The sequence below is a fragment of the Croceicoccus sp. YJ47 genome (genome assembly GCF_016745095.1).
Lineage (GTDB): Bacteria > Pseudomonadota > Alphaproteobacteria > Sphingomonadales > Sphingomonadaceae > Croceicoccus.
This window is the reverse complement of record NZ_CP067087.1, coordinates 1,865,931-2,322,058: the sequence shown is the minus strand read 5'-3', so window position 1 is coordinate 2,322,058 and position 456,128 is coordinate 1,865,931. Positions and strand designations below refer to the sequence as shown.

Genomic DNA, 456,128 nt, shown 5'->3' with positions numbered 1-456,128 from the left:
GGCACGCTCGACGATGCGGCCGCGTTGACGCCGAGCGCGCATTGCTGGACCCGCAGCGCGCACGAATGGCTGCAATTTCCCGAAGGCGACACCGTGATGCAGATGCAGGAGGGGTTGTGACGAGCACACTCGATATCGAGGCGGAGCTGCGCGAAATTCTCGCCCGCCGTGCCATCGCGGATGCCGGCTTTCGCTATACCCGCGGGCTGGACCGGATCGACCGCGCCATGCTCCTGTCCGCCTTTCACGAGGATGCCTTCGTCGATTGCGGGCTGATGCAAGGCGGGCCGGGTGCCTTTGCCGATTTTGCGCTGGGCTTTCTCGGCGACATGCACCGCACCCACCATCAGCTCGGCCAGCAGCATGTCGCCATGCAATTGCCGTCCCATGCCTCGGGCGAAACCTATTTTCAGGCGTATCACGACATCACCGACGAACAGGGGCAGAAACGCGACCTGTTCATCGCCGGGCGTTATGTCGACGAATATACCTCCCGCGATGGTCAGTGGAAGATCGCCGCCCGCACGCTTATAACCGACTGGGTTACCGACACGCCCGGAAATCGCGCCTTTTTCGAAGACAATCCGGAGGCCCCCTCCGGACAGCGCGATGGGCGGGATTTTTCGGACCGCCGCGACTGGCCGCAAACGGTCCGCGCAACATTGACAAGACAGAGGATGAATCCATGAACGTACAGGCCGGCGCCGCCCGCTATTCCCCCGATTTCGATCAGCCCGTCCGCGGCGACAGGATCACCGCGGACCGCTACACCTCCCGCGAATGGATGGAGGGCGAGTATGACAAGCTGTGGCCCCATGTGTGGCACCTCGGCGGGGTGATCGCCGATCTTGAGGAAGAAGGCGACATCGTGCGCCACAATTTCGGGCGCGAGAGCGTCATCATGGTCAAGCAGGCCGACGGCTCGGTCAAGGCGTTCTACAACGCCTGCCCGCACCGCGGGAACCGGCTTATCCTCGGCGATGTTGCGTCGAGCGATCGGATCACCTGCGGCTATCACGGGTGGCAATTCGATACCGAAGGCACGCTCGTCAACGTGCAGGATCCGGACGATTTTCCCGGCGGCAACCCATGCGGCAAGGTGCATCTGAAAGAGCTGCGCTGCGAGACGTGGGGTCCGTTCGTGTTCTGGAACATGGACCTCGATGCGAAACCGCTGCTCGAATGGCTGACGCCTTATCCCGAACGGCTCGAAGGGTACGGGCTCGAAAACTGGATCCGGGTGTTTGCCGTGTCGGCAGAGGCGGAGTTCAACTGGAAGATCATCCGCGACAATTTCAACGAAAGCTACCACCTGCCCACGATCCACCCCGAACTGGCGACCTTCATCAATGACGGCCTGCCCAGCACGGTGTTCGAGATGTATGAAAACGGCCACAACGCGATGTGGATGGTCGGCCACCAGGCGACCACGCGGGAGGATTACCATTCGGGCGAAGTGCCCGAAACGCTGGGCCAGGTGGCCGAGGCATGGGGCATCCGGGTGGAGGATTACCACGGCCGCACCGGTGACCTGCGCGAGGCGGTCATCAAGGCGAAGCGCGAAAAAGGCCCGGAACGCGGATATTCCAATTACGACAAGATGAGCGATCAGCAGCTGGTCGATTATTTCCACTGCACGCTCTGGCCCAATCTCACCATCACCATGTCGCCGGAACAGTGCCAGATCCTGCGCACCGAACCGCACCCGACCGACCCTGCCAAATGCGTGTTCCAGCACTGGTGCCTCTACCCCCCGGTCAAGGGGATGAAGGAGGTGGAAACGCCGGTCGGCACGCTCCCCCTGCGGCACGATGCGCTGGTGCGGCACGGCTATTACGGCGATGGCAACACGCTCGGCTTCGTCGCGGATCAGGACCTGTCGATCGGCACGTCGCAGCAGCAGGGCCTCAATTCGCGCGGTTTTGACGGGTGCATCCTCACCCATCAGGAAAAGCGGATCCAGCGGTTCCACGAATTGCTGAACGATGTGGTGCTGGGCGGTCCGCCGAAGGATTGACCCGGCGCACAGGTCGCCAAAACGCGAAAAGCCCCGCCGGGTTAATCGGCGGGGCTTTTTGCTTGCGCGCCCTGTATGGGACGCGCCGCTTCAGGTCTGCGTAAAGCCGCCGTCGATCACGAATTCGGCGCAGGTCACGAAGCTTGCCGCATCGGATGCGAGATAGACGACCCCGCCGGCCATTTCGCCCGGCCGCGCCAGCCGCCCGATCGGGTGCGAGGCCACGACGCTCTTGTGCGCCTCTTCCTTCAAGCCGGCGGCGCCCATTTCGACATAACGCTCCATGATGGAACTCAGCATGCCCGTATCCACCCCGCCGGGATGCACCGAATTGACCCGGATATTGTAGCCCAGCGCGCTGAATTCCGCGCCAAGGCATTTGGTGAGCATCGCGACCGCCGCCTTGCTCGTGCAATAGGCCGCGTTGAAGGGCGCGCCGCGCAGGCCGCCCACGCTGCTGAAATTGATGATCGAGGCGCCGCTGTCGCGATGCTGCCCGCCTTGCTTGAGCAGCGGCAGGAGCGCCTGTATCCCGATGACGATGCCATCGACATTGACCGCATTGACCCGGTGAAATTGCGACAGGTCCGTGTCCTCGAACTTCGTCACGATGGAAATGCCGGCATTGTTCACCAGCGCGTCGAGTAGGCCATATTCGCGCGAAACCAGATCCGCGACCGCGGCCCAGTCGTCCGGTTCGGTCACGTCGTGCCGGACATAATGATCGGCGCCGAGGTCGGGCGCCGTGTCGGCGAGATCGGTCGCAATGACGGTTGCACCCGCATCTTTGAGCGCCGTGACCGTTTCGCGGCCGATGCCGCCGGTCGCGCCGGTGATGACCACAACGCAATCGGGAAGAGAGATGGACATGCTGCGTATCTCCAAAAAAAATTACTGCGCGGTCCAGCCGCCGTCGATGACGAGTTCGGCGCCGGTCATGTAGCTCGCATCCTCGCTCGCGAGGAACAGCGCGGGGCCGGCGATCTCGTCCGGTTCGGCCATGCGACCGACGGGCGTCTGTGCATCCATCGCGTCGATGAGATCCTGCTCGCTTTCCGCGGCGCCGCTCTCGACCCAGCGTTTGAACCCCGCGGCCAGCAGCGGCGTGCGCACGAAGCCGGGATGCAGCGAATTGGCGCGGATCGGCATGCCCTTCGTCGCGAATTCGATCGCAAGCCCCTTGGTAAAGAGGCGGACAGCGCCTTTCGACGCATTATACGCCGAAACCTCACCATAGCCGACGATGCCCATGATCGAGCTGACGTTGACGATGCTCGCCCCGCCCTTTCGCCGCGCCCCTGTTTCGGCGAGCATCGGGGTGAACGTCTTGCAGCCCAGGAACACCCCGTCGACATTGATCGCCATGATCCGGCGCCAATCCTCCATGGCGATCGTTTCGACCGCGCCGGTAAGGTCGGTGCCCGCATTGTTGACGAGTATGTCGAGCCTGCCGTGCCGCCCGGCCACCATGTCGCGCAGCGTCTGCCAGTCATCCTCGCTCGTGACATCGGCGCGGGCGTAGGTGACCTTGTCGCCGTGCGCAGCGCGAAGTTCGGCGACGACATCGCTGTCCTCGCTGTCGAGATCGGTGAGCACGACATGCGCGCCCTCGCCCACGAACCGTTCGGTGATGGCCCGGCCGATCCCGCGAAGACCGCCCGATACGATCGCGACATTGCCGGCAAGGCGCGCGCTCATACGCCCATCATTCCGGCGGTCGTCGCACCGTCGATCACATATTCGCCGCCCGATATGAACGCGGCCTCATCGCTCGCCAGATAGGCGACGAGGCCCGATATTTCCTCAAGCGAGGCGAGCCGGTTCATCGGCGACATGCCTTCGTATGCAGCGCGGGTCGCGTCCGGGTCGGGCTGCGAATTGATGATGCCCGCGATGATGTCGGTTTCCACAACGCCCGGCAGAATCGCGTTCACGCGGATCTTGTACCCGCTTTTCCCGCAATGGATCGCGGCCGATTTGGCCAATGCGCACACGGCGCTCTTCGTCACGGAATACGACACGAAATTGCCCATCGCGGCATTCGCGTTCATGGACGAATTGATGATGATCGAACCGGTCTGGCCCTCGTTCTGCTTCATCATGCGGATGGCGTTCTGTACGGTGAGCATGACGCCCGTCTGGTTGATCGCGAGGATGGAGTTCCATCCCTCTAGCGAGACATCCTCGATGCTGCCGTCGTTCTTTTCCGTGCCCGCATTGGCAAAGGCGATGTCGAGGCGGCCATGCGTGTCCATGATGTGCCGGGACAACTCGGTCCAGCCGTCCGCATCCTGCACCCGGTGCGATACGAACGTGGCGCCGGTCTCCTCGCAAAGCGAACGCGCCGCCTCCTCGCGCGATCCGGTAAAGACGACTTTCGCGCCCTCGCCCGTCAATCGCCGCACCGCCGCAGCCCCGATCCCCGACGTGCCGCCGGTAATCAGTGCCACCTTGCCCGAAAGCCGTTCACCCACGCATCATTCTCCTGATCAATCCTGTTTGGCCCGAAGGTTTCACGGCTTTGCCCCTGTCGACAACCTATGATTTCGGCAAGGTGACACAGCCCGCCCGATGGTTCAGACCGTGGGTCAAAACAAAGCAATATTTCCCAATTTTTCTGATCGAGGATGCACAACGAATGGCCGATCGCGATCCCAATCTTCCGCTTGGCGCAGACCGCTGCGAAGGGCCGAGCTGGAACGAGCTGATGGAAGCCGACAGCAGGCAGGTTCCCGAATTCCTGACCAGCGACAGCTATGAATATCGCGGGTCCGAACCGATCCCCGCCGAACGCTATACCAGCGAGGAATGGGCGAAGCTGGAGCGGGAACGGATGTGGCCCTATGTCTGGCAATTCGCCGCGCGGGAGGAAGACCTGCCGGAAGCCGGCGATTACATCGTTTTCGAGAATGCAGGGCGCTCCTTCCTGATCTCCCGTCAGGAGGACGGGTCGGTCAAGGCGATGCACAATGTCTGCCTCCACCGCGGGCGCAAGCTGCGCACCGAGGACGGCAATGCGGACAAGTTCACCTGCCCCTTCCACGGCTTCACCTGGAACAAGGACGGCAGTTTCGACCGCATGCCCTGCAAATGGGATTTCCGCCATCTGGAGGATGCGGACATGGACCTGCCGCAACCCGAGGTCGGCCAGTGGCAGGGCTATATCTTCATTCGCGAGGAGCGCGGCGGCCCCAGCCTCGCCGAATTTCTGAAGCCCCTGCCCGATCATTTCGAACGCTGGCGCCACGAGGAATGCACGACCGTCCTCTATGTCGCAAAGGAAGTGCCCGCCAATTGGAAGGTCGTGTCCGAAGCGTTCATGGAAAGCTATCACACGGTCGTCACCCACCCGCAATTGTTGCCCTTTACCGCCGATTCCAATTCGGGATACCGGACGTGGGGCGATCATGTGAACGTCAATCTGGTGCCGTTCGGCGTGATGTCGCCGCATGTCGAAAAGGGCGCGGGCGAACAGTGGATCGTCGACGAATTCGTGAAATATAACGGCCGGTCCTCCGACAATTACGAGGCCATGCGGCGACCCGATGGCGATCGAGGTGCCCGACGACAAGACCGCGCGCGAGGCATTGGGCAACAAGATGCGCGAAACCTATACCGAGCAGACCGGGTACGATCACTCGCAAGCCACCGATTCCGAGGTGCTCGACGCGCTGGTCTATAACGTCTTCCCGAATTTCGCGCCGTGGGGCGGGTTCATGCCGAACATCGTCTATCGCTGGTTGCCGGGCGAAACGCCGGACTGGTGCACGATGGAAGTGCGCGTGATCGCCCGCACCAAGAAGGGCGAGGAGAAACCCCGCGGGGCGGAGCGCAAGTTCCTCACCCGCGATCAGAAATGGACCGATGCGCCCGAACTTGGCGTGCTGGGCCACGTCTTTGAACAGGACATGGAAAACCTGCCCTATGTGCAGGAAGGCCTGAAATGTTCGAAGAACGGTCTCGTGAACTATGCCAATTACCAGGAAATCCGCATCCGGCAGTTCCAGGACACGATGAAGAAATATATCGACGGCGATCTGGGAGGTTCGACGCAGAAATGAGCGATACCGACCACGGGCCCGACCCGCTCGCCGGCTGTGACGCAGACAACCACCCGCCGCGCATCGACTGCGTGCTGATCGCGGCGGGCGTGTGGCACGACATCGATTTCGCGCGGCTCGAACTGCTCAAGCTCCTGGCCGAGGATCCGAGCGTGCGCACCCGCGTGCTCGAGGATTACGAGAATATCGAGGCCATCGCCGCCGCCGATATCCTCATCACCTATACCTGCGACGTGACCCCGTCGTTAAAGGCGCAGGAGGCGTTGAAGGCCTGGCTCGATGAAGGGGGCCGCTGGTATGCGCTCCACGGGACGAATTCGATCCTGCGCATGATGGAGGACGGGCTGTGGCACGCGCCGCGCCATGCGCCGTTGATGATGGACCTGCTCGGCAGCCAGTTCGTGTCGCATCCCCCCATCGCGCCCTACACGGTGACGGTGGCGGACAAGGATCACGAGCTCACCCGCGGGGTCGAACCGTTCGAGACCACGGACGAGCTCTATCACCTCGAAACGCATGGCGACCTGCATGTCCTGCTCGAAACGGAATGCACGGAGGAAGGCACCGGCTTTGCCGAGGCGAAGGATGCGCCCGGCACCCATCCGGTGTTCTATATCAAGAGCCATGGCAAGGGCGCCGTGCTTTACAACACGCTCGGCCATTGCCGCGGGCATTACGACCTTCAGCCGATGCTGGACTGGTGGCCGGACCTCGATCGTTGTGCATGGGATCTGCCGGTGTTCTACGATCTTTTGCGGCGCGGAATTGCATGGATCAAGGCGCGTCCGGCAAGGGGGTAAGGCGCCCCCGCACGGCAAAGAGAAACCCCCGGGATCGCGCGATGCCGGGGGTTTTTCGTGCCCGCCCGTTTCAGCCCATGTCGATGTAGCGGTCGAGCGCGGTATCGGCATCCTGCGGCCAGCGCGACAGCACCAGAAGCCGCTTGTGCCCGAAGCCCAGAGCAAGCTCGTCGGTGATGCCCATGCCGCCGTGGAACTGGATCATTTCGTGCCCCATCTCGATCGCGTGGCCCGCGATGAAGGCGCGGGCGCCATGGACCGCCTTTGCGAAATCGGGTTCGCCTTCCTTCACCACGGCGAGTTCAACCAGCGCGCGCGCCTGCGTCAGGACTGCGTATTGGGCGGCCATGCGGTGCTGGATCGCCTGAAACTTGCCGATGGGCTGGTTGAACTGTTCGCGCGTGCGCACATAATCGAGCGTGTCGGCGAACATGCGCTCCATGATGCCCAGCATTTCGGCCGAGCGTGCCAGCGAGACCAGCGTTTCGACCGTGTCGAGTGCCTCTGCCGCGTCGCCTGCTCCGCCCAGCCGCGCCCCCGGCACGCCATCGAGGTCGAGCATCGCCGCCATCGACCCGTCCGCCATGCGCCACGGCGTCACCGACAACCCCCGCGCATCGGCGGGCACGAGATAGAACCCCCAGCCCGCAGCATCGCCCGGGTCGCCATCGTGGCGCGCACTCACGATATAGCCGTCGGCGTTGAAGCCCGCGACGGCAAACGGCTTGTGCCCGCGCAATGTCACGTCCGCGCCCGATCCCTCGGCGGCTGTCTTGACGAACAGGCTGCCATTGCGAGAGCCGCGTTCGGCATGCGCGATTGCGAGCCGTTTTGCGCCGGAAAGAACGGCCTCCATCCACGCGCCCTGCTGCGTCTCGTCGGCGAGGCGTGCGAACAATTGCCCGGCCATCAGCGCGTTTTCGATCAACGGTTCGACGAAGAGCCCGCGGCCGAGCGCCTCGTACACGACGGCGATCCCCGTCGCGTCGAGCCCGAGCCCGCCCAGTTCCTCCGCAAAAGGCGCCGCAATGATGCCAAGCTCACCCAGCAAGTCCCAGTTTTCCGCGCCGAAACCGCCCGCCTCGTTCAGATATTGGCGCCGGCGTTCGACATCGTAACGATCGGTGACGAACCGCTCCGCCACCGCCTTCAACATTTCCTGGTCTTCGGTCAGATCGAAATTCACGGCATCCGTCCCCTTTTTCGAAAGGCGATCTAACAGCAAAAACCGCCGCACGTGTGCTGCGCAAAAAGCTAGGCGAGTTGGCAGGGCGGTCATTCCTGGACTATCATCCGCAGGCGGACCGGATTTTTCGCGCGCCACACCTGCGGGAAAAAGAATGACGCCGGCCGCGACGCCCTAACCGCAAAGGACCGAACATGCCGAAACCGCCGAAAAGCCCGACCGACATGTGGCAGGAATTCGTCGCGGCGTGGGAGCATGAGATGAACGACTGGTCCACCCGCGTCACGCAGAGCGAGCAGTTCAGCGCCGCGATGGGGCAGGCCACCAAATATTCGCTCGTCGCGCAAAAGGCGATGACCGAGCAGATGGAAAAAATGCTGCAATCGATGAACCTGCCGACGCGCAACCAGATCGACGAATTGTCGGAACGCATGGCCGCGCTCGAGGACGGGCTGGAACGCTTGCGCATCGCGGTCGAGCGCGAGGAGACGCCCGCCCGCCCCATCGCCCGCAGCGAACCCAAACGCACGCGCAAGGCCCCGGCGGGCGACACGCCGGACGATGCGGCATGAGCGAGCTGACTCTGCCGCCCGGCGAGGAGATTGCCGAACTCGCCCGGCGCGAGATCGACCGGGCGATCAAGCGCAATATCAAGGGGCTGGAATTCCTCACCGCCGGGACGCAGCCGGTCGGCGCGATGGCGAAGGATGTCGTCTATCGCAAGGGCACGGCTGTGCTCTATCGCTATCGCCCGGTGCTCGACGAAATCTACCGCACGCCGCTGCTGCTCGTGTCGCCGCCGAGCAATCGCGGCTATATCTTCGACCTGGCCAGGGGGCAAAGCTTCGTCGAATTCATGCTGGAGCGCGGCTATGACGTGTTCAATCTCGACTGGAACCCGCCACGCCGGGACGAGGCGGAACTCGGCCTTGGCGATTATGTCGACGGGTTCATCCCCGAAAGCATTTCGCGCATCCGCGAACTGACCGGCGAAACGCAGGTCACGCTCGCCGGATATTGCATGGGCGGGACGCTCGCCGTCATTCACGCCGCGCTTTACGGCACGGCATCGGCACGCAATCTCGTCGCCTTTGCAACGCCTGTCGATTTCCACCACATGACCCTGTTTCAGAAATGGGCCGACCGGCGCCATTTCGATCTGGACCATCTCGTCGACGCACTGGACGTGATCCCGCCCGACATCATGCTCGGCGCGTTCGATCTTGCGCGTCCTGCCAATCGCACGGCGGGCAAGATGCATCTGTGGTCCAACATGTGGAACGACGATTTCGTGCAGTCCTATCGCATGTTCGACCGCTGGGCGGCGGAAACGCTGCCGGTACCGGGCACCTATTTCCGGCAGCTGATCGAGGATCTGCTCTGGGACAATGCGCTTGCGAACGGTCAGCTCGAGATAGGCGGGCGCATCGCGGATCTGTCCAATATTTCCATGCCCGTGCTCAACATCACCGCCGTCCACGACCATGTGGTGAAAAAGGAATCGACCATGCCGCTCATGGACAACACGTCCTCCCGCGATACGCACGACCTCGTCTCCAAGGGCGGGCATGTCAGCCTCGTCGCCGGGCCTGCCGCGGTCAGGCGCCTGTGGCCCCATATCGACAGCTGGCTCGCGAGGAGGCCGGTATGACCGGCGCGGCGACAAGGGGAGCAAAGCCGGTGGCGAAAAAGAAGGGCATCGATTGGAGCCTGCGCGAACTGCGCCGCGAGGACGGCGATGCGCTCCTCGCATTCGCGCGGGACATTCCGCTGCACGATCTGATGTTCCTCGAACGCGACATTCGCAATCCGAAGGTGGTCGATGCGTGGCTGGATCAATGCGAACGCGGCCTCATCCGCAGCACGCTGGCCTTTTCCGGCGACCGGGTGGTGGGGAGCAGCGCGCTTGTCCGCGACGAGCTGAGCTGGTCGCCGCATGTGGGCGAGATCCGCATCCTGATCGCGCCCGACGCACGCGGCAGCGGGCTCGGCCGGGCGCTGGCGCAGGACAGCATGGATATTGCGCAGCAAACAGGGATCGAACGGCTGATCGTGCGGATGACTCCGGATCAGACATCGGCCCTGTCCCTGTTCGAGGATATGGGCTTCAGGCCCGAGGCCCTGCTCCGCAACCAGGTCCGCGACGCGCGCGGGGTGACAAACGATATCGTGATACTGGCGCTCGACGTGAACCGGTTGCGGTCCGCGCACGAGGTTTACGGCCTGCCCGACAATTTCCCCGGAGACTGAGCGCGCGGGCCGTTCAATCCGGCGGGAAGTAGAACGCGGCGAACGGCCCGCCCGGCACGAACGGGGTCCAGTCACCCTCCGCACATGCCAGCCGGTCCGCCACGGCGTAGAGCACCGCCGGATTGGCGACAAAGCCGAAATGGCTCGTCCACACCTCGATATTTTCGGTGCGGGCGTCGGTTTCGCTGACGCAGTTTTCCCAGGCGGTGATCCCGTCGCTCTTGGAATAGATCGCGGTGGACGGCACCGGAAGCGGCTTGCCCCCGGTGACATAGCGGGGATGACGCTCCATCGCAGACACGCGATTGCCGGTCAGCAATTCGTAGAGCTGCCCCAGATTGGTCGCATCCGGATTGCCGGTGAACGGGCTGCCGAGCGCGATCACCTGTCGCACGTCGGCGGGATCGCGGCGCGCAGCCTCCCGCGCGATGACACCGCCCAGGCTCCACCCCACAAGGCTGACCTTGCGCCCGGTCGCCTGTGCGATGTCCGCAATGCGGCGGGCGATATGCTCGCCATTCTCGCCCGTGCTGTGCTGATCGAGGTTCCATCCCAGATCCCAGGTATGCACGTCATGGCCCAGCCGTTTGAGCGCCATGCGCAGCGGGACCGTCATCGCGTCATTCGTGGCAAAGCCGGGCAGCACCATGACCGGGTGCCCGTCGCCGCGCGGCGCGCTGGCCAGCATCGGCCAGCTCGCCGCCAGGGCCGCGATGTTGAAAAGCGACCGCGCCGGTTCCAGCGCGGTCCAGCCATAGGAAGGCCGGGTGATCGTGTCGCGTCGTGCCATGGTGGGGTGCTTTTCTGGCAAGGGCCGCGTTATGGCCGGTCGGAGAGGATGAGAGCGGCGGCGCGCAGGCCGATGGCCATTGCCGGCGCATTGGTGTTGCCCGTGACATGACCCGGTATCACCGAGCAATCGACCACCCGCAATCCGTCCACCCCGTTCACGCGCAGGCGCGGATCGACCACGGCGCGATCGCCGCTCCCCATGCGGCAGGTGCCGATCCCGTGCAGGCCGCAGGACGACAGCCGCCGGAACGCGGCCAGGATCGCCGCATCGCTCTCCACCTCGTCACCGGGAATTTCCTCGCAGCCGACGCTCTGGCCGAGCGGCGGCGCGTGGACGAATTCGCGCATGCGCCGGACCATGGCGACGGCGCTTTGCCGGTCATGCTCGGTGGTCAGGAAATTCGGTTCGATCTTCGGCGCATCGTCCGCATCCGGGCCGGTGATGCGCAGCGAACCCTCGCTGGTGAGCCGGAGCAGCGAACCGTAGATGGTGAGTCCGGGCCGCCTGTCGATCTTGTCCAGCGGGACGGGATCGTTGTCGCCGCCCACGGCAAAGCTGTACGCGCCGAGGTAGAATTGCGCATCGGTGCGCCCGTCGGGATGGTGCACATTGTCGAAGGCGCCGACCTCGAACGGGCCGGTCGCCATGATCCCGTCGCGCCGCATCGCCCACCGCGCCATCGCCCGCATCAGGCCCAGCCCGAAGAAATGATGGTGCGTGCCCTTCCCCTCGTCGAGGCGGAACGGCATGGAAAGCGAGAGATGCTCGATCATGCGCTCGCCAACATCGGGCGCTGCGACGACGGGATCGACACCTGCGCGCACCAGCCGTTCCGGATCGCCAATGCCCGAGCGTTGCAGCAGCAGCGGGCTTTCCATCGCGCCTGCCGACCCGATGATCTCGCCCGCGCAATCGAAGCGTTTCGCGCGCCCGTTCACCTTTGCCTCGATGCCGACGGCGCGGCCGTTTTCCATCACGATCCGCTGTGCCAGCGCGCCGGTCACGACACGGACATTGGGCCGCCTGCGCGCCGGCTCCAGAAAGGTTTTCGCCGCACTCTGCCGCACGCCATCCTTGATATTGTGCGTGTAGTAACCGACGCGCCGCCCGGTCGAGCCGTTGAGGTCGCGCACGCGTTCCAGGCCGAGCGTCTCTCCCGCCGCGATCATGTCCTCGGCAAGGGGGTAGGTGTAGATCTGCGGATCGACGTGCACCGGCCCGCCCGCGCCGCGCGTGTCGGAGGCGCCGTCGGCGTGATCTTCCAATGCGCGAAACGCATCCGTCATCGCCGCGCCGTTCCACCCGGCGGCGCCATGCTCGCGTTCCCACGCGTCGTAATCGGCAGGCTCGCCCCTGCTCCAGATCATGCCGTTGACGCCGGAACTTCCGCCCAGCCCCTTGCCCCGGATCCAGAATTCGCCGCCTGCATCGTCGTCGCCGTCGGTGCCGACGTAATCGCGCGGCTGCGTGACCTTGTACAGCCAGATCTTGGCCGGGTCTTTCACCAGTTTCGCCACGCCCTTGGGCACGTGGTTCCAGAACGAAGGCTCGCCCCCCGCCTCGAGCACGAGCACGCTCGACCGTCCGTCGGCGCTCAACTTCTCCGCAAGAACGCAGCCCGACGACCCTGCGCCAACCACGATGTAATCCCACATCTCGGCCATCCTTTTCTCCTCCGGCACACCCTTGCACAGCCATGCGCCGTCGCACCCTATCGTTTTAGGGAGCCTGCCAACCGCCCCGCTTTGCGCTTTAGTCCGAGGCACGAACGAATTGCCGGTACTTTGTGGCAAAAATTCGCGAGATTTTTGAGGATTGGCCATGCAACCCATCGCTTCAGGACTGTTCACGAAGGACGACCCGCCGCGATTGATCGGAGGGCGGGACCGCGCAACCGGGCGCATCGTGTTTCCCTGCCCGCCGGGTGACGGGTTCGAGGCGGTTCCCCTGTCGCGGACCGGCACCTTGTGGAGCTACACCATTCAGCGATTCCGGCCCAAATCGCCGCCCTATGCCGGGCCGGAGGCGTTCACCCCCTGGGCGCTCGGCTATGTCGAGCTGCCGGGCGAAACCATCGTGGAGGCGCGGTTGACCGATGTGGAGTTCGGCGCAATCGAGATCGGCATGCCGCTCGAACTGACGCAGGTGCCGCTCGACCCCGATGCGGCCGAAAGCGTCGCCATTCCGGCCTTTCGGCCCGAAGGAGCATCGGCATGACCGACGTGTGCATCGTGGGCATCGGCATCCACCCCTTCGGCCGGACCGAGGGTCGCTCCGGCCTGGAACAGGGGGTCTTCGCCGTGCGGGAAGCATTATCCGACGCAGGCATCGCATGGGGCGATGTCGACTTCGCCTATGGCGCGTCGGACGCGGCGGGCAATCCCGACACGATGGTGGAGCAGCTCGGCCTTACCGGCGCGCAATTCATCAACGTGCGCAATGGCTGCGCCGCGGGCGGATCGGCGCTGTTCTCGGCGCAGATGGCGATCAAGGCGGGCGAGGCGGACATCGGCCTCGCCGTCGGGTTCGACAAGCATCCGCGCGGCGCGTTCGATGCGAAACCTGCCGAATACAACCTGCCCGAATGGTACGGCGATGCTGGCTACATGGTGACGACGCAGTTCTTTGCGACGAAGATCATGCGCTACATGCATCTCAACGGCATTTCGCGCGAAACGCTCGGCCGGGTCGCGGCAAAGGCGTTTCGCAACGGCGCGAAGGCGCCCCATGCCTGGCGGCGGGATCCGGTCCCGCTCGACGTCATTCTCGATGCGCCGATGGTGTCGGATCCCTACTCCAAATACATGTTCTGCTCGCCGGCGGAGGGCGGCGTGGCGCTCATCCTCGCCAGCGAGAAGAAGGCCCGCGAACTGGGCAAGCCGATCGTGAAACTCAAGGCCGCGACGATGCGCACCCGCCCGCCCGGCAGTTTCGAGGTGTTCGCCCCGTCCATCGACGTGGAGCGCGGCGGGTCCGCCACCAATATCGCCAGCCGCGATGCGTTCGAAATCGCCGGCATCGGCCCCGAAGACATCGGCGTCGCGCAATTGCAGGATACAGAGGCCGGCGCGGAATTGATGCACATGGCCGAGAACGGCTTTGTCGCGGACGGGGAGCAGGAACGCTACCTCCGCGAGGGGTGGACCGAGATCGATGGCCGCCTGCCGGTCAATACCGATGGCGGCTGCCTTGCCTGCGGCGAGCCGATCGGCGCATCGGGCCTGCGCCAAGTTTACGAAAATGTCGTGCAATTGCGCGGCGACGGCGGCGCCCGCCAAGTCCCCGGCAACCCGAAGACCGCCTACAGCCATGTCTATGGCGCGCCCGGTGTTTCCGCCGTGACCATTCTGGAACGTTGATATGGATATCGATCTTAGCCCGCAGGAAACCGCCTTTCGCGAAGAGGTTCGTGCATTCCTGCGCGACAATCTGCCCGACCGGATCAAGCGCGGCGCGGCCAGTTCGCCCACCGTGTTCGTCGAACCCGACGTCGGGCAGGACTGGAACGCGATTCTCGCCGAAAAAGGCTGGCTCGGCTATCAATGGCCGAAGGAATATGGCGGCACCGGCTGGACCCCGACGCAGCGTTATATCTTCGAAAAGGAATGCGCGCTCGCCGGGGCGCCGAACCTCACCGTGCTGGGGCTGAAACTCGTCGCGCCCGTCATCTTCAATTTCGGGACCGAGGAACAGCGCCGCGAATATCTGCCGCGCATCCTGTCGGGGCAGGATTACTGGTGCCAGGGGTTTTCGGAACCCAATGCCGGGTCCGACCTCGCCTCGCTGTCGTGCCGGGCGGTGCGCGACGGGGATGATTACGTCATCAGCGGTTCCAAGATCTGGACCACCCATGCCCATTTCGCGAACCGGATGTTCGTGCTCGTGCGGACCGATACGGACGGCAGGAAACAGGCGGGCATTTCATTCCTCCTGATGGATCTCGACGATCCGGGGGTGCAGATCCGCCCGATCGTGACGCTCGCCGGCGATCACGAGGTCAATCAGGTGTTCCTCGAAAACGTGCGCGTGCCGGTCGCCAATCTCGTCGGGGAGGAAGGCGAAGGCTGGGCCATCGCGAAATTCCTGCTCGAAAACGAACGGGGCGGTTCGTGCCATGCGCCCAAGCTCGCCTATGATATCGACCAGATCATGATCGCCGCCGCGCAGCAGCCCGACGGCACGGGCGGAACGCTTGCCGACGATCGCGACTGGAAACGGCGGGTGGCGAAACTGCGGCTGGAGGTCGATGCGCTTGAGATGATCGAGCTGAAAATCCTGGCCGAGATCGCGAATGGTCGCACGCCGGGGCCGCAGACGTCGCTGACGAAGATGATCGCGTCGAACCTGCGGCAGGACATCGACCTGCTCGCGGTCGATCTCTACGGTCCGGCGGGGCTTCAGCTTCCCAATGCGCGCCCGCTCTATGGTGAGAATGCGCCCGACCCGCTATGCTCCGCCGATGCGCAGGTTGCCTCGGCCCGCTATCTCAACAGCCGGGCCTGGACGATCTTCGGCGGCACGAACGAAGTTCAATCAACGATAATCGCCAAGACCGTCCTCGGTCTGTGAACGGCGAAAACAACTGGAGAGTGAGATGCAGCTAAGCCGAGAAGACCTGCTGCAAGCCTACCGGCGGATGAAGATCATCCGCGAGTTCGAGGAAAGGCTGCACGAGGAAATCGCCACCGGGGAAATCGCCGGGTTCACGCACCTTTACTGCGGGCAGGAAGCCGTCGCGGTCGGCGTGTGCGAACATCTGTCCGACGATGACAAGATCGTGTCGACGCACCGCGGCCACGGCCATTGCCTGGCCAAGGGGTGCGACGTGAAGGGCATGATGAAGGAAATCTGGGGCAGCCAGGACGGTCTTTGCAATGGCAAGGGCGGCTCGATGCATATTGCCGACACGGACAAGGGCATGCTCGGCGCCAACGGCATCGTCGGCGCGGGCGCCCCCATCGCGGTCGGTGCGGCGCTGACCGCAAAGATCAATGGCAAGGGCCATGTGTCCATCGCGTTTTCGGGCGATGGCGCGTGCAACCAGGGCACCACGTTCGAGGCGATGAATTTCGCCGTCGTGACCAAGGCGCCGTGCATCTTCGTGTTCGAGAACAACCATTATTCCGAGCATACCGGCGTCGATTACGCGGTCGGCACGAACAAGGACATCGCCAGCCGCGCCGAAGCGTTCGGCATGAAGGTGTGGCGCGCCGACGGCACCGATTTCTTCGCCGTCTACGAAACCATGCGCGAGCTTCTGGAATATGTCCGCGCGGGCAACGGCCCGGCCGCGGTCGAGTTCGATACCGAGCGGTTCTACGGCCATTTCGAAGGCGATCCGCAGCGTTATCGCGGCGAAGGCGAACTCGACCGCCTCTGGGCCGAGCGCAATTGCATCGACAATTTCCGCAAGAAGGTGACCGAGGCAAAGCTGCTCGACGGTGCCGATCTCGACAAGGTGGACGAGGAAGTGCTCACGCTGATCGAGGAAGCGGTCGAAGAGGCGCGCGCCGCGCCGCGCCCCACGCCCGACGACGTCCATAAAAACGTCTACATCAGCTACTGAACCGCAGGAGCGAGCACATGGCTAAAATGGTTTACCGCGACGCGGTTCGCAAAACGATCTTTCAGGAAATGGAGCGCGACGAAAACGTCGTCGTGCTGGGCGAGGATATTGTCGGCGGCATGGGCACGGCCGGCGGGCCGGAGGCCATCGGCGGCATCTGGTCCACCTCCACCGGGTTTTACGACGCGTTCGGCCCCGACCGGGTGATCGACACGCCGATTTCGGAAAGCGCCATCGTCGGCGCGGCGGGCGGCCTCGCGCTTACGGGGAAACGGCCCATCGCGGAATTGATGTTCGCGGATTTCATCGGCGTATCGCTCGACCAGATCTGGAACCAGATCGCGAAATTCCGCTACATGTTCGGCGGCAAGTCGAAATGCCCCGCGATCATCCGCATGGTGTATGGCGCAGGCTTCAACGCCGCGGCGCAGCATAGCCAGTCGGTGCATCAAATCCTGACCGGGATGCCGGGGCTGAAGGTCGTGATGCCGTCGACGCCGGGCGATGTGGTGGGTCTCCTGCGCGAGGCGATCCGGGAGGACGATCCGGTGATCTTCCTCGAACACAAGGCGCTCTACGGCCTGTCGGGCGAAGTGTCCGACGATCCCGATTTCACCATTCCCTTCGCCCATGCCCGGCTCGCCCGCGCGGGCGAGGACGTGACCATCGTCGCCACCGGCATGATGGTCGGCCTTGCGGAAAAGACCGCCGATACGCTCGCCGAGGACGGCATCGGTTGCGACGTGATCGACCTTCGCACCACGAGCCCGCTCGACGAGGAAGCCGTGCTCGATTCGGTGGAGGCGACGGGCCGGCTCGTCGTCGTGGACGAGGCGCCGCCCCGGTGCAGCCTTGCCACCGACATCGTCGCGCTCGCGTCCAACAAGGCGTTCGCCAGCCTGAAGGCGCCGCCGCAGATGGTGACCGCCCCGCACACCCCCGTCCCCTTCGCCCGCGAACTGGAAAGCGCCTATCTTCCCGATCCGGGCAAGATCGAGGCCGCCGTTCGCAAGGCGCTGGACTATCGCTGAGGAAGGGGACTGAACATGGCCAGGCTACGCGCGTTCACCATGCCCAAATGGGGCATAGAAATGACAGAAGGCACCATCGCCGAATGGCAGGTGAAGGAAGGGGAAGACTTCGCGAAGGGCGACACGATCTGTTCGATCGAAACGGCCAAGATCACCAATGAGGTCGATGCCGAATATGGTGCGAAGGTGCGCCGCGTCATCGCCGAGGCGGGCGCCGAATTGCCCGTGGGTGCGCTTCTCGCCGTGTTCGACGATGGCGCCGATGCGAGCGAGGACGAGGTCGAGGCCTTCATCGCCAATTTCAAGCCGGCGGGCGGCGGCGATGCGAAACCGGCCCCGAAGGAGAGCGCCCCGGAGCCAGAAACCGAACCGCAGGCTTCCGCGCCGAAGGAACGCGTGAAGATCGACACCAACCGACCGATCAGCCCCGAGGCGCTGAAACTCGCCGAGGAGGAAGGCGTCGACATTGCGGGGATCGAGGGGTCGGGCCGCGGAGGGCGCATCACCTATCAGGACGTGCATCAGGCGATACGCGGCCCGAACACGGCAAAGCCCAAGGGCACGACCGTCCTGCCGGAGGAAGATGCGATCTTCGCCTCTCCCCTCGCCCGGCGGATCGCGGCGCTGCACGATATCGACCTGTCCTCGCTCAGCGGGACCGGACCGCGCGGGCGCATTTCGAAGAAGGACGTGCTGGCGAAAATGCCGGACGAGGATGGCGCCGGCACTGCGGGCGCACCCTTCCGGCTCGTCGCGAACGAAGCCGACATCGTGCCCTTCGACAAGATCCGCAAGGTCGTGGCAAAGCGCCTGACCACAGCAAAACAGGACATCCCGCATTTCTACCTGAGGATCAGTGTGAATGCCGATCCGATGCTGGACATGCGCAAGGCGGCCAATCTGGTGCTGGGTTGCAAGGCGTCGGTGAACGATTTCATCGTGATGGCCGCCGCCCGCGCGCTCGCCCGGCATCCCGACGTCAACGTGCAATTGCACGGCGACGAGGTGCACCGGTTCGCCCATGCCGACGTGTCCGTCGCCGTGGCCAGCCCCAAGGGGCTCGTCACGCCGATCGTGCGCCAGGCGAACCGCATGCGCATCGACCAGATCGCGAACGCCACCAAGGGCCTGATCGAGAAGGCGAAGGAGGGCACGCTCGGTTACGAGGACATGGACGGGGGCACGTTCACCGTGTCGAACCTCGGCATGTTCGGGATCGAGAATTTCGACGCGATCATCAACCCGCCGCAGGGCGCGATCCTCGCCGTGGGCGGATCGAACCGCGTGCCGGTCGAAACGGCGGATGGCGGAATCGCGTTCGAAAACCGCATCTCCTTCACCCTGTCGGTCGACCACCGTGCCATTGACGGGGCGACGGGCGCGCAATTCCTGCAAACGTTCAAGATGATGCTCGAAGATCCCGAACAGCTGTTCGGATAGAGGAGAGAAACGATGCCAAAGGCCGGAAGCCTCGCCGATGTCGGCGAAATCATGCAGCTTGCCTACCTACCTGCCGATTTCGACGCCGCGATCGAATATTGGACGAAGACGATGGGCGTCGGCCCGTTCTTCATGCTGGAAAATATCCGGCTCGGCGACATGAAATACAAGGGCGCGCCGACCGACGCGGTGTTCAGCGTCGCGATCGCCTACTGGAACGACATGCAGATCGAACTGGTCCGGCCCGAAAACGATGCCCCGGCGCACTATACCGGCGACCATGCGGTGCACGACCGGGTGCAGCATGTGTGCATCGTGGTCGACGATATCGAGGAGGCGTATCGCGCCTGCCGCGAGGCGGGGGCCGAGATCCTCGTCGAGGGCAAGGTCGGCAAGAGCGGCGCGGTCATCTATGCCGATCCCGGCGCCGGGCCGGGCGGCGTCGTCGAATATGTGAAGCTGGATGACGGCGGCGCCGAATTTTTCGAACACATGAAGGCCTGCGCCGCCGATTGGGACGGGTCCGATCCGGTGCGGTCGATCGGGTGAGCCTTTCGGTCGATCTTTCGGGCAAGGTCGCGCTCGTCACCGGCGCGTCGAGCGGTCTGGGCGCGCATTTCGCCCGCGTGCTCGCGCAGAGCGGTGCCCATGTCGCACTCGCCGCGCGCCGGGTCGACCGGCTGGAGGCGCTGCGCGACGAATTGTGCCATCTCGACGTCTCGGTTCGCACGATCGAACTCGACGTCACGCGCGACGGCGACGCAGACCGCGCCGTCGCCATGGCGCAGGAGCTGGGCGGGCTCGACATCCTCGTCAACAATGCCGGCATGACCGAGGCGGCTCCCGTGCTCGACCAGGATGCCGCGACATTCGACCGGGTGCTCTCGGTCAATCTCAACGGGGCGTTTGCGATGGCCCATGCCGCGGCGCGGGCGATGCGCGATGGCGGCGCAGGAGGCAGCATCGTCAACACCGCCTCGATCCTGGGGCTGCGGCAGGGGCATCACCTCACCGCCTATGCCGTGTCGAAGGCCGGCGTGGTGCAGATGACCAAAAATCTCGCGCTGGAACTCGCCCGGTACGGCATCCGGGTCAACGCACTCGCGCCCGGCTATTTCGAGACCGACATCAACGCCGATTTCCTCAACAGCGAGGACGGCCGGCGTTTCGTGAAAACCATACCGCAGCGCCGGACGGGCGCGCTGCACGAGCTGAGCGGGCCGTTGCTGCTGCTATGTTCGGACGCGGGAAGCTACATGACAGGGGCCGTCATCCCGGTCGATGGCGGTCATCTGGTGACGTCGCTGTAACGCGGGCAACCCCTTTGGCCGCATTCATGTTCAGCCAGACCAGATTTTCAATGAACAATTGCCGATAGGGCGGTTCACAAATGCGACAGTCCGCCGTGCTATGATGGGAACGTCATCGACACCGACGCGGCGAGGGGCGCGTTTCAGCCAAGGAAGCAATTGATGAAAAAGGTCGACCGATTGAAAGCCATGGCGGCCACCGCGCTCGCCTCCGGCATGATCGCCGCTGTGCCGACCGCCTCGGCCACGCCCGCGTTTTCGGCCGCGGAGAGTGCTCCCGCCCCTGTATTCGCCCCCGCCGATAATGCCGATGCGCGAATGGCGCCGGACCGCACGATGCGCCCGGACCGCACGATCGGCCGCAATAATCAGCCGCGGGAGAGGACCGGCACCCCCGATCGCCGCCGGGCGGATCGCGTCGGCACCACCGACAATCGTGCCGAGCGGCGCGCCGAACGTCCGCAAGCCACCCCGACACAGCGCGCCCGCGATGCCGCGGCACAGCAACGCCGCGCCATGCGCGACGCCGCCGCCGCGCAGGCCGCGCGGACGCAGCGACCCGCCATTCCGCAACCCGATGATACCAACCGTCGGGACCGCGGCCAGCGATGGGAACGGGACGCGCGCGAGCGGGTGGGCGAGCGGAGCGATGATCGCAGCCGTTCCGACTGGCGCACCCGTTCCGACTGGCGCCGTGGCGAGCGGGACGATGATCGCAACCGCTCCGACTGGCGCGAGCGGCGCGGGGATCGCGATGGCGACAGGGACCGCTATGGTGAGAGGGATCGCGACTGGCGCGGGAACGAACGCTGGCGCGACAGGGATAACGCGCGTGACGGGCGCGATTGGCAGGACCGCCGCGAGAATTCCGACTGGCGGAACCGGGACCGCAACCGGGACGACCGCGACTGGCGCGGCAGGGACTGGCGCGACGGGCAACAGGCGCGCCACAACCGCTGGGACCGGCGCTGGCGCGAAAGCGATCGCTATGACTGGCAACGCTATCGCATGGCGAATCACCGGCTCTACCGGATGAGCCGTTATGCACCGCCCTATCGCGATTATCGCTATAGCCGGTTCAACATCGGCATCTCGCTCGGCTCGCCATTCTATAGCCAGCGTTACTGGATCAACGATCCGTGGCGCTATCGCCTGCCGGCGGTCTATGGCGATTATCGCTGGGTCCGGTATTACGACGATGTCCTGCTCGTCGATACGTATAACGGCCGCGTCGTCGACGTGATCCACGACTTCTTCTGGTAAGCGAAACCCCCGCCTCGCGCCCCCGGACCGGGCGCGGGGCCGGTCCCTATCGGCGGAGGAAGGGCACCATGCGGGCCAGCGTCCCGTCGGAATCGACGAAATGATGCTTCAACGCGCCCGCCACGTGCAACACGACCAGTCCGGCCATGAAAAACGCCAGGATTTCGTGCATTTCATGGGCGACCTCCCCGGCGGATTTGTCCGCAATGGGCAGCGTCGGCACGCCAATGCCGAGGATATTTGCCGCGATCCCGTCATTTCCGGCCGAAACCATGATCCACCCGGCCACCGGGATCGCCACGATCAAAATGTAGAAAAGCGTGTAGGTCGTTTTCGCCAGCGCCCGCTCCCACGGGCGGAGCGTGGGCTCCAGCGGGGGGCGCGGATGCACGATGCGCCATGCGATGCGCACCACGGCGAGGAGCAGCACGGTGATGCCGATGGCCTTGTGCCACCCCATGGCGGATCGGTGAACGTCCTCTGCCATCGCTTCGGTCAGGACGGGGATGAACCAGTTGCCGATGATCAACACGGCCATGATCCAGTGGAGGGCGATGGCAACGCTTGAATAGCGGTGCTGCGGGGTGTTGATCCTGTCCATGGTTTCATGCTTATCACCTCGGCACAGAGGAACAATGCACAATTGTCGGGCGCCATCCACCAACGAAGGATCTCATGGCCAGAGTCTCCCAGATCGATGCAGAGAACCAGCGCGAGATTGCCGCGCTGAACCGTCATGTCCTTGCCCGGCTGGAGGCGGACACCTCGGTCGAGAAGCTCGTCGATGAAAACCTGCAATTGTTCGGTGTGGCCGATTTCTTTTCCGCGGAGGAATGCGAACGGCTTTGCGACCTGATCGACCGGGTCGCGCGCCCCTCGCCCGTGTTCGACGTGGATTACGGGCGGTCCTCCCGCACCAGCTATTCCGGCGACATGGACCCCTCGGACCCGTTCATCCGCATGCTGCACCGGCGCATGGACGACCTGCTCGGCGTGGAGGAGAATTTCGGCGAAACGCTTCAGGGGCAGCGGTACGAGGTGGGCCAGCAGTTCAAGGCGCATCACGACTGGTTCGATACCGACGCGCACTACTGGACCGAAAAGGTCGCCACGGGTGGTCAGCGGGCGTGGACGCTGATGGTCTATCTCAACGATGTGGAGGAAGGCGGCACGACCGATTTCCCCCGCGTCAACGTGTCCATCCCGCCGCAGCGCGGCACCTTGATCGCGTGGAACAACGCGCTCGACGACGGGACGCCGAATGTCGATACGCTGCACGCCGGGACGCCGGTGCTCGCCGGGGTCAAATATGTCGTGACCCGCTGGTATCGCAGCCGGCGCTGGTACTGAAGCCGGCGCCCTACGGTTTGCGGGCGATGGCCTCCGCGATCAGCGTCCGGCTGTTGCCGACGCCGTAAAGCGCGATGAAACTACCCATTCGCGGCCCCTGCGCGCTGCCGAGCAGCGTTTCATACAGCGCGCGGAACCAGTCGCGCAGTTTCTCGAACCCGAATTCCTCGCGCTTGCCGATTTCATAGACGAGGTTCTGCAATTCCTCGGGCGGGGTGTCCTCCGCCCGGCTCGCGAGTTCGGCATCGAGCGCGGCGAGAGCGGCGGCCTCGTTCGGCTCCGGCGCGCGGCGCTGCATCGTGGGGGCCACGAAATCGCGGTTGTAGGCCAGCGCCCGGTCCACCAGCACGGCAAGGTCGGGATGCGCGTCGGGCGAGGCATCGGCGATGTAATTGCCGAGATAGGACCACACCTGTTCGGCATCGGCCTGCGCGCCGAGCACGCTGACGAGATTGAGCAACAGCCCGTACGTCACTGGCAGGCTGTCGCCCTCGCCCGGCGCGTCGGCCCCCGCCCCGCCCGTATTCGCGCGCAGCGTGTGCCAGGCAGGGTTGCCCAGCCTTTGCTCGATCGGTTGCTGGGCAAGCTTTTCGCGGAACTGCCAATATTCGTCGACGGCCTTGGGAATGACGCCGATATGGAGCTGCTTCGCGCTCTTCGGCTCACGATAGATGTAGAAGCCGAGGCTCTCCTCGCTGCCGTAGCGCAGCCATTCGTCGATGGTGAGGCCATTGCCTTTCGACTTCGAAATCTTCTCGCCCTTCGCGTCGAGGAACAGCTCGTAGATCAGCCCCTCCGGCTTGCGCCCGCCGAGGATCTTCGCGATCTTGCCCGACTGCACGCCGCTGTCGGTGAGATCCTTGCCATACATCTCGTAATCGACGCCGAGCGCGACCCAACGCATCGCCCAGTCGACCTTCCATTGCAGCTTGGCCCGGCCGCCCAGCACGCAATGCTCGATCGTCTCGCCCTCGTCCTCGAACCGGACGATGCCTGCCTCGGCATCGACGACCTCGACCGGCACCTGCAATACGCGGCCGCTGGTCGGGCTGATCGGGAGGATGGGCGAATAGGTCGCGGCCCGTTCGGCGCGCAGGGTCGGCAGCATGACGCCCATGATCTTGTCATACTGCCGCAGGACATTGCGCAGCGCATCGTCGAACGCCCCCGAATTATAGCGATCGGACGCGGCGATGAATTCATAGTCGAAACCGAACCGGTCGAGAAAAGCGCGCAGCATGGCATTATTGTGCGCGGCAAAGCTGTCATGTTCGCCGAACGGATCGGTGATGCGGGACAATGGCTTGCCAAGCTGATCGGTGAGCGCGGCGCCATTGGGCACGTTGTCGGGCACCTTGCGCAGGCCGTCCATGTCGTCGCTGAATGCCACGAGCCGGGTCGGATGGCCGCCGGTCAGCGCCTCGTAAGCGCGGCGGACGAGCGTGGTGCGAAGAACTTCCTGAAACGTGCCGATATGCGGCAGCCCGCTCGGCCCGTATCCCGTTTCGAACAAGACCGGCACCAGATTGCCATCCGCGTAGCGCTTGCCATCGGGATAGCGTTTGACGATCCGGCGCGCCTCTTCGAAAGGCCAGGCCTTGGACGCGGCGGCGGCATCGCGCAGCGTGCCATTCATGTCGTTCGTGCTATCGCTCATGGCCGATGCCTTGCATCCCTGCGCCGCGAATCGCAAGTGCGCGTTGGCCGGGGAAGAGGCGCGCAATGGATCAGAGGAACGAAAGAAATGAAGAATACGGGACGCATCGCGGCGGCACTGGCCGTCGGGACCATGGTGACGGGATGCACGACGACGATGGTAAGCAATGACGAGGAGCAGGTGATGGCCGTGCCGGTCTGCCCGACCGAAACGCGCAACTGGACCGCGTTCGTCAATGCGATGCCGGGACCGGGCGCGCGCCCCACCCTGATCGTGCAGGGCGAGGCGCTTCTTCCCGAACGGGCGAGCGTGACGTTGACGCAGGGGCCGACGAACCGGATGCAGCCGCCCGGACAGATCATGCGCCTATCGGTGGAACCGTCGGACGAGGCGGCCGGCTGGCACCCGTGCGCGGCGAGGTGGAGCCGGGTCTTCCCTCCTACGCCTATGTCGACGTAGTGTGCGGCGATGCGGTGATAAAGCGGATCGAGGATGTGACGGTCGCGCAGTAAGCACCGCCAAGGCGGCATGAAAAAGGGCGGCCTCCCGCGTGGGGGCCGCCCTTTTTGCGTGGTTTTGCGTGTGGCTTACGGCTGACGTTCGATGGTCACTTCGCGCGGCCAGCGCACGTCGGTCGCCCAGATATAGACGCCGCGCCCGGCCGGAAAGATCGTTGCGCACACTCGGCGGAAGATCGGTATCGTCGGAGAGGCTGCGCACCTCGCCGCGCATCGAAACGGTCGCGCCGGGATTGACGTCGACGTCGCCTTCCATCGCGGTGTTCGGCGTGCGTGCCTCGTCAAAGCGGACCAGCGTTTCCGACGATCCGGTGCCGATGGTGAACGCCTCGTCCCCGATCACGCGATTGACCAGCAGGTTGCTGTACGCGATCGTGTCGCCGACCATGTCCGGCAGGGTGGCGAGCGTGGCGGGATCGGTTTCGGCGCCGGTCACGTCGATGTCGCCCGTGGCCGCACCGGCGGTCGTGTCCATGTCGCCGGTGACGGCGGGTTCGTACACCTCGGTCCCCGCATCCTCGACGCCGACCGCTTCGGCAAGATCCGGCTCGGCATCCGTGTCGCCGCCGAACGCCCCGAAAATCCAGAGCAGCGCAAGCAAGGCCAGAAGCGCCAGTATGACTATCCAGAGCCAGTTCGGACGTTTGCGGGGTGCGGGTGCGTCGGCCATGTTCTCTCCTGTTAAAGTCGTGACTGTCGACCTTTCCAGAAGATGAACGACCTCACCGGGAGGCGGTTCCCACAGCAGTTATTCCGCCGCCTGCACCTCGCCGAAAAGACCAGGACCATCGTCCGCCACCTCTTCGGTATCGTTGGCCTTCGCCTTGCGATTGTCGAAGCTGGCCCAGACGTCGTTCCAGTTGCCCTTCGTCGCGGCCTTCGAATATTCGGTGGCGCGCGTCTCGAAGAAATTGGCATGCTCCACGCCATTGAGCAGCGGGGTCAGCCACGGCAGCGGGTGTTCCTCGATCATGTAGATCGCCGGCAACCCAAGCTGTCCCAACCGCCAGTCGGCGATGTAGCGGATGTACTTCTTGATGTCCTTGGCGGTCATGCCGGTCACCGGACCCTGCTCGAACGCGAGGTCGATGAACGCATCTTCGAGCCGCACCGATTTCTGGCACGCATCCATGATGTCTTCCTTCACCGCGCGGGTCAGGCAGCCCCGCTCGGCGCAAAAGGCGTGGAACAGCTGAATGATCCCTTCGCAGTGGAGCGATTCGTCGCGCACCGACCAGGACACGATCTGCCCCATGCCCTTCATCTTGTTGAAGCGCGGGAAGTTCATGAGCATGGCAAAGCTGGCGAACAGTTGCAGCCCTTCGGTAAAGCCGCCGAACATCGCGAGCGTGCGGGCGATATCCTCGTCCGTGTCGACGCCGAACTGCTGCAGATAGTCGTGCTTGTCCTTCATCTCGGCATATTCCATGAACATGCCATATTCGCTTTCGGGCATGCCAATGGTGTCGAGAAGGTGGGAATAGGCCGCGATATGCACCGTTTCCATGTTCGAAAACGCGGTCAGCATCATCTTCACTTCGGTCGGCTTGAACACCCGGCCATATTTGTCGTGGTAGCAATCCTGCACCTCGACATCGGCCTGGGTGAAGAAGCGGAAGATCTGCGTGAGCAGGTTGCGTTCGTGCGCGGTCAGCTTCTGTGCCCAGTCGCGGCAATCCTCGCCGAGCGGCACTTCCTCCGGCAGCCAGTGCAATTGCTGCTGACGCTTCCAGAAATCATAGGCCCACGGATATTCGAACGGCTTGTAGGTCTTGCGGGCTTCGGTCAGCGACATGGGCAAGGCTTCTTTCGTAACGGTCAAAATGGCAGGGATGCCCGGCATACGCGCCGGCACACCATACAGCGGGTCGGATCGGCTCCGCTGCGCTTGATCTTGTGTTTAACAACAGTTTTGCCGTCGCGCATCCCCTTTGCGGCGGATGGCAGTGGATTACCGGTGAAAGCCGCAATTTTTCCTCCGGTCGCACATGCATGTCGGCTCGTCGGCAAAAGGCGTGAATGCGGCGCAATCAAGGCGAAACGGCCGGAACCGAAGCCGTTTCCATGCGCTTTTTACAGCAAGTCGTCTGGCTGCGCTCCCCCCTTCGCGCGCCGGACGACGACACGGATAGAACAGCAAGCATAGCGGAGTGCGTGACGATGGGCGAATACGAACCGACCGATTCCCGCAAGGTCACCGGCACCGCCACCAATAGCGGCGGTCGCTGGGCGCAGGAAAACGGCATCGAACCTGAACGCACCGGCGTGAAGGAAGACGAATCGCGCGACGACGAAAACGCCCCCACCGCGCCGGTCAGCGCGCCCGCCGACACCGGCCGCATCCGCGAGCATATGCAGGTCGTCGGCGCCGACGGGGCACATGTCGGCACCGTGGACCGGGTCGAGGGCGACCGCATCAAGCTGACCAAGGACAGCGCCAGTGCCGGTTTCGAACAGCAGAGCCATGCCGGCCACCACCATTACATCGCGATCGGCCTCGTCGCGGATGTGGAGGGCGATATCGTTCGCCTCTCCGCCACCGGCGCGAACGCGGTGCAATTCGAGGAAGAGCCGGGGCGCTGACGCCCCGCGGACGACGCTTTACGAATACCGTTGGCCCTTCTGGCGGTTCGGGGCCACGGGAATGCCTCTTCCTCTTTACGAGGGAGGGGCATTTGCCATTCCTGGGTGCGGAAACTCATCCATAAAAAAAGCCGGCATGAAAAAGGCCGGGCGGTCGATCCGCCCGGCCTTTTCGTCGTCGGGTGATCGCGCGGGATCAGTCCGGCGATGCGACATTGGTGTCGAACGGCGTCTGCTGATGCTGCACGACTTTCCATTCCTCGTGCTCGATCCGCATCAGCGTGCTCGTGCATACGGCGTGGTAGGTTTCCTCACCTCGCGACGCACGCGCGCGATACGCGATGACGATCAACCCTTCCTGCGGGCGTTCGACGCTCTTGTCCTCGAAGCTGATCTTTTCCCAGCTCGGCGTGTCCTCGACCGCGTTCTTCGCGGCGCGGCCGTCGAACACGAACGGCATCGTCGGCAACGCCATCAGGCATTCGCCGCCCACCTTGCGTTCGTAGGCGTCCTTGCCGCCGGTCCACAGCTCTTCCTCGAATGTCCAGATACGGTCGTCGTCCATGTTCGCTCCTTTCCTGCCACGCCGGACAGTCATGCCGCGCGGCTTTTTGCACCTTGGTACGTGGTCAGGGAACGGGCGGCGGGCGGATCCTATCCGGCGATTGCGGGGCCGCGCCACGAAGCGAGCGTTTCACGCGGCGAAGCGTGGACCGATGCGGCGTTCCGTCCGTTTCATATACAAGCGCCGCAACGAAGCGGCACACAAGACAGAAAGAAGGTTTTTATGTTCGAGAAGATCCGCATCAAGGAACACATGGAAGTTGCCGACATCAATGGCCAGCATGTCGGGACCGTGGACGATGTCGAAGACAACCGCATCAAGCTGACGAAGTCCGACGCCGGTGACAACATGCACCATTTCATCTCGCTCGACGAGGTGGAGAAGATTGACGACAACCGCGTCTATCTCAAGGCGAGCGCCGTCATCCCCCAAGGCGTCAAAGGCTGATCGCCTGACCTGAACGGCTCAAACAGTTTCTACGCCCCGCGAGGGCCGTAGCAAAAGGACCCCGGATCTCGTTTTGGCGAGATCCGGGGTCCAGTCGTTTGTGAGGCTGGCGGCACGCCGCGTCTGGCGGTGCCTTCCCTAAGATCGCTATTGCATATCTTTCTCAATAGCAGCTAACACGCCGTCGATGACTTCGACGAATCAATCCGTTCGATCGCCGCGCGCGTACCCTGCGACCGGCGGCGCAGGCGGCGCGGCTGCGACCCGTGCGCCGTCGCCTGCCCCGCCGCGGCGGGCGGCGGCACGGGCGCGCCGCGTCTCGCCGTTCTGGTCGAAGCAACTTCATCTCTGGCACTGGGTCAGCAGCGCGATCTGTCTCGTCGGATTGCTGCTTTTCGCCTTCACCGGCATCACCTTGAACCACGCCGCCGACATTTCCGCCGATCCCGTCGTGGTCACGGTCGAGGATACGCTGCAACCCTCCCTGCTCCGCGCCTTGCAGGCGGCGCAGCGGGGCGACGATCCGCAAATGCCGACCTCGGTCGCGCAATGGTCGCGCGAAACGCTGGACACCGGGCTTGCCGGACGGCCCGCCGAATGGTCGGAGCAGGAAGTCTATGTCCCCCTCCCCCGCCCCGGCGGCGACGGATGGGTGGCGTTCGATCTGCAAACCGGCGACGTCATCATGGAACGCACCGACCGGGGGTGGATCTCCTATCTCAACGACCTGCACAAGGCGCGCGATACCGGCACGGCATGGGGCTGGTTCATCGACATATTCTCCATCGCCTGCTTCGTTTTTGCGTTGAGCGGGCTGTTCCTGCTCTGGCTCCATGCAAAGAAACGGCGTTCCACCTGGCCGCTGGTCGGGGCGGGGCTTGTCGTTCCGGCGCTGCTCATCATCATTTTCATCCAACATTGAGGTCGACACGGCGATGCATTTTTCCACCCCCGCACCCCAGGCACGCATCGCGGCGCGCGTCACCGTCGGCCTGCTCGGCTCCACATTCGCCGTCGCGCCCGCCGCCGCACAGGACATGACCGTCGGCGTGGAAATCCCCCGCCTTTCGGTGGCGGAATATCACCGCCCCTATCTCGCCGCATGGATCGAGGACGGTTCGGGCAAGGCCGTCGCCGATGTCGCCGTGTGGTACGATACCGACCTGCGCGGCGGCGAAGGGCGCAAATGGTTGAGCGACATCCGCACCTGGTGGCGCAAGTCGGGGCGTTCGCTGAACTTGCCGGTGAGCGGACTTTCCGGGCCGACCCGCGCGCCCGGCCGCCACGCGATCAGGGTGCCCGCCCGCGCCACCCGCGCGCTGTCGGCCGGAAACTACGTCCTCCGGGTCGAAGCCGCGCGCGAGGTCGGCGGGCGCGAACTTGTCTCGATCCCGTTCCGCTGGGGCGGCGGCCGCGTCGCCCGATCGGCGGAGGGTTCGAAGGAACTCGGCACCGTCACACTCACCATCAATCCATGACCCTCACAAGGAACCGCAGCATGACCACGACATCGCAAGGCACGACACCTGCACGGCGCCTGAGCCGGACACTGACCGCCATGGCCCTTGCCGGGGTGATCGGCATGACGCTCGCCACCCCGGCGCAGGCGCATCGCCGCTGGTTGCTGCCGTCCGCCACCGTGCTTTCGGGGCAGAGCGAGACGGTGACGGTCGACGCCGCCATTTCCAACGCGCTGTTCAATTTCGACCACCATGCCGCCGGGCTGGACGATCTTGTCGTGACCGGTCCCGACGGCAATGTGGTCGCCCCCGCCATCATCGGCACCGGCAAATATCGCAGCGTGTTCGACGTGCCGCTAGATACCGAGGGCACCTATCGCATCGCGCTGGCGAGCGAGGGGATTTTCGGACGCTACATGCTGAACGGAGAGGCGAAACGGTGGCGCGGCACAGCGGCGGAGGCGGACACCGCCATTCCCGCAGGCGCCACCGAGGTCCAGCTCACCCCGGTATCGAGCCGGGTCGAAACCTTCGTGACGCTCGGCGCGCCCAACGAAACGGCGTTGCAGCCCACCGGCAAAGGCATCGAGATGATGCCCGTCACCCACCCCAACGACCTCATCGCGGGCGAGCCGGCCCAATTCCGCTTCCTCCTCGACGGAGAGCCCGCGGCGATGGACATCGAATTCGTGAAGGGCGACACGCGCTATCGCGACGAGGCGGGGATTGAGACGGTGTCCACCGATGCGGACGGGCTGGTCACGCTTACCGCACAGGTGCCCGGCATGTATTTCATCGAGACATCCGCCAATGCGGACGGCGGACGCCGCGCGAGCTACTCAGCCGTGCTGGAATTCAATCCGGCGTGACGGCGCTGGCCGAAGCCGCCATCGATGTGGCCGTCCCGCCCATGGTGGGGCGGCCGCAATCGTTCGTGCCCTTCGCCGACGGCGTGGATTTCACGGTGGAGGGCGAGGCGATCGGCACGCGGTGGCGCATCGTCGGCGTGGCGGGCGGCGATGGCGCGTCCGATGCGCGCCGCTGCATGGCAAACGCGATTGCGCTCGTCACCGCGCAGATGAGCCAGTGGAACCCGGATTCGCTGCTCAGCCGTTTCAATCGCGCCGATCCGGGCACGCGCTTTGCAATGCCGCCGCAATTCGCGCTGGTGCTGGACTGCGCGCTCAATATCGCGCGGGCCACGGGCGGGGCGTTCGACCCCGCGCTCGGTCGGGTGAGCGAAGCATGGGGTTTCGGCGCCGCGCCGCCGCCCGCAACCATGCCCGCGCCCGCCGGCGATGAGTCGCGCTGGCGCTCTATCCTGTTCGACGCGCAAAGCGACACCATCGTGCAGCCCGGCGGAGTCGCGCTCGATTTCAGCGCCATTGCCAAGGGCTATGCCGTCGATCTCGCCTCCATCCTGCTATGCCACGCAGGGGTGATGCACCACCTCGTCGAGATCGGCGGGGAATTGCGCGGCTGCGGGGTCCGCCGCGATGGGCAGCCGTGGTGGGCCGGGATCGAGGATGCACCGGGTATCGACGCACCGCCGGCCCGAGTCGCGTTGAGCAACTGGTCGCTCGCCACCTCCGGCGACTGGCACCGGCGGCGTTCCGCAGGCGGCGGGGATTGGTCCCACACCTTCGCGCCCGCGACCGGGGCGCCCATGCGCGGCGGATCGCGCGCCGCCTCGGTCCTCCACCGCGATTGCATGCAGGCCGACGCGCTCGCCACCGCGATGATGGCGATGCCGCCCGGCGACGCGATGGCATTCGCCGACGCCCGCAACCTGCCCGCCCGCGTGACCGACGCCGGCGGCACCATCCGATACAGCGCCGCGTGGCGCGCCATGCTGTGAGACCGCGATCATGATGCTGACCATTCCCGAACTGTTGTCCCGCGAAGAGGTCCGCGACCTGCGCGCGCTGATCGACCAAGGCCCGTGGGTCGACGGGAACGAGACGTCGGGCCATCAATCCCGCCTCGCCAAGAAGAACCGGCAATTGCAGGAAGGCTCCGACACGGCCCGCAAGGCGAGCGCCATCGTCGCAGGCGCGCTCAACCGTTCGCCCTTGTTCATTTCCGCCGCGCTCCCGCTCAAGGTGTTTCCGCCGCTGTTCAACCGGTATGAGAGCGGCGAGACGTTCGGCGCCCACGTGGACAATGCGATCCGCCGGCTGAGCGGGAGCGATTTCGTCATCCGCAGCGACCTGTCCTGCACCGTGTTTCTGGAGGAGCCGGACGAATATGACGGCGGCGCGCTCGTGGTCGAGGATCTGTTCGGCGAGCACAGGGTGAAGCTGCCGGCGGGCCATGCCGTGCTTTACCCCGCCTCAAGCGTGCACCGGGTCGAGCCGGTGACGCGGGGGGCGCGCATCGCCTCGTTCTTCTGGCTGCAGAGCATGGTGCGCAGCGATGCGGAGCGCGAGGAGCTGTTCCGGCTCGACCGCGCGGTACAGGATCTCACCACCCGCCACGGCGGCGAGGACGCGACGGTCATCGCGCTCACCGCATTATATCATAACTTGCTGCGGCGGTGGGCCGATAGCTGAGGCCGCACCGCCCGTAAATGCTATTACGAACCTTTTGCAATAAGCTTGACGAAGTGAAAATGATTCGCAATAGCGCCCTCATCGCGACGCCCGGCAGACCGGGCTCACCATGAAGGGGAACTCATGAACACCAACCGCTCAACCGCATTTCGCAATCGTTCGCTCGTCCTCGGCTGCATCGGCACCGCCGCGGCCTTCGCCTCGCCCGCACTGGCGCAGGGGACCACCGCGACGGGCAATGTCGAACAGGCCGAAACCCGATTGGAAGGGATGACCATCACCGACGACGCGGTCAGTGACGGCTATCGCGCCGAGGCGCAGCGTTCGCCCAAGGCCACCGCCCCGCTCATCGACACGCCGCGCATCGTCAATGTCGTGACTGAGGATGTCATCGAACACACCGCCTCCTTCACGCTGGAGGATGCCTTGCGCACGGTGCCGGGCATCACGCTGGGCGCGGGCGAAGGCGGCACCGCGGCGGCGGATATCCCGCTCATCCGCGGGGTCGATGCGACCGGCGACGTGTTCGTCGACGGGCTGCGCGACATCGGCTCGCAAACGCGCGAAACCTTCGCACTGGAGGCGATCGAGGTCGCCAAGGGGCCCAGCTCCACCTTCGGCGGGCGCGGCACGGCGGCGGGCGCGATCAACCTCGTGTCCAAAATTGCGAAGGAAGGCGATGCCATCGAAGCGCAGGCCACCGTCGGCACCGACGAATTCTACCGCGCGACCGCCGACGTGAATGCGCAAGTCGCCGACAAGCTCGCCTTTCGCGTCGTCGGCATGTGGCAGGATTCCGAGGTTGCCGGCCGCGACGCGGTGTTCAACGACCGTTGGGGCGTGATGCCGTCCGTGACCTGGGGCGCGGGCACGCCGATCACGGCCAGCCTCGCCTATTATCATTACGAGACCGACAGCATGCCCGATTACGGCATCCCGACGACGTCTCGCGGGCAGCTTCCCGACGAGCGGCGCGAACCGGCGGATGTGGACTTCGACAATTTCTATGGCCTGCTCGCCCGCGATTTTCAGGAGACCAGCGTCGATTCGGGCAGTTTTCTGTTCAACGGCTATCTCGGCGGCGGGGTGACGCTGTCGCATGGCACGCGGTTCAGCCGGGCGCGCAACGACTATATCGTCACCAACCCGGACGACAGCGCCGGCAACGTGGCGAACGGCCAGGTGTGGCGCGCCACCAAGAGCCGCAATTCCCTCAGCGACAGCATCGCGAGCAACACCAATCTCGCCGCGGTGTTCGACACCGGCGGCATCGGCCACAGCCTTTCCGCAGGGTTCGAATACAGCTACGCCGATAGCGCGAACCGCAATTACAGCGTCGATACCGGCGACCGCAACTGTCCCGAAATATCGTTCGAAACGTATAATTGCACCGACCTTGCCAATCCCGACCCGTCGGACCCGTGGACCGGCACCATCACGCGCAGCACCACGCCGGCCAATGCCACGGCGGAGGATTACAGCGTCTATCTGTTCGACACGGTCACGCTTCTGCCCTCGTTGCTTGTGAATGGCGGCGTGCGGTGGACCGATTTTTCGGCGACGGCATCCGGCTGCGGTCGGGGCGGTTGTTACGATGCGGCGACCGATGGCGATTTCTTCAGCTATCAGGCCGGCGTCATCTTCAAGCCGACTTCGAGCACCAGCCTCTATGCCTCCTACGCCGATTCCAAGACGCCGCCGGGCGCCACCGTGGGCGAAGGCGCCGAAAACCTGAACGGCAATAATCAGTCCTATCGCCCGCAAGGTTTTGAAAATTGGGAAGTGGGCGCCAAGGCCGAGCTGTTCGGCGGGGACATGCTGCTATCGGGTGCGCTGTACCGGGTGAAGCGCAACAATATCGTACAGCTCGACGATCTCGACAATGTCGTCGAAACCTTCGGCTCCGCGCGGCTTCAGGGCGTGGAAGTGAGCGCGTCGGGACGGATCGGGGCGTTGACCCTGCTGGCGGGATATACGCTCGTGGACAGCGAGTTGCGCGATGAGGCGGACGCCAATTTCGGCAATGCGCTGCCCAACACGCCGCGGCATAATTTCGCGCTCACCGGCAATTATCAGGTGACGCCGCGCTTCGCCGTGGGCGGCGGTGCCTATGGCGCGTCGAAGCGTTACGCCGATGGCGCCAATCTCATCAGCGCGGATGGCTATGTGCGGCTCGACGCGAATGCCGAGTTCCTGTTCACCGACCATCTCGGCCTGCGTCTCAACGTGCAGAACCTCACGGATGAACGCTATGCGGTGAAATTGCGCAACCCGCATTTCGCCATCCCCGCCGCGGGACGGCAGGCGCTCGCCACGCTCAGCGTCCGCTATTGATTTTCGGACCGCCGGAGTGCAAATAATTCGCAATATCGCTGATTAAGGGGAATCGCGTGTATCTGCACTCCGGCAATTCGAGCCTTGCCATCCAATCGGGCACAGCGATGGTGCCCGAGGACTGCCCCGCCCGTTCGGCGCCGGCGGCTTCGGCGTCCATGCATGGCGATGCCCGTTCGGAGGCGCCCTTTGCGCCATCCGGCTATCGCGCCGCCACGTTCGACTGGCGCAGCGTGGCGGCGGTGGGGGCGATCCATGCGGTCGCGTTCGCGGGCCTGCTGACCCTCGGCGTGGTGGCGGAGCGCGCCGAACCCGTGCCGATCGTGCAAAGCTTCGACATCCCGCTCGCCGCCAATGCGCCCGCCCCGGCCGAACCGGTCGCCACCCCCGAACCCGATACGCCGCCGGATTCGCTGGCGCCCGTCACCCCGGCCCGCGAAACCGTTGCGCCCCGGCCGCGCATCGCCCTTGCCCGCACGGCCGCGCCGGTCGCGAACGTGCCGGTCATGCCCATTGCGCTGCCCCCGATGCCCGCGGCGGCGCCCGGCCCCGCCGCGCCGACGGTCGCCGAACCTGCACCCGCGCCGATCACCCCGCCCGACGTCGCCGCGGCACAGCGCGACAATCCGGCGCCCGAATATCCGTTCATCGCCCGCCGCGCGCGGGAGGAAGGTACCGTGCTGCTGCGCGTGCTGGTCGATCCGTCGGGCCGGGTCGACACGCTGAAGATTGCCGAAGGAAGCCGCTCCTCCCGGCTTGACGAGGCGGCCCTGCGCGCGGTGCGCAAATGGAAGTTCAAGCCGGCGACGCAGGCGGGCCGGGCCGTGGCGGCATGGGTCGTGGTGCCGATCACCTTTTCGCTGAACCGATAGCACGCCGGACCCTTGCGCCCGGTCGGCGCGCCGATATGAAGGCGGCCATGACCATCGAAGACCTCATCGCCGCCGCGCGCGACGCCGCGGCCCGCGCGCACGCTCCCTATTCGAACTTTCGCGTCGGGTGCGCCGTGCTGTCCGCCGACGGAACGGTGGCCACCGGCGCGAACATGGAAAACGCATGCTACCGGCTGGGCCTGTGTGCTGAGCAATCGGCGCTGAGCGCGGCGCAGCACCGCTTTGGGTTGGCGCAGATTACCCATGTGGTGGTGGCGGGCGGCGCGGCGGCGGGCGACGGTATCGCGGGGCACGACGTGGTGACCCCGTGCGGCGGTTGCCGGCAGGCGATTTACGAGGCGGCATGCCTTTCGGGCCGGGACATCGCCGTAACCTGCGTCGGGGCCGAGGGGGATGCCCGGCTCGACACGACGATTGGCGCATTGCTGCCGCACGGCTTCGGTCCGGACGCGCTCACCCGCGGCTGATCCTTACCAGACCGGCCCGCCCGGTTTCGCACTCGCCGCGGCTTCCAGCACGGTAAGCGCATCGCCGATCGTTTCGGCACACAAAAGCTGGCTGCGGCGCTGCTCGCTCATGAAGCCTTCGTTGCGCATGTGGTCGCAAAAGCCGAGAAACCGGTCCCAATATCCGCCGGTGTTGAGCAGGCAGAACGGCTTCGCATGATAGCCGAGCGCGTTCCAGGTCCAGGCCTCGAACAATTCGTCCATCGTGCCGATCCCGCCCGGCAGGCACAGGAAACCGTCGGCCAGCGCAGTCATCTTCGCCTTGCGCTGATGCATGTCGGCGACGGTGTGCAATTCGGTCAGGCCGGTGTGCGCGACCTCATGCCGGACGAGTGCGTCGGGGATCACGCCGAAAGCCTTGCCGCCAGCATCCAGCACCGCATCGGCCACCGCCCCCATCAGGCCGAGCCGGCCCCCGCCATATACGAGGTCGATGCCCTCCTCCGCCATCGCACGGCCCAGCCGGCGGGCCGTTTCCATGTGTTCGGGGTCGCGGCCTTGTGCCGATCCGCAATAGATTGCGAGCGCGCGTATTGCGGGCATCATCCGTTTCCTTTCGGGTTCATCAACGGGCGCGCGCCGACATGGGCGATGACCGCCGCCGCCGCTTCCGCTCCTCCATGAAGGCATTGCGCGATGTCCCCGCCCCGCGCGTGGGCGGCGAGGAAGCCGGCGGCGAACTGATCGCCCGCACCGGTCGTGTCGATCACCGTTTCCACAGGCGCGGCGGCAATCTCGACACGCTCACCCCCTGCGATGGCCAGCGCGCCCTCGGCCCCCTTCGTCACGACCAGCGTCGGCACCTGCGCGGCAAGCGCGGCGATCGCGGTTTCGGCGTCGGGCACGCCCGCCATCAGGCATGCCTCGTATTCGTTCGCGAACAGGATATCGACGCCCCCGTCCGCCACCAGCCGGGCGAGGCTGTCGCGGCGCCCCGGAATGACGATGGAATCGGACAGAGTGAACGCGACCGTGCGCGTCTCCCGCCGGGCAATCTCAATCGCGCGGACCATGGCGCCGCGCGGCGTGTCCGGCCCCCACAGATACCCTTCGAGGAACAGGATGCGCGCCGAACGGATCGCATCCTCGTCCAGCGCGTCGCGGGTCAGGAGATGGCTTGCCCCGGGCGCTGTCTGCATGGTGCGTTGCGCATCCGGGCTGATGAGGATGAAGCAGCGACCCGTCGGCGCATCGGCGACAGGCGGCGTGTCGAAATCGATTCGCAGCGCATCCATGTGCTGTGCGAACACCATGCCCAGCCGGTCGGCGCCCGTCTGCCCGATGAAGCGCGCCCGCGCCCCCTGCGCCGCCACGCCGGCGAGCGTGTTCGCCGCGCTTCCGCCGGGAATTTCGTCCACCGTGCCGCTGTCCTGCATCGCGCGGGCAAGGGCGGCCGCGTCGGCATCGGCCAGAAGGCGCATCGTGCCCTTCTCCACCCCGCAGGCGGCAAGAAATGCATCGTCCCGGCGGGCCAGCACATCGACGATGGCATCGCCCAGCGCGACAATGTCATAAGGTTCGGCGGACAATCGGCTCTCCGGGCAAAACGCGAATTTAAAAGGGACAGGAAACCCGCGCGGAACTAGCCAGCGGCGGGCCGCCGGTCAATCGCCCGGATCGCGGCACGGGCATGCGGTATGGTCTTGCGGTATGGGCCAAACCGGCTATCGCCTGCAGGGATGAACGAACATTCCGCTCTTCCCGCCGATCTACCGGTCATCGCCCCTGCCCTTTTCGTGTTCGCCCTGCTCTATGGCGGGATGACCTGCATTGCGGGCGTGCTGGGGAACAAGCAGGTCGCGCTCGGCCCGTTCGCGGTGGAATCGGGGATGTTCGCGTTTCTCATCCTCGTGATCCTGGGCGGCGCGGTGACGGAGCTTTACGGGCGGCGCGTGGCGAACCGGCTGGTGCTGTGGGGCTTTGTCCCGCTGGTGGCTGCGATCCTGCTGTCGATCTTCGTGTCGGCGCTCCCCCCCTCCCCCGACATGGAGCCCGAACGCCTCACCGCGATACAGACCGTATTGTCGGGGACGTTCCGGATCTGGCTCGCCGGGCCGATCGCCTATGGGGTGTCGCAATTGCTCAACGTGACGATCATCTCCTTCGTGCGCGAACGCATGGGCGGGCCGGTGTGGGTGCGCGCCGGGATCGCCGGCGCCATTTCGCAGGCGGTCGATACGGTCATCTTCATCACGGTCGCATTCCTGGGCGTGTTCCCGATCCTGCCGCTGCTCATCGGGCAATTGCTGGCGAAGGTCACGCTTTCGCTCCTTGTCGTGCCGTGGCTGGTGTCGGCGGCGGTCGCGATCGGCACGCGGCTCGACCGGCCGGGATCGCGCCGCACCCCGGCATGACGGGCCACGACGACGCAGCCCCCTCGCCAAAGCGGGCGGCGGGCGGTATGGGCGGCGACATGTCACCCAATGGTCTGCGTGTCGCGCTCTTCAGCGGCAATTACAATTACGTGCGCGATGGCGCGAACCAGGCGCTCAACCGGCTGGTCGAATATCTGCTGCGGCAGGGGTTCGACGTGCGCACCTATTCGCCGGTGGTGGACGAACCCGCCTTTCCCGCGACGGGCCCACTGGTCGGCGTGCCGGCCGTGCCGATTCCGGGGCGCAGCGAATATCGCCTCCCCATCGCGCTATCGGCGGCGGCGCGCCGCGACCTTGCCCGGTTCGCGCCCCATGTTGTCCACGTGGCGAGCCCCGACATCCTCGGCCACCGCGCCGTCACCTGGGCGCGGGAGCGGGATATTCCGGTGCTGGCCTCGGTGCATACGCGGTTCGAAACCTATCCGCGTTATTATCATGCGGCGTTTCTCGAACCGTTGATGGTGAAGGGATTGCGCCGGTTCTACAATCGCTGCGACGCGCTGGTTGCGCCCTCGCCCTCGATGGTGGAACTGTTGAAGGCGCAGGGCATGAACGACGATGTGTCGCTGTGGACGCGCGGGGTGGACCGGGACATCTTCACGCCCGCGCGGCGCGACATGGGCTGGCGCCGATCGCTCGGCATCGGGGACGATGAAAAGGTGGTGGGGTTCCTCGGTAGGCTCGTCATGGAAAAAGGGCTCGACGTGTTTACCGCCGCCGTGCGCCAGCTTCGCGATGCGGGCGTTGCGCATCGCGTACTCGTCATCGGCGAAGGGCCCGCGCGCGGATGGTTCGAGGACAATCTCCCCCACGGCGTGTTCGTCGGCCATCAGACCGGAGAAGACCTTGGCCGCGCCGTGGCGTCGATGGATGTTTTCTTCAACCCCTCGGTGACCGAGACATTCGGCAATGTCACGCTGGAGGCGATGGCCTGCGCCGTGCCGGTGGTCGCCGCCGCCGCCACGGGGAGCAGCAGCCTGGTCGCCGATGGCGAATCGGGCATGCTGGTCGAACCGGGCGATATTGATGCATTTGCGCGGGCGCTCACCGCCTATGTCACGGATGAAACGCTCGCCCGGCGCCATGGCGCGGCGGGCGAGGCGCGGGCCGCCGATTACGCCTGGGACACGATCAACAGCGCGGTCGCAGATACCTATGTCCGCCTGCTGCGCTGGGGCCGCGCGCCGGAATAGACAAGGCTGATCCATTTGCGGGACGCAACATGCGCGCGCCGCGAACAGGCGCATACGCCCGGCAGTCGCCATTCCCCGCCCACCGAGTCCACGCTCGCACGGCATCCCGGCCGCATCCTATCGGCACGCAGGCCCGCGTTACCCGTGCGTTCCGGCCCGCGCGCATCTGGCATTCCGCGTGCCGCATCCTAGATTGTGAACAATGGCCGATCTTTTCCAATCCGACCCGCCCCCCTCGCCGTCGCCGTCCCCCGCCGCAGCGGATGCCCCGCTCGCCGACAGGTTGCGCCCGGCGACGCTGGCCGATGTGGTCGGTCAGGATCACCTGACCGGCGCGGATGGCGCGATCGGGCGCATGGTGGCGGCAGGGCGGCTGACCTCGATGATCCTGTGGGGGCCGCCGGGCACGGGCAAGACCAGCATCGCGCGCCTCCTCGCCGATGCGGTGGGCATGCGCTTCATCTCGGTCAGCGCGGTCTTTTCCGGCGTCGCCGACCTCAAGAAAGCCTTTGCCGAGGCCGAACGCGCGCGCGAAGCTGGGCAGCGGACCCTGCTCTTCGTGGACGAGATCCACCGTTTCAACCGCGCGCAGCAGGATGGCTTCCTCCCCTTCGTCGAACGCGGCACGGTGACATTGGTCGGCGCGACGACCGAAAATCCGAGCTTCGCACTCAACGCCGCGCTGCTGTCGCGCGCGCAGGTACTGATCCTCGAACGGCTGGGGTCGGATGCGCTGTCGGCGCTTTTGTCGAAGGCGGAGGATTTGATGGAGCAACCGCTCCCGCTCGATCCCGATGCGCGCGCCACGCTTGTCGCATCGGCGGACGGGGACGGGCGGTTCCTGCTCAACCAGGCCGAAACGCTCTATGCCGCGGGGATCGACGCGCCCCTCGATCCTGCGGCGCTAGGCCGGTTCCTGCAACGGCGCGTCGCGGTCTATGACAAGGATCGCGACGGGCATTACAACCTGATTTCCGCGTTGCACAAATCGCTGCGCGGGTCGGATGCGCAGGCCGCGCTCTACTATCTCGCCCGGATGCTGACCGCGGGGGAGGAGCCGCTCTACGTATTGCGCCGGCTGGTCCGGTTCGCGTCGGAGGATATTGGCCTCGCCGATCCCAATGCGCTGGTGCAATGTCTCGCGGCGAAGGATTCCTACGAATTTCTCGGGTCGCCGGAGGGTGAGCTCGCCATCGTGCAGGCGTGCCTGTATTGCGCGACCGCGCCCAAATCGAACGCGGCGTACAAGGCCATGAAGGCCGCGTGGAAAAGCGCGAAGGAAACCGGCAGCCTGATGCCGCCGCAAAACATATTGAACGCGCCGACAAAGCTGATGAAGGACATCGGCTACGGCAAGAATTACGCCTATGACCACGATGCGGATGACGGATTTTCAGGCGCGGATTACTGGCCCGAAGACATGGCGGCGCAGGAATATTACCGCCCCGTCCCGCGCGGTTTTGAAAAGCGCATCGCCGAACGCATGGAATGGTGGGACGCGCGCCGCCGCGACATGCGCGGGCCGTCCGGCGAGGGATGAGCCGGTTTCGCCATTTCGCGGCAATCGACTGGTCCGGCGCGAAGGGGGAACGCCAACGCGGTATCGCCGTCGCGCAATGCACGGGCGATGGCCCGCCCACGCTCGTCCAGAGGGACAGGCCGTGGTCGCGCGGCGAGGTTCTGGAATGGTTGCGCAACGAGCTTGCGCCCGGCACGCTGGTCGGCATGGATCTCGGCATTGCGCTGCCCTTTGCCGATTGCGGGGCGTATTTTCCGGGCTGGCCGGACAGCCCCGCCAATGCCCGCGCATTGTGGGACATGGTCGATGCGATCTGCGCCGGCGATCCCAATCTGGAGGTCGGCAGCCTTGTCGATCACCCCCGGCTCAGCGCGTATTTCCGGCGGCACGGCGGGCGCGAGGGTGCCGCCTTTCACCACCCCGATGCCACCCATCGCCGGGGCCGGTTCCGGATCACCGAATGGGCGCAGGAACAGCAGGGGTGCAAGCCCTACTCCAACTTCAACCTCGTCGGCGCGGCGCAGGTGGGCAAGTCGAGCCTGACGGGCATGCGCGTTCTCGCGCGGCTGGGCGGCGCGGTTCCGGTCTGGCCGATCGATCCCTTGCCCGAAGGCGGTTCCGTCATCGTGGAAATCTATACCGCGCTTGCCGCGATCGCCGCCGGACGCACCGCCGCGCGCAGCAAGATGACCGATTGCGCATCGCTGAACGCAGGCCTTCATTCCCTTGGCAGCGCCGCGGTTGCGCGCCGCGGCCCGATCGACGACCACAGCGCCGACGCGCTCCTTACCGCGGCATGGTTGCGCACCGCCGCGGATCGCCCCGAATTATGGCAGCCACAGGCCACGAGCGCCGAGATTGCCGCGACCGAGGGGTGGACCTTCGGGGTGCCCTGACGCAAGACCGGGCCAGCGGCCGAACGTTTGTATTCGCGCAATGGCTCGCGGCGCGAACCGCATGGCATGCCGGTATCGCCAATAGCGCATCGCGGCCAGAGCCCTGCCGCTGCCATCCTGGCCGTCCCACTCACCGGACGGGCGACCGGCGTAAACCTAGCCTCGTCCTCCGGGGTGAGCGGGCGCTATCCCAACGCGGTCGCGGCAAGCCTGCTCATGGCGCAGGTGCTAGCCCCCCGCCTCCACTTCACCCCGAAGGAACCAGGCCCGCTCGACGATTTCGACTATGGCCCGGGCGGATACAGCGACGCCGAAAACAATGTCGGCGTGCGCGACGATACGGGGCAGGTCCATGTCGTGATAAATGAGCTCTTCGAGCCGAAGAGCGATGAGGCGCAGCGGATCTGCAAGGACGACCTGAACGAGTTCATCACGCAATTCGTGCAGGACAAAAGCAGCCTGGAGCAAGGCCTGTTAAACGAGGAAACCGTGCCGCAGGAGCTGATCCAGCGCAAGATGGGCAAGATCGTTCGCGATCGCTATCCCGATCTCAGCGCCGAGGATCATGCGGTGGTGCGGCAACACGCGATCTCCGCGCTCGACCTCACGCTAAAGGCGAAGGCGGTGGCGAGCGGCATGGCCGACGTCGGTACGGAGCGGTCGAAAACCGCGCTCATCGACAGCATCAACCCGTGCGACGCGACCTGTGCCGTGTTCGCCAAGGCGATGAACGAAACCGTGCTGCAGCAGGTGCAATCCGTCATCACCGCGAAAAACATTTAGATCCAGCCGGAGGACGCGCGCGAGCTTGCCGCATGCGCCTTGCGCTTCGAGAAGGCGCGCGGCCCGCTGCCCGAAATCACGTCGCAGGATGGGTGGGAGAAGCGGCTGGCCGAGTGTGTCGCCGCATTTGCCCGCCATCGCGCGCAGGCGGCGGCCCGTGGCTAATCTGTCCGATGAGGAACTGCGGTCAGCGCTCGGCGTCGACATCGCGCCGGTCAAGGCGCCAACCTATCCGCTGCGCGAAGAACGGATCATCGCAGGGTTCGAGGATATCGTCCGTTTCCGCGAACAGAACGACCGCGCGCCGCAGCATAGCGAGGATCGCGACATATTCGAGCGGATCTATGCCGTTCGGTTCGACGGCATGCGCGCGCTCGACGAGGCGCGCGAACTGCTTGTGCCGCTCGATACGCACGCGCTTCCTGCCGCGCCGGCGATCGACGACAGTTTCGTCCTGCGCAGCAAGTCGGACCACCTCCACATTGCCGGGCGCCGGGACCTCGTTGCACAAGATCGGGGTTACCAGCATGAGTATCGAAAGGCGCGTGGCGGATGCGCGGCGGCAACCGCCTTCCTCATGGCGGAGGTCGAGATCGTCGCCGAATATCACCTTTTCAATATTAACCGGACAAAGCTGGAACGGCTCAACCACCGCGCCTTCGGCGCGGCCCAGATCGACATTGCGATCGCCGACCGATTCGGCAATCCCGTGCAGCCGCGAATTGTTCCTGGTCCCGATCCACGTGATAGGCGCGGCTGTCGAACGAATCAGGGATGGGTCCATCACCCGGTTCGAATACGATGTCACGCAGGCGCGCCTCGTCCGAAGGAACTGAGCCCATAGCTTGCGCGGCGGGCTTTCACCGGATGCGCGCTTAGGCCGGAACGCGCCCCCGCGTTCGGATAGATGCGGATCCGCTTTCGTGAAAGGCATCCTGCCGCACCGGACGTAGCGGTCGCTACGGTCGGGTGAGGTCCACGCAAGCGGGCTCTTCCGCAGATGACCCCTCGTTTTCTGGCGTTGACTCATCAGCCGAAGCAGATCATCAGCGGCGTGTCGTGCCTGTGGGAACGTCGGGCCCGGGCGCGATACCGATGGAATAACGACGGAACCAGGAGCATTCGAAGGATCCTAGCGGCCCTTCCGATCTGCGCCTGTAAGTCTCAGGAACCGCAGACTTGTGCGGTATGCCGGCTTAGCTCAGTTGGTAGAGCACCTGATTTGTAATCAGGGGGCCACGGGTTCGAATCCTGTAGCCGGCACCAGCCCCCTTCCCACAAGCGTCTTGCCATGCATCAAAGCCGTGCTTCTCGGTCGGGGCTCCGCCCATTTCCAATCTAGCGCGCAGTTCGGGGACTTCCCGCGCAATCCAAAAAACGTCCGTGCCATGGCCACCGGCAACAGCGCGCACCCGGCCCTTGCGGCCGAGGATACGGCGCGACAGCACGGCAACGTGCTCACCGGGCGGGCCGGGCCTAAGCCGCACCGAACGACAGCCATCAGATCATCACGTATCATCGGGAGGGTCGGCACCGTTCGCAGACCCGCCCGGGTACGTCATCGCTTGCGAACGAACTCGGCGCGCAGGACCAGACCCTTGATGCCTTCGTATCGGCAATCGATTTCCTGTTCGTCGCCGGTCAGGCGGATCGACTTGATCACCGTGCCGCGTTTGAGAGTCTGCCCCGCCCCCTTCACGTTCAAATCCTTGATCAGCGTGACCTGGTCACCATCGGTCAGGACATTGCCGACCGCATCGCGAACCTCGACCGTCGTGGGCGCCGCCGTGCGGTCCGCCAATTGCGAGGCGGGCATCCATTCGCCGCTCTCCTCGTCGTAAACATAGTCTTCGTCGCTCATCCAAAAATCCCGTTCGATAGCGTTGTAAACATTCGGCCCGTTTCCGCCCTGCCGCTTGCCCGCCCAACCAATTTCCCGGCAGCGGGCCCGGCCTGTCGGCCCCGATACGCGCATCACGCGCATGCCGTCCATCGGCATCGGTCATCGGTGCGGTCCCGCTCGTCGCGAACGACACCTGCGGTCCTGATCGGGAAGCCATGTTCGTAACGTTCGACGAACCTGCCGCATCATGCCGCACCGGCACGTCCTCGGCACATGCGGCACGTTTTGCGGCGCGCCCACTCTCGCCCGGCGCGATGTACGCGGCGAAAATCGAAGGTGGCCAACCTGCCCGTGCCGGTTATCGTGAGCGGCACGAATTTTTCCGAATCGCAGCGGATCGAATCTATGCAGGACAACGACCAGCCTTTCGAGGATCCCGACGCCTGGCGCAGCAGGATGCCCACCTCGCTCAACGAGCAGCGGCCCGGTCGCTCCGAGGATGCAGGCCGAAAAACGCATGCCGGATGGGGTCACCGCGCCCGCCTGCGCAAGCGGCTGATCGAGGGGGACCACGATTCGCTGGCGGATTACGAGGTGGTCGAATTCCTCCTCTTCGCCGCGATCGAACGGCGCGATACCAAGCCGCTGGCCAAGAGGCTGCTCGAACATTTCGGGTCGATCTCCGCCCTGCTTAACGCCGATCCCAACGAATTGCGGCGGATCTACGGGGTCGGCGACATGGTGATCGGCGCGTTGAAAATCGCGCTCGTCGCGTCGAAACATCTCGCCGCGACCGAATTGCGTCAGGCGCCGGTGCTCAACAACTGGAAGACGCTGCTCGATTATCTTGCCACCGATCTCAACCATCTGAAGCGCGAGCGGGCGCGCGTGCTCTATCTCAATGGCAAGCTGGAACTGATCAAGGACGAGCACCTGAGCGACGGATCCATCAGCGAATCCGCCATGCACCCGCGCGAGGTCATTCACCGGGCCTGCAACCTCGGGGCGACCGCGCTGATCCTCGTGCACAACCATCCGAGCGGCGATCCCGAGCCGAGCCAGGCCGATATCAAGCTGACCAACCGCATTGCCGAGGCGGGACGATTGATGGACGTCAGCGTCGTCGATCACATCATCATGAGCAGCAGCGGCCACGTTTCTCTCAAGGAGCGAGGCTTCGTCTGACCCGTTCGCGGCAAAAGGTCCATATGTGGACCCGATAGTGCGGAACCGGCGATCGCATTACGCGATTGCCCCTATCCGCCTTGCAAGGCGAGCTTTCCCGATTTCCGCATAATCATCGTCATGTCAGATGCGCCGCAGTGATCGGAGCACCGGACAGGTTTTGATTTTTCCGGAGAAACGCATTCGGCGTTCTTCGGGCACAAGCGGGCGGACCCGATCCGCGCGGGGTAACAGGATGACACGCAGGATGCATCCGGGCGCCATGTCGGCGAACCGGCCTTGCCCGAAATGGCGCAGTCAGCCGAATGAACTGGATCGCTCATTCACCCCGTGTTTCCCGACGGTTCCTGGGGGCAGAACATGAAAAATTCCATTCACGATCGCGTCGCATTTTACGAGCTGGACGCTTCCGATGGCCGTTTGCAGAAGTTGGGACGCAAGCTCGACAAGTTCCTCGACAGCGCGATTTCGCGATTTTACGCCAAGATACAGGGCACGCCCCATCTGGCCGCGATGTTTTCCGGCGGACAGCAGATCGCCCGCGCCAAGTCGGCCCAGAAAACCCACTGGCAAAAACTGTTCTCGCAAGGGCTGAACGATGCCTATCTCGAACGCTCGAAGGTCATTGGCGAGGTTCACGCCCGCATCGATCTGAAGCCGAAATGGTATATCGGCGGCTATTCGCTCATCCTCGATGAAACCATCCACGCGCTCATCGCGCCGGGGGTGCAACGCTTCCTGCCCGGACGCAAAAGGCTGGCGGAGGATGTCTCGCTCCTGGTGCGTGCATCGCTGCTCGACATGGATATCGCGCTCTCCACCTATTTCGACCGGAACGAGCAGAACATCCATCTCGTCATCGAATCGATGAGCAAGTCGCTCGCCCGTCTGGCCGAAGGCGATCTCACCACCCGCATGTCCGAACTGCCCAGCGAGTTCGCGCAGGCGGAAAAGGATTTCAACACGGCGATGGAATCGTTACAGGAAACCATGCTGGCCGTGATTTCCGGGGTGCAGTCGATGTCGACCGCCTCGGCCGAAATCCGCGCCGCATCGGACGATCTTGCCAATCGCAACGAACAGCAGGCCGCCAGCCTCGAGGAAACCGCCGCGGCCATGAACCAGGTCACCGGCATCGTGAAGGAAACCGCCGGCCGCGTCATCGAAGTGCAGCGCTCGATCAGCGCGGCGCACGAAGAGGCGACCGACGGCGGCAAGGTGGTCGAAAAGGCGACCGCCGCCATGGGTGAGATCGAAACCTCGTCGCAGGAGATTTCCCAGATCATCAGCGTGATCGACGGCATCGCGTTTCAGACCAACCTCCTCGCGCTCAACGCCGGGGTCGAGGCGGCACGCGCCGGCGATGCGGGCAAGGGTTTTGCCGTTGTCGCGAACGAAGTCCGCGCCCTGGCACAGCGGTCGGCGGATGCGGCCAAGGATATCAAGGATCTCATCACCAACAGCTCCAAGCAGGTCACCAATGGCGTGAAGCTGGTCGGCGAAACCGGCGAGCTGCTGACCAAGATCGTCGGCCGCGTGGGCGAAGTCAGCGCGTCTGTCGACGAGATCGCGGTGTCGGCGGAAACGCAATCCACCAATCTCACGCAGGTGAACCTTGCCGTCGGGCGGATGGACACCATGACGCAGCAGAACGCCGCCATGGTCGAGGAATCCACCGCAGCGGCCCGCAGCCTCGCCAATGAATCGCAGGAGCTCACCGAACTGGTCTCCACCTTCCGGACGAGCGAGGGCGGAACGGCGACCCGCCCCTCCCTCGCCAACGACAATGCGCGCGGCAATCGGACGGGGACGCACGGCTGACCGCGGGCGGACGGCACCAAATGCGCGACAAGGGGCGCGGCGGTTCGGCACCGCCGCGCCCCTTTCGCATCGCATCCTTGCAGTCGGTCGGTTCCGGTCTAGGGTGGCGATCCTTTTGATGCTTCGGGATCGTTCATGAAACTCGCAATCTGCCTTCTTACCTCCACGCTGCTATCCACGACGGCCCTGGCGCAAGGCGCCGCGCCGCAGGAGCGGACGAACCCTGTCGAACAGACCGAAACGACGGAGGATCAGAACCGCCGCCCCGTCACCGTCCCGGACCCGCTCCCCCGGCAGACGGCTGAGGATGGCCCGACCGGTGCTTCGATCGCGGCGGATGCCGAGCCTCCGGCCTGGGACGTGAACGCCCCGCCGGGCGTCGCGCTCAAACAGGTGCCGATCCGCATCGACGAGGGTACATGGATCGACATCGACGTGTCGCCCGACGGTCAGACCCTCGCCTTCTCCGTGCTCGGCGATATTTACACCATGCCCATCGCGGGCGGCACCCCGACGCGCATTGCCGAAGGGCTGGCCTGGGAGGTGCATTCGCGCTTTTCCCCCGATGGGCGGCGCATTGCCTTCACCTCCGACCGGGGCGGCGGCGACAATATCTGGCTGATGAATGCGGACGGTTCGGACAAGCGGCAGCTGACGAAGGAGGATTTCCGCCTTCTTAATCAGCCGACCTGGTCCCCCGACGGGCAGTTCATTGCCGCGAAGAAGCATTTCACCACCGGCCGCTCACTCGGCACGGGCGAGGTGTGGCTCTATCATGTATCGGGCGGAAGCGGGGTCGCGCTGGTCGAACGCCCGAACGAGCAGCATCAAAAGGAACTGGGCGAGCCGATCTACGCCCCCGATGGCGAGGCGATCTATTATACGCGCAATGTCACGCCGGGACCGATTTTCGAATATGCGCAGGATTCCAATACCGACCTGTTCGACATCGAACGGTACGACCTTCTCCGCGACGAGGTGACCACGGCGGTCAGCGGGCTCGGCGGCGCGGTGCGGCCCACCCCCTCCCCCGACGGATCGAAGATTGCCTTTGTCCGGCGCGAAAACACGCGCTCCAAGCTTTACGTAAAGGATCTGAAGACTGGCGCGACGCGCAAGATCTATGACGATCTCGATCAGGATGTGCAGGAAACCTGGGCGGTCACGGGCGTCTATCCCAACATGGACTGGACGCCCGACAGCCGGTCGATCGTGTTCTGGGCCGGCGGCAAGATCCGGCGCGTGGACGCGGACGGATCGAACGCCCGCATCATTCCCTTCGCCATCGACGACACGCGCGCAATCGCCAGCGCGCCGCATCCCGTCATCCCGGTCGAGCAGGCCAATGTCGCGGCGACCATGCCGCGTTTCGCTGCGGTATCGCCCGATGGGCGCACGGTCGTGTTCGAAAGCCTGGGCCGGCTCTATACCATGCCGTCGGGCGGCGGCACGATGCGGCGGTTGACGGGAGACGACGCGCTCGAGCTCTACCCCAGCTGGTCACGCGACGGATCGCGCATCGTCTATGTCCGCTGGACCGACGAGGGGTTAGGCGAAGTCCGCACCATCGGCGCGAACGGGCGCGGTGGGCGCACTGTCACCGACCGGCCCGGCCATTATGCGCGGCCTGTGTTCTCTCCCGATGGCGGCACGATCGTGTTCGAACGCGGCGAAGGCGGCTATCTCACCGCCCCGGAATATAGCGACGATCCCGGCGTCTATCGCGTCGCGGCGACGGGCGGGGCGCAGGTGCTGATCGGGCGGGGCATGGCGGCGCCCCATTTCGGCGCGTCGAACGATCGTATCTTCATGACAGGCTCTGCCGACGGGGCGCAGACTCTGGTTTCGACCGACCGCAACGGCGAAGCGCAGCGCGTTCATGCCAAGGGCGATCTCGTCACCGGATATAGCGTGTCGCCATCGGGCAGATATTTCGCGTTCACCGAGAATTTCGATGCCTATGCGATGCCGCTGATGCCGGGCGGGCAGGCCGTGACGATCTCGGCCACGGCAAAGGATCTGCCTGTCGTCGAATTGTCCGACACCGCAGCGGATTACGTCCACTGGTCGAACGATGGGGAGCGTATCCACTGGTCGCTCGGTCCGACGCTCTATACCGCGCGATTGTCAGAGGTTTTTCCCGCGGCTCCTCCCATAGAGGGGCAGGATCGCGCCGCCTTCACCCCGCCGCAGACCGGCGTGTCGATGCTTCGCACCGAACCGGCGGCGATCGCGTCGGGCATGCTGGCGATCACCGGCGCGAAGGTCGTCACCATGGCGGGCGAGGATGGCGGCATCGTCGATGATGCGGTCGTGCTGATCCGCGACGGGCGCATCGTTGCGGTCGGGCCGGCGGCAACGACGACCGTTCCCACAGGCACGCCGACCATAGACGCGGCAGGCAAGACCATCGTCCCCGGCTTCGTCGATGCGCATGCCCACGGCGCCTATGCCGATGGCGAGCTGGTGCCGCAGCAGAACTGGAGCCTTATTCAGAACCTCGCGCTCGGCACCACGACGATCCACGATCCGTCGAGCGGGACGAGTTTCTTCGTGGCGGAGGACATGCAGCGCACCGGCCGCCTGCTCGGCCCGCGCATGTTTTCGACCGGGCGCATCATCTATGGCGCGCGGGCGCCAGGTGCCTATGCGCAGATCGACACGCTGGACGATGCGCTCGACCATGTGCGCCGGTTGAAGGCCGAGGGCGCGCCGAGCGTAAAGAACTACAACCAGCCCCGCCGCGATCAGCGGCAGATGGTGGTGGAGGCCGCGCGGCAGGAAAACATGCTCGTCGTGGCGGAGGGCGGCTCGCTCTACGGCATGGACATGAACCTCGTCGCCGACGGGAATTCCACGCTGGAGCACAATATCCCGGTGGGCACGATCTACGCCGACGTGCTGCAATTCTTCGGCCAGTCGAACACCAATTATACGCCGACGCTCGTCGTGGGCTATGGCGGGCTGGCCGGCGATCCCTACTGGCGTCAGGCGACCGACGTGTTCGCGCAGCCCTTGTTGCAGGCGCATACCCCGCCCGCGATCCTGCGCGCCGCCAATGCCCGGCGCACCACCGCGCCGGAGGGCGATTTCATCGACGACGATGTCGCGCGCGAGGCGAAGAAGATCGCCGATACCGGCGTGCTCGTTTCCATCGGCGCCCATGGGCAGCAGGCAGGGATCGGCACGCACTGGGAAATCTGGTCGTTCGTGCGCGGCGGCATGACCGAGCTTGAGGCATTGCAGGCCGCGACCATCGTGTCCGCGCGTTCGCTGGGGATGGACCGGGAAATCGGCTCGCTCGAACCTGGAAAGCTGGCCGATCTCGTCATTCTGGATGGCGATCCGCTGGCCAATATCCGCAATACGGAGCGGGTCGATACGGTCGTTCTGGGCGGGCGCGCCTATGATGCGGCGACCATGAACGAGATCGTCACCGGCGATGCGGCACGGGCACCCTACTGGTGGGAGTGACGGAGAGGCGCCGCCCCCTCACCGGGGCGGCGTCCATGAAAAAAGGCGCGGGAGGCATTTGCCCCCGCGCCTTTTTTGCGTTCGGTTGCCAGCGTAGTCTTACGCGGGCAGCGCCTTCTTCGCCTGAGCGATGATCGCAGCGAAGGCCGCGCTTTCGTTCATGGCGAGATCGGCCATCACCTTGCGGTCGAGCTCGATGCCGGCAAGCTTCGTGCCGTGCATGAACTGCGAATAGGTCAGGCCTTCGGCGCGGACCGCGGCGTTGATGCGCTGAATCCAGAGGGCGCGGAAATTGCGCTTCTTAACCTTGCGATCGCGATAGGCGTACTGGCCGGCCTTTTCGACGGCCTGACGCGCGACGCGAATCGTGTTCTTGCGGCGGCCCCGGTAACCCTTGGCCTGTTCGAGAAGCCTTTTGTGCTTCTGACGCGTGGTCGTACCACGTTTGATGCGTGCCATTGTCTATGCTCCTCAGTTCAGCCCGTAGGGCGCCCATTTCTTGATGGTCGCGGTGTCCGCATCGGACAACACCTTCGTGCCGCGCTGCTGGCGGATATACTTGGCGTTATGGCTCATCAGGCGGTGGCGCTTGCTTACCACGCCATGCTTGACCTTGCCGGTCGCGGTGAGCTTGAAGCGCTTCTTCACGCCGCTCTTCGTCTTGAGCTTGGGCATTTTCGTCTCCTTGTATAGAAACACGTCCGACCAGCCCTGGCAGCCCTTGTCGCCAGGCCGGCTTTGGAAATCACGTGTCGATGGAAGCCGCGCGCATAACCGGGCGCGACGAACATTGCAAGCCTTCGCGCACCCTATCGCAGGGAATCGAGCATGAAGGTGATCGACCAGCACAGGCCGAGCGCGATGCCCATCATCGGCCACGACCAATAGGTGCTCCAGTCGCCGATGATCACCCAGTGCACGTTGAGCACGCCGGCGCGCGTCCCCTGCATCGCCGCGACCTTCGCCACGATCCAGGTCATGAGGGCTGCCGGAAAAATCGCCTTGAACAAAGATATCACGATTCGTCCGTCCGTCATCCCCGGCCCATGCAGATGGCAGGGTTGCATGGGGATGCTTAACAACCCGTGACGGGCAGCCTAGTGATGACAGGCGAGCGCTTCAACCACCTCTTCGAGCCGCGCCGGTTCGCCCAGTGCGATCACGTGTCCGTCGCTCGTCGCATTGAGCGGATCGCCGTTCCAGTCGGCCATGGTCCCGCCCGCGCCCTCCACGATGGGAACCAGCGCGGCCCAGTCGTAAAGCTTCAGCCCGGCCTCCGCCACGATGTCGAGCTGCCCAGTCGCCAGCATGGCATAATTGTAGCAATCGCCGCCCATCACCATGCGCTTGTGATCGGTCTTGGCCGCAAGCCCCATGAAATGTTCGCCGTCGTGATCGTCGAAATAATGCGGCCCTGTGGTGGCCAGCGTCGCCTCGCTCAGCTCGCGGCACCGGCGCGTGCGCACCTCCGCCCCGTTCAGCGTCGTCGGCAGCCCCGCCGCCCCGATCCAGCGTTCGCCCGCGATCGGCTGATCCAGCACGCCGAGCACCGGCCAGCCATCCACCATCAATGCGATCAGCGTGCCGAACATCGCCCGCCCCGCGAGGAAGCCCGCCGTGCCGTCAATCGGGTCGAGCACCCATTGACGTTTCGCCCCGGCCCGTTCGACGCCGTATTCCTCGCCAATGATGCCGTCCTCGGGCCGCTCGGCCGTGAGAATGTCGCGCATCGCGGACTCCGCCTCCCGGTCGGCGACGGTGACCGGGCTGGCATCGCCCTTGCGCTCTGTGTCGAGCGCGGTGCGGAAATACGGCCGGATCGCCGCGCCCGCAGCATCGGCGAGGCGCTCCGCCAGCGCGATATCGTCCGCGATCCGCATCAGTCGAACAGGCTCGACACGCTGCTTTCATCGGCGATGCGGCGAATCGCCTCCCCGATGAGCGTGGCGATGGACAGGATGCGGATCTTGTCGCTGTCGCGCGCGGCATCGGTCGCGCGGATCGTGTCGGTGATGACCAGTTCGGTCAGCGCACTGCCCGAGACCTTGGCCACCGCGCCGCCCGAAAGCACGCCATGGGTGATATAGGCCGCGACCGATTTCGCCCCCTGATCGAGCAGCGCCTGCGCCGCGTTGCACAGCGTGCCGCCCGAATCGATGATGTCGTCGATGAGGATGCAATGCCGGCCCTCGACCTCGCCGATGATGTTCATCACCTCCGATTCGCCGGGCCGGTCGCGCCGCTTGTCCACGATGGCGAGCGGCGCATTGTCGAGCCGCTTGGCCAGTGCCCGTGCACGCACCACGCCGCCGACGTCGGGCGATACGACCATCAGATCCTGATCGCCGTAGCGCGCCTGAATATCCGCGGCCATCGCGGGCGCGGCGTAAAGATTGTCGGTCGGGATGTCGAAGAAACCCTGAATCTGTCCGGCGTGCAGATCGACCGACAGCACCCGGTCCGCCCCCGCGCGGGTGATGAGATCGGCGACCAGCTTGGCCGAGATCGGCGTGCGCGGGCCGGGCTTGCGGTCCTGCCTTGCATAGCCGAAATAGGGGACGACCGCCGTGATCCGCCGCGCCGACGCGCGTTTGAGCGCATCGATGCAGATCAGCAGCTCCATCAGATTGTCGTTGGCGGGAAAGCTGGTCGACTGCACGACGAACACATCCTCGCCGCGGACGTTCTCGTGGATTTCGACGAAGATTTCCTCGTCCGCGAACCGCCGCACGCTGACATCGGTCATCGGCGTTTCGAGATAGCCCGCGATGGCCCGCGCCAGCGGCAGGTTGGCATTGCCCGACATGATCTTCATTGCGCGTTCCCGCTATTGGTCGAAAGCGGCACCGGTCCGGGCCGTCCGTTGGTGATCCCTCAATGGCTTGCGTCCCTAGCGCACGGTCGCACAATTGCAACATTGGGCACGCGCCCGCGCACGAGAAAGGGGCCGCCACGGTCATCCCGCGCGGCCCCCTTTGTCCCGTTCCGTTGCAGGCGCGCGGCATCACCCGCGCCGCGCCGCGCCGCCTCACCCGTTGTGATGTTCGCCCCGGACCCAGCGCACGGTGCCCGACGATGCGCGCATCACGACGCTTTCGGTCGTGACCAGACCGCCCTTGCGGCGCTTCACCCCCTGAAGCAGCGAGCCGTCGGTCACGCCGGTCGCGGCAAAGATGCAGTCGCCCTTCGCCAGATCGGTGAGATCGTAGATCCGGTCGAGATCGTCGATCCCCCATTTGGCCGCCCGCGCGCGTTCGTCGTCGTTGCGGAACAGCAGCCGCCCCTTGAACTGCCCCCCGACGCAGCGCAGCGCCGCGCAGGCCAGCACGCCTTCGGGTGCGCCGCCCGACCCCATGTAGATGTCGATCGTGGTGTCGGGATCGGTCGTCGCGATCACGCCGGCAACGTCGCCGTCGGGGATCATCACGATGCCGCAACCCATCGCGCGCAATTCGGCGATGATCTTTTCATGGCGCGGCCGGTCGAGCACGCAGGCGATGATCTCGTGCGGCTCCACGCCCTTCGCCTTGGCGACGGCCTTCACGTTCTCGGTCGGACTCTTGTTAAGGTCGATCACGTCGGCGGGATAGCCGGGGCCGACCGCGATCTTGTCCATGTAGACATCGGGCGCGTTGAGCAGGCATCCTTCTTCCGCCGCAGCCAGCACGGCGAGCGAGTTCGGCCCCGCCTTCGCGGTGATCGTCGTCCCTTCGAGCGGGTCGAGCGCGATGTCGATCTTCGGGCCCGTGCCCGGCGCGCCGCCGACCTTCTCCCCGATATAGAGCATGGGCGCCTCGTCGCGCTCGCCCTCGCCGATGACGACGGTGCCGTCCATGTACAGCTCGTCGAACGCCTTGCGCATGGCTTCGACCGCGGCGGCATCGGCGGCCTTTTCATCGCCGCGCCCGACCAGCCGGGAGGCCGCCATCGCGGCCGCCTCCGTCACGCGGACCATTTCCAGAACGAGCACGCGGTCGAGGGCATTGCTGGGGGCGGGCTTGGTCACGTGGGTCTTCCTGTCGCTATGGCCGGGATGGCGGGCGGGCGACGCCCAAAACAGGCGCCGGCCCGCGCGTTATGATACGAATGCAGACCGGGATAAAGCCCGGCGCACCCTATTGCTTGAGAATATGCATGACGAGCGGCGCCTCGACCAGGCTGGGCGAGCCGGAGAGCAGTTCGACCGCCTTGTCGACGCAGGCTTCCTCGCCCTCGTGCGTGACCATCGCGACGAGCACGGGGCCGTCGCCCGCGCCCTTTTGGATGAGGCTTTCGATCGAGACGCCCGCATCGCGCATCGCGGCCGCAAGCTCGGCGAGGACGCCCGGCTTGTCGACCACCTGAAACCGCAGATAGGCCTTGCCGGTCCGGTGGCCGGTCTGTGCAGGCGCAGTGGGGTTGAGCTCGGACACGGGGATGGAGAACGGCGCGCCGATTTCGCCCCGCGCGATGTCGATGATGTCGGCAACGACGGCGCTGGCCGTCGGCCCGTCGCCGGCACCGGCCCCCTGAAACAGCAGGCGACCCGAAAAATTGCCCTCCGCGACGACGGCATTGGTCGCGCCGTCGACATGGGCGAGCGGGTGATCCTTGGGCACGAGATAGGGGTGCACGCGCTGAAACAGGCGGACCGTGTCGCCGTCCGCGGCATCGACGGCCGGTTCGACATTCGCCATGCCGAGCAGGCGAATCACGTAGCCCAGCGCATCGGCCTGCGCGATGTCGGCAGACAGGATGCGGCGGATGCCGTCGGCCCCGACATTCGCAAAGTCAAGCTCGGTCCCAAAGGCGATGCTGGCCATGATCGACAGCTTGTGCCCGGCATCGATCCCGTCGATGTCGAAGCTGGGGTCCGCCTCGGCATAGCCCATGGCCTGCGCCTCGGCGAGAACGTCGGCGAAATCGGCGCCGGTATCCTCCATCGTCGACAGGATGTAATTGCACGTCCCGTTGAGAATGCCGTAAACCCGCTCGATCGCATTGGCCGCGGCCCCTTCGCGCAGGCCCTTGATCACCGGAATGCCGCCGGCGACCGCGGCCTCGAACTTCATGGCGACGCCTGCGGCCTCCGCCTCGCGGGCGAGCGCGAGGCCGTGATGCGCGACCATGGCCTTGTTCGCGGTGACGAAGCTCTTGCCCTGCGCCACCGCCCGCCGCGCAAGCGTCAGCGCCGGCCCGTCGGACCCGCCGACCAGCTCGACCACGACATCGACATCGTCGCGCGCGGCCATCGCGGTCATGTCGTCTTCCCAGGCATAGGGCGACAGGTCCACGCCGCGATCCTTGCCGCGGTCGCGCGCACTCACGGCGGTAATGCGGATTTCGCGCCCGGCCCGGCGGGTGAGCAGATCGGCATTGGTCTCGATCAGGCGAATGACCCCGGCACCCACGGTGCCAAGGCCGGCAAGGGCGATGCGCAGCGGCTCGGTCATTGAATAGTGTCCTCCATTTGGCCGGTGCGGGTTAGGCGAGCAAACGCCCGTTGGCCAGAGGGGAACCGCAATAGTGTTGCGCGACGGTGGTCGCGGACATCATGGGGCGCGCGAAGAAACGCGCCCCGATCGCAATTTCAGAATACCCGGGTGCGCCCGCATTCGCCCAGCTGCTCGATGACGAGCGCATAATCGGCCACAGCGGCCTCCCGTTGCGCCGGATCGCCGGAGGACAGCGCCGATTGCGGCAGGGTCGCCGGAAGCGCGCAGGCGAGCCGGTACCATGCCAGCGTCCCGCGTTCGGGCGGGCGGCTGTCGGAATTGACCAGCTCGCCGATCGACAGGCCCCATCGCGGCGCCTGCCGCGGGCGACGGACGATGGTGATGGAGGCCGCTTCCTCGCCCGGGGTGTCGAGGAAGATTTGCGTCTCGCCCTCACCCGCAAGATTGCCCGGCGTGTGCCACGCATCGCGCACGCCCGTTACGACCGGCGGCGCCGCGGGGTCGAGCAGCTGCGCCGACAATTCGCGCAGCCGCGCCGTGCCGACCGCCTCGACCGGCAGCATCGCATCCGGCGCGACAAGCTGCAATTCGCCGGGACGTCCGGGCACGGGGCGCGCGAACAGCACGACGTCGCGATTTTTAAGCTTGGGCACCTTGCCGCGCCCATCGCGGCGCACATCCGCGAGAAACTTGAGCTTTTGCCCCACCGGAGTCGTGCCGGCGATGAGGCGATTCGTTTCGACTTCCACGTACACCCGCGCCCAGCCTGCGCGCACCGGCCCGGTGCGGTCGGCATCGAGCGTGCTGGCGCGCCGCACGGTGCCCAGCACGGTCAGCGGCGCCCCCGCCGCCAGATCGACGAGGTCAGCATAGGGAAGCTGCGATTCGAGGGCAGCGTTCGCCTGCGTTGCGGCAGGCTGCGCCATGGAAGGCTGCGCGGTGGCCGGGACGGAGAGAGCCGCCAGCGGCATCGTCCCTATCAAAAAGGAGAGTGCCAGACCGCGACCGAAGGACATTTGCATAAAGCTACACCAGGTTTGCGGATGCTCCGCCCATAGGTGGCGCGAGAGCATCGAACCGGGGCAGGCCTCCATGTCATAAACTGTTCAGGCAAAGAACAACAGACGTGCTGAATTAAGGGTTAATCGACAAAGCAATTGCGTGGCTGACGCTTCGCCGTTAAAGCTTCGAACATAAGCCGGCTTGAGACCGGTTTGCGTTTTGCGCGGGTTCAACGGTTTTCGAGGCTTCGAAGTCTCGCTGGCTTGCAGCCCTCGCCCGGTACAGCCGGCAGGGGTATACATGGGGCGTACGATCCGGTCGACAAGACTGGTTCGTTCTTTTTACACGGCCGTTCGCATCCGCGTTCTGCCCGGGGAAGTAATGGAGTGATGCATCTGAATGGCTTACGCTGACCAACAGATGAGCGGCAACAAGATTGCCGCGATCGTGATTGTCGCCTTGCTGCACATTGTGGCAATCTACGCCCTGGTCACCGGCCTGGCGTTCGAGGCGGTCGAGAAACTCAAGGAAACGGTGACCGCGGTCAATATCGAGGATCCGCCGCCACCGCCGCCGCCGCCGCCGCCGCCGCCGGAGGAACCGCAGCCGCAGCCGGTTGCGCCGCCGCCGCCCGTCGCGCCGCCGCCGGCGGTCCGGATCGAACGGCCCGCGCCGCAGATCGACACCGTCCGCACACCGCCGCCGCCGGCTCCGCCCGTGCTGCGCATCCCGCCGCCGGCGCCCGTTCGCGCACCGGTTCCGGCACCGGCACCGCGCGCTCCGCCGCCCGCCCCCTCGAAGGCCCGCGGTGCGAGCCCCGACGGACAGGGCCGCTGGGCCGCCCGGATTCAGGAAAATTATCCGAGCCGTGCGATCCGTAACGAAGAAGAAGGCACCGTTGGCGTTCGCGTCACCGTGGGGACCAACGGGCGCGTGACCGCCTGCTCCGTCACCCGGTCGAGCGGTTCGTCCAGCCTCGACGAGGCGGCATGCGAAGGCATGGAGCGTTATGCGCGCTACGACCCCGCACTGAACGATGCCGGAAACCCGATTTCTTCGACGGTGAACACCGCCATTACCTATCGTCTCAATTGATCGGTGGGGCGGATGGACCGCCATCCGCCCGGCCATTCTGACTCATCAAATATTCGATCATAAGGAATTAACCCAATGCTCATCGAAATCCTTGCCGCGGCCGGCGAAGCCGCTCCGCAGAACAAGTTCGGTTTTGCCGAAGCGCTCGAGCAGGGCGGTTTCATCGCCTACGCCACCGTCGCCATTCTCGGCGTGATGTCCTTCGGTTCGTTCTACATCCTGTTCACGAAATGGTTCGAACAGAACAAGATCCTGAAGCAGGGCCGCGAAGTACGCACGTCCTTCTGGCGCGCGCCCTCGCTGCGCGAAGGTGCCGGCAAGCTCGGCAAGAACACCGCCTATCGTCAGCTCGTCGATGACGGCATCGCCGCGCAGGAACAGCACACCAAGATGACCGACAGCCTCGAAGCGCACGACTGGCTGCACGGCTCGCTCGCCCGTTCGGAAGCGATGGTCAACGCCCGCCTCGCCGGCGGCCTGCCCTTCCTCGCCACCGTCGGCGCGACCGCACCGTTCATCGGTCTGTTCGGCACGGTGGTCGGCATCTACCGCGCGCTGATCAACATCGGCATCGCCGGTTCGGCCTCGATCGACAAGGTCGCCGGTCCCGTTGGTGAAGCTCTGATCATGACCGCGCTGGGTCTGCTCGTCGCCGTTCCGGCCGTGCTCGCCTACAACTACCTGCAGTCGCGCAACAAGCGCATCGCCGAGCAGCTGAACGGCTTCTCGACCGACGTGCTCGCCAACATCACCTCGGGCGGCAATGTGAAGCCCGCGATCGCGACCGCTTCGACGAAGACCGCGACGACCGCGGCCGGTGCGACCACCAAGAAGCCGGCGACCGCGCCCGCGACCGGCACGACCACGACCACCACCACGGTCAAGAAGTAAGCGTTACCCGGCGGCGCCGTGATCGGTGCCGCCGGTCTGCCCCTCGGGGCCAATTCTCCTGTCGCCCTCGCCATGCGCGACACGACAGGCGGCATGTTCCCGAACAGGGAGCGAACAAGTACGAGATAGGATGAGATAATGGCGATTTCTGCGGGATCCGGCGGCGAAGGCGCCCCGATGTCCGACATCAACACCACGCCTCTCGTCGACGTGATGCTGGTGCTCTTGATCATCTTCCTGATCGCGGTTCCCGTCGCGATCCAGACGATCGAAAATCTGGAGATACCGGTGCTGGTGTCCGAGGAATCGCAGGACAAGGTGGAAAACCTTCTCCTGTCGGTGACCTCCACGGATTCTACCGGCCGCAGCCCGGGTGAATCCGGCTATACCGGTGCATCGCGCGACGGCCAGTGCCGCGTGTATTTCAACAATATCGTGCCGGTCAGCTCGGATGAATTGCAGGAGCAGGCGTTCAATCGCCTCGACGCAATCATCGAACGCGAAGGCGGGCCCGAAGCGATTGCCAACGACCCGGACAAGATCCCCCAGGTCCACATTCGCGGTGACGTCGACGCACCGTGGAAATGCGTGGCCGGCGCGATCTATCAGATCCAGGCCGCAGGCTATCCCACTGTCGGGTTCATTTCGAACCCAGTCGAACCCTAAGGAGACGATACCATGGCAATGTCAGGTGGTTCCGACGATGGTTCGCCGATGATGGAAATGAACACGACGCCGTTGATCGACGTCATGCTCGTTCTCCTCATCATGTTCATCATCACCATTCCGGTCGCGACGCATGCGGTGAATATCGACCTCCCCGCGCCGAGCGACAATCCATCCAACCCGCCGGTCAACCCGGTGAAAAACAAGGTCGTGCTGACTCAGGACGACGTGATTCTGTGGAACGGCGAACAGGTTTCTGACAACCAGCTCGTCTCGCTGCTCAATGAATCGCTGGCCCTGCCGGTGGAGCCCGAGCTGCAGTTCCAGCCCGAGGAATTCGCGCGCTACGAACTGTCCGCCAATGTGCTTGAAATCATCAAGGCATCGGGCGCGACGAAATTCGGTTTTGTCGGCAACGAACAATATCGCGATTTCGGCAAGGGCGGTGTCCAGCCCGGCGTGTAATGCGCCAGATATTATTGGATGCAGAGGGCGGGCCATTCGGTCCGCCCTTTTTTTGTCAGCGTTCCCGCCGTTCCCCCGGCGTCATGGCAGCGGACGCGAGCGATTCCGCCTCCACCAGAAGGTCATCGTCCGCCGAACCGGTCGGCGTGCGTTCGCGCCCGATGCCCACCATCACCGGCACTGCCATCGGGCTGACGCGGTCGAGTTCCACGTGCACAAGCTGCCCCGCCGCGCGGTCGAGCAGGTCGCCGACCCGGCCCACGTCGGTCATGCGCGTGCGGGCATCGGCCCATGCCGCCTCGATCAGCACATGATCCGGTTCGTATTTTCGCAGCACGTCATAGATCAGATCGGTGGAGAAGGTGACCTGGCGCCCGGTCTTGCGCTTTCCCGGCTGTTGCCGTTCCACGAGACCGGAAATCACGGCCACCTCGCGAAACGCGCGGCGCAGGAGATGCGAATTCTGGACCCATTCGACGAATTCATGCGCAAGGATATCCGGCGACAGAAGCGCAGCCGGTTCGCGAACGGGTTTCAGCCCCCACACCGCCAGCGAATAATCATTCGCGACAAAGCCCAGCGGCGACAGGCCGCGATCCTCCATCCGCCGCGTGATCAGCATGCCGAGCGACTGGTTCGCGTTCCAGCCTTCGAACGTATAGAACACGCTATATTCGCGGCCCCCGTGGGGAAAACTCTCGACCAGCAGCTCGCCGGGGCCGGGCAGGTGCGAGCGCCAGTCCTGTACCTCCAGCCATTCGCGCACATCGTCGGGAAAGCGTGCCCAGCCCGGCCGGTCGATCAACATCGCCCGCACCCGGTCGGCGAGATGGGTGGTGAGCGGCATGCGCGCCCCGCCATAGCTCGGGATCATGGCCGATTTCTTCGCAGCGCGGACGATCACCTCCGATTCCTTGACCGCCTCGACCTCCAGATCCATGCCGGCGAATTGAAACGTATCCTTGGGCGAAAGCGTCGCGGCAAAGCGTTCCTCCACCTTGCCGAGCGCGCGGCCGTTGCGAAAACGCACCGTCATCATTTCGCCGTCGAGAATGATCCCGGCATTCAGCCGATGGCGCGCCGCCTGGTCCGGATGGGTCAGCCGCCACCAGCCGTCCTTCTCCCGCGTGATGCGTTGAAAGCGGTCATAGGCCCGCAGCGCATAGCCGCCGTTCCCGACGAACGACAGAACACGCTGCCACACCGCATCTTCGACCCAGGCATAGGCAAGCGAGGACCGTATCTCGCGCAGCAGCGCATCTTCCTGAAACGGGCCGGCACATGCGCAGGCCATCACATGCTGCGCCAGCACGTCGAGCCCGCCCGGACGGAAATCCTCGCCGTCGCGCTGCCCCTCGTCCACCGCGTCGAGCGCGGCCTGCGCCTCGAGGAACTCGAAACGGTTGCCGGGCACGAGGATGGCGCGGCTGCGTTGATCGAGGCGGTGGTTGGCCCGGCCGATCCGCTGCAGCAGGCGTGACGAGCCCTTGGGCGCGCCCATCTGCAACACGCAATCGATGTCGCCCCAGTCGACGCCGAGATCGAGGCTCGCCGTCGCAACCAGCGCGCGCAACTCGCCGCGCGCCATCGCCCCCTCGACCTTGCGCCGCGCCTCCACCGAAAGCGAGCCGTGGTGCACCCCGATGGACAGCGTATCCTCGTTCACGCTCCACAATTTCTGGAAGATATATTCGGCCAGAAAGCGCGTATTGGTGAAGATCAGCGTCGTGCGATTGCGGCGTATCTCCTCGTAGATCTGCGGTATCGCCCAGGTTGCGGCATGCCCGCCCCACGGCACGCGCTCCTCAACCGGGAGCATGATCTCCACGTCGGGCGGTGCGCCGGGTTCGCCGATGACATGGCGAACCGCGTCGATATCGCCCCACGGCGCAAGCCATTCGCGATACGCATCGGGCGAGGCGACCGTCGCGGACAGGCCGATCCGCCGCATGTCCGGGGCCAGCGCCTCCAGCCGCGACAGGGCGAGCGCCAGAAGATCGCCCCGCTTGCCGGTGGCGAAGGCGTGAATTTCGTCGATGACCACCCGCTTCACGCCTGCGAAAAGCGCGGCCGCATCGGGGTAGGATATCAGCAGCGACAGCGATTCCGGCGTGGTCAGCAACACGTGCGGCGGTTTGCGCCGCTGACGCTGCTTGCGGTTCGACGGCGTGTCACCGCTGCGTGTTTCGACCGCGATCGGCAGGCCCATCTCCTCTATCGGGGCGACAAGATTGCGGCCCACATCGGTCGCCAGCGCCTTGAGCGGCGAGATATAGAGCGTATGCAGGCCCTCCGGCGGGGCGCGCCCGTCGAGGCGGTCCGTGCTGAATGCCGCCAGGGTGGGCAGGAAGCCGGCGAGCGTCTTTCCCGCGCCCGTGTCGGCGGTCAGCAACGCGTGCTGGCTTGCATCGTCCACCTCGAGCATGTCATGTTGATGCCGGCGGATGCGCCATCCCCGGCTGTCGAACCAGCGCGCAATCTGTTCGGGAACCGCCATGCATTCTCCCAACGCACGAACCCGCTGGATGGGTTCGGCGAATCTGATCGCAGCCCGATGGAATCGGACGAAAAAAAGGCCCGGCGGTTCGAAACCGGCCGGGCCATGAAGTTTGGGAGAGGATGCCTAAAAGGCTCATTCTTTGTGCACCGCAGCACCCATCTTCGCAACCGCAAAATAAACAAGAGGGTTTGTAATTTTTGCAACTAAAGCCAAAGTACGATAAATCAATGCCTTAGCGCGGGGCACCGCTCATATTTTAGATGACGTAAGCGGAAATTCGCGACACGATACGTATAGCGTGCCGCGAATCGCCCTTATCAGTGGCCGGCCTGCTCGCCGCGTTCGAGGCCGCTTTGCGCAAGCTGCCCGTCGATCTGCGCCATCAGCCGCTCCAGCCCCGCCTCGCTCTCGCTCTCCGCACGCGCGACGAGAACGTCCTGCGTATTGGACGCCCGCAACAGCCACCAGCCATCGTCATTGGTCACGCGCACGCCATCGGTGTCGTTCACATCGTCGGGGCTGTCGGCGAGCCGGGCCTTCACCTCGTCGATGACGGCGAACTTGCGGCTTTCGTCGACCTGAAAGCGCATTTCGGGCGTGTTGATCATGTCCGGCATCGCGCCGCGCATGGCCGTGACGGACCGGTCGAGCCGCGCGCTCGCCGTGAGCAGGCGAATCCCCGCGTAGAGCGCATCGTCGAAGCCGTAATATTCATGCTTGAAAAACACGTGCCCGCTCATCTCTCCGGCGAGCGGCGCGCCAGTTTCCTTCATTTTGGACTTAATCAGCGAATGGCCCGTCTTCCACATGACCGGCGTGCCACCTTTTTCGGAAACCAGGTCGAAGAGCGCCCGGCTGGCCTTCACATCGGCTATAATGGTGGAGTTGGGGACGAGCTTCAGGAGATCCTCGGCATAGATCATGAGCAGCTGGTCACCCCAGATGACCCGCCCCTCGCCGTCGATCGCGCCGATCCTGTCGCCGTCACCGTCGAAAGCAAGTCCGAAATCGAGGTTCTTGTCGGCGACAATCGCCTTCAGATCGGCAAGGTTCTTCTCCTCGGTAGGATCTGGATGATGATTGGGGAAATTGCCATCAACGTCGGTAAACAAAAGGAAGTGCTCCCCGGGGAGCTTGGCCGTGAGCAGTTCGAGCGCGGGGCCCGCCGCGCCGTTCCCGGCGTCCCACGCGACCCGAAGGGAGGCCAGCCGATCCTGGCAGACGGCGGGGAGTTGCCGGATGGGTTCGAGGAGGCGTTCGATATACTCGTCCATGATGTCCCGGGTCTCGGTCGTGCCGGAGCCATCGATCCAGTCTCCATTGAGAGCCAGCTCGCCGAGCTTGACGATATCGGACCCGAAAAACGGTAGGCCCTGAAATACCATCTTGAAGCCATTGTAATTGGCGGGATTGTGGCTGCCAGTTATCTGAATGCCGCCATCAACATCTTCGGATGACGCCTCGGCATAATACAGCATCGGCGTCGGCCCCATGCCGACGCGCACCACGTCGCAGCCGCTCGCCGTCAATCCCTCGCACAATGCATGCTCCAGCGTCGGGGAACTGACCCGACCGTCATAACCGACCGCGACCTTGCGTCCCCCCGCCTGGCGCAGCAGCGTGGCAAAGCCCCGTCCGATAGCGCGTGCATCGTCGGGACCGAGCGTCTCGCCGATGATGCCGCGAATGTCGTATTCGCGAAGGACGGTGGAATCGAATGTATGAGCCATAATAACCTTTCAACAGGAGCGAAATCCGGTCCGGATTCCACGGTTTCGAAAACTGCCCGAATGGCAAGCAACCTCTGCGCCCCTGCGACACGAAATGCTGCGCGGCCTTGTTATGCCGGTCAGCGCGTTTCGCCGCCCTTATGTTCCAACAATAAATCGCGGGCCGCGTCAATTTCGTGAACCTTGCCCGCCGTGCCGCCGCGATCGGGATGCGCATCGTACATCAAACGCCGATGCGCCGCGACGATTTCCTCCCGCGTGGCCGAACGCGAAACGCCGAGCAAGCTGCGCGCCTGCGCCCGTTGCTGCGAGCGTTCGCTCCTGCGCCACAATTCCCACGGCCATGCGCGGAACAGCATCCGGCAGATCACCGCCAGCGCAATCGCAATGACGACGAATTTCATCATCCGGCCATCGCCGCATCGACGCGGGCGCCGACCTCCGGCAGGTTGAGCCCCTTGAGCAGCCCGCGCAGTTCCTGCCGCGCGACGAGATGGCTGGTCGCAAGATCGCCGAGATGCCCCTTGTCAAGGAGGGTCAGACCGCTCGGGAACAATTCGCGATAGATCACGCGTTCCGAAAGGCCCGGCGTGGTCCGGAAACCGACGCGCTTCGACAATTCGGCGAGCGCCTCGTTGATGCGGCGCATGTTGCGCGCCTCGATATGCTGGGTCCGGTTGCGGACCACGACCCAGTCCATTTCCTTCTTCCCATCGTGAAGCGTGCTCAACCCCCGCTTCTTGCGCGCGTCCCAGATCAGCTCTGCATAGAAGGACAGGCGCTTCACCTTGAACGTTTCGGAATCGACCTGCCCGATGAGGTCGAAATCGACGAAGCTGTCGTTGAGCGGCGTCACCAGCGTATCCGCCTTGGTCGCGACATGGCGGGCATAGGGGTCGTCCTTGCCCGGCGTGTCGAAGATGAGAAAATCGCAGCCCCCCCCGATCTCCTCGCTCAACGCGTCGAGATCCTCGATCGAGGGGCCGTCGAACACCGCGACCGCCGCACCGGGGAGCGCGATGTCGCGCCTTTGTTCGGTGCCGACGCGGTTCTCGAAATAGCGATAGAAGGTGCGCTGCCGCGGGTCGAGGTCGATGGCGGCGACCTTTGCCCCCTGATAGGCGAGGGCCACCGCGATATGGACGGCGGTGGTGGATTTGCCGGTCCCGCCCTTCTCGTTCGCGAAGACAATACGATGCGGCTGGTTCACTGGGTCGCTCTCGCTCGATTGCTGTTGTGGTTCGTTCTTCCCACCCTGCTTGCCGGTGCGGCGGGCGGGGCGTAGGTATCGCATGAAACGGTCCTGCGACCGCATATATCGTTCCTTACGGAAGGCTTTCGACCCGTGCAAACCATCCATGCGCTCAATCCACTGCGCCGCGCCATCGCGGAGTTGCGCGAAAACGCCGGCGCGGGGTCCAGCCTTGCGCTCGTGCCCACGATGGGCGCGCTGCACGAAGGGCACCTGACCTTGGTAAAGGAGGCGAAACGGCGCGCCGATCTGACTGCCGTGTCCATTTTCGTGAACCCGCGTCAATTCGGCGCGAACGAGGATCTCGACGCCTATCCCCGCACGCTGCAACGCGATGCCGACATGCTTCGCGATGCGGGCGTCGATGTGTTGTGGGCGCCCGATGCCGGTGAAATCTACCCCGATGGATATGCGACGAACGTGTCGGTCGACGGGGTGAGCGCCGGGCTTTGCGGTGCGGACCGGCCCGGCCATTTCGACGGCGTGGCGACCGTGGTGCTGAAGCTGTTCAACCAGGTCCGGCCCGATCTCGCCCTGTTCGGGGAAAAGGACTGGCAACAACTCGCCGTCATTCGCCGCATGGCCCGCGATCTCGACCTGTGCCATCCCCATGTCGATGCCATTCACGGCGTTGCCATCGTGCGGGAGGCAGACGGCCTCGCGCTCAGCTCGCGCAATCGCTATCTCTCGCCAACGCAGCGCAGCGATGCGGCCGCCCTGCCCGCCGCCATGCGCGCCGCCATTGCCGATATGGCGCAAGGCACGCCGGCGGATGCGGCGCTCGCGACATTGCGGGCCACATTGCGCGGCGCGGGCTTTGACACCATCGACTATGCCGAAATGCGCGACGCCGATACGCTCGCGCTCGCCCATGCGCCCGGCCCGCATATCCGCCTGTTCGTCGCGGCGCGGATTGGCGGCACGCGGCTGATCGACAATATGCCGGTGCAATAGGTCCGGGCCTGCGCCGCGCCCGATTGGTCCTTTCGCCGCGTGGCCAGATTGCTATGGACCGGGCAAATGCGGGAACGATCGCTGCGCACCCGTGTAATAAAATAACGGGCCTTTGGAAGGCCGGAACGGAGACGATAATGGGTTCGAATGATCAGGATGAAACCGTCGGCACCGACCATGGCGTGGACAACCGCGCGGACGGGACGCACGCGTCGGCGGACCCCGGCATGATCGCGGCGATCACGACCCATATCCGGCAATCGCTGCTCTCTGGCGATACGCCGCTGTCCGATGACGAATTGTCCGACGTGGCCCAATTCCTGCTGGAGACGGCGGCGTGCCGCAAGGACGGTCCGGCAATCGGGCTGGCCTCGGCGAGCGAGGGGCGCCGTTTCATCCGCATTGCGATCATCAATGACGACATGCCGTTCCTCGTCGATTCGCTGGCGCTGGCCATTGCGGAGCAGGGGCTTGTCATCGACCGGCTCATCCATCCGGTCGTGCCGGTGCGGCGCGACGGCGACGGCATGTTGCACGAGGTCGGCGCCGGCCCTGCGGAGGATGCGGCGCCCGATACCGCGAGCGAATCGATGATCTACATCGAAACCTCGCGCGTGGATGCAAAGCAGCGCCGCGCACTCGAGCAGGCCGTCGCGGTCACCGTGGGCGACGTGCGCGCCGCCGTGAACGACTGGGCCGAGATGCGCGCCTTGCTGTCCGAGGATGCGGACAGCATCGCGGACGAGGAAGGCGCCGCCCTGCTGCGCTGGCTGAACGACGGGATGATGACGCATCTTGGCCATATCACCCGCCGCCGCGACGGGACCGAGGCGCAGACGATGGGCATCTGCCGCCGCAGCACGAGGAAGATCCTCGCCGATGCGTCCTATGACGCGGCGTTCGACTGGTTCGATCGGGAAACGCACGGCGGGCGCGGGCGGGCGCCGCTGGTGGTGAAGGCGAACCGTATTTCGCTCGTCCATCGGCGGGTTCCGCTCGACCTCTTCATCGTGCCGGTGATGGAGGATGGCACCGTCGTGGCCTTGTCGATCCATGCCGGCATCTGGACCAGCGCGGCGATGAACACCCCGCCCGACCGCGTCCCCCGCATGCGCCGGCAACTTGCCAAGCTCATGGACAAGCTGGGCTTCGACCCCGGCGGCCACACGGGAAAATCGCTGCTCAATGCACTGACGAAATTGCCGCACGATCTGGTCATCGGATTTTCGGACAGCGACATTGAACGCGTCGCGACCACGATGACGAGCCTGACCGACCGGCCGCGTCCGAAACTGACCTTGGTGGAGGCGCCACTTGCGCGCCATCTGTTCGCGTTCGTGTGGTTGCCGCGCGACATGATCTCGACAAGCGCGCGCCAGCGGATCCAGACCCTTTTGAGCGAGGCGACGGGGGCCGAAATCCTCGACTGGAGCCTGCAGGTCGAAGGCGGCGTGCTCGCGATGATGCGCTTCGTCCTCGACATTCGCGATGCGCAGACGGTGCCCGATGAAACCGCGCTCGACGACAAGCTGCAGGCGATGCTGCGTGGCTGGCCCGACGCGGTGGAGGCCGAGCTTGCCAAGGACGAGGAGCCGGGCCGCGCCGCCGCGATTGCCGCGCGCTTTGCCGATGCGTTTCCCAATGGCTACCGCGCCGAATATGGCGCAGCGGAGGCCGCGCTCGACATTCGCCGCATCCGCCGGCTCGCCGCGGGCGAGCTGGAAGTGATTTCGGGCGGCACCGCGACGCGCGATGCGCGGCTGTACCGGCTCGATACCGATGCGCCCGAACGGCTGCGCCTCAAAATCTATCAGCATGAAGGCAATCTGCCGCTGTCCGACGCGGTGCCGGCGCTGGAGAATTTCGGCTTCCGCGTGCTGGGCGAGGTGCCGACCATGCTGGAGGAAGGGCGACTCGGCACGATCCACGATTTCACGCTCGCCCTGCCATCGGGCGACGATGCCGCACCGCTGCTGAACCGCGCCGACATGATCGAGGGCGCGATCACCGCGGTGCTGAACCACGCGGCGGAAAACGACGTGTTCAACGGGCTGGTCGTGTCCGCCGCGCTGCAGGCCGAAGAGGCCGAGTGGATGCGCGCCTTCTATCGCTATTTGCGGCAGGCGGGCGCGAGCTTCACCATCTATACCGTGGTCGACGCGCTCGGCCATTCGCCCGACATTGCCCGCGCGCTGATCGACCTTTTCCGCGCGCGCCACGATCCCCGCCTTTGCCGGCGACCGCGATGCTGCCGCCGACGAGGCACGCGAAACCATCCGGGTCGCGCTGGTCAACGTGATGGCGATCAATGACGACCGGCTGCTGCGCCGCTATCTTTCGGTGATCGAGGCGATCCTGCGCACCAATGCGTTCGCCCCGGCGGCGAAGGAGGCGCTGGCGTTCAAGCTCGATTCCAGCCTGGTGCCCGGCCTTCCCAAGCCGGTGCCATGGCGCGAAATCTTCGTCTATTCCCGCCGGGTGGAGGGCATTCACCTGCGCGCCGGGCCGATCGCGCGCGGCGGGTTGCGCTGGTCCGACCGGCGCGACGATTTCCGGACCGAGGTGCTCGGCCTGATGAAGGCACAGCGGGTGAAGAACGCCGTGATCGTGCCGACGGGTGCGAAGGGCGGTTTCTATCCCAAGCAATTGCCCGATCCCGCGCGCGACCGCGCCGCCTGGGCCGCCGAGGGGCAGGCCAGTTACGAGGTGTTCATCCGCACGCTGCTGTCGATCACCGACAATATCGTCGATGACACGGTGGTGCATCCGCAGGACGTCGTCATCCACGACGGCGAGGATCCCTATTTCGTGGTCGCCGCGGACAAGGGGACGGCGCGCTTCTCCGACGTGGCCAATGGCATCGCGGAGAGCCGGGATTTCTGGCTCGACGATGCCTTCGCGAGCGGTGGGTCCAACGGTTACGACCACAAGGCGATGGGGATCACCGCGCGCGGCGCATGGATTTCGGTGCAGCGGCATTTCCGCGAGATGGGTATCGACGTGCAGAGCGATACGGTCCGCGTGGTCGGCTGCGGCGACATGTCGGGCGACGTGTTCGGCAATGGCATGCTCCTGTCCAAAGCGATCAAGCTGGTCGCCGCGTTCGACCACCGCCACATCTTCATCGACCCCGATCCCGATCCGGCGCAAAGCTGGGACGAGCGCAATCGCCTTTTCGCGCTCCGCCATTCGAGCTGGGACGATTATGACAAGGCGCTGATTTCGGAGGGCGGCGGCGTGTTCGCCCGCACGATGAAGCGCGTGCCCCTGTCCCCCGAAGCGCGCGCCGCGCTCGGCATCGAGGCCGAGGAGATCGAACCCGAAGCCCTGATTTCCGCGATTTTGCGCGCACCGGCCGATCTGCTCTGGTTCGGGGGCATCGGCACCTATGTCAAATCGTCGAAGGAAAACAACGTCCAGGTCGGCGACACGGTCAACGATGCCCTGCGCGTGGATGGCGAAAACCTGCGCGTGAAAGTCATCGGCGAAGGCGCGAACCTCGGCATCACGCAGGCCGGGCGCATCGAATTCGCGTTGAACGGTGGGCGGATCAATACCGATTTCATCGACAATTCGGCGGGCGTCGACTGTTCCGACAACGAGGTGAATATCAAGATCGCGCTGGCCGCCGCCCGCCGCGCCGGGGCCTTGTCGGAGGAGGAGCGCAACCGGCTGCTGGAAGACATGACCGACGAGGTCGCCCAGCTCGTGCTGGAGGACAACCGCCTGCAGGCGCTCGCCCTCTCCGTTGCGTCGCGCGGCGGCGCGCAGAGCGCGGCCTCGCACATGCGGCTGATCGAGATGCTCGAAGATAGCGGCGATCTCGACCGCAGGACCGAGGGACTTGCCGAATCGGAAACGCTGGCCCGCCGGGCGAGCGAGGGAATGGGCCTGACCCGTCCGGAGCTCGCCGTGCTGCTGTCCAGTTCCAAGCTGGTGTTGCAGGACGCGGCGGAGAACAGCGCCCTGCCCGACGATCCTGCGCTGGTCGACATGCTGCTATCCGCGTTTCCCGCGCCGATGCGGGAAGAATACCGCGAATTCATCGAAGGGCACCGGCTGCGCCGCGAAATCATCGCGACGAAACTCGCCAATCGCGTCGTCAACCGGCTCGGTCTCGTGCACCCGTTCGAGCTTGCGGAGGAGGAAGGCGCCGAATTGTCGCAGGTCGTGGCGGCCTTCGTCATGGCCGAATGGCTGTTCGACCTTTCGCCGGTATGGGACCGGCTCGAACATGCGGACATGTCGGAAGATGCGCGGCTCTTGATGCATGACCGGCTCGCGCTGGGCATCCGCAGCCACATGGCCGATCTGCTTCGCATTGGCGGGGGCCGGATCGAACCGTCGCAACTCTACGCCCGGCTGCGCGAACCCGTCGCCGCGATCTCGAGCGATACCGAAGAATTGCTGGGCAGCGAGGCACGCGATCATTCGGTGAAACTGCGCGAGAGTTTCGCCGCGGCGGGCGCTCCCGACGAATATGCGCGGATCGTATCGCATGTCTTCGACCTCGACGGGGCGGTCGGCATTGCCGATCTCGCCGCCGCGGTGGGCATGGATCCGCGCCGGGTGACGCATTCGTTCACCGATCTGGGCGCACGGCTGCGGCTGGACTGGGCCCAGGGGACCGCGGCGATCATGAACCCGTCCGACCCTTGGGAAAGGCTGCTGGTGGCGGGGCTCGCCCGCGATTTTCAACAGATGCGCCTCGATTTCCTGCGCGCCCTCGCCCGCGGCGAAGCAGCGCAGCGCGCGCCGGCCGACGCCGTGCAACAATGGGCGGACGAGCATGAAAGCGCGATCCGGCAGTTCCGCGCGATGGTCGGCCGTGCGCAGGCCAGCACGCCGGTGACGCCCGCCATGCTGGCGCAGATCGCGAGTCAGGCGCGGAACCTGCTCTCGCGTTAAGGCCTGACGCGTTAAGGCCTGAAACGAAAGGGGCCGTGCCTTGGGTGAAAGGCACGGCCCCGATCGTGGTCCGGACGGGTTCTTTACTGGCAGGCGACGCGAACCGGCTCCATCTCCGCCGCTTCCTGCAATTGATGGCGCAGCGCGTCGATGCCGATGAGTTCCACCGCATCGGAGGGATGTTCGGCATCGAGCACGGTGGCGAGCTGCCGTGCGACCTGCGCGATGCGGTCCACGTCCTGCAGGCTGTGGGCATGGCGGGCGGCAATGTCCGCATCGGCGCATAGCAACGCGCCGAGCGCCTCTATGTCGCGCGATATCACGTTCAATGCCTCGACCACGCCTGTCACCAACTACCGCGTCAAACGGGCGTGGATCATGCCGCGATGTCCATTTCTTCGTCCATCATCAGCTTCTGCAGGTCGAGCACCATGACCATGTCCTCCTCCATCGGGGCGACCCCCTTGAGGAAGTGGGAGATGCCGTCCTGCGCGGCGGCGTCGGGCTGTTGTATGGTATCCTCGTCGATCGAGACGATATCGTTCACCCCATGCACGATGAGACCGCGCGACTGCCCTTCGTGTTCGGCCACGATGATCGGATTGCGGGGCGTCGCCTCCATCGCATCCCAGCCGAGCCGCACCGAAAGGTCGAGCACGGGCAGCACCGCACCGCGCAGGTTGACCACCCCGGCCACGTATTTCGGCACATGCGGGAGGCGGGTCACGGGCGACCAGGCCCGGATTTCGCGCACCGCCATGATGTCGATCCCGAACAGCTGTCCGGACACCTGAAAAGTTATGAGTTCATAAGGCATTGTCTGGTCCTCGTTCAGGCCGAATGGGTCACGCGCCGGACCGCATTGGTCAGTTTTTCCGCATCGAAAGGTTTCACGATCCAGCCGGTCGCCCCGGCATCGCGGGCCCGGCGCTTCTTCTCGTCCGAGCTTTCCGTGCTCAGCACCAGGATGGGCCGGTTCGAATGGCGCGCACTGCTGCGCAGCCGTTCGATCAGCCCGAACCCGTCGAGGCGCGGCATGTTGATATCGGTCAGCACCACATCGACCTCATTGGAAGCAAGCCAGTCGAGCGCCTCCTGTCCGTCTTCGGCCTGTTCCACCTCGAAACCATTGGTGGTCAGGGCATTGCGAAGCAGGGCTCGCATGCTCGGACTGTCATCCACGGTCAGTATTCGTGTCGCTTGCTTCATGGCGTGTGCTCCCTCGCCCCTCAAAATAATGTCACATCGCCACTGCCGGCTTTCCGGGGCGCTAGTGGTTGTTGCGTAGGTGCCGCGGTGTTTACCGTGGTGCGGCAACGCACCTGTCCGCTGGCGGGAAGGAAATGGACGCGGCGCGCGTTGCGCCCTTCCATGTCCTCGTGAACCATCTCGATTCCCTCGTCCCTGAGGAATTTGCGCGCAAAGGCGGCGTTGACCGACCCGATCGCGGCCATCCCCTCGCGCAGATTGGCACCGCCATACAGCCGCGCCTTCATCCGCGCCTTGACCGCGCCGAGGCTGAACATTTCGTTCACGAGCAATTCCATGAGGAAGAGCCCATAATGATCGTCGAAGGTCGTCCGGTCGGCATAGGATGGCGGTTCGGCGAGGAGGAAGTGATTCATGCCGCCGATTCGCGCGACGGGATCGAACATGCATGTCGCCACGCAGCTTCCCAGAACCGTGCTGAATTCCACATTCGGATCGTCACTGGCCTTGGCCTCGCCCTGCAGGATGGTGACGCGCACCCGTTCGGCGACCTCCGGAATAGCGGCGTGTTTCACAGGCAAGCTCCTTCGCTTGTAAAAATATGCTCGGCGATCCGGGGCAGCGGCCTTACCGCGCACGCCCCACCCATCTCGATCGCCGCCTTCGGCATGCCGAACACGACGCAGCTTTCCTCGTCCTGCGCCACGGTCCAGGCGCCGGCCTGCGCCATCTGGTACAGGCCTTTTGCCCCATCCTGCCCCATGCCGGTCAGGAGTACGCCGATCGCCCGCGCGCCCATGTTCTGCGCGACGGATGCGAACATCACGTCAACGCTCGGCCGGTGGCCCGAAACGGGCGGACCGGGGCGCAGCAGGCTGATGATACCGCGCTGTGTCGAGGAAATGCGCAGGTGCCGGTCATTGCCCGGCGCGAGATAGACATGCCCCGGCTTCAGCACGGTATCGGTCTGCGCGAGCACGACCCGCGGCGGCGCGAGCGCATCGAGCGCATCGACGATGTCGCCGGCAAAGCGCGCCTTGACATGCTGCACGATGACGGTCGGCGGGCACATGCGCGGAAAATCGACCAGCAGCTCCCGCAACGCCTCCACCCCGCCGGTCGACGATCCAATCGCGATCAATTCGGGCAAGCCGGGCGGCCGCGTGCGGACCGGCACGGCCCGCGCCGATGCCGCCAGACCAGCCCGCCCGGTTCGCGCCGCCTGACGCACCAGTGACACGAGCGGATCATCGCGCCCGCCGAACGGTCCGAGCGGCGCCATGTCGCGCGCGCAACACCCCACCGCACCCAGCTGTCTGGCGCGGGCCGCGACCGGGTCGCCCGGCGTGGCCATGTCGGCGATCATTACAACCGGCGTGGGGCGCAGCGTCATGATCTTTTCGAGAAAGGACAGCCCATCGAGACCGGGCAGCTTCGTATCCATAACGACGACATCGGGGTCGAGCGCCTTGATCATGGCGCGCCCCTCCTGCGCATCGCGGGCGTAATCCACGATTTCGAGGTCGTCATGCGGCGACAGGCGCGCGGCCAGCCGCCGTTGCACGACGCTGGAATTCTCGACAATGAGGATGCGAATCGTCATCAGTCACGGCGCCGGTAGACGGTCGGCCCCACCAGTTCGAGCATGTCGGCTGCCTCTCCCGACACGCGTTCCGAATGACCGATATAGAGATAGGCCCCCGGTTGGAGTTGCTGCGCGAGGCGCAGAACGAGCTGCTCCTTCGTCGGCTGATCGAAATAGATCATGACGTTGCGACAGAATATCACGTCGAACAGCGTCTTGAATGGCCAGGCTCGCAACAGGTTGGAGCCGGCGAAACCGGACCATGTTCCGTAACGCGGCGTCAACCTGCGTCTCCTTGCCCCCGTTCGTGCACCAGTTCCGGCGAAGGGCTTCGGGAACGGCCTCCATCGCCTTGCTTTCGTAGCGCGCCTCTGCCGCCGCTTTGAGCGCATGGTCGGCGAGATCGGTGGCGAGCGCCACGATATCGCGATCCGCGATGTGCCGGCCCGCCGCCTTGTCCTCCCCCAGAAGAACCATCATCAGCGTCCAGATTTCCTCGCCGCTCGAACAGGCCGCCGACCACAGGCGTACGGGTTGCCGCGCCTCCGCCAGCTGAAGGAGGTGCGGGCGCACGACCTTGGCAAAATGCTCGTAATGATGGGATTCGCGATTGAAATAGGTGTGGTTCGTCGTGAGGGCGGCGACCGTGCGCGTGCGCAAGGCGGCATCCTCGCCGACCTTGCGCAGATAGGTGTCGAACGTTTCGCAATGCGTTTCGCGAAGCAGCGGCGCGATCCGCGAATAGGCCAGCATCTTCTTGTTGTCGGACAGGACGATCCCCGCCTCGTCGCGCAGCAGCCGGGCGATCGCCTCGAAATCGGCGGACGAGTAGATTTGCGGGCTGACCCCGGGCACGAGCGAGCGCGTGTCGGCCACGGCGGCGGAAACGCCCATCGTCACGCAGCCGCCTGGAGGGTGGGATGGGCGTTTTCGCTCTGCACCAGATTGTCGACATCGATGATCAGCGCGACCCGTCCATTGCCTAGGATCGTCGCACCCGCCACGCTTTCGACGGCGCGGAAATGGGTGTCGAGATTCTTGATCACGAACTGACGCTGATCGGTGATGGAATCGACGAGCAGCGCCGCCTGTCCGCACCGCTCCGTATCGACGATGACGAGTACGCCCTTGCAAGGATCGTCGATGGCGAGTTCCTCGCCCGCCAGATGATCGAGCCGGACGATCGGCACGAAGCTGCCGCGAATGTTGATGAGCTGCCGGCTCGTGCCCATGCCCTTGAGGTCGGAGGCGAGCGGGCGCAGGCTTTCGACCACATGCGCGAGCGGCAGGACCAGCGACTGCCCGCCGACCTGCACCACCATGCCGTCCGAAATCGCCAGCGTCAGCGGCAGGGCAAGCACGAAGGCGGTGCCCTTGCCGGGGCGCGATTCGATGGTGATGCGCCCGCCCAGTTCCTTCACGTTCTGGCGCACCACATCCATGCCCACGCCGCGACCGGAAATATTCGATACCTGCTCCGCCGTGGAGAAGCCGGGCGCGAAGATCAGGTGGTCGATTTCCTCGTCGGGCAGATCCGCATCGGGCGAGATCAGGCCATTGGCGACCGCCTTTGCAAAGACGCGTTCGCGGTCGATCCCGGCGCCGTCGTCGGCGATGCGGATGACGACCCGGCCCGATTTCTGTTCGGCCGAGAGGGTCAGCGTGCCTTCGGGATCCTTGCCCGCGGCCTTGCGCCGTTCGGTGGATTCGATACCGTGGTCGACGGCATTGCGGATGAGATGGGTAAGCGGCTCGCTCAACCGGTCGACGACCGTCTTGTCGAGCTCGGTCGTTTCGCCCGTCACCTCCAGGTTGACATGTTTTCCCGTGCTCGACGCGAGTTCGCGCAGCAGGCGGGGCACGCGGCTGAAGACCGCGCTGATCGGCTGTGCGCGGAACGCCATCGCATGTTCCTGCACATCGCGGACGAGCGCGTCGAGCACGGCCAGTTCCTCGATGTGCATCAGGTTTTCATCGGCGAGCCGCTGCGCCAGCATGGCCTGCGCGATGACCAGTTCGCCGACCCCGTCGTTCATCTTGTCCAGCTTCGCGAGATCGACGCGGATCGATTGCGGTTTGGGCGAACGGGAGGCGGCCTGTGCGGCATCGGGGCGCGCGTCCTTTGCTTCGTTTCCGGCATCGTCGCCTTGCGCCGGCACCGGACCGGCCGCGGTTTCGACGCTTGCCGTCGCTGCCTGCTCCACCGCGTCGGGGTGCATCGGGGGAATGCCTTCCTCCGCCCCGAACGCGATCGCGCAATCGTCGCCGACGAAGTCGAAGATTTCGCTCACCTGCTCCCGGCTGACCGAAGCGGGCATCGCGAAGCTCCAGCCCAGATAACCATGCTGCACGTCGAAATCGTCGAGCGGCGGGACGTTCGCGCTGTCGCAAACCACGCATTCGCCGCCCATTTCCTGCAATTCGCGCAGCCAGTAGAGCGGTTCGCTGCCATTCGTCATCGCGCCGCCGTGCGCGCGCATGTGGAACAGCCAGGGCTCCTTCGGCGTGGCGGGCGCTGCCGGGCCGAGCAGATCGTCGAGCATCGCATCCAGATCGTCGTCCACGGGCGCCGGGGGGACGCCGGCGCCTCGGCGGGAGCGGCGGCGTTTTCGCCGGTCGCCTCGCCGGCACCGGCCTTTTCATGCGCCTCGTTCAACTGCGCCATCAAGGCCGCATCGTCCGGCGCAGTTCCGCCAAAGCGCGCAGTCTCGACGTGATCGCGCACGCAATCGAGCGACAGCAGCAGGAGCCCCGTCAGATCGTCGGTTACCGCAACCGTGCCCTCACGAACGTCGGCGAGCAGGGTTTCGAAGACATGGGTGAACGCCTGCAGCGGGCCATATCCGAACGCACCCGCGCCACCCTTGATCGAATGGACCGCGCGAAAGATCGCATTGATGGTTTCGCCATCGTGCGTCCCGTCCCGGCACGCCTCCAGCCCAGCTTCTACCGCTTCGAGCGATTCCTCGCACTCGACGAAGAAGATGTTCTGAATGTCTTCGCTGTTCACGCTGTTTCCCCGCGATTGAATTTCGATGCGAGGCCCGCAATGCGCAGCGCCTCTTCAAACTGGTCGGACGGGTCGACGATGGCGACCCCCCCTGCCGTATGCGCGGCAGACACCAGCAACTGGAGCATTGCGATGCCGATGCGCTCGACCGCGGATGCGTCCACGCGAACAGCGCGCTCCCCCGCCGCTTCGCGCAGTTCGGGACATATCGCGATGGCCGCATCCCGGTCGCACAGGGCTGGCAATTCAATCACTGACATCTGCTTTTCCTTCCTCGCGAGTTAGAACTCGCTCCAGTCCTGATCGTCATAGGATTCCGCAACGGCCAGGTTGCCCTCGACACGGGGGACGGCGCGTGCCGGTGCGGCGCTGACGACCCGCTTGATCGCGGGCGCGGCGTTGGCGGCGGCCGGCACCCGCTTCGCAGCGGTCTTTGCGCGCGTCGCACCCGGCCTGGTGGCGCCGGTACGGAATTGCTTGACCAGCTCGCCCAGCTCGTTCGCCTCTTCGGCAAGGCTGCGGGCTGCTGCGGTCGATTGCTCAACCATGGCGGCGTTCTGCTGGGTCATGCGATCCATGTCGGCCACCGAGCCATTGACCTGTTCGAGGCGCGAGGCCTGCGATGCGGCCATCTGGGCGATATTGTTGACCTGCGTGTGGACGTCGTCGACCCCGGTGACGATCTGCGAGAGCAGTCCGCCGGTTTCGCCGACCAGCTGCACGCCGGCGCCGACCTGCTTGGAACTGGCGTTGATCAGCTCCTTGATGTCGCGCGCGGCATCGGCGCTGCGCTGCGCAAGTGCGCGGACCTCGTTGGCGACCACGGCAAAGCCCTTGCCCGCGTCGCCCGCCCGGGCCGCTTCGACCCCTGCGTTGAGCGCGAGCAGATTGGTCTGAAACGCGATGCCGTCGATGACGTCGATGATCTGCGTGATTTCATTGGCCGATTTTTCGATCGCGGCCATCGCGGACACGGCCTTCTCGACCACTTCGCCGCCATTGGTGGCCTGCTGATGCGTTTGCGACATGGCGGTCTGCGCATCGGCGGCGTTTTCGGCGGCTTTCTTGACCAGATCGGTCACCTGGCTCATCGCGGCGGCGGTTTCCTCCAGGCTCGCGGCCTGCTGTTCGTTGCGGATCGCGAGATCGTCGGACGCGGCGCGGATTTCATTGGCGCCGGTATTCACCCCGCTGGCCGAGGCATGCACCTGCTGAATCATGTCGGACAGGCCGGAGACGGAGCGGTTGAACGCGTCGTGCAGGGCGGCATATTCGCTGTGCCCCGTCTGCTCGATGCGCACGGTAAGATCGCCGTCGGCGAGGCGGTTGAGAGCCGTGGAAAAATCCTGAACGACCTGCTCGGAGCTTTTCTGCGCCCGGCGGACCTCTTCCGCGTTGTCGCGGAACGTGGTCATCGCCTTGTTCATGCGTCCGACGCAATCGGTATAGTCTTCGTAGCCGATGCGCGACTGGGTATCACCCGCCGCGAGCCCTTCCATACGCTCCACCGTATCGACATAGGGATCGCACACGCGCCGTTTCGCCAGATAAATGGTCGTCATGGTGAGAAGCGCGCTCGATACGATCACGCCCTCTTCGAGGCTGGCCCCGATCACGTCCATCCGTCCCAGAAAGACGACGATAATTTCGAGAATCGAAAGAGTCGCGAATATTGTGATCAGCGTATCGAATTTCTTGCGAATGGGAGCTGATTTCTCAAACCAGTCAAGCATGTCAGTAACTTTCATAAATATCGATTGTAGCGACGGCGAATCCCTCACCATTTACGGCCAACTACATCCGAAAGTGGACCGATCGCGTGTCGTATGTCCTACGGATAAATCCATAGGCTCGACGCGACCGCTTCTGTCTCCCTGCCCCTTCTTATGCGCCGTGGTGCTGACGGACTCGCTATGTCCGGTTAAGGTCCATTCCCTAGGGTGCGGTAAGGCGAGGTTTGTGAGTGCGCACGCCATAGGATGGCGAAAGGACAGCCGTTCAGAACGGTTTTTCCGTCCAGACCATGCAAAGGATTAGCGCCATGAGTACGGCCCGCGTTTTGATCGTCGATGATTCCACCGCGATGCGCGCATTGTTTCGCGACATCCTCGAACAGGCCAAGGGCGTCGAAGTCGTCGGCGATGCGCGCAGCGCGGAGGAAGCGCGCAAGCTCATCCCGACCCTGAAGCCCAATGTTCTCACCCTCGATGTCGAAATGCCCGGCATGAGCGGGATGGAATTTCTGGCCGAGCTGATGGAAACCGACCCTATTCCGGTCATCATGCTGTCCAGCGTGACGCAGGATGGCACGGGCACCGCGCAAAAGGCGCTGGAGCTCGGCGCGGTGGGCTGTTTTCCCAAACCGCTTCACACCACCCCGGAACAGTTCAATGCAACCGTCGCCAAGCTCGGCGCGATCGTGAACGAAGCGGCCAATACCGACCTTAAAAATCGCGGAGCACCGCAGGGCGGGGCCTCCGTCGCCCTGGCTGATTACCTACCGGACGGGCGCATTGTCGTTCTTGCCGGCGCCACGGAAAGTATCGAGGTCATTCGCGAAACGATCGCCGGCTACCCTGCCAATTGTCCGGAAACCGTGGTCCTCATCGATGCGGACGAATCCTTTATCGACCGCATGATCGACCCCCTCCGGCCAAGCGTCGCGTGCAAGATCGAAACGGCGGGCGATGAAACCATGATGGTGCCCGGAACGGTCTATCTCGTCTATGCAAAGCACAAGCATGTCGTGTTCGAAAACGATTTCGCCCCGCTGCTGAAGCTGGTCGAGAAAGAACCGATCGGCGGGGCGCGGCCCTCTGCCGACATGCTTTTCGCAAGCTTCGCACGGGCGGGGACACCGGTTCTGGCGGGCCTGCTTTCGGGAACGAGCAAGGATGGCGCCCGCGGGCTTCAGGCGCTGTCGAAGAGCGGCGCCGACGTGTTCGTGCAGGATTGCGTGGAAACCGGCGGCGAGAGCCGGAAGCCCGCGCTCGACGAACTCGGCGTCGCGGCCGAATCGGTCACGGCTGCCGAGGTGGGCAACTGGATCCTCGCGAAGACGAAGGAGAAGGCCAAGGCGGCCTGACACGGCCGACGACGCCGGAAACCTTCTTGCGCACAGTGACGACGTCCGCGCTTGATGCTCGCCATGCCGGGAGCATCATGCGCGGCATCGGATCGCGAGCACCATGAATGCCGCGTCGTTCTCTCGAATCGAAACGACTGTCGGAGCTGTATCGTCGCGACATTCCCGATACCGATCCGGCCCCATCTCTTGATGGAATCGTCGATGAGGCGGCGGGTTTGACCGGATGCCCCATCGCGGCCATCAGTCATCGACAGAACGCGGCAATGGTTCAAGGCGCGGCACCGCCTGCTTCTGTGCCCGAGCCGCCGCGAATGCGCGTTCTGCGCCCATACTATCGGTGAGCCGTGCAGCTGCTGAACGCCGCACACAATCCGCGTTTTACGGACAATCCGCTCGTCACCGGCTATCTACACGTGCGTAATGATGCCGGCGTTCCGATCATGAGCTGGTATGGGCCGCTCCGCTTCATCGACAAGACTTGCCGCCCCCCTCCCCGAACGCCAGTGGCGTTGCCAGCGCAGCGGATCGCGCGCGGTCACGGCAGGGGCCGAATTCGGCAAATACCACGTGGCGCTTCCGCTGCCCCCTGGCCGTCGACGCCGTCTCGCCAACACTCGTAGCTTCGGCACGTGATCACCTGCGCCGAAGATGGAAATTTCGTTTCATACACATTGCAGCAAGCCCTTTGCGTTAAGCGCGCGGACTTGTTCGAACGCCTTTGTGGGAGACGACCGATTTCTTCAGACCCGACCCGATTTTCGTCCAGCACATGGAGCATCCTCCTCGCCGTGGGCGCGGCGGTTTCGGTGTCGCCCGCAGCGCACGCCCAGACCGGACCCACGATCGAAGCCGGCGTGACGACAGATGAACGCGTGCGGGGGCTGAGCTGGAGCGACGGGCGGACCGCCGCACACGTTTTCGGCAGCCTGCCCGTGACCACGAATATCGCCGTCGGCGCCGAGGCCACCACGCTGCGCGGTTCGGCGCGGCATGGCGGGGCCGAAATCGGCGTCGATCTCAATGCCAGCTACGGCGGCCGGATCGGCCTTGCCAATTACTACGCGATGGCGATCGGCCATGTCTTTCCCGGCGGCGACGGGGAGCAGGATTATGCCGAGGCGCAGGCCGGCATCGGCGGCGCGCTCGGCCCGGCCTCGGTCACCCTCCTGGCGAGCTATGCCCCGCCGCAGGATGCGATCGGCGGCAGCAATTTCTACCGCAGGCTGGAGGGGCGTTTCGGTTTCTGGGGCTCTCCTCTGGCGCTCAACGCCCATGTCGGGCGGTCGAGCGGCTCCGTCGACGACCCCGCCCGCGCGGAACGTCTGCGGCCCGGCGGCGCCTATAACGACTGGGCGATCGGCGGCGAATATAATCTGGCGCCGCTATCCTTCACGCTCCGCTACAGCGACACGGATATTCGTAGCGAAGATATACGCGTCCCCGCGGCCAGCGCCGATTATGGCGCGCGTATCACGGCGGGGGCCAATATCCGGTTTTGATGCCGGACTATCGAATCTCGCATTATCGCGCGGGCAGGCGCCGGCGCAACTCCAGCCGGTTGCGCCCGTTCGCGCGGGTACACGGATATTCGCCGCGCGGATATACGCGTACCCGCGGCAAGCGCCGATTATGGCGCGCGTATCACGGCGGGCGCCAATATCCGGTTTTGATCCTAGGCTATCGAATCTCGCATTATCGCGCGGGCAGGCGCCGGCGCAACTCCAGCCGGTTGCGCCCGTTCGCGCGGGAATATTCGAGTTCGTCGATGCACAATTGCAGGATCGCCATGCCGCGCCCGGTTTCGGCCAGCGGGTCGGCGGGCGTCGTCGCGGTCGTGAACGTGCCCGCCGGTGCGGGGGCGCCGTCGTCGTTCAACGTGAAGCGCACCGCATCGGCGGTAAAATGCGCGGTGCAGGTGATTTCGCCGACCGCATCCGCGTTGCCATCGCCCGGCATGGCATGAACGACGATATTGGTCGCCGCCTCGACAAGCGCGAGTTCGAGTTCGAGCGCAATATCGTCGGCAACGCCTGCATCGCTGCACGCGCCCTGCGCCCATGCGGCGAGGTCGCGCACCGCCTCCAGATTGGCGGGCACGCGGATGAACGGATCAGAGCGAGAGGGCATCGCGTGCCTCCTCCTCGCTCCCGCAGATTGGCAGCAAGGTATCGAATCCTGTGAGCCGGAACAGCGTGGCGACCGCCGGACGGGTTCCGGCAATGGCGATAGCGCCCCGGTCCCCCACATGTTTCACCAGCCATACGAGCACGCCGAGCCCTGTGGAATCCATGAACTCCACCACCGACAGGTCGAGAAGGACGCGGGTACATTCCGGCCCCACTTTCGCGTCCAGCATTGCGCGGAAATCGGGCGCCGCTGCGGCATCCAGCCGGGTATGCGCGACATGTATGATGGCCGTGTCGGTCAAGGATCGGTCCTCTCGTGAAGGGCACCGGATGCGCAATCCGGCTCGATAGCAAGCAGTGAGACATCGTCGGCAAGCGGCAGGTCGCCGTCCCTGTGCGCGAGCAGCCGCTCCACCAGGGCGCCGATGGCGGCGATGGGCCGGTCGCGGCAGGTGCCGATCCACGCGGAGAGCGATTGCGCGTCCGGCATTCCGGCCGCTTCGCAGCAATCGAGCAGCCCGTCGGAATAGATGACGAGCCGTGTGCCCTCCGCAAAAGGAAAGCGCGTCGCCCGGAACTCGGACTGTGAGAACCAGCCGAGCGGAAAGGCGCCCGCGGTATCGAGCCGACGGGTTTCGCCAGCCGCGCCGCCGCCCGCCTGCATGACCAGGGGTTCGGGATGCCCGGCGCGGATGATCCACCCCTCCCCGGCGGGAACATCGACGATGCCGGCAATGGCGGTCGCGTAGATCTCGTCTTTCTCCGCCAGGATTTCACGGTTCAGCCGCTGCATCGCCAGCGACAGCGCATCCGCATCGGCAGGCGCCATCTGCTGCAGGCGGCGATGATAGTGAAAGCTGGCGAGGCTGGCGCGCACGCCATGGCCCTGCACATCGAGGAGGAAGAACAGCGTGCGCCCCGCCCCCACCGTGACCGCGCCAATCGTGTCGCCGCCCAGCATCGTGGCCGGGCGATAGACATGCGTCATGCGCAATCCGGGCAGTTGTTCTTCCCGCGGGAGCAGGCGCCGGTGCATTCCCGCCGCCGCATCGAGATCGTCGCGCAGCTCGCACAAAAGCGTGCGCATCCGCTCATGCGTCCGCGTCAGCATCGTGTTGCGCCGTTGCAGCATGCGATGCAGTCGCACCGACCGCCGGGTGCGCGACAGGACGAGCATCAGCTTGACCGGATCGACCGGCTTGAACAGGAAATCGTCCACCCCGGCCTCGGTCGCGAGGCCGATCGTTTCCTCGTCCTTGCACGCGGTGATCATCACGACATGGAGCAGGGCCCGGTCGTGCGACCCGCGCAGCGCCCGCACGAGGTCCATGCCGTCGCGGCCCGGCATGCGCAGGTCGGTCACGACCATGTCGATGCCGACATGCATCTGACGGATCGCCTGGTCGAAATCATGGGCCAGCGATATTTCGCAACCCATGCGCGCCAGCGCATCGCCGAGGAAGCGTGCCACGGCGTCGTCGTCGTCCACGATCAACACGCCAAGACGATCGGACCCGGCGGTCAGCGCCGGGTCATCCGCATCGAAAATGCGGGGGCGGATGTTCTGCGCCTGCACCATCTCGCCTGCATGATAGGGCCGATTGGTTAAGGCTTGATCGCCATGCCCCTGGGCATTTCCCGCAGGGGCGCAGCCGCCGCCCGGCGCATGTCTATTTCAGGGGGAGAGGCAATCCCGCCGCGACGAAAACCACATGGTCCGCGATGGCGGCAATACGCTGATTCAGGCGGCCGGCCTCGTCGCGAAACCGGCGGGCGAGCGCATTGTCCGGCACGATCGAAAGCCCGACCTCGTTCGCGACCAGCGCAATGGGAACGTCGCATGCGGCAATCGCCTGTTCGAGCGCGCGAGTGCCCGCGTCGATATCCCGCTCCGCCAGCATGCAGTTCGACAGCCACAATGTCAGGCAATCGACGAGGATCGCATCATGGTGCACCGCCGCCTGCCCGATGGCGCCCGACAGGTCGAACGGCGCCTCCACAGTATGCCAGCGTTCGCCGCGATCCTCGCGATGCCGGGCGATGCGGTCGGTCATTTCGGCGTCGAACGCCTGCGCCGTCGCGATATAGGCGAGGCGCCCCGGCGTGCCCTCGGTCCAAAGCTGCGCATGGCGGCTCTTGCCCGAACGCGCCCCGCCGAGCACCAGCAGCGCGCTCATCGCAGGTTTCCGCAAAAATTCATCGACGCCCTTCCCTCATCCATCGCGCAGCGCCTTGTCGAGCCTGTCCCATTGCTCCGCCCCGCCCGGCAGGCCGAGGCGGAGCCAGCGCGGCGCATAATCGAACCGCCGCGTCAGCACGCCATGGCGGGCAAGACGCTCGAAAAGCTCCGGCGCCGCATCCGTCTCGATCAATGTAAAGAGCGGACAATCCCCGACCGACGCAAACCCGTGGCCACGGAGCAGGCGCGCAAGACGATCCGCCCGCGCGTCAATATCCGCCCGCGCCGATGCGATCCATTCGTCATCGACATAGGCCGCCGCCCCGATGGCAAGCGCAGCCGCATGAACGGGCCAGTCGCCCAGCCGCCGCCGATAGGCCGCGATCACCGCCACAGGCCCGAGCACGAAGCCGAGCCGCACCCCGCCCAGCCCGAAAAACTTGCCAAAGGACCGCAACACGATCAGCCGGCGCCCGTCCGCCACCGCGGCGGCCATGCTATGCTCCGGCCGCGCGTCGGCAAAGGCTTCGTCGACGATCAGCCATTCGCCCTGCTGCGCCTGCCGGTGGAGCAGCGCGTCCATCTCCGCCCGGGACCGGCAGTGCCCGTCGGGATTGTTCGGATTGGCGAGCAGCAACGTGCCGCCGCCGTCGCTCGCCGGGAACACGGCGCCGTGGCTGCGATAGGCGGGCGCGATATGGCGCCCCGGCCCCGGCACGATTCCGGAGAGCAACCGCAGGGCGATCTCGCTGCCCGGAACGGCGCAGAGATGAGCCGGGTCGAGCCCGAAAAAGCGCGCCGCCACCTGCTCCAGCCCGGCCAGCGCCGCCACCGACGGCAACGCCGCCCAGTTCCAGCCCGGCGCGCGCGCGACCGGCCACGGCACGGGGTTGAGCCCGGTCGACAGATCGACCCACCCCTCGCGCCTGTCGCCGTAATGCGCGCGCGCCGCGTCTAGACGCCCGCCGTGCCAGGCGAAGGCGTCGCTCATCCCGCGACCACGAGCGCGAGCAACATAGCCGTCTCGCACAGCTCGATACCCGCGCCATGGCCGTCACCGGAAATCCCGCCAATCCGCCGTTTCAGCCACACACCCCACAGCGCCCATACCACCGGCGCGACGAGCAGCGGCGGCGCGAACCACGCAGCGGCAATTCCCCCGACGCTCCACACCACCATCGCAGGCCCGTGACGAACCGCGGCGAACTGGCTCCCCAGCCCCGTCCCCCGCTGCGGGAGGAACCGGTTCCACATCAACGTGCCCAGCCGCGCAAGCGCCGCCACGGCGAGCAGCGGCCAGCCCGCCCCCCGTTCCAGGAGCAGGACGAGCAGCACGAATTTGGCCAGCAGCTGAAGCGCGATGACTGTCACCGCAAAAGTCCCGGCATGCGGGTCCGCAAGAACGGCGTCGAGGCGGGCCGGATCGCGATGCGCGCCACCCGCCGCATCGGCGATGTCGCCCAGCCCGTCGAGATGCAGCGCGCCCGTGACCGCTACCCACATCACCAGCGCAAGCAACCCGCCCAGCATCGGGTCCACCATGGCCCCTGCCGCCGCCGCGCCCCACACCATCGCCCCGACGATCAATCCGACAAGCGGGAACCAGCGCATCGACGCGGCGAAATCACCCGACTCCATCCGTACGCGGGGCATGGGTATGCGGGTCATGAATTGTATCGCGATGATCGCGGATCTCACGGCTGCAACGCCAATATGCGGGCGCCGCCCGGCTCGAACCGGTGGACCTCCAACGTGACGAGCACGCCATAGGGCAGGTCGATCGCCCAGGATTGCGCGTAACCGAACCCGCAAAGGCGGCACAGCGCCGCCCGGATCGACCCCGCATGCGCCACGATCAGCGTGTCCGGCCCGACCCGGCGCAGCGCCCGTGCCACCCGGTCGCACAGCGCGGACCAGCGTTCGCCGCCGGGCGGCGGATCGGCATCGGGATCGGCCCAGAACCGCGACAGCGCCGCATCGTCGAGATCGGCTGGCGATTGCCCCTCCCATTCGCCGAAATGCAGTTCGCGCCAGTCCGGGTCGCTCCGCACCGCAACGCCGTGCCATGCCGCGATCCGTTCCGCCGCGAGGCACGCCCGCATGAGATCGGAGGAGATGACCGCATGCAGGAACAGGCCGACGCTCTGTTCGAGACAGGCCGCCGTGCCCGATTCCAGCGGCGCCGGATCCGCATGGCCGATCAGCGTGCCCGCCCCCGCAGTCCGGCCATGGCGGATGAGATAGAGCCGTTGCCCGGTCATGCGCGATCCGTGACCGCGGCTTCCTCGAAGGTTGCCATGGAATCATGCGCCGTCACCGCCGCGCGCACGATCGGGACCGCGAGCGCAGCGCCCGTCCCCTCGCCCAGCCGCATGCCGAGATCGAGCAGCGGATCCAGCCCCAGCGCCGCGAGCAGGCGGCCATGCGCCGCCTCCGCCGAACGATGCGCGGCGAGGCAATGGTCCAGCATGTCGGGATGCGAAAGCGCAAGCGGCAGCACCGCCGCCGCCGCGATGAACCCGTCGACGAGCACGGGGATACGCAGCTGCCGCGCGCGCAGCACCGCGCCCGCCATCGCGGCGATCTCCCGCCCGCCGAGCCGGCGCAGCGTTTCGAAACCATCGGTGCAATGCGCGCGGTGGAGGGCGAGCGCCCGGTCCACCGCGGCACGTTTATGCGCCAGCGCCGCATCGTCCACGCCGGTCCCGCGCCCGACCCATTCCGCCGCCCCTTCGCCAAATCCGCAAGCGCAGATCGCCGCCGCAGGCGTGGTGTTGCCGATGCCCATCTCGCCCACGAATAGCAGCTGTGCCGCAGGATCGACCGCCATCGCACCGGCGGACAGCGCGGCAAGGCACTCCGCCTCGTTCATCGCGGGGGCGTCGCAGATGTCTGCGGTCGGCCCCTCCGCAGTCAGGTCCACGACCGAGAGTTCCGCCCCGCATGCCTGCGTGAGCGCGTTGATCGCCGCGCCGCCGGCGTTGAAATTGGCGACCATCTGCGTGGTGACTTCGGGGGGGAATGCGCTGACCCCGCGTGCGGCGACGCCGTGATTGCCGGCGAACACCACCGCCTGCACCCGGTCGAGCCGGGGCCGGGCCTGCCCCTGCCACCCGGCGATGAAGACCGCAATCTCCTCCAGCCTGCCGAGCGATCCGGCTGGCTTGGTGAGCTGCGCCTGCCGCGCCCGTGCCGCCGCGATGGCCGCCGCATCCGGGCGGGGCATGGCGGCGAGTGCGGCGTGAAACGCGTCCCGCGTCGCAAAGCCGTTCATGATACGGCGCCCATCCTGCTGTCGGAAACGGTCATTGTCTTGTCCTCGCACGGCGTTCGCCCCGCGTGAGCGTACCGTGGGAGAGCACGGCCGTGACACCTCGCACGGCCCGGCGCCCCCGGGCGGCATCGACGCACGAGGCAGGTTTCATCCGTCGCTGCGCGAGGCGAGCCCCGTTCGGCCGGGGCACCCTGCCCGGACGAAGAACGACCGCGACCGGCAGGTCTCCTGGCTTGCGGGTCGATGCCATGCGTGCCGCCTTCTCGGGACATGAAACAACGTCCCAATGGCGCCTGGCCCGATGGCTCTCCGCTTACAGTTGCAGGGGCAGCGCGGGGCTTTCACCCGACTTCCCTTTCAATCCCCGCACGGGGAACCTGTCGCATCCGCCGGGATATGGCGCGGCCCGTCGTTGCGCAAGCGGGAAATGCCCGGCCCGCATCGGGCGGCGGTCACCGCCCATCCGGCCTTCATTCCGCGAAATGCCGCGCGATGAATTCGGCGCCCAGCCGCAACCCTTCGGGATCGACCGAATGGCCGATGCCGGGCGCCGCGTGGCTGGCGACATCGAAGCCGCACGCCGCCAGCGCGGTTTCCGCATCCGCCATCGCGGCAAAGGGGACCACCGGGTCCGCATCGCCATGCACGAGCAGCACCGGCGGTTTCGTGACCGCCTCGTCGCGAAGCTGCGCCGCGCCGGTCAGCATGCCCGAATACCCCACGATAGAGGCGACCTGCCGCGACCGGCGCGGCCCGATATGCAGCGCGAGCATCGTGCCCTGGCTGAACCCGACGATGGCGAGATCGGCCTCGGTCAGATCATATTGCGCGAGCTTTCGCGTGATGAAGTCATCGACGGCGCCCGCCGCATTCTGCGCCCCGCGCGCCAGCGCATCGGGCGACAGATCGGCGAGCGGCCACCATTGATACCCCATGCCCATGTCGCAGGGGTTGGGCGCATCGGGTGCCAGGAAAAGCGCATCGGGCAGAGCCTGCTGCCACATGGGCGCAATGGAGATGAGATCCGCCCCGTTCGAGCCGTAGCCGTGCAGCAAAAGCACGATCCGGCGCGGCGCCGCCCCCGACAGGGGCTGACAGCTTTTCCCATTGACGATCTTCGACATGAAAGGCCTCGCTCGCTCTTCCGCCGCGAAACGGGCGGAACGGCCCCGCCCATGGCGCAGCATGCGGGCGAAGTCCACACGGGTCCGGCCCCCGGCATGCTGAACCCCATCGCGAAATTGCGCGTGGCGGCACACCCCCGGTGATCCCGCCCGCGTGATCCCGCCCGCGAGCGCTTCTGCAAGCTTTACGATAAGCTGCCGAGCCACCCGCCTGCCTGCCCCGCCCAATCCTTGGCCTTCGCACGATCCATCCATGGCGGTCGCCGTAATACGCCGCGACCCGTATCATGTTGCGCGGATGCGGAGACATTCGCGCACTACGCCCCGGCCCCGCCCTTGTTTCCCGGAAAGCGGCAGCGATGCACACGCCCCCCGGTCATGCGCGGCTTCGCGGGCGCACCCATGGCGGATCAGGCGTTTTCAAGCCATTCCCGGTCATAGGAACGGTCCTGCATGTCGTGACGGCCCAGCACGCATGCGGAAAGATCCGTCGCGAGAAAGCCATCGCTCGCCGCGTCCTTGCGGGCCCAGTCGACAAGCTCAGTCCGGTGAGCAAAGCGCCACTCATCGCCGCGCCGCTCGTACCGGTCGAGATAGCGGCCGCAGATCAGCATGTCATACGGCGCGCCTTCTTCCACGATGCGATGGAAGGCGTAATAATACACTTCCCCGAACGCGACATCGGGCCGGTCCGGATCATAGTCGATGAGATGCTGACCGATGATATGCTGATTGGCGAGATGCGCCTTGAGCAGGTCCTGCGCAAAGTCGACGAATTCAGGCCCGCTGCCTGTAAAGATGCCGTAGTCGGTCGTGGAATCCGGCCAGAATGTCGAAAGTTGAAGCGATCGGTCGAGCCGGTCCTGACCCCGCATGTATCGCGCCGCCAGGTCGCGGATGGCATCCTTTGCAAGCAAGGTCGCAAGTTCGGTCACTGATCTCTCCCGGCTGGCGCAAAGGCAACGGACATCGGCCTTCGCGCAAGGAGGAAGGGTCGCATTCGCATGCGCGCCGGGCGACTGAAGTTTTGGAGAGGGGCATTTTGCGTCAAAACTGAGCCTGAGGGAGCGCGCCCACCGTTCCGACATGCAATGTCCCGACGCGCGATATGCGCGACACGGCATTGCCATACGCCCCCGAATGACGAACGATCCTTTTAATTCCATCGGTCTGCCCCGCGTTTGGCTCGCCCCGTCGTATACCGGTCCGAAAACGGAATAAGTTCGGACCTTTTCCCGCGACGCCCGGTTGGTCCTACGGCTTCTCGGGACAATCGGGATCGATACGTGCCGCGGTAAAACCGATTTGAAAACCGGCACATACGGCATGTTCGCTCCATCGCGATCGCCCCGCAACATAGCCATTTTGCAAGCGCTTGCATGCGCGACAGCCGTTCGCGCACGCCGATGTTCCAAGCGCGCGCATACGAAAGGGAGAATCAAGGATGTCCACCGATACGCCCACGAACGCCGCCATGGCGGGCAACGCCGCGCCCGATACCGGCCCCGCGCCGCAGCAGGGCGCCGCGCCGTCCGCCAATCCCGAGATGCGTGCCGCCGAACCGGCAACGGCGCCCGTCGCGAACCCGTATTACAGCTTCGCCCCGCCCACCGCGGATCGTCAGGCCGAAACCGCGGCGCTCGCCGCCGCCGGCCTCGTCGCGCAGCCCGAGCCGGAGGCGGCCGAAACGCCCGCCCCCCCGGTGCAGACCGTCCTCGCCTTCGTCGACGATGAAAAGGACGAAGACGAAGAAGGCGCCGAAGACGCCGCCGAGGATCTGCCCGCGAGCGCATCCATGGACTGGGGCTTTCAGGTGGATGCCGCCATCGCCGCCGCCGATGCCGAAGCCGTTCGTGCCGCGCCGGGCGAGGATGGCGAAGGTGCCTCCGCCCTTGCCGGGATGGGCGACGGATCGGGCACCCTGCTCGCCATCGCCGGGATCGCCGCGGTGGGTGCAGGTATCTATTTCCTGGTCGATGACGACGACAACGATGTCGACATCCCGCCGCCGCCGGTGAACGAGGCGCCCACGATCACCTCCGCCGAAACGATCGACGTCGATGAAAACACGCCGACCGACACGGTGGTCTATACCGCCACCGCGACCGATCCCGAAAACGACGACATCACCTTCACGCTCGAAGGCGACGACGCCGATGCCTTCACCATCGATGGCGATACCGGCGAAGTGCGTTTCGTCGCGTCGCCCGATTTCGAGATGATGGACAGCTTCGACATCACCGTCGTCGCCACCGACAGCGACGGCGCGACCGATTCGCAGGACGTGTCGATCACCATCAACGACATCGACGAAGGCCCGACGGTTGCGCAATATAACACGCTGCTCAATCAGGTCGCGTTCAACCTTACGGGCGACGATGCGTATCTCGATGCGGAGAATATCTTCGCGACCGAGTTTACCGCGCTCAACGGTTCGGGCGTGTCGGGCGTCGGGATCGCGGGTTATGACGCCGATAGCGGCACGGTGACGGTCACGATCATGGCCGAGGGACTGGAAGCGAATCAGCTCCATCCGCAGCATATCCATGGCTTCATGGCGGGCGAGGATGGCTCGGTCATGGAATCCATGGTGCCTACGCTCGATTCCGACGCAGATGGCGACGGTTTCATCGAGCTCATGGAAGCGGCCGGCGATTACGGGCCGGTCCTCCTCAGCCTGACCGAGAACGGCGAATTCCCGACGGCGAACGCCGATGGCTCGCTGTCCTTTACGCAGACCTACACCCTGCCGGAACAGGATCTGGGCGAGAACCCGATGCTGGCCTTGCGGGAATTCGTGCTGCACGGGCTCACGCTTGAGGCAGGCGAAGGTTCGAACGGCGGCGAGGCCGATGGCACCGCGGGCTATAAAGCCACGCTGCCCGTGGCGGCGGGTGCGCTCGACGCGGTGGATGCCGATGGCGGGGACGGTATCGTCGCGATCATCGACGCATTCGGCGCGGACGGCGATTTCGCGAGCGAATTCGGCCTGATCGCATCGGCGCTGACCGGCGTGGACGCGTATGAGGAGGCCGACCGGTTTTTCTTCACGCCCTATACGCCGCTCAACGGTTCGGGCGTGTCGGGTATCGGCCTCGTCGGCTTCGACGAGGATACCGGGACCATCACCGTCACGATCCAGGCCAGCGGGCTTGAGGCAGGGCAGGTCCATGCGCAGCATATCCACGGCTTCATGCCGGGCGAGGATGGCTCGGTCATGGAATCCATGGTGCCCACGATGGACGTGGACGACGATGGCGACGGCTTCATCGAACTGATGGAAGCAGCCGGAAGCTACGGCCCCGTCCTGCTCAGCCTGATGAGCGATGGCGAGTTCCCCATGGCGGATGAAAACGGAAACCTCTCCTTTACGCAGAGCTTCCAGCTGCCGGAACAGGATCTTGGCGACGACCCGATGCTCGACCTGCGCGAAATCGTCCTCCACGGGCAGTCGCTCGCCGAGGGCGAAGGCAGCAATGGCGGCGAAGCGGACGGTACCGCGGGCTACAAGGGGACTTTGCCGGTCGCCGCGGGCGCGCTGGACGAGATTACCGCGCTCGATCAGGTCGACCTTCAAATGATGATCGACGCCTTTGCACAGGGCAATGTGCAGATGGACATGGCATCGAGCGCATCGTTCGCCTGACCCCGCCATGACGATGCGCCGCGGGGGCGGGATCGCCCCGCCTCCCCGCGGATCGCATCGGCATCGACTCTAAGAAAAGGGCGCCGCGCAATGCGGCGCCCTTTTTCGTGGTATCGATGCGCGGCGCCGCAGGATGATGCGCGCGGCATGTGGCGGCCAATCCGGTGGGGCGTTTTGCCGTGAATGGGGGCGATGGCGGGCGCGGGCCGATTCCGTGACGGAAAGGCGACCTGCAAGCGCGTAAGCGCGACCGCGGATTGGGTCGCCAGCACCGGCAAGGCCGCTTCGGCAGCCCATACGTCCGTAACGGGCGCCGCTCTATGCTGCGCCTGTCGCCTCGCCGAAGCGATGCGAGGTTCAGCGGGTCACGGCGGCGGTGTCCGGCCGATTGACTGCCATTACGGGCGGACGCGCGCCTCGTTCGGGCGCGATCCGCCACACCGTGTTCGACACGTCGTCCGCGACCAGCAGCACCCCGCGCGCCGCATCGAATGTCACGCCGACCGGGCGACCGCGCGCATGTCCATCCTTCAAAAAGCCGGTGAGCAGATCGACCGGCTTGCCGGAGGGGCGTCCGTTGCGAAACGGCACGAACACCACCTTGTATCCCGACGGATCGCTCCGGTTCCAGCTGCCGTGTTCGCCGACGAAGGCGCCCTCGGCAAAGGCCCCGCCGAGACCGCCGTCGCGCGCGAAATCCACGCCGAGCGCCGCGACATGCGAGCCCAGCGCATAATCGGGCGCGATCGCTTTTTCCACGAGATCGGGCCGCTGCGGCCGCACGCGCGGATCGACGTTCTGCCCGTAATAGCTATAGGGCCAGCCATAGAACGCCCCCCGCCGCACCGAGGTCAGGTAATCGGGCACAAGTTGCGGCCCCAATTCGTCACGTTCGTTCGCCACGGTCCAGAGCGCGTTCGTCTGCGGATGGATGGCCAGCGCGGTGGGATTGCGCACGCCCGAGGCGTAGATGCGGCTCGCCCCGCTTTCCCGGTCGATTTCCCAGATCACCGCGCGGTCCTCCTCCACGTCCATCCCGCGCTCGCCGACATTGCTGTTGGAGCCGATGCCGACATAGAGCCGCGAGCCGTCCGCGCTCGCGGTCATCGCCTTGGTCCAGTGGTGATTGATCCTGGAAGGAAGTTTCGTCACCTCCGTGCCGGGGCCGGGGAGGCTGGTTGCCCCCGCGGTATAGGGGAAGCTTACCAGATTGCCCTGATTGGCGACGTAGAGCGTGTTGTCGACAAAGGCGAGGCCGTAGGGCGCATCGAGCCCGTCGATGAAAACCGTCTGCAGATCGGTGCGCCCGTCGCCGTCGCTGTCGCGCAGGAGCGTGATGCGGTCGCCCCCCTCGACCGGGCTTTTGCCGCGGCTCTTGATCAAACCGGCGATGACATCCTTGGGCCGCAGTTTCGGGGCATGGCCGCCGGACCCCTCCGCCACCAGAATATCGCCATTGGGCAAGACGAGCGTCTGCCGCGGGATTTTGAGATCGCGGGCGATCGGCGTGACGGTAAACCCGGCGGGAACGGTCGGCAATTCATCGCCCCAACCTTCGGGCGTCGGTATCTCCATCGCGGGCAGGAGTGTATCGTTCTGCGTCGGGAGGTCGGGCCGCGCGCCGGTCTGATCGAGCGAGGGATCGGACGAACGCTGACACGCCGAGAGCGAAAGCGCCGCCGCAAGGGCCAGAAGGGGAAGACGGTTCATCGGCCATACTCCACCGCGCGCCCGCTTCCATAGGCGAGCCAGCCGCGACGAGCGCGAGCACCGAACACAGGATCGACAGGACAAGCCCCACCGTACCCACCGAATGCCAGCCATCGCGCGCATGTTGAAACGCGTTCACCACGCCCAAGACGAACATGATCGCCACGACGATCAGATAGAACACGCGCCGCCCGCTGCCCTGTCCCGACCGACCGAAAAACACGGCGAGCAGCGCCCAGGCGAGAACGAGACCGGAAAACAGATCTGCCCCCGCGATCAACCACTGCGAGAAATTGGTCCACTGGACCTCGGCGGTGTTGAGATAGGTGATGTCGGCGACGAGCGCGGCCGCGAAAAGCGCCACCGGAAACGCCAGCAATATTCCGTGCAACGGTGCGATACCTGCACCCGGCCGCGTAGCATGCGTTCTCAATTCGTCCTCCTGTGCCGAGACGGCCATCCTCTATAATGCGCGGAACGACGGAGGTTTCCTGATCCACGTGTGGCCAGGCGAAAAGAAACGGGCATCGATGGCCCATTGCATCGCGGCGAAGGGGGATCGGTCGCGCAGATCGCTATCGAAGTCAAACCCGTACGCTCTCGCGCCGAGCCGCCACGGAGACCCGAAAAATGGCGATATTTCAACTATTAACCGGAAATAGTGCCAGAAGAGGCACCGAACTTCAAGTCCATGTAATTGTTATATTTTTTGAAGTTCAGAGGCCGAAAAAATCTGCCCCCAAGTCTTGCCCCAGGACCATTTTCCAGCGTCGATTTGATGCCAGAATTGTCCCCATTCGTCCAGCCTCGTTCGCCCAAATTCAGCTAGCCCGGTAGCCAAGACTACTCACACTCCGGATGACCATGTTAGTCCCGACTTTTGAAATCCGCACGCGAGACAAGCCTTGTCTCATTCGCTGGACATCCCTATTTTACGCGCGAAGGCGATGGTCAGCTTCGCCAACGATATAGCCCAAACGTGTTTCCGGTCACTCCTGATGGCTGATATTGGAAAAAACCGGGCTTAGGGGTCGCTCTTTTTGGAGAGCGGCCCCTTTTCGTTGGTCATGCAGATTAGACGGAACCGGTACCTCGCGAGGTTGGAAAGGGTTTGACGCCATCGCCTAACGAAGTGCGCTGAACGGGATAGAGCCAAGGGGCTTCGCTGGCATTTTGGGGAATGCTGTGTATCCGGGGCGCTGGATATTCCGCCTCGTCTGATCGTAGTAAACTGACAGGATTCCTGACAAAAGAAATTGAAAGCTGTGGTGTAGCTGCTGCTCCGCTAGACTCAGGAATAGGTACTTCGCCTTCATGTTCTTCGGTGTCAGCTTTTCGGGCGGACGAACCTTGAAAACGTACCATCCTGAAAGATCGCCGATAAATCCGATCATCCCGTCAAACGTCACGGACGGCGTGTACAAATCCGAAAGCTTTTTGAAGATCCGCCCTTCTTTTTCTGCCGCGCTGTCGGCCAATTGGGAACCTGCGCCCACCAATGCGAGAAAGGGACCTCGGCGACGTTGAGCAGGGTCTTTTCGATCGCATCGACAAACATGTGAAGCGTTCAGCAACGTTCGACACTCGGTTTCGATGTCGGCGTCTCTCAGGGTCTTCTTGACCGACAAAATCGCGACGACGCCTTCAGGGGGAACAATAACGGTCTCACCCATTCGCTGAAACACCGGATAGGTGCCAGTATCATACACGATTATGTCTAGCTGGGTTGAGTGTGTGTCCTCTTCACCCGACCTGAACCGATCATTTTGCCCGGTTTTCACTGCTGGCCGGAGAACGAAGCCAGTGAGAACCTCCAAATCCTTTGGTAGGTATTTTTGAAGGTAACTTCGCAACAGCGCTTCGACATAACGTCCGTCTTCACCCCTATGCTCCGCTCCTGCCGTGGTCGGATGCGGAAGCAAAGTCTCGAATTGCCGGTACACGGCGAGCAGCGCACCGACCTCTTGATTCCAGAATTCTCTTAGTCTTTCACCGTCCATACCGGCCCTTTGTGACCTACGAGACTACGATCAGCAACCAGCTAGAAGCGTTTTGGGAACTGCTGACACCCAGAGCACTAGCGCATCCTCCAAACGCGGGTCATCTGAATCTCCCGCATCGCGCATAAAGTGCTCGCTAGCGATGGAGAGAATGCCGTCACCACAGGCGCGCATGGCTTTGCCATGCCGCCTGCCTTCCGGCGAAGATGGGAGGGGGAGGGAAAACCGCAAATTGATGCCCTGGCGCGGGCCCGCGGGCGTCAGCCCGCCACCCGGGGGCGTCTATTTGCGGTTTCGGGAACGAGAGGGCGAAGCCCTTGGCGTTCCCGCGAAAGGATCGCGTCAGCGATCCGCACAAACAACGGCACCCTTGCACGGCGCGAAGCAGCCGGAAGCCCTGCGCGCGCGATCGGTGCGCCAGCGGGCTTCCGGCAATGAGAGAGGCAAGAGTGCCTGCGGGTTAGCTCAAGAACGCCGCGCCGTCAGGAGCGCTGGAAGCGAGGGACAGCGCGCGTCATCCAGAAAATCCCGCTCAATTTGAACCTGCTCCTGATCGTCACCCGAATGGGCCGGGACTACAGGCCCGGTCCGCGCAGCGGATAGAGCAGGTCGACCGCAAGGGCAGCCACGTGATCGGCAAGATGATTTCTTGCCCGCAATTACTTGTGCCATCTTGTGATTCAGCTGTCCCTCTGCCTTAGATGCGCGCCATGAATGCAGTTGAAATCGAAGAGGCAATTTCAGAACTGGCCGCCCAGCCATTTGACCGGGCGGAGTTTCCATTCGCGTTTCTCGAAGCCTTTGGGCGCAAGGCGAACACGCTGAAGCAATTGCGGGCCGGGACAACCAATGCCTCGGACCTTCCCGGCGGCATCCTCCAGCGCAACAATATCCATATCGCCACGTGCGATCCGGGCACGGTCGACGAGACGCTCAAGGCCCTGCGTGAAAGCCCCAAGACGAGCGCGGCAAAAGCCAAGTTCATCCTCGCCACGGACGGCACCGACTTGCAGGCGGAGGATTTGGTCAACGGCGAATCCGTTGCCTGCGCCTACACCGACTTCCCGAACCACTTCGGCGCGTTCCTGCCGCTCGCTGGCATCACCACCGTCAAGCAAATCCGCGAGAACAGCTTTGACATCCGCGCCACCAGCAAGCTCAACAAACTCTATGTCGAGCTGCTGAAAGAGAACCCCGAATGGGCCACAGCAGAGCGCCGGCCCGACATGAACCATTTCATGGCGCGGCTGATCTTCTGCTTCTTCGCGGAGGATACCGACATCTTCAACGGAGAGGGCCTGTTCACCTCCACCGTCGAGCGGTTCAGCGACCGGGAAAGCTCCAACACGCACGCGATCATCTCCAACATCTTCCGCGCGATGGACACACCCACGCGGCACGAAGGCAGGCTGGACGATCGCTATCGCAAGGCGGCGAACATCCCGCCCCACGCCGACGCCTTTCCCTACGTAAACGGTGCGCTTTTTTCAGGCAGTGTCGAGGTGCCACGCTTCAGCCGCATGGCGCGAAGCTACCTGCTGCATATCGGCGGCCTGAACTGGAAGCAGATCAACCCTGACATCTTCGGCAGCATGATACAGGCGGTCGCCGATGACGAGGAGCGCGGGGCGCTCGGCATGCATTACACCAGCGTGCCGAACATCCTGAAGGTGCTCAACCCGCTGTTTCTCGACGACCTGCGCCAGCAACTGGATGAGGCGGGCGACAACGGCCGTAAGCTGGTAAACCTGCGCAACCGGATGTCGAAGATAAGGGTGTTCGATCCGGCCTGTGGATCGGGCAATTTCCTCGTCATCGCCTACAAGCAGATGCGCGAGATCGAGGCCGAGATAAACAAGCGGCGCGGCGAGAGCGAGCGCGACAGCGACATCCCGCTCACCAACTTTCGCGGCATCGAACTCCGCGACTTTCCGGCAGAGATCGCGCGCCTCGCGCTGATCATCGCCGAGTTCCAGTGCGACGTGCTTTATCGCGGCCAGAAGGTGGCGCTCGCCGACTTTCTCCCTCTCGACAGCGAGAACTGGATCACCTGCGGGAATGCTCTTCGAATGGACTGGCTGGAGCTCTGCCCTCCGTCGGGAAGCACGGTGAAGGTGAGAGGAAACGATCTTTTCAATACCCCACTTGAACAACCTGAAATCGATTTCGAAAATGAGGGCGGTGAGACCTATATTTGTGGCAATCCCCCATATGTCGGCGACAAGTTTCAGTCGCCAGAGCAGAAGGGAGACCTGCGACAGCTTGACGCTGGTAAACGCACTAAAGCGGTAGATTATATTGCAGGATGGTTTTGGAAAGCCTCCGATTTCATTCGAAGCGGAGGCTCATTCGCGTTCGTTTCGACAAATTCAATCTGCCAAGGGATACAGGTACCGCTTATTTGGCCTGCGATCTTCAAAAGAGGGCAGCGGATTGGATTTTGCCATAAGGACTTCTATTGGTCCAACAACGCTAGCAAGAATGCAAATGTGATCTGCATCATCGTCGGGGTCACCACCGACAAACCTCGCGAGCTCCGGATTTACGAGGGCGATACGAAACGGATAGCGCAGCACATCAACGCATATTTGATTGATGGCCCTGACGTCATCATTGCGAAGAGCCCTCAGAACATCAGCGGGCTACCACAGATGTTTGCTGGGAATATTCCAAGAGATCGCGGCAATTTCATGTTCAGCAAGGAAGAGCGAGACGCTGTTCTTATTACTCACCCGGGCAGCGCCGAACTGTTCCGAAGAATTTTTGGATCGAGCGAGTTCATCAATGATCTCGTTCGATATTGCCTTTGGATCGAAGATGGCCAGGTTGATTTGGCACTTAGCATCCCGGAAATAGCTAATCGCCTGGCTGATGTTAGGGCTTATCGCGAGACTGGAAGCGAACGCGGAAAGCTGGGAATTGATACGCCGTATAGGTTCGAACGCACTATCGTTGGCGACAAGAGCCAGCTCATCATTCCAAGGGTATCCTCCCAGCGTCGAGAATTTCTCCCGGTTGGATTGCAGGATCGCTCGGCAATTATCTCTGATGCCGCACAGGCGATATACGATTCCCCAGTCTACGTTCTGTCACTTATTTGCTCGCGAATGCACATCTGCTGGGTAGGCCTAACGGCTGGGCGAATGAAGTCCGATTTCCGATATTCATCAGGCGTTTGCTACAATACCTTCCCCGTCCCCAAGCTCACGGAACAGCACAAAGCCGACCTGACCCGTTGCGCCGAGGATATCCTCCTCGCCCGTGAGGCACATTTCCCCAAGACCATCGCCGAGCTCTACGATCCGGAAAAGATGCCCGAAAACCTCCGCCACGCGCACGATCGCAACGACGAAGTCCTCGAACGCATCTACATCGGCCGCCGCTTCAAAAACGACACCGAGCGCCTCGAAAAGCTGTTCGAACTCTACACCAAAATGACCAGCGCAAAGGCTGCGTGAGACATAACGACGTGGCGCGTTGGATGGGGGACTGTAATGGATTGGTTGGCAACTGAAATCGGGAAGCTGAGTTTACTCGGCATATATGGGCTGATCGCAGGTGCTGCTGGCAGCCTGCTATCCGGCTATATCTTTCCAAAATGGCTGCAAAAGCAGAAGTCTGAGCTAGAGGTCGAGGCCGAACAATTGCGCTTCAAGCTGAAGCGCCAGGAGTTGATGTTCGACCGTGAGCTACTGGCCGCCGAGGAATTTTTCAGGCTGCACGATAGCATTTTGGGAACCCCGCGTTTTCCCGATCCCGATTGGTCAGATGCGCAAGTTATCATTGCAGACAAGTTCGGGAGTCTTGTGGATCAGATAACGAAGTTCCTCGACAAGCATGGCGTTGCGATGAGCGAGAGTACGTCCAAGTCACTCACCTCTGCGAGGCATATCGCCAACCAAGGGTCGTTCGACGTGGCTCAAGAGACTTCAGAGGGTGAGTATGAGCCGGGGCAATACCCCAGCAAGATCGTTCAAAAGGCTGTCGATGAATTCTGGGAGCGTATCGAGGAGGCTCGGAAGCAAATGCGCGAGGATCTTTCAAACGGGTCTCTGACTAGTCCGAGCAAGAGCTGAGCGGAATCCGAGCCGCTAAGTCGGAGCTCAAGCAAAAGTAAAATATTGACTTTGGAGCGAAACAGAGCATATATCTCATTTGAGATACAGGAGTTGGTATGAATGCTCATAGCTCGATGATTCATGTCCGGATGGACAATGATCTGAAAGACCGCGCGACTGAGGCGCTGGCGGCGATGGGTCTGTCGACCGCCGATGCCGTGCGCCTGCTGTTCCATCGCATCGCCACCGACCAGGCCTTTCCGCTGGAGCTCAAGGTTCCCAACGCGGAAACCCGCGCGGCGATGGAAGAGGCGGATGAGTTCTTTAAGAACGGTGGCGCGCCCCGCTTCGATAATGCTGACGAAATGTTCGCCGAGCTCGAGGAAGAGAGCAAAGCCCTGCGCGAGGCCGGAAAAGCAAAGTCTTGAAAAAAGCGGCTGCGAGCAAGCGTGCCGCGCTTCCCCGGACGATTGGCTATGCGAAGTCCTTCCTGAAGGACTTCGAGCGGCTGTCGCGTTCCGGCCGATACGATATGAAAAAGCTCAAGCAGGTTATGCTGCTGCTCATCGCCAATGACGCGCCGCTCGGCCCCGAATGGAAAGACCACACTCTCAAGGGGGAATGGCAGGGTCACCGCGAATGCCATGTTGGTGGCGATTTCCTGCTGATCTATCGCGTGGATGACATTCCGGCACCCGGCGGCGGCATTTTCTTCACCCGCGCCGGAACACACAGTGAGCTTTTCAAATGAGCGCCAAGGATCAGATCATTCCCGCCGTATCGTTCACGACTGCCCAGACCGGCGCGTCGGCCAAGTCGGACGAGCTGGGCATGCGCCCGATGCAGGCGCAAGCCTATGAGAAGCGCGGCGAACAATATCTGCTGATCAAGTCTCCTCCTGCCTCGGGCAAATCACGTGCGCTCATGTTCATCGCGCTCGACAAGCTGGCGAACCAGAATGTCCGCCAAGCCATCATCTGCGTGCCCGAACGCTCTATCGGCGCAAGCTTTAACAGCGAACCACTGAGCAAGTCCGGTTTCTTCACCGACTGGAACGTCGCCCCGCAATGGAACCTGTGCAACACGCCGGGAGCCGATGACCCCAAGGTCGCGAAGTCGAAGGTCAAGGCGGTCGGCGAATTCCTTGCGAGCGACGAAAAGGTGCTCGTCTGCACTCATGCGACGTTCCGCTTCGCATTCGACGAGCTTGGCCCGGAAGCATTCGACAACCGCCTGGTAGCTATCGACGAATTCCACCACGTCTCCGCAGATGCGGGCAACCGTCTCGGCGCGCAGCTTGCGCAGTTGATCGGACGCGACAAGGCGCATGTCGTGGCGATGACGGGCAGCTATTTCCGGGGTGATGCGATTCCAGTGCTTGCGCCGGAAGACGAAGCCAAGTTCGAGACCGTCACCTACACCTACTACCAGCAGCTCAATGGCTACGAGTATCTGAAGACGCTCGATATCGGCTACAGCTTTTACACCGGGCCTTACACCGAGAAGATCTCGGCGCTGCTCGATCCGACGGTAAAGACCATCGTCCACATCCCATCGGTCAATTCGCGCGAGAGCCTGAAAGACAAGCATCGCGAGGCCGAGGACATCATGAACCACCTCGGTAATTGGCAGGGCATCGATCCGGAAACAGGGTTCCACCTGATCAAGACGGCTGCAGGAACCGTGATCAAGGTGGCCGATCTGGTCGACGACGATCCCGCTAAACGCGATCGCGTGGCCGCAGCCCTGAAATCGCCCGATGCGCGGTCAGATCGCGACTTTGTCGATATCATCATTGCGCTGGGTATGGCGAAGGAAGGCTTCGACTGGATCTGGTGCGAACACGCGCTGACGGTCGGCTATCGCTCCAGCCTGACTGAAATCATCCAGATCATTGGCCGTGCAACCCGTGATGCGCCGGGCAAGACCCGCGCTCGCTTTACCAATCTGATCGCCGAACCGGCTGCGGACAGCCCGCTCGTAGTCGACGCGATCAACGATTACCTCAAGGCAATTGCGGCGAGCTTGCTCATGGAGCAGGTGCTCGCGCCCCGCTTCGACTTCACTCCAAAGGACGCGGGTCCGAAGCCGGACTTCCATTACGGGCCGGGCGGATACAAGGAAGGTGAGACCAATTTTGGCGTGAATGATCACGGCCAGATGCATTTCGAGATCAAGGGTCTCAAACTGCCAAAGAGCGTCGAGGCGACGCGTATCTGCCGCGAGGATCTCAACGAGGTCATTGCGACCTTTGTGCAGGACAAGGCAGTCGTCGAACGCGGCGTATTCGACCCCGACGTGGTTCCAGAAGAGCTGACCCAGCTCAAGATGGGCAAGATCATTCGGGAAAAGTACCCCGAATTGAGCGAACACGATCAGGAAGCGGTCCGCCAACAGGCGGTTGCTGCGATGACTCTGACCCAGCAAGCCAAGGCTGTGCTGACAAGCGATGGTGATGGCGAGATCAAGGCAAATAACGCCTTCATCGAAGGTGTGCGCAGGTTCGCGCTTAGCGTGACGGAGCTCGACATCGACCTCATCGATCGGGTCAATCCTTTCGAGGCAACGATTGCTGTTTTGGCTAAGTCCATGGATGCAAAGACCCTGTTGCAGGTTCAGGCGGTCATCAACGCAAAGAAGGACAAACTGACCTACGAAGAAGCGCGCGCACTCGCCGAGCGCGCGCTGGAATTCAAGCGGGAGCGCGGACGGCTGCCGTCGCTGACTTCTCAAGATGCGTGGGAACGCAAGATGGCCGAAGGCATCGCTTTCCTCCAACGCCACGCCACCAAAGAGGCCAGCAATGGCTGAACTGAGTGACCTCGAACTGCTGGCCGAGCTTGGTGTCGAAACAGCTCCCGAGCCGGTTCGAAAGCTGACCCCGCTTCAGGAACGCATCATAGCGGGATTCGAGGACATACAGCGTTTCGTCAAAGAGCATGGACGGCTCCCCAGGCATGGAGAGGATCATGACATTTTTGAGCGACTATATGCTGTCCGCCTTGAGAGGCTTCGCGCTCTTCCCGAAGCGCAAGAACTCTTAGCGAGCATGGACCCGGACGGCATTCTGGATGCGGTCGAGCCGTTTGGAAAACCATCGGACGAATTGGACGACACTGCGCTTCTGGCAGAGCTTGGCATCCAACCCGGCTCGGAAGATGACATAACAAAGCTGCGGCATGTGAGTTCTCGGGCCGAGAAAAGAGCGGCTGAAGAAATCGCCAACCGTGAGAGATGCGAGGATTTCGAAGAGTTCAAGCCGCTATTCGAGGCGGTTCAGGTCGATCTGAAGGCCGGTAGCAGACAGGCCAAGGCGCTCGGCTATTCCGAGGTCACTTTGACCGAAATCCAGCCGGGGAATTTCTTTATCGTAGGCGGGCAGCTCGCATACATCGCCGCCTCGACCGACGCTTTCACCACTCAGTACGAGCGCGCTGATCGCCGTGTCCGGGTCATCTACGACAACGCAACTGAGGCGACGGTCCTGTCACGCTCATTCCAGAAGTCGCTCTATCGGGACGAGTCCGCTAGACGCGTGAGCGAGCAAAGCGCCGGACCGCTTTTTGGCGATACCGCTGAGCCCGACGACCTGGATAGCGGCACGATCTATGTACTCCGCAGCAAATCGTCGCATCCCTATGTCGACGAACATCGCGAGCTGATCCATAAGATCGGCGTTACAGGTCAGCCGGTTCTGAGCCGGATTGCCAACGCGCGTAACGATCCAACTTTTCTGCTCGCAGATGTGGAAGTCGTAGCCGAATACAAGCTCTTCAACATCAACCGGACCAAGCTCGAACGGCTGATCCATCGTGCCCTTGGGCCCGCCCGCCTTGATTTGTCTGCAGGCGATCGTTTCGGAAAGACCGTTCAGCCACGCGAATGGTTCTTTGTTCCGCTTTCGATAATCCACGAGCTGGTCTCGCGGATCAGTGACGGATCCATCACGGAGCTAAGTTATAACCCCAAAACTGTGAGCTTCGAGAGGATATCCTGAGCAATGATTAGTTAGCCGCAGTTGGGGCCGCTAGCTGAATGGCGGCTATTGGCGACGATCTGGCTGATGCCGCCATTCAAGGTTCCGGAGCGCGCTCACCAGCCTGAAATCTGCCGAAGGCTAAATGGGCGTCAATCGACCGAAGAATCGTCTGAAAATCAGCGCCTAACTGGTCCTGGCGACCGGGAACCTGTTCGGCATAAGCGCGATGGGTGAGTACGCGCGAGCGGATCGAGGGCGATCGATGGGCGAACGCGACCTTTTCCGGCGAATCGAGACCCTTGCGAATAGCGATCGCAAGGATTTCCAGGACCGCGGGATTAGCTGAAACCTTGCCGGCCTCGTCAAGTGCATGTTGGACGAGCGCGGTGAGCGCTCCCGCAATCATGTAGAACCTCCGATTCATTAGCCGCAGCACGAAGTCCCGGGACCGTTTGCAGGTCCTGATCTGGGCGGGCATGACGCCAAGTGCAGCCTCAATGGTGGCGAACGGAGCACCACTCAGCCAAGCTCGCAGAGCCGGCTTCAACAATCCTATCTCAGCGTCGGTGCTATCTCCCCCGGTCTTCCGGTCGCGCGTGACCGCCTTGACCGTCTCGACATCGCGGCCGAAGAGCAACGCGTAGCTACGCCGGTCGGCGATCATGAAATCGACTAGCCAATCGCACCAATCGATGATCGATGTCGGCAGATCGTCAATCTCTGCCGTAATGCGTGTGGTGAGCGCCGTCAGAGGTTCGAGCTGCATGCCGCTGAATGCGGCGACCTTCACCGTCACAACCTCGGCTGCTTGGGCATCGGCGTCAAGCGCTCCCCTTAGCGAAGCGATCTTGGCATCAAAAGCCGCCTCATTGCCGGCCCTTCGTGCCTGAAAGGCTGCGAACGAACGGCTCATCATTTGGATCGGGCGATCGACATCCTGCTCCTCGCCGTCGCCAGCGCGCAAGCGGCTCAAAAAGTAGCGTACATCTGGGGAATCAACGTCGCCGAGCTGGATGCGGTCGAGCAAGGACGTCAGAGGGTCGTCGATCATGACGCATTGGTCGTTTGTAGGCAGCACCTTTCCGAGCATATCGAACGCCGCGCCGGTCGGAACCCAATTCGCGTCAAAGGCGACCGGCGGCTCTGGAATCAGCAGGACTGTCCCGTTGGCGAGGTGGCCCGCGCGGCCTGCGCGACCGGCAGCATTAAGAATCTCGTGGCCTTTGAGTGGCTCGCGCCCATCTTCGTCATGGCGCATTGTCCCTGCCAGGATGGCGACCTCAGCCGGCAAGTTCATACCTTGGGCGAGCGTCGGCGTCGCAACGATAATGCTTGCGCCGTCGCGTCGCCGAAAAAGCGACTCAGCCATACGTCGCTCGATAGCAATCATGTCACCATTGTGGGGTAGCGCGGGCGCAGTGGGATCCAGCAGCGAGTGCTGCGGCCCACCGAGCTCGGCGATGATCTCGGTCCAGAGATTGTTCTCAAATTCTGTAAGTGCGCCAACAGGTTGGAGGCCAGCTCTGATTCGTCGCGCGGTGCTGGGAGCGTGATCGGCCTGATTGACAAACATGATTGTCTTCAATCCTGCGCGAGCGGCACTAGCGGCGAAGGAACCACCGACTTCGTTGGAGTTTGGAGTTGCTCCGCCGACGCCGTAGTTCAACCGCACGTTGCCGTCAGAAAGTCGAACAATGCGGCGATCGGCAGGTGCGTTGCGCGCCCAGGCGTTGTGCAGCCCGAAGAGGGCGAATGGCACCAACTCAAGCGGTGGCTTGTTCGCAGGCTGTCCGTTGCGCTTGGCGAAATTTGCAGCTCGGACGACCTGATTCGCCCTGGTCAGCTGGTTTTCCGAATAGGTAACGACGCCGCGAGCCTGTCGGCTAGGCTTCCACGGGTCGAGAAAGCTGATGCAAGGACGGCCAGTGAGCTGACCGAGCCACTCCGCGACATCAGGGGCGTTTTGCAGCATCGCTGACAGCAGCAAATAGTCGGCATCGGGCGCTCGCCGGAGGGCATGAAGGAGACAAAGCATCGCGTCGACGCTCCGCGCGCCTCCGCCTGTTGGGCTTAGGAGGTGGCATTCATCAAAGACGATTAGGCCTAGTTCAGTGACGTCCGCATCGGCAAAGCTAAGAACTGCGAGTAGACGCTCCGGCGTCATCACCTCGATCGCGCCAAGTTCAGGACCGGAGATAAACGCGACGAGATCTCCATCGGCTGAAATCTCGTAATTGGCGAGGCTCTTAGGGAAGCTTTCGGCAAGGTCGTCGCGTAGCTGATCGACGAGTGCCAACGTGGGAACAAGGAAGATTACCTTCCGGCCGGCACTTAGCGTCGCGGCAATTTTCAATTCGGATAGGGTCGTCTTCCCAGCCCCGGTGGGCAGAACTAGGACACCGGAGGTGCCGGCGTCGAGAAATCCAGTCGCAATGGCTTGGCGATGATTGGGCCAAAGCGTAGGCTTTGTCAGAGCGCGGTGGCGCAGCCAGCGCCGCCAGGCCGGTTCGGCCGCTCCGACCGGCGCCGGTAGATTGGCTATGCCGGCTCCCTCTAGGCCATCGGCAACATGCCGGAGCAATCGTGCAAGATGACGTGGGCCGGCATAAGCTGAGACGAGGCGGGCACCGGGCCCAGGTGCTTCGAAGTTGGCGACGGCCAGTTGCGTGACGCGATCGAACAAGGCCTGTGGGGTGTCCAGGAGTGGATATGCCAGAACGGGCGGTACTTGGGCGAGAAGGCGTGCGACCAGATGGACGAGGCCGGCCCAGCAGAGGCCATAGAGACCCTGTGTCGCCTGTTCGGTGAGGCCTTCGCCCGGAGAAGGCTGTAGGCGCGCCAAGCGTTCTGCGCGTTCGAGGATCGCGGTGAACCTCTCTTGCGCCAAATCCTGGATGCTCTCGAGCAGGGCCCCGCGGTGAATGTCTTCGAGGCGGTCGCCAGTGAGCCCGCGCGTCGCCTCACGCGCATCTGGGCTTTGCTCGGCGATCAGAAACAGCAGCGGCGCGGCAATCCGCGGATGGATTGCCGCCGCACTTAGGAACGTGGTGCGGTCAGGTATCGCAGGCAATACGCGTCCGAGAATCTGATAGGCCGTGCCGGCGACAAAAGCTGCGGCCCGGCGTGCTTCGCCGTCGACGGTGTCATCGACTTGTGCTTCGTAGACTGCCGCAATACGCGAGAGACGTTCGATCTGGGCAATATAATCCGGCGCGTCGGCAAGTTGCGCCGCGCGAAGGCGCAGGCCGGCAAGCTCGGCGTAAATACTAGTGAGTTCTTGTGGCAGGATTTGCGGGTCGATACCGCGCAAAGGCGGTGCCGATCGGATGAGCGCCGCAGTTTCAGCGTCGAACATCGAACGCCTCGATTCTTGCCCAAACCCGTCCAGAGAAATCTTCGAACCATGCGCGCACGTCGTCGAGCGGCATAGTATTGCCGCCGCGCGTGGTGACATCGCCGGCAATCGCGTCATAGCCCGAAAAAAGAGCAAGGCGCTGCTCGGCAGTGAAGCCGCTTGGCGCAACGGTTAACGAAGCCTGGAATGCGAGCGGTCGCGTTCGGATCAGCTCATCGTAGGCTACGTTGCGTTCTTGGGGTGTGAAGCCCAAGCCAATCAAAAGTGTGATCGCTGCCTGCGCGAGTTGGTTGTCGCGCTCTCCCGAAACATATTCCCGAAAAGCCGCGAGGACGTCCTGCGAGAACAGCTGCCGCCAATTGGTCGTGCATTTGTACTCATAGACGGTTGCTCGTGTAAGCGTCCGCGTCCCCGGATCGATCGTCACCTTGACGCAGTCGGTACCTTGGTTGGTCGCCTTCAGGTGCGGATCAGAAATTGCGTCGTCAACAGTCGCGGTCAAGCGGGCAGCGACCCAGCTAATGATTTCGAACAAAAGGCCGTCTCGATGCCAGATCTTTGGATCGGTTTGGGGATGCAGTTCCAGGCGGAGCTTTTCCTTTAAAGCCGCGCTAACGATCGGAGGCGTGCCTGCCGGATGGACGCCGTCGAGAATCATCGCGGCGTGAAGTGCGCGGCCTATGAGGATTTGCGCACAAACCTCGGCCAGCTCGTCCGGATCGGCGACAGTCCAGACCGACCCCAAGCACTGCGGCAATATGGCTGTGGATTCTACGACAAGGGTCACTCGCTGCCCTCTTCGTCGGTAGGCCGTTTCCCGCGGCGGGCGGCGATCGCGTCATCGACCATGTTATTCAGGTTGAGGCCGATCCCGGCGATGTTGGGCTGAACCATGAACCAGCGCGACATCGAGCTGATCCAGTCGAGAAGGCGGCTTGATTTTGGCACTGGCGTACCGGCCGAAATCGCGGCCCGTGCTCGTTCAATCGCGAGTTGATACCTGACGTTCTCATGAGCGAAGTATTGCCGAACTGGAGAGATCGCCTTGAGCTTGGCGGCGGCATCGTCGAGCCTTGCTCTGTCGCGCAGGGCGATAGCGATAGCCGCATAAGCGATTGCGTAGTCTGCGCGTTCCGGCACCTCCAGAGTCTCGAAATCGACGGATTCGATGATCTCGAGCGCATCAATCGCGCGGCGCTGCATCAGCCGGCAGCTCGCCTCGAAGATGCGGCAGGCAGGGTCGCCGTCCAAATCATATCCCGCAGAATAGGCAGCAGCACCGTCTTCCCATTGCCCGGCTAAGCGGAGAACGTCACCGAGACAACGATTGACGTGACCGAGGCCGGCGGGCGTCCAGTGATCTGTCAGCTCAACGAGTGCCCGCAGCCGTTCGGACGCATCGTCAAAATAAGCTCGATGGTGTTTCGCGATGCCGGCCACTTCCAGCAGCTTGCAGAACCACAATTGCGTGTCAGGCCCGAACGGTCGTTCTTCTTCGGATTCCCGCGCGGCGTTGAGCGATTCATCGCAGACCGCAATCGCGCCGGCGGTGTCGCCTGCCAACGTCAATTCCACACCCTTCGCCGCCGCGTATTGGATGCGGTCTCTTCGCGATGTCGTCAGCTCGAGGACACGATCATAAAGGCGCAGCTTTTCGACGAGCGGGATCGTATCCCCATTGATGTCGATGTGGAGCTGGAGAACATCGAGGTCTGCTTCCTGCGCCGTGATCAGCCCCAGCTTGGCCAGTTCTCGCCTAGCCCCCGCGGCGTCGTCGAGAAGGTGTGCCACCATCGCCTGGTGGTAAGTCAGCTTTCGCTGCCAGCGTGGATCGTCGATGTTGGCACGCAATCGTTCGAACACTTGAGGCAACTCTGCCAACCGGCTGAGGCGTCCGTATATACCAGTGAGCTGCTCGACGGACTCGTGTAGCGCCTCAATGTCGATGCTGAGGATTGCAATTCCCTCTGGCGGCAGCCGTCGCATCAATGGCACCGTATTGGTGCGGTGGTAGATCGTATATTGCGTGAGGTCTGCGCGAATGGCGCGAAGTACCTTAGGCCATTGCTTCTTACGCGCAGGTTCGCGCCACGCTTCTCCCATGGCAAATCCGGGCAAATGGTCGCGGCAGCACTGGCGGAATTGCTTTCCCGATCCGCAAAGGCATGCGTCATTGCGGCGCGGATACGCTAATGGACGAGACGTCGCGGATTTCATGTTCTTGTCGCTGTTGGTCGCACAAATTTCGATTGCATGATCGGTGCAACGTCCCGCTTCATTTTGGCCAAAAGCTTGCTCGCCAAATACTTAGCAGAGGCTCGCCGAACAAGAAAGATTTCCGAACGGCTTGTGTGAGTTCAAATTCTATTCCGGCAGATCATTTGAAATCAACATAACCTAGGGATGACCGACGGGCGGCTTGAGCTGATCGGCAAATCCGAGGTACTCCCTGCACTTTCGGGCCGTGTTTTGATTTTTTTGCGCATGTGCCAACGGCTGCTTTCAGACAATTAGCGTCGGAACTTTAATGACCGAAATTGGGGCGCAAAGCTGACGCCGATTTCGCTCACTAGGATCGCCGCGAAAGCTCGACAACAATGCTCGCCGCAAGAGCCTCCTCTGCGCGTTCGCGTCGCTCTCGAACCGTTGAGACCAATTGACGCTTGGTATTGTTTGGCATTCTGGCGATCGCCGCGAGCACGATGGCTTTCAAGAGGTCGGGATGCATGGTCAATATCTGTCATCCGCCGTGTGGGGATCGGCTGGATTGCGCCTTCGCTCGACAAGCGATCTCAGACTCTCGGCCAGCACCAGTGTCGAACTGCCGAGCTTGATGATTTCGATCTCGCCTTCATTGATCAGCACATACAGGGTACTGCGACCAATCCCGAGATAGCGGCAGGCTTCAGGAACGCGCATCGCGATCGGCTCGATCGCGGACTGGTTTTTCCGCTCGGTCCGCTGATCATTTGTTTCTGCTTTCGCCATGCCGGTCGGTCCTTCCATCTTTCGGGTGATGACGGACCGACCTGGGGGACATGGAGGGGGAGCAGGCCAGGCCCGCCATCGACACCGATTATCCGTCGAGAAGGTCCGATAGCGCCACATGACGTTTCTACGCTGGAGTTGCCGTTTTCACGCCTTTGCACCGATCCGTCGTAGCGGTCGGACTGAAAGCATCCCCACGGATCTATAGGGATGATGGCGGCCATGCCATTTGTGGCGTTTGAGAACCAGTTTGCGCGCAATTCGACAGACCGCCGTCGCCAAGCATATTGAAAAGAAACGGAATCTTCAGGGAAGCGTCGCCGAGCTGTTATCGGCGCCGTCGCATATTGCTCAACGAATCCAACCACCTGTAGCCCGCACGACGGCGCTGCTTTTATCTCGCGATCGTAATACTACCCCTGCACCAGACGCCCCCGGACGATTTCCTACGAGCGTCAATCCCCGCTCCATTTTTGCACGCTTGCTGCACTGGCGAAGCATGTCATTTGCAACCCTGCTGCTCACGACCTGCACCTAGCTCGGGTTGCGAACACCGCCTTTGAATGTCGGCTTGAAGCTCTTGGGTCGCATTGAAAGCCGCGCCGTGACGAACTCCAGCCAGATCAGATCGCATCCGGTGGGTGCTCGATTGGCGCGTTTCTGGTTGCAGCGCTGGTGCTTCAGGAGACCATTGCCGAGCGTTCTGCCACCGCCCGTGCTGCGCGTGGTGACATGATCAAATGTTGGATAGGATGGGTCGTATCGCTTGAGCCGGGAACTGCTTGGAACATGCTCTCCGCATCCGGCGCACAAGGATCCCTGTGCCCAGCGAAGAGCTCGTAGTTGTCCGGCACGTTGTTTGGTAGCGGCCACGGTGTTGTATCTAGTCAGCCGCGATGGAGACCAAGTTAGGCGTAGACTGCGAGCTGGTCGGAAAACAAGCAGCTGGCATCGCGTCTCCAGATCGCACCTGGGAGCGCCCATGCCTATGCTTTGTCCGGGCGCGCCTTAGCATCGGCTTTGAGTTTATCGAGACGCTCCGAACACACCTCGTGGACGACTCGGCCAAGCTCCTCGACCTGCTCGCCGAGCCATTCCAGCTCCTCTTTGCTGATGCGGTAGTGCTTGGAGTAGCGCGCTTTCACGTAGGCTTCCTTGAGCTTCTCGAAGCGTGCGCGGTCCTGCCTCGTGTTGCGTGGCCAAACGTAAGTAAGCCGCGCATCGATGCGCTCAGCCTGCGTGCGTAAGAAGCCCAGATTATGCACGTGTGGCGTGTAAAACGTGCAGACTAGCAGCACGCAATGGTACAAGCGTTCAGCAGACTGATGAAGTTGGAAGACGGCGTTGTTGTTTCGACCCTGATCTCGGTTGAACTTGTAATTGTCGAAGAACTCTGCGCCGGTCCGATACCACTCATCAAAATACTCCTCTGCCATCCCCAGCGCCTGTGTTGGCGTCTTCGGCTTGGGCGTGTGGAGCTCGGAGTCGTCAGACTGGTAAAGCGCGACCCCATCGTCCTTCACATCCATGAAGAAGTAGCGACCATGGGCGAGGCCGTCGTTTACCTCCTGCAACGTATGAACGATGAAATTGACCGGCGTCTTGAGCGCCTTCGTGACACCATATTCGCGCATCAGCCGATCATCGAGCTTGGACCAGTATTTCACCCGGTCGACCAAGCGCTTGTCGTTCACGATGATCAGAAGGTCGTAGTCCGACTGGTAACCCTTGGCGGTGTGTGGTTCGTCGACCCAGGTCCCGCGCGCATAGCTTCCGTAGAGGATGACCTTGAGGATGCGTCCGGCCTTCTTCCACTCATGTTTGGCGAGCGCGAAGGCGTCATCGAACTCTTCAAAGATCAGCTGCACCACGCGTTCGATTTCGCGCTGCTTTTGCGGTGGCAGATGATCAAGGTCGGTCTTCATTGGTTAGGCTCTAGCAAGCGCTTGTGAATCTTGCACCATTCCAATGGAAATGCGCTGCCGAAGCGCACACCTCCGACTCGAATGAGCATAACCCAGGTCACGCGCGAGCCTTTCTATTGAAGGGAATGACATCTCCTCCGTCGCGCAACTCGTCGAGATAGTCGCTCCACCACTGATGCATTTCGACACGCTCGACCCAGTAGCGACCCCGATTGTAAGTACCTCTCACCGCGTTTGAGTCAGCGTGCGCCAGCGACCGCTCGATCGCGTCCGGATTCCATTTCCCGGACTCATTGAGAAGCGTCGAGGCCGTCGTTCGCCAACCATGGGCCGTCATCTCATCGGAAGTGTATCCCATCCGCCGGAAGGCCTGATTGATCGTATTCTCGCTCATTGGGCGTCTGGTGGTGTGGAAAGCTGGAAACACAAACCCAGTGGGCCCGGTCAAGTGCCGCATGTCGCAAAGGTAGGAAAGAACCTGCTCCGATAGCGGAACCGAGTGAGGCCGCCGCGACTTCATCCGGCCCATCGGGATCGTCCATTTAGCCTCATCGAAGTTGAACTCACTCCACTCGGCAAGTCGAAGCTCGCCAGGTCTGCACATCACATGTGGCATGACCTGCATCGCGATCCTTGTGATTGTATTGCCGGTATACTCGTCGATTGAGCGTAGCAGCTGACCAACCTGCGATGGTTCAGTCATTGCAGCATAGTGCGTTACTTTGGGATTGATTAGCGCGCCTCGCAGGACCGAGCACGGGTCATTCTCCGCCTTGGCCGTCGCGACGGCATACCGAAAAACCCGACTGGCAAACGAGCGGCAGCGGCGGGCAGTCTCGTGCTTACCCTTCGCCTCGATGCGCCGCAGCGCTCCCAATATTTCTGGAGCTTTGATCTCTGCAATCGGAAGCGGCCAAAGCGGTTTAAGCTGCTCCAGCAACCAACGAGCCTTGGCAATGGTCGTCTCTGCTCGCTGATCTCCGATCATCTTGATGTTGATGTATTCGCGCGCCACACCGCCAAACGTGTTCTCTGCGCTTACCGACGCAACGAGACGCGCCTTCTGTCGTTCGAGTGAGGGATCCTTTCCCTCTTCGAGAAGCCGGCGGGCATCCTCCTGCAGGCGGCGTGCCTGAGCGAGAGACACGTCCGGATAGCGTCCAAGCGAAATCCTCTTCTCGCGACCGTGAATGCGATATTTCCAGCGCCATAGCTTCGAGCCGTTCGGCTCGACCTCGATGAAAAGGCCGCGCTGGTCAGCCTTCTTGTAGCGCTTCTCTTTTGGTCTGAACGCACGGATCGCAGAATCGGACAGCGGCAACTCGGCCTCCTCTCAAAGCCGGATTGCCCAATCTGATGTTCGCATCTTTCGCAAAGGGGCAAGGGGCGTTCTTGAGCCGGGGGCAAGCCCCCATTTTCTGCCCCCAACAACGTTGGATGCGTGTGGAAACGAGTGGACAAAGCCGGACGGTTGATGATCAGAAAATGGCAGAATTCCGCCATTTTGTCCAGCTTTATGCCGAGTTTGAGTTTGGAACAAATGGTGCCCAGAAGAGGACTCGAACCTCCACGCCCTTGCGAGCGCCAGCACCTGAAGCTGGTGCGTCTACCAATTCCGCCATCTGGGCACGGGTGCAAGTCATCAGCCGAAGCGCTGTCTTGCGGGTAGGAGGGCGCCACTATCCGCCCGGCGCCCCGGTGTCAACGCAATCATGGCGCCGGCATTCGAATTTTTCCGCGCCCTCCGTCGACTCGCCTGCACAGCCTGCTTGCCCAACAGGCGCGCGCTGTGCCAAAGCAGGCCGCAATTGAGCGCCCCTGCATCGCGGCGGGCGCCAAACGATCGACAGAGAAAGGGTGGGGCATGGCGTCCTCCAATTTTGCGGATACGCGATATGCCGGGACGAAAGACCCGGCGCGGCTTTCGGGCAAGCTCGTCACGCTGATCGGCGGGAGCGGGTTTTTCGGAACCCATGTCGCGCAGGACCTCCTCTCTACCGGCGCGCGCCTTCGCATCGCGAGCCGCAACCCGGAACGCAGCCATTCGCTCAAGCCGCTGGCGAATCTGGGACAGATTCAATTCGCGCGCTGTAACATCACCCATGCCGACAGCGTGCGCGCGGCGGTGTCGGGAGCCGACGCGGTGGTCAATCTGGTCGGTGCATTCGAAGGCGATCTCAACGCGATCCAGGGCGAAGGCGCGGGCCGCGTCGCGCACATCGCGCGGGAGGCTGGCGTGATGGCGTTCGTGCACGTGTCGGCGATCGGCGCGGATGAACATTCGCAAATTCCGTATCAGCACAGCAAGGGCGTAGGCGAACGCACCGTCCTCGAAGCGTTTCCCGATGTGACGATCCTGCGCCCCTCGATCCTGTTCGGCGGCGAGGATGAGTTCCTCAACATGTTCGGCGGGCTGATCTCGAAATTCCCTGCTCTCCCCGTCTTCGCGCCGGAGGCGGAGATGCAGCCGCTCTACGTCGACGATGCCGCCGCCGCCGTGCTCGCCGCGTTGCAGGACAGCGATGCGCATGGCGGAAAGATCTACGAAATTGCCGGCCCCGAACGGTTGAGCATGCTAGAAATTAATCGCCGCATCGCGCAGGCGCAGGGCCGCGATCCCACCTTCCTGCCGCTGCCCGACGCGGTGGGGCGCATGATGGCAAAGGTGATGGGCGCGCTGCCCGGCGGGCCGATCAATGCGGATCAATATGCGATGCTCGCGCAGGGCAATGTGGCGAGCGGGACGAAGCCGGGGCTGGATGCGCTCGGCGTCACGCCGCGCCCGATGACGCTCTATCTCGACCGCTGGATGACGCGGTTTCGCAAGCACGGGCGCTTTACCGAAACGCGCGCCTGAACGCCCGCCGCCGCCGCGTTCAGGCGTTGACGTCGGAATAATGCCGCGGCGGGTGGACCCCCTCCATCCGGTCGGAGAGGAGCGGCTGAAAACTCGGCCTGCTCTTGAACACGGAATACCAGCTGCGGGCCTGTTCGTGCCCGGACCAGTTGATCCCGCCGAGGTAGTCCGCCACCGAAATCTGCGCCGCGGCGGCGAGATCGGCGAGGCTCATCGTCGGCCCGGCGAGCCAGGGGCGGTTGTCGATCAGGTAATCGACGTAATCGAGATGTTCGTCGCATAGACGCATCGCGGCGCGCAGGATCCGCGAATCCGGCGCCTCCTTCAACACGATACGCTTCGTCATCCGCTCCATGGTGAGCGGGGCGACGACATCGCCATAGAAATTTTCATCGAACAGCGCGACCAGCCGGCGGATTTCCGCACGCCCGGTCGCCGTGCCGTTGATCATCGGGTTCTTGTCGACCGTTTCCTCGAAATATTCGGCGATCGCCTTGCTGTCGGCGAGCACGATGCCCTTCTCGCTATGCCGCACGACGGGGGTGCGGCCCGTCGGGTTCATGAGATAGAACGCCTCGCGCGTGTCCCACGGGTTCTCCCGCTCCAGCGTGAAGGCGATGTTCTTCTCGCTCATCAACAGGCGCAGCTTGCGGCTGAAGGGACACAGGGGAAATTGGTAGAGCTGCCACATGGAAGGAGCCTTGCGCCTTTCGCGTCGGGTGAAAGCATCGATGCAATGCGAGGGGATTGACCCGATGGCATGGCATCCGTCAACAACGAAGACCGGGACCATCGGTCCGCTTAGCCGCATATCGGGCATTGCGCAGGGGGAATTGGCGAATCATGGCGGACAGGCTTCTGGGTTGCGTGCTGGCCGGCGGGCAATCGCGCCGCTTCGGCAGCGACAAGGCGCTGGCCTTGCTCGATGGTGAAACGTTGATCGAGCGGGCGGTGCGGCAATTGCGGGCGTGGTGCGACGATGTGGTGGTCGCGGGCCGGGCCGTGGCGCCCGCCCCCACCGTCGCCGACTGGCTTACGGCCGACATGGGTCCGCTCGGCGGGCTGGCGGGGGCGCTGCGCCATGCGCGCGACGGCGGTTATGGCGCGGTGCTGGCGTGCGGGGTGGACAGCGTGGGACTGCCCGCCGACACGCCCGCGCTGCTCTCGCCCGGGCCATCGTGCCTTTCGGCGCAGCCGGTGGTGGGGCTCTGGCCGGTTGCGATGCTGCCTCTGCTCGAACGCTTGCTGACCGGACCGGGGCGGAACAGCTTTGTCCATCTCGCCCGGTTGTCGGGCGCGCGCATGGTCGATGTCCCCTGCCCGCCGGCCAATATCAACACGCCCGCCGACCTCGCTGATCTTGCAAAGACGGTGGAGTAGCGACGCGGGCGCTTGTGCCGCATCGCTGCATTTGCAATGGCTGTGTCACAATGGCCGACCCCCGCATCATCGACGTCACCCTGGACGAAGCGACGATATTGTGGCGCAATCCCGATATCGAGCAGGAGCGCCGGATCGCGATCTTCGACCTGATCGAGGAAAACAGCTTCAAACCGCTGCGCGCCTTCGGCAACGGGCATGTCGGGCCGTACCGGCTAAAACTGTCCGTGGTGGACGGGCGCCTTTCGATCGAGATTTCGGACGAATCGGAAACATTGCTCGAAACGCTGCTCATCGGGCTGGCCCGGTTTCGGCGTCCGATCCGCGATTATTTCGCCATCTGCGACAGCTATTACCAGGCGATTCGCAAAGCCAGCACGCAGGAAATCGAAACCATCGACATGGCCCGGCGCGGCGTGCACAATCGCGCCGCGGAATTGCTGGTCGAACGGCTTGAGGGCAAGGTGGAAACCGATTTTGCGACCGCGCGCCGGCTCTTCACGCTGATCTGCGTGCTGCACATCCGCGGTTGAGGCGCGCATGGCCCGGCACAAATCCCGGCGCATCTGGCGCATGGTCGCGCTTGTCGTCCTCGCGCTGGCGCTGATCGGCGGGGCGGCGGCGTGGTGGCGCGCATCGCACTGGGCGCCGGACCTGTCCGAATATCCCTCGCAAGGTGTCTGGCTCGGCGAAGCGGAGCGCGACATTCGCATGGAGGCGCTCCCGACGCTGGGCGCGCGTTTCGCCTATGTCACGGCGAGCATCGGCGCCGATGGCCGCAATCCCGCCGCCTCGGGCGAGATGGAGCGGGCGCTTGCCGCGGGGCTGTCGGTCGGCGCGGTGCACATCTTCGACCCGTGCCGCAGCGCCGACGCGCAATCGGCGAATTTCGTGACCCTGGTGCCGCGTGCGTCGGTCCTGCTGCCGCCAGCCGTCGTGCTGCGCGGCAATGGCGAGGCATGCGAACCGCGCGTGCGCGATGCCGCGCTGGAGGCGGAACTCGTCACGTTCCTCAACCAGATTGAGATGCATGCGGGCAAGCGCGCGATCCTCGCCCCGGATGAGGCATTCGAGGCGCGCTACGGCTTTGCCAAGAGGTCACAGCGGCCCTTGTGGCTGGCGCGCAACTGGATGATGCCGGAATATGGCGGGCGGGCGTGGGATTACTGGACCGCGAACGATGCGCGCGAAACGGGGCCGGTGGATGTTCCGCTGCGCTGGGTCGTCGCGCGATAGCCAAACGGATTGCACCGCGCGCGATGATGCGGCATCGCGGGCGACCCGACGATACGGGTGGAGGCAAGAGGGATACCGGATGGCGATACAATCCGACCGCTGGATACGCGAGCAGGCGCAGACCCGCGCCATGATCGAACCGTTCACCGAGGCGCAGCGCCGCGACGGGTGCATATCCTACGGCCTGTCGTCCTATGGCTATGACGCGCGGGTGGCGGATGAATTCAAGATCTTCACCAATGTCGATTCCGCCGTGGTCGACCCGAAGGATTTTGCCGCCAACAGCTTCGTCGATCGCAAGACCGATGTGTGCGTCATCCCCCCCAACAGCTTTGCCCTTGCGCGCACGGTCGAATATTTCCGCGTGCCGGAGGATGTGCTGGTCATTTGTCTCGGCAAATCGACCTATGCCCGGTGCGGGATCATCGTGAACGTGACCCCGCTCGAACCCGGCTGGGAGGGGCATGTCACACTCGAATTTTCGAACACCACGCCGCTTCCGGCCAAGATCTACGCGAATGAGGGCGCGTGCCAGTTTCTCTTCCTTCAGGGGAACGAGCCATGCGAGGTCAGCTATGCCGACCGGGCGGGCAAATATATGGGGCAGCGCGGGGTGACGCTTCCCCGGCTGTGACGCGCCCCCCGATCATGCGGGTCAGAACACGGTAAAGAGCACGAGCGCCAGGATCGTGCCAAGCACCGGCACGACCACCGTGGTCGCCCCCACGGCGGCATAGGCGCTGGCATGGGTTTCGCCGCAAACCGCCCGGATCGTCGTCACGACATAGCCATTGTGCGGCAGGCTATCGAGCGCGCCCGACGCGATCGCCACGGTGCGGTGCAACTCCGCCGGGTCCGCCCCCGCATGGAGGTAGTGCGGCGCGATCAAGGGCAGGGCAATCGTCTGCCCGCCGGACGCGCTCCCCGTGAGGCCAGCGATCACCGTCACCGCGACGGCCGCACCGATGAGCGGGCTTCCCGGAATATCCTGCACCGCGGCGAGTGCGTCGGCAAAGGCGGGAGACAGCTTCGCAACCGACCCGAAGCCGACGACGGCACAGGTGTTGGTGATCGCCACGACCGCGCCGGTCGCCCCGCGGGAGAACACGGCGGGAAACTGCCCCCGCTGCGCCCATCCCACCATGCAGGCGAGCGCCACCCCGGTCAGAAGCGCGGCGACCAGCGCCCATTTGCCCAGATCCTGCGTCAACAAAAACACGCCGAGCACGCCGACAAGCGGCAGCATCGCCAGCAACGGCGACGGCAGGCGCGTGTCCACGGCAAAATCGGCATCGGTCGCGCGGGTGACGAAACGCTCGCCCCCCGCGACGGCATGGCGCACCATCCGCGCGATCCACGCATAGCCGAGCACCGCCATGAACGCGGCGACGACGATGCTGACCTGCCACCCGGCATAGGCATTGGTGCCGAGGAACGGCATGGGAATGAGATTCTGAATCTCCGGCGATCCGGCGCTCGTCATCGTGAACGTCACCGACCCGAACGCCAGCGCGCCGGGTATGAAACGGCGCGGCAGGTCCGCCTCCCGAAAGAGTTCGACGGCGAGGCCGTAGACCGCGAAGGCCACGATGAACACGCTCACCCCGCCATAGGTCAGCACGGCGCAGGCCAGCACCGTCGCCGCCAGCGCATAGCGGCTGCCGAGGCGGCGCGTGATCGCCCGCGCGACCGATGTCGCCGCCCCGGACGCGGCCATCACCTCGCCGAATATCGCGCCCAGCAGGAACATGAAGAACCAGTCGGCGAGGAAGCTTGCAAATCCGGCCATGTAGCTGCTGGCGAAATCGGGCGCCGCCTCACCGCCCGGCAGCAAACCGGCGAGCGGCGGCAACAGCGGTAGTCCCGCCGTCACCGCCACGACAAAGGCGGCGACCGGCCCCGCGATCAGAATGTCGATGCCCCGCACCGTCATCCAGATCAGCAGCGCCAGCCCGCCGATCAGCCCGATCCAGCTCAGCATGTGTTCAAAGCCCCCTCACCTCTTGTGCTTTGCCACCTTGTCGCCAATCGGGCCGTTCGCGTCGAGGGGGTTTCGCGAGCGATGGGCATGTCACGCCCAATTCGCCGGCAGATGTCCGGCTGGATGGCCAGTGTAACCGCACTGACAATCGCTCTTATCCGGACATAAGCGTCGAAGGGGTGGCCGGCTCCATAAGGGTCCGGTCACTCCGTCATCAGGTTTGGTAGAGCGTAAGCTGCGCAAGGCCATTTTGCCCGCTCACCCATATCGACGCCTAGATATCGAGTGCGTCGAGATCGGCGGCGTCATGCCGCTCCGCGATGCCGCCGACGCGGTCGCTCACATCCTTGACGAGCCGGCCGCGGCGCACCGCCTTGCGTTCCCCGATCATCCTGGCCCAGCGTCGGACATGCTCGTATTCCTCGACCTGAAGGAACGTGCCCGCGTCATACGCCTTCCCCATGACGAGCGCGCCATACCATGGCCAGGTCGCGATATCGGCAATCGAATATTCGTCGCCCGTCAGATATTCGCGGGTGGCGAGATTGCGGTTCAACACGTCGAGCTGCCGCTTCGCCTCCATCGCGAAACGGTCGATGGCATATTCGATCTTCACCGGCGCATAGGCATAAAAATGGCCGAATCCGCCGCCCAGATACGGCGCGCTGCCCATTTGCCAGAACAGCCAGGACAATGTCTCGGCCCGCGATTTCGTCTCGCTGGGCAGGAGCATCCCGAATTTCTCGGCCAGATGCATCAGGATCGCGCCCGATTCGAAAATACGGATCGGTTCGGCGCCGCTGCGGTCGACGAGCGCGGGAATCTTCGAATTGGGGTTGATGGCGACGAAACCGCTCGAAAACTGGTCGCCTTCCATGATGCGGATCGGCCATGCGTCATATTCGGCCTGCATCCCGGCGGCGAGCAGTTCCTCGAACATGATCGTCACCTTCTGCCCGTTGGGGGTGCCTTGGGAATAAAGCTGAAACGGGTGGTCGCCCGTGGGCAGTTCGCGTTCGGTCCGCGCGCCCGCCGTCGGGCGATTGACCGCGCCGAACGTGCCGCCGTTTTCCTTGTCCCATGTCCACACTTCGGGCGGTGTATACTGGTCGGTCATGGTGTCTTTATGCTCCTGTCGCTATGCAGTTCGGGAAACGATCCGTCCCCGCGCCGGTTGGCCCATCATGCGCCCATACCCGGCCTTGCAGCTTGAGCGAGATTGCACCATTTCCGTTCCCGAATTTCCGCATAACGACACCGCCGCCCTGCGCGCCGCCGCCACCGGGGGCGCGCTCTGCACCATTGTCGCGATCGACGGCAGCTTTTCCCGCCGCCTCGGTGCGCAGCTTTGCGTGAGGCCGGATGGCAGCGTCGTCGGCAGCATGGCGGACGGTTGCCTTGAGGCCGCGCTCATCGATGCCGCAGCGCGGGGCGGGCCTGCGCGCATCCTGCATTTCGGCGGGGCGGGCGATGCGATGGATCTGCGCCTGCCGTGCGGATCGCGGATTGCCATCTGCGTCGATCCGGCCCCCGACCGCGCGATGCTGTCCCGCGCCGTCGCCCGGCTCGACGAAAGGCGGGCGGCGCGGATTGCCCTGCCGTGCGGTGCGGGCGATCGCGACTATATCCCCGAATTGCGGATCGTGGCGGTCGGCACCGGGCCGGAGCTTTCCGCGTTCGAGCGGCAGGCAGCGACCTTCGGCGCGGCGATGGTCGCGCTCCGCCCGCATGGGGAGGTCGGCTCGGGCCTCTCGCTCGGCCAGGCGCCGCAGGTTCCGCTCGATCCCTGGACGGCGGTCGTGGTGCTGTTCCACGATCATGAATGGGAGCGCGCGATTCTGCCATGGGCGCTGCGCGGGTCGGCGTTCTATATCGGGGCGCAGGGCGGCCGCGCCGCGCGGGAGGAACGCGCGCTTTTTCTTGAAACTTGCGGGCTGGAACCGGGCGCGATGGATCGGATGCACGGGCCGGTGGGCCTTATCGCACAGGCGCGCGACCCGGCGGTGCTGGCGCTATCGGTGCTTGCCGAGATCGTCGCCGAATACGAACGAATCGAAAAACGCGCAGGTCCGGCGTGATTGGGGCCGGGCACGTCGTCGCCGTGACGCTCGCCGCGGGATTGTCCCGGCGGTTCGGCGGGGACAAGCTGTCGGCGCCGATCATGGGGACCCGCGTGCTGGACGCGAGCATGGCCCCGCTTGACGGCTTTACCTTTGCCGGGCGTGCCGTCGTGCTGAACCCCGCGCGGTTGGAGAGGTGGGACCGGGCCGATGTGGCGGTCATCCGCAACCCTGCGCCGGAGCGCGGGATGGGTCATTCGCTTGCCCTCGCCGCGCAATATGCCGCCGAAATGAAGGCACGGTTCCTGCTCGTCACGCTGGGCGACATGCCGCGCATATCGCACGAAACGATTGCCGCGCTGCTCCGCGCGGGGCCCGATCGCGGCGATGCGCTGGTCGCCGCGCGGCCGGGGGACATGCCCCCGGCCCGCCGGCGATTTTCGGGCACGACTGGTTCGCGCGACTCGCCGGGGCGGAGGGCGATACGGGCGCGCGCAACCTGCTGCGCGATCCCGCACACGCGATCGTCACCCTGCCGCTATCGCCTGCGGAGGCGCTCGATATCGATACCCCCGCGGATCTCGCCGCCGCCGACCCCGGACGGTCGCAAGGTTAAGCCATTTCGGCGATGATCTTGTCCAGCGTGGCGGGATAATCGCGCACGCGCACGCCCGTTGCATTGAAGATCGCATTGGTGATCGCCGCCGCCGCGCCGCAAATGCCCAGCTCGCCAATGCCCTTCGCCTGGATGGGGCTCGATTCGCCGTCACGTTCGTCGATGAAGATCACCTCCTGCTGCGGCACGTCGAGGTTCACCGGAACGTGATATTCGGCCAGATCCCGATTGGTCAGATGCCCGTCGCGAAGGTCGAACATCAGATCTTCGTGCAGCGCGATCCCCATGCCCCAGGTCATGCCGCCGATGCATTGCGACCGTGCGGTCTTTTCATTGAGGATGCGCCCGCAACCGAACACGCCGAGCATCCGGCGCACGCGGGTTTCGCCGGTGACGGCATTGACCGCAACCTCCGCGAAATGCGCGCCATAGGTGGCACTCTGCACCGTTTCGGCCAGCTTCCCGCTTTCGATACGCCCCTCGACGCAGATGTCGCTGTCGAGCAGTTCGGCGAGCGGTGTCGAACGATTGCCGCAGATCGCCTGCCCGTCCTTCAGCGTGAGTTCGTCAGGCTTGCAATTCAGCCGTTCGGCGATCCTTTCGCGGATTTCCTCGCACGCGACGAAGACGGAGGAACCGGACGATGCCGCGCCCCACGACCCGCCCGAACCGGCCGCGGGCGGAAGGTCCGTATCGCCGAGGATCGTCGTGACCCGCTCGCTCGGCAGGCCCAGCATCTCCGCCGCGATCTGCGTCAGGATGGAATAGGTGCCGGTGCCGATGTCGGTCATGTCGGTTTCGACCATCGCGGTCCCGTCGGCCTTCAGCGTGACGCGCGCCTCTGATGCCTGCAACATGTTGACGCGGGCCGCGGTCGCCATGCCCATGCCGACGAACCATTCGCCCTCGCGCCGGGTCGCGGGTTTTGCGGGCCGCTTGTCCCAACCGAACGCCTCGGCCCCGGTGCGCAGCGCCTCTTCCATCTTGCGCGAGGTATAGGGGATGTCCTTTTCCGGGTGCATGTCCGGGATGTTGCGGATGCGCAGCTCGACCGGGTCGATGCCCGCCTCGTGGGCAAGCTCGTCCATCGCGTTTTCAAGCACCTGCATCCCGATCGCCTCCCCCGGCGCGCGGACGGAGCCGGCGCAGATGCGATTGACGCGGTGGAGGTAGAGATCGAGCTTGCGATTGTCGCCTCCATACAGGAAATGCGTCGCCTGAAGCACCGGCTCGGCAAAGCTTTCCTCCGGGAGGTTCGACACCCACGCCTCGTGGCCGAGGCCGGACAGCTTGCCATCCTTGTCGGCGGCGAGACGCACGCGCTGCTTCGATTCCGAGCGGCGCATGACGTTTTCGAACACCTGCTGCCGCGTCAATGCGACGCAAACCGGACGGTTCAGCGCCTTTGCCGCGATGGCGGCGGCGACCGCCTCCGGCGCGATGCCCAGCTTCGATCCGAACCCGCCACCCACATAGGGGGACAGGATGCGCACCTTGGCCGGGTCGATGCCGAGCGCGTCGGCAATCTCGTTCCGGTTGTATTTCAGCATCTGGTAACTGCCGCGCAGGATCAGGTTCCCGTCCTGCCATTCCGCGACGGAGCAATGCGGCTCCATCGCCGCGCTGTTGTGGCCGGGCGTGGTATAGGTCACGTCGATGCTGTGTGCGGCATCCGCCATCGCGGCGGAAAGGTCGCCCTGATCGACTGCCTCGTCCGGCTGTGCTTCGGGCGGGGAGGATGCGGGGTCGAAAACGCCGTCGTCATCCGCGTCGAGCCGGAGCTGAATCCGGGTCGCGCCATCGCGGGCCGCCTCGAACGTCTCTGCGACGACGAGTGCGACCGCCTGCCCGAAATAGTCGATGTCGGTGCCCTGTACCGGCGCCTCGTTCGCGCCGCCCTGTGCCGGATTGCGCAGGAAACGCTCATCCGAATACACGCCCAGAATGCCGTCGATGTCCGCCACCGACGTTTCGTTCACGTGGGCGAGCCGCCCCGACGGTACGGTCGCACGTACCAGCACGCCGAACGCCGTGCCGGGCAGGTTGTATTCATGGGCATAGGTCGCGGTGCCGCTGACCTTCAACTTGCCTTCGGGCCGGTCCATCGGCGTGCCGATGACGCCCTGCGCCGCCTCGTCGAGGATATTGCGGCGGTCGGGCCGGTCCATCGTTCTGGTCTCGGTCATGCCGGTTCTCCTGCGGCGTTAAGCCCTGTCGCATCGGCGAGCGTCGCGATCATCATGCGACGGGCGAGCGGTATCTTGAAATCATTGCCGCCAAAGCCCTTCGCCTCGGCGAGCAGCGTGTCGGCGGCTTTTTCGAAAAGCTGCTTCGACGGTTCCTCACCGACGAGCAGCTGCTCCACGCGCGGATCGTGCCAGGGCCGGGTGCCGAGCGAGCCGAACGCGAGATCGGCACGGGCGATCTTGCCGTCCGCGACCTCGATCACGGAGGCGAGCGAAACCAGCGCGAAGGCGTAGGACGCCCGGTCGCGCGCCTTGCGATAGCCGTGCTTTCCGCCAACCGGTTTCGGCAGGAGGACCGCAGTAATGAGCTCGCCCTCGTCGAGTTCGTTGTCGCGTTCGGGCGTGTCGCCCGGCAGGCGATGAAACTGCCGCACGGGCAGGAGGCGCGTGCCCCCGTCGGCGGCCTGTATCTCCACCGTCGCGTCCAACGCATACATCGCCACCGCCATGTCGCCGGGATAGGTCGCGATGCAATGCTCGCTCGTGCCCAGAACGGCCATGTTGCGGTTCTGCCCGCCACGCGCGCCGCAACCGCTGCCCGGTGCGCGCTTGTTGCACGGCATCGCGGTGTCGTAGAAATAGCTGCACCGCGTACGCTGACACAGATTGCCGCCGGTGCTGGCACGGTTGCGCAATTGCCCGCTTGCGCCTGCAAGGATCGCGCGGGCCAGCACGGGATAATCGCGCAGGATGCGCGCATCCGCCGCGCAATCGGAATTGCGGACCAGCGCGCCGATCCGCAGACCGCCCTCGTCCGTCTCGTCAATCGTGTCGAGCCCGATGCGGTTGATGTCGGCGAGATCCTGCGGCGTCTCGATCTGCAGCTTCATGAGGTCGAGCAGATTGGTGCCCCCCGCGATGAAGCGCGATCCGCCCGCGCCGGCCTGCCGCGCATCGGTGACGGTGTCGCAGCGCTGGTATTCGAACGGCCTCATGCCGATGCTCCCTGTTTTTCGTGCGCGATTTCGCGGATGGCATCGACGATGTTGGAATAGGCGGAGCAGCGACAGATGTTGCCGCTCATCCGCTCCGAAATCTCCTCGTCCGACAATTGGGAGAGGTCGATGACGCCATCCATCTCCTCGCTTACGAAGCTGGGCCAGCCGGCCTCCGCTTCGTCCAGCATGGCGCGCGCGGAGCAGATCTGCCCCGGCGTGCAATAGCCGCATTGATAGCCGTCGTGCCGCACGAACGCCTGTTGCAGGGAATCGAGATCGTCGGCCATGCCGATCCCCTCGATCGTGGTGACGGCATCGCCGTCGTGCATGCAGGCCAGCGTCAGGCAGCTGTTCACGCGCCGCCCGTTCACGATCACGGTGCACGCGCCGCACTGCCCGTGGTCGCACCCTTTCTTCGCGCCCGGAAGCCCGAGGTGATTGCGCAGCGCGTCGAGCAGCGTCACGCGCGGATCGGCGTCGAGCTCGCGATCCTGTTCGTTGATGATAAGCTTGGTTTTCACGTTCGATGGCTCCCGGTTCTTGGCCGTTAAGCGCATGAGCGGTGATAGTGTTCCGTATTGGTTAATATGGCAGGCGCCCTGTGCAGGATATGCGGCGCATGGCGGCAAGGGGTGTCTTGGCGCTGTCATCGGGAGCGGCTAAGGCTGCGGCGCAGAACGGATTTTCAAAGGTTATCACGATGGGTTCGGTCAATCGGCGCGGTTTCCTGCGCAACACCTCCGGCGCGTTCGGCGCGTTGCTCGCCACCGGATGCATGGCGGGGCGGACGGGGTTGAACCCGGCGCCCGCGGCACAGCTTTACGGTCCGCTCGTCCCCGATCCCGCCGGGTTGATGGACCTGCCGGAGGGGTTTTCCTACCGCGTCATTTCGCGCCTCGGCGATGCGATGGACGACGGCGCCCGCGTGCCCGACCGCGCCGATGGCATGGGCAGCTTCCTCCTCGCCGACGGGCGCATCGCACTCGTCCGCAATCACGAGCTTCAGCCGCAGCACGATGCCGCGGGCGATTTTGCCAGCCGTTACGACCATATCGGCGGCGCCGCGCTCGCGGGCGGGACGACGACGCTGGTGCTCGACCCCGAAACGCTCGCGGTGGAGCGGCAATATCGCTCGCTCGCCGGGACGATCCGCAATTGCGCGGGCGGCACCACGCCCTGGGGCAGCTGGCTGACGTGCGAGGAGAACACGTCGCGCGCCGGCGAAGGGTCGGGCGGCCGGGTGCTGTCGCGCGATCACGGCTATGTGTTCGAAGTGCCCGCCGCGCATGAAGGGCTGGTCGATCCGGTCCCGCTGACCGCGATGGGCCGCTTCAATCACGAGGCGGCGATCGTCGATCCGGCGACGGGCATGGTTTACCTGACCGAGGACCGCGACGATTCGCTGCTCTATCGCTTTACCCCCGCCACGCCGGGGCGGCTCGCCGATGGCGGGCGGTTGCAGGCGATGGCGCTGATCTCCGGGCCGCAGGACAGCCGCAACTGGGCCGAAACCCTGATGCCGCCGGGCAGCGAATGGCGCATCCGGTGGATCGATCTCGACAATGTGGAGGCGCCCGCGGACGATCTGCGCACGCGCGGCGCGGCGCGCGGCGCGACGATTTTCGCGCGCGGCGAAGGGATCCACATGGGCGATGGGGAGATGTTCTTCTGCTGCACCTCCGGCGGGGCGAAGCAGCTGGGGCAGATCTTCCGCCTCGACCCGCGCAGTGACCGGTTGCAGCTGTTCTTCGAATCGAGTGATATCGAACAGTTCAACTATGGCGACAATCTCACCGTGGCGCCGAACGGCCATCTCATCGTGTGTGAGGATGCCTATACCGAAATGGTCGACAACCATCTGCGCGGGATCACGCCGGACGGGCGACCCTATGCGCTGGGGCGGCTGCGGATTCAGACCGAGCCGGCGGGCGCCTGTTTTTCGCCCGATGGCCGCACCCTGTTCGTCAATGCGTACAGCCCTGCAATGACCCTGGCGATACAGGGGCCGTGGGTCGCCTGAGCCCGCCAGCCTGACCCCGCCCCACTGATCCTGCCGGCCTGATCCCACCGGAAATCGTGCGAACCCGTTTGCGGGGCTTGCGAAGATTGGCGCAGAGCCGTAATGATACAACATTACATTTCCACGTTTCATCGCTTCGTAGAGGGATTTACGATTCTCATGCCTATTTCGCGCACCCCGCGCTTCCTTGCTGCTGCCTCGCTCCTCGCCCTGTCCACGCCGGTTCTGGCGCAGGAAACGGCGCAAATGCCGCCCCCCGCCCCGTCTGCGAACACGACCGCCGATGATTACGACATGGAGATCATCGTGTCGGTCGACGGGCTGCGCACGCTCGACGTGCTGTCGGCGCAATCGGTGGTGGAGGATGCCGAACTCCTGCGGAACATGAGCGGGCAGATCGGCGACGTGCTCGCGCGGCAACCCGGCGTTTCCGCCACATCCTTTGCACCGGGCGCGTCGCGTCCCGTGTTGCGCGGCTTTACCGGGTCGCGGGTCGCGGTGCTGACCGATGGGCTGGGCGCGCTCGATTTGTCGGCGAATTCCGCCGACCACGGCGTGGCGATCGACCCGCTCACCGCCGAGCGGATCGAGGTCCTGCGCGGTCCCGCCGTGCTGCTCTACGGCAGCCAGGCGATCGGCGGCGCGGTCAATGTGGTCGACCGCCGCATCCCCCGCCGCATGCCGACCGGCGGCTTCGATCTTCAGGCGACCGGGACGCTCGGCTCCAATGCGGACGAACGGCGCGGCGGCGCGGCGGCGGATCTGGCCCTGTCGGAGCGCATCGTGCTCCATGTCGATGGCAGCTACGGCGAGACCGACGATTTCGAGGCCGGCGGCTACGTGCTCGCCCCCCGGCTCCGCGCGGAGCAGTCCGCGATCGCCGCCGAGGAGCGCGCAGAAGGCCATCTGGACGAGGCGGAGGAAGCGCTCGAACTCGCCAATCGCCGGGGCCGCGTGCCCGATAGCGCGAGCCGGCAATATACGCTGGGCGGCGGTCTGTCCGTCATCACCGACACAGGCTCGCTCGGCTTCTCGGTCGGATTGTTCGACAGCCGCTATGGCGTGCCCGAACGCCCCGGCGCGGAACACGCCCATGGCGAGGAGGAGGACGGCCACGACGAGGCGCATGACGAAGATCACGGCGCCGAGCACGGCCATGGCGAGGGCGGCGTGAGCATCGATCTGCGCCAATGGCGCGGCGACGTCCGGGCCGAGGTCGACACCGGCGGCGGCATGCTCGACCGTATCCGTGTCCGCGCCGGCTATGCCGATTACGAACATACCGAATTCGAAGGCGCCGAAGTCGGCACGCGCTTTTTCAGCCAGGCGTTCGAAGGGCGGCTCGACCTCGTGCAGGCACAGCGCGGACGGTGGAGCGGCGTGACCGGCGCGCAGGGCTACACCCGCGATTTCGACGCGATCGGCGCCGAAGCCTTCGTCCCCCCCAGCCGCAGCGAACAGTTCGGCATTTTCACGCTCCAGGAATTCGATTTCGCCCCGTGGGAGCTGGACCTCGCAGGCCGCTACGAACGCAGCAGCGTATCCTCGAACGCGGTGGTGACCGCGCTGGAAAGCGACGCGACGATGGCGGTGGACCGCAATTTCGACGCGGTGTCGGGCGCGGCGACGATTTCGCGCCGGCTGTCGCCCGGCCTGCGCGCCGGGATCACAGGGTCGCGCGCCGAACGTGCGCCCAGCTCCGAAGAGCTGTTTTCCAATGGCGCGCATATCGCGACGCAATCCTACGAACTCGGCAATCCCGATTTCGGGACGGAGAGCGCCTGGGGAATCGAAGGGTGGATCGATGGCGATCTCGGCCCGGCCCATGTCCATTTCGCCGCCTATGGCCAATGGTTCGACGATTTCATCTATGCGAGCGACACCGGGCGGGAAATCGACGGCCTGCCCCTGTTCGCCTATACGCAGGGGGACGCGCGGTGGCTCGGCCTCGAAGGGCAGATCGCGGCGCCCTTCGTGGTGCGCGACGGTTTCACGCTGAGCGGCGATCTCGTGTTCGATTACATCGACGCGCAACTGGCGGACGGCACGCCGCTGCCGCGCATTCCGCCGCTGCGCATCCTGCCGGGGATCGAGGCGCAGGCCGACCCGTTTTCCATGCGCGCGGAGGTCGAGCACGCCTTTGCGCAGGATGACGTCGCCGGCTTCGAAACGCCGACCGAGGATTACACGCTCGTCAACCTGTCGGCGGGATGGCAGCCGTTCGGGGAGGACAACGATACGCAATTGATCGTGTCGGCGAACAACCTGTTCGACGTGACCGCCCGCCGCCACGCCAGCCTGACCAAGGATTTCGTGCCCATGCCGGGCCGCGACATCCGTGTTGCAATTCGTTTCTCGATCTAGCTTGCACCTTGGCCCTGCCGCTCCTTCCTGCCATGCAAGGCAGGAAGGCAGACAGGCAGGACATTCATGAAAAAGCGGCTCCACCCACGCAGTATCATCCAGACCCTGCGCGAATTCATGCAGATCGAGGCGGCGGGCGGCATTCTCCTCATGGGGCCGGCCGCCGCCGCCATGCTGGTCGCCAATACCGCGCTGGGTGATGGATATTTCGCGGTCAAGGCGACCTATCTCGGTCCGTTGACCGTGGATTACTGGATCAATGACGGGTTGATGGCGCTGTTCTTCCTGCTCGTCGGACTGGAGATCAAGCGCGAATTCATCGAAGGGCAGCTGTCTACAGGCGCAAGCCGCATCCTGCCCGCGCTGGCCGCGGGCGCCGGGGTCGCGGTGCCGGCGATCATCTACATGCTGGTGGCGGGCGGCGATCCTGCTCTGGCGCGCGGCTGGGCCATTCCGGCGGCGACCGACATCGCCTTTGCACTCGGCATTCTCGCGCTACTGGGGTCGCGGGCGCCCACCTCGCTCAAGGTGTTGTTGACCGCGATCGCGGTGATCGACGATCTCGTCGCGGTGATGATCATCGCGCTGTTCTATACAGCCGACCTGTCGCTGCCGTGGCTGGGGGCGGGTCTGGCCGGGCTGGCGCTGCTCATCGCGTGCAACCGGATGGGGGTTCGCAATCTTTGGGTCTATGCCATCGTCGGACTGGGCGTTTGGGCGGCGGTGCTGTTGTCGGGCATTCACGCCACGCTCGCCGGGGTGGCGGTCGCGCTGACCGTGCCGCTCGCGGGGCCGGGCAATGCGGAGGGGCACGCCCCGCTGCACCGGCTCGAACACGGGCTTCACCCTTGGGTGGCGTTCGGGATCATCCCGCTGTTCGGCTTTTTCAACGCGGGCGTGGCGCTGGGCGGGATGTCGGCGGGCGCGGTGCTGATGCCGCTGCCGCTGGGCATCGCGCTGGGCCTCGTCGTGGGCAAGCAGATCGGCATTTTCGGCGCGATCTTCGCCGCGGTGCGCTCGGGGCTGGCGCCTTTGCCCGAAAATGCGGGGTGGCTGCATGTCTACGGGCTGTCGCTCCTGTGCGGGATCGGCTTTACCATGAGCCTGTTCATCGGCGGCCTCGCCTTTGCCGATCCGGCGGATCAGAACATGGTTCGGCTCGGCGTGCTGGGCGGGTCGGTGATCGCGGCGATCGGCGGCTGGCTCGTGCTGCGGCTTGCCAAGCCGGTGGGTCCGCCCGCCGCCTTGCCCGGATAGAGGCGCGCGGCGCGGCGCTCCCCACACGGCGGCTTTGCGCGGGGCGGTTTTGACCCTAGACACGCAGGCATGGACCATTCCGCCGCGCCGCTTTCCGCCTTCGACCTCGCCGCCATCGTCACGGTGGCCGCCGCCGTTCTGGGCTGGGTGAATTATCACGTCCTGCGGCTGCCCAATGTGATCGGGCTGACCGTGATGGGGGCGGCGGTGTCGGTGCTGCTGCTGATCTCCAACGCGATTGCGCCCGGCCTCGCCATGGACGACTGGGTCGCGGACATGCTCGTCCGGATGAATTTTTCCGACACGCTGCTCGAAGGGATGCTGAGCTTCCTGCTCTTTGCCGGCGCGCTTCACGTCGATCTCGGCGCGTTGCGGCGCGAATGGTTGCCGGTGCTGCTGCTCTCGACCATTGGCGTGGTGCTTTCGACCGTGCTGGTCGGGCTTGCGCTTTATGGGTTCGTCATGCTGCTCGGCATCGGGTTGCCGATGATCTGGTGCTTCGTGTTCGGCGCGTTGATCGCACCGACCGATCCCGTGTCCGTGCTCGGCATCATGAAGCAGATGAAGGTGCCGCCCTTGTTGCAGGCGACCGTCACGGGCGAGAGCCTGTTCAACGATGGCGTCGGCATCGTCGTCTTCACCATCCTGCTCGGCGCTGCGGTGTCGGGCGCGGATTTCTCGGTCGCGGAGGGTGCGCGTTTGTTCGCGATCGAGGCAGGCGGCGGCATTCTCGTCGGGCTGCTTGCCGGGACGGCGGCGTTTTACGCGATGCGGTCGATGGACGATTACCCGATCGAGGTGCTCATCAGCCTGGCGGTGGTCATGGGCGGCTATGCGCTGTGCACCCGTCTCCATATCTCCGGCCCGCTGGCGATGGCGGTCGCGGGGCTGCTCATCGGCAATCAGGGGACGCTCCACGCGATGAGCGACACGACGCGCGATTATCTCATCAAGTTCTGGGAGGTGATCGACGAATTGCTCAATTCCGCGCTGTTCCTGCTCATCGGGCTGGAGGTGATCGCCATCGTGCCGGCCTGGAATCAGCTCTGGGTCGGGTTGGCGGCGATCCCCATCGCCCTGCTCGCCCGTGCCGTTGCGGTGCGCGCGTCCTTGCTGGCGGTGCGGCTGCGGCGCGGCACGAATCAGCCTGCGGCCCGGCGCGTGCTCATCTGGGGCGGGTTGCGCGGGGGCATTTCCATCGCGCTCGTGCTGACCCTCCTAGCCGGACCGATCCGGGACCTGCTACTCGCCGCGACATTCGCCGCCGTGCTGTTTTCGGTGCTGGTGCAGCGCGCGACGCTCGGCCCGCTCATCGACAAGGCGAAGGACGAGATGAACGCGATGCAGGCCGCCACGCCGCATGACGACGGGCGATAGGCGCGCTTCGTTGCGCGAACGCCGCATTTGCCATAAGGGGCAGGCCTTCGCCCCGGCAGGGTGCGCCGCCGCCGAATCGGTGGGCCTGCATGCCGAAACCGACGATTGACCAAGGAACTGCAATGTCGCGACGCCGTCAGATTTACGAAGGCAAGGCCAAGATCCTGTATGAAGGCCCGGAGCCGGGCACCATCATTCAGTATTTCAAGGACGATGCCACCGCCTTCAACGCGCAGAAACGCGGCACCATCAACGGCAAGGGCGTCATCAACAACCGCATCAGCGAGTTCGTGTTTACCCGCCTGACGCATATCGGCATTCCCACGCATTTCATCCGCCGGCTGAACATGCGCGAACAGCTCGTGCGGCAGTGCGAGATCATCCCGATCGAGGTCGTCGTGCGCAATGTGGCCGCCGGCTCGATCTCGAAACGGCTGGGGCTTGAGGAAGGCGAACCGCTCCCGCACACGCTGCTCGAATATTATTACAAGGACGATGCGCTGGGCGATCCGCTGATCGCGGAGGAGCACATCGCCTGTTTCGGCTGGGCCTCGAACGAGGAGATGCAGGACATCTCCAGCATGGCGATCCGGGTGAACGATTTCCTCGTCGGCATGTTCGCCGCGGTCGGCATCCGCCTCGTCGATTTCAAGCTGGAGTTCGGGCGGCTCTGGGACGGGGATTATGCGCGCGTCATCCTCGCCGATGAAATCAGCCCGGACGGGTGCCGTCTCTGGGACATGACCACCGGCGAAAAGCTCGACAAGGACCGGTTCCGCCGCGACATGGGCGGCGAGGAAGACGCCTATCAGGAAGTCGCACGGCGGCTCGGCGTGTTGCAGGAAGACGGGCCGAGCGAGGTCGCCGACCTTTCGCATCACCGCAAGCTGCGCGGCAAGAAATAAGCCGCACTTGCCCTTGCCCGCCGGTCGCATTACCGGCGGGCGGGATCACCATGCCGATACGCGAAAGGCCCGCCATGAAGGTAAATGTCCACGTCAGCCTGAAACCGGGCGTGCTCGACCCGCAGGGCCGCGCCATCCACCACGCGCTCGAAGGGCTGGGCTTTGCCGGCGTCAATGACGTGCGCGCCGGGCGCTTGATCGCGCTCGACGTCGCGGATGACACCAGCGATGCGCAACTGGACGAGATGTGCCGCAAGCTGCTCGCCAACATGGTCATCGAGAATTACACGATAGAGAAGGCGTAATGGGCTTTTCCGCAGGCGTCATCACCTTTCCCGGCTCCAATTGCGACCGGGACATGGCGGTGGCCATCGAAACGATCACGGGCCGCGCACCGGCGCGCATCTGGCACGGCGATGCGACCTTGCCGGACGGGCTGGATTTCATCGCGGTGCCGGGCGGGTTCTCCTATGGCGACTACCTGCGTTCGGGCGCCATGGCGGCGCGCAGCCCGATCATGCGCGCGGTCGCGGACGCGGCGGGGCGCGGCGTGCCGGTGCTCGGCGTGTGCAACGGGTTTCAGGTGCTGACCGAAACGGGGCTTTTGCCGGGCGCGCTGATGCGCAATGCGGGCATTTCCTTCATCTGCCGCGAGGTGCCGCTCATCGTCGAAAACGGCGATTCGCTATTTACCGCGCGCTATGGAACGGGCGCGCGCATCACCATCCCGGTCGCCCACCACGACGGTAATTATTTCGCGGACGACGACACGCTCGACCGGATCGAGGGGGATGGCCGCGTCGCGTTTCGCTATGCCGAAAACTGCAACGGTTCGGCGCGCGACATCGCCGGCGTGCTGAATGCAGGCGGCAACGTGCTGGGCATGATGCCGCATCCCGAACGCAGCGTGGACCCGGTGCATGGCGGCACCGATGGCCGCGCCCTGTTCGAAGGGGTGATGGAAGGGTTGAGCGTCGCGTAACCGCCGCGGCGCGAGGCGTCAGCGGGTGCCCGCACCGCCGCCTTGGCCGAACAACGCGCGGGCCTCGCGCGCATCCATCGGGCTTCCGAAAATAAACCCCTGAATCCGGGTGCAGCCGAGCCGGCGAATGTTTTCAAGCTCGCTGTCGTTTTCGACGCCTTCGGCCGTCGTCGTCATGTCGAGCGCATCGGCCAGTGCGACCACGGCGCGCAATATGGCCACGCTTTCCGCGCTGTTCTTGTTGGCGCCCTGCACGAAGCTGCGATCGATCTTGATGGTCGAGAACCGATGCGTGCGCAGATAGCCGAGCGAGGAGTAGCCCGTCCCGAAATCGTCGAGCGCGATGGTGCAGCCCAGCCCCTCGATCCGGCGAAACGTCGCCTGCACCGCCGCCCCGTCGCGCAGGAACACGCTCTCCGTCACCTCCAGCTCCAGCCGCGCAGGCGCAAGGCCGCTGTTGTCGAGAGCGTGAGACAAGGCTTGCGTGAAATTTTCATGGAGCAGCTGTTCGGGGGAAACATTGACCGCGAGCCGCACATGCGCCGGCCATTTCGCCGCCTCTTCGCAGGCGCGGTTGAGCACCCATTCGCCGATCGGCACGATCGCGCCGGTGCGCTCCGCAATGGGGATGAACACATCGGGCGCGATCCGCCCATGCGCCGCACTGTTCCAGCGCAGCAACGCCTCGAACCCGACGATGCGCTCGCTTTCCGTATCGACGACCGGCTGAAACTGCAGGTCGAGTTCCGCGTTGTCGACCGCCTGATGCAGGGCATGTTCCAATGCGCGGCGCTTGTCCGCTTCGGCCTGCATGCCCGGCTCGTAGGCGAGATGGACCCCGCCGCCAGCCTCCTTCGCCCGTTCGAGCGCGAGATCGGCCCGCCGCATCAGCAATTCGCCCGTCTCCGCGTTGCCCGCATAGGTCGCCGACCCTATGCGCAGGCCGATATGCACCGCGTGCCGGTCGATATCATAGGGCCGCGACACACGCTCGATAATGGCGGCGGCCATCGCCTGCACCGCGGCCGCGCTGGCGTCGCCGGTTATGACGATGCCGAATTCGTCGCCGTCCATCCGCCCGCACATGTCGCCCGCACCCATCATCGCGCGCAGGCGCTGTGCCACCTGCAGCAGCAATCCGTCGCCAATGGCATGGCCCAACGTATCATTGACCGTCTTGAACCGGTCGATGTCGATGATGAGGAACGCGCAATGGCCATGCGGCGATGCCGCGCCGGTCATCGCGCGGCGCAGGCTTTCATTGAGCATCATGCGGTTGGGCAGGCCGGTCAGCTGATCGTATCGCGCCAGCCGGGCGACCTTCTGCGCATTTTCGGTGCGTTCGGTGACGTCGGACCCGACCCCGCGGAACCCAGCAAACCTGCCGCCTTCGTCGCAGATCGGCGTGCCCGACAATTCCCACCATCGCGCCGCGCCGTCCACCTGTACCCGGACGATCGTGCCCGAAAACGCCTCCCGCCGTTTCAGGCGTTCGGCAAGATCGCGCAGCGACGCGGGCAGCGCGCCCGTCTTCCAACCCTCACCCGCAATCGCCTCGATCAGCGGGAGCCCCTCGGCCGCCTGCGCCTCGATCCCGAGCGCCTGGGCGAAGCGCGGCGATACATGGCGCATCCGCCGCGTCCCATCGACCTGCCAGAGCCATTCCGCGCGGTCATGCTCGAACTCGCGGAGCAGGAGCGACAGCGTCTCCTCCTTCTCCCGCGCGCCGGCCCGCGCCGTGTTCAGACTGGCGGAAAGCCGCGCGAGGATCACCGCCCCCGCCGCTGCAAGGCCTGCGATGCAAAGCTGCGCCGCCGCCGCGCCCGCCCCCATTCCAGCCCGCCGGCCATGAGCAGGCCGACCGCCCCGCCGATCCCGAAGATCGCGGCGAATGCCAGCGCCGCGCGCGCCGCCATCGCCAATGCCACGACATAGACGCCGAGCAGGACCTGCATCGCCGCGAACTGCGGGCCCGGCCCCGCCATCGCGGCGCCGGGGAAAAGCGCGATGGGCAGCGCGAAGGCCAGCCCGGCAAGGCCGATCGTGCCGCAATGGTGGTGACGGTCCGGCGCGGCAGGCAAAGCATGCTCCTGCTGCGCAAAGCCCCGCTCCATCCGGATCAGCGCCGCCGCCACCGCGCAGACGATCGCGAACCACGCCCCCATCGTCCATGGACCGGCCTCATCGGAAAACACGGTAAAGGCAGGGATCGTCGCCGCGAGCAGAACCGCGACCCGCGCCCCCGCCCACCGGCCAAGCGCGCGATAATCGGGTTCCGCCAGAACGCCGCCTGGCCCGGCACGCCCGAATGCAAGCCGCAGCGGGCGGGCAAGCGCATGGCTCACGCGGTCGTTCGCACCCCGGCCTTGCGCCGCGCTTTCCCGTGGCAGGAGCGAGGGTCGAACCTTTGCGCGCATCGCCGTTAGTGTGGGCAAAGAAGGTTTATAATTGGTAAACGCCGCACACGCAGCATGCTGTTCAGAACCCGCCGCCGCCGCTTGACTGTGGCGGCGCATGGGGGACACTGCACCCGTCCGGCAAAGGACTTGCTTGCGCGCCGCGCGCCGTAACAGCGTCGCTGCGCCACAATGGGGGAAAGGGCATTGCCTTGCATGTCATGAAGATTGTCGATTCCATGAAACGGGCCGGCGCGTCGCTGGCCGTGATCGCCATGGCGGGCGCCGTGTCCGCCTGTGCCACCACAGGCGGCGAAACACCGCGCAGCGCGACCGCGAATGACGCGGTTCCCTATGCCTCCACCTATCGCGCCTATCCCGGCGCGCCGACCGCACTCGTCGGGGCGACGGTGTTCGACGGCGCGGGCGGGCGGATCGAGAACGGCACGGTCCTGTTCGAAAATGGCGAGATCGTCGCGGTCGGCGATGCCGGCCTCGCCGTGCCCGCGGGCTATACCCGGATCGACGGCACCGGCAAATTCGTGACGCCGGGCATCATCGACATCCATTCGCACCTCGGCGACTATCCCTCCCCCTCGGTCGATGCACATTCCGACGGGAACGAGGCGACCGCGCCGACCACGCCCAATGTCTGGGCCGAGCATTCGGTCTGGCCGCAGGATCCCGGCTTTTCACGCGCGCTGGCCAATGGGGGCGTGACCGCGCTTCAGATTCTGCCCGGTTCGGCGAACCTGATGGGCGGGCGTTCGGTCACGCTGAAAAACGTGCCGTCGCGCACGGTGCAGGGGATGAAATTCCCCGGCGCGCCCTATGGCCTCAAAATGGCGTGCGGCGAAAATCCCAAGCGCGTCTACGGCAGCAGGGGACGCATCCCCTCGACCCGGATGGGCAATTTCGCGGTGAACCGGCAAACCTGGATCGAGGCGCAGGAATATGCCGCGGCGACCGGAAGGACCGCGATCTGGGCAAGGAAACGCTGGCCGGCGTGCTCGACGGCGACATCCTCATCCACAACCATTGCTATCGCGCCGACGAAATGGCCCTCGTCATGGATATGGCGAAGGAGTTCGGTTACAGGGTTTCGGCGTTTCACCACGCGGTCGAAAGCTACAAGATCGGCGATCTGCTGCGCGAAAACGACGTGTGCAGCGCGATCTGGGCCGATTGGTGGGGCTTCAAGATGGAGGCGTATGACGGCATCCCCGAAAACGCCGCATTGTTGCAGAACGCGGGCGCCTGCGTCGTCATCCATTCCGACGATCAGAACGGCATTCAGCGCCTGAACCAGGAAGCCGCCAAGGCGCAGGCCGACGGCCGCCGCATGGGCATCGACATTTCGGATGCCGAGGTGATCCGCTGGCTCACGCTCAACCCGGCAAAGGCGATGGGCATCGACGCCATGACCGGCAGCCTGCAAAGCGGCAAGATGGCCGATGTCGTGCTGTGGAACGGCGACCCGCTCTCCGTCTATTCCCGGCCCGAGAAGGTGTGGATCGACGGCGCGCTGATGTACGATGCGCGCGACCCCGCCCGCCGTCCGGTGAGCGATTTCGAGCTGGGACAGCCCGGCGAGGGAGATTTCAAATGAGCCGGATCAAGACCGCGCTTCTGGCGCTTGTCGCCTCCGCCGCGATGGCCGCCCCGGCGCTCGCGCAGGATTTCGCCATCACCAATGCGACGCTCGCCACCGGCGAAGTGCGCGACCCCATCCCCAATGCCAGCGTCGTCGTGCGCGGGGGCCAGGTCGTCGCCGCCGGGCCGAACGTGCCCGTCCCGGCCGATATTCGCGTGATCGACGGCACCGGCATGTGGGTGACGCCGGGCCTGTTTTCCCCGCTCACCGATCTTGGCCTGTGGGACGTGGCGGCGGTCGATGAAAGCAATGACCGCTCCGCCGGGCGCTCGCCGTTTTCCGCCGCGCTCGATTTCTCGGTCGCGATCAACCCGGCGAACCAGCATATCATGAGCAGCCGCGCCGGCGGCGTCACGCGCGCCTCGGTCATCGGCTATCCTTCGGGCTCGATCTTTGCAGGACAAGGCGCGATCATCGACCTTGGCGCCGATCGCGATGTCGTGACCCGGCCCCGCGCGTTTCAGATGGTCGCCATCGGCGAAACCGGCGGCAGGCTCGCGGGCGGAAGCCGGGTGGCGGCGCATGCCCTACTGCGCAATGCCTTGCGCGAGGCGCGCGATTTCGGCGCGCGTTCGGGCATTCGCGGCGGCGAATTGCGCCCCGGCAACGTCCGCACCGGCGACGATCTCCCGCTCGACCCCAGGCTCGCCGACGACGCGACCGATCGCGGCACCGACGTGGAGCTGAGCCGGTTCGACGCCGCCGCGCTGGTCCCGGTGGTGAACGGGTCGCAGCCGCTCTACGTGCAGGTCGACCGGGCCGCGGACATTCTGGCCGCGCTCGCGTTGAAAGAGGAATTTGCCGCGCTCGACCTCGTGCTCGTCGGCGCGGCCGAAGGGTGGATGGTCGCCGAACGCATCGCCGCCGCCGGCGTGCCGGTGATCGCGGCGGCATTGCTCGACCTGCCCGAACGGTTCGAGCAGCTCGCCTCCACGCAGAGCAATATCGGCCGCATGGTCGATGCCGGCGTGACCGTCGCGATCGGCCCGTTCATGGACATGGAGCAGCCGCGTTACGCCCCGCAATATGCGGGCAATCTGGTCGGGCTGTCCCGGCTCGACGGGGCGACGGGGCTGAGCTGGGGCGAGGCGTTTGCGGCGATTAGCTCCATCCCTGCGCAGATTTCGGGACAGGGAGGCCGCTCCGGCGTGCTCGCGCCCGGCGCGCATGGCGATGCTGTGCTGTGGGATGGCGATCCGCTCGAAATCTCCTCCGCCCCGGTGCGCGTGTTCATCGACGGGGTGGAACAACCGCTCGACAATCATCAGACGCGGCTGCGCGAACGCTATCGCGATCTCGATGAAAGCCAGCTTCCCAAGGCTTACGTCCACTAGGCTCAAGCAGCACCTGCCCCGGTCGCCATTGGTGCGGCCGGGGCCGATGCCACCGATCTGTCTTGGAACAGAACGCGCGCTGCCCGCGTTCGGGATACCATGCAGAATACAACCGCCGACACCCCCGCGCCGGACCACAATGCGCCGGACAATGCGCCATGGGACATGATCGTGCAGTCCGGCCCGGTCATGATCACCGCGATCCACGCCGGGCACACCATCCGCAAATCGCTGCAACCCTGGCTCGAACTGGGCGAGGTCGACCGCTTGCGCGAAGAAGACCCGCTCACCGATTTCTTCCTGTCGGCGGGCGACACGCTGTTTCGTGCCAATCGTTCGCGGTTCGAGTTCGATCTCAACCGTTCCGCCGACATGGCGGTGACGACCGATCCCGACGACACCTGGGGTCTCAAGGTCTGGAACCCGGACATGCCGCAGGCGGAAAAGGACGCCTCGCTCGCCCTTCATGCCGAATTCTACGCGGCGATCCGCGCCCGGATCGAGGCGATGATCGCCGAGCACGGGCGCATCCTCATCCTCGACCTGCACAGCTATAATCACCGGCGCGACGGGCCGGATGGCGAACCGGCGAGTCCAAAAGACAATCCGGACATCGACATCGGCGCGACGACGATGAACAAGGGTGTGTATGGCGGCCTGCTCGACGGGTTTGTCCAAACGCTCCGCGCCGCGCCCCTGCGCGGGCGGGAGCCGCATGTCGCGGTCAATGTCCGGTGGGAGGATGGCGGCAATTTCCCCGAAACCATGCACGCCGAATATGGCGATGCGGCCTGCATCATGACGCTGGAGTTCAAGAAGGTGTTCATGGACGAATGGGGGCAGAGCGCCGACATTCTCGCGATGCAGGACCTGCGCGCAGGGTTCCTCGCCGCGGTGGAAAACGCCCGCCGTCACCTGTCCCAGATGCCCCCGGCACGATGATGCATAGCGAGGCGAAAGAGCGACGGGCCGCCGCATTGTGCGATGCCGCGATCGAGGTCGACAAGCAGCTCGCCGAAATGGACATGCGCATCGACTGGCTGACCCGGCTGACGCCTGTGAACATCGACGATATCGCGGTGGAGTTTCAGTCGTCCGGCTATCGCACCATGCCCGACAGCACCTATGGCGAGGGTCTTGTCGATGACGCGCCCGGTTTTCGTAAGGCGCTGTTCGACCTCCCCGTGCGCGAAATCGCGAACCCGCGCGTGCAGGCGCTCCTCCTTGAAAAGCAGCGCGAACTCGACCGGCAGATCGAGCTTGTCCGGATGCGCGATTGCGACGGCTTCATCATGGCCAGCATCGACCTGTTTGGCCATGTCGACGAACAATTGCTCGACACGGCAACGCGCATTCTCGCCGATGTGCCGGTGATCCCGCGCGATACCTCCGACGTCGATGCCGATTATGTCCGCGACGCCGCCGAGGCCGAGGTCGCGCGGTACAAGGCCGCCGACGAAAGCTTCGAATGCCGCGTCATCATCGACGAAACGCCGGGCACCTCGCTCTACACCTCGATGGGCAATTTCCACATCGCCTTCGATTATCGCACGCATCATGCCCGCGTCGCCCCGCTCATCCAACATGAGGTCGGCACCCATGTCGTGACCCGGCACAACGGGCGGATGCAACCGCTGCGCACGCTGGCGGGCGGGCTGGCCGATTATGACGAGTTGCAGGAAGGGATCGCCGTTCTTGCCGAATATCTCGCCGGCTATCTGCCCGCGGCGCGGCTGCGCCTGCTCGCCGCGCGGGTGGTCGCCGCCCATATGGCGGTGAAGGAGGAAAGCGGCCCGAACATCTACGCCTGCCTGACCGACGAACACGGCATCGGCAATGAAATGGCCTTCGACACGGCCGTGCGCGCGAAACGTGGCGGCGGGCTGACGAAGGATGCGCTTTATCTGAAAGGCCTGGCCGAATTGCTGGCCCATCTTCGCCACGGCGGCGATTTCGAGATCCTGTTCCTCGGCAAGTTCGCGTTGAAGCAATTGCCCACCCTCGAACATCTGCTGGACGAAGGGATCGTGCGCCGTCCCGCGATCCTGCCGACCTATGTGACCGATCCCCCCGCAATCGAACGACTGGCGCGGGTGCGAAACCTGTCGCTGGAATCCCTCTACCAGGAAAGACCCGAAACATGAGCGAGACCATTCGCATCGCCTTTGTCGTCAACGATCTGATGACCGAGCAGGACAATTACACCACCATCCGCCTCGCCCGCAAAGCGATCGCGCGCGGCCATCAGGTCGCCTTCGTCGGGCTGGGCAATTTCATCTACGACTGGGCCGACGGCATCTGCGCGATGGCGCATGTGAGCAAGAACGCGCAATTCGATACCGACAAGGAATATCTCGCCTATCTGCACGGCGGCGAACCCGACCGGCGGCGCATCGTGCTCAAAGACTGGGACATCCTCATGCTGCGCGGCGATCCGGCGGTCGAAATGGGCAAGCGCGACTGGGCACCATCGTCCAGCCTGCTGTTCGCGCAGCTCGCCTCGCTCAACAACACCATCGTATTGAACGACCCGAAACATCTGACCGACGCGGTCAACAAGACCTATTTTCAGAATTTTCCCGAGGAAATCCGCCCCGAAACCACCATCACCCGCGAACCGTCGGAAATCGCGCGCTTCCTCGACGCGCATGACAACAAGGGCGTGATCAAGCCGCTGCAAGGTTCGGGCGGCCAGGGCGTCTTCATCATCAACGAGGAAAATCGCCAGAACCTCAACCAGATCGTCGAGGCGGTGATCCGCGACGGCTACGCCATCGTGCAGGAATATCTCCCCGCTGCGAGCGAGGGCGACCTGCGCATGATTACGCTGAACGGGCGGCCCTTGAAGGTGGACGACACCTACGCCTGCCTCCACCGCTTCAGCCAGACGGAGGATCACCGCTCCAACATTTCGGCCGGCGGCGGGGTGGAAATGGTGACCCCGCCCGATGCCGCGCTGCGCATCGCGGAGATCGTCGGGCCCAAACTCATCGACGATGGCATGTATCTGACCGGCCTCGACATCGCCGGCGACAAGATGATGGAGATCAATGTCGACACGCCGGGCGGGCTGAACTTCATCGAGGATATGAGCGAGGTGAATTTCTCCGGCGCGATCCTCGACGATCTGGAGCGCAAGGTCCGGCTGCAGAAGCAATATGGCGGCACGCTTTCCAATCGCGAGCTTGCCGTGCTCTGACCCTCGCAAGACCCGCGTCCATGCAAAAAGGGCCCCCGCCACCGTGGCGAGGGCCCTTTTTTATAGGCGCGAACGATGCGACGCGATCAATCGTCGTCGTCGTCGAGCTTTCGCCCGGTGTCGAACACGCGCCGCTCGGCCAGCATCCTGAGCAGGCCATAGGTCATCGCCAGCAGCACCAGCGCGAAGGGCAGCCCGGTCACGATGGCGGCGGTCTGCAACGCGCCCATCCCGCCGCTCCACAACAGGGCACCGGCCAGCACGCCGATCGCCACCGCCCATGTCACGCGCGGGGTAAACCCGGCCTCCTGATGCCCGCCCGATGCGATCATCGCCGTCACCAGCGCGCCTGAATCGGCCGAGGTCACGAAGAACGTCGCGACGATCACGATGGCGAGCCCCGATGCGAGATCGGACAGCGGATAATGGCTGAGGAAGGCGAACAATGCGTCGGGCATGCTGGCCGCGACCGCCTCCGACAATCCGCCGGCACCGAACAGCTCGATGTAAAGCGCGCTGTCGCCGAAAATCGTCATCCACGCAAAGGTGAACAGCGTCGGCACCAGCAGCACGCCGAGAATGAATTCGCGGATCGTGCGGCCATAGGAAATGCGCGCGATGAAGATGCCGACGAACGGCGACCAGCTGATCCACCAGGCGTAGTAGAAGATCGTCCAGCTGCCCTGCCATTCGCCGGCGGTATAGGTTTCGGTCCAGGTCGAGAGATAGACGAATTGTTGCAGGTAATAGCCGATGTTCTGCACGAACCCGTCGAGCAGGAATACCGTCGGCCCCGCGATCAGCACGAACAGCGCCAGCCCGACGGCCAGCGCCATGTTCACCTCCGACAGGATGCGGATCCCCTTGTCGAGGCCCATCGCGACCGAAATCGTGGCAAGCGCGGTGATGACCGCGATCAGGATCGCCTTCACCAGCCCCGTTTCCGGAAGGCCGGTGAGCAGGGCGAGCCCTGCGTTGATCTGCGACGCCCCGAAACCGAGCGAGGCGGCAACGCCGCACACCGTCGCCGTGATGGCCAGCACGTCGATCAGATCGACGAGGAAGGTCGGCATGCGCGGAAACGCTTCCTTCAGGAACGAGCCGATGCTGAGCGTCAATTCGCGATTGTAGCAGATATAGGCGAGCGACAGGCCGATGATGGCATAAATGCCCCACGCATGCAGGCCCCAGTGCAGGAAGGTCAGGCCCATCGCATGCTGCGCATTGCCGGCCAGCCCGCGGACCAGCGCCGCATCGGGGTCGGAAAACGCGCTCAAGGGCGGGGCGGAGAAATGGAGCACGGGTTCGGCAACGCCGTAGAACAGGAGGCCGATGCCCATGCCCGCGCTGAACAGCATGGCGAACCAGCTGGGCAGCGAATATTGCGGCTTTGCCTTCACCCCGCCAAGCCGGACATTGCCGCGCCGCGTGAACGCGAGATAGCCGCAGGTAATCAGCATCACGTTCACGGTGAGCACGAGCAGCCAGCCGAAATTGGTCGTCGCCCATGCCTGCACCGCGTTGAACCGGTCCGCCGCATCGTCGGGATCGAGCACCGCCGCCGCGATCAGTGCGGAAATGGCCGCGATCGCACCGAAGAACACCGTTGGTTTGAAAGTGGCGGGATTCGTATCCGCCGCGCCTGTGCCTGCCATAAAACCTGTCTTTCCAACTGTTCGGTCCGGATCCGGACGCGCGATGCGAACCGCCCCTCTATCGAAAAAGGGATGGTTCGTAAGCCGCATTGCGTGAATTCACGCGCTTTTAGGTGTGCGGATGTTCGGTGTGACGCCGCGGATAGGCGGTGTGTGTCGATTTTGCAACAACGATCAAAAACATGGCAAATGTTATGTTGCAACGGGTGGCCATCGCCCGGAACCTTCCGTAGCCGACCCCCATCGCGAGTGCGGACCACCTGCGCAATGCTGCGCCTCGTCCCTCGCGATCAAGTCTGAACGCTGTGGCCATTCGCGCCGCAGACCGCAAAAACGGGGAAGAAAATATGTTCAAGCTGAGCAGCCGCGTGTCCGCTGGTGCGATGGCGATTGTGCTCGCGGTGCCGGCCATCGCGCAGGACGTGACCACGCCGACACCCAATCCGCCCGTACCCGCGTCCAAGGCAAAGCCGAAGCCCGCTCGTCAGGGCGGCGTGACCGAGATCATCGTGACCGCGACGAAGCAGACCGAAAGCCTGCAGGACGTCGCCGTATCGGTGAACGCCATCGGTCAGGAAGAGCTGCAAAACCTGGGCGTCGCGACCTTCGACGATTACCTGGCGCAGCTTCCCAACGTGACCGCGGGCGGCAGCGGACCGGGGCAGAGCACGATCTACATTCGCGGCCTTGCCTCCACCACGCCGAACCTCACCACCGCGGGCGTCGCGGGCCTCGCGCCCAACGTGGCGATGTATCTCGATGAGCAGCCGCTTTCGCAGCCGGGCCGCAATCTCGACGTGTATGCCGCCGATCTCGAACGGATCGAGGTGTTGTCCGGGCCGCAGGGCACCCTGTTCGGCGCAAGCTCGCAGGCGGGCGTCGTCCGGCTCATCACCAACAAGCCGCGCCTGTCCGGCTTTGACGCAGGGTTCAGCGCGGAAACCTCCTTCACCAAGGGCGGCGAAACCAGCTACAAGGCGGAGGCCATGCTCAACGTGCCGGTCACCGACCGGCTCGCATTGCGCGGCGTCGTCTATCTCGACGATCAGGGCGGCTATATCGACAATGTCGCGGGCACGCGTTCGGCCCGCGACAGCGCCCGTTTCCGCGCCGCGGCACCCCGCGCGACAATGGCGTCCCCGTCAGCCCGCAGCGCGGCGGTTTCCAGGCCGGTGCCGACCTGTCGGGCGTGAATTTCATCGACGCCAACAATGACGGGCTGGTCGAGGAAAACTTCAACGACACGCAATATGCCGGTTTCCGGGCCAGCGCGCTTTACGAATTCACGCCCGACTGGCGCCTGACCGTCGCGCATACGCGGCAGAGCGTGGAATCGGACGGCGTGTTCTTTGCCGATCCCGAACTCGACCTCGACGATCTGGAGATTCAGCGGTTCGAGGATGACCGGCTGGAGGACGATTTCTCCAACACCGCATGGACGGTCGAGGGACGGCTCGCCATGCTCGACATCGTCTACACCGGTGCCTACACCGACCGCGAAACCGCGCAGCGCATCGATTACACCGATTACCTGTTCGCGGGGCAATATCTGCCCTATTACATCTGCGACGGTTCGGTGTCCTACCCCGGTGCCAACGCGCCGTCCGGCACGTGCCAGGCGCCGAACCTGTATGTCACGTCCGACACCTCGGCCAAAACCTTCACGCAGGAATTCCGCGTCAGCACGCCGCAGGAAAACCGCCTGCGCGGGACGGCGGGCGTGTTCTATTCCGATCTCACGCTGAAGGAACGCAACGACTACACCTATCCCGGCAGCGAGATGATCGACCTGTTCGGCGGGTCGTTCCCGGACAATTTCCCCTTCCCCGGCGCGTATCAGTCGGACGCAGGCCCGTTCCCCTATGGCGTGATCTTCCGCAACGATGTGAAGCGCACGGACGAACAGTTCGGCCTGTTCGGCGAGGCGTCGTTCGACATCATTCCCGATGTTCTCACCATCACCGGCGGCGCGCGCTACTATGACGTGTCGGTCGGGTTCGCGGGCACGGCCAATTCGTCCTTCTGCAACAGCAGCGGGACGGATGAAAACGCGTTCGGCACCAACCTGTCCGACCTTTACGACGGCGACGGGCAATATACCTTCATCGGCAGCTGCAGCGAAAACCTGCGGCAGACGTTCAATGCCGGCGACAGCGTCGAGGACATCATGAACGCCGGGCTTTCGGCGACGCAGGCGCAGCAGGTGTTCAACGCCCTTTCCGCGCCGGACGAAGCGCGCGCGAAGGGCACGATCTTCAAGGGCACGCTGACCTACACCCCGACCGAGGATCTGCTGTTCTACGCCACCTATTCCGAAGGGTTCCGTCCCGGCCTGCTCAACCGGCCCGGCGGCGCGCAGGGTCCGAACGGCTTCACCGTGCCGTTCGAGCTCGACACCGACGAGGTGCAGAATTACGAGATCGGCTGGAAGATGGAGCTGCTCAACCGCGAGCTGCGCTTCAACGGCAGCGCCTTCTACGTCGACATCAGCCGGTTGCAGACGACGATCTTCGACCCCAGCATCACCAATCTGTTCTTCTCCGACAATGCGGCGAACGCGGACATCTGGGGTGTCGAGGGCGATCTGACCTATGCGCCCTATGCGGTGCCGGGGCTGACCGTGGCGGGGGCGTTCTCCTTCCTCGATACCGAGATTACCGAGGTGCTCACCCCGACCGACGACGTGCAGACAGGCGAACCGCTGGCCTACGCCCCCGGTTTCCAGGGCAATCTGCGCGCCCGTTACGAATGGGATCTGAGCAGCGAGCTGACCGCCCATGTCATGCCGCAGATGCGCTACTCGGCGTCGAAATACACCGACATCATCCTGATCAACCGGCTGGAACTCGACAGCTATACGACGTTCGGGGCGACGGCGGGCGTGACCAACGGAACGTGGTCGGCGGAATTGTTCGGTGAGAACCTGACCGATACGCGGGCCGAAATCGCGGGCAATTTCTACTACGATCGCGCCCGGATCACGACGAACCGGCCGTTGACGGTCGGCCTGCGCGTGTCCTTCGATTACTGAGGATGACGCGGCCTTGACAGGCGCATGGGCGGCGGGGCGGCTTCGGGCTTGCCCCGCCGCTTTGCATTTGGGAGCAGGCGGTGGCACGGGATGCAGGCGATGACCGACGATAACAACACGATGACACAGGCGCAGAACGCGCTGCGCGAGGGGCGCTTTGCCGAGGGGCTGGCGCATGCGCGCGCGGTGCTCGATACGGGGGAGAACGCCGATGCGCTCTACGCCGCCGCGGTCGCTGCGCGCTATCTCGGCGACTATGCGAGCGCGGAGGAGTATCTCGCCCGGCTGCACACCGCGTCGCCGGAATACGGGCGCGGCTGGCAGGAGCAGGGACACCTCGCCCGCGCGCAGGGGCAAGCGGAGCGCGCGCGCGATGCCTATACCCGGGCGTGCCGGTTCAACCCTTTTCTCGATGCCGCGTGGAGAGCGCAGGCCGAATTGCTGACCGCCGCCGGGAAACCGGGCGAGGCGGCGCAGGCCATGGCGCAGGCGGAGCGGCTGCGCGCCCTGCCCCGCGAGCTGGTCGCGGTGGGGCATCATCTGCACGAAGGGCGCCTGCTCCGGGCCGAGGAAATCTGCCGCCATTATCTGCGCCGCCATCCCCGCGACGTGGAGGCGATGCGCCTGCTCGCCGAAATCGGCAGCCGGCTGGGCATTGTCGACGACGCGGAATTCCTGCTTGAAAGCGCGGTCGCCTTTGCGCCCGACAATGTGCAATTGCGGCTCGACTATATCGCCGCGCTGCGCAAGCGGCAGAAATTCGCCCGCGCGCGGGAGGAGGCCGAGGCGCTTTACCGCACCGATCCCGACAACCCGCTGTTTCAGTCGCACCTCGCGATCGAGGCGATGCAGACCGGCGATTACGAGCAGGCGTTCGACCTGTTCGATGCGGTGCTGGCCCGCCTGCCAAACGATCCCGCCACGCTGACTTCGCGCGGCCATGCGCTGAAAACCCGGGGGCGGCAGGAGGATGCGGTCGCGTCCTACCGCGCGGCCATCGCCGCCGCGCCCGCGCATGGCGATGCGTGGTATGCGCTCGCCAATCTGAAGACCTGGCGGTTCGACGATACCGACCGGGCGGAGATGGCCGCGCTCCTGCGCCGCGGCGATCTGGCGTTCATGGACCGGGTCCACCTCGAATTCGCGATGGCGAAGGCGGCGGAGGATGCAGGGGATTACGACACCGCCTTTGCCCATTACGCCGCCGGCAACGACCTCAAACGCCGGCAGACCCGCTATGACCCGGACCGGATGAGCGAGGAGCTGAACCGGCAGAAAGCGGCCTGCACGCCCGAACTGTTCGCCGCCCATGAAAAGAGCGGCGATCCCGCGCCCGATCCCATTTTCATCGTCGGCCTGCCGCGCGCGGGTTCGACCTTGCTGGAACAGATTCTCGCCTCGCACTCGATGGTCGACGGGACGATGGAGCTGCCCGATATCCTCGCGCTCGCGCACAGGTTGCGCGGGCGGCGGGCCGGGCAATCGCGCTACCCCGAAATTCTTCATGAATTGCGCGATGAACAATTCGCGAAATTCGGCCATGACTATATCGAGAACACGCGCATCCATCGTCAGGGGGCGCCGTTCTTCATCGACAAGATGCCGAACAATTTCCGGCATGTCGGGCTAATCCATCTCATCCTGCCGAACGCGAAAATCATCGATGCGCGCCGGGCGCCGATGGATTGCTGCTTTTCGGGGTTCAAGCAGCTCTTCGCCGAAGGGCAGGAGTTCACCTACGGCCTCAAAGAAATCGGGCGCTATTACCGCGATTACGTCGATCTCATGGCGCATTGGGACGAGGTGCTGCCGGGCCGCGTCCTGCGCGTGCAACACGAGGATGTTCTCGACGATCTGGAGGGGCAGGTGCGCCGCATGCTCGACCATTGCGGACTGCCGTTCGAAGAGGCCTGCCTCGATTTCCACCGCACCGACCGCGCCGTCCGCACGGCCAGTTCGGAACAGGTGCGCCGCCCGATCAACCGTTCGGGGGTCGATGCGTGGAAACCCTTCGAACCCTGGCTCGGCGAGCTCAGGGCCGCGCTTACTCCTCGATAAACTCGCTTTCCTCCGAAAACGGCTCCAGCGCGGCGGACATGGGCGAAGTGCGCGGCAGGATCTGATACGGCTGCTGCTGATCGTTGGGGACGGCCTCGCTGCGGAAGATGCGCCAGATCGCGAACACCATCGCGGCGCCGATGACCCCGGCGATGAAGAGGTAAAGCCCCGCCGGCCCGATCATCTGCATGGCGAGCGACCCCGCGATCGGCCCCGCCGCCGCCCCCGCCGAATAGACGAGGATCAGCCCGCCGCTCGCGCTCAACTGCTCCTCCTCGGTGAGGCGGTCATTGGTATGCGCGACGCATAGCGGGTAGAGCGCGAACACCATCCCGCCCAGCAGCGCACCCGCCAGCGCCATCGCCCACACGACCGCGCCCGCCAACGCCAGCGCGACCGCCGCCAGCGCCCCGCCCACCGTCGCCACCAGGATCACGAGCCGGCGATCGAACCGGTCCGAAAGATGGCCCATCGGATATTGCAGTGCGACCCCGCCCGCGATCACCGCGCTGATGAAAAAGGTGATGTTGCCGATGGCAAGGCCCGATTGCCGCCCCGCCACCGCGGCCAGGCCGTAGAACGCGCCGAGTGCCAGCCCCGTCGCCCCCACGCCCACCAGCCCGAGCGGCGACGCGCGAAACAATGCGGGCAGCGCGATATGGCTCTGCGCCTCGATATCCGGGCTCGCAATGCGGGTCAGCGCGACCGGGATCACGGCAAGCGATACCAGCACCGACGACACCACGAAGGGCAGCATCGGCGACCCTTCGAGATTGACGAAGAACTGCCCCGCCGCCTGCCCGGAATAGAGCGCGATCATGTAGGCGGCGAGGATCGTGCCCCGCGTTTCCACCGTGGCGCGCCGGTTGAGCCAGCTTTCGATGCACAGATACACGCCCGCGATGCAAAGCCCGTCGACAAAGCGCAGCACGATCCACAGCACCAGATGCGGAAAGATCGCATAGGTCAGCGTGCTCGCCGAGAGCAGCGACACCACCGCCCCGAAGGCGCGAATATGCCCGACCCGCGCGACCAGCCCGCCCATGCGGAACGAGCCCGCCGTCAACCCAGCGAAATAGGCCGTCGTGAGCAAGGCGATGAACGGCGCGGACACGCCCGCCGCCTCCAGCCGGATGGACAGCAGCGTGCCGACGAACCCATTGCCCAGCATCAGCAGCGCCACCGCGATCAGCAGGCTGCCGACGGCCTTCACCGGTTCGAATTGTCGCATCGATCTGCTCCTTTGCGGTCGAACCCGGCACCTGGCCGCGGCGGCCATGCGATGCGCGCATGCGAATCACCTCGCCCGCGCGCAGGGCGCCCTAGTCGCAAGTGACCGCCACGTATAGCAAAAGCGGGACAGGCACCGACCGGCGGGGCCGAAGCCGCGATTCAGACGGGCGCGAACACCACCGGCGCGTCGCCCGGCGCCCATGGCTCGCGCTTTGTCATGATGGCGGCGAACAGTTCCGATTCCAGATGGCCGTTCAACCATTCGCGCACATGCGGCACCGGGGCATCGGCGAACCATGCGCGGTCCACCGCGGCAAATTGCCGGACGAAGGGAAAGATCGCGGCATCCACGATCCCGCGCGCATGGCCGCAAAGCTGCGCGGCTTGCGACAATCGCGTGTCGAGATCGCGCAGAAACCGCATCCCCGCCGCGCGATGGGCCAGCGGATCGGACCCGTGGCGTTCGGGATATTTATAACGGTCGAGGTCATGCTTGAAACCGCCGTCATTCGCCGCGATCAGCGCGGGATCGTCGCGGTCGAGCCACCCTTCGGGATCGTGGCGGGACAGTGCGGCGCGCATGATGTCGATGCTTTCGTCGACGACCGTCCCGTCGGCCATGACCAGCACCGGCACGGTTCCCTTCGCCGACGCGGCGAGCAGCGCATCGGGCTTCGCACTCAGCTTCACCTCCCGCAATTCGCAGCGCGTTCCCGTTATCATCAGCGCGAGGCGCGCCCGCATCGCATAGGGGCACCGCCGAAAGCTGTAGAGCACCGGCAGACCGGTTTCGCCGCCATGCGCATTCATCGTTCAGCCTCCCCCATGCTTGCCCCGACATGAGCGCGCCCCTGCGCCGCGGCGAGCGTTTCCTGCCGGTGGCGTTCGCGCGCCGAGGCTTTCTGCGCCTCGGTCCGCGTCGCGTGGCAGGCGGGGCAGGACACCCCTTCCTCGAACAAGGGCGAGTGCAGATCCGCCGCCGCGACCGGTTCCCGGCACGCATGACACAGCGCATGGGTGCCGACCGACAGTCCGTGGCCGACCGCGACGCGCTGATCGAAGACGAAGCATTCGCCCTGCCACAGGCTCTGCGCCGCTGGGATTGTTTCGAGATAGCGCAGGATACCGCCCTTGAGATGGTGGACGTCCTCGACCCCTTCGCTTTTCAAGAACGCGGTCGATTTTTCGCAGCGGATGCCGCCGGTGCAGAACATCGCGACCCTCGGCGCCTTCCCCTCGCCCAGCAGGCGGTCGCGCTCCTGCCGGAACCAGTCGGGAAAATCGCGGAAACTTGCGGTTTTCGGGTCGATCGCACCCTCGAACGTGCCGATGCGCACCTCGTAATCGTTGCGCGTGTCGATCACGATCGTGGCCGGGTCGCGGATGAGCGCGTTCCAGTCCTCCGGCTCGACATAGGTGCCGACGCTCGCGCGCGGGTCGATGTCCGCCTGTCCCATGGTGACGATCTCGCGCTTGATCCGCACCTTCATCCGGTGGAACGGCATGGTGGGCGCGGCGGAATATTTCACGTCGAGCGCGTCGCAATCGGACAGGCTACGAATATGGCGCAGCACCGCGTCGATTCCCGCATCCGTCCCCGCGATGGTGCCGTTGATCCCCTCCGGCGCGAGGAGCAGTGTGCCGCGAATACCCTCTGCCCGGCACAGGTCGAGCAGCGGCGCACGCAGCGTTTCGCAATCCTCGAACCGGGCAAAGCGGTAGAGCGCGGCCACGCGGACGGGCGGCGTAGCGGGCGCGGAGGGATCGGCACGGTCGGTCGGCAGGCAAGCGTCGGTCATGCGCGCAGTCCCTAGCCGCAATCGCGCCGCGCGTCAGCATCCGATCCGCCATTCCCGGCATCGGGCGACGATCCCGGCCCCGCATCAGGCCCCGCCAGCACATCGCCCAAGGCCCGCACCGCGGCCGAGCCCTCCACCCGCCCCATCGTCTCCCGCTCCGCCACGAGACCGACCCGCCGCCGCATCGCGAACCCGTCGAGCGGGACCAGCCGCAAGCCCGGCGCCGCGTGGCACGCCGGCATCACCGTCATGCCCAGCCCCGCCCGCACCAGCGCGGCGGCGGTTTCGTCGTTCGTCGTGCGCGACGCCATGAAGGGGCGGATGCCGGCCTGCGTGAAGAAACGGCTCGTTTCAGGCAGCACCTCGCACCATCGGCGCACGATCATCGGTTCGCGGACCAGCTCGTCCGCCGTGACCGCCGCCCGGTCCGCCAGCGGATGGTCCTCCGCCATGGCAAGGAGATACGGCTCCTCGAACAGGTCGCGCAGGCACAGCGCATCGTCCGGCACCGGCCCCGCGACGAGATCGAGCCGCCCGCGCCGCAGGCTCTGCATCAGGTCGCGCATGCGGCCATGGGCCACCTCGATCCGGATGGCGTCCTCGGCGCGCAGCGCGGCGCCGACTGCCCGCCCGCTCAGCGCCGCCGGCAGCGTCGAGGCGATGCCGATGCGGATGAGCATGGAGGGCGCATCGTCCGCCGCTTCGCGTTCCGCCGCGGCGAATTCCCGCTCGATCAGCCGGGCATGATGCATGAAGCGCGTGCCCGCCGTCGTCAGCTCGACCCGGCGATTGTTCCGTTCGAACAGGACCGTGCCGAGCAGCCGTTCCAGCTTGGCAATGCCGGAGGACAGCGTAGGCTGCGACACCTGCGCAGAGGCGGCGGCGGCCGAAAACGTGCCCTGTTCGACCACGGCAAGGAAATAGCGCACGAGATAGCGTTCGATCATAGACCAGACCTATCGTATCGATAAGGCCGTATCAATTGCATCCCCCCGCCCCATGGGATTAGAACGCAATTAACACGAGATCCGAGAGGAAACCCATGACCCCCCAGTTCGAGTTCGACATAGACGAGAATGCGCGCATGATCCGCGACACGGTGCAACGGTTCGCCCGCGAACAGATCGAACCGCTCGCCGCGAAGATCGACGCGGAGGACAGCTTCCCCCGCGCGCTATGGCCGCAGATGGGCGAACTTGGCCTCCACGGCATGACCGTGCCGGAGGAATTCGGCGGGCTGGGGCTCGGCTATCTGCACCATGTCATCGCGTGCGAGGAGGTGAGCCGGGCATCCGCGTCGGTCGGCCTGTCCTATGGCGCGCATTCCAACCTTTGCGTCAATCAGATCGCGCGGTGGGGCAATGATGCGCAAAAGGCGAAATTCCTGCCGAAACTGGTCAGCGGGGAACATGTCGGCTCGCTCGCGATGAGCGAGACGAACGCAGGCTCCGACGTGGTGTCGATGAAGCTGAAGGCGGACAGGGCCGACGGCGGCTGGACCCTTAACGGCAACAAGTTCTGGATCACCAACGCGCCTTATGCCGACACGCTCGTCGTCTATGCCAAGACGGACATGGACGCGGGCGCGAAGGGGATCACCGCCTTCCTGATCGAGAAGGATTTCAAGGGGTTCTCCATCGGTCAGAAGATCGACAAGATGGGGATGCGCGGCTCGCCCACGGTCGAGCTCGTCTTCGACGATTGCTTCGTGCCCGACGACAACGTCATGGGCGGCATCGGCGAAGGGGTGAAGGTGCTGATGAGCGGCCTCGATTACGAGCGCGTCGTATTGTCCGGCATTCAGCTCGGCATCATGCAGGCCTGCCTCGACGTGGTGCTCCCCTATCTTCGCGAGCGTCAGCAGTTCGGCAAACCCATCGGCGAGTTTCAGCTCATGCAGGCGAAGATCGCGGACATGTATGTCGCGCTGCAATCGGCGCGGGCCTATGTCTATGCCGTGGCGAAGGCGTGCGACGCGGGGCGCACGACGCGCTTCGACGCGGCAGGCGCGATCCTGTTGTCGAGCGAGAACGCCTTTCGCGTCGCGAACGAGGCGGTGCAGGCAATGGGCGGCGCCGGCTATACCAAGGACTGGCCGGTGGAGCGTTTCCTGCGCGATGCGAAACTGCTCGACATCGGTGCGGGCACCAATGAAATCCGGCGCATGCTGATCGGGCGGGAGTTGATGAAATCATGAGCGGTCCCGTCCTCACCTCGACCCTCGACATGGCGAGCCCGGAGGCCCGGCAACGCGCCGCGCACAACCGGAAACTCGTCGAAGACCTGCGCAGCCACGTCGCCGCCGCCGCGCTGGGCGGCAGTGAAAAGCATCGCGAACGCCACGTGTCGCGCGGCAAGCTGCTCGCCCGCGACCGGGTGGAGCGGCTGCTCGACCCCGGTGCGCCCTTCCTCGAAATCGGGCAGCTCGCCGCGCATGGCATGTACGAAGGCGACGTGGCGGGCGCAGGCATGATCGCCGGCGTCGGGCAGGTTGCCGGACGCTGGGTGATGATCGCGGCCAACGATCCCACGGTGAAGGGCGGCAGCTACTATCCCATGACAGTGAAGAAGCATTTGCGTGCGCAGGAAATCGCCCGCGAAAATCGCCTCCCGTGCATCTATCTCGTCGACAGCGGCGGCGCGAACCTCCCCTATCAGGCGGAGGTTTTTCCCGACCGCGACCATTTCGGGCGCATCTTCTATAATCAGGCGCAGATGAGCGGCATGGGCATCCCGCAGATCGCCTGCGTCATGGGAAGCTGCACGGCGGGCGGCGCCTATGTCCCCGCCATGTCCGACGAAACCGTGATCGTGCGCGAACAGGGCACGATCTTCCTCGCCGGACCGCCATTGGTCAAGGCCGCCACGGGCGAGGAGATCAGCGCGGAGGATCTGGGCGGCGGCGACCTGCACGCGCGCAAATCGGGCGTGGCCGACCACCTCGCCGAAAACGACGATCATGCGCTCACCATCGTGCGCGACATCGTCAGCCATCTGGGCGTGAACAACCCCGCCCCGCTCGCGTTTCAGGAACCGCGCGAACCCAAGTTCGATGCCGAGGATCTCTACGCCCTGATCCCCGACGACGTGCGCGCGCCCTATGACGTGCACGAGGTGATCGCCCGGCTCGTCGACGGGAGCGAATTTCACGAGTTCAAGCCGCTCTATGGCAATACGCTGGTCTGCGGGTTCGCGCATGTCATGGGCATGCCGGTCGCGATCCTCGCCAACAATGGCGTATTGTTCAGCGAAAGCGCACAGAAAGGCGCGCATTTCATCGAACTCGCCTGTCAAAGGCGCGTGCCGCTCCTCTTCCTGCAAAATATCTCCGGTTTCATGGTCGGCGGGAAATACGAGGCGGAAGGCATCGCCAAACACGGCGCGAAACTCGTCACCGCGGTCGCCTGCGCGCAGGTGCCGAAGATCACCGTCGTCATCGGCGGCAGCTTCGGCGCGGGCAATTACGGCATGTGCGGCCGGGCGTATCAACCGCGCTTCATGTTCACCTGGCCCAATGCGCGCATCTCGGTCATGGGCGGCGAACAGGCGGCAAGCGTGCTCGCCACCGTGCACCGCGATGCCGACAACTGGAGCGAGGAGGAGGCCGAGGCATTCAAGGCCCCCATCCGCGAGAAATACGAAACCGAGGGCAATCCCTATTACGCGACGGCGCGATTGTGGGACGATGGCGTCATCGACCCCGCGCAAACGCGCGAGGTGATCGCCCTGTCCCTTTCGGCCAGCCTCGAGGCGCCGATCCCCGACCATGCGCCCTTCGGCGTGTTCAGGATGTGATCTGACATGATGAAATCCCTTCTCATCGCCAATCGCGGCGAAATCGCATGCCGGATCATCCGCACCGCCCGCGCCATGGGCATCCGCACGGTCGTGGTCCATTCCGATGCCGATGCACGCTCGCCCCACGTGCGCATGGCGGACGAGGCCGTGCATATCGGCCCCTCGCCCGCCAATGAAAGCTACCTTGTCGGCGAACGTATCATCGCCGCGGCGAAGGATACGGGCGCCGAGGCGATCCATCCCGGCTATGGCTTCCTGTCCGAAAACGCGGGCTTTGCGCAAGCGGTGATCGATGCAGGGCTGATCTGGGTCGGGCCGAAACCGTCGAGCATCGACGCCATGGGCCTGAAGGACGCGGCCAAGACGCTGATGCGGGAGGCCGGTGTGCCGGTGACGCCCGGTTACGACGGCGCGGATCAGTCGCCCGAACGGTTGAGGGGGGAAGCGGACAAGATCGGCTATCCCGTGTTGATCAAGGCGGTCGCGGGCGGCGGTGGCAAGGGCATGCGCAAGGTCGACGACGCGGCCGATTTCGACGCCGCGCTGCAATCCTGCCGCCGGGAGGCCAGCGCGAGCTTTTCCAATGACGCGGTCCTGCTCGAAAAATGGATGACCGCGCCGCGCCATATCGAGGTGCAGGTGTTCGGCGATTCGCACGGCAATGTCGTCCATCTGTTCGAGCGTGACTGCTCGCTTCAACGCCGCCATCAAAAGGTGATCGAGGAAGCGCCCGCCCCCGGCATGGACGAAAGCACCCGCGCCGAAATCTGCGCCGCCGCCGTCCGCGCGGCGAAGGCCGTCGCTTACGAGGGCGCCGGCACGATCGAATTCATCGCCGATACCAGCGACGGCCTGCGCGCCGATCGCATCTTCTTCATGGAGATGAACACCAGGCTTCAGGTCGAGCACCCGGTGACCGAGGAAATCACCGGCGTCGATCTCGTCGAATGGCAATTGCGCGTCGCGGCGGGCGAACCGATCCCCATGGCGCAGGACGATCTGTCCATCGACGGCCACGCGGTCGAGGCGCGCCTCTATGCCGAGGATCCCGCGACCGGCTTCCTGCCCAGCACGGGGCGGCTGGAGCATCTGTGGTTCGGCGAGGCGGACCGGATCGAAACCGGGGTCGAGGAAGGGGGCGAGGTGTCGCCGTTCTACGACCCGATGGTGGCCAAGGTCATCTGTCACGGCGACACGCGGGAGGAGGCGATCGACGCGCTCGCCCTCGCCCTGTCGCAGACGGAGGTGTTCCCGGTGCGCACCAATGCCGGGTTCCTGGTGCGTGCGCTGAACGATGCGGATTTCCGGGCCGCCGATCTCGACACCGGCTTTATCGCGGACCGGGGCGATGCGCTGATCCCCGCGGGCGAGCCGGACGATGCCGACTGGCTCGTGGCGGCGCGCATCGCGGCGGAGGATGACGATGGCGAACCGATGCTGTCGGGTTTCCGGCTCAACCGGGCACCCCGTCGCGCGGTGACGCTGGCGTTCAAGGGCGACGTGCGCACCATCGACCTCGCCCATGCGGATGACGAAACCGTGTGGGTGGGCGAGGACGACGACGATTTGGACTTTGTCGACGACGTCGCGGCCGAAGCGGTGGTGTCGGGCTATCGCGATGCGGGGCGCGTCGTGCTCTTCAATGCGGGAACCGCCTATGCCTTCGATACTGCCATTCGCGGGACCGGCGCGGCGGCGGCGGGCGACGGGGCGATCCTCGCGCCGATGCCGGGCAAGGTGCTCTCCGTCGACGTGGCCGAGGGCGATAGCGTGACCGCGGGGCAGCGGCTCATGGTGCTCGAAGCGATGAAGATGGAGCATGCCCTCGCCGCGCCGTTCGACGGGACGGTCGCGGAATTGTCGGCGAGCGAAGGCGATCAGGTGCAGGTGGAGGCCGTGCTGGCCCGGATTGAAAAGGGGGACGATTGATGGCAGGCCGCTTTTTCGACGAATGGGCCATCGGCGACCGCATCGCCCACGACATTCGCCGCACGGTGACGGAGACGGACAATCTGCTCTTCACCACCATGACCCATAATCCGCAGCCGCTCCACCTCGATGCCGAGGCCGCGAAGGAGAGCGAGTTCGGCCGGATCCTCGTCAATGGCACGTTTACATTCGCGCTGATGGTGGGGCTTTCGGTCGGGGACACGACGCTGGGCACGCTGGTGGCGAATCTCGGCTATGATGCGTTGGTGCATCCCAAACCGGTGTTCATCGGCGACACGGTGCGGGCGGAGACGGAGGTCCATGGCGTGCGCGAATCGAAATCGCGGCCCGATGCAGGGATCGTCACCTTTCGCCACGAGCTGATCAATCAGCGGGACGAGATCGTGTGCCGCTGCCTGCGCTCGGCGCTGCTGCGCAAGAAAGCGTGAGCGCGCGGAGCGAACGCCGCCCCTATCCCCGCCCGCGATAGGATGCGACGCCCTGTTCCGGCGCCCACAGCCCGGCGGGCACCGGCCCGCTTTGCCAGAACACGTCGATGGGAATGCCGCCGCGCGGATACCAGTACCCGCCGATGCGCAGCCATGCAGGTTTCATCTCGTCGAAGAGCCGTTGTCCGATGCCGACGGTGACATCCTCGTGAAAACCGCAATGGTTGCGGAACGATGCCAGGAAAAGCTTGAGCGATTTCGATTCCACGATGGTCTCGCCCGGCGCGTAATCGATGACGAGATGCGCGAAATCGGGCTGTGACGTGACGGGGCACAGCGAGGTGAATTCCGGCGCGGCAAAGCGCACCATGTAAAGCGCGCCCGTCCGCGGATTGGGCACGTAGTCGAGCACGGCCTCCTCCGGCGAGGCAGGAAGCGCGCTGCTCTTCCCAAGGTGCAGCGGGGCGTTTTGCGGATGATCGTTCGATGTGTCGGCCATGTCCCGCCCTTTGCACCGGGCCGCGCCGATGCTCAAGCCCTCCCGCACGCGGAATGGCCCATGCGCCGCCATGCCGATGGACAGCAGGGGGTCGCGCCTTGTAGCCTGTGCCGCAGGGCCGCATCCGGCGGCATCCAGAGGAGCAGAACGCATGGACATGCTGATCACGACCGAATGGCTGGCCGAACGGCTGGGCGAGGACGATCTTCGCGTGCTCGACGCGAGCTACCACATGGGCGGCACCGGGCGCGACCCGGCGACGGAGTTCGAGGCGCTCCACATTCCGGGCGCCGGGTTCATGGACCTTGCCGGGCTGTCCGACCGCGATGCCGAATTCGACAACACGATACCCCCGGCACAACATTTCGAACGCGGGATGCGCGCGCTGGGCATATCGGCGGACACGCGCGTCGTGCTTTACGACAATTCGCCGCTCCATTCCGCGATGCGCGGCTGGTTTCTGATGCGGTTGTTCGGCCATGCCCGTGTCGCCGTGCTCGACGGGGGGCTGCACCGCTGGAACATGCAGGGGCGCGGCATCGAGCGCGGCGCGGCGAAAGCCTGCCCGTCCGGCGATTTCATGGCCCGGCTCGACGAAACGATGCTCCGCGACAAGCAGAGCATGCTCGACAATCTCGATAGCCATGCCGCGCAAATCGTCGATGCCCGCAGCGCCGCCCGGTTCACCGGAAAAGACCCCGAACCGCGCGAGGGCGTCGCATCCGGCCATATCCCCCGTGCGAAGAACGTGCCCATCGGCATGCTGTTCGAAGGGGACGGGCGGATGAAGGACATGACCGAGATACAGGGCGTGTTCCAGGCCGCCGGGCTCGATCTCGAAAAGCCGTTCGTGACGAGCTGCGGTTCGGGCGTGACGGCGGCGGTGCTGTCCTTTGCGCTGGAATTGCTCGGCACGAAGGACGTATCGCTTTACGACGGAAGCTGGGCGGAATGGGGGAGCAGTCCCGACACGCCCAAGGCGAAGGGGCTGGCCTGATCTTGGCAAAGGACAATGCGCACAAGACCGCGACCCGGCTCGTGGAGGCCGGCCGGCAATCCGCCTATACAAGCGTGCCGGGGCTGGCCGGGGGGGTCGTCAATCCACCCGTCTGGCGCGCGAGCACGCATCTTTACGAGGATACCGCCGCGCTCGCCGCCGGGCCGAAGACGAACGAGGATGGCCGGTTCTTCTACGGCCGGCGTGGCGGGCCGACGCAATGGGCTTTGGCGGAGGCGCTGACCGCGCTGGAGCCGGGGGCGGCGGGCACCATGCTCTACCCCTCCGGCGTGGCGGCGATCGCGGGTGCGCTGCTTGCCGTGCTGCGGCCGGGCGACAGGCTGCTGATTACCGACAATGCCTATGACCCGAGCCGGAACCTGGGCCTCGGGCTTTTGAAGACGTTTGGCGTGACGACGCAATTCTTCGACCCGCTCGACCATGCGAATTTTGCCGAGGCTTGCGGCGAAGGGGTCGCGGCGGTCCTGCTCGAAAATCCGGGCAGCCTGACGATGGAGGTGTGCGACGTGCCCGCGCTCGCGCGGATCGCGCATGACCATGATGCGGTCGTGCTGATCGACAACACATGGGCCGGGCCGACGGGGTTCGCCGCCCTGCCGCACGGCTGCGACGGGTCGATCCTTGCGCTCACGAAACATGTCGGCGGGCATTCCGATCTGATGATGGGGTCGGTGACGGCGAACGAACGCCTCTACCCCCGCATCCGCCGCACGGCGCAGGCACTGGGCCATGTGGTGTCGCCCGACGATGCGGCGCTGGCGCTGCGCGGGCTACGCACGCTGGACCTCAGGCTGCGGCAGCAGGCGGCCTCGGCCCTGCGCATCGCGCAATGGCTGGCCGCGCGGGACGAGGTCGCGGCCGTGCTGTGCCCGATGATGGAGGGCGCGCCGGGGCACGATCTGTGGTCGCGCGACTTTACCGGGGGCTGCGGGCTGTTCAGCTTCATCCTCAAAGGTCGGGACGCCGCCGCGCGTGCCCGCTTCATCGACGCGCTGTCCCTGTTCGGCATCGGCTATAGCTGGGGCGGGTATGAAAGCCTCGCTCTCCCGGTGGATCCGCGCGCGAACCGCTCCGTCCGTCCGTGGCCGCCTGCCGGGATGGGCGAAGACGATACACTGGCGGTCCGGCTGTCGATCGGGCTGGAGGATACAGGCGACCTCATCGCCGACCTTGCGGATGGTTTTGCCGCGATGGAGAACGCCTGATGTCCGGCAATCCGCTCGCGGTTCCCACCCCCATTCCCACGCCGACGGACATGCCCGCCGATCCCGATGCAGCCAGTGAAACCGTCATGGAAACGGCCACCGCCGTCAGCCGGGCCGCCGACACGGCGAGCCAGGCCGTCGGCGGCGAGCCGCTCATCATGCCGTCCCCCACCCCCACGGCCGAAGCGCCCGACGCCGTCAGCGGCGCCGACGAAATCCGCGAGGCGGTCGCGAGCCAGAACCTCACCATCGGCGAGATGATCGGTCAGCTCGATGCGATCGGCTTCACGGTGGGCGATACGCGCTTCTCGCTGTGGACCGTGATGCTGGTGGCGATCGTGATCGTCGGCGTGTTCGTGCTGGCCCGGCTCGGCAGCCGTCTGGGGTCGAGCGCGGTGGGCAAGCTCAACCGGTTGAGCCCGACGCAGACGCTGCTCGCCGAAAAGCTCATCACGCTGGGCGTGTGGGCGATGGCGATCCTGATCGGGGTCGATATTCTCGGCATCGACCTCACCGCGCTGGCCGTGTTTTCGGGTGCGTTCGGTCTTGCCATCGGTTTCGGGCTTCAGAAAACCTTCGGCAATCTGATCGCGGGGATGATCCTGCTCATGGACCGTTCGATCAAGCCGGGCGACGTCATCGCCGTCGCCGACCAGACCGGCAATGAAAGCTTTGGCCAGATTCGCAAGATCGGCATTCGCGCCGTGTCGGTGACCACCCGCGACGAACGCGAATATCTGATCCCGAACGAAAACCTGATGATCAACCAGGTCGAAAACTGGTCCTATTCCAGCCGGAACGTACGGTTTCAGATTCCCGTCGGCATCTCCTACAGCTGCGACATCGCACTGGCCGAGGAATTGATGCTGGAGGCCGCGAAAAGTTCGAAACGCGTGTTGCAGATGCCCGCGCCGTCGGTTTGGCTGTCGGGATATGGCGACAGCTCGGTCGATTTCGTCATCCATTGCTGGATCCGCGATCCGGAGGAAGGCGTCGGCAATGTGAAATCCGAGGTGCTGAAAAAGCTGTGGTATCTGTTTCAGGATGCCGGCGTGGAAATTCCGTTTCCACAGCGCGACATCAACCTGCGCAACAACGAACAGTTCGAACAGATCATCGCCGCCCTGTCGCAACGCATGGAACAACGCGCACAGGACCCGAAGGACACAGGCGAACCCTCCGCATAAAGCGCAGCTAGCCCCCCGCCAAACAGTTCTGGCTGGCGTTCCTCGCCTGCTGCGCCCATTTTGCCGAGCATGAGCGAAAACGTAAACCCTGGACGCGTATACCTGGTCGGGGCCGGGCCGGGCGATCCCGAATTGCTGACCCTGCGGGCCGCGCGCCTGTTGATGGCGGCGCGGATCGTCGTGCATGACGGGCTGGTCGATCCCTCCATCCTCGCAATGGCGCACCGCGATGCGCGGCTGATCTCGGTTGCGAAGCGCCGCGCCTACCATTCCGTGCCGCAGGACGAGATCTGCGCCCTGCTCGTGCGCGAGGCGCTTGCCGGCCATGATGTGGTGCGGTTGAAGGGCGGCGATCCCTTCGTCTTCGGACGCGGCGGCGAGGAGGCGGAGGCCTGCCGCGCCGCGGGCGTGCCGGTCGAAATCGTGCCGGGGATCAGCGCCGCGAACGCAGCCGGCGCCGCCGCCGCGATCCCCCTCACCCACCGCGACCATGCCAGCATCGTCAGCTTCGTCGCCGGGCAGTGCAAGGGATTGAGCGAGCAGGACTGGACCGGGCTGGCGGGCGTGGGCCGCACGCTCGTCATCTACATGGGCGTGAAGACCGCGCCACAGATCGCGGAAAAGCTGATGGCGGACGGATTGTCGCCCGCCATGCCGGTGGCGGTCATCGAAAACGCGGCGCGTCCCGACATGCGCGTCCTGCGCGGATCGCTCGCGGGACTGCCCGCGATGGTCGAGGATGAAAAGGTCCGCAGCCCCGCGCTGATCGTGATCGGAGAGGTAACGCGGGGCCGGGCGGATGCGCCGCTGGCCGCGCTGGCAACGGGAATGGCATCATGAAGATCTTGACGGGCAACGATTTGAAAACCGGCGACGTCGTGTGGTGGGACGGTGCGGACTGGGTCCGCGACGTGAACGCATCCGCCGATGTCGGCGACCGCGCCGACGAAATCGCCGCGCGCGAGGAAGCGGAACGCCGCGTCAACGTGCCCTATGCCATCGATGCGGAGCGGACCGATGACGGTATCCGCCCCGCCCATATCAAGGATCGCGTTCGCGCGCTCGGCCCTACGGTCCGCATGGACCTGACCCGGCGCCCCGATGACGCCAATGCCGCAGACTGGGTGGTTTGAAATGTACCAATACGACACTTACGATCAGCAGATGGTCGACACGCGCGTCGCGGAATTCCGCGATCAGACGCGCCGCCGCCTGTCCGGCGAACTGAGCGAGGATCAGTTCAAGCCGCTCCGGCTCATGAACGGGCTCTACCTGCAATTGCACGCCTACATGCTGCGCGTGGCGGTGCCCTATGGCACGCTGAATGGCGAGCAGATGCGCATGCTGGCGACGATCGCGGACAAGTATGACCGCGGCTACGGCCATTTCACCACGCGCCAGAATATTCAGTATAACTGGATCAAGCTGGAGGATGCGCCCGACATTCTCGCCGATCTGGCGACGGTGGAAATGCACGCCATCCAGACCAGCGGCAATTGCATCCGCAACATCAGTTCGGACCATTTCGCCGGCGCCGCCTCGGACGAGGTGACCGACCCGCGCCCCTATGCCGAACTGCTCCGCCAATGGTCGAGCTTCCACCCGGAATTCAGCTATCTCCCGCGCAAGTTCAAGATCGCCGTCATCGCGTCGGACACCGACCGTGCGGCGATGCGCCTGCACGATATCGGCATTCAGATCGTGACGAACGACGCGGGCGAGCTGGGCTGTGCGTTCTACGTCGGCGGGGGCATGGGCCGCACGCCGATGGTCGCCCCGCGCATCCGCGATTTCGTGCCGCTCGACGAGATGGTCACCTATTGCGAGGCGGCGCTGCGCGTCTACAACCGCCACGGCCGCCGCGACAATAAGTACAAGGCACGTATCAAGATCCTCGTCCATGAAATGGGCAAGGATGAATATGCGCGCCAGGTCGAGGAAGAATTCGCGCATTTGAAAGGCGAAGGCATCGAACCGCCCCTCGCCGAGCTGGACCGAATCCGCGAATATTTCGCCGACCCTGCGTTCAAAAGCGACCTGCCCGACGACATCGACCGCAGCGATCCCGATTTCGCGCTGTGGGCTGACCGCAACACGGTTGCGCACAAGGCACCCGGCTATGTCGCCGCGGTCATCAGCCTCAAACCCGTCGGCGGCATTCCGGGCGATGCCAGCACCGCGCAGATGCAGGTGATGGCCGACCTCGCCACGCGCTACAGCTTTGACGAATGCCGCGTGACGCATACGCAGAACATCGTCCTGCCGCATGTGGAGAAGGGGCAGCTTTACGAGCTGTTCAAGGAGCTGGACGCCGCTGGCCTTGCGACGCCCAACCTCGATCAGATCGGCGACATCATCGCGTGTCCCGGCCTCGATTATTGCAGCCTTGCCAATGCGCGGTCGATCCCGCTCGCGCAGAAGATCGCCACGCGTTTTGCCGAAAACGGCAAGGGCGATACGCTGGGCGAGCTGAAGCTCAAGATTTCGGGCTGCATCAATGCCTGCGGGCATCACCATGCCGGGCACATCGGCATCCTGGGCGTCGATCGCAAAGGGACGGAGAATTACCAGCTCCTGCTCGGCGGGAGCGAGGCGGCGGATACCTCGCTCGCCAAGATTACCGGCCCCGGTTTCGACGAGGACGGCATCGTCGACGCGATCGAGACCACCACCGATGTCTATCTGGCACAGCGCGAGGACGGCGAACGTTTCCTCGACACCTACCGCCGCATCGGCATGACCCCGTTCAAGGAAGCGCTTTATGGTTGAGCAGACGCAGATGGAGAGCGAAGGGCGCGGGCCGGACGCCGGCAATGTGCTGCGCCTTCGCGAGGATGAAGGCACCGCCGAACCCGCCGTCACGGTCGAGGCGTTCGCCGGGCAGACCAATGCCACCGCCGTCCGCATCGAGCCGGGCGAGGATGCGCGCGAGTTGATCCCGCATATCGGCCGCATCGCGCGGGTCGAGGTGAACTTTCCCGCGTTCGGCGACGGGCGCGGCTATTCCGCGGCGCGGATCCTGCGCGAGGCGGGCTATGACGGGGAAATGCGCGCGGTCGGCGACGTGCTGGTCGATCAGATCGCCTATATGCGACGGTGCGGTTTTGACGCGTTCGAACCCGATGCGCCGCTCAATCCCGGCGATGCTGCGGCGGCGCTCGACCGCTGGAACGATGTGTATCAGAAGACGGTCGATGGCCGCACGCCGATCTGGGCGCTGCGCCATGGGCGGAAAGACGGGGCCGTTGATGGCTGATGCTGCCCGCCGCCCGGACCGGATCGACACCGCCCCGCGCTTTACAGAGGCGGACGCCGCCGCGCTGAACGCGCAATATTCGGGCGCCTCGGCGCAGGACATCCTGCGCGCCGTGTTGAAGGACGGCGTGGCGGGGCACGTTGCCATGGTGTCGAGCTTTGGCGCGGAGAGCGCGGCGCTCCTGCATCTCGTGGCGCAGGTGGATGCCGATGCGCCGGTGCTGTTCCTGGAAACGGGGAAGCATTTTCCCGAGACGCTCGCCTATCGCGATACGCTGGTCGATGCGCTCGGGCTGACCGGGCTGGTCAATCTCTACCCCGACAAGGCTGCGCTCGCGGCGAAGGATGATACCGGACTGCGCTGGTCCTATGATCCCGATGGCTGCTGCGAGATCCGCAAGGTGTTGCCGCTGGCCGACGCGCTGGCAGGGTACGACGCGTCGATCACGGGCCGCAAGGCGTTTCAGTCGGAAACGCGCGCCGACCTTCCCGTGTTCGAGGTGGACACCTCCGACACGGCCGGACGTTTGAAGGTGAACCCGATCATCGGCTGGTCCAAGGACGATATCGAGGCCTATATGACCGAGCACGACCTGCCGCGTCACCCGCTGGTCGAGCAGGGCTATCCCTCCATCGGCTGCTCCCCCTGCACCAGCAAGGTCGCGCCGGGCGAGGATCCGCGTTCGGGCCGGTGGCGCGGTTGGGACAAGACCGAATGCGGGATCCATGCGGTGCCGGGCGCCGACGGCGACGAATTGCCGCCGGGCTTCGAGCCGGCATTCTAGACCGCCCGAACTAGACCGGCCGAACGCGCGCGGTCACAGCCAGCCTTGCGCCCGGTACCAGCGCGCGGTTTCCGCCAGCCCCTCGCCCGTGTCGATCTCCGCCTGCCACAAGGCACGCGGCGGCCTGCACTCCGCCCGCGCGGTCCAGTCGGGATGCAACATGTAGCCCACCCTGTCCGGCGTCAGCTTTGCGCCTGCTCCGCGCATCATCCGGTCGCCCCGTGCGGCGAGGCGCAGCAACGCCGCCGGAACGTGGACGGGTCGCACCCGCCGCCCCATCGCGGTGCCGATCGCCCGCGCCATCTCCGCATGGCTCCACCCGTTTTCGCGTCCGTCGTCGGGCTCCAGCACGGCCCCGTGCTGCGTCGCGTCCCTCGCGAGGATCAGCAGCAGGCGCGACAGATCGCCCACGTGGATCATTGAGGTGCGCCCCGGTGGCGGCAGGGGAACGATGCCCGTCTTCGCCGCCTTGAACAATTCGAACATTTCCGTGTCGCGCGGCCCGTAAACGGCGGGCGGGCGCACAATGACCCAGCCAGGCCCACCCGCGGTGACGAGGCTCTCGGCTGCATGCTTCGATTGGCCGTAGTGCGAAAGCGACGGCTCACGCGCGGCGAGGGAGGAGACGTGGACGAAATGCGCGACGCCCCCGTCCCGCGCGGCATCGAGGACATTGCGCGTCCCCTCGACATTGCCGGCGTGAAAGCCCGCCGCATCGGGCGCATTGACCACGCCCGCGACATGGATCACCGCATCGGCCCCGGCGCATAATTCGCGCAAGCCCGCCCGGTCCGCAAGATCGCCGCGCACCCAGTCCACCCCGCTCCGCGGCGCCTGTTCCCGCCGGGTCAGCGCCGCGGCGGCATGCCCCTCCCCCGACGCGAGATCGAGCAGCGTGGAGCCGACAAAGCCCGTCGCCCCGGTGATGGCGATCCGCATAGCCCGCCTATCGGGCGGCGTGGATCACAGCAGGACCATCTGGTCGCGATGCACGACCGCCGATTTCGGCTCATATCCGAGCAGGCTGGCCTGATCGCTCGAATGGCTGCCGAGGATGAGGCGGCATTCCTCCGCGTCATATTCGGTCAGGCCCTTGGCAATGTCGCGGTCGCGATCGTCGCGGATCATGACCGGGTCGCCCTTGTCGAACTCGCCGGACACCGCGGTGATTCCCTTGGCAAGAAGGCTGCCGCCCGCCTGCAACGCGATGGCCGCGCCCGCGTCGACGATAAGCTCGCCCTTCATCTGCATGCGCCCGCCGATATAGGCCTTGCGCGCGCCGTCGCTGCGCCGGGGCAGGAACAGCGTGCCGATCCCTTCCTCCAATGCGCGGCGGACGGGGTGATCGTGGAACCCGTTCGCGATGACCAGCGCGATGCCGGCCCGCTCCGCGATTTCGGCGGCTTTCAGCTTGGTCGTCATGCCGCCGGTGCCGAGGCCCGATGCGCTGCCGCCGTCGGCCATGGCGTGCAATTCGTCGGTGACGCCGCGCACGACGGGCACGCGCTTCGCCTTGGGATCCTTGGGATTGCGGTCGAACAGGCCGTCCACGTCGGACAAAAGCACCACCGCATCTGCATCGGCGGCCTGCGCCACGCGCGCGGCGAGCCGGTCATTGTCGCCGAAACGCAGCTTTGCCGTCGCGACCGAATCGTTCTCGTTCACCACGGGCACGACGCCGGCCTCCAGCAGGCGGGCAATCGCCGCGGCGGCATTCAGATAGCGGCGGCGATCCTCAAGATCCTCCAGCGTGACGAGCAATTGGGCCGCGATCAGATCATGCTAGCCCAGCACTTCGGACCAGATACCGCCGAGCTCGATCTGCCCCACGGCGGCGGAGGCCTGCGCATCGGGGAGGCTGCCGCGCCCACCCTTGTCAAAGCCCAGCCGCGCGGCGCCGAGCGCGGTCGCGCCCGAGCTTACGACGATCACTTCCTGTCCGCGCGCACGGGCGTGGGCGATTTCGTCGGCCAGCCCTGCGAGCCATTCGCGCCGCGGCTGTCCCTCCGCATCGACGAGCAGGGCGGACCCCACCTTGAAAACGATGCGCGGGCATGAAGAGGACCGGGCCAGATCGCCCAGCGTGGTGATGGTATCGCGAGTCACGTTCATAATGGGTGCCTAGAGCATGGGTGTGTTAACTTAAAGTCAATCGAGCGGCGACCAGTCATGGTCCGTCGCGCCCGATGGGGTGGATGTATTGGCTTCGTCCTCGATCGCGGCGCCGCCGGTCTCGGTCTGCGTCTCGATGGGAAGATGGGTCAGCACGGCGTCGAGCAATTCGGGAATGCCCTCGCCCGTGGCGCCGGATATGGCAAAGACCGCCTGCGCGCCCGCCGCCATCAGCTCCTCGGCGAATCCGGCGACCAGCTCGCCATCGGCCAGGTCGATCTTGTTGAGCACGACGAGGCGCGGTTTGTCCGACAGCCCTTCGCCATATTCCTCAAGCTCGTCCTGCACGATGCGCAGCGCGTCGCCGGGTTCCTGCCCCTCGCCAAAGCCGTTGATGTCGATGAGATGGATGAGCACGCGGCACCGCTCGATATGGCCGAGGAAGCGGTCGCCGATCCCCGCACCCTGCGCCGCGCCGGCGATCAGGCCGGGAATGTCGGCGACGACGAATTCGCGCCCCTTGTGCCGCACCACGCCAAGCTGCGGACGCAGCGTGGTAAAGGCATAGGCGCCGACCTTCGCCTTGGTATTCGAAAGCTGGTTGATGAAGGTGGACTTGCCCGCATTGGGGAGCCCGACCAGCCCGACATCGGCCAGCAGTTTCAGCCGCAGCCAGACCCACATCTCCTCCCCGGGAAGGCCGGGCTGATGCTGCCTTGGCGCGCGATTGGTGCTGCTCTTGTAGCTTGCATTGCCGCGCTCGCCCATCCCGCCTTCGAGCAGGGTGAGACGCTCGCCGACCTTGGTGAAATCGGCGATGACCTCCTCGCGATCCTCCGACAGGATCTGCGTGCCGACCGGAACCTCGATCACGAGATCCTCGCCCGCCGCGCCGGTGCGGTCCTTGCCCATGCCGGGAATGCCACGCTGCGCCTTGAAATGCTGGGTATAGCGGAAATCGATGAGCGTGTTCAGCCCGGCGACCGCGACGAACACGATGTCGCCGCCGCGCCCGCCATTGCCGCCATCAGGCCCGCCATATTCGATATATTTTTCGCGCCGGAAACTTACCGCTCCGGGTCCGCCGGCGCCGGAGCGCAGGTAGATCTTGGCCTGATCGAGAAAATGCATGAAACGGCATGTAGCGACCCCTTCGCCAAAGGGCCAGCGCAGATGCAGCGATTATCGCATGTCTTCGGCGGTAGGCACCGCCGCGCCCCCGCGCAGCGCCGCGCTGAAATGCCGGCGGCACAGCGCGACATAGCGGTCGTTGCCGCCGATCTCGGTCTGCGCGCCGCTCTGTACCGCGCGCCCTTCGGCATCGACGCGCAGGTTCATCGAGGCCTTGCGCCCGCAATGGCACACCGCCTTCAACTCGATCAGCGCATCCGCAATTCCGAGAAGCGCCGCCGATCCGGGAAACAATTCCCCCTGAAAATCGGTGCGCAGGCCGTAGCAGAGCACGGGGATATTCGCCTCGTCCGCGACATCCGCCAATTGCCAGACCTGCACCTGCGTCAGGAATTGCGCCTCGTCGATCAGCACGCAGGCAAGCGTCGCGCGCGCATGGCGGTCGCGTATATCGGCGGCGAGGTCGGTATCGGCGCCGAACCGGTGGGCATCCGCCTCCAGCCCGATGCGGCTGGCAATCGGCATGCCGGCGGCGCGGTCGTCCACCGCCGCGGTCCACAGCATCGTCGCCATGCCCCGCTCGCGATAGTTGAAATCGGCCTGCAGCAGCGTGGTCGATTTGCCGGCATTCATGCTGGCGTAGTAGAAATAGAGCTTCGCCACGGCAGCGTCGGGCGGTCTATTCGTCGCCGAGATCGCGGCGAACGCGCGGATCGTTCAAGAGGCGGTCGATTCGCCCGGCCTCGTCGAATGTCTCGTCGCCGCGGAACTGCAATTTCGGCGCGAATTTCAGGCCGAGCCGTTTGGCGACTTCCTTCTGGAAGAAGGCCGTGTTGACCTGCAACGCCTTCACCACCGCATCTTCCTCGGCGCCGAGCAGCGGTTTCACATAGACTTTCGCCTGACGGAGATCGGGCGACATGCGCACCTCGGTCACGCTGACCGACGTGGACGACAGCGTGTCGTCATGCGCCTCCCCGCGGGCGAGCAGTTCGGACAATATGTGCCGCACCCGTTCGCCCACCTTGAGGACGCGGACCGATTGCTGTTCGCCGGATGCGGCGCCGGATGATGAGTTGCGTGCCAATTGTCTGCGTCTTTCCTGGCCTTGCCCCGCCATGGTGGCAGGTGCGGCCCCTTGCGTAATCCTATGCGTCCATCTTGGCGAGAACCCGCCGCATGGAGCGCAGGTTCCGCGCCGTGCCGCCCATGCCCAGCCGTCGTTCGATGAACGGCCCGGTCAGGCGGCTTTTCCCCACGCCCTCGCACCAGTCGATGTGAACCGCGCGCGTGCCGGGTGCGATCCGTTCGGGTCCGCGCCCGTCATAGGCGGCGACGAGATCGGCAAAGGCATCCGGCTCCGGCTGCCCGGCGAGGAACATGGTGTGCACCCTGGCTTCCTCGCCATCTGCGGCAAACGGGTTTTCGGCGATCGCGGCGGCAAGCTCGTCCCGCGAACGCACCGCCACCATCCCGTCGATGTCGAACCGGTCGAGCAGGATATAGCGGATCTTCTCCGCCAATCCGTCGGTCGGCCGATCGTCGTGGTCGAGCAGCACATTGCCGCTCGCCACGACGGTCTCGACATTCTCGAACTCCTCACGCTCCAGCTCTTGCCGCAGCTCGGCCATGGAAAGCCGGTTGCCGCCGACATTCACGCTGCCGAGAAATGCGACATAGCGCGCCATGCGCCGTTCCCCTTACAGCGTGCGTTCGCGTTCCTCGACCTCGAACACCTCGAGCATGTCGCCCGCCTTGATGTCGTTCGTGTCTTCCAGAACGACACCGCATTCCAGACCGGCGCGCACTTCGGCAACATCGTCCTTGAACCGGCGCAGCGACTGGATCGTGGTGGCCGAAACGATGACGTCGTCGCGGGTGAGACGCGCGAAAAGCCCCTTGCGAATGGTGCCTTCGGTGACGAGCAGACCCGCCGCCTTGTCGCGCTTTACGGCCGGGAACACCTGCTTGACCTCGGCGCGGCCGACGACATTCTCGATCCGCTCGGGACCAAGCTCGCCCGCCATCTCCTTCGCGATTTCCTCGGTCAGGTGATAGATCACGTCGTAATATTTCAGCTCGACCTTGTTCTTCTCGATCTGCTGACGCGCCTTGGCGTTCGGGCGGACGTTGAAGCCGATGATCGGCGCGCTGCTGGACGAGGCCAGCGTCACGTCGCTCTCGGTGATGGCGCCCACACCCTGGTGCAGGATGCGCACCTTGATGAGATCGTTGGACAGGCGGGTGAGCGCGGTTGCGATCGCCTCGACCGAACCCTGCACGTCCGCCTTGATGACGACCGGGAATTCCACGACATCGTTGTTGAGCGCGGAAAACATGTTGTCGAGCGTCGCAGGCGTTGCCGCCGTGCGCTTCTCTGCGGCCTTTTCGCGGCGATATTCCGAAACCTCGCGGGCGCGCTGCTCGTTTTCCACCACGGTCAGCGTATCGCCGGCACGCGGCACACCGCTGAGGCCGAGAACCTCGACCGGCATGGACGGGCCGGCTTCCTTCACCTGGCGCCCCTTGTCGTCGTGCAGCGCGCGGACCTTGCCGCTCTCGGTGCCGACGACGAAGGTATCGCCGCGCTTCAACGTGCCGCGGCTGACGAGCACGGTGGCCAGCGGCCCCTTGCCCTTGTCCAGCTTCGCCTCGACCACCGTGGCCTCCGCATCGCGGTCAGGCCGCGCCTTCAGCTCCAGCAATTCGGCCTGCAGCGAAATCGCGTCGAGCAGCTTGTCGAGATTGGTGCCTTCCTTGGCCGACACCTCGACATCCTGCACGTCGCCGCTCATGTCCTCGACGATGATCTCGTGCTCGAGCAGGCGCTCGCGGATCTTCTGCGGATTGGCCTCGGGCTTGTCCATCTTGTTGATGGCCACGATCATCGGCACGCCGGCCGCCTTCGTGTGATTGATCGCCTCGATCGTCTGCGGCATCAGCCCGTCATCGGCGGCCACCACGAGGATGACGATGTCGGTGACATTGGCACCGCGCATCCGCATCTCGGTGAACGCTTCGTGGCCCGGCGTGTCGAGGAAGGTCACGACATCGCCGCTCTTCGTCTTCACCTGATAGGCGCCGATATGCTGCGTGATGCCGCCCGCCTCGCCGCGGGTCACGTCGGTCCCGCGCAGCGCGTCGAGCAGGCTGGTCTTGCCGTGATCGACATGGCCCATGATGGTGACGACCGGCGCACGCGGCTTCAGCGTATCTTCGGGATCGACGTCCTCGGCGGTGTCGATATCGACGTCGCTTTCGGACACGCGGGTGATGTTGTGGCCGAATTCCTCGACCAGCAGCTCCGCCGTGTCCTGATCGATCGTCTGGTTGACGGTGACCATCATGCCCAGGTTGAAGAGCGCCTTGACGAGGTCCGCGCCCTTCTCGGCCATGCGAACGCCGAGCTCCTGTACCGTGATCGCCTCGGGCACGACGACGTCGCGCACCTGCTTCTCACGCGGCTGCGAGGGGCCGCGGCTCTGCGAGCGGCGTTCCTTTTCCCGCGCACGTTTCAGCGCGGCGAGGCTGCGGGCGCGGGCTCCCTCGTCCTCGTTCAGCGCCTTGTTCACGGTCAGCTTGCCGCCCTTGCGGCGGTCGCCGGCATTGGCACCGCGCGTTTCGCGGGCGGGCGCGGGCTTTTTCTCTTCCTTCGGCTTCTTGATCTCGGGCCGCTTCACGGGCGTGAACTTGCGCGGGGCCGGCGCCTTGGTGGCGGTGTCGGCCTTGTCCTCTTCGGGCGCGGCGTTCTCTTCGGGCGCAGCGTTCTCTTCGGGCGCAGGCTCGCTCGCCGTTTCGGCGGCGTCGGTCTTGCTCGCCGCATCCTTCGCAGGTGCTTCGTCCTTCGCCTCGGCCGGTTCCGGCGCGGCTTCGGGGGCGCTTGCGTCCTCGGCGGCTTTCTTCGCGGCCTCTTCCTCGGCCTTGCGGTTTTCCTCCGCGCGGCGCTTTTCTGCCTCGAACGCCTTCTGCTTTTCCTGATGCTCGCGGCGGTTCGCTTCCTCGAGCGAGGCGAGGCGTGCCTCTTCGGCTTCGCGCAGCAGGCGGGCCTGCGTTTCCTGGCGCGTCTCGCGGCTCACCGGCGGCTTCTTCGCGGCGGGAGCCGGACGGGGTGCCGGCGCGGGGGCCGGCGTCGGCGCCTTTGCCGCGGGGGCGGCGTCGGGCGTCGGCGCGGCCTTCGGAGCCTCGGCGGGCGTTTCGCCGGGCTTCAGGATCTTGCGCTTGCGCTTCACCTCGACCGCGACCTTGTTGGTGCGGCCGTGGCTGAAGGTCTGCTTGACCTCGCCCGATTCCACGGACCGCTTGAGGCCAAGCGGCTTGCGGGTGCGGGTGGTTTTTTCGTCTTCGCTCATCTGGTCAGTACGCCCTTGAATAATTCGTGTCGTCATCTTGCGCATGGTTTGAAGAGCGTGCGCACGCTCGTGTCTCGTATGTCCCGCCGCGTCGCGGGTGCGCGGCAGGCCGCTAGCTCGCCGCCTCCGCAGGTTCGGGTCCAGGTGGTGCGACCCCGTGATCGCGACCCAGGAAATGAAGCAGCCGTGCCAGCAGAGCGGACACCCGCCCCGCCGCGGCGCGATCGGTCAGCGCCAGATGAACGACATTCTCGCGGCCCAATGCCACAGAGAGGCCCGCCCGGTCCAGTGGCAAGCGTATGCCGCGCATGCCGGACCCTTCCTCGTCCTGTCCCACGCGCCATGCCTGGTCCAGCTTGCGCGATCCGTCCTCGCCCGCATCGCTTGCATGGGCGAGCCAGTGCACGCGGCCGCCGCGCGCCTTTTCCGCAATGCGGTCCGAACCCGCAATCAGATTGCCCGTCCGCCATTCGAGGCCGAGCCGGTCGGTAAAGCTGCGGGTCAGCGCCGCCTCCGCCCGTTCGGGCAGATCGTCGGGCACGGTCAGCGCCGCCCCCTTGAACCCGCGGGCCAGCGCCCCCCTTAGGTGGCCCTTCGCCATCGCCTCTTCAAGAGCGGGGCGCGACACGCCGATCCACGCGCCGCGACCCGGCGCCTGCGCGCGCGGATCGGGCATGACCGTCCCATCGGGCGCGATCGCCAGACGCAGCATGGTTTCGCGCAGGGCCACCCGCCCCGTCAGAATGCAACGGCGTTCAGGCGCGGCCTCAGCCGGAGAGGGCTTGCCGCCCTTCCCCGCCTGCAGGTCGAAGCTGTCGGAACCTAGCGGCTCATTGGGAGGATTCCGCATCGGCGGCCTCCTCTGGCGTGGCCGTCTCGGCGGCCTGTTCGGCAGGAGCCTGCGGTGCGGGCGTTTCGTCCTCGTCGTCGAACCAGTGCGCGCGCGCGGCCATGATGATCTCGTTGCCCTGCTCTTCGGAGAGGCCATAGGCGCCGAGCACGCCGCCCTTGTCCTCGCTGCGCTGCGAGGTGCGGCGCGGCGGGGGCGAGTTTTCGCGGCGGCGCGGTTCGGCACGGCGCTTCTGGATAAGCTCATCCGTGGCGAGATCGGCCAGATCGTCCAGCGTCAGGATCCCGGCACGGCCCAGCACGACGAGCATTTCCTCGGTCAGATGCGGCAACTCGGCCAGATCGTCCTCGACGCCCAGCTCCCGGCGCTGCGTCCGGTAGACCTCTTCGCGCCGTTCGAGAGCCTCGACCGCGCGGGACTGCAATTCCTCGGCCAGTTCCTCGTCGAAACCTTCGATCGCGGCAATCTCGTCGCGCTCGACATAGGCGACTTCCTCAAGCTCGGTGAAGCCTTCGGCCACCAGAAGCTGCGAAAGCGTCTCGTCGACGTCGAGCTCTTCCTCGAACACCTTGGAGCGTTCGGCGAATTCCTTCTGCCGCTTCTCGCCCGATTCCTGTTCGGTCATGATGTCGATCTGGCTGTCGGTGAGCTGGCTGGCCAGCCGCACGTTCTGTCCGCGGCGACCGATGGCCAGCGAAAGCTGATCGTCGGGGACGACCACCTCGATGCGGCCCTCTTCCTCGTCGATGACGACGCGGCTCACCGTGGCGGGCTGCAACGCATTGACGATGAAGGTCGCGGTGTCCTCGCTCCACGGGATGATGTCGATCTTCTCGCCCTGCAGTTCCTGCACGACGGCCTGCACGCGGCTGCCCTTCATGCCGACGCAGGCGCCGACGGGGTCGATGCTGCTGTCGTGGCTGATGACGCCGATCTTGGCGCGGCTGCCGGGGTCGCGGGCCGCCGCCTTGATCTCGATGATGCCGTCGTAGATTTCGGGCACTTCCTGCGCGAACAGCTTGCGCATGAAATCGGGGTGCGCGCGGGAGAGGAAGATCTGCGGCCCGCGATTGTTGCGCTCGACCTTGGAAATCAGCGCGCGGATACGCTCGCCGGTACGGGCCATTTCGCGCGGGATCTGCTGATCGCGGCGGATGATGCCCTCCGCCCGGCCGAGGTTCACGATGACATGGCCGAACTCGACCGACTTGATGACGCCGGTGATGATCTCGCCGGCGCGGTCCTTGAACTCGTCATACTGACGCTCGCGTTCGGCATCGCGGACCTTCTGAAAGATCACCTGCTTGGCCGATTGCGCGTCGATCCGGCCCAGGTCGACGGGCGGCAGCGGATCGACGATGAAATCGCCGACCTTCGCGCCATCCTCGAGCTTCTGCGCCTGCTCGACATTCACCTGCTTGAAATAGTCCTCGACCTCCTCGACGACCTCGACCACGCGCCACAGGCGAAGGTCGCCGGTCTGCGGGTCGAGCTTTGCGCGGATGTCGTTCTCGGCGCCGTAACGGTTGCGCGCGCTCTTCTGGATCGCCTCTTCCATCGCCTCGATCACGATGGACTTGTCGATCATCTTCTCGTTCGCGACCGAGGTGGCGATGGCGAGAAGCTCTGCGCGATTGGCGGAAATTGCACTGGCCATGGTCAGTCTTCCTGTTCTTCGAATTCTTCGTCGTCGATTTCATCGGCCCCGCTGGCGTCCAGCGGCCCGGTCGCGGCGATCAGCCGGTCGGTCAGGACCAGCTTCGCCGCGTGAATGTCATTGAACGGCAGAACGGTCCGACCGTTCTTGCGATCCTCGATCGTGACCATGCCATCCTCGATCCCAGCGAGATCGCCGTGGAACGTGCGGCGATTGCCGCCCGGCGCGTCGGCCTTCTTGTCCAGCGTGATGCGCGCCTCGTGCCCGGCCCAGTCGGCATAATCCTGCTCGCGCGTCAACGGCCGGTCGATGCCGGGGCTGCTCACCTCGAGCCGGTAGGCGCCGTCGATCAGCTCGTCACCGGCCTCTTCCCGCGCGTCGATGGCGTCGGAAATGCGGCGGGAGAGCGTCATGCACTGCTCGATCACCAGCTGTCCGGTGGCGGGATCCTCCGCCATCACCTGCAAGGTGCGCTCATCGTCCGATCCGAACAGCTTCACGCGCACCAGTTCGAAGCCGCAGCCTTTCGCTTCGGCTTCGCACAATTCGGTTACGCGGGTCAGATCGGCCAAATGTCGCTCCTTCTCGTCGGCCAGGGGGCCGAAAAACATCAAGAACCCGAACGAATGCCACGTAGCGGCCATCGCGCCGGAGCCTTTCGGCTTCGGCCCGGACCTTGCCATGACAATGTCGGGATGAATCGCATTTACGCCCCCCGCCGATAAAAGGCAAGGGGCGCGCATCATTCTTCGGTTGGGAGAAGGTCGTCCATCATCGGCACCGGGGTCGTGATCTCGCCGCCGATCACCGGCCAGATCACGTCGCCCGTGACCACCCCCATGCTGAACGGCAGGCGGCGGCTGAGCAGCATCAGCACCGCGTTGGGATGATCGTCGAGCGTGTGGGCAAGGACGAACACCTGCTTGTCCAGCTCGGGATCGTCCACGTCCCATCGCGCGTCCCGGCACCCGTCGGCCATCACGCGCCAGTGCGCCACCGCGCCCGCCGCGTCGATGTCGAAGCGGTAATGCCCGCCTGTCGGCAGCACGCCCGCCTCCCTGCGCCCGCTCATGACATAGACAGGGACGGTGCCGTCGTCCTCGCGCGGCAGGGCGATGGTGCGCGGCGACCGTTCGGAACATAGCGGCAGCCCGCGGCTTTCCCGCTCACGCAGGGCGGCGACGCGCGCATCGGCCAGCCGGCGCTCTTCCGGGGACAGCGTGCGTTCCGCCGCATCCTCGATCATGCCGCCGGACAGGACCCGCCCCGCCCCGACCCGGTATCGCGCCAGCGCATGGGGAACCGCCGTATCCGAAAGGACGATGGCGCGAAATGCATCCTCACCGTCCGGAACGACGATGACGGGGACATCCGCACCTGCGTCCCCGGAGCGAAACGCATCCTGCGCAACCATCGCGGCCCGATCGAGGGCATCCATCGTCTCCGCACGCGATGCGGCCGACCGGGCATCGGCGACCCGCGCCTCCTCGTCACGCGGCGCCATGAGGCTCTCCTGCGCCAGGGCCGGATGGGCGACGGGCGGCAGCAACGCCGCTCCCATCGCGATGGCCACGAATGCTGAAATCCTCATCTGTCCCCTCGCTGTGCTGATCATCGCGGGCCGGGTTTAGGACGCCTGCTGCGCCGGGGATAGCGAATGTTTCTTGAGACAATGGCGCAGCTGGTCATAGGTCAGGCCGAGCGATTCCGCCGCGCGCCGCTGGTTCCAGCGATTGCGCTCCAGCACCGCCTCCACGATGGCGCGTTCGTGCGCATCGACCGCCCCGCGCAGATCGTCGACCCCGGCAAAATCGAAGGCCGGCGTTTCCGCCACCACCTTCGCGGGCACGGCAGCCTCGTCCTCGCCGCCGGGCGCGCTACCCTCCCCCTTCGGTGCCCATGGCGAATCGAAGGGGTCGAAGATCATCTCGCCCACCGCGTCGCGCCTGTCGTCCCAGTGATAGACCGCGCGTTCCACCACATTGCGCAATTCGCGCACATTGCCGGGCCATTCATACGCCTCCAGCGCGTCGAGCACCTCCTCGCGGAAACCCGGCCACCCGTCCCAGTGCAATTCGGCCGCCATGCGCCGCCCGAAAAAATCGGCGAGCACGACGATATCGCCCTCGCGCGCGCGCAGGGGCGGAAGCGTGATGACTTCGAAACTCAGCCGGTCGAGCAGGTCGGCACGAAACCGGTGCGCCTGCGCCATGGCGGGAAGATTCTCGTTCGTGGCGGCGACGATGCGCACGTCGACCCGGCGCGGGCGGGAGGACCCGATGCGCGTGACCTCGCCATATTCGACCGCGCGCAGCAGGCGCTCCTGCGCCGCCATCGACAGCGTGCCCAGCTCGTCGAGGAACAGCGTGCCGCCATGCGCCTCCTCGAACCGGCCCTCGCGCGCCTTGGTGGCGCCGGTGAAGGCGCCCGCCTCGTGCCCGAACAATTCCGCCTCGATCAGCGTTTCGGGGAGCGCGGCGCAATTCATCACCACCAGCGGTTCGCCCCACCTGTCGGACAGGCGGTGCAGGCGTTCCGCAATCAGTTCCTTGCCCGTGCCGCGTTCGCCCACGACCAGCACGGGCCGCGACAATGCGGCGGCGCGGCTGGCGCGTTCGACCGCGTCGAGAATGGCCGAGGACTGGCCGACGAACTGGCTTTCGCGCTCCATTCCCAAACATTGGCACATTTCACCAAGTGTGGGCAATACGCCCCATGGTCCATGCTCGCGAAAAAATCGTAAGTCCTTGTTTCGTCGTGATAAATCGAAACTGGCACGGCGGTTGCAATGATGGGGGCACACATCGCACACAGTGAGGAAATGAAAGATGCTTGAACGTTTTCGCAGCACGCCGGTAGGATGGTCCGCCGCCGCCAGCCTGGTCGCGATGCTGGCGCTCAATGTCTTTGCGTTGAGCCAGCAGATGCAGGCCAGTTCGCAAGGAATTCATTTCGTCGCCGCCACCGCCGGGTATCTTGCATGACCGAACCTTTCGATCTCGAACCCGAAAAGGACGAGCGCCGCCGCGAGGCGGACAGGCTCCACGCCGAGCGGGCGGAACAGCGGCGCGCATCGCGCGACAATGCCGCGGCCTCGCGTTTCGAAAACGAGGTGGCCCGGCTGCGCCGCCCGCAGGCAGAGCGTTCCGGCGAACCGGCGAACGGCACCGACCGTCAGCCGCGCGGTGCCGACGCTCCGCGCCGCTTCAACGACCAGATTTCGCAATATGGAGCACCTTTGATGGGCATATTCAACCGGACCCGCGACATCATCGCGGCCAATTTCAGCGATCTGCTCGACAAGGCCGACGACCCCAACAAGATGATCCGCATGATTATCATGGAAATGGAGGAAACGCTCGTCGAGGTGCGCGCCAGCGCCGCCCGCACCATCGCCGATCAGAAGGAGATGCAGCGGCATTGCTACCGGCTCGAACGGCTTCAGGACGACTGGGGCGAGAAGGCGCAGCTTGCGCTGTCGAAGGATCGCGAGGATCTCGCCCGCGCCGCGCTGACGGAGAAGAAGAAGGCCTCCGATCTTGCGGGCAAGCTGCGCGAGGAGATCGCCGTACTCGACGACAGCCTGCGCGCCTGTGAGGAGGACATCCTGAAATTGCAGGGCCGCCTGCGCGAGGCCCGCAGCCGCCAGACGCAGATCGCCGCCCGCCTCGAAAGCGCGGAGAACCGCGTGAAGCTGCGCACGCTGCTCTCGACCGAGCGCGTGGATGAGGCGATGGCCCGCTTCGATCAGCTGGAACGCCGCGTCGATTATGCCGAAGGGCGCGCCGACGCTCTGAAATACGACCGTTCGGGCAATCGCGAGCCCAGCCTCGCCGAACAGATCGAGGCGCTGGGCGGCGATGACAATGTCGATGCCGAACTCGAAGAATTGAAGCGCGCCATGAAGGGCGGCAACGAAAACAAGGGGGATTGATCCGTGGAAGAAGTGCTTGCCGTATTGCTGATATTCCTCGGCCTGCCGTGGCTGCTGTTCCACTACATCACCAAGTGGAAGACCACGCCGAAACTGACCGACAATGACGAGGACATGCTGGAGGAACTCTACCAGCTCGCCCGCCGCCTGGATGAGCGGATGGAGACCGTCGAACGGCTCGTCGCCAGCGAGAGCCCCGAATATCGCCGCGAACATTTCGACGCCCCGCGCCTCGATGCCGCGCGCAACGCCGACAATGCCAAGCTCGACGAGCTGGACCGGCTGATCAAGGAAAGGAATGCACGATGAACACGCCCCGCACCCGTTTCTATCGCGACAAGGCGAATGGCAAGTTGATGGGCGTGTGTTCCGGCATGGGCAATTACGCCGGGATCGACGCCTTCTGGATCCGCCTCGGCTTCATCATCTTCACGCTCACCATGGGCTGGCCGCTGCTGCTCTATTTCGCCGCCGGGTTCATCGCGCCGAAAAAGCCGGAGCAGCTCTATCACGACCGGCAGGAGGAGAAATTCTGGCAGGACGTGCGCAAATCGCCGTCCGCCTCCGCCCGGCAGGTGAAGGGCAAGTTCCGCGACATCGACCGCCGCCTCGCCCGCGTGGAGGAACATTACGTGAGTTCGAACCGCGCGCTGTCGGCCGAAATCGAGCGCCTGCGGTAAGGCACCGGGGCAAGAAGGGGGAAACATCATGGATATCGTTGCAGTTCTGGGCATCATGATACCGCTGGCGCCGTTTCTGGTCGGCGCGCTGGTCATCTGGACCCGCCACCAGGCGAAAATGGCGGAGATGCAGGTCGGCGCCACCGCCGAGAAGGCCGCGCAATATGCGCAGCACACGCAGGCGCTGGAGGAGAGGATCCGCGTCCTCGAACGCATCGTCACCGACAGCGGCTATCGCCTCTCCGATCAGATCGAGGCGCTCCGTCACGAGGACAGCGCCGCACGGCTCGACCCGAAGATCACCCACCCGCGGCACGAGGTCTGAACGATGGAGGATATTCTCACACCCGCGGTCGCCGGCGTTGCCGCTGTGTCCTTTGCCGCCGCGTGGGTCGTCAACACCTTCATCCGCGTGCGGCACGGCTACCCGCTCGAAAACAGCTGGGGCAAGTCGGTTTACCCGAAGCACGACGCGCAGGCGGAGGAACGGGTGAAACTCGTCACGCAGGAAAACGCGGCCCTTCGCGCCGAACTGGGTTCGGTGAAGGACCGGCTCGCCAATGTGGAACGGATCGTGACCGACACGGGATACGGCCTGAGCCACGAGATCGACGCCCTGCGTTCCGTCGACCACGCTCGCGCCCCTGAAAAGGAGAAGATGCAATGAGCTTCTGGGCGGCCATCGTGCTCATCGTGGCGATCGTATCCATCGCGCAGGTCATGCGCGCGAAACAGAATGCGAGCGCCGGCTATGCCACCGACGAGGATGGCAATCCGGTCCGGCTGGACCGCGGTGACGAGGACCGGTTGCGCGCCGAGATCGCCGAATTGAAGGAGCGTATCCACGTGCTCGAACGGATCGCCACCGACGACCGGCAGAGCGTGGGCCTTGCCGAAGAGATCGAGAAGCTGCGCGACCGGCGCGAGGTCTGACCCGCCGGTCCATCAAGAGGAGCGATAGATATGGCAACCGAATATCTGCCTGTCGCGATTTGCGCGTTGATCGGGCTTTGCCTGACGCTGGGCGCGCTTTTGAAAGGGTGGGAAGGCTGGCTCGACCTCAAGCGCCGCGAGATGGAGCGCGGCGAGGCCGAACAGGACGCCTCGCCCACCGGGGCGCGGATCGAGCTTGCCGCGATGCGCGAACGCATTCGCCGGCTGGAGGCGATCGCGGCGGGCGTCGACCTGTGAGCGGAGCGCGATTGTAATGCGCGGCGCATCGCGCTAGCAGCCGGTGCCATGCGCACGATCGACGACATTCGCGAGGAATATGAATTTCTCGAAGGGGACGAACGCTATCGCCTGCTCATCGAGCTGGGCCGGGAGCTGGACCCGATGCCGCCCGCGCTCAAGACCGAGAGCACGCAGGTCAAGGGATGCTCTGCCGCGGTGTGGGTCTATCCCACGCAGACGGAGGACGGGCGGCTCCACTTCCTCGCCGATTCCAACGCGGCGATTACCAAGGGGATCATCGCGCTGGTGCTCGCCGCGGTGCAGGACCGCCCGGCGGACGAAGTGCGCGATACCGATGTGGAAGGCGCGCTCGAACCCTTCGACCTCAAAAATCAGCTGTCGTCGAACCGGACGCAGGGCGTGCCGAACATGATCGCGCTGATCCGCGAAACCGCGACACGCATCGCGGCGCAGGATTGATCTGTTGATTTAACGTGCGCTGCGGCGCCGCCGGCTTCCCGAACGCCGTTCGCGGGGAGGCTGGCTGACGGCGAAGGCGCCGCTTTCGCTTCCCGATTGCGCCAGCTGTGCGCGGCGCAGTTTTACCTCGCTGTCGCGTCTTTGCCGCATCAGATCCTGCTTCAGCCGGTTCGGATCGCGGGCGAACACGAAACCGAAGCTCACGCCGCCTTCCTTCGAATGGGTCACGTGGTGCAGGTGGTGGGCCTGCACCAGCCGCTTCATGTAACCGCGGCGCGGCACGTACCGGAACCAGCGTTGATGCACGAGCCCGTCGTGGATCAACGTATAGACGATCCCGTAGAGCATCACGCCCAGCCCCATATAGGTGCCCGGCTCCCAGTAGAACGGCCCCGCCATCGCCCGGTCGCCGATGATGAACAGCCCGAGCGAGAGCGCCGCGCCGAACAGCGCATAAAGGTCGTTCTTCTCGAAAAACCCGTCATGCTTGCGATGATGGTCCCGGTGCCAGCCCCATCCGAACCCGTGCATGATGTACCGGTGTGCGAACCACGCGACGAATTCCATCGCAATGGCACTGGCCAGCACGATGAGGATTTTGTGAACGAGCGTCATAACGCCCCACATTATGCCAGCCACCGATGAACCGCCAGTGACTTTTGCAAGAATCACATGACCTTGCATTTCGCGCAGCAACGCGCCAATGGCTGCAACATTATGGCAAGCAAACCCCGCACAATGTACGAAAAGATCTGGGACGCCCATGTCGTGGAGCGTCGCGACGATGGCACCTGCCTGATCTATATCGACCGGCACCTCGTCCACGAGGTCACCAGCCCGCAGGCGTTCGAAGCGTTGCGCAGCACGGGCCGCAGCGTGCGCCGTCCCGATCTCACCCTCGCGGTGCCGGATCACAACCTGCCCACGACGGCGCGCCGCACCCCCGATGGCCGCCGCATTCCCATCGCCGACACGGCCAGCGCGACGCAGCTTGCCGCGCTGGAGGCCAATGCGCCGGCGTTCGGCATACGCTATATCGGCGATGCCGACCGGGAACAGGGCATCGTCCACGTCGTCGGGCCGGAGCAGGGTTTTTCCCTTCCCGGCGCCACGATCGTCTGCGGCGATTCGCATACGGCGGCGCATGGCGGGCTGGGCGCGCTGGCCTTCGGCATCGGCACGAGCGAGGTCGAGCACGTGCTCGCGACGCAGACATTGCTGCTCAAGCAGTCGCGCACGATGGAGGTCGTGGTGGAAGGGCAGCTCGGCCCCGGCGTGACGGCGAAGGATGTCGTGCTGCACATCATCGGCACCATCGGCACCGCGGGCGGCACGGGCCATGTCATCGAGTTTCGCGGCAACGTGTTCCGGGAAATGAGCGTCGAGGCGCGGCTGACCGTGTGCAACATGGCGATCGAAGGTGGCGCCCGCGCCGGGTTGATCGCGCCCGACGACACCACGTTCCGCTATCTTAAAAACCGCCCGATGGCACCCGCGGGCGAGGAATGGGACCGTGCGCTGGCATGGTGGAAGACGCTGCCCACCGACGAGGGTGCGCGTTTCGACCGTTCCGTCCATATCGACGCGGCCGACATTCCCCCACCGTCACCTGGGGCACCAGCCCGGAGGACACCGTCCCCATCGACGGCGCGGTGCCCGATCCGGCCAGCTTTGCCGACGCATCCAAACGCGCCGCCGCGCAGGCCAGCCTCGACTACATGGGCCTGACCGCGGGCACGGCGATGACGGATGTCACGGTGCAGAACGTCTTTATCGGGTCGTGCACCAACAGCCGGATCGAGGATCTGCGCGCCGCCGCCGCCGTGCTCAAGGGGCGGCGCAAGGCGGATAGCGTGACATGGGCCATCGTCGTGCCCGGATCCGGCCTGGTCAAGGAACAGGCGGAGGAGGAAGGCCTCGATCGCATATTTACCGAGGCCGGGCTGGAATGGCGGGAGCCGGGCTGCTCGGCCTGCCTCGGCATGAACCCGGACAAGGTGCCGGCGGGCGAACGCTGCGCTTCCACCTCCAACCGCAATTTCGTCGGGCGGCAGGGGCCGGGCGCGCGCACCCACCTGCTCTCCCCCGCGATGGCGGCGGCGGCGGCGGTGACCGGGCGGCTCACCGATGTGCGCGACCTGACGCCGGTCGCCGCGACCGAACCGGCCTGATCGCATCGGCATTGCCGGTGGCGGCGGGGACACAGGCGGAAGGACCGCGCAAATCCTCCTTTGCCGCCGTCACGACGCCGGAAACCCGCGTGCTCCTGCTCGGCAGCCTGCCGGGGGAGGCGTCGCTGCGTGCGCAGCGGTATTACGCGCATCCCCGCAACCAGTTCTGGCACCTTGTCGGCGGGGCCATCGGGGTCGATCTCGATGCCTTGCCCTATGCGTCGCGGCTGGCGGTGCTGCGCCTTGCGGGCATCGGGCTGTGGGATGTTGCCCGGACCGCGCGCCGTTCGGGCAGCCTCGACAGCGCGATGCGGGATGTGGAGGGCAATGCGCTGGCCGCGCTTGCCGCCTCGCTTCCCGCGCTGCGGCTCGTCGGGTTCAACGGGGGAACGGCGGCGCGGATCGGGCGGCGGATGCTACCCGCCGATGCCCCCGCCCTCCTCACCCTCCCGTCGAGCAGCCCTGCCTATTGCCGGGTGACGCGCGACGAAAAGGCGCGCGAATGGAATGCGATTCGCGATTATCTGCGTCCGGAATGCTTGCAATCGGCGCGCATTGCCGCAGATAGGGCCGCATACCGGCACGTCACACCGGATACGGGAAAGGATGAGGAATGAGCGACGACAACAGCCTGACGGGAAAAGCGGCAATGGCCGGCGCCGCAATCGGATCGGCCGCATTGGCCGCCGCGCTGCTCTACGCCTCGCGGCGGCGCGAACGCGCGCAGGCCGCCAGGACGAAACCAGCGCCGGGCGCCAATCCGCCGGAAACCGACTGATGCCGATTTCGGTTGAGGCGCAGGGCGCGGCTCGGGTAGGCTGAACACCATGGAACCGATCAACGAAATCGCTTACCGCGCCATCCCCTATGGCGCGAAGAACGTCGACACCGACGTCATCATCCCCGCGCACTGGCTCAAGACCGTTTCGCGCGAAGGGCTGGGCAAGGGGGCGTTCGAAACCGTGCGGGCAAAGCCGGGCAATGTGTTCGACGATCCCCGCTACGAAGGTGCGCCGATTTTGATCGCGGGCGACAATTTCGGATGCGGATCGAGCCGGGAACACGCCGCCTGGGCGCTGCTCGACATGGGCGTGCGCGTGGTGATCGCGCCAAGCTTTTCCGACATATTTTCGAGCAATGCGTTCAAGAACGGCATCCTCGCCGTTGCATTGCCGCAGGAACAGGTCGACCGCCTGCTCGCAGTGGCGGAGGAGGGCGAATTGTTCGTCGACCTCGAACATCAGACCGTCGGAACCGAGATGCAGGACCGTTTCCATTTCGATGTCGACCCGTTTCGCAAGCATTGCCTGCTCAACGGGCTCGACGAAATCGGGCTGACCATGGAACGCGGCGATGCGATTTCGGCCTATGAAACCCGCACCGCATCGCAGCTTTCCTTTCTTTCCGGACCGCGCGCGGCCTGACCGCCGCCTCCATCCAAAAGGTGCCTCACATGACCGATTTCAATGACCGTCGCCGGGCCGAGGAAGCCAAGAGTGCGCAGGACGAGATGAACATGTTCCGCGTCACCGCGCGGCGCAATCGCCTGCTCGGCGTATGGGCGGCGGAGAAGATGGAATTGTCGGACGCCGAAACCGAATCCTACGCCAAGGCGGTCGTACAGGCCGATTTCGAGGAAGCGGGCGACGAGGACGTCATTCGCAAGGTGTTCGGCGACCTCGTATCGGTAGGCTGCGACATCGACGAATCCGCCGTGCGCGTCGCGCTCGAACAAAAGGCGGTCGAGGCGCGCCGTCAGCTTATCGGCGAAGCGTAACCCCCCCCATTTAAAAGGACGAAGCCCATGCCGATGCAGGCCGACGAAATCGAAACCATGATCCGCGAGGCGATCCCCGATGCGGAGGTCACCATTCGCGATCTCGCCGGGGATGGCGACCATTATGCCGCCCATGTGGTCAGCCCCAGCTTTGCGGGCAAAAGCCGGGTGCAGCAGCACAAGGCGGTGTATTCCGCGCTCGATGGAAAGATGGGCGGCGTGCTCCACGCCTTGCAACTGACCACCGCGGTTCCCAATTGAGTCCCGGCAACGGATTCATAGCAATAACGGAACGCATCGATAATGTCTGACACGAACACCCGCATCGAAGAAATCGTCAAGGCGGATGACGTCGTCCTGTTCATGAAGGGCACGCCCCTGTTTCCGCAGTGCGGTTTTTCCAGCCGGGCGGTCGCCATCCTCGACCATCTCGGCGTGAAATACGGCAGCGTCGACGTGTTGCAGGACATGGAAATCCGGCAGGGGATCAAGTCTTTTTCCGACTGGCCGACCATCCCGCAGCTTTACGTAAAAGGCGAATTCGTCGGCGGCAGCGACATCATGATGGAAATGTTCGAGGCCGGCGAGCTCAACACGCTCATGGCCGAAAAGCAGGTCGCGAAGGCGGACTGATGCAGGCCGCGGCGACCGTCGCACCTGCGAAATCGCCGCGCGCCGGCAACCGGGCTTCTCGCGAAGGATGAGCGGCGCGCTCCGCGAATGGGCGGCCGCTTTGCCCGACGAACCGGCCCCGGACGGCGCGATCCCCGCCGCCACGCTCATGGTGTTTCGCCGGCGGGACGACGCTCTTGAAATATTGATGGTGAAGCGGGCGCGCAAATTGCGCTTTGCCGGCGGGGCCATGGTGTTTCCCGGCGGGCGGATCGATCCCGGCGACCGCGCGCTGGCGCACGACATGCTGCCCGACATACCGGCGGGCTGGGCCGCGGCGCAGGTCGCGGCGATCCGCGAAACGCTGGAGGAAACGGGACTGCTCGTCGGGCTGGCGCAACAGGTGACGCGGACCGATGCGCTGCGCGCGCGGGCGCGTCTCCTCGAAACCGGGGATTTTCGTGCATTGCTGCGCGGCGAAGGCTGGACCTTCGACAGGGAGGCGATCACCCCGTTCGCCCGCTGGTGCCCGCCGGACGGAACCAGCCGCGTGTTCGACACCCGCTTCTTCATCGCCGACATCGGCACCGGTGCCGTCGCCGTGAGCGCCGACGGCACGGAGAGCGACAGCCTTTTATGGGCCACGGCGGACGCACTCCTCGCGCAGCATGAACGCGGCGACATTGCGCTGGTGCATCCCACGATCCGCAATCTGGAACGGGTCGCGCCCTTTCCCGATTATGCCGCGATTGCCGCGCATGCCCGCACGATTCCCCCGCGCATCATCCGCCCCGTGGTCGGCGAAACGGACGGCGCGGAATACATCACCGTGCCGCCAGGCTTCGGCTATCCTGCGGAGCGGCGGCCCTTTCGCGCGATCTGAACGCAGGTGGCACCGTGACCGCGCCGCCGCCGTGTTGCAGAACGATGACCGCGCGGCTTCATGTTTCACCGTTCCATCACGGCATCGACGCATTGCTGTATTAATGCATGCCTAGGGCGTCCCCAACGCAATCGAGGGGCACCCGCACATGTTATCATCCATCCGCAACACACTCGCCATCGGCACCGCCGCCGCGGCGATCCTGGCCGCGCCCGCCGCATGGGCCGGCACGATCGAGGGCAGCGTCGTCGACGATACCGGCACGCGCGCGCTGCAATCGGCGCAGGTGCGCATCCTCGAACTCGACCGGGTCGCATCGACGATGCGCGATGGCGCGTTCCGCTTTGTCGACGTGCCGGGCGGCACCTATACGGTGGAGGTGCGCTATGTCGGGGCAGAGCCGGAGACGCAGACCGTCACCGTGCCCGAAACCGGCACCGTCCGCCCGATGTTCACCCTCGGCGGGTCGGAACAGAATATCCTCGTCATCGGACAGCTCGCGAACCAGGCCAGCGCACTGTCCCGCAAGCGCGAGGGCGACGGGGTCAGCTCCGTCCTCACCCGCGATGCCATCGGGCAATTCCCGGATCAGAACGTCGCCGAATCGCTGCGCCGTCTGCCGGGCCTCAATATCCTCAACGATCAGGGCGAAGGCCGCTTCGTTTCCGTGCGCGGTCTCAGCCCCAATCTCAACAGCAGCTCCATCAATGGCGCGCGCATTCCCGCACCCGAAAGCGATACGCGCTCGGTCGCGCTGGACGTGATTTCGAGCGACCAGATCGAATCGATCGAGGTAAAGAAATCGCTGACGCCGGACATGGACGCGGACACCATCGGCGCCAGCATCGAGATCAATACGGTGAGCGCGTTCGACCGCAAGCGCGACCTTTACACCGCGCGGGTCGAAGGCAGCTACAACCGGCTCGCCGATACGCTGACGCCGAAACTGGGTTTCGATTTTTCGACGAAGCTGTCGGACGATTTCGGCGTCGCGGGCGGTGTGTCCTACTACAAGCGCAAGTTCGAGACCGACAATGTTGAGGCCGAGGACTGGAAACTGGACGACGACGGCAATGCCCTGTTCGAGGAAATCCAGTACCGCGATTACGACGTGGAGCGCGAACGGCTGAGCGCGTCGCTGTCCTTCGACTGGCGCGCGGGCGATACGACCGAGCTTTACCTGCGCGGCCTGTATAGCCAGTTCGACGATCATGAATTCCGCCGCCGGCTGACCTTCGACCTCGGCGATTTCGACACGGTGTCGTTCGGCGGCGGCAATGCGCTGGGCTTTACCGCGAGCGACGATGCCGAGATTCAGGTCGAGCGCGACATCAAGGACCGCGCCGAAAGTCAGAAGATCCGCTCGATCGTGCTGGGCGGCGAGACCGACGCGGGCGACTGGCGCTTCGAATATGCCGGCAGCTACGCCCGCTCGACCGAGCGGGAGAACGACAGCATCGACCCCACCACCTTCGACCGCGATTTTGGCGACGAGGGCGACGGCGACAATTTCGGCCTCGTCTTCGACCTCACCAATCCGCGCATCCCGACCTTTACCGTCGATGCCCGCGCGGACCTGTTTGCGGATCCGGCGCAATATGCATTGAACGATGTGGAGGTCACGCGCCTGTCCGCATCGCAGGACGAGGAATTCGCGCTCTGGGCCGACATCGGCCGCACCTTCGCGCTGGCCAGCGGCGATTTCACGGTGCAGGCGGGCGCAAAGGCGCGCTGGCGCGAGAAGCGCTACGATTTCAACGTGCAGTTCTACGAGGATGCGACCGGCGAATACACGCTGGCCGACGTATTGGGGCGCAGCACCTACCGCCTTCAGGGCATCGACCCGGTTGCCGATTTCACCGCGCCGACCCGCTATTTCTTCGACAATTTCGGCGATTTCGAATTGCAGGAGATCGACAGCACCTTCGATTCCGCGGTGGAGGATTACGTCAACAAGGAGGATGTCTACGCCGGATACGCGCTCGGCCGCTGGGATAGCGAGACGTGGCGCATCATCGCCGGCGTGCGCATGGAACACACGCGCAACGACATCTCCGCCAATCTGACCGAGCTGATCGAGGAAGGCGCGGAATATGATGGCGCGGTGCTCGACGACGATATCGTGGTCATCACCCCCAACCGGTTCGAACGCGATTACACCGACTGGTTGCCCAGCGTGAACATGCGGTACGAGCCGGTGCGCAATCTGGTGTTCCGCGCGGCGGGTTACAAAAGCCTGGTGCGGCCCAATCTCGCCGATCTCGCCCCGCGCTTCATCGTGGAGGAGAACGACGACAACGAACGCGAAGGCGAATTCGGCAATCCCGGCCTCCGCCCGTACAAGGCGTGGAACCTCGACGCGGCGGCGGAATATTACTTCACCGGCAATGGCGCGCTCACGGCCAATGTCTTTTACAAGGACGTGAAGAACTTCATCGTCGACCGGCAGCTCAACGAGGAAGACAGCCCCTATTCCGGGATCGATTTCACCGAGGCGGTCGTCCCCGTGAATGGCCGGTCGGCGACGGTGTTCGGCGCGGAGTTCGGATTTTCGAGCGCGCTTGCCTTCCTGCCCGCCCCGCTCGACGGATTGCTGGTGCAGGCGAACTACACCTATACCGATGCGCAAGGAACGCTGGACGACGGGCGCGAGATTCCGCTTCCCGCCGCGTCGAAGCATACGTTCAACGTCGTGCTCGGCTATGAAAAGGGCCCGGTCAGCCTGCGGGTCGCGGGCACGTTCCGCGACAAATATCTCGACGAGCTGGGCAGCGAGGCGGAGGAGGACCGCTATGTCGACGATCTGTTCCAGATCGACGCGAGCGCGCGTTATCGCCTCACCCGCCAGATACAGCTCTACTGGGAATGGGTGAACGCGAACGATGCCGATTTCTTCGCCTATCAGAATCTGGGCGGTGCGCGCCGCCTGCTGCAATATGAAGAATACGACTGGACCATGAAATTCGGCGCGAGGTTCAACTTCTGATGCGGTATCCTTTCATCCTGACCGCCGCGGCCCTCGTCTCCGGCTGCGCGAGCGTGCCCGCCATGTCGCCATGGCCGACGCAGCAGATCACCGCCGATACGGAGACCGAGGCCGTCGTCACGACGGGCGAGGATGCCGCCGACGACCCGGCGATCTGGCGCAATGCGGCGGCCCCCGCGGAAAGCCTGATCGTCGCCACGGACAAGAAGGCGGGGCTGTATGTCTATGGCCTCGACGGGACGGTCAAAAGCTTCGCGGCGAAGGCGGGCGTGAACAATGTCGACCTGATCGAGGTCGGCGGCGCCGTGCTCGTCGGGGCGAGCGACCGCGCCGACCCGTTGCAGCCGCATGTCGCGCTCTACACACTCGACACCGGCTCGGGCGCGTTGAGCGCGGTGGCGCGGTTGCCGGTCGGCGTTGGCGAAGGGTATGGGTTCTGCATGGGGCCAGGCCGGGCCGATGGCGAACTGGCGCGCGCCTATCTCAATACCAAGGACGGGTTGATCGTGGAGGCGGCGATTACCGGCACGCCCTATGCGCCTACGCTCGGACGTTTGCGCGAGATGCGCGTGCCGAGCCAGCCCGAAGGCTGCGTCGTCGATGGGCGCACCGGCATGCTCTATGTCGGGGAGGAAGCCGCCGGCATCTGGCGTTTCGACCTGTCGCAGGACGCACCGTCCGGCACGCTGGTCGCCGCGGCCGACGGCATGGCCATCGTGCCCGATGTCGAAGGGCTGACCATCGCGGCAGAGGGCGCCGACGCAGGTTTTCTTATCGCGTCGAGCCAGGGCGACAATGCCTATGCGCTGTTCCGGCTTCCCGACATGGCCTATCTGACGCGGTTTCGGGTGGTTGACGGGGGCGGGATCGACGGCACGAGCGAGACCGACGGCATCGCCTTTCACGCGGGCGATTTCGGGCCGGCGTTCACAGGCGGTCTCTTCGTGGTGCAGGACGGCGACAATGGCGCCGGCACGCAGAACTTCAAGCTGATCGAAGGGGCAAAGCTGCGCGCGCTCGTACCGTAATCGCTTCGCCGTGTGAAAAGCGGTGTGTCATGAAAAACGGCCGGCTCCCCATCGGGGCGCCGGCCGTTGTCATTGGTGAAAGCGTTATCCGATCAATGCGTGCGGAACAGACGCTCCCAAAATCCTGGCTCTTCCATCGGCTGAATGGCGCCGAACTTTGCAAAACGGAGCGACGGATCGCTGAACGGGCGCGGCTGTGTCCATTTGTCCGGAGCACTGCTACGAAAACTCGGTTTGAACATGGCACGGTTCCTTGTTTTTCATTCGCTATTTGCCAAGACAATCCGCCAATATGCATGGCGGTTCCCGTGCATCCGCCATGGCGGCTTCGACGGTTGGTCGCTTGATATGCTCAATTCGCCGCAAATCCGGCGTTTTTCGCGATTCGGAACAGGTTAAAAATTTGCAAAAATAAATTTGCGGCATTTCGCCTTTCGGGTGCATGGCGCGGCAATATCCGGCGCGCGCGGGCGTGGACCGGGGTCAGACGCGAAACAGGAGCCATACCATGAAACCGCTCGAACCGCTGGGCCGTGCGCAAGTGCCGGGGGGCGAGGAATTGCGCCTGTATCGCCGCGGCGACGATTTCATGATCCAGCTCGACCGCAACGAGCTCATGAACAGCAGGATGAGCGGGTCGGAAGAGGCGCTTGCGGTGATGAGCATTGCGCGCATCGCCAATCGGGCGGCGCCGCATCTCCTCATCGGCGGCTATGGCATGGGCTTCACCCTGCGCGCCGCGCTGGCGGAGTTGGGCGAAAAGGCGCGGGTTACCGTGGCCGAGCTGGTCCCCGAAATCATCGCATGGGCGCGCGGGCCGATGGCGGCGCTCACCGCGGGCGGATTGGACGATGGCCGCGTGACCGTGGTGCAGGATGACGTGGGGGCGGTCATCGCACGGGGGCGTGCGGCCTATGACGCGATCCTCCTCGATGTCGATAACGGGCCGGACGGGCTGGTGCGCGAGGGGAACGACCGGCTTTACACGCGCGCCGGGTTGCAGGCGGCCCGGGCCGCGCTCCGCCCCGACGGCGTGCTCGCCATCTGGTCGGCGGCGCCCGATGCGGCCTTCGCCCGGCGGTTGCGCGCGACCGGTTTCGAGGTGGAGGAAACGATCGTGCGCGCACGCAGCAATGGCAAGGGGCCGCGCCACGTCATCTGGTTCGCGCAATAAGGCAGACTCAGCGCCCGGTCAGCAGCCTCGGCGCCCGTCGCGCCACGAGCAGCAGCAACGTCGGCAACGCCATGGTCAGCGCAATGTCCATCGCGCCGGTGCCCACCGCCCCTGCCCTGTCCCAGCCGTTGAACATGAGATCGTTCGCCTCGTTCAGCAGTTCCAGCGCGAAGGCGAAGAGCCACGGCCGCCAGCGGGCCACGCTCGACCGCAGGATCAACGCGCCGAGCAATTGGAGCACGACACCCACCGCGACATGCAGCGCATCGTCCTGAAACGGCAGGGCGGCCTCGATCCACGCCTTGTGCCGGGAAAATTCCATGCCCCAGCCAGCGATGGTATCGCCAATTTCGGAAAAGGACATGAGGGAAGACCCGTCGTAAAATAGGAAATCTGGCGCGCCCTGGTGGATTCGAACCACCGGCCTCAAGATTAGAAGTCTCGTGCTCTATCCAGCTGAGCTAAGGGCGCGTCGGCATTCGCCAATAGCGCGGTTTTCCCGTCTGGCAAATGCCCGCGCGTCAATCGGCGATCAGGCCGATCATGATGTAGATGAGGATCAGCGACCCCAGCCCCAGAAAGGTGCCCAGCACCCAGCCGATCCGGATCATCGTGACATCGACGTTGAAATAATCGGCCATGCCCGCCGATACGCCCATCAGCTTGCCATTCGGCTTGTCGAGGTGGAAACGGCGCGGCGTGCGGTCGTCGGAATGGGGGAGCCGGCTCATGCCAGCATCCCCGAGGTTGCGACGGTGGACCCGGTGTTCGACTGCGGCGCGACGGTCACGCCGATGAGAGCGAGCGAGAGCGCGAAAGCGGCGGCACCGGCGGCGAGACGCGAACGGATGGTGTCGATGTTCATGGTGGTAATTCCCTTCTTCTGGTTGGTTCGGCCATCCCGATGACGGCCATGCCAACTGTATTGCAGGGAGCGTGCCAGTTTGAAAAATCGCGGTTTCTGAACGGTTTATGAAAATGGCCTTTGGCTTTCGGGTGGGGTGTATGCCGATATTTGGGATCTGGCACCACATTATGGGGCGGCATTTTGTCGTGGCCAGCGGCGCGCTTGCTCCCTAATCCGGCGGCATGGCGCTCGACCGGATACAACTTGCGAATTTCCGCAATCACGAAGCCAGCCGGCTCGACGGCGCGCGGGCGTTCAACCTGCTGATCGGGGCCAACGGCGCGGGCAAGACCAACCTGCTCGAAGCCTTGTCGCTGTTCGCGCCGGGCCGCGGATTGCGGCGCGCGCAGCTTTCCGAAATGGCGCGGGACGACAATGCGGCGCAGGGGTTTGCCATCGGCGCCGATCTGGTGAGCGGGCAGACTCCGGTCCGGCTCGGCACGGCGGTACGGCCCGACCGCCCGGGACGAAGGCTGGTGCAGGCAAGCGGCGCGCCATTGCCCGCCGCGCGGCTGTCCGAATGGTTGAGCGTATCGTGGCTCACCCCGGCGATGGACCGCCTCTTTACCGATAGCGCAGGACCGAGGCGCCGCTTTCTCGATCGGATGGCACTGGCGGTTCATCCCGAACATGCCGCCGAATCATCCCGTTACGACCGCGCCTTGCGCGAACGCAATCGCCTGCTTTCGCAAGAGGACCGGCCCGACGCGGCCTGGCTGGACGCGCTCGAACGCGAGATGGCCGATGCGGGCGCCGCGGTCTGTGCCGGGCGGGCGGAACTGGTCGGGATGCTGTCCGACATGCTGGCGCAATTGCCCGATGCGCCCTTTGCCCGCCCCGGCCTCGCCATCGCGCCGCAATCGCCGGCGGACCCGACCGCGCTCGCCCGCCTGTGGCGCGAGGGGCGCGGCGCGGACCGGGCGGCGGGCCGCACGCTTGCGGGACCGCACCGCGACGATTTGCGGGTGACCATGGCGGCGACGGGCCGTGCGGCGTCGGAATGTTCGACGGGGGAGCAGAAGGCGCTCTTGATCGCGATCATCCTCGCCCATGCGGAACTTGCCGCGGGTTCGCGGCCTCTCGTCCTGTTGCTCGACGAGGTGGCGGCCCATCTCGATCCGATGCGCAGGGAAGCGCTGTTCGAGCGGCTGGAGCGGAGCGGAGCGCAGGTCTGGATGACGGGGACGGAGCGCGACCCCTTTGCCGCGATCCGGCGCGTGGCGGCGGTGTGGGAAGTGGAAAAGGGCGCCCTGCTCACGCCCGGCTGAAAAACGGCGATCAGATCACGACATCATCCGCGATTTCCGCATCGATGGTGATCGATTGCAAAAATTTGCGCATCGTCTCCCAACCCGTTTCCGTCAGGTCGAGCACGATCATGCGATGATCGTCCTCATACGGCGCACGGCTGACGAGTTCGAACGCCTCGAGCCGGTCGATCTGGCGTAGCGCGCTCGTCTGCGGCAGCCCGCTCGTCGCGATGATCTGTTTCACGAACACGGTTTCGCCCCGCGCGCGATGGATAAAGAGATCGAGAATGAGGTCGAAAGTCATCTACCGGAAAAATCCGTCCGGGAAATGATGCCGCCGCGCCGTCCTCGACTTGATCACATAAAGCGCCGGAGCAATAAGTTCGGTATCGTCCAACCGGGCACCTCCGTCGTTCGAGCCCATATGCACGTCGTTGCGCGAACCCGCGTCTTTCTGCTGATCAAGCATCCAAACCCCATGGCCTGCAAACGTGCCAAAGCGACTATCCCGCCAAAAAATTGAAAAGCAGGTCTGTCAATTCAACTTATATCCTATCTTAATAATCAGTATCAGTCCGAAACCGGAAGCTATAGAAAGTCCATAATCGGATTAATCGCGCACCGCCCCGTACACAATTCGCGGCACGCACAGGCCCGCACCCCGCCCGAACGCAAGGGCGGTGCCGAGGCAACCGGATGGTTCAAGCGCAGCCTTACTCGTCGGCGGCAGCTTTCTGTGCCGCGGACGCGATCGTATCGATCGTCGACGAAACCATTGCCGCGACGCCATTACGAGTCGGGTGAATCTGATCCGCCTGCACCAGCGTGCGATCCTCGATCAATGGCGCGATGAACATCGGGACGAGCGCGGCATCGTATTTCTCGGCCAGCTCGGGATAGATCGCGTTGAATTGCCGGCGATATTCCGACCCGGCGCTCGGCGGTGCCTCAAGCCCCATGATGACGACGGGGATGTCCTCCTGCGCGAACCGGGCCAGCATCGCATCAAGATTGTCCCGTGCAAGGCTGGGCGACAAACCGCGGAGCAAGTCATTGCCACCGAATTCGACAATCGCGAGCGCAGGTTTCCGCTCCAGCCCGTCGAGCACGAAATCCAGCCGTTGCAGGCCCGCGGCGGTGGTATCCCCCGAAACGCCCGCATTGATGACCGTCGCATCGATCCCGCGCGCGCGCAACGCGGCCTCAAGCTGCGCCGGATAGGCTTCGCTACGCGGCAGATTATAGCCCGCCAGCAGGCTGTCGCCGAATGCCAGCACCTGTATGTCCCGGCCGCGCGGAACGGCGGGGAGCGCGCTCTCGGGCGTTTCGCGTTGCCCGGCCGCCGGAATCGCGGCCTCCTGCGGGGTCGTATCTGGCGCAGTTTCCCCGTCGCTGCACGCCGCAAGCCCGGATAAAGCCGCCAAAATCAACCATTTGCGCATTCGTTCAATCCCGTCGTTTCATTTGCGACCTGCTTATGCCATGTGACTATGTGGAAAAGATGAACGAAACCAGCAAGCCCGAACCTGATGCCGCCATCCGCGCAGAGCGGCTCATGCTCACGCTGGGCCGGGGCGACGGCGCGGTCAACATATTGAACGGCATCGATCTCACCGTTCCGGCGGGGCAGACGGTGGCGCTGCTCGGCCCGTCGGGTTCGGGGAAGAGTTCGCTGATGGCGGTGCTCTCCGGCCTCGAACGCGCGAGCGGCGGAACGCTGCGGGTTGCGGGCGAATATTTTGCCAGTGGCGACGGCGGCGTCATGGACGAGGATGCGCTCGCCAGGGCGCGCCGGGGCCGGATCGGCATCGTGTTGCAGGCGTTCCACCTTTTGCCGACGATGACGGCGCGCGAAAACGTCGCGACGCCGCTCGAACTTGCCGGGCATGACGATCCGTGGCCCGTCGCGGATGCGGAGCTTGAAGCGGTCGGCCTTGGTCACAGGCTGTCGCATTATCCCGCGCAGCTTTCGGGCGGGGAGCAGCAGCGCGTCGCCATCGCCCGCGCGCTCGCCCCGCGACCCCCGCTGATCTTCGCCGACGAACCCACGGGCAATCTCGACAGCGCGACCGGGGAAAGCGTGATCCGCCTGCTGTTCGACCGGACGCGGGAAACGGGCGCGACGCTTTTCCTCATTACGCATGATCCGGCGCTGGCGCAGCAATGCGAGCGCGTGCTGGAACTCGCCGACGGGCGCATCGCGCGCGATACGCTGCGCTGAGATGGCGGCGCAGGGAACCGGGCGATCATCGCGCTGGGGCGTGGCGCTGCGGCTGGCGCGGCGTGATTTTTCCTGGCGGTTCAAGGGTTTGCGGCTGCTCATCGTGTGTCTGTTCCTTGGCGCGGGGGCGCTGGCGGCGATCGGCACGCTCGAAGGGGCGATCCGGTCCGAACTGTCCGACCGCGGGCAGGAAATTCTCGGCGGCGATGTCGAATTCGCCGTGTATGCCCGCGATGCCGATGCCGAAGAGCTGAGTGCGATGCGCGCCATGGGGGCGGTGTCGGCCGGACGCCGGGTGCAGGCGATGGCCGCGGCGGGAACGCGCACCGTGCCGATCCAGCTCAAGTCCGTCGACGCGGCATGGCCGCTTTACGGGACGCTGACGCTGGCCGACGGGCGCACCGCGCGCGCGCCGCCCGATGGCACCGCATGGGCGGGACAGGGCGCGCTCGACCGGCTGGGCATCGGTGTCGGCGACAATATCCGGCTGGGCGAGATCGACGTGCGCATGGGCGGCGTCATCGCGGACGAACCGGACCGCCTTTCCGAAGGTTTCGCGCTCGGCCCCGCGGTGCTGGTCTCCGAGGCGACGCTCGCGCGCACCGGGCTTGCCGCCTATGGCAGCACGGTGCGCACGAAATATCGCGTCGCCCTCCCCGCCGATGTCGATCCCGCCGACGTGGTCGCGGCGTTCGAGGCGCGCTTTCCCGAAGCGGGATGGTCCACCCGCACGCGGGAGCGCGCCTCCCCCGGCGCGGATCGCCTGCTCGCCAATATGGGACAATTCCTCAGCCTCGTCGGGCTGGCGGCGCTGGTGATCGCGGGCATCGGCATTGCGGGCGCGGTATCGTCATGGCTGGAAAGCCGGCGCGGGACCATCGCCACGATGAAGGTGCTCGGCGCCGATAGCGGCGATGTGCTGCGTATCCACGTGTTGCAGGTGCTGGCCGCGGCGCTGGCAGGCATTTCGGCGGGGCTGATCGTCGGCGTGTTGATCGTGCCGGCGCTCGCGTCCTTGTTGCGCGATCTGTTGCCGGTTTCATCGGGATTCGTGTTCGATGGCGCCGCGCTTGTGCGGGCGGCGGCATTCGCCTTGCTGGTGGCGCTGGTGTTCTCCGCGCCGCCGCTGATCGCTGCGCGTCGGGTGACGGCGATGGCGTTGTTGCGCGCGCGCGTCGCCCCGCCCGCGCATATGTGGCGGGACGCGGCCATTCCGGTGGGGCTTGGGCTTGCCGCCATCGTGGCGCTTGCCTTGTTGACAAGTTACGAGCCGTGGCTGACCGCCGGTTTCCTTGGCGCGGCGGCGGCGGTGCTGGGTTTGCTGGCGCTGATCGGGATCGGGGTGCGTGATATCGCCGGGCGGATCGCGGGCGGCACGGCGCGGCGCGGGGCTTCGCTGTCGCTGCGGCTCGGGATCGGGGCGCTCGACCGGCCGGGGTCGCCGACGGTGGCGCTTGTGACCGCGCTCGGCTTTGGCCTGTCCGCCTTTGCCGCCATCGCCTTCATTCAAACCGGGCTCGATCGTTACATCGCGGGTACCGTGCCCGATCGCGCGCCCGATTATTTCGTGCTCGACGTGCCGCGGGACGATGTCGCCGGTTTTACGCGGCTGGTGACGCGCCAGGTGCCCGGTGCCGAGGTGCGCACCGTTCCGGCCCTGCGCGGGGCGATCCTCGCCTACGGCCCGGCGGGTGCGATGACGCGCGTGGCGGACATGGAGGACATTCCCGAGGGCGCATGGGCGCTGCGCGGCGAGCGCGGCCTGACATATTCCGCGGGCCTGCCCGTCGGCAACCGGGTGACGGCGGGCGAATGGTGGTAGGCCGATTACGACGGTCCTGCGCTCGTTTCGGTGGATGAGGAACTGGCCCAGGCGCTCGACCTTTCCATCGGGGACAGGCTGGCGATCGGACTGCTCGGCGTGGAGCGGGAGGCGACCATCGCATCGTTCCGCGCCATCGAATGGGACGATTTCGGGTTCAATCACGCATTGGTCTTTTCGCCGGGCACCATCGACGACGCGCCGCATAATTACGCGGCCTCGATCATCCTGCCGCCGGGGGCGGATAGCGGGCGGCGCGGCGATCTGCTCGGCGCGATGGTCGCGGCCTATCCGGCGAGTTCGGCGATCGAACTCGGCCCGGTGCTGGCGCAGGCGCGCGACCTGCTGCGCAGCGTGGCGGCGGCCGTGCTCGGCGCGGCGGCGGTGGCGGTGCTGGCGGGCATGGCGGTATTGCTGGGCGCGATTGCGGCGGCCCGCGCGAGGGAAACCTACGATACGATCGTGCTGCGCGTGCTGGGCGCGAGCCGGCGGCAATTGCTGGGCGCCCTTGTCCTGCGCTATGTCGTGCTGGCCGCGCTTCTGTCGGTGGTAGCGCTTGCGCTCGGCCTCGGCGCCGGGTGGTACGTGATGGTCGAAATGTTCGAATTCACCTTCGACCCGGACTGGGCCATCGTGGCGGCGGTGCTGCTCGGCGGGGCGGCGGTGGTGGTGATCGCGGCGACGCTCGCCTCGCTCCCGGTGCTGCGCGCCCGCCCGGCGCAGGCGCTGCGCAGCCTTTAATCCCGGCCTGTCCAACCTGCCTTGGGATCCGGACCGTAATGATTGGGCCCGCGCGTCCCCTCGAACAGCATCATTACCAGCACGACGAGACTGCCGAACGGGATCAGGTTGAGCAGGACCAGCAGTCCGGTCTTGCCCTGATCGTGGAAGCGGCGGACCTGCACCGCGATCGAGGGCACGAAGGATATGGCCGCAAACACGAACCACCCGATGATCGCCAGCCATGCGAACGGGCCTGGCGTCGCGCCCATGCCCGCCTCGAACGTCGCGGCACCCACGAGCATGATGGCGAGCAGCGCGACATTGACGATGAGCTGAAACAGCATGAACATCCAGTATTCCCGGCGCCGCGAACGCCCGTCGAATTCGAAATAGCGGCGATACGGCAGCAGCATGTAATACATGGACAAGTCCCCCCTGGCGGCCCGGATCGAGCCAACCGGTTGAAACTGTAACATCCGGCGCCCGCTTTGCCAGCCCCGGCGGCGGCGCAAACGAAAAGGGGGCCGGTGAACGGCCCCCTCCCCTCGTGACGATGGCTTGCAGATCAGAACTTGTAGCGTGCCGTCACGCCATAGGTGCGCGGCTGATTCGGATAGCCGGAAATACCGAACTGCTGCACCGGCGAATCGAAGATCGATTGCAGGTAACGGTCGTCGAGCAGGTTGCGGCCCCATGCGGTAATCTCAAGCCCGCTCTGCATCGCATAGGTGATCGACGCGGCGAGTTCGTCCACCTGCCGGGTGAACGGGCGCGCGGCGGCCAGCGCGGCATCGATCCCCTGCGAATTGAAGCCGGGCAGGCCTTCCACGATCTGCGTGCGCGACTGGTAATTATAGTCGCCGTGCAGGATCACGGCATCGCCGCTCGCGAGCTCATGCACGTAATCCGCCGCCCAGGTGGCCGAGATCGACGGAATGCCCGCCGGCGTCGTGCCCGAAATATCGCCGAACGCCGATTGCTGGAAATCCTTGTACTCGGGATCGAGATAGGTGACCGCCATGCGCAGCGACAAAGGCTCGACCGGGCGGACGGTACCGTCGAATTCGAAGCCTACGACCTCCTGCTTGCCCGCATTGCCGAGGAAGAAGCCGGTGCCGGTGAAGATGTTCGACTGGAACTCGGTGATGGTCTGCTTGAACGCGGCGAAGCTGAAGGCGGCGGGGCCGAAATCGCCCTTGATGCCGAGTTCGTAGACTTCGGATTCCTCCTCGTCCGCGAAACGGCTGCCGAAGGTCTGGTTCACCTGCAACAGCCCCGCCTGCTGCAACGCGGCGCGGTCGGCGGGCGTCGGGCGGCTGTCGCGCGACAGGTTGACCGACGGCGCCTTGAACCCGGTCGCATAGGAGACGTAGACGTTGAGATCGTCCGTCACGTCATAGGCAGCGCGCAACGTGTAGGTGAGGTTGTCGGCATCCGTCTCGCCCGGCTCCACCGCGTTCGGCACATTGAGGAACGGGCGCGAGAATTGCAGCGCCTGCAGCGCGAGCAGCGGATTGACCTGCGGATTGGCGGCGTTCGCCTGCGCAAAGGCCTGCGAGCCGGCGTTGATCTGCTGAAACGCGGCGGGGTTGCCGCCGGCAAAGGCCTGGATCTCGGCCTGCGATGCGGGACGGCCCAGCATCAGCGCATTGCCGATGGTGGTCGACAAGGCCTGCTGATAGATTGCGGTGCTGCCCACCTGCACCAGATCGACGCCGGCGAACACGTCGGTTGCGTTGACGTTGGTCTGGAAGTCCTTCTTGTCCTTCGTGTAGTTCAGACCGCCCGTCAGCGTCAGCCGGTCGGTGACATAGACATCCACCTGACCGAACAGCGAAATCGAATCGTTCTGCAGCGCATAGGCCTCGATCAGGCCCTGCCCATTGGCGAAGAACTGCCCGTCGAAGGCACCGGGACGCCCGGTCAGCGCGCCGATGGTCTGCTCCAGCCCGCCGACATTCAGCGCGCCGCCGGTCTGCGACTGGATGATGGCATTGGCATAGGGGCGGAATTGCGTGCCGTAGAGAAGCTGCGCGTCCTGCTCGATATCCTCGTTGAAGTAGAACGCACCGAGCAGCAGGTCGACCGATTCGGCCAGCTGTGCCGTGGCGCGGAACTCCTGCGTGAAGGTGCGGATCTTCAGATCCTGCGAATTGCGGCCCAGCAGGTCCGCGCTCGTGAAATCGGAATCCTGATTGGTGAGCACGTTGGTGCCGCGATAGGCGGTGATCGAGGTCAGCTCGAACGGGCCGAAGCCGAATTCGATGTGGCCGGACACGCCGTAATTGTCGATGTCGTTCGACGATGCGAAATTGTTGTAGACGACATCGGCGAACGGATCGTTGGGATCGGTGGTATTGCCACCCAGCGCATCGACGATGCCCGCCGTGGGCCCGCGGCGAAGCGTGACCACGCCGCAGCAATCCTCGTCGATATTGCTGTAATCGCCGATGATGCGGACCTTGAACAGGCTGCTCGGTTCGAACAGCAATTGCCCGCGCGTGAACCAGCGATCCCGCCCGTTGGTGCGCCCGCCGGTGCCCAGGTCGTCGATATATCCGTCGCGCTTGTTGATGCCGCCGGCGATGGACGCCGCGATATTATCGGTGAGCGGCGCGGTCAGCAGCGCCTTGGCGACGTTGCTATCGAAATTGCCGTAGGATGCCTCGACCTGCCCGCCGAAGGTGAACTGCGGTTCGGCGGTGATGATGGAGATGACGCCCGCGCTCGCGTTTTTACCGAAGAGCGTCGATTGCGGGCCGTGCAGCACCTCGATCCGCTGAAGATCGGGGAGATCGCCGATCTGCGCGGCGGAGCGGGAGCGATAGACGCCGTCGACGAAGACGCCGACCGACGGTTCGATCCCGGCATTGTTGGCGCCGTTGCCGAATCCGCGAATGATGAAATTGGTGTTCGCGCTCGACTGCAATTGCGTCACGCGGAGCGAAGGCTGCACGCTGGTCAGGTCGCGCAGGTCGCGAATCTCGGCACGCTCGATGGTGTTTTCGTCGGTGACGGTCACGGCGACGGGCACGTCCTGCAACGTCTGCTCGCGCTTTGTCGCGGTGACGATGATGGCGTTGCCGCGCGTCGCTTCGGTTTCGTCATAGGCTTCGGCGGGCTGTGCGTATTGCACCTCGCCGTCGGCGGCGTCCTGAGCGGCGGCGGGGGCGGCAACACCCAGGACGGCGGCCATGCCGGTCCCGATCATCAGGGCATTACGGCAGCGCAAACGCTCGGTACGAATCGATTTCATGCGATCTTATCCTCTCAACAGGGCCAGTCATTCTGTCCGACGGCATCGCGCGGGCCGGCCTGGTTCTCCTATAGGTCAACTACAGGCACAACCATGCGCAAGCAACCGAAATGCCATGGCAAAATGCGGGGCTATCCCCGTTTGTTGCATATTCACCACAGCATCCGATACGTATTCCCCCCTTGCTGCATCGCACCACAACATGTAGGGGCGCCACGCGCGTCGGGTCACGACTATGCGACAACCCGCGAAGCGTCCCCGCATTTCCTGTTCGCCCGATCGAAGGCCCTTTCTGTATGTCCGCTCAAAAGCAGCGTAATATCGCGATCATCGCACACGTCGACCATGGCAAGACCACGCTGGTCGACCAGCTGTTCCGCCAGTCCGGCACCTTCCGCGAGAATCAGCGCGTCGACGAACGCGCGATGGATTCCAACGATCTGGAAAAGGAACGCGGGATCACGATCCTCGCGAAATGCACCAGCGTCGAGTGGAACGGCACCCGCATCAACATCGTCGATACCCCCGGCCACGCCGATTTCGGCGGCGAGGTGGAGCGGATCCTGTCGATGGTCGATGGCGTGATCCTGCTCGTCGACAGCTCCGAAGGCGCGATGCCGCAGACGAAATTCGTCACCGGCAAGGCGCTGGCCCTGGGGCTGAAACCGATCGTCGTGGTGAACAAGATCGACCGTCCCGACGGCCGCCCGGACGAGGTGCTCGACGAGGTGTTCGACCTGTTCGTGTCCCTCGACGCCAATGACGAGCAGCTCGATTTTCCCGTGCTCTACGCATCGGGCCGCAACGGCTATGCCAGCGACGGCATCGACGCGCGCGAGGGCGACCTGACCCCGCTGTTCCAGAAGATCGTCGATCACGTGCCCGCCCCGTCCGCCGATCCCGACGGCCCGTTCAAGTTCCTCGTGACCCTGCTCGACCGCGACAATTTCCTCGGTCGTATCCTGACCGGCCTGGTGTTCAGCGGCACGGTGAAGCTCAACGCGCCGATCCACGCGCTCGACGCCGATGGCAAGGTCATCGAAACGGGCCGCGCGTCGAAGCTGATGGCGTTTCACGGGCTCGAACGCGTGCCGGTCGAGGAAGCGCGCGCCGGCGACATCATTTCGCTGGCCGGCCTGACCGAGGCGACGGTGGCCAACACCATCTGCGACCCGTCGGTCACCGAACCGCTTCAGGCGCAGCCGATCGACCCGCCGACGCTGTCCATGCGCTTTGCCGTGAACGATTCGCCGATGGCGGGCCGCGAGGGCAGCAAGGTCACGAGCCGCATGATTCGCGACCGGCTCAACCGCGAGGCGGAATCCAACGTCGCCATCCGCGTCACCGAATCCGCCGACAAGGACAGCTTCGAAGTGGCGGGCCGCGGCGAATTGCAATTGGGCGTCCTGATCGAGACGATGCGCCGCGAAGGCTTCGAACTCGGCATCAGCCGCCCGCGCGTGCTCTTCGACAAGGACGAGGACGGCAACCGCACCGAACCGTATGAAACCGTCGTCATCGACGTGGACGAGGAACATTCGGGCACCGTCGTGGAGAAAATGGCGGCACGCAAGGGCGAGATGACCGACATGCGCCCCAGCGGCGGCGGCAAGACCCGCATCACCTTCTCCGCGCCGTCGCGCGGCCTCATCGGCTATCACGGCGAATTCCTGTCCGACACGCGCGGCACCGGCATCATGAACCGCCTGTTCGAGAAATACGGCCCTTACAAGGGCCCGATCGAAGGCCGCGCCAATGGCGTGCTGATCTCCAACGGCACGGGTGAGGCGGTCGGATACGCGCTCAACGCGCTGGAAGAGCGCGGCGAACTGTTCATCGTGCCGCAGCAGAAGATCTACGAAGGCATGATCATCGGCGAGAATGCGAAGCCGCAGGATCTCGAGGTGAACCCGATGAAGTCGAAGCAGCTGACGAACTTCCGTTCGACCGGCAAGGACGACGCCATCCGCCTGACCCCGCCGCGCGCGATGACGCTGGAGCAGGCGATCGCCTATATCGACAATGACGAGATGGTGGAGGTCACCCCCGAAACCATCCGCCTGCGCAAGGCGATCCTCGACCCGAACGAGCGCAAGAAGGCGAGCCGCAAGGTCGAGGCCTGACGCCTTTACCGGCAGCGCATAAACGAACGAAGGGCGGTCCCGAACACGGGGCCGCACTTTTTCATGAAGCCGGGCGCCCGCGTTTACAAAACGTGACATTTGGTTCCGAATTTGTATGAACGACCCTCATGCAGACCGGAACCCTGATCTCACTCGCACTGTATTTCATCCTGATGATCGCCATCGGCCTTTATGCCTGGCGCAAATCGACGGACAGTTCGGAAGGCTATCTTCTGGGCGGGCGCGACCTGCATCCGGCGGTCGCGGCCCTTTCGGCGGGGGCGTCGGACATGTCCGGCTGGCTTTTGCTCGGCCTGCCGGGCGCGCTGTATGCCGCCGGGCTGGTGGAGGCTTGGATCGGCATCGGCCTGTTCATCGGCGCCTTTGCCAACTGGATCATCGTGGCGCCGCGGCTTCGCGCGCAGACGGTGGAATACGGCAATGCGCTGACCATTCCTGAATTTCTTGCCAATCGCTTTCCGGACAAGGCGATCGCCCTCCGCGTGATTTCGGCGATCATCATCGTATTGTTCTTCACCGTCTACACCGCCGCCGGCCTCGTCGGCGGGGGCAAGCTGTTCGTGACCAGCTTTGCCGGCCTGTTCGGCGATGTCGGGATGAGCGATTACATGTTCGGCATCTGGCTGACCGCGGGTGTCGTGCTGGCCTATACGATGGTCGGCGGGTTCCTGGCCGTGTCGCTGACCGATTTCGTGCAGGGCTGCATCATGGTCGTGGCGCTGATCCTGATGCCGATCGTCGTGATGACGGGCGATGGCGGGCCGTCCGCGGTGGCCGAGACATTGCGCGGGATCGACCCCGAATTCCTGAGCCTGACGAACGGGCTGTCCGTCATCGGATTCCTTTCGGCGATTACCTGGGGCCTGGGCTATTTCGGGCAGCCGCATATCATCGTGCGCTTCATGGCGGTGCGCAGCGTGGCGGCGGTCGCCACCGCGCGCAATATCGGGATGAGCTGGATGTTCGTGTCGCTCATCGGGGCGCTCGGCGTCGGGCTGGCGGGGCGCGCCTATGCGCAGAGGAACGGGATCCCGCTCGAAGATCCGGAAACGATCTTCATCATGCTGGCCGACACCTTGTTCCACCCGCTCATCACCGGGTTCCTGCTGGCTGCGCTGCTCGCCGCGATCATGTCGACGATCAGCTCGCAATTGCTCGTGTCGTCGAGCTCGCTGACCGAGGATTTCTACCGGCTTTTCCTGCGCAAGAACGCGAGCGAGCGCGAGACGGTGAATGTCGGCCGCGTGTGCGTCCTGCTCGTGGCGCTGGCCGCGATCCTGATCGCGCGCGACCCCGAGAGCGAGGTGCTCGGCCTCGTCTCCAACGCATGGGCCGGCTTCGGCGCGGCGTTCGGCCCGTTGATCGTCCTCTCGCTCACGTGGAAGCGCATGACGGGCGCGGGCGCGGTGGCGGGGCTCGTCACCGGCGCGGCGGTGGTCATCGCGTGGATCGCGCTGGGCTGGAATACGAGTTTCCTGGGCGGCGAAGGGGTGTACGAAATCATCCCCGGTTTCATCGCGGCATGGCTGGCGATCTGGGGCGTGAGCAAGGCGACATCCGTTGGCCCTGCAAACCCCTATCGCGCCGAAATCGCCTAGACCATCGCCCGCTCGCCCAGCATCAGCGCGGCATAGATCGCCGCCCCGGTGAGGAAGGGCACGAACCGGCTTTCGCGATCCTCGGGGAGTTCCTCCTTGAGCACGTTGAGCGTGATCCCGCCCGCCAGGAACGCGAAGAGAAAGCCCACCACCACCGCCGGCAAGGTCACGGCCAGCCCGATGAGCCAGGCGACCACGGCTGCCGATATGACCCACCGCCCCCGCGCGTCATAGGCGGCGGTGTGATCCTCCCGCATGCCGAAATCGCTCGTCATGAAATGCAGGCTCATCGCCACGAAATAGAGCAGCAGCGACCACGTCCCATATTCCTCCCGGTGCATCAGCAGATAGCCGATGAGCAGGTTGAGCAGCGCATAGCTTCCCACGTGCACCCATTCGAGGTGATCCTCGATCCGGTCGCCATCGCCCGCCTCGCGCGAGCGGGCGCGCGAGCGTTTCACCGCGCGTTCCAGCCCGTAAAACGCCGCCAGCCCGACCAGCGCCAATGAATAGACGAGGCTTTCGGCCAGCGAATCCCCCATCGCCAGCGCGGTGGCAAAGGCCCGTTCGTGCACACCCAGATCGGGCAGCACGTGCAGGAACACATAGGACACCGCGATCCCGCCCGAAAAGGAAAGCCAGCGGCTGCGCGGTGCGGCGGACAGGAATTTCAACCGCCCGATGAACAGGTGAACGAGAGCAAAGACCGCCACCATCGCGGCGGTCACGAGGATGTTGGGACCGTGCATCGGCCCTGACTGCCCGGTCCGCGGCGCGGAAACAAGCCCGCCACCCGGCTTGCGAAGCGGCCCTGCGATGACCATTTCGCGTGGGCAACGAAGGAAGGACCAAGCATGCTGACCGAAATCACCTATCATCACGACTGGAGCGATGGCCAAATCGCGGACTGGATGGTGGAAACGCTTTCCGCCGACCTGGCGCAGCGTGAGGGAGAGGTGGCGGTCACCGTGCCGGGCGGGTCGACCCCGTTTCCCATCCTCGCCGCCATGGCGAAGAAGGATCTGGACTGGGCGCGGCTAGCGTTCTGGCCCGGCGACGACCGAATGGTGGAGCCCGACCACGAGGCGAGCAATTTCGGCCGCCTTCGCGAGACGCTGTCGGGCACCGACGCGAAAGTCGTGCCGCTGGCCGAGGATAGCGCGCCGCCGCATTTCGCGCTCGCATGGCTCGGCATGGGCGGCGACGGGCATATCGCCTCACTCTTTCCCAATACCGACCCGCGCATCGACGATTCCGAGACCGTCCGCCGGCTCACCCCGGATCCGCTGCCGCCCGAGGCGCCGTTCGACCGGGTCACGCTGACGCTGCCGAAACTGCTGACCGCCGAACATCTCGTCTTCGTCATTCGGGGCGAGGAGAAGCGCCGCGTTTTTGAGGCTGCGGCCAAGGGCGAGAACGACCTTCCCATTGCGCGATTGTTGCAGAATGCGCGCGCCTCGGTGACGTGCTTTGCCTGATGTGCCGCTGATCGGCCTGTTGCCGGCGGGCGTGCACCGGGCGGTGCTGCGCGTGGCGGAACAGGTCCGGCGGCGCTGGTGGCGGCTGCGCAAGCCGACCCTGCGCGGCGTCGCCATCGCGGCGTTCGACGATGGCGGGCGCGTGCTGCTCGTGCGTCATTCCTATCGCATGCGCGACGAATGGCATCTTCCGACGGGAGGATGCCGGCGCGGCGAGGAACCGATGGAGGCCGGCGTTCGCGAACTGGCCGAAGAAACCGGCCTTCGCGCCGGGGATGTGCGAGAGATCGGCACCGATTGTTTCAACCTCCACGGCGCGACCAACAACGTCACCATCCTCGCCATCCGGGCACAGGGAGAGGCGCGGGCCGACGGGCGCGAAATCCGCGAAATCCGCTGGGCCGACCCGCGTGCGCTTCCGCCATCCGTGCCGCAATGGGCGCGCGGCTATATCGAACAGGCGGCCGGTTAAGGAAGGCCGTCAAAGCAGGTCGAGCTGCGCCAGCGCGTCGCCCTTTTTCTTCGGCGCGACCCCTTCGAGCTTCGACAGCGTCAGCCCCATGAGCCGTATCGGCCGCGGCAAGGGCAGCAGCTCGGCGAGCAGCGCGTGGCCGATTTTCGCGAACTCCGCCTTGTCCGCGACGGGGCGAGCGAGCGAGCGCGCGCGGCTCTGAAGCGTGAAATCGTTGTATTTCAGCTTGATCGTCACCGTCCGCCCGCGCGCCTTGTTATGGGTGATCCGGTCCCAGACGATATCGACGATCCGGTCCATCGCCTCTGTCAATTCGCGCGGGGCGAACAAATCCTCGTGAAAGGTGCGTTCGCCGCCGACCGATTTGCGCGTGCGATGGGCGCGCACCTGCCTGAGGTCGATGCCGCGCGCCGCACGGTAGAGATAATCGGCGAAACTGCCGAAATGCGCGCGCAGGAACGGAAGATCTTTCGCCGCCAGATCGGCCCCCGTCACGATGCCGAGCCGCGCCATCTTCTTCGCGCCCACCGGGCCGATCCCGTGAAAGCGCGTCACCGGCAATTGCGCGACGAAGGCCGCCCCCTCCCCGGGCCGGATGACGCAGATGCCGTCGGGCTTGTTCTGATCCGAGGCCAGCTTGGCCAGGAACTTGTTATAGGACACGCCCGCGCTCGCGGTGAGCTGCGTATCTTCGGCGATGCGGCGGCGGATCGCCTGCGCGATGCGGGTCGCACTGCCCAGCGCATGGCGATCCTCCGTCACGTCGAGATACGCCTCGTCGAGCGACAGGGGTTCCACCAGCGGGGTATAGTCGTGAAACACCGCGCGAATTTGCCGCGACACCTCGCGGTAGACGTCGAACCGCGATTTGCAGAAGATGAGCTCGGGACACAGCCGCTGCGCCGTGACCGACGGCATGGCGGACCGCACGCCGAACTTGCGCGCTTCGTAACTGGCCGCCGCGACCACGCCGCGCCCGCTCGACCCGCCGACGGCGACGGGGCGCCCGCGCAATTCGGGATGGTCGCGCTGTTCCACGCTGGCAAAGAATGCGTCCATGTCGATATGGATGATCTTGCGCAGCCCTGCGGCCTCGCTCTCGTCCTGTGTCTCCGGCGAATCGGGAATATCGTCGCGGTCCGCGGTCATGGCCTGTTTTAAGCGCAGCGGTCCGCGCTTGCAAAAACCGACCGGCGGCAATGCGATAATGGGGCTTGTGCGAAGGGATCAAACCGGCGCAAAGGCAGGATGTGACCCTTGCCAAGAAGAAACCGATCGTCCTGGGCGATGTCGAATTTGTCGCGATGCTCGCGATGATGATGGCGTTGCAGGCGCTGGGCATCGATACGATGCTGCCCGCGCTCGGCGAGATCGCGTCGGATCTGGGCACAAGCGACCCCAATGACCGGCAGCTCGTCGTCTCCACCTATCTGGTGGGCATGGGGATCGGGGCGCTCGCGTTCGGCTTCCTGGCCGACCGGTTCGGGCGCAAGCCCGTGCTGCTGGCCGGGATCGCGTGCTATTGCGCGCTGAGCTTCGCCTGCGTGCTGGCGGAGGATTTTGGCGTGATGCTGGTCCTGCGTTTCTTTCACGGGGTGGTGTCGTCGGCGGGCGGCGTGGTGGCCAATGCGGTCGTGCGCGACCGGTTCGAAGGCGACCGCATGGCGCGCACCGTATCGCTCATCGCGATGGTGTTCATGATCGTGCCGATCCTGGCCCCCACGGTTGGACAGGGGATCCTGCTCATTGCCGACTGGCGCTGGATCTTCGGTCTTCTGGCGGGATTGTCGGGCCTGATGTTCGTGTGGACCGGGCTGCGCCTGTCCGAAACGCTCGCGCCCGAAGACAGGCAGCAATTGCAGCCGCGCCGTATCGCGCATAATTTCCGCCTCGTGCTCACCAACCGCGATGCGCTCGGCTATGTCTTTGGCGCGATGCTGGTGTTCGGCGGGCTGTATGGCTTCATCAACATGAGCGAACAGCTGATCGGCGGGCATTTCGGACAGGGGCGGCGTTTCCCGCTGATCTTCGGGCTGCTGGCGGTGTCGATGGCGGCGACCAATTTCATCAACTCGCGCATCGTCGAACGGTTCGGCGCCCGCCCGGTCAGCCATGTCGCGCTGCTGATCTTCGTGGCGTCGGGCGGCGGGCAATGGGCGGCGGCGACGTTCTATCCCGATTCGCTGGCGCTGTTCCTGCCGTTCATGATGGTGAACATGGCGCTGATCGGGTTTCTCGGCGCGAATTTCAGCTCGATCGCGTTGCAGCCTTTTGCCCGTATCGCGGGCTCGGCCTCCTCGCTACAGACGTCGATCCGGGTGGGCGGCGGCGCGCTTCTGGGCGGAATCATCGGCGCGGCCTATAATGGCACGGCGCAGCCGCTGGGCGCGGCGCTCTTCCTCCTCAGCGCATCGGGCCTCCTGCTCGTGTTGATCAGCGAGAATTTCCGGCTTTTCCGCCGGCGCAGCGCAAAGATCGAGTTGGTCTGAACCCGCTTCAATCGGTGGCAAAGGCGAAGGGCACGCCGGTCTCGCGATTTTCGTCGGGGCGCATTTCTCGGCCGATCGGCGGCGCGGCGCGGGCGATACAATGCGGCCGGTGACACAGGTGACAGGCAACGCCGATGGGCGTCGGCGCCATGTCCAGCCCCCGTGCATAGACGAGCCGGTCGGCATGTTCCGCCGCGCAGGCCAGCGCCACGGCCCGCAGCGCACGCGGCGCATCATGCGCCCCGCCGCCCGCCGCCACGGTCCGCGCGATGGAAAAGAACCGCTGCCCATCCGGCAGTTCGAGCGATTGCGTCACCACCTGCCCCGGCGTGCGAAAGGCCGAATGCACGTTCCATAGCGGGCACGATCCCCCCGCCCGCGCAAACGGAAACCCCGCCCCGTCGAGCCGTTTGGACACATTGCCCGCCTCGTCCACGCGCAGGAAGAAGAACGGCACGCCTTCCTCCCCGCTGCGGCCCATGGTGGTCAGCCGATGGGCGATCTGTTCGAAACTGCATCCGAACAGGCGCGAGAGAATCTCGATATCGTGCAGATGTTCGCGCGACGCCCGCAGGAATGCGCGATACGGCATCAGCACCGCCGCGGCCCAGTAATTGGCGAGCGCGCGCCGGGCCATGCGCTGTGCATTCTCGCCGGTAAAGCGCCCCTCGGACAATTGCGCGGAAATCGCGGGTCGCGCCTCCAGCAGGGCGAGTTGCAGGGCGAGTTGATAGCGCCGCCCCGACACGTCGAGCCTGTCGGAAATCAGCACCTGTTCCCGGTGCCGGTCGTGCCAGCGCAGCGCGCCCAGCATCACCGCCGGATCGACGAAACGCACCTTGCGCCCGTGCGTGGTGCCGAGCCTGTCCACCAGCGCGGCAAGATCAGGCGCGCCCTTGCCCATTTCGCGCGCCGCCGCCTCCGCCGCCTCGTCCAGCAGGGGGAAGCAATTGCGCCGCGCGGCGAGGAAGGCGCGCGCCTCGCCCACCGGGTCGGGCAGGGTTTCATCGATTCCGTGGGCCTGCCGCTGCGCAAGGGTCATCTGCTCCTCGCTGAACGCGGTGTGGAGCCGCAGGAATGCCTCGGCAAAGCCGGGATAGCTCGTCGCGATATCCGCGATGTCGAGCGCGGGCAGGTCGATGTCGGCAAACATCGGCTCGCGAAGAATGCCCTTGAGCCGCTTGCCCAGCTCCTCGCTCCCGTCGTCGGCGAGGCTGGCGATGTCGATCTTGTACGTCGCGGCAAGGCGGAGCAGCAGATCCGCCGTCACCGGACGCTGATTGCGTTCCATCAACGCGACATAGGATGCGCTGATCTCCAGGTCGGCGGCCATGTTCGCCTGCGTCAGCCCCAGGTCGCGCCGCACCCGTTTCAGGCGCGGGCCCATGAACAATGCCTTGCGTGTCACGACGGTTCTCCCTGGCGGCGACGGCGGTTCGCCCTGTCCACAACCTTACAACAATACACGCGCCGTTTGTAAAGTTTGACATGGTGACACCGCACGCAATGTCGCCGTCCGCCCCATGTCGGCATCACTATGGACAGACACCAAATTCACCGAGGGATCGATCATGGGCTACCAGAACACAATCGCCGGATTGCAGGACACCATCACCGGCAATGGCGCGCCATGGGCCGCCATCGATGCGCAGAGCGCGGCCCGCATGCGTCTGCAGAACCGGTTCCGCACCGGGCTCGACATTGCAAGGCATACCGCGGCCATCATGCGCCGCGACATGGCCGCCTACGATGCCGATCCATCGCAATATACGCAGTCGCTGGGATGCTGGCACGGGTTCATCGCGCAGCAGAAGATGATCAGCATCAAGAAGCATTTCGGCAGCATGAAGGGGCGCTACCTCTACCTTTCCGGCTGGATGGTCGCCGCCTTGCGCAGCGAATTCGGCCCGCTGCCGGATCAGTCTATGCATGAAAAGACGAGCGTTCCCGCGCTGATCGAGGAGATCTACACCTTTCTGAAACAGGCCGATGCGCGCGAGCTCGGCATGATGTTCCGCGATCTCGACACCGCGCGCGAGGCCGGCGACACGGTCGAGGCGAAGCGGCTCGAACATGCCATCGACAATTACGAGACGCATGTCGTGCCGATCATCGCCGACATCGACGCAGGCTTCGGCAATGCGGAGGCGACCTATCTGCTCGCCAAGCAGATGATCGAGGCGGGCGCCTGCGCGCTGCAGATCGAGAACCAGGTTTCGGACGAGAAGCAATGCGGCCACCAGGATGGCAAGGTCACCGTCCCGCACGAGGATTTCCTGCAGAAGATCCGCGCAATCCGTTACGCCTTCCTCGAAATGGGCGTGGATGACGGCATTATCGTCGCGCGGACCGATTCGCTGGGTGCCGGGCTGACGAAGCAGATCGCCTACACGCAGGAAGAAGGCGACCTCGGCGATCAGTACAACAGCTTCCTCGATTGCGAAGAGGTCGACCCCGCCAATATCCGCAACGGCGATGTCTTCCTCAGCCGCGAGGGCAAGCTGCTGCGCCCGCGCCGCCTTCCGTCGAACCTGTATCAGTTCCGCGCCGGATCGGGCGAGGACCGCGTCGTGCTCGACTGCATCACCAGCCTTCAGAACGGCGCCGACCTGCTCTGGATCGAAACGGAGAAGCCGCATGTCGAACAGATCGCGGGCATGGTCGACCGTATCCGCGAGGTCGTGCCCAATGCAAAGCTGGTCTATAACAATTCGCCCAGCTTCAACTGGACACTGAACTTCCGTCAGCAGGTGTTCGATGCATGGGAAGCCGACGGCCGCGATGTGGCACCATACGACCGCGCCCGGTTGATGAGCGCCGATTACGACGCGACCGAGCTTGCCGCCGAAGCGGACGAGAAGATCCGCACGTTCCAACGCGACGCGGCGGCACGGGCCGGGATTTTCCACCATCTCATCACCCTGCCGACCTATCACACGGCGGCCTTGTCGACCGACAATCTGGCGAAGGAATATTTCGGCGAGGCGGGCATGCTGGGTTACGTCAAGGGCGTGCAGCGCAAGGAAATCCGCGAGGGCATCGCCTGCGTGAAGCATCAGAACATGTCGGGCAGCGACATCGGCGACGATCACAAGGACTATTTCGCAGGCGAAGCCGCGCTGAAGGCCGGCGGTGCCAACAACACCATGAATCAATTCGCCGCATAAGGCACAGCGAAGGAGAAAATATCATGACCGAAGACACCAAAACCGCCGAACGCCCCCGCGCGATTTTCTCGAACTCCGATTTTCCCTTGCTGAAGACAGCGGTTGCGGCCTATGCGCGCAATTGCGAGGATCCGGCGGAATCGCAGAAATACGCCAACCTGCTGCACCGGCTCGGCCGCGCGGGATAAGAGGGGAAAACCCCCACCGCACAGGCTGGATCCTCAGGGAGAGGATGCCCCCACCGTTGCACGACAGCGCGCGAACCACCCGGTTCGCGCGCTGTTTCATTTGGGGCGGCGAGCGATGCGCGGCGGATTATTTCGCCTTTGCATGAATTCATCGCTGACGAAGGCGGGCCGGATATGCTTTACGCAGGGGCGCACCCGGTTCGGGCACGAATGGCCACCGCGCCCGTTCGCTGTTCGACCGCCCGTTTCCCGCGCCCGCCACACACCGGCATCGCGGCGCCCAGATTCGAAAGAGCCCGACATGACCAGCCCCTCCCCCCTCGACCCCGCGACCCATCGCGATCTACGCGTGCGTACCGGCGCATCGGACGATCTTGGCGATGGGATCATGGCGTGCCTCGCCGTGCCGAGCGAGTTTCGCCGGGTACAGGATTGCTTCCCCATCCTTTTCCGCCTCGACATGGAACGCGACAGCTTCGATGCGATCGCCTTGTTCGGGTTCGAAGCGGGCGAGAACCTGTTCGTCGAAAACGGCGAATGGGACGCATCGTACAAACCGCTCGCCATGGACGTACAGCCGTTCCTGATCGGGCGGTCGGGCGATGGCGAGGATCGCGACGAGTTGCAGGTCGACCCCGCCCATCCTCGCATCGCCGGCGCGGACGAGGCACAGGGCGTGCGCGTGTTCGAGGACGATGGCGCGGCGACCCCGTTCCTGGAATCGGTGCGCGAAAAGCTTGCGGCGCTCGACGCGGGCTATCGCGATTCGTCGGGGTTCTTCGATGCGTTGCGGCGGCACGACCTGCTCGAACCGTTCACGCTCGACATCACCTTCGCCGATGGCAGCGTGCAGCAGCTGGACGGCTATCACGCCATTAACGAGGAACGCCTGCGCCTGCTCGACGGGGCGGGGCTTGGCGGGCTTCACATCGACGGCCATCTCGAACCGCTGTTCATGGCACTGGCGTCGCTGTCGCGGATCGGGGCGCTGATCGACCGGCGCAATGCGCGGATCGCGGTAGGCTGAGGCTGTGGCAGGTGGGGCACGCGGCACCCGCGCGCCCCGTCTACCCCATCACGGCGCGGGCGTTTCCACCGCGCCGAACCCGCCGCCCAGCGCGACGAACAGGTTCACGTCGTTCTGGTAAAGCGCGCGCCGGGTGGACAGCAATTGCTGCTGCGCCGAGAACAGGCTGCGTTCCGCGTCCAGCACTTCGAGATAATCGGCCACCCCTTCGCGATAGCGCAGCCGGGCGATGCGCGCGATCCGCTGCTGCGCCGCGACGCCGCGCTGCAACGTCTCGACCTGCTCGGCGAGATAGCGGCGCCCGGCGAGCCCGTCCGACACCTCGCGGAACGCGGTCTGCACCGTGCGGTCGTAGGTGGCGAGCAGCTCCGCCTCCGTCGCGCGGGCAAGCGCGAGATTGGCATCGCGCTGTCCGTTGTCGAAGATTGGCAGGCTGATTGACGGCCCGAATGTCCAGGTGAGTGCATCGCCCGGATCGAACAGCCCGCCAATGTAGGCCGAGGCAAGCCCCGCCGTCCCGGTGAGCGAAATGCTGGGGAAGAACGCGGCGCGTGCGGCCCCGATGTCGGCCCGCGCGGCGCGCAGCGTTTCCTCCGCCGCGACGATGTCGGGCCGGGCGAGCAGCAGGTCCGACGGCAGGCCCGCATCGATGCGCACCGGCGCCGCCTGCTCGTCCAGCGAGAGCCCGTCGGGCAGCGACGGCGGCAGGCGCCCGCCCACCAGCACCTGCAGCAGATTGCGCAATTGCGCGGCGTTCAGCTCCTCCGCCGCGAGCTGCTGCTGCGCCGAGGTCAGCAGGCTCTCCGCCTGCCGGTACGGGAGGCCGGACGTCACCCCCGCATCGAGCCGGAGCGCCGCGATGCGCAAGCCTTCGGCCCGGCTTTCCACGGTCTGCTCGGCAAGCGCGATCTGCTCACCGCTCTCGATCAGCTCGAAATAGCGGGTCGCGACATCGGCGATGAGCGAGAGATAGAACGAACGCTGCGCCGCGACGGTGGACAGGTAACGTGCGCGCGCCGCCTCGCTCTGATTGGCGACGCGGCCCCAGAAATCGAGCTCGAACGCGCTCGCCCCGATGCCGATGTCGTACCGATCGATCGTGACGGAGCCGGAGGCCGGCGTGCCCGCGCCGACCGGCTGCGTCTGAAGCGGGATGCGGGTGCGCGTGGCCGAACCGGTGGCGACGACCTGCGGCAGGCGGTCCGCATTCTCGATCCGGTAACGTGCGCGTGCCTGCTCGATCCGCGCGGTCGCGGCGACGAGGTCGCGATTGTTTTCAAGCGCGCTCGCGATCAGCACCTGAAGCCGCGGATCGGTCAGATATTCGCGCCACCCCAGCCGCGAGGCCACGACCGTCCCGTCGGGGCGATAGGCATGGTCGTAACCTGCGGGCACGGCCGGTTCGGGACGGACATGTTCGGGTGCGAGATTGACGCAGCCCGACAATGCGCTGGCCGCAAGCCCTGCGATCAGAAGCTTTTTCATGCGCGTTCCTCCGCCGCTTCGGCATCGTGCGGCCCGGCCCCGACGGGTTTCTTCCGGCTGATGTAGCGCCGCACGAGCAGGTAGAGCACGGGGATGAGGAAAATGCCGAGCGCGGTGGCGAAGATCATGCCGCCCATGACGCCCGTGCCGACCGCCTGCCGGCTGGCAGCGCCAGCCCCCGACGACAGCACCAGCGGCACCATGCCGAGGATGAACGCGAGCGAGGTCATGATGATCGGGCGCAGACGCAACCGGGCCGCGGCCTTCACCGCGTCCAGCGGCGATTTGCCCGCCTCTTCCTCCTCGATCGCGAATTCCACGATCAGGATCGCGTTCTTGGCCGCAAGGCCGATGATGGTGATGAGGCCGACATTGAAATAGATGTCGGCGCTATAACCGCGGACCCAGGTGAAGATCACCGCGCCCAGAATGCCCATCGGCACGATCAGCAGCACCGAAACCGGCACCGCCCAGCTTTCGTAGAGCGCGGCGAGCAACAGGAACACGATGAGCGCGGAAAGCCCGAGCAGCAGGCCGATCTGCCCCGATGCCTGCTGTTCCTCGAACGACAGGCCGGTCCATTCGTACCCGATCCCGTCGGGCAATTCCTGCGCCAGCCGCTCCATCTCGGCGAGTGCGGCACCCGAGGCATAGCCCTCCGCCGCCTCGCCCGAAAGCGTCATCGCGGGATAGCCGTTGTACCGGGCGAGCGCGGGCGGCGCCGCGGTCCAGGTCGCGCTGGCAAAGGCGCTGAACGGGACGAGGTCGCCCTGTGCATTGGGGATGCGCAGCGCCAGAATGTCCTCAGGCGAACGGCGGCTGTCGCCTTCGGCCTGCGCGAGCACCTGCAGCACGCGGCCCTGCCGGTTGAAATCGTTGACATAGGCCGAGCCGAAATTGATCGCCAAAGCGTTGTTCACGTCGCTCATGGAAAGGCCGAGCGCACGAACCTGCAACCGGTCGATGTCGAGCGCGACCTGCGGAGCGGGTTGCTGGTCCTCGGGCCGCAGATTGGCGATGACCGGGCTTTGCGATGCGGCGGCGAGCAGCTGGTCCCGCGCCGAGGTCAGCACGTCCCGGCCAAGTCCGGCGCGATCCTCCAGCTTCATGGAAAAGCCACTCGCATTGCCGAGCGCGCTGATCGGCGGCGGCTGCACCGGAAAGGCCAGCGCATCGTCGATCGTCATCAGGAACCCGCCCAGCCGTTCGGCGATGGCCGCCGCGGAATGTTCGCCGCCGCCCCGCTCGCTCCAGTCCTCGAACACGGCGAACATCATCGCGTTGTTCTCACCCTGGCCGAAAAAGCTGAAACCGTGGATCGTGATGACGTCGCGGACCTCCTCCTGCTGAGCCCAGAAATCCTGGATCCGTTCGACCGCGGCATCGGTCCGCTCCGCCGTACTGCCGGCAGGCGCCTGCACCACGGTAATGAGATAACCCTGATCCTCCGTCGGGAGGAAACCGCCCGGAAGGCGCGTGAACAGGAACGCCGTCACCACCACCAGCGCGCCGAACGCGGCCAGTGCCCGCATGGGCCGCGACAGGATCTTGTCATTGGTGCGGGTATAGCGGCGCGTGGTCCTGTCGAACCAGCGGTTGAATTTTTCGAGCATCCGGCCCGCGGGGGCCGTGACCCGCCGAACCTGCCCGCGCCAGCCGGGGGGTGCATCCTGCGTGTCGTAGGCCGCATTTTCTGCCGACCCGTTGCGCCCCGGTTTCAGGAAGTGTGCACACAGCGCCGGCGTCAGCACGAGCGCCATCACGGCGGAGAAGAAGATCGAGATCGCAAGCGTGACGGCGAATTGCCGGTAGATTCCGCCCGTCGATCCGGGAAAGAACGCCATCGGCACGAACACCGCGACCAGCACGAGCGTGATGCCGATGATGGCGCCGGTGATCTGGTCCATCGCCTTGCGCGTGGCGGGAATGGGGTCGAGCCCTTCCTCGTGCATGATGCGTTCGACATTCTCAATCACGACGATGGCGTCGTCGACCAGGATACCGATGGCCAGCACCATCCCGAACAAGGTCAGCACGTTGATCGAGAACCCGAACATCAGCAATCCGGCACAGGCGCCCGCGAGCGCGATCGGCACGACCAGCGTCGGGATCATCGTCGCGCGCCAGTTCTGAAGAAACAGGAACATCACGAGGAAGACGAGGATCATCGCCTCAACGAGGGTCTTGACCACCTCCTCGACCGAGAGGGCGACGAACGGCGTCGTGTCATAGGGGATCGACCAGGCAACATCGTCGGGAAGGTTCTGCCCGATCTGCCCCATGCGGTCCCGCACGCCCTAGGCCGTGGCGAGCGCATTCGCCCCCGTGGCGAGCTGCACCGCCATGCCGGCCATCGGCTGTCCGTTGAGTTCGGCAACGCGGGTATAGCTCTGCGCGCCAAGTTCGACGCGCGCCACGTCGCGAAGCCGCACGGCGGCGGCCCCGGTGGTGGAGCGCAGGATGATGTTCTCGAACTCCTCGACGCGGGTAAAGCGGCCCTGCGTGCGGATATTGGCGGTGATCTGCTGCCCCTCCATCACCGGCGCGGCGCCGATGGAGCCGCCCGCGGCCTGGCTGTTCTGTTCCGAAATGGCGGCGACGACCTGGCTCGGCGCGATGCCGTAGGATGCCAGCGCATCGGGATCGAGCCAGATCCGCATGGCATAGGGCGAACCGAACAGCTGTACATCGCCCACGCCTTCGACGCGGCGCAATTCGTCCACGATCCGGACCGAGGCGATATTGCCAAGCTCCACCGTGTCCGTCTCACCCGATTTCGAGGTCAGCGCGAGGATCATGAGAAAGCCGGAATTGGCCTGACGCACGGTGATGCCCTGCCGGCGGACGGCTTCGGGAAGCCGCGCCTCGACCGTGGAGAGCCGGTTCTGCACCTCCGTCTGCGCGATGTCGATGTCGGTGCCCGATTCGAAGGTCAGCGTGATGCTGGCCGAACCGTTGGAGGAGCTGCTCGACGCCATATACAGGAAGCCGTCGACCCCGTTCATCTGCTGTTCGATGACCTGGGTGACGTTTTCCTCGAGCGTTTGCGCATCGGCGCCGGGATAGACCACCGAAATGGACAGCGACGGCGGGGCGACCGACGGATATTGCTCGATCGGGAGCGCGCGCAGGGCGATGAACCCGGCGAGCAGGATGAAAAGCGATACGACCCATGCGAAAACGGGCCTGTCGATGAAAAAGCGTGGCACCTGGGCTTACTCCGCCTGCGACCGGGGGCGGGCGGTGGCCGCGGCCCCGCCGCGTTCGCCGGGGACATCGGTGCGCGTCGCGGATGGCGCGGGGGTTGCGGGCCGCGGCGCGGGCGCGTTCTTTGGCGCGGGCGCGTTTTTCGGGGTGGGCGCGACGGGCATGCCGGGGCGCAGCTTTTGCAGATTGTTGGTGATGACCTCATCGCCGGGTTCCAGGCCGGACGTCACGACCCATTTGCCGTCGACCATCTCGCCCAGCTCCACAGGCCGCGCCATCACCGTATCGTCGGGCGATACGAGCAGCACGCTGCCCCCCGTCTCCCCGATGTTCACGACCGATTGCGGCACCGCGATGGCATTGTTGACATCGCCGACCCGGAAACTGCCGCGCACGAATTCACCGGGCTGCAACAGCCGGTCGGGATTGGCGAAGCGGGCACGCAGCGCGACCGTGCCGGTTTCCGCATCGACCGAGAAATCGAGGAAATCGACAAGGCCGGGCACGCCATATTCGGTTCCGTCGGGCAGGGTCAGGTACACCTCGATCTGCTCCCCATCGGCAAAGTCGAGCTCTCCCGAGGCGATGCGGCGGCGGATCGTCTGCAATTCCGATACCGATTGCGAGAATGTGACATAGACCGGGCTGACCTGCTCGATGCGGGTCATCAACGTGCCTTCCGCCTGGCTGACGAGCGCGCCTTCGGTCACCTGCGCGCTGCTCGCCCGGCCCGAGATCGGCGCGCGCACGGTGGTGTAGCCCAGTTGCAGCGAGGCGGACTGAAGCTGTGCCTGGATCTGTGCGACATTGGCCGCGGCCTCGCGCGATGCGGCCAAGGCGGCGTCGTATTCCTGCTTACTGATGGCGTTTTCATCGACCAGCGGACGGTAACGGTCGACGACGGCGCGGGCGTTCGCCGCGGTCGCACGGGCGCGCTGCAACGCGGCCTCGGTCTGATTATAGCTGGCGCGCAATTCGGCCGGGTCGATCCGGAAGAGCGGCTGCCCCTCGCGTACGTCGGTGCCTTCCTCGTAAAGCCGGCTCTGCACAATGCCGGTCACGCGGGCCCGGACCTCCGCCGTGCGGATGGATTCGACACGCCCCGGCAATTCGACGATGTTGGGCACGGCCTGCGCCTCGACAATCAGGGTTTCGACCGGGATCGCCTGCGGTTGCGGCGGGGACTCGGTTCCACACCCGGAAAGGGCCACGACGGCGGCGACGAGAAAGGATTTGATTTTCAAGGATTATGCCCAGCTATTGTGCAAATGCGAGATATGTAATACGCATTACATAAGAATAAGGCAATGGGGATCGTAAGGTGAACGAGGAGAATTGTCCGACAGGGTGCGAGGCGGGCGCCGTCGATGGCCGGCTGCGCGCCCGTCACGACGCCTTTATCGAGGCGGCGCGCGCGCTCTTTATCGAAAAGGGGTTCGAGGCGACGGCATTGTCCGATGTGGTCAAGCAGGCGGGCGGATCGCTGACCACGCTTTACAAGCTTTTCGGGAACAAGGACGGGCTGCTGGCCGCGGTGGTGCTTCGCGCGCCCAATTCCGGCGAGCAGATCGTGATATCGGTCGCGGCGCTCGATCTCGGTATCGAGGCAAAGCTTCGCATGCTGGCGCGGCAGCTGTCGGCCCACATGCTGGACCCCGCCACCATGGCGATATGGCGCATCGTGATCGCGCGCAGCATCGACGACCCCGCCTTCGGGCAGGCGTTCCACGAGGCCATTCTGAGCAAGTTGCGGACACGGCTCGCACAGCTTTTCACGCAGGTCGAGGCGGAGGGACAGTCATTCCGCGCGCCGCCTACGCTTCTCTCCCGCGTGTTCTTCAGCATCGTCTTTCACGAGGCGCAGATCGAGGCGATTACCGGCGGGCGCCAGCTTTCGAGCGGCGCGCTCGATCTCGACGATCGTGTCGATTTCTTCCTGCGCGGGGCGGGCATCGTGCCGGGCGGCGCGCCGACCCCCGGCGCAGGAGGCGCCCCCGATGATGACAGCGATGCCGCTTCGGGCTAAGGCGGCGAAAAGGTTTCATCCGAGAGGATCGCCGATGAAAGGAAATAATCCGATGCGTCTTGCGCTCGTTCCCCTGTTGCTCGCCACCGCCGCCTGCGCGGGGCACACCGTTCCCTCCCCCGCCACCGCACCCATCGCGCCCGCCGCGCCAGCCGCGCCACCCTCGGGCGGATATGCCCTCGATACGCAGCTCGGCAAGCTGGCCGTGATCGACATGGCGCCCGACACGGCGTTCCTGAATGCGGAGGAACGCGACGTCGTGAACCTCCTCATCCAGGCGTCGGACCTCATGGACGAGATCTACCTGCGGCAGCGCGATCCGAACAATCCCGCCGTGCGCGCCGCCATCGCGGCCAGCGACCGGCCCGACCGCGATCTCCTGCTCGAAATGTTCGACCGCAATTTCGGCCAGTATGACGCGATCGAGGAATTGCACCCGTTCTTCGGCGGCGCGCCGATGCCCGAGGGTGCGGGCTTCTATCCCGCCGACATGACGCGCGCCGAATTCGACGCCTATGTCGCGGCCCACCCGGATCAGGCCGACGCGCTGCGCAGCCCCTATACCGTCGTGCGCCGCGAGGGCGACCGGCTCGTCGCGGTGCCCTATTCGGTGGCCTATCGCGAATGGCTGGGAGCCGGCGGCGCGCCTGCTCGAACAGGCATCCGCGCGGACGAGCAACGCCAGCCTCAAACGCTTCCTCGCCCTGCGCGCGAAGGCGTTTCGCACCGACGATTATTTCGAGAGCGAGCTTGCCTGGATGGATCTGTCCGGCACGCCGATCGAGGTCGCGATCGGGCCGTACGAGGTCTATACCGACCGGCTGTACGGCACGAAGACCGCGTTCGAAAGCTTCGTGACGCTGAAAGATCCGGAGGAATCCGCCGCGCTCGACCGGTACAAGGGCTATCTGCGCGACATGGAAGCGAACCTCCCGATCGAGGATCGCTACAAGAATTTCAGCCGCGGTTTCGAAAGCCCCATCGCGGTTGCCGAACAGATCCATGGCGGCGGCGACAACGTGCCGGGCGTGCAGACCATCGCCTTCAACCTGCCCAATGACGAACGTGTGCGCGAGGCGAAGGGCGCGAAGAAGGTGATCCTGTCCAACGTGCTGGGCGCGAAATACGACCGCATCCTGTCGCCGATGGCGCCGCTCGTGCTCATGCCGCGGCAGGCCGGGATGGTCGCGCGCAAATATATGCAGCTCTCGACGCTGTTCCACGAATTGTCGCACAGCCTCGGGCCGGGCACGATTACCGTGGATGGCCGCCAGACCACGGTGAACGAGGAATTGCGCGATCAATATTCCGCGCTGGAGGAGGCGAAGGCCGACGTCATGGGCGTGTGGAACCTCCTCTACATGATGGAGCGGGGCGAATTGCCGGCGGCGGAAAAACCGCAGCTTTTCGCCACCTACATGGCCGGGATCTTCCGTTCGGTGCGCTTTGGCGTGCAGGAGGCGCACGGCAAGGGCGCGGCGCTCCAATACGGCTATCTCAAGGACAAGGGCGCCTTTGCCTTCGATCCCGGCTCGGGGCGCTTCGTCATCGACGACGCCGCGATGGAGGCGGGTCTGCGCGACCTGCTCCACGATCAGCTCATGCTGCAGGCGCGCGGCGATTATGCGGGCACGAAGGCCTTCTTCGACCGGTGGGCGGTTCTGGACGAACCGGCGCGGCGGGTGATCGGCACGATGGATGCGATCCCGGTCGACATCGTTCCGGTGTATCCCGAACGCATCTGATGTGACCGGAAAAGCACGCGAGGCGCGCATCGTTCATCGCGGATACGGGGCGGTTTCGATATAGGACATCGGACCGGCCCCGTTCGCATGGCCCTTGCGGATGGCCCCGGTGTCGCCATCTTCTGCGGCGGCGACGATATTCGCGATGGGACGTATGAATGATGGAACTGTCGGAAAACATGGTGCGCGACGCATCGCGTGGTGACGTGACGGATCGTGGCGGCATGGCGTCCGCCCGCGCGCGTCCGGTCATCGCCGACGATCGCGACATGTTGCGGCTCGCCGCGGCGCTGGCCCGCGATCTGGCGCGGCACGATGCGCGCATCTACTGGGTTGACATGCTGGGGTCCGCCTTCGTCGGCTATGCCGCGCTCTTCGGTGCGATCATGGTCGATGGCGTGGCGGCGCGCGTGCTGCTCGGTCTTGCCGCGATCCTCGCGCTCTATCGCGCGGTCAGCTTCATTCACGAACTCAGCCACATGAAGGAGGATTCCGTGCCCGGTTTCCGGCTGGCGTGGAATACGCTCGTCGGTGTGCCTTTGATGGTGCCGTCCTTCATGTACGAAGAGGTGCATACGCAGCATCACGCCCGCACCCGTTACGGCACGGCGGAGGACCCGGAATATCTGCCGCTTGCGCTGATGAAGCCGTGGACCTTGCCGTTGTTCGTGGTGATGGCGCTGCTGCTGCCGGTCGGGCTGATCCTGCGGTTCGGGGTGCTGGCCCCGTTTTCGGCGCTATTCCCGCCGGTGCGGCGGTTCGTGCGCGAACGGTTTTCCGCACTCGCGATCAATCCCGCCTATCGCCGCCGCGCGCCGCGGACACGCTGCGCCGCCGGTGGATCGCGCTCGAAACAGCGGCCTGCCTTTGGGCCTGGGCGCTTATGGGGAGCGTGTTCGTTTTCGGGTGGGTGCCGCTCGCCTGTTTCCTCGCCGTGCATTCGGGGATCAGCGTGCTCAACCAGCTGCGCACGCTCGTCGCGCATCTGTGGGAGAACGAGGGCGAGGCGCTGTCCGTGACGGCGCAATATCTCGATTCGGTGAATGTCCCACCGCCCAGTGCGCTGGCCCCGCTGTGGGCGCCGGTGGGCTTGCGCTATCACGCGCTGCATCATCTCCTGCCGAGCGTGCCCTATCACAATCTCGGCCGCGCGCACGCCCGCATGGCACGCGAGCTGGAGGCGGCCTCGGTCTATAACAGGGCGAGCTATCCCGGCATGATGCCGCTCGTCGGGAAGATCGCGCGCAGCACGATGCGGCCTGTGCGCTGACGCCCCGCCGCCGCGGGCGGGCCGGGCTGGGCACAAGTCCACTGGACAAGCGACGCGCGTGCGGGCCATAGCGGCCCGCATGCACGACATTCGCCTGATCCGGGACAATCCTGAACAATTCGACGCCGCCCTCGCCCGCCGGGGGGCCGGTCCCGCCGCCGCGCAGATCCTCGCGCTCGACGAGGAACGGCGCAAGGTGACCACCGCGATGCAGGACGGGCAGAGCCGCCGCAACGAGGCGTCCAAGGCCATCGGCAAGGCGATGGGACAGGGCGACACCGAAACCGCCGAACGGCTGAAGGCGGAGGTCGCCGCGCTCAAACAATCGCTGCCGCAGATGGAGGCGGAGGAGCGGGCGCTCAGCGAGCAGCAGGCCGCCATGCTTGCAGCGCTCCCCAACCTGCCCGCCGACGATGTCCCCGCCGGTCAGGACGAAAGCGACAATGTCGAGCTTTCGCGCCACGGCACCCCGCGCGCATTCGCCTTCACCCCGCGCGAACACGCCGATTTCGCCCCCGCGCTCGGCATGGATTTCGAAACCGGCGCGGACATTGCCGGCGCGCGTTTCACCTTCATGCGCGGACAGATGGCGCGGCTGAACCGGGCATTGGGTGCCTTCATGCTCGACATGCAGACCGCCGCGGGCTTCACCGAATGCGCGCCGCCGCTGCTCGTCCGGGACGAGGCCGTGTTCGGCACCGGCCAGCTCCCCAAATTTTCGGAGGATCTGTTCCAGACCACCGATGGCCGCTGGCTCATCCCGACGGCGGAGGTATCGCTGACCAATGCGGTGCGCGACCGCATCGTCGAGGCGGATGCCCTGCCCATCCGCATGACCGCGCTCACCCCCTGTTTCCGGTCGGAGGCAGGTTCGGCGGGGCGCGACACGCGCGGCCTCATCAGGCAGCACCAGTTCGACAAGGTGGAGCTCGTCGCGATCACCGCGCCCGATGCGTCGGACGCCATGCACGAGGCCATGACGCAGGCGGCAGAGGCGGTGCTCCGCGCGCTCGACCTGCCCTATCGCAAGATGTTGCTGTGTGCGGGCGACATGGGCGCCACCGCGCGCAAGACCTACGATCTGGAGGTCTGGCTCCCGGGACAGAACGCCTATCGCGAGATTTCCTCGATCAGCAATTGCGGCGCCTATCAGGCCCGCCGGATGAACGCCCGTTTCCGCCCCGACGGTGCAAAGAAAACGGAATTCGTCCACACGTTGAACGGGTCGGGCCTCGCGGTCGGGCGCACACTCGTGGCGATCCTCGAAAACGGACAGCAGGAGGACGGATCGGTCGTCCTGCCTGACGCGCTACACCCCTATACCGGCGGCATGACGAAACTGGAGATCGAAGGCTGATGCGCATATTGCTCACCAATGACGATGGCATTCATGCGCCGGGACTTGTCGTGCTGGAACGCATCGCGCGGCAATTGTCGGACGACATCTGGATCGTCGCCCCGGCGGAGGAACAGTCGGGCGCGGGCCATTCGCTCACGCTCAACCGCCCGGTGCGGCTGCGCCAGCATGACGAGCGGCGCTTTTCGGTCAGCGGCACGCCCACCGATTCCGTCACGATGGCGCTGCGCAAGGTGATGCCACAGAAACCCGATCTCATCCTGTCCGGCGTCAATCGCGGCGCCAATCAGGGCGACGACATCACCTATTCCGGCACCGTCTCCGCCGCGATCGAGGGTACGCTCGCCGGCATCCGCTCCATCGCGCTGTCGCAGATCTATGCCAAGGGCACGGGCGGCGACGTATCGTTCGACGCGGCGCAGCAATGGGGCGCGCGCGCGCTGCGCCGCTGCTCGACATGGAGTTTTCCGAACGCACGCTGGTCAATGTGAACTTCCCCGCCCGCCCCGCCGACGAGGTGGAGGGCATTCGCGTCGTGCGGCAGGGGTTCCACGATTACAGCCGCGGTACGCTGGTCGAAAGCGTCGATCCGCGCGGCTTTCCCTATTTCTGGTTCGGGCTGGAATCGGTGGAGCATACGCCGGGCCACGAAACCGATCTCGAGGCGGGGGAGGACGGGTTCATCGCCGTCACCCCGTTACAGCTCGACCTGACGCATTATCCCTCGCTCGAACGGCTGCACGAACGGTATCGGGACGACAGCTGATCCGATGATGCCCCCTGCCCGCCCCGACCGGCCCAAGATCCACCAGCCGCTTCGCCGCAGGGTGAAGGTACCGGTGTGGGCGGATGCGGGCATTCGGGTGTTCGCGGCGGTGTTCCTCGTCTTTGCCGTGGTCATGATCCATTGGTGGGACCGCAACGGGCTGGTGGACAATGTCGATGGCGAGGTCAGTTTCCTCGACGTCGTCTATTTCACCATGATCTCGATCACGACGACGGGTTTCGGCGATATCGCCCCGGTGTCCGACCGTGCCCGCCTGGTCGAGGCGGTGATCGTGACGCCGATCCGCTTTGCCGTGCTCTTCATCTTCGTCGGCACGGCGTATAATTTCATCATCAAGCGAAGCTGGGAGAAATGGCGTATGGCCCGAATTCAGGACCGGCTGACCAATCATGTCGTGGTCTTGGGCTTTGGCGTGTCGGGTTCGGAAAGCGTGCGCGAGCTGATCGCGCGGGGGACCGATCCCGATTGCATCGTCGTCATGGACCCGGACGAGGAACGGCTGAAACTCGCCGAACAGATGGGCTGCAACGTGATGAACGCGGATGCGACCCGCGACGAATCGCTGCAGGACGTGCGGATCAATCAGGCATCCACGGTGCTCGTGTCCGCCGGGCGCGACGACGCGTCCATCCTCATCGTGCTGACCGTGCGGCATCTGGCGCCCGACGTGCCGATCACGGTCGTGGTGCGGGCAGGCGACAACGAATTGCTCGCCCGGCAGGCAGGCGCCACCAACGTGCTGAACCCCGTGCGGTTTACAGGCTTGCTGCTCGCCGGGTCCGCCAGCGGGATGCATGTCGCGGATTATCTCGCCGATCTCGCCTCGGTGCAGGGGCGCGTGCAGTTGGTGGAACGCGCCGCCCGGCAGGAGGACGTGGGCAAGCCGCTACGAAACCTGGGCTCGGGCAGCATCGGCGTGCGCCTCTACCGCGCGGGCGAAGCCTATGGCTATTGGCAGCCGGAGGCCGAATCGGTGCAGATGGGCGACATGATCGTCGTCATCAAACCCACACCCGACCAGGGACCGGGCATCCTGTAACGCCTAGCTGCGAAGCCAGAACACCAGCCCCATCGCGAGATAGGCGAGGAACCAGAACCCCGCGTCGATGAACGCGATCGGCCGCGGATTGCGTTGATGCAGGTAATTGGTCCACAGCGCGGGAATGACGAAGGCGATCGCGACCCCGCCGCTCATCATCGGGTAAAGCCACCATTTCGCCGGGTCGATCCGTGCGAACATATGGCCAAGCATGGATGCGGAAACGAGCACCAGAACGAAAGTGCCGAGCACGGTGACGAACGGCCTGCGCCGCAGTTCCAGCCCGCCCGGCCCGGCCCGCCGCACCAGCGGGCGTGCGAAGACCCGGTACCATCCCGCCGCGACCGCCATCACGGCCAGAGCGGCCAGAAACACCGCGAACCAATCTACCGGACCCATTCAATCTCCCGCCTTCTGCGCGTGACGTGTTACCGCATCCCGCCGCGCTAGACCACAGGACAACACATATTAAGTTCGCGGCGCTTTTGCGTTCCTGCGCTGCGACGAAACGATCGCGCACCCCGTCGGCGGTGCGACGGCTGGCGTCGGCGCGCGCTTGGGTGTAGAGGCGCGGCGCAATGACTGAAACCATGAACCACCCCACCCGGATCGACGCCGCCCCGAAAATCGGCATGGTCAGCCTCGGCTGCCCCAAGGCGCTCGTTGATTCCGAACGCATCCTGACCAAGCTGCGCGCCGATGGCTATGCCATGTCTCCCGATTATGCGGGCGCGGACGTGGTGCTGGTCAACACTTGCGGCTTTCTCGATTCGGCGAAGGAGGAAAGCCTGGAGGCGATCGGTGAGGCGATGGCCGAAAACGGCCGCGTCATCGTGACGGGCTGCATGGGCAATGAGGCCGAGGCCATCCGCGCACGATTTCCCGACATCCTTGCGGTGACCGGCGCGCATCAGTATGAGCAGGTGGTCAGTGCAGTGCACGATGCCGCGCCCGCCGCGCGCGGTCCGTTCGTGGATCTCGTGCCGCAGCCCGATATCAAGCTGACGCCGCGGCATTATTCCTATCTCAAGATTTCGGAAGGGTGCAATCATTCGTGCGCCTTCTGCATCATTCCGTCGCTGCGCGGAAAGCTCAGCAGCCGCCGGATCGATGCCGTCCTGCGCGAGGCGGAAAAGCTCGTCGCCGCGGGCACGAAGGAACTGCTCGTCATCAGCCAGGACACCTCGGCCTATGGCGTGGACGTCCGGCACGAGGAACGCCAGTGGCACGGCGAAACCGTGCGGACCCACATGACCGACCTCGCCCGCGAACTGGGCCAGCTGCGCACGGGCGATGACATGGCGCCGTGGGTGCGGCTGCATTACGTCTATCCCTATCCGCATGTCGATCAGGTCATCCCGCTCATGGCCGAAGGGCTGGTGACGCCCTATCTCGACATTCCGTTCCAGCATGCCAGCCCGTCGGTGCTGAAGGCCATGAAGCGCCCCGCGAACGAGGCAAAGGTGCTCTCCCGCCTCGCCAAATGGCGCGAAATCTGTCCCGACATCACCGTGCGCAGCAGCTTCGTGGTCGGCTTTCCGGGTGAGACGGAGGATGATTTCCGCTATTTGCTCGACTGGCTGGAGGAAGCGCAGCTCGACCGGGTGGGCGGCTTCCGCTTCGAACCTGTCGAGGGCGCGGAGGCCAACACGCTGCCCGGCGCGGTGGCCGAAGAGGTCAAGGAAGAACGCTACGCCCGGTTGATGGAAGTGACCGAGCGGATCAGCGCCGCCAAATTGCAGGCGAAGATCGGCCGCACGCTCCCCGTCATCATCGACGAGATCGGCGAACCGGACGAGGACGGCGACATCGGCGCCACCGCACGCAGCCAGTCCGACGCGCCCGACATCGACGGCCACGTCTATCTCCGCAACGTATCGCCCGCGCTGGTGCCCGGCGATATCGCCATGGCCAGCGTCGAGGATGCCGACGCGCACGATCTGTTCGGTTTCATCCCCGAATAACCGCGCGCCAACGACCCAGCGCGGCGCAGGGCGCGTTCACGGCCCTGGTTTCGACGATATTGGTTTGACGGCGACGGGGGCTGCGGGCATCACCCCCGCATGGCCAGCACCGATCGCATCTATACCGCCGCGCTCATCGTCATCGGCGATGAAATCCTGTCCGGGCGCACCCATGACAAGAATATCGCGCAGGTGGCCAGCTGGCTTCAGGTGCAGGGCATCCGCCTTGCCGAGGTGCGCGTGGTCGCCGACACCATGGATGCCATCGCCGAGGCGGTGAATACGCTGCGCGCGCGCAACGATTACCTGTTCACCACCGGCGGCATCGGCCCCACCCACGATGATATTTCGGTCGATGCGGTGGCCCGCGCACTGGGCGTCGAGGTGGTGATTCATCCCGAAGCCCGCGCAACGCTGGAACGCTATTACGCGGACAAGGGCGGTCTGAACGAAGGGCGCCTGCGCATGGCGCGCGTGCCGCAAGGCGCCGATCTCATTCCGAACGAACGGTCCGGCGCGCCGGGGATCCGCGTCGGCAACGTGTTCATGATGGCGGGCGTCCCGCATATCACCGCGGGCATGCTCGACGCGTTGACCGGCACGCTCGAAGGGGGCGCGCCGCTCATCTCCGAGACGGTCGGCGGCTGGATCCCGGAAAGCGAGGTCGCGGTCCTCCTGCGTGAGGTCGAGAAGGCCCACGAAAATTGCCAGATCGGAAGCTATCCGTTCTTTCGCGAAGGGCGCGTCGGTGCGAATTTCGTGATCCGCTCCACCGACGCGGACGATCTCGCCAGCTGTATGGATACGCTATGCGAGGGGCTGGGCGAGCTTGGCTACGATTTCACGCCGGGCGGCATCTGAACCGGCCTCAGCGGTCGTCTTCCCGAATTTCGCGATCATGCTCGATATCCTCGCGCAACTCGGCCGCGCCCGCGTCGGCGCGGCGCTCCTGCGCGGCCGTTTCGTTCTTTCGATTGTTCGCGCGTGAATACAGAAGCGCCAGCAGCAAGAGCAGCGGCCCCCCGATCACGACGATAAGCCAGACGGTTGGCATGGATATATCCTTCGTTTGTGTCGTTGTGCCTGATCAACGGGTGTGGCGCTGCTTCTTTCCCGAACGAACGTAGCGGCTAGCAGCGCAGGCCCCGTCGGCACCCCGGCGCGCATGAAAAAGGCCGGCGGAAACGCATTCCGCCGGCCTCGTTCATTCAGGCATTGTCGCAGGAGCGATCAGGCGCCCTCGACCTCCGCCGTGTCGATCTTCAGGCCCGGGCCCATCGACGACGACATGGCGACCTTGCGGACGTACTTGCCCTTCGCACCCGACGGCTTCGCCTTGACGATCGCGCTCACCAGAGCGTCGAAATTCGCCTTCAGCTGTTCGTCGGTGAAGGACATCTTGCCGATGCCGGAGTGGATGATGCCGGCCTTTTCGACGCGGAATTCGACCTGGCCGCCCTTGGCGTCCTTGATGGCCTGTTCCACGTTCGGGGTCACGGTGCCGAGCTTCGGGTTCGGCATCAGCCCCTTGGGACCGAGCAGCTTGCCGAGACGGCCGACGACGCCCATCATGTCCGGGGTCGCGATCACGCGGTCATAGTCGAGATTGCCGGCCTGCATGTCTTCCATCAGGTCTTCGGCACCGACCTTGTCGGCCCCGGCGGCGGTCGCCTTGTCGGCATTGTCGCCGCGCGCGAAAACCGCGACCTTCACGTCCTTGCCGGTGCCCGAGGGCAGCGACACCATGCCGCGCACCATCTGATCGGCGTGGCGCGGATCGACGCCCAGGTTCATCGCGACCTCGACGGTCTCGTCGAACTTCGTCGTCTTCACATCGCGCAGCGTCTGCAGCGCCTCGTCCACGCCGTACAGCTTTTCAGCGTCCAGCTTTTCGTTGAGCATCTTCTGCTTCTTGGTCAGCTTGGCCATGGGTTCAGCCCTCCACCACTTCGAGACCCATCGAACGCGCGCTGCCTTCGATGATCTTGGTTGCCTGGTCGATGTCGTTCGCGTTGAGATCGGCCATCTTCTGTTCGGCGATGGCGGACAGCTCGCTGCGCTTGATGGTTCCGGCCGAAACCTTGCCCGGCTCCTTCGAACCCGACTTCAGCTTCGCAGCCTTCTTGAGGAGGAAGGACGCGGGCGGCGTCTTCGTCGTGAAGGTGAACGAACGGTCGGCATAGACGGTGATGATCGTGGGGATCGGCATCGCCTTTTCCATGTCCTGCGTGGCGGCATTGAACGCCTTGCAGAATTCCATGATGTTCACGCCGCGCTGACCCAGCGCCGGGCCGATCGGGGGCGACGGGTTGGCGGCGCCGGCGGGCACCTGCAACTTGATGTAACCGGTAATTTTCTTGGCCATGGGGCCACTCCTTTTTTCACACTGTCGGGCGCCCACGGGACGCCGTCATGTTAAGCGGTCAGACAGAAGACGAGCGCCTTCCTCCCGCATTCATCCCCGCCGGTTTTCGTCCCGGACGGGAAATCCCTTACTTGGAAAGCTCGACCTGTTCGAAGTCGAGTTCCACAGGCGTCGCGCGGCCGAAGATGGACACGCTGACCTTGACCTTGTTCTTGTCGAAATCGAGTTCCTCGACCACGCCGTTGAAGCTCGCGAACGGGCCGTCGAGCACCTTGACCGAATCGCCGATCTCGTAATCGACGTCGATTTCGCGCTTGGGCGCGGCGGCCATTTCGTCGCGCTGGCCGAAATAACGGGCCGCTTCCTTCTCGCTGATGGCCTGCGGCTTGTTGTTGGTGCCGAGAAATCCGGTGACCTTGGGCGTGTTCTTGACGAGGTGATAGACATCGTCGTTCATCGCCAGCTTGGCGAGGACGTAACCGGGCATGAACTTGCGCTCGGTCTGTACCTTCTTGCCGCGCTTGACCTCGGTCACGGTTTCGGTGGGAACCTCGACCGCCTCGACCAGCTGGTCGAGACCTGTCCGTTCCGCCTCGGCGAGGATCGATTCCTTCACCTTGTTCTCGAAACCCGAATAGGCGTGGATGATATACCAGCGAGCCATCAAAAAATCCTGTCCTTAACCGTGTCGCGCGTCAGGCCAGCGTCAGCAGCCAGCGCACCACCGCGCCGAACAGCGAATCGATGCCCAGGAAGAACACCGACAGGATCAGCATCATGATCCCGACGAAGATCGCCGTGGTGACGGTTTCCTGCCGGGTCGGCCAGACGACCTTGGACCCTTCGGCCCGTACCTGCCGGATGAATTCGCCGGGGCTGGTCTTCGCCATTTGCGTGTTCCTCGCGCGGTTGAAATTGCCGGGTTCTCGCCAAGGGTTCATCGCCGCCCCGGCCGCATGGTCGGGGAGAGGCGATCTATTCCCATGTCGGAAAAACGTGTTGCCCCATAACCGGCCCTTTGCCCGAACGCAAGGGGTGCGCCGCGCGCGGTTTACCGCACAAAGGATCGCGCGCGATCGTCCCGCGGGCCGCATCGGTGCAAAAATTGCAATGCGTGCTTCCCTTCGCGCATGCCAACCGATAGCACTTGCAACCAATCGTTACAAACAGGGGTCAAGGGACAATTATGAGCGCAGCACCGCCCTCCACCGCACTGATCGACCGGGTCACCAATATCTCCGACTTCATCTGGGGCGGCAGCTGGGACGGGGTCGAAGTCATTCCGATCCCGCCGATGGTGATCGTCCTGCTCGGCATCGGCCTGTGGATCATGATCGGGCTGCGCTTCTACCCCATCGTGAAGCTGGGCAGCGCGATCACCGGCCTGTTCCGCGGCCGCAAGACCGCCGGCGAGATCAGCCCGTTCGCCGCATTGTCCACCGCATTGTCGGGGCAGGTCGGCACCGGCAATCTCGCGGGCGTGGCCACGGCCATTGCACTCGGCGGGCCGGGGGCGGTGTTCTGGATGTGGATCACCGCGCTCGTCGGCATGGCGCTGGGCTTTGCCGAAGGGTCGCTCGCCATCCGCTACCGCGAAAAGACGCCCGATGGCACGTGGCGCGGCGGTCCGATGACCTATATCACGCAAGGGCTTGGCCCCAAATGGACGTGGCTGGCGATCCTGTTCTGCCTCGGCACGCTGTTTTCCGCGCTCGTGACCGGCAATTCGATCCAGTCGAACGAGGTGGCAAGCGGCCTCAACGAATTGTTCGGCATCGAACGCTGGCTCGGCGGGATCATCGTCGCGGTTGCGGTGTTCGTCGTCATCATCGGCGGGATCAAGTCGATCGGCTCCATCGCCGAAAAGGTCGTGCCGTTCATGGCGGCGGCCTATATCGCGATGGCGCTCGTCGCGCTGATCCTCAATTTCACCGACCTTCCCGAAACCTTCGGGCGCATCTTTGCCGGCGCATTCAACACGCAATCGGCATCGGGCGGCTTTGCCGGCGCGGCGATCATCATCGCCATTCGTGCCGGCGTCGCGCGCGGGCTGTTCTCGAACGAAAGCGGCCAGGGTTCGACCCCCATCGCCCACGCCGTCGCACAGACCGACGATCCGGAGCAGCAGGGCCGCATGGCGATGCTGGGCACGTTCATCGATACCATCGTGATCTGCACGATGACGGCGCTCGTGATCCTCACCGTGGAGGGGAATTTCACCCATACGCTGGCCGACGGCACGGTCGAACAGGTGCGCCACGTGTGGCAATCCGACCTCGGCACGACGCAGCTTTCGGGCTTCGTCACCACCTCCGGGGCGTTCGCGGCGGCGTTTCCCTATGCGATCGGCGGCATTCCGCTCGGCACGCTGATCGCGTCGGTGGCGCTGATCCTGTTCGTGTTCACGACGCTTCTGACGTGGAGCTATTATGGCGAGCGGGCGATCACCTTCATCTACGACCGCATTCCGGGGGCGAGCGCGGGGGGCGAGAAGATCCTGCACATCATCTGGCGCGTGATCTGGTGCATCGGCATCTATGTCGGCGCGACGCAGCCTTCGCAGCTCGTCTGGCGGCTGGGCGACATTTCCAATGCGGCGATGGCATTGCCGAACCTCATCGCGCTGGCGGCGCTGTCGGGCGTGGTCTTCGCGCTGGCCCGCGGCAATCGCACGGCGGGCAAGGACCACCATATCGATCCGCGCGACGATTGATCGCAATACGGATGACGGGGATACGGGCCGCGGCGGAAATGATACGCCGCGGCCCGTTTTCGTTGGTCTCTTCGTCCTACTGCACCGGTTCGACGGGCAGGGATACGCCCGTCTGCAATTCGATCCACGCACTGCGCAGTGCCTCCATCTTGGCACGGATCGCCGGCTTTTCGCTTTCCCCGGCCTGGGCAAGCTGCACCTGCATCTGCACGAGCACCATCGGAATGCGCAAATCGTCGCGCTCGCGTTGCAGCGCATCGGCCTTGCCCACCGCCGTCACCACGAGGCTCAGCCCGGCCTCGAACGAACAGAGCTGGTGATACTGATTCCGAGCCATCCGCCGACCTCGGCCTGGTTCTGCATCAGGAGAGCAAGCTCGGACTGACAAAAGGCGCTTGAACGGTCGATCAGTATGTTGGCGAGCCGGTCGCGCTCCACCGGGCTGTCCGCCGCCCGTCGTTAAGCCAGTTGGCCCTCGCCACCGATGAATCTCATGCAGTTGAGATTGACGGCGCCGGGCCGCGCCTCGTTCTCTCGACGGCGGAGAAACACATCGGAACGCGGCGTATCGACGGTACAGGTGCGTCCATTCGCGTTCCTGTCGTCATGGGTTGGGCAATACTGATAGGCGCCAGCGACAATCGGCTGCACCCGCGCCGCGCCCTCGTTGATGCAAGCCGTCAGGAAAAGCGATGCCCCGCCGTAGGTGGACACGGGCGGCTCGGGCAGCATCATCCGATACGACCCGGAAGACGGCGCAGGACGCCATCGCCGGCCTTGGCGCGAAACAATCCGGCGATGAACGGGAAACTGGCAGGAGTGGCAGGATTCGAACCCGCGGCCCTCGGTTTTGGAGACCGATGCTCTACCAACTGAGCTACACTCCTGCAGGTGGTGGCTCCTCTATCGCCTTACCGCCGGGCTGACAAGCATTCAGTGCTCGAAAATCATGACCATGCCGCCCCGACGGGTGACACGTGCGCAGCCATGCGCCATTATCGCAGGCCATGACCCGAACGCTCACCTCCGACCACACCGGGATCATCGACCCGCAATTGCTGCTCCTCGCCTATCGCAGCGGGGTCTTTCCCATGGCGGATGCGCGTGATGATCCCGAAATCATGTGGATCGAACCGCGCGAACGGGCGATCATCCCGTTGAACGCGCTGCACGTGTCGCGCTCGCTCGCGCGGACGTTGCGGCGCGAACGGTTCCGCGTGACCTGCAATGCGGCGTTTGCCGACGTGGTCGATGCATGCGCCGCGCCGCGGCCTGACCCGGACAACGAAGATGGCGAAAGCTGGATCAGCCACCGGATCGCGGCGAGCTACCGCCTGCTCCATCGCCAGGGACACGCCCATTCCTTCGAATGCTGGCAGGACGGGCGGCTGGTCGGCGGGCTTTACGGCGTGGCGTTCGACCGGGTGTTCTGCGGCGAATCGATGTTCAGCCGGGTCTCCGACGCATCGAAGGTCGCGCTGTGCTGGCTCGTCGCGGCGATGCGGGCCGCGGGCCTGGAATTGCTCGATTGCCAATTCATGACGAGCCATCTGGAAAGCATGGGGGCGGTGCCGCTCCCCCAATCGCAATATCTGGAACTGGTGCGACAGGCATCGCGCGCCGGCGACGACCACGCCACGTTGCCGGAAGGTTATTCCTCGCTCGTGTCCGGCTCTTCCTCGCCGGGGAAGGACATTGCGCAATCCTTGACCCAGACATCGTAGATCGGATGTTCGACCACGTTCAGTGACGGGCTGTTCTTGAACAGCCAGCCGGAAAAGACGCGGCGGAAACGCGGATTGTCGTCGTCGCTTTCGGGCGTCTTGGTCAGGAATTGCACGAAGGCGCCGGTTTCCGGCTGCGCCTCCCACGGGGCGGTGCGTTCGCATGCGCGCAGGCGGATGACGACATCGTCGACCCGCTCCTGCTCCCCCGGCGAAAGCGTAATGTCGCGCGTGATATTGTTGCGCTTGTTAAGCAGGCCGATCGTCGCGACGCGTTCCGCCATCGGCGTCCCGCCCGGCAGGTCGAGATCCGCCGCCATGTCGCCATCATCGGCCGAAATCATCTCGTTCTCGTCGGTCGAGGACTGCGGCGGGGTGGGCGATGGCGCAGGTTCGGCCGTCTCGGTCTCGGCGTCCTCGCCGGGGGCATCCGCGCCGTCGCAAGCCGACAGCGCAAGCCCCGCGCAGCCGAGCCACAGCCATGCGAGCCGGACCGGGCTGCGAATCACTGGTCGGGCGACCATGCTTCGTAATCGCCGGTCGCCTTGGCGCGCACGCCGCCCTGCTCCAGCGCGCCCTTGGGGCGGTATGCGTCCAGCGTGCCGGTCCGGTTGGGCGTGTAATCCACCTCCCAGATACGCGACGGCGGAAGATGGCTTTCGGGCACGCCATCGAAACTGCCGTGCAGCCAGCCATGCCATTCGGACGGCACCCGGCTCGCGTCATTGGCGCCTTCGTAGATGACCCAGCGGCGTTCGCGTCCGCGGGCATCGGGCTTTTTCGCGCGGAAATAGCGATTGCCCTGCGCATCGGTGCCGACCTGTTCGCCGTGTTTCCAGCTATCGAACAGCGTGCCGATGGTGGCGCCGTCCCACCAGGTGAAGATCTTGGAAAGAATGCTCATCGTGCCTGTCCGATTAGCGGCATGTGACGCGGCGCGCAACACGCCATCGCGCCCCATGAAACCGCGCTATTGCCCCGGCGCGCGCCAGTCGATCGCGTCGCCCGGCGAAAGGCCCAGTTCCGCCGCGCGTCCCCCGGCCAGTTCGAGGACGCCCACGACCGCCCCTTGCGACGGGATCGGATCCAGAGAATAGGGCACCGCATCGGCGGCAATGGATTCGATCGTGCGGTCGGGCGCGATGAAGATGAGGTCGAGCGGAATGACCGTGTTCTTCATCCAGAAGCTGCGCTGCTGCGGCGTCCCATTCGGGAACAGCATGCCTTCGTCAGGACCGAGTTCGGTGCGGAACATCAGGCCCTTGCGCTGATCCTCGTCGCTCGCCGCATATTCGACGGTGAAACGATGCGTCCGCCCGCCCGATTCAATGGTGAGGGGAACGAGCGGCAGCCCCGATTCGGCATGGACCGCGCTTTGCTGCGTCGCGGCGCTGCGCTCGGTCTGCGCGTCGCCGGGGGCGGAGCAGGCACCGAGCGTCAGCGCGACACCGGCGAAAAGAGCGAAACCTTTGCGCATTCGTCAATCCTCGAAACTGTGCACCGGGCCATCCACGCCATCGTCGAGCGCGCTGGCCCAGTCGCGCGCCGATTCCATGTCGCTCGCATCGACCAGATTGCGCGCGCTGTCCAGCGAATGCCCGGCACGCAGCATGGCGGCGACCTGTTTTTCGCGCACCGCCCGGTCCGCAGGCGGCACGCCGTCGCGCGCGAAGGGGCCGAAATGTTTCTTTTCCGCCATGCGCAGCGCGGCGGCACGCGCCTCGCCGGGGGCGATCCCCGCGCGGTCGCCCGCGGCCACACCCGCGGCGTCGAGCGCGGCATTCACCCGCCGCCCGCCATATCCGCGGCGCAGCAGGCTGCCCGATTTGGCGCGCGCGAATTCCTCGTCATTGACCCATCCGTTGGCGACGAATTTCGCGACCAGCGCGTCGATGTCCGGCGTCTCCTCCCCCTCGGCAAGGCCACGCTCGCGCAATTTGCGGCGACAGTAATCGTGCAGCTTGCGCGCCGTCGTCGCGAAACGCGCGACATAGGCCAGAGCCATTTCGTTCAATCGCTGATTGGTGAGCGGGCTTGGCGGCGGCCTTGGCACTCTTGCGCGTTGGCGCTGGCGTGGATAACGGGCGCTTTCGTCTTTCATCGTGCCATAATCGTGCCACACTGCCGCTGGAATGGGAACGTCGGTCGCTGCAATTATTTGCCCGGCAAGCGAATTTCGGGCAAACCGCATACGGGACCGGTGGGAGAGGACGACACGGACGCCGGTTTCATACGGCGTTCAGCGGTCGATAGGCTAAGGCCGGATGATGAAGAACATACTGGACGGGAAAAGCTACAGCGTCATGACGCACAACGCCGGGGCCGGGACCCGTGAAACTTCCGAATTGACGCCCACGCCGAACGATGATGCGCTGCCGCGTCGTTTCGCCGATTTCGCGACCTTCGCCGATGCGATCGACTATGCGGCGCAAGGGGTTCGCGGGCTCAATTTTCACGATGCGCGCGGGCGCCTGCTGCGGCCCTACCCGTTTTCCGAATTGCGGAGCGATGCGCTGGCCATGGCGCACAGGCTCGTCGCCGACGGGGTGAAACCGGGCGACCGGGTCGCGCTGATCGCCGAAACCGGGGCGGAATTCGCCGCGCTGTTCTGCGGCGCGATCTATGCGGGCGCGTGGCCGGTGCCGCTGCCGCTCCCGACGAGCTTTGGCGGCAAGGACAGCTATATCGACCAGCTCGCCGTCCAATTGTCGAGCAGCGACCCGCTCGTCCTGTTCTACCCCGCGGAAATCGCGCAGATGACCGAGGCCGCGTGCGAGCGTCAGGGCGTGCGCGGCATTGCCTGGTCCGATTTTGCGACGCGCGACGTGGTCGAAGGGCCGCTTCCCACGCTCGACCCGGACGATATCTGCTATCTTCAATATTCGAGCGGATCGACCCGTTTCCCGCACGGCGTCGCGGTGACGCACCGGGCGCTGCTCAACAATCTGGCTTACCATTCGCACGGCATGCAGGTCACCGACGGCGACCGCTGCATCAGCTGGCTGCCGTGGTATCACGACATGGGGCTGGTCGGCTGTTTCCTCTCGCTCATCGCGAACCAGGTGTCCGGCGATTACCTCAAGACCGAGGATTTCGCCCGCCGTCCGCTTGCCTGGCTCGATCTCATCAGCCGGAATGCCGGCACGACGCTCTCCTATTCGCCGACCTTCGGGTACGACATCTGCGCCCGCCGCATTTCGAGCCAGTCTTCGGTCGCCGACCGGTTCGACCTGTCGCGCTGGCGCGTGGCGGGCAATGGCGCGGACATGATTCGGCCCGACGTGATGCAGAATTTCGTCAACGCCTTTGCCGATGCCGGTTTCCGGGCGCAGGCGTTCAACCCCAGCTACGGCCTCGCCGAGGCCACGCTCGCCGTGACCATCATGCCGCCGGGCGAAGGCATCCGGGTGGAGCTGGTCGAAGAGGAACGGCTTTCGGGCAGCCCGCGCGACCTGTCGCGCCCGGCCCGGTATCGTGCCATCGTCAATTGCGGCAAACCCGTGCGTGACATGGACGTCGAAATCCGCGGCGAGGATGGCAAGCCGCAACGCGATCACGTCATCGGCAAGGTGTGGTGCCGCGGCCCGTCGGTCATGCACAGCTATTTCCGCGACGAGGAGGCGACCGATGCCTGTCTCGTCGATGGCTGGCTCGACACCGGCGACATGGGATACATGGCGGACGGCTATCTGTTCATCGTGGGCCGCGCGAAGGACATGATCATCATCAACGGCAAGAACCACTGGCCGCAGGATATCGAATGGGCAGTCGAACAATTGCCCGGTTTCCACCAGGGCGACATCGCCGCCTTCTCGGTCGAGACGAAGGATGGCGAGGAAGCACCCGCCGTGCTGGTCCATTGCCGCGTATCGGATCCCGATGAGCGCGTGCGCCTGCGCGATACTATCCGCGACAAGGTGCGCTCCATCACCGGCATGAACTGCGTCGTGGAACTCGTGCCGCCCAAGAGCCTGCCGCGCACGAGCAGCGGCAAGCTCAGCCGGGCGAAGGCGAAGAAGCTCTACCTCGAAGGCGAGATCGAACCCTACGCCATCGCGGCCTGAGCGCAGGATGACCGAGGGAACGCCGGAACCGCGGCGTTCCCCCCGGTCATGAGGGCACCGTCACCACGACAGTATCACGCAGCCGGCGGCGTCTCCGCCTCCTCCAAAATCACCGTATCGACGGGCGCCCATGTCGCGGTCACATTCGCGCCCCCGCCCGTCCGTTCGACGACGCGCACCGCCGGCGACAGCCGCTCCCGCACGGCGGCGATATTCTCCTCGCCCCCCGATAGCGCGATCGGCGCGTCGATCCTTTGCCCCGCCCAGCCGATGAGCGCGATGGCATCGCGGCCCGCATCCGTCGGCGCCCCGTCCTCAAACGTCACCTCCGGTAGCGCGCGGGCCGGCGGGATCAGCTCGATCCGCCATTCGGGCACGCTTTGCGCGATGCGCCGTTCGAGCTGCCGATAGGCCGACAGCGTCGCCCCGTCGAGCGGGCGCGCACGGACCGTGGCCCGGCGGCGATCCCGGTCGATCAGCACGTCGTCCCCCGAAACCCCCGCGATGAGCGCCATCCGCTCCGTCAGATCCTGCACCGTGCGGTCGCTCGCGGCCCGCTCCTGTGCATTGGCGGCGGCGATCTGCGCTTCCTCCGCCGCGGTGGCGCTGGTGCCGACGCGGAACTGGTCGAGCTGCAAGGTGACCGGCGCCTCCAGCAAGCGGTTGGAGCCGGCGGATCGAGCGTTCCTCCGCCCCGTTCTCGATCTCCGGGGTGAGCACGGTCGCGGTGATGCGGATGGGGTCGGACTTGAAATCGATGTCGATCTGCGACACGCGCGCCGCATCGGGAAACGCATCGAGGATCGCCCCGTTGACGAGCCGCTGCGAATTGGCCTCCCACGCGATCTGACGCAGCGACAGGGCAAGCGGGATGACGAGCGCGATGAACGCCGCCACGACGATGAAATCCTGCAGCCGGGTCTTGTTCTCCGACAGATTCGCGCGAAACCCGTAAAGCCGCGCCATGATCATCGCGGTCAGCGCAATGGTGACAAGGTTCGTCACGTAGAGCAGCAGCGCGCCCGAAAACACGGTCCAGTTCCACGTCGCCAGCCCGAACCCCACCACGGCCAGCGGCGGCATCAACGCCGTCGCGATGGCGACGCCGACGATCGTGCCCGCCCGCCCGCGGATCATCGCATAGGCGCCCGCCATGGCGGAAAACAGCGCCACGAGCAGGTCGAACAGATTGGGCCGCGTGCGGCTGGCGATTTCGGGGGTCACCGTCTGCAACGGCGAGAGCACCACGATCAGCCCGCAAAACGCAATCGACAGCACCGACCCGATGACGAGCGCGCGCAAAGCCTTGCGCAGCCAGTTGTAATCCCCCGTCGACAGCGCGAAGCCCAGCCCGATGATCGGCCCCATGAGCGGCGAAAGCAGCATCGCGCCGATGACCACCGCCGGCGATGACAGCAACAGGCCGAGCACCGCAATGCCCGCCGACATGGCCAGCATGAACAAATAGCGCGCGGACATGATCGCCTCTTCGCGCCGTTCCTCGATCACCGCGCCCTGATCGACCGAGGCGACCACGGAATGGCGCCACCACAGCCGCCAAGACAGCAGCACGCCCTGAAAACTTTCGCGCGATTTTTCGATCGCGTCGGATTGATCGACCACTCGAATCTCCGTTGCCGCGCACGGGATATGGCGCGCGAATTGACGGGCATTTATCGCGGGCGCACGGCCCGTGTCCATCCGCGCGCACCCGACCGGCACAAAAACGCGGTTGCGACGTTCCGATACACAGATGGATGAAAAGGCATTTTACGGGCTCGACCCCTATCACGTCACGCTGGCGACGGCCGGGGCGGCAATTATCCTCGCCTATTGGCTGCCCCGCTATTTCTCCAATCGGGAACCGGCCGCATCGGCGCTGCTGATCGGACTGGGCATGGCGGGATTTGCGCTCATCCCCGGATTGCCCGATGTCGTCGACCCGCGCACATCGCCGCGCTTCTGGGAATTGACGAGCGAGATGGCGGTCATCATCGCGCTGTTCGGTGCGGGGATAAAGATCGACTGCGTCACCAATCTGGAGCGGTGGAAACCGACGATCCGGCTGCTGGTCATCGCCATGCCGCTCACCATTGCGGCGATCGCGCTGCTGGGCTGGGCGGCGGCGGGGCTGACCGTGGCGGGCGCGGTCCTGCTGGGCGCGGTGCTGGCGCCGACGGACCCGGTGCTGGTAGGCGATATTCAGGTCGGCCCGCCCACCGAAGGCGGCGAACATCCGGTGCGCTTTGCGCTGACCGCCGAGGCCGGGCTGAATGACGGGCTGGCGTTTCCGTTCGTCTATCTCGGCCTGCTGCTCGGTGCGACGGGCATTCCGTCTGCTGGCGAATGGCTGCAATGGCTGGCGCTCGACGTGGTCTATCGCATCGCGGTGGGCGCGCTGGGCGGGATTGCGGTCGGCTGGCTGCTGTCGCGGTTCCTTTTCGCGATGCCGCGGGGCAATCCGCTGGCAAAGACGGGTTCGGCGGTCCTTGCGCTTGCGGGCGTGCTCTTTTCCTACGGCATCACCGAGCTGGTGGAAGGTTACGGATTTATCGCGTGTTTTGCCGCCGGTGCGACCCTGCGCCGGGTGGAGCAGGATCACGAGTTTCATGGCCGGCTGCATGCGTTCAACGAATCGATCGAGCATGGGCTGACCGCCATTCTGCTCGTGCTGGTCGGCGGGCTTTTCCCGGTACTCGTGGGAGAATTGAGCTGGACCACCGCGCTCATCGCGGCTGCGCTCATCTTCGTCATCCGGCCCGCGGCGGGCATGCTGGCGCTGCTCGGCACGGGGATGAAGGGGCGCGACAGGCTCGTGGTCGCGGCCTATGGCGTGCGCGGGATCGGTTCGATCTACTATCTGGGCTATGCCGCCGCGCATATCGAGTTCGACAACGAGGGCGAGCTTTGGGCGATCGTCACACTTGCCATCCTGCTGTCGGCGGTGGTGCACGGCCTGACCGCGGGCGCGGCGGTGGAACGCGCCGAAACCGAGGAGGATACAGGGCACGGCGCGCTGCCGTTCTGATCCCGGCGCGGCATGCTGCAATGCGATAAATTTGCCCCGGCGGCTTCACATCGCGGGCACGGCCCTTATTGCAGAGGGTAATGACCCAGACGAATCAGAACGCCGCCTTCCCCTCCGCCGAAGCGGATCTCGAACTCTGGCCGATCGGCAATTGCCAGGCTTCGGCACTGGTCGATCGTTTCAGCACGTTTGCCTGGGCCTGCCTGCCCCGGATCGACGGCGATCCGATCTTCTCCTCGCTCGTCGATACGCAGGATGATCCCGCGGCGGCGAAGGGGTTCTGGAAAATCGCGCTCGAAGGCGGGCGCGTGGTGCGGCAATCCTATATCCGCAACACGCCGATCCTGAAGACCGAGTTTGCCGACGATGACGGCAATGCGATGGAAGTGCTCGATTTCTGCCCCCGCTTTCGGGACAAGGGCCGCATGTATCGCCCGGTCGCCTTCGTGCGGATCGTGCGCCCCACGGCGGGCAGCCCGCGCATGCGCATGGCGCTCCGCCCCGCGAGCGAATGGGGCGCGAAACAGCCGGAGCGCAGTTTCGGGTCGAGCCACATCACCTATCGCCACCCCGCCATGGCGATGCGGATGACCACCGACGCGCCGGTCGGGCTGGTGCAACAGGAAACGCCGTTCCGCCTTGAAAAGCAGATGCATTTCTTCTTCGGCCCGGACGAAAGCTTCTCCACCTCGCTGTCGAGCGGGATCGGCGACATGCTGGCCCGCACGGCGGACGAGTGGCGTCACTGGGTCCGCGGGCTTGCCATCCCCTTCGAATGGCAGGACGCGGTCATTCGCGCGGCCATCGGCCTCAAGCTGTGTCAGCACGAGGATACGGGCGCCATCGTCGCGGCGATGACGACATCCATCCCCGAACATGCGGACAGCGGCCGCAACTGGGACTATCGCTATTGCTGGATCCGCGATGCCTATTACACGGTGCAGGCATTGAACCGCATCGGCGCGCTCGACGTGCTGGAAAGCTATCTCGGCTATCTACGCAATATCGTCGACAGCGCGCAGGGCGGGCATATTCAGCCGCTCTACGACGTGCGCGGCAATGCCGAACTGCTGGAATGGGAGGCGGAGCATCTCGCCGGCTATCGCGGGATGGGACCGGTGCGGGTCGGCAACGACGCCTGGCGGCAGATTCAGCATGACGCCTACGGGCAGATCGTGCTGTCATCGGCGCAGGCCTTTGCCGACAATCGCCTGCTGCGCATTTCGGGGGCGGAGGATTTCGCCTCGCTCGAACGGGTGGGGGAACGCGCGCTCAAGGTGTGGAACACGCCCGATGCGGGACTGTGGGAATTGCGCAATTCCAAGCATATCCACACCTATTCCGCGGCGATGTGCTGGGCCGCGGCGGACAGGCTCGCCCACGCGGCGCAGCAGCTCGGCCTCGATGAGCGGGAGCAATACTGGATGGGTCACGCCGCGACCATGCGCGACGAGATCATGGCTCGCAGCTGGAACGCGGAAACAGGCGCCATCGCCGCCACCTTCGACGGGGACGAGCGCGACGCCAGCCTGCTGCAACTGCTCGACCTCCGGTTCATCTCCAAGGATGACGAGAAGTTTCATTCGACGCTCGCCGTGCTGGAAAAGGCGCTGCGCCGGGGCGACAACATGCTGCGCTACGACACGCAGGACGATTTCGGCCTGCCGCATACCGCGTTCAACGTCTGCACCTTCTGGCTGATCGAGGCGCTGCATCTCACCGGGCGCAAGGAAGAGGCGCGGACCTTGTTCGAGACGATGCTGGCCCGCCGCACCGGGGCCGGCATGCTGAGCGAGGATATCGAGCCGAACACGCTCGAGCTATGGGGCAATTATCCGCAGACCTATTCGCTGGTCGGGATCATCAATTGCGCGGTCATGCTCACGAAAAGCTGGAACGAATATCGCTGATCCGCTCCAGCTTTCGTAACGCGTCAGATGGCGTCGTTGCCGGCCTCGCCGACGGATTGAATGTCGCGGCCCGCGCCCTTGATGGTGTTGCATGCGGTCAGGCCGAAGGCGAGTGCGCCAAGGGCGGCGATCATTACGGTCTTGCGAATCATGATGGGTCATATCCAATCAATTGATGAGACGACTGGCATAGCCTTCAGCGACATGAACCCAAAGCGAACGATGCGGCGCGCGTTGCCGGCACCGCGTTTCGCTTGAATCATGTGTCTTACACCGCTAATACAGTGGATCGAAACCGGGCGCGGCGCGCCCAAGCCGACAGGATGACCATGGCCGACACCAAGACCGCCACCGCCGACGAGCTGACGCTGGAGGCGCCCGCGCCCGTTCCCGAGGTGAAGCCCGAAAAGGCGGCCGGGCTGGTCCCTGTATCGGAGGAGAAGAAATCGAAGCTCGATGAAAAGGTCGACGATTTTGTCTCCGGCCTCATCGCCGAGGACGCCAATTCGCCCGAATTCGGCAAGAAGGTCGACCAGCTCACCAATATGGGCCGCAAGGAGATCGCCGCGGCGGCGGGGCAATCGAACCGCTTTCTCGACCGGCCGGTCCGCGCGATGGACAAGGATACGGGCGTCGGCAACGATCTTGCCGAATTGCGCCGGACGGTGGAGGAGCTGGACCCCGGCCGGCAGGGCAAGCTGTCGGGTCCGCGCAAGATTCTGGGCATCATCCCCTTCGGCAACAAGCTGAAGAACTATTTCGACAGCTATACCTCGTCCCAAGGGCATATTCAGGCGATTCTGGGCCGGCTCGCATCGGGCAAGGACGAATTGCTGATGGACAATGCCGCCATCGACGTGGAGCGGCAGAAGCTGTGGGCCGCGATGGGCGATCTGGAGCAGATGATCCATATTTCGAAGACGCTGGACGCCCGGCTGGAGGAAGCGGCGAACGATCTCGACATTTCCGATCCCGCCAAGGCGAAGGCGATCCGCGAAACGGCGCTGTTCTACACGCGGCAGCGCACGCAGGATCTGCTCACCCAGATGGCGGTATCGGTACAGGGCTATCTTGCGCTCGACCTTGTCAAAAAGAACAATGTCGAGCTGGTGAAGGGCGTCGACCGGGCCAGCACGACCACCGTCGCGGCGCTGCGCACCGCCGTCACCGTCGCGCAGGCCATGACGAATCAGCGTCTCGTGCTCGGCCAGATCACCGCATTGAACGAAACGACCGCGGGCCTCATCGACAGCACGGGCACGCTCCTGCGCGAACAGACCGGCAAGATCCACGAACAGGCCGCGTCGAGCACGATCCCGCTCGAAACGCTCCAGCGCGCGTTTCAGAATATCTATGACACGATGGACAATATCGACACGTTCAAGCTGAAGGCATTGGACAGCATGAAGCAGACCGTCGACACGCTGTCCGACGAGGTGGAAAAATCGCGCGGCTATATCGCGCGGGCCGAAGGCGCCTCGCAGGCGCAGATAGAGACCGCCGCCTCCCCGCTGAGCATCGAGGGCTGATGGCCGACAGCACGCACGAGGCCGACCGGATCATGTCCGGCGCGCGGCAAAGCCTCGCCGACAATCGCGCGGGCGGGCGCCGGCGTTCGATCGGCGAGGGTTCCGCCCGGCTGAAGGCGAAACACGCGAAATCGCGGCTGACGCGGATATTCGTCGCGGTGTTCGCCATCGTCATCGCGGCGATGGGGATCGGGCTGTTCGTGGGCGCGCTGGGGTTCGAGGGGCTTTTCCTCACCGTGCTGGCCATCATCGTCGTCATGGCCGTGTTGTGGAAGTTCCCCAAGATGGACATGCCGCGCCGCGAAACATTGTCGCGCGGCGATCTGCGGCAGACGGTCGCGCGGACGGAGCTGTGGCTCGAGGGGAAGCGGGCCGCCCTGCCCGCCCCGGCGGTGCCTATCCTCGACACCATAGGGGCGCAACTTGACGGGCTGGGCGTGCAGATGGAGGGGCTCGACGAAAACACGCCCGCCATGCGCGAGGTGCGCAAGCTCGTCACCGAACATCTGCCCGAAATGGTGTCGAGCTATACCGCGATACCCCCGCATCTGAGGCAGGATGCGCGCGACGGCGGCACCACGCCCGCACAGCAGGTCACCGATGGGCTTTCGCGGATCAGCGCCGAGATCGACAGCGTGACCCGGCAACTCGCCGAGGGGGCGATCGACGATCTCGCCATTCGCACGAAATTTCTCGACTACCGCTATGGTCAGGATGTCGCCGCCCTGCCCGATGCATCGGCGACCGCACTGGGCGCGGACAATGGTGTGCCCTTGACGGATGCGGGCGCACGCGGCACCGCGCTTCCGTCGGCGACCGACCCGACCGACCGAACAAGGAATTGAACTGATGCGCGTTGCCGTCCCCCATTCGCTTTCCCGTGCCGAAGTGCGCAGCCGTCTCGACGCGAAGAAGGACGACTTGGCCGGTTTCGTGCCGGGCGGCATGGCCGACATCGAAACCTACTGGCAGGGGGAGGACCGCATGATGATGGTCATCCGCGCCATGGGGCAGGAGCTCAACGGCCATGTCGATGTCGAGGATACGCAGGTCACGTTCGAGATCGACCTGCCGCTGGCGCTGTCCTTTGTCGAGCCGATGGTGAAGGGCGCGCTGGAGGAAAAGGGCCGCAAGCTGCTGAGCTAGAGGCGGCGCTCCCACTCCAGCAATTCCCGCGGAATGCGCAGCGACGCCGACGCGAGCCGCGTTTCGGTGAGAAACAGCCCCAGCGCCCACATCAGGAGCGACAGCGCGATGAAGAAAAACAGCGCGTCGAGCCAGTCGTAGCGCGCGTGCCACACGGCCGTCATGAAGATCGACACCACGGTAAGCCCGATGGATAAAGCGCTGAGCACGAGGAGCAGCATCGCCCGGTTGATGAGGTTGATCCGCCGGTCGAGAATGCGGATTTCGCGCACGACCTGATCGTGCTCCGACCCTTCGGTCGCGGCGTGGAGTGCCTGCACCGTGCGGGCCCGGTCGACCACGCGCCCCAACCGCCCGGCCAGCATGTTGAGCATGTTGCCGATCGCGACCAGCACGAAAACCGGCGCAAGGGCGAGCTGAATGGTCTGCGCGATCATCGCTGCGCCATCGCGGCGTCGCTGAATCCATTGCGCGCACGTTTCAGCATGGCCGCGTCACCAGGCAAAGCCCGTCGTCCGCGAACCGCACCGCATCGATCCCATGCGCCAGCGCACAGCCCCCCGGCGCCACCTCTTCGCCATCGACGGTCACCGATCCTTCGCGCGGAATGACGAGCAGCGGCCCCGTATATTGCGCGCGAAGTTCCGCGTCCGGCTGTCCGTCGAGGCGGTCGAGCACGAAAAACGGCCCCTCGACCAGCCGCTGCGTCCCGCGCGCTGGCACATGAAAGCGCAGATGCGGATCGTGCGGCGTGCCGGTGGCAACGGCGATCCCCTCGTCGAGATGCAGTTCGCGCGGGCGCCCGTAATCATAGAGGCGATAGGTGATGTCGCTGTTCTGCTGCACCTCGATCAGGCTGACGCCCGCACCGATGGCATGGACGGTATTGGCAGGGATGTAGAAGAAATCGCCCGCCCGCACCGCGTGCCAGACCAGCATATCCTCGATACTGCCGTCCTCGGCCGCCGCGCGCATCGTGTCCGCATCGACGTCCTCGGAAAAGCCGATGCCGAGCGCCGCGCCCGGCTCGGCGTCGATCACGTACCAGCATTCCTCCTTGCCCTGACGGCCCTGCCCCTTCGCCTCGGTCTGGGCGTCGCTGGGGTGGTTCTGAATCGACAGTTTCTCGCTGGTGAAGATATATTTGACGAGCAGTTGATCGAGCGTTTCGGGCGGTTCGAACCATATTTCGCCGATCCGCGTGCCCTCCGGTGCCACGAACGGCGCCGGCAACCGGTCCCGGCCCCAGGGCTTTTCGACCGTGCGGGTGGACAGCACCGTCACTGGTTGACTGCCCCGGACAGCTTGCCGACCTTCTGCGCACCGGCGGCCGTCGTGATCATCACGTCATTGCCGTCAACCACCACGATCACATCCTCCAGCCCGATGACCGACACGCGCGGCCCGTCGCTGTCCACCATGACGCGGCGGCAATCGACCATCTCGACATCGCCCTGCGCCATGTTTCCGTCGCTATCGCCGCCCCGCGCCTCGTGCAGGGCTTGCCAGTTGCCGATGTCGGACCAGCGCATGTCGGCGGGCACCATCGCGGCGGAGCGCGTGTTTTCCATCACCGCGTAATCGACCGATTCCCCCTCGATCACCGAAAACGCGCCGGCATCGGGGTAAAAACGCGCATCCTCCTCGCGCCCCTGTGCGACCGATTTGCGCACCGCATCGGCAAGCTCTGGACGGTGGCTGGAAAGTTCGTCCATGAACGTGCCGGCACGGAAAGCGAAGATGCCGCCGTTCCACGCATAGCCGCCATCGGCCAGGAACGCCTCCGCCGTGTCGCGATCGGGCTTTTCCACGAAACGCTCGATGCGATAGCCGGCATCCTCGATCGGCGCGCCCTGCTTGATATAGCCGAAGCCGGTTTCGGGCGCGGTGGCGGCAATGCCGAACGCGACGAGCCAGCCTTCGCGCGCAAGCTCGCCAGCCTTCGTCGCGGCTTGCGCGAAGGCCGCGGGATCGCCGATGTGATGATCGCTCGGACAGACGAGCATGATCGCGTCCTCATCGAGCCGGCACGCGGCGAGCGCGATGGCCGCAGCGGTGTTCTTCGCCGCCGGCTCCACGATGAGCGTGCCCCGCCCGTCCAGCTGCTCTTCCACCAGCGCGACATGCGCCGCGCCCGCGACCACGACCGGCGCACCGAAACAGGTTTCGTCGCCGCAACGGTCGAGCGTTTCGCGAAACAGCGGCGTCCCGCCGATCAGTGGCAGAAACGGCTTGGGCCGGACCGCGCGCGAACGGGGCCACAGCCTCGTCCCGCTCCCGCCGCACAAGATTACAGGAATTATCGACGCCATCACAAAACCCTTCACATTACCCCATCACCATGAAAGCCGCCCCCCGCGGCCTTCGGTCATTCCATCATCTGCAGCAACCCGTCGACCGTGCTCGTCGCGAAACCGACCGCGCTGTCCGAAATGCCATAGGGGATCAGGATCTGCTCCCCCATTTTCATCACGCCGCAGGTATAGACGACGTTCGGCACGTAACCCGACCGGTCGTCGTCCTCCGCCGTCAATACGGGCGCCTTGCTGCGTGCGAGGACCTTCGACGGGTCGTCCCGGTCGAGCAAGGCACAGCCCAGCGAATATTTGCGCATCGCGCCGACCCCGTGGGTAAACAGCAACCAGCCATGTTCGGTCAGCACCGGGCTTCCGCAATTGCCGATCTGGATGAACTCCCACGGATATTTCGGCCCCATGAGCAGCACGCCTTCGTCGTCCCACCGGTCGATCCTGTCGGAGCGGAGCAGGAACAGGTTCTTGCCATCCTGCCGCCCGACCATCGCATAGCGTCCGTCGATCTTCTGCGGGAAGAGCGCCATGCCCTTGTTACGCCCCGCCGCCCCCTCGATCGGTTCGAGCGTGAAACTGCGGAAATCGCGGGTGCGCAGCAATTCGGAACGGATCGCATGCCCGCTATAGGCGGTATAGGTACCGATCCATTCGTAATCCCCGCCGCCATGGTCGAAACGCACCAAGCGCAGATCCTCGAGCCCGCCCGATTGCTGTTCGGTGATGGGGAAGATGACGGTGTGCGACAGATTGCTGTCCGGGTTGCGGAACACGGTGACCGCGCCATCGCCGGCGACCTCGGCCTCGCCGCTGTCGACCGCGGTGGCAAAGGCGCCCTGCGGCCAGAGCGTGAATTCGCCGTCGCGGTCCATGATCCCTTCGCGAAAGGCGATGGAGCTGATGTGCCCCTCGCCCACCGCGCGGAGCGACAGGACGAAACGGCAGCTATCCTCGTCCAGCCCGGACTGATCGGGATGGGGCACGATCGACGGGTTCATCAACGCCGCCGCCGCATAGGTGTATTCGTGGCAGAAATAGCTGCCGATGAGCTTGCGCTGCATGTCGCCGAAACGCGCGGCGTCGAGCCCGAGCACGTCCTCCACCTCGCGATAACGCTCCTCGAACACCGCCTCCGTCTGCCAGTGGCGTTCGCTAAAATCGGTCAGCACGCGCTTGTATTCGGTCGCGACCGCCGCATCGGACAGGTTCGCGATATCTTCCACCAGCCGCATGGCGCGATTGCCATCGGCGGTGCGGGCCTGCCAGCCTAGGTGAAACGGCCTTAGAACAACGCGCGACGGATCGGCATGAAGCCGCTTATCGGATATGTTTAGTGGACTTTCCGGATAGTCGCTGGTTCTCAAAAAGATCTCCCGTCGAATTGCCCGGCTGCGAACGCGCAAGAGCCGTCATCGCATAATAGGACAACTGGAATGCCAGTATCGACTCCGCTCCGCAATTGCGATTCGCGCCGCGCGGCGTGATTCCATCGCGGCAATGCCCGGTCCTGATGTCAGCCAGATGAACCCCGCGATCATTGCCGCCGAAAAACCAGCAATAGGCGATGCGCGCATGCTCGAACCAGCGCGCCTCGCCCGTGACGGCAAAGGCCGCCGCCGCCGCCTCGATCGCGGCAAGCGCCTCGAGCGGTTGCTGATCGAAGGGGAGGATTTCGTGGGCAAGGTTGAAACTGTCCGAACCGACGGGGCGGAAATTCCCGGTCGCGGAGCGTTGCTGCTCGTTGATCCAGGCGAGGCTGGACAGCCCGGCCTCCAGCCATTCATCGCGCCCGCAAATGCGCCCCGCCTCGATCAAAGCCTGCGACAGGCGCGGATTGTCGTAGCCCACCACCGCCTCGAACCAGGCCCAGTCCGGCCGCCGCGCCGCCGCGATCAGCCGGCACAGGAACGCCCCGCCGTTTTCAAGCACGGCGCGCGCCTGTTCATGGTCCGGCTCCTGCGCAAGCCGCCCGGCCGCGCCCAGCATGGTGAACGCCACCGTGCGCGGCGAATCGAGTTCGGCCACGGCAGGCAACGCCTCGTCGAAAAGGGTTTTCGCCCACCAGCGCAAATCCTCGTCCCGGCCCCGCGCGCAGGTCTGACCCAGCGCCCAGAGCGAGCGGCCATTGCTGTCGTCCGACCCCTCCTCCTCGCACCACCGGCGGTCGAAGCCCATGAAATTGCGGAAACGGCGGCGATCGGGGTTCCACGCCTGCTGAAGGAAGGAGGCAAAGCCCGACGCCATGCGCGCCGCTTCGTCGTCGCCCATCGCCTCGGCCACGTTGACGAGCATCAGCGCGCGGGCATTGTCGTCCACGCAATATCCGTGGCGCCGGTCGGGCACCCTTCCGACCGCATGCTGATACATGCCGGTGTCGTCGCACATCGCGGTAAAGCCCGACATGCCCGGCATCGCAAGCAGCGGCACGGGCGTCGCCGCCTGGCGCGCGACCACGCGGTTGAGCAGGTTGGCCGTCGCATCGGCAAAACGCGGCCAGACCGTCTTGCGCCCGCGGGCATAGGCGCGCCGTTGCATCGCCTCCAGCCGTTCGGGTTCGTCGAGCAGGCCGTTGACGGTGCGGGCGATACCCGCGCTGTCGCCCGGTGCGACGAACTCGCCCACGCCCTCGCTCAGCAATTCGCGCGCGTGGAGATAGGGCGTGGACACCACCGCCTTGCCCAGCGCGACAGCATAGCTGAGCGTGCCGGAGGTCGATTGCTGCATATTGGGATAGGCGGTGATGTAGATGTCGCAGCTTTCCAGCTGATCGAGCAGTTCGTCGGTATCGACGAAGCGATTGTCCCACACCACGTGATCCGTCACGCCCAGCCTCTCGGCCAGCGCCTTCAACCCGTCACGATAACTCTCGCCCTCCTGCGCGACGAGATTGGGATGCGTCGCGCCGACGATGCGATAGACCGTTTCGGGATGGCGCGCGACGATGGACGGCAACGCCTCGATCACGTTCTCCAGCCCCTTGCCCGGTCCGAGCAGACCGAAACTGGTCAGCACCCTGCGCCCTTCGAGACCCATGCGCGCCTTGAACTCGGCCTGCCGGCCAAACGGGCGATCGGGTGCGCCATGCTCGATCACCGCGACACGGTCGGACCCCACGCCATAAGTTTCGGCGAGGAGATTGGCCGAATGGCGCGACATCACCATCACCCGGCTCGCCCGGTTCAGCAGGTGATCGAGAATTTCGCGCTGCCGTTCCGACGGGTCGGCCAGCACCGTATGGAGGGTGAGCACCAGCGGCGCGGCCAGCCGGTCCACGAGGTCGAGGACCATCTCGCCCGACGTGCCGCCGAAAATGCCATATTCGTGTTGCAGCCACACGGCATCGACGCCGCTTTCGTTGATACGCCGCGCCGCCCGGGCATAGGACGCGGCATCGTGCGCCGCGATCGTACCGGCGACGTCGTCATAGGAAAGACCCTGCGCCAGGTCGTCCATGGCATAGATGTCGAGTGCGATTTCCGGGTGGAACCGGGCGAGCTGTTCGACGATGTCGCCGGTAAAGGTCGCGATCCCGCATTGGCGCGGGGTGTAGGTTCCGATGAGTGCGACCCGCCTGTGCACCGGATCGCCGCCCTCGTTCGCCGGATCGGCGCTCTTGCGCTCCTTCTGGAACAGGGAAACCACGTCGGATACAACGGGATTTTCGGTCATCGGCGCGAACCTTTAAATAAAGCGTTAACCTCGTCAATCCAGTGCCTTGCGAGTGGTTCCCGCGATTGCGAACATCGGTCCGATTATGGGCCGGTTTTCCCGCGCGCACCTTTCGAGACGAGTCGAAAAAGCGTCCACCTCCAGTATTCTACGCCCTTTTTTCGCAAAGCGCGAAGATTTTGTGCGATTGCGAGATAACACGCCGCAGCCATGCGCCGCCGGCCTTACTGCCACCACCATTGTTTCCAGCCCGTGCGCTCCGCCACCGGATCGCCATTCGCTCCGATCGCGGGACGATAGCGGAACCGTTCCACCACCAGGTTGCAGGTGATGCGATCGACCTCGGCATTGCCGCTGCTGCTGCGCACGGAGCAATCGCGGGCGCGGCCGTCGGTGCCGACGGTGAAATACACGATCACGAAGGCGCCATTGCGGTCGGGCGCGCTGTTCCGGGGAAAATCGCGCGCGGTGATTTCGCCGGCGATCTTTTCCGCCCCGCGGATCGCGGCGCCGCCCCCGCCGGAGCCGGTGCCCGAACCGCCGCTCCCCGTGCCGACGCCGTCGCCGCCCCCGCCGCTGCCCGTGCCCGTGTCCCCGGCGCCGGAGCGGTTCTCATTGCCCTTTGCCGCCGCGGGGGGCGCGGGCGGCGCACGCCGTTCCACGCGCGGCTTTGGCGCGGCGACTTCGCGGGGCGTCGCCTCCGCTGCCTCGGGCGCGGCGGCACCGTCGGGTTCTGGTGCGGCCATGGTCGGTTCCGGTTCGGGCTGGGGTTCGGGCTCGGGTTCAGGCCTGTCGAGCGGCACGGCAAAGGACGCGACCGAACGCAGCGTTTCGGGCACGACGTCGATGTCGAACGCACGCAAAAGCGCGAAAATCGCTGCCACATGGAGCAGCGCGACGACGACGACGGTGGCGATGCGGCGCCTGTCGGGCCGGCGGCGGGGGAACGAAGAGGGCATCGGGATTAGAGGTCTTTAAAGGGCGGTTCGTTCCCGTGGCCCCCTCCCGCCGCGCCCGGCGAGACGATGGGTCCATGCCGGCCCCGCGACAAGCCGCGCAAAAAAAATGCGATTCCCGGGAACCAAATGCCGATTGAAGCCGCGTATGGCCCGTCAAAACGTTAACACCCGCTTGCGCTTGGCTAAGTAGTTGCATAGGCTACGAATCCGGGCTGGGAGGATAAGGGCGCACGGGTCGCGCGATTATCGTTATTCCGGCCTTCCATGTTTGGAGGGTTCATGAGCAAATATTACACGTCCGAAATCACGCCGCTCAATCACGAGGATCACGACATCGATCCCGTCGATTTCAGCCTCGATCCCTATGTCGGGTCCGGCTGGCGCGGCAAGACGGTCGCCGATCTCGATCAGGTGATCGACCAGATCGACAGCAGCCGGGCACAGAAAGTGACCGCCAACAACACGATCACCTACACCTTCCTCAAGGAAGGGCAGGACCTGATCAGCATCTACAACAACAAGAAATACGGCTTCACCGCCGGCGAAGGCCTCGCCGCCTTCTCGCCCGAGCAGCGGGACGAGGCACGCGAATCGATTCAGCTGTGGGACGATCTGATCGCGCCGAGCTTCCGCGAATCGAACGGCCGCGGCGCCGACATTCAGTTCGCCAATTCCACCGATCCGGCACAGGCCTACGCCTATTACCCGAGCGAGCAGGGCGGTCAGAAATATCTGGGCGACGTGTTCGTGGCCGATCCCGAAGTGAACTGGACCAATGCCTGGCTCGGTTTCGGCGGCTATGGCGCGACGACGCTCGTCCACGAACTGGGCCACGCCATCGGGCTGAGCCACCCCGGCGCGTATAATGGCGCGGGCGCGACCACCTATGCCGCGCAGGCCGAATATGCCCAGGATTCCGAGCAGTACACGCTCATGTCCTACTGGGGCCTCGAGGCGACCTCGATCAACCAGTACAACGTGGACTGGAGCACGCTCTACTACAACAACCCGCAGACGCCGCTCGTCCACGACATCCTGACCGTTCAGGACAAGTATGGCGCGGACATGACGACGCGGGCCGACGATACGGTCTATGGCTGGAATTCGACGGCGGGCAACGCGGTCTATGATTTCTCGCAGAACCTGTTCCCCTATCTGTCGATCTACGATGCCGGCGGCAACGATACGATCGACATGTCGGGCGCGGGCGCGGGCGTCTTCATCGACCTCACCCCCGGTTCGTTCAGCGCCGGTGCGGCCGACATTCCCGATGCGGATGTCATCAATGCCCGCCGCGACGTGATCGAGGAAATCAGCGGCAACACGCTGCGCGACCTCACCGATGCCAATGTCGCGGCGTACAAGGCGACCTACAAGCCTTACTATGAAAGCCTGATCGAATCCGACACCGGCGTCGACGGCGTGTTCGCGACGGCCTATGACAATCTCTCGATCGCCTATGGCACGATCATCGAGAACGCCATCGGGTCGAGCGAGCGCGACTTCCTGCGCGGCAACGATGTCGACAACGTGCTGACCGGTCTTGGCGGCGACGACGTGCTCGAAGGCGGCCTGGGTGCCGATACCTTCGTGGTCGGCGACGGCAACGACACGATCCTCGATTTCAGCCTCGAGGAAGACATGCTCGACATCTCGGCTCTCGGCCTCGATGCGGGCGCGCTGACCTTCAGCGAAGGGCTCGTGGAAATCGACATCGATGGCGACAGCGTCACCGATGCGACCGTGACCTTTGCTAACAATGTCGAACTGACCGCGGAGCAGGTGATCTTCGCCTGATCCACGGATCGACTGAAACGGCGAAAGTACCGGCGGAGCGATCCGCCGGCCCTTTTTCTTGATGCCGCACCGACGAAAGCGGCCCGTCGAGGTTACGGCGTCACGCCCCGATCCACGCGCGCAGGATCACCGCCACCACGCCGAGCACCGCCACGCTCCCCGCCCAGATCGCCGCCATCCAGGCCAGCCTCTGCCACAAAGGACGGCGTTCGGGCGCCTCTCCCGGCCGCATCAGTGGTAGCCCTCGTGCCCGACCTTTCCGCGAAACACCCAGTATGCCCACCCGGTGTAGATCAGGATCAGCGGCATCGTGATGGCCACGCCGATCAGCATGAAGACCTGGCTGCGTTCGGGGGCCGCGGCCTCCCATATGTCGATGCTGCCCGGCACGATATCCGGCCACATCGTCACGCCCAGCCCCGCCATGCCCAGCAGGAACAGCGCGATGCCGAGCCAGAACGGCGTCGCCTCCTTCCGCTTGAACAGGGCGCGGAACAGGAAGCCTGCGATGATGAGCGTGAGCAGCGGCACCTGGCTTGTGAAGAACAGGGCCGGCGTGTCGAGCCAGCGTTCGCGATATTCGGGCCGCAGGATGAGGTTATAAAGGCTGATGACCGCCATCAGGCCGAGCGTCAGGATCGTGCCCCACCGCGCCAGCCGATACGCGTGGTCCTGGCATTTGCCCTCGGTCTTCCACACGAGCCAGCACGCGCCGAGCATAGCATAGCCCGCCACCACGCCGATCCCGCAGAGCAGCGTATAGGGCGTGAACCAGTCGAACCAGCTGCCGGCATATTCGCGGCCCGACACCTCGATCCCCTGAAGCAGCGCGCCGAGCGTCATCCCCTGCGCAAAGGCGGCGATGAGCGAGCCTGCGCAAAAGGCCCAGTCCCAGAACGGCCGATGTTTCGGATCGCGCCAGCGATATTCGAACGCCACACCCCGAAACACCAGCCCCAGCAGCATCGCGATGACCAATGGATAGGTCGCGGGCAACACCACCGCATAGGCCAGCGGAAAGGCCGCGAACAAGCCGCCCCCGCCGAGCACGAGCCAGGTTTCGTTCCCGTCCCACACCGGCGCGATGGAATTCATCGCCTGATCGCGCTCCACACCGGGAGAAAAGCTGGGAAAGAGCACCCCGATGCCGAGATCGAACCCATCCATCACGACATAGGCGAACACGGCAAAGGCGATGATGAACGCCCAGATGACGGTCAGGTCGAAATTCACGCTCATTCGCCGTCTCCCTGCGGGTGGCGGGGCTGGTCGGCGATCGCCTCGCCGTGGCCTTCGCCGGTGGGGTCCTGCGTCGGGCCGGGGGTAAAGCCGGCACTTCGGATCGGGCCGTCGTCGCCGCGCTTGACCCCCTCTTCGTGGGCATGCGGCGCGTCCTTCATCAGGTGCAGGATATACCACGCCCCTGCGGAAAACACGGTGAGATAGACGATGACGAAGGCCAGCAGCGAGGTCGCCACCGCCGGCGCGTCGAGCGGGCTCGCCGCCTCCGACGTGCGCATCAGATTGTAGATGACATAGGGCTGTAGGCCGACCTCCGTCGTGATCCAGCCGGCGATGACCGCCACGAACCCCGACGGCGCCATGACGAGCGCCGCCCGGTGCAACGGTTTCCAGTCGTAAAGCCGCTTGCGATAACGCGCGAACAGGCTCCACAGCCCGAGGCCGAGCATCGCGAAACCGATGCCCACCATGATGCGAAACGACCAGAACACGATGGCGACCGGCGGTTGTTCATCGTCGGGAATGGTGTCCAGCCCGGCCAGCGGCGCATCGAGGCTGTGCTTGAGGATGAGCGAGGACAGTTTGGGAATGCCGATCGCGTAATCGAGCGTCTGCGTCTCGTCATCGGGAATGCCGAAGATATAGAGCGGCGCACCGTCCGGGTGGCTTTCGTAATGCCCCTCCATCGCCATCACCTTCTGCGGCTGATGCTCCATGGTGTTGAGCCCGTGCATGTCGCCGGCAAAGATCTGCACCGGCGCGACGAGCGCGGCCATCCACATCGCCATCGAAAACATCTTGCGCGCATGGGCGTTGGTGCGGTCCTTGAGCAGGTGCCACGCCCCCACCCCGCCCACGACGAAGGCGGTGGTGAGATAGGCCGCGATCACCGTGTGCACGAGGCGGTAGGGGAAGGAGGGATTGAACACGATGTCCCACCAGCTTGCGCCCGGCAGGAATTGCCCGTTGGCGCCCATTTCGAACCCGGTCGGCGTCTGCATCCAGCTGTTGACCGACAGGATCCAGAACGCGGAGATGAACGTGCCGAACGCCACCATGCAGGTGGCCGCGAAATGCAGCTTGCGCCCCACCCGCTCCATCCCGAAAAGCATCACGCCGAGAAAGCCCGCCTCCAGGAAAAAGGCGGTCAGCACCTCATACGCCATCAACGGCCCGATCACCGGCCCCGCCCGGTCGGAATAGACCGACCAGTTGGTCCCGAACTGATACGACATGACGATGCCGGACACGACGCCCATGGCAAACGCGATGGCAAAGATCTTCAGCCAGTATTTGAACAGGTCGAGATAAAGCGATTTCCCGGTTTTCAGCCACAACCCTTCGAGCACGGCAAGAAAGCTCGCCAGCCCGATGGAAAAGGCGGGGAAGATGAAATGGAAGCTCACGGTGAAGGCGAACTGAATCCGGGCCAGCACCAGCGCATCGAAATTGTCGAACATGGGTTCGCTCTTTCCTGACACCGGCGATTCGCGTGGGCAAATTCGGGGCGCATCGGGGCGCGCATGGCCATCAGGCCGGTGCCTTCGCACGATCAGGGCCGCGCATTCCCGGCTGCAGACATTGTGCAACCGCCCCTCCCATCGCGCATTCGCGGGCAAGTTTCAAACCCCAAAACGGCAATCGTGGTTGCGCAAAACGACAGAGCTACGGGTTTTGCGCTTGTGCATGCGGCCCGCCATCGCGCAAATGCCGGGCATGATGGAATGGCCCGACCTGCTTCACCGCCCCCGCCCGCTCCCCGACGGGCGCATCGCCTATGGCCGCGACGGGTTGCAGCATGTCGATGTCTGGCTTCCGCGCGCACGGGCGCGAAACGCGGCGGGCCATCCGGTGGTGGTGATGGTGCATGGCGGATGCTGGCAGACCGATGTCGCGCGGGCGGGCATCATGAACTACATCGCCGACGACCTGCGCCGGCGCGGCATCGCGGTGTGGAACCTCGAATATCGGGGCGTGGACCGGCCCGGCGGCGGTTATCCCGGCACGTTTCGCGATGTCGGGCGCGGGTCCGACATGCTGCGCGAACGGGGTGCGGCGCTGGGCATCGATACGGCGGCGCGCTTGGTGTTCGGCCATTCGGCGGGCGGGCATCTCGCGCTGTGGCTCGCGGCGCGGCACGTGATCGCGCCGCGCAGCCCGCTGTTTCATCCCGATCCGCTGCGGTTCGGCAGTGCCATTTGCGCAGGGGGCTTGCCCGATTTGCGCGCGGCGCGGGTCGCCCCCGGCAATACCTGCGGGACGGAGGCGGTCGATGCGCTGCTTGGCGCGGACGTTCGCGATGCGGCGGACCTGTTCGCCGATTGCTCGCCCGCCGACATGATGCCCTTCGCTACGCATCAGACGCTCATCAACACGGGAGAGGATCATATCGCGCCGCCGTCCTTCGCCGCGGCCTATGCCGCGAAGGCCGATGCGGCGGACGCGGAGGTGACCTGCGTAACCGTCCCGGACGAAGGGCATGTCGAACTGATCGCGCCGGGCACGGCGGCGTGGGCGGCGGCGTGCGGTGCGATATTTGATGCGCTGAAACCCGGGGACATCGCGCCATGACCATGACCATCGACGAAGCGCGGCAATGCGACGCCGCCGATCCGCTGCGCGCGTTTCGTGCGCGCTTCGATCTTCCGCCGGGCATCGTCTATCTCGACGGCAATTCGCTCGGGCCCTTGCCGCGCGCGACGCGGGACCGGGTCGCCGACATGGTCGACCGACAATGGGGCCGCGACCTCATCGCCGCGTGGAACGACCATGGCTGGATCGACGCGCCCCGCCGCATCGGCGCAAAGATCGCGGCGCTGATCGGCGCGGCGGAGGACGAGGTGCTGGTGGCCGATTCCACCTCGGTCAATATTTTCAAGCTGCTGACCGCGGCGGCACGGGCAAATCCGGGCCGAACCGAGATCCTCGCCGAAGCGGCCAATTTCCCGACCGACCTGCATATCGCGGCGGGGGTGGCGGACCTCCTCGGGATGACGCTCCTCACCGCGTCGCCCGACGACCTTGCCGATGCGATGGGGGCAAATACGGCCGCGGTCATCCTGCCCCATGTGCATTACCGGAGCGCCGCGCGATACGACATGGCCGCGATGAACGCCCGCGCGCAAACGGCGGGCACGCATATCGTCTGGGATCTCAGCCATAGCGCAGGGGCGGTTCCGATCGATTTGTCGGGGTGCGGGACGATGCTCGCGGTGGGATGCGGGTACAAGTTCCTGAACGGGGGGCCGGGGGCACCGGCCTTCGTCCATGTCGCGCACGAATGGCAGGACCGGCTCCACAATCCGTTGCAGGGGTGGCTCGGCCACAAGGCGCCCTTCGACTTTGCCGATGCCTACGAACCCGCGCCGGGCATGGGACGGTGGCAGGCCGGCACGCCCGCGATGCTCAGCATGGCGGCGCTGGAAAGCGGGGTCGATCTCATGCTGGAGGTGGACATGGACGCGCTTTTCGCGAAATCGGCGGCATTGTTCGATGCGTTTGCCGCGCGCATGGCGGAGAAATGCCCCGCCCTCACCCTCGCCTCCCCGCGCGAGGCGGAGCGGCGCGGGAGCCACATCTCGTTTCTGCACGAGGACGCCTTCGCCATCGTGCAGGCGGCGATTGCGCGCGGCGTCATCGGCGATTTCCGCACGCCAGACATCGCGCGTTTCGGCCTGACCCCGCTCTATACCGGGTTCGAGGACATTGTCCGCGCCGCCGAGACCATTGCCGAGGTCATCGCGACCGGCGCATGGCGCGAGGCCCGTTTCCGCAAGCGCGGCGCCGTCACCTGAGGCTCAGGACGCGGGTTTCCACACCTGCGTCTTGCAGATGAAGGCGAGGCAGCCCTGCACCTTGAGCGAGCCATTCGCCATACGGCTCACGACCGCGCGATATTCGTTGCCGTCTTCGGGGTTGTAGATGTCGCCGCGCCACACGTCGTCATCCGCGGTCAGACCCATGAGGATCGGCAGGCCCAGGATAGGCCGGCTCCGCAGCGCGGGATCGTCATTGTTGATGTCGCGCGCAGGCACGCCCTTTTTCGGGCGCAGGATCTTGTCCACCTTGCCGCACATGGCCTTGCCGCACGTTTTCACGGCCACGACCGCGCGCCCGTTTTCGGTGACGTAGCGCCCCTCGATCGGCGCGGCGGCCCATGCAGGGGTGGACACCGTCGCCAGCGTGGCGAACAACAGCGCGGTTTTCATCGAGAGTCGTCGCATGGGCGCTCCTTAACAGCAGGGACAGGGCGTGACGATACGCAACACGACACAATGGCGCATCGGCATCATCGGCGGTTCGGGTCTATACGCGATGCCCGGATTGAGGAATGCTGAATGGATCGAGATCGCGACGCCGTGGGGGCGTCCCTCCGATGCGGTGCTGACCGGATCGCTGCACGGGGTCGAGCTTGTCTTCCTGCCGCGCCATGGGCGGGGCCATGTGGTGGCGCCCGGGGCGCTGAACGCCCGCGCCAATATCGACGCGCTCAAACGCGCAGGCTGCACCGACATTCTGGCGATCAGCGCGATCGGTTCGCTGCGCGAGGAAGTTGCCCTAGGCCGGTTCGTGGTGGTGGATCAGTTCATAGACCGCACCGCGGGCCGCCCGTCCAGCTTTTTCGGGACGGGGATGGTCGCGCATGTGTCCATGGCCGATCCGGTCTGCCCGCGCCTTTCCGCCATGGCCGGGGCCGCGGTGCGCGACGCGGGCGGCGCGGTGACCGAGGGCGGCACCTATCTGGCGATGGAGGGGCCGCAATTTTCCACCCGCGCGGAAAGCCACATGTACCGCGCATGGGGCGCCGATGTCATCGGCATGACCGCCCTGCCGGAGGCCCGGCTCGCACGCGAGGCGGAGCTGCCCTATGCGCTCGTCGGGATGGTCACGGATTACGATTGCTGGCGTGATGAGACAGAGGCGGTCGAGGTGGACGCCGTCATCGCGCGCATGGCGGAAAATGCCGAGATTGCGCGCGGGGCGGTCGACGCATTCATCCGCGCGCTTCCCCCGACGCGGACGCCATCGCCCATCGACACGGTGCTGGACAATGCGCTCATCACCGATCCGGCCTGCCGCGACCCGGCGGTACTGGCGCGGCTCGACGCGGTGATGCGGCGCGTGAACGGCGGCGACTGAAACGGCCCGTTTCGATCATCGCGCGGCCGCGTCACTGCTCGCCCGCGGGCGGCTCGTCCTGCGCGGCGGCGGCGTCGGTTTCGCTGCGCAATTTGCGGTTCGCGGCCAGCTCGGCATCGATCTCGCGCGCCTGCTTGCGAATATGCGCCTCCGCCTCCTCGTAGCGGGTGTCGAAATCCGGCTCCTCCTGACACCCGGCCAGCAGGAGCAGCACGACCACGGCAGAGATCCGCACCACCTGCATCAGTAATTCTTGCGATAGCGGATGCTGGCATCGGTGCGGCCCGACCCGCCCGCCTGGCTCAGGATCGAGAGCGCCGGGGTCAGGCTGATTTCGAGCTGCGTCGCGGTGAACCCGCGCGCATCGGTGATCAGCTCGACATAGATATCGTCGGTAATATACTGCCCCGCTGCGAGCGCGGTGCCGCGCCCGCTCGCCTCATCCGCGCCGAGAATCCGCAGCCGGTCGACCCCCGTCGCCGAACGCAGCGTGCCGAGCGGGTTCAGCCCGCCCCCCGACCCGCGCAGCGAATTGAGCGATGCGGCAAGCTGCACCGCCTGGATCGTGGAGAGATTGCCGATCGAGCTTCCGAACAGGATGCGCGACACGATTTCGTCCTGCGGCAGGCCCGGCGTCGAGGCGAAGGAAATCTGCGGATCCATGGCCCGGCCCGCGACATTCACGCGCACGGTCACATCCTCGATCTCCTCGCTCGCCACGAGATTGAGCACCGGATCGATGGTGGACCCGCCGGTAAACCCGATCCGCCCCTCGACCAGCTCGAACGAACGCCCGGCAAAGCCCAGCGTGCCGCGAATGAGCGACACTTCGCCCGAAAGCCGCGGCGCGGTGCTGGTCCCGCCGATGGTGAGGTCCGCGTCCCATTCGGATTCCAGCCCCATGCCCGAGACATAGAGCCGCTCCGGCGCGTTCAGATCGATGTCGAGCCGCAGCTGATCGAAGATGCCCGGCTGCGTTTCGGGCTCCTCGTCCCCGGTGATGCGCACCGGTCCGCGCGGCGGCTTGAACCGCACGCCGGTCAGTTCGGGCACCTCGGCGGCGCCCTGGCGGATGATCTGATAGCGCGTTTCGGGGAGCAGCAATTGCCCCGACAAAAGCGCGGTCTGCCCCGCACTCTTCGAAAGGCGCAATTGCCCGGTTGCCGATGCGCGGATCATGTCGCTGCGCGCAAGTCGTGCATCGTCGAGCGTGACCGACACGTCCATGGGATAGCCGCTGTCGGCGGCGAGGCTGACATAGCCGCTGGCCTCGACCGAACCGTCGCCCGCGGTGGCGGTCATGCGCTCGATCCTGAGTTCGCTCCCGTCGAAGCGCCCCTGCAACGCCATATTAGTGAGCCGCGTCCCATAGGTGAGGTTTTCATAGGTCAGCGATTTGGCGCGGATGATCCCGGCAAGATCGGGGTCCGACACCCGGCCCGAGAAATCCGCCGCGACGCCGACGGGGCCCGAAAGCCGCTGATCCGGCTGTCCGGCAAAGGAGAACAGCGTATCGGCCGGCCCGTTATAGCGGATGCCCCCCGAAAGCGGCGCCATGAGCAGGCGCTGCGTCCACGGCCCCGCGCCGGGCGGGAGCGGGTTGAGCGAGGCGACCATGCGCCCGATGACGGTGCCGCGGCGCCGCATGACCGCGCGCGCCTCGCCCCCGTTGGCGAGCAGCTTGCCGACGAAATTGATGTCGACCGGCTGGCTCACCGAGGCGGCGGTGGTGCGGGTGAAATCGTCGATCGACAGGCGGGCATCGGCGCGGGGGAAGGCATTCGGCCCGGCCTGCGCGAAATCGAGGCTGCCCGTGGCGTTGCCGCCGAGGCCGAGGCCCGGAACGAAGGCGTTGACGATGGCCATGTCGAGCGAATCGAGCCGGCTCTGCACCTTGATCCCGTCACCGTAATTGCCGGCAAGGCGGAGATTGCCGCTCCCGAAATCGATGCGCGTGGGCAGCAGTTCATAGCTGCCGTTTCCGGGCACGATGCGGGCGGGATTGACCGTGGCGAAATCGATGCCGCGCACCCGGCCCTTGACCGCGGCGCGCCACAATTGCGGCGTCATGTCGGCGTTGAGCGCGATGCGGAACGGCACGCCGTTGCTCCCCTCGGCCAGCAGCTTCGCCTTGCCCGTGCCGCCGCGATAATCGACCGTGGCGCGCGCGGCATTGATGTCGAACGAACCGTACCGCACCCGCGCCAGCTGCGCCGCGGCGACCACGTAAGGCTGATCATAGAGTACGACGCGCCCGTCGATCTTCGCCGAACCGATGGCGAGATTGGCCGGCCCCTCGAGCGTGGTATCGTTCGCGCGCAGGTTGAACAACGCTTCCTGATACCGCCCCTCGGCATCGAGGCGGACCACGCCCGTCAGCCCGCGCCCGTTGGCGAGCAGCCGCCCGGCAAACGGCCCGGCCGAAGTCTGACGCAGCGAGCCTGTAAAATCGACCCCGCCGAGATTGGCGCTGTTGATCTGCACCGTCGTCGCATCGCCCAGCCCCAGCGTGACATCCGCGGTCAACGCGCCGTAATCGGTGTCGCCGGTAAGGTCGAGCCGGTAGCCCGTGCCATTGCCGGTCCCGCGAATCTCGGCATTCAGATTGGCGAGGCCGATCCCGAAATTGGGGTTTTCGGCGGTGATCGTCGCCTGCGGATCGGTGATGGTGCCCGCGACGCGCACGCCGACGCGGCCATAGGCATCGGTGATGGCGTCGGCATTGAACGCGATGCGCCCGTCGGTGCTGTAACGCCCGCTGCCGCCGGTAATGCGGACGAGCGGGGCCTCGAGCCTCAGATTGGTGAAATTGATGGTGCCATCGGGGGCATAGCGCACATTGGCCGAGGCCAGCGCATTGCCGCCGAGGAAATCGCGCACGCTTTCGTTTTCGAGCCTGCGCGAACGCACGCTGACCCGCCCGGCGAGTGCGTAGCCGCCCGCCTCGGTCCGCAGATCGACATCGGTGGTGATGTCGAAGATACCGACGCTTTCCACACGGTAATTGTCGATCCGCCCGTCGATCGCGCCGGTATAAAGCCCGGTCGACATATCGGCGAGAAGGATGACATTCGCATCGATCCGGTCCGATTGTATCCGCATGTTGTCGGACAGGATGCGCGGACCCTGAATCGCGATATCGCCCGCAAGCCGCACATCGGCGAGCGTGCCGCCCGCCACCGTGTCGAGCCCGGTAATGCGCGACGCGCGCGCCTGCACCGGGATGAGGATCCGGTCGGGGTCGACCCGCGCCGCGCCCTAGGCCGCGAAATTGATGAGCGCCATGTCCGCCATCGCGATCCGGTCGGCGGCGAGCGCATATTGGACCGTCGGCGCCGCGAACGCACCATCGAGCGTGAGGTTGCCGCGCACGCCCGACCCGCTCAGATTTTCGGCGAGCACCGACGGGCGGGTGAGCGCCAGCGTCACTTTCATGTCGTCGAAACTGTTGTCGGACAGATCGATGATGCCGTCCGCGCCCACGCGCAGCGCGTCGCTTTCGATCGTGCCGGTCAGATTGGCGCTGCGTTCGTCGAGCGCGCCGGTCATGTCGATGGTGGTCACGGGGCCGAGCAAGGCCGCCGTCTGCCCTTCGAACAGGCGCGCCACACGCGTCGGCCCCCGCACGGTAAAGGTGCCGTCGCGCGCCAGGATGGCGAGCCGTGCAAATTCCGAGCCGCCCAGATTGGCGGCAAGCCGGCCGTTCCACCGCGCCCAGTCGCCCCGGCCCGACAGGTCGAGCGCGACCGGCTGATCCAGCCCGGCGAGCGTGGTGACGACCCCGCCCTGAGGCGCGCGCAGCTTCACATCGATGTCGAGCCGGTTTTCCTCCGGCACCGCGTCGAGTTTCAGCGCAAGCCGGTCGCCGCCCGCCGCATCCGCCCCGCCGATCGTCCGCGCGTCGAGATCGACCAGCGCGCGCCCGTCGGCGATATGCGCCTCGCCGCCGAGGGACAGCACGCGCCGCTCCCCCGTGACGGCTTCGCCGACGACGAACCGGTCCACACGCAGGACGCCGATATCGATGTCGAGATCGGGGAGCAGCGGGCCTTCGCTTTCCGTCTCGTTGAACTGGGGAAGGCGCGCGAGCGTGATCCGCTCCGCCGTGGCGCGGCGCACGTCGACATGGTTGTTCACGAAGGCGAACGGACGCCAGTCGACGCGCAATTCGGGCGAGGACAGGAACACCCCGCGCGGGTCCGACACGGTGAAATCGTGCAGCACCATCTCGTCATAAAGGGACCCGTCGATGCGGCCGATGCCGATTTCCATGCCGTTTTCGAATTCGAGCCCGGCAATCTGCTCGGCAACGAACCGCCGGCCCGGCTGCGTATTGAGGCCGAAGATCACCAGCGCGACCAGCACGGCAATACCGAGGAGGACGATGGCAACGCCCTTCGCGACGCGGACGGGCCAGCGGCGGTGCGTGCGGGTGTCCTCGCCGCTCTCCACCATGGTGTCGTCGCCGCGCACCTCCGCGGCGGTTTCGTCCGTCACCGGCTGTTCTTCCCCGTCCCGCATATCCGCCATCAGAACGCCTGCCCGATTGAAACATAGACCGCGACCGAGCTTTCACCCGGCTGCTTGTCGATGGGCATCGCCACGTCGAGCCGGAGCGGCCCGAAATTGGTATAGAACCGCCCGCCGAGGCCGACGCCGTAACGAAGGCCCGAAAAATCGGGGACGCTGTCGAGATAGACCTGCCCCGCATCGACGAAGCCGACGACACCGAAATTGCCGAACCGGTAGCGCGCCTCGACTGCAAGCTCGTTGAAACTGAGCCCGCCGAGCGGCCGGAAACGGAACGGATCGGCGGTTTCGTCCGGATCCTCGGGATCGAAATTCGGGTTGGGCACCTCGACCTTGGGGCCGAGTTCCTGGAATCCGAACCCGCGCACCGAACCACCGCCGCCGGCGTAGAACCGGCGCGACGGCGCAAGGTCGAAGCGGTCGATCCCCTGGATCGTGCCGGCCGCCACGCGCGCCGCCAGGACGATGGAATCGGTCGCCGGGTAATAGGCGCTCGCCGCGAGACGGGCCCGTACGTAGGTATCGAAGGAATCCTGCACCGAGGCTTCGGGTTCGATGAGCGCGGTGACGCGAAACCCGCTCGTCGGGTCGAGCAGGCTCTTCGTGCTGTCCAGCCCGACCTGCCCGGTGAGGCCCGCGATGCCAAAGGTACGGCGCCGCAGTTCGCCGAGGTCGAAATCGTAATCCTCCTCGATCGTGCCGAGCAGCTGCACGCCATAGGCATAGGTCAGCGGTTTCTGCCAGATGGAGGTGGAATCGTAATTCACCCGCGCGGCGAGCCGGCCGGTGAGCGCCTCGAACGCGTCGAAATCGCTGCGCAAGGCCTCGGCGACGATTTCGAAGGTGCGGTCGCGGCGGCCGGCATTGGACCGGCGGAACGTGACGCCCGCGCCCTGCTCCTGCGTGCCGGCGATGGCGCGGGCGATCAACGCGCCTTCGGGCGGAAACAGATTGCGATGCGTCCATGTCGCCTCGACCCGCGCGCCCTGCCCGGTGCCGTAACCGGCGCTGCCGGCGATGGTGCGCGGCGGTCCGGCGTCCTGCTCGACCAGCACGGTGGCGTATTCCGCGGGGCCGCCCTCGACCGTGCCGGCATCCTCGCCGGTGCGCTGCGGCTCGACCGAAACGGTGTTGAACAAGCCCGTCGCGACGAGCGCCTGACGCAGATCGTCGACCATGTCGCTGTCGTAAAGCTCGCCCCGTTCGAAGCGGGCGAGCACGGCGACGTGTTCCGCATCGAACGCAAGGTCGCCCGTCGTTTCGATCCCCCCGAACACCGCGCGCGGCCCGGTATCGACCGGCAGGGTATAGACCCCGTCGCCCGTTTCGGCAGCGAGCAATATGTCGCGCTGGCCGACCGCGGCGAACGGGTAGCCATTGTGCGGCAGCGCCACGGCGACATTCGCCTCCGCCCCCTGCACCCGCGTGGCGACGATCGGCTCGCCGACGGCAAGCGGCAGGTTTTCCCGGATGAGATCGGGCGGCGTCGTCGGCTCCGCATCGATCACGATTTCGGCAAATTCGTAACGCTGTCCGGGCGTGACGTCGATCACGGCGGTCAGCGGTTGGCCATCGGCGACGTCGGAACGGTCGATGCGCGTCTCGACACTGGCGCCGAACCACCCTTCAGAGGCGAGGATACGCTCGATCAGGACGCTGTCCTCGGTCAGCCGGGCGGACACCTGCGCCACATTGTTCGCGGTGCGCCCGTCCGAACGCAGGGCGGACAGATCGTTGAACATGTCGCGGATGTTCACATCCGTTTCCGCGTCGATCTCGTCGATCCCGTTGAGCGCGATTTCATACGAAACCTCGGTCACCTCGGTGTCTTCCTCGCCCTCGGCGAATTCCACCGGCTCCACCTCGAACGCGGAAATGGGCGGGAGCGGCGCGGTCAGCTCCGCATCGCGGACGGGCGCATCGCCGATCTCCTCCACCGCATCGCCATCGGCCAGCGCCGGATCGCCGAGCGGCGCGTCCTCGCCCATTTCGGGCTGTGCACCGGCCTGCTCCTCGGCAAGGCGGCGTTCGAACTCCGCAATGGATTCCAGCGGCATGTCGAGCGCGGGGTCGCTTTCGGCATTGAGGTCGGGAATGGATTCTGCAAATTCCTCGTCCGAGATGATCGTTTCGACCTCGGGCAGGGTTACATCGGCGGGCGGTGCCGGTACGGGGAGAGGATCTGCGTCGGCGCTATCCGCGGCCTGCGGCCCGGCGCGATCGTAGGGCACGCCGGCATCCTGCGCCGCGGCGGCGCCGACCTGCGCCATCGCCAGAAAAGACGCGCCGGCAAGGACATGCTTGCCAAATCGACCGATATGCGTTCCTGTCATGTGCAACCGCAATTCCCGCAGCGTCAAAATAAAGAGGTCCGCAACGGATGATCGATCGCACGCCGACCGAACCACCATTCGCCGAAACCCCGAACGCCGAAACCTCGTATCCGAACCGTCTGCCCGTCGATGCCATGGAAAACAATAGCGAAAAGGAAACGGACGCGCCCGATGCGGGCGAAACCCTCGAAAACGGGGATCCCGGCGCGGTCGCGACCTGGCCGCATCATATCCCGTTTTCGGGATGGCTGGCGGTGTTGAAGCGCGTCTATGTGATGGTCGGTTTTCACAATCTCGGCCTCCTGGCGGGCGGGGTCGCGTTCTTCACCTTTCTCGCCATCACGCCGCTCATCGCCGCGACGGTCATGATCTATGGCCTTGTCGGCAATGTCGATCTCGTCGAGAAACAGATGCGCACCGTGGTCGAGGTGGTGCCGTCCGATGCCGCGCGCCTGATCGAGGATCAACTCCTTGGCGTGGTCAACACCAGCAGCGAAGTCGCGGGATTCGCGCTCGTCATCGCGCTGTTCTTCGCGATCTATGGCGGGATGCGTGCGGCAAGCGGGCTTATCCGCGCATTGAACGTCATTAACGAGGAGCCGGAAACCCGCAATATCCTGCGGCTGACGCTCCGGGCCGCGGTGCTGACGCTGGCGGCGATCGGCATCGCGCTGATCGGGGTGGTGAGCGGGGCGGCGCTGACCTGGCTCGCGCGGCAGACCACGGTGTTCTTCGGCCCGTGGACCGGGTTTTTCATCAAGCTGCTGACCTATGGCGCGGCGGTCGCGCTCGGCAGTATCGGGTTTGCCATGATCATGCGGTTCGGGCCCGACCGGCGCCCGGCGAAATGGCGCTGGCTCGCGCCCGGGGCGGTATTGGCGACCATATTGTGGATCGGCGTGTCCTTCGCCTTTTCCGCCTATGTCGCCTATGTGTCGGATTATAACGCCACCTATGGCTCGCTATCGGCGATCGTGGTGTTCCTGATGTGGCTGTTCCTGTCGGCCTACGGCATATTGATCGGCGCGCTGCTCAATGCAGAAGCGGAGCGGCAGACGATTCAGGATTCGACCGAGGGGCCGGACCGCCCCATCGGCCATCGCGGCGCCGTGCTCGCCGACAGCCATGTGAGCTTTGGCCACAAGCAGGAACTCGCCGCGAAAAAGCGGGAACGGCGGGCGGAGCGCGCGGCGCAGAACGCGCGCGATACGCCCCGCCGCCCCGCCCTGCCGCGGATCAGAGGCGGCGGATGATCGAGGAGAAATCCTTGCCGCCGTTCCCGTCGGCGTCGTGATCCTCGAACAGTTCCTTGGCCCGCTCGCCCATCGGGGTCGCGCTGTCGGCCGATTTCGCCGCCGCCATCGCAAGGCGCAGGTCCTTCAGCATGAGATTGGTGGCAAAGCCGCCGTCGTAATCATTGTCGGACGGGCTTTGCGGACCGACGCCGGGCACCGGGCAATAGCTCGTCATGGACCAGCATTGCCCCGATGACACCGACGCGATGTCGTAGAAATTCTGTGCATCGAGGCCCAGCCTTTCGGCCAGCTTGAACGCCTCGCACGTGCCGATCATCTGAATTCCGAGCAGCATGTTGTTGCAGATTTTCGCGGCCTGTCCGGCGCCCGCATCGCCCGCGCGGATGACCGCCTTGCCCATCGCCTCGAGCACGGGGCGCGCGCGTTCGCAGGCCTCCTGCGTGCCGCCCACCATGAAGGTGAGCGTGCCGCCATTGGCCGCGGCGATCCCGCCGGACACCGGCGCGTCGACCATGTCGTGTCCCGCCTCGGTCGCCTTGGCGATGACGGTGCGGCATGTTTCGACGTCGATGGTCGAACAATCGATGAGCACGGCGCTGCGCGGGGCATGGCCGATGACCGACCCTGTATAGACGCTTTTGACGATGTCGCCGTTGGGCAGCATGGACACGACCGCCTCGACGCCCTCCACCGCTTCGCGCACGGTGCCATAGGTGGCGATGCCGTTCGCCTGCGCGGTCTCCAGCGCCTCCGCCGACAGGTCGAATGCGGCGACCTCATGGCCGTTCTTCACCAGGTTGGCGGCCATGCCGCTGCCCATGTTGCCAAGGCCGATAAATGCGATCTTCATGTCAGCGTCCTTTCCACTGGGCTGCGCGCTTTTCGACGAACGCCTGCATGCCCTCTTTCTTGTCCTCGGTCGCGGTCAGAATCTGAAACGCGCGCCGCTCGAACAGCAATCCCTGATCGAGCGTGGTTTCGAAGGCCGCGTCGACCATTTCCTTGTTCACCATCGCGGCGAGCGTGGCCATGCCGGCGATCGCCTCGGCCGCCTTCATCGCCTCGTCCATGAGGTCGGCGGCGGGCACCACGCGGGATACCAGCCCGCCGCGCTCCGCTTCCTCGGCATTCATGTTGCGTCCGGTCAGGCACATGTCCATCGCCTTCGCCTTGCCGACCGCGCGGGTGAGCCGCTGCGACCCGCCCATGCCCGGCGCCACGCCGAGCTTGATCTCCGGCTGTCCGAACATCGCGGTATCGCTGGCGATGATGAAATCGGCCATCATGGCAAGCTCGCACCCGCCGCCGAGCGCGAACCCGTTGACCGCGGCGATCCACGGCTTGCGCACCGCCTTTACAAGGCGGCTGGTCCAGCCGGCGAAGAAATCCTCGGTAAAGAATTGCGCGCTCGACTTGTCGACCATCTCCTTGATGTCGGCGCCGGCGGCAAACGCCTTCTCCCCGCTGCCGGTGAGCACGGCGCAGCGCTGGCTATCGTCCTTTTCATACTCCGCAAACGCGGCGATCAGATCCTCCAGAACCTGGGAATTGAGGGCATTCAATGCCTTGGGCCGGTTCAGCGTCATCAGCGTGACCGCGCCCTTCTGTTCGACGGTAATCGTTTCGTAGCTCATAGCGGTCTCCATTCCTCTTCCCCGTCCAGGGCTGCGAACAGCGCGGCGATGTCATCCTCGCGCACTGCGTCGGCCGTGGCCGGTTGCCATTGGGGATCGTTGTCCTTGTCCACGAGCAGGGCCCGCACGCCCTCTGCAAAATCGGGACGGGTGATGATGCGCCCGGCGGCGCGATATTCCATCGCCATGTTCGCGGCGAAATCCTCCGCCTCGGCGCCGAGCTGCAACTGGCGCAGCACCGCCTTGCAGCTGGTCGGGCTTTTCGTGCGAAGGGTCTTCAGCTCCTTTGCCGCCCAGTCGCTGTCGTCGGCCTCCAGCGCGGCGAGGATCGTTTCCAGATCGTCGGAGGCGAAGAGCCGGTCGATCGCCTCCCGATTGGCCGCGATGCGGGCCTCGGGCGGGGTTTCAGCCGCCGCGTCCAGGATGGCGGCGATGTCGCCCGGCTCGGCAATGATGCGGGCCTTCACCTCGGCGAGTTTTTCGGAGGGGATGTAATGGGTGGCAATGCCCGCCCACACGCATTCCGCCCCGTCGAGCCGCGCCCCGGTCAACCCGATGAACTGCCCCACGCGCCCCGGCAGGCGCGGCAGATACCACCCGCCGCCCACGTCGCAGATAAGGCCGATGCCCGTTTCCGGCATGGCGAATTTCGTGTTCTCGGTCGCCACGCGGTACCGGCACGGCTGCGCGATGCCGACGCCGCCGCCCATGGTGATGCCGTCCATGAACGCCGCGATCGGCTTGTCATAGGTGAACATCAGATGGTTGAGCCTGTATTCGAGAGCGAAGAATTCGCGCCCGCGCACGCCCGCATCCTCCATCGCCGATCGGCGCAGCAGGGTGACGTCGCCGCCCGCGCAGAAACCCCGCCCTTCGGCATGGTCGAGCAGCACGGCCCGGATCGCATCGTCCCCGGCCCAGCCGCGCAGCGCCTCCGTCATCGCCTCGCACATGTCGAGGGTGAGGGCATGGATCGCCTTGGGCCGGTTGAGCGAGATATGCCCCGCCGCCCCGTGCGCGTGAATATGTACGTCGTCGGTCATGTGCAGCCTTCGCTTGTCTATCAATCGCGCAGGAGATCGCGGCCCACGATCATGCGCATGATCTGGTTCGTGCCTTCGAGAATGGAATGAACGCGAAGGTCGCGCCACAGTTTCTCGATCGGGTAATCCTTGAGATAGCCGTAGCCGCCATGAAGCTGCAGCGCATGGTCGACGACGCGCGATCCGGTTTCGGTCGCGATCATCTTCGCCATCGCGGCAAAGCGCGTCTTGTCCGGCGCCTCGTTCGTGACCTTCACCGCGGCGAGGTAAAGCAGCGCGCGCGCCGCCTCCAGCTCGGCGGCCATTTCCGCGATGGTGAATTGCGTGTTCTGAAAATCGGCGATGGCCTTGCCGAACTGCGTCCGGTCCTTGGTATAGGCGATCGCCTCGTCCAGTGCGCGCTGCGCCCCGCCGAGCGAGCACGCCCCGATATTGAGCCGCCCGCCGTCAAGGCCGGTCATCGCGATGGAGAAACCCTGCCCCTCGTCGCCGACGCGGTTTTCCTTGGGCACCTTTACATTGTCGAAGATGACCTGCGCGGTGGGCTGGTTCTTCCACCCCAGCTTCTTCTCGTTCGCACCGAAGGACACGCCCTCCATGTCCTTTTCGATGACGAGGCACGAAATGCCCTTCGGTCCGTCGGCGCCGGTGCGGACCATCACGACGTAGATTTCATTCTCGCCGCCGCCCGAAATGAACTGCTTGGATCCGGTGACCTCGTAATGGTCGCCCTTGTCCACCGCCTTGGTCTTCAACGCCGCCGCATCGGAACCCGACGACGGTTCGGTCAGGCAATAGCTCGCCAGCCGGTCCATGCCGATGAGGTCGGGCAGATATTTCGATTTCACCGCCTCGCCGCCGAAACGGTCGATCATCCACGCGGCCATGTTGTGGATCGAGATGAACGCGCTGGTCGAGGGGCAGCCATGGGCCATCGCCTCCATGATGAGCGCGGCCTCCAGTAGGCCGAGCCCGATCCCGCCCGATTCCTCCGACACGTAGATCGACCCGAAGCCCAGCTCTGCCGCGGCCTTGATCGTATCGCGGGGGAAGATCGCGTTTTCGTCCCATTCGCCGGCATGGGGCGTGATATTGTCGGCGGTAAAGCGCTGCGCCATCTCCTGAATGGCGATCTGGTCGCCGGTCAGCGAAAACTGGTCTTCCATCGTGTCTCGTTTCCTCTTCAGCCGCGAAGGCGCGGTCGGTCGTTCTTATGGCCACCCTTTTGCGCCGCGCGGCGGGGCGGGCGTTTCCTGTCTTTACGCATCGCGGGCCGCGCGGTTCACGCGCAGCGCATATATCTTTCGTCACCGCGCATGGCATCGGGCCCGAATTCGCGGCGCAGCAATACGTCGCCTTCCCGGCGCAGCATCATGTCCCGGCGCCATTCCATGCCTTCACCCACGAACGCAAACATGGCGCGCAGATAATCGTCCGACCGTTCCGTCACGTCGGCCAACGTGCCCCTCGATTCGTAAAAGGTCAGCCTGTTCGTTTCGATAGTCAGCAAACCTTTCGCCACCGAAGCGGGTCCGTCGCAATCGTTGCGGGTCAGGCCCCACCGCCCCCGCATCGACGCCGGTATCGCCATGGGGGTGGCGTCCGCCGACCCGCCGTCCCCCGACCCGCGCACGCCGTCCGCGGGAGCAGTGACAGAACCGGGCGCCGGATCGGCCAGCGATTGATCGCCTGGCTCGAGGGCCGCACCGTCGTCCGCATCGTCCGCCACGACCTCGCTTTCGACCGGGCGCGTATCGTCGTCGGCGGCGCCGCATGCACACAGCATCGCGGTGAGCAGGAGTACGGGAATGGGTTTCATGGCGTCGCCTTTCGCTTTGTGAGAAATCCGCATGGCATCAATCCGCTATGTCGAAATGGGCGCCAACCGCGAGATCGCCCGGACCGTAGAGGTAATCGGGATCGTATCGCGCAATGCCGTGCAGCTGCGCACGATCGAGGACGTTCACGCGCCCCCGGCGAATATCGACGATACCGCCGGCGCGCAATTTCTGCACCATGCGGTTCATGTGGATGGCGGTCGTGCCGCACGCATCGGCAAGGTCGATCTGCGTCATGGGAAAGTCGAAACCCTGCGCATCGCCGAGCCCGACCAGACGCAGCCGCTCCCATATCTCCGACAGGAGATGGGCGAAGCTACCATCGGCGGGCAATTGCTCCATCTTCATGATCCACGCCCGGTGGATCGAGGCATCGAGCAGCGTCGAAAACCACATCAGCCGCGTCAGATGCAGATCGCCGCTCAACGTATGGTTGAGCCGCTCATGATCGACGAAGGACACGCGCACCGGCCCCACCGCGACGAGATCGTGGTCCAGCCGTTTGAGCGCATAACCATGCAGGTCGATGAAGTCGCCGGGCACCTGGATTCCGACGATATGGCGGCGGTCCCGTTCGACGACGGCCCGAATGACATAGCCATCGACGAGTATCGTCGACCTGTTCACCAGCTCTCCGCGCCGGGACAGCACATGGCCATCGTCGAAACGCTCGACAGTATCGAACATCGCCTCGGTCGCGTCCGCCTCGTGCCGTGACATGGCGTGACGCAGCCTGCCCTTCAGAAATCGTCCCGTTACCGGATAGTCGCTGTCAAACGCCTTCTTCACATGCCCCTCGTCCGCGTGGTTCGCTGCCCTGCCGGGTGCCTCGCTGCCTTCGCTAAGTGAGGCGGCTGATTATGGCAAGCCGGGGCGGCGGGCGCGTCGCCGGTGGACGCTCGCACGCGTTTACCCCTCGCCGAGGGGGAGCAGCGCGCGGTAGCGGCCCTGAAAGAAGAGCAGCGGCTCGCTTTCTTTTTCCAGCGCGAGTTCGCGCACGCGGCCCACCACGAATACGTGGTCCCCGGCGGGGTGCACCGCCTCGATGTCGCAATCGACGAAGGCCAGGCAATCGTCGAGAATGGGCGAGCCATTGTCCGACATGCGATAGCCGACCCCGGCGAAACGGTCGGCCACGGGCCGGGTGAACCGGGTGCACAGATCCATCTGATCCTGCGTGAGCACGTTGGCGCAGAACTTGCCCGCGTCGCGGATGCGCGGCCACGTGCTGCTGCTCGTCGCGGGAAGGAACGCGACCAGCGGCGGATCGAGCGACACCGACAGGAACGAGCCCACGGTCATGCCGACGGGGCCGTCGCCATCGTCGGCGCCGGGCGCGGTGATCACCGTGACCGCGGTGCTGCAATGGCCCAGCACCTTGCGGAAGAAATCGGAATTTTCGGGATGCTCGCTCATCAATACCCCATCAGTGACAAGACTTCCTTGCGGCTGCGATCGTCGTCGCGGAACACGCCCATCATGCGGCTCGTGGTCATGCCGACGCCGGGCGTGCGCACGCCGCGCGCGGTCATGCAGGCATGGCTCGCCTCGATCACCACGGCGACGCCATGCGGTTTCAGATGGTCCCAGATGCATTCGGCGACCTCGGCGGTCAGCCGTTCCTGAATCTGCAACCGGCGGGCAAACCCGTGCAGCACGCGGGCGAGCTTGGAAATGCCGACGACATGATCGCGCGGGAGATAGGCGATATGCGCCTTGCCGATGATCGGCGCCATGTGATGTTCGCAATGCGACTGAAACGGGATGTCGCGCAGCAGCACGACCTCGTCATAACCGCCAACCTCCTCGAATATGCGGGACAGGTGGATCGACGGATCCTCCCTGTATCCCTGGCAATATTCGAGCCAGGCGCGCGCGACCCGTTTCGGCGTGTCGAGCAAACCCTCGCGCTCCGGATCGTCGCCGGTCCAGCGGATCAGCGTGCGGATCGCGTCCTGCACCTCGTCCGGGACATCGGGCTTGCCGAGCGGATTGTCTTCATCCGGTCCGACGAGGCTGCTCATGGGTCGTTCTCCTGTTTGCCGATCCGGGGTCTAGGGTATGGGCCGGGACAAATCCAGCGCCCGCTCATCCGCCGGGGTGATAGAAATCATAGATGGTGCGCGCGACCTGCTCCGAAACACCGGGCACCCGCGCCAGATCGTCGAGCGATGCGGCCCGAACCTTCCCCGCCGTCCCGAAATGGAGCAGCAGCGCCCGCTTGCGCGCCGGGCCGATGCCGGGAATTTCGTCGAGCGGGCTGGCGCTGATCGCGCGGCTGCGTTTGGCGCGGTGTGCGCCGATCGCGAAACGGTGCACCTCGTCGCGCAGGCGCTGAAGATAGAACAGCACCGGCGAATTGGTGGGCAGCATCTTTTCCCGTCCGTCGGGGAAATGAAACACCTCGCGCCCCTCGCGCCCGTGATGCGGTCCCTTGGCGATGCCGACGACGGCGACATCCTCGATGCCCAGCTCCTCCAGCGTGTCCATCACGCTCGACAACTGGCCCTTGCCGCCATCGACCAGCACGAGATCGGGCCATGCCGCATCCTGCTTGCCAAGCGTTTCGCGGTCGGGATCGTCCTTGAGCGCGCGGGCAAACCGGCGGTTCATCACCTCGCGCATCATGCCGAAATCGTCGTTGGTCTGCGCGCTCTTGATGTTGAACTTGCGATACTGGTTTTTGAGGAACCCCTCCGGCCCGGCGACGACCATCGCGCCGACCGCGTTCGCGCCCTGAATATGGCTGTTGTCGTAGATCTCGATGCGCGAAGGCACCTCGGCCAGTTCGAGGAACTCAGCCGTTTCGCGCATGATCCGGGCCTGTGTGCTGGTCTCGGCAAGGCGGCGGTCCAGCGCCTCGGTCGCATTGCGCGACGCCTGTTCGAGCAGGCGGCGACGGTCCCCGCGCTGCGGCACCGAAATGCTCACCCTGCGTTCGGCGAGTTCGGACAGCGCATCCTCCAGCAATTCGCGCTCCTCCAGCTCCCGATCGATCAGCACGATGGGCGCGGGCGGCACCTCCTCGTAAAACTGCGCGAGGAAGGCGGCCATCACCGCATCGGCATCCATGTCGCCGTCGTGCCGGGGAAAGAACGCGCGATGGCCCCAGTTCTGCCCCCCGCGGATGAAGAACGCCTGTATGCCGGTCTGCCCGCCCTTCACCGCCATGGCGAACACGTCCGCATCGCCGACCCCGTTCGCATTGATGGCCTGGCTGCCCTGGATAAAGGTCGCGGCGCGCAGCCGGTCGCGCAGCATGGCGGCCCGTTCGAAGTCGAGATCGGCGGCGGCGCGCGCCATCTCGGTCTCGATCTCCTTTTGCACCGCGCCCGATTTCCCGCCGAGGAAATCCTTCGCCTGCCGGATGAGCGCGTCGTAACCCTCGGCATCGATGCGTCCGACGCAGGGCGCGGAACATCGCTTGATCTGATAGAGCAGGCAGGGCCGGTCGCGGCGGGAAAAAAAGCTGTCGGTGCACGACCGCAGCAGGAACAGTTTCTGCAGCGCGTTGATCGTGGTGTTGACCGATCCGGCGCTGGCAAACGGGCCGTAATAGCTGCCTTTGGCCCGGCGCGCGCCGCGATGTTTCATGATGCGCGGAAAATCGTGATCGCTGCGCAGCAGGATGAACGGAAAGCTTTTGTCGTCGCGCAACAGCACATTGTAGGGCGGGCGAAACCGCTTGATCAGCTGCGCCTCGAGCAGGAGCGCCTCGGCCTCCGAATTGGTGGTGACGATCTCCATGCCGCGGGTCTGGCTGACCATACGGCGCAGGCGGTTCGACAATCGTTCGACCTGCGTATAATTGGCGACCCGGTTTTTCAGCGCGCGGGCCTTGCCGACATAGAGCACCTCGCCCTTCGCATCGAGCATGCGATACACGCCGGGCTTGGGCTTCAACGTGCGCTGCACCTCGCGGATGGCGGCGACGCCGGCGGCGATGTCGGTGCTGCCACCCGACCCGCGCACGGTATGGGTCGCCTTCTCCTCGAGAAAGCGGTCCGACGATGCGTTTGCAGGCGGGGCGGCGGGGGTCTTGGCCATGGCGGAGGAGATAGGGGCGCAAGGGCCGGAATGGAACCGCCCTCGCGCCTCGCATTGCGCGATCAGAACTGCTTGCGGAAATCGATCTCGAAAAACGTAACGGCAGGGTCGAGGAAATCGGGCAGGTAATTGACCGGCACCGCGCCGGTCGCATCCCGCACCCGTTGCTGTGCATCGAAGATATTGTCGATGCGCAGCGAAACCCGGCTGTTGTCGAGGAAACCCCATTTTTCGACGAGGCTGTCCTGCTGCCCCAGATCGACGAAGATCCGCGCATCGAACCGGATGATCGGATCGAAGGTCAGCGTGGTGTCCCGGCCCGTGAGCGTGCCGTCGATCGCGCTTTTGCCCACGTAATCGCCCGAAAGCCGCAGGCCGATCCCTTCGTAGAAAAGGCCGCCGTTCATCTCGAACTGGTGCCGCGCGGTCGGATTGCCCGAAAGCGCCGCCCCGTCGAGCAGGTCCAGCCTTGGCCCGTTGCCGGAGACCAGCACGTCCTGCTGAAACCGGATCGTGTGGTAGAACCCCAGTTGCCAGCGTCCGCCGCCTTCGTTCCGGCCGAACCCCGGCCCGCCGCCGCGCCCACCCTTTTGCGCGCCGTCCTCATCGCGCGCGGCGATCCGGTCGGACAGGTCGAAGCCCAGGCGGAGGCGGCGCCCGTTCTGCTCGGCAAAGGTCACGGGGCGCTGGTCGATGGCGACGAGATTGCCCGCGCCATCGCGAATGACGCGGCCCGGAAAGGCCGCCTCGGTCGCGGGGGTGAGTATGGGAAAGGCGCTGGACACGTTCTTGCTCGTCTCGTCGAAATATTCGGCGATGACGCGCGACCGGTCGAGGAAGGGCAGGTCGTAATTCGCCCCGAATTTCCAGTCGCCCTGCCGCTCGGCGACGAGGTCGGGATTGCCCCCCGAAATGAGATTGGCCAGCACCGTCTGCCCGCTCGCGAAATCGAACACCGTCGCACCCACGGTCACGATCCGCGGTGCGCCGAGCTGCGAGAGCGACGGCGCCGCCTCCCGATAGTTGAAGCTCGCATTGAGGCCCAGCCGCTCCGTCACGCCCCAGTTGACGCCGGCGCTCCCCGAATAGAGCATGCCGAAGTCGGAGAGATGCCGCGCCGCGCCCGACAGGTCGAGCGTGATGTCGCCCACCGCGTCGAGGAAGCCTGTCCGCCGGCTGGTGATCGGAATGCCGAGCGTCACGCCCGCATTGGCATCGCCCCGCGTCAGGTCGGACGCGCTGGCCGGGTTACGCGTGTTGCGCCCCACGACATTCTGCCAGTCGTAACCGGCGGTCAGCGTCATGGTCATTTCCCCGCCCGGCAATTCGGCGGGGCGGCCCACGAGGGTCACGAGGCTGGTCGCATTCTCGCCATTGGTGCGGGATAGCTCGCTGCCGCCGGGGCGGATCAGGCCGGCGGCCAGCAGATCGCCGACCGGCGCGCCGATCGCGACGTCCCCGGCCAGGGCCGCGGCGGCGAGCGCGCCCGTATCGGCGCCGACATCGCTGCGCGTCCGGTTTTCCGAATGGGTCCATTTGCCCGTCGCGGTCAGGTCCCAGTCGCCAAGGCGCGTGTTGAACGCAGTGCCGAGTTCGAAACCATTGCTCTGCACATCGCGGACCCGCGCGCCATAGCCCAGCGCCGCGGAATAAAGCGCGCGATAGGCGCTCGCCCTGTCCGGCGCGGTCAGCGTCACCGTGTCCAGCCCGGCGAGCGCCACGCTGTCCGACCGCGTGATCGCGGCGTTGAACGAAAGCGAACCGCCGCCGCCATCCTCGCCCAGCCCGGTGGACCAGTTGCCGTTGAGCGCAAAATCGCGCGTATCGGCAACGAGGCTGCGGAACCGGGCCGGGTTCGCATCATCGCCGAACACGGGCGCAGGCGCGGAGGATACGCCCCGCTCCGCCTCGGTCAGCCCGCTGCTGTCTTCGAGTTCGAGCGCGATATTGAGCCTGTTCCGTCCGTTGATCTGCGCGAGGCTGACCTCCTGTTCGTTGGTCGCATAGCCGCCGTCTGTCGGCTGGCCATATTCGACCTCTGCGGTCAGGGCCGAAAAATTGTCCTTGAGGATGAAGTTCACGACCCGCTGCGTCGCGGGATAGCCGAAGCGCAGCGCGACTTCCTCCGGCAATACCTCGACCCGCGCGATCGCCTCGGGCGGATAGTTGAACAATTCGCGATAGCTCGACACGCGCTGTCCGTTGAGGAGAAAGACCGGCCTGCCGCCGCCGCGTCCGCTTCCCGATCCGACCTGCGGGGCGAGCTGCTCGACCAGCTCGGCGATGGAGCCGGCGCCGAAACCGGCGATCTCCTCCTCGTCGAGCACGGCCACGGGCGCTTGCGGCGCATCGACCGAACCGCGAAGGCGCGGGGCGATGACGACGATTTCATCGAGCGTGACGGGCTCGCCCTCAACGACGTCTCCGCCCGGCTGCGCATCGCTGCCGTTCTGTGCCAGGGCGGGGCTGCTGCATGCGATGACGGCGATGGCCGCGCTCGCGCCGAAGGTCGGACGAATGATCATGGGCCTGCGATAGAAGACCGCCCCTGCGTGAGATAGTCACGGGTGGTATTAATTTGTCGCAGTGCGGCACGGCACGACCAAACGTGCGTAATCGCTTGAATTTGCCCATGGCGCTTCCCATTTCGGCGCGGCGACGCTATGGGCGCGCATCGTTCCGGTTTCGGCCGGACGAACGAATTCATCGAACAGCAGCGGAAAGGAAGGGCGCACGAAGCCCGCACATGGCCAAAGAAGAACTCCTCGAAATGCGTGGCACGGTCGTCGAACTGCTGCCCAATGCAATGTTCCGGGTGAAGCTTGAGAACGATCACGAGATTCTCGGCCACACCGCGGGCAAGATGCGCAAGAACCGGATTCGCGTTCTCGTCGGTGACGAGGTTCTCGTCGAACTGACGCCCTATGACCTGACCAAGGGCCGCATCACCTATCGCTTCATGCCGGGTCGCGGCGGTCCGGGACCGAGCTGAGCCGCTCCGCGCGCACCTGTAACCTCTCCGCGCCTGAACCGATGTCCGCGCCCGAACTGATCCTCGCCTCGGCCAGCCCGCGCCGGGCCGAACTGCTGTCGCGCCTGGGCCTCGCGCCGGCCCGCATCGCGCCCGCCGACATCGACGAAACGCCCTGCGATGGCGAGCTTCCACGCGCCTATGCCCGCCGCATGGCCCGCGAAAAGGCCGAAGCCGTCCGCGACGATACCGGTCATGTGCTGGCCGGGGACACGGTCGTTGCGCTCGGTCGCCGCATCCTGCCCAAGGCGGAGGATGCGGATACCGCGCGCGCCTGTCTCACGCTCATGTCCGGACGCCGGCACAGCGTCCTTTCCGCCATTGCCCTGCGCGCGCCCGACGGCACGATCCGCGAACGGTTGAGCGAGACGATCGTGCGTTTCAAGGTGCTCTCCCACGAGGAAATCGCCGCCTATATCGCCAGCGGCGAATGGGACGGAAAGGCCGGCGGCTACGCGCTGCAGGGCATGGCCGAGGCGCTGGTCCAGTGGATACGGGGCAGCCATTCGGGCGTGGTCGGCCTCCCCCTTTATGAAACGCGCGCATTGCTGAAATCCGCGGGCTTCGCCATTGGCTGACTGGCGCGTCGAGGACGGCATCGCGGAGGAACGCGCGGTCTGTATCGAGAATGACGCCATTGTCGCTGCGCGCATCCGCTGGCCGGGCGAGCTGGCGGCGGGCGCGGTGGTGGCCGCCCGGCTGGTGGCGCGGCACACGGGCGCTGCGCGGGGGACGGCGCGCCTCGCCGACGGGACGGAGGTGCTGGTATCGCGCCTGCCCCGCGACGCGAGCGAGGGGGCGGCGATCACACTCGAAATCACGCGCGCCGCGATTGGCGAGCCGGGCCGCGTGAAACGCGCGCAGGCCCGCCCGACCGACGCCGGTTTGCGCAGCGCGCCGACATTGTTCGACATGCTGCGCGACGAAGGGCACGATCCGGTGCGCGTGCGAAGCTTTCCCGGCGGCGAATGGGACGCGTTGATGGCCGAGGCGTTCGAGCGCCGCCTCGATTTCACCGGCGGCGCGATCGTCCTGTCCCCGACGCCCGCCATGACCTTGATCGACATTGACGGCACCCTGCCGCCGCGCACTTTATCGCTCTCCGCCGTGCCGGCCATCGCGGCGGCGCTGCGCCGATTCGACATGGGCGGATCGGTCGGCATCGACTTTCCAACGCTACCGGACAAAGCGGACCGCCGCGCGGTCGATGACGCGCTGACCCATGCCCTTGCCGGATTCGCCCACGAACGCACGGCGATGAACGGCTTCGGCTTCGTCCAGATCGTTTCGCGCAACGGCGGCCCGTCGATCCTGCACCGCGTGGCCCATCGCCGCATGGCCGCCGCCGCGCGCCAGTTGCTGCGCCGCGCGGAACGGGTCGCGGGGGCGGGCACCATATTGATCGCTGCCCACCCCGCCCTAGCCTCGCATCTGTCGGAGGATCGGATCGCCGAGCTTTCCCGCCGGACGGGGCGCGCGACGCGGATCACGACCGATCCTGCCCTTGCGCCCGAGGCCGGTTTCGCCCAAGCGGTGGAGGCATGACGACTCTCCGCAAATGCCCGATCTGCGCCAAGCCGCGCCATGCGGACCATGCGCCGTTCTGTTCATCGCGCTGCCGGGACCGCGACCTCGCGAACTGGCTCGGCGATGGTTACGCCATTCCCGGCCCGTAGGCCGACGTGCCGGTGCACGATCCCGACGAGGATGGTTAGAGCGCGTATAAAAAAACCACGCGATTGGGGCTGGACAGGCAGGCCAGCTTTGGCCATAGGCGGCGCTCCCGTCGCGGACGGTTCTTCGGACCGGTCGCGAACGCGGTGACGCTGTCACGACGGCGATGCCCGAGTAGCTCAGTTGGTAGAGCATACGACTGAAAATCGTAGTGTCGGTGGTTCGATCCCGCCCTCGGGCACCATTTCTTCTTCTCAAATGGTGTCAACGAAGCCCGAGACCCTTGCGAAAGCTTGGGTTTAGCGGCATCGGCGTTCTCATGCGGATGCGCCGAAACCCACCCAAGCCCACTTCTTACGGGGGCATTCCGGGGGCACTGCCCCCAAGCATTGGGGGCATCGCGTGCTGACAGACAAAGCCTGCCGCACAGCGCAGCCAGCGGAAAAGCCCCGCAAGATTTTCGACGGCAACGGTCTGCACCTCTACATCACGTCCAAAGGCTTCAAAAGCTGGCGGCTGAAATATCGATTCGGTGGCAAGGAGAAGCAGCTCACCTTCGGCCCCTATCCGAACGTATCGTTGAAGGAAGCGCGGACGAAAAGGGACGAAGCACTTCACGAACTGCGAGAAGGTCGCGATCCGGATGCGATCCGCAAGAACATTCGCGATCGGCGGGCCGGGCGCATCGAAACGGAATTCACGTTTCGGCAGGCGGCGCTACGGTGGCACCGGCTGCAGAGCGAAGGCTGGAAACCCCGGCACGCGGTCCATGTCATGCAGAGCCTCGAGGCCGATGCTTTTCCATCGCTCGGCTCGATCCCGTTGCGAGAACTCAAGCCTTCGCACATTCGGTCGGCGATCGACGCGGTCCAGGATCGCGGCTCGATCGATGGCGCGCATCGCCTTCTTTGGCGAATATCGGCCATCTTCGATCTGGCGATTGCGTCGGAGCAGATCGACCTGAACCCGGCGAGCTCGCTTTCCGCCGTGCTGAAGCCAGTTCCGAAACGCAAATATTCCGCCCTGCTGGATGTCGAGACTGCGCGGCGATTTCTGCTCGCCGTCGAGGCGCGGCCTGGGCAACCTTCGACGAAGCTCGCTTCCCGCCTGCTGGCTTTGACTGCGGCCCGACCGGGCATGATCCGATTTGCAGAGCGTGCCGAGTTCGAGGATATCGGCGGCGCCAACCCGATCTGGCGCATTCCCGCGGCAAAAATGAAGCTGGAAAAGGACGAGAGCGAGCAGAGCGCCTTCGACTTCATTATTCCGCTGTCCAGACAGGCTGTCGAGGTGTTCAAGCTCGCCGCCGATCTGGCCGGACGGCGCAGCTATCTCTTCCCCTCGCAACGCCATTCGCATCGGCCGATCAGCGAGAATGCGCTGAACGTCGCCTATCGCCATATCCCCGGCTTCGAACGCAAGCACGTTCCGCATGGTTGGCGGTCGACCTTCTCGACGATCATGAACGAACGCGCGGCGGAGTTCGATCGGCCCGGCGACCGGGCGATCATCGATCTCATGCTTGCTCACCAGCCGCGCGGAGTCGAAGCGATCTACAACCGCGCGGCGTATATGCCGACGCGCCGGCGCATCGCGCAGGAATGGGCCGATTTGCTGATGGAAGGCATGCCCGCACCCGAAAAGCTTCTTATGGGACCGCGCAACTAGCGCGGATCGGAGGCCGCGCATGACGGCCTCGGTTTTCGGCGACAAGCTTTCGGGTGGCAGTGACAACGTCACGAGCTTCGGCGCGATCGCGGCGCAGATCGTCGGCGTCAAACTGGATCGCAAGGTGCGCGCACGGCTCGGCCGGGGCGACAGCCCGCGCAGCGGCGAGCCCGTCTGGCGCAACAGCTATTCCCGCGGTCAGATGGAGGACCGCCTCTGGCGACCGATTCACGATGGCACGAAGCGAGGCGGGGCACGCTGGACGCGGGCGCTGTTGAAGCGTGCGCGCGAACTCGAATTTGCCTCGCGACTCAAGCGGCGGGAGAAACTGCCTGGCAGCGAGAACGGCGTCATCGGCCATGTCGGCCTCGAGGTGCTCGAATACATGTTCGGCATCGTCGACTATGCAACCGGGCGCCTCGAACCTGCCATCGCGACGATCGCCGACGCAATCGGACGATCATATTCCGCAACCCACCGCGCCCTCGTCCGGCTTCGCGAATGCGGCTTCCTGCGCTGGATGCGGCGCAGCGAACCGATCGAGAACCCCGAACCCGACGGCCCGCAAGTCAGGCAGATCAGCAATGCCTACGCCCTGCTCGTGCCCGAACAAATGCGTAACTGGCTCGGCCGGCTCCTTCGGCCTGCGCCGACGCCAGCGTGCGCGCAGGACCGTGTAGCGGCCGACAGGGCGGAACTGGACCGGATCGCGGCAAGCATGACCGCCGCGGACTGGCAAGCAGCGTTCGGCGCGACGAAGAACGGCGACGTTCTGGCCAATGTTGCCCGCGCGCTCGACGCCCGTGATGCCGTGACCGCGAATCCTTCAGTGACGGAGAAACCGGGGGATCATTCTGATCCATGAAAGGAATGAGAAGGCTTCGCCTTCTCATGCGCGGGCTGCGCCCAATATCTTTACTGACCGGCCCCGAAACGTTCGAACAAATCTGGAAATCACCGACGGCCGCACCGTCGGACGGAGCGGCTTGCGCCGCTCCGATGCTTGGCGAGGGCCAAGGGGGGCAAAGGCCGTGCCAGTCATAACGGTCTCGCAATTCGCATCGCGCGCCTTCCTCATTCCTAGACTTCTGCCACAAAGCACTTTCACCATTTGTTCGCATCGCTATAGTTAGGACATGGGGCAAATTCGTATCTGGCCAGTCGCTTATCGAACTCTCCAACAGATGATCGAGAACAACATAATCTTGCGCGTCGGCTGCATTGATTGCGGTCACTTCTTCGACGCGGATCTTCTGGCCCTATATCGAGTGCGCGGCGGCGAGTTTTCTTTGATCGGCCAGACATGCACTTGCCGACTGACGATCTGCCGAGGAACGGGATATTTCGTGGCCGCGCGATCTATGAATGAGCCGCTCTCGACACTGACACGCGGCGGCAACGATCCTCTCAATCTGGGCGGTTTGAACGCCGCCGATCTTGAACCTCCCACTCCGCCAGAGCCCTCCGGCGGCCGCCATGGCTCGGTTAGCCGTTTCGTGCATCATATCGCAACACGAGCCACAGCTGCCTGATAGCATAGCTGCCCAGCGAAACTGCGGCGAAGCTCGCCCAACCATTTGCATCAAAACCGGGGCAAAAAGCCTGCAGGCGAGGCGTGGGGGCAAGCCCGGCGCTCCGGGTGGCAGTGAGGTGCTGACGGGCTCAGTCTCGCGCGAGCGGCCCGATGGATTGCGGTAGGCTCCCACACACGCTGCATCGAAATCGTTCTGCCGCGCCCTCCAGGCCGATCGGCCAGCGCATCTCATGGAACCGCGTGACGACCGCGCGGCCTGACAGCATGGCGCGATGGCCGCAACTGCAGCGCAGCTCGACATCGTATCCGTGCCTGGAAAAATCGTGGATGGTTCGGAAGTGCTTGCTGCTCATCCGTCCTATAGAACGAAATGAGAACAAGCCGGGAAGGTGTCGCGCCGCAACGCTGGGCAAAACCCTTCGATCTGCAAGCCGGGTGGACTAGTTCCGGCGCGTACAGCCCGGAACTAGTCCACCCTATCGGCTAGGCAGCGGCCGATGGCGGAGCATAAGGCGTGAAATCCACCGCCGTCAGCCCGACCCAGTCGTTCACCTCCATCATGCGCGACATAAGCGGCTCGATCTCATTGAGCATGAAGACGTCGAGCGCCTTCTGCACATCGCCAAACCCGCCATTGTTTTCGGGAATGATCGCGACGAGCTGGGGCGGCGTGCGATGGGCCGCCAGCATTTCATCGCGGCTCACGCGCTTCACATTCAGGAATTCGTCCTTCGCGGCGACCTCGCTGATCGGTATGATCTTCACATCGTCTTTGCCGCCCGCCGGCGCATGCAGGAACAGGTTGCGGAAATTGCCCGGCCCCTTCGATTGCCGAAGCGCCTCACGCACCTGGTCGGCGTCCTCGTTGCTCATCCCCGCGCCCGAGGCATAGAAGATGAAGCCCGCGTGGCTCCCGTTGAGATAATAGCGGCGCCGGAACAGGGTCGCGGCCTCGCCGAGGAGCCCGGCCTGCAGCGCCCCGAAGAATTCCGGCACGCCATAGATCTCCTGCGCCGGATGTTCCTGCAGCAGCTGGTGAACGTGGCCCGGTTCGAACGCATGTTCCTGGCGCCAACCCGGCACGAAGAAGAAGTGCCCCTCGTCGACGCCGCGCCGCATGTAGCGTGCCAGCGCATGGCGCAACTGCATCGGGCGCCCGGCGAGATTGTCGCGGAGCTCGAGATAGCCATTGCCGAGGCTGAGGAAGTCGAGCGCCCATTTGCGAAAGTTCGCGCGGTCGAGCCAGCGCGACGGGACGAAGTGCTTCACCAGCAGGTTCACCTTCAGCCGGATGCAGCTCGCGTGCGGCCCCGGCATGTCGAATGCGCGCGCAAGGCCGCATTGCGACACCGGCGGCACGTACCACCGGCCATTCGTGACGCTTTCGATATAGCCGAGCATGCTGGATCGATCGAGAACCGGCTCCGGCTCGCCAAAGCTGAAGGCGGTGACGCCGCGCTTGCCGTCCTGGTCGATCGTCGCCGTCGCGGCCGCCCGCTCCATCGCCTGGCCCTGCGCATCGTAAATCGTGACAGGCTGCGCCATCAAAAAATCTCCATCGTGGATTTCTGGCCCGCGGCGTCGCCGTCGAGCGGTTCGTTGAAAAGGACGTGCATCACCGCCCACGCGACATCGGCATGGCCGGTGTCCTCGCTCCGGGATGCGACATAGGTCAGCTGCTGGCCCGACTTCGTCAGCTGCGGCCGGATCGACAGGAAGCTGGCGGTGATGTCCTTATCGCCCGCATCGAACTCGAGGCGGCCGGCTCGGATGACGTTCTTCGCCTTCAGCACCATGAGGTTCTTCACCTGGGCGGAATACTGGATGCCGCGCGCCGCCGGGAACTTTAGCCGGATCAGCTGAAGCACCGCGGCGCCGACGCCGGTCGTATCGATGCCGATGTCGACCACGTTATAGCGGCCCATCATGTCCTCGATCGCGGCGGCCTGCAGCTCGAAATCACCGCGCAGCCGCCGCTTGTCGAGAACGCGGAACGGCGCGCCCTTTTTCGTCGGCAGGGCGATCACGACGAGCGCGGCATCGTCGCCCTGCGCGCTTTCCTGCGGGTCGTAACCGATCGCCACCTCGCCATCCCCGAACGGGCGCAGACCATAGGGATCGAAATCGCGCCACTTGTCGTCGGCATCGACGCGGCAACGGTTAAGCAGCGCCATCGGAAAGGCCGATTGCGCATCGTCGACGAATTCGCACAGATAGAGATTGGCGAAGACGTCGGGCGACTTACGCCGGCGCAGATCTGCAATGTCGAACAGGTCACATCCGCTGGCCGCCGCGTCCTCGATCGTGACGCGCTGCCGCCAGATCCCATCGGCGCACAACACGCCGTCGCGCAGATCGTCGGCCGAATAGGCCTCGATCTTCGTCCAGTCCTTCTTGGGCTTGCCCTCGTTGAACCATTCGCCCGACCATTTGCGATAGGCGCCGTGCCCGGTGCTCGAGGGCGTCGAAAAATAGGTCTCACGATACCGCTTCTGGCTGGCCATGCCGCTGGCGACTTCGTCGATGCGCTCGAAATCCTGCGCCCAGAAACACTCGTCGTAATAGAAATTACCGTGCTCGCCCTGCGCGGTGCGATAGTTCGCGCCGAGGAAGAACAGCGTCGGCCGTTCCAGCGGCTTGCCGTCCTCGTCATCGCCGCGATCGATGAGCATGTGCTCGCCTTTCAGCGTGACGCCGGTGACGCGGAACACGAACTCGATGATATAGCGGCGGAAGATCTCGGCCTGCCGGCGCGAGGCCGACAGGAAGATCTGGTTGCGCCCGGTGTCGAGCGCGTCGATCAAGGCTTCGCGCGCGAAATACCAGGTCGCGCCGATCTGGCGGCTCTTCAGGATGAACCGGGTGCGCTGATTGGCATTGGCCCACCATGTGCCCTGGTACCCGAAGCATTCCTCTTCGAACGCGGCTTTCAGCTGCGCGGCCATGTCGGCATCGATCAGGTTCGGCCGCTTCGCCTTCTTCGGCCCGGCATTGCGATTGGCGACCTTCGGATTGAGATCGGCCTCGTTCCCGCTGTCGCGATAGCGGCGGCATCGTTCGAACCGCTCGATCTGGCGGCCGAGCAGGTCGATCTCCTTGAAGTCCTTCCCGCTCTTCTCGTCTTTGGCGACCAGCATCTGGTACCGGACCAGCACCGATTCCTCGGCAGCGCGGAGCGGCGGCGCTTCCTTCCACTTCTCGCGCTTGGCCCAGCTCGCGATCGTCGGACGCGGCACCGGCTTGCCATCCTCGCCGCGAACTCCGAGCCGATCGAGTTCGTCGACGATGTCGGTGATGCCCCACCCGCGCCAATAGAGAGAGCGCGCCTCACGGCGCACGTCGGCATAGGCGGGTCGATCGAGAGGGGCGAGCAACATGGGCGCCAGCTAACCGCACAGCCGCCCGCCATGCGCGCTCCTCTTGTTGTAACCGCCCGGTTTACAACACCCGCCGCTTGAACCGCGGCCCGCTTCGGTGCCCTTTCGGGGCCGATGAATTCGGCAAGGCGCGTGCCCGCCTGCCGATCCCGAGCTTCGGCGCCTTTCTCGTCCTTGGGCGTCGAAGCTCACCTGACAATGGAGCCCGCGACCATCATGCCCAAGCGTTCGAAATTCTTCTGCATCGCCGTCGAAGGCGCCACCTGCGATGGCCGCACGCTCGATCGCGGCGCGCTCGAAGAAATGGCCGAGACCTACGATCCGAAAACCTACACGGCGCGGATCAACATGGAACACATCCGCGGCTTTTCCGCCGACGCGCCCTTCAATGCCTATGGTGACGTCGTCGCGCTCGAGACCCGCGATGTCGAGATCCAGCTGGGCGGCAAGACCGAAACGAAGCTCGGCCTGTTCGCCCAGGTCGACGCGCTCGACACGCTGATCGAATTGAATGGCAAGGGTCAGAAACTTTTCAGCTCGGTCGAACTCAACCCCAACTTCGCCGGCACCGGGAAGGCCTATCTTCAGGGTCTCGCCGTCACCGACAGCCCGGCCTCGCTCGGCACCGAGGTCATGCAGTTCGCGGCGAAGGCGTCGACCAACCCCTTTGCGGAGCGCAAGGTCGAAAAGGGCAATTTCTTCTCCGCCGCCCATGCGGTCACCGGGCTGGAATTCTCCGATGGCAAAAACGACCCTGCCGAAACGACGGCGCTGCTCGCCGAGGCAAAGGGCTTGTTCGCGTCCATGAAACAGTTCTTCGCCGGACACCCTGCGCCGACGGAAAAGGAAGAGCCGGAAGTCCCCGAACCCGCGAACGACAATATCGCCGCGTTCAATGCGCTCGCCAATGGCGTGAACAAGCTCGCCGCCGCGGTCGAACAGCAGGGGAAGGATCTCACCGCCAGCTTCAACCAGCTGCGCAGCGATCATGACACGCTGAAGGCGTCGGTCGAAAACACCGACAAGGGCGGCACGCAGCGGCCGCTCGCCAGCGGCCAGAACGCGAACTTCGCCCGCACCGACTGCTGATCGTCAACCGGAACACTCGCCCCGTCAACTGAACTGCCCCGCCTGTAAACCGCCCCCCGCCTTTCTCTCCCGACAGGACCGCCCCATGCGCAACGAAACCCGTGCCCTCTTTTCCGCCTATGTCAGCCAGATCGCGCTGCTGAACTCGGTACCCGACGCCACCGTCCGCTTCTCCGTCGATCCATCGATCGAGCAAAAGCTCGAGGAGCGGATGAAGGAATCGTCCGAGTTCCTGAGCGCGATCAACATGGTGCCGGTCACCCAGCAGGTGGGCCAGACCATCGGACTCGAGGCGACGCGCACCATCGCCGGGCGCACCAACACCGCCGGCGGCAATCGCCGCAACCCCACCGATCCGACCGGCAATGAGGAGCGGAACAACTACCATTGCCGCCAGACCAATTTCGACTGGGCGCGCAGCTATGCCGCAATGGACGCATGGCGCCACCGCCCCGACTTCGAAACGAAACTGCGCGACGCGATCCTGAAACAGCAGGGTCGCGACCGGATCATGATCGGTTGGCACGGCACCCATGCCGCCGTCGAGACCGATCGCGCGGCCTTCCCGATGCTTCAGGACGTCAACGAGGGCTGGCTCCACAAGATCCGCACCCGCGCGCCCGAAATGGTCCTGTTGGACGGCTCGCTTTCCGTGCACAGCGACGGCACCGATGACGACGCGACGAAGGCGATCTACGTCAAGGCAGGCGCGGAGCTTTATGATTCCAGCCTCGACAATGCGGTCGACGCGGCGGCGGATTATTCCTCGCTCGACGCGCTGGTTCTCGATGCGAAGCGGCTGCTGCCCGAATGGCACCGCGGCGACACCGATCTCGTCGTCATCGCTTACCATGACCTGGTCGACGACAAATATTTCAACATCGTCCAGAACGCCGGCGCCACCGCGACCGAGGTCGAGGCCGCCGATCGCATCATCCGGTCGAACAAGCAGATCGGCGGACTTCCCGCCGTGCGCGTGCCGTTCTTCCCGGCCGATGGCATCCTCATCACCCGGCTCGATAACCTTTCCATCTACTTCCAGGAAGGCACGCGCCGTCGGCAGCTGAGGGACGAGAGCGAATATGATCGCATCGCCAACTACGAAAGCGTGAACGAGGATTACGTCGTCGAAGATTACGAGCTCGCCGTGCTGGTCGAGAATATCGTCATCGGCGCCGCCCCGGCCCGCCCCGACCCTGCATAACCCCAACCGCTGACACCCCGGCCCGGCCTTGATCCGGGCCGGGCCACCCTTTCCAACAGGACCGCCCTTCGATGACCAGCCTCGCGATGCGACACCGCGCCCGGACCATGGCGCAAAAGCGTGCAGCCCCCGCCGCCAAGGCCGCGCCGCGCCGCGCCGATCGCGCCGAGAGCGATTACCAGATCCGGCTTGCCGAGCTGGGCGAAGATCTGCGCGGGCTGAAGGATATGCAATCGATCGAGGCCAAAATCGCCCGCAAGGCCGAGCTGCTGCCGAAATATGACGACTGGGCCGAAGGCGTGCTCGCCGCCGCGCGCGAGGCCGAGGACAAGGGCCAGATGGTGCAAAGTGATCGGATCCTGGTGCAGACGATGATCTGGGCGATCGACACCGCCGACGAGGCCCGCGCCCTGCCCCGTGCGCGCTGTGTCCTGCGCCACGGCATGGAACTGCCCTCGCGCTTCGAACGCACGCTCGGCTGCATGATCGCCGAGGAATTTGCCGAGACTGCCCTTCGCGCGATGGGCAGCGGCGCGGACCATATCGATACGCGCCCCCTCCTCGAGATCGCCGAGCTGACCGAACACGAGGACATGCCCGACCAGGCCCGCGCCAAGCTGCACAAGGCAATCGCGATCGCGACGCTACGTAGCGCCGACGTTGCCGAGGCTGGCGAACGCTCGGGCGATGGCCCCGCCGGCGGCAAGAAAGCCGCACTCGAATTCGCGCTACGCCATGCGCACCGCGCTCTCGCGCTCGATGACAAGTCGGGCGTGAAGAAACTGATCGAACAACGAACGCGCGAGGCCAACAAACTGGCCGACGCGAACAACGACTGAATTTCGCGGTCGACCGGCCGCAACGACCTCGCCCCACGGCGCTCGGGGGCGGAAGACGAAGGACGGAGCAGGCTTGCCTGCCAAACCGCATCCTCTCGCGCTTCCCCACCCCCGAAAACTTTGATCGCTCGAAAGGAGCATGATGTCCGGCTTCGTCGCCCGCCCGCCATCCGAAACGGCCCCACCGCCGGAAACCGACATCGTGGCCGGCGATGTCTTCTGGCCGGGCGTGTCAATCGCGAGCTTTCGCGACGCCATGAAAATCGGACGCAGCTCCATCGCGGAGGAGCGGGTGCGCGATGCCCTGCGCGGCGCGATGGTCCATGTCCGCCGCGAATTGCGCGTATGGAAGCTCGCGCATGTGCTGGCCGGCGCGCCGTCGCTTGCCGCAATTCCGGCCGAAACGATCGACGGCGAATCGGCATCGGTCCTGCTCTATCGCCGCGCGGTGTTCTGCATGGCGGCCGCCGACCTTGCCGAAACCCATCACGATGTCAGCGCCACGGTAGACGGCCGCAGCCGCATCGATGAGGAAGCGACCGCTGCCGACGAGCTGCGCCGCAACGCCACACACGCGATCCGCGACATCCTCGGCGTTACACGCACTGCGGTCGAGCTGATCTGATGCGGGTCCATTCCATCCAGGGCGACACGGTCGACCTCGTCTGCTGGCGAGAGCTCGGCAGCGAACGTTCGGTGAGCGCCGTACTGGCCCGCAATCCCGATCTCGCCGCGCTCGGCCCGGTGCTGCCGTCGGGCACGCCGATCGACCTGCCCGACACGCCGCCCGCCACCGCACCCACCATCAAACTCGTCCAGCTTTGGGATTGACCGAACGATGACCGAAGAATTCTACACCGGCTTCACCGCCATTTCAGTCCTCGGCCTGATCGGCGGCGGTCTGCGCTTTGCCTGGAAACAGCTGACGGGCCGCATTGACAAGCGCGGCGCCGAGCTCGACGCGCGCGAAAAGGCGTTCGAGGAAATGCGCGACAGCCGGATCCGCGTGCTCGAGGCGGAGGTCGCGCGCATGGGCGACCGGCTGCAACAGGTCATGGACACTGTCGGCCGACAGCGCACCGCCATTCATTTGCTCGTGTCGAAGATTGCCCGCGACGAACCCGGCGCGCCCGAGCTGGCGCATGTCCAGGTGCTGCTTGGTGAAGAGTTCCCCGGCATCCTTCGCGAGGCGCGCGAAGCGGGTGTGCCGCCCTACACCTTCACCGAGACCGCCGAACCGTCGGAACAGGAGGCCTGACCCATGAAACTGTCGCCGCATTTCAGCCTCGCCGAATTCACCAACAGCGCCACCGCGCGCCGCCTCGGCATCGCCAACGGCCCGACCCTCGATCATATCGAGGCGATGGGGCATTTGTGCCGCGCCGTGCTCGAGCCCGTGCGCGAACAGTTCAGCCGCCCCGTTCGCATTACCAGCGGCTATCGCACCCCCGCGCTGAGCCGCGCCGTAGGCTCATCGGCCCGCTCGCAACATTGCAAGGGGCAGGCCGCCGACTTCGAGATCGCCGGCGTCTCCAACCTCGCCGTCGCGACATGGATCCGCGACAATCTGCGCTTCGATCAGCTCATCCTCGAAAATTACGTGCGCGGCGATCCGAACTCGGGCTGGATCCATTGCAGCTACCGCCCCGATCGCGCCCGTCATTCGGTGCTGACCTATACCCGCCGCAAATATTGGAAGGGGCTGGTCGCATGACGCTGCCGCCCCTCCTCGCCCGTATCGTGGCCCGCGTCGGCCTGACCGGCCTGCTGCTGGCCATCGCAATCTTCATCGCCGCGTTCCAAAGCGTGCAGCTGGGCGGCATGCGCATCGGCCCGATCGCCGTCGAAGGATGGCGGCCGAAGGCGGTGCGCCTTGCGCAAGAGCTAAAGGCCGTTGCGGCTGCTCAGGACGCGGCCAATGCCCGCGCGCGGAAGGATCACGCCCGCGCCGAAGCTGCCTATCGACAACTCGCCCAAAGGATCGATGACAATGCCGATGCCCAGACCCCGGAAGCCATGGCTGCTGCCGATCGCTACATTGCTGCTCACCGCGTGCGGGCCAAAACCGCTGATTGTCCACCCGGCGGAACCTTTACCCCCGCCGGCGATCGCGGCGCCGGACACGCTGAAGCAGCCGGTCGACCGGCCGAGCTGGATGCGCCCGATCACAAATCTGATGGAGACATGGTGGTCGTAAGCGCGGCCGACGTGCGGATCTGCACGTCGAACACGCTGCGCGCCGAGGCAGCCCACGACTGGGCACTGGCGATCGAGGCATCAAGTGCTAAGGTCATGCGATGATTGAGATTTTGGCCCCGTTCCTGTTGCTCGCCTCCGCCCCCGGTGAGGTCTGCCAGCAAATGTCCGTTCATGACGGCGACACCATTCGCTGCGGCGACGAGCGGATTCGGCTGCTCGAGATCGAGGCACCGGAATTGAAGGGATCACCGCGATGTCGGCGGCCGAAACCGCGCGATTGGTGCGATGACGCCCTGGCGCAGGAAAGCCGCGATGCACTGGCGGATTTCTTGAGCACCGGCCCGGTTCTGGTTCATCGCGACGGCCGTGATTTTTATGGCCGGACGCTGGCGCATCTTTCGGTGAATGGTCAGGACGCCGGTGCCTATCTCATCTCCATCGGCCTGGCACGCGAGTATCGCTGAGCCATGCGCAAGCACGACGCCCTGCGCGCGGCCCTCACCGCCGCCTTTCCCGATCTGACCCGCGATCCGCAGGCGCTGTCGATCTATATCGATAAGGGCCGCATTGCCGCACGCGCGGGGCCGGGCGGAACGAACCGGGCAACCGGCTTCGAATGGCGCTACACCTTGAACGTCGTGCTGCTCGACTTCGCCGGCGATCCGAACCGCCTCGCCGCCACCGTGCTGGAATGGATCCGCGCCGCACAGCCAGAACGCCTGCAGAACCACACCGCCGGCGATGAAGCTTTCAGCTTCGAGGTCGATATCCTCGACGACGACAAGGCGGACATCGCCATCACGATCGCGCTCGACGAGGCGGTCGACATCGCCGCCGATGGCACCATGTCCTATCGCGATGAACCCGATATCGACCCGCCCTTCGAAGGCGTGCCGCCCGAAACCTCGCTCGATGCCATCACCCTCGGCGGCGCAGGTCTGTTGCCGTGACCGACGCCGGCCACGGCCTGGATGACCTCGGCCGCTTCTTCGATGACATGCTGGCCGACATCTCGCCGGCGCGTCGACGGCTCGTCGCGCGTAAGATCGGGCAGCAGCTGCGTCGATCGAACCTTGCCCGCATGGCCGCGAACGAGGAACCGGATGGCGGTGCCATGGAACCGCGCAAGGATCGCGGCGACAAACGCCTGCGCCGACGCAAGATGTTCCGGCGGCTGCGCTATGCCCGGCACCTGACGATCAAACCGTCCGACGAAGGCGTCGAGCTTCGCTTCCGGGCCGGCTCAAACCGGATCGCCAGCGACCATCATTTCGGGCGCGAAAGCTATGTCGGCAAAACGAAGGCCGGCGATACGATTCGCGCCCGCTATCCCCGGCGACGGCTGCTCGGGTTTGCACGCGATGACATCGACGGCATGACCGACGAACTGCTCGAATGGCTCGATCGATAACGATTCGGTCAGCGCACGCTACTTGGGCTCACGGGAAGCTCGGGAACCAAAAATTCACAACATATCTTTTAAGATATACGAGTCTCGTTATAGGGGGTTATTCCCATGCGTGTTCAATCATGCATCTGCATGCACCATGGCAGACCGTTGCCCATTGAAACGGAAGGAGGCAGCCTTGGATCCGGTTCAATATGTCTTCCGTATTGATGCGTTCGATCCGGCAACTCTGCCGATGCAACGTTTGGCGGCATATCTCAGCGCATTGGCTAGAATGTTTGGTCACGAAGAGCATACCCATTTCGTTGGCATTGAAAAAGGAAGTGCAAAACTACGCGCTGCCGTTGACCCCATTGATGCTCCGAAGGTCGAAACCCGCCTACACGGCGTTCGTATCGGTACCGCCCCTAAAGATGCGCTAGCTGCGAAAGATCAGCTTGAGGATTTGCTGGCAAATGACAACGCAATCGCAACGCTAACTGTCGGTGGCGATGATATCGTGGTCCTTCCATTCGCCGGAAGGACTCGAAAAAAGCCTTTAAATTTTCCACCCTTTCGCGAGGATACAAGCCTCGACGGAACGATCGTCTCTATTGGAGGCCGGGACAGTTCTGCACATGCGATTCTGCAGGACGGCGAAACCATACACGCGGGTATCACGATGAGGCGTGAACTAGCGAAAGAACTTGCCCTCCTCTTATACGGTGAGCCTGTCCGCTTATACGGAAATGGGCGATTCGAACGCCTCCCAGATGGCGATTGGAAGATGAGCGACTTCAAAGTAGACCGTTTTGAACGTCTGGATGGGAACAAAATAGCTGACGTAATTATCAAGGCTCGTAAAACTTTGGGCAGCCAATTGCGAAGCGCAGATGCAGTTAAACAATTGCTTGCACTGCGGGGGAACGAGGAGGACGAATCTGAGTGATTATTGTGGTCGACAGCTCAGCTTTAATCCTTTTACTTAACCCTCAAGCAAGTCCACCCAAGGACCGTAACAATGGGGGGCCAATTAATAACTGCGAAGGCCGAATCAACAAGTTCCTAGATTGCCTGAAAGCGGATGACACCATAATCGTTCCCGCCCCAGCGCTGGCCGAAATTTTGGTCATTGCTCCCGACGATGGTCCAGCATTGATCGCTCAAATCTCTTCCACCGCGAGATTTAAAATTCGTCCATTCGGAACCCAAGCGGCTATTGAAACTGCGATGTTGGCACGTCACGCCCTCAAAGATGGTGACAAGCGAGCCGGCGTAAGCGCACCATGGCAAAAGGTTAAATTCGACCGTCAGATAATTGGGACAGCTGTAGCTGAGAGAGCAGATACATTGTATTCTGACGATCTGAATCTTATCAAACATGCCTCTCAGGCTGGACTAAACGTCTTAACGACATCTGATCTCCCCGAGCCGGAACATATAGCCACACTATTTGATGCTCTGGAGCAAGGCCCAACTAAAAAGGTTTTTCCGAGCGAAGGGTAGACCCCGTTTCTGATTATCCCTCTGTTGTAAACCGCCCCCCTACAACAACACCCGCTCGCCGCCCTTGCCATCCCTGCGCGATAGCTGGCGGCTATGCCCGCCTCGCCATCTTCAAACGCGCTCGACCTGTCCGCCCTGCCCGCGCCCGATACGCTGGCGGCGCAGGATTTCGAGGCAATCCTCGGCGATGTGATCGCCGATCTGCAGGCGCGCTGGCCGCAATTCGACACGCCGGTCGATAGCGACCCGGCGGTCAAGCTGCTCCAAGTCGTGGCATGGCGCGAGCTGCTCACCCGCCACGCGATCGACGATGCAGCACGCTCGACCATGCTGGCCTACGCCCGCGGCGGCAATCTCGACCAGATCGGCGCGCTGCTCGGCGTTTCGCGGCGCACGCTTACCCTCGCGACCGCCACCGAACCGGCGATCATGGAAAGCGACGACGAATTGCGCGCCCGCATCCAGCTTGCGCCCGAGGCTCTGCCCCATGCCGGCGTCACCGGCGGCTTCTATCGCTCGCGCGCGCTGGCGATCGCGCCGGCGCTGAAGGACGTTGCCGCGATCAATCGCGGCGGCGGTCGCGTCGACATCATCCTGCTCGGCCGCGACGGCGATGGCGACGTGCCCGGTGATATTGTCGCCGACGTCGCCGCCGCTTTCGCCGAGGACGACGCGGTGCAGCTCACCGATGTCGTATCGGTGCGCGGCGCGACAATCGTGCCCTATGATGCCGAGGTCCGCCTCACGATCGCGCGCGGACCCGATCCTGCGCTGGTCAGGCAACAAGCGGAACGCGCGGTGCGCGCCTATGCCTTGCGCCGCCATGCGATCGGCCGCGTCGTTTACGCGCAGCAGCTCGCCGCGGTCGCGAGCGTCGGCGGCGTCGAGCATGCAAGCTGCACGCTGGCCGATATCGCCCCCGGCGATGCCGGCGCGGCCTGGCTGCGTGACCTCATCATCACGGTCGACCGGCCATGATCGGCACCGCCCAGATACGCGGCCCGCTGCTCCCGCCAAACGCAACGGCCTTCGAACGCGCATTCGAGGATGCGACCGCCGCGCGCGCCTCGCTGCCCGTCCATCTCGTCCGCGACGTCATGGACCCGGATCGCTGCCCGGCGGATTATCTCGGCTTTCTCGCCTGGCATTATTCGATCGACCTGTGGGACGATGACTGGCCCGAGACGAAGAAGCGCAATGTCTGCCGCAATGCGCTCGCCCTGCACCGGGGCAAGACGACGCTCGCCGGCATCCGCGCCCATCTCGACCTCGTCGACGTGAAGCTGGTGCGCGCAATCCGCCCGCCGGCTCGCGGGTTCATGCGCGGCGCCATGACCGACGCGCAGCGCGCAGCCTGGCGTGACGATCTGCCGCAGATCCGGCTTTACCCGTTCGCCCATCGCGCCATCGCTCCGCGCGCCCATGGTTTCTACACCGGGCCGGGTGCGCGGCGGCAATTCCACGGCGGCGGCAGCTTTGCCGAGGTCACTCTCGCGATCGGCACTGGCGACGGCATCGCCCTGGGCGGCCTTTCGGGCGAGGCGCGCTCGATCGATGCCCCGGCGACGCCCGTCGCATTCCATCGCCGCTCGCGCGGGCCGATGCTCTACGGCCGGCGCGCCACCTTCCACGATCGCGGCGAGGAACAGGACGTCGCCTTTGCGCATATCGAGGGCGGCACGGTCACCCGCGTCTTTCTCGCAAATTCCGGCTCACGGCGCAGCTGGCACGGCCGCGGCTTCGGCACCGGCTTCCTGACGCGCAGCCGCGCCGAACTGGGGATCGTCACCATTCGCGCGGACGATAATGCGCAGGCGCTCGCCGCCACGCGCGGGATGCAGCCGGTCGACGTGCGACCGCAACGCATCGCGCAGCCCCGCATCGCACCCGCCCCGCGCGCCTTCTTCGGGCGTCAGCATCACGGACGCGGCGGCTTCCTCATGCGCAGCGCAGCACCCTTGTTTCTCTATGACCGCATCGCCCTCCACGTGCCCGAGCGCATGGGCGCGCGGCGCCGCGCCCTGTCCTGGCACGGACACGACCGGTTCGGCATCGATCCCTATTCGTCCGAGCTGAAGCTCGCCGTGCCCATGCGCCGCCCGCGCCGCCGATCGGGCCGCTGGCATCGCGCCGGCTTTCGCAAGGCGGCCGACATGACCGCGCTCGCCAAGGCGATCGAGGCGGTCGGCGTCTCCAAGGCGCTCCGGGATACGATCCGCCTCGACACCACCAACCATCGCCGCGCCGCTTTCGCCAGCGACTTGCAATTCGGCGACTTCACCTTCGGCCAGCTCAGAAAGGTCTAAAATGGAACGCCGCACGATCTTCCAGGACGGGATGGACAACGATCCCGCCGACTTCAACAATCTGCAGGACTTTGCGCAGACCTCGTTCGACCACCTCGTCGCCGACGGCCTCACGCCCGAGCGCAAATATGCAGGGTTCAAGGCCGCCGCCACCGGCGTCACCAGCGTCACCGTGCAGCCTGGTCGGCTCTATTCCGGCGGCAAGGTGTTCGACCGCGCCGCCGCGTTCGAGAAGGACTTCGCTACCTCGCTGCCGCTCGCCACGCGCAAGATCGTCAGCCTCGTGGCGTGGGGGCAGGAGGTCGAGACCGACCAGCGCCCGCGCGAGTTCCTGATCAACGAGGAAACCGGCGCATCCGAACCGCGCGTCGTCGCAATGGAACGCGCGCGTATCGCCAATATCAACACGGTCGCCGGCGAAGAGAACGCGGACCCGGTCGCGCCGATCGTCGGCGCCGACGTCACCGTGATCGGCGAAATCGTACTGACACCGGCAGGCGTCGAAAGCGTCACGATGAATGCCGCCAACGCGCTCGACAGCGTGCAGTCGCTGGGCGATCGCACCGCGAAAATCGAGGATTTCCGCGCCCGCGCCGAACCGCAGATCGGCTCGCTCGCCTCGGATATTTCCGCCCTGGCAAAAGGGCAGCGCGGGCTCGTCGGCGCCGATTCCTATGGCCGCTCTCTGCTGCGCCTCGCTACGCTGGAGGAGGAAGTCGGCATTCCCGTTGCGGCCGTCGATTCTGCCGCCGACTTCTTCCTCGATGACAATGCCACCGACACCGCCTTTACCGGCCACGACGCGATCGTCGAGGATGGCGTGCGCTTCCCCAATGCCAACAGCGCAACGGGCGAGCTGCAGATCTTCGACGCGCTCAATCCCCGCGCCCGGCTCGTCGGCGGCACGCTCTTCCCGGCTTACAAGCGGGCGAAGCGCTTTGCCCTGACGAAGCGATCGGGCGAGGTGCAGATCTCGACCTATTCCTACGGCAGCTATGACCTGGTGCAGAAGAAATCGACGCGCACGCGCCTGCGCACCGGGCCGAAGCGCACGGTCAGCACCAGCTCGGTCTGGTGGCAGTCGGGCAAATACAACGGCGCCGCGGTGTTCGAAAAGGACGGCGAGAGCTTCGTCGTCTACAACGCCTACGACCTGAAGAACGGCGTCGAAACCGCCCGCATCGCGCAGTTCTGGGGCGATTACGTGTCCGAACCCTACTGGGAAACGGTGAAGGTTCCGCATGTCGCGCAAGGCGCGCAGGTCGCGGAGACCTGGTTGCAGGCGAACGACATGTGGCTCGACGCGGTCGGCCTTACCTTCACGCGCCTCGCCGCCGCAGGATCCGTCACGCTTGCGATTTGCGAGACCGACCGCGGCCTGCCCCTGCTCGACAAGGTCATTTCCAAGACCACGATCGAGCGCGAGGATCTCGTTGCCGGCGGCGAGACCGTCATCCCGGTGCAGCCCGTCTTCCTTTCGGGCGGCAGCAGCTATGCGATGGTCATCATCACCTCGGCCGACCACTGGCTGGCGACCGTGCAAGGCAGCGAATATCCGCAAGGCACGTTCTTCTACGTCATCGACGGCGTGTTTCAGCAGGGCGACACCTCGCGCGATGTCATGTTCTCGCTGCATGCCGCCGACTTCGGCGCATCACGGGCCGTCATCGATCTGCAACCGCTGCAGCTGGCCGGCGGGATCTCCGACATCGACATCCTCGCCGAAAGCATCGTGCCCGGCGCTTGTCAGCTGACCTACGAGGTGCAGATCGCCAATGCCTGGCATCCGCTGGATCCTTCGCTCGATCTGACGCCCGGCGGCGTGACCTCGCCGCTCCTGCCGCTGCGCGTCGTGATGAACGGCACGCCCGATGTCATGCCCGCCCTCACCCTGACCGGCTCGCAGGTGAAGGTCGCGGCGTCGAAGACCAGCCTCGTCCACGTGTCGGAGCCGCGCGTCCTTCCCGGCGCGGGATCGTCGACGATCCGCGTCATCGCCCGCCTCGAATATTTCGACGAGGCCGAACACGACGCGGGCTGCACCCTGCTGACCGGCGCCGGTTACGGCACCACGCGCACCGCCAATTCCTTCGTCGATCGCATCGCCGAGGACGGCGCGATCGAGCGGACGTGGATCTTCGACCTCGGCACGGCTGTCGCGTCCTACCGCATCCGCCTGACCGGCACGGCCGCCAATCCGCTCGACCTGTTCCACATCGCCACCCGCAAGGATTACGCGCTTTAAGGAGACCGGCCGATGGCCACCACTTATCAGAAATCGACGTCAGGCTTTTACAAGGTCGCCCTGGCGAAACCCTTCGAACGACGCGGCTTCACCTATAAGCCGGGCCTGTCGATCCGGGTCGACCAGGAACTGCTCGATGCCATGATCGCGGACGAGGCCGTCGCCGATGTCACTCCCGCCTGAGATCGACTTCGCGGCCGACCGGGCGGCGACGCCGGCGCGCATGAACCGGGCGATGGGTTATCTCCTCGCCCGGCTTCGCGCGCTCGAGGCGCTGCAGCCTGATCTGGCGGCCGTCATCAACGAATTGCGCACGATCGGCTTCGAACGGCTGACCGATGCGCTGCAGCCGATCTTTGCACAGGTGCTGGCGGTCGAGGCCGAGGTGCGTGCGCTCGAGGATCGGCTGCGCGAGGAAGGCGCCTTCGATCCACTGCTGGTGAAGGACGCCAATCTGGCCGACCTCAGCGACGTGGCGGCGGCGCGCGACAATCTCGGCCTTGGCAGTGCGGCGCTTGCCGCGACGTCGGATTTCGCAAACGCCGATCTGTCGAACGTGGCCGCGGATCTTCGCGCCCATCTCGGTTCGGTTTCTCTCCTTTCCGCCCCCGCGACCAGCGCGCTCGATTTTGCGAAGGCGCAGGTGTTCCGCATCAATGTCGCCACCGACATCACCATCACTTTCGCCAATCCGCCGGCCGCCGATCGCGCGCTCACCGCCGTTGTCCACCTGTCGGGCGCGAGCCTCGCCTCCCGCATGATCAGCTGGCCCGCCGCGGTGACCTGGTCGAACGGCACCGCCCCGCTGCTCGAAGGGACCGATATGTGCATCGTGCTGTTCTGGACCGGCGCCAAATGGCTGGGCACCACAGGGCCGAAGGCATGATCGAGATGATGCTCGCAAGCGCCGCGCCGCCCGCCGGCGAAGCGGTCTTCCTCGCCGAGGATGGCGTGGCCGTGCAGTGGACCGTTCCGCGAGGCGTGCGAGAAATCTGTGCGCTCTGCATCGGGGCCGGCGGCGTGAGGACGAGCCAGACCTCCCTCGCCGGCGCCGGCGGCGGCCTTGCCTGGAAGAACCGGATCCCGGTCACGCCGGGGGAAACGCTGACCATCCGGGTCGGCAAGCGGCATGTCACCTTCGACGCCGCGACCCGCGCGTCGACAGCCAGCTATATCGCTCGCGCCGGCCAGTATCTCGCCCATGCCTCCGGCGGCGGCGAGGGCGATCAATACGGCACGCCGACCGTGCATGATGGCGGCGGCAACGGCGGCGCGGGCTCATACGGCGGCGGCGGGGCTGGCGGCTATAGCGGCAAGGGGGGCAATGGCGGCGCCTCGAACATCGCGCCCCTGCCGGGCGAAGGCGGCGGCGGCGGCGGCGCCTATGTATCCAGCGGGTCCGACGTCTATCACGGCGGCGGCGGTGTCGGGCTTTACGGCCAGGCCGCCAGCGGTGCCGCCGGCACGTTCAACAGCCAGGGCGGCAAGGGCGGCTCGGGTGGCGCGCCGGGCACCACCCTGGCCGGCGGCGATTATGGCGGCGGCGGATCCTACACCGTCGGCGCAAAGGCCGGGCGCGGCGCGGTTCGCATCATCTGGGGGCCGAAGCGCGCCTTTCCCTCGACCCAAGTCGACCAGGCATCCAGCGACACCGTGGAGATTTATTGATGCAGCTCATTCGCACCCGCGACCGCCGCTTCCCCTGCACGCTCGCCGATCTTCGCGCCGAATTCCCATCGGACAGCTTCCCGCGCGAACCGTCCGCGGCCATGCTGGCAAAGCGCGGCTATGCCATCGTGCATCCCTCCCCGATGCCGGCCGGCGACGTCGTCGAGGAAGCCGACATGCCCGAGTTCGTCGATGGCCGATGGCAGCAGGCCTGGACGGTGCGCGCCTTCAGCGAGGACGAACGCGCGCGCTTTGCCGAACAGGCCCGCGCCGATTTCGAAGCCGCGCTGATCGCGGAGCGGGAACGCAGGCTGGCGCTGGGGTTCGACTACGATTTCGGTGACGTGCGCGGCGTGCATCGCATCGGCACGAGCGAGGCGGACATGCGGGCGTGGAGCCTCGATGTCACCCCCTATGCGCAGGCGCTTGCCGGCACCAACGACGACACCACCGCCATCGCCATCGTCACGGACACCGGCCCCGTTGCGGTGACCGGCCCGGAATGGCTCGACGTTCTGAAAGCGGCCGCCGCGATCCGTCAGCCCATCTGGCATCGCTATTTCGAACTGCTCGCGGCCGACGCGCCGATCGATCCCGCCGATCCGGAGGCCTGGGCATGACGCGCTGGATCGTGGCGATCTGCGGCGCGTGGTCGCAATTGTGGAACGCGATCTGGTTCGGCAATCGCGACCAGACCTTTTCGGCGCGAAGCTGGGAAGCACGACAAGCCGGCCGCCGCTGGGGCGCTGTCGCCGTCGCCATGATCGACACGCTGTTCTTCTGGGAGCCGGACCATTGCCGGCGAAGCTTCGAAAGCGACGACGAACCCACCTATTCGCGGAAAGACTGAAGACATGGCCGACACCAAACTTGTCCAGCAGCTGGAAGAGCTGACCGACATTGCCGAGCTCGACAGCCTGCCGATCGGCACCGGCGCCACGGATCTTCGCCGCCTCCCGATCGGAACGCTGCGCCAGTGGTTGCTTGCCGACGTGCCGACTCCGCGCGACGGCGAAGATGGCTCGGGCTGGCGATCGGGTACCGGCGCGCCGCCTGTCGAGCTCGGCCGCGACGGCGATTATTATTTCGACCGCGTGGCGCAGACCATCTACGGGCCGAAGGTCGAGGGGATCTGGTCGGCCGGAACCTCGATCGCCGGCGGCGATGGTCGCTCGGCCTATCAGGCGTGGCTCGACCAGGGCAACGCCGGCAGCGAAGAAGACTTCCTCGCCGCGCTCGTCGGCAAGCCATTCGCCACCGGCGTCGCCACCGAAATTCCCCTGCTCGACGTTCCGGTTGGCACCGATCGGATCATCTCGACAGGCTATGACAGCGTCGGCGCGGCGCCGGCGCCTATGTTTGCGACAATCTGTGCACCGACGCGCTGCTGGCCGCCCACCCGCGCGCCGTGTTCCGCACCGCGAATGGCCGCATATTCCGCCTCGACGGGGAAAACGGGATGATCCGGCCGGAACAGTTCGGCGCGATCGGCGGCATTGCCCGCGGCCTCGCCGCCGGCAATAGCCAACCTGCCATGAAAGCGTTGGTCCGTTATGCCAACGCGGCGGGTATCGGGCAGATGGGCATGACGCATCCGTATTACCAATCTTGGGCGCCTTATCGCATTTCTGACCCCGCCGATCAGTTCGCAGAGGACGGCATCCATCTCGTCCATACCCGTCCCATTTCAATCGTTTCGCTGTGCGGCGGCACGACGATCGATTATCGCACCCATAACGGAGGCGACCCGCGGACCGATTGGCAGGTCGTGAACGGCAAGATATGGCGCGGCGTGGCCCATCAACTCGTCCGCAAGCTTGAGGAGCCCGAGGATCCGTCGGAATACGCGTCGCTTCACCTGCACGACATGCATCTGATGGGCGGCACGAACTACACCGGCCAGGGGTTCTGGCCCGCCGATCCTGTCACCGGCGATGGCTGGGACAATCAGAGCCACAAGTGCATCCAGATGCAGCCCGACGGCTTCAACAAGGGCGAGGTCCGGATGACCGGCACGTCCAGCATCGTGGGTTGGCGCGGTGAATGCGTCTATCTCGCTTCGGGCAGCACCGGAACGTTCATCGGCAACATCCGCATCGCCGAGACGAACGGGCAATGCATCAATCCGAACGATGTGCAAAGGCTCGTCGTCGACGGCAATGTCGTCCTCGAGAACGCCTATTTCTCGATCGAAGGGAAAGGCGGCGAAGGCTCGCGCGTGCGGTGCACGATCCGGAACACGAAGGGCGGCCACCTGCAGGGCGGCGGCTTCAATTTCGATACCCAGAACAAGAATTTTTGGCCCGCATCCTACCGGCCCGGCGAAGAGCCGCCGATGATGGACGTCGACATCAAGCTCATCGACAGCCGCATTGCTGTTCAATCCTATGTCCGCGGACAGATCGACGCGATCGACAGCGCGGTGACCGTGGACACGACGGCGATCTCGGTCATCGATGGCCAGCGCGTCGCGCCGGCCGATGCCCAAACAATCGACGTCACGCTCAATGCCTGGGCCGATCGCAGCAGCGACAACATCCCGCTGACCCTGCTCGGCAATGACGACGACGAACTCGGCACCGGGCATAAGGGGATCCATGACGCGCGCTTCGTCGTGAACTGCTACCGCACGGCCTATGCGATCGAAACGGGCAAATATTTCGCGGCTTGCGTGCAATATGGCGGCTCGATAGGCGAACGCGTCATCATCGAGCACGGTGGCGGCGAATCGCTTGCCGGTGTCTCGCTGGCGCCGGCGAGCACGGTGCGCGATTATCACCCGCTGTTTCGCGGCAATCGGTTCCGCTCGACACAGGCGTCGATTTCGCTGCCCTCCGTCAACCTGCAATCCGACAGCTTCTTCCCGATCATCGGCGATGCGATGAGCGTGCGCTCGCGCGCGCCTGCCGATCCGGAAATCAGGATCGCGGGGCCGGTCGCATTTGTCGTCAATGCGTCCGGGGTGCAGGAAGGGCAGGAGCTCACGCTCCATAATTTCGAGGCCGATGCCTATCCCATGCTCGTCGACGTCCGGCACGACGACAGCCCGGCTCGGGCCGTCATCCCGCCCGGCCAGTCGCTGAAGCTTGTCGCCCGCGATATTCAGGGCATGCGGTGGATCGTCGACACCGCGCCGCCCGCCCTTTCTGGCAGCGTGGCAATCGACCTCGGCGCGCAGACGATCGCGGCCGGCGCAGTCACCGATGTCCACACGATCCCGGTCGCGGGTGCAAACGCGCGGCTGCGCGCCGAGGTGTTCGCCGCCGCCCTGCCGGCCGAGTTCGAAATCATCCAGGTGCAGGCCGTGAACGACGCGGTGCGTTTCCGGCTGCGCAATATCTCCGCCGCTGCTGCCGCCGGCCCGAACCTCACGTTCCGGGCAACGACGAAGGGACAGGAACAATGAGCACAGCGCAATTGGGCGATGAAGGCCGCGTACGATTGGCGGCATTGGACGGCGATTTCATACCGCTGGCTTCACCCTATCCGTTCGGCGCGCCCGTCGATACTGCGGTGACGCCGGTATCGCGGCCTCCATCGGGTGAGCCTGTCGATCTGCCTGCCGATTTCTACGAGCCATTGTCGACGCCGTCGGGTGGCGCGATCGTGGGCTGGCGCCTGACTGCGGCGGGGCGTGCAGCCAAGGCGGAGGTCCAGGCCGGCGCCTGACGCCCGAATTGTTGTAAATCCCGCCGATACAACAAGCGACCCGCGCATTTCGCGGGCCGTCCCGGCAACGTGCTGCGTCATGGCCCCCTACCTCTCTACGAGCGACGAAGAACCGATCGACACCGCCGCGCTCCTGCGCGTCGGCACGATTGCGGCCGTGGACGTGGGGACGGGGCTGGTCGAAGTGGCGATCGGCGACATTCGCACCGCGCCGATCCCCTTCTCTACCGGGCGACAGGGCAAGACACGGATCTGGTCCCCACCCAGCATCGGCGAGCAGGTTCTACTGCTCTGCCCCGGCGGCGATATCGCGCAAGGGATCGCACTCGGCGCCATCGCGCAAAATGCCTTTCCGCTGGCCGGCGCCACGCTGCGCGAACTGATCGCCTTCGATGACGGGGCACAGCTCTCCTACGATCCGCAAGCACATATCCTCGCCTTCGAACTTCCCGCCGGTGCCGCGTTCCGCATCGTCGCGAAGGGCGGGGTCGCAATCGACGGCGATGTCGAAATTGCCGGCAAGTTGACCGCCACGGGCGATGTCGTCGCGGACACGATCAGCCTGACCGATCACCGGCACAAGGATGTGCAGGCGGGTGCCGCGCTTTCGGGCAAGCCGCAATGATCGGCCTCGATGCCGCAACCGGCCGCGCGATCGACGGCGATGAATGGCTGGCGCAGGCCGCCGCCGACGTGCTGTTCACGCCGATCGGCACGCGCGTCATGCGCCGCGATTACGGTTCGGCTGTTCCCTCGCTGCTCGATCAACCGCTCAATGAGGCGACCGCGCTCCATCTCTACGCCGCAACGGCCGATGCGCTGCGCCGCTGGCTCCCGCAACTCAACCTCACGCGCTGCCATCTCGAGCTGGGCGAAGCCGGCAAGGCCGCGCTCGTCATCGAGGGTCGCCGCGCCGACGCCCCGCAACCCAACAGCTTCACCCGGCTGACCCTGCCGCTCCCGCGCCTCAACTGAAGGAACCCTTCCCATGCCCTTTTTCCATGGCATCAAGGTCAATGAACTCGCCGCCGGCGTTCGCGCGCTGCAATCGGTCGCCACCGCCGTCATCGGTCTCGTCGCCACGGTAGACGATGCGGAGGCCGCCGCATTCCCGCTGGACCGCCCTGCGCTCGTTACCGACATTCGCGCCGCTCTGGCCAAGGCCGGAACCACGGGCACGTTGTCCCATGCGCTCGCCGCCATCACCGACCAGGCCAGCCCGGTCATCGTCGTTGTCCGCGTTGCGGAGGGCATCGATGCCGACGACACCGAAACGAATGTCATCGGCGGCGTCACCGACGGACAGTTCACCGGCATCGAGGCGCTGCTCGGCGCCGAAGCTGCGCTCGGCGTGCGCCCCCGCATCCTCGGCGCGCCCGGCCTCGATACGCAGGCTGTCACCGACGCGCTGGTCACCGCGGCACAGAAACTGCGCGGCTTCGTCTATGCCGCGGCGCAGGGGACCGATGCCGCCGCCGCCGTCACCTATCGCGGAAATTTCGGCGCACGCGAACTGATGCTGATCTGGCCCGACTTTGCCGGCACCGATGTCTTCCCCGGCGATGCGGTTGCGCGCGCCATGGGCCTGCGCGCGCGCATCGATGAGGAAACGGGCTGGCACAAGACGCTGTCGAACGTCGCGATCAACGGCGTCACGGGGCTGACGAAGGACGTGCATTTCGATCTTCAGGACGCGAGCACGACCGCCGGCGTTCTCAACGCCAGCCATGTGACGACGATGGCCCGCATGAATGGCTATCGTTTCTGGGGCAACCGCACCTGCGCCGACGATGCGGCATGGGCTTTCGAAAGCACCGTCCGCACGAGCCAGGCCTTGCAGGACACGATCGCGCAAGGGCTGGTCTGGGCGATCGACAAACCGCTCAACCCGCACTTGGTCCGCGATATTTCCGAGACCATCAATGCCGAGTTCCGCCGCCTTCAAGGTGAAGGCCGGCTGATCGGCGCGGAGGTGCTGCCGCTCGACATGGCCGCGAACACCGCCGCCTCGCTGGGCGCGGGGCAGCTCGCGCTCGATTACGAGTTCACCGTGCCCGCCCCGCTCGAAGGGCTGACGCTGGGGCACCGCGTATCCGATCGCTTCTACGCCACCCTCGGCGACCAGCTGAACCGCATCTGATCCGCCGCCTGCGGCTCGCCTGTCTCTCAAGGAGTTTCCGACCATGCTTCCCGCCAAGCTGAAACAGTTCAACGTCTTCAATGACGGTGCGTCCTACCTGGGCCTCGTCAAGCAGCTGGAGCTGCCCAAGCTCGCCATGGCCGGCGAGGAATATCGCGGCGCCGGCATGCTCGCGCCCGTCGATGCCGACATGGGGCTCGAAAAGCTGACCATGTCGGCGACCTATGGCGGCCTCGTCGTCGGCGTGCTGCGCCAGTTCGGCCTGACCCGGATCGATGGCGCCATGCTGCGCTTCGTCGGCGCCTATCAGGCCGACGATGCCGGTGGCCCGGTCGCGGCCGAACTGGTCGTGCGCGGCCGCCATACCGAGATCGATCCCGGTTCGGCCGAGGCGGGCAGCGACACCGAATGGAAGGTCGCCTCTACCCTCACCTATCTCAAATGGACGATCGCCGGCCGCGTCGAGGTCGAGATCGACGTGCTGAACTGCGTCTACCGGATCGGCGGCAATGACCGCATGGCCGAAATCCGCGCCATCATCGGCGGTTGATCGCTGCGTCCCTCCCCAACACGAAAGCCTGACCCATGACCGACACGCCCGCCCCCGCCCCCGCCGCCTCCGTTCCGCAGACTGCCGACGTCCCCCTCGCCACGCCGATCGCGCGCGGCGATACGACGATCGACCGCATCACCCTGCGCAAACCCAAGGCGGGCGCGCTGCGCGGTCTCACGATGCAGGACATCCTGCAGGCGGACGTATCGGCGCTCATCACGCTGATCCCCCGTATTTCGACCCCGGCACTCACGGCCTAGGAAGCCGCCGACCTGGAGGCCGATGACTTTGCCGAGATCGGCGGGACGGTGTTCGGTTTTTTTATGACGCCGCGTCAGAAAGCGCAGATCGAAAAGCTGACCGGCACGACGTCGACGAGCTGATCGCCGATATCGCCGCGATCTTCCACTGGCCGCTGTCCGAGCTGGAAGCGCTCGACTTCGAAGATCTGCAACGCTGGCGGGAACGGGCCGTCGCCCGCTGGAACGCCATGAACGGGCAGGAAGGCTGACACAGTGGACAACCGCCTCAATCTCGTCGTCAATTTCGCGCAGGCCGGCCTCGATACGCTTCAGGGCGGCCTGCGCAACCTCGTCGGCCTCGGTCGCCGGGGCGGCGATACGATTAAAGACATGGCGCGCGAAAGCCGAAAGCTCGAGAAGGAGCTGAAGGACGTTCGTCAGCAGCTCGTCGACGGCATGGCCGACGGTGAGCGTCAATTGTCGGAACTGGCGCAGCAAGAGCGCAAGCTGACGCGCGATGTCGAAACGGCGAATGACGCTCTCCGCCGACAGCGCAACCTCATGCAGATCGACAACCGCGCGGCCGACATCCGTGCTCACGGCGATCGCATGATGAGCCGGGGCCGTGACAACATCGTCGGCGGTGTCAGCATCCTCGCGCCGATCGTGCTCGCTGCTCGCGCTGGCGGCGAGTTTTCCAGCACGCTCGTCGATATTCAGCAAAAGGCCGAGCTGACCGATCGCGCCATGGTCGGCGTGCGCAACAACATCACGGCCGCAGCCGAGGCAGGCAAACAGATGCCGGCGGACATGGCCTTCGCCGTCGACACGCTGGCAGGGCTCGGCATGGCGGTCGAGGATGCGGCGACGCTGTCCGCCCCGATGGCCCGCTTCATGACCGCCTTCAAGGTCGAGGGGACCGACGCGGCCGCCGCGATCTTTTCCGGCCTGAAGACGATGAACATCCCGCTCGCGCAAACCGGCAAGCTGCTCGACATGATGGCCGAGGGCGGCAATGTCGGCGCGTTCGAGGTGAAGGACATGGCCGCCGCCCTGCCCAGCCTGACCGCGCAGATGAAGGCGCTTGGTCAAACCGGAACCGACGCCACGGCCGAGCTGATCGCGATGCTGGAAACCGTGCGCGGCGGAGCCGGCAGTTCGGAACAGGCCGCGACGCAGGCGAGCGATCTTCTCACGAAGCTGACCGCGCCCGCGACGGTTTCGGCCTTTGCCAAGAACTTCGGCCTCGATGTGCCCGCCGCGATAAAAAAGGGCGCGGAGGCGGGCATCACCCCGCTCGAGACGATGATCGCCCTGACCAGGCAAGCGACCGGCGGCGATCTGTCGAAGATCGGCTACGCCTTCGCCGACAAGGAATCGGCCGCCGCCATGCGAACGCTGATCCAGAATTACGACGCTTTCGCAGCCGCAAAGGACAAGGTCGGGGCCGCCGCCGGCGTTACCGATCGCGCCTTCGACCAGCGCGTCGCCAATGACCAGACCATCGCCTGGCGTGAACTGTCCGTGGCGATGAGCAATCTTGTGCTCTCGGTGTCGCCGGTGCTGCTGCCCTTCCTGCGCACGCTGACCGACCAGCTTTCCGCCGGCGCCCAATGGGTGACCGCCTTTGCGAATAAGCACCCGGCCGCCGCCGGCATGATGCTGAAACTGGTCACCGCCCTCGCGCTCGGCAAGGTCGCGCTGGGCGGGCTGCAATTCGCGTTCGGCGGCCTGCTCAAACCGATGGCGACCGCATACGGCTACTTCAAGAAGGTGGAAGGGGTGAGCCGGTTCTCGGCGCACCTGGTCCGAGCCGGATCCGTGCTGACGAAATTCAAGTCTATTGCCGGAGCCGCTTTCCGCTTTCTTGATCGGGCAAACATGATGCTTGTCCGCGGCGTTCAAGCGGCGGCCCCGCTGGTCGCTCGTGGCTTTACGATCATGCGTAGCGCCGCGCTGTTCTTGGCGAGAGGCGTCATGCGCGCCGGCGCGATGATGCTTGCCAACCCGATTGTCCTCGCGATCGTGGCGATCGTCGCCGCGCTGGGCCTCGCCGGTTACATGATCTACAAGCACTGGGACACGATCCGGGCGGCCTTCAGCAACGGCGTCGCAATGATCGGCGCGGCATGGACGCAGATCTCCGGCGCGTTCGATACCGGCATCGAATGGGTGAAAACCCGGCTTTCCGGCTTCGGCAGCTGGATGGCCTCGATCGGGCGGGCAATGATGGATGGCCTGCTGCTCGCGATCAATCCGATGGCGCTGGCCAGCAAGCTCGTCGGAATGGCAAAAACCGGCGTCACCGCCTTCAAGAAATACCTCGGCATCAAATCACCCTCGCGCCTGTTCATGGCGATGGGCGGCCATATTGCCGAGGGCGCCGCTCTCGGAATCGATCGGCGGAGCCGCGCAGCGCAGAACAGCGCGCGTCGTCTCGCCCTGGGCGTGGCCGGCGCTGCCTCGATCGCGGCGATGCCGGCGGCGGCGGGCGACGCATCGCCGGCGTCACGCCTTGCCTTGCGCGCACCGATTGCGGCAATCGCGCCCATCGCACGGGGTCAGTCGATTGCCCCGGCCGCCCGCGCCGCACAATCGGCCTCGGCGAGCAGCGATCGCTACGAGTTCAACATCTACGCGCAACCGGGCCAATCGGCCGAGGACATCGCGCGCGCCGTGCGGGCCGAGCTCGACCGGCGTGAGCGTGAGGCCGCCGCCCGCCGCCGTTCCAGCTTTGGAGACGATTGATGCTGATGGCCCTCGGCCTTTTCACGTTCGAGATCGGCACCGCCGCGTTTCAGGATCTTGTCCGCCGCACCGAATGGCGCCACGCCGAAACGCCGCGCTTCGGCGCCCGCCCGGCCAGTCAGTTCCTCGGCCCTGGCGCAGAAACCTTCTCGCTGTCCGGCATCGTCCTGCCCGGCCTGTCCGGCCGCCATTCGGCGATCCGAACCCTGCGCGACATGGCGGCAAGCGGAGAGGCGCATGCGCTGGTCGACGCACGCGGCACCGTGCACGGCGATTGCGTCATCGTCAGCCTGGACGAGCGGCAATCCGAATTCCTGAACACCGGCGAAGCCCGCCGTGCCGAATTCACGCTCGAGCTGCGCCGGCTCTGATCCATGCCCACCCATCGCCAGAACCGCGCCGATTACCGCCTCACGCTCGAAGGGCGCGACCTTCGCCACGACGCCCCGAACGTCTTTGACGAAATCCTGCGCGAACGCTTCGCCGAAACCATCAACCCCCGGCTGATCTCGCTAACCCTGACTGAAAAGCGCGGGGGCGAGGCGGACCAGCTCGACATCGTTCTCCACGATCACGACGGCGCACTCGAGCTGCCAAAGCCGGGCGCCGTGCTCGCGCTGCAGCTGGGCTGGGTCGAAGGGTCCGACGTGCCGATCGGCTTGGTCGACAAGGGGCGATTCAAGGTCGACGAGGTCGAATGGAGCGGCCCACCCGACATCGTCACCCTACGCGCGCGTTCCGCGGATTTCAGCGCCAGCTTCGATCAACGCCAACACCGCAGCCATATCGGCCGCACGCTGGGCGAGATCGTCTCCGAGATCGCCACCCGGCAAAACCTTACCGCGCAGATCGCGGCCGAGCTGGCCGACATCGTCATCGACGCCATCGAGCAGAACGGCATAAGTGACGCCGCCCTCCTTCGCCGCCTCGGCCGCCGCTACGACGCGGCCGCCACGATCAAGGCCGGCCGCCTCATCTTCGCCCCGATCGGCACCGGGCGAACGGCCAGTGGGACGCCTATCCCCGTCGCCACCATCACGCGCGCAAGCGGCGATCGCTACAGCTACCGGCGCGGCGAGCGGGGGCAGTTTGGCGGCGTCGAGGCCGAATGGCATGATCGGGATGAGGCGGAGCGAAGGACGGTTGCAACCGGTCAGGCCACCGATCGCCCGCGCAAGAAGCTGAAACGGACGTTCGCTAGCGAGGCGGCGGCACAGCGGGCGGGGGAAAGCGAAAGCGAGAAGATGGAGCGGGCAGCGGCGGAGTTCGAGATCGAGCTCGCGCATGGTCGACCAGATTTATATCCAGATCGCACGCTGGCAATTTCGGGCTTCAAATCAGAGATCGACGGGCAGACTTGGCTTGTTGGTAAATTGACCCATGCGCTCGATGCGGAAGGTGGGCTGACTACACAAACGAAGCTGGAGGCGAAGGCCTAAGAAACGAGCGCGCAAATCTTATCTCCAAAGGTCAAAAGCGCCGCAATTAGAGCAATTGCCGTCAGATTGGCTGTCACAATAAAACCCTTGGACGGCAAATGGCCCACGCGTTCTGTCAAAGTCGCAAGATTGACCCGCACCCCCGTCATCTGTTCGCCAACCTTATCCAACTGCGATTCCAGCCTTGCAACTCGAATTTCCATACCGCTGCCTCCGTTCGACCCGTTCCCGCCGTTCAAAATCTGTTCTTGCATCCGTTGAAGCTCGGCTTGGGTAGAATGGATCTCTGCCAATCGATTATCAAGAGACATCGCTATCCCTCATCAAACTCGACAGGACATATTCCTCTGCGTCCTTTAGCATTTTCGCGAAGGCCTCGCCAATACGCGCAACTTCTATGGGGCTCACCTTCCCGCCCCCGGCAACGACACGAACTGCTTCTAAAAGGCCGGCGTTAATCCGTATCTGATGCATAAGCATTGTCACCGCTTTTTCATGACTGCTTTCAGCTTGCTGTCGGATGGCATCGAGCTGCGCATCCAGATCTTCGAAAGTGGGAGGCTCTTGCGTCACGCGTCCACTACCTGTTTCAGCGCTGCGCTGAGTTCGGTCGCCCAAACCAGCTCCTCGCGCGCATGCCTCCCATCAGCATCAATGATCGTGCCGGCGCTATTAAGAACGAAACGCGCCAACTCTTTTCGCTGTGGGGCTTTACGCAAGTAGTTGAGCGACTTGATTACGTCGCTGGAACTTGGCGCCAAACGGGGAGCTTCCTTTAGCGCACACTCATAGGCATTATCGTCACCGCCAAAGAAACGAAAATATCGGCCGAGAATGTCATCGAGCGCCTCGCCCTCCAACGCATGAAATTCGCCGTCGCATCGCGCCATGAACGTCAAAATCCGCATCACGCGCGTGAGCACCTTGTCCTCGATTTTCAAGGCTCCGTTGCGATGCAATGCAATGCAATGCTCGACCGGGTCTAGCTCTTCGCCTGTAACCGCACACGCCATCGAACTGATCCGATCAACCCGAAACGTGCGATAGCAATCCCGCTTGTGACAGTGCGCTCCGATCAATTCCGGTGCCCCGAATGATCCTGAAATGCGACGCAGCGTAATCACGCGCGAAGTTTCTTCTCCCTCCGCGCTGGTGTAGGTGATGAAAGCCGACCACGCTGAAGCCTCATCCGGTTCGCCCGCCAGCGTCACATCGTCGGCCTCCACAATATGTTCGGTCGATTTCCGACCAGGAGGATCGAGCGGAATAACCTTCCGGCCACCCAACTCTTCCGATAGCCTACTCAACCAATCCATCTCATTCCCCTGTGAATGTTGTCTCGCACCGTCACCGATTAAAGCCGAGAAATTCGCTGCTGGGGTCGTGCAGAGTCGAGCTGCGGCCGCCCTGCTGTACTCTGACCATTTCGCGAAGCATCTGCATGAGCGGAGTACGAACGGCAGGTGTTAACGCCTCTATTAGGCGCAGCCATTCGCGTTCGGTGTGCGAGAGCATATTTTCCGCGCCCATCTCTGGACGATCAGCTTCTCCGCTCAGGTACTCCGGAGTCGTCTGAAGTTCCCTGGCGATCTTATGGAGGTGCTTGGAGCCACGGGATCTGCCAGAGATCAGCTGATTTATCGAACCTTGAGTGACGCCGATCGCGCGAGCCAGTTCCGACTGCGACATACCTCGCTCATCGAGGAGCTCTTGAAGGCGCTTCCCTAATGACATGCCAACTTTATACATTAGGAAACTATTAGCCCGATAAGATTGTTCTCTTGACTCGTTCATTAGAATGCTATTAGCTCGAGGTATGGAAAGCGAACCATTCGATTTGATTCCGCCGCACGCGGCTTTCGCAAAGGCGGTGGAGATTGCTGGCGGCCAAACTGCAATGGCTCGAATTTGCGAGTGCAGTCAGGGTAACATATGGCAACATTTGAACCGGCGTTCGTTGCTTCCAGCGCATTTCGTTTTGAAAGTCGAAGCCGCAACCGGCGTCTCCCGCCACGATCTGCGGCCCGATATCTACCCCCGCGACCCCGCCTCCTCCGCTGTGGCTACCCCCGCACCCTGCGCAGCGGAGGGCGACGCTTTGATATCCTCCCGTCAAAGCGTCGCCACCCCCCTCGGAACGCCCGTCCCATGATCGCCCCGATCGCCCCATGCACCGGTTCTATCACCGCCACGGCCGCTACGCCCGTGCGATCCCCAGCCGCTTTTGCAATCGGAGTTGCTTCATGAACGGGCATACGCACACCCCCGCCCTTCCGCCGCAAGGCGAGGTCGAGATCGACAGGTGTGAGCGGCTAGGTGACCTATCACCAGATCATGTAGAAATTCGCTTCCGCTGCCTCGTCGAGGCGCGCGTGCAGGCGGGCCATTCCAGTCCGGGATACGGAGAGTTACTGCTCCATGCCCGGTGGAATGCCCGCTTTGTGCTCTATGGGGAAACCCCACCTCTTAAGTGGAAGCCTAAACAGGAAGGGGTGGGCAATGACTAAGTCAGACGCTCGGCCCGGAAATGTCGACCGACGAGCGACCGCTCGGTTTTTCAGCTTCATGTTGCTCTGCAAAGCGACGATGAACGATGCTCACCATCTCGCCGAACATCATCTCGACGTCCTTAAAAGCCAGGTTCGCTTCGTAATCGCCGCGCGCCGTATCGGCCGCAATCAACGCCTTGGTGAGCTCCGCCGCGGCCAAGGCGGCTCCATCTTCGGTAAGCTTTTCGGCCATGCAAATACCCTTTCGTCGGTGTGTGGAAACGCGACGATAGCGCAGCGGGCGGGGCGCACAAGAACCGCTCGCTGCGCACCCGATCGCGATGGGGTTCCTGCATGACAAAGCTGCGTGCTCCGCTGACCTTCGAACTCGCCCTGACGAAAATCGCCGGCACGATCGGATGGGCAGGTGCCGCCGCCATCCTCGGGCAGTCGGAGCGCACCATCCGCAACTGGTCGGATCCCGACGCGGCCGCCGGCATCCGTCTCGACGCTGCCGAGCTGCTTGATATCGCTTTTCAGGAGGCCGGCGGCAAAGGGGCGCCTTTCCTCGAATGCTACGCCACGCGGCTGAAATCCGCACTTTCCAATTCAATGGGATCGGCAGAGGCCATTGCCGAGGCAGTCGCCAACGCGGCCAAGGAAGGCGGCGAAGCTATTTCCGCCGCCATCACCGCCGCCAGCCCCGGCGCCAGCCACACCGATTATGTCAACGCCATTCGGGAGATCGAGGAAGCGATCGAGGCGAAGACGAACACACTCGCGGCCATTCGGGCGCGGCTCAACTCCGAACAAACCCTGTCCGTTGAAGAAGGAACCGCCTCATGAGCGTATCGATCGCCTGCCCCCACTGCTCGTCACGGGCTACCGTTCGGACAAGCCGCTCTGTCACGCCCCTCTACCGACAGCTAAACATCGCATGTCGGAACGCTGAATGCGGGCACACTTTCGCCGCCGACATGACTATCACACACACCATTTCGCCAAGTGCGATACCCGATCCCGATATTCACCTGCGCACCTCGACATTCGTTCGCCCCGCCGTGAACGACAATCCCGCCGGCCGGGAGGTGCCGGTCGCCGCCCCGGCAAACGACGATGATCGTAACCCGGAGGCTGTGCCCGTCGGGTTCTAAAACCCCTCCGCACAACAAAGGATGCTGGCAAGCGCTGGCTTCCTGATCCCCAATCGAACCAACCGCCGCCCGCGAAGCCATGCGCTTTCGCGAACCCCTTTCTGCTGTCTGAAGAAAGCCACCTCCATGCCGATGAACGCCCATGTCCGCACCCACCCCCCACGCTTGCCTGCCGGCCCGATGGCCCGCGCGTTTCTGGCCGCGACGGCCTTCGCGCCCGAAACGCAGCTGCCGCCTTTCTCCAACGCGCCCCGCCGCCCCGACACCGCCCGGTCGAGGCGCTGCATGACGCCGGGCACCTATGTTCGTCTGCGGCGGGTGAAGGCAGGATGGAAGCGATCCGAACTCGCTATCATCATTGCCGCGACGCCGGACGACCGCCCCGCGATCGAGGAAGAGCTTCGCGCGATCGAGGCGGACCACATCATCGAGAACCGCCGCCGCGTGGCGCAGATCGCCAATCAGATCGATCTAGACTTCGACATCTACCTCGCCCTGGTCGGCTTCGCGCAGGATCCGGGCAGCGAACTGCCCTGCCCGCGGATCTGCACCGGCTGCGGCTGCACCTGGGATCGCCCCTGCACAGCAAAAGACGGCCTCTGCGGTTGGCGCGACAATCATCACGACCGCTGCACCGCCTGCCCCCCGGCGCTCGACTGATGACCCGCCCGCCGCAGCCAGAGGCCACCCGCCAGCGCATGCACGGCAAGCTGCAGCCCATTTCGCGCGGCTGCATGGCGCCGGGTCTCGTGATCGGCGCGCCGATCGCGCTGCTGTTCTGGAGCATCATCATCGGCGGCGCCTTCTGGCTCGCCGCCTCATGGGATGACGGGGAAGGCCTCCACCACCCCCGCCATCCTTCGCCCGCGCCGGTGTCTGACGTCGGCGCGAACACCCCCGATCCCATCGAAGCTGAGAACGGAGAACCCCTCTCATGACCCAATCCGTACCCCTGAACAAGCTCGCCCTTTCGCCCCGCAACGTGCGCAAGACGAATGTCGACGAGCACATCGCCGGCCTTGCCGATTCGATCCGATCGAAAGGCCTGCTGCAAAATCTCGTCGTCAGCGCGGCCGCAAAATCCGGCACGTTCGAAGTCGACGCCGTAGGCCGCCGCCTGCGTGCGCTTCGCCTGCTGGCGAAGGACAAGCACCTCCCACACAACTGGCCGGTACCCGTCCATGTCGTGCCGCGCGATGCCGCGACCGAGGCCAGCCTTGCCGAGAACTTGCAAAAGATCGCGATGAACCCGGCCGACGAGGTCGAGGCCTTCGCCGCGATCGTCGATGGATACGAGGCGAACGGCATGGCGTCACAGGCCGAACGCATCGCCAATTGCGCCCGCCGCTTCGGCGTGTCGGATCGGATCGTTGGCCAGCGTCTCGCCCTCGCCGCGCTCGCGCCGGACATCCTCGATGCGCTGCGTGACGGTGCGATGACCTTGGCGGCGGCGCAGGCCTACGCTAGCCATCCCGACCATGCCGAGCAGCTGAAGATATTCACCCGCGAAGCGAAATCGGGTTTCCGGCCGCACGATCCGCAACGGATCCGCGATGCGCTCGCCGGACGGGTCTATTCGCTCGACGATCGGCTCGCGCGCTATGTCGGGCTCGATGCCTATCGCGAGGCAGGGGGGCGGATCGAGGCCGATCTGTTCTTCGACGATGGCGAACGGGAAATGCTGATCGATCCCGCGCTGCTCGAAAAGCTCGCGACGGAAAAAGCGCAGGCCGAGGCCGATCACCTTGCCGATCGCGAAGGGTGGAAGGGCGCGGTGATACGCCCGGTCACCGCTCCCATTTACCAAAGCCCCCCGACGCCAAAGGGGTTTCGCCGTGTCTGGACAGGTAGCGATGACGTTCTGCTGAAGGATCGCATCGACGCGATCGCGGCCTTCGCGCTGAAGGCCGACGGCAGCGGCATCGAGCCGCTCGACACGCATTTCGTGCCCGCGATCGAGGACGCGACCGCCACCATTCACAAGCCGCTCACGCCCGAAGAGCGCGCCGCCATCGTTCGGGAGCAAGCCATCAAATTGCGCGCCGCGCGACTTGCCACGCCGCAAACGGAAGGCACCGCGTTCGAAGGCCGCGCCATCTGGCCGACCGCGCATTACATCGACCCCATCCGCACCGGCCCCGACGGTGAATACTACGTCGCCATGATCGTGCGCGTCGACCGCGCCGATTACGAAGCGCAGATCGAAACGGCCGCCCGCCAGATCGATCTGGAAGAGGCCGAGGCCGAAGCGCGACGCAAGGCCGAAGAGGCTGCCCCATCCCCGGTCGACGAGCCGACGCCCCCCGAAGAGGAAGCCCCCGCCGATCCGGACCAGGATCCGAACGTGAACGACCGGCAAGAGGAGCAGGCGGCGTGAACGCGCAGCCCATCAACGTCTCGGCCGACGACGCCCGCAAGATCGCCGCCGGTGACAAGATCAACCTGCGGCGCATCAATGTCGGGCGCATGCAGACGATCGTGCCCGGCATGCTGCTATGGGTGCGCGAACCGTTCTACCTGCCGGAACGCTTCGATGGCCGCGCGCCGCTTCAGGCGAGCTCGGCCGATCCGCGTCTCGATGTCCGCTTCGTCGCGCACTGGACGAACCGGCCGACCGGGTACGGGGCGGCGCGCGCGGGTCGAACCCTGCCCAAGCTATTCTCGCGCCTCGTCCTGCGCGTCGCCCTGGTCGAGGAGCAGCGCCTTCAGGACATCGACGACGCCGGCGCGCGCCGCGAGGGGTTCGGCAACCGCGCGCTCTTCGCAAAGGATTGGGACCGCGCACAGCGCAACGGCTTCGCGAAGTCCGGCATCACGGCCTGGCGGAATAACCCATCCGTCACCGTGCTCACCTTCACCGCCGAACACGCGAACATCGTCGCCAGCGCTGAAGATGCAACGGCCGCGCGATCCCACGCCGCCGCCTGACATCGCCTTTCGAAAGGAGGTTTCCCCATGCCCGCAAAATCGCCCCCGCCGTCACACCGCCCGCACAATTCCGAACCGCCCCCTCCCTGCCCGGTCTGCAAGGATGCAGGCGAAGTCCCGCGCGAACTCGAAATTCTGCGGTGTTCGGCATGCGGTCGCCGCCCGAGGCCGTTGGCGCGCGAGGATAAGTGATGCTGACCATCGAAGCCGAAGGCCATGTCTGGCCCCTCGACACGTTCATCGACAGCCATCGCTTTCGGCGCAGCGACGGTGACGTGCCGCCCATCGCGCGGAGCGATTGGCCGCTCGCCTGCATAACGGCGGATTGCCGCATTATCGAAGAGCCGGCGCGCCACGTGCCCTGGCACACCATCATCGCCTATCGGGCGCCGGAGCTGTCGAGCCACCTCGCCCAATGTCCGGACTGCGGCGATACCGCCGAGATCGCCTCCAGCCTTTTCGCAAACGAGGACGGCACATTGATCCTCGACTGTCCCACCTGCGGAAGTGCCGATCCCGATGGGTATTGCTGATGGCCTGTCAGTCGCGCCCGATGCCCGGCGGCGGGAACGCTATCGTCTGCGGCACCCGCCACCGGCAGCGCTGCGCGTGCGGCCGCCCTGCCGTGCGTCTCTGCGATTGGAAGACCTCTTCCCGAACCGGAACCTGCGACGCGCCACTGTGCGCGCGCTGCACCACCTCGCCTGCGCCCGGAAAAGACCTGTGCGCGGCCCATGCCGAAACATACCAACAATGGAGAGCCGGACATGGCCGAAACCACCGATGATCGCCTGCGCCTGCTGATCGAACGGATCGAGCGGCTCGAGGAAGAAAAGAAGGGCATCGCGGACGATCTGCGCGAGGTTTACGGCGAGGCCAAGGCGGTCGGCTATGACGTGAAGATCATGCGCCAGATCGTCCGCCTTCGAAAAATGAAGGCCGACGATCGCCGAGAAATGGACATGGTCCTCGAAACCTACAAATCCGCGCTGGGCCTCGACTGATGGCCAGGGCCAAAGCACGCCCGATCGACCCCGCAACACAGGCCCGCGCGAAGCGCGCCGCAGCCGAGGTCGTCGCCAGCTGGTCGACCGAACAGCTGACCGCCTCGCTTGCCGGCGATCGCCTGGCGAAAGCCTGGGCCATCTCCCTCCATTCCGCGCGCGACGTCATCGCGTCCGAGCAGCGCCGCCGCGACCATTCCAAGAGGTTCGGATAATGAGCGAAACACTCCTTCGCCGCCCCGAAGTCGAGAAAGAAACGAGCCTGTCCCGAAGCACCATCTATCGTCAGATGAATGCTGGGACTTTTCCGAAGGCTATCCGCGTCGGCGCGAACTCAGTCCGCTGGCGCGAATCGGAAATCGAGGCGTGGAAGCAGAGCCGCCCCAAATTTCTCGACCCAGATTGACCCCATTCGCTGCTCTTCAGGGGGGCAGCATTGGGGGCATCTCACTTTCGAATTCGACCGCAAATACACCAAATACAGGGCATCTCATGACAATTTTTGATCCCGCCCTCGGGCACCATTTTCCCGGTGTCTCCTTACCCTCTTCGATTCCCGCAAATCGCGTTGACATGGCCGCCCGCGCACCGCATGGCCGCGTCAAGACGGTGCTGCAAACGTGAAAGCGTGCGCAGCTAAGAGGGAAGCCGGTGCGATGCCGGCGCTGTGCCCGCAACTGTATGCCGGGAGCCTGGAACCACATGTCACTGGCCGCCTGCCTTTCGGGGCAGAACGCCGGGAAGGCGGTTCCCCCAGGCGACGATCGGCAAGCCAGGAAACCTGCCGTCGCGTCGTTCGTCCGGGGCCGGGTTCAGCCATCGGGACAGGAAAAGCGTTTTTTCCGCAGAAGCGACAGCCAGGCCGGTTTTTCGGTGCCGGTGATTCGCCCATGGATCGCCGGCATGGCCATATGTCGATGTCAGGCCATGCGGGTGCCGGAACCGTCGCATGGCGGGGATTTGAACGCTTCGCCATGTACCGCACCCGCCCGATCTGTACGTCGCGCCGCCATGTCGCCGCCTGCTTTATTGTAAACGCTCGTGCGGCAACCCACCGCGACCGCGTGACGGGCCGCACGGCCTGCGCCAACATGCGGTATCGCCGATGATCGCGTTTCGCGCCATTTGCGCTTCATGGCTCGCCCTGCCGCTTTTCGCCTGCGCCCCGGCGGAGCAGCACGCGCAAGCCCCGATGGTGCATGCGGACGCACCTCGTCGGATCGTCAGCCTCGATTATTGTGCCGACCAATATGTCCTGCGCTTTGCGGAGCGGGACGACATACTCGCGCTTTCGCCCGATGCCGGGGAACGGTTTTCCTATATGCGAGAAGAAGCCGCGGGCATTCCCACCGTGCGGCCGCGCACGGCGGACGTGCTGGCGCTGCGGCCCGATCTGGTCGTGCGGTCCTATGGCGGCGGACCGGCGGTCGGGGCCTTCATGGAAACGGCCGGCGTGCCGGTGGTGCAGATCGGCTTTCCCGAAACGCTCGCCGATGTGCGGGAGGAGGTCGTGCGGATCGGCGGCGCGCTTGGCAACGGACAGGACGCGCGCGCCGTGGCCGCCGCGATGGACCGGCGGCTCGCGGCTGTGGCGGAACAGGGCGGAGCGAACCGCGCCACGCTTTACATGACCCCGGCGGGCGTGACCGCGGGCGAAGGCACGCTGGTCCATGAAATGATGCTGGCCGCGGGGCTTTCGAATTTTCAGGACCGGCCCGGCTGGAACCCGATCCCGCTCGAACGGCTCGCCTATGACCGGCCCGATCTCATCGCGGCGGCGTTTTTCGAAAGCGCCACGAACCATGTCGACAGCTGGAGCGCGGCGCGCCACCCGGTTGCGCAGGCGCAATTGCGCGAATTGCCGGTGGTCCCGCTCGACGGGGCATGGACGTCGTGCGGCGGATGGTTCCTGATCGACGCGGTCGAGGCGCTGGCCCGCGCCGAAAGGGCACCGCGATGAGCCGCGTTTCCGGCGTTCTCGCGCTCATGCTGGCGGGGGCGTTGCTGCTTTCGCTGCTGCTGGGCTCGGTCGATCTGCCGCTTTCGCGCGTGCTCGCAGCGCTTGCCGGGGAAGGTCCGGCGGGCGACAGGCTGGTGGTGTGGCAGATCCGGCTGCCGCGCGCGCTCGCCGCCGCGATGGTCGGTGCGGCGCTCGGCATGAGCGGCGCCGCGCTGCAGGGGTTGTTGCGCAATCCGCTGGCCGAGCCGGGCATTCTCGGCGTGTCGGCGACGGCGGCGCTTTTTGCGACCTTCGTGCTGTATTTCGGGCTGGCGACGGCGGGGCCGCTCGTGCTGCCGCTCGCGGCGGTGGGGGGCGCGCTGCTCGCGACGATGGTCGTGGCGGCGGCGGCAATCGTCACGCGTTCGGTCGTGACGCTCATCCTCATCGGAGTCGGATTGTCGAGCTTTTCGGCGGCGGTCATGGCATTGTTGATGAATCTCGCGCCCAATCCGTTCAGCCTTGCCGACATGGTGAACTGGATGCTGGGCACGGTCGACAACCGCAGCCTTGCCGACCTTGCCTTTGCCGCGCCGTTCATGGCTCTCGGTGCGGCCATATTGATGGTGTCGCGCCGGGGTCTGGCCGCGCTCGCATTGGGCGACGAGGCGGCAGAGGGGCTCGGTCTCGACCTCGGACGGCAACGGCTATGCGTGATTCTGGGCGCGGGGCTGGCCACCGGGGCGGCGGTGGCGCTGGCGGGGGCGATCGGGTTCGTGGGGATCGTCGCGCCGCATCTCGTGCGGCCATTCCTGCGCTATGATCCGGCGCGATTGCTCGTGCCGTCGGCGCTGCTCGGCGCGGTGATGCTGGTGATTGCGGATATTGGCGTGCGCGTGCTTCCCACCGATGCGGAGCTGAAGCTGGGCGTGGTCGCCTCGCTCTTTGGCGCGCCGGTGTTCGTGTGGATCGCGGCGCACAGGCGGCTGGCATGACGCTCCTTCGGGCAGATGGGCTGCGCTATCTTGCGGGCGACAGGCCGCTGGTGAAGGATGCGAGCTTCGCACTGGAGCCCGGAACGCTCAACGTGCTGATCGGGCCGAACGGTTCGGGAAAATCGACGCTGCTGCGCCTCGCGCTCGGCCTGCTCAAGCCAGATGGCGGGGAGGCGACGATCGACGGCACGCCGGTCGCAAAGCTGTCGCCGATGGCACGCGCGCGCCGCATCGCCTATCTCCCGCAGGCCCGCCCGCTGGTCTGGCCGCAGCCTGTGGGCGATATCGTGGCACTGGGCCGGTTCGCCTTTGGCGCGGCGCCGGGGCGGTTGTCGCAAGAGGACCGGGCCGCGGTGGCGCGTGCGCTCGCCGCCTGCCATCTCCAAGGGTTCGAGGAGCGCGCCGCCGACACGCTTTCGGGCGGGGAGCTGGCGCGGGCCCACCTCGCCCGTGCGCTCGCGGCGGAAACCCCGCTCATCGTCGCGGACGAACCTGTCGCCGCGCTCGACCCCCGGCATCAGCATCAGACGATGCAGCTGTTCCGCGACATGGCGCGCGCGGGGCGGGCGGTGCTCACCGTGGTGCACGATCTCGACCTTGCGCTGCGCTATGCCGACCGGCTGCTGTGGATGAGCGAGGGACGCCTCGTCGCCGATGGCAGCCCGCACGCCACGGTTTCGGCCAGCCGCCTGCGCGAGGTTTTCCGCATCGACGCCGCGGTCGTGGAAACGGGGGACCGCGCGCTGCGGCTCGACATCGCGGGGCCATCGTGATCCGCCGTCGCGGCGATCTTTCCTTGGCCTCGGCGTCCGCGATCCCTATTCGCCGTGCATGGACACGATAATTTCCGGTCGCCCGAACAATTTCTGCGCGGCATGCTCGGTGCGCAACCGGGCGATCTGCGCCGATCTCGACGATGAGGAGATCCGCCTGCTCAACACCATCGGGCGGCAGCGCACGCTCGCTGTGGGAGAGGCGCTGTTATGGGAAGGCGACGATGCGGTCCTCGTCGCGAACGTGATCGACGGCGTGCTGAAACTGTCGACGCAGACGGCGGAGGGCAAGGAGCAGATCCTCGGCCTTGCCTATGCGTCCGATTTTCTGGGCCGGCCTTTCGGGCAGAACACGCCCTATGACGTGGAGGCGCTCACCCCCGTGCAGGTCTGCGTGTTTCAGCGCGCGGATTTCGACCGTTTCGCGCGCGACCATCCCCGGCTGGAGCACAGGCTGCTCGAACGCACGCTGACCGAGCTTGACCGCACGCGCCGCTGGATGATGCTGCTGGGCCGCATGAACGCGGAGCAGAAGCTGGCGAGCTTTTTGATCGAGACGACAGAGCGGATTGCGCCCGAAGCCGGTGACGCTGCGCCCGGCGCCGGGCCTGTCACCATCGCGCTTCCCCTCTCCCGGCAACAGATCGCCGACGTGCTCGGCCTCACGATCGAGACGGTCAGCCGCCAGTTCACCCGCATGAAGAACGAGGGTTTGATCGCCATTCCCTCCCGGCGCGAAATCGCGATCCTGGACCGGGAGGCGCTCGCCATCCGCGCGGGATAGGACCGCATCCCGCCAATCCGCGCCCCTTCAACGACACGACGCCGTTCAACTCACGAGGTTTTCACCATGGCCCAATGGCAATTCTGGATCGACCGGGGCGGCACCTTCACCGATATCGTCGCGCGCGATCCCGATGGCGCGCTGCACACGACAAAGGTGCTGAGCGAAAATCCGGAGCATTATCGCGACGCGGCCACCGCCGGCATCCGCAAAATCCTCGGCCTCCCCTTCGATGCCGCATTGCCGGTCGAGCGAATCGCGGCCGTGCGCATGGGAACGACGGTGGCGACCAATGCGCTGCTCGAACGCAAGGGTGCGCGCACGCTGCTCATCCTCGATGAAGGGTTCGGCGATCTCCTGCGCATCGGGCATCAGGCGCGGCCCGACCTCTTCGCGCTGGCCATCGAAAAACCAGCCCCGCTTTACGAAGTGGTGGAGGAGGTGGCAGGCCGCGTCGATGCCGACGGCGCGGCGCTCTCCCGGCTTGACGAGGACGCCTTGCGGCAAAGGCTCGCCCATCACCGGGCACAGGGGCTGGAGTCGGTGGCCATCGTGCTCGCCCATGCGTGGAAATATCCCGAAACCGAACGCCGCATCGCCGCCCTTGCCGCGGAAGCAGGCTTTGCGCAGGTGTCGGCGAGCCACGCGGTATCCGCGCTGATCGGCCTGGTCGCGCGGGGACAGACCAGCGTGGTCGATGCGTATCTGTCGCCCGTGCTGCGCGATTACGTCGGCCGGGTGGAGAGCGAGCTTGCCGATACGCCGCTCGCCTTCATGCGGTCGGACGGGGGCACGGCGGCCGCGGCGGATTTTCATGGCAAGGATGCGATCCTGTCCGGCCCGGCGGGCGGGGTCGTGGGCGCGGCCCGCACCGCCGCCGCCATTGGCGAGCACCGCATCATCGGTTTCGACATGGGCGGCACATCGACCGACGTTGCACTCTACGCCGGCGAATTCGAGCGCGCCTACGATACCGAGATCGCGGGCGTCGCGATGCGCGTGCCGATGATGGACATCGAAACCATCGCGGCGGGCGGCGGCTCCATCCTCGCCTATGACGGGGCGCGCTTTACCGTGGGGCCGGACAGCGCGGGCGCGAACCCCGGCCCGGCCTGCTATCGCCGGGGCGGTCCGCTCACCATCACCGACGCCAATGCGATGTGCGGCAAGTTGCGGCCCGAATATTTCCCGGCGATCTTCGGCCCCGACGGCGACGAACCGCTCGACATCGGCGCTGCGGAGCGGGGGTTCGAGGGTTTGCGCGAGGACATCGCCGATGGCCGCACCGCGCACGAGGTCGCCGAGGGGTTCCTGCGCATCGCGGCGGCCAATATGGCGGCCACGATCAAGCGGGTCGCGCTCGAACGCGGGCACGATGCCACCGAATTCACCATGAACTGCTTTGGCGGCGCGGGCGGGCAGCACGCCTGCATGGTGGCGGACGCACTGGGCATGGAGCGTATCCTGATCCACCCGTTCGCGGGCGTCCTGTCGGCGTATGGCATCGGGCTGGCCGATCGGACGGCGGCGCGCGAAACCACGCTCGAAATCCCGTTCTCGGATGATACGCGCGGCGAGATCGACGCCGCCGCCGACCGGCTGGAGCATGAGATCCGCGACGAACTGGGCCAGGACGATGCGGTGACGGTCACGCGCACGCTGCGCCTCCGCTACGAGGGCAGCGATACCGGCCTGCCCGTGGCGATGGCAGGCCGCGAGGCGATGCAGGCGCAGTTCGAAAGGCTGCACCGTGCGCGCTTCGGTTTCTGCACGCCCGAACGCACGATCGTCGCCGCCGACCTCATGGTGGAGGGCAAGGTGCCCGGCCCCGACCTGCCCCGCCCGGCACAGGCGCCGAGTGAAACGGGCACGGGATCGCACCGGCCCGAACCGGTGGACGCGGTCGAGATTTTTACCGATGGCGCCATGCACCGTGCATCGGTGCACGACCGCGATCACCTCACCCCCGGCCACCGCATGACGGGGCCGGCGCTGATCCGCGAAAACACGTCCACCACCATGGTCGAACCCGGCTGGCAGGCCGACGTGCTGCCCGGCGGCGAGATCTTGATGACACGCGCCGTTCCGGTGGAGCGCGCGCGGCCCCGGACCGACCGGGCCGATCCGGTCATGCTGGAACTGTTCAACAACCTGTTCACCAGCGTGCCGGAGCAGATGGGCGCGGTCCTGCGCAACACCTCGACCAGCGTGAATATCAAGGAGCGGCTCGATTTCTCCTGCGCCCTGTTCGATGCGACCGGCGCGCTCATCGCCAATGCGCCGCATGTGCCGGTGCATCTGGGCGCGATGGGGGAAAGCGTGCGGAGCGTGCTGCGCGCGCGGGGCGATGATCTTTGCCCCGGCGACAGCATCGTGCTCAACGATCCGTTCAATGGCGGCACCCATCTTCCCGACGTGACCGTGGTGACGCCGGTGTTCGATGGTGACGGGACGACGCTGCGATGCTTTGTCGCCAATCGCGGGCACCATGCCGATATTGGCGGGACGACGCCCGGATCCACCCCGCCCGATTCCGCCCGCATCGCCGAGGAAGGCGTGCTGATCGACAATTTCCTGATCGTGCGGGGCGATGAATTTCGCGAGGATGCGTTCCGCGACCTGCTCTGCGGGGCGGAGTGGCTTACGCGCGATCCCGATACCAATATCGCCGACATTCGCGCGCAGCTCGCCGCCAATAACGCAGGGGTCGGAGAGATTGCCGCCCTTGCCGAACGCTATGGCTGGGACGTGCTCTCCGCCTATATGGGCTTCGCGATCGCCAATGGGGAGGAGCATATCCGCCGCGTGATCGCCGGGCTCGACGGGGGACGTTTCGAATACGCGATGGACGATGGCGCGAAGCTGTGCGTCTCGGTCGAGATCGATGCCGAAACGCGGGGCGCCCGCGTGGATTTCACCGGCACCGGCGCGCAGCATGCGGGCAATATGAACGCCCCGCGCGCGGTGACGCAGGCGGTCGTGCTCTATGCATTCCGCTGTCTTGCCGGCGGCGATCTTCCGCTTAACGAGGGATGCCTGCGCCCGCTCGACATCGTGATCCCGCACGGCTCCTTCCTGTCGCCCGAACCGGGGGCCGCCGTCGTCGCCGGCAATACCGAGGTCAGCCAGGCGGCATGCAATGCGCTGCTCGGTGCGCTGGGCAAGGCGGCGTGTTCGCAAGGGACGATGAACAATTTCCTGTTCGGCAATGACAGGGTCCAATATTACGAAACGATCTGCGGCGGGGCGGGCGCGGGGCCGGGCTTTACCGGCGCCGATTGCGTCCACACCCACATGACCAACACGCGCATCACCGATCCCGAAATCCTGGAGGTGCGCTACCCCGTCATCCTCGAACGGTTTGCCATGCGCCCCGAATCGGGCGGCACCGGCGAGTGGCGCGGCGGGCACGGCGCGATCCGCGCGATCCGCGCGCGCGAGGCGATGGCCGCCACGCTGGTCGGGTCGCGGCGCACGGTGGCGCCCTTTGGCCTCGAGGGCGGGGGCGACGGCGCGGTCGGGCGGCAATGGGTCCGGCGTGTGGACGGCAGCACGCAAATGCTCCCCGGCCACGCCCGCGTCGATCTTGCGCCTGGCGACACGATCACCATCGAAACGCCCGGCGGCGGCGGATTCGGGAGCGACGCGCCCTAACGCAGGAGCCGTTTGACGATCCGGTCGATCATCCGTTCGGACAGGAGGCCGATCGCCGCGCCGACGATCACATCGCTCGCGAAATGGGCCTTTTTCGGGATCTGCACGAGCGCGGCAGCCGCCGCCGCGGTATAGGCGGCGCCTGCTCCGTTCGGATATTCGCGGGTCACGGCGCGCGCCACCGCCACCGCCCCCGCCGTATGGCCGGACGGGAACGAGCGGTAATCGCCGTCCTTGCTGTGTCCCGGCTTCGCGTCATGTTCGCCATCCTCGTCGACCTTGCGCGGGCGGGTGCGGTCGACATTGTTCTTCGCCACGGTCTTGACCCCCGTGGCGAGCGCATGGGACGCCAGCATCCGCAGCCCCGCACGGGCGAGCCGCGGGTCACGCGCGGCGATTCCCGCCACCATCACGGCCAGCGACGCGGCGACGAGCGGCGGTTGATCGGCCAGCTCGCTCGCCTTGGCCAGCGCGCGGACCGGCCAGAGATCGGCCAAAGGCTCCGCCGCGTCGGCAATCGCAAGATCCGCACGCGCGATCGCCCCCATGTCGCCGTCTCGCGCCGCGTTTTCGAAATTGTCCTGATGGTCCGTCATCGCCGTGCCTTATCACCGGGCCGCGCCTACGGATATGCCCTATCCCTCCGCCTGCCGCATGCAAGATGCGCCGCCGCCCGCGCACTTGGCCTTTTCGGCGGGGGGAAACGCGGCTAAGGCCGGTTGTCCTCACCCCGCGTTGAATGGAAACGACAGGCACCGTGCTCATCAATCTTGCCGGCATTGCCGCCATCCTGCTCCTGGCCTTTGCGCTGTCGACCGACCGGCGCGGCATCAGCCTTCGCATCACCGCCGCCGCCTTTGCGTTGCAGGCATTGATGGCGGTGCTCGTCCTGCGCACGACATGGGGCGCGGCGGTCATCGCGGGCATGTCGCGCGGCGTGTCGCAACTGCTCGGCTATGCGGGGGAGGGAACGGCATTCATCTTCGGCCCGCTCGCCGACCCCGCGATCGGCGGCAACAGCTTTGCCATCGCGGCGCTGACGGTCATCATCTTCTTCGCCTCGCTGGTCTCGATCCTCTATTATCTCGGCATCATGCAGGTCGTGATCCGCTGGGTCGGGGGCGCCATCGCGTGGATCACGGGCGTCAGCCGGGTCGAGGCGCTCGGCGCTGCGGCCAATATCTTCGTCGGGCAATCGGAAAGCCCGCTGGTGGTGCGGCCCTATCTCGCCGCTCTGGCGCCGAGCCGGATCTTCACACTGATGTGCGTGGGCATGGCGGGCGTCGCGGGCACGATCCTGGCCGCCTATGCCGGTTTGCTGGGGGAGGAGTATCTTCCCTTCCTGCTTGCCGCAGCGTTCATGTCGGCGCCGGGCGGTATCCTCATGGCCAAGATCATCATGCCCGACGAACGCGTCGCATCGGCCGCGGCGGAGGGCTATCCCGACCTTCCCGCCAACAGGGTCAGCGGCGAAGGCCCCGCCGCGCTCCTGCCGGAGGATCGCAGCCTGCGCGATGCCGAAATCGCCGAAGCCGCCCATGACGAGGAAAAGCCCGCCAATGTCATCATGGCCGCGGCACAGGGTGCGCAGACCGGCGTGAAGCTTGCCGTCGCGGTCGGTGCGATGGTGCTTGCCTTCGTGGCGCTCGTCGCGCTGGCCAACGGGATATTGAGCAGCCTTGGCGATCTCGTCGGGCTGGAGGGCCTGAGTTTTCAGCGCATCATCGGCTATGTGTTTGCGCCCTTCATGTATCTCCTCGGCATTCCTTGGGACGAGGCGCGCATCGCCGGCGGCCTGTTCGGGACGAAGATCGTATTGAACGAATTCGTCGCCTTCATCGACCTCGGCAATCTGGGACCGGCGGCGCTGTCGGAACGCAGCCGCGCCATCGTCACCTTCTCGCTGTGCGGCTTTGCCAATTTCTCCTCCATCGCGATCCAGATGGCGGTGACGGGCGGGCTCGCCCCGAATCAGCGCCCGGTGATCGCGCGGCTCGGCCTGCGCGCGCTGGCGGCGGGCTCGCTGGCCAATCTGATGAGCGCGGCACTGGCCGGGCTGCTCCTTCCATACTGACGGGTTTTGTCATGAACGATCTTTCGACCATCGCCACCGCCTCGCTCAACGAACCGGCGGAGCAGCTTGCGCAGAAGCTGGGGCAGAGTTTCGCCCAATACGGGTTTGCCATCGTCACCGACCATGGCATCGATCAGGCGCTCATCACCCGCGCCGAGGAGGCGAGCCGCGCCTTCTTCGCCCTGCCGGAGGATACGAAGCGCGCCTATTTCATCGAGGGCGGCGGCGGTGCGCGCGGCTACACCCCGTTCCGGACGGAGCGGGCGAAGGGCGCGTCGATTACCGATCTCAAGGAATTCTGGCACGTGGGGCGCACATTGCCCGATGGCGATCCGCTCGAGGAATTCATGCCCGCCAATGTCTGGTCGGCGGAAATCGCGGAGTTTCGCGATATTTTCGAAACGCTTTACGACGCGTTCGAAATCGCCGGGCGCCGGATATTGAGCGCGATCGCGCTGCATCTGGGCCTGCCTGCCGACTGGTTCGATGCGACGGTGGAGCATGGCAATTCGGTCATGCGCCTGCTGCACTATCCGCCCATCGACGATGCGGAGGGGGCGGTGCGCGCCGCGCCGCATGGCGACATCAACACGATCACGCTGTTGTTGGGCGCGGAAGAGGCCGGGCTGGAGCTTTTGTCGCGCGACGATGAATGGATTCCCGTGTCGCCGCCGCCGGGCGCGCTGGCCGTGAATATCGGCGACATGCTGTCGCGCCTCACCAACGACCGCCTGCGCTCCACCATTCACCAGGTGCGCAACCCCGTGGGCGAGGCCGCAGCGCGTTCGCGCTATTCCATGCCGTTCTTCCTGCATTTCAGGCCCGATTTCACGATTCGCACGCTCGAAAACTGCGTGGATGCGCAGCACCCCGAAAAATACGAGCCGATCACCGCGCATGATTTCCTGATGCAGCGGCTGCGCGAGATCAACCTGGCCTGAGGCCGATCCGCGGCAGGGTCGGGGTCGGGCGAAAGCCGGGTCAGGCCGCGCGTTTCTGCCGCGCGAGGATCATAGCCTCGACATGGTCGCCATCGCGATCGTAATCGTCCGCGCGCCGGCACAATCGGCCTGCCGACGCCGAATCGCGCCCCGCCATGTCGCGCAAAAGCCGCGCCTTCTCGCGCAGCGACCGCAGCGAATCGTAGAGGCTGCGCTCCAGCATTTCCTCCTGCCGCGCATCGAGCGACGCGCTCGAATAGGCGTGTCCCGTGTGGCAGCGGAACCGGACCAGCGGCCCATCCTCGATCTGCCACAGGACGCCATTGCAATCCGGGCAGTTATAGGGCGACAATTCGCCCAGGCGATCCTCGGTGGTCATGCTCGCACGCTCCAATCCTGCCACCATAAGCTCCAGTTTCACCGCTTCGCTGACCGTGCCGTCCGGCCCCGCCCGGGCGCCCACCGCCCGCGACAGCGCCCGGCCGAGCGCCGCTGGCGGTGCGATGTTTTCCGGCTCGCCCACCGCGCTGATCGCGGCGCGGGGCATGTCGGGGGAGGCCGCGCTTGCCGGGTCCTGCACCATGACATGGCCGCCCGCCGCCACGATCGCGCGCGCGCCCGACGCCCCGTCATCGAGATAGCCCGACAGGATGACCCCCGTCGCCCGCGCGCCCGCGAACACGGCGAGTGATCGGAACATCGGGTCGATCGCAGGGCGGAAATTGTTTTCGCGCGGACCGCGGCGCAAATGGAGATGTGCCTCGCCCAGAAGCAGATGTTCATCGGGCGGCGCGATATAGAGGCAATTGTCGCGCAGCGGTTCGCCATCGTCCGGTTCGCACACGCGCAGGCTGGTGGAACGGCGCAATATGTCGACCAGATGCCCGGTTTCGTTCACGCGGTGCAGGACCAGCAGCACGATCGCCGGTCGGGCCGGTTCGAAATGTTTCAACAGGTCGATGACCGCCGGCAAACCGCCCGCGCTGCCCCCGATTCCGATGATATTGCGCCGTGCCGTCATGCCCGTTACCTGCCCCCGCCGGGCGTTGCCGTCCCTTCGCCGCTCATGATGCCGGCAATCCGGTTCAGCATGATCGCGGGCGAAACAGGCTTTGCCAGAAAGGTGATGGCGTCATCGTGCCGGTCGATTTCGAGATCGGAGCCATAGCCCGAAACGATCATGGTCGGCACGCCCCGCTCTTTCAATTCGCGCAGCACCGGTTCGATCGACGTCCCGCCGATATTGTAATCGAGCAGCGCGAAATCGAGCTCTGCGCCGCTGGCGAGGATCTTGCGCGCCTCGGCGATGCTGTGAACCGGGCCGACCACCTTGGCACCGGCGCTGACGAGCGTCTGCCCATGCTGCTCGGCGACGAGCCATTCGTCGTCGACCACCATCACATGCTTGCCGCGAAGCGGGCTCAGATCGGCCTGGGGCAGCGCAGGCCGTCGTGCCTCCGCGGTCGCGGGAACAGACCCGACGAGCCGGTCCATCGGCATGGTGCATTCCAGCCGCAATCCTTCGGTCTCGTATCGGATCTGCGGTTCCGCGCTGAGCTGCGCCCGCAGGATGCGCTCGATCACGGTCGAGCCGAAACCGCGATGGTCGGGCGCCTTGACCGGCGGGCCGTTGCTTTCCTGCCAGCGGAAGAACAGCCGCGCGCCATCGTCGCCTTTCTCCTCGATATGCCATTCCACGCTCAACGCCCCGTTGGGCACGGAAAGCGACCCGTATTTGAGCGCATTCGTGCACAATTCGTGCAGTGCCATCGAAAACGCCTGCGCCGCGACCGCGGAAATCGCCACCCGCGGTCCCGCGATGCGCACGTTTTCCCGGTTTGCCGAATGGGCAAGCTCATCCTCGATCAGCGATTTGAGATTGGCCCCCTGCCAACGCGCCTCGGCCAGGAGGCTATGCGTGCGGGCCATCGCCTGGAGCCGCTTTTCAAAGCCGGACAGGAAGCTGTCGAAATCCGCGGCGCCGCGCCCGGTGATCTTCGCAATGGACAGGATGATCGCGAGCACATTCTTCACCCGGTGGTCGAGCTCGCGCATGATGAAGCGGCTCTGTTCCTCGTTCTGCTTGCGCGCGGTGATATCGGCATTCACGCCCAGCACGGTCGTGCGCCCGTTCTCGATCAGCCGTTCGCCCCGACCCGACAACCAGATGACGCGCCCGTCCGGCCGCCTGAACTTGAATTCCTCGTCAAAGGGGGCGCCCTCCGCGATCGTCCGGTTCAGCGCTTCGGACACCCGCTCGCGGTCCTCCTCCACGATCATCGCGATGAACTGATCCGCCGTGGGGCGCTCCTTCTGATCGGCGCGGCCGATCATGTCGCGCAGGCTTTCGTCCCACACCGCCTCGCCATCCTGCGGGTCGTAGCTCCACACGCCCATGTCGGCGCTGCGAATCGCGAGCGACAGCATCAACCGTTCGCGCATCATGTTCATTTCGCGCTCGATCTGCATGATGGTGGCGCCCGCGACATTGGCCGCGGCCTGCAGGATCGACAGGTCGACATTGTCGAAGACGTCCGCGTCGCGGTCGTGCAGGCCGATCACGCCCCACGGCGTGCCGCCCACCTGGATGAGGCAGCTGATCCCCGATGTCACGCCATGCGAGACGAGAAGCGGCGGCGGATCGAACCGGCGTTCGCGCGCGAAATCGGTGACCAGCACGGCGTTTTCGGTCTTGAGCGTATAGCCGCCTTGGCTCGCCACGCCGGTATCCACCGACGCGTTGCCGACCAGCCCTTCCTTCCACCCCGCCCCCGCAACGAGATCGAGCCGGTCCGTATCGCGGTTGAGCCGCAGAACCTTGGCATAGTCGCAATCCATCGCAAACCGCAGCGATGCACACATCTCGTTGAAAAAGCCCGAAAGGTCGCGCGCGGCGAGCGCGGTCTGCCCCAGCTCGGCGATGATCCGCTGCTGGCGTTCGCGCTGCTGCAACTGGGCCTGCGTCTCGGCCTGTTCGGTGATGTCGTTGAAGGTGACGACCACGCCGTGAATGCGTTCGTCCGACGTGCGATAGGGTTGTATCCGGCGTTGAAACGTGCGGTTGTCCTGGCTTTCGATTTCGGCATGCACCGGGGCCAGATCGCGCAGCGTGCGGCGAATGTCGGGGATGAGGCACTCGTCCGTGACGCGAAAGGCCATTTCGGTGACCGGGCGGCCGATGTCGCTGTCGCGCAACTCCACGATTTCATGGATCGCGGGCGTAAATCCGCTGATCCTGAATTCCGGGTCGAGGAACAAGACGGGCAGGCGCGTGCTGGTGAGCAGATTGCGCATGTCGTCGGAGGTCTTCTCGACCTCGCCGATCTTCTCTTCGAGCTGATTGTTGACGGTGATCAGCTCTTCGTTGAGCGATTGCAGCTCCTCACGGCTGGTTTCCAGCTCCTCATTCGTGGATTGCAGCTCCTCGTTGGCGGCGACCGCCTCCTCGTTGCTGGCCTTCAGCTCCTCGTTCGAGGTTTCGAGCTCCTCCACCGTGGTCTGGAGATCCTCGCGCACGATGGCGAGTTCGTATTCGAACCGGTCCGAAGTTTCGCGCTGGACCTCCGTCTCCTCGTCCGCATGGGCGTCGGCCGGATCGCTTTCGATAAAGCTGACGAGGAACAGCTTCTCCTGGCCATCCTCCATCATCTCGCACGCGACGCAGACTTCGGCATCGCGGTCGGGCAGGCGGACCCGCACCGGGCGATGGGACGGTTCGCCGCCCTTCGCGACGGCGCCGATCGCCTCGCGAACGCGGCTGCGCAGCGCGCCGGGTATCATGTCGTAGATATTGTTACGCGGCTCGCCTTCGGGCTGGTCGATGAAGCGGCGCACCGGGCCGTGGAAATAGGCGATCTGCCCATCGGCGTGGAGCGCAACCGTTGCCGGGGCATAGCGTTCGAGCAGCGACCGCCGCACCCGTTCCGACAGGTCGTGCCGGCGATCGAACGCATGGCCCCGCCCGTTGAGCGGCACCACGACCGAGCTGTCCCGCCTTTCGCGCATGGATTCGGGAATATTCTGCGACCGGCCCGGCAGGCGGCGGTAGATATGCGCCTTGGTATCGATGGCGCGGAATTGCCGCGAACGCCCGTTCGTCGTCTCCGACGTGCCGAGCACGAGCACGCCATTCTCGACCAGCGCGAAATGCAGCCGCTGTATCAATTCCTGCTGATGGCTGGTGTCGAGATAGATCAGCAGGTTGCGGCAGCTGATGAGGTTGAGCCGGGAAAACGGCGGATCGGTGAGCACGTTCTGCTGCGCAAACACGACCCGCTCGCGCAGGCGCTTGTCCACGCGCCAGCCATCGGACTCCCGCGTGAAATACCGTTCGAGCCGTTCCTCCCCGATGTCGGCGCCGACATTTTCGCGGTACAGCGCCTCCCGCCCGTGCGCGAGTGCGTCCTTGTCGAGGTCGCTTGCGAAAATCTGCCAGTCGGCCGTGCTGCCGAGCGCGCGGCAGGTCTCGTCAATCAATATCGCGACGGTATAGGCCTCCTCCCCCGTGGAGCAGGCCGGAATCCACACCCGGACCGGGCCGTTGGCGGGGTCGTGCCCTTCGATCATCGGGCGGATGGCCTTGTCCACGACCGCGGGCCACACCGCGGGATCGCGAAAGAAGCCCGTCACATTGATCAGCATGTCATCGAACAGGCGGAGCAATTCGTCCGCATTGCCGCGCAGATGTTCGATGTAATCCGGCAAGGCATCGAACCGCAGCAGGTTCATGCGCCGCCGCACCCGGCGCTCGATCGTACCTCGCTTGTAAGCACCGAAATCATGGCCGAGCCGCGCCTTCAGCAAGCCGACCAGCACCGCCATGTCGCGGCGGGAATAGAGGCTGCCGTCCGGCGTATCGTCCATCCTGCGGGAAAGATCCGCGACCGCCTCGGCCAGTTCGCCGAGCGTGCCCACCCGGTCCACGACCCTTGCCGCGATCGCCGATTCGGGCATCCCGCCGTAAAGCGCGGTATCGGGCGTCTGCGCAAAGGTGAGCCCGCCCGCGCCCTTGATCTTGGCAAGCCCTTCGGTGCCGTCCTTCCCCGTTCCGGACAGGATTATGCCGACCGCGTCACGCCCCACGCCCCGCGCCAGCGAGCCCATGAAACGGTCGATCGGCAGACGCAGGCCGCGCGCATCCATGGGCGTCTCGACACGCAGGATGCCGTCTTCGATCGTGAGGTAATTGTCGGGCTGCAGGACATAGATATGGCCCGGCATCATGCGGGTGTCGGGCAGGGCCTGCTCCACCGGAAGCCGGCTGACCCGCTCCAGGATTTCGGTCATGCGGCTGTCCTGATCGGGGGCCACATGCTGCAGAATCACGAAGCTTGCGCCAATTTTAGCCGGGAGGAAGGAGACGAATTCCTTCAACGCCTCCACCCCTCCGGCAGAGGCGCCCACGGCAACCACAGGACGAACGGCTTGCGCCTTTTTCCGGCTCATCGGACGTGCGTCCGCCAGTCCCTGTTCGTCATGCTACCCCCCCTGCCCACTCCGTCGCGGAGCCTATCCTGCTTTCGCGTTTTGACGTGCCGACACGGCGGCACCGGTGCCGTCCCCCCCGACGATACGCCGAAAGGAGCGATACCCCAGCAATTCCTTTTCCCGCTGCGGATCGCAGATCGAATAGGTGCGGCGATAGCGCACGATCCGGCGTTCCTGCCGCAGGCTTTGTATCGTGCGGTTGAGATGCACCGGCGACATGCCCAGCATGTCCGCGATCTCCCGCTGCGTCAAAGGGACGGGAATCGACTTGCAATCGCCGCCCGTCACCGACAATTCGTCGGCAAGGTCGATCAGCAGATGAAGCAACCTGTCCGCCGACTGCCCCACGACCAGCGTTCGGGTCCGCTGCGACGAGCGCAGGGCGCGCATGTGTTCGTGCCGCACGATCGCGCTTTCGATGCCGGGCACCTCGCCGAACTTCGCGATGAGGCGATCGGTCGGCAGCACGCCCAGCACGCTGCGTGCCTTGAACAGGATATTGGCGGGAAACGAGGGTTGCCGCGGCCGCGTCCAGTTGCAGATCGCGCCCGGCCCGAAAATATCGCTGATATAGCGGCGACCGTCGGGCAGAAGCGTGAAACTATAGGCAAAACCGCTTTGCAGGACATAGAAATTGTCGCCGCTGTCCTCCTCCGCCCAGATCGGACGGTCAGATCCGATGACCCGCTGCGTCATCTCAAGATCGTCGAAATCGGCAAGCCGGATACGACGCTCGAACGGCAGCAATCGGCGCGCAAACGAATCAATGCCCGCGGCAGGGCCAAAATCCGCCGAGACGTCCGGCGCGGTTTCTACGTTCGCTTGGTTGTTCATAAGCAATTGGCATCATTAACAAATTACAACAAAAAAAGCAAGACCCCGCTGAAATACCATTTCGCTACTTAATCAAGATTAAGTATTGAGCACGAGAGCGTCAGACACCGCCCGCAGCTTCACCGAAGATCGGCATCGAGCGCCGCGGCGGCCGCTGCGGGATCGATGGCATTCTCCTCGCGGTCGACGGCGAGATTGGCCTCCCGCATGCGCGCGATCGATATGGCCCCGATGAGCGGGCGCAGCGCGCGGACCAGCTCCGGATCCTGCGCCGCCCTTGGCGAAAGGAGAATCACCGCATCATAACGCGGCAACGCCCCGCGCGGGTCGGCAAGCGTCACGAGATCGAGCGCGGCGATGCGCCCGTCGGACGAAAAGGCGGAGATCACGTCGGCGCGCCCGTTCGCCACGGCGCGATACATGAAGGTCGGGCTGTAGGCCGTGCTGCCGCCGAACCGCATGCCGTAGGCGCCTTCGACCGCGCGCCATTCGGGCTACGGCTCAGGAATTCGAGGTCGCTGCCCAGCGTCAGCTCCGGCGCCTTCGCCGCAAGATCGTCCAGATCCGCGATGTTCAAAGCCCGCGCCCGCGCCGCCGGCATGGCGAAGGCATAGGCATTTTCGAAACCGAGCGAACCCAGCACGCGCACGCCGTCACGCGCCATCAACCCGCGCGAAAGGGCGCGCATCATCGCCTCGCGGTCGGGATTGTCATTCCGGTTCAGGACATTGGCCCACAGCGTGCCGGTGTAGTCGACATAGACATCGATATCGCCCGCCGCCACGGCGCGATAGGCGATCGCGGAGCCCAAATTGTCGCGCCGCTCCACGCGCATCCCCGCCGCCTCCAGCCGCCGTTCGAGCAGCGCGGCGAGGATGTATTGCTCGCTGAAATTCTTGGCCCCCACGACATAGGCGGGCCGGTCCGCATCCCCATTCCCGCCCGAAAGCGGCACGAACGCCAGCAGCACCGCGAAAAGCAGCGCGCCGATCCCGCTCAGCACCATGGCCTTCGATCGGCGCGCGATCCCCCGCTCGATCAGGCCGAGCAGCGCATCGGTCACCAGCGCCAGCACCGCCGCCGCGCCGCACCCGACCAGCACCCGGACCCAGTTTTCCGTCTGCAGCCCGGAGAATATCAGATCGCCGAGGCTTGGCTGTCCCACCGTGGTGGCCAGCGTCGCGGTCCCGATGGTCCACACCGCCGCGGTCCGCAGGCCGGCAAGGATTACCGGCGCGCCCAGCGGCAATTCCACGCGCAGCAGCCTTTGCCGCGCGGTCATGCCGATGCCGTCCGCGGCCTGGCGCAGGACCGGGTCCAGCCCGGCAATCGCCGTCACCGCATTGCGCACGATCGGCAGCATCGCATAGATCGACAGCGCGAGAAGCGCGGGCAGGAACCCCAGCGCCGGAACCGCCCACCCCGTCGCCCGGCCAAGCAGCACGAGCGCGGGATAAAACAGCGCGAGCAGCGCCAGGCCCGGGATCGTCTGAAACACCCCGACAATGGCCAGCACCGGCGCGCGCAGCCGCGGGGCATGCGACGCCGCAATGGCGAGCGGCAACCCGATCCCCACCGCCAGCGCGATCGCCGCGAGGCTGAGCACCAGATGCGCCTGCAACAGGTCGGGCAGGTCGGCGAGCGCGCGGGACAGGGGCGCGGACATCGCCATCACCCCTCGCCCCGCATGGCGAGCAGGCGTTCCGCCTGCCGCAACGGTTCGGCGAGCAGTCCGCCCACGGTATCGTCATCCCGCATGGACAGCAGCTGTGCCGGCGTTCCGCATGCCGCGATCCGCCCGCCCCGCATGACCGCGATCCGGTCGGACAGCAGCATCGCCTCCCCCATGTCATGCGTGACCATCACCGTCGTCAGCCCCATCGTGTCGTGCAGCGCGCGATAGGCCCGGCCAAGATCGCCGCGCGTCACCGGGTCGAGCGCGCCGAACGGTTCGTCCATCAACACGATTTGCGGCTCTGCGGCCAGCGCGCGGGCAAAGCCGACCCGCTGCGCCTGCCCGCCCGAAAGCTGCGTCGCCATCCGCCCGGCCAGTTCGCGCGGCAACGCCACCATCTCGAGCAATTGCGCCACCCGCGCATCGCGTCCGGCCCGGTCCGCCCCCGTCAATGCGGGCACCAGCCATATGTTCTGCGCCACCGTCATGTGCGGAAACAGGCCGATATCCTGAAACACATAGCCGATGGAACGGCGCAGATCCGCCGCCGACCGGTCCTGTACCGGCGCACCGTCGATGAACACCGCGCCCGCATCGCATTCCACGAGCCGGTTCACGGTCTTGAGCAGCGTGGTCTTGCCCGAGCCCGACGGCCCGACCAGCGCCAGGAATTCGCCCCGCCCCACCGACACATCGACATCGCTGAGCGCGCGATGCCCGTCATAGGTAACCGTGACACCGCGCAGGGACAGCCGGGGAGAAGGTTCGGTCATGCCCCACCCTTCGCGCAGTGCGCCGCATCGTGCAAGCGCGGGATAAGCGCGCCGGTTGCGCCCCCGTATCGCGCGCATATCGCCCCGCACGCGGACGCATCATGGCCCGGCGTCGTCCTGCTCTGGTTCGAACGAAGCCGGCGAAGCCATGCGGGGCATCGTCACCGGGGCCGCCTGCCGCCTCGATGGCGAAACGATGGTTGCCGGCACGATTGCGGAGGCGCGCCAGCGCGGGGCCGGCGGCAGGCAAAATCGCGCAGTTGGTCCTGTCGCGCGCGGACAGAATACGGCCCGGCGTGACCCGCCCATGCCGGAATCGCTATCGCCCTCCACGATAAGGCGAAGCGGGCCGCACGCGCATCGACGCGCGGCCCGCTTCGCTCAGGATATGTCCGCGCGGATGCGTTTCTTGTCGATCTTGCCCACGCTGGTGCGCGGTAGCGCATCGCGCAGTTCCATCCGCTCGATCGCGGCATAGCGGCTGAGTAGGCCGTCCGCGATCGCCTGTTGCAGCGGTTCGTTCACCGTTTCGAGCGTGGGGGTCGCATCGCCACTGGCGACGATCACCGCCGCCGGCCTTTCGCCCCAGTGCGGATCCGGCACGCCGATCACGGCCACTTCCGCCACGCCCCTGGTCCCCGCGATCAGATCCTCGATCTCGAGCGAGGGGATCCATTCGCCGCCGCTCTTGATCACGTCCTTCAACCGGTCGCGGATCTGCACCCGGCCCATCGCATCGATGGTGGCGATGTCCTGTGTGTGCATCCACCCGCCCCGCCACAATTGCGCCGAGGCATCGGCATTGCCGACATACCCCTGCGTCAGCCAGGGCGCCCGCACGACCAGCTCGCCGCGCGCTACGCCGTCATGGGCGACGTCGTTCATGTCCTCGTCCACGACGCGGGCCGACACCAGCGGCACCGTGACGCCCGCCATGGTCATCACATGCGGGTCGAGCGGCTCGCTCTCGTCCCTGTATTGCGCAGCCCGCGACTGCGTCAGCATCGGGCCGGTTTCCGACATGCCGTAGCCCACATTGACGTTCATGCCGCGCGCGGTCGCGTCCTTCCACGTCGCCTCGGTCAGTGCGCTTCCGCCGATGATCATGGTCCATCCGGCGAGATCGACCTCGCTCTCTGCCGCGGCGCCCAGCACCATCTGCAGAATGGTGGGCACGCAATGGCTGAAGGTGACGCCATGCTCGCGGCGCAGGCGGCAGATCATGTCGGGCTCGTATTTCCCCGGATACACCTGCTTCACCCCGATCATCGTCGCGACATAGGGCAGGCACCAGGCATGCACGTGGAACATCGGCGTCAACGGCATGTAGACATCGTTGATGCCGAAACCGGGCCGGCGCGTCGTCCCGAACGGCGCGTTGGACGCAAGGGTGAGCAGGACGATCTGCCGGTGCGAATATTCCACGCCCTTGGGATCGCCGGTGGTCCCGGTGGTGTAGAAGGTGGTGGCGATCGCGTTTTCGTCGATGGGGCAGAACGCGAATGGCTCCTCCACCTGCGCGAGCAGCGCCTCATATTCGCTTACCGCATATGCGGGCAGGGCCGCGCCTGCGCTGTCCTCGTCCTCGTCGATGACGATGATCGCCTTCACGCCGGTAAGCGTGTCGCGCACCGCGTCGAGCAGGGGCAGGAAATCGCGGTGAACCACGATCACTTCGGTCTTTGCGTGGTTCAGCGTGTACTGAATCTGCGCGGTGGGCAGGCGCACGTTCACCGTCATCAGCACCGCGCCCATCATCGGCACCGCGAAATACGCCTCCAGGTAACGGTGGCTGTCCCAGTCCATGACGGCGACGGTCGTCCCCTCGCCCGCACCGTGGTCGGACAAGACGCGGGCGAGCCGGCCGATCCGCCCGCGCAGATCGCGATAGGTCATGGTGAGCCGGTCGCGATAGACGATCTCCTGCTCGGCGGAGGTCGCCAGCGCCGCATCGAGCAGATGCCCGATCGTCAGCGGAAAATCATAGGCCTCGTCCGCCCGGCTGGCATAGCGCAGCGCCATTGGTTCATTCTCCTCTCACATGCGGTCCGGGTGTTTTCATGCGCCCGGTCCCGCCTTTTCAATCATTCGCGCGAAATGCGCTTCGCCTGGGACAGCACCCATTGCGCGGTCTTGTCCGGCCAGGTCACGGGGATCATGTGCCCGCCCTCGATCACGGTCAGCTCGCCATTGGGGAGCGCATCGGCGGTGCGCGTTCCATGGAGCATCGGGTCGAGCAGCGTGTCGCCCTCCCCGAACAAGATGCCCACCGGCATCGTGATCTCGCCATAGCGCGGGGAAATCGCCTCCATGTCGTCCTTTGCATGGCACAGGTCGGACGACGCCGCCCGGAACGCGGAGGGACGCAGGGCCAGTGCCCCGCCGCCCCGCGTCGCAAAATCGGCAGGCGGCGTATCGGGGGAAAAGACGAAGCGTTGCTGCTCCTCCGCCCGGCGCAGCGACATCGGCGTTGCCAGCGTCCACGCCACCGCCTCGCGCTTTGTCGGCGAGGGAATGGCGAGATTGGCGAACACGCCCGGCTCGTCCACCGGCTGCGTCAGCGGGGCCAGCAGGGCCAGCCCGCCCACCGCATCCGGCGCGTGGAGCGCGAGCGCGAGCGACACCGCCCCGCCCATCGAATGCCCCACCACCAGCGGCCGGTCGAGATCGAGCGCGGCGATCACCTGCGCGATGATGGCGGCCTGAGCACGCAGCCCCTTGTCCTGCGCCCCGGTCCACGTGGAATAGCCGCATCCCGGCCGGTCGATGACGATGACCCGGTGATCCTTCACCAGCCGTTCGGCCAGCGCATAGGTGAGGTTGCGCATCTGTCCGTAAAGGCCGTGGATCATCACGATCGGCGGTCCGGAACCCATGTCGACATAATGAATGCGCGCATCGTTGACCCGGAGGAAGCGCCCGTCGCGCGGCACCATCTGTTCCGCCTTGCGCGCGGTCAGCGCGGTGAACCCGACAAGCCCCAGCCCGCCCAGCGCGGCCCCGCTCGCGGCCAGCGTGGCCATGCGTTTCACAAAACTCATGATTACAATCTCCGTCCCAGCAGGCGCCAGTATCCCACCGGCATGATGCGTTCGATCACGGACACGATTTTCGCGTCCTTCCCGACGAGAACGCGCGGACGCTGCGCTTCTATCCCGCGCGCAATGATTTCGCCCGCCTCCGCCGGATCCATGACGAGCGCCTTTTCGAACTTGCGCTTGTGCTTTTCCCGCGTTTCGGGGTCGACCCCCTCGCCGATGGTCGCATTGGCGGCGATATTGGTGCGCACGCCGCCGGGGTGCACCACCGTCAGGCCGACGGGCGAGCCTGCGGCCTCAAGCTCGTGGCGCAAGGCTTCGGAAAAACCGCGCACGGCGAATTTCGACGCGGCATAGGCGCTCTGCCCCGGCGGCGCGATCAGGCCGAACAGGCTCGACAGATTGACGATCCGCGCCTGCGCCCGTTGTTCAAGATGCGGCAGAAACGCACGCGTCATCGACACCACCCCCTCGAAATTGACCGCCATCACCCGGTCGAACTGCGCCGTGCTGATCTCGCCAAAACCGCCGCCCAGCGCGATGCCCGCATTGTTCACCACGATGTCGACCGCGCCATGCGCCGCGATGACCGCATCGGGAAGCGCGGCGACCGCGTCTCTGTCCGACACGTCGAGCACATGGACCGAATTCTGCACCGCATTGCCGACGAGCCGCGCCGTTTCGGACAATCCCGCCGCGTCCACATCGCACAGCGCGACATTGCACCCCCGCCGCGCCAGCGAGCGGGCCAGCGCCCGGCCGATCCCGCCGCCCGCACCGGTGATGACGGCGATCTTTCCGTCCAGATTCATGGGCCTGCTCATGCCTGATCCCCCGCCGTGCCATATTGCAATACGCCGTCGCGCGGCTTCCCCTTGCGGAAGGCGCGAAGGTCGCGAAAATAGTTCTGCTCCACGCGCCAGGGCGGCCGGCGCCCCTGCCGCGGGAGTATCCCCGCCGAACGTTGCAGATAGCCCGATTGCAGGTCGAGCATCGGTTCGTCCGACGCGTCGTCCGGCCCCGCGACGGGCTGCACGAAATCCGCCCCCGTGCCGTCCATGTGGTTCAGCAAACGCGCCACCAGCCGCGCGGTCAGGTCGCATTTCAACGTCCACGACGCATTGGTATAGCCCACCGCAAAGGCGAAATTGGGCACCCGGTCCAGCATCGCACCCTTATATACAAGCCGCGATCCGGGGGTCACGTCCTCTCCGTCGACGGCAATCGTCATGCCGCCCATCACCTTGAGCTTGAGCCCCGTCGCGGTCACAATCACGTCGGCGGGCACATGCCCGCCGGATGTCAGCACGATGCCATCGGCGTCGAACCGCGCGATCTCGTCCGTCACGATAGCGGCGGTCCCGGCATTCAGCGCCTCGAACAGATCGCCATCGGGCACGAGGCACAGCCGCTGGTCCCAGGGGTCGTAATCGGGGGTGAAGTGCCGCTCGATATCGAAATCGGGGCGGAGCGCGTCGCGCTGCATCGCCTTGACCCGGCGGCGCATCGCATCGGGGCGTTTGCGCGCGAAATTATAGAAGAACGTCGAAAGCCCGATATTCTTCCATCGAATGAGGAAATCGGCCAGTTTTTGCGGAAACACCCGGCGCAGCGCAGCGCCAACCCGGTCGCGCGAGGGCAAGGACACGATATAGCCCGGCGAGCGTTGCAGCATGGTGACCCGCCGCGCCCCGCGTCGGGCCAGGGCAGGCACCATCGTCACCGCCGTCGCGCCGGACCCGATGACCACGAAACGGCGGTCCTCGACCCTGATGTCCTCAGGCCAGAACTGCGGGTGCACGATGTCGCCTGTGAAGCGGTCCTCGTCTTCGAAATGCGGTCGGTGCGCCTCTTCGTAATCGTAATACCCGGCGCACAGGAACAGGAACCGGCATTCGATGCGCCCCGCCCCCGCCTCCGTTTCGTAGGTGACTTGCCAGCGGGCGGTCGCGCTCGACCATTCGGCGGCGATGACGCGATGGCCAAAGCGGACTTTCCGGTCGATGCCATATTCGCGCGCGGTGTCGCGGATATAGTCCAGAATATCCGCCCCGTCGGCAATCGCCTTGTCGCCGCGCCACGGGCGAAAGGGAAAACCCAGCGTCGTCATGTCGGAATCGGACCGGATGCCCGGATAGCGGAACAGGTCCCACGTACCGCCGATCGTGTCGCGCGCTTCGAAGATCGCCCAGCGGCTTCGCGGGCATTGGGTGATGAGCGCATGGGCCGCGCTGATCCCCGAAAGACCCCCGCCCACGATCAGAACGTCGAGCGTTTCGCACGCCTCCCCACCGGACTGCATGCCGCGGTCGGCCCCATCGGGCCGGTCATCGTCGCGGGGCGTCGGGGGGACAGCGGTCATGCCCCTGTTTGAAAACTCGGTACGCCGATGTCAAGCGGCGCGGCCGGCACTGCCGCGCCGGGCTGCGCCGCTTGAACACCCGGTTCAGGCAAGCGTGGCGAGATCGGCCGGATCGAACCCCTTCAAACCGTCCGCATCCCCTTTGTGGATACGGTTCGCCCAGTCGGGATTGCTGATGAGCGCGCGGCCCACCGCGATGAGGTCGAATTCCTCCCGCTCCATCCGCGCGACGAGATTTTCGACGCCGGTGCTCTGCGATTTTTCGCCGCCGAATGCCGCGATGAATTCGCCCGACAGCCCGACCGAGCCGACGCTGATCGTCGGGGCGCCGGTGATCTTCTTCGCCCACCCGGCAAAGTTCAGCCCGTCCTCGCCGTCGATCTCCGGGAATTCCGGTTCCCAGAACCGGCGCTGCGAGCAGTGGAGAATATCGGCGCCTGCATCGACCAGCGGGCCGAGCCACGCCTCCATCTCCTCCGGCGTGGTGGCGAGGCGGGCATCGTAATCCTGCTGTTTCCACTGGCTCACCCGGAGAATCAGCGGATAGCCGGGGCCGACCGCCTCGCGCATGGCGGCGACGATCTCGGCGGCAAAGCGCGAACGCTCGGCAATCGTGGGGCCATTGTACCGGTCCTGCCGCGCATTCGTGCCGGGCCAGAAGAATTCGTCCACGAGATAGCCGTGCGCACCGTGCAATTCGACCGTGTCGAAGCCCAGCCGCTTCGCATCCGCCGCCGCGCGGGCGAAGGCGGCGACCGTGTCGGCGACGTCTTCTTCCGTCATGGCCTTGCCGCGCGGCTTGCCGGGGGCGAGCAGGCCCGACGGGCTCTCCACCTCGGCATCGGGGTCCAGCCGGCGTTCCCCTTGGTCGCGCCGGTATGCCAGATCTGCGGCCCCATCTTCCCGCCCGCATCGTGCACCGTGTCGATCACCTCTTTCCATCCGGCGAGCGCGGCGTCGGAATGGAAGAGGGGAATATCCTTTTCATTGCGCGATGCCGGGCGGTCGATCACCGTCCCTTCGGACAGGATGAGCCCTACGCCCCCTTCGGCGCGGCGGCGGTAATATTCGGCATTGGCCGTGCCGGGGACGCCATCGGGCGCGGCGGTGCGCGTCATCGGCGCCATGACGATGCGATTGTCGAGCGACAGGCCCGCACGGTCGAAAGGCTGAAACAGGATATCGGTGACGGGGGAGGACATGGCGGCGGATACTCCGGAAAACTTACGGGGGGGGGCAGGACAGGTCCGAAAATTCGGATCGATCCGCCAGCTATGCCGCAAATGCGAAATTTCAAGGTTCCGGTATGTCGTTTTCATCCTTTGCGACGTCATGCGTCCCCGCCAGCCGCGCCGGCAGACGCGCGCGCAGCATGGCGACAAGCTGGCTGATCTTGGGCGAAAGATGCCGCCGCTGCGGATAGACGGCCCAGATCGGCTCGGGCGGCGGGGCCATGTCCTCCAGCAAGGGGATCAGCCGCCCCGCCGTCACATGGCGCCGGGCATAGAACGCCGGCAGCTGGCATATCCCCATCCCGTGCAGCGCAGCGTCGAGCACGGCCGCCCCGCTGTTGCAGCGCCACCGGCCCACCGGGCGCACCACCGCATCGCCGCGAAACCGCCACGCCCCCGATGACCCGCCGAGACAGGCGTGGTCCGAAAGCTCCGCCAGCGTGCGCGGATAGCCATGCGCCGCCAGATAGTCCGGCGCGCCACAGGTAATCAGCGCGCGTTCCGCCACCCGCGTCGCAATCAGGCGCGAATCGTTCAGCTGCCCTGTCCGAATGGCGATGTCGTACCCCTCGGCAATGAGGTCGATCACGTCATTGTCGAGATCGACCGTCACCGAAAGCGCCGGGAACCCCTGCGCGAATTCGCGCACCAGAGGCGCCACGAACTGTTCGCCCAGCGCGTAGGAGCAGGTGAGCCGCAATTCGCCGCGCGGTTCGCCGTCGCGGGTGATGGCGGCGATCGCCTCCTCCCGCTCGTCCACGATGCGGCGGCAATCCTCGAAAAATATGCGCCCCGTGTCGGTCAGGCGGAGCGAGCGCGTCGTGCGATGGAACAATTGCGCCTGCACCCGCATCTCCAGCCGGGCGACGGCGCGGCTCATATGCGTGACCGACGCACCGAATGCGCGGGCGCCGGCGGTAAAGCTGCCCGCCTGTGCGACCGCGACGAATTCCTCGATGCCGTCCCATCCGCCGATCATGGCCATTCGCCCATCGTCATTATAACCGTGCTGCGATAATCCTTTTCTCAAATGCCCCTTTATCACCATCCGGGGGGATCGCTACACTCGCGCGCAAAGCAGGAGATACCTTTATGAAAACCCGCGCCGCGGTTGCATTCGAAGCGAAAAAGCCCCTCGAAATCGTCGAGCTCGATCTCGAAGGTCCCAAAGAGGGCGAGGTCCTGGTCGAGATCATGGCGACCGGCCTGTGCCATACCGATGCCTACACGCTCGACGGGCTGGACGCCGAAGGGCTGTTCCCCAGCGTGCTCGGCCATGAAGGCGCCGGCATCGTGCGCGAGATCGGCGCCGGCGTCACCAGCGTGAAGCCCGACGACCATGTCATCCCGCTCTACACCCCCGAATGCCGGCAGTGCAAAATGTGCCTGTCGGGCAAGACCAACCTGTGCAGCGCCATCCGCGAAACGCAGGGCAAGGGGCTGATGCCCGACGGGACCAGCCGCTTTTCGTACAAGGGCGAGACGATCTACCACTACATGGGGTGTTCGACGTTCTCGAACTTTACCGTGCTGCCCGAAATCGCCGTTGCGAAAATCCGCGAGGACGCCCCGTTCAAGACGAGCTGCTATGTCGGGTGCGGCGTCACGACCGGCGTCGGCGCGGTGGTCAACACGGCCAAGGTGAAGCCCGGCGACAATGTCGTGGTTTTCGGCCTCGGCGGGATCGGATTGAACGTCATTCAGGGTGCGCGCATGGCGGGCGCAGACCGCATCGTCGGCGTCGACATCAACGGCGACAAGGAAGAATGGGGCCGCAAGTTCGGCATGACCGATTTCGTCAACCCCAAGGATGTCGGCAATGTCGTCGAACATCTCGTCAACATGCTCGACGGCGGGGCGGATTATTCGTTCGACTGCACCGGCAATACGAAGGTGATGCGCGACGCGCTCGAATGCTGTCACAAGGGGTGGGGCACCTCGATCATCATCGGCGTCGCCGAGGCAGGCGCCACGATCGAGACGCGCCCGTTTCAGCTCGTCACCGGGCGCAACTGGCGCGGGACCGCGTTCGGCGGGGCGAAGGGCCGGACCGACGTGCCCAAGATCGTCGACTGGTACATGAACGGCAAGATCGACATCGACCCGATGATCACCCACGTCCTCATGCTGGACGAGATCAACAAGGGTTTCGACCTGATGCATGCGGGCGAATCGATCCGCAGCGTCGTCGTCTACTGATCACTGGCGGTCCGTGCTCGCGACCTTTTTCGAATGGCGCATCCGTCCCGGCCGCGAAACGCAATTTCGCGAGGGCTGGGACGCGATGACGCGGCTGCTGTTGAAGGAGAACAGCCACGGCTCCGCGCTTTTCACCAATGAGGCCGGGCATTTCTGCGCCTTTGCACGGTGGCCCGACCGGGCGGCGCGCGACGCGGCCTTTGCCGCGCTGGCCGGAACCGAAATCGCCGCCGGGCCTTATGATGCCATGCGGGACGCCATGGAACGCGAGGTGCAGCGCATGGACCTCGACCTGGTTTCGGACCTGTGGTGCCCGCCGGCCCCCGACCCTGTGAATGGCCGGACCCCGTAAAAGGAGAGAATGCATGCTCAACCACGTGATGATCGGCACCAACGATATCGACAAGGCGAAGGCCTTCTATGAAAAGATCCTCGCCGTCGTCGGGTGCAAGGGCGGGATGGACAACACCGCCAACAGCGGACATCGCCGCGTGTTCTTCGCGCATGGCGGTTCCATGCTGGCCATCACGCAGCCGATCAATGACGAGCCTGCGACCACCGCGAACGGCATGACGATCGGCATCGCCTGCGATTCGCCGGAACAGGTGAAGGAACTGCACGATGTCGCCGTCGCCAACGGCGCGACCAGCATCGAAAACCCCCCGGGCAAGCGCGAGGCGAGCATGGGCACGATGTACCTGTCCTATTTCCGCGATCTCGACGGGCACAAGATCTGCGGCCTCCACCGCCCCTGATACCGACGCCGCGAGAAGGACCGAACCCATGGAAACCACAGCGCAGAACCGTTCGCACGGCGGCGTGCAAAGCGTCCACACCCATGCCAGCGCGGAAACGGGGACCGAAATGACATTCTCGGTCTTCGTGCCCGATCATGCGCCGGGCGCGAAACTGCCGGTGCTGTGGTATCTGTCGGGGCTGACCTGCACCCATGCCAATGTCACGGAAAAGGGCGAATATCGCGCCGCCTGCGCCGAACAGGGCATCATCTTCGTCGCGCCCGACACCTCGCCGCGCGGGGACGACGTGCCCGATGACGAGGCCTATGATTTCGGGAAAGGCGCCGGTTTCTACGTCGATGCGACCGAGCAGCCTTGGGCGCAGCATTACCGCATGCGGTCCTATCTGGAAACCGAGCTGCCCGCGGTGATCGGGGCGCATTTCCCCGCCGACATGGACCGGCAATCAATCACCGGCCATTCGATGGGCGGTCACGGCGCGCTGACCATGGCGCTGCGCGATCCGGCCCGGTTCCGTTCGGTCAGCGCATTTGCCCCCATCGTCGCGCCGCTGCAATGCCCGTGGGGGGACAAGGCGCTCACCCGCTATATCGGGGCGGACCGGGCGAAATGGCGCGAATACGATGCCGTCGCGCTGATCGAGGATGGCGCGCGCGTGCCCGAATTGCTGATCGAACAGGGGACGTCCGACGATTTCCTGGTCGAGCAGCTAAAGCCCGAATTGCTGCGGCAGGCCTGCAAGGATGCGGGCATTGCCGCCGATATCCGGATGCAGGAGGGCTACGACCACTCCTATTACTTCATCTCCACCTTCATGGCGGATCACGTCGCCTGGCACGCGGAGCGGTTGAAGGCCTAACGCCTCCGCGTCACCCGCGGCAGGCACCACCATGGCGTGCCGGGCGAAAGATGATGTTCGTGATGATAGCCGCCGAAGTGAAAGCAGGCGAGGAGCGAGCGCAGCATCGCGCCCCGCCCGCCCCCGCGCAGGCTGCGCGCGTTGTGATGGTCCGCGAAACCGTCGGCGCCGTGGCGATGCGGCAACCACGTGCCGAACACGAACAATTGCACCAGCGCCAGCACCGCCGGCACCGCCCAGAACGCCGCGATGTTCACCAGCCGCGCGCCCAGCGCCATGTAGAGCAGCGCGACGAGCGTGATCCGGACGATCTGCCCATGAGTGTAATAGCGGCCGAAGAACGCAGCAAACCACGGCAGCAGCGCATGCGGATTGCCGGCGTGGAAATCGGGATCCTCCGATGAGCCGGGCGCGGCATGGTGCCGGTGATGCGCGGGCAGCATCGCACGATAGGACAGCGCCGCATACGCACCCAGCGCAAACGTGCCGAGCGCATGCTGCACCCTGTCATGACCGGGCGCGAGCGAGCCGTGCATGCAATCATGCGCGATGATGAACAGCCCGACCGAGAGCCACGTCTGCACCGCGATGAGCAGCACGGCGAGAGGCGCGGTGCCCCATTGCCATTCCCACGCGAAGATCGCGCCGACATGAATGGCGAGCCACGCCGTAACGATCCCGGCGGCCAGCGCGATGCTGACCGCCGTATCGGGTATTGCGGAGAAACGAAGGACGAGGCGATGCGACATGGCCGGTGTCCTAGCACGGTTTCGCCGCGAAGGTGAGGCTTAGCCTTCTGCCTTTTTGTCGAGCGCGGCGGTCACCGATGCGGGCCAGGTCACGGGGAACTGCTGCTGCGGGTTGAAGGTGTTGCCCTGGTCGGCGGCTTCGGCAGCGGCGATTTCCTCCGCGCTCAAAAACTCGCTCGGCTCCAATGCGAACACGTCCAGCCCGCGCGTGATCTCGGTCGCGTAGATGCGTCCGTTGTACCAGTATGCAGACCAGTATCCGCCGGTCACCAGCTGATCCTCGTCAATGGGCCCGCGGTCGAAATAGGCAATCTCGAACGGGTTGGCGGGATCGGTGAAATCGACGACCGAGATGCCGCCCTGATACCAGGCCTGCACGAAGATATCGCGCCCCGGCACCGGAATGATCGAACCGTTGTGCGCGACGCAATTTTCCTTGTCCCCCTGCGGCGCGGGCAGCTTGTACAGGCTGCGGAATTCGAGCTGTCCATCCACGATTTCATAGATCGCGTCGGCGCCCCAGTTCTTCGGGTCGGAAGCGCGACAACGCGGGCGCCCGCCGCCGCCCCATTCGTCGGTGAACAGCACCTTCGTCCCGTCATTGTTGAACGTCGCGGAGTGCCAGTAGGCAAAGCCCTTGTCGACAACTTCGTCGATGCGCTTCGGCTTGCGCGGGTCGGAAATGTCGAAAATGATCCCGTTGCCCGAACATGCGCCCGCGGCGAGGTTCTTGGACGGGAACACGGTGATGTCGTGGCATTGGTCGGTGCGGCTGGTATCCTGCGTGTCGTCGCCATGGTCGCCTCCCTGCCACAGCCCGGCGAGCCGCCCGGTTTCCTCATCCGCGAAAACGGCGGGGCTGTCGACGATGCGCGCCTGCGACGGATCGGCAAGCGGGATCTCGATGACATCGATGCGGAACAGGGCCGTGCGATCGTCGCCCGGCACCTCCCCGATGCAACCGGCCAGCTCTTCCTCGTCCCGCACGCGCGAGGTGCCGGAGTTATAGACGATGAGCGCGTCCTTCGTCTGCGACACGACCGAATGGGTGTGCGACCCGCGGCAGGTCTGCACCTGTCCGACCTGCACCGGCTTCGTGATGTCCGAAATGTCGAAGATGCGCAGCCCGCGGAAGCGTTCGTCGCTGACCTTTCCGGACACGCCCTGCAATCCGCAATCCTTGCGGGCGCGCGTGTCCTGCACGCTCATCAGCAGCAGATCGCCGACGATCGACACGTCGCCCTGCCCGCCCGGACACACGACCGAACTGACCAGCACGGGCACGCCATCCTCGCTCAGGCGATAGGCGTTCCACCCGTGGTAATTGCCCGCGACCATCAAATCGCCGGCAAAGGCCATGTCGGTATTGGCAAAGGAGAGCAGCGGGCTGCGCGTGCCGAATTGCGGCTTGTCCGCTTCCTCGTCGCGGGGGTCGGAGGCGACGGCGGCGTCTGCGTCCTCCTCGCCGGTCTTTTTGGGTTTCAGCGGCTGCAACTCGCCCGGATTGGCGGGGTCGAAGAATCCGGCGGGTTTCGGCAGGCTGGTGACGAGGCGCAGGTTCTCGATCGCCTGCCCCGCATCGGTCAGCCCTGCGGTCAATGTCGCGCGCGGATCGTCCGACAGGCTGGCGAGGACGGCGTTCATCCGCTCGATCTCGGCGTTCTGGTCGTTCTTCACATCATCGGTGAATTCCAGCATGACCGGGTCATAGGCCGTGCCCGGCTGTTGCAGCAGCGCATCGACCATGTCGACCGCGCCTTCGTGGTGCGCGATCATGAGGGTGAGGAACTGCGCATCGAAATTCGCCCCGTTCGACGCGGCGAGCCGGGCCATCTGCTGCGGGCTGGCCATGCCTTTCATGTCGGTGTGGTGCGCATGGCCCATGCCGGCCATTTCAACAGGTTCGCCATGTTCGGCGAGCCAGTTGGTCATGAAGGCGATCTCGTCCGCCTGCCCTGCGTCGATGCGGCCCGCGACCGCGACGATCTCCTCCCGATTGGTGCGATCCGCGACGAGTGCGGCCATCTCGACCGCCTGCCGGTGGTGGGCGATCATCTGCTGCATGAAATCGACATCGGCGGGCGAATATTGCGCCCCTGCCAGCTGCCGGGCCTGCTCCGCCGAAAGATTGCGCGCACCGGCGCCGACGCCGCCGGGCTGCACGATCGGCGCCGTCTGCGCCATGGCCGGGGCGAACATCGGAACCGTGGCGAGCAGCATGGCCGGCAATGAAAGGCGAAAAACGGCAGGCGTGACGATCATGCGGATGGTTCCTTCACAAGAGCGGGTTTGCCGGCGATAGCCGGGAATGAGGGCGTGTCATAGGCGAGACGCTGGCGTTCGCGGTCCGGGTCGACGATTTCGAACACGCGGCTGCGGCGGCGCAGGCGGCCATCGGCCACGAGCTTCTTCACCGTACGGTTCACATGGACGGTGGAGGAGCCGAGGATGGTGCTGATCTCCTCCTGCGTCATCTGGACGGGCATCGGGTCGAAGCGCCCGAAGGTGCCATGCGTCTCGAAGCTGAGATCGAGGAGGACATGCATGAGCCCGTCATGGATGGCCCCGCTGATGAGGGTGCGGCTGCGCTGGCGCAGGCGCCATTGCCGCGACAGGTCGAGCCTGCGAAACGCCTCGGCCAGATGGGGATCGCGCTCCATCTCGCGCAGGACGGCGGCCGTGTCGAGCCGGGTGATCGTGGTCCCCGCCTTCAGCATGAGCGCATAGGGGAGCGCGGCGCGCAGGCTCTGCCTCCAGTTGCACACGCCGCCGCTGCCGAACATATCCTCGACATGGCGGCGCCCGTCGGGCAGCGTGGTGAAGCTGTAGGCGAGGCCTTCCTCGATATGCAGGAGCGGTTCCGCCATGCGTTCGGCAAAGGAAATCTGCGTATCGCGCTGCACCCGGCGGGTGTCGAGGATCGCGTCCGACAGGTTCCAGCGATGACCATCGGGAAGATGGGGCCGCATGCGCCGGTCCATGGCGAGCAGTCCGCCGCAATGCTTCCCGGCCTTTTCAAGCGAACCGAACGATCTGCTCACACCAATCCCTTTCATCCCGTTACATCTGTAATGGAGCGCGGGGCGGCGACAAGTCTAATTTCTCCTGTTTGCAGGCGCTTGCCAAATGCGGGGCGGACACGGATAGCGGCGGCGGTGCCGATGCGCAGGGGGACGGGAATGACACGGTGGAGGCAACGAGGCGGCAAGGCACCGGCATGGATCGCCATGGCCGCGATCCTGCTCGGCACGGGTGCGGTGGCTGCGTGTTCGCCGCTGCGCACATTCAACAGCCTCATGCCGAAGGACGGCGGCGCACGGCGGGTCGCGACCGGCATCCCCTATGGCGACGACCCGCGGCAAAGGCTCGACATCTATGCGCCCAGGGACAGCGCGCCGGGCGCGACCGCGAATGCCGGCGACCGCCCCGTGGTCGTGTTCTTCTACGGCGGGAGCTGGAGCAGCGGGACGCGGCGCGGCTATGATTTCGTGGGCCGGGCCCTTTCGGCGCAGGGTTTCGTGACCATCGTGCCCGATTACCGGCTGGTGCCGCAGGTGCGCTACCCCGCCTTTGTCGAGGATGGGGCCGCGGCGGTGCGCTGGGCGCGGGCGCATGCGGGCGAGTATGGCGGGGATGGGTCGCGCATCGTGCTCGCCGGCCATTCGGCAGGGGCGTATATCGCCGCGATGCTGGCGTTCGACGACCGCTGGCTTGGCGCCGACAGGGCGGCTGTGCGCGGTTTCGCAGGGCTTGCAGGACCCTATGATTTCGCGCCTTTCGATGTGGAGGCCAGCCGCGCCGCCTTTGGCCAGTGGCCCGATGCGGCCGAAACGCAGCCGGTCACCTGGGCCGGCGCGGGCGATCCGCCGGCGCTGCTCATGTTCGGGGCGAAGGACGAGACCGTGCTCCCCCGCAATAGCGAGGCGCTCGCGCAAAGGCTGCGCGCGGGCGGGGTTGCCGCGACCTTGCGGCGCTACGACGGCGTCGGCCATGTCGGCATCGTCACCAGCCTCGCCCGCCCGCTGCGCGGCAACAGCCCCGCACTGTCCGACATGGCCGCTTTCGTGCGCACCGTCGCCGGCCCGGCCAGCGGCGATGCGGCTCCGGGTGCTCCGGCAGCGGCTCAGCCCTTCGCCGCGTCCCCATCCCCTTCGGACCCGTCGGCATCGCGGCGCAGGTAGAGCGTCTGCGTCGGGAAGGCGACGCCGATATTCGCGGCATGCAGCCGGTCGTAAATGTCGAGCAGCAGCGCCTGACGAATGGCGAGGCTCTCGGCATAATCGCTCACCTCAATATAGGCGAACACCTCGATATCGAGCGAACTTGCGCCGAAATTCTTCAACCGCGCGCGCCAGTCGATCGCGACATGCTCGTTCTCCTGAAGCACGCTTTCGATGATGCGGATGCCATCGCGCAACTGCTCCGGCGTGAGCGCATATTCGAGGCCGATCGTCGGGTGGAACAGGAACTGGTCGCGGGCGGCGTAATTCTCGATCTGAAGCGAGCTGAAATCGCCATTGGGAATGGTCACCAGCGTCCGGTCCAGCGTGCGGATCCGGGTGGACCGCATGCCGATATCCTCCACCGTGCCGGTCACGTCGCCCACGCGGCAGAAATCGCCGACCTGCACCGGACGGTCGGCAATCACCATCACGCTGCCCACGAGATTTTCGATCGTCTTCTGCGCGCCGAGAGCGAGCGCCAGACCGCCGATGCCGAGTGCGGCGATCCCCGTCGTCACGTCGATGCCCAGCGTGTCGAGAATGGCCACCGTCGCGATGCCGAGCAGGATGATCTTCGCCGCGCGTCGCGCCAGCGTCACGACCGACACCGCCTGTCGACGCTCGGCCTTCTCCATCCGGTGGGTGAGCGTGCGCGCGATCGTGTCGATCAACCGCAGGGCGAACCAGGCGAGCGCCACCCACGCGGCAATGCCGATATAGCGCAGCGCCGTCTGACGCGCGATGATGGAGATGGAGGCGCCCCCGCCCCAAAGCTGAAACACGATTACCGCGAGCAGGAGCGCGAACGGCGGCAGCGCGGCATCGAGAAAACGATACAATCCGTTCGTATGCGGATCGGACAGCGCCGCGCGCAGCAGCCACAATATGGCCGCCGCGACGAGACGAAAGGCAATGAACAGGCCGAGGAACACGCCGATCACCATCAGCCAGTCGCCAATCGGCGCGCCCGCAATCGCCCAGCCGCCCTCGATCTCGTCGATATTGCTGTCGGTCAGCTGCAGATCGCGCGATTGCCCCTCCAGCGCGTCGACCGTTTCGGGGGCAATGCGCCACACCATCGCGCCATCCGCCGATTCCGACCGCATCAGGACGATCGGCGTGTTGTCCGCATCGCCCAGCGTGCCGATGCGTTCGCGGTCGGGCGGGAGGCCATCGTCGACGCGGCCCGCCGCATCGCTCGACAATTCGGAGAAGCTGCGCAGCTTGCCCCCGGCGTCAAGCGAGGCCTGCAATGTCGCGGCCAGCACCTGCGCATCCGATTCGCCGGCGGTGGTGTCGGCATTCTCGAAATCGAAATAGTGCGAGGCCTGCGCATAATCCTGTCCGGCGAGCGCACGGATCAGTTCGGTCACCGCATCGCGCGGCGTTTCGCGGCCATAGGGGTCGGGCGCCTGCTCGGCCGCTTCTTCGTCGCCCCCCGTCGCGGGCAGCAATTGCGCCTGCGCCATGTGCGGCATGGCCAACAGACACAGGATCGAGAACAGGAGAAATACAGGACGCAGGATCATGGACATGCGCGCCCCATCCTACACCCGCGCGCCGGGTTCAACCATGGAATGCCACGGATCCGCCGTGCAGAGGCAGAGATACGGCGGTTTCAGATATTGATCGAACCGACCGAACCGCCATCCACGTGCCAGTTCGCGCCCGTCACGAAGGACGCGCGCTCGCTGCACAGCATGGCGATGACCGCGGCGACTTCCGCAGGTTTCCCGCGCCGGCCGAGCACGAGATACGGGCGTTCTTCCTTGAGAAAGCTTGCGACGGCCTCGTCCTCGGACACGTCCATCTCGTCGGCGCGTTGTTCCATCATGCCGTCGGTCATCGGCGTTTCGATGAAGGCGGGCGCCACGCAATTGACCAGCATGCCCGAACCCGAATGCTGCATCGCCACGCTTTTCGCGAAGCTGACGAGCGCGCTTTTCGCGGAATTATAGACGGTTTCGTCGGGGTAGGGTTGCGCGACATTTTCGCTGGCGAGCATGACCACGCGCCCCCATCCGCGCTCCACCATGGGCGGGCACAGATGGCGGGCGAGGCGGACCGCCGACAGGAAATCGATGGCGAGCGCGTCGTGCCAGTCGTCCTCGCTCATCCGCAGGGGGTCGCCCTTGGCCCCGGTGACGCCGGCGGCATGGACCCAGATGTCGATCGTCCCCGCCTTCTCGGCGAGCGCATCGCATCCTTCCTTGCTCGACAGGTCGGCCACCGCCCGGTCCGCGCCGAACCGGTCGGCCACGGCATCAAGCCCATCTTCGTCCCGATCGGTCAGGAAGAGCGCGACACCTTCGTCATGCAGAAACCGCGCGGTTTCGCTGCCCAGCCCGCCGGACGCGCCGGTAATCAGCGCGCGCTTGCCCGCAATCATGAGATCCATGTCGGCTATCCTCGCAAGGCCGCAAAATAAGAAAAAGGGGCGCGCCGGTCGTGCGGCGCGCCCCCTTCGATCAATCATCAGCCCTTGGCGTTGGCCGAATCGTAATGGGCCCCGATGAACCAGGCATCCTTGTCGATGCCGCGGCTGATTTCGGTGAACAGGTCGGCGGTGTCCTCGTCGCCGGCTTCGCCCGCCGCGTCGATCGATTCGCGCAGCTTTGCGCCGAAGGCCACGAAACGCTTGGTCAGCGCCTCGACATGGTCCTTCTGATCCGAGATATCCTGCGGATAGGCTTCGAGCTCGCTTTTTTCCGCGACGGCCTGCGACGTGCCCGGCGTCTGCCCGCCGAGGATGATCGAACGCTCGGCAATGGTGTCGGTGCGCTCCAGCATGCGGTCCGCCACCTGATCCAGCAATTCGTGCAGGCCGATGAAGCTCGGCCCCTTGATGGTCCAGTGCGCCTGCTTCACCGCGAGCGTCAAATCGATCGAATCGGTCAGCCGCGCATTCAGCAGCGCGATCGAATTCTTGCGGGCATTGTCGTCGAGGCCGGCGGCATAGAATTGTGCCATGGGGGTATGTCTCCTTCGATTGGTTTTCATGGGGTCTGCGCCCTTTGACCAATCAACGGGTATCCCGCCGCTGCGTTCCGGATACGGGCCCAATACGGGCGACGATCACTCCACCGTGACGGATTTCGCGAGATTGCGCGGCTGATCCACGTCGGTCCCTTTGACGCAGGCCACGTGATAGGCCAGCAATTGCACCGGCACGGCATAGACCAGCGGCGCGATCAGCGGATGCACCTTCGGCATCTCGATCGTGGCGATGCACCCCTCGCCCGCCTCGGCCAGCCCTTCGGCATCGGAGATCAGCACGACCTTCCCGCCGCGGGCGCGGACCTCCTGCATGTTGGAGACGGTCTTTTCGAACAGCGGCCCGGACGGGGCCAGCACGATGATCGGCACGTCCTCGTCGATCAGGGCGATCGGCCCGTGCTTCATCTCTCCGCTGGCGTAGCCCTCGGCGTGGATATAGCTGATTTCCTTGAGCTTCAGCGCCCCTTCGAGCGCGAGCGGATAATCCGGCCCCCGCCCCATATAGAGCACGTCGCGCGCCGGCGCGATGAGATGCGCCATGGCGGCGATGTCGTCGTCATGGTCGAGCGCGGCATTGAGCGCGGCAGGCGCGCGCAGCAGATGATCGACGATCTCGCTTTCCCCCGCGGCATCGATGCGCCCGCGCACCTTCGCGAAATGCGCGGCCAGCGCGGCGAGCACGGCAAGCTGACACGTGAACGCCTTGGTGCTGGCGACGCCGATTTCCGGCCCGGCATGGGTGGGGAGCAACAGGTCCGCCTCCCGCGCCATGGTGCTCGTCGGCACGTTGACGACGACGGCGATCGTCTGCCCCGCCTCGCGGCAATGGCGCAGCGCGGCGAGCGTGTCGGCGGTTTCCCCGCTCTGCGATATGAACAGCGCGAGGCCGCCCTCCTCCAGCACCGGCTCGCGATAGCGGAATTCGGATGCGACATCGATGTCGACCGGCACGCGGGCGAATTGCTCGAACCAGTATTTCGCGACCATCGCGGCGTAAAAACTGGTGCCGCATGCCACGATCGTCACGCGATTGATCGCCGACAGGTCGAAATCGATCTGCGGCAGCGCCACCTCGCGTTCGAGCTGCCGGATATAGGAGGTCAGCGTCTGCGCGACGACGGTCGGCTGCTCGAAGATCTCCTTCTGCATGAAATGGCGGTAATTGCCCTTTTCCGTGGCCGCTGCGCTCGCCCCCGAAAGGGTGATGGCACGCTCCACCGGGCGGTTTTCATCGTCATAGACCTGCGCGCCGTCGCAGGTGACCACGACCCAGTCGCCCTCCTCCAGATAGGAGATCCGCTGCGTCAGCGGGGCCAGCGCCAGCGCGTCGGAACCGAGATAGGTTTCCCCCTCCCCATGGCCGAGCACGAGCGGCGAACCGCGCCGCGCCCCGATGATGAGATCGGGATGCCGCCGGAACGCGATGCCGAGCGCAAACGCACCGCGCAGCCTCGGCAGAACCTCGCGCACCGCGTCCTCGGGCGATGCGCCGGTCTCGACCTGTTCGGAGACGAGATGGGCGACGACCTCGCTGTCGGTTTCGCTTTCGAACACGCGGCCGCGTGCGATCATCTCCTCGCGCAGCGCCCGGAAATTCTCGATGATGCCGTTGTGGACGATGGCGACCTCGTCCGTGGCATGGGGGTGGGCGTTCGCCTCCGTCGGAGCGCCATGCGTCGCCCAGCGGGTGTGCGCGATGCCAACCTCGCCCGGCGCGGGACGATCGCGCAATTCGGCGACCAGATTGGCAAGCTTGCCCTCCGCCCGGCGGCGGATCATCGCGCCGTCGTGAAGCGTGCACAGCCCTGCGCTGTCATAGCCGCGATATTCCATGCGGCGCAGCCCGTCGACCAGCCGGTCGGCCACCGGCTCACGGCCTGCAATCCCGATAATTCCGCACATGGGCCTATCCGTCCTTCGCCTGGGCTTTCTTCTTTTTCTTCATCGCGTCATGGAATCGGTCGGCCCAGCCCGGCTTTACCAGCTGTTCGCCGCGCACCATGCGCAATTCGCCATCGCCGACGTCGCGGCTGACCGCACTCCCTGCGCCGACGATCGCGTCGGCCCCGATGGAAAGCGGCGCGATGAGCGCGCTGTTCGACCCGATGAAGGCGCGCGGCCCGATGGTGGTGCGATGCTTGAAATAGCCGTCATAGTTGCACGTGATGGTGCCCGCGCCGATATTGGCGCCCTCGCCCACCTCCGCATCGCCGAGATAGGTGAGGTGGCTGGCCTTCGCCCCCTTGCCCAGAACGGCCGCTTTCATCTCGACGAAATTGCCGACCTTCGCGCCTTCTTCCATGACCGTGCCGGGGCGGAGCCGGGCATAGGGTACGGCCACCGCGCCCTCGTGCAGGACCGCGCCTTCCAGATGGCTGAACGCGCGGACGGTCACATTGTCGTGGAGCACGACGCCGGGGCCGAACACCACGTTCGGCTCGATCGTGACGTCGCGGCCAAGCTTCGTGTCCCAGCTGAAGAACACGGTTTCGGGCGCGGGCATCGTCGTGCCCTGCTCCATCGCCTCCTCGCGGCGAAAGGCTTGCCACTGCGCCTCCGCGCTGGCGAGTTCGGCGCGGCTGTTGACGCCAGCGACCTCGCCCGGCCGGTCGGTTTCGACCACGGCACAGGTGCGCCCATCCCCGTTGGCGAGATTGACGATGTCGGTGAGGTAATATTCCCCTTGCGAATTGTCGTTGCCCACCCGGTCGAGCAGGGCGAACAGCTCATCGCCGCGCACCGCCATCACGCCCGAATTGCACAGCGTGCAGGCGCGTTCCTCCTCGCTCGCATCGCGATGTTCGACCATCTTTTCGATCCGCCCGTCGTCCGCCGCGATGATCCGGCCATAGGCGCGCGTCTGCGCCGGACGAAAGCCGAGCACCACGACCGCGGGCGTATCGGGGCCGTGCAACCGTTCGCGCATCGCCCGCATCGTGTCGGCCCGCACCAGCGGCACGTCGCCATAGAGGATGAGCACGTCGCCGGTGAACCCGCGCAGCGCCTCCTTCGCCTGCGCGACGGCGTGCCCGGTGCCGAGTTGCGGCTCCTGCACCGCATAATCCACGCTTTCGCCCAGGGCATCGTGCAATTGTTCGCGATATTCGCCCACGACCACGACGGTGCGCCGCGCCGCAAGCGAGGCCGCCGCATCCATCAGGTGGAGCAGCATAGGCCGTCCCGCGATCGGGTGCAGCACCTTGTGCCGATTGCTTTTCATGCGGGTTCCCTTGCCCGCGGCAAGGACGATCGTGGCCAGTTCGCTCATGGCGACGCCTTGCCAGCATTTGCGCATCGTTTCCATAGGCATCGGCCCGCTATCCGCGCACAATCCGCGCCCGGGCCGCCCCCGGCCCGCCCCCCGCCGGCGTCGGGCCACGCACACCGTCCCGGCAAGGCCCACCGCGCGCCATTGATTGCCGCGCCATCCGCGTATAGCGTCGCGCATTCATCGAAGAACGGAAAGCCGCCCCGCCGCCATGACCGCCCCCTCCATCCTTCTGGTCGAGGACGATCCCTCCCTGCGCGTGCTGACCATGCGCGCGTTGCAGCAGCACGGCTATCACGTGCGCGCCGCCGAAACCGGGGCGGAAATGTGGGTCGCGCTCGACAATGCGTAGGCCGATCTCATCGTGCTCGACATCATGCTTCCGGGGACGAGCGGCATCGAATTGCTGCGCCGCCTGCGCCGCGACAGCGACGTGCCCGTCATCTTCATCAGCGCGCGGGTGAGCGAGCCCGACAGGGTCATCGGCCTCGAACTGGGCGCCGACGATTACCTGCCCAAACCGTTCGGCACGCGCGAGTTGATCGCGCGCATCGGCGCCGTGCTGCGCCGCCATTCGGGCGAGGATCGCGGCACCGAGGAGCGCGTCAACGAGGCCCATTTCGACGGCTGGACGCTGTCCTTCGCGCGGCGCGAACTGCGCTCGCCCAGCGGCGCCATCGTCGACCTGACCTCGGCGGAATTCGACCTGCTCAGCGTGTTTCTCCACGAACCGCAGCGCGTCATCGGCCGCGAACGGCTGATCGAACTGTCGCGCAGCCGGCTCGGCAACAGTTCGGACCGCAGCGTGGACGTGCTCGTCAGCCGCCTGCGCCGCAAATTGTCGCGCGGGGACAAGGATGCGCCGATCGTCACCGTGCGCGGCGTCGGCTATCTGTTTTCCGAAGGCGTGACGCGCGGCTGATGCGCGGCTTGCCGTCGTTCGGCCTGCTGGGACGGTTGCTGGCGATTTTCCTGCTGGTGCTGGCGCTCGATTCGCTGGCCAATGCGTTCCTGTTCGAACGGGCGAACAATTTCTCCCTGCGCGAGGAGGACGCCGCGCGCATGGCCGAGCATCTCGTGATCGCGCATCGCGTGCTCGAACGCAACGCGCCCGCCGATCGCCCCGCCATCGCACGGGAGCTGAGCACCGAACGGTTCCGCATCGACTGGAGCGTGTCGCGGCAACGGGCGGCGCGCAGTTTCGAGCTCGACGCGCTGCGCGATCAGGTCGTGAACCTCGAACCGGAGCTTGCGGGGACGAACCTGCGCCTGCAACTGCCCGGCGTCGCGCAATCGGGCGATCTTGCCGGGTCCATGCTGCTGGACGACGGGACGCAGGTGTCGTTCCGCACCTACACCCGGCTCGCCCGGTCATTGAATATCGAGCGGATGGTGACCTTGTTGTTGCCGATCGGCCTGCTGGTGCTGCTCGCCGCGGTGCTGATGCGGGCGGCGCTGCGCCCGCTGCGCCGGCTGGTGGAGGCGAGCACGCGCGTCGGGGCCGGAGAACCGCGGCCCCTCGACGAGAGCGGGCCGGCGGAGATCCGCACGCTCATCAACGCCTTCAACGTGATGCAGGACCGCGTGCACCGCTCCATCCGCCGCAACGCCACGACCATGGCGGCCATCGGCCACGATCTGCGCACGCCGCTGTCCCGCCTGCGCATGCGGGTGGAGGATGCCGACATTCCCTATGCCGCGCGCCGCTCCATGCTGGCCGACGTGGACGAGATGAACGGCCTGCTCGCCTCGCTTCAGGATTATGCGAGCGGGACCGATACCCGCGTGTCGCGCGAACGCATCGACATCGCCGCCATGGTCGAAACACTGGTCGATGACGCGCTCGATACCGGGCGCAATGCGCGCTACATGGGGCCGGGCCATCTGGAGATCATGGCCCGCCCGGTGCCGATGCGGCGCGCGATTTCCAACCTCCTCGAAAACGCGCTGCATTACGGCGGCAATGCGATGGTCACCATCCGCATCACCGCGATGGAATACACCATTTCAGTGGAGGATGACGGCCCCGGCATCGACACGGAGCGACTGGCCGAGGCGATGAAGCCGTTCACCCGGCTCGACAATGCGCGGTCCCGCGACACGGCGGGGCTGGGCCTCGGCCTCGCCATCGTGAGCGACATCGTCGCGGCCGAAGGTGCGCGGCTCGTCATCCGCAACCGGCACGAGGGCGGCCTGCTCGCCAAGATCGTCCTGCCGCGCCGCACGCACGAGCCGAAACCGGCGCGCTGATCGCGGGCGGCAGGCCGGCCTTCGCAACAATTTGTTACAGGCGCGCCAAACATCGTCGGACGCGCCTCGCTATATCCGGTGGCAAGCCATAACAGCCATCAAGCGAAAGCGTGCCATCATGAACGAACTGATCGGACGGGTCTTCAATTTCGAGAAGACCAATTTCCCCAATCGCAGCGAGCTGTTCAACAAGCTGACCACCGACGGGCAGAGCCCGCAGGCGATGATCATCTCCTGCGCCGATTCGCGGATCGTGCCGGAACAGATCATGGAGGCCGACCCCGGCGACCTGTTCGTGTGCCGGAATGCGGGCAATATCGTGCCGCCTTATGTGACGCAGAACGGCGGCGTGTCCTCCACCATCGAATATGCGGTCGCGGCACTGGGCGTGACGGACATCATCGTGTGCGGCCATTCGGGTTGCGGCGCGATGACCGCGCTCGCCGGGGATCCCGCCGATCTCGACCCGATGCCCAGCGTTGCGGCATGGTTGAAGCACGCATCGGCGGCCCGTCATATCGTCGATGGCTGCAATCCCGAACTGTCGGGCGATGACCGCGTGCGCGAGGTCAGCCTCGCCAATGTGGAGGCGCAGCTTACCAATCTTCGCACCCACCCCACCGTCGCCACCGCCATCGCGCGCGGCGAGATGACGCTGCATGGGTGGTTCGTCGACATTCACGAGGGCCAGGTCCTCGGCCTCGACGGCCGGACGGGCGAATTCCGCCCGCTGCGCGCCGACGAGGATCTTCCCGTGGCCCTGCCCGCCCGCCGCCCCGCCATCGCGGAGCCCGCCGAATAGGCCGCATTTCGGCTGACGAGGCGCGAAAAGTTCTTTCCCTCGGTGCGCCGGCCCCCTTCTTATTGGCGCACCGCTCGCCCCGTCCCGCCGCCAACGGCAGGGCGGGGCGAATGTCATTCACGAGGCTTGCATCGTGCGGGCAAACGGGCATGTCGGTGCCCATGACCAATGCCGACACCATCCGTTTTTCCGTCGTCGGTTTCGATCTCGACGGAACCCTGCTCGACACCGTGCCCGATATTGCGGCCGCGTTGAACCATGCGCTCGATCACGCCGGTGTCGCGCCGCTGCCGCTTGCGGACATTCGCGGCATGGTCGGCGGCGGGGCGAAGAAACTGCTCGCCCGCGCGCTGTCCGAAACGGCGACCGGCACGCCGGACGCACAGGTCGATCCGGCGGTCCTGAACCCGCTCTACGATCGGTTGCTCGACCATTACCGGCACAATATCTGCGTCGATACGCGCATGTTCGACGGGCTGGAACCCGCGCTCGACGATCTGGCGCGGCGGGGCATCCGGCTCGGCGTGGCGACGAACAAGCTGGAATCGCTGGCGCGCGACCTGCTGCACCAGATCGGCCTCGCCGACAGGTTCGACGCCATCGTCGGCGGCGATACGCTCGGCACCGACCGGGCCAAGCCGAAGCCCGACATGCTGCATCATCTGGTGGAGCTATGCGGCGGCGGGCCGGCGGCCTTTGTGGGCGATTCGGTGTATGACACCGGTGCGGCCCGCGCCGCGGAACAGCCCTGCGTCGCGGTCAGCTTCGGCTATCGCGACGGGCCGGTCGCGGAGCTGAACGCCGATGCCGTCATCGACCATTACGACGCGCTGGTGCCGACGCTCGCCCGGCTTTGATCCGGCTCAGAAATCGATCTGCGCGCGCATGGCGATGACGTCCACGCCGTAATCACGGTTGCCCTGCGCATCGGGCAGCACCGATCCGGTATATTCCAGCCGCGCATAATTGGCGAGCAGGCGGGTAAAGGCCGTCGGCGTCCAGATGAGCGACAGCATGTAGCCATCCTGCGTGCCCCCGCGCACCCCCGCATCGGTAAGGTCGAGCCGGTCGTAGCGCGCATTGACCTGCCACGCGCCGATCCCGCCTTTCTCCAGCCCGTCGGTCGGGACCACGCGCTCGAACACGCCGCCCTTGTATCCGCGCCGGTCGGGGGTGAGGAAATAGCCGACTTCGACCGCCCCGCCAAAGAACGTCGGATCGGCAAGGCCCGGCCGCGATACGTGCTGCCAGAAGGTTTCGCCCATGACGTGGAGCCGCCCGAAAACCGCCGCACCTTCGAGGCCCATGCCCGTTTCCGAATCGGCGGAGATCGACCCCGTGCTGATGAAACGGGTGTCGCTGGGATGCTCGAACGGGCGCTGGCGGTAGGTGACGGCGGGGATGCTGTCGCCCAGATCGCGGTGATGGAACGAGCCGCCGACATGCCATTGCGTGTCGCCGATGCGCGGCATGTACACCGCGCGAAGGTCGACCCCGTGCGAATTATTGCCATCGTCGTTGAGCGCGGCGCTGTTGTCGGTGAACACACCCCCCTGAAGCAGGACGTCGCCGCGGGAATATTGCCCGCTCAACCCCACGCGCCGGATGAAGAAGAACGCATCGGTAAAGGCGGCGCGCTCGATGAAGCTGGTGTGCAGGCTGGAGGTCAGCTCCTCCAGCCCCTGCCACGGATTGTGCTGTCCCGCGATGATTTCGAGGTCGCCGGTTTCGTATCCGATCAACGCATCGGTCAGGAACACCTGATCGCCGGCGAAATCGACCTCCACCTTGTAGCCGAAGCCGCCCGGCACCTCGCCCTGCATGCCGAGCCGCACCCGGCGCGCCTCGCTGGTAAAGCCGGTGCCGTCATCCTCCACCCCGTCGGGCGCGGAGACATAGCCGACATCGTAATTGAGCTAGCCGCGCGGCTTGAAGCTCCACCCGCCCTCGCCGCTGATCTGCGGGCCGCCCTTCCATGCGACCGCCACGGCAGTGTCGCGGGCGGCGGGCGCGACCGGCACGGTCGGCGCGACACCCGGCGGCGTATCGACCGGCGCCTCGGCGGCGAGCTGCGTTTCGCCGCGATCGTCGTCGGCCTGCGCCTCGGCGAGGCGGGATTGCAGCGCATCCATGCGGGCGTTCATCGCCTGCATCTCGGCGCGCATCGCCTCGATCTCGCTGCGCAGGATGTCCACTTCGCTGTCCTGCGCGCACACAGGCGGCGCGGTCAGCGCAGTGGCGGTAGCGAGCAGGGCAATGAGCGGTCGTTTATGCATAGCGAGAGGCCTTCGATAGTCGAGAGCATCGCCGCTATGACGTTTTTGTTACAGAAATCTGACATTCATCCGACAGATTTTGTACCAACCGCCACGATCACTCGACGATCTTGAGCAATCTGCGCTCTATCACGGCCAGCACGCCGGGCAATTCGTGCCCGCGTTTCAGCACCTGTCCCGCCTCCCCGAAAAGCGTCCACATGCCCTGCCGACCGCGCAGCGACGGGCGCTTTTCCACGCGCATCTGCGGCCGTTCGGCGGCCCGGCGAAAGGCGGAGAAGCTGGCCGCGTCCTTGTCGAAATCCATCGCGTAATCGCGCCATTCGCCCGCCGCGACCATGCGTCCGTAAAGATCCATGATGCGCGACAATTCGATCCGTTCGAACCCGACCTGGCCGGCCTTGCCCAATGGAAGGGGGACGATATTGCTCATGCGCCGCAGCCTTCGATTCGCATGCGCTCGCGATTCATCCGTGGCCTGCCTCGTCGGTCCGTCTTGGCTCGGCGTCCTGCGTCTCGGCACCGGCGCGGCGCATCGCGGACAGCTCGGCACGAAGCGCGGCGATCTGTTCCTCAAGATCCTCGATCCGGGGGTTGATCGGCTCGCACGGATCCTTGCACGGGGTGCCGTAGGGGACGAATTCGCGCTGCCACGTTTCGACAGGGACCACCGTGGAGCGGGCCTTGATGCCGACCATGGTCGCCCCTTCGGGCACGTCGTCGGTCACCACCGCCGCGGCGCCGATCCGGGCGCGGCGGCCGACCGTCACCGGCCCGATGATCTGTGCGCCGGACCCAACGATCACCCCGTCGAGCAGGGTGGGATGCCGCTTGCCCGCCTTTCCGTTGGTGGGGTTCGTCCCGCCCAGCGTGACGCATTGGTAGATCGTGACATCGTCGCCGATCTCCGCGGTTTCGCCAATCACGCTGAACCCGTGGTCGATGAACAGATTGCGCCCGATCGTCGCACCGGGGTGAATGTCGATCCCGGTGAAGAACCGGGCGAGATGGTTGACGAAGCGCGCCGCGAAAAACAGCCCGCCATCGAAAAGCCAGTGCGACACGCGGTAGAGCCCCACCGCCAGCACGCCGGGATACAGCAGGATTTCCCAGCGCGAACGGGGCGCAGGGTCGCGGGCGCGAATGGAGTCCAGATAGGCAATCAGGCGTTCGAACATCGGCCCATTCTCTCATTTGCCGCGCAGGCTGGCAAGCGCGGGGCTATTTCGGCCCGTCCTGCACCGGCCCGCGCGGACGGGACAATGCCTCCCGCCAGATGGCCAGCGTGGCGGAACTCTTGCGTTCGAGGCTGATACGATCGATCCGCGCGACCAGTTCCTCGACACCCGCAAAGCTGCGGGTGCAGCGCGGAACCAGATAGGTGGTGGCCCCTTCGCCGAGGACAAGCCCCCTTTGCCGGGCATGCGCCTCGATCAGCGCGGCCAGCATCGCATCGTCCGGCTCCCCGATGGCGAGATTGAGCGCCGGGGAAAGCCTGCTGCGCAGATCGGGCAGGCGCACCGACCACACGTCGGGCACCGGGCGCCCGATGATCAGCAACGGGACATTGCCCGTCTGCGCCCGGTTCCAGGCGTGGAATATCTCCGCCTCGTCCGCGTCCTCGGCATCGTCGATGGCGTGCCCCTGCCCCGATTCCATGAACCACCGCGCGATCAGCGACCGCCCCGACCGCCGCGGCCCGGACAGCAATGCGGTGCGAAACGGCCAGTTCGCCGCATCCTGACACGCGCGCAGAACGGGCTCGTTCGCATTGCCGACGACGATGCGCTGCTCACCGTCGCCGGCGGCCAGCGGGAGGGGAATCTGACGGGCCAAGCGCGTGCCTACCGGCTGATCGAGAGCGCACCCGACCCTTGCGTCACGCGCCATCCCCGCGCCGAAAGCGACGCGGCGAGATCGGACAGATCGCCGGCATAGCCGACCCGCACGACTGACGTCCCGCCGATCGCCGTCGATCCGACCGTGGCGGATTGCACGCCCGGAACGCTGCGGATGGCGGAGAGGGCGCCGTCGAATGCGGCGGGGTCGGGCGTGGCGACCTGCACGGTGTAATTCGCGATCGCCGGCGTGCTGGGCGCAGGCTGCGGGCTGCTCGTGCCCTCGCCAGCGGAAGATCCGGCGGACGGTGCGGGCTGCGGTGCCTGCGACGGCGACGGTGCGGAGGGTGCGGCGGCCTGGCGCAGGTCGCGGGCGAGCGCCTCGAGCACGGCGGGATCGAGGGCCTGCTCCTGCATGTCGAGCGTATCGTCGACGCCGAGCCGCCCGGCCGCCAGCGCATTGGCATAGATCCGGTCGAGCCGCTGCGCCGCGCGCGCCAGCATGACCGGCAACGCCTCTTCGCTTTCCGCCGTCATGGTGAAGCTGCCGAGATAATCGTTTTCCGGCCCGAAGCGCGCGGTGAACGTGCCCTTCACCGGGCCGCCGGGATATTGCCGTTCGAGCCGCGCGACCGGGAACACGACGCTGCTCGCCCCGAATTCGTCGAGCACGACCCGCCACCAGCTACGGCTGCGCCGGACCATCTGCCCCGCATTGAGAATAAGCGATTCGTAGCCCGATCCACTCGGCCGGACATAATCGATGGGGCTTTGCGCGGTGCGGAATTCGGCCCATGCCCGCTGCCATGGCGTGCGCGTTTCGTACAGGGACGCCACGCCGCCTGAGAATGTGACCGGCACGACCAGCATCGGCGCCGAACGCGCCTGCGCCCCGCCGACCGACCCGAGGATCTCACCCGCCCGCGCCCGGTCGAAGATCACGCCGAGCCGCGCGACATAGCGGCGCGGGCCGATGCGTTCTTCCTCCACCACGACGGCGGACACCATCGACGCGATTCGCGAATCGGGAAGTTCGGGCGCTTCGGCCCCGCCGTTGGAGCGGGCGTAGAGCACGCCCCACGCCTTGCGCTGCGCCTCGCGCCAGCCGTTCTGCCGCGCGTCGGTCGCGTTTTTCCCCATGGTGTTGACGGTGATCCCGCCGATCTCGAAATCGCCGGTGCTGGCGATGGGCGGAATGCCGCGGTCGCCTTCGACCTGCGCGATGGCGCGCCACCCGATCAGGGCGAGCAGGACCACGCCCGCCATGACGAGCAAGAGCCGCCAGCCACGCAACGCACGCGTGCCAAGACCGGAAAATGCGGGGGTGGGGGCGGGAAAGGACAACATTTCGCGCCTCTTTGCCCAATGATGCGTGGAAATCCAAGCGCGAAAGCATTACCGGCGCAAACATGACCGACGAACGCAACGCCGCCCGCCCCGATGCCGCCCGCCCCGATGGCGCGGACGGCACGAACGAATCCTACAGCTATGCCAAGGCCGGCGTTTCCATCGCCGCGGGCAATGCGCTGGTAAAGGCGATCGGCCCGCTCGCGAAATCGACGGCGCGGCCCGGCGCCACATCGGAGCTGGGCGGGTTCGGCGGGTTCTTCGACCCGAAGGCGGCGGGATATTCCGATCCCCTGCTCGTCGCGGCAAACGACGGCGTGGGCACGAAGGTAAAGCTCGCCATCGACCATGACCGGCACGACCATATCGGCATCGATCTCGTCGCCATGTGCGTCAACGATCTGATCGTGCAGGGGGCCGAGCCGCTGTTCTTCCTCGATTATTTCGCGACCGGAAAGCTGGAAAACGACGTCGCGGTGCGAGTCGTCGCCGGCATCGCCGAGGGGTGCAAACAGGCCGGCTGCGCGCTGATCGGCGGGGAAACGGCGGAAATGCCGGGCATGTACGGGCCGGGCGATTACGATCTTGCGGGGTTCTGCGTCGGTGCGGTGGAACGCGGCGAACAGCTGACCGGGGACCGGGTCGCGGCGGGCGACGTGCTGCTCGGCCTTGCCTCGTCGGGCGTGCATTCCAACGGCTATTCGCTGGTCCGCCGGCTCGCCGCCGACAAGGGGTGGAAGCTCGACCGTCCGGCCCTCTTCGATCAGGATGTCCTGCTCATCGACGCGCTCATCGCGCCGACGCGGATTTATGTGAAGAGCCTGCTTGGTCCCGTGCGCGCGGCACGCATCCATGCGCTGGCGCATATCACGGGCGGAGGCCTGCTCGAAAACGTGCCGCGCGTCCTGCCCGAAGGGTTGCACGCGCGCATCGACGCCGACAGCTGGCCGCAGACGCGGTTGATGGCGTTCCTGCAGGCGCAGGGCAATATCGAACCCGAGGAGATGGCGCGCACCTTCAACTGCGGCATCGGCATGGTGCTGTCGGTGGCGCCGGACGAGGTGGAAAGCCTCACCGCCGATCTGAAGGCGGCGGGCGAAACCGTGCACCGCATCGGCGAGATCGTCGAGGGTCAGCGCGGCTGCACCGTGTCGGGCACGCACTGGGCCGCGCGGGAACCGTGGAGCGCCGTCCACGAGGCATGAGCCGCTGCTATTGCGGCTCGTCCTCGTCGACCTCCTGCGGAATCGCCTCGATCCCTTCCTCGCCGAGCGTATCGCGCAGGTAGATCTCGCGTATCCCGACAAACGCCACGACCAGCATCGCGGCGGAAAAGAACAGCCCGTAAATCCCGAACACCGCCCCCACGCCGAGGATCACGAACAGGGTCAGCGCCGGCGGGATCGACACGACCGAGCGCGTGACGAAGGGGGTGATGAGGTTCGTCTGTATCATCCGCACGGCGAAATAGACGACGAAGACGAGGCCGATCATCTGCCCCCCTTCGGGCGCGGCGAGCGCGAGCGTAGGCACCATCGCGGCCAGCGGTCCCACATAGGGCACGAATTCGGACAATCCGGCGAGCAGGCCGAGCATCGCCCACCCCTCGACCCCGATCAGCCACAGCCCGCCAGCCACCAGCAGCCCCATCGACGCCATGCACAGCAATTGCGCGACGAGCCACAGCCGGAGCGCAAGCGCGATCTCCTCGATCACGATGCCGACCTTTTCGCGCGCGGCGGGGGGCGTCATCACCACCAGCCCGCGCTTGTACACATCGGGGCTCGCGGCAAAGAACAATGCCCCCACCAGCACGATGATGGAATTGAGGAAGATCTCCACGACGCCAAAGCTCAGGCTGCCGAGCAATTCGCGAAACGCGGCGCCGTCGATCGCATCGCGCACCGCCGCCACCGCCGTCAGGCCGAGGGGCGTATCGTCGACATTGTCGGCAAGTTCGGCGAGGGCAGCGGGCAGTTCCGTGCCGAGATTGCGGATCTGATACCCGAATTGCGAGGCGAACAGCCAGATAATCAGCCCCACCACCGACAGCACCAGCAGGATGCCGAGGATGAGCGAGGCGCCCTCCCCCCGGATGCCGATACGCCGGAACAGCCGGGCGGCGGCATGGAACACCACCGCGCCCAGCACCGACCCGAACACGAGGATGAGCAGGCTCGCCGCGCGCCACACGATGAGCAGCGCCGCGCTGATGACCACGAGCCACGCGATCTTACGCAGGAAGGGCATGTCCTCGGGCCGGGGGGCGAATGGCGTGCGGATCATCGGTATGCGGCCTCTGGCTTGCGCACGGGCGTGGCGGCGCGGGCATGCAGCATATTGCCGCGCGGCGCCGCTGCGCATAGGTGTGGGCGTCTGATGATGATGATCCCTCGCTCTGCCGCGCGGCCGCTTCGCATGCGCCCGTCCTCCTATCCCATGCCCGCCCTCCCCCCGCAATGACAACCGTCACAAACGGGGGGCGAGCGCGCATCGGCGTGCTCATTTCGGGCAGCGGCACCAATATGGCGGCGCTGCTCTATGCCTCGCGCGCTGCGGATTGCCCGTTCGAGATCGCGGTCGTCGGGTCGAACCGTGCCGAGGCGCCGGGACTCGCGCTCGCCGCGGGCGAGGGGATCGACACCTTCGCCATCCCGCATGGCGGCATGACGCGCGCCGACCACGATGCGGCCATGGACGAACGGCTGCGCGGTGCGGGGTGCGATTATGTCGCGCTCGCCGGATATATGCGGATATTGAGCGCGGATTTCGTGGCCGGATGGGCCGGGCGCATGGTGAACATCCATCCCTCGCTCCTGCCGGCGTACAAGGGGCTCGACACCCATGCCCGCGCGATTGCCGCGGGCGATTCGCATGGCGGGTGCTCCGTCCACCTGGTGACGCCGGAGCTCGACGACGGGCCGGTGCTGGGCCAGACGCGGGTCGCGATCTTGCCGGGTGACGATGCGGGGTCGCTGGCCGCGCGCGTACTCATCGCGGAGCATCAGCTCTACGCGCGCTGTCTCGCCGCGTTGGTGCAGGCGGATCGCGCGCGGGCCGGGCGATGAGCGACATGCGCGATGCGCACCCACCACGCGATCCGCTCGCGCGCGGACGGTTGGCCGACCGGGCGAGCGATGCGCTGGCGGCGGCGTGGCGGCGCGGCTGGCTGCCCTATCCCACGCTCGACCCGGACGCGCTATGGGCAAAGGCGCGGCGCGGGTTTCCGACCGATTGCGAGAATTTCGGGCGCAGCGCCGCCGACGTCGCCGATTTTGCCGAACGGGTACGCCGCCTGACCGCCGCGCTGGAGGAGGAGGCCCGGCTCAATCCGCTGGGCCGGGCGATGGCGCATGGGCAGATCGTGCGGATCATGCGGCAGCATCTCGCGCTGGGAAGGCTGTGGCGCGACCGACCGGAGATGGCGCGCACCCCGATGGCGCCGCCGATCATCGTGGTGGGGCAGATGCGGTCCGGCACGACGCGCCTGCACCGCCTGCTCGCCGCCGATCCAGCCCTGTCGGCGACCCGGTTCTGCGACAGCTGGTCGCCGGTGCCGCAGACGCCCGATCTGCGTCCGCTGATGGGCGGGGTCATGCTCTGGATCGCGCGGCGGCTCGACCCGTGGATCGATTCGCTGCACCCCTTCGGCGCGGCACGGGTGGACGAGGAGCTGGGCTGGCTCACCACCGCATTGCTGCACCCCGCGCTCGAGGCGCAATGGCGCATCCCGTCCTTTTCGGCATGGAGCGAGGCGCGCGACCCCGCCCCGTGCTACCGCGAATTCGCCCGCATCCTCGCCAGTGATGCGGCGCATCGCGGCAATGCGGATCGCCCGCGGGTGTTGAAGGTCCCTCAATTCAGCGAAGACCTCGCCGCCGTCATGGCGACATTTCCCGACGCCCGCATCGTCACGATTGACCGCGCCCGCCGCGACGTCACGGCAAGCGCGGCCTCCCTCGTCGCGAACCAGATGATCGTGCAGTCGGACCATGTCGACCCGGCGTGGATCGGCGCGGAATGGACGCGCAAGGTCGCGCTGCGCGAGGCGCGGATGGAGGCGGCGTTGCAGCATTGGGACGGCCCGCTGGTGCGCCTGTCCTTTGCCGAGTTCAATGCCGACTGGCGCGCGGCGATCGGGCGGTGTTACGATGGGCTGGGACTGTCTCTGTCGGCACGGGCCGAGGCCGCGATGGCCGCCCGCATGAAACGCGCACGCCATTCGCCGCACCGGCGGCACCGCTACGACCCGGCGGATTTCGGCCTTCCGCGCGCGGGCACGGCGCGCTGAACCGAAAAAGGCCGCCCCGGTGACGGAGCGGCCTTTCAATCGTCGAAACCGCGCGGGCGATCAGCCGACGATTTCGTTCTCGTCGAAGAAGAAGGCGATCTCGGTCTTGGCGTTTTCTTCGCTGTCCGAACCGTGGACCGAATTGGCTTCGATCGATTCGGCATAGGCCTTGCGGATCGTACCTTCGTCCGCGTCGGCGGGGTTGGTCGCGCCCATGACGTCACGGTTGCGCTTCACCGCATCCTCGCCTTCGAGCACCTGGACCACGACCGGGCCGCTGATCATGAAATCGACCAGCTCGCCATAGAACGGGCGTTCCTTGTGCACGGCATAGAAGCCCTCGGCCTGTTCCTTGGTCATCTGGATGCGCTTCGACGCGACGACGCGCAGGCCGGCATCCTCCAGCATTTTCGTGACGGCGCCGGTCAGGTTGCGGCGGGTGGCGTCGGGCTTGATGATCGAAAAGGTGCGCGTGGCAGCCATGGGTATATCCTTTTGCAGAATCGAAATGAAATTACGCGAATGGGTTGCGCGCGCCCCTAGCGGGGAGCGGCGCCACGGGCAAGTGCGCAGGGCAAAACGGGCCTCACCCCATTTCGCGCCAGCCGCCCTCCTCCTGTTTCCAGTAATGCCGCTCGACCCCTTCGCGGGATTTGAGCGAACGCCAGGTGTCGCGCGCCGCGTCGATCGCGCTTTCGTCGAAGAACAGCATCGCGCGCTCGAACCCGTCGGTCTCCCGCCATTGCCCATCGGCGAACCCGACGACCTGCGCGCCATTGGCCGCATCGACCCTGTCGGAAAGGAGCAGCGGTTGCCGCGCATCGGCCGCGCCGCCCGCCTCCCCATGGGCGAGAAAGCCGGGCGCATTCCAAAGCGCCTGCGACACTGCGTCGCGCTGATCCGCATGGCCGCTCACGATCAGCATGCGCAGATCGCGGGCAAGCGCCTTGGGCGCGATTTCGGCGATGGCCTGCGGGGCGGGATCGCGGGTCAGATGGTAGAAATCGACGCGCATGTCCCGCCCCTTCCGGTCGTTCAGCCTTCCGCCGTGTCGCGCACGAACCGGTCGATCAGCCGCACGGCGAACCCGGTCGCGCCCTTGTCCCAGGTCGCGCCGGCCTTGTCCGCCCACACCATGCCGGCGATGTCGATATGCGCCCAGGGGGTGTCGTTTTCGATAAAGCGTTGCAGGAATTGCGCCGCGGTGATCGACCCGGCGCCGCGCGGGCCGACATTGCGGATGTCGGCGATCGGCGAATCGATCAGCCTGTCATACGCATCGTTCACCGGCAGGCGCCAGATCTTGTCGCCCACGGCCTGCCCCGCCGCGGTCAGCTCGCCCGCCAGCGTGTCGTCATTGCTGAACAACCCGGCGTGTTCATTGCCCAGCGTGATGATGATCGCCCCGGTCAGCGTGGCGAGATCGACGATACGCGAAGGTTTGAACGTCTGCTGCGTCCAGGTCAGCGAATCGGAGAGCACGAGGCGCCCTTCGGCGTCGGTATTGATGACCTCGACCGTCTGCCCACTCATCGTGGTGACGACGTCGCTCGGCCGCTGCGCATTGCCGTCGGGCATGTTCTCGGCAAGGCCGCAGATGCCGACGACATTGGCCTTCGCCTTGCGCCCCGCCACGGCCAGCATCGCGCCCGCGACCGCGCCGGCGCCGCCCATGTCCCACTTCATGTCTTCCATGCCGGCGCCGGGCTTGATCGAAATACCGCCCGAATCGAAGGTTACGCCCTTGCCGACGAACGCGATGGGCGCCTCGTCGCCGCCACCCTTCCAGTGCATGGCGATGATGCGCGGCGGGCGGGCCGAACCCTGCCCCACGCCGAGGATGGCGCCCATGCCCATCCGCTTCATGTCTTCATCGGTGAGCACGGTGATCTCGACGCCTGTGCCCGCGAACCGTTCGCGGCACCGTTCGACGAAGCTTTCGGGATAGATGATGTTCGCAGGTTCGGTGACCAGCTCGCGCGTGAATTCGACACCGGCGGCGACGGCGGCGGCATCGTCGTTCCATGCCGCCTCGGTCCCGTCGGGCGCGTTGACGGCGACGATCTCGGTGAGCGAAACCTTCTGCTCGTCCTTCATCTTCGTGCGATATTTGTCCCAGCGGAACGCGCGCAGCCGTGCGCCGGTCAGCACCGCCGCCGCATCCTGCGCACCCAGCGAGCCGGTGCCGAAATCGATGGCCAGCATGCTCTCACCGGAGGTCAGATATTTCGCGACCAGTGCCGCGCCCGCCTTTTCGAGGGCCGCCTGACGGTCCTTCGCATCGGGCTTGCCCGCGCCGGCCAGCACGGTGCGGCGGGTCTTGCCACCCGCCTCGCCGAACCCTTCGAAGACCTGCCCCGCCTTGCCGGTAAAGCGGCTGATGCCGGCGCCGTCCTTGAGCGATGCGGGCAGGTCGCCCGGCAGGGTATCGGTATCGACGATATAGGCGACGGTGCGCGCATCATTGGGGATGGCGCTTTCGAAACGGGTTTTCATGGCAGCTCCTGCGGGCTTTATGTTCTGTTCTGGTCGCGGCCCGGCGCCCATGCCGTTTGCATATGCGCAGGGGCCGCGTGATCGTGGATTGCAGTTAAGGATCGTCGGTGCGATAGGCAAGCCATGCCGCCCCGCGCCGACCCTGTGACGACACCGTTTGACCGCACTGCCGCCCCGGACCGATCGCCGGTTCGGGCATCCCTTTGCGCGCGCCACTGGCTGGCCGCGGCGTCGCTGGGCGCGATGATCGTATGCGCGGCGCCGGCATGGGCGCAGGCGACCGGCCCCGATGCACCGCAATTCTGGGACGAAGGCGACCCGGACAACCAGCCGGAAATCGACGAGAATCGCCCCGATGGCGCCGCGCCCGGCGACGACCGCTGGTACGTCCCCACGTTCGAGCTGGACGAACCGGCCGACGGCACGGTGGGTTTCGCCGCCGACGAATTGCAATACGATACCGATCAGCAAATCGTCACCGCCAGCGGCAATGTCCTGCTCCGCCGGGGTCGCCAAGAAGTGCGCGCCGATACGGTGGAATGGAACCGGGCGAACGGCGCGATCGTCGCTGTCGGCAATGTGCGGTCGGTCGACGATGGCGGCAATGTCCTTTACACCGACCGCATCGCCCTGACCGAGGAATTGCGGGCGGGTGCGCTTGAAAACCTGCTCATCGTGCTGGGCGAAGGGGGGCGGCTGGCCGCGCGTTCGGGCACCCGCGCCGACGATGGCAGCATCACGCTCGAGTCCACGAATTACACCGCCTGCGCGATCGAGACGGGCGACGGATGCCCCAAACGGCCAAGCTGGCGCATCACCGCGCGGCAGGTGCATTACGATCCCGCCACGCAGAAGATCGATTTCGACGGGGCGCGGCTCGTCCTGTTCGACACGGTGGCGCTCCCGCTGCCGACACTGTCCATCCTGGCGGCGGACCGCGCGGTGTCCGGCATCACCAGCCCGAATCTGCGCTTCACCCAATCGAACGGGGTGCAGGTTTCCGCCGCCTATTACATGCGGATCGCTCCCAATCGGGAGCTGACGCTGGGTGCGAACGTCTATTCCGACGTGTTGCCGATGGTGTCGGCCCGCTATCGCGCCCTGACCGAAAAGGGCGCGTATCAGGTCACCGGATACGCGACGAGCAGTTCGCGCGTGCCGGTCGGCAACAACCCTACCCGCACGGAACAGGAATCATTTCGCGGCTATCTCGACGGGAACGGGCGCTATAACCTGAACGAGAACCTCTCGGTCACGGGTTCGGTGCGCGTCACGACCGACCGCACGTTCCTGCGCCGCTATGACATCAGCCGGGACGACCGGCTCCGCTCGACCGTGTCGCTGCGCCGGATCGACGACGACAGCTTTTTCGAATTCACCGGCTGGGGGGCGCAGACGCTGCGCTTCGGTGACGATCAGGGGCAGGTCCCCTTCGCGCTCCCGCTCATCGATTATCGCCGCCGGGTGGACGATCCGCTGCTGGGCGGGCGGATCATGCTGCAGGCGAACTCGCTCGCGCTCGTCCGCACCGACGGGCAGGATACGCAGCGCGCCTTTGCCGGCGCGACGTGGAGCCGGCACGCGGTCACCCCCTGGGGACAGCAGGTGACGGCGACGGCCTTGCTGCGCGGCGATGTCTATCATTCGGATGAGAACGACCGCAGCACGATCCTCCAATATCGCGGCGATCCGGGCTGGCACGGGCGCGGGATCGCGCTCGGTGCGGTGGACGTGAAATGGCCGCTCACCGGCGGGCTGTTCGGCGGGCAGCAGGTGCTGACCCCGCGGGTGCAGCTCGTCGCGGCGCCGCAATTTCGCAACAGCGTCATTCCGAACGAGGATCCGCGCGCGATCGACCTTGAGGATTCCAATCTCTTCGCGCTCAACCGCTTTCCCGGCTATGACCGGGTGGAGGACGGGACGCGCTTCACCTACGGGCTGGACTGGCGCTGGACCCGGCCGGACTGGCGCGCGCTGGCGACCATCGGGCAAAGCTATCGCATCACGCGCGACGATACGCTGCTCCCCGACGGCACGGGGCTGGTCAATCGCACCTCGGACGTGGTCGGGCGCGCCGAATTGCGGTTCCGCGATTTCGTGAAGGCGGCCTATCGCTTTCGCATCGACAAGGACAATCTCGCCTTTCGCCGCAACGAATGGGATCTCACCGTCGGGACGCGCGAAACCTATGCGGAAATCGGCTATCTCAAGCTCGATCGCAACATCCCCGCCGTGCTGGAGGATTTGCAGGACCGCGAGGAATTGCGCCTCGCCGGGCGCTATGCCTTCGCGAGCTACTGGTCGGTGTTCGGATCGACCGTCATCAACCTCACCGATCAGGCGATCAATCCGCAATTCGCCTCCGACGGGTTCGAGGCGTTGCGCACGCGGCTCGGCGTTGCCTATGACGATGAGTGCCTGCAATTCGCGGTCACGTGGCGCTACGACAATTTCGAATCGGGCGACGTACAGCGCGGCAGCACGTTCCTGTTCGATTTCGCGCTGCGCAATTTCGGCCTGTGAGCGTCAACGCGCGATGAGGAACGCGCGATGACGGGCGATATACGCCGCGGGCCTGTTCACCCCGGGTGAAAGCGGCTATCGCCCGGCGGAAGGGGCGGTTCACTCATGCGCCGTTCACCGCCGGCGCGGCAAATGACGGCAGATAGGGGCCGGCCCATGGGGCGGCGAAACGACAGAATGGACATGATGAGCAACAGTTCTTCCTTGCCGAAAAAAACGGGACCGATGGGCATCGGCCTGCGCGCCCTTTCCCGCACCGCCTGCGCGCTGGGCGCGATGGCGCTCACGGTGACGCCGGTGCTGGCGCAGGTCGCCTCCGACGCGGCGCAGGCCGCCAATCGCGAGGATCCCGGCGCGACGCAGCCGCTCGACATTCCCGCACAGCCGCAGGTTTTCACCAGCGGCGACACCGGCGGCGGGTTCCGCGGCGCGACGGCAATCGTCAATGGCGACATCATCACCGGCACCGATATCGACCACCGGCTCGCCATCGTGCTGGCCGCGAATGAAACGGAGCTTTCGCCCGAGGACCGGCAACGCCTGCGCGCACAGATTCAGACGAACCTGATCGACGAAACGCTACAGATTCAGGAAGCGACCGCATCCGAGGTCCCGGTGTCCGACGCCGAGGTGGAGGCGACCTACAACCGCGTGTCGCAGCAGAATTTCAACCTGACCCCGGCGGAGCTGGATGCCTATCTGGAATCCATCGGCTCCTCCCCCCGTTCGATGAAGCAGCAGATCCGCGGCGAACTCGCGTGGCAGCGCCTCCTGCGCCGCAATATCGCGCCCTTCATCAACGTGTCGGAAGAAGAGGTTCAGGAACGGCTCGACCGGCTCGAGGCGGACAAGGGGACCGAGGAATATCGCGTCGGCGAAATTTTCCTTTCGGCAACCAGCGAAAACGCCGCCGCCGTCGAACAGCGCGCGCAGCAGGTGATGCAGCAGATTCAGCAGGGCGGCAGTTTCGTCGCCTACGCGCGTCAGTATTCGGAGGCCTCGACCGCGGCAGTCGGCGGCGACCTCGGCTGGGTCCGGCTCGGCACGCTGCCGCCCGAACTCGCCCGCACCGCAGCGCAGATGCAGCAGGGGCAGCTCGTCGGGCCGATCCCGCTGACGGGCGGCTATTCCATCCTCTATCTCATCGACAAGCGCCAGGTGCTCGTCTCCGATCCGAAGGATGCGCTGCTCTCGCTGAAGCAGATTTCGATCGCCTTCCCCGCCGGCATTTCGCAGGACGAAGCGGCGGCGCGGGCCGAACGGTTCTCCGAAGGGGTGCAGAATCTCGGCGGTTGCGGCGGCGTCGATGCCGCGGCGGCACAGCTGGGCGCCGAGGTCGTGTCGAATGACAATGTCCGCGTGCGCGATCTTCCCGCCCCGTTGCAGGATACGATGATGACCCTCCCGCCGGGCGGCGTGACGCAGCCCTTCGGCTCGGTCGAGGAAGGCGTGCGTGTGCTGATGCTGTGCGGGCGGAGCGAGCCGACCGCCGCGTCCGGCCCAGATTTCGATCAGCTCATGTCGCAGATCGAGGACGAGCGCATCAACAAGCGGGCGCAGATCTATCTGCGCGACCTGCGCCGCGATGCCGTCATCGAATATAACTGATCCGCGCACGTGACGCCGCGCATGCGCCCTCTGGTGGCCTCCGTCGGCGATCCGGCGGGCGTGGGGCCGCAATTGCTCGCGCAGGCGTTCTGCGACCGCGCGGCGCAGGGTCTCCCGCCCTTTGCCATCGTCGGTAGCGCGCAATTGATGCGCGGCGTCGCGGCGCATCACGGGCTGGCGGTCGACATCGCACCCATCGCCAGCCTGTCCGACATGGACGCGGCGGGCGATGCGATGCCGGTGCTGGACCTTGGCGACGTCCCCTACCGCCCCGGCCATCCGGACCGCGATGGCGCAAGCCTCGCCCTCGCCGCGTTGGGGGAGGCCGCGCGGCTGACCGTCACGGGCGAGGCATCGGCGCTGATCACAGGGCCGATCGCGAAGGCAGCGTTGCAGGATGTCGGTTTCGCCCACCCCGGACAGACCGAATTCGTCGCCGAGGCCTGCGGCGTACCGGCCGAAGACGCGGTGATGATGCTGGCCGGGCCGTCGCTGCGCGTGGTGCCGCTGACCGTGCATGTCCCGCTGTGCGAGGTGCCGGGACGGCTGAGCGCGGCGCTGATCGAGAAGCGGATCGCCATTGCCGCCGCCGCGCTCACCCGCGATTTCGGCATTGCCGCGCCGCGCATCGCGGTCGCCGGGCTCAACCCCCATGCCGGGGAGAACGGACGCATGGGCGACGAGGAAGCGCGCATCATCGCCCCCGCCATCGCCGCGCTGCGCGAGGCGGGAATGACCATCACCGGCCCGCATCCGGGCGATGCGATGTTCCACGCCGCCGCGCGCGCAGGCTATGATCTCGCCGCGTGCATGTATCACGATCAGGCGCTGATCCCGCTCAAGGTGCTCGATTTCGATGCCGGGGTGAATGTCACCCTCGGCCTTCCGATCGTGCGCACCTCGCCCGACCACGGCACGGCCTTTGGCATCGCGGGCACCGATGCGGCGCACGCCGGCCCGACCATCGCCGCGATCCGCATGGCCCACGAATGCGCCCTTCGCCGGCTGGCCGCGTGACGCAGACCCTTCCGCCCATCCGCGAAACGATCGCGCGGCACGGTTTGTCGGCGAGCAAGGCACTGGGTCAGAATTTCCTGCTCGACGAACAATTGCTCGACCGTATTGCGGCGATACCGGGCGATCTTGCCGGGCGCGACGTGCTGGAAGTCGGGCCGGGGCCCGGCGGGCTGACGCGCGCGTTGTTGCGGGCGGGCGCGCAGGTCACGGCGATCGAGATGGACCGCCGCTGCCTCCCCGCGCTTGCCGAGTTGCAGGATGCGTTTCCCGGACAGCTCCGCGTGATCGAGGGGGATGCCATGGCCATCGACCCGGCAACGCTCTTTCCCGGTCCCTATGCGATTTTGTCGAACCTGCCCTATAATGTCGGCACCGCGCTGTTCACGGGCTGGATGGGGCAGGAGGAGTGGCCGCCGCAATGGACCTCGCTCACCCTGATGTTTCAGCAGGAAGTCGCGCAGCGCATCGTCGCCGAACCGGACACGGGCGCCTATGGCCGGTTGTCGGTGCTGGCCGGATGGAGGGCGCGCGCGAAAATCGCGATGAAGGTGCACCGAAGCGCGTTTACCCCGCCGCCCAAGGTGATGAGCGCGATCGTCCATGTCACCCCTGCCGATGCGCCGCCGGGCGTATCGATGCGCGTGCTCGCCCGCGTGACGGAGGCGGCCTTCGGCCAGCGGCGCAAGATGCTGCGCCAGAGTTTGAAGGGTATGCCGGGCGCCTTGGCAGCGCTCGACACGCTTGCCATCGATGCGCAGCGGCGCGCCGAAACGCTCACCCTCGCGGAATTCACCGCGATCGCGCGCGCACTGTCGTGATGCACGCCATCCGCGCCTGATCCGGGGGCGCGCCTGCTCCGGGCGCGCGCCTGATGCAACCACACTGGCCAATTCCCTCTGCGCGGCTTAGGAGTTGGTCGCATATGAAAGCAGCATCACTCAATCCGACCGAAGCCGCGCTTCTGGACACCATCGACGCCTCCGCCATGCTGGACCGCACATTGGCATGGAGCCGGATCAACACCGGCACCGCCAATCTGGACGGCCTCGCGCATCAGGCGGACCTTCTCGCCGAGGCGTTTTCCCAATTGCCGGGCGATGTCACGATGATCGCGCCCGACCCCGTCATCGCCATCGCCCCCGACGGCCGCGAGGAAGAGGTGCAGCGCGGGCGCCACATGGTCCTCTCCGTCCGGCCCGATGCGGCGCGGCGCGTCCTCCTCACCGGGCACATGGACACGGTGTTTCCCGCCGATTCCGCGTTTCAGGATATTGCCGAGCTGGAACCCGGCGTGCTTAACGGTCCCGGCCTTGCCGACATGAAGGGCGGGCTGTGCGTGATACTGGAAGCCTTGAAAGCGTTCGAGAGCGGCGCCGATGCGGACCGGCTCGGCTATGACGTGATGATCAATTCGGACGAGGAAACGGGAAGCGCGGGGAGTGCCGCGCTCATCGACCGGCTCGCCCGGGGCAAGCATGCGGCGCTGACCTATGAACCGGCGACGCTTCCCGATGGCACGCTCGCGGGCGCGCGTGGCGGGTCCGGCAATTACAGCGTAACCGTCACAGGCAAATCCGCCCATGCGGGGCGCAACCCCGGCGACGGGCGCAATGCCATCGTCGCGGCGGCGGAACTGGCCGTGCGGCTGAAGGAATTGCAGAACGCCGACATTCCCATCAATCCGGCGCGGATCGACGGCGGCGGAGCCAATAATGTGGTTCCCGACCTTGCCATATTGCGCTTCAACATCCGGCCCAAGAGCCACGCGGCGGCGGAAAGCTTTACCCGCGCGCTCGACGGGATGATCGCGAATATCGCGCGTGCGCACGGCGTCACCATGCAATTGCACGGCGGCATTTCGCGCCCGCCCAAGCCGGTCGACGAAGGGGCGGAAAAACTCTTTGCCCTAGTGCAGCGCACCGGCCACGACCTCGGCCAGGAGTTCGGCCGCAAGGATACAGGCGGCGTGTGCGACGGCAATAATATCGCGGCGTGCGGCGTGCCGGTGGTCGACACGATGGGCGTGCGCGGCGGCTCCATCCATTCGGCGGACGAATTCATGATCGTCGATTCGCTGGCCGAGCGTGCGGGATTGTCGGCGCTGGTCCTTCACCGCATTGCGGCGGGGGAACTGGCATGAGCTATCTCATCCGGCCCGCGCGCACCGACGATCTGGAGCATCTTTATGAAATGGCGAAGCTGACGGGGGGCGGGTTCACCAACCTGCCGCCGCATCGCGACGCATTGATGAAGAAGCTGTCCCGTTCGGCGGAGGCGACGGGCCGCGAGGCGAGCGGTGTCGGCGACGATCTGTTCGTCATGGTGCTCGAGGATAGCGAGGACAACGCGGTGCGCGGCACCTGCCAGATCTTCAGCAGCATCGGCGGCGACCTCCCCTTCTATTCCTACCGCATCACGAGCCAGACGCAGCACAGCCGCGAGCTCGACCGGACCTTCCGCAACGAAACGCTGCAACTCGTCACCGATCTCGAAGGGGCGAGCGAGGTCGGCGGGCTGTTCCTTCATCCCAATGCGCGCGCGGGCGGGCTGGGCATGTTGCTCGCGCGTAGCCGCTACCTGTTCATCGCCATGCACCGCGACCGGTTCGGCGAACGCCTGCTCGCCGAATTGCGCGGTATCGTCGGGGCACAGGGCAATTCCCCGTTCTGGGACGGGGTCGCCGGGCGGTTCTTCGGCATGAGCTTTCGCGAGGCGGACGAATTCAACGCGGTGCACGGCAACCAGTTCATCGCGGACCTGTTTCCCCGCCATCCCATCTATGTCTCGATGATTTCGGACAGCGCGCGCGAGGCGATCGGCGTGCCGCACGAAACCGGGCGTCCGGCGATGCGCATGCTCGAAAACGAGGGGTTCGCGGCCGAGGGCTATGTCGACATCTTCGACGGCGGGCCGACCATGACGGCGCGCACCGACAATGTGCGCACGATCGCGGACGCCCATGCCGCCCCCCTGCTCGACGCCGATGGCGCGGACGGGGAACGCGCGCTGATCGCGACGGGAAGGCTGGGCGAATTTCGCTGCTGCTACGGCCATCGCAAGGTGGAGGAGGACGGCGTCGCCATCGATGCGGAGGCGAAGCGCCTGCTGAACGTGACAACCGGCGACGAAATCTGGAGCGTGGCGCGATGAGTATTCGGGAGATCAATTTCGACGGCATCGTCGGCCCCTCGCACAATTATGCGGGGCTGAGCCTCGGCAATCTGGCCGCGACCCGGCACAAGGGCGATGTGTCGCACCCGCGCGCCGCCGCGTTGCAGGGCGTGGCGAAGATGCGGCACAACATGGCGCTGGGGCTGGCGCAGGGGTTTTTCCTGCCCCTGCCCCGCCCCAATCGTGCGTTTCCCGCCGCGATGGGCGTTACGGAGGGGCGCGATTTCGACCCGGCGCTGCTCGCCTCGGCATGGTCGGCATCCTCGATGTGGACGGCCAATGCCGCGACGGTTTCGCCCGCGCCCGATACCGCGGACGGACGCTGTCACCTGACCGTCGCCAATCTCGTCACCATGGCGCATCGCTCGATCGAATGGCCCGACACCTTGCGGCAATTGCGGCTCGCCTTTGCCGACGATCATTTCGCGGTGCACGGGCCGGTGCCCGCCACCTATGGCGACGAGGGCGCGGCCAATCACATGCGGATGGGCACCGGCCATGCCGATCGCGCGCTCGAAATCTTCGTCTATGGGCGTCAGGGCGGGCGTTTTCCCGCACGGCAGCACGAGCAGGCGAGCCGCGCCGTCGCCCGGTTGCACGGCCTTTCGCCCGAACGCACCTTGTTCGTCGAACAGGCACCCGCGGCGATCGAGGTCGGCGCCTTCCACAACGACGTCGTCGCGGTGGCCAATGAAACCGTGCTGTTCGCGCATGAACAGGCCTTCGCCGATCCCGAAGGCACCTATGACGCGATCCGTGCCATCCTGCCGGGCGCGCAGTTCGTCATCGTCCCCGCCAGCGCCGTCAGCCTCGAAAAGGCGGTGGCGAGCTATCTCTTCAATGCGCAGCTCGTCACGCTTCCCGAAGGGGGCATGGCATTGATCGTGCCGCTCGAAACCTGGGAGGATCCGGAGGTGCGCCAATGGCTCGACACGATGCTGGCAAGCAATGGCCCGATCCGGCAGGTCTTGCCCGTGGATGTGCGCCAATCGATGGCCAATGGCGGCGGTCCGGCGTGCCTGCGCCTGCGCGTGGCGTGCGATCCCGCACATGTCGATCCGCGCTTTCTTCTGAACGAGGAGAAGGCGGCGCAGATCGAATCGGTCATTGCCGAACACTGGCCCGAAACCATCGCGCCGGACCGGCTGGGCGATGATGCGCTGGCGCAAACCGTTGAAACGGCACGAAATGCGCTTCTGACCGCGCTCGATATCGAGGAGCTTGGTTAACAGCTTGTCAACGCCGGCGGGCCGCCTATCCTTTCGCATATTTCACGGCGAAAGGGTGATCGGGAATCGGCAAGGTGCGGGACAGGTTGCGGAAAGTCGGCAGGCTTTTCGTCATCAAGACGCGGTTCGAGGCGTCGATGGTGATCTACGCCCTCGCGCTCGGCGCGGCGGAGCGTGGTTCGGCCTATCTCGTCGAATATCCTGGCTGGGGCGGGCGGCTGCTGTTCCTCGCCTGCACGGGTTCGGTGTTCATGGCCGGGGTGAAGCTGTTCGATTGCCTCGCGCATGAGGCCGCGGCCCGGGCGGCGGAGGCCGACCATGCGGAAGAAAGCACGACGATACAGGAATAAGGTGGGGGTTTCTGTTGCTAGCTACCCCCGGAGCCCCGGAATCCACTTCTGTTGCCCGGTGGGTCCAACCGCGCTTTAGCTTTGTAAATTCAGGCCGTTAGGCCGTCACATTACGCGGCGAGAGCGAGTGCTTCGTTATCGTTGGCACTTGTGTGTTTTGAACAGTTTTACGGGTTACTCAGCCCGGGCAAAAATAATGTCTTTCAACACACGTCGATCCTGGTTCGGCCCCGTCATGCGCCCCATCGAAACGGGGTATATGGTGGAGCCGCCGGGTACTGCCCCCGGGTCCGCTGTGCCTATTGCACATCACAATTTATCGCCATAGCCGGTCGAAACCGGCACCTCCCCATATAGGGCATTGGCGCGCGATGTGAAGGGGAAGACGGTCAGGTCGCGTCGCGATTTTTCAACGCGTCCCGAATTTCCTTGAGCACATCGAGCTGCGAATCGGTGGGTGCCTTGTTCGTGTCGGAGGTCGAATCGGCGGCCTTCTTCTCCTCCTCGATCGCGTCGAGCGCGCGATTGACCGATTTCACCAGCAGGAACAGCGCCGCCGCAATCACCAGGAAATTCACCACCTGCGTCGCGAGATCGCCATAGCCGAGCATCGGCACGCCCGCTTCCTTGAGCGCGGCATAATTGTCGGGGGCGCCGCTGTATCCTTCGGGGATCGGACCGAGGCGCAGGAAATGGTTGGAAAAATCGATCGTCCCGAAAATCGCGCCGATGATCGGCATGATGATGCTCTCGGTAAGCGAGGTCACGATTTTGCCGAACGCCGCGCCGATCACGACGCCCACGGCGAGGTCGAGCACGTTGCCGCGCGCGATGAATTTCTTGAACTCGTTGAACACCGATGTCCCCCGTATGCCGGCGTTCCGCACGCCCGTCTGGTCGAATGACCATGTGGCATGGCCCCGCGAGCCATGCAATCCGGGGCGAAAACCATTGCGTGCGCGCACAGCCGCCTTATACTGGCAATACACCTGCCGCGCGGGTTTTTCGGGCGGCGGATTTTATTGCAAGGGATCTTTCGTCAATGCCTGTTCTGCGCAGCTTTCGCATCGCCGTGGCCGGTCTTCTCGCGCTCGGCCTTTCCGCGTGCGGCATCAATTCCGTCCCCACGGCGGAGGAAAATGCCAAGGCGCGCTGGGCCGACGTGCAAAGCGCGTATCAACGCCGCGCCGATCTCGTCCCCAATCTCGTCGCGACGGTCCGTGCCGCCGCGCAGTCGGAGACGCAGATCCTGACCAATGTGACGGAGGCGCGCGCCCGCGCGACCGGCATCACCGTCACGACCGACGACCTGTCCGACCCCGCGGAATTCCAACGGTTTCAGCAGGCGCAGAACCAGCTGACTCAGGCCTTGGGCCAGCTGCGCACGGTGGTCGAAAACTACCCCCAGTTGCAGAGCCAGGGCCGGTTCGCCGATCTGATGGTTTCGCTCGAAAGCAGCGAGAACCGCATCGACACCGCCCGCACGCGCTATAACGATGCGGTGCAGGAATATAACACCGAGATCCGCACCTTCCCCTCCGTCATCGGGGCGAAGATCATCCACGGCGCCGAACCGATGCAGGCGTTCACCGCCGAACCGTCGGCACAGACGGCGCCCGATGTCGATTTCGGCAACATGGGCGCGCCCGGCATCGCACCCGGTGCCGCCCCCGCCAACGACAACAGCACGCAGGCGCCCGCAGCGGCGGCGAATTGATCGCCCGCCTTTCCTTGCCCGCGGGTTTACCCATGCGGTTTGTTCTCGCCCTGCTGATCGCCGTTATGGCGATGGTCGCCGGGCCCGCCGGGGCGCAGGATTATCCCGCCCGCCCCGATGGTCCGGTGCTGGACGCGGCGAATGTCCTTCCCCCGGCGGAAGAGGCGGCGCTTGACCGGAAATTGCGGCGTTACAACCGCGAAACCGGCAATGCGGTCATTGTCGCCACGGTGGAGAGCCTCGATGGCGCGGAACCCTTTGCCTATGCGCAGGGGCTGGCCGAAACATGGGGCATCGGGGGCGAGCAGACGGAGCAGGGCGTGCTGATGCTCGTCGCGCCGAGCGAACGCGAGGTGTTCATCACCACCTCGCGCGGGGTGCAGACGCGGCTGACTGATATTTCGACGGGGCGCATCGTGCGCAATGTCGTCCTTCCCGCCTTTCGCGAAGGGGACCTGCCCGGCGGGATCGCCGCGGGCGTCGATGCGATCATCGAACGGCTGAACATGGGAGCCGGCGCAGGCCGAAGCCATCGCGGAGGCCGAGGCCGCCGCCGCGGCGCAGGAGGGCGAAGTCGACGCGGGCACCATTGGCGGCGCGATCTTCTGGGTCGTGATGATCGTGGCCTTCATGTTCATGTTCGGGCGCGGCGGGGGTCGCGGGCGGCGCGGCCGGCGGCGGCGTTACGGCGCGGGCAACGCGGTCGCCGACGTGATCCTGTGGTCCGCGATCGGCAATGCGATGGGCGGCGGCCATGATCGTGGCGGCGGCTTTGGCGGGGGCGGTTTCGGCGGCGGCGATGGCGGTTTTGGCGGCGGCTTCGGCGGTTTCGGCGGCGGGGGCGGCGGCTTTAACGGCGGCGGCGCCGGAGGCGGATGGTGAGCGCGATCCTCACCCCCGCCGACCACGATGCGATTTCGGCGGCGGTCAGCCGGGCGGAGGCGCGCACCTCGGGCGAAATCGTGACCGTGCTCGCCGACCGCTCCGACGGGTACAGCGATATCGCCCTTGCCTGGGCGGCCTTGTTCGGGTTCGGGCTGATCGTGCTGGCGGGGGTGTTTCCCGCGCCTTTGCTCGCCCTGCTCGACATGGTGCAGGGGGGATGGGACACGCAATATGCCCCCGGCCCCGTGCTGGAGGCAGGCGCGGCGCTCGGCATCGTGGGTTTTCTCGGCCTGTGGCTGGCGCTGGGGTTCGACCGCTTGCGCTTTGCCACGGTGCCCGGTCGCGTGCGGACGCAGCGGGTGCACGAACGCGCCATCTCGATCTTCCGCGTCGGGGCCGAACGCCGCACCCATGGCCGCACCGGCGTGCTCATCTACCTCTCCATGCAGGAACATCGCGCCGAGATCCTCGCCGACGAGGCCATTGCCGCAAAGGTGTCCGACGACATCTGGGGCGAGGCGATGGCCGCGATGCTGGTCCATCTGAAACATGGGGATACGACGGCTGGCATGGTCGCCGCGATCGAGCGCGTGGGCGCGGTCCTGACCGAGCATCTGCCCGCCGACCACACCAATCCCAATGAAATTCCCGACAGGTTGATCGAGATATGAGCGTTCCCGACCACGACGCCCCCGAACGCATCGAATGGCAGGGCGATTACGTCGTCGCCAAGACGCGCGGACGGTGGGAATATGTCACCCGCCCGCGCAACATGCGCGCCGCCGTGATCCTCGCCATCGACGCGGGCGATGTGATTCTGGTCGAACAATATCGCGTGCCGATGGGACGGTTCAGCATCGAGATGCCCGCTGGCCTCGTCGGCGATTACGAAAGCGTCGCGGGCGAGGATACGCTGGCCGCCGCGGGGCGCGAGCTGATCGAGGAAACGGGCTATCGCGCCGAGGAACTCATCGACATCGGCGATTTCTATTCCAGCCCCGGCATGGTCAGCGAAAGCTTCACCATGGTGCTGGCCCGCGGCCTTGCCAAGGTGGGCGAAGGCGGCGGGACGGACATGGAGAACATCATCGTGCACCGCGTGCCGCTTTGTGGGATCGAGGCTTTCCTCGATGAACAGCGCGCACGGGGCAAGGGGATCGACGTGCGGTTGCTGATGCTGCTGTCGCCGGGCCTGCTCGCCCGGGCGCAGGAAACGGCGGGCTGAAACCCCGCGCCGCTTACCGGTCGCGGGTGAGGTTGACGAACACTTCCTCCAGATCGGCCTCGCGCGTGGTCACGTCGACGATGGCGCGGCCCTGATCCTGAAGGATGGAGAGCACTTCGCCCGCGGTCATCCGGTCCTTGTCATAGGTGATCGCCACCGAGCGTTCGCCGATCAGCTCCGACTTGTGAAATGCCGGATGCGTCGGCGCGGCGGTGATCGGGTTGTCGAGCACGACCTCCACCACTTTTTCCCGCGCGGTTTCGAGCAATTCGCGCGTCGAGGTATCGGCGATCAGCTGTCCATGGTTGATGATGGCGATGCGGTCGCAAAGCTGCTCCGCCTCTTCGAGATAATGCGTGGTCAGCACCACGGTCACGCCCTCGTCGTTCAATTGGGTGACAAGCTCCCACAATTGCCGGCGCAGATCGACATCGACGCCCGCCGTCGGCTCGTCGAGGATGAGCACAGGCGGCGAATGCACCATCGCCTTCGCAATGAGGAGCCGACGCTTCATCCCCCCCGACAGCGTGCGGGCATAGGCATTTGCCTTGTCCGACAGATGTACGGCGGCGAGCAATTCGCGGCTGCGGCGTTCATCCTTGGGCACGGCATAGAATCCGGCCTGATTCTCCAGCACCTCATACGGCGTGAAGAACGGGTCGAAGACGATTTCCTGCGGCACGATGCCGATGGCGCGCTTCGCATTGCGGCGCTGCGAATCGATGTCGAAGCCCCAGATCGACGCGTTGCCCGACGATTTGCCGACCAACCCGGCGAGGATATTGATCAAGGTCGACTTGCCCGCACCATTGGGGCCGAGCAGGCCGAAAATCCCGCCCTGCGGCACGTCGAAGCTGACATCGTTCAACGCAAGCTTGCCCTCCTCGCCCGGTCCGGCGGGGGCATAGCGTTTGGTGAGATTGCGGATGGATATGGCGGCGGTATCGGTCACGCATCGCCTCATGCGCGCAAGTGCGCGGCGAGACAAGGGGGTCGATGCGGACAGTATCGGCACATGCGGCGCGCAATCCGTCTTGCCGCCGGGAAATTGCATTGCTAATCGCATGAACCATGATCCAGCCGCCCGAAACCGTCTATACCGACACGCGCCGCGTCAAATGCGACGGCGCCACCGATATCCGCACCGGCGCGGCGCTCGGCCATCCGCGCGTGTGGATGGAGATCGACGAGAAGGGCTATGTCGAATGCGGCTATTGCGATCGCCGCTTCGTGTTGAAGGGCGGCCCTGCGGAACGCAGGATCGACGAGCTGAACGCAGGCGACCTGCCCGAACCGGGCGATGCCGCCGTCGCGTGACCGGGCGTAGCTGACCGGGCCTGCCTGACCGGCACCGCGTGGCCGCATCCGTTCCGCCCCGTCTGGCGTAACGCCGCCTCGCCCCCTATATCGGCGGGATGACAGCAACCGAACCCCGCTCGTTCCTTTACAAACCCGGCCTGCTCGACCCCGATGGCGCGCAGATGCTCGCGCGCGAAACATTGCGCGATTGCGACGACGGGGAGCTGTTCCTGCAATTCACCGCGTCGGAGGCGCTGGCCTTTGACGACGGGCGCCTGCGGACCGCCGATTATTCGCGGGAGGCTGGCTTTGGCCTGCGCGGCATATCGGGGGAGACGACCGGTTTCGCCCACGCGAACGAGATCAGCGCCGATGCGATTCGCCGCGCGGGCGAAACGCTGTCGCTGCTCGACGCGACCACGGGCCGCCCCGCCCCGCCGCCGATCGGCACCAATCGCCATCTCTACACCGATGAAAGCCCGCTCGACGGGATTGCGTTTGCGGACAAGGTGCGCCTGCTCGAAACCATCGACGCCGCGGCGCGTGCGCGCGATCCGCGCGTCTGCCAGGTGACCGCATCGCTCGCGGCGAGCTGGTCGGTGGTCGAAATCGTGCGCGCCGACGGCTTCGTCGCGAACGACATCCGCCCGCTCGTCCGGCTCAACGTCTCGATCGTGGCGGAACAGAACGGACGCCGCGAAACCGGCAGCTTCGGCATTGGCGGGCGCCGTCTCTACGACGATCTGTTCGAACCGGCGACATGGAACCGCGCCATCGACGAAGCGCTGCACCAGGCGCTGGTCAATATGGAAAGCGTGGCGGCGCCGGCGGGCAAATGCGCGGTGCTGCTCGGCCCCGGATGGCCGGGCGTGCTGCTGCACGAGGCGGTCGGGCATGGCCTCGAAGGGGATTTCAACCGCAAGGGCACCTCCGCCTTTTCCGGGCGGATCGGGGAGCGTGTCGCCGCCCCCGGCGTGACGGTGGTGGACGATGGGTCGATGCCGGGGCGGCGCGGCTCGCTCACCATCGATGACGAGGGCACGCCCACGCGCGAAACCGTGCTGATCGAGGATGGCATATTGAAGGGCTACATCCACGACCGGCTCAATGCCCGGTTGATGGGTGTGGAACCCACCGGCAATGGCCGCCGCCAGAATTACGCCCACGCGCCCATGCCGCGCATGACCAACACCTTCATGAAGGGCGGCAATGACGATCCGGCCGAAATGCTGGCGGGGATGAAGGACGGGATCTACGCCAAAAGCTTCGGCGGCGGGCAGGTCGACATCGTGTCGGGCAAGTTCGTGTTCTCCTGCACCGAGGCGTACAAGGTCGAAAACGGCAAGCTCGGCGCGCCGATCAAGGGCGCGACGCTGATCGGCGACGGGCCGACCGTGCTCACGCAGGTGAAGGGCATTGGCAACGATCTCGCGCTCGACGAAGGGGTCGGCGTATGTGGCAAGGGCGGGCAGAGCGTGCCCGCGGCGTCGGACAGCCGACCTTGCTGGTCGAGGGGCTGACCGTGGGCGGCACGGGATAGGGGCGATGGCGCTCGCACCCCGGCCGTGGGCGGCGGACATGCTGCATGTGTGGTTCGGCGTGCTGTCGCCGCGCGACTGGTTCGGGGGCGGCGACGACGTCGATGCCCTGCTGCGGCGGCGATTTGCCCGCGAATGGGCGAGGTTGAGAGGGCAGCCGGCGCGCGCGTTCCTGCACACGCCCGACATCGCGCGCGCGGCGATACTCCTGTTCGATCAGGTGCCGCGCAACCTGTTCCGCGACGATCCGCGCGCCTTTGCGAACGATCCGCTGGCCCGCGCGATTACCGATGGTGTCCTGCGGCGCGGCTGGGACCGGGGGCTGACCACGGCGGAACGGCAATTCATCCTCATGCCGCTCATGCACAGCGAAGCCATCGCGGATCAGCGCCGCTCTCTCCGCCTGTTCGCGCGGCTCGGGAACCGCGAGGTGCTGTCCTTCGCCCGCGTGCATTACCGCATGATCGCGCGCTTTGGCCGTTTTCCCCATCGCAACGACGTGCTCGGTAAGCAGAGCAGCGCGGCGGAAGAGCGCGCCATCGCGGCGGGAAACGATTGGTAGGGGCCGCGCGTCATGGATGGTTAACACCGAATCGCGTATGGTTTGCGAAACGAAGGAGCGAGATATGTTCAAGAAGACACTGACCGTCGCCATGGCCGCGGGCGCTCTGCTTTCCGCGCCAGCCATGGCCGACACCGACGAAACCCGGCAGGACCGCGTCCGGGCGAAAGCCGAGGCCAAGCTTGCCGAGAAGCTGGAAGGGCGCGTCGCGGGCGAACCGGTGCGTTGCATTCCCAATTACCGCAATCAGCGCACGACGATCTACGACGAAACCGCGATCGTGTGGGAGGTCGGCAGCAAGCTTTACGTCAACCGTCCGGAAAGCGGGCTTGAGGCGCTCGACGACAATGACATCATGGTCACCGATACGGTGCTGAATCAGCTGTGCAGCGTCGATACCATCCGCATGGTCGATCAGACCGGCTTCATGCGCGGCGTCGTGTTCCTTGGCGATTTCGTCCCTTACGAACGGGTCGAGGACGACGACTGATCCGCGGCGCGGCGCATCCGGCGCCGCTCGCGCCAATAACCCGCGACCAGCACCGGCGCGCATAGCAGCGGGTGCCGTTCGCGAAAGGAGGTGAGCGGCACGGTGATCCCGCTGTGCCGGTGCACTTTCCACGCAAGATAGCGCGCGCCCCCGTCGAAGGTGGTGGCCGCGCGCAACAGCCGCACGATATTGAGCGGCTTGCCCATCCGCCGCCGCCGGTGCCAGCGGGCGCGCGTTTCATCGCGCATCGCCTCCGGCATATGGGGGCGCAGGATGGCGCCGCGCCGGTCATGGTCGATCCCCGCCGCCGTCCACCCGGCAATCATCAGCCCGTCGAAATGATCCGCCCCGAAATCGAGGATCTGCTGCTCGCGCCCGGGCTTTTCCACCCGCAGTTCGGCGCGGTAGGTCGCGGCGAACAACGCCTGCCAGTAATCGCGCTCCGTCCCCTCATCCGGGCCGAGCGAGGCGGCGACCGTCGCGGCGGTGATCACCGCGTCGCCGATCGCCCCGCGCACCGCGTCGCGGGCATCCTCCCCATCTGTCCAGGCAAGCGCGACCGGCTGCACGAAGCGCGCCCAGATCGTCGTATCGACATGGCGCCCGGTGGCGGCATGGGCAAAGGTGGCGAGCGTCATCACCGCGACCTTGGCGCGCATCTCCTCCCCCGCATGGGCATATTCGTGATAGGCGACGCGCGGCCACAACCCGCGTTCACGCCCCCCGGCGGTCAGCACGTAGAAATCGAGCACCCCGTCGAGCGACCCGCTCCGCAAATTCGACCCGTAGAACAGCACCGCGCGCGCATCGTAATGCCGGGCCAGATATGCGGCAAATGCGCGGATTTCATCGCGCACCGGCGCACGCAGCCCCGCCGCGACCCGCGCGGCGAGATCGGAGCGATCCGCACTCACGGCGTGACGAACCGGATCGGCGCACCTTCGCGCAAGGTATAGCGGCCCGGATCGAAACGCTCCCCATCGAGGATGAAGCCCCCGTCGAGATCGATTTCCATGCTCCTGGCATCGACCCGGTGCATGCCATCGCGTTCCAGCCGCTCCGCCGTGCTGCCGCGCACGATGGCGGCGAAATTCCGCATGAAACGGCGCGGCGGCGCATCCACGACAAGCGTTTTCAAGCCCCCGCGCGGATCGCCGAACGGGCGCACGCCCATCGGCATGCGGTGCATCGTCGTCGCCAGCATGATGAAGCGCATCGCATCGCTGTGGAGGGCGGCACCATGCATGGGTTCCGCATCCTCGCCATAGTGGATTCGCATCCGCTTGCCCGCGCGCGAAGGGGAATTGTCGCCCCCGAACGCCACGCGCGCGACCGTGCCCGCCGTCGAGAGCGCCACGGCGAGGTTGTTGAACGCGCCCATGCGATGCGTCGTCTGCGCCATGTCGGTCGCATCGACGAAGGCTCCTGCCCCGAAAAGAAAGCCGCGCACGGGCTCGCGCTCATCGGCAGGCGCGTCGTTGTGCACCACCTCGATTGGGGGGCGAATGGCGCCGCGCCCGTCATGCCAGGCGCGGATCGCATCGGCCGTTTCCCAGTCGCGCGGGATGCCAAGATCCATGGCGAGCGCATTGGTCTTGCCCTTGGGCAGGATGGCGACCGCCCGCCCGCCCCCCGATGCCCAGAGCGATCCGCCGCAGGACAACACGTCGCGGATGGTCCCGTCCCCGCCCGCAATGACCACAAGCGACACGTCGCTGCGCGCGAGTTCCGCGAGGATCGCGTGCAGGTCGCCGCGCGTGCGCGGATCGACGACGCACACCCCGTCGGGCACGGCCAGGCTGCGCGCGCGGATGCGGTGGCTGCGCGGATTGCACACGACGACGATCCGGCCCTTGCGCGGATCGGCGGCGGGTTCGATGGGATGGCGGGCGTTCACCCTGCGCGCCATAGCGGCAAGCGATGCGCAAATCACCCCTGCAAACGCATTGCGCGCGCGGGCGGAAAAAGGCGGGGCGTGCGCGGGCGAAAAAAGGCTGGGCATTTTCCGCCTCGCCGGGATAGGGGCGCGCATGGCATTCGCAATGCTCCGCAGATTGATGGCATCCGGGTCCGGTGCGTCCCCGCTCCTGCGCGTGGCGAAGAATTCCGGCTGGCTGCTGTCGGGCAAGGGCGTGGGCGCGGTGCTCTCGCTGTTCTACCTCGCCATCGTGACGCGCACGCTCGGCCCGTCGGGCTTCGGCGTGTTCGCACTCGTGCTCACCATCGCGCAGTTCATCAAGCGGTTCATCACCTTCGACAGCTGGCAGGGGGTGGTGAAGTTCGGGCATGGATATGGCGAAACGCACGAGGATGGCCGACTGGGCCGGCTGCTGGGTGCGACGCTGACGGTGGATCTGGTGACCTCGGCCATCGGGCTGATCGCGGGGCCGATGATCTGTTTCGGGCTCGGCGATCTTTTGGGCTGGGAACCTGTGGTGCAGCTTTGGGGCGCGATCTATACTGCGGTGCTCCTGCTGGGGCTGTATTCGACGCCGACGGGGCTGCTGCGGATGCTGGACCGGTTCGGGGCGGGCGCGGCGGCGGAAACGGCGATGCCGGTGGTGCGCATGATCGGCGCGCTCGTGGCGCTTGCCTTCGCGCCGAGCATCGACGGGTTCATCCTCGCATGGATGGCGTCGGAGCTGGCCACGTCGGTCGCCTACTGGGCACTGGCCTATCGCCATGCGCCGGGCATCGTGCGGCGGATACGGTTGACCAACCCGTTTCGCATCCACCGCAATTTCCCCGGATTGTGGCGGTTCCTGTTCGCCTCGAACATCAACCTTACCGTGACGACGCTAATCTCGCAGGCGCCGATCCTGCTTTTGGGCAGTTTCGGGGCGGCGGCCGCGGCGGGCTATTACCGGCTCGCGGCGCAGCTTTCCAATTCCATGACCAAGGTCAGCCAGATGCTGAGCCGCGCGATCTTCACCGAAATGGCGCGCAGCCATGCCTATGCCGACCGCGATCTTTCGCGGCGCGAAATCGCCCACGTGCTGAAACGGACGAGCGCGGCGGCGGGGCTGGCCGCGGCGGTGATCGCGGTGGCGCTCGTGTTCCTGGGCAAGCCGCTCATCCTGTTGATGAGCGGGGCGGAGTACCTGCCCGCCTATCCCCTGCTGCTGCTGCTGGGCATTTCCGCGGCGCTGGAGGTGGGCAGCGTGTCGATCGACCCGCTGCTGCTCGCGACGGACCGCACGCGGCAGCTGGTCGTGATCCGGCTGGCGACGCTCGCGATCATGCTCGTCGGGATTGCCGTGTCGCTGGAACGCTACGGCCCGCTCGGCATTGCGTGGTCGGTGCTCGTCTCGACGGTGGCGGCGCTCGTGCTGCGCGTGATCGCGGTCTGGCGCGGGCCGGGCCGGGATGCGGGGCCTGCACCGGCGCACGCGGGCAACGATCTGCCGCCCGACCCCGACGCGCACGAATGACCCGCCCCGGACGTTTTGCCCGGATAAATTCGCCTGTCCCCGCGTTAATCACATGCGTGCACGCGGCGCGCATCCCCCTTTCGAAGAGAGCCCGCCCCCGATGATCATCCATGTCGACACGCATATCGCCTATCGTTTCGAGGAACCGACCGATTTCCTGTTGCAGATGGAGGCCGCCGCCATTCCCGAGCAGGCCCTGTCCGGCCCCGGCCTCGCCATCAGCGCGAGCGAGCACGAGGCGCATATTTCGGGCGAGGATGCCATCGGCACGCGCGTCTGGCTGCGCTGCGAAGGGGACTTTACCGCCGATTACCGGATCACCGCCGACATCGACCGGCATCTGGTGGATCTGGCCGCGCTGAACCAGCTTCCCCCGCATCAGCTGCCGGGCGCGACCGTGCCCTATCTGTTCGATTCGCGCTATTGCCCGGCCGACCGGTTTCAGTCCTTTGTCGAGGCGGAGTTCGGCGAATTGTCCGGCGGCGCGCGGATCAATGCGATGGTGCAGTGGGTCGCAGACAATTTCAGCTACGTCCCCGGCAGCAGCAACGCGACCACGACCGCGCTCGACAGCTTTGTCGAGCGGCAGGGGATCTGCCGCGATTATGCGCATGTCGTGTGCACCATGGCGCGGGCGTCCGCGATCCCGGCCCGCTTCGTCAGCTGCTATGCCCCCGATGTCACGCCGCAGGATTTCCACGCCGTCGCCGAGGTGTTCCTGGCCGATGAAACGGGGGAGCCGGGGTCGGGCGCCTGGCATCTCGTCGATGCGACGCACATGGCGACCGCCGGCGAGATCGTGAAGATCGGCGTCGGGCGCGATGCCGCCGACGTCAGCTTCCTCACCAGCTATGGCCTCGCGCAAATGCAGGACAAGCGCATTTCGGTCACACGCGGATAAGCTCGGGTCGGTCACGCGCGGATAAGGCGGGACAGATCGGCGCGGGCGGCGCTTGCACCGCGCGCCGCACCTGCTAACAACCGGGGGCGAGGCCGCAACCGCCCGCGACACAAGGGAGTATCTCGCGTTTATGACCGAAACGGCAGCCGCACCGCATTTCACGGCCAACAAGCTGCTGTTGTTCGGCGCGACGGGCGATCTGGCGCAACGCATGCTGCTGCCCTCGCTCTGCGCACTCGATTCCGATGGGTTGCTGCCCGAAGATATTCGCATCATCTGCACCGCGCGATCCGAATATGACGACGACGGTTTCCGCGAATTCGTGCGCGAGGCACTGACCCGGTTCCTGCCCGCCGGGCGCGCCGTGAAGATCGAGCCGTTCCTTGAAAAGCTGAGTTATCAGGCGCTCGACGCGTCGACGCCCGAAGGGTTCGACGTGCTGGCAAAGAAGGTCGGCGGCGTCGACACCGGCGACAATCGCGGGCTTTCCATCTTCCTGTCGACCGCGCCTTTCCTGTTCGAACCGACGATCGCGGGACTTCAGGCCAATGGCCTTGCGTCGGGCAATGTGCGCATCGGCCTTGAAAAACCGCTCGGCACCGATCTCGCCACCTCGTGTCAGATCAACGACGCGGTCGCCGCGGCCTTTCCCGAACACCGCATTTTCCGCATCGACCATTATCTCGGCAAGGAGACGGTGCAGAACCTGCTCGCGCTGCGCTTTGCCAATATCCTGTTCGAACCGCTGTGGAATGCGGCGCATATCGACCATGTGCAGATTACCGTCGCCGAAACCGTGGGCCTCGAAGGACGGGTCGGGTTCTACGACGGGGCGGGCGCGCTGCGCGACATGGTGCAGAACCACATGCTGCAATTGCTCGCGCTCGTGGCGATGGAACCGCCGACGAGCTTCGATGCGACCCCGATCCGCGATGAAAAGGTGAAGGTGCTGCGTTCGCTGCGCCGGGTCGCGCGCGATGAAACCGTGCGCGGGCAATATCGCGCCGGCGCCATCGCGGGCAAGGCCGTCCCCGGCTATGACGAGGAGCTGGGCCAGGATTCCGATACGGAGACCTTCGTCGCGATCAAGGCGCATGTCGACAACTGGCGCTGGAAGGGGGTGCCCTTCTACCTGCGCACGGGCAAGCGCATGCCCGAACGCACGACCGAGATCATCGTGAAATTCCGCGACGTTCCGTTTTCCATCTTCGCGGGACGCGGCGCGCGGACGCAGCCGAACACGCTCGTCATCGGGATCCAGCCGAAGGAAAACATCCGTCTCTCGCTCATGGCGAAGGTGCCGGGCCTCGACCGCGAAGGCTTGCGCCTGCGTTCGGTCCCGCTCGACATCACGATGCCCGATGCGTTCGCGGGGCCGGAACGGCGCATCGCATACGAACGGCTGCTCCTCGATCTCGTCGAGGGGGATCAGACCCTGTTCGTGCGCCGCGACGAGGTGGAGGCGCAGTGGGACTGGATCGATGCGATCCGCGCCACCTGGGACGAACACGACATTTCGCCCAAGACCTATACCGCGGGAAGCTATGGCCCGTCCGCCGCGATCGCGCTGGCCGAACGGGACGGCGTGACCTGGCATGAGTAGAGCGCGCGCATACGAATAAAGCGCAGGGTGCCGGCGCCTTTCGGGGCACCGATCCGCGCGTGTTGCATTGGCAAAGCGAAGGCGCTGGCGAAAAAGGCCTGCGCCCCCCTGATTGAAGAAAGAGGCCCATGGCAGATCTGAACCCCGCCGTCGCCCGCGTGACCGACCGGATCATCGCCAACAGCAAAGAAGAGCCGGCAACGCTATCTCGACCTCATGCGCCGCGAGGGCGACCGCACCCCCGACCGCAGCCAGGTCGCCTGCTCCAACCTCGCCCACGCGATGGCCGGCATGGGCAATGACAAGGGCGGCGTCGCCGATGCGGCCCGGCCCAATCTCGCCATCGTGACCGCGTATAACGACATGCTGTCCGCGCATCAGCCCTATGGCCGGTACCCGGAACAGATGAAGCTCTTCGCACGCGAAGTCGGCGCCACCGCGCAGGTCGCGGGCGGGACGCCAGCCATGTGCGACGGCGTGACGCAGGGGCAGGACGGCATGGAGCTGTCGCTGTTTTCGCGCGACACCATCGCCTTGTCGACCGCCGTCGCGTTGAGCCATGAAATGTATGACGGCATGGCGCTGCTCGGCATTTGCGACAAGATCGTGCCGGGCCTGCTCATCGGCGCGCTGCGGTTCGGGCATCTTGCGTGCATCCTCGTCCCCTCCGGCCCGATGCCGAGCGGGATCACCAACAGCCAGAAGCAGAAGACGCGCCAGCTTTACGCAGAGGGCAAGGTCGGGCGCGACGAATTGCTGGCGTCGGAAAACGCGTCCTACCATTCGCCGGGCACCTGCACGTTTTACGGCACCGCCAATTCGAACCAGATGATGATGGAGATGATGGGCCTGCACATGCCGGCGGCCGCCTTCGTCACGCCCGGCACGCAATTGCGCACGCAGCTGACCCGTGCGGCGGTGCACCGGCTCGCGAAAATCTCGACCAAGGGCGAGGATCCGCGCCCGCTCGCCGAATGCGTCGACGAAAAGGCGATCGTGAACGCGGTCGCCGGCCTGCTGGCGACCGGCGGATCGACCAATCACGTGCTGCATATCCCCGCCTTTGCCCGCGCCGCCGGGGTCATCATCGACTGGCAGGACATCGACGAATTGTCGAAGGCGGTCCCGCTCATCGCGCGCGTCTATCCCAACGGGCAGGGCGACGTGAACCATTTCCACGCGGCGGGCGGCATGGGCTATGTCATTCGCGAACTGCTCGACAACGGGCTCGCGCATGAGGACATCCGCACCGTGGGCGGCGACAGCCTGCGCGATTATGCGAGCGAACCGTCGATGGAGGGGGACGCGCTGGTCTGGCACCCCGCGCCCGCGCAATCGGGCGACGACGAAATGCTCAAACCCGCGACCGACCCGTTTCAGCCCGATGGCGGCATGCGCCTGCTTACCGGCAATCTGGGCCGTGCGACGATCAAGACCAGCGCGGTGAAACGCGAACGCTGGACCGTTGAGGCGCCCTGCCGCGTCTTCCACACGCAGGAAGCCGTCACCAAGGCGTTCAAGGATGGCGAGCTTGAACGCGACGTCGTCGTCGTCGTCCGGTTCCAGGGGCCGCGCGCCAATGGCATGCCCGAATTGCACAAGCTGACCCCGGCGCTCGGCGTGTTGCAGGATCGCGGCTTCAACGTGGCGCTCGTCACCGACGGGCGCATGTCCGGCGCATCGGGCAAGGTGCCCGCCGCCATCCACTGCACGCCCGAGGCGCTGCCCGATGCCGCGGGCAATGCCGGGCCGCTCTCGCTGTTGCAGGATGGCGATATCGTCCGCGTCGACGCGGCGTCGGGCACCTTGTCCACCAGTGCCGACCTGTCCGCCCGCACCCCTGCCCCCGCCCCGGAGCCGGCGATGGGCGTGGGCCGCGAATTGTTCGCCATGATGCGCGCCGGTGCCGATGGCGCGGAAAAGGGCGCCTCCGCCATCCTCGCCCACGCCGGGCTTTGACGCCTCACCTTGCCGCCGGGCGATGCCGCCGGGCCTATGACCGCCCTACACAGGAGCCATGACCATGACCCAGATCCGCGACATCATGACAAAGGCGCCGGTGATCCCCGTGCTGGTCGTCGAGCATATCGACCATGCCATCCCGCTCGCCGAAGCGCTGGTCGAAGGGGGGCTGCCGTGTCTTGAGGTGACATTGCGTACCGATTGCGCCCTCGACGCGATTCGCGCGATGAAGAGCGTCGACGGCGCCATCGTCGGCGCGGGCACCGTGCTCAACGAACGCGATCTGGCGGCGGTGGAAAGGGCGGGCGCCGAATTCGTGGTCTCGCCCGGCCTGACGCAGCCGCTGGGCAAGGCCGCGATCGCGAGCGGCATTCCCTTTCTCCCCGGCACGGCCAATGCCTCCGACATCATGCGCGGCATGGACATGGGCCTCACCCATTTCAAATTCTTCCCGGCCGAAGCGAGCGGCGGCCTGCCTGCGTTAAAAGCGATTGCCGGGCCGTTCGGCACCGTCGCCTTCTGCCCCACCGGCGGAATTTCGGCCGAAACCGCGCCCGAATGGCTTGCCCATCCGCAAATCCTGTGCGTCGGCGGCAGCTGGGTCGCGCCCAAGGGTGCGCCGGACAAGAGCAAAATCGTGGCGCTCGCCCAAAAGGCTGCGGAGCTCGGCGCATGAGCCCGAAGATCGAGAATCTGCACGAACGCCTGCGCGAACTGCACCGCCGCACGCGCGAAACGCCGATGTTCAACCCGGTGTTTCAGCTCGGCCTGGAATTCAGCCGCGACCTCGAATCGGGCGAGACCGATCTTCGCGAGCTGGACGGGCTGGTTTCCGCGCTTGAGTGCGAGGGGATGCAGGCGCGCGCGCACAAGCTGCACCGCATGCTCGAACCGATCGCGACCGACGCCAATCTCGCCAGCTTCGACCCGCGCGAGGGTGAGACATTCGCCGATTACGCCGCGCGGTTCGGCACCCCGCTCATGCACGTGGTGTTCACCGCGCACCCGACCTTCCTCCTCACCCCGGCGCAGGCGAATGCCGTGACCGAGGCGGCGAGCAAGGGCGACGTCGACGGCGACCAGGTGTGCACCGCCCCGCACGAACGGGTGCAGATCACGCTGGATTCCGAACACGATGCCGCCATGCGCGCCATCGAACGCGCGCAGGGCGCCCGCGACCGCGTCGTGCGCCATATGTTCGAAACCGCGCGCGATCGCTGGCCCGAGGATTGGCGCACGCTCAAGCCCGTGCCGCTGCGGCTGGCGACATGGGTCGGCTACGACATGGACGGTCGCACCGATATCGGGTGGAACACGTCGATCCGCTACCGGCTTCAGGAAAAGGCGGAGCGGCTCGCGGGCTATGCCGGCATGCTGTCCGCCGCCGCGCCCGACATTGCAGGCAAGCTTGCCGCCGCGGCCGACCATACCTCGCGCATGGCGGTCTTGTTCGGGAAGGACATGTCCGACCCCGCCGCGCTGTCGCACGCGGCCAATTCGCTGACCGCGGATGATGACGCAAAGATCACCACGCTGGAACCGATCATCGCCGGGCTCGAAGGGCGCGCGCAGGATGCCGACGACGATACGGCGACCACGCTGCTAACCACGGTGGCGGCGATGCGGGCCGATGGCCTTGGCATGGGGCACATTCATTTCCGGGTGAACGCCTCGCAGTTGAAGAACGCGATCCGCCGCCGCGTCGATCCGCAGAACCGCCTCGACCTGTCGAGCCAGGCGGCGCTGAGCGCGATCCGCACCGCGATCAAGGAGCTGACCCCGCTCCAGAGCAATTTCGCCGCGCTGGGGATCGAGGCATCGACGGCCATCCGCCAGTTCCTCGCGATGCAGCAGATCCTCACGCATATCGACGCCGATGCGCCGATCCGCATGTTGATCGCCGAATGCGAACAGCCGCAGACCGTGCTTGCCGCGCTCTATTTCGCGCGATTGTTCGGGGTGGAGGACAAGGTCGATGTGTCGCCTTTGTTCGAGACGGAGGCCGCGCTCGAACATGGGGGGCGCTTCCTCGATGCGCTTCTCGCCGAGGAGGTGTTCCAGAAATATGCCCGCCGCCGGGGCCGCATCGCGATCCAGACCGGGTTTTCCGACGCCGGGCGTTTCGTGGGGCAGATTCCGGCAAGCCTCGCCATCGAACGGCTGCAGGGGCGGCTGGCCGAGGCGATGGACGCCAACGGGCTGAACGAGGTCGCGGCGCTGATCTTCAACACCCATGGCGAGGGGATGGGCCGCGGCGCGCATCCCGCCTCGATGAAGGACAGGCTGGAATGGCCGTTGTCGCCATGGGCGCGGCGGCGGTTCGTGCGGCGCGCGATCCGGCTGGAGCCCGAAGTGAGTTTCCAGGGGGGCGATGGCTACATGTGGTTCGGAACGCCCGAACTCGCGCTCGCCACGCTGGCGCGCATGGCGGACAACCCGCCCAATACCGCCGATCCCGACGTGCCGACCGACATGTTCTACAGGCGGACGGACCTCAGCCTCGATTTCTACCGCGCGATCCGGCGGGTGCAGCACAACCATCTGATCAGCCGGACCTATTCACGCGCGATCACGGCCTTTGGCCTCGGCCTGCTCAACGATACGGGGTCGCGCCGGTCGCGGCGGCAGTCCGACCTGTCGGCGGACCGCGAGATGAGCCTGCGCCAGATCCGCGCGATTCCGCACAATGCGATTCTACAGCAACTGGGCTACCCGGTGAACATCATCGCCGGTTTCGGCACCGCCGCCGACGCCAATCACGAGGAAATCGCCAACCTGCTCAGCGAAAGCGAGCGCGGACAACAATTGCTCCGCCTCGTGCGCAGTTCGGATGCGCTGGCCAGCATTAAGACCGTCGCGGCCTTCGGCGAATTGTTCAACTCCGCCTACTGGGCCAGCCGCCCCTATCGCGGCACGGAAACGCATCTGACCGATGCGTGTCTCGACCTTGCCGAAATGCTGACCAAGGATGACCGCACGGGCGTGTTCCGGCGGCTGGCCTCGCGGCTGCGCGTCGATGCGCTGCATTTCCACCGGCTGCTGGAGGCGATCCCCGGCGCGAAGGAGGAGTGGGGCATGCCGCTCTCCGACCGGGAGCACAAGCGCCGCACCATCGGCGTGTTGCAGGCGATCCGGCTGGCCTTGTTGCAGCACATGTTCCTGCGCGCGGTGCAGATGCCGGCCTTCAGCCGCTCGAACGACATCAGCCGCGAGGACGTGCTCGAAATGGTGTTCACGCTCCGGATCGAGGATGCGCTGGCGCAGATGCGGCGTGCGTTCCCGGTCACCTTCCCGTCCATCGACGATTTCGACGTCGACGCGCCGAGCGAATATCCCGACGGCGGCGACGGTGGCTATCGCGCGATCCACCGCGACTATATCGAACCGATCGAGCAGGCCTACGCACTCGTCCTGCGCATCGGGACGGCGATCGCCAACGAATTCGGCGCGCACGGCTAGGCACGGGTAAAGGGGGCGGAGGAACAGGGCATGTGGGCGCGTTTCCGCCCCGATCCCTTCGTGGTCGGGCTGCTGCTGACCGTGGGGATCGCATCGGTCCTGCCCGCGCGCGGATGGGCGGCGCCGGTCGTGGCGTTCGTTGCCGATGCGGCCATCGTGTTCCTGTTCTTCCTCCACGGCGCGAAACTGTCGCGCGCCGCGATCGTGCGGGGCGTCACCCACTGGCGGCTGCATCTCACCGTGCTGGCCATGACATTCGCGGTGTTTCCGTTGCTCGGTCTTGCGCTGGCGGCGTTGCCCGCGATCGACCCTGATCTGGCGACAGGCGTGCTGTTCCTGTCCGCCGCGCCCTCCACGGTGCAGAGCAGCGTCGCCTTCACCGCGATCGCCGGCGGCAATGTCGCGGGCGCGGTGTGCGCGGCGGCGCTGTCGAACCTGCTCGGCGTGGTGGTGACGCCATTGCTGGTGACTGCATTGATCGGGGGAGACGGCGGGGCGCATGTGTCGGGCGCGGCGGCGGTGACCATCGCCCTGCAACTCGTCGCGCCCTTTGCCATCGGCCACGCGATGCGCCCGTGGATCGGCACCTGGATCGAGGGGCGCAAGCGGCTCGTTTCCTATGCGGACCGGGGGGCGATCCTGATGGTGGTCTATGCCGCGTTCGGCGCCGCGGTGGTGGAGGGGTTGTGGCAACGCACCGGGCCGGGCGAGATTGCGCTGATCCTTGGGCTGTCGGTCGTGCTGCTGCTGGTCGTGCTCGTCATATCGTGGGTCGGATCGGGCTGGCTCGGTTTCGCGCGGGAGGATCGCATCGTCGTGCAATTCTGCGGGTCGAAGAAAAGCCTGGCCGCCGGCGTGCCCATTGCCGGCGTGCTGTTTCCCGCGGCGACGGTCGGTTTCATCATCCTCCCGCTCATGGTGTTTCACCAGGTGCAATTGATCGCCTGCGCCTGGCTCGCCCGCCGTTACGCATCGCGCATGAGCCCGCCGCCCGCGCAAAAGGCCGATTGATTCGCCGCATCCGGTGGTGCAAAGCCGATCCCCGACATGACCGAACCCGCAAACAGCCCTCTCGACACGAACACCATGCTTGCCAAGGCGGAAATCCTTGTCGAGGCGCTTCCCTATATGAAGCGATATGCCGGGCGCACCTTCGTCATCAAATATGGCGGCCATGCGATGGGCGATCCCGAGGCGGCACGCGATTTTGCCGAGGATGTCGTATTGCTGGGCGCGGTGGGCATCAATGTCGTGGTCGTGCACGGCGGGGGTCCACAGATCGGCGCCATGCTCAAAAAGCTGGGCGTGGAATCGAGCTTTGTCGACGGGCTGCGCGTGACGGACAAGGAAACCGCGCAGGTCGCCGAGATGGTTTTGTCCGGCGCGATCAATAAGGAGCTGGTCGGCTGGATCCATGGCGCGGGTGGCCGCGCGCTCGGCATTTCGGGCAAGGATGGCGGCATGGTCACCGCGCGCAAGGTGACCCGCACCCGCAAGCGTCCCGACAGCAATATCGAGCAGGCCGTGGATCTGGGCTTCGTGGGCGAGCCCGAACATCTCGACACGCGGATCATCGAGACGGCCGTGTCGTCGGGGCTGATCCCGGTGATCGCGCCCATTGGGGCGGATCGCGAGGGCCATACCTACAACATCAATGCCGATACGATGGCGGGCGCGGTCGCGGCGGCGATGGGCGCGGCCCGTCTGTTCCTGCTGACCGACGTGGCGGGCGTGATGGACAAGGACGGCGCGTTGCTCACCGATCTCACGCCGCAGGACATCGACCGGCTCGAGGATGACGGCACGATTTCAGGCGGCATGATCCCCAAGCTTCAGACCTGCGTGCAGGCGGTCGAGGCCGGGTGCGAGGCGGCCGTCGTGCTCGACGGGCGGGTGCCGCATGGCATGTTGCTCGAAATTTTTACCGAAAAGGGCGCGGGCACGCTTATAAGAGCGCAATGATGGTGAAAAACGCTACTTTCCTCGCGCTTTGTGCGCTCGCCCTGTCGGCCTGCGACGGGGGAACGGACCCGTCGCCGGTGCAGGAAAGCGCCGCGCCCGCACCGACGCCGACCCCCACGCCGACGCCGACACCCACGGCGTTCAATGCCGATCTGCCCGGCCCGGACGAAACCGATCCGCAGGCGCTGCTCGATTACTGGCAACAGGCGGTCGAGGCGAACGAGCGCGAGGCCGCCCGGCGCGCCTGGCGCAGCGACGTGCGCGGCGGCGGGACCGCGCCGCGCTGGTCCAATCTGAGCGATATTACCGTGACCTTCGGCGAAGGCCGCGCCGAGGGGGCGGCGGGATCGTCCTATTACCAGGTCCCGGTAAAAATCGCGGGCCGCGGCGTCGATCAAACGGATCAGACGCTGGCGGGCACGATGACCCTGCGCCGGGTCAATGACGTGCCGGGCGCCGATTCCGGACAGCTGAGCTGGCGGATCGAGAGCATCAAGTTCGACAACTAAGGCCCCGCCCCGCACGACGCAGGGGTATTGCGGAGTTGATGCGACGCCGCCTTCTCGGCTAGACGAGGCCCGTTCCCCGACCGCCATCGAGCCCAAGGATATTGCCGCCGTGCTGCTGCTGACCCTCATACAGATCGTCGACCTGCTGGTCTCGGTCATCGTGTTTCTCGTGATTGCGCAATTCGTGCTGTCGCTGCTGATCTCGTTCAACGTGGTCAACACCTCGAACCAGTTCGTCGCCGCGATCTACAGCGCGGTGTCCGCCCTGCTCGATCCGATCCTGCGCCCGATCCGGCGGATCATGCCCAGCACCGGCGCCATCGATTTCAGCCCGCTGGTCCTGCTCATCGGGTTGCAGATCCTGCAGATCGTGCTCAACAATCTTGCCGCGTCGGGGTATTGATCCGATGGCCACGCTGATCGACGGAAAGGCATTCGCCGCCTCGCTGCGCGAACGGATCGCGGGCGAAACCGCCGGATTTACCGCGAAGACGGGCCGCAAACCCGGCCTCGCCGTCGTTCTCGTCGGCGAGGACGCGGCGAGCCAGGTCTATGTCCGGTCGAAGCACAAGGCTTGCATTGCCGCCGGCATGGAAAGCTTCGAACATCGCCTTCCCGCCGATACGGCCGAGGCCGACCTCCTCAGCCTCGTCGCGCAATTGAACGGCGATGCCCGCGTGGACGGCATCCTGGTGCAATTGCCGCTCCCCGAAGGCATGGACGAGAATGCGGTCATTCAGGCGATCGACCCCGACAAGGACGTCGACGGTTTCACCACGGCGAGCGCGGGACGGCTGCTGACCGGACTGCCCGGGTTCGTCGCGTGCACGCCGCTCGGCTGCCTGATGCTGCTCAGGGATGTGCTGGGCGATCTTTCGGGAAAATCCGCCGTGGTGATCGGACGCTCCAACATCGTGGGCAAGCCGATGGCACAATTGCTGCTGCGCGAAAGCTGCACCGTGACCATCGCGCACAGCCGCACGCGCGACCTTCCCGAAACGGTGCGCGGCGCCGATATCGTGGTGGCCGCCGTGGGCCGCCCCGAAATGGTGAAGGGCGACTGGCTGAAGCCCGGCGCGACCGTCATCGACGTCGGCATCAATCGCGTGCCGGGCGAAGAAGAGGGCAAGACCCGCCTCGTCGGCGACGTCGATTTCGCCTCCGCCAAGGATGTCGCGGGCGCCATCACCCCGGTTCCGGGCGGGGTCGGCCCGATGACGATCGCGTGCCTGCTGCACAATACGCTCGACGCCGCGTGCCGGCGCGAGGGCGTGGACCGCGCGGCGCTGTGATGCGGGGCGTCGGCCTCGCCATGCTCGCCGCAGCGGCGCTGTCTGCCTGCGCGGGTCCGGGCGGCGGGGCCGCATCCACCCGCGCCGACGATGCCGCGTTCATGGCGCTGCCCCCCATTGCGGAACCGGGCGCCGTCGCCGCGACCGAGATCGCCTTTGCCCGCGCCGCGCGCGAACAGGGGCAATGGACGGCGTTTCGCGACTATGCGGCCGATGATGCGATCCTGTTCGTGCCGGGCCGGGTGGGCGCGCGCGAATGGCTTCGCGACCGTCCCAATCCGCCCCGCGCCGCCGATTGGCGCCCGCGCGAATTGTGGACCAGCTGCGACGGCTCGATCGCCGTGACCGAAGGCGGCTGGCAACGCTGGGACGGGACGCGGGGATGGTTCACCACCGTGTGGAAGCGTCAGCGCGACGGCTCCTATCGCTATGTCATGAACCATGGCGACACCACGACGGGCCGCGTCCGCACCGGGGAGGCACTCGACGCCCATGTCGCGCAATGCCCGGATCGCGACTGGTTGCCGCCAGCCTCGCTGAACACCGTCGCCCCGGTGGAGGGCGACTGGTTCGGTGGCGCGTCCGACGATGGCACGCTGCGCTGGGGCGGGCGGGTCGATCCGTGGGGCGGCCGCATCGTGACGGTCGATGTGTTCGACGGGGAAGAATTCGTCCGCGTCCTGCATCAGACGGTGGCCCCGCCGGGCGCCGGCATCGCAAGAGAGCAGTGAGCCAAACGTGACCGAATTGTTCGTATCCGCCTTCGTCACCCTGTTCGTGGTGATCGACCCGCCCGGCTGCGCGCCGATCTATGCCGGGCTCGTCGCAAAAGCCACGCCGGAGGCGGTGCGCTCCATGGCGATCCGCGCCTGCGCCATCGCGCTCGCGATCCTGCTCGTCTTCGCGCTGTTCGGGGAGGCTTTGCTTGGCGCGCTGCATATCGAGCTTGATTCGTTCCGGATCGCCGGCGGGCTGATGCTGTTCCTGATCGCTCTCGACATGGTGTTCGAAAAGCGGACCGAACGGCGGGAGGAGCGCGCCGAAAAGGTCATCGCCGACCCCGCGCACGAGGATGTCTCGGTCTTTCCGATGGCGATGCCGATGCTTGCCGGGCCGGGCGCGATCGCGTCGGTGATGCTGTTGATGGCGCGGTCCGAAGGGATCGAGCAGACGATTGCCGTGCTCGGCGCGCTGGTCGCGGTCATGGGGCTCAGCCTGGCCGCATTGCTGGCGGCACGGCCCATCATGCGGGTGCTGGGCACGCGGATCGAGGCGATCATCACGCGCCTGCTCGGCGTATTGCTTGCCGCGCTGGCGGCGCAATTCGTGATCAACGGCCTGCGCGGAAGCTTCTTCTAGGCCGGGCGGCGGCCATTGTTGCCGCCCGTCACTGCATCGTGGCGCCGTCCTCGTCGCCGCGAAACGCGTAGAACTGCATGAGCTGTATCAACAGGTCGCAACGTTCGCGAATGCCGTCCGCCTCCAGCAGAGCCTGCTTCGCCGCGCCGTCGAAAGGCGCCACCTGCGCCACCCCGTTGATCAGCGTTTCATCGTCGAGGCGGGAAACCTCCTCCCACTCCACGGCATAGCCCTGCATCTCGGCGAAGGCCTGCGCCTCGCTTTCGAAGGCGGCGCGTTCGGCGGGCATCAGCGAATCGGACGCACCATTGTCGAGCAGGCGCGCCTCCACCTGGCGGAACTCCGTCTGTACGGACAATTCGCGCATGATGCGAAAGCGCGATACGCCCTCCAGCACGATGTTGAAGCGCCCGTCGTCGAGCGCCTCCACCTCGCCGATCCGGCCAAGGCAGCCGATCTCGAACAGCGGCGCGCCCTCGCCCGCGGCCTGCGGCTGCACCATCCCGATCAGCCGGTCCCGCGCCAGCGCATCGGTGACGAGCGCGCGATAGCGTTTCTCGAAAATATGCAGCGGCAGTTGCAGACCCGGAAACAGGATCCCGCCCGCGAGCGGAAAGATCGAGATGCGCGCCGTTTCCATGTCGGACCGCATCCGCTTATCCGAACAGCAGGGTGGAAAGCCGCCGCCGCGTCGCCGCGACCCACGGGTCTTCCAGTCCGACTGCCTCGAAAATCTGCAACAGCTTCGTGCGTGCGGCGCCCTCGTTCCATTCGCGGTCGCTCTCGATCATGCGCAGCAGCGTGTCCGCCGCCTCGTCGCGCTCGCCCGCGGCAAAGGCGGCATTGGCAAAGGCGAATTGCGCATCCATGTCGGCGGGCCGTTAGGCCGCAGCCTTGCGGAAATTGTCGAGCTCCGCCGTATCGGGCGCGTCCTTGGCCAGTTGGAGCGCGGATTGCGCGCGCTCGATCGCCGGATCCTTCGCCGTCTCCTCGTCGATCTGCGCGAGTGCGGCCTCGGCCTCTTCGAGATGGTCGGCCTCGATCATCGCGCGGATGAGCCCGGCCTGCGCGCTCGCATTATCGGGCTTCATCTCCACGATCTGCGCGAAAATGCCCATCGCGCGTTCGGCATCGCCGCCGTTGAGCGCGTTTTCACCCATCGCGATGAGCGGGCCGAGATCCTGCTCCGGCTGCTCTGCCGGCGCGCCGCCGGGCTGCACCGGCACTTGCTGCAAGATCTGGTCGAGCATCTGCTTCAGCTGCGATTCGGTGCGCGCGCTGGTGAGATCGGCGACCGGCTGCCCCTGAAACATGGCATAGACGGTGGGGATCGACCGCACCTGGAATTGCGAGGCGATGAACTGTTCCTCATCGACGTTGAGCTTGGCCAGCACCACGCCCTTGTCCGCATATTCGGCGGCGACCTTTTCGAGCATGGGGGCCAGCGCCTTGCACGGCCCGCACCATTCGGCCCAGAAATCCAGGATGACGAGGCTGTGCATCGAGGGTTCGACGACATTGGTGCGGAACCGGTCCACCGCTTTTTGCTCTTCGATATTCAGGCCGGGGGTCGGCAAGGTGCATTCTCCTGTCGCGTGTTCGTTGTGCCATAATGTGGGATGAAGTGGCGCTCTTTTAAAGCCTGCGCATTAATTGCGCGGCGATGTCATTTTCCGGTTGCAGGGGTATCGAACCGATGCTAACTGCGCGCCTCACCCCGGTCGGAAGGGCATCGACTTTTCCGGCGCAGGCGTTCGAGCGGGCGTAGCTCAGGGGTAGAGCACAACCTTGCCAAGGTTGGGGTCGAGGGTTCGAATCCCTTCGCCCGCTCCATTTCTCATACATCCTTCGTCATGTTGCGCGTATTCGTCGCGCCGCCTCTTTACGCGGCTGCGCGGCGGCGTCATGTATCGGGCCACGATACACATAAGGAGGATGCCCCGCCATGACCGATGCCCCCAAAGCCGACGCGGACGATACGATCGTTCCGGTTCCATCGGCGGCGCGCCAGGGCACGGCCTGCGACGCGGAGGCCTATGCCGACATGCACGCCCGGTCGCTGTCCGATCCCGACGGGTTCTGGCTGGAGCAGGCGGCGCGGATCGACTGGATCGACACGCCAGCCAAGGGTTGCGGCGCCAGCTTCGACCCGGTCGACATTCGCTGGTTCGAGGATGGCCGGCTCAATATCTGCTACAACGCGGTGGACCGCCATGTCGAGGCCGGGCGCGGCGACGATGTCGCGCTGATTTTCGAGCCGGATGCGATTGACGGGGCGGTGCGCCGCCTGACCTACGCCGAATTGCAGGGCGAGATCGTCCTGTTTGCCAACATGCTCCTCAAAATGGGCGTGAGCAAGGGCGACCGGGTCACGATCTACATGCCGATGATCGTCGAGGGCGCGGTCGCGATGCTGGCCTGCGCGCGGATCGGGGCGGTGCATTCGGTGGTGTTCGGCGGCTTTTCGCCCGATGCCATCGCCGGCCGCATCGAGGATTGCGAAAGCGAGTGGGTCATCACCGCGGACGAAGGGCTCCGCGGGGGCAAGACGATCCCGCTGAAGGCCAATGTCGATGCGGCGCTCGAAAAGGTTTCGGTGCGCGGCGTGCTCGTCATCCGGCACACCGGCGGCGATGTCACGATGCGCGACGGGCGCGATCACTGGTACCACGATTATTCCGTCGGGCTGGACGATGAATGCCCGTGCGAACCGATGGGGGCGGAAGACCCGCTGTTCATCCTCTACACCTCCGGCTCGACCGGCAAGCCCAAGGGGGTCGTCCACACCACCGGCGGCTATGCCGTGTGGACCGAGACCACCTTCCGCTACGTCTTCGATTACCGGCCGGGGGAGGTTTACTGGTGCACCGCCGACATTGGCTGGGTCACGGGGCACAGCTATATCGTCTATGGCCCGCTACTCAACGGGGCGACGGCGCTGATGTTCGAAGGGGTGCCGAACCATCCCGATCACGACCGTTTCTGGCAAATCGTGGACAAGCACGGCGTGAACATCTTCTACACCGCGCCGACGGCAATCCGCGCCTTGATGCGCGAGGGGGCCGGATATGTGGAGAAGCACGATCTCACCTCGCTTCGCCTGCTCGGCAGCGTGGGCGAGCCGATCAATCCCGAAGCATGGCGGTGGTATCACGACCATGTCGGCCATGGCGAGGCGCCGATCGTCGACACCTGGTGGCAGACGGAGACGGGCGGGATCATGATCACCACCCTGCCCGGCGCCCACGCGATGAAACCGGGGAGCGCGGGCAAGCCGTTCTTTGGCGTGGCGCCGCAGCTGGTCGATAACGAGGGCGCCGTTCTCGATGGCGCGACCGAGGGCAATCTGTGCATCACGCAAAGCTGGCCCGGACAGGCGCGCACCGTGTACGGCGACCACGACCGTTTCATACAGACCTATTTCAGCACCTATCGCGGCAAATATTTCACCGGTGACGGGTGCCGCCGCGACGCGGACGATTATTACTGGATCACCGGGCGCGTCGATGACGTCATCAACGTATCGGGCCACCGCATGGGCACGGCCGAGGTGGAAAGCGCGCTGGTCCTGCACGACACGGTCGCGGAGGCCGCGGTCGTCGGATACCCGCACGACATCAAGGGACAGGGCATCTATTGCTATGTCACCACCAACGCGGGTGTGACGGAGGACGATACCCTCGTCGCCGAATTGCGCGCCCATGTCCGCCGGGAGATCGGGCCGATCGCGACGCCCGACCATATTCAGTTCGCCCCCGCCCTGCCCAAGACCCGCAGCGGGAAGATCATGCGCCGCATCCTGCGCAAGATCGCGGAGAACGATTTCGGCGCGCTCGGCGATACGTCCACGCTCGCCGATCCGTCGCTGGTCGACGATCTGATTGCGGGGCGCGGCAACCGGGACGGCTGAATCGGCGCTCAGTCCGATCCGAACAGGTCGCGGGTAAAGACCTTGCCCGCGACATCGGACAATTCCGCCGATTGCCGGTTCGCGACAATGACGTCGCATTGCGCCTTGAACGCGGAAAGGTCGGTCATCACGCGCGCGCCGAAGAATTCGGTGCCGTCGAAGGCGGGTTCGTAGATCACGACCTCGACGCCCTTCGCCTTGATCCGCTTCATGATTCCCTGGATCGAGGAATGGCGGAAATTGTCCGACCCCGCCTTCATGATGAGGCGGAAAATGCCCACCCGTTCCGGCGCGCGCGCGAGAATCTGTTCGGCCAGGAAATCCTTGCGCGTGCGATTCGCCTCGACGATGGCGCGGATGAGGTTTTGCGGCACGTCGGTATAGTTGGCGAGCAACTGCTTCGTATCCTTGGGCAGGCAATAGCCGCCGTAGCCGAAGCTGGGATTGTTGTAATGGTCGCCGATCCGGGGGTCGAGTCCGACGCCTTCGATGATCTGCCGCGAATCCATCCCGCCCGCCAGCGCATAGCTATCCAGCTCGTTGAAGAACGCCACCCGCATGGCGAGATAGGTGTTGGCGAACAATTTGATCGCCTCCGCCTCGCGCGCATCGGTGAACAGGACGGGAATGTCGGTCTTTTCCGCACCCTGAACGAGCAGCTCGGCAAAGACGCGCGCCCGTTCCGACCGTTCGCCGACGATGATGCGCGACGGGTTGAGATTGTCGTGCAGCGCGCTGCCTTCGCGCAGGAATTCCGGGCTGAAGATCACCTGCGGCGCGAGCAGGCGGTCACGCACGTCATCGACGAAGCCGACGGGGATCGTCGATTTGATGACGATGGTCGTATCGGGATTGGTGCGGGTTGCCTGCGCGATGACCTGCTCGACGGAGGAGGTATCGAACTTCCCCGTTTCGGGGTCGTAATTGGTGGGCGTGGCGATCACCACGAAATCCGCCCCGCGCAAGGCCTCCTCGGCGTCGCATGTCGCGGTGAGGTCGAGCGCACGGCGCGCCAGAAACTCCTCGATCCGCGGGTCCACGATCGGCGAGCGCCGCGCGTTCAGCATGTCGACGCGCTCCGCCGAAATATCGGTGGCGACCACCGCATTGTGCTGCGCCAGCAGGATCGCATTGGACAGGCCGACATAGCCGAGGCCAAAAACCGCAATCTTCATCAATCATCCTCAACCCTGATGCGCGCCGCGTGGTCGAACCGCCCGGGTCTGTCCGCATTGCCGCCGCCCGCCTCCAATCCGGTAACAGGCCGCGCGCGTCAAGGCCATCACGGCAGGAGCGGAACGCACGCCGGGTGCGACCGCGCCCCGGCGAACCCGGCGCACGGGAAAACACCCGCCGTCATGCTCATACGGCTAAGCTGGCGCAGGCGCGTGCCGGGGCGCGGCAATTCCGTGATCACAGCGGCACAGCAAAGATGGATGCTGCCGACCGGGTCATGATGGTCTGGCACGTGCTGCGAAGCATCCTGCCCCGTTCCAGATTTCCGCACGGACCGCCAGCCCGCGCGTGCGGGGGGGAGCGCGGGCACGGATTGCTTCCGGGCGGTACGAAAGCGCGACGATCCCGCCGTGTCGATCTGCGAACGGTGAAACCTCTCGCCGGATACCGAGCCCTTCCATTCCGCCATCGAAAAGCGACCACCCCGGCGATTTGCCCGGCAGCGTTCGCCCATAGCGCCGGTCTTGCCAGTACCGATTGCAAGGGTGGTTCGAACGTCGGGAAGCGATCTCGCAGATGCCGTGATGATCGGGCACTGCGCGCGGTTCGACGAACCCTTCGTTGCCAAGCGCCTCGGGCCGTTGGCGACGATGCCCCGGGCCGCCGGAATTAATACGACCTGGCCCAGAGGCTCGCTCCGCGGCCCCATGGCACAGACGAATTCCCGAACGTAGCCAGCTCTGCGAATAGGAAATCGTGGAGCGGGTAGCGGGAATCGAACCCGCATAACCAGCTTGGAAGGCTGGGGCTTTACCACTAAGCTATACCCGCCCGCTCGATGCGGAGGCTTGCCACCGTTTGGCAGGCTTCGTCAACTGTGAGTTGCACGAATGCGCCGCGACATGCGCCAAACCGTGCCTGTGCCCGTCGATCAGCGCGGAAATTCGGTGCGCAGCCCCACCCATAGCGTTCGCGGCGTGCCCAGATCGACGCGCCCGTCCTGCGCCCGCGTGACGACCTCCTCATCGAACAGGTTTTCGCCGCGCAGCACGAGCCGGAACCGTTCGGAAAGCGCCACCGATGCAAACGCGTCGAGCGTCGTTGCCGCGGGCAGGATGTCGGTGTTGCGGTCATCCTCGAATCGCGCCCCTTCGTGCCGCAGCGTGGCGGACAATTCGACGCCGCGCACAGGGGTCGCGCCTGCCGTCGCGCTGGCCGCGAATTTCGGCGTCTGCGCGGGGCGGAGACCGTCGAGCGCGGCGCCGGCCCCGCTCGCCTCGTTCTGCGCATCGGTCCATGCCGCCGAGAGCGCGAGCGAAAAGACGCTCAATCGGCCCTGCGCGGTGAGTTCGAGCCCGCGTGCGACGATGGCATCGATATTGCGGCGCTGGCGCAGATTGTCGCCGATGGTAACGTTGGTCACCGCGTTTTCGAGCCGGTTGTCGAACGCCGTCAGCGACACGGCCCAGGACCGGCCCGCCCCCCCCTTGCGAAGATCGAAACCGCCTTCGAACCCTTTCAGCGTTTCATTGCGGAGCGCGGCATTCGCTTCGGTTACGACCGGAAACACGACGAAGGGCCGGTAAAGTTCGTTCAACGTGGGCAGCCGCAGCCCGCTATAGGCCGCCGCGCGCAGTTTCAGGCCGCCGCCCACATCGAACACCGCCCCGCCCCGCAGCGATTCCTGCCAACCGGCACGGGTGGGATAGCGCGCATCGATGGTGAGCGCATTGGCGCCGTCGCGTTCGGTATAGAATCCGTCCGCGATCCGGTAACGATCCACCCGCGCCCCCGCCGTCAGGACAAGCCGCCCGAGCCGCCAGTCATCCTCCACATAAAAGCCGAGATCGGTATTGCGCCCGCCGGCGCTTCTCCGCGCGGTCTGCGCGCCGGTGAAGGCGCTATACGCATCCTCGCGCAGTTCGCCGTCCGCGATGCGAAGATCGGTCCCGATGCGAAGCGTGTGCGACACGCCGAGCGGCGGGCGCAGTTCCAGCTTTCCGCCAAGCCCGGTCGACGGCGTCGCACGCTGATCCAGCACGCGGGTGAAGCGCGAGGATGAAATCACCACATTGGAAAAATCGCGCAATTGCACGTAACCCAGCGCATCGAAACGCCACGCCCCGGTGCCGATGAAACGCAGGCTGAAATCCTGCCCCTGCGAGCGGCTGTCGGCACCGTCGAAGCGAAGCGTGCGTGCATCGTCGAAGGCGGCGACGCGCATCTGCATCTCGACATCCGGGCTGACCGGCGCAACCCCGCGCAGCGCGAACGACCAGCTGTCATAGGCCGCCCGTGCGCTGGCCGGCACGCGATCGGCGACGGGCGTGGTGAAAAACCCCGGCCCCCTGTCCCACCGGCCCGACATGTCGACGAAACCGGCGCCGAGCCGGGGAGAGGCGCCGGCGTAGAGCTCGCTCCCGCCGCGGTCGTTCACGAATGCCCCGGCGCGCAGCGAACCTTTATCGTCGATCCCTGCGCTTTCGAGGGCGATCGTGCCCGCCACCGCACCGGCGCCGAACGCGCCCGAGCCGCCACCACGCACCACCGTCACCCGCGACAGGCGTTCGGGTGGAAGCGCGCTATAGGGGATATAGCCGAAGAACGGATTGGCCTGCGGAATACCGTCGAGCAGGACCAGGCTCCGGCTGGTGGCATTGCCGCCGAGTGCGCGCAAAGTCGCCCCCTGCGCCGAAGGATTGGCGGCGCGGCTGTCGGACCGGCGGAACTGCTGAAACCCCGCGACGCCTTGAAGCACATCCTCGATCCGGCCCGACGCGGCACGATTCAGCGCCTCGCGGTCCAGCACCACGGTATCATAGGCGGTTTCGCCCGGCGTCGGATCCAGTCCGCGCCCGGTCACGATGATATCCGCGCGCGGGAGGATATCCGCGCGCGGGGGCGGCGCGTCCGGCGCGGCGGTTTGCGCCCACGCCTGGCTACCCCCCGGCGACAAGGCCATCGCCGCGGCGCAGAGGGTGGTGCGAAGGAGCAGGACGTTGCGCGAAATAGTCATGCCCCGCCTGTGCGCCACGCGCGGCATGATGCGCAAGCCAAAGCGGGTTCAATCGATCCGGTAATCGATCGGGCGAAAGCTTCCGCCATTGCTGTCATAGGCGGAACAGGCCGTCATCCCGATGATTAGGTCCATCTTCGCGCGAAACGCGATGCGATCGCCGGGCCTGCTGGTCGGCGGGAGCACGCGCAGGCGCCCCGTCTCCCCATCGACCGGCACGTTCATGAAACAGTTGAAGGCGATGGGGATGTCGTCCTCCCCGATCCCGAACGGGCGCAACACCTCGGCCAGATTGCCGAAGCAGCCGCGATGGACGGGTTTGTCCTTGTAGAAATGCGCGAAGGTCGCCGTGCTGCATGGCGTGAGCAGGAAATCGTGCAGGCCGACCGTATCCTCCTCGATCTCCAGCATGACATTCGACCGATTCGAATAGAGCGCATGCCCGGTGGTGAGCCGGATCGTTTCGGCATAATCCAGCGTCCGGCCCGACGATACGACCTCCGCCACGTCATGCGCATTATAGGCAAGGAGGTCCGAAACCTGCTGCCCCTCCGGGTCGAACACGGTCAGCAATTGCCCGGCGTGCAGGCGAAACCCCGTGCCACTGCGCGGGGGAATGCGGGTCACGGCGCCGGTCATACGATGGACATGTCGGCCCGGTCCGGACGTGAGAACGGACATTCCCAGTCGGCGGCAACCTCGCGCCCGGAATATTGCCGCGCCTCGCTGCTCTGCCCGTGGCGCGACAGCATCGGATTGGCCGAGCCGGCAAGCGCGATGTCGCGTTCGATGATCGTTTCCCGCATGGTTTCGTAACGGCCCTGCTGGCGCAGTTGCTCGAACTGATCATGCAGGTTGAATACCATGGTGGGGTGCGAAAACCGGCGTGCGGGGCGGCTGGCCGCCGGATGCAGGCCGACGACGAAGAACGCCTCGCCACCAAAGCTGAGCGAGAAATGCGGATCGTCGGGGTCCGCGCTGACCGAACGGTCGTGATCTTGCCCGCGCCAGGCATCCTTGTCCGAGAGCGACTGAATCCGCGACCAGAGCGTGCGCTCGAAGCCCTGCTCCGAAAGCGTGGGCACATCACGGAAAATCACCGCGAGCGAGCGAAACGCCGGGCGGTCATTGGTTTCGCGGTCGGCGCGATAATCCCACGCCCATGCGAGCAAGGCCTCGTGAATGCGAAGATCGTCCCATCCGCTTTCGATCGAGCGGGCGACGAGCACTTTCAAACACCCCCTGGCGAGCGCAGATTTTGCGCCAACGCACGGGAATTCCTGATCCTTTACGAATGCCTCGAACGATTCTGCGATGGCACCGTCCGACGCCTTTGCGTTTTCAAACATCGACTGGTTCATCTCTTGCCGGGTGGAAGTAGCTCAACGAGCCAGGACGTTCCGCGTTCCATCGGCTCGCCATGCGAAAAGGCCGCCCGGTCGCCCGGACGGCCCTTTCGATTCGGAACCAGCGCGAAGGATCAGTGCTTCTTGTCGCGCCACACGTTCTGATACGCCATGTAGGCGAGGATCGAGGCGAAGATCAGGAACAGCACGACGGGCCACCCGGTCTGATGCCGCTGCTCCAGCTTGGGCTCCGCGGTCCAGGTCAGGAACGCGGACACGTCGCGGGCCATGTCGTCGATCCCGGCCGGCGAACCGTCGTCGAACGTCACCTGTCCATCGCTCGTCAAGGGCGGTGCCATGGCGAGGTTGAGGTTCGGGAAATACGGGTTGAAATGCAGCCCGCTCGGCGTCGCGAAATCGGGGAATTCCTCGGCCAGGCTCTCGCCATCGACGGAGAAGGTCGCCGGATCGCGATAGCCGGTCAGCAGCGAATAGACGTAGTTCGAGCCGTCATGCCGCGCCTTGGTGATGAGCGAGAGATCGGGCGGAACCGCATTGTTGTTCGCCGCACGCGCCGCCACGTCGTTGGGATAGGGCGACGGGAAATAATCGGTCGGCAGCGCGGGACGCGTCGTGGCCTCGCCCGTGCCGGGATCGATACCGGGCACCTGCCATGCGGCGGCTTCGGCCTTCACCTGCGCCTCGGAATAGCCCAGCGCTTCAAGGTTGCGGAACGACACCAGCCGGAGCGAGTGACAGGCCGAGCAGACTTCCTTGTAGACCTTGTAGCCGCGCTGAAGCTGCTGCTCGTCGAAGGTGCCGAACCAGCCTGCGCTCTGCAGCTCCGCATCGCGCGGATGCAGGTGGAAGACATGCTCTGCCGTTTCCTCCGCATCGTCCGTCGCCCAGGTGTAGGCGCCGACGATGAAGCTGTAGAGCAGGACGATGCAGAAACCTGCGCCGACGAGGATACCGATGATGCGGGCCATGTTACGCGTCTTTCTCTTCTCTCGTTCGGATCAGGCCGTCGCCGGACGGTGGGCACCATCGCCCGAGGCACCCAGCGGCACGGCATCGTCCGCGCCCGCCTTCTCGCCCAGCACCGCCTCGGTGATGGAATGCGGCAGGGCCTTGGGCTTCTCGATCATGGACACGATCGGGAGGATGATCAGGAAATGGGCGAAGTAATAGGTCGCCGCGATCTGGCTCAACATGACGAAGGGTTCCTCTGCCGGCGCACCGCCGCAGTAGAACAGCACCGCCATGCAGGGGATGAGGCCGAACCAGAAGAACTTCTTGAACAGCGGGCGATAGAGACCCGAACGCACGGGCGACTTGTCCAGCCAGGGCAGGAAGAACCACACCAGAATCGAGGCGAACATCGCGATCACGCCCATCAGCTTCGCCGGCATGAACAGGAAGTCCTGCGTGAAGGCGCGAAGAATGGCGTAGAACGGCCAGAAATACCATTCGGGCACGATGTGCGCCGGCGTCGAAAGCGGGTTCGCCGGGATATAGTTATCCGGATGGCCGAGATAGTTCGGCAGGAAGAACACGAACCCCGTGTACAGCACCAGGAACACCGCGAGGCCGAAGCCGTCCTTCGCCGTGTAATAGGGGTGGAACGGCACGGTGTCGCTCTCGGTCTTCACCTCGACGCCGGTCGGGTTGGACGAGCCGGGAATATGCAGCGCCCAGATGTGCAGGATCACGACGCCCGCGATCACGAAGGGCAGCATGAAGTGCAGCGAGAAGAAGCGGTTGAGCGCGGCATTGTCAGGCGCGAAACCGCCCAGCAGCCAGATCTGCAACGGCTCACCGACGAGCGGGATCGCGCCGAAAAGCCCGGTAATCACCTTCGCACCCCAGAACGACATCTGCCCCCAGGGAAGGACGTAGCCCATGAACGCAGTCGCCATCATCAACAGGAAGATGACCACGCCGAGGAGCCAGATCATCTCGCGCGGGGCCTTGTACGAGCTGAAGAACAGGCCGCGGAAGATGTGGATATAGACGACGATGAAGAAGAAGGATGCGCCGTTCGCATGCGCGTAACGCAGCATCCAGCCCCAGTTGACGTCGCGCATGATGTGTTCGACCGAATCGAACGCCACCAGCGCATTGGCGCCATAATGCATCGCCAGCACGACGCCGGTAATGATCTGCAACATGAGACAGAACCCGGCGAGCACGCCGAAATTCCAGAAATAGTTGAGATTGCGCGGCACCGGATAGCCGGCGCCCACGGCGTTATAGACGAGGCGCGGAACCGGCAGCTTCTCGTCGATCCAGCGGGTCAGTCCGGTCTTCGGCTGATACTGCTTTGCCCAGGGAAAACTCATGGTGTCCTATCCTCAGCCGATGACAACCGTGGTGTCGGAAGTAAACTGATACTCCGGCACGACGAGGTTCAGGGGGGCGGGGCCTTTGCGGATGCGGCCGGCGGTGTCGTAGTGCGAACCGTGGCAGGGGCAGAAATATCCGCCGAATTCGCCCTTGTTCTCACCCTCGCCCGCGCCGAGCGGCACGCAGCCCAGATGGGTGCACACGCCCATGGTGATGAGCCAGTTGAGATGCCCCTCCGCGGTGCGGTCCTCCAGCGTTTCGGGATCGCGCAGCGAAGACGCGTCGACCGCATCCGCCGCCGCGATTTCGGCCGGAAGGAGATTGCGCACGAACAAAGGCTGCTTGCGGAACACGGCCTTGATCGCCTGCCCGGGTTCGATCGCGGAAAGATCGACCTCGGTCGAGGATTCGGCGAGCACGTCGGCCGACGGCGCCATCTGGCTGATGAGCGGATAGAGAACGGCAAGCGCGCCGACCCCGCCGAAACTGACCGCGGCGATCTCGATGAAATCGCGGCGGCGTACGCCGTTTTCTCCGTCGCCTTCGACCTTTGCGGTCACCGGTTCGGAATGTTCGACGGTCGCGTCTGCCATGCCTGACTCTGCCCTGCTCTGAACGTCCGGCAAGCGCGCCGGACATAAGAAAATTCGTGGATCGGAAGGCTGTCGGAACGTCCCCCTGTGACAGTTGGGGCCGCATGCACACGCATTCGGCCCGTCGCCGTCATGGGGCGCCTCATAGACAGGACGCGCGAATTTTCCAATAGATTTTCCACCCGCGAATTTGCGTTGTTCGCACCCGCATCATGCCGGTGTGGCCCGCCGCACCCCCGCCCCTTCGGGCCATCCGGACGCGCCAAAGGCCATCACCTTGAAAAGATCGCCCATCGCATCGGGCGCCGTCAACCGCTCCAACGCGGCCAAGAGGCTGTCGCGCGCGTGCGGATTCGCCTCGGCCAGCGCCTGTGCGCGCTGCCCCATGCCGAGCGCCATCAGGAACACGCCCTGGCTCGCCGTGCCGTGGAGGACGCATCCCGCCCGCTCCGCCGTTTCGATAAGCGCGGGAAAATCGACATGCGCGGTGATGTCCGCGGTCCCCGGCGCATCGAGCACATCGACCTTTTCATGCGCGCGCACGGCCTGAAGCGTGGAGCCGGTCCGCGGTGCGAGATGGCCGTAATCGATGGTCAGCATCGCGCCGCCCGCCTCGGCAATCGTCTTCGCAAGATCGCCGAGAATCGCCGCCGCCGCCGGATTCGTCTCGATCAGCGTGCCTTCTTCCGCATCGTCATGTCGCGGCGGCACGGCGGCATCCATCGGCCTGTCGCCTGCCAGCGTGACGAACGCATCGCCGTCCAGCCCCACCATGCGTTCGCGCCACCCCCGCCCCGTGCGCACCAGTTGCCGCACGGGGAGCGCGTCGAAAAATTCATTGGCCACGACGATCACGGGCCGGTCCGTCGGCAGCGCGGCGACATCCTCGTGAAACTGCGCATCGGGCACAAGCTCGGCCTGCTTTTCGCGCAGGACCGGCGAAGCCTCGACAAGGTGGACCGTCGGCGAAAGCCCCGCCGCCCGGATCACGCGCAACGCATCGCGCGCCAGCGTGCCGCGCCCCGGTCCCAGCTCGACATAGGCGAAATCCCGCGCTTCGGCCCGGATGGTGAGGTCGGCGATCCAGCCGCCGATCATCTCGCCGAACATCTGGCTGATTTCCGGCGCGGTGATGAAATCCCCTGCGGTGCCGAGCGGATCGCGATGCGCGTAATAATGCGCGTTCGCCTCCGCCATATATTGCGCCACGGGAATCGGCCCGTGCGCACGGATCAAGCGCCTGAGCCCCGCCGTGAGGTCGCCGCCATTCGTATCGCCGTTCATCTCAAACCGCCCCGGTAGCGGCATCCCGGCGCGCGTCGGGCTGCTGTCCAAGGGCAGGCTTGCGCAAGGCCCGCACCACGAAGAACAGCCCGATCGCGATCAGCGGCAGGGTCAGCCATTGCCCCATGGAAAGCCCCGTTTCGGCGGCGAATTCGGCAAGCTGCGCATCGGGTTCGCGGAAGAATTCCACGATGAACCGGGCAAAGGCGATGCCGGCGGTAAACGTCCCGACGAGCAATCCTGGCCGCCAGCGCGCCCGCGTCATCCAGAACAGCGCGAGCATCACGAGAATGAGCAGCAACCCTTCGAGGCCCGCTTCGTAAAGCTGGCTCGGATGGCGGGGGAGCGGCCCGGCGCGGGGAAAGACCATCGCCCACGGCACGTCGGCGGGTCGGCCCCACAATTCGCCGTTCACGAAATTCGCCAGCCGCCCGAACATCATGCCGAAGGGCACGTTGACCGCGATATAGTCGCACACGCGCAGGAACTGAAGCTGTCCGCGGTGGCTGACCCAGGCGATCGCGGCCAGCACGCCGGCCACCCCGCCGTGAAAGCTCATCCCCCCGTCCCACAGGCGCAGCAGGTCCCAGCTCACCGTTTCCCCGCTCGTCCACCCGGTCCAGAGCGAGGGGTCGTAAAACGCCGCATAGCCGAGCCTGCCGCCCACGATAATGCCGAGCGTACACCAGAAGAACAGATCCTCCGCATGGCGCTGCGCCATGGGCGCGCCCGGCGCCTTCAGCATGCGGGACAGATGCCAATACCCGACGAGAATCCCCGCAAGATAGGCCAGCGAATACCAGCGCAGGGTGAACCAGCCGAGTTCGATGCCCGGACGCAGGCCGAGATTTTCCCAGTAGATCGGCGCATCGTTCGCGGCGCTGGCCAATATCTGCAACACGGGCACGGCGGTTTCCTTCTTCCAATCGTGGCGCGCGCGCCGCTGTGGGCGCCCCTGCCGCGCGGCTTTTGGCACAGCGCGGGCCATGATGATAGGCCGCTTGGCGCCCCAATTGCGCACCGTGGCACGAGGTGGGTGGAAACTCGCCCCTGTCGCACCGATATGTTAATCCCTGCCCGGATAAACCGCACATGTGCCCGGACAGGACTGTCCGCCCCGCCCCATTCGTGCACGAGGAAACACACTTGGCCCGCAGCCCGATACCCAGCCAGCGCCGCATCATCGACCGCCGCCGCGTCGTGGCGAAACTCGACGCGCTGATCGACGACATGGACACGCTCGACCGGCAGCCGCTCATCGCGCTGCTGCGCGGAGCGCTGTCGGACGGGCGGGCCGAAATCGCGCGGCGGCTGGAGACGGAGCCATCCGCCGGGCACAAGGCCGCCGCGGCGCAGGCATTCCTCGTCGATCAGATCGTGCGCATCATCCACGATCACGTCATCACCCATGTCTATTCCGCCGCCAACCGCAGCAAGGGCGAGCATCTCGCCATCATGGCGGTGGGCGGATACGGGCGCGGCGAAATGGCGCCGCAATCGGACGTCGACATCGCGTTCCTCACCCCCATGCGCAACACCCCCTGGTGCGAGCAGGTGATCGAGGCGATGCTCTATTACCTGTGGGATCTGGGGCTGAAAGTCGGCCATTCGAGCCGGTCGATCGACGACATGGTCCGCATGGCGAAACAGGACCTCACCATCCGCACCGCCCTGCTCGAAGGGCGATTCCTGTGGGGGGAGCAGGCGCTTTACGATGTCGCGAAACAGCGGTTCTGGAACGACGTGGTGACAGGGTCGGAGCGTCAGTTCGTGTCGGAAAAACTGGCCGAGCGCGAGGCGCGGCACAAGCGCATGGGCGACAGCCGCTATGTCGTGGAACCCAATGTGAAGGAGGGCAAGGGCGGCCTGCGCGACCTGCACACGCTCTACTGGATCGGGAAATACATCCACCAGGTCCGCGAACCGCGCGAGCTGGTCGATGCGGGCCTGCTCACCCCGGCCGAATTCCGCGCCTTTCGCCGGGCCGAGAATTTCTTCTGGGCGGTGCGCTGCCATCTGCACACGATCACCGGGCGCGAGGAGGACAGGCTGACCTTCGACCTGCAGCGCGAGGTCGCCGCCCGCATGAATTTCGCCGACCGCCCGGGCAAGAGCGCGGTCGAACGCTTCATGCATTACTATTTCCTGCAGGCAAAGCGCGTCGGCGGGCTGACCGGCGTGTTCCTCGCGCAGATGGAGGAGCAGTTCGCGAAGAGCCAGTCGGCAAGGCTCATGGCGAAGCTGACCGAAAAGCGGCGCAAGGTTCGCGGCTTCGTCATCGCGGGCGGGCGCATCACCGTGCCGGACGACGATTTCTTTGCCGAAGACCCGGTGCGGCTGATCGAGATATTCACCCTCGCGAACAAGGAAGGGGTGGAGGTCCATCCCGACGCGATGCGCATGGCCGATCGCGATTCGGGCCTCATCACCGGCAAGATCCGCCGCGACAAGCGCGCCAATGCGCTGTTCCTCGATCTGTTGTCGAGCGAGGACAATCCCGAACTCGCGCTGCGCTGGATGAACGAGGCGGGTGTGTTCGGGCGCATCATGCCCGAATTAGGCCGCGTCGTCGCACAGATGCAGTTCGACATGTACCACCACTACACCGTCGACGAACACACGATCCGCGCCATCGGAAAGCTCGCCGAGATCGAGAGCGGGGAGGTGGAGGAGGCGCACCCCGTTTCGACCGCGATCATTCCCAAGCTTCAGCATCGCCGCGCGCTTTATGTCGCGACGCTCCTGCACGATATTGCCAAGGGGCGCGGCGGCGATCATTCGGTGCTGGGCGCGGAAATCGCGAAGAAGGTCGGCCCGCGCCTGGGGCTGAGTGCGGAGGAGACGGGGCTCGTGTCCTGGCTCGTGCGCTATCATTTGTTGATGAGCGCGACCGCGTTCAAGCGCGACCTGTCCGATCCGAAGACGATCAACGATTTCGTCACCGAGGTGCAATCGCTCGAACGGCTGCGGCAATTGCTCGTGCTGACCGTGGTGGACATCGGTGCGGTGGGACCGGGCGTCTGGAACAGCTGGAAAGGACAATTGCTCGGCGAATTGTTCACCGCGGCGGAGGAACGCCTGCGCCTCGGCTTCAAGTCAAACGGGCGCATGCACAAGATCGAGGCGCGCAAGGACGCCGCCCGCGAATTGCTCGCCGGGGATGCGGGGCTGGTCGACACGGTCGGCGCGGCGATGCACGAATCCTACTGGATCGCGGAAAGCGAGGAGGTGATTGCCCGCAATCTGCGCCAGATGGACGCGATGGGCGAGGATGCACTCTCCATCGAATGCCATTACTGGGAAGAGCGCGGCGCCACCATGGTCACGGTCGTCACGCCCGACCATCCGGGCCTGTTTTCGCGCATCGCCGGCGGCATCCACCTGGTAAGCGGGAACATCATCGACGCGCGCATCCACACCAATCGAAACGGGCGCGCGGTGGACAATTTCCTGGTGCAGGACCCGATGTGCCGCCCGTTTCGCGAGGAATCGCAGATCGCCCGGCTGACCCAGTCGATCCGCGACACGCTCGCCAACAAGGTGAAGCTGGTGCCGCAGCTCGCCGCGCGGCCCATGTCGCGCCCGCGCGCCGACGCGTTCGAGGTGCAGCCGCGCGTGACCTTCGACAATGACGCATCGAATCGCTTTACCGTGGTGGAGGTGAACGCCCGCGACCGCCCGGCCCTGCTCAACCGGCTCGCCCGCGCCATGTTCGAGGCGAAGCTGCTCATCAACTCGGCGCATGTCACCCATTACGGGGAGCGCGCGGCCGATACGTTCTACGTCACCGACCTGCTCGGCGACAAGATCACGGCGAAGGCGCGGCTGGACGCGCTCGAAAAACGGCTGCTGGAGGCGGTGGAGGCGACGGAGGAGGCCGCGGGCTAGCGCAGGCGGCCCCGGTTCAACCCGCCGCGCGCAACCGTTCCAGCGCCCGCTCCCGCCCGATCAGCGGCAGCAGCGCGGCCATGTCCGGCCCGTGCCCCCGCCCGGTGAGCGCGAGGCGCAGCGGCAGGAACAGCGCCTTGCCCTTGCGCCCGGTCGCGGCCTTCAGCCTGCCGGTGAGCGTCTTCCACGCACCCTCGTCCCATTCGATTCCCTGCGCATCCTGCACCGCTGCGGCGATAAAGGCGCGATCCTCGGCGTCGAGATCGGGTGCGGGAATTGGCCCCGTCACGACCTGCCACCAGTCCCCTGCATCGTTCAGCGTTTCAAGATTCGGGCGGATCGCGGCCCATGCGGCCTCGTCCATTCCTGTGGGCAGGCGATGGGCGATGGCGGCATAGTCCGTTTCGTGCAGGAGCTGCGCATTGATGCGCATCATTTCCGCCTCGTCGAAACGGGCAGGGGCGCGCCCGAACGTGGCAAGGTCGAAGCCTGTCGCCATCGCGTCGAGCGAACGCATCGCGGTAACAGGCTGCGACGTGCCGATGCGTGCCAGCACGGACAGCAACGCTTCGGGTTCCACGCCCTCCTCGCGCATTTCGTCCACCCCGGTCGAACCCAGACGTTTCGACAGCTTGCCCTCCGCCCCGGTGAGCAGCGCCTCATGCGCGAAACGCGGCGGCGCGGCGCCCAGCGCGGCAAACATCTGCACCTGCACCGCGGTGTTCGACACGTGATCCTCCCCGCGCAGCACGTCGGTAATGCCCATTTCGACATCGTCCACCGCGCTCGGCAACATATAGAGCCAGGATCCGTCGGCACGGCGAATCACCGGGTCGGACAGGGCGGCGGGGTCGAAATGCTGCGCCCCGCGAATCGCGTCGTCCCACGCGATCGGCGCGTCGTGATCGAGCCGGAAACGCCAGTGCGGGGCAATGCCCTTCGCCGCAAAATCGGCATGGTCCCGTTGCGTGAGTTCGAGCGCGGCGCGGTCGTAGATCGGCGGAAGCCCGCGGCCGAGCAGGATCTTGCGCTTAAGCTCCAGCTCCTGCGCCGTTTCGTAGGCGGCGTAAATCCGCCCCTCCGCGCGGAGCCGTTCGAACGCCGCCTCGTATATGTCCAGCCGCTGCGACTGCCGCGCCTCGCCATCGGCGGCGAGACCGAGCCATGCAAGATCGGCACGGATGGCATCGACGTGGCGTTCCTCCGAACGCTGCGCATCGGTGTCGTCGATACGCAGCAGGAAACGCCCGCCATCCTTCTTGGCCAGCAGGAAATTGTGCAGGGCGGTGCGAATATTGCCCACATGCAGCCGGCCGGTCGGCGAGGGGGCGAAACGGGTGATCGTGGTCATGGCCGCTGCGTTAGCGCCGTTCGCCGCTTATTGCGAGCGGAGCGTGACCGTATGCCCACCGCCGGAAATGCGCACCGCGCCTGTTCCCGACGGCTCGATGCTACGCGCCGCGTCGAGCACGTTTGCGGCATCCGCCACGCCGGGGGGAATGCCGATCGGGCATGGGTCGGGCGCGGGCACCCCCGGAGGAGCGTTCGCGGCAGCAATGGGCGGGTAAGCGCGGCGCTGCGTCTGAAAATGACGGCCCGATACGACATAGCCCCACGCATAGCCCGCGCAGGCCGGGCCCCAGCCGATGCTCGCGCCGTCGCCCACCATGACGGCTCCGGACGCGACCGCGCGTCCGTCGATCGCCGCAATGCGCCAATGTCCGGCGAGCGTCGGGACTGCGTCGCTGATGCGGGTCGAGTCGCCCCCGCCGCCATTCGTCTCGCCTGCGCCGGGACCGCATGCGCCTATCGCGGCCGCCAGCAAGAGGGGCACCGCACGCGACCACCGGGTCCGCAACCGCCCTGCCCGCACCGGCATCAATCCTGCAACAACCGCTCCGCGAGGCTGCCGATCTCGTCCGGTTCCAGAATCCAGGTCCGCGTCGCGCGCCCTTCGCGAAACACCGGCTTCGTCAGCAGGATCCGCGCATTCTCGCGCGCATGCGGCTTATACAGCGCGTAATGTTTCGCACATTCGTAGATCACCCCGATGATCGGCGTGCGCCCTTCGAGGTCGATCATCGTGGTAAGCTGGTCGCCGGGAATGTCGTCAATCGTGTATCGTTCCATTCCTCCTATCTTGGAGGCGGAACATGGCTTGGCAAGATGTGGGCAAAACGAAACCCCCGCCGGACGGGCCGACGGGGGTCTCGTGTCTCAGGAACGGGCGCGGGGATTATTCCGCGTCGTCTTCCTTCTTGTCCAGCTCGGCCTCGGAGACCGTGCCGTCGTGGTCGGCTTCCTCGACATTGAGGTAGTCGCCCGCATCCGCATCGGTGCCGTGGGTTTCACCCTCGACCGTGGCGAGCGGATCGTCGCCGATCGCCGCATCCTCGGTCTGGGCCAGCTCGGCCTCGTGTTCCTCGGCGGCGGTTTCCGCTGCGACCAGCGCTTCCTGCATCTTGCGATACTGGGCGCGCAGGGCGACATCGCGGCTGGTGGCCGCAACGCGCATCCGGTTCATGCCCGCGCCGGTGCCGGCGGGGATGAGACGGCCCACGATCACGTTTTCCTTCAGCCCGATCAGCGAGTCCTTCTTCCCCTCGACCGCCGCCTGCGTCAGCACGCGGGTGGTTTCCTGGAACGAAGCAGCCGAGATGAACGAACGCGTCTGCAACGAGGCCTTGGTGATGCCGAGAAGGATCGGCTTGCCCTCGGCCTTGGCCTGATTCTTGGTCAGCTTGGCGTTGTACTCCAGCATTTCCTCGTAATCGACCTGCTCGCCCGGAAGCAGCGTGGTGTCGCCGCCATTGGTGATCTCGACCTTCTGAAGCATCTGGCGAACGATCACCTCGATGTGCTTGTCGTTGATCTTCACGCCCTGCAAGCGATAGACTTCCTGAATCTCGTTGACGAGATATTCGGCCAGCGGCTCGATGCCGAGAACCTCCAGAATGTCATGCGGGTCGGGCGAACCGGAAATCAGATTGTCGCCCTTCTTGACGAAATCGCCTTCCTGCACATCGATCACGCGGGTCTTGGGGATCAGGTACTCGACCGGATCGCCCTCCTCCGGAACGATGGCGATCTTGCGCTTCGCCTTGTAATCGCGGACGAATTCGATCCGGCCCGCGATTTTCGCGATGATCGAATTGTCCTTCGGCTTGCGGGCCTCGAACAGTTCGGCAACGCGCGGCAGACCGCCGGTGATGTCGCGGGTCTTGGCGGCTTCGCGGCTGGCGCGGGCGAGGATGTCGCCTGCCTCGACCTGCTGACCGTCATCGACCGAGAGCGAGGTGCCCGGCGCCAGCATGTAGCGCGCGGCCTCCGTCTCGTCCGACCCTTCGCCGAGCAGCGTCAGGCGCGGACGCATGTCCTCCTTCTTCGACCGGCCCTGGGCGCGATATTCGGTGACCACGCGCTGGGCGATGCCCGTCGCGTCGTCGACCTGCTCGGCCATGGTCTTGCCGTCAACGAGATCCTGGAACTTCACCACACCCGACTGCTCGGTGATGATGGGAAGCGTGAACGGATCCCATTCGGCAAGGCGATCGCCCTGCTCCACCTTGGCGCCGTCCTCGTGCATCAGCGTGGTACCATAAGGTACGCGGTGCATTTCGCGCTCGCGCCCTTCGGCATCGATGACGACGATTTCGCCGCTGCGGGCAAGCGACAGGCGCTTGCCGCGCTTGTCCACGATGGACGGCATGTCGCGGTGATGCACCGTGCCCGCCGAAACCGCCTCGAGATGGCTGGTTTCATTAAGCTGCGCCGCGCCGCCGATGTGGAACGTACGCATGGTGAGCTGCGTGCCCGGCTCGCCGATGGACTGCGCGGCGATGACGCCGACAGCCTCGCCGATGTTGACCGGCGTACCGCGCGCAAGGTCACGGCCATAGCACGTGCCGCACACGCCCATCTGCGCCTCGCAGACGAGCGGCGAGCGGATCTTGGCGACCTGCACTTCGGCGGCCTCGATCTCGACCACCATCGGTTCGTCGATCAACGTGCCCTTCTTGACGATGACCTCGTTCGTCTTCGCATTGACGAGATCCTCGGCCAGCGTGCGGCCCAGGATACGCTCACCCAGCGAGGCGATCGTCGAACCGCCCTGAATGATCGCGCGCATTTCGAGCGCCTTCTCGGTCTTGCAGTCTTCCTCGACGATGACGCAATCCTGCGACACGTCGACGAGACGGCGCGTGAGATAGCCGGAGTTCGCCGTCTTCAACGCCGTATCGGCGAGACCCTTGCGGGCGCCGTGGGTGGAGTTGAAGTATTCGAGGACGGTCAGGCCTTCCTTGAAGTTCGAGATGATCGGCGTCTCGATGATCTCGCCCGACGGCTTGGCCATGAGGCCGCGCATGCCGGCGAGCTGCTTCATCTGCGCCGGCGAACCACGCGCGCCGGAGTGGCTCATCATGTAGATCGAGTTGATCTGCGCCTCGCGGCCGTTTTCGTCCTTGGGCGTGGCCTTGATGCGGTCCATCATCTCGGCCGCGACCTTGTCGCCGCACTGCGACCAGGCGTCGATCGCCTTGTTGTACTTTTCCTGCCAGGTGATCAGGCCGTCCTGGTACTGCTGCTCGTATTCGGCGACCTGGGCCTTGGTCTCCTCGATCATGCCTTCCTTGGTCTCGGGAATGATCATGTCGTCCTTGCCGAACGAGATGCCGGCCTTGAACGCGTTGGAGAAACCGAGCGTCATGATGGCGTCGGCGAACAGCACCGTGTCCTTCTGACCGGTGTGGCGATAGACCTGGTCGATGACGTCGCCGATTTCCTTCTTGGTGAGAAGGCGGTTGACGACCTCGAACGGGACGGTGTGCTTCTTGGGGAGGCACTCGCCGATGAGCATGCGGCCGGGCGTGGTTTCCACCCGCTTCATGTACTGCTTGCCCTTCTCGTCGGTCTGCGGAACGCGGGCCTCGATCTTGGTATGCAGCGTCACCGCCTTCACCTGAAGCGCCTGGTGCACCTCGGCCATGTCGGCGAACTTCATGCCCTCGCCCGGCTCGCCTTCGCGGTCCATGGACAGGTAATACAGGCCCAGCACCATGTCCTGCGACGGCACGATGATCGGCTTGCCGTTCGCGGGGCTGAGGATGTTGTTCGTCGACATCATCAACACGCGCGCTTCCAACTGCGCCTCGAGGCTCAGCGGGACGTGGACGGCCATCTGGTCACCGTCGAAGTCGGCGTTGAAGGCCGAGCATACGAGCGGGTGCAGCTGGATCGCCTTGCCTTCGATCAGCACGGGTTCGAACGCCTGAATGCCGAGACGGTGAAGCGTCGGCGCACGGTTCAGGAGCACGGGATGCTCGCGGATCACCTCGTCGAGGATGTCCCAGACTTCCTTGCGCTCCTTTTCCACCCATTTCTTCGCCTGCTTCAGCGTCATGGACAGACCCTTGGCGTCGAGGCGAGCGTAGATGAACGGCTTGAACAGCTCGAGCGCCATCTTCTTGGGCAGGCCGCACTGATGCAGCTTCAGCTCCGGCCCGGTCACGATGACCGAACGGCCCGAATAGTCGACGCGCTTGCCGAGCAGGTTCTGGCGGAAGCGGCCCTGCTTGCCCTTGAGCATGTCGGACAGCGATTTCAAAGGACGCTTGTTCGCGCCCGTGATGACGCGGCCGCGGCGACCATTGTCGAACAATGCGTCGACGGCTTCCTGCAACATGCGCTTTTCGTTGCGGACGATGATGTCCGGCGCACGCAGTTCGATGAGCCGCTTCAGGCGATTGTTGCGGTTGATGACCCGGCGATAGAGATCGTTCATGTCCGACGTCGCGAACCGGCCCCCGTCGAGCGGCACCAGCGGGCGCAGTTCGGGCGGAATGACGGGCACGACCTCGAGGATCATCCATTCGGGGCGGTTGCCCGAATCGATGAAGCTTTCAACGACCTTCAGCCGCTTGATGATCTTCTTGGGCTTCAGCTCGGACTTCGTCGTCCGCAGCTCTTCCATGAGATCGGCGCGTTCCTGTTCGAGGTCGAGCTCCATGAGCATGGTCTTGACCGCGGCGGCACCGATGTCGGCGCTGAACGCGTCCTCGCCATATTCGTCCTGCGCGTCGAGGAGTTCATCCTCGGTCAGCAGCTGGAACTTTTCCAGCGGCGTCAGGCCGGGCTCGACGACGATATAGCTTTCGAAATACAGCACGCGCTCGAGCTGCTTCAGTTGCATGTCGAGCAGCAGGCCGATGCGCGAAGGCAGCGATTTCAGGAACCAGATATGCGCAACCGGCGCGGCCAGTTCGATATGGCCCATACGCTCGCGGCGGACCTTGGTCACCGTCACCTCGACGCCGCATTTCTCGCAGACGACGCCCTTGTACTTCATGCGCTTGTACTTGCCGCACAGGCACTCGTAATCCTTCACCGGACCGAAGATGCGGGCACAGAACAGACCGTCGCGTTCGGGCTTGAACGTGCGGTAGTTGATGGTTTCCGGCTTCTTGATCTCGCCGAAGGACCACGAACGGATGCGTTCGGGCGAGGCCAGACCGATCTGAATCTGGTCGAAGGTCTCGGTCTTGGCGACCGGATTGGCGAATTTTGTCAGTTCGTTCATGTTTCAAATCCCTTGAGGGGAAAAATCCGTGGCGGCAGCGATAAGGATCGGGGCGCCTTGGGGCAGGTCCGCCGACCCGCCCCGTATCGCACCGCGCTTTTATTCGGCCGCGATCGACAGGCCGTCGTCGTCCTCGTCATCCCCGCCTTCGTTGAGCGAGGACAGTTCGACGTTGAGACCCAGCGAGCGCATTTCCTTGACCAGCACGTTGAAGCTTTCGGGAATGCCGGCCTCGAACGTGTCGTCGCCCTTGACGATCGCCTCGTAGACCTTGGTGCGTCCGACCACGTCGTCCGATTTTACCGTCAGCATTTCCTGGAGCGTATAGGCCGCGCCATAGGCCTGCAGCGCCCAGACCTCCATTTCGCCGAAACGCTGGCCGCCGAACTGCGCCTTACCACCCAGCGGCTGCTGCGTGACGAGGCTGTAGGGGCCGATGGACCGTGCGTGGATCTTGTCGTCGACGAGGTGATGCAGCTTGAGCATGTAGATATAGCCCACCGTCACCTGCCGGTCGAAGGCATCGCCCGTCCGCCCGTCATAGAGCGTGACCTGGCCGGAACCCGGCAGCCCCGCCTTTTCCAGCATCGCGGTCACGTCGCCTTCGCGCGCACCGTCGAAGACCGGCGTGCCCATCGGGACACCGTTCTTCAGATTGGATGCAAGCTCGACCACTTTGGCCGTTGTCCGGTTCTCGATATCGTCATGGTACTGCTCGCCATACACGTCCTTGAGCTTCTCCACCACGGCGGAGGGCGGCTCGGACGCCTCGATATCGGGATTGGCCTCGCGCCATTCGTTGAGCGCAGCGGTAATCTGTTGCCCCAGACCGCGTGCGGCCATGCCGAGGTGCGTCTCGAAGATCTGCCCGACGTTCATGCGGCTCGGCACGCCCAGCGGGTTGAGCACGATGTCGACCGGCGTGCCATCGGCGAGGAACGGCATGTCCTCCTGCGGCAGGATGCGCGAAATCACGCCCTTGTTGCCGTGACGGCCGGCCATCTTGTCGCCCGGCTGCAGCTTGCGCTTCACCGCGACGAAGACCTTCACCATCTTGAGCACGCCGGGCGCCAGCTCGTCACCGCGTTCGAGCTTTTCCTTGCGGTCCTCGAACTTGGCGTTGATCGCCTTGACGCTGTCGTCGTACTGCCCCTTGATCGCCTCCAGCTGTGCCTGACGGCCATCGTCGGCCACCGCGAACTTGAACCAGTCGTGGCGTTCCACCTCGTCCAGCAGCTCCTCGGTGATCTCCTGCCCCTTCTTCACGCCCTTGGGCGCTGCCGAAGCGGTCTGGCCGATGAGCATGTCGCGCAGGCGGTTGTAGGTCGCGCGATTGAGGATCGCACGCTCGTCCTCGCGGTCCTTGGCGAGGCGTTCGATTTCCTCGTTCTGGATCGCGCGGGTACGGTCGTCGATCTCGATGCCGTGGCGGTTGAACACGCGCACCTCGACCACAGTGCCGGCAACGCCCGGCGGCAGCTTGAGAGAGGTATCGCGCACGTCGCTGGCCTTTTCGCCGAAGATCGCGCGGAGCAGCTTTTCCTCCGGCGTCATCGGCGATTCGCCCTTGGGTGTGATCTTGCCGACCAGGATGTCGCCCGGATGCACTTCGGCGCCGATGTAGACGATACCCGCCTCATCGAGGCTGCGCAGCGCTTCCTCGCCGACGTTGGGAATGTCGCGCGTGATGTCCTCGGGCCCGAGCTTCGTGTCGCGGGCCATGACCTCGAACTCCTCGATATGGATCGAGGTGAACACGTCGTCCTTCACGATGCGCTCGGAGATCAGGATCGAATCCTCGTAGTTATACCCGTTCCAGGGCATGAACGCGACGAGGCTGTTCCGGCCCAGCGCCAGCTCGCCCAGATCGGTCGAGGGACCGTCGGCGATGATGTCGCCGGTCTGCACGACCTCGCCCACCTTCACCAGCGGACGCTGATTGATGCAGGTGTCCTGGTTCGAACGCTGGAACTTCTGCAGCGTGTAGATGTCGACGCCGGACTGCCCGGCCTCCACATCGCCCTGCGCGCGGATGACGATACGGGTCGCGTCGACCTGATCGACGATGCCGCCGCGGGTCGCCGCGATGGCCGCGCCCGAATCGCGGGCCACGGTCTCTTCCATGCCGGTGCCGACGAACGGCGCCTCGGCCTTGACCAGCGGCACGGCCTGACGCTGCATGTTGGAGCCCATGAGCGCGCGGTTGGCGTCATCGTTTTCCAGGAACGGGATGAGCGATGCCGCGACCGAAACGAGCTGTTTCGGCGACACGTCCATGAGCGTGACCTGCTCGTTCGGGCTCATCACGAATTCGCCGTTCTGACGGGCGGAGACGAGTTCCTCGACGAACGTGCCTTCGCTGCTCAGCTCGGCCGATGCCTGCGCGACGGTGTTCTTCTGCTCCTCCATCGCCGACAGGTACTGCACCTCGCCGGTGACCTTGCCGTCGACGACCTTGCGGTAGGGCGTCTCGATGAAGCCGTACTTGTTCACCCGCGCAAAGGTCGAGAGCGAGTTGATCAGGCCGATGTTCGGACCTTCGGGCGTTTCAATGGGGCAGATGCGGCCATAGTGGGTCGGGTGGACGTCGCGCACTTCGAAGCCTGCGCGTTCGCGGGTCAGACCGCCGGGCCCGAGCGCCGACACGCGACGCTTGTGCGTCACTTCGGAGAGCGGGTTGGTCTGATCCATGAACTGCGACAGCTGCGACGAGCCGAAGAATTCGCGCACCGCGGCCACGGCCGGCTTCGCATTGATGAGGTCGTTCGGCATCACGGTGGACACATCGACGCTCGACATGCGCTCCTTCACCGCGCGCTCCATGCGCAGCAGGCCGACGCGGTACTGGTTTTCGAGCAGCTCGCCCACCGAACGCACGCGGCGGTTGGCCAGGTTGTCGATGTCGTCGACTTCGCCCTTGCCGTCCTTGAGATCGACGAGTTCCTTCACCACGGCGAGGATATCCTCGCGGCGGAGCGTCGTGATCGTATCCTCGGCATCGAGGCCGAGACGCATGTTCAGCTTGACGCGGCCCACGGCCGACAGGTCATAGCGTTCGCCGTCGAAGAACAGACCTTCGAACAGGGCTTCGGCGGTTTCCTTCGTCGGCGGCTCGCCGGGGCGCATCACCTTGTAGATCGCCTCGAGCCCCATGTCGCGGTTCTCGGCCTTGTCGACCTGCATGGTGTTGCGGATCCACGGGCCAGTGTTGACGTGGTCGATATCGAGCAGTTCGAGCCGGTCGACGCCGGCTGCGTCCAGCACGTCGAGATTTTCGGGGCTGACTTCCTCGCCCGCCTCGATCCAGATGCGGCCGGTGCCTTCGTCGATCATGTCATTGGCGGCATAGCGGCCGAAGATTTCCTCGGTCGGGATGAGGAGATGCGTCAGGCCGTCCTTCGCCGCCTTGTTGGCGCCGCGCGGGCTGATCTTCTGCCCGGCGGGGAACACGACTTCGCCGCTGCTGGCATCGACGATGTCGAAGGCCGGCTTCTGCCCGCGCCAGTTTTCGGCGACGAACGGAATTTTCCAGCCGCCACCCTCGACGTCGCTGCTGCCACGTTCCCAGGTCACGGTTTCGTAGAAATGATGGAGGATTTCCTCCGCATCCATGCCGAGCGCGTAGAGCAGCGAGGACACCGGAAGCTTGCGCTTGCGGTCGATGCGGACATTGACGACGTCCTTGGCATCGAACTCGAAATCGAGCCACGACCCGCGATAGGGAATGACGCGCGCGGCAAACAGATATTTGCCCGAGCTGTGCGTCTTGCCGCGGTCATGGTCGAACAGGACGCCCGGCGAACGGTGCATCTGCGACACGATGACACGCTCGGTCCCGTTGATGAAGAACGTGCCGTTGCCGGTCATGAGCGGCATGTCGCCCATGTACACGTCCTGCTCCTTGATATCGAGCACGCTGCGCGCCTCGGTATCGGGGTCCACCTCGAACACGATGAGGCGCAGCGTCACCTTCATCGGCGCGGCATAGGTGATGCCGCGCTGGCGGCATTCGGTCACGTCGTACTTGGGCGGCTCAAGTTCATAATGCACGAAGTCCAGCTCAGCCGTTCCGGCGAAATCGCGGATCGGGAACACCGAACGCAGCGTCTTTTCAAGGCCGGAGACATAGTCGATCGACGGGTCGGACCGCAGGAACTGTTCGTAGCTTTCGCGCTGCACCTCGATCAGGTTCGGCATTTCCACGACTTCGTGGATGTCGCCGAAGATCTTGCGGATGCGCTTTTTCGCGGTCGGACGGATGTCGCCATTCGCCGCCCCGTTCGGGGAAGAAGCCTGAGTCGCCATGAAGGATCGTGCCTTTGTCGCTTCGAGTTTAGCCGAGTCGTGCAAGGGCAGGTTTGCCGCGCGACCGGTCGGAAATTTCGATGCACGGGGGAGATATCCGCAAACGACAAATGGCCGCAAAACCTCAGGGAATGCGCCCTTTCGGCGTTTCCCCGGCTTGCAGCCGCCGCGTCGATGCAGATGTCCCGCCGCCTCCATCCCGGGTCGGCCCCCGCGCAAGGGCCGCCTTGCTCGAAGCGTGCGGACAGCGCCCCCTATAGGCGAACGCCGTCGCCCTGTCAAAGCCGCAACCGCGCTCCGATTGACTATGCAGCGGCACAAACCCATACACCCGCCGCCCGGCGAATGGCGGGCATTCGGGAGAGTGGCCATGCGTTTCATCGAGGGCTTTCGCTTCGCGCATCGCGAAAGCCTCGCGTTCGTCGCCGCCTGCCCGTTGCTCGCCCTGATCCCCGTCGCGGCGGAAATGGTTCAGCATGCCGCCGAAATGCAGGGCGGCCTGTATGACAGCATGGCGCGTTTCCGCACGATGGAGGACGATGCCCTGCCGGTCGGCCTCGCCTTCTTGAAAGTGTTCGCGCTCAACCTCTCGACCTATTGGGTCATCCGTTTTGTGTCCGGCGGGCGCGATGCACGAGCGGCCCGCACGCTGGAGCCGCGCGCCATCTGCCTGTTTGCCGCCGTCCTCAGCCTGCAGATGCTTTTGGCCGCGCTGGGATTGTTCGTGTTCACCGCCGATACGCCGGTGGGGACCGGTTTCTTCGTCTTTTCACTGATCTTCGCGCCGCTGGCCTCGCGATTCGTCGCGGGTGCGCCGCTCGGCATCTGGATTGCGCCGGTGGCCTCGATCCGCACGATGCTCCCGCATTTCGTGTTCGCCGTCGGGTTTTCGATGCTGGCGATCCTGCCGCTGCTGGGGGTGCATTATGCGCTGGGGATCGGGGCGGCGCTCATTGCCGGATCGTTCGGCAAATGGGCGTTGCTGATCGCCGATGCGCTGATCGTGGGCTGGTTGACGCCGGTGCTGGCGGCGGTGGTCTATGTCGTGGCGATCCGGCCCGGCCCGCTCGATGGCCGTGCGCATACGGCTTGACATCGGCCGCCGGATCGTTAGAGGGCGGCGGCAGAGCGACGCGCCCGCAACCCGGGTGGCGCCGTTCATCCGTCCGAGACAGCTGGTGAGGGTTCCCCTCTTAATTTCCGGCCTAGACGGGGAAAAGAGTTTCTTTCGGCCTTTCCTTTTCGAAAGCGCCATTTCGCGCTCCGGCGCGCTCCTTCCCCCCTCAACGGACTCGCCCGCGTCGTTTCGGCGATGCGGACAAACGTAGCCGGTCGCGTATTCGGGTTTGCCCGGTCGCGGCCATTGTGAAGGAGTAAGCATGGATCGTTCGCAAAAAACCGATGCGGTCGCGCAGCTCAACGCAACCTTCAACGAGGTGGGCGTGGTGGTCGTCACCCGCAATCTCGGCCTCACGGTCGCACAGTCGACCGACCTGCGGCAGAAGATGCGCGAAGCCGGCGCAACCTATCAGGTGGCGAAGAACCGTCTTGCCAAGCGGGCCATCGAGGATACCGATTATACCGGTATCGCCGATTACCTGACCGGCCCCACCGCGCTGGCGACCTCGGTCGATCCGGTTGCGGCGGCAAAGGTCGCCGTCGAATTCGCCAAGACCAACGACAAGTTGGAAATCGTCGGCGGTTCGATGGGTTCGCAGGTTCTCGACGAAGCAGGCGTGAGGTCGCTGGCCTCGATGCCGAGCCTCGACGAACTGCGTGCAAAGCTTGTCGGGCTGGTCAATGCGCCGGCGACGAAGATCGCCCAGCTGGCCAATGCGCCGGCAGCGAAGCTCGCCCGTGTGTTCGGCGCCTATGCCGCCAAGGACGCCGCGTAAGACGTTTTCGAAACCGTATAATGCGCCGCGGCCCCGGCCCGGCGACAGATGAAAATTGGAGTGATTTGAAATGGCCGATATCCAGAACCTCGTCGACGAACTGTCGAAGCTGACCGTCCTCGAAGCCGCCGAACTGGCGACCGCTCTTGAAGACGCATGGGGCGTTTCCGCCGCTGCCGCCGTTGCGGTTGCCGGCCCCGCCGCGGGCGGCGATGCCCCCGCCGCCGAAGAGAAGGACGAATTCGACGTCATCCTGACCGGCGACGGCGGCAAGAAGATCCAGGTCATCAAGGAAGTCCGCGCCATCACCGGCCTGGGCCTCGCGGATGCCAAGGGTCTCGTCGAAGGCGCGCCCAAGCCCATCAAGGAAGGCGTGAACAAGGCGGAAGCCGAAGAGATCAAGAAGAAGATCGAGGAAGCCGGCGGCACCGTCGAGCTGAAGTAAGCCTTACGCTTACGAATCGATCCTTCACCGGATCACCAAGGGAAAGGGCGGCCGCGCAAGAGGTCGCCCTTTTTCGTGCGCGGTTTGGCGGGCGATGCACGCGCTGCCCATGCACCCGGCCCCTCACGCATACGTCAATTGCGGGTGACGCACGGCGCCAAACCGGTTACGCCATGCGCAAAGGCCCGGAAATGGCCGCAAAGGGGAAAAGCCGATGATTACCGTGCACCATCTCGAAAACTCGCGTTCGCAACGCATCCTCTGGATATTGGAGGAGCTGGGCCTTGCCTATGACATCGCGCGATACGAGCGCGATCCGAAGACGATGCTCGCCCCGCGTGCGCTCAAGAAAGTGCATCCGCTCGGCAAATCGCCGGTCATCACCGATTCGGACAATGGCCGCACGATCGCCGAAACCGGCGCGATCGTCGAATATCTGATCGAAAAGGCGGATGGGCGGATGGGTGCCCCCGCGGATGAGGATCAGCGCCTGCGATACCGGTTCTGGATGCATTACGCCGAGGGGTCGGCGATGCCGCCGCTGCTCCTGAAACTGGTGGTGTCGAAGATCCCGATCATGGGCAAGATCGCGATGAAGCGGCTGCAGCCGATGATCGACGTGCATCTCGACTTTATCGAGGACGAGCTGGGCAAATCGCCCTGGTTCGCAGGGGACGAGATGACCGGCGCCGACATCATGATGAGCTTTCCGCTGGAGGCGGCGGCATCGCGGGCGGGGCTCGACAATGGCAGGCCCAATTCGATGGCCTGGCTGGACAAGGTTCACGCCCGCCCGGCGTTTCGCACCGCGCTTCAGAAGGGCGGCCCTTACGCCTACGCCTGAAGCCCTTTATCGGCAGGACCGCGGCCCCGCGCCTAGATCCGCCAGTTGAGCCGGGCGCCGATCATGTCGAGGCCGGGGTTCTGCTCCCTGTCGAAGAGGCGGGCATGGCTGACATGCATCCAGCTCGCCTCGATCGAGAGCGTGTCGTTGATTTGCGTGCCGACCGCGATCTCCGGCTCGAACAGCACCCTGCTGCCGAGATCGAGCCGGCGGCCATCGGCCCGCACCCGGCGTTCCGGACCGTCGTGCACGACGAGGCCAATGCCGGGCCGCACGTAAACCGGCCCCTTGCCAATCTTCCAGCTCAGCCCGCCGTAAGCAAAGCTGGTGTCGCCATCGAGATTGACCGACGCCACGACATAGGGCGACGGGCTCCCGATGAAGGACAGCGCTTCTTCGCGCGCAAAACGATATCCGCCGGCGATATCGACCCCGCCCTCCCCCGTTTCGAGGGTGAAGGGCGTGTCGACCGCATGGGCGTACACCCCGGCGTAGAGTTCCTGCGCCATGGCGGGCTGCGCGGCGGTCAATGCCGCGAGCGCGAGGGCGGTGCGGCGCACGGCGGCCGTCGGAATGATGCGGGCAATATCCATGCGTTTCTCCCTAGATCGGCAATCCTTTCGCCTGTCTGACTGCCCGCCGCGGCCATCCCGTCCCCTCGCGCCCGAAGCGGCCCGGCCCGGTGGAAAGAGCGCAATGGAGGAAACGCCCCCTTTCGCTCGACGGCGCTTTGCCATAGGCGGCGCCATCCATGGCCGCACTGCTCTCCCCTCCCATGCGCGACGAATTGCGCGAATCGACCCGGCTCGCCGCGCCGCTGGCCGCGGCGAATCTGTTGCAGATGGCCGTCTATGCCATCGACGTGATCTTCGTCGCCCGGCTCGGCACCGAACAGCTTGCCGCCATCACCTTGTCGACGAGCATTTACGGGCTGTCGCTATGGTGCGCGATGGGGCTTGTCGGGGCGGTTGCGCCGCTGGCCGCGTCGGCGCTGGGCCGGGGGCGCCACGCGGTGCGCGAGGTGCGCCGTTCGATCCGCATGGCGCTCTGGGTGGCGGCGCTTGCGGGGCTGTTCATCATGGCGCTGTCCTTTGCGGGACAGCCGATCATGCGCGTCACCGGGCAACCGGCGGCAGTCACCGCCTTTGCCGGCGAATATCTCACCGTGGTGGCGTTCGGTGCGGTGCCCGCGGTGGCGGCGGCGGTGCTGCGCATTTTCGTGTCGACGCTGGGCCGTGCGGCGATCGCGACATGGGTCACGGTGTTTGCCTTGTTCGTGAACGGGCTGGGCAACTGGCTGCTGATCTTCGGGAACTGGGGCTTTCCGGAACTCGGCCTGCGCGGCGCGGCATTGGCCAGCGTCATCACCGCGCTCGCCACCCTGGTCGCCTATATCGTCATCATCCAGACCGACCGGCGCATGCGGCGCTATTACCTGTTCGGGCGTCTGTGGCGCGCCGATGTGGTGCGCCTGCTCGACATCTGGCGGATCGGGCTGCCCATTGCGGCGATCACCATGGCGGAGGCTGGCCTGTTTTCGAGCGCCGCGTTCCTGATGGGCGCGCTGGGCGAGCTTGAGCTGGCGGCGCATACGGTCGCGCTTCAGATTGCGGCGCTCGCGTTCCAGGTGCCGTTCGGCATTTCGCAGGCCGCCACGATCCGCGTCGGCCTGCATCATGGGCGGGACAACCGCGGCGGGATCGCACTGGCCGGATGGGCCGGGCTGATCCTCGTCACCGGGTTTGCGGCGGTGTTCGTGCTGGCCATGCTGACCATCCCGCGGCTGCTGCTCTCCGCCTATATCGACGTGAACGATCCGGCGAATGCGGGGATCGTGTCGCTCGCCATCGGATACATGGCGGTGGCCGCCGCATTTCAGCTTGCCGACGGATACCAGGCGATGGGCGCGGGACTGCTGCGGGGGCTGGCCGATACGCGCGTGCCGTTCCTGTTCGCGCTCATCGGGTACTGGCCGTTCGGGTTCGGGACGGCATGGGTGCTGGGCTTTCACACGCCGCTGCGCGGTACGGGGGTGTGGATCGGGCTGGCGGTCGGGCTTTCGGTGACGGGGGTGATGATGCTGTGGCGCTGGCATGCGCGCGACCGGCTCATCCTCGATCGACCGGCGGCGGGCTGAAAAAATCGCCCGGAAATCAGAGCCGGACGTGACGAGGCGTGGCCTGCGTCGGGCCGGCTGCACTTTGTGAAAATTTGCGTGTTCTCGTCCCTTGACGCGTGCCGTCGTCCGAACCATATGCGCCGCACTGGCACTCAACATAACAGAGTGCCAATCCATGTTTCATCCATAATGGAAGAGGGCACAACTATGGCATTCCGTCCGCTGCACGACCGCGTTCTGGTCCGTCGCATCGAAGCCGACGAAAAGACCGCCGGCGGCATCATCATCCCCGACAGCGCCAAGGAAAAGCCGAGCGAGGGCGAAATCGTCTCCGTCGGTTCGGGCGCGCGTGCCGAAAACGGCACCGTCACGCCGATGGACCTGAAGGCAGGCGACCGCGTATTGTTCGGCAAATGGTCGGGCACCGAGGTCAAGGTCGACGGCGAAGACCTGCTCATCATGAAGGAAAGCGACGTTCTGGGCGTGATCGGCTGATCCACGCCGCCGCTTTTCTACACCCCATCATAATTTCCAAGAGGAGATAATCTCATGGCAGCCAAGGATGTGAAATTCTCGCGTGATGCACGCGAACGCATCGTCAAGGGCGTCGACACGCTCGCCAACGCCGTCAAGGTCACGCTGGGCCCCAAGGGCCGCAACGTCGTCATCGACAAGAGCTTTGGCGCGCCGCGCATCACCAAGGACGGCGTCACCGTCGCCAAGGAAATCGAACTCAAGGACAAGTTCGAGAACATGGGCGCGCAGATGATCAAGGAGGTCGCCTCCAAGACCAACGATCTGGCCGGCGACGGCACCACCACCGCCACCGTGCTGGCGCAGGCGATCGTGCGCGAAGGCATGAAGTCGGTTGCCGCCGGCATGAACCCGATGGACCTGAAGCGCGGCATCGACACCGCGGTCGGCAAGGTCACCGAGAACCTCAAGAACCGTTCGAAGGACGTTTCGGGGTCGAGCGAGATCGCCCAGGTCGGCGTCATCTCCGCCAATGGCGACCGTGAAGTCGGCGAGAAGATCGCCGAAGCCATGGACAAGGTCGGCAAGGAAGGCGTCATCACCGTCGAGGAGGCCAAGGGTCTCGAATTCGAACTCGACGTCGTCGAAGGCATGCAGTTCGACCGCGGCTATCTCTCGCCCTACTTCATCACCAACCCCGACAAGATGACGGTCGAGCTGGACAATCCCTACATCCTCATCTTCGAAAAGAAGCTGTCGAACCTGCAGGCGATGCTCCCCATCCTCGAAGCGGTCGTGCAGGCGGGGCGTCCCCTCCTCATCATCGCCGAGGATATCGAGGGCGAAGCGCTCGCGACGCTGGTGGTCAACAAGCTGCGCGGCGGGCTCAAGGTCGCGGCCGTCAAGGCACCAGGCTTCGGCGATCGCCGCAAGGCCATGCTGGGCGACATCGCCACGCTGACCAATGGCGAGATGGTGTCCGAGGATCTGGGCATCAAGCTTGAGAACGTCACGCTCAACATGCTGGGCAGCGCCAAGCGCGTCACCATCGACAAGGACAACACCACCATCGTCGATGGCGAAGGCGACGAAGCGTCGATCAAGGCACGGGTCGAGCAGATCCGCGCACAGATCGAATCCACGTCGAGCGATTACGACCGTGAAAAGCTGCAGGAACGTCTGGCGAAGCTCGCCGGCGGTGTTGCGGTCATCAAGGTCGGCGGCGCATCCGAGGTCGAGGTGAAGGAACGCAAGGACCGTGTCGACGACGCGCTCCACGCCACCCGCGCCGCGGTCGAGGAAGGCATCGTCCCGGGCGGCGGTACCGCGCTGCTCTACGCCACGAAGGCTCTCGAAGGGCTCAAGGGTGAGAACGACGACCAGACCCGCGGCATCGACATCGTGCGTCAGGCGATCCTCGCCCCCGTGCGTCAGATTGCGACCAACGCCGGTCACGACGGCGCCGTGGTTTCGGGCAACCTCCTGCGCGAAAACGACGAGACGCAGGGCTTCAACGCCGCAACCGACACCTATGAAAACCTGGTCCAGGCCGGCGTGATCGACCCGACGAAGGTCGTGCGCACCGCGCTTCAGGATGCGGCATCGGTGGTAAGCCTGCTCATCACCACCGAGGCAGCCATTGCCGACACGCCCGAGGACAAGGGCGCGTCCGGCGGCGGCATGCCCGACATGGGCGGCATGGGCGGCATGGGCGGCATGGGCGGCATGGGCGGCTTCTAAAGCCTGCCATTCCGCACCGTCCACGCGACGTTGCGAACGGGGGCCGGGGGCATTCGCCTTCCGGCCCCTTTTCCTTGCGCAGGAGCGACCCGGATTCAGAGCGCCGGGCCCGGACCCGAAGCGGCTTTCGCGCGTTGGCACAGTAGAAGACAGAACACGAACACCGGGATTAAAGAATATGCGCCTTCCTCACAAAGCTCATCTTGCCATTGTCGACGGGACGCGTTTCGTGCTGATGCGCAACGATGGCTCGCCCGACGAGCCCAAGCTCAGCGAGCAGGCGAAGCCCGATCTCGACCCCACCAATTTCAGCGCCGGGGTCAAGCATCAAGACGATGCCGGGCAGCGCACCGGCGCGACCGATCTCAACGAGCTGGCGCATGCCGCCGCCGTTGCCGAATGGCTGAACCGCGCCGCGCTCGACAAGACGATCGAGACGCTGGCCATTGCCGCCGATCCCAAGACGCTCGGCGAGATGCGCCGCCATTATCACAAATCGCTGGAGGCGATCATCATTGGCGAGGAAGCCAAGACGCTGACCGGCGAAACGACGGAGCGCATCGAGAAGACGCTCCTTTCCGCTTGAGCAAGAAAGACGACACCATGCGGCTCGATCTGCCCGCGATAGGCTATGCCGTCTATCGCCCCCGCCCGCTTGGCAGCAAGGGCGGACCTTTCGCCATGCGTCGCGACAGGCCCGCGAAACGCGAAGCCGCGGACATTACGAGCGAACGCCAGCCCGCCCGTTTCGTCCTGCGCGAACGCACCATGGCGCAGCACGATGCGACCGAGGCGGCCTTTGCCCCGTTCGACCTTTCGCGGGAGGAGCATTACCGCGCCTTCCTCGCCGCGCATGCGATGGCGCTGCCGGGGCTGGAACTGGCGGTGACGGGGCGCGGCTGGCCGCAATGGACGCCGCGCTTTCCGCAGCTCGCCGACGATCTCGCCGCGCTGGGCGCGTTCCTGCCCATGCCGATCATCGCGTCGGACGCGCGCGGCGCCGCGGCATGGGGCGTGCAATATGTCATCGAGGGCTCGCGGCTGGGCGGGCAATTGCTCGTCCGGCAGGTTCCGGACGGGCTGCCGACGCGCTATCTTTCGCCGCCTGTCGACCATGGCGCCCGCTGGCGCGCGTTCTGCGACGCGCTCGATGGCGAGGCTGCGCAGCATGGGCCGGATTGGTTGGACGAAGCGTCTGATTCTGCTATAGAAACATTTCAACATTTTCGGCGAGCCGCGCAGGCCCTGTCGGAGGACCTTTCTTGAATGAGATGACTATGGATTTGGCCGAGGTCGATCTTACCAATTGCGACCGCGAACCGATCCACATCCTGGGGGCGATACAGCCTTTCGGGTTCCTCCTCGCGACCAGTGCCGACTGGATCGTGCAGCGCGCCGCCAACACCGCCCCCTTCCTCGGCGCGGATACGGACGCGCTGATCGGCGAAACGCTGACCGACATCTTCCTGCCCTTCGCGATCAAGCAGATTCGCCGCCGGGTCGTGATGCTGCGCACCGACGACGCGGTGGAACGCATCTTCTCGCTGCAACTGCGCGAGGATGGCCGCAAGTTCGACGTGGCCGTGCATTTCTCGGGCGATCAGCTCATCATCGAATGCGAACCGGCAAAGGGCGACGAGCTCGAAGTC

Annotated in this window: 434 protein-coding genes, 7 tRNA genes, 1 other RNA gene, 17 pseudogenes and 2 riboswitches (2 of these 461 cut by a window edge); of the genes and pseudogenes, 254 read left to right on the top strand and 205 right to left on the bottom strand. The window is 65.4% G+C overall.

Features of this window, described 5'->3' with window-relative positions; all coding sequences use genetic code 11:
* The 3 genes in view from JD971_RS11355 to JD971_RS11345 are tightly spaced (each overlapping or abutting the next) and all read left to right on the top strand, a layout consistent with a single transcriptional unit that may run on beyond the window.
* Positions 1–120, top strand: partial view of a GFA family protein gene (locus JD971_RS11355; protein WP_202083487.1) — the final stretch only. 303 nt of this gene lie to the left of the window's left edge; 120 of the gene's 423 nt are visible here — the last part of the coding sequence; the start codon falls outside the window, past its left edge; it ends in the stop codon at positions 118–120.
* A complete protein-coding gene (locus JD971_RS11350) occupies positions 117–689 on the top strand; it encodes a nuclear transport factor 2 family protein (protein ID WP_236672067.1) in 573 nt (190 codons plus the stop codon). The genes JD971_RS11355 and JD971_RS11350 overlap by 4 nt, the downstream gene beginning before the upstream one ends.
* A complete protein-coding gene (locus JD971_RS11345; RefSeq protein WP_202083481.1) occupies positions 686–2,017 on the top strand; it encodes an SRPBCC family protein in 1,332 nt (443 codons plus the stop codon). The genes JD971_RS11350 and JD971_RS11345 overlap by 4 nt, the downstream gene beginning before the upstream one ends.
* A 90-nt stretch (positions 2,018–2,107) precedes the next feature.
* On the opposite strand, the gene JD971_RS11340 is transcribed toward JD971_RS11345, so the two are convergent.
* Genes JD971_RS11340 through JD971_RS11330 form a run of 3 tightly spaced genes read right to left on the bottom strand, consistent with a single transcriptional unit; the run spans position 2,108 to position 4,491 of the window.
* Positions 2,108–2,887, bottom strand: coding sequence for an SDR family NAD(P)-dependent oxidoreductase (locus tag JD971_RS11340; RefSeq protein ID WP_202083479.1), 780 nt, complete (start codon positions 2,885–2,887; stop codon positions 2,108–2,110).
* Positions 2,888–2,908: 21 nt separating this feature from the next.
* Positions 2,909–3,715, bottom strand: a complete 807-nt coding sequence (locus JD971_RS11335; RefSeq protein ID WP_202083477.1) for an SDR family NAD(P)-dependent oxidoreductase — start codon at positions 3,713–3,715, stop codon at positions 2,909–2,911.
* The gene (locus JD971_RS11330) at positions 3,712–4,491 is read right to left on the bottom strand and encodes an SDR family NAD(P)-dependent oxidoreductase (protein WP_202083475.1); all 780 of its coding nucleotides are present in this window, start codon (positions 4,489–4,491) and stop codon (positions 3,712–3,714) included. The genes JD971_RS11335 and JD971_RS11330 overlap by 4 nt, the downstream gene beginning before the upstream one ends.
* Before the next feature lie 164 nt (positions 4,492–4,655).
* On the opposite strand from JD971_RS11330, the pseudogene JD971_RS11325 reads away from it, so the two are divergent.
* Positions 4,656–6,078 (top strand): annotated as a pseudogene (locus tag JD971_RS11325) (SRPBCC family protein).
* A complete protein-coding gene (locus JD971_RS11320) occupies positions 6,075–6,878 on the top strand; it encodes a ThuA domain-containing protein (RefSeq protein WP_202083473.1) in 804 nt (267 codons plus the stop codon). The pseudogene JD971_RS11325 and the gene JD971_RS11320 overlap by 4 nt, the downstream one beginning before the upstream one ends.
* 70 nt (positions 6,879–6,948) lie before the next feature.
* On the opposite strand, the gene JD971_RS11315 is transcribed toward JD971_RS11320, so the two are convergent.
* The gene (locus JD971_RS11315; RefSeq protein WP_202083471.1) at positions 6,949–8,064 is read right to left on the bottom strand and encodes an acyl-CoA dehydrogenase family protein; all 1,116 of its coding nucleotides are present in this window, start codon (positions 8,062–8,064) and stop codon (positions 6,949–6,951) included.
* A 194-nt stretch (positions 8,065–8,258) separates the two neighbouring features.
* Between JD971_RS11315 and JD971_RS11310 the strand changes: the two genes are divergently transcribed.
* From JD971_RS11310 to JD971_RS11300, 3 genes are read left to right on the top strand one after another with little or no spacing between them, the layout of a single operon-like run.
* Positions 8,259–8,636: a poly(R)-hydroxyalkanoic acid synthase subunit PhaE gene (locus JD971_RS11310; protein WP_202083469.1), complete on the top strand. Its 378-nt coding sequence runs from the start codon at positions 8,259–8,261 to the stop codon at positions 8,634–8,636.
* Positions 8,633–9,715 carry an alpha/beta fold hydrolase gene (locus JD971_RS11305; protein ID WP_202083467.1) on the top strand — a complete coding sequence of 361 codons (1,083 nt, stop codon included), beginning with the start codon at positions 8,633–8,635 and terminating at the stop codon, positions 9,713–9,715. Before JD971_RS11310 ends, JD971_RS11305 begins: the two co-directional genes overlap by 4 nt.
* On the top strand, positions 9,712–10,314 hold the full coding sequence (locus JD971_RS11300) for a GNAT family N-acetyltransferase (protein WP_202083465.1): 603 nt from the start codon (positions 9,712–9,714) through the stop codon (positions 10,312–10,314). The genes JD971_RS11305 and JD971_RS11300 overlap by 4 nt, the downstream gene beginning before the upstream one ends.
* Positions 10,315–10,327: 13 nt before the next feature.
* Here the strand turns inward: JD971_RS11300 and JD971_RS11295 are convergent, their stop codons facing one another.
* Both JD971_RS11295 and JD971_RS11290 read right to left on the bottom strand, forming a co-directional pair.
* Positions 10,328–11,104 (bottom strand): triacylglycerol lipase, encoded by a 777-nt coding sequence (locus JD971_RS11295; RefSeq protein WP_202083463.1) that lies wholly within the window; start codon positions 11,102–11,104, stop codon positions 10,328–10,330.
* 29 nt (positions 11,105–11,133) lie between these two features.
* Positions 11,134–12,771, bottom strand: coding sequence for a GMC family oxidoreductase (locus JD971_RS11290; RefSeq protein WP_202083461.1), 1,638 nt, complete (start codon positions 12,769–12,771; stop codon positions 11,134–11,136).
* Positions 12,772–12,928: 157 nt separating this feature from the next.
* Here JD971_RS11290 and JD971_RS11285 point away from each other — a divergent pair, with 157 nt between their 5' ends.
* The 9 genes from JD971_RS11285 (at position 12,929) to JD971_RS11245 (ending at position 21,717) form a co-directional block, all read left to right on the top strand.
* A complete protein-coding gene (locus JD971_RS11285; protein ID WP_202083459.1) occupies positions 12,929–13,324 on the top strand; it encodes a Zn-ribbon domain-containing OB-fold protein in 396 nt (131 codons plus the stop codon).
* Complete coding sequence (locus tag JD971_RS11280; RefSeq protein WP_202083457.1) at positions 13,321–14,466, top strand: thiolase family protein; 1,146 nt, start codon at positions 13,321–13,323, stop codon at positions 14,464–14,466. Before JD971_RS11285 ends, JD971_RS11280 begins: the two co-directional genes overlap by 4 nt.
* Before the next feature lies 1 nt (position 14,467).
* The gene (locus JD971_RS11275; RefSeq protein WP_202083456.1) at positions 14,468–15,676 is read left to right on the top strand and encodes an acyl-CoA dehydrogenase family protein; all 1,209 of its coding nucleotides are present in this window, start codon (positions 14,468–14,470) and stop codon (positions 15,674–15,676) included.
* A gap of 25 nt (positions 15,677–15,701) precedes the next feature.
* A complete protein-coding gene (locus JD971_RS11270) occupies positions 15,702–16,673 on the top strand; it encodes a thiamine pyrophosphate-dependent dehydrogenase E1 component subunit alpha (RefSeq protein WP_202083453.1) in 972 nt (323 codons plus the stop codon).
* Positions 16,674–16,690: 17 nt separating this feature from the next.
* Positions 16,691–17,704 carry an alpha-ketoacid dehydrogenase subunit beta gene (locus tag JD971_RS11265; protein WP_202083451.1) on the top strand — a complete coding sequence of 338 codons (1,014 nt, stop codon included), beginning with the start codon at positions 16,691–16,693 and terminating at the stop codon, positions 17,702–17,704.
* 15 nt (positions 17,705–17,719) lie between these two features.
* Positions 17,720–19,144 (top strand): 2-oxo acid dehydrogenase subunit E2, encoded by a 1,425-nt coding sequence (locus JD971_RS11260; protein WP_202083450.1) that lies wholly within the window; start codon positions 17,720–17,722, stop codon positions 19,142–19,144.
* A 12-nt stretch (positions 19,145–19,156) separates the two neighbouring features.
* Positions 19,157–19,693: a VOC family protein gene (locus JD971_RS11255; RefSeq protein ID WP_202083448.1), complete on the top strand. Its 537-nt coding sequence runs from the start codon at positions 19,157–19,159 to the stop codon at positions 19,691–19,693.
* Positions 19,657–20,454 (top strand): SDR family NAD(P)-dependent oxidoreductase, encoded by a 798-nt coding sequence (locus JD971_RS11250; RefSeq protein WP_236672066.1) that lies wholly within the window; start codon positions 19,657–19,659, stop codon positions 20,452–20,454. The genes JD971_RS11255 and JD971_RS11250 overlap by 37 nt, the downstream gene beginning before the upstream one ends.
* Before the next feature lie 162 nt (positions 20,455–20,616).
* Entirely contained in the window at positions 20,617–21,717 is a 1,101-nt protein-coding gene (locus JD971_RS11245) for an RcnB family protein (protein WP_236672065.1), read from the top strand.
* Positions 21,718–21,763: 46 nt separating this feature from the next.
* On the opposite strand, the gene JD971_RS11240 is transcribed toward JD971_RS11245, so the two are convergent.
* Positions 21,764–22,318: a cytochrome b gene (locus JD971_RS11240; RefSeq protein ID WP_202083446.1), complete on the bottom strand. Its 555-nt coding sequence runs from the start codon at positions 22,316–22,318 to the stop codon at positions 21,764–21,766.
* Between the two features lie 74 nt (positions 22,319–22,392).
* On the opposite strand from JD971_RS11240, the gene JD971_RS11235 reads away from it, so the two are divergent.
* A complete protein-coding gene (locus JD971_RS11235) occupies positions 22,393–23,067 on the top strand; it encodes a 2OG-Fe(II) oxygenase (RefSeq protein WP_202083445.1) in 675 nt (224 codons plus the stop codon).
* Between the two features lie 10 nt (positions 23,068–23,077).
* Here JD971_RS11235 and JD971_RS11230 read toward each other — a convergent pair whose 3' ends face one another.
* Positions 23,078–24,724 carry a lysine--tRNA ligase gene (locus tag JD971_RS11230; protein ID WP_236672064.1) on the bottom strand — a complete coding sequence of 549 codons (1,647 nt, stop codon included), beginning with the start codon at positions 24,722–24,724 and terminating at the stop codon, positions 23,078–23,080.
* Between the two features lie 87 nt (positions 24,725–24,811).
* On the opposite strand from JD971_RS11230, the gene JD971_RS11225 reads away from it, so the two are divergent.
* On the top strand, positions 24,812–25,183 hold the full coding sequence (locus tag JD971_RS11225) for a hypothetical protein (RefSeq protein WP_202083444.1): 372 nt from the start codon (positions 24,812–24,814) through the stop codon (positions 25,181–25,183).
* Here JD971_RS11225 and JD971_RS11220 read toward each other — a convergent pair.
* Both JD971_RS11220 and JD971_RS11215 read right to left on the bottom strand, forming a co-directional pair.
* Complete coding sequence (locus JD971_RS11220) at positions 25,091–25,912, bottom strand: hypothetical protein (protein WP_202083443.1); 822 nt, start codon at positions 25,910–25,912, stop codon at positions 25,091–25,093. The genes JD971_RS11225 and JD971_RS11220 overlap by 93 nt on opposite strands.
* A gap of 78 nt (positions 25,913–25,990) precedes the next feature.
* A complete protein-coding gene (locus JD971_RS11215; RefSeq protein WP_202083442.1) occupies positions 25,991–27,037 on the bottom strand; it encodes a ribonucleotide-diphosphate reductase subunit beta in 1,047 nt (348 codons plus the stop codon).
* Positions 27,038–27,594: 557 nt separating this feature from the next.
* Between JD971_RS11215 and JD971_RS11210 the strand changes: the two genes are divergently transcribed.
* On the top strand, positions 27,595–27,825 hold the full coding sequence (locus JD971_RS11210) for a DUF2171 domain-containing protein (protein WP_202087594.1): 231 nt from the start codon (positions 27,595–27,597) through the stop codon (positions 27,823–27,825).
* A gap of 196 nt (positions 27,826–28,021) precedes the next feature.
* Here the strand turns inward: JD971_RS11210 and JD971_RS11205 are convergent, their stop codons facing one another.
* Complete coding sequence (locus JD971_RS11205; protein ID WP_202083441.1) at positions 28,022–28,390, bottom strand: DUF4440 domain-containing protein; 369 nt, start codon at positions 28,388–28,390, stop codon at positions 28,022–28,024.
* A 60-nt stretch (positions 28,391–28,450) separates the two neighbouring features.
* Between JD971_RS11205 and JD971_RS17195 the strand changes: the two genes are divergently transcribed.
* From JD971_RS17195 to JD971_RS11160, 9 genes are all read left to right on the top strand, one after another.
* The gene (locus JD971_RS17195) at positions 28,451–28,837 is read left to right on the top strand and encodes a DUF2171 domain-containing protein (RefSeq protein ID WP_371809629.1); all 387 of its coding nucleotides are present in this window, start codon (positions 28,451–28,453) and stop codon (positions 28,835–28,837) included.
* 187 nt (positions 28,838–29,024) lie between these two features.
* Entirely contained in the window at positions 29,025–29,759 is a 735-nt protein-coding gene (locus tag JD971_RS11195) for a PepSY-associated TM helix domain-containing protein (protein ID WP_202083440.1), read from the top strand.
* Positions 29,760–29,772: 13 nt separating this feature from the next.
* The gene (locus tag JD971_RS11190) at positions 29,773–30,315 is read left to right on the top strand and encodes a DUF2271 domain-containing protein (RefSeq protein ID WP_202083438.1); all 543 of its coding nucleotides are present in this window, start codon (positions 29,773–29,775) and stop codon (positions 30,313–30,315) included.
* A gap of 20 nt (positions 30,316–30,335) precedes the next feature.
* Complete coding sequence (locus JD971_RS11185) at positions 30,336–31,166, top strand: DUF4198 domain-containing protein (protein WP_202083436.1); 831 nt, start codon at positions 30,336–30,338, stop codon at positions 31,164–31,166.
* Positions 31,163–32,155: an FAD:protein FMN transferase gene (locus tag JD971_RS11180; protein ID WP_202083435.1), complete on the top strand. Its 993-nt coding sequence runs from the start codon at positions 31,163–31,165 to the stop codon at positions 32,153–32,155. The genes JD971_RS11185 and JD971_RS11180 overlap by 4 nt, the downstream gene beginning before the upstream one ends.
* 10 nt (positions 32,156–32,165) lie before the next feature.
* A complete protein-coding gene (locus JD971_RS11175) occupies positions 32,166–32,849 on the top strand; it encodes a Fe2+-dependent dioxygenase (protein WP_202083434.1) in 684 nt (227 codons plus the stop codon).
* A 123-nt stretch (positions 32,850–32,972) separates the two neighbouring features.
* On the top strand, positions 32,973–35,183 hold the full coding sequence (locus JD971_RS11170; RefSeq protein ID WP_202083433.1) for a TonB-dependent siderophore receptor: 2,211 nt from the start codon (positions 32,973–32,975) through the stop codon (positions 35,181–35,183).
* Positions 35,184–35,239: 56 nt separating this feature from the next.
* Positions 35,240–36,055 carry an energy transducer TonB gene (locus JD971_RS16630; protein ID WP_236672063.1) on the top strand — a complete coding sequence of 272 codons (816 nt, stop codon included), beginning with the start codon at positions 35,240–35,242 and terminating at the stop codon, positions 36,053–36,055.
* Between the two features lie 47 nt (positions 36,056–36,102).
* Positions 36,103–36,543, top strand: coding sequence for a cytidine deaminase (locus JD971_RS11160; RefSeq protein ID WP_202083432.1), 441 nt, complete (start codon positions 36,103–36,105; stop codon positions 36,541–36,543).
* Positions 36,544–36,546: 3 nt separating this feature from the next.
* Here the strand turns inward: JD971_RS11160 and JD971_RS11155 are convergent, their stop codons facing one another.
* Both JD971_RS11155 and JD971_RS11150 read right to left on the bottom strand, forming a co-directional pair.
* Positions 36,547–37,128 carry a TIGR00730 family Rossman fold protein gene (locus JD971_RS11155; protein WP_371809625.1) on the bottom strand — a complete coding sequence of 194 codons (582 nt, stop codon included), beginning with the start codon at positions 37,126–37,128 and terminating at the stop codon, positions 36,547–36,549.
* Positions 37,125–38,111, bottom strand: a complete 987-nt coding sequence (locus JD971_RS11150; RefSeq protein WP_236672062.1) for an adenosine kinase — start codon at positions 38,109–38,111, stop codon at positions 37,125–37,127. The genes JD971_RS11155 and JD971_RS11150 overlap by 4 nt, the downstream gene beginning before the upstream one ends.
* A 150-nt stretch (positions 38,112–38,261) precedes the next feature.
* Here JD971_RS11150 and JD971_RS11145 point away from each other — a divergent pair, with 150 nt between their 5' ends.
* The 5 genes from JD971_RS11145 to JD971_RS11125 all read left to right on the top strand — a co-directional run bounded on the left by JD971_RS11145 (position 38,262) and on the right by JD971_RS11125 (position 43,348).
* The gene (locus JD971_RS11145) at positions 38,262–38,936 is read left to right on the top strand and encodes a queuosine precursor transporter (protein WP_202083431.1); all 675 of its coding nucleotides are present in this window, start codon (positions 38,262–38,264) and stop codon (positions 38,934–38,936) included.
* 59 nt (positions 38,937–38,995) lie between these two features.
* Positions 38,996–40,150, top strand: a complete 1,155-nt coding sequence (locus tag JD971_RS11140; protein WP_202087589.1) for a glycosyltransferase family 1 protein — start codon at positions 38,996–38,998, stop codon at positions 40,148–40,150.
* Positions 40,151–40,352: 202 nt separating this feature from the next.
* On the top strand, positions 40,353–41,690 hold the full coding sequence (locus JD971_RS11135; protein ID WP_202083430.1) for a replication-associated recombination protein A: 1,338 nt from the start codon (positions 40,353–40,355) through the stop codon (positions 41,688–41,690).
* Positions 41,687–42,565 carry a hypothetical protein gene (locus JD971_RS11130; RefSeq protein ID WP_202083427.1) on the top strand — a complete coding sequence of 293 codons (879 nt, stop codon included), beginning with the start codon at positions 41,687–41,689 and terminating at the stop codon, positions 42,563–42,565. The genes JD971_RS11135 and JD971_RS11130 overlap by 4 nt, the downstream gene beginning before the upstream one ends.
* Before the next feature lie 66 nt (positions 42,566–42,631).
* Positions 42,632–43,348, top strand: coding sequence for a hypothetical protein (locus JD971_RS11125; protein WP_202083425.1), 717 nt, complete (start codon positions 42,632–42,634; stop codon positions 43,346–43,348).
* 187 nt (positions 43,349–43,535) lie between these two features.
* Here JD971_RS11125 and JD971_RS11120 read toward each other — a convergent pair whose 3' ends face one another.
* Entirely contained in the window at positions 43,536–44,378 is an 843-nt protein-coding gene (locus tag JD971_RS11120; RefSeq protein ID WP_202083423.1) for a hypothetical protein, read from the bottom strand.
* 160 nt (positions 44,379–44,538) lie between these two features.
* Here JD971_RS11120 and JD971_RS11115 point away from each other — a divergent pair.
* A tRNA-Thr gene (locus JD971_RS11115) sits at positions 44,539–44,614 on the top strand.
* A gap of 292 nt (positions 44,615–44,906) precedes the next feature.
* Here JD971_RS11115 and JD971_RS11110 read toward each other — a convergent pair.
* Positions 44,907–45,209 (bottom strand): alkylphosphonate utilization protein, encoded by a 303-nt coding sequence (locus JD971_RS11110; protein WP_202083421.1) that lies wholly within the window; start codon positions 45,207–45,209, stop codon positions 44,907–44,909.
* A 318-nt stretch (positions 45,210–45,527) separates the two neighbouring features.
* On the opposite strand from JD971_RS11110, the gene radC reads away from it, so the two are divergent.
* The 3 genes from radC (at position 45,528) to JD971_RS11095 (ending at position 51,671) form a co-directional block, all read left to right on the top strand.
* Positions 45,528–46,376 (top strand): DNA repair protein RadC, encoded by an 849-nt coding sequence (gene radC / locus JD971_RS11105; protein WP_236672061.1) that lies wholly within the window; start codon positions 45,528–45,530, stop codon positions 46,374–46,376.
* A 360-nt stretch (positions 46,377–46,736) separates the two neighbouring features.
* On the top strand, positions 46,737–48,197 hold the full coding sequence (locus JD971_RS11100) for a methyl-accepting chemotaxis protein (protein ID WP_202083419.1): 1,461 nt from the start codon (positions 46,737–46,739) through the stop codon (positions 48,195–48,197).
* Between the two features lie 135 nt (positions 48,198–48,332).
* Positions 48,333–51,671, top strand: coding sequence for an amidohydrolase family protein (locus tag JD971_RS11095; protein ID WP_202083417.1), 3,339 nt, complete (start codon positions 48,333–48,335; stop codon positions 51,669–51,671).
* Positions 51,672–51,770: 99 nt separating this feature from the next.
* Here JD971_RS11095 and rplT read toward each other — a convergent pair whose 3' ends face one another.
* The 8 genes from rplT to JD971_RS11055 form a co-directional block, all read right to left on the bottom strand.
* On the bottom strand, positions 51,771–52,130 hold the full coding sequence (rplT, locus tag JD971_RS11090) for a 50S ribosomal protein L20 (RefSeq protein ID WP_202083415.1): 360 nt from the start codon (positions 52,128–52,130) through the stop codon (positions 51,771–51,773).
* 12 nt (positions 52,131–52,142) lie between these two features.
* Entirely contained in the window at positions 52,143–52,346 is a 204-nt protein-coding gene (gene rpmI, locus JD971_RS11085) for a 50S ribosomal protein L35 (RefSeq protein ID WP_202083411.1), read from the bottom strand.
* 134 nt (positions 52,347–52,480) lie between these two features.
* On the bottom strand, positions 52,481–52,651 hold the full coding sequence (locus JD971_RS11080) for a hypothetical protein (RefSeq protein ID WP_202083409.1): 171 nt from the start codon (positions 52,649–52,651) through the stop codon (positions 52,481–52,483).
* Between the two features lie 117 nt (positions 52,652–52,768).
* The gene (locus tag JD971_RS11075; protein WP_202083407.1) at positions 52,769–53,551 is read right to left on the bottom strand and encodes an inositol monophosphatase family protein; all 783 of its coding nucleotides are present in this window, start codon (positions 53,549–53,551) and stop codon (positions 52,769–52,771) included.
* Positions 53,551–54,486, bottom strand: coding sequence for a ribose-phosphate pyrophosphokinase (locus tag JD971_RS11070; protein WP_202083405.1), 936 nt, complete (start codon positions 54,484–54,486; stop codon positions 53,551–53,553). Before JD971_RS11070 ends, JD971_RS11075 begins: the two co-directional genes overlap by 1 nt.
* A gap of 213 nt (positions 54,487–54,699) precedes the next feature.
* Positions 54,700–55,677: a class II fructose-bisphosphatase gene (gene glpX, locus JD971_RS11065; protein WP_256435259.1), complete on the bottom strand. Its 978-nt coding sequence runs from the start codon at positions 55,675–55,677 to the stop codon at positions 54,700–54,702.
* 109 nt (positions 55,678–55,786) lie between these two features.
* Entirely contained in the window at positions 55,787–57,103 is a 1,317-nt protein-coding gene (locus JD971_RS11060; RefSeq protein ID WP_202083403.1) for a homoserine dehydrogenase, read from the bottom strand.
* 137 nt (positions 57,104–57,240) lie between these two features.
* Positions 57,241–58,077, bottom strand: coding sequence for a hypothetical protein (locus tag JD971_RS11055; protein WP_236672060.1), 837 nt, complete (start codon positions 58,075–58,077; stop codon positions 57,241–57,243).
* 430 nt (positions 58,078–58,507) lie between these two features.
* Here JD971_RS11055 and JD971_RS11050 point away from each other — a divergent pair, with 430 nt between their 5' ends.
* The 4 genes from JD971_RS11050 (at position 58,508) to JD971_RS11035 (ending at position 61,225) form a co-directional block, all read left to right on the top strand.
* Complete coding sequence (locus JD971_RS11050) at positions 58,508–59,203, top strand: energy transducer TonB (RefSeq protein ID WP_202083400.1); 696 nt, start codon at positions 58,508–58,510, stop codon at positions 59,201–59,203.
* Positions 59,204–59,278: 75 nt separating this feature from the next.
* Positions 59,279–60,094, top strand: coding sequence for a MotA/TolQ/ExbB proton channel family protein (locus JD971_RS11045; protein WP_202083398.1), 816 nt, complete (start codon positions 59,279–59,281; stop codon positions 60,092–60,094).
* A 138-nt stretch (positions 60,095–60,232) separates the two neighbouring features.
* A complete protein-coding gene (locus tag JD971_RS11040; RefSeq protein WP_202083396.1) occupies positions 60,233–60,760 on the top strand; it encodes a biopolymer transporter ExbD in 528 nt (175 codons plus the stop codon).
* Between the two features lie 12 nt (positions 60,761–60,772).
* Complete coding sequence (locus JD971_RS11035; RefSeq protein ID WP_202083394.1) at positions 60,773–61,225, top strand: biopolymer transporter ExbD; 453 nt, start codon at positions 60,773–60,775, stop codon at positions 61,223–61,225.
* A 55-nt stretch (positions 61,226–61,280) separates the two neighbouring features.
* On the opposite strand, the gene JD971_RS11030 is transcribed toward JD971_RS11035, so the two are convergent.
* The 4 genes from JD971_RS11030 to JD971_RS11015 all read right to left on the bottom strand — a co-directional run bounded on the left by JD971_RS11030 (position 61,281) and on the right by JD971_RS11015 (position 66,749).
* Positions 61,281–63,722, bottom strand: coding sequence for a ligase-associated DNA damage response DEXH box helicase (locus tag JD971_RS11030; RefSeq protein ID WP_202083392.1), 2,442 nt, complete (start codon positions 63,720–63,722; stop codon positions 61,281–61,283).
* A 320-nt stretch (positions 63,723–64,042) separates the two neighbouring features.
* Positions 64,043–65,455 carry a phosphoglucomutase/phosphomannomutase PgmG gene (pgmG, locus tag JD971_RS11025; protein WP_202083390.1) on the bottom strand — a complete coding sequence of 471 codons (1,413 nt, stop codon included), beginning with the start codon at positions 65,453–65,455 and terminating at the stop codon, positions 64,043–64,045.
* A 119-nt stretch (positions 65,456–65,574) separates the two neighbouring features.
* Entirely contained in the window at positions 65,575–65,862 is a 288-nt protein-coding gene (locus JD971_RS11020) for a molecular chaperone DnaJ (protein WP_202083388.1), read from the bottom strand.
* Complete coding sequence (locus JD971_RS11015; protein ID WP_202083386.1) at positions 65,859–66,749, bottom strand: division plane positioning ATPase MipZ; 891 nt, start codon at positions 66,747–66,749, stop codon at positions 65,859–65,861. The genes JD971_RS11020 and JD971_RS11015 overlap by 4 nt, the downstream gene beginning before the upstream one ends.
* A 51-nt stretch (positions 66,750–66,800) precedes the next feature.
* Here JD971_RS11015 and panC point away from each other — a divergent pair, with 51 nt between their 5' ends.
* Together panC and JD971_RS11005 are read left to right on the top strand one after the other, a co-directional pair.
* A complete protein-coding gene (gene panC, locus JD971_RS11010) occupies positions 66,801–67,661 on the top strand; it encodes a pantoate--beta-alanine ligase (RefSeq protein ID WP_202083384.1) in 861 nt (286 codons plus the stop codon).
* Positions 67,662–67,888: 227 nt separating this feature from the next.
* Positions 67,889–72,569, top strand: a pseudogene (locus tag JD971_RS11005) (NAD-glutamate dehydrogenase domain-containing protein).
* An 83-nt stretch (positions 72,570–72,652) separates the two neighbouring features.
* On the opposite strand, the gene JD971_RS11000 reads toward JD971_RS11005, so the two are convergent.
* From JD971_RS11000 to JD971_RS10960, 11 genes and pseudogenes are all read right to left on the bottom strand, one after another.
* Positions 72,653–72,919, bottom strand: coding sequence for a hypothetical protein (locus JD971_RS11000; protein WP_202083381.1), 267 nt, complete (start codon positions 72,917–72,919; stop codon positions 72,653–72,655).
* A gap of 26 nt (positions 72,920–72,945) precedes the next feature.
* The gene (locus JD971_RS10995; protein WP_202083379.1) at positions 72,946–73,386 is read right to left on the bottom strand and encodes a chemotaxis protein CheW; all 441 of its coding nucleotides are present in this window, start codon (positions 73,384–73,386) and stop codon (positions 72,946–72,948) included.
* A 14-nt stretch (positions 73,387–73,400) separates the two neighbouring features.
* Positions 73,401–73,778 (bottom strand): response regulator, encoded by a 378-nt coding sequence (locus tag JD971_RS10990; RefSeq protein WP_202083377.1) that lies wholly within the window; start codon positions 73,776–73,778, stop codon positions 73,401–73,403.
* 20 nt (positions 73,779–73,798) lie between these two features.
* Complete coding sequence (locus JD971_RS10985; RefSeq protein WP_236672058.1) at positions 73,799–74,353, bottom strand: chemotaxis protein CheD; 555 nt, start codon at positions 74,351–74,353, stop codon at positions 73,799–73,801.
* Complete coding sequence (cheB, locus tag JD971_RS10980) at positions 74,350–75,381, bottom strand: chemotaxis-specific protein-glutamate methyltransferase CheB (RefSeq protein WP_202083375.1); 1,032 nt, start codon at positions 75,379–75,381, stop codon at positions 74,350–74,352. Before cheB ends, JD971_RS10985 begins: the two co-directional genes overlap by 4 nt.
* Positions 75,381–75,755 (bottom strand): CheR family methyltransferase, encoded by a 375-nt coding sequence (locus JD971_RS16880; protein ID WP_256435312.1) that lies wholly within the window; start codon positions 75,753–75,755, stop codon positions 75,381–75,383. Before JD971_RS16880 ends, cheB begins: the two co-directional genes overlap by 1 nt.
* Positions 75,679–76,257: pseudogene (locus JD971_RS10975) on the bottom strand (protein-glutamate O-methyltransferase CheR); the annotation flags it as partial. The pseudogene JD971_RS10975 and the gene JD971_RS16880, both read right to left, overlap by 77 nt.
* A gap of 2 nt (positions 76,258–76,259) precedes the next feature.
* Complete coding sequence (locus tag JD971_RS10970) at positions 76,260–77,927, bottom strand: chemotaxis protein CheA (RefSeq protein ID WP_236672057.1); 1,668 nt, start codon at positions 77,925–77,927, stop codon at positions 76,260–76,262.
* A complete protein-coding gene (locus JD971_RS16625; RefSeq protein ID WP_236672056.1) occupies positions 77,819–78,373 on the bottom strand; it encodes an Hpt domain-containing protein in 555 nt (184 codons plus the stop codon). Before JD971_RS16625 ends, JD971_RS10970 begins: the two co-directional genes overlap by 109 nt.
* Positions 78,370–78,633: an STAS domain-containing protein gene (locus JD971_RS10965; protein WP_202083372.1), complete on the bottom strand. Its 264-nt coding sequence runs from the start codon at positions 78,631–78,633 to the stop codon at positions 78,370–78,372. The genes JD971_RS16625 and JD971_RS10965 overlap by 4 nt, the downstream gene beginning before the upstream one ends.
* A gap of 21 nt (positions 78,634–78,654) precedes the next feature.
* Positions 78,655–80,106: a methyl-accepting chemotaxis protein gene (locus JD971_RS10960; protein ID WP_202083370.1), complete on the bottom strand. Its 1,452-nt coding sequence runs from the start codon at positions 80,104–80,106 to the stop codon at positions 78,655–78,657.
* A gap of 308 nt (positions 80,107–80,414) precedes the next feature.
* On the opposite strand from JD971_RS10960, the gene JD971_RS10955 reads away from it, so the two are divergent.
* Positions 80,415–81,458, top strand: a complete 1,044-nt coding sequence (locus tag JD971_RS10955; protein ID WP_202083368.1) for a response regulator — start codon at positions 80,415–80,417, stop codon at positions 81,456–81,458.
* 632 nt (positions 81,459–82,090) lie between these two features.
* The gene (locus JD971_RS10950; protein WP_371809612.1) at positions 82,091–82,960 is read left to right on the top strand and encodes a TorF family putative porin; all 870 of its coding nucleotides are present in this window, start codon (positions 82,091–82,093) and stop codon (positions 82,958–82,960) included.
* Positions 82,961–83,153: 193 nt separating this feature from the next.
* On the opposite strand, the gene JD971_RS10945 is transcribed toward JD971_RS10950, so the two are convergent.
* The 10 genes from JD971_RS10945 to JD971_RS10900 form a co-directional block, all read right to left on the bottom strand.
* Complete coding sequence (locus JD971_RS10945) at positions 83,154–83,588, bottom strand: ATP-binding protein (RefSeq protein ID WP_202083364.1); 435 nt, start codon at positions 83,586–83,588, stop codon at positions 83,154–83,156.
* On the bottom strand, positions 83,572–83,889 hold the full coding sequence (locus JD971_RS10940; protein ID WP_202083362.1) for an STAS domain-containing protein: 318 nt from the start codon (positions 83,887–83,889) through the stop codon (positions 83,572–83,574). The genes JD971_RS10945 and JD971_RS10940 overlap by 17 nt, the downstream gene beginning before the upstream one ends.
* The gene (locus JD971_RS10935) at positions 83,886–85,166 is read right to left on the bottom strand and encodes a PP2C family protein-serine/threonine phosphatase (protein WP_202083359.1); all 1,281 of its coding nucleotides are present in this window, start codon (positions 85,164–85,166) and stop codon (positions 83,886–83,888) included. The genes JD971_RS10940 and JD971_RS10935 overlap by 4 nt, the downstream gene beginning before the upstream one ends.
* Positions 85,167–85,257: 91 nt before the next feature.
* Positions 85,258–85,764 carry a bifunctional adenosylcobinamide kinase/adenosylcobinamide-phosphate guanylyltransferase gene (gene cobU / locus JD971_RS10930; RefSeq protein WP_202083357.1) on the bottom strand — a complete coding sequence of 169 codons (507 nt, stop codon included), beginning with the start codon at positions 85,762–85,764 and terminating at the stop codon, positions 85,258–85,260.
* 36 nt (positions 85,765–85,800) lie between these two features.
* A complete protein-coding gene (locus JD971_RS10925; protein ID WP_202083355.1) occupies positions 85,801–86,757 on the bottom strand; it encodes a threonine-phosphate decarboxylase in 957 nt (318 codons plus the stop codon).
* On the bottom strand, positions 86,754–87,464 hold the full coding sequence (locus JD971_RS10920) for an adenosylcobinamide-GDP ribazoletransferase (protein ID WP_202083354.1): 711 nt from the start codon (positions 87,462–87,464) through the stop codon (positions 86,754–86,756). The genes JD971_RS10925 and JD971_RS10920 overlap by 4 nt, the downstream gene beginning before the upstream one ends.
* Positions 87,461–88,027 (bottom strand): histidine phosphatase family protein, encoded by a 567-nt coding sequence (locus JD971_RS10915; protein WP_202083353.1) that lies wholly within the window; start codon positions 88,025–88,027, stop codon positions 87,461–87,463. Before JD971_RS10915 ends, JD971_RS10920 begins: the two co-directional genes overlap by 4 nt.
* Positions 88,024–89,040: a nicotinate-nucleotide--dimethylbenzimidazole phosphoribosyltransferase gene (gene cobT / locus JD971_RS10910; protein ID WP_202083352.1), complete on the bottom strand. Its 1,017-nt coding sequence runs from the start codon at positions 89,038–89,040 to the stop codon at positions 88,024–88,026. Before cobT ends, JD971_RS10915 begins: the two co-directional genes overlap by 4 nt.
* 200 nt (positions 89,041–89,240) lie before the next feature.
* A riboswitch (cobalamin riboswitch) is annotated at positions 89,241–89,436 on the bottom strand.
* A gap of 74 nt (positions 89,437–89,510) precedes the next feature.
* Positions 89,511–90,164: an alpha/beta hydrolase gene (locus JD971_RS10905; protein ID WP_202083351.1), complete on the bottom strand. Its 654-nt coding sequence runs from the start codon at positions 90,162–90,164 to the stop codon at positions 89,511–89,513.
* A 410-nt stretch (positions 90,165–90,574) separates the two neighbouring features.
* Positions 90,575–91,099: a nuclear transport factor 2 family protein gene (locus JD971_RS10900; RefSeq protein ID WP_202083350.1), complete on the bottom strand. Its 525-nt coding sequence runs from the start codon at positions 91,097–91,099 to the stop codon at positions 90,575–90,577.
* 509 nt (positions 91,100–91,608) lie between these two features.
* Here JD971_RS10900 and JD971_RS10895 point away from each other — a divergent pair.
* Positions 91,609–93,810, top strand: coding sequence for a cadherin repeat domain-containing protein (locus JD971_RS10895; protein WP_202083349.1), 2,202 nt, complete (start codon positions 91,609–91,611; stop codon positions 93,808–93,810).
* A gap of 357 nt (positions 93,811–94,167) precedes the next feature.
* On the opposite strand, the gene JD971_RS10890 is transcribed toward JD971_RS10895, so the two are convergent.
* The 3 genes and pseudogenes from JD971_RS10890 to JD971_RS10880 all read right to left on the bottom strand — a co-directional run bounded on the left by JD971_RS10890 (position 94,168) and on the right by JD971_RS10880 (position 97,520).
* Positions 94,168–95,520, bottom strand: a complete 1,353-nt coding sequence (locus JD971_RS10890) for a sorbosone dehydrogenase family protein (protein WP_202083348.1) — start codon at positions 95,518–95,520, stop codon at positions 94,168–94,170.
* 100 nt (positions 95,521–95,620) lie between these two features.
* A pseudogene (locus JD971_RS17190) lies at positions 95,621–95,980 on the bottom strand (DUF2231 domain-containing protein); the annotation flags it as partial.
* A gap of 664 nt (positions 95,981–96,644) precedes the next feature.
* Positions 96,645–97,520, bottom strand: coding sequence for a DUF6602 domain-containing protein (locus JD971_RS10880; protein ID WP_202083346.1), 876 nt, complete (start codon positions 97,518–97,520; stop codon positions 96,645–96,647).
* Between the two features lie 701 nt (positions 97,521–98,221).
* Here JD971_RS10880 and JD971_RS10875 point away from each other — a divergent pair.
* The 6 genes from JD971_RS10875 (at position 98,222) to JD971_RS10850 (ending at position 105,575) form a co-directional block, all read left to right on the top strand.
* Positions 98,222–100,978 (top strand): class I SAM-dependent DNA methyltransferase, encoded by a 2,757-nt coding sequence (locus tag JD971_RS10875; RefSeq protein ID WP_371809607.1) that lies wholly within the window; start codon positions 98,222–98,224, stop codon positions 100,976–100,978.
* A gap of 36 nt (positions 100,979–101,014) precedes the next feature.
* Positions 101,015–101,596, top strand: a complete 582-nt coding sequence (locus JD971_RS10870; RefSeq protein ID WP_202083344.1) for a hypothetical protein — start codon at positions 101,015–101,017, stop codon at positions 101,594–101,596.
* Positions 101,597–101,712: 116 nt separating this feature from the next.
* Positions 101,713–102,006 (top strand): type II toxin-antitoxin system RelB/DinJ family antitoxin, encoded by a 294-nt coding sequence (locus JD971_RS10865; protein WP_202083342.1) that lies wholly within the window; start codon positions 101,713–101,715, stop codon positions 102,004–102,006.
* Positions 102,003–102,329, top strand: coding sequence for a type II toxin-antitoxin system YafQ family toxin (locus JD971_RS10860; RefSeq protein WP_202083339.1), 327 nt, complete (start codon positions 102,003–102,005; stop codon positions 102,327–102,329). The genes JD971_RS10865 and JD971_RS10860 overlap by 4 nt, the downstream gene beginning before the upstream one ends.
* Positions 102,326–104,389 (top strand): DEAD/DEAH box helicase, encoded by a 2,064-nt coding sequence (locus JD971_RS10855; RefSeq protein WP_202083337.1) that lies wholly within the window; start codon positions 102,326–102,328, stop codon positions 104,387–104,389. Before JD971_RS10860 ends, JD971_RS10855 begins: the two co-directional genes overlap by 4 nt.
* A complete protein-coding gene (locus JD971_RS10850; protein ID WP_202083335.1) occupies positions 104,382–105,575 on the top strand; it encodes a GIY-YIG nuclease family protein in 1,194 nt (397 codons plus the stop codon). Before JD971_RS10855 ends, JD971_RS10850 begins: the two co-directional genes overlap by 8 nt.
* A gap of 76 nt (positions 105,576–105,651) precedes the next feature.
* Here JD971_RS10850 and JD971_RS10845 read toward each other — a convergent pair whose 3' ends face one another.
* The 8 genes from JD971_RS10845 to JD971_RS10815 all read right to left on the bottom strand — a co-directional run bounded on the left by JD971_RS10845 (position 105,652) and on the right by JD971_RS10815 (position 115,453).
* A complete protein-coding gene (locus JD971_RS10845) occupies positions 105,652–108,912 on the bottom strand; it encodes a DEAD/DEAH box helicase (RefSeq protein WP_202083333.1) in 3,261 nt (1,086 codons plus the stop codon).
* A complete protein-coding gene (locus JD971_RS10840) occupies positions 108,899–109,570 on the bottom strand; it encodes a hypothetical protein (RefSeq protein WP_202083331.1) in 672 nt (223 codons plus the stop codon). The genes JD971_RS10845 and JD971_RS10840 overlap by 14 nt, the downstream gene beginning before the upstream one ends.
* Positions 109,571–109,695: 125 nt before the next feature.
* Positions 109,696–111,129 (bottom strand): SEC-C metal-binding domain-containing protein, encoded by a 1,434-nt coding sequence (locus JD971_RS10835; protein ID WP_202083328.1) that lies wholly within the window; start codon positions 111,127–111,129, stop codon positions 109,696–109,698.
* A 513-nt stretch (positions 111,130–111,642) separates the two neighbouring features.
* Positions 111,643–111,900, bottom strand: coding sequence for a helix-turn-helix domain-containing protein (locus JD971_RS10830; protein ID WP_202083326.1), 258 nt, complete (start codon positions 111,898–111,900; stop codon positions 111,643–111,645).
* Positions 111,901–112,434: 534 nt separating this feature from the next.
* Complete coding sequence (locus tag JD971_RS17185) at positions 112,435–112,884, bottom strand: HNH endonuclease (protein ID WP_371809606.1); 450 nt, start codon at positions 112,882–112,884, stop codon at positions 112,435–112,437.
* A gap of 2 nt (positions 112,885–112,886) precedes the next feature.
* Positions 112,887–113,825, bottom strand: coding sequence for a HEPN domain-containing protein (locus JD971_RS10825; protein WP_202083324.1), 939 nt, complete (start codon positions 113,823–113,825; stop codon positions 112,887–112,889).
* Between the two features lie 97 nt (positions 113,826–113,922).
* The gene (locus JD971_RS10820) at positions 113,923–115,146 is read right to left on the bottom strand and encodes an integrase arm-type DNA-binding domain-containing protein (RefSeq protein WP_202083322.1); all 1,224 of its coding nucleotides are present in this window, start codon (positions 115,144–115,146) and stop codon (positions 113,923–113,925) included.
* A 220-nt stretch (positions 115,147–115,366) separates the two neighbouring features.
* Positions 115,367–115,453: transfer RNA gene (locus JD971_RS10815), tRNA-Leu, on the bottom strand.
* A 236-nt stretch (positions 115,454–115,689) separates the two neighbouring features.
* Between JD971_RS10815 and JD971_RS10810 the strand changes: the two genes are divergently transcribed.
* The gene (locus JD971_RS10810) at positions 115,690–116,682 is read left to right on the top strand and encodes a complex I NDUFA9 subunit family protein (RefSeq protein ID WP_202083320.1); all 993 of its coding nucleotides are present in this window, start codon (positions 115,690–115,692) and stop codon (positions 116,680–116,682) included.
* Between the two features lie 19 nt (positions 116,683–116,701).
* On the opposite strand, the gene JD971_RS10805 is transcribed toward JD971_RS10810, so the two are convergent.
* On the bottom strand, positions 116,702–117,373 hold the full coding sequence (locus tag JD971_RS10805) for a glutathione S-transferase family protein (RefSeq protein WP_202083318.1): 672 nt from the start codon (positions 117,371–117,373) through the stop codon (positions 116,702–116,704).
* Between the two features lie 152 nt (positions 117,374–117,525).
* Here JD971_RS10805 and JD971_RS10800 point away from each other — a divergent pair, with 152 nt between their 5' ends.
* From JD971_RS10800 to dcd, 4 genes are all read left to right on the top strand, one after another.
* Positions 117,526–118,062 (top strand): molybdenum cofactor guanylyltransferase, encoded by a 537-nt coding sequence (locus JD971_RS10800; RefSeq protein ID WP_202083315.1) that lies wholly within the window; start codon positions 117,526–117,528, stop codon positions 118,060–118,062.
* A gap of 50 nt (positions 118,063–118,112) precedes the next feature.
* The gene (locus JD971_RS10795; RefSeq protein ID WP_202083313.1) at positions 118,113–118,595 is read left to right on the top strand and encodes a UPF0262 family protein; all 483 of its coding nucleotides are present in this window, start codon (positions 118,113–118,115) and stop codon (positions 118,593–118,595) included.
* A gap of 7 nt (positions 118,596–118,602) precedes the next feature.
* Positions 118,603–119,298 (top strand): glycoside hydrolase family 25 protein, encoded by a 696-nt coding sequence (locus tag JD971_RS10790; RefSeq protein ID WP_202083311.1) that lies wholly within the window; start codon positions 118,603–118,605, stop codon positions 119,296–119,298.
* A 79-nt stretch (positions 119,299–119,377) separates the two neighbouring features.
* On the top strand, positions 119,378–119,932 hold the full coding sequence (dcd, locus tag JD971_RS10785; protein WP_202083309.1) for a dCTP deaminase: 555 nt from the start codon (positions 119,378–119,380) through the stop codon (positions 119,930–119,932).
* Positions 119,933–119,953: 21 nt separating this feature from the next.
* Here dcd and JD971_RS10780 read toward each other — a convergent pair whose 3' ends face one another.
* Positions 119,954–121,279, bottom strand: a complete 1,326-nt coding sequence (locus JD971_RS10780; RefSeq protein ID WP_202083307.1) for a GntP family permease — start codon at positions 121,277–121,279, stop codon at positions 119,954–119,956.
* Between the two features lie 274 nt (positions 121,280–121,553).
* The gene (yghU, locus tag JD971_RS10775; RefSeq protein WP_202083305.1) at positions 121,554–122,396 is read right to left on the bottom strand and encodes a glutathione-dependent disulfide-bond oxidoreductase; all 843 of its coding nucleotides are present in this window, start codon (positions 122,394–122,396) and stop codon (positions 121,554–121,556) included.
* A 67-nt stretch (positions 122,397–122,463) separates the two neighbouring features.
* On the opposite strand from yghU, the gene JD971_RS10770 reads away from it, so the two are divergent.
* Together JD971_RS10770 and JD971_RS10765 are read left to right on the top strand one after the other, a co-directional pair.
* Positions 122,464–123,357, top strand: coding sequence for an XdhC family protein (locus tag JD971_RS10770; protein WP_202083303.1), 894 nt, complete (start codon positions 122,464–122,466; stop codon positions 123,355–123,357).
* Entirely contained in the window at positions 123,354–123,971 is a 618-nt protein-coding gene (locus tag JD971_RS10765) for an NTP transferase domain-containing protein (RefSeq protein WP_202083301.1), read from the top strand. The genes JD971_RS10770 and JD971_RS10765 overlap by 4 nt, the downstream gene beginning before the upstream one ends.
* Here JD971_RS10765 and JD971_RS10760 read toward each other — a convergent pair.
* Genes JD971_RS10760 through JD971_RS10750 form a run of 3 tightly spaced genes read right to left on the bottom strand, consistent with a single transcriptional unit; the run spans position 123,952 to position 127,660 of the window.
* Positions 123,952–126,141 carry a xanthine dehydrogenase family protein molybdopterin-binding subunit gene (locus JD971_RS10760; protein WP_236672055.1) on the bottom strand — a complete coding sequence of 730 codons (2,190 nt, stop codon included), beginning with the start codon at positions 126,139–126,141 and terminating at the stop codon, positions 123,952–123,954. The two genes, JD971_RS10765 and JD971_RS10760, sit on opposite strands and share 20 nt — an antisense overlap.
* Entirely contained in the window at positions 126,138–127,136 is a 999-nt protein-coding gene (locus tag JD971_RS10755) for a xanthine dehydrogenase family protein subunit M (protein ID WP_202083300.1), read from the bottom strand. Before JD971_RS10755 ends, JD971_RS10760 begins: the two co-directional genes overlap by 4 nt.
* Positions 127,133–127,660, bottom strand: coding sequence for a 2Fe-2S iron-sulfur cluster-binding protein (locus tag JD971_RS10750; RefSeq protein WP_371809603.1), 528 nt, complete (start codon positions 127,658–127,660; stop codon positions 127,133–127,135). Before JD971_RS10750 ends, JD971_RS10755 begins: the two co-directional genes overlap by 4 nt.
* A 179-nt stretch (positions 127,661–127,839) precedes the next feature.
* On the opposite strand from JD971_RS10750, the gene JD971_RS10745 reads away from it, so the two are divergent.
* From JD971_RS10745 to purQ, 7 genes are all read left to right on the top strand, one after another.
* On the top strand, positions 127,840–129,159 hold the full coding sequence (locus JD971_RS10745; RefSeq protein ID WP_202083296.1) for an alkaline phosphatase PhoX: 1,320 nt from the start codon (positions 127,840–127,842) through the stop codon (positions 129,157–129,159).
* A 159-nt stretch (positions 129,160–129,318) separates the two neighbouring features.
* Complete coding sequence (locus tag JD971_RS10740) at positions 129,319–131,523, top strand: TonB-dependent receptor (RefSeq protein WP_202083294.1); 2,205 nt, start codon at positions 129,319–129,321, stop codon at positions 131,521–131,523.
* A gap of 66 nt (positions 131,524–131,589) precedes the next feature.
* On the top strand, positions 131,590–132,780 hold the full coding sequence (nhaA, locus tag JD971_RS10735; RefSeq protein WP_202083293.1) for a Na+/H+ antiporter NhaA: 1,191 nt from the start codon (positions 131,590–131,592) through the stop codon (positions 132,778–132,780).
* 69 nt (positions 132,781–132,849) lie between these two features.
* The gene (locus JD971_RS10730) at positions 132,850–134,157 is read left to right on the top strand and encodes a sodium:proton antiporter (RefSeq protein WP_202083290.1); all 1,308 of its coding nucleotides are present in this window, start codon (positions 132,850–132,852) and stop codon (positions 134,155–134,157) included.
* Positions 134,158–134,279: 122 nt separating this feature from the next.
* The gene (purC, locus tag JD971_RS10725) at positions 134,280–135,062 is read left to right on the top strand and encodes a phosphoribosylaminoimidazolesuccinocarboxamide synthase (RefSeq protein ID WP_202083287.1); all 783 of its coding nucleotides are present in this window, start codon (positions 134,280–134,282) and stop codon (positions 135,060–135,062) included.
* Positions 135,063–135,136: 74 nt separating this feature from the next.
* Positions 135,137–135,367, top strand: coding sequence for a phosphoribosylformylglycinamidine synthase subunit PurS (gene purS, locus JD971_RS10720; protein ID WP_202083285.1), 231 nt, complete (start codon positions 135,137–135,139; stop codon positions 135,365–135,367).
* Positions 135,367–136,044 carry a phosphoribosylformylglycinamidine synthase subunit PurQ gene (gene purQ, locus JD971_RS10715; RefSeq protein WP_202083283.1) on the top strand — a complete coding sequence of 226 codons (678 nt, stop codon included), beginning with the start codon at positions 135,367–135,369 and terminating at the stop codon, positions 136,042–136,044. Before purS ends, purQ begins: the two co-directional genes overlap by 1 nt.
* A gap of 18 nt (positions 136,045–136,062) precedes the next feature.
* Here purQ and JD971_RS10710 read toward each other — a convergent pair whose 3' ends face one another.
* Both JD971_RS10710 and JD971_RS10705 read right to left on the bottom strand, forming a co-directional pair.
* Positions 136,063–137,877 carry a bifunctional diguanylate cyclase/phosphodiesterase gene (locus JD971_RS10710; RefSeq protein WP_202083281.1) on the bottom strand — a complete coding sequence of 605 codons (1,815 nt, stop codon included), beginning with the start codon at positions 137,875–137,877 and terminating at the stop codon, positions 136,063–136,065.
* Positions 137,814–138,461 (bottom strand): hypothetical protein, encoded by a 648-nt coding sequence (locus JD971_RS10705; protein WP_202083278.1) that lies wholly within the window; start codon positions 138,459–138,461, stop codon positions 137,814–137,816. Before JD971_RS10705 ends, JD971_RS10710 begins: the two co-directional genes overlap by 64 nt.
* Before the next feature lie 218 nt (positions 138,462–138,679).
* Between JD971_RS10705 and JD971_RS10700 the strand changes: the two are divergent.
* The 5 genes and pseudogenes from JD971_RS10700 to JD971_RS10680 all read left to right on the top strand — a co-directional run bounded on the left by JD971_RS10700 (position 138,680) and on the right by JD971_RS10680 (position 144,627).
* A pseudogene (locus JD971_RS10700) lies at positions 138,680–140,049 on the top strand (amidohydrolase).
* On the top strand, positions 140,046–141,428 hold the full coding sequence (locus JD971_RS10695) for an amidohydrolase family protein (RefSeq protein WP_202083276.1): 1,383 nt from the start codon (positions 140,046–140,048) through the stop codon (positions 141,426–141,428). Before JD971_RS10700 ends, JD971_RS10695 begins: the two are co-directional and overlap by 4 nt.
* 99 nt (positions 141,429–141,527) lie before the next feature.
* Positions 141,528–142,370, top strand: a complete 843-nt coding sequence (locus JD971_RS10690) for an N-formylglutamate amidohydrolase (RefSeq protein WP_202083274.1) — start codon at positions 141,528–141,530, stop codon at positions 142,368–142,370.
* Complete coding sequence (locus JD971_RS10685; protein WP_202083272.1) at positions 142,367–143,572, top strand: tyrosine/phenylalanine carboxypeptidase domain-containing protein; 1,206 nt, start codon at positions 142,367–142,369, stop codon at positions 143,570–143,572. The genes JD971_RS10690 and JD971_RS10685 overlap by 4 nt, the downstream gene beginning before the upstream one ends.
* On the top strand, positions 143,569–144,627 hold the full coding sequence (locus JD971_RS10680) for a glutathione synthase (RefSeq protein ID WP_236672054.1): 1,059 nt from the start codon (positions 143,569–143,571) through the stop codon (positions 144,625–144,627). The genes JD971_RS10685 and JD971_RS10680 overlap by 4 nt, the downstream gene beginning before the upstream one ends.
* Positions 144,628–144,713: 86 nt before the next feature.
* Here JD971_RS10680 and JD971_RS10675 read toward each other — a convergent pair whose 3' ends face one another.
* The gene (locus JD971_RS10675) at positions 144,714–146,282 is read right to left on the bottom strand and encodes a BCCT family transporter (protein WP_202083271.1); all 1,569 of its coding nucleotides are present in this window, start codon (positions 146,280–146,282) and stop codon (positions 144,714–144,716) included.
* A 347-nt stretch (positions 146,283–146,629) separates the two neighbouring features.
* Between JD971_RS10675 and JD971_RS16620 the strand changes: the two genes are divergently transcribed.
* The 3 genes from JD971_RS16620 (at position 146,630) to JD971_RS10665 (ending at position 151,371) form a co-directional block, all read left to right on the top strand.
* Positions 146,630–147,475, top strand: coding sequence for a TonB-dependent receptor plug domain-containing protein (locus tag JD971_RS16620; RefSeq protein WP_236672053.1), 846 nt, complete (start codon positions 146,630–146,632; stop codon positions 147,473–147,475).
* Positions 147,472–149,313 (top strand): TonB-dependent receptor domain-containing protein, encoded by a 1,842-nt coding sequence (locus JD971_RS10670; protein WP_236672052.1) that lies wholly within the window; start codon positions 147,472–147,474, stop codon positions 149,311–149,313. The genes JD971_RS16620 and JD971_RS10670 overlap by 4 nt, the downstream gene beginning before the upstream one ends.
* Before the next feature lie 99 nt (positions 149,314–149,412).
* Complete coding sequence (locus JD971_RS10665; RefSeq protein ID WP_202083269.1) at positions 149,413–151,371, top strand: tetratricopeptide repeat-containing sulfotransferase family protein; 1,959 nt, start codon at positions 149,413–149,415, stop codon at positions 151,369–151,371.
* Here the strand turns inward: JD971_RS10665 and JD971_RS10660 are convergent.
* The 4 genes from JD971_RS10660 to JD971_RS10645 all read right to left on the bottom strand — a co-directional run bounded on the left by JD971_RS10660 (position 151,358) and on the right by JD971_RS10645 (position 155,350).
* On the bottom strand, positions 151,358–152,602 hold the full coding sequence (locus JD971_RS10660) for an MFS transporter (protein ID WP_202083267.1): 1,245 nt from the start codon (positions 152,600–152,602) through the stop codon (positions 151,358–151,360). The two genes, JD971_RS10665 and JD971_RS10660, sit on opposite strands and share 14 nt — an antisense overlap.
* A gap of 161 nt (positions 152,603–152,763) precedes the next feature.
* Positions 152,764–153,414 carry a glutathione S-transferase gene (locus JD971_RS10655; RefSeq protein ID WP_202083265.1) on the bottom strand — a complete coding sequence of 217 codons (651 nt, stop codon included), beginning with the start codon at positions 153,412–153,414 and terminating at the stop codon, positions 152,764–152,766.
* Positions 153,411–154,403, bottom strand: a complete 993-nt coding sequence (locus JD971_RS10650) for a rhodanese-related sulfurtransferase (protein WP_202083263.1) — start codon at positions 154,401–154,403, stop codon at positions 153,411–153,413. Before JD971_RS10650 ends, JD971_RS10655 begins: the two co-directional genes overlap by 4 nt.
* 11 nt (positions 154,404–154,414) lie before the next feature.
* Positions 154,415–155,350, bottom strand: coding sequence for a LysR family transcriptional regulator (locus tag JD971_RS10645; protein WP_202083261.1), 936 nt, complete (start codon positions 155,348–155,350; stop codon positions 154,415–154,417).
* Between the two features lie 95 nt (positions 155,351–155,445).
* Between JD971_RS10645 and JD971_RS10640 the strand changes: the two genes are divergently transcribed.
* Genes JD971_RS10640 through JD971_RS10625 form a run of 4 tightly spaced genes read left to right on the top strand, consistent with a single transcriptional unit; the run spans position 155,446 to position 160,579 of the window.
* Positions 155,446–156,600, top strand: a complete 1,155-nt coding sequence (locus JD971_RS10640; RefSeq protein ID WP_202083259.1) for an isovaleryl-CoA dehydrogenase — start codon at positions 155,446–155,448, stop codon at positions 156,598–156,600.
* Entirely contained in the window at positions 156,597–158,198 is a 1,602-nt protein-coding gene (locus JD971_RS10635) for a carboxyl transferase domain-containing protein (protein ID WP_202083257.1), read from the top strand. The genes JD971_RS10640 and JD971_RS10635 overlap by 4 nt, the downstream gene beginning before the upstream one ends.
* Positions 158,199–158,204: 6 nt before the next feature.
* Positions 158,205–160,130, top strand: a complete 1,926-nt coding sequence (locus JD971_RS10630; RefSeq protein ID WP_202083255.1) for an acetyl/propionyl/methylcrotonyl-CoA carboxylase subunit alpha — start codon at positions 158,205–158,207, stop codon at positions 160,128–160,130.
* Positions 160,130–160,579 carry a MaoC family dehydratase gene (locus JD971_RS10625; protein ID WP_202083253.1) on the top strand — a complete coding sequence of 150 codons (450 nt, stop codon included), beginning with the start codon at positions 160,130–160,132 and terminating at the stop codon, positions 160,577–160,579. Before JD971_RS10630 ends, JD971_RS10625 begins: the two co-directional genes overlap by 1 nt.
* Before the next feature lie 22 nt (positions 160,580–160,601).
* Here JD971_RS10625 and queF read toward each other — a convergent pair whose 3' ends face one another.
* Positions 160,602–161,078: a preQ(1) synthase gene (gene queF / locus JD971_RS10620; protein WP_202083251.1), complete on the bottom strand. Its 477-nt coding sequence runs from the start codon at positions 161,076–161,078 to the stop codon at positions 160,602–160,604.
* Positions 161,079–161,229: 151 nt separating this feature from the next.
* On the opposite strand from queF, the gene sseA reads away from it, so the two are divergent.
* The 8 genes from sseA (at position 161,230) to JD971_RS10580 (ending at position 168,528) form a co-directional block, all read left to right on the top strand.
* A complete protein-coding gene (gene sseA, locus JD971_RS10615) occupies positions 161,230–162,075 on the top strand; it encodes a 3-mercaptopyruvate sulfurtransferase (protein WP_202083249.1) in 846 nt (281 codons plus the stop codon).
* The gene (metC, locus tag JD971_RS10610; protein ID WP_202083247.1) at positions 162,030–163,301 is read left to right on the top strand and encodes a cystathionine beta-lyase; all 1,272 of its coding nucleotides are present in this window, start codon (positions 162,030–162,032) and stop codon (positions 163,299–163,301) included. The genes sseA and metC overlap by 46 nt, the downstream gene beginning before the upstream one ends.
* A complete protein-coding gene (locus tag JD971_RS10605) occupies positions 163,301–164,488 on the top strand; it encodes a mechanosensitive ion channel family protein (RefSeq protein WP_236672051.1) in 1,188 nt (395 codons plus the stop codon). Before metC ends, JD971_RS10605 begins: the two co-directional genes overlap by 1 nt.
* Before the next feature lie 69 nt (positions 164,489–164,557).
* Positions 164,558–165,328 (top strand): uroporphyrinogen-III C-methyltransferase, encoded by a 771-nt coding sequence (gene cobA, locus JD971_RS10600; RefSeq protein WP_202083245.1) that lies wholly within the window; start codon positions 164,558–164,560, stop codon positions 165,326–165,328.
* On the top strand, positions 165,325–165,621 hold the full coding sequence (locus tag JD971_RS10595; RefSeq protein WP_202083243.1) for a DUF2849 domain-containing protein: 297 nt from the start codon (positions 165,325–165,327) through the stop codon (positions 165,619–165,621). The genes cobA and JD971_RS10595 overlap by 4 nt, the downstream gene beginning before the upstream one ends.
* Position 165,622: 1 nt before the next feature.
* Positions 165,623–167,257 (top strand): nitrite/sulfite reductase, encoded by a 1,635-nt coding sequence (locus JD971_RS10590; RefSeq protein WP_202083241.1) that lies wholly within the window; start codon positions 165,623–165,625, stop codon positions 167,255–167,257.
* Positions 167,250–167,744 carry a DUF934 domain-containing protein gene (locus JD971_RS10585; RefSeq protein ID WP_371809594.1) on the top strand — a complete coding sequence of 165 codons (495 nt, stop codon included), beginning with the start codon at positions 167,250–167,252 and terminating at the stop codon, positions 167,742–167,744. The genes JD971_RS10590 and JD971_RS10585 overlap by 8 nt, the downstream gene beginning before the upstream one ends.
* Positions 167,737–168,528, top strand: coding sequence for a phosphoadenylyl-sulfate reductase (locus tag JD971_RS10580; protein ID WP_202083239.1), 792 nt, complete (start codon positions 167,737–167,739; stop codon positions 168,526–168,528). Before JD971_RS10585 ends, JD971_RS10580 begins: the two co-directional genes overlap by 8 nt.
* 33 nt (positions 168,529–168,561) lie before the next feature.
* On the opposite strand, the gene JD971_RS10575 is transcribed toward JD971_RS10580, so the two are convergent.
* From JD971_RS10575 to pspF, 12 genes and pseudogenes are all read right to left on the bottom strand, one after another.
* Positions 168,562–169,467 carry an NAD(P)-dependent oxidoreductase gene (locus JD971_RS10575; protein WP_202083237.1) on the bottom strand — a complete coding sequence of 302 codons (906 nt, stop codon included), beginning with the start codon at positions 169,465–169,467 and terminating at the stop codon, positions 168,562–168,564.
* Positions 169,468–169,491: 24 nt separating this feature from the next.
* Positions 169,492–170,640, bottom strand: a pseudogene (gene proB, locus JD971_RS10570) (glutamate 5-kinase).
* Positions 170,641–170,676: 36 nt separating this feature from the next.
* Positions 170,677–171,771: a GTPase ObgE gene (gene obgE, locus JD971_RS10565; RefSeq protein ID WP_202083235.1), complete on the bottom strand. Its 1,095-nt coding sequence runs from the start codon at positions 171,769–171,771 to the stop codon at positions 170,677–170,679.
* A 51-nt stretch (positions 171,772–171,822) separates the two neighbouring features.
* The gene (locus JD971_RS10560; protein WP_202083233.1) at positions 171,823–172,434 is read right to left on the bottom strand and encodes a thymidine kinase; all 612 of its coding nucleotides are present in this window, start codon (positions 172,432–172,434) and stop codon (positions 171,823–171,825) included.
* 16 nt (positions 172,435–172,450) lie between these two features.
* Positions 172,451–172,858 carry a 30S ribosome-binding factor RbfA gene (gene rbfA, locus JD971_RS10555; protein ID WP_236672050.1) on the bottom strand — a complete coding sequence of 136 codons (408 nt, stop codon included), beginning with the start codon at positions 172,856–172,858 and terminating at the stop codon, positions 172,451–172,453.
* Positions 172,859–172,919: 61 nt separating this feature from the next.
* Positions 172,920–173,459, bottom strand: a complete 540-nt coding sequence (locus JD971_RS10550) for a DUF1697 domain-containing protein (protein ID WP_202083229.1) — start codon at positions 173,457–173,459, stop codon at positions 172,920–172,922.
* Between the two features lie 12 nt (positions 173,460–173,471).
* The gene (gene infB / locus JD971_RS10545; protein WP_202083227.1) at positions 173,472–176,120 is read right to left on the bottom strand and encodes a translation initiation factor IF-2; all 2,649 of its coding nucleotides are present in this window, start codon (positions 176,118–176,120) and stop codon (positions 173,472–173,474) included.
* Positions 176,121–176,232: 112 nt separating this feature from the next.
* Positions 176,233–176,970, bottom strand: a complete 738-nt coding sequence (locus JD971_RS10540; RefSeq protein WP_202083225.1) for a DUF448 domain-containing protein — start codon at positions 176,968–176,970, stop codon at positions 176,233–176,235.
* A complete protein-coding gene (gene nusA, locus JD971_RS10535; protein ID WP_202083223.1) occupies positions 176,951–178,627 on the bottom strand; it encodes a transcription termination factor NusA in 1,677 nt (558 codons plus the stop codon). Before nusA ends, JD971_RS10540 begins: the two co-directional genes overlap by 20 nt.
* A 2-nt stretch (positions 178,628–178,629) precedes the next feature.
* A complete protein-coding gene (rimP, locus tag JD971_RS10530) occupies positions 178,630–179,199 on the bottom strand; it encodes a ribosome maturation protein RimP (RefSeq protein WP_202083221.1) in 570 nt (189 codons plus the stop codon).
* Positions 179,200–179,369: 170 nt separating this feature from the next.
* Positions 179,370–180,218, bottom strand: coding sequence for a hypothetical protein (locus JD971_RS10525; RefSeq protein ID WP_202083219.1), 849 nt, complete (start codon positions 180,216–180,218; stop codon positions 179,370–179,372).
* Between the two features lie 36 nt (positions 180,219–180,254).
* A complete protein-coding gene (pspF, locus tag JD971_RS10520; protein WP_202083216.1) occupies positions 180,255–181,298 on the bottom strand; it encodes a phage shock protein operon transcriptional activator in 1,044 nt (347 codons plus the stop codon).
* A gap of 157 nt (positions 181,299–181,455) precedes the next feature.
* Here pspF and JD971_RS10515 point away from each other — a divergent pair, with 157 nt between their 5' ends.
* From JD971_RS10515 to JD971_RS10475, 9 genes are read left to right on the top strand one after another with little or no spacing between them, the layout of a single operon-like run.
* Complete coding sequence (locus JD971_RS10515) at positions 181,456–181,611, top strand: hypothetical protein (protein WP_202083214.1); 156 nt, start codon at positions 181,456–181,458, stop codon at positions 181,609–181,611.
* Positions 181,608–182,561 carry a phage shock protein PspA gene (pspA, locus tag JD971_RS10510; protein ID WP_236672049.1) on the top strand — a complete coding sequence of 318 codons (954 nt, stop codon included), beginning with the start codon at positions 181,608–181,610 and terminating at the stop codon, positions 182,559–182,561. The genes JD971_RS10515 and pspA overlap by 4 nt, the downstream gene beginning before the upstream one ends.
* Before the next feature lie 3 nt (positions 182,562–182,564).
* On the top strand, positions 182,565–182,870 hold the full coding sequence (gene pspB / locus JD971_RS10505) for an envelope stress response membrane protein PspB (RefSeq protein WP_202083212.1): 306 nt from the start codon (positions 182,565–182,567) through the stop codon (positions 182,868–182,870).
* On the top strand, positions 182,867–183,241 hold the full coding sequence (pspC, locus tag JD971_RS10500) for an envelope stress response membrane protein PspC (protein ID WP_202083210.1): 375 nt from the start codon (positions 182,867–182,869) through the stop codon (positions 183,239–183,241). The genes pspB and pspC overlap by 4 nt, the downstream gene beginning before the upstream one ends.
* Before the next feature lie 28 nt (positions 183,242–183,269).
* Positions 183,270–183,566: a hypothetical protein gene (locus tag JD971_RS10495; protein WP_236672048.1), complete on the top strand. Its 297-nt coding sequence runs from the start codon at positions 183,270–183,272 to the stop codon at positions 183,564–183,566.
* 3 nt (positions 183,567–183,569) lie between these two features.
* Positions 183,570–183,908, top strand: a complete 339-nt coding sequence (locus tag JD971_RS10490) for a hypothetical protein (RefSeq protein WP_202083209.1) — start codon at positions 183,570–183,572, stop codon at positions 183,906–183,908.
* Positions 183,905–184,174 carry a hypothetical protein gene (locus tag JD971_RS10485; protein WP_202083208.1) on the top strand — a complete coding sequence of 90 codons (270 nt, stop codon included), beginning with the start codon at positions 183,905–183,907 and terminating at the stop codon, positions 184,172–184,174. Before JD971_RS10490 ends, JD971_RS10485 begins: the two co-directional genes overlap by 4 nt.
* A gap of 30 nt (positions 184,175–184,204) precedes the next feature.
* Positions 184,205–184,432, top strand: a complete 228-nt coding sequence (locus JD971_RS10480; RefSeq protein ID WP_202083207.1) for a hypothetical protein — start codon at positions 184,205–184,207, stop codon at positions 184,430–184,432.
* A 48-nt stretch (positions 184,433–184,480) separates the two neighbouring features.
* The gene (locus tag JD971_RS10475; protein ID WP_202083206.1) at positions 184,481–184,894 is read left to right on the top strand and encodes a SufE family protein; all 414 of its coding nucleotides are present in this window, start codon (positions 184,481–184,483) and stop codon (positions 184,892–184,894) included.
* A gap of 108 nt (positions 184,895–185,002) precedes the next feature.
* Here JD971_RS10475 and JD971_RS10470 read toward each other — a convergent pair.
* Positions 185,003–185,509: pseudogene (locus JD971_RS10470) on the bottom strand (sterol desaturase family protein); the annotation flags it as partial.
* A 102-nt stretch (positions 185,510–185,611) separates the two neighbouring features.
* On the opposite strand from JD971_RS10470, the pseudogene leuC reads away from it, so the two are divergent.
* The 10 genes and pseudogenes from leuC (at position 185,612) to JD971_RS10420 (ending at position 194,351) form a co-directional block, all read left to right on the top strand.
* A pseudogene (leuC, locus tag JD971_RS10465) lies at positions 185,612–187,065 on the top strand (3-isopropylmalate dehydratase large subunit).
* A gap of 17 nt (positions 187,066–187,082) precedes the next feature.
* Positions 187,083–187,682, top strand: coding sequence for a DNA-deoxyinosine glycosylase (locus tag JD971_RS10460; protein WP_202083205.1), 600 nt, complete (start codon positions 187,083–187,085; stop codon positions 187,680–187,682).
* Positions 187,679–187,843 carry an LPXTG cell wall anchor domain-containing protein gene (locus tag JD971_RS10455; RefSeq protein WP_202083203.1) on the top strand — a complete coding sequence of 55 codons (165 nt, stop codon included), beginning with the start codon at positions 187,679–187,681 and terminating at the stop codon, positions 187,841–187,843. Before JD971_RS10460 ends, JD971_RS10455 begins: the two co-directional genes overlap by 4 nt.
* A gap of 49 nt (positions 187,844–187,892) precedes the next feature.
* The gene (gene leuD, locus JD971_RS10450) at positions 187,893–188,489 is read left to right on the top strand and encodes a 3-isopropylmalate dehydratase small subunit (protein WP_202083201.1); all 597 of its coding nucleotides are present in this window, start codon (positions 187,893–187,895) and stop codon (positions 188,487–188,489) included.
* A 29-nt stretch (positions 188,490–188,518) separates the two neighbouring features.
* A complete protein-coding gene (locus tag JD971_RS10445) occupies positions 188,519–188,842 on the top strand; it encodes a DUF1476 domain-containing protein (protein WP_202083199.1) in 324 nt (107 codons plus the stop codon).
* A 27-nt stretch (positions 188,843–188,869) separates the two neighbouring features.
* A complete protein-coding gene (locus JD971_RS10440; RefSeq protein ID WP_202083197.1) occupies positions 188,870–189,103 on the top strand; it encodes a BolA family protein in 234 nt (77 codons plus the stop codon).
* A gap of 42 nt (positions 189,104–189,145) precedes the next feature.
* Complete coding sequence (gene grxD / locus JD971_RS10435; protein WP_202083195.1) at positions 189,146–189,475, top strand: Grx4 family monothiol glutaredoxin; 330 nt, start codon at positions 189,146–189,148, stop codon at positions 189,473–189,475.
* 67 nt (positions 189,476–189,542) lie between these two features.
* Positions 189,543–190,337, top strand: a complete 795-nt coding sequence (locus JD971_RS10430; protein ID WP_236672047.1) for an NUDIX domain-containing protein — start codon at positions 189,543–189,545, stop codon at positions 190,335–190,337.
* 148 nt (positions 190,338–190,485) lie between these two features.
* Complete coding sequence (locus tag JD971_RS10425; RefSeq protein WP_202083193.1) at positions 190,486–193,323, top strand: TonB-dependent receptor; 2,838 nt, start codon at positions 190,486–190,488, stop codon at positions 193,321–193,323.
* Positions 193,323–194,351 (top strand): phytase, encoded by a 1,029-nt coding sequence (locus tag JD971_RS10420; protein WP_202083192.1) that lies wholly within the window; start codon positions 193,323–193,325, stop codon positions 194,349–194,351. The genes JD971_RS10425 and JD971_RS10420 overlap by 1 nt, the downstream gene beginning before the upstream one ends.
* A gap of 92 nt (positions 194,352–194,443) precedes the next feature.
* Here JD971_RS10420 and JD971_RS10415 read toward each other — a convergent pair whose 3' ends face one another.
* Positions 194,444–194,593 carry a hypothetical protein gene (locus JD971_RS10415; RefSeq protein ID WP_202083191.1) on the bottom strand — a complete coding sequence of 50 codons (150 nt, stop codon included), beginning with the start codon at positions 194,591–194,593 and terminating at the stop codon, positions 194,444–194,446.
* 266 nt (positions 194,594–194,859) lie between these two features.
* Here JD971_RS10415 and JD971_RS10410 point away from each other — a divergent pair, with 266 nt between their 5' ends.
* Positions 194,860–195,525 carry a spermidine synthase gene (locus tag JD971_RS10410; protein WP_202083190.1) on the top strand — a complete coding sequence of 222 codons (666 nt, stop codon included), beginning with the start codon at positions 194,860–194,862 and terminating at the stop codon, positions 195,523–195,525.
* Between the two features lie 7 nt (positions 195,526–195,532).
* Here the strand turns inward: JD971_RS10410 and JD971_RS10405 are convergent, their stop codons facing one another.
* The 4 genes from JD971_RS10405 to JD971_RS10390 all read right to left on the bottom strand — a co-directional run bounded on the left by JD971_RS10405 (position 195,533) and on the right by JD971_RS10390 (position 196,390).
* Entirely contained in the window at positions 195,533–195,889 is a 357-nt protein-coding gene (locus JD971_RS10405; RefSeq protein ID WP_202083188.1) for a hypothetical protein, read from the bottom strand.
* A gap of 30 nt (positions 195,890–195,919) precedes the next feature.
* Positions 195,920–195,996 (bottom strand) — tRNA-Arg (locus JD971_RS10400).
* Between the two features lie 50 nt (positions 195,997–196,046).
* Complete coding sequence (locus JD971_RS10395) at positions 196,047–196,256, bottom strand: PspC domain-containing protein (RefSeq protein ID WP_202083187.1); 210 nt, start codon at positions 196,254–196,256, stop codon at positions 196,047–196,049.
* Complete coding sequence (locus JD971_RS10390) at positions 196,253–196,390, bottom strand: hypothetical protein (RefSeq protein ID WP_202083186.1); 138 nt, start codon at positions 196,388–196,390, stop codon at positions 196,253–196,255. Before JD971_RS10390 ends, JD971_RS10395 begins: the two co-directional genes overlap by 4 nt.
* 224 nt (positions 196,391–196,614) lie before the next feature.
* Here JD971_RS10390 and recF point away from each other — a divergent pair, with 224 nt between their 5' ends.
* Complete coding sequence (gene recF, locus JD971_RS10385) at positions 196,615–197,700, top strand: DNA replication/repair protein RecF (RefSeq protein ID WP_202083185.1); 1,086 nt, start codon at positions 196,615–196,617, stop codon at positions 197,698–197,700.
* A 10-nt stretch (positions 197,701–197,710) separates the two neighbouring features.
* On the opposite strand, the gene JD971_RS10380 is transcribed toward recF, so the two are convergent.
* From JD971_RS10380 to JD971_RS10370, 3 genes are all read right to left on the bottom strand, one after another.
* Positions 197,711–197,986 (bottom strand): MarR family transcriptional regulator, encoded by a 276-nt coding sequence (locus JD971_RS10380; protein ID WP_202083184.1) that lies wholly within the window; start codon positions 197,984–197,986, stop codon positions 197,711–197,713.
* Positions 197,987–198,151, bottom strand: coding sequence for a hypothetical protein (locus JD971_RS10375; protein WP_202083183.1), 165 nt, complete (start codon positions 198,149–198,151; stop codon positions 197,987–197,989).
* 244 nt (positions 198,152–198,395) lie between these two features.
* The gene (locus JD971_RS10370; RefSeq protein WP_236672046.1) at positions 198,396–199,106 is read right to left on the bottom strand and encodes an arylesterase; all 711 of its coding nucleotides are present in this window, start codon (positions 199,104–199,106) and stop codon (positions 198,396–198,398) included.
* A 77-nt stretch (positions 199,107–199,183) separates the two neighbouring features.
* On the opposite strand from JD971_RS10370, the gene JD971_RS10365 reads away from it, so the two are divergent.
* From JD971_RS10365 to JD971_RS17180, 3 genes are read left to right on the top strand one after another with little or no spacing between them, the layout of a single operon-like run.
* A complete protein-coding gene (locus JD971_RS10365; protein ID WP_202083181.1) occupies positions 199,184–199,903 on the top strand; it encodes an ABC transporter ATP-binding protein in 720 nt (239 codons plus the stop codon).
* A 1-nt stretch (position 199,904) separates the two neighbouring features.
* Positions 199,905–201,725, top strand: coding sequence for an ABC transporter permease (locus JD971_RS10360; RefSeq protein WP_371809585.1), 1,821 nt, complete (start codon positions 199,905–199,907; stop codon positions 201,723–201,725).
* Between the two features lie 30 nt (positions 201,726–201,755).
* Positions 201,756–202,466 (top strand): FtsX-like permease family protein, encoded by a 711-nt coding sequence (locus tag JD971_RS17180; RefSeq protein WP_371809583.1) that lies wholly within the window; start codon positions 201,756–201,758, stop codon positions 202,464–202,466.
* Here the strand turns inward: JD971_RS17180 and JD971_RS10355 are convergent.
* Entirely contained in the window at positions 202,463–202,870 is a 408-nt protein-coding gene (locus JD971_RS10355; protein WP_202083179.1) for a DUF805 domain-containing protein, read from the bottom strand. The two genes, JD971_RS17180 and JD971_RS10355, sit on opposite strands and share 4 nt — an antisense overlap.
* Positions 202,871–203,013: 143 nt before the next feature.
* Positions 203,014–205,704: a TonB-dependent receptor gene (locus tag JD971_RS10350; RefSeq protein ID WP_202083177.1), complete on the bottom strand. Its 2,691-nt coding sequence runs from the start codon at positions 205,702–205,704 to the stop codon at positions 203,014–203,016.
* Positions 205,705–206,000: 296 nt separating this feature from the next.
* On the opposite strand from JD971_RS10350, the gene typA reads away from it, so the two are divergent.
* Positions 206,001–207,827, top strand: coding sequence for a translational GTPase TypA (gene typA / locus JD971_RS10345; RefSeq protein ID WP_202083175.1), 1,827 nt, complete (start codon positions 206,001–206,003; stop codon positions 207,825–207,827).
* A gap of 128 nt (positions 207,828–207,955) precedes the next feature.
* Entirely contained in the window at positions 207,956–209,446 is a 1,491-nt protein-coding gene (gene putP, locus JD971_RS10340; RefSeq protein ID WP_202083173.1) for a sodium/proline symporter PutP, read from the top strand.
* Here the strand turns inward: putP and JD971_RS10335 are convergent.
* On the bottom strand, positions 209,443–210,195 hold the full coding sequence (locus JD971_RS10335) for a hypothetical protein (protein WP_202083171.1): 753 nt from the start codon (positions 210,193–210,195) through the stop codon (positions 209,443–209,445). The two genes, putP and JD971_RS10335, sit on opposite strands and share 4 nt — an antisense overlap.
* Positions 210,196–210,300: 105 nt before the next feature.
* Here JD971_RS10335 and JD971_RS10330 point away from each other — a divergent pair, with 105 nt between their 5' ends.
* Both JD971_RS10330 and JD971_RS10325 read left to right on the top strand, forming a co-directional pair.
* Positions 210,301–210,924 (top strand): 6-phosphogluconolactonase, encoded by a 624-nt coding sequence (locus JD971_RS10330; RefSeq protein ID WP_202083169.1) that lies wholly within the window; start codon positions 210,301–210,303, stop codon positions 210,922–210,924.
* Between the two features lies 1 nt (position 210,925).
* Positions 210,926–211,396 carry an NUDIX domain-containing protein gene (locus JD971_RS10325; protein ID WP_236672392.1) on the top strand — a complete coding sequence of 157 codons (471 nt, stop codon included), beginning with the start codon at positions 210,926–210,928 and terminating at the stop codon, positions 211,394–211,396.
* Between the two features lie 9 nt (positions 211,397–211,405).
* Here JD971_RS10325 and dinB read toward each other — a convergent pair whose 3' ends face one another.
* Positions 211,406–212,545: a DNA polymerase IV gene (dinB, locus tag JD971_RS10320; RefSeq protein WP_202083165.1), complete on the bottom strand. Its 1,140-nt coding sequence runs from the start codon at positions 212,543–212,545 to the stop codon at positions 211,406–211,408.
* A 65-nt stretch (positions 212,546–212,610) separates the two neighbouring features.
* On the opposite strand from dinB, the gene JD971_RS10315 reads away from it, so the two are divergent.
* Positions 212,611–213,885, top strand: a complete 1,275-nt coding sequence (locus JD971_RS10315; protein WP_236672045.1) for a multidrug effflux MFS transporter — start codon at positions 212,611–212,613, stop codon at positions 213,883–213,885.
* A gap of 7 nt (positions 213,886–213,892) precedes the next feature.
* On the opposite strand, the gene JD971_RS10310 is transcribed toward JD971_RS10315, so the two are convergent.
* Positions 213,893–215,272, bottom strand: a complete 1,380-nt coding sequence (locus JD971_RS10310) for a short-chain fatty acyl-CoA regulator family protein (protein WP_202087552.1) — start codon at positions 215,270–215,272, stop codon at positions 213,893–213,895.
* Between the two features lie 184 nt (positions 215,273–215,456).
* Here JD971_RS10310 and JD971_RS10305 point away from each other — a divergent pair, with 184 nt between their 5' ends.
* The 3 genes from JD971_RS10305 to JD971_RS10295 all read left to right on the top strand — a co-directional run bounded on the left by JD971_RS10305 (position 215,457) and on the right by JD971_RS10295 (position 218,267).
* The gene (locus JD971_RS10305) at positions 215,457–217,052 is read left to right on the top strand and encodes an isocitrate lyase (RefSeq protein ID WP_202083162.1); all 1,596 of its coding nucleotides are present in this window, start codon (positions 215,457–215,459) and stop codon (positions 217,050–217,052) included.
* A gap of 23 nt (positions 217,053–217,075) precedes the next feature.
* Positions 217,076–217,240 carry a hypothetical protein gene (locus JD971_RS10300; protein WP_202083160.1) on the top strand — a complete coding sequence of 55 codons (165 nt, stop codon included), beginning with the start codon at positions 217,076–217,078 and terminating at the stop codon, positions 217,238–217,240.
* A gap of 301 nt (positions 217,241–217,541) precedes the next feature.
* Positions 217,542–218,267, top strand: a complete 726-nt coding sequence (locus JD971_RS10295) for a SapC family protein (RefSeq protein WP_202083158.1) — start codon at positions 217,542–217,544, stop codon at positions 218,265–218,267.
* Positions 218,268–218,315: 48 nt separating this feature from the next.
* Here the strand turns inward: JD971_RS10295 and JD971_RS10290 are convergent, their stop codons facing one another.
* The 3 genes and pseudogenes from JD971_RS10290 to JD971_RS10280 all read right to left on the bottom strand — a co-directional run bounded on the left by JD971_RS10290 (position 218,316) and on the right by JD971_RS10280 (position 224,203).
* On the bottom strand, positions 218,316–219,752 hold the full coding sequence (locus tag JD971_RS10290; RefSeq protein WP_202083156.1) for an efflux transporter outer membrane subunit: 1,437 nt from the start codon (positions 219,750–219,752) through the stop codon (positions 218,316–218,318).
* Positions 219,749–222,961 (bottom strand): annotated as a pseudogene (locus JD971_RS10285) (multidrug efflux RND transporter permease subunit). Before JD971_RS10285 ends, JD971_RS10290 begins: the two are co-directional and overlap by 4 nt.
* Positions 222,962–222,967: 6 nt before the next feature.
* Entirely contained in the window at positions 222,968–224,203 is a 1,236-nt protein-coding gene (locus tag JD971_RS10280; protein WP_202083154.1) for an efflux RND transporter periplasmic adaptor subunit, read from the bottom strand.
* Positions 224,204–224,280: 77 nt separating this feature from the next.
* Here JD971_RS10280 and JD971_RS10275 point away from each other — a divergent pair, with 77 nt between their 5' ends.
* The 6 genes and pseudogenes from JD971_RS10275 to JD971_RS10250 all read left to right on the top strand — a co-directional run bounded on the left by JD971_RS10275 (position 224,281) and on the right by JD971_RS10250 (position 231,183).
* The gene (locus tag JD971_RS10275; RefSeq protein WP_202083152.1) at positions 224,281–224,985 is read left to right on the top strand and encodes a TetR/AcrR family transcriptional regulator; all 705 of its coding nucleotides are present in this window, start codon (positions 224,281–224,283) and stop codon (positions 224,983–224,985) included.
* A 515-nt stretch (positions 224,986–225,500) separates the two neighbouring features.
* Positions 225,501–226,730, top strand: a complete 1,230-nt coding sequence (locus JD971_RS10270) for a hypothetical protein (protein ID WP_236672044.1) — start codon at positions 225,501–225,503, stop codon at positions 226,728–226,730.
* A 224-nt stretch (positions 226,731–226,954) separates the two neighbouring features.
* Positions 226,955–228,000: pseudogene (locus JD971_RS10265) on the top strand (fatty acid desaturase).
* 79 nt (positions 228,001–228,079) lie between these two features.
* On the top strand, positions 228,080–229,357 hold the full coding sequence (serS, locus tag JD971_RS10260) for a serine--tRNA ligase (RefSeq protein WP_202083150.1): 1,278 nt from the start codon (positions 228,080–228,082) through the stop codon (positions 229,355–229,357).
* Positions 229,357–230,123, top strand: a pseudogene (gene surE / locus JD971_RS10255) (5'/3'-nucleotidase SurE). Before serS ends, surE begins: the two are co-directional and overlap by 1 nt.
* Positions 230,124–230,127: 4 nt before the next feature.
* Positions 230,128–231,183, top strand: a complete 1,056-nt coding sequence (locus JD971_RS10250) for a TrkA family potassium uptake protein (protein ID WP_371809578.1) — start codon at positions 230,128–230,130, stop codon at positions 231,181–231,183.
* 3 nt (positions 231,184–231,186) lie between these two features.
* On the opposite strand, the gene JD971_RS10245 is transcribed toward JD971_RS10250, so the two are convergent.
* Complete coding sequence (locus JD971_RS10245) at positions 231,187–231,582, bottom strand: DUF1761 domain-containing protein (RefSeq protein WP_202083148.1); 396 nt, start codon at positions 231,580–231,582, stop codon at positions 231,187–231,189.
* Between the two features lie 179 nt (positions 231,583–231,761).
* Between JD971_RS10245 and rimO the strand changes: the two genes are divergently transcribed.
* Together rimO and JD971_RS10235 are read left to right on the top strand one after the other, a co-directional pair.
* The gene (rimO, locus tag JD971_RS10240) at positions 231,762–233,147 is read left to right on the top strand and encodes a 30S ribosomal protein S12 methylthiotransferase RimO (protein WP_236672043.1); all 1,386 of its coding nucleotides are present in this window, start codon (positions 231,762–231,764) and stop codon (positions 233,145–233,147) included.
* Between the two features lie 99 nt (positions 233,148–233,246).
* Entirely contained in the window at positions 233,247–234,008 is a 762-nt protein-coding gene (locus tag JD971_RS10235; RefSeq protein ID WP_202083146.1) for a molybdopterin-binding protein, read from the top strand.
* Between the two features lie 7 nt (positions 234,009–234,015).
* Here the strand turns inward: JD971_RS10235 and JD971_RS10230 are convergent, their stop codons facing one another.
* The 5 genes from JD971_RS10230 to secE form a co-directional block, all read right to left on the bottom strand.
* Positions 234,016–234,201 (bottom strand): hypothetical protein, encoded by a 186-nt coding sequence (locus JD971_RS10230; RefSeq protein ID WP_202083144.1) that lies wholly within the window; start codon positions 234,199–234,201, stop codon positions 234,016–234,018.
* A gap of 176 nt (positions 234,202–234,377) precedes the next feature.
* Positions 234,378–235,076 (bottom strand): 50S ribosomal protein L1, encoded by a 699-nt coding sequence (gene rplA, locus JD971_RS10225; RefSeq protein ID WP_202083142.1) that lies wholly within the window; start codon positions 235,074–235,076, stop codon positions 234,378–234,380.
* A gap of 4 nt (positions 235,077–235,080) precedes the next feature.
* A complete protein-coding gene (gene rplK, locus JD971_RS10220; protein WP_202083140.1) occupies positions 235,081–235,512 on the bottom strand; it encodes a 50S ribosomal protein L11 in 432 nt (143 codons plus the stop codon).
* A gap of 127 nt (positions 235,513–235,639) precedes the next feature.
* A complete protein-coding gene (nusG, locus tag JD971_RS10215; protein WP_202083138.1) occupies positions 235,640–236,176 on the bottom strand; it encodes a transcription termination/antitermination protein NusG in 537 nt (178 codons plus the stop codon).
* Positions 236,177–236,207: 31 nt separating this feature from the next.
* Positions 236,208–236,402 carry a preprotein translocase subunit SecE gene (gene secE, locus JD971_RS10210; protein ID WP_202083137.1) on the bottom strand — a complete coding sequence of 65 codons (195 nt, stop codon included), beginning with the start codon at positions 236,400–236,402 and terminating at the stop codon, positions 236,208–236,210.
* Between the two features lie 296 nt (positions 236,403–236,698).
* Here secE and JD971_RS10205 point away from each other — a divergent pair, with 296 nt between their 5' ends.
* A complete protein-coding gene (locus tag JD971_RS10205) occupies positions 236,699–238,225 on the top strand; it encodes a sodium:alanine symporter family protein (RefSeq protein ID WP_202083135.1) in 1,527 nt (508 codons plus the stop codon).
* Between the two features lie 76 nt (positions 238,226–238,301).
* Here JD971_RS10205 and JD971_RS10200 read toward each other — a convergent pair whose 3' ends face one another.
* From JD971_RS10200 to JD971_RS10190, 3 genes are all read right to left on the bottom strand, one after another.
* Positions 238,302–238,562: a hypothetical protein gene (locus JD971_RS10200; protein WP_202083133.1), complete on the bottom strand. Its 261-nt coding sequence runs from the start codon at positions 238,560–238,562 to the stop codon at positions 238,302–238,304.
* A gap of 122 nt (positions 238,563–238,684) precedes the next feature.
* A complete protein-coding gene (locus JD971_RS10195) occupies positions 238,685–238,960 on the bottom strand; it encodes a hypothetical protein (RefSeq protein ID WP_202083131.1) in 276 nt (91 codons plus the stop codon).
* Between the two features lie 76 nt (positions 238,961–239,036).
* A tRNA-Trp gene (locus JD971_RS10190) sits at positions 239,037–239,112 on the bottom strand.
* Between the two features lie 120 nt (positions 239,113–239,232).
* On the opposite strand from JD971_RS10190, the gene aat reads away from it, so the two are divergent.
* Complete coding sequence (aat, locus tag JD971_RS10185) at positions 239,233–239,949, top strand: leucyl/phenylalanyl-tRNA--protein transferase (RefSeq protein ID WP_202083129.1); 717 nt, start codon at positions 239,233–239,235, stop codon at positions 239,947–239,949.
* On the opposite strand, the gene JD971_RS10180 is transcribed toward aat, so the two are convergent.
* The 4 genes from JD971_RS10180 to JD971_RS10165 form a co-directional block, all read right to left on the bottom strand.
* The gene (locus JD971_RS10180; protein ID WP_236672042.1) at positions 239,877–240,458 is read right to left on the bottom strand and encodes a DUF2155 domain-containing protein; all 582 of its coding nucleotides are present in this window, start codon (positions 240,456–240,458) and stop codon (positions 239,877–239,879) included. The genes aat and JD971_RS10180 overlap by 73 nt on opposite strands.
* Positions 240,455–240,853, bottom strand: coding sequence for an NADH:ubiquinone oxidoreductase subunit NDUFA12 (locus tag JD971_RS10175; RefSeq protein ID WP_202083127.1), 399 nt, complete (start codon positions 240,851–240,853; stop codon positions 240,455–240,457). Before JD971_RS10175 ends, JD971_RS10180 begins: the two co-directional genes overlap by 4 nt.
* A gap of 66 nt (positions 240,854–240,919) precedes the next feature.
* Positions 240,920–241,426 (bottom strand): DUF192 domain-containing protein, encoded by a 507-nt coding sequence (locus JD971_RS10170; RefSeq protein ID WP_202083125.1) that lies wholly within the window; start codon positions 241,424–241,426, stop codon positions 240,920–240,922.
* 3 nt (positions 241,427–241,429) lie between these two features.
* Positions 241,430–241,954 carry a regulatory protein RecX gene (locus JD971_RS10165; protein WP_236672391.1) on the bottom strand — a complete coding sequence of 175 codons (525 nt, stop codon included), beginning with the start codon at positions 241,952–241,954 and terminating at the stop codon, positions 241,430–241,432.
* A 298-nt stretch (positions 241,955–242,252) separates the two neighbouring features.
* Here JD971_RS10165 and JD971_RS10160 point away from each other — a divergent pair, with 298 nt between their 5' ends.
* Positions 242,253–244,013, top strand: coding sequence for a fatty acyl-AMP ligase (locus JD971_RS10160; protein ID WP_202087547.1), 1,761 nt, complete (start codon positions 242,253–242,255; stop codon positions 244,011–244,013).
* 74 nt (positions 244,014–244,087) lie between these two features.
* On the opposite strand, the gene JD971_RS10155 is transcribed toward JD971_RS10160, so the two are convergent.
* On the bottom strand, positions 244,088–244,339 hold the full coding sequence (locus JD971_RS10155) for a hypothetical protein (protein WP_202083122.1): 252 nt from the start codon (positions 244,337–244,339) through the stop codon (positions 244,088–244,090).
* On the bottom strand, positions 244,329–245,636 hold the full coding sequence (locus tag JD971_RS10150) for a TIGR00341 family protein (RefSeq protein WP_202083121.1): 1,308 nt from the start codon (positions 245,634–245,636) through the stop codon (positions 244,329–244,331). The genes JD971_RS10155 and JD971_RS10150 overlap by 11 nt, the downstream gene beginning before the upstream one ends.
* A gap of 130 nt (positions 245,637–245,766) precedes the next feature.
* On the opposite strand from JD971_RS10150, the gene JD971_RS10145 reads away from it, so the two are divergent.
* On the top strand, positions 245,767–247,041 hold the full coding sequence (locus JD971_RS10145; protein WP_202083120.1) for a sodium:proton antiporter: 1,275 nt from the start codon (positions 245,767–245,769) through the stop codon (positions 247,039–247,041).
* 80 nt (positions 247,042–247,121) lie between these two features.
* Positions 247,122–248,951, top strand: a complete 1,830-nt coding sequence (locus JD971_RS10140) for a glycoside hydrolase family 15 protein (RefSeq protein WP_202083119.1) — start codon at positions 247,122–247,124, stop codon at positions 248,949–248,951.
* A 23-nt stretch (positions 248,952–248,974) separates the two neighbouring features.
* Here JD971_RS10140 and JD971_RS10135 read toward each other — a convergent pair whose 3' ends face one another.
* Entirely contained in the window at positions 248,975–249,103 is a 129-nt protein-coding gene (locus JD971_RS10135) for an entericidin A/B family lipoprotein (protein ID WP_202083117.1), read from the bottom strand.
* A 177-nt stretch (positions 249,104–249,280) separates the two neighbouring features.
* On the opposite strand from JD971_RS10135, the gene JD971_RS10130 reads away from it, so the two are divergent.
* From JD971_RS10130 to JD971_RS10120, 3 genes are read left to right on the top strand one after another with little or no spacing between them, the layout of a single operon-like run.
* Positions 249,281–250,480 (top strand): toxic anion resistance protein, encoded by a 1,200-nt coding sequence (locus tag JD971_RS10130; RefSeq protein WP_202083115.1) that lies wholly within the window; start codon positions 249,281–249,283, stop codon positions 250,478–250,480.
* Positions 250,480–251,325: a hypothetical protein gene (locus JD971_RS10125; protein ID WP_202083113.1), complete on the top strand. Its 846-nt coding sequence runs from the start codon at positions 250,480–250,482 to the stop codon at positions 251,323–251,325. Before JD971_RS10130 ends, JD971_RS10125 begins: the two co-directional genes overlap by 1 nt.
* A 4-nt stretch (positions 251,326–251,329) precedes the next feature.
* Positions 251,330–251,626 carry a polyhydroxyalkanoic acid system family protein gene (locus JD971_RS10120; protein WP_202083111.1) on the top strand — a complete coding sequence of 99 codons (297 nt, stop codon included), beginning with the start codon at positions 251,330–251,332 and terminating at the stop codon, positions 251,624–251,626.
* Here JD971_RS10120 and JD971_RS10115 read toward each other — a convergent pair.
* The 6 genes from JD971_RS10115 to JD971_RS10090 all read right to left on the bottom strand — a co-directional run bounded on the left by JD971_RS10115 (position 251,623) and on the right by JD971_RS10090 (position 258,563).
* Positions 251,623–252,063, bottom strand: coding sequence for a DUF2721 domain-containing protein (locus tag JD971_RS10115; protein WP_202083109.1), 441 nt, complete (start codon positions 252,061–252,063; stop codon positions 251,623–251,625). The genes JD971_RS10120 and JD971_RS10115 overlap by 4 nt on opposite strands.
* 43 nt (positions 252,064–252,106) lie before the next feature.
* Complete coding sequence (locus tag JD971_RS10110) at positions 252,107–252,910, bottom strand: class I mannose-6-phosphate isomerase (RefSeq protein WP_202083108.1); 804 nt, start codon at positions 252,908–252,910, stop codon at positions 252,107–252,109.
* On the bottom strand, positions 252,907–253,938 hold the full coding sequence (locus JD971_RS10105; protein ID WP_202083106.1) for a mannose-1-phosphate guanylyltransferase: 1,032 nt from the start codon (positions 253,936–253,938) through the stop codon (positions 252,907–252,909). Before JD971_RS10105 ends, JD971_RS10110 begins: the two co-directional genes overlap by 4 nt.
* 56 nt (positions 253,939–253,994) lie before the next feature.
* Complete coding sequence (locus tag JD971_RS10100) at positions 253,995–255,167, bottom strand: glycoside hydrolase family 130 protein (RefSeq protein WP_202083104.1); 1,173 nt, start codon at positions 255,165–255,167, stop codon at positions 253,995–253,997.
* Between the two features lie 85 nt (positions 255,168–255,252).
* The gene (locus JD971_RS10095) at positions 255,253–257,604 is read right to left on the bottom strand and encodes a glycosyltransferase family 4 protein (RefSeq protein WP_202083102.1); all 2,352 of its coding nucleotides are present in this window, start codon (positions 257,602–257,604) and stop codon (positions 255,253–255,255) included.
* Between the two features lie 224 nt (positions 257,605–257,828).
* Positions 257,829–258,563 carry an energy transducer TonB gene (locus JD971_RS10090; RefSeq protein ID WP_202083100.1) on the bottom strand — a complete coding sequence of 245 codons (735 nt, stop codon included), beginning with the start codon at positions 258,561–258,563 and terminating at the stop codon, positions 257,829–257,831.
* Positions 258,564–258,842: 279 nt separating this feature from the next.
* On the opposite strand from JD971_RS10090, the gene JD971_RS10085 reads away from it, so the two are divergent.
* Positions 258,843–260,360 carry a M10 family metallopeptidase C-terminal domain-containing protein gene (locus JD971_RS10085; RefSeq protein ID WP_202083098.1) on the top strand — a complete coding sequence of 506 codons (1,518 nt, stop codon included), beginning with the start codon at positions 258,843–258,845 and terminating at the stop codon, positions 260,358–260,360.
* A 100-nt stretch (positions 260,361–260,460) separates the two neighbouring features.
* On the opposite strand, the gene JD971_RS10080 is transcribed toward JD971_RS10085, so the two are convergent.
* The 3 genes from JD971_RS10080 to JD971_RS10070 are packed head-to-tail and all read right to left on the bottom strand — an operon-like array spanning position 260,461 to position 263,062.
* Positions 260,461–260,592, bottom strand: coding sequence for a DUF2474 domain-containing protein (locus JD971_RS10080; RefSeq protein WP_202083096.1), 132 nt, complete (start codon positions 260,590–260,592; stop codon positions 260,461–260,463).
* The gene (gene cydB / locus JD971_RS10075; RefSeq protein ID WP_275588713.1) at positions 260,592–261,599 is read right to left on the bottom strand and encodes a cytochrome d ubiquinol oxidase subunit II; all 1,008 of its coding nucleotides are present in this window, start codon (positions 261,597–261,599) and stop codon (positions 260,592–260,594) included. The genes JD971_RS10080 and cydB overlap by 1 nt, the downstream gene beginning before the upstream one ends.
* Positions 261,596–263,062, bottom strand: a complete 1,467-nt coding sequence (locus JD971_RS10070; protein WP_202083094.1) for a cytochrome ubiquinol oxidase subunit I — start codon at positions 263,060–263,062, stop codon at positions 261,596–261,598. Before JD971_RS10070 ends, cydB begins: the two co-directional genes overlap by 4 nt.
* Before the next feature lie 226 nt (positions 263,063–263,288).
* Here JD971_RS10070 and JD971_RS10065 point away from each other — a divergent pair, with 226 nt between their 5' ends.
* Both JD971_RS10065 and kynU read left to right on the top strand, forming a co-directional pair.
* Positions 263,289–264,173 (top strand): S9 family peptidase, encoded by an 885-nt coding sequence (locus JD971_RS10065; RefSeq protein ID WP_202083092.1) that lies wholly within the window; start codon positions 263,289–263,291, stop codon positions 264,171–264,173.
* Positions 264,174–264,175: 2 nt separating this feature from the next.
* A complete protein-coding gene (kynU, locus tag JD971_RS10060; protein WP_202087545.1) occupies positions 264,176–265,396 on the top strand; it encodes a kynureninase in 1,221 nt (406 codons plus the stop codon).
* A gap of 3 nt (positions 265,397–265,399) precedes the next feature.
* Here kynU and JD971_RS10055 read toward each other — a convergent pair whose 3' ends face one another.
* Positions 265,400–265,825 carry a DUF2147 domain-containing protein gene (locus JD971_RS10055; protein ID WP_236672041.1) on the bottom strand — a complete coding sequence of 142 codons (426 nt, stop codon included), beginning with the start codon at positions 265,823–265,825 and terminating at the stop codon, positions 265,400–265,402.
* A 28-nt stretch (positions 265,826–265,853) separates the two neighbouring features.
* Here JD971_RS10055 and mtnP point away from each other — a divergent pair, with 28 nt between their 5' ends.
* Complete coding sequence (gene mtnP / locus JD971_RS10050; RefSeq protein ID WP_256435258.1) at positions 265,854–266,741, top strand: S-methyl-5'-thioadenosine phosphorylase; 888 nt, start codon at positions 265,854–265,856, stop codon at positions 266,739–266,741.
* A 31-nt stretch (positions 266,742–266,772) separates the two neighbouring features.
* Here mtnP and JD971_RS10045 read toward each other — a convergent pair whose 3' ends face one another.
* The 4 genes from JD971_RS10045 to JD971_RS10035 are packed head-to-tail and all read right to left on the bottom strand — an operon-like array spanning position 266,773 to position 273,604.
* Entirely contained in the window at positions 266,773–266,985 is a 213-nt protein-coding gene (locus JD971_RS10045; protein WP_202083090.1) for a hypothetical protein, read from the bottom strand.
* Positions 266,985–269,960, bottom strand: coding sequence for a translocation/assembly module TamB domain-containing protein (locus JD971_RS10040; protein WP_236672040.1), 2,976 nt, complete (start codon positions 269,958–269,960; stop codon positions 266,985–266,987). Before JD971_RS10040 ends, JD971_RS10045 begins: the two co-directional genes overlap by 1 nt.
* A gap of 39 nt (positions 269,961–269,999) precedes the next feature.
* Positions 270,000–271,271, bottom strand: a complete 1,272-nt coding sequence (locus JD971_RS16615; protein ID WP_236672039.1) for a hypothetical protein — start codon at positions 271,269–271,271, stop codon at positions 270,000–270,002.
* A complete protein-coding gene (locus tag JD971_RS10035; RefSeq protein WP_202083088.1) occupies positions 271,271–273,604 on the bottom strand; it encodes an autotransporter assembly complex family protein in 2,334 nt (777 codons plus the stop codon). Before JD971_RS10035 ends, JD971_RS16615 begins: the two co-directional genes overlap by 1 nt.
* Before the next feature lie 47 nt (positions 273,605–273,651).
* Between JD971_RS10035 and JD971_RS10030 the strand changes: the two genes are divergently transcribed.
* Positions 273,652–274,857, top strand: a complete 1,206-nt coding sequence (locus JD971_RS10030) for a YihY/virulence factor BrkB family protein (RefSeq protein ID WP_236672038.1) — start codon at positions 273,652–273,654, stop codon at positions 274,855–274,857.
* Here the strand turns inward: JD971_RS10030 and mmsB are convergent.
* From mmsB to JD971_RS09980, 10 genes are all read right to left on the bottom strand, one after another.
* Positions 274,841–275,710: a 3-hydroxyisobutyrate dehydrogenase gene (gene mmsB, locus JD971_RS10025; RefSeq protein WP_202083086.1), complete on the bottom strand. Its 870-nt coding sequence runs from the start codon at positions 275,708–275,710 to the stop codon at positions 274,841–274,843. The genes JD971_RS10030 and mmsB overlap by 17 nt on opposite strands.
* 1 nt (position 275,711) lies before the next feature.
* Positions 275,712–276,494 carry an enoyl-CoA hydratase-related protein gene (locus JD971_RS10020; protein ID WP_202083084.1) on the bottom strand — a complete coding sequence of 261 codons (783 nt, stop codon included), beginning with the start codon at positions 276,492–276,494 and terminating at the stop codon, positions 275,712–275,714.
* Positions 276,491–277,537: an enoyl-CoA hydratase/isomerase family protein gene (locus tag JD971_RS10015; RefSeq protein WP_202083082.1), complete on the bottom strand. Its 1,047-nt coding sequence runs from the start codon at positions 277,535–277,537 to the stop codon at positions 276,491–276,493. Before JD971_RS10015 ends, JD971_RS10020 begins: the two co-directional genes overlap by 4 nt.
* A gap of 20 nt (positions 277,538–277,557) precedes the next feature.
* Positions 277,558–278,703 (bottom strand): acyl-CoA dehydrogenase family protein, encoded by a 1,146-nt coding sequence (locus JD971_RS10010; RefSeq protein ID WP_202083080.1) that lies wholly within the window; start codon positions 278,701–278,703, stop codon positions 277,558–277,560.
* A 116-nt stretch (positions 278,704–278,819) separates the two neighbouring features.
* A complete protein-coding gene (locus JD971_RS10005) occupies positions 278,820–279,356 on the bottom strand; it encodes a hypothetical protein (RefSeq protein WP_202083078.1) in 537 nt (178 codons plus the stop codon).
* Between the two features lie 37 nt (positions 279,357–279,393).
* Positions 279,394–280,164: a Crp/Fnr family transcriptional regulator gene (locus JD971_RS10000; RefSeq protein ID WP_202083076.1), complete on the bottom strand. Its 771-nt coding sequence runs from the start codon at positions 280,162–280,164 to the stop codon at positions 279,394–279,396.
* Positions 280,165–280,284: 120 nt separating this feature from the next.
* Entirely contained in the window at positions 280,285–280,791 is a 507-nt protein-coding gene (locus tag JD971_RS09995; protein WP_202083074.1) for a flavin reductase family protein, read from the bottom strand.
* Positions 280,791–281,399, bottom strand: coding sequence for a GTP cyclohydrolase I FolE (folE, locus tag JD971_RS09990; protein ID WP_202083073.1), 609 nt, complete (start codon positions 281,397–281,399; stop codon positions 280,791–280,793). The genes JD971_RS09995 and folE overlap by 1 nt, the downstream gene beginning before the upstream one ends.
* A 64-nt stretch (positions 281,400–281,463) precedes the next feature.
* Positions 281,464–283,422, bottom strand: a complete 1,959-nt coding sequence (gene uvrC, locus JD971_RS09985) for an excinuclease ABC subunit UvrC (protein ID WP_202083071.1) — start codon at positions 283,420–283,422, stop codon at positions 281,464–281,466.
* A gap of 62 nt (positions 283,423–283,484) precedes the next feature.
* A complete protein-coding gene (locus JD971_RS09980; RefSeq protein ID WP_202083070.1) occupies positions 283,485–285,947 on the bottom strand; it encodes a TonB-dependent receptor in 2,463 nt (820 codons plus the stop codon).
* Between the two features lie 221 nt (positions 285,948–286,168).
* Here JD971_RS09980 and infA point away from each other — a divergent pair, with 221 nt between their 5' ends.
* The 8 genes from infA to JD971_RS09940 all read left to right on the top strand — a co-directional run bounded on the left by infA (position 286,169) and on the right by JD971_RS09940 (position 291,327).
* A complete protein-coding gene (gene infA, locus JD971_RS09975) occupies positions 286,169–286,414 on the top strand; it encodes a translation initiation factor IF-1 (RefSeq protein ID WP_202083068.1) in 246 nt (81 codons plus the stop codon).
* Positions 286,415–286,455: 41 nt separating this feature from the next.
* Positions 286,456–287,031: a nucleoside triphosphate pyrophosphatase gene (locus JD971_RS09970; protein ID WP_202083067.1), complete on the top strand. Its 576-nt coding sequence runs from the start codon at positions 286,456–286,458 to the stop codon at positions 287,029–287,031.
* Entirely contained in the window at positions 287,024–287,998 is a 975-nt protein-coding gene (locus tag JD971_RS09965; protein ID WP_202083065.1) for a ribonuclease E/G, read from the top strand. The genes JD971_RS09970 and JD971_RS09965 overlap by 8 nt, the downstream gene beginning before the upstream one ends.
* Positions 287,995–288,129 (top strand): DNA gyrase inhibitor YacG, encoded by a 135-nt coding sequence (gene yacG / locus JD971_RS09960; RefSeq protein WP_202083064.1) that lies wholly within the window; start codon positions 287,995–287,997, stop codon positions 288,127–288,129. The genes JD971_RS09965 and yacG overlap by 4 nt, the downstream gene beginning before the upstream one ends.
* Before the next feature lie 166 nt (positions 288,130–288,295).
* Positions 288,296–288,371, top strand: a tRNA-Phe gene (locus JD971_RS09955).
* Positions 288,372–288,529: 158 nt separating this feature from the next.
* Positions 288,530–289,795, top strand: a complete 1,266-nt coding sequence (locus JD971_RS09950; RefSeq protein ID WP_202083063.1) for an integrase arm-type DNA-binding domain-containing protein — start codon at positions 288,530–288,532, stop codon at positions 289,793–289,795.
* Between the two features lie 19 nt (positions 289,796–289,814).
* Positions 289,815–290,660, top strand: coding sequence for a hypothetical protein (locus JD971_RS09945; RefSeq protein WP_202083061.1), 846 nt, complete (start codon positions 289,815–289,817; stop codon positions 290,658–290,660).
* 319 nt (positions 290,661–290,979) lie between these two features.
* Positions 290,980–291,327 carry a hypothetical protein gene (locus JD971_RS09940; protein ID WP_202083059.1) on the top strand — a complete coding sequence of 116 codons (348 nt, stop codon included), beginning with the start codon at positions 290,980–290,982 and terminating at the stop codon, positions 291,325–291,327.
* A 130-nt stretch (positions 291,328–291,457) separates the two neighbouring features.
* Here JD971_RS09940 and JD971_RS09935 read toward each other — a convergent pair whose 3' ends face one another.
* The 3 genes from JD971_RS09935 to JD971_RS09925 form a co-directional block, all read right to left on the bottom strand.
* Positions 291,458–291,682: a hypothetical protein gene (locus JD971_RS09935; protein WP_202083057.1), complete on the bottom strand. Its 225-nt coding sequence runs from the start codon at positions 291,680–291,682 to the stop codon at positions 291,458–291,460.
* 130 nt (positions 291,683–291,812) lie between these two features.
* Positions 291,813–292,874 carry a phage portal protein gene (locus JD971_RS09930; RefSeq protein WP_236672037.1) on the bottom strand — a complete coding sequence of 354 codons (1,062 nt, stop codon included), beginning with the start codon at positions 292,872–292,874 and terminating at the stop codon, positions 291,813–291,815.
* Positions 292,874–294,706, bottom strand: coding sequence for a terminase large subunit domain-containing protein (locus JD971_RS09925; protein WP_202083054.1), 1,833 nt, complete (start codon positions 294,704–294,706; stop codon positions 292,874–292,876). Before JD971_RS09925 ends, JD971_RS09930 begins: the two co-directional genes overlap by 1 nt.
* 216 nt (positions 294,707–294,922) lie before the next feature.
* Here JD971_RS09925 and JD971_RS09920 point away from each other — a divergent pair, with 216 nt between their 5' ends.
* From JD971_RS09920 to JD971_RS09760, 33 genes are all read left to right on the top strand, one after another.
* Positions 294,923–295,795 (top strand): GPO family capsid scaffolding protein, encoded by an 873-nt coding sequence (locus JD971_RS09920; protein WP_202083052.1) that lies wholly within the window; start codon positions 294,923–294,925, stop codon positions 295,793–295,795.
* Positions 295,796–295,880: 85 nt separating this feature from the next.
* The gene (locus tag JD971_RS09915; protein ID WP_202083050.1) at positions 295,881–296,999 is read left to right on the top strand and encodes a phage major capsid protein, P2 family; all 1,119 of its coding nucleotides are present in this window, start codon (positions 295,881–295,883) and stop codon (positions 296,997–296,999) included.
* Positions 297,000–297,070: 71 nt separating this feature from the next.
* On the top strand, positions 297,071–297,838 hold the full coding sequence (gpM, locus tag JD971_RS09910) for a phage terminase small subunit (protein WP_202083048.1): 768 nt from the start codon (positions 297,071–297,073) through the stop codon (positions 297,836–297,838).
* Between the two features lie 139 nt (positions 297,839–297,977).
* Positions 297,978–298,463 carry a head completion/stabilization protein gene (locus JD971_RS09905; RefSeq protein WP_202083046.1) on the top strand — a complete coding sequence of 162 codons (486 nt, stop codon included), beginning with the start codon at positions 297,978–297,980 and terminating at the stop codon, positions 298,461–298,463.
* Positions 298,463–298,669 carry a tail protein X gene (locus tag JD971_RS09900; protein WP_202083044.1) on the top strand — a complete coding sequence of 69 codons (207 nt, stop codon included), beginning with the start codon at positions 298,463–298,465 and terminating at the stop codon, positions 298,667–298,669. The genes JD971_RS09905 and JD971_RS09900 overlap by 1 nt, the downstream gene beginning before the upstream one ends.
* 7 nt (positions 298,670–298,676) lie before the next feature.
* A complete protein-coding gene (locus tag JD971_RS09895) occupies positions 298,677–299,096 on the top strand; it encodes a hypothetical protein (protein WP_202083042.1) in 420 nt (139 codons plus the stop codon).
* A gap of 3 nt (positions 299,097–299,099) precedes the next feature.
* Positions 299,100–299,552 carry a D-Ala-D-Ala carboxypeptidase family metallohydrolase gene (locus JD971_RS09890; protein WP_202083040.1) on the top strand — a complete coding sequence of 151 codons (453 nt, stop codon included), beginning with the start codon at positions 299,100–299,102 and terminating at the stop codon, positions 299,550–299,552.
* A complete protein-coding gene (locus JD971_RS09885; protein WP_202083038.1) occupies positions 299,549–300,139 on the top strand; it encodes a hypothetical protein in 591 nt (196 codons plus the stop codon). Before JD971_RS09890 ends, JD971_RS09885 begins: the two co-directional genes overlap by 4 nt.
* Before the next feature lie 8 nt (positions 300,140–300,147).
* On the top strand, positions 300,148–300,501 hold the full coding sequence (locus JD971_RS09880; protein ID WP_371809562.1) for a thermonuclease family protein: 354 nt from the start codon (positions 300,148–300,150) through the stop codon (positions 300,499–300,501).
* A gap of 3 nt (positions 300,502–300,504) precedes the next feature.
* Positions 300,505–300,987: a phage tail protein gene (locus tag JD971_RS09875; protein ID WP_202083034.1), complete on the top strand. Its 483-nt coding sequence runs from the start codon at positions 300,505–300,507 to the stop codon at positions 300,985–300,987.
* Positions 300,984–301,448 carry a phage virion morphogenesis protein gene (locus JD971_RS09870; RefSeq protein ID WP_202083032.1) on the top strand — a complete coding sequence of 155 codons (465 nt, stop codon included), beginning with the start codon at positions 300,984–300,986 and terminating at the stop codon, positions 301,446–301,448. Before JD971_RS09875 ends, JD971_RS09870 begins: the two co-directional genes overlap by 4 nt.
* Before the next feature lie 175 nt (positions 301,449–301,623).
* On the top strand, positions 301,624–302,373 hold the full coding sequence (locus JD971_RS09865) for a hypothetical protein (RefSeq protein ID WP_202083030.1): 750 nt from the start codon (positions 301,624–301,626) through the stop codon (positions 302,371–302,373).
* Positions 302,370–302,930: a hypothetical protein gene (locus tag JD971_RS09860; RefSeq protein WP_202083028.1), complete on the top strand. Its 561-nt coding sequence runs from the start codon at positions 302,370–302,372 to the stop codon at positions 302,928–302,930. The genes JD971_RS09865 and JD971_RS09860 overlap by 4 nt, the downstream gene beginning before the upstream one ends.
* A 93-nt stretch (positions 302,931–303,023) precedes the next feature.
* Complete coding sequence (locus JD971_RS09855; protein WP_202083025.1) at positions 303,024–303,908, top strand: baseplate J/gp47 family protein; 885 nt, start codon at positions 303,024–303,026, stop codon at positions 303,906–303,908.
* Complete coding sequence (locus tag JD971_RS09850; RefSeq protein WP_202083023.1) at positions 303,905–305,236, top strand: phage tail protein I; 1,332 nt, start codon at positions 303,905–303,907, stop codon at positions 305,234–305,236. Before JD971_RS09855 ends, JD971_RS09850 begins: the two co-directional genes overlap by 4 nt.
* Before the next feature lies 1 nt (position 305,237).
* Positions 305,238–307,481: a hypothetical protein gene (locus JD971_RS09845; RefSeq protein WP_202083021.1), complete on the top strand. Its 2,244-nt coding sequence runs from the start codon at positions 305,238–305,240 to the stop codon at positions 307,479–307,481.
* A 12-nt stretch (positions 307,482–307,493) separates the two neighbouring features.
* Positions 307,494–307,664: a hypothetical protein gene (locus JD971_RS09840; RefSeq protein WP_202083019.1), complete on the top strand. Its 171-nt coding sequence runs from the start codon at positions 307,494–307,496 to the stop codon at positions 307,662–307,664.
* Positions 307,648–308,367: a hypothetical protein gene (locus tag JD971_RS09835; protein ID WP_202083017.1), complete on the top strand. Its 720-nt coding sequence runs from the start codon at positions 307,648–307,650 to the stop codon at positions 308,365–308,367. Before JD971_RS09840 ends, JD971_RS09835 begins: the two co-directional genes overlap by 17 nt.
* Before the next feature lie 5 nt (positions 308,368–308,372).
* Positions 308,373–309,149 (top strand): hypothetical protein, encoded by a 777-nt coding sequence (locus JD971_RS09830; RefSeq protein WP_202083014.1) that lies wholly within the window; start codon positions 308,373–308,375, stop codon positions 309,147–309,149.
* A complete protein-coding gene (locus JD971_RS09825) occupies positions 309,149–309,769 on the top strand; it encodes a hypothetical protein (RefSeq protein WP_202083012.1) in 621 nt (206 codons plus the stop codon). Before JD971_RS09830 ends, JD971_RS09825 begins: the two co-directional genes overlap by 1 nt.
* Positions 309,766–309,999: a hypothetical protein gene (locus JD971_RS09820; RefSeq protein WP_202083010.1), complete on the top strand. Its 234-nt coding sequence runs from the start codon at positions 309,766–309,768 to the stop codon at positions 309,997–309,999. Before JD971_RS09825 ends, JD971_RS09820 begins: the two co-directional genes overlap by 4 nt.
* Before the next feature lie 4 nt (positions 310,000–310,003).
* Complete coding sequence (locus JD971_RS09815; RefSeq protein ID WP_202083009.1) at positions 310,004–310,612, top strand: hypothetical protein; 609 nt, start codon at positions 310,004–310,006, stop codon at positions 310,610–310,612.
* A complete protein-coding gene (locus JD971_RS09810; protein WP_202083008.1) occupies positions 310,558–312,555 on the top strand; it encodes a hypothetical protein in 1,998 nt (665 codons plus the stop codon). Before JD971_RS09815 ends, JD971_RS09810 begins: the two co-directional genes overlap by 55 nt.
* Positions 312,552–312,818: a hypothetical protein gene (locus JD971_RS09805; protein ID WP_202083007.1), complete on the top strand. Its 267-nt coding sequence runs from the start codon at positions 312,552–312,554 to the stop codon at positions 312,816–312,818. The genes JD971_RS09810 and JD971_RS09805 overlap by 4 nt, the downstream gene beginning before the upstream one ends.
* A gap of 79 nt (positions 312,819–312,897) precedes the next feature.
* Complete coding sequence (locus JD971_RS09800) at positions 312,898–313,443, top strand: phage baseplate assembly protein V (protein ID WP_202083006.1); 546 nt, start codon at positions 312,898–312,900, stop codon at positions 313,441–313,443.
* Positions 313,440–313,793 (top strand): GPW/gp25 family protein, encoded by a 354-nt coding sequence (locus tag JD971_RS09795; RefSeq protein WP_202083005.1) that lies wholly within the window; start codon positions 313,440–313,442, stop codon positions 313,791–313,793. The genes JD971_RS09800 and JD971_RS09795 overlap by 4 nt, the downstream gene beginning before the upstream one ends.
* Before the next feature lie 13 nt (positions 313,794–313,806).
* On the top strand, positions 313,807–314,958 hold the full coding sequence (locus JD971_RS09790) for a phage tail sheath subtilisin-like domain-containing protein (RefSeq protein ID WP_202083004.1): 1,152 nt from the start codon (positions 313,807–313,809) through the stop codon (positions 314,956–314,958).
* Between the two features lie 43 nt (positions 314,959–315,001).
* Positions 315,002–315,508 (top strand): phage major tail tube protein, encoded by a 507-nt coding sequence (locus tag JD971_RS09785; RefSeq protein WP_202083001.1) that lies wholly within the window; start codon positions 315,002–315,004, stop codon positions 315,506–315,508.
* A gap of 35 nt (positions 315,509–315,543) precedes the next feature.
* Entirely contained in the window at positions 315,544–315,771 is a 228-nt protein-coding gene (locus JD971_RS16610; RefSeq protein WP_236672036.1) for a phage tail assembly protein, read from the top strand.
* A 119-nt stretch (positions 315,772–315,890) separates the two neighbouring features.
* The gene (locus JD971_RS09775) at positions 315,891–316,022 is read left to right on the top strand and encodes a GpE family phage tail protein (protein WP_371809750.1); all 132 of its coding nucleotides are present in this window, start codon (positions 315,891–315,893) and stop codon (positions 316,020–316,022) included.
* Between the two features lie 4 nt (positions 316,023–316,026).
* Complete coding sequence (locus JD971_RS09770; RefSeq protein WP_202082999.1) at positions 316,027–318,501, top strand: phage tail tape measure protein; 2,475 nt, start codon at positions 316,027–316,029, stop codon at positions 318,499–318,501.
* On the top strand, positions 318,501–318,872 hold the full coding sequence (locus tag JD971_RS09765; protein ID WP_202082997.1) for a phage tail protein: 372 nt from the start codon (positions 318,501–318,503) through the stop codon (positions 318,870–318,872). Before JD971_RS09770 ends, JD971_RS09765 begins: the two co-directional genes overlap by 1 nt.
* A gap of 3 nt (positions 318,873–318,875) precedes the next feature.
* Complete coding sequence (locus JD971_RS09760; RefSeq protein ID WP_202082995.1) at positions 318,876–319,940, top strand: contractile injection system protein, VgrG/Pvc8 family; 1,065 nt, start codon at positions 318,876–318,878, stop codon at positions 319,938–319,940.
* On the opposite strand, the gene JD971_RS09755 is transcribed toward JD971_RS09760, so the two are convergent.
* From JD971_RS09755 to JD971_RS09740, 4 genes are read right to left on the bottom strand one after another with little or no spacing between them, the layout of a single operon-like run.
* Positions 319,937–320,251, bottom strand: a complete 315-nt coding sequence (locus tag JD971_RS09755; protein WP_202082993.1) for a hypothetical protein — start codon at positions 320,249–320,251, stop codon at positions 319,937–319,939. The genes JD971_RS09760 and JD971_RS09755 overlap by 4 nt on opposite strands.
* A complete protein-coding gene (locus JD971_RS09750) occupies positions 320,241–320,513 on the bottom strand; it encodes a hypothetical protein (protein ID WP_202082991.1) in 273 nt (90 codons plus the stop codon). The genes JD971_RS09755 and JD971_RS09750 overlap by 11 nt, the downstream gene beginning before the upstream one ends.
* Positions 320,510–321,256, bottom strand: a complete 747-nt coding sequence (locus JD971_RS09745) for a hypothetical protein (RefSeq protein ID WP_202082990.1) — start codon at positions 321,254–321,256, stop codon at positions 320,510–320,512. Before JD971_RS09745 ends, JD971_RS09750 begins: the two co-directional genes overlap by 4 nt.
* Before the next feature lie 31 nt (positions 321,257–321,287).
* Positions 321,288–321,674: a helix-turn-helix domain-containing protein gene (locus JD971_RS09740; protein WP_256435310.1), complete on the bottom strand. Its 387-nt coding sequence runs from the start codon at positions 321,672–321,674 to the stop codon at positions 321,288–321,290.
* 64 nt (positions 321,675–321,738) lie between these two features.
* Here JD971_RS09740 and JD971_RS17175 point away from each other — a divergent pair, with 64 nt between their 5' ends.
* Positions 321,739–322,092: a YdaS family helix-turn-helix protein gene (locus JD971_RS17175; protein ID WP_371809555.1), complete on the top strand. Its 354-nt coding sequence runs from the start codon at positions 321,739–321,741 to the stop codon at positions 322,090–322,092.
* A gap of 356 nt (positions 322,093–322,448) precedes the next feature.
* Here JD971_RS17175 and JD971_RS09730 read toward each other — a convergent pair whose 3' ends face one another.
* Positions 322,449–322,682 carry a hypothetical protein gene (locus JD971_RS09730; protein ID WP_202082987.1) on the bottom strand — a complete coding sequence of 78 codons (234 nt, stop codon included), beginning with the start codon at positions 322,680–322,682 and terminating at the stop codon, positions 322,449–322,451.
* A 101-nt stretch (positions 322,683–322,783) separates the two neighbouring features.
* Here JD971_RS09730 and JD971_RS09725 point away from each other — a divergent pair, with 101 nt between their 5' ends.
* The 15 genes from JD971_RS09725 to JD971_RS09655 all read left to right on the top strand — a co-directional run bounded on the left by JD971_RS09725 (position 322,784) and on the right by JD971_RS09655 (position 335,660).
* Entirely contained in the window at positions 322,784–323,275 is a 492-nt protein-coding gene (locus JD971_RS09725; RefSeq protein WP_202082986.1) for a hypothetical protein, read from the top strand.
* A complete protein-coding gene (locus JD971_RS16875) occupies positions 323,272–323,583 on the top strand; it encodes an ogr/Delta-like zinc finger family protein (RefSeq protein WP_202082985.1) in 312 nt (103 codons plus the stop codon). Before JD971_RS09725 ends, JD971_RS16875 begins: the two co-directional genes overlap by 4 nt.
* Positions 323,584–323,868: 285 nt before the next feature.
* Positions 323,869–324,243: a hypothetical protein gene (locus JD971_RS09715; protein ID WP_202082984.1), complete on the top strand. Its 375-nt coding sequence runs from the start codon at positions 323,869–323,871 to the stop codon at positions 324,241–324,243.
* Entirely contained in the window at positions 324,243–324,521 is a 279-nt protein-coding gene (locus tag JD971_RS09710; RefSeq protein WP_202082982.1) for a hypothetical protein, read from the top strand. Before JD971_RS09715 ends, JD971_RS09710 begins: the two co-directional genes overlap by 1 nt.
* On the top strand, positions 324,518–325,960 hold the full coding sequence (locus JD971_RS09705) for a ParB/RepB/Spo0J family partition protein (RefSeq protein WP_202082980.1): 1,443 nt from the start codon (positions 324,518–324,520) through the stop codon (positions 325,958–325,960). The genes JD971_RS09710 and JD971_RS09705 overlap by 4 nt, the downstream gene beginning before the upstream one ends.
* The gene (locus JD971_RS09700) at positions 325,957–326,511 is read left to right on the top strand and encodes a hypothetical protein (RefSeq protein ID WP_202082977.1); all 555 of its coding nucleotides are present in this window, start codon (positions 325,957–325,959) and stop codon (positions 326,509–326,511) included. The genes JD971_RS09705 and JD971_RS09700 overlap by 4 nt, the downstream gene beginning before the upstream one ends.
* A gap of 191 nt (positions 326,512–326,702) precedes the next feature.
* Positions 326,703–327,044 carry a hypothetical protein gene (locus tag JD971_RS09695; RefSeq protein ID WP_202082975.1) on the top strand — a complete coding sequence of 114 codons (342 nt, stop codon included), beginning with the start codon at positions 326,703–326,705 and terminating at the stop codon, positions 327,042–327,044.
* 234 nt (positions 327,045–327,278) lie between these two features.
* Entirely contained in the window at positions 327,279–327,515 is a 237-nt protein-coding gene (locus tag JD971_RS09690; protein ID WP_202082973.1) for a DUF2312 domain-containing protein, read from the top strand.
* Entirely contained in the window at positions 327,515–327,730 is a 216-nt protein-coding gene (locus JD971_RS09685) for a hypothetical protein (protein ID WP_202082971.1), read from the top strand. Before JD971_RS09690 ends, JD971_RS09685 begins: the two co-directional genes overlap by 1 nt.
* Positions 327,730–327,921 carry an AlpA family transcriptional regulator gene (locus JD971_RS09680; protein ID WP_202082968.1) on the top strand — a complete coding sequence of 64 codons (192 nt, stop codon included), beginning with the start codon at positions 327,730–327,732 and terminating at the stop codon, positions 327,919–327,921. The genes JD971_RS09685 and JD971_RS09680 overlap by 1 nt, the downstream gene beginning before the upstream one ends.
* 184 nt (positions 327,922–328,105) lie before the next feature.
* Positions 328,106–328,319: riboswitch (cobalamin riboswitch) on the top strand.
* 301 nt (positions 328,320–328,620) lie between these two features.
* Entirely contained in the window at positions 328,621–329,475 is an 855-nt protein-coding gene (locus JD971_RS09675; protein WP_236672034.1) for an ABC transporter substrate-binding protein, read from the top strand.
* Complete coding sequence (locus tag JD971_RS09670; protein WP_202082966.1) at positions 329,472–330,449, top strand: iron ABC transporter permease; 978 nt, start codon at positions 329,472–329,474, stop codon at positions 330,447–330,449. Before JD971_RS09675 ends, JD971_RS09670 begins: the two co-directional genes overlap by 4 nt.
* Positions 330,446–331,222 carry an ABC transporter ATP-binding protein gene (locus tag JD971_RS09665; protein WP_202082964.1) on the top strand — a complete coding sequence of 259 codons (777 nt, stop codon included), beginning with the start codon at positions 330,446–330,448 and terminating at the stop codon, positions 331,220–331,222. Before JD971_RS09670 ends, JD971_RS09665 begins: the two co-directional genes overlap by 4 nt.
* Before the next feature lie 58 nt (positions 331,223–331,280).
* Entirely contained in the window at positions 331,281–332,006 is a 726-nt protein-coding gene (locus JD971_RS09660; RefSeq protein ID WP_202082962.1) for a Crp/Fnr family transcriptional regulator, read from the top strand.
* A gap of 66 nt (positions 332,007–332,072) precedes the next feature.
* Entirely contained in the window at positions 332,073–335,660 is a 3,588-nt protein-coding gene (locus tag JD971_RS09655; protein ID WP_202082960.1) for a hydantoinase B/oxoprolinase family protein, read from the top strand.
* Here JD971_RS09655 and JD971_RS09650 read toward each other — a convergent pair.
* Entirely contained in the window at positions 335,657–336,256 is a 600-nt protein-coding gene (locus tag JD971_RS09650; protein WP_202082958.1) for a phosphatase PAP2 family protein, read from the bottom strand. The two genes, JD971_RS09655 and JD971_RS09650, sit on opposite strands and share 4 nt — an antisense overlap.
* 143 nt (positions 336,257–336,399) lie before the next feature.
* Here JD971_RS09650 and JD971_RS09645 point away from each other — a divergent pair, with 143 nt between their 5' ends.
* Complete coding sequence (locus JD971_RS09645) at positions 336,400–337,734, top strand: NupC/NupG family nucleoside CNT transporter (protein WP_202082956.1); 1,335 nt, start codon at positions 336,400–336,402, stop codon at positions 337,732–337,734.
* Positions 337,735–337,745: 11 nt separating this feature from the next.
* On the top strand, positions 337,746–338,675 hold the full coding sequence (locus tag JD971_RS09640) for an isopenicillin N synthase family oxygenase (protein WP_202082954.1): 930 nt from the start codon (positions 337,746–337,748) through the stop codon (positions 338,673–338,675).
* A gap of 40 nt (positions 338,676–338,715) precedes the next feature.
* Here the strand turns inward: JD971_RS09640 and JD971_RS09635 are convergent, their stop codons facing one another.
* The 13 genes from JD971_RS09635 to JD971_RS09585 form a co-directional block, all read right to left on the bottom strand.
* Positions 338,716–339,696: a chemotaxis protein CheB gene (locus JD971_RS09635; protein ID WP_202082953.1), complete on the bottom strand. Its 981-nt coding sequence runs from the start codon at positions 339,694–339,696 to the stop codon at positions 338,716–338,718.
* A 5-nt stretch (positions 339,697–339,701) separates the two neighbouring features.
* A complete protein-coding gene (locus JD971_RS09630) occupies positions 339,702–344,120 on the bottom strand; it encodes a chemotaxis protein CheB (protein WP_236672033.1) in 4,419 nt (1,472 codons plus the stop codon).
* Between the two features lie 63 nt (positions 344,121–344,183).
* Positions 344,184–344,996, bottom strand: coding sequence for a Crp/Fnr family transcriptional regulator (locus tag JD971_RS09625; RefSeq protein ID WP_202082952.1), 813 nt, complete (start codon positions 344,994–344,996; stop codon positions 344,184–344,186).
* A gap of 119 nt (positions 344,997–345,115) precedes the next feature.
* Positions 345,116–345,418, bottom strand: coding sequence for a glycine betaine ABC transporter substrate-binding protein (locus JD971_RS17170; protein WP_371809548.1), 303 nt, complete (start codon positions 345,416–345,418; stop codon positions 345,116–345,118).
* Positions 345,382–346,668, bottom strand: coding sequence for an ABC transporter permease/substrate-binding protein (locus JD971_RS09620; protein ID WP_371809545.1), 1,287 nt, complete (start codon positions 346,666–346,668; stop codon positions 345,382–345,384). The genes JD971_RS17170 and JD971_RS09620 overlap by 37 nt, the downstream gene beginning before the upstream one ends.
* Complete coding sequence (locus JD971_RS09615; protein WP_202082951.1) at positions 346,668–347,444, bottom strand: ATP-binding cassette domain-containing protein; 777 nt, start codon at positions 347,442–347,444, stop codon at positions 346,668–346,670. The genes JD971_RS09620 and JD971_RS09615 overlap by 1 nt, the downstream gene beginning before the upstream one ends.
* 381 nt (positions 347,445–347,825) lie before the next feature.
* Positions 347,826–349,466 carry a long-chain-fatty-acid--CoA ligase gene (locus JD971_RS09610; protein WP_202082950.1) on the bottom strand — a complete coding sequence of 547 codons (1,641 nt, stop codon included), beginning with the start codon at positions 349,464–349,466 and terminating at the stop codon, positions 347,826–347,828.
* 62 nt (positions 349,467–349,528) lie between these two features.
* Positions 349,529–350,485 (bottom strand): alpha/beta fold hydrolase, encoded by a 957-nt coding sequence (locus JD971_RS09605; protein ID WP_202082949.1) that lies wholly within the window; start codon positions 350,483–350,485, stop codon positions 349,529–349,531.
* A 2-nt stretch (positions 350,486–350,487) separates the two neighbouring features.
* The gene (locus JD971_RS09600) at positions 350,488–351,306 is read right to left on the bottom strand and encodes an SDR family oxidoreductase (protein WP_202082947.1); all 819 of its coding nucleotides are present in this window, start codon (positions 351,304–351,306) and stop codon (positions 350,488–350,490) included.
* Positions 351,303–352,844 carry an NAD(P)/FAD-dependent oxidoreductase gene (locus JD971_RS09595; protein ID WP_236672032.1) on the bottom strand — a complete coding sequence of 514 codons (1,542 nt, stop codon included), beginning with the start codon at positions 352,842–352,844 and terminating at the stop codon, positions 351,303–351,305. Before JD971_RS09595 ends, JD971_RS09600 begins: the two co-directional genes overlap by 4 nt.
* A gap of 84 nt (positions 352,845–352,928) precedes the next feature.
* Positions 352,929–353,678 (bottom strand): hypothetical protein, encoded by a 750-nt coding sequence (locus JD971_RS09590; protein WP_371809541.1) that lies wholly within the window; start codon positions 353,676–353,678, stop codon positions 352,929–352,931.
* On the bottom strand, positions 353,624–354,046 hold the full coding sequence (locus JD971_RS17165; protein WP_371809540.1) for a hypothetical protein: 423 nt from the start codon (positions 354,044–354,046) through the stop codon (positions 353,624–353,626). The genes JD971_RS09590 and JD971_RS17165 overlap by 55 nt, the downstream gene beginning before the upstream one ends.
* A gap of 91 nt (positions 354,047–354,137) precedes the next feature.
* The gene (locus JD971_RS09585; protein WP_371809537.1) at positions 354,138–355,061 is read right to left on the bottom strand and encodes a LysR family transcriptional regulator; all 924 of its coding nucleotides are present in this window, start codon (positions 355,059–355,061) and stop codon (positions 354,138–354,140) included.
* A 107-nt stretch (positions 355,062–355,168) separates the two neighbouring features.
* On the opposite strand from JD971_RS09585, the gene JD971_RS09580 reads away from it, so the two are divergent.
* From JD971_RS09580 to fghA, 4 genes are read left to right on the top strand one after another with little or no spacing between them, the layout of a single operon-like run.
* Positions 355,169–356,275, top strand: a complete 1,107-nt coding sequence (locus tag JD971_RS09580) for an S-(hydroxymethyl)glutathione dehydrogenase/class III alcohol dehydrogenase (protein WP_202082945.1) — start codon at positions 355,169–355,171, stop codon at positions 356,273–356,275.
* A 13-nt stretch (positions 356,276–356,288) separates the two neighbouring features.
* Positions 356,289–356,627, top strand: coding sequence for a hypothetical protein (locus JD971_RS09575; protein WP_202082944.1), 339 nt, complete (start codon positions 356,289–356,291; stop codon positions 356,625–356,627).
* A 13-nt stretch (positions 356,628–356,640) separates the two neighbouring features.
* Positions 356,641–357,030, top strand: coding sequence for a VOC family protein (locus JD971_RS09570; RefSeq protein ID WP_202082942.1), 390 nt, complete (start codon positions 356,641–356,643; stop codon positions 357,028–357,030).
* Positions 357,031–357,058: 28 nt separating this feature from the next.
* Complete coding sequence (gene fghA / locus JD971_RS09565; RefSeq protein WP_202082940.1) at positions 357,059–357,892, top strand: S-formylglutathione hydrolase; 834 nt, start codon at positions 357,059–357,061, stop codon at positions 357,890–357,892.
* On the opposite strand, the gene JD971_RS09560 is transcribed toward fghA, so the two are convergent.
* The 3 genes from JD971_RS09560 to JD971_RS09550 are packed head-to-tail and all read right to left on the bottom strand — an operon-like array spanning position 357,889 to position 361,682.
* Positions 357,889–358,641: a fatty acid desaturase gene (locus tag JD971_RS09560; RefSeq protein WP_202082938.1), complete on the bottom strand. Its 753-nt coding sequence runs from the start codon at positions 358,639–358,641 to the stop codon at positions 357,889–357,891. The two genes, fghA and JD971_RS09560, sit on opposite strands and share 4 nt — an antisense overlap.
* A gap of 39 nt (positions 358,642–358,680) precedes the next feature.
* Positions 358,681–360,903 carry a DUF305 domain-containing protein gene (locus JD971_RS09555; RefSeq protein WP_371809534.1) on the bottom strand — a complete coding sequence of 741 codons (2,223 nt, stop codon included), beginning with the start codon at positions 360,901–360,903 and terminating at the stop codon, positions 358,681–358,683.
* Positions 360,900–361,682, bottom strand: a complete 783-nt coding sequence (locus JD971_RS09550) for a Crp/Fnr family transcriptional regulator (protein WP_202082936.1) — start codon at positions 361,680–361,682, stop codon at positions 360,900–360,902. Before JD971_RS09550 ends, JD971_RS09555 begins: the two co-directional genes overlap by 4 nt.
* Before the next feature lie 138 nt (positions 361,683–361,820).
* Between JD971_RS09550 and JD971_RS09545 the strand changes: the two genes are divergently transcribed.
* Entirely contained in the window at positions 361,821–362,822 is a 1,002-nt protein-coding gene (locus JD971_RS09545) for an alpha/beta hydrolase (protein WP_236672031.1), read from the top strand.
* On the opposite strand, the gene JD971_RS09540 is transcribed toward JD971_RS09545, so the two are convergent.
* From JD971_RS09540 to glmU, 5 genes are all read right to left on the bottom strand, one after another.
* Complete coding sequence (locus tag JD971_RS09540; RefSeq protein ID WP_202082934.1) at positions 362,765–364,399, bottom strand: mechanosensitive ion channel family protein; 1,635 nt, start codon at positions 364,397–364,399, stop codon at positions 362,765–362,767. The two genes, JD971_RS09545 and JD971_RS09540, sit on opposite strands and share 58 nt — an antisense overlap.
* 83 nt (positions 364,400–364,482) lie before the next feature.
* Positions 364,483–365,262, bottom strand: a complete 780-nt coding sequence (locus JD971_RS09535) for an SDR family NAD(P)-dependent oxidoreductase (RefSeq protein ID WP_202082932.1) — start codon at positions 365,260–365,262, stop codon at positions 364,483–364,485.
* A 77-nt stretch (positions 365,263–365,339) separates the two neighbouring features.
* Positions 365,340–365,834 (bottom strand): DNA starvation/stationary phase protection protein Dps, encoded by a 495-nt coding sequence (dps, locus tag JD971_RS09530; RefSeq protein ID WP_202082930.1) that lies wholly within the window; start codon positions 365,832–365,834, stop codon positions 365,340–365,342.
* Positions 365,835–365,939: 105 nt separating this feature from the next.
* Positions 365,940–367,763, bottom strand: a complete 1,824-nt coding sequence (glmS, locus tag JD971_RS09525; protein ID WP_202082928.1) for a glutamine--fructose-6-phosphate transaminase (isomerizing) — start codon at positions 367,761–367,763, stop codon at positions 365,940–365,942.
* A 4-nt stretch (positions 367,764–367,767) separates the two neighbouring features.
* Positions 367,768–369,129, bottom strand: coding sequence for a bifunctional UDP-N-acetylglucosamine diphosphorylase/glucosamine-1-phosphate N-acetyltransferase GlmU (glmU, locus tag JD971_RS09520; protein ID WP_202082926.1), 1,362 nt, complete (start codon positions 369,127–369,129; stop codon positions 367,768–367,770).
* A gap of 211 nt (positions 369,130–369,340) precedes the next feature.
* Here glmU and JD971_RS09515 point away from each other — a divergent pair.
* The 4 genes and pseudogenes from JD971_RS09515 to JD971_RS09500 all read left to right on the top strand — a co-directional run bounded on the left by JD971_RS09515 (position 369,341) and on the right by JD971_RS09500 (position 373,038).
* Positions 369,341–370,051: pseudogene (locus tag JD971_RS09515) on the top strand (response regulator transcription factor).
* Complete coding sequence (locus JD971_RS09510) at positions 370,051–371,379, top strand: ATP-binding protein (RefSeq protein ID WP_202082924.1); 1,329 nt, start codon at positions 370,051–370,053, stop codon at positions 371,377–371,379. Before JD971_RS09515 ends, JD971_RS09510 begins: the two are co-directional and overlap by 1 nt.
* Before the next feature lie 118 nt (positions 371,380–371,497).
* Positions 371,498–372,181: a carbonic anhydrase gene (locus JD971_RS09505; RefSeq protein ID WP_202082922.1), complete on the top strand. Its 684-nt coding sequence runs from the start codon at positions 371,498–371,500 to the stop codon at positions 372,179–372,181.
* A gap of 161 nt (positions 372,182–372,342) precedes the next feature.
* The gene (locus tag JD971_RS09500) at positions 372,343–373,038 is read left to right on the top strand and encodes an HAD-IA family hydrolase (protein ID WP_202082920.1); all 696 of its coding nucleotides are present in this window, start codon (positions 372,343–372,345) and stop codon (positions 373,036–373,038) included.
* 6 nt (positions 373,039–373,044) lie between these two features.
* On the opposite strand, the pseudogene JD971_RS09495 reads toward JD971_RS09500, so the two are convergent.
* From JD971_RS09495 to JD971_RS09470, 6 genes and pseudogenes are all read right to left on the bottom strand, one after another.
* Positions 373,045–374,082 (bottom strand): annotated as a pseudogene (locus tag JD971_RS09495) (OprO/OprP family phosphate-selective porin); the annotation flags it as partial.
* Positions 374,083–374,097: 15 nt separating this feature from the next.
* The gene (locus tag JD971_RS09490) at positions 374,098–374,457 is read right to left on the bottom strand and encodes a hypothetical protein (RefSeq protein WP_202082916.1); all 360 of its coding nucleotides are present in this window, start codon (positions 374,455–374,457) and stop codon (positions 374,098–374,100) included.
* A gap of 97 nt (positions 374,458–374,554) precedes the next feature.
* A complete protein-coding gene (locus tag JD971_RS09485) occupies positions 374,555–374,890 on the bottom strand; it encodes a DUF2794 domain-containing protein (RefSeq protein ID WP_202082914.1) in 336 nt (111 codons plus the stop codon).
* A gap of 34 nt (positions 374,891–374,924) precedes the next feature.
* On the bottom strand, positions 374,925–375,635 hold the full coding sequence (gene epsC, locus JD971_RS09480; RefSeq protein ID WP_202082912.1) for a serine O-acetyltransferase EpsC: 711 nt from the start codon (positions 375,633–375,635) through the stop codon (positions 374,925–374,927).
* A 43-nt stretch (positions 375,636–375,678) separates the two neighbouring features.
* Complete coding sequence (locus tag JD971_RS09475) at positions 375,679–376,293, bottom strand: ATPase (protein WP_236672030.1); 615 nt, start codon at positions 376,291–376,293, stop codon at positions 375,679–375,681.
* Positions 376,294–376,301: 8 nt separating this feature from the next.
* Entirely contained in the window at positions 376,302–377,642 is a 1,341-nt protein-coding gene (locus JD971_RS09470; RefSeq protein ID WP_236672029.1) for a heavy-metal-associated domain-containing protein, read from the bottom strand.
* Positions 377,643–377,704: 62 nt separating this feature from the next.
* Between JD971_RS09470 and purM the strand changes: the two genes are divergently transcribed.
* Positions 377,705–378,847, top strand: coding sequence for a phosphoribosylformylglycinamidine cyclo-ligase (purM, locus tag JD971_RS09465; RefSeq protein ID WP_202082909.1), 1,143 nt, complete (start codon positions 377,705–377,707; stop codon positions 378,845–378,847).
* Positions 378,848–378,854: 7 nt separating this feature from the next.
* On the opposite strand, the gene JD971_RS09460 is transcribed toward purM, so the two are convergent.
* A complete protein-coding gene (locus JD971_RS09460) occupies positions 378,855–379,928 on the bottom strand; it encodes an AI-2E family transporter (RefSeq protein WP_202082908.1) in 1,074 nt (357 codons plus the stop codon).
* A 173-nt stretch (positions 379,929–380,101) separates the two neighbouring features.
* Here JD971_RS09460 and purN point away from each other — a divergent pair.
* Positions 380,102–380,692, top strand: a pseudogene (gene purN, locus JD971_RS09455) (phosphoribosylglycinamide formyltransferase); the annotation flags it as partial.
* 14 nt (positions 380,693–380,706) lie between these two features.
* Positions 380,707–381,933: a sulfotransferase gene (locus tag JD971_RS09450; RefSeq protein ID WP_202082906.1), complete on the top strand. Its 1,227-nt coding sequence runs from the start codon at positions 380,707–380,709 to the stop codon at positions 381,931–381,933.
* 60 nt (positions 381,934–381,993) lie between these two features.
* Here the strand turns inward: JD971_RS09450 and ndk are convergent, their stop codons facing one another.
* The 3 genes from ndk to JD971_RS09435 form a co-directional block, all read right to left on the bottom strand.
* Positions 381,994–382,416 (bottom strand): nucleoside-diphosphate kinase, encoded by a 423-nt coding sequence (ndk, locus tag JD971_RS09445; RefSeq protein WP_202082905.1) that lies wholly within the window; start codon positions 382,414–382,416, stop codon positions 381,994–381,996.
* Between the two features lie 103 nt (positions 382,417–382,519).
* Positions 382,520–382,948 (bottom strand): DNA polymerase III subunit chi, encoded by a 429-nt coding sequence (locus JD971_RS09440; RefSeq protein WP_202082903.1) that lies wholly within the window; start codon positions 382,946–382,948, stop codon positions 382,520–382,522.
* Between the two features lie 20 nt (positions 382,949–382,968).
* A complete protein-coding gene (locus JD971_RS09435; protein ID WP_202082901.1) occupies positions 382,969–384,429 on the bottom strand; it encodes a leucyl aminopeptidase in 1,461 nt (486 codons plus the stop codon).
* Between the two features lie 123 nt (positions 384,430–384,552).
* On the opposite strand from JD971_RS09435, the gene JD971_RS09430 reads away from it, so the two are divergent.
* The 8 genes from JD971_RS09430 to JD971_RS09395 all read left to right on the top strand — a co-directional run bounded on the left by JD971_RS09430 (position 384,553) and on the right by JD971_RS09395 (position 394,327).
* Entirely contained in the window at positions 384,553–386,952 is a 2,400-nt protein-coding gene (locus tag JD971_RS09430; RefSeq protein ID WP_202082899.1) for an LPS-assembly protein LptD, read from the top strand.
* A 237-nt stretch (positions 386,953–387,189) separates the two neighbouring features.
* Positions 387,190–388,560, top strand: a complete 1,371-nt coding sequence (locus JD971_RS09425; protein WP_371809749.1) for a peptidylprolyl isomerase — start codon at positions 387,190–387,192, stop codon at positions 388,558–388,560.
* Positions 388,561–388,581: 21 nt separating this feature from the next.
* Positions 388,582–389,577, top strand: coding sequence for a 4-hydroxythreonine-4-phosphate dehydrogenase PdxA (gene pdxA, locus JD971_RS09420; protein ID WP_202082897.1), 996 nt, complete (start codon positions 388,582–388,584; stop codon positions 389,575–389,577).
* Positions 389,574–390,395: a 16S rRNA (adenine(1518)-N(6)/adenine(1519)-N(6))-dimethyltransferase RsmA gene (rsmA, locus tag JD971_RS09415; RefSeq protein WP_236672027.1), complete on the top strand. Its 822-nt coding sequence runs from the start codon at positions 389,574–389,576 to the stop codon at positions 390,393–390,395. The genes pdxA and rsmA overlap by 4 nt, the downstream gene beginning before the upstream one ends.
* Positions 390,396–390,499: 104 nt before the next feature.
* The gene (locus tag JD971_RS09410) at positions 390,500–391,717 is read left to right on the top strand and encodes a hydrolase (protein WP_202082893.1); all 1,218 of its coding nucleotides are present in this window, start codon (positions 390,500–390,502) and stop codon (positions 391,715–391,717) included.
* Positions 391,714–392,727: an arginine N-succinyltransferase gene (locus JD971_RS09405; protein WP_202082891.1), complete on the top strand. Its 1,014-nt coding sequence runs from the start codon at positions 391,714–391,716 to the stop codon at positions 392,725–392,727. The genes JD971_RS09410 and JD971_RS09405 overlap by 4 nt, the downstream gene beginning before the upstream one ends.
* The gene (locus JD971_RS09400) at positions 392,724–393,977 is read left to right on the top strand and encodes an N-succinylarginine dihydrolase (RefSeq protein WP_202082889.1); all 1,254 of its coding nucleotides are present in this window, start codon (positions 392,724–392,726) and stop codon (positions 393,975–393,977) included. The genes JD971_RS09405 and JD971_RS09400 overlap by 4 nt, the downstream gene beginning before the upstream one ends.
* A gap of 74 nt (positions 393,978–394,051) precedes the next feature.
* Positions 394,052–394,327, top strand: a complete 276-nt coding sequence (locus tag JD971_RS09395; RefSeq protein ID WP_371809527.1) for a hypothetical protein — start codon at positions 394,052–394,054, stop codon at positions 394,325–394,327.
* A 36-nt stretch (positions 394,328–394,363) separates the two neighbouring features.
* On the opposite strand, the gene ssrA is transcribed toward JD971_RS09395, so the two are convergent.
* Positions 394,364–394,709, bottom strand: a transfer-messenger RNA (tmRNA) gene (gene ssrA / locus JD971_RS09390).
* Between the two features lie 7 nt (positions 394,710–394,716).
* The gene (gene mscL / locus JD971_RS09385) at positions 394,717–395,184 is read right to left on the bottom strand and encodes a large conductance mechanosensitive channel protein MscL (protein ID WP_202087517.1); all 468 of its coding nucleotides are present in this window, start codon (positions 395,182–395,184) and stop codon (positions 394,717–394,719) included.
* Positions 395,185–395,369: 185 nt separating this feature from the next.
* Between mscL and JD971_RS09380 the strand changes: the two genes are divergently transcribed.
* The 5 genes from JD971_RS09380 to JD971_RS09365 are packed head-to-tail and all read left to right on the top strand — an operon-like array spanning position 395,370 to position 398,154.
* The gene (locus tag JD971_RS09380; RefSeq protein WP_202082887.1) at positions 395,370–396,044 is read left to right on the top strand and encodes a LemA family protein; all 675 of its coding nucleotides are present in this window, start codon (positions 395,370–395,372) and stop codon (positions 396,042–396,044) included.
* 32 nt (positions 396,045–396,076) lie between these two features.
* On the top strand, positions 396,077–396,802 hold the full coding sequence (locus tag JD971_RS09375; protein ID WP_236672026.1) for a YgcG family protein: 726 nt from the start codon (positions 396,077–396,079) through the stop codon (positions 396,800–396,802).
* Positions 396,786–396,926, top strand: coding sequence for a hypothetical protein (locus tag JD971_RS16600; RefSeq protein ID WP_236672025.1), 141 nt, complete (start codon positions 396,786–396,788; stop codon positions 396,924–396,926). The genes JD971_RS09375 and JD971_RS16600 overlap by 17 nt, the downstream gene beginning before the upstream one ends.
* Positions 396,920–397,600 carry a TPM domain-containing protein gene (locus JD971_RS09370; RefSeq protein WP_202082885.1) on the top strand — a complete coding sequence of 227 codons (681 nt, stop codon included), beginning with the start codon at positions 396,920–396,922 and terminating at the stop codon, positions 397,598–397,600. The genes JD971_RS16600 and JD971_RS09370 overlap by 7 nt, the downstream gene beginning before the upstream one ends.
* Positions 397,597–398,154 (top strand): NUDIX hydrolase, encoded by a 558-nt coding sequence (locus JD971_RS09365; RefSeq protein ID WP_202082883.1) that lies wholly within the window; start codon positions 397,597–397,599, stop codon positions 398,152–398,154. Before JD971_RS09370 ends, JD971_RS09365 begins: the two co-directional genes overlap by 4 nt.
* 13 nt (positions 398,155–398,167) lie before the next feature.
* On the opposite strand, the gene JD971_RS09360 is transcribed toward JD971_RS09365, so the two are convergent.
* Positions 398,168–399,106, bottom strand: a complete 939-nt coding sequence (locus JD971_RS09360) for an ABC transporter ATP-binding protein (RefSeq protein ID WP_202082881.1) — start codon at positions 399,104–399,106, stop codon at positions 398,168–398,170.
* 119 nt (positions 399,107–399,225) lie between these two features.
* On the opposite strand from JD971_RS09360, the gene JD971_RS09355 reads away from it, so the two are divergent.
* The 4 genes and pseudogenes from JD971_RS09355 to JD971_RS09340 all read left to right on the top strand — a co-directional run bounded on the left by JD971_RS09355 (position 399,226) and on the right by JD971_RS09340 (position 402,043).
* Positions 399,226–399,471 (top strand): zinc-finger domain-containing protein, encoded by a 246-nt coding sequence (locus JD971_RS09355; protein WP_202082879.1) that lies wholly within the window; start codon positions 399,226–399,228, stop codon positions 399,469–399,471.
* Between the two features lie 98 nt (positions 399,472–399,569).
* Positions 399,570–400,993, top strand: a pseudogene (tldD, locus tag JD971_RS09350) (metalloprotease TldD).
* Between the two features lie 5 nt (positions 400,994–400,998).
* Positions 400,999–401,553: a DUF924 family protein gene (locus tag JD971_RS09345; protein ID WP_202082877.1), complete on the top strand. Its 555-nt coding sequence runs from the start codon at positions 400,999–401,001 to the stop codon at positions 401,551–401,553.
* Positions 401,554–401,617: 64 nt separating this feature from the next.
* The gene (locus JD971_RS09340; protein WP_202082875.1) at positions 401,618–402,043 is read left to right on the top strand and encodes a hypothetical protein; all 426 of its coding nucleotides are present in this window, start codon (positions 401,618–401,620) and stop codon (positions 402,041–402,043) included.
* On the opposite strand, the gene JD971_RS09335 is transcribed toward JD971_RS09340, so the two are convergent.
* Positions 402,016–402,957: a hypothetical protein gene (locus JD971_RS09335; protein WP_202082873.1), complete on the bottom strand. Its 942-nt coding sequence runs from the start codon at positions 402,955–402,957 to the stop codon at positions 402,016–402,018. The two genes, JD971_RS09340 and JD971_RS09335, sit on opposite strands and share 28 nt — an antisense overlap.
* On the bottom strand, positions 402,954–404,045 hold the full coding sequence (locus tag JD971_RS09330) for a diacylglycerol kinase family protein (protein WP_202082871.1): 1,092 nt from the start codon (positions 404,043–404,045) through the stop codon (positions 402,954–402,956). The genes JD971_RS09335 and JD971_RS09330 overlap by 4 nt, the downstream gene beginning before the upstream one ends.
* A 55-nt stretch (positions 404,046–404,100) precedes the next feature.
* On the opposite strand from JD971_RS09330, the gene JD971_RS09325 reads away from it, so the two are divergent.
* From JD971_RS09325 to JD971_RS09265, 13 genes and pseudogenes are all read left to right on the top strand, one after another.
* Complete coding sequence (locus JD971_RS09325) at positions 404,101–405,474, top strand: lipopolysaccharide biosynthesis protein (protein WP_202082869.1); 1,374 nt, start codon at positions 404,101–404,103, stop codon at positions 405,472–405,474.
* A gap of 100 nt (positions 405,475–405,574) precedes the next feature.
* Positions 405,575–406,375 carry a transglutaminase family protein gene (locus JD971_RS09320; RefSeq protein ID WP_202082867.1) on the top strand — a complete coding sequence of 267 codons (801 nt, stop codon included), beginning with the start codon at positions 405,575–405,577 and terminating at the stop codon, positions 406,373–406,375.
* Positions 406,376–406,505: 130 nt separating this feature from the next.
* Entirely contained in the window at positions 406,506–407,978 is a 1,473-nt protein-coding gene (zwf, locus tag JD971_RS09315; protein ID WP_202082865.1) for a glucose-6-phosphate dehydrogenase, read from the top strand.
* Between the two features lie 128 nt (positions 407,979–408,106).
* Positions 408,107–409,937 (top strand): annotated as a pseudogene (edd, locus tag JD971_RS09310) (phosphogluconate dehydratase).
* Between the two features lie 64 nt (positions 409,938–410,001).
* A complete protein-coding gene (gene eda, locus JD971_RS09305) occupies positions 410,002–410,616 on the top strand; it encodes a bifunctional 4-hydroxy-2-oxoglutarate aldolase/2-dehydro-3-deoxy-phosphogluconate aldolase (RefSeq protein ID WP_371809523.1) in 615 nt (204 codons plus the stop codon).
* Positions 410,613–413,399, top strand: a complete 2,787-nt coding sequence (locus tag JD971_RS09300) for a phosphoenolpyruvate carboxylase (protein ID WP_202082861.1) — start codon at positions 410,613–410,615, stop codon at positions 413,397–413,399. Before eda ends, JD971_RS09300 begins: the two co-directional genes overlap by 4 nt.
* A 30-nt stretch (positions 413,400–413,429) precedes the next feature.
* Positions 413,430–414,410, top strand: coding sequence for a bile acid:sodium symporter family protein (locus JD971_RS09295; RefSeq protein ID WP_202082859.1), 981 nt, complete (start codon positions 413,430–413,432; stop codon positions 414,408–414,410).
* Between the two features lie 36 nt (positions 414,411–414,446).
* A complete protein-coding gene (gene argB / locus JD971_RS09290; protein WP_202082857.1) occupies positions 414,447–415,361 on the top strand; it encodes an acetylglutamate kinase in 915 nt (304 codons plus the stop codon).
* Positions 415,358–415,870 carry a hypothetical protein gene (locus JD971_RS09285; RefSeq protein WP_202082856.1) on the top strand — a complete coding sequence of 171 codons (513 nt, stop codon included), beginning with the start codon at positions 415,358–415,360 and terminating at the stop codon, positions 415,868–415,870. The genes argB and JD971_RS09285 overlap by 4 nt, the downstream gene beginning before the upstream one ends.
* Before the next feature lie 109 nt (positions 415,871–415,979).
* Positions 415,980–416,273 (top strand): YggT family protein, encoded by a 294-nt coding sequence (locus tag JD971_RS09280; RefSeq protein WP_202082854.1) that lies wholly within the window; start codon positions 415,980–415,982, stop codon positions 416,271–416,273.
* A 4-nt stretch (positions 416,274–416,277) separates the two neighbouring features.
* Positions 416,278–417,162, top strand: coding sequence for a bifunctional methylenetetrahydrofolate dehydrogenase/methenyltetrahydrofolate cyclohydrolase FolD (gene folD / locus JD971_RS09275; RefSeq protein ID WP_371809520.1), 885 nt, complete (start codon positions 416,278–416,280; stop codon positions 417,160–417,162).
* Positions 417,162–417,893, top strand: coding sequence for a hypothetical protein (locus tag JD971_RS09270; RefSeq protein WP_202082850.1), 732 nt, complete (start codon positions 417,162–417,164; stop codon positions 417,891–417,893). The genes folD and JD971_RS09270 overlap by 1 nt, the downstream gene beginning before the upstream one ends.
* Positions 417,894–417,900: 7 nt before the next feature.
* Entirely contained in the window at positions 417,901–418,521 is a 621-nt protein-coding gene (locus JD971_RS09265) for a MarC family protein (protein ID WP_202082848.1), read from the top strand.
* A 28-nt stretch (positions 418,522–418,549) separates the two neighbouring features.
* Here the strand turns inward: JD971_RS09265 and JD971_RS09260 are convergent, their stop codons facing one another.
* Both JD971_RS09260 and JD971_RS09255 read right to left on the bottom strand, forming a co-directional pair.
* Positions 418,550–419,173 carry an LON peptidase substrate-binding domain-containing protein gene (locus JD971_RS09260; protein WP_202082846.1) on the bottom strand — a complete coding sequence of 208 codons (624 nt, stop codon included), beginning with the start codon at positions 419,171–419,173 and terminating at the stop codon, positions 418,550–418,552.
* A gap of 4 nt (positions 419,174–419,177) precedes the next feature.
* Positions 419,178–420,098 (bottom strand): annotated as a pseudogene (locus JD971_RS09255) (tetratricopeptide repeat protein).
* Positions 420,099–420,279: 181 nt separating this feature from the next.
* Here JD971_RS09255 and JD971_RS09250 point away from each other — a divergent pair.
* A tRNA-Gly gene (locus JD971_RS09250) sits at positions 420,280–420,354 on the top strand.
* A gap of 112 nt (positions 420,355–420,466) precedes the next feature.
* Positions 420,467–422,431 carry an acetate--CoA ligase gene (gene acs, locus JD971_RS09245; protein WP_202082844.1) on the top strand — a complete coding sequence of 655 codons (1,965 nt, stop codon included), beginning with the start codon at positions 420,467–420,469 and terminating at the stop codon, positions 422,429–422,431.
* A gap of 8 nt (positions 422,432–422,439) precedes the next feature.
* Here the strand turns inward: acs and JD971_RS09240 are convergent, their stop codons facing one another.
* From JD971_RS09240 to lgt, 10 genes are all read right to left on the bottom strand, one after another.
* On the bottom strand, positions 422,440–423,606 hold the full coding sequence (locus JD971_RS09240) for a nucleotide sugar dehydrogenase (protein ID WP_202082841.1): 1,167 nt from the start codon (positions 423,604–423,606) through the stop codon (positions 422,440–422,442).
* Between the two features lie 758 nt (positions 423,607–424,364).
* A tRNA-Gly gene (locus JD971_RS09235) sits at positions 424,365–424,438 on the bottom strand.
* 100 nt (positions 424,439–424,538) lie between these two features.
* Positions 424,539–426,623, bottom strand: a complete 2,085-nt coding sequence (locus JD971_RS09230; protein WP_236672024.1) for a TonB-dependent siderophore receptor — start codon at positions 426,621–426,623, stop codon at positions 424,539–424,541.
* A 48-nt stretch (positions 426,624–426,671) separates the two neighbouring features.
* A complete protein-coding gene (locus JD971_RS09225; RefSeq protein WP_202082838.1) occupies positions 426,672–427,262 on the bottom strand; it encodes a DUF1989 domain-containing protein in 591 nt (196 codons plus the stop codon).
* Positions 427,259–427,984 carry a guanitoxin biosynthesis heme-dependent pre-guanitoxin N-hydroxylase GntA gene (gntA, locus tag JD971_RS09220; RefSeq protein ID WP_236672023.1) on the bottom strand — a complete coding sequence of 242 codons (726 nt, stop codon included), beginning with the start codon at positions 427,982–427,984 and terminating at the stop codon, positions 427,259–427,261. The genes JD971_RS09225 and gntA overlap by 4 nt, the downstream gene beginning before the upstream one ends.
* Positions 427,985–428,103: 119 nt before the next feature.
* Positions 428,104–428,958: a cytochrome c1 gene (locus tag JD971_RS09215; protein WP_202082836.1), complete on the bottom strand. Its 855-nt coding sequence runs from the start codon at positions 428,956–428,958 to the stop codon at positions 428,104–428,106.
* Between the two features lie 30 nt (positions 428,959–428,988).
* Positions 428,989–430,311: a cytochrome b/b6 gene (locus JD971_RS09210; protein ID WP_202082834.1), complete on the bottom strand. Its 1,323-nt coding sequence runs from the start codon at positions 430,309–430,311 to the stop codon at positions 428,989–428,991.
* A gap of 12 nt (positions 430,312–430,323) precedes the next feature.
* A complete protein-coding gene (petA, locus tag JD971_RS09205; protein ID WP_202082832.1) occupies positions 430,324–430,908 on the bottom strand; it encodes a ubiquinol-cytochrome c reductase iron-sulfur subunit in 585 nt (194 codons plus the stop codon).
* Positions 430,909–431,118: 210 nt separating this feature from the next.
* A complete protein-coding gene (locus tag JD971_RS09200) occupies positions 431,119–432,192 on the bottom strand; it encodes a class I SAM-dependent methyltransferase (RefSeq protein ID WP_202082830.1) in 1,074 nt (357 codons plus the stop codon).
* A gap of 1 nt (position 432,193) precedes the next feature.
* A complete protein-coding gene (gene lgt, locus JD971_RS09195; RefSeq protein ID WP_202087512.1) occupies positions 432,194–433,093 on the bottom strand; it encodes a prolipoprotein diacylglyceryl transferase in 900 nt (299 codons plus the stop codon).
* Between the two features lie 245 nt (positions 433,094–433,338).
* Between lgt and JD971_RS09190 the strand changes: the two genes are divergently transcribed.
* Complete coding sequence (locus tag JD971_RS09190) at positions 433,339–436,080, top strand: [protein-PII] uridylyltransferase (protein ID WP_236672022.1); 2,742 nt, start codon at positions 433,339–433,341, stop codon at positions 436,078–436,080.
* 16 nt (positions 436,081–436,096) lie between these two features.
* Here the strand turns inward: JD971_RS09190 and gltX are convergent, their stop codons facing one another.
* From gltX to rpoB, 5 genes are all read right to left on the bottom strand, one after another.
* Complete coding sequence (gene gltX, locus JD971_RS09185) at positions 436,097–437,431, bottom strand: glutamate--tRNA ligase (RefSeq protein WP_202082825.1); 1,335 nt, start codon at positions 437,429–437,431, stop codon at positions 436,097–436,099.
* Positions 437,432–437,458: 27 nt separating this feature from the next.
* The gene (locus JD971_RS09180; RefSeq protein WP_202082823.1) at positions 437,459–437,914 is read right to left on the bottom strand and encodes a hypothetical protein; all 456 of its coding nucleotides are present in this window, start codon (positions 437,912–437,914) and stop codon (positions 437,459–437,461) included.
* 44 nt (positions 437,915–437,958) lie between these two features.
* Positions 437,959–438,210: a hypothetical protein gene (locus JD971_RS09175; RefSeq protein WP_202082821.1), complete on the bottom strand. Its 252-nt coding sequence runs from the start codon at positions 438,208–438,210 to the stop codon at positions 437,959–437,961.
* Positions 438,211–438,316: 106 nt separating this feature from the next.
* Positions 438,317–442,657 (bottom strand): DNA-directed RNA polymerase subunit beta', encoded by a 4,341-nt coding sequence (gene rpoC / locus JD971_RS09170; protein WP_202082819.1) that lies wholly within the window; start codon positions 442,655–442,657, stop codon positions 438,317–438,319.
* 99 nt (positions 442,658–442,756) lie between these two features.
* On the bottom strand, positions 442,757–446,962 hold the full coding sequence (gene rpoB / locus JD971_RS09165) for a DNA-directed RNA polymerase subunit beta (protein ID WP_202082817.1): 4,206 nt from the start codon (positions 446,960–446,962) through the stop codon (positions 442,757–442,759).
* 370 nt (positions 446,963–447,332) lie between these two features.
* Between rpoB and JD971_RS09160 the strand changes: the two genes are divergently transcribed.
* The 4 genes from JD971_RS09160 to JD971_RS09145 all read left to right on the top strand — a co-directional run bounded on the left by JD971_RS09160 (position 447,333) and on the right by JD971_RS09145 (position 450,146).
* Positions 447,333–448,055, top strand: a complete 723-nt coding sequence (locus tag JD971_RS09160; RefSeq protein WP_202082814.1) for a hypothetical protein — start codon at positions 447,333–447,335, stop codon at positions 448,053–448,055.
* Positions 448,056–448,341: 286 nt separating this feature from the next.
* The gene (gene rplJ / locus JD971_RS09155; RefSeq protein ID WP_202082812.1) at positions 448,342–448,857 is read left to right on the top strand and encodes a 50S ribosomal protein L10; all 516 of its coding nucleotides are present in this window, start codon (positions 448,342–448,344) and stop codon (positions 448,855–448,857) included.
* Positions 448,858–448,927: 70 nt separating this feature from the next.
* Entirely contained in the window at positions 448,928–449,302 is a 375-nt protein-coding gene (rplL, locus tag JD971_RS09150; protein ID WP_202082810.1) for a 50S ribosomal protein L7/L12, read from the top strand.
* A 214-nt stretch (positions 449,303–449,516) separates the two neighbouring features.
* Positions 449,517–450,146, top strand: coding sequence for a glutathione S-transferase family protein (locus tag JD971_RS09145; RefSeq protein ID WP_202082808.1), 630 nt, complete (start codon positions 449,517–449,519; stop codon positions 450,144–450,146).
* A gap of 32 nt (positions 450,147–450,178) precedes the next feature.
* Here JD971_RS09145 and JD971_RS09140 read toward each other — a convergent pair whose 3' ends face one another.
* Complete coding sequence (locus JD971_RS09140) at positions 450,179–450,739, bottom strand: acyloxyacyl hydrolase (protein ID WP_202082806.1); 561 nt, start codon at positions 450,737–450,739, stop codon at positions 450,179–450,181.
* A gap of 158 nt (positions 450,740–450,897) precedes the next feature.
* Here JD971_RS09140 and JD971_RS09135 point away from each other — a divergent pair, with 158 nt between their 5' ends.
* The 6 genes from JD971_RS09135 to JD971_RS09110 all read left to right on the top strand — a co-directional run.
* Positions 450,898–452,283 carry an MATE family efflux transporter gene (locus JD971_RS09135; protein ID WP_236672021.1) on the top strand — a complete coding sequence of 462 codons (1,386 nt, stop codon included), beginning with the start codon at positions 450,898–450,900 and terminating at the stop codon, positions 452,281–452,283.
* Between the two features lie 189 nt (positions 452,284–452,472).
* Positions 452,473–452,760: a co-chaperone GroES gene (groES, locus tag JD971_RS09130; protein WP_202082804.1), complete on the top strand. Its 288-nt coding sequence runs from the start codon at positions 452,473–452,475 to the stop codon at positions 452,758–452,760.
* Positions 452,761–452,814: 54 nt separating this feature from the next.
* Entirely contained in the window at positions 452,815–454,479 is a 1,665-nt protein-coding gene (gene groL / locus JD971_RS09125) for a chaperonin GroEL (protein WP_202082801.1), read from the top strand.
* Between the two features lie 178 nt (positions 454,480–454,657).
* Positions 454,658–455,065 (top strand): host attachment protein, encoded by a 408-nt coding sequence (locus JD971_RS09120; RefSeq protein ID WP_202082799.1) that lies wholly within the window; start codon positions 454,658–454,660, stop codon positions 455,063–455,065.
* Entirely contained in the window at positions 455,062–455,745 is a 684-nt protein-coding gene (locus tag JD971_RS09115; RefSeq protein WP_202082797.1) for a biliverdin-producing heme oxygenase, read from the top strand. The genes JD971_RS09120 and JD971_RS09115 overlap by 4 nt, the downstream gene beginning before the upstream one ends.
* Before the next feature lie 11 nt (positions 455,746–455,756).
* Positions 455,757–456,128 carry the 5' portion of an HWE histidine kinase domain-containing protein gene (locus tag JD971_RS09110; RefSeq protein WP_236672020.1) on the top strand. It continues 2,163 nt past the right edge of the window, so 372 of the gene's 2,535 nt are visible here — the first part of the coding sequence; it begins with the start codon at positions 455,757–455,759; the stop codon falls past the right edge of the window.

Bases quoted from the DNA above. Each gene is read 5' to 3' on its own strand.
- JD971_RS11345 (WP_202083481.1), top strand. From the start codon at position 686: ATGAACGTACAGGCCGGCGCCGCCCGCTATTCCCCCGATTTCGATCAG.
- JD971_RS11340 (WP_202083479.1), bottom strand. From the start codon at position 2,887: ATGTCCATCTCTCTTCCCGATTGCGTTGTGGTCATCACCGGCGCGACC.
- JD971_RS11335 (WP_202083477.1), bottom strand. From the start codon at position 3,715: ATGAGCGCGCGCCTTGCCGGCAATGTCGCGATCGTATCGGGCGGTCTT.
- JD971_RS11320 (WP_202083473.1), top strand. From the start codon at position 6,075: ATGAGCGATACCGACCACGGGCCCGACCCGCTCGCCGGCTGTGACGCA.
- JD971_RS11310 (WP_202083469.1), top strand. From the start codon at position 8,259: ATGCCGAAACCGCCGAAAAGCCCGACCGACATGTGGCAGGAATTCGTC.
- JD971_RS11305 (WP_202083467.1), top strand. From the start codon at position 8,633: ATGAGCGAGCTGACTCTGCCGCCCGGCGAGGAGATTGCCGAACTCGCC.
- JD971_RS11300 (WP_202083465.1), top strand. From the start codon at position 9,712: ATGACCGGCGCGGCGACAAGGGGAGCAAAGCCGGTGGCGAAAAAGAAG.
- JD971_RS11295 (WP_202083463.1), bottom strand. From the start codon at position 11,104: ATGGCACGACGCGACACGATCACCCGGCCTTCCTATGGCTGGACCGCG.
- JD971_RS11290 (WP_202083461.1), bottom strand. From the start codon at position 12,771: ATGGCCGAGATGTGGGATTACATCGTGGTTGGCGCAGGGTCGTCGGGC.
- JD971_RS11285 (WP_202083459.1), top strand. From the start codon at position 12,929: ATGCAACCCATCGCTTCAGGACTGTTCACGAAGGACGACCCGCCGCGA.
- JD971_RS11280 (WP_202083457.1), top strand. From the start codon at position 13,321: ATGACCGACGTGTGCATCGTGGGCATCGGCATCCACCCCTTCGGCCGG.
- JD971_RS11275 (WP_202083456.1), top strand. From the start codon at position 14,468: ATGGATATCGATCTTAGCCCGCAGGAAACCGCCTTTCGCGAAGAGGTT.
- JD971_RS11270 (WP_202083453.1), top strand. From the start codon at position 15,702: ATGCAGCTAAGCCGAGAAGACCTGCTGCAAGCCTACCGGCGGATGAAG.
- JD971_RS11265 (WP_202083451.1), top strand. From the start codon at position 16,691: ATGGCTAAAATGGTTTACCGCGACGCGGTTCGCAAAACGATCTTTCAG.
- JD971_RS11260 (WP_202083450.1), top strand. From the start codon at position 17,720: ATGGCCAGGCTACGCGCGTTCACCATGCCCAAATGGGGCATAGAAATG.
- JD971_RS11255 (WP_202083448.1), top strand. From the start codon at position 19,157: ATGCCAAAGGCCGGAAGCCTCGCCGATGTCGGCGAAATCATGCAGCTT.
- JD971_RS11245 (WP_236672065.1), top strand. From the start codon at position 20,617: ATGAAAAAGGTCGACCGATTGAAAGCCATGGCGGCCACCGCGCTCGCC.
- JD971_RS11240 (WP_202083446.1), bottom strand. From the start codon at position 22,318: ATGGACAGGATCAACACCCCGCAGCACCGCTATTCAAGCGTTGCCATC.
- JD971_RS11235 (WP_202083445.1), top strand. From the start codon at position 22,393: ATGGCCAGAGTCTCCCAGATCGATGCAGAGAACCAGCGCGAGATTGCC.
- JD971_RS11230 (WP_236672064.1), bottom strand. From the start codon at position 24,724: ATGAGCGATAGCACGAACGACATGAATGGCACGCTGCGCGATGCCGCC.
- JD971_RS11225 (WP_202083444.1), top strand. From the start codon at position 24,812: ATGAAGAATACGGGACGCATCGCGGCGGCACTGGCCGTCGGGACCATG.
- JD971_RS11220 (WP_202083443.1), bottom strand. From the start codon at position 25,912: ATGGCCGACGCACCCGCACCCCGCAAACGTCCGAACTGGCTCTGGATA.
- JD971_RS11215 (WP_202083442.1), bottom strand. From the start codon at position 27,037: ATGTCGCTGACCGAAGCCCGCAAGACCTACAAGCCGTTCGAATATCCG.
- JD971_RS11210 (WP_202087594.1), top strand. From the start codon at position 27,595: ATGCAGGTCGTCGGCGCCGACGGGGCACATGTCGGCACCGTGGACCGG.
- JD971_RS11205 (WP_202083441.1), bottom strand. From the start codon at position 28,390: ATGGACGACGACCGTATCTGGACATTCGAGGAAGAGCTGTGGACCGGC.
- JD971_RS11195 (WP_202083440.1), top strand. From the start codon at position 29,025: ATGACTTCGACGAATCAATCCGTTCGATCGCCGCGCGCGTACCCTGCG.
- JD971_RS11190 (WP_202083438.1), top strand. From the start codon at position 29,773: ATGCATTTTTCCACCCCCGCACCCCAGGCACGCATCGCGGCGCGCGTC.
- JD971_RS11185 (WP_202083436.1), top strand. From the start codon at position 30,336: ATGACCACGACATCGCAAGGCACGACACCTGCACGGCGCCTGAGCCGG.
- JD971_RS11175 (WP_202083434.1), top strand. From the start codon at position 32,166: ATGATGCTGACCATTCCCGAACTGTTGTCCCGCGAAGAGGTCCGCGAC.
- JD971_RS11170 (WP_202083433.1), top strand. From the start codon at position 32,973: ATGAACACCAACCGCTCAACCGCATTTCGCAATCGTTCGCTCGTCCTC.
- JD971_RS11160 (WP_202083432.1), top strand. From the start codon at position 36,103: ATGACCATCGAAGACCTCATCGCCGCCGCGCGCGACGCCGCGGCCCGC.
- JD971_RS11155 (WP_371809625.1), bottom strand. From the start codon at position 37,128: ATGATGCCCGCAATACGCGCGCTCGCAATCTATTGCGGATCGGCACAA.
- JD971_RS11145 (WP_202083431.1), top strand. From the start codon at position 38,262: ATGAACGAACATTCCGCTCTTCCCGCCGATCTACCGGTCATCGCCCCT.
- JD971_RS11140 (WP_202087589.1), top strand. From the start codon at position 38,996: ATGTCACCCAATGGTCTGCGTGTCGCGCTCTTCAGCGGCAATTACAAT.
- JD971_RS11135 (WP_202083430.1), top strand. From the start codon at position 40,353: ATGGCCGATCTTTTCCAATCCGACCCGCCCCCCTCGCCGTCGCCGTCC.
- JD971_RS11130 (WP_202083427.1), top strand. From the start codon at position 41,687: ATGAGCCGGTTTCGCCATTTCGCGGCAATCGACTGGTCCGGCGCGAAG.
- JD971_RS11125 (WP_202083425.1), top strand. From the start codon at position 42,632: ATGCCGGTATCGCCAATAGCGCATCGCGGCCAGAGCCCTGCCGCTGCC.
- JD971_RS11120 (WP_202083423.1), bottom strand. From the start codon at position 44,378: ATGAGTCAACGCCAGAAAACGAGGGGTCATCTGCGGAAGAGCCCGCTT.
- JD971_RS11110 (WP_202083421.1), bottom strand. From the start codon at position 45,209: ATGAGCGACGAAGACTATGTTTACGACGAGGAGAGCGGCGAATGGATG.
- JD971_RS11100 (WP_202083419.1), top strand. From the start codon at position 46,737: ATGAAAAATTCCATTCACGATCGCGTCGCATTTTACGAGCTGGACGCT.
- JD971_RS11095 (WP_202083417.1), top strand. From the start codon at position 48,333: ATGAAACTCGCAATCTGCCTTCTTACCTCCACGCTGCTATCCACGACG.
- rplT (WP_202083415.1), bottom strand. From the start codon at position 52,130: ATGGCACGCATCAAACGTGGTACGACCACGCGTCAGAAGCACAAAAGG.
- rpmI (WP_202083411.1), bottom strand. From the start codon at position 52,346: ATGCCCAAGCTCAAGACGAAGAGCGGCGTGAAGAAGCGCTTCAAGCTC.
- JD971_RS11080 (WP_202083409.1), bottom strand. From the start codon at position 52,651: ATGACCTGGATCGTGGCGAAGGTCGCGGCGATGCAGGGGACGCGCGCC.
- JD971_RS11075 (WP_202083407.1), bottom strand. From the start codon at position 53,551: ATGCGGATCGCGGACGATATCGCGCTGGCGGAGCGCCTCGCCGATGCT.
- JD971_RS11070 (WP_202083405.1), bottom strand. From the start codon at position 54,486: ATGAAGATCATGTCGGGCAATGCCAACCTGCCGCTGGCGCGGGCCATC.
- JD971_RS11060 (WP_202083403.1), bottom strand. From the start codon at position 57,103: ATGACCGAGCCGCTGCGCATCGCCCTTGCCGGCCTTGGCACCGTGGGT.
- JD971_RS11055 (WP_236672060.1), bottom strand. From the start codon at position 58,077: ATGCCGCTGGCGGCTCTCTCCGTCCCGGCCACCGCGCAGCCTTCCATG.
- JD971_RS11050 (WP_202083400.1), top strand. From the start codon at position 58,508: ATGGCTTACGCTGACCAACAGATGAGCGGCAACAAGATTGCCGCGATC.
- JD971_RS11045 (WP_202083398.1), top strand. From the start codon at position 59,279: ATGCTCATCGAAATCCTTGCCGCGGCCGGCGAAGCCGCTCCGCAGAAC.
- JD971_RS11040 (WP_202083396.1), top strand. From the start codon at position 60,233: ATGGCGATTTCTGCGGGATCCGGCGGCGAAGGCGCCCCGATGTCCGAC.
- JD971_RS11035 (WP_202083394.1), top strand. From the start codon at position 60,773: ATGGCAATGTCAGGTGGTTCCGACGATGGTTCGCCGATGATGGAAATG.
- JD971_RS11030 (WP_202083392.1), bottom strand. From the start codon at position 63,722: ATGGCGGTTCCCGAACAGATTGCGCGCTGGTTCGACAGCCGGGGATGG.
- pgmG (WP_202083390.1), bottom strand. From the start codon at position 65,455: ATGGCTCATACATTCGATTCCACCGTCCTTCGCGAATACGACATTCGC.
- JD971_RS11020 (WP_202083388.1), bottom strand. From the start codon at position 65,862: ATGATGAAATTCGTCGTCATTGCGATTGCGCTGGCGGTGATCTGCCGG.
- JD971_RS11015 (WP_202083386.1), bottom strand. From the start codon at position 66,749: ATGCGATACCTACGCCCCGCCCGCCGCACCGGCAAGCAGGGTGGGAAG.
- JD971_RS10995 (WP_202083379.1), bottom strand. From the start codon at position 73,386: ATGCCTTATGAACTCATAACTTTTCAGGTGTCCGGACAGCTGTTCGGG.
- JD971_RS10990 (WP_202083377.1), bottom strand. From the start codon at position 73,778: ATGAAGCAAGCGACACGAATACTGACCGTGGATGACAGTCCGAGCATG.
- cheB (WP_202083375.1), bottom strand. From the start codon at position 75,381: ATGACGATTCGCATCCTCATTGTCGAGAATTCCAGCGTCGTGCAACGG.
- JD971_RS16880 (WP_256435312.1), bottom strand. From the start codon at position 75,755: ATGCGCTCAAAGCGGCGGCAGAGGCGCGCTACGAAAGCAAGGCGATGG.
- JD971_RS10965 (WP_202083372.1), bottom strand. From the start codon at position 78,633: ATGTCAGTGATTGAATTGCCAGCCCTGTGCGACCGGGATGCGGCCATC.
- JD971_RS10960 (WP_202083370.1), bottom strand. From the start codon at position 80,106: ATGCTTGACTGGTTTGAGAAATCAGCTCCCATTCGCAAGAAATTCGAT.
- JD971_RS10955 (WP_202083368.1), top strand. From the start codon at position 80,415: ATGAGTACGGCCCGCGTTTTGATCGTCGATGATTCCACCGCGATGCGC.
- JD971_RS10945 (WP_202083364.1), bottom strand. From the start codon at position 83,588: ATGCCCTCTCGCTCTGATCCGTTCATCCGCGTGCCCGCCAATCTGGAG.
- JD971_RS10935 (WP_202083359.1), bottom strand. From the start codon at position 85,166: ATGGTGCAGGCGCAGAACATCCGCCCCCGCATTTTCGATGCGGATGAC.
- cobU (WP_202083357.1), bottom strand. From the start codon at position 85,764: ATGAGCGCGCTGCTGGTGCTCGGCGGGGCGCGTTCGGGCAAGAGCCGC.
- JD971_RS10925 (WP_202083355.1), bottom strand. From the start codon at position 86,757: ATGAGCGACGCCTTCGCCTGGCACGGCGGGCGTCTAGACGCGGCGCGC.
- JD971_RS10915 (WP_202083353.1), bottom strand. From the start codon at position 88,027: ATGACCGGGCAACGGCTCTATCTCATCCGCCATGGCCGGACTGCGGGG.
- cobT (WP_202083352.1), bottom strand. From the start codon at position 89,040: ATGAACGGCTTTGCGACGCGGGACGCGTTTCACGCCGCACTCGCCGCC.
- JD971_RS10905 (WP_202083351.1), bottom strand. From the start codon at position 90,164: ATGTCGAAGATCGTCAATGGGAAAAGCTGTCAGCCCCTGTCGGGGGCG.
- JD971_RS10895 (WP_202083349.1), top strand. From the start codon at position 91,609: ATGTCCACCGATACGCCCACGAACGCCGCCATGGCGGGCAACGCCGCG.
- JD971_RS10890 (WP_202083348.1), bottom strand. From the start codon at position 95,520: ATGAACCGTCTTCCCCTTCTGGCCCTTGCGGCGGCGCTTTCGCTCTCG.
- JD971_RS10880 (WP_202083346.1), bottom strand. From the start codon at position 97,520: ATGGACGGTGAAAGACTAAGAGAATTCTGGAATCAAGAGGTCGGTGCG.
- JD971_RS10875 (WP_371809607.1), top strand. From the start codon at position 98,222: ATGCGCGCCATGAATGCAGTTGAAATCGAAGAGGCAATTTCAGAACTG.
- JD971_RS10870 (WP_202083344.1), top strand. From the start codon at position 101,015: ATGGATTGGTTGGCAACTGAAATCGGGAAGCTGAGTTTACTCGGCATA.
- JD971_RS10865 (WP_202083342.1), top strand. From the start codon at position 101,713: ATGATTCATGTCCGGATGGACAATGATCTGAAAGACCGCGCGACTGAG.
- JD971_RS10855 (WP_202083337.1), top strand. From the start codon at position 102,326: ATGAGCGCCAAGGATCAGATCATTCCCGCCGTATCGTTCACGACTGCC.
- JD971_RS10850 (WP_202083335.1), top strand. From the start codon at position 104,382: ATGGCTGAACTGAGTGACCTCGAACTGCTGGCCGAGCTTGGTGTCGAA.
- JD971_RS10845 (WP_202083333.1), bottom strand. From the start codon at position 108,912: ATGTTCGACGCTGAAACTGCGGCGCTCATCCGATCGGCACCGCCTTTG.
- JD971_RS10840 (WP_202083331.1), bottom strand. From the start codon at position 109,570: ATGATTCTCGACGGCGTCCATCCGGCAGGCACGCCTCCGATCGTTAGC.
- JD971_RS10835 (WP_202083328.1), bottom strand. From the start codon at position 111,129: ATGAAATCCGCGACGTCTCGTCCATTAGCGTATCCGCGCCGCAATGAC.
- JD971_RS10830 (WP_202083326.1), bottom strand. From the start codon at position 111,900: ATGGCGAAAGCAGAAACAAATGATCAGCGGACCGAGCGGAAAAACCAG.
- JD971_RS17185 (WP_371809606.1), bottom strand. From the start codon at position 112,884: ATGGGCGCTCCCAGGTGCGATCTGGAGACGCGATGCCAGCTGCTTGTT.
- JD971_RS10825 (WP_202083324.1), bottom strand. From the start codon at position 113,825: ATGAAGACCGACCTTGATCATCTGCCACCGCAAAAGCAGCGCGAAATC.
- JD971_RS10810 (WP_202083320.1), top strand. From the start codon at position 115,690: ATGGCGTCCTCCAATTTTGCGGATACGCGATATGCCGGGACGAAAGAC.
- JD971_RS10805 (WP_202083318.1), bottom strand. From the start codon at position 117,373: ATGTGGCAGCTCTACCAATTTCCCCTGTGTCCCTTCAGCCGCAAGCTG.
- JD971_RS10800 (WP_202083315.1), top strand. From the start codon at position 117,526: ATGGCGGACAGGCTTCTGGGTTGCGTGCTGGCCGGCGGGCAATCGCGC.
- JD971_RS10795 (WP_202083313.1), top strand. From the start codon at position 118,113: ATGGCCGACCCCCGCATCATCGACGTCACCCTGGACGAAGCGACGATA.
- JD971_RS10790 (WP_202083311.1), top strand. From the start codon at position 118,603: ATGGCCCGGCACAAATCCCGGCGCATCTGGCGCATGGTCGCGCTTGTC.
- dcd (WP_202083309.1), top strand. From the start codon at position 119,378: ATGGCGATACAATCCGACCGCTGGATACGCGAGCAGGCGCAGACCCGC.
- JD971_RS10780 (WP_202083307.1), bottom strand. From the start codon at position 121,279: ATGCTGAGCTGGATCGGGCTGATCGGCGGGCTGGCGCTGCTGATCTGG.
- yghU (WP_202083305.1), bottom strand. From the start codon at position 122,396: ATGACCGACCAGTATACACCGCCCGAAGTGTGGACATGGGACAAGGAA.
- JD971_RS10770 (WP_202083303.1), top strand. From the start codon at position 122,464: ATGCGCCCATACCCGGCCTTGCAGCTTGAGCGAGATTGCACCATTTCC.
- JD971_RS10760 (WP_236672055.1), bottom strand. From the start codon at position 126,141: ATGACCGAGACCAGAACGATGGACCGGCCCGACCGCCGCAATATCCTC.
- JD971_RS10755 (WP_202083300.1), bottom strand. From the start codon at position 127,136: ATGAGGCCGTTCGAATACCAGCGCTGCGACACCGTCACCGATGCGCGG.
- JD971_RS10745 (WP_202083296.1), top strand. From the start codon at position 127,840: ATGGGTTCGGTCAATCGGCGCGGTTTCCTGCGCAACACCTCCGGCGCG.
- JD971_RS10740 (WP_202083294.1), top strand. From the start codon at position 129,319: ATGCCTATTTCGCGCACCCCGCGCTTCCTTGCTGCTGCCTCGCTCCTC.
- nhaA (WP_202083293.1), top strand. From the start codon at position 131,590: ATGAAAAAGCGGCTCCACCCACGCAGTATCATCCAGACCCTGCGCGAA.
- JD971_RS10730 (WP_202083290.1), top strand. From the start codon at position 132,850: ATGGACCATTCCGCCGCGCCGCTTTCCGCCTTCGACCTCGCCGCCATC.
- purC (WP_202083287.1), top strand. From the start codon at position 134,280: ATGTCGCGACGCCGTCAGATTTACGAAGGCAAGGCCAAGATCCTGTAT.
- purS (WP_202083285.1), top strand. From the start codon at position 135,137: ATGAAGGTAAATGTCCACGTCAGCCTGAAACCGGGCGTGCTCGACCCG.
- purQ (WP_202083283.1), top strand. From the start codon at position 135,367: ATGGGCTTTTCCGCAGGCGTCATCACCTTTCCCGGCTCCAATTGCGAC.
- JD971_RS10710 (WP_202083281.1), bottom strand. From the start codon at position 137,877: ATGGGGGCGGGCGCGGCGGCGGCGCAGCTTTGCATCGCAGGCCTTGCA.
- JD971_RS10705 (WP_202083278.1), bottom strand. From the start codon at position 138,461: ATGCGCGCAAAGGTTCGACCCTCGCTCCTGCCACGGGAAAGCGCGGCG.
- JD971_RS10695 (WP_202083276.1), top strand. From the start codon at position 140,046: ATGAGCCGGATCAAGACCGCGCTTCTGGCGCTTGTCGCCTCCGCCGCG.
- JD971_RS10690 (WP_202083274.1), top strand. From the start codon at position 141,528: ATGCAGAATACAACCGCCGACACCCCCGCGCCGGACCACAATGCGCCG.
- JD971_RS10685 (WP_202083272.1), top strand. From the start codon at position 142,367: ATGATGCATAGCGAGGCGAAAGAGCGACGGGCCGCCGCATTGTGCGAT.
- JD971_RS10680 (WP_236672054.1), top strand. From the start codon at position 143,569: ATGAGCGAGACCATTCGCATCGCCTTTGTCGTCAACGATCTGATGACC.
- JD971_RS10675 (WP_202083271.1), bottom strand. From the start codon at position 146,282: ATGGCAGGCACAGGCGCGGCGGATACGAATCCCGCCACTTTCAAACCA.
- JD971_RS16620 (WP_236672053.1), top strand. From the start codon at position 146,630: ATGTTCAAGCTGAGCAGCCGCGTGTCCGCTGGTGCGATGGCGATTGTG.
- JD971_RS10665 (WP_202083269.1), top strand. From the start codon at position 149,413: ATGACCGACGATAACAACACGATGACACAGGCGCAGAACGCGCTGCGC.
- JD971_RS10660 (WP_202083267.1), bottom strand. From the start codon at position 152,602: ATGCGACAATTCGAACCGGTGAAGGCCGTCGGCAGCCTGCTGATCGCG.
- JD971_RS10655 (WP_202083265.1), bottom strand. From the start codon at position 153,414: ATGAATGCGCATGGCGGCGAAACCGGTCTGCCGGTGCTCTACAGCTTT.
- JD971_RS10650 (WP_202083263.1), bottom strand. From the start codon at position 154,403: ATGACCGACGCTTGCCTGCCGACCGACCGTGCCGATCCCTCCGCGCCC.
- JD971_RS10645 (WP_202083261.1), bottom strand. From the start codon at position 155,350: ATGATCGAACGCTATCTCGTGCGCTATTTCCTTGCCGTGGTCGAACAG.
- JD971_RS10640 (WP_202083259.1), top strand. From the start codon at position 155,446: ATGACCCCCCAGTTCGAGTTCGACATAGACGAGAATGCGCGCATGATC.
- JD971_RS10635 (WP_202083257.1), top strand. From the start codon at position 156,597: ATGAGCGGTCCCGTCCTCACCTCGACCCTCGACATGGCGAGCCCGGAG.
- JD971_RS10630 (WP_202083255.1), top strand. From the start codon at position 158,205: ATGATGAAATCCCTTCTCATCGCCAATCGCGGCGAAATCGCATGCCGG.
- JD971_RS10625 (WP_202083253.1), top strand. From the start codon at position 160,130: ATGGCAGGCCGCTTTTTCGACGAATGGGCCATCGGCGACCGCATCGCC.
- queF (WP_202083251.1), bottom strand. From the start codon at position 161,078: ATGGCCGACACATCGAACGATCATCCGCAAAACGCCCCGCTGCACCTT.
- sseA (WP_202083249.1), top strand. From the start codon at position 161,230: ATGGACATGCTGATCACGACCGAATGGCTGGCCGAACGGCTGGGCGAG.
- metC (WP_202083247.1), top strand. From the start codon at position 162,030: ATGGGGGAGCAGTCCCGACACGCCCAAGGCGAAGGGGCTGGCCTGATC.
- JD971_RS10605 (WP_236672051.1), top strand. From the start codon at position 163,301: ATGTCCGGCAATCCGCTCGCGGTTCCCACCCCCATTCCCACGCCGACG.
- cobA (WP_202083245.1), top strand. From the start codon at position 164,558: ATGAGCGAAAACGTAAACCCTGGACGCGTATACCTGGTCGGGGCCGGG.
- JD971_RS10595 (WP_202083243.1), top strand. From the start codon at position 165,325: ATGAAGATCTTGACGGGCAACGATTTGAAAACCGGCGACGTCGTGTGG.
- JD971_RS10590 (WP_202083241.1), top strand. From the start codon at position 165,623: ATGTACCAATACGACACTTACGATCAGCAGATGGTCGACACGCGCGTC.
- JD971_RS10585 (WP_371809594.1), top strand. From the start codon at position 167,250: ATGGTTGAGCAGACGCAGATGGAGAGCGAAGGGCGCGGGCCGGACGCC.
- JD971_RS10580 (WP_202083239.1), top strand. From the start codon at position 167,737: ATGGCTGATGCTGCCCGCCGCCCGGACCGGATCGACACCGCCCCGCGC.
- JD971_RS10575 (WP_202083237.1), bottom strand. From the start codon at position 169,467: ATGCGGATCGCCATCACCGGGGCGACGGGCTTTGTCGGCTCCACGCTG.
- obgE (WP_202083235.1), bottom strand. From the start codon at position 171,771: ATGCATTTTCTCGATCAGGCCAAGATCTACCTGCGCTCCGGCGCCGGC.
- JD971_RS10550 (WP_202083229.1), bottom strand. From the start codon at position 173,459: ATGGCGCGCTATGTCGCATTTCTCGGCAGCGTGAATGTCGGCGGCAAC.
- infB (WP_202083227.1), bottom strand. From the start codon at position 176,120: ATGAGCGAAGACGAAAAAACCACCCGCACCCGCAAGCCGCTTGGCCTC.
- JD971_RS10540 (WP_202083225.1), bottom strand. From the start codon at position 176,970: ATGCGGAATCCTCCCAATGAGCCGCTAGGTTCCGACAGCTTCGACCTG.
- nusA (WP_202083223.1), bottom strand. From the start codon at position 178,627: ATGGCCAGTGCAATTTCCGCCAATCGCGCAGAGCTTCTCGCCATCGCC.
- JD971_RS10525 (WP_202083219.1), bottom strand. From the start codon at position 180,218: ATGAGGATTTCAGCATTCGTGGCCATCGCGATGGGAGCGGCGTTGCTG.
- pspF (WP_202083216.1), bottom strand. From the start codon at position 181,298: ATGGAGCGCGAAAGCCAGTTCGTCGGCCAGTCCTCGGCCATTCTCGAC.
- JD971_RS10515 (WP_202083214.1), top strand. From the start codon at position 181,456: ATGCTTGAACGTTTTCGCAGCACGCCGGTAGGATGGTCCGCCGCCGCC.
- pspA (WP_236672049.1), top strand. From the start codon at position 181,608: ATGACCGAACCTTTCGATCTCGAACCCGAAAAGGACGAGCGCCGCCGC.
- pspC (WP_202083210.1), top strand. From the start codon at position 182,867: ATGAACACGCCCCGCACCCGTTTCTATCGCGACAAGGCGAATGGCAAG.
- JD971_RS10495 (WP_236672048.1), top strand. From the start codon at position 183,270: ATGGATATCGTTGCAGTTCTGGGCATCATGATACCGCTGGCGCCGTTT.
- JD971_RS10490 (WP_202083209.1), top strand. From the start codon at position 183,570: ATGGAGGATATTCTCACACCCGCGGTCGCCGGCGTTGCCGCTGTGTCC.
- JD971_RS10485 (WP_202083208.1), top strand. From the start codon at position 183,905: ATGAGCTTCTGGGCGGCCATCGTGCTCATCGTGGCGATCGTATCCATC.
- JD971_RS10480 (WP_202083207.1), top strand. From the start codon at position 184,205: ATGGCAACCGAATATCTGCCTGTCGCGATTTGCGCGTTGATCGGGCTT.
- JD971_RS10475 (WP_202083206.1), top strand. From the start codon at position 184,481: ATGCGCACGATCGACGACATTCGCGAGGAATATGAATTTCTCGAAGGG.
- JD971_RS10455 (WP_202083203.1), top strand. From the start codon at position 187,679: ATGAGCGACGACAACAGCCTGACGGGAAAAGCGGCAATGGCCGGCGCC.
- leuD (WP_202083201.1), top strand. From the start codon at position 187,893: ATGGAACCGATCAACGAAATCGCTTACCGCGCCATCCCCTATGGCGCG.
- JD971_RS10445 (WP_202083199.1), top strand. From the start codon at position 188,519: ATGACCGATTTCAATGACCGTCGCCGGGCCGAGGAAGCCAAGAGTGCG.
- JD971_RS10440 (WP_202083197.1), top strand. From the start codon at position 188,870: ATGCCGATGCAGGCCGACGAAATCGAAACCATGATCCGCGAGGCGATC.
- grxD (WP_202083195.1), top strand. From the start codon at position 189,146: ATGTCTGACACGAACACCCGCATCGAAGAAATCGTCAAGGCGGATGAC.
- JD971_RS10430 (WP_236672047.1), top strand. From the start codon at position 189,543: ATGAGCGGCGCGCTCCGCGAATGGGCGGCCGCTTTGCCCGACGAACCG.
- JD971_RS10425 (WP_202083193.1), top strand. From the start codon at position 190,486: ATGTTATCATCCATCCGCAACACACTCGCCATCGGCACCGCCGCCGCG.
- JD971_RS10420 (WP_202083192.1), top strand. From the start codon at position 193,323: ATGCGGTATCCTTTCATCCTGACCGCCGCGGCCCTCGTCTCCGGCTGC.
- JD971_RS10415 (WP_202083191.1), bottom strand. From the start codon at position 194,593: ATGTTCAAACCGAGTTTTCGTAGCAGTGCTCCGGACAAATGGACACAG.
- JD971_RS10410 (WP_202083190.1), top strand. From the start codon at position 194,860: ATGAAACCGCTCGAACCGCTGGGCCGTGCGCAAGTGCCGGGGGGCGAG.
- JD971_RS10405 (WP_202083188.1), bottom strand. From the start codon at position 195,889: ATGTCCTTTTCCGAAATTGGCGATACCATCGCTGGCTGGGGCATGGAA.
- JD971_RS10395 (WP_202083187.1), bottom strand. From the start codon at position 196,256: ATGAGCCGGCTCCCCCATTCCGACGACCGCACGCCGCGCCGTTTCCAC.
- JD971_RS10390 (WP_202083186.1), bottom strand. From the start codon at position 196,390: ATGAACATCGACACCATCCGTTCGCGTCTCGCCGCCGGTGCCGCCGCT.
- recF (WP_202083185.1), top strand. From the start codon at position 196,615: ATGGCGCTCGACCGGATACAACTTGCGAATTTCCGCAATCACGAAGCC.
- JD971_RS10380 (WP_202083184.1), bottom strand. From the start codon at position 197,986: ATGACTTTCGACCTCATTCTCGATCTCTTTATCCATCGCGCGCGGGGC.
- JD971_RS10375 (WP_202083183.1), bottom strand. From the start codon at position 198,151: ATGCTTGATCAGCAGAAAGACGCGGGTTCGCGCAACGACGTGCATATG.
- JD971_RS10365 (WP_202083181.1), top strand. From the start codon at position 199,184: ATGAACGAAACCAGCAAGCCCGAACCTGATGCCGCCATCCGCGCAGAG.
- JD971_RS10360 (WP_371809585.1), top strand. From the start codon at position 199,905: ATGGCGGCGCAGGGAACCGGGCGATCATCGCGCTGGGGCGTGGCGCTG.
- JD971_RS10355 (WP_202083179.1), bottom strand. From the start codon at position 202,870: ATGTATTACATGCTGCTGCCGTATCGCCGCTATTTCGAATTCGACGGG.
- JD971_RS10350 (WP_202083177.1), bottom strand. From the start codon at position 205,704: ATGAAATCGATTCGTACCGAGCGTTTGCGCTGCCGTAATGCCCTGATG.
- typA (WP_202083175.1), top strand. From the start codon at position 206,001: ATGTCCGCTCAAAAGCAGCGTAATATCGCGATCATCGCACACGTCGAC.
- putP (WP_202083173.1), top strand. From the start codon at position 207,956: ATGCAGACCGGAACCCTGATCTCACTCGCACTGTATTTCATCCTGATG.
- JD971_RS10335 (WP_202083171.1), bottom strand. From the start codon at position 210,195: ATGCACGGTCCCAACATCCTCGTGACCGCCGCGATGGTGGCGGTCTTT.
- JD971_RS10330 (WP_202083169.1), top strand. From the start codon at position 210,301: ATGCTGACCGAAATCACCTATCATCACGACTGGAGCGATGGCCAAATC.
- dinB (WP_202083165.1), bottom strand. From the start codon at position 212,545: ATGACCGCGGACCGCGACGATATTCCCGATTCGCCGGAGACACAGGAC.
- JD971_RS10310 (WP_202087552.1), bottom strand. From the start codon at position 215,272: ATGGGCCCGCGCCTGAAACGGGTGCGGCGCGACCTGGGGCTGACGCAG.
- JD971_RS10305 (WP_202083162.1), top strand. From the start codon at position 215,457: ATGGGCTACCAGAACACAATCGCCGGATTGCAGGACACCATCACCGGC.
- JD971_RS10300 (WP_202083160.1), top strand. From the start codon at position 217,076: ATGACCGAAGACACCAAAACCGCCGAACGCCCCCGCGCGATTTTCTCG.
- JD971_RS10295 (WP_202083158.1), top strand. From the start codon at position 217,542: ATGACCAGCCCCTCCCCCCTCGACCCCGCGACCCATCGCGATCTACGC.
- JD971_RS10290 (WP_202083156.1), bottom strand. From the start codon at position 219,752: ATGAAAAAGCTTCTGATCGCAGGGCTTGCGGCCAGCGCATTGTCGGGC.
- JD971_RS10270 (WP_236672044.1), top strand. From the start codon at position 225,501: ATGTCGCGGCCCACCCGGATCAGGCCGACGCGCTGCGCAGCCCCTATA.
- serS (WP_202083150.1), top strand. From the start codon at position 228,080: ATGCACGACATTCGCCTGATCCGGGACAATCCTGAACAATTCGACGCC.
- JD971_RS10250 (WP_371809578.1), top strand. From the start codon at position 230,128: ATGATGCCCCCTGCCCGCCCCGACCGGCCCAAGATCCACCAGCCGCTT.
- JD971_RS10245 (WP_202083148.1), bottom strand. From the start codon at position 231,582: ATGGGTCCGGTAGATTGGTTCGCGGTGTTTCTGGCCGCTCTGGCCGTG.
- rimO (WP_236672043.1), top strand. From the start codon at position 231,762: ATGACTGAAACCATGAACCACCCCACCCGGATCGACGCCGCCCCGAAA.
- JD971_RS10235 (WP_202083146.1), top strand. From the start codon at position 233,247: ATGGCCAGCACCGATCGCATCTATACCGCCGCGCTCATCGTCATCGGC.
- JD971_RS10230 (WP_202083144.1), bottom strand. From the start codon at position 234,201: ATGCCAACCGTCTGGCTTATCGTCGTGATCGGGGGGCCGCTGCTCTTG.
- rplA (WP_202083142.1), bottom strand. From the start codon at position 235,076: ATGGCCAAGCTGACCAAGAAGCAGAAGATGCTCAACGAAAAGCTGGAC.
- rplK (WP_202083140.1), bottom strand. From the start codon at position 235,512: ATGGCCAAGAAAATTACCGGTTACATCAAGTTGCAGGTGCCCGCCGGC.
- nusG (WP_202083138.1), bottom strand. From the start codon at position 236,176: ATGGCTCGCTGGTATATCATCCACGCCTATTCGGGTTTCGAGAACAAG.
- secE (WP_202083137.1), bottom strand. From the start codon at position 236,402: ATGGCGAAGACCAGCCCCGGCGAATTCATCCGGCAGGTACGGGCCGAA.
- JD971_RS10205 (WP_202083135.1), top strand. From the start codon at position 236,699: ATGAGCGCAGCACCGCCCTCCACCGCACTGATCGACCGGGTCACCAAT.
- JD971_RS10200 (WP_202083133.1), bottom strand. From the start codon at position 238,562: ATGGCTCGGAATCAGTATCACCAGCTCTGTTCGTTCGAGGCCGGGCTG.
- JD971_RS10195 (WP_202083131.1), bottom strand. From the start codon at position 238,960: ATGATGCTGCCCGAGCCGCCCGTGTCCACCTACGGCGGGGCATCGCTT.
- aat (WP_202083129.1), top strand. From the start codon at position 239,233: ATGACCCGAACGCTCACCTCCGACCACACCGGGATCATCGACCCGCAA.
- JD971_RS10175 (WP_202083127.1), bottom strand. From the start codon at position 240,853: ATGAGCATTCTTTCCAAGATCTTCACCTGGTGGGACGGCGCCACCATC.
- JD971_RS10170 (WP_202083125.1), bottom strand. From the start codon at position 241,426: ATGCGCAAAGGTTTCGCTCTTTTCGCCGGTGTCGCGCTGACGCTCGGT.
- JD971_RS10165 (WP_236672391.1), bottom strand. From the start codon at position 241,954: ATGGCTCTGGCCTATGTCGCGCGTTTCGCGACGACGGCGCGCAAGCTG.
- JD971_RS10160 (WP_202087547.1), top strand. From the start codon at position 242,253: ATGACGCACAACGCCGGGGCCGGGACCCGTGAAACTTCCGAATTGACG.
- JD971_RS10145 (WP_202083120.1), top strand. From the start codon at position 245,767: ATGGATGAAAAGGCATTTTACGGGCTCGACCCCTATCACGTCACGCTG.
- JD971_RS10140 (WP_202083119.1), top strand. From the start codon at position 247,122: ATGACCCAGACGAATCAGAACGCCGCCTTCCCCTCCGCCGAAGCGGAT.
- JD971_RS10135 (WP_202083117.1), bottom strand. From the start codon at position 249,103: ATGATTCGCAAGACCGTAATGATCGCCGCCCTTGGCGCACTCGCCTTC.
- JD971_RS10130 (WP_202083115.1), top strand. From the start codon at position 249,281: ATGGCCGACACCAAGACCGCCACCGCCGACGAGCTGACGCTGGAGGCG.
- JD971_RS10125 (WP_202083113.1), top strand. From the start codon at position 250,480: ATGGCCGACAGCACGCACGAGGCCGACCGGATCATGTCCGGCGCGCGG.
- JD971_RS10120 (WP_202083111.1), top strand. From the start codon at position 251,330: ATGCGCGTTGCCGTCCCCCATTCGCTTTCCCGTGCCGAAGTGCGCAGC.
- JD971_RS10115 (WP_202083109.1), bottom strand. From the start codon at position 252,063: ATGATCGCGCAGACCATTCAGCTCGCCCTTGCGCCGGTTTTCGTGCTG.
- JD971_RS10105 (WP_202083106.1), bottom strand. From the start codon at position 253,938: ATGGCGTCGATAATTCCTGTAATCTTGTGCGGCGGGAGCGGGACGAGG.
- JD971_RS10100 (WP_202083104.1), bottom strand. From the start codon at position 255,167: ATGCGGCTGGTGGAAGATATCGCGAACCTGTCCGATGCGGCGGTCGCG.
- JD971_RS10095 (WP_202083102.1), bottom strand. From the start codon at position 257,604: ATGACCGAAAATCCCGTTGTATCCGACGTGGTTTCCCTGTTCCAGAAG.
- JD971_RS10090 (WP_202083100.1), bottom strand. From the start codon at position 258,563: ATGCCCTCTTCGTTCCCCCGCCGCCGGCCCGACAGGCGCCGCATCGCC.
- JD971_RS10085 (WP_202083098.1), top strand. From the start codon at position 258,843: ATGAGCAAATATTACACGTCCGAAATCACGCCGCTCAATCACGAGGAT.
- JD971_RS10080 (WP_202083096.1), bottom strand. From the start codon at position 260,592: ATGCGGCCGGGAGAGGCGCCCGAACGCCGTCCTTTGTGGCAGAGGCTG.
- cydB (WP_275588713.1), bottom strand. From the start codon at position 261,599: ATGAGCGTGAATTTCGACCTGACCGTCATCTGGGCGTTCATCATCGCC.
- JD971_RS10070 (WP_202083094.1), bottom strand. From the start codon at position 263,062: ATGTTCGACAATTTCGATGCGCTGGTGCTGGCCCGGATTCAGTTCGCC.
- JD971_RS10065 (WP_202083092.1), top strand. From the start codon at position 263,289: ATGCGGCCCGCCATCGCGCAAATGCCGGGCATGATGGAATGGCCCGAC.
- kynU (WP_202087545.1), top strand. From the start codon at position 264,176: ATGACCATCGACGAAGCGCGGCAATGCGACGCCGCCGATCCGCTGCGC.
- JD971_RS10055 (WP_236672041.1), bottom strand. From the start codon at position 265,825: ATGCGACGACTCTCGATGAAAACCGCGCTGTTGTTCGCCACGCTGGCG.
- JD971_RS10045 (WP_202083090.1), bottom strand. From the start codon at position 266,985: ATGCAGGTGGTGCGGATCTCTGCCGTGGTCGTGCTGCTCCTGCTGGCC.
- JD971_RS16615 (WP_236672039.1), bottom strand. From the start codon at position 271,271: ATGGCGGATATGCGGGACGGGGAAGAACAGCCGGTGACGGACGAAACC.
- JD971_RS10035 (WP_202083088.1), bottom strand. From the start codon at position 273,604: ATGACAGGAACGCATATCGGTCGATTTGGCAAGCATGTCCTTGCCGGC.
- JD971_RS10030 (WP_236672038.1), top strand. From the start codon at position 273,652: ATGATCGATCGCACGCCGACCGAACCACCATTCGCCGAAACCCCGAAC.
- mmsB (WP_202083086.1), bottom strand. From the start codon at position 275,710: ATGAAGATCGCATTTATCGGCCTTGGCAACATGGGCAGCGGCATGGCC.
- JD971_RS10020 (WP_202083084.1), bottom strand. From the start codon at position 276,494: ATGAGCTACGAAACGATTACCGTCGAACAGAAGGGCGCGGTCACGCTG.
- JD971_RS10015 (WP_202083082.1), bottom strand. From the start codon at position 277,537: ATGACCGACGACGTACATATTCACGCGCACGGGGCGGCGGGGCATATC.
- JD971_RS10010 (WP_202083080.1), bottom strand. From the start codon at position 278,703: ATGGAAGACCAGTTTTCGCTGACCGGCGACCAGATCGCCATTCAGGAG.
- JD971_RS10005 (WP_202083078.1), bottom strand. From the start codon at position 279,356: ATGAAACCCATTCCCGTACTCCTGCTCACCGCGATGCTGTGTGCATGC.
- JD971_RS09995 (WP_202083074.1), bottom strand. From the start codon at position 280,791: ATGAGCGAGCATCCCGAAAATTCCGATTTCTTCCGCAAGGTGCTGGGC.
- folE (WP_202083073.1), bottom strand. From the start codon at position 281,399: ATGAGCAGCCTCGTCGGACCGGATGAAGACAATCCGCTCGGCAAGCCC.
- uvrC (WP_202083071.1), bottom strand. From the start codon at position 283,422: ATGGCCAAGACCCCCGCCGCCCCGCCTGCAAACGCATCGTCGGACCGC.
- JD971_RS09980 (WP_202083070.1), bottom strand. From the start codon at position 285,947: ATGATCATTCGTCCGACCTTCGGCGCGAGCGCGGCCATCGCCGTCATC.
- infA (WP_202083068.1), top strand. From the start codon at position 286,169: ATGGCCAAAGAAGAACTCCTCGAAATGCGTGGCACGGTCGTCGAACTG.
- JD971_RS09970 (WP_202083067.1), top strand. From the start codon at position 286,456: ATGTCCGCGCCCGAACTGATCCTCGCCTCGGCCAGCCCGCGCCGGGCC.
- yacG (WP_202083064.1), top strand. From the start codon at position 287,995: ATGACGACTCTCCGCAAATGCCCGATCTGCGCCAAGCCGCGCCATGCG.
- JD971_RS09945 (WP_202083061.1), top strand. From the start codon at position 289,815: ATGACGGCCTCGGTTTTCGGCGACAAGCTTTCGGGTGGCAGTGACAAC.
- JD971_RS09940 (WP_202083059.1), top strand. From the start codon at position 290,980: ATGATCGAGAACAACATAATCTTGCGCGTCGGCTGCATTGATTGCGGT.
- JD971_RS09935 (WP_202083057.1), bottom strand. From the start codon at position 291,682: ATGAGCAGCAAGCACTTCCGAACCATCCACGATTTTTCCAGGCACGGA.
- JD971_RS09930 (WP_236672037.1), bottom strand. From the start codon at position 292,874: ATGGCGCAGCCTGTCACGATTTACGATGCGCAGGGCCAGGCGATGGAG.
- JD971_RS09925 (WP_202083054.1), bottom strand. From the start codon at position 294,706: ATGTTGCTCGCCCCTCTCGATCGACCCGCCTATGCCGACGTGCGCCGT.
- JD971_RS09920 (WP_202083052.1), top strand. From the start codon at position 294,923: ATGCCCAAGCGTTCGAAATTCTTCTGCATCGCCGTCGAAGGCGCCACC.
- JD971_RS09915 (WP_202083050.1), top strand. From the start codon at position 295,881: ATGCGCAACGAAACCCGTGCCCTCTTTTCCGCCTATGTCAGCCAGATC.
- gpM (WP_202083048.1), top strand. From the start codon at position 297,071: ATGACCAGCCTCGCGATGCGACACCGCGCCCGGACCATGGCGCAAAAG.
- JD971_RS09905 (WP_202083046.1), top strand. From the start codon at position 297,978: ATGATGTCCGGCTTCGTCGCCCGCCCGCCATCCGAAACGGCCCCACCG.
- JD971_RS09900 (WP_202083044.1), top strand. From the start codon at position 298,463: ATGCGGGTCCATTCCATCCAGGGCGACACGGTCGACCTCGTCTGCTGG.
- JD971_RS09895 (WP_202083042.1), top strand. From the start codon at position 298,677: ATGACCGAAGAATTCTACACCGGCTTCACCGCCATTTCAGTCCTCGGC.
- JD971_RS09890 (WP_202083040.1), top strand. From the start codon at position 299,100: ATGAAACTGTCGCCGCATTTCAGCCTCGCCGAATTCACCAACAGCGCC.
- JD971_RS09885 (WP_202083038.1), top strand. From the start codon at position 299,549: ATGACGCTGCCGCCCCTCCTCGCCCGTATCGTGGCCCGCGTCGGCCTG.
- JD971_RS09875 (WP_202083034.1), top strand. From the start codon at position 300,505: ATGCGCAAGCACGACGCCCTGCGCGCGGCCCTCACCGCCGCCTTTCCC.
- JD971_RS09855 (WP_202083025.1), top strand. From the start codon at position 303,024: ATGCCCGCCTCGCCATCTTCAAACGCGCTCGACCTGTCCGCCCTGCCC.
- JD971_RS09850 (WP_202083023.1), top strand. From the start codon at position 303,905: ATGATCGGCACCGCCCAGATACGCGGCCCGCTGCTCCCGCCAAACGCA.
- JD971_RS09845 (WP_202083021.1), top strand. From the start codon at position 305,238: ATGGAACGCCGCACGATCTTCCAGGACGGGATGGACAACGATCCCGCC.
- JD971_RS09840 (WP_202083019.1), top strand. From the start codon at position 307,494: ATGGCCACCACTTATCAGAAATCGACGTCAGGCTTTTACAAGGTCGCC.
- JD971_RS09835 (WP_202083017.1), top strand. From the start codon at position 307,648: ATGTCACTCCCGCCTGAGATCGACTTCGCGGCCGACCGGGCGGCGACG.
- JD971_RS09830 (WP_202083014.1), top strand. From the start codon at position 308,373: ATGATGCTCGCAAGCGCCGCGCCGCCCGCCGGCGAAGCGGTCTTCCTC.
- JD971_RS09825 (WP_202083012.1), top strand. From the start codon at position 309,149: ATGCAGCTCATTCGCACCCGCGACCGCCGCTTCCCCTGCACGCTCGCC.
- JD971_RS09820 (WP_202083010.1), top strand. From the start codon at position 309,766: ATGACGCGCTGGATCGTGGCGATCTGCGGCGCGTGGTCGCAATTGTGG.
- JD971_RS09815 (WP_202083009.1), top strand. From the start codon at position 310,004: ATGGCCGACACCAAACTTGTCCAGCAGCTGGAAGAGCTGACCGACATT.
- JD971_RS09805 (WP_202083007.1), top strand. From the start codon at position 312,552: ATGAGCACAGCGCAATTGGGCGATGAAGGCCGCGTACGATTGGCGGCA.
- JD971_RS09800 (WP_202083006.1), top strand. From the start codon at position 312,898: ATGGCCCCCTACCTCTCTACGAGCGACGAAGAACCGATCGACACCGCC.
- JD971_RS09795 (WP_202083005.1), top strand. From the start codon at position 313,440: ATGATCGGCCTCGATGCCGCAACCGGCCGCGCGATCGACGGCGATGAA.
- JD971_RS09790 (WP_202083004.1), top strand. From the start codon at position 313,807: ATGCCCTTTTTCCATGGCATCAAGGTCAATGAACTCGCCGCCGGCGTT.
- JD971_RS09785 (WP_202083001.1), top strand. From the start codon at position 315,002: ATGCTTCCCGCCAAGCTGAAACAGTTCAACGTCTTCAATGACGGTGCG.
- JD971_RS16610 (WP_236672036.1), top strand. From the start codon at position 315,544: ATGACCGACACGCCCGCCCCCGCCCCCGCCGCCTCCGTTCCGCAGACT.
- JD971_RS09765 (WP_202082997.1), top strand. From the start codon at position 318,501: ATGCTGATGGCCCTCGGCCTTTTCACGTTCGAGATCGGCACCGCCGCG.
- JD971_RS09760 (WP_202082995.1), top strand. From the start codon at position 318,876: ATGCCCACCCATCGCCAGAACCGCGCCGATTACCGCCTCACGCTCGAA.
- JD971_RS09755 (WP_202082993.1), bottom strand. From the start codon at position 320,251: ATGTCTCTTGATAATCGATTGGCAGAGATCCATTCTACCCAAGCCGAG.
- JD971_RS09745 (WP_202082990.1), bottom strand. From the start codon at position 321,256: ATGGATTGGTTGAGTAGGCTATCGGAAGAGTTGGGTGGCCGGAAGGTT.
- JD971_RS09740 (WP_256435310.1), bottom strand. From the start codon at position 321,674: ATGTCATTAGGGAAGCGCCTTCAAGAGCTCCTCGATGAGCGAGGTATG.
- JD971_RS17175 (WP_371809555.1), top strand. From the start codon at position 321,739: ATGCTATTAGCTCGAGGTATGGAAAGCGAACCATTCGATTTGATTCCG.
- JD971_RS09730 (WP_202082987.1), bottom strand. From the start codon at position 322,682: ATGGCCGAAAAGCTTACCGAAGATGGAGCCGCCTTGGCCGCGGCGGAG.
- JD971_RS09725 (WP_202082986.1), top strand. From the start codon at position 322,784: ATGACAAAGCTGCGTGCTCCGCTGACCTTCGAACTCGCCCTGACGAAA.
- JD971_RS16875 (WP_202082985.1), top strand. From the start codon at position 323,272: ATGAGCGTATCGATCGCCTGCCCCCACTGCTCGTCACGGGCTACCGTT.
- JD971_RS09715 (WP_202082984.1), top strand. From the start codon at position 323,869: ATGACGCCGGGCACCTATGTTCGTCTGCGGCGGGTGAAGGCAGGATGG.
- JD971_RS09710 (WP_202082982.1), top strand. From the start codon at position 324,243: ATGACCCGCCCGCCGCAGCCAGAGGCCACCCGCCAGCGCATGCACGGC.
- JD971_RS09705 (WP_202082980.1), top strand. From the start codon at position 324,518: ATGACCCAATCCGTACCCCTGAACAAGCTCGCCCTTTCGCCCCGCAAC.
- JD971_RS09695 (WP_202082975.1), top strand. From the start codon at position 326,703: ATGCTGACCATCGAAGCCGAAGGCCATGTCTGGCCCCTCGACACGTTC.
- JD971_RS09690 (WP_202082973.1), top strand. From the start codon at position 327,279: ATGGCCGAAACCACCGATGATCGCCTGCGCCTGCTGATCGAACGGATC.
- JD971_RS09685 (WP_202082971.1), top strand. From the start codon at position 327,515: ATGGCCAGGGCCAAAGCACGCCCGATCGACCCCGCAACACAGGCCCGC.
- JD971_RS09680 (WP_202082968.1), top strand. From the start codon at position 327,730: ATGAGCGAAACACTCCTTCGCCGCCCCGAAGTCGAGAAAGAAACGAGC.
- JD971_RS09675 (WP_236672034.1), top strand. From the start codon at position 328,621: ATGATCGCGTTTCGCGCCATTTGCGCTTCATGGCTCGCCCTGCCGCTT.
- JD971_RS09670 (WP_202082966.1), top strand. From the start codon at position 329,472: ATGAGCCGCGTTTCCGGCGTTCTCGCGCTCATGCTGGCGGGGGCGTTG.
- JD971_RS09665 (WP_202082964.1), top strand. From the start codon at position 330,446: ATGACGCTCCTTCGGGCAGATGGGCTGCGCTATCTTGCGGGCGACAGG.
- JD971_RS09660 (WP_202082962.1), top strand. From the start codon at position 331,281: ATGGACACGATAATTTCCGGTCGCCCGAACAATTTCTGCGCGGCATGC.
- JD971_RS09655 (WP_202082960.1), top strand. From the start codon at position 332,073: ATGGCCCAATGGCAATTCTGGATCGACCGGGGCGGCACCTTCACCGAT.
- JD971_RS09650 (WP_202082958.1), bottom strand. From the start codon at position 336,256: ATGACGGACCATCAGGACAATTTCGAAAACGCGGCGCGAGACGGCGAC.
- JD971_RS09645 (WP_202082956.1), top strand. From the start codon at position 336,400: ATGGAAACGACAGGCACCGTGCTCATCAATCTTGCCGGCATTGCCGCC.
- JD971_RS09640 (WP_202082954.1), top strand. From the start codon at position 337,746: ATGAACGATCTTTCGACCATCGCCACCGCCTCGCTCAACGAACCGGCG.
- JD971_RS09635 (WP_202082953.1), bottom strand. From the start codon at position 339,696: ATGACGGCACGGCGCAATATCATCGGAATCGGGGGCAGCGCGGGCGGT.
- JD971_RS09630 (WP_236672033.1), bottom strand. From the start codon at position 344,120: ATGAGCCGGAAAAAGGCGCAAGCCGTTCGTCCTGTGGTTGCCGTGGGC.
- JD971_RS09625 (WP_202082952.1), bottom strand. From the start codon at position 344,996: ATGAACAACCAAGCGAACGTAGAAACCGCGCCGGACGTCTCGGCGGAT.
- JD971_RS17170 (WP_371809548.1), bottom strand. From the start codon at position 345,418: ATGTATCGCGCCGTGGCGAACGGGCGCGCCGACGTGATCTCCGCCTTT.
- JD971_RS09620 (WP_371809545.1), bottom strand. From the start codon at position 346,668: ATGGCGATGTCCGCGCCCCTGTCCCGCGCGCTCGCCGACCTGCCCGAC.
- JD971_RS09615 (WP_202082951.1), bottom strand. From the start codon at position 347,444: ATGACCGAACCTTCTCCCCGGCTGTCCCTGCGCGGTGTCACGGTTACC.
- JD971_RS09610 (WP_202082950.1), bottom strand. From the start codon at position 349,466: ATGGCGCTGCGCTATGCCAGCCGGGCGGACGAGGCCTATGATTTTCCG.
- JD971_RS09605 (WP_202082949.1), bottom strand. From the start codon at position 350,485: ATGAGTTTTGTGAAACGCATGGCCACGCTGGCCGCGAGCGGGGCCGCG.
- JD971_RS09600 (WP_202082947.1), bottom strand. From the start codon at position 351,306: ATGAGCAGGCCCATGAATCTGGACGGAAAGATCGCCGTCATCACCGGT.
- JD971_RS09595 (WP_236672032.1), bottom strand. From the start codon at position 352,844: ATGACCGCTGTCCCCCCGACGCCCCGCGACGATGACCGGCCCGATGGG.
- JD971_RS17165 (WP_371809540.1), bottom strand. From the start codon at position 354,046: ATGTCCTCCCCCGTCACCGATATCCTGTTTCAGCCTTTCGACCGTGCG.
- JD971_RS09585 (WP_371809537.1), bottom strand. From the start codon at position 355,061: ATGGCCATGATCGGCGGATGGGACGGCATCGAGGAATTCGTCGCGGTC.
- JD971_RS09580 (WP_202082945.1), top strand. From the start codon at position 355,169: ATGAAAACCCGCGCCGCGGTTGCATTCGAAGCGAAAAAGCCCCTCGAA.
- JD971_RS09570 (WP_202082942.1), top strand. From the start codon at position 356,641: ATGCTCAACCACGTGATGATCGGCACCAACGATATCGACAAGGCGAAG.
- fghA (WP_202082940.1), top strand. From the start codon at position 357,059: ATGGAAACCACAGCGCAGAACCGTTCGCACGGCGGCGTGCAAAGCGTC.
- JD971_RS09560 (WP_202082938.1), bottom strand. From the start codon at position 358,641: ATGTCGCATCGCCTCGTCCTTCGTTTCTCCGCAATACCCGATACGGCG.
- JD971_RS09555 (WP_371809534.1), bottom strand. From the start codon at position 360,903: ATGATCGTCACGCCTGCCGTTTTTCGCCTTTCATTGCCGGCCATGCTG.
- JD971_RS09545 (WP_236672031.1), top strand. From the start codon at position 361,821: ATGACACGGTGGAGGCAACGAGGCGGCAAGGCACCGGCATGGATCGCC.
- JD971_RS09540 (WP_202082934.1), bottom strand. From the start codon at position 364,399: ATGTCCATGATCCTGCGTCCTGTATTTCTCCTGTTCTCGATCCTGTGT.
- JD971_RS09535 (WP_202082932.1), bottom strand. From the start codon at position 365,262: ATGGATCTCATGATTGCGGGCAAGCGCGCGCTGATTACCGGCGCGTCC.
- dps (WP_202082930.1), bottom strand. From the start codon at position 365,834: ATGGCACAATTCTATGCCGCCGGCCTCGACGACAATGCCCGCAAGAAT.
- glmS (WP_202082928.1), bottom strand. From the start codon at position 367,763: ATGTGCGGAATTATCGGGATTGCAGGCCGTGAGCCGGTGGCCGACCGG.
- glmU (WP_202082926.1), bottom strand. From the start codon at position 369,129: ATGAGCGAACTGGCCACGATCGTCCTTGCCGCGGGCAAGGGAACCCGC.
- JD971_RS09510 (WP_202082924.1), top strand. From the start codon at position 370,051: ATGCGCGGCTTGCCGTCGTTCGGCCTGCTGGGACGGTTGCTGGCGATT.
- JD971_RS09505 (WP_202082922.1), top strand. From the start codon at position 371,498: ATGAACGAACTGATCGGACGGGTCTTCAATTTCGAGAAGACCAATTTC.
- JD971_RS09500 (WP_202082920.1), top strand. From the start codon at position 372,343: ATGACCAATGCCGACACCATCCGTTTTTCCGTCGTCGGTTTCGATCTC.
- JD971_RS09490 (WP_202082916.1), bottom strand. From the start codon at position 374,457: ATGCATAAACGACCGCTCATTGCCCTGCTCGCTACCGCCACTGCGCTG.
- JD971_RS09485 (WP_202082914.1), bottom strand. From the start codon at position 374,890: ATGAGCAATATCGTCCCCCTTCCATTGGGCAAGGCCGGCCAGGTCGGG.
- epsC (WP_202082912.1), bottom strand. From the start codon at position 375,635: ATGTTCGAACGCCTGATTGCCTATCTGGACTCCATTCGCGCCCGCGAC.
- JD971_RS09470 (WP_236672029.1), bottom strand. From the start codon at position 377,642: ATGTTGTCCTTTCCCGCCCCCACCCCCGCATTTTCCGGTCTTGGCACG.
- purM (WP_202082909.1), top strand. From the start codon at position 377,705: ATGACCGACGAACGCAACGCCGCCCGCCCCGATGCCGCCCGCCCCGAT.
- JD971_RS09460 (WP_202082908.1), bottom strand. From the start codon at position 379,928: ATGATCCGCACGCCATTCGCCCCCCGGCCCGAGGACATGCCCTTCCTG.
- JD971_RS09450 (WP_202082906.1), top strand. From the start codon at position 380,707: ATGAGCGACATGCGCGATGCGCACCCACCACGCGATCCGCTCGCGCGC.
- ndk (WP_202082905.1), bottom strand. From the start codon at position 382,416: ATGGCTGCCACGCGCACCTTTTCGATCATCAAGCCCGACGCCACCCGC.
- JD971_RS09440 (WP_202082903.1), bottom strand. From the start codon at position 382,948: ATGCGCGTCGATTTCTACCATCTGACCCGCGATCCCGCCCCGCAGGCC.
- JD971_RS09435 (WP_202082901.1), bottom strand. From the start codon at position 384,429: ATGAAAACCCGTTTCGAAAGCGCCATCCCCAATGATGCGCGCACCGTC.
- JD971_RS09430 (WP_202082899.1), top strand. From the start codon at position 384,553: ATGCCGCCCCGCGCCGACCCTGTGACGACACCGTTTGACCGCACTGCC.
- pdxA (WP_202082897.1), top strand. From the start codon at position 388,582: ATGCGCCCTCTGGTGGCCTCCGTCGGCGATCCGGCGGGCGTGGGGCCG.
- JD971_RS09410 (WP_202082893.1), top strand. From the start codon at position 390,500: ATGAAAGCAGCATCACTCAATCCGACCGAAGCCGCGCTTCTGGACACC.
- JD971_RS09405 (WP_202082891.1), top strand. From the start codon at position 391,714: ATGAGCTATCTCATCCGGCCCGCGCGCACCGACGATCTGGAGCATCTT.
- JD971_RS09400 (WP_202082889.1), top strand. From the start codon at position 392,724: ATGAGTATTCGGGAGATCAATTTCGACGGCATCGTCGGCCCCTCGCAC.
- JD971_RS09380 (WP_202082887.1), top strand. From the start codon at position 395,370: ATGCCTGTTCTGCGCAGCTTTCGCATCGCCGTGGCCGGTCTTCTCGCG.
- JD971_RS09375 (WP_236672026.1), top strand. From the start codon at position 396,077: ATGCGGTTTGTTCTCGCCCTGCTGATCGCCGTTATGGCGATGGTCGCC.
- JD971_RS16600 (WP_236672025.1), top strand. From the start codon at position 396,786: ATGGGCGGCGGCCATGATCGTGGCGGCGGCTTTGGCGGGGGCGGTTTC.
- JD971_RS09370 (WP_202082885.1), top strand. From the start codon at position 396,920: ATGGTGAGCGCGATCCTCACCCCCGCCGACCACGATGCGATTTCGGCG.
- JD971_RS09365 (WP_202082883.1), top strand. From the start codon at position 397,597: ATGAGCGTTCCCGACCACGACGCCCCCGAACGCATCGAATGGCAGGGC.
- JD971_RS09355 (WP_202082879.1), top strand. From the start codon at position 399,226: ATGATCCAGCCGCCCGAAACCGTCTATACCGACACGCGCCGCGTCAAA.
- JD971_RS09345 (WP_202082877.1), top strand. From the start codon at position 400,999: ATGGCGCTCGCACCCCGGCCGTGGGCGGCGGACATGCTGCATGTGTGG.
- JD971_RS09340 (WP_202082875.1), top strand. From the start codon at position 401,618: ATGTTCAAGAAGACACTGACCGTCGCCATGGCCGCGGGCGCTCTGCTT.
- JD971_RS09330 (WP_202082871.1), bottom strand. From the start codon at position 404,045: ATGCCCAGCCTTTTTTCGCCCGCGCACGCCCCGCCTTTTTCCGCCCGC.
- JD971_RS09325 (WP_202082869.1), top strand. From the start codon at position 404,101: ATGGCATCCGGGTCCGGTGCGTCCCCGCTCCTGCGCGTGGCGAAGAAT.
- JD971_RS09320 (WP_202082867.1), top strand. From the start codon at position 405,575: ATGATCATCCATGTCGACACGCATATCGCCTATCGTTTCGAGGAACCG.
- zwf (WP_202082865.1), top strand. From the start codon at position 406,506: ATGACCGAAACGGCAGCCGCACCGCATTTCACGGCCAACAAGCTGCTG.
- eda (WP_371809523.1), top strand. From the start codon at position 410,002: ATGACCCAGATCCGCGACATCATGACAAAGGCGCCGGTGATCCCCGTG.
- JD971_RS09300 (WP_202082861.1), top strand. From the start codon at position 410,613: ATGAGCCCGAAGATCGAGAATCTGCACGAACGCCTGCGCGAACTGCAC.
- JD971_RS09295 (WP_202082859.1), top strand. From the start codon at position 413,430: ATGTGGGCGCGTTTCCGCCCCGATCCCTTCGTGGTCGGGCTGCTGCTG.
- argB (WP_202082857.1), top strand. From the start codon at position 414,447: ATGACCGAACCCGCAAACAGCCCTCTCGACACGAACACCATGCTTGCC.
- JD971_RS09285 (WP_202082856.1), top strand. From the start codon at position 415,358: ATGATGGTGAAAAACGCTACTTTCCTCGCGCTTTGTGCGCTCGCCCTG.
- folD (WP_371809520.1), top strand. From the start codon at position 416,278: ATGGCCACGCTGATCGACGGAAAGGCATTCGCCGCCTCGCTGCGCGAA.
- JD971_RS09270 (WP_202082850.1), top strand. From the start codon at position 417,162: ATGCGGGGCGTCGGCCTCGCCATGCTCGCCGCAGCGGCGCTGTCTGCC.
- JD971_RS09260 (WP_202082846.1), bottom strand. From the start codon at position 419,173: ATGCGGTCCGACATGGAAACGGCGCGCATCTCGATCTTTCCGCTCGCG.
- acs (WP_202082844.1), top strand. From the start codon at position 420,467: ATGACCGATGCCCCCAAAGCCGACGCGGACGATACGATCGTTCCGGTT.
- JD971_RS09240 (WP_202082841.1), bottom strand. From the start codon at position 423,606: ATGAAGATTGCGGTTTTTGGCCTCGGCTATGTCGGCCTGTCCAATGCG.
- JD971_RS09230 (WP_236672024.1), bottom strand. From the start codon at position 426,623: ATGACTATTTCGCGCAACGTCCTGCTCCTTCGCACCACCCTCTGCGCC.
- JD971_RS09225 (WP_202082838.1), bottom strand. From the start codon at position 427,262: ATGACCGGCGCCGTGACCCGCATTCCCCCGCGCAGTGGCACGGGGTTT.
- gntA (WP_236672023.1), bottom strand. From the start codon at position 427,984: ATGAACCAGTCGATGTTTGAAAACGCAAAGGCGTCGGACGGTGCCATC.
- JD971_RS09215 (WP_202082836.1), bottom strand. From the start codon at position 428,958: ATGGCCCGCATCATCGGTATCCTCGTCGGCGCAGGTTTCTGCATCGTC.
- JD971_RS09210 (WP_202082834.1), bottom strand. From the start codon at position 430,311: ATGAGTTTTCCCTGGGCAAAGCAGTATCAGCCGAAGACCGGACTGACC.
- petA (WP_202082832.1), bottom strand. From the start codon at position 430,908: ATGGCAGACGCGACCGTCGAACATTCCGAACCGGTGACCGCAAAGGTC.
- JD971_RS09200 (WP_202082830.1), bottom strand. From the start codon at position 432,192: ATGAACGGCGATACGAATGGCGGCGACCTCACGGCGGGGCTCAGGCGC.
- gltX (WP_202082825.1), bottom strand. From the start codon at position 437,431: ATGACCACGATCACCCGTTTCGCCCCCTCGCCGACCGGCCGGCTGCAT.
- JD971_RS09175 (WP_202082821.1), bottom strand. From the start codon at position 438,210: ATGGAACGATACACGATTGACGACATTCCCGGCGACCAGCTTACCACG.
- rpoC (WP_202082819.1), bottom strand. From the start codon at position 442,657: ATGAACGAACTGACAAAATTCGCCAATCCGGTCGCCAAGACCGAGACC.
- rpoB (WP_202082817.1), bottom strand. From the start codon at position 446,962: ATGGCGACTCAGGCTTCTTCCCCGAACGGGGCGGCGAATGGCGACATC.
- JD971_RS09160 (WP_202082814.1), top strand. From the start codon at position 447,333: ATGCGTTTCATCGAGGGCTTTCGCTTCGCGCATCGCGAAAGCCTCGCG.
- rplJ (WP_202082812.1), top strand. From the start codon at position 448,342: ATGGATCGTTCGCAAAAAACCGATGCGGTCGCGCAGCTCAACGCAACC.
- rplL (WP_202082810.1), top strand. From the start codon at position 448,928: ATGGCCGATATCCAGAACCTCGTCGACGAACTGTCGAAGCTGACCGTC.
- JD971_RS09145 (WP_202082808.1), top strand. From the start codon at position 449,517: ATGATTACCGTGCACCATCTCGAAAACTCGCGTTCGCAACGCATCCTC.
- JD971_RS09140 (WP_202082806.1), bottom strand. From the start codon at position 450,739: ATGGATATTGCCCGCATCATTCCGACGGCCGCCGTGCGCCGCACCGCC.
- JD971_RS09135 (WP_236672021.1), top strand. From the start codon at position 450,898: ATGGCCGCACTGCTCTCCCCTCCCATGCGCGACGAATTGCGCGAATCG.
- groES (WP_202082804.1), top strand. From the start codon at position 452,473: ATGGCATTCCGTCCGCTGCACGACCGCGTTCTGGTCCGTCGCATCGAA.
- groL (WP_202082801.1), top strand. From the start codon at position 452,815: ATGGCAGCCAAGGATGTGAAATTCTCGCGTGATGCACGCGAACGCATC.
- JD971_RS09120 (WP_202082799.1), top strand. From the start codon at position 454,658: ATGCGCCTTCCTCACAAAGCTCATCTTGCCATTGTCGACGGGACGCGT.